The sequence below is a fragment of the Sphingomonas chlorellae genome (genome assembly GCF_056485145.1).
This window is the reverse complement of record NZ_JBQXXM010000001.1, coordinates 447,201-905,152: the sequence shown is the minus strand read 5'-3', so window position 1 is coordinate 905,152 and position 457,952 is coordinate 447,201. Positions and strand designations below refer to the sequence as shown.

Here is a 457,952-nt window from a genome sequence, read left to right as displayed (position 1 = left end):
GCGGATCGGCCGCGGCGCCGCGGGAGTCGACCAGGTCTGTTCAAGTTCGGCCGCCAGCGCGCGCAGATACTCGTCCATCGCCACCTGCTCGACATCGCCCGAGCTGTAGAGACGGCGATGGACCTGCGCGATCGCCTGGATCCGCTGCTGCGTTTCCATCAGCGCGCCCTTGGCAGCGGTGTCGGCAAGGATCGACGCCTGCATGTGGACAAAGGCCGAGACGAGTTGCAGGCTGTTCGAAACGCGATGGTTCACTTCGCGCAGCAGCGTCTCGAGCCGGGCGTTGATGGCGCGCAGTTCGCTCTCGACCGCCTCCTTCGCCGATCGCAGCCGAACCTTTTCGAGCGCCTGGTGAAAACTGCTGGCGAGCAGGTCGAAAAAGTCGTCCCCGACCGACTTTACCACATAATCGGCCGCGCCGGCCTTCAATGCCGCCACCGCCACGCGCGTCTCGTCCGAACCCGTGACATAGACGACGGGAGGACAATCCGGAATCATGCTCAGCTGATGGAGCGTTGCCAGCCCGTCCTGACCGGGCATGTAGTGGTCGATGGCGATCAGGTCGAAGCGCTCGGCGCGGACCAGCGCCACCCCTTCGGCGCCGCTCGCGGCAAGCCGCACGCGAAAGCCTCGCCGCCCCAGCGCGCGCTCGGCAAGCCGGCGCAGCGCCGCGTCATCGTCGATGTAGAGGATGTGGGCGCCGGTATCGCTCAAGCGCCCTCGCCCGGCTCGGGAACCTGGATCACCGACAGGAACAGGCCGAGTTGGCGGATCGCCTCGGCGAAGTTCTCGTAATTCACGGGCTTGGTAATGTAGACGTTGCAGCCAAGATCATAACAGCGCTGAATCTCGACCTTGTCGTCGGTCGTCGTGAGGACAACCACCGGCGTCCGCTTCAGCGGGCCGTCGCCCTTGATCCGGGCAAGAATGTCGGTCCCGCTCATGTCGGGCAGATTGAGGTCGAGCAGGATCAGTGCGGGACCGTTGCGGGCCGGACCTTCGGGCGAGTCGTACAGATATTCGAGTGCCGAGGTACCGTCGACGAAATGACGGATGACGTTGGAGATCCCCGCACGGCGAATGTTCTTCTCGATCAGGCGGGCGTGGCCCTCATCGTCCTCGATCATGACGATGTTGACCGGCTGGTGGTGATTCATGCGTCTTCTCCGCCTGGCTTCAGTGCCTTGGGCAGCGAAAGCCTGAAGGTCGAACCCTGGTCAAGCGCCGATTTGACTTCGATGAGACCACCCAGACGATAGGCGAGCGCGCGGACATGCGCGAGTCCGATGCCCTCGCCCGGCTGGTCCTGCGTCCCCGAACGGCGGAACAGGTCGAAAATGCGTTCATGATCGCGCGGATCGATGCCACGGCCATTGTCGCTCACCTCGAAAAGCACGCGGTCGCGCTCCTCGCGTCCCGTCACGCGAATGAATCCGGGCCGGCTGGGCGAAAGATATTTGACCGCATTCTCGACCAGGTTCGACAGAATCTGCTCGATCGCGACGCGGTCGTTGATGATGTCGGGCAGCGGCCCCGCCTCGATCGTCGCGCCCACTTCGGTAACGCGGTGACGGATGCTGTCGATGATGCCGCCGACGAGCGCGTTCATGTCGATGCGTTCGGGCGCCAGCGTGCGGCGGCCCTCGCGCGAAAGGCGCAGGATCGCGTTGATCAGCCGGTCCATCTTCTGCGTCGAGCTGCGGATGAAGCCGATTGCCTCGGGCAGGTCCTCGACCACCGCCGTGCGCACCGTCGGATCGACCTGCTCGGGCGCCTGCGCCTCCAGCCGGTCGAGAAACCCTGCCACCGTCTTGCGGGCGGCGTCGAGCTCGGCGGTAAAGCCCATCACATTGACCAGCGGCGACCGCAGGTCGTGCGACACGATATAGGCAAAGCGCTGAATCTCCTGATTGGCGCGCTCCAGCTCCGATGTGCGCACCGCCACCATGCCTTCCAGATCTTCGTTGAGGGCACGCAGCATCTGCTGCGATTCGGAAAGTGCCCGCGTGTAACGAAGCAGCACGGTGATGGTCGTCGCGGCGACCCCCAGAAACAGCGCGCCCGTCACGATCAGAATCGCGTAGAAGGTTCGAAGCGTCGCCTCCTGCTCGTCGTTGCGGCGCGCCAGCAACTCGCGTTCGTCGGTCAGCATCGCGTCGGCGATCGTGCGCATCCGTCGCATCTGCTGCACGGCGGGATCGGCTTCGAGGGCAGCTTCGGTCCAATCCGTGCCTGCCCTTGCCAGCGCCCGCCGCTGAATCGCCCGCTGGTCAACGATCAGCCGACGCAATTCGGCGAGCCGGCGCTGCTGCACCGGATTGTCGATGGTGAGCACCGCCAGTTGGTCGAGCGTCGCCGCCGCCTGATCCGCCGCCGATTCCATCCGCAGGCGAAATCCCTGGCCGCCGCCGAGCAAAACGCCGCGCCGCGCGGTTTCGGCGCGCTCGTTGGCGCTGGCGAACTCACCGATCCGCGTCTCGACATCGAGCGTATGCTCGACCCACCGGCCGCTCTGTTCATTGCGAAGCTGGAGCCAGACCGTCGTCACCCCGGCAACGAGCAGCGCGACAAAGCCCAACCCGACAAGCAGCGCCAGCCTGCGCGTGAACCGCGCCTGCGCCAGCTCGCCCGAAACCCCCGACGTCACCGAAATCGTTCCCCCCATGGCCGCGCGTGAACGCGCAACGGGGCTTAACGCACTCCCCCCCCGATCCGGTTCCGCTCCTGCGGCGAAATCAATCCTTCGAGCACGCCCCAGAAGCCGCCGACCGCCCCCTGCCCCGCATTCGAATAGGCTTCTGCCATCTTTTCACGCAGCGCGGCGAACAATTCGCCTTCCAGGGCAGCGCCGGCAGGGGTCAGCCGCAACAGCCGCTGGCGCCGGTCACGCTCGCCCGTGCGCGTTTCGACCAGTCCGCGCTCGGAAAGCTCGTTGAGTACGCGCCCGAGCGACTGTTTGGTGATCGACAGGATGCGCAGCAGCTCGCTGACGGTCAGGTCGGGCTTGCGCGCGATGAAGTAGAGCGCGCGGTGATGCGCCCTGCCCAGCCCCTCCGCCGCCAGCCCGGCGTCGATCGAACGCGTCAGGTTGGCATAGCCGAAATAGAGGAGTTCGATCCCGCGACGGATCTCCGGTTCGCGCAGGAAGAGCGGCGACGCAGGAATTGGGGCAACCATGTTGACCGTTCTAGCCCCGGGGCCTAGTCCGTCGCAAGCGGGTCCGGCCGGACTCGGCGGTCAGTTTCGAGAAGTGACATGGCAGACACGACGATCCTGGATTTTGAGTTCGAGGCGCACACCAACCCCACGGCGCAGGATGCGCGCGCGGCGGTACTCGCCAATCCCGGATTCGGCACCAACTTCACCGACCACATGGCGGTGATCCGCTACACCGAAGGGCGCGGCTGGCACGACGCGCGCATTCAGGCACGCGGCCCGCTGATGATCGACCCAGCCTGCGCGGTGCTCCATTATGCGCAGGAGATTTTCGAAGGGCTCAAGGCCTATCGGATGCCCGACGGCGGCGCCGCGCTGTTCCGCGCCGACGCGAACGCCCGCCGCTTTGCCGAATCGGCCCGCCGGCTTGCGATGCCGCCGCTTCCCGAGGCGCTGTTCCTCGAATCGATCCGTGCGCTGGTCCGTACCGACCGCGACTGGATTCCCGAGGGCGAAGGCGCCGCGCTCTATCTTCGTCCGTTCATGTTCGCGAGCGAGACCTTCCTCGGGGTTCGTCCGGCCAAGGAATATCTGTACGTCGTCATCGCCTCGCCGGCGGGCGCCTATTTCAAGGGCGGCGCACCGGCAGTGACGCTGTGGGTTTCCGATCATTTCACCCGCGCGGCGCCGGGCGGTACCGGGGCGGCCAAGTGCGGCGGCAACTATGCCGCCAGCCTCGTCGCGCAGGCCGAGGCGATCCGCGAATCGTGCGATCAGGTCGTTTTCCTCGATGCGGTCGAGAACCGCTATGTCGAGGAACTCGGCGGGATGAACGTGTTCTTCGTGTTCGAGGACGGCTCGATCCAGACGCCGCCGCTCTCCGGAACGATCCTGCCGGGGATCACGCGCGAGTCGCTGATCCGGCTGGCGCACGATTCGGGCGCGACGGTGCGCGAGGAGCGCTATTCGATCGACCAGTGGCAGGCCGACGTCCAGAGCGGCCGCCTGCGCGAAGCGTTTGCGTGCGGCACCGCCGCGGTGGTCACGCCCATCGGGCGCGTGCGCGGCAAGGGCTTCGACCTGACGATCGGCAACGGCGGGCCGGGCGTGGTGACCGGCCAGTTGCGCGAGCAGCTGGTCTCGATCCAGCGCGGCAATGCGGCCGATCCGCACGGCTGGGTTGAACGTCTGTTTTAAGGCCGTATAAGGCCCGCTCTCCGCTGGGGCGTAGCCAAGTGGTAAGGCAACGGTTTTTGGTACCGTCATGCGAAGGTTCGAATCCTTCCGCCCCAGCCAGCGAGCCTTCCAGATAAGTGACATGGTGGGTCATCGCCGATGATCCGCTTCGTCGCCGAGCATGGGCGGCGCGGCCTCCACGCGCGCACTGGCAGCGGGCGCCAGTCCGACCCGCAGACGGCTTCGGCCGCGAGCAGGGCGCATCCGCTTGCCACCCGCCACAGCCGCGTCTTGAAGGGCGTCCGCGCCGGAACCGGCCCGCCGCATCTCCGCCATTAGAACCGCAGCGAGAACCGCCCCGAAAATGCGTGTTGGTGGGCGCGATCGGCGAACTGGCCGCTATAGTTGAGCTGCAGCGTGGCGCGATCCGACACCGAATAGGCCAGCCCAGCCCCCACGGTCGCCATGTTCTTCACGATCGGCACGCCCGCCGCCTCGAATGGGGTGTCGCCCGAAAGGAACCGCATCGTAGCACTCGACGCCGTGTCGCCCATGGCGCGCTGCCAACCGAGCGTCAGGCTCGGCGTGAGCCGATGGTCGCCCAGATCGACCGAAGCCGCCGCCCGCATGCCGACCGTCGTGTAGAAGGTCTGCTGGCGCGGGGTCGTAACCGCAAGTCCGGCCGCACCACGCCCGCGCTCGACCGCTGTCCCGCTGGAAACGCGGACATAGGCTGCATTCGCGAATGGCTCGATCGCCGCCTTGCCAAGCGTCAGGCGATAGCTCGCTTCACCGAACAACTGCGTCGTATCAAGGCCATAGGCAGCGCGTTGCATATCGTTGAAGCCGGGGAAGGCAATCGTCCGCACCGCGCGGACATCGTGCCAGCTATAGGATACCCCGCCCCTCAGCCCCAGCGCGCCGAACTGACCGCCGACATACAGGCCCATGTCGTAATTGTCGGTCGTCGCCGACGAGACGTACCCGGCCTGATGCGACGTCGTCTGGCCAAATCCGCCGACGATCCCCGCGCGCACGCTGTCGGTAACGCCAAAGTCGAGCCCCGCCAGAAATCCGCCTGTCGATGACGAAAGCGTCGCCGCATTGCCGTCGCCGCGGTTCGCACCCCAGGCACCATAGCCTTGCGCCCAGAGCGTCGGCGTCAGCGCGCGGCCCAGCGCCGCGGTCGCCGGCCCGGCGGCATCGGCCGCGGCGGCAAGCACGCCGGGCTCCGTTCCGGTTTGCCGCAGACGCGTGCCCACGGCTTCGCGCAGATAGATGCTCTCCCGCTGGAGAGCGCTGCTCGTCGATGCATAGAATTCGCCCGAAAGCTGATCGAACGCAGAAGCGGTCGCCGTTTCAGACAGCTGAATCAGCGCCTCGAACACCGGGTTGCCGTCGGGCAGCGCCTGCGCCCCGGTTGCGGCGCCACGCTGGTTCGGCGTCCGGGCAAAGTCGGCAAACGCCTTTCCGTTGTACAAAAGGTTCAGATAGACATTCTGGAGATCATAGCTCAGCGACGGTCGCAGGAACGCGTAATCCGCCGTCACGCTGCCGAACGTTCCCGTCAGGGCGCCCGATGTGGTGAGGATGGCGACCTTGCTGTTCCGGCTGTAGCGCCCCGGCGTGGCATGAACGCGCACGCTCGCCTGCGGCGACAGCGTCACGTTGCCCGTCGCCACGATCAGGTCGTGCGCCCCCTGTGGCGTCACGTCGACGTCATAGATGGCCCCGGCGTTGAACGTCACCGTTCCGTTCACCGTCAGCGTTCCGGGCGAATAGCCGGGGGCGATGCTCGACCCGTCATTGGCGATCAGCCCCCCGATCGTCGCCGTGCCGCCGAGTACGCCGCCATTGTTCACCGTGAAGCTGGCGGTGCTGCCACTGCCCGCCTCCAGCCGCATCACCGATGCGTCGACGACGACGGGTGCCGAAACCGATGATTTGAAGCTGACGGTCCCGCCGCCCTTGAAGGTCAGCGTCCCCGATCCCGAGACCGAGCCCGCAAACCGATAGGAGTCCGAACGGTTGACGACCAGCGAGGCATTGTTGACGATGTCGCCGGGGATGACGCCGCTGGTGCCGCCGTCGCCGATCTGCAGCGTGCCGGCCGAAATCGTCGTGAGGCCGGTATAGCTGTTCGCCCCGGTCAGCACCAACGTACCCGTCCCGGTCTTTTCGAGGCTGCCTTCGCCGGAGATCACACCCGACACGGTCAGCGTCTTGTTCGCATCAACCTCGATTCCCGATGCCCCCGTGCCTTGCACCGCGTTCGAAAGCACCAGCGCCTTGCCGAACGCAAAGCTGTCGCCGGCACGAAGCGTCGCGCCCCGCGCGATCGTCAGCCCGCCCGTGCCGAGCGCCGCACCGGACAGCACCCGCAACGTTCCCGTCGCGACCGTCGTCCCGCCGGCATAGCTGTTTGCCGACGTCAGGGTCAGCGTCCCGGACCCCATCTGGGTCAGCGTACCGCTTCCGGAAATCGCGCCGTCGAACTGCGCCGCGCCCGAAAGGTTGAAGGCGAGCGCCGCATTGTTGACCACATCGCCCAGGATCGCCCCGGCCGTCCCCCCGTCGCCGATCTGGAGCACGCCGCCGGAAATGGTCGTCCCGCCCGTATAGCGGTTCGCCCCCGTCAGGATCAGTCGGCCGCGATCGGCCTTCTCCATGCCGGTCGCGCCCGTCAGCGCGCTGGCGATCGTCGCGACGGCATCGGCACCGGCATCGCTGCCGTCGCCAACACGGATCATCGCGGGGCCGCTGCCCTCCAACGCGATGGCGCCCCCTTCCACGCGGTAGCCGCCCTGCGCGAACTGCATCCCGGTCGCGCGCACCTGTCCCGCGCCATTGTCGACCGTGACCGTTCCCGCCGTGCCCTGGAAGACGGCGAGCCCGCCATTCCACGCCTGCGCAATGGTTCCGGAGGCATTGCTCCAGTTGGCCTGCTCCCCCGCGCTCCAGGTACCGGTGCCGCCCAGCACCGTCTGGCGCGGCGTCGACTGCGCGCCGTTCCAGAACTGCATCGTGCTGTCCCGGCTTTCGACAAGCAGGTTCACCTGCCCGGCAAGCGCGGTCTGGATGCCGCCCGCCACGCCGCCGGAGAGCGGGGCGACCTCCAGACCGCGGTCGGTCAGCCTGCCGCCATAGCCGATCACCCGATAGATGCCCGCGCCAAAGCCCGGGGCCTGCGTTACGTTCAGCGTGCCATCGAGTACGACGTCGCCGTCGACCGTAAAGACGCCGCCGCCCGTCGTCGCGCCCAGCGTGACGTTGAGGCGGGCGCCCGCCTCCAGATCGAGATTGCCCATCGTCAGGCCGTTCGCCTGCACGCCGCTCAACGTTCCGCCATCGCGCACGCGCACCGTCTGCGCCACTGCCCCCGCGCCCGAAAGCCGGGCACCGTCCTGCACCTCGACATCGCCCGTCAGGCTTCCGCCCAGCACCAGTTCGCCTGCCGCGACCGTCGTCGTCCCGGTGAAACGATTGGCACCGGTCAGCGTCAGCGTGCCGGTCCCGATCTTGCCCAGCCCGCCGCTGCCGCTCAACGTGCCGGCGAACGTCGTCGCACCCTGATCGCTCCCCACATTGAGCGTCGCCGCGTTGATCCGGACGTCGCCGCCGCCGCTGAGTGCGCCCAGCGTCTTGGTTCCGGTCATCTGCAGGTCGAGCATCGCCCCCGCCGCCACCGCGACCGCACTGCCGTCGCTCAAAGCGCCGTTACCCTCGGCGACGAGCGTGCCGCTGTCGACCGCCGTCGCCGCGGCATCGTTGGTCCCGGCAAGCGTCAGCGTGCCCGAGCCCAGCTTGACCAGCCGCCCGGCGCCCGCGACCACCCCATCGAAGCGCGTATCGGTGCCGTCGGCGCCCACGCGCAGCGCATGGCCGTTCAACGCCACGCCGCCGGTCCCCGCCAGCGAACCGATCGTCTCATCCGCATCGACCAGGCGCAGCACCGTCGCGGCCGCCAGCGTGACCCGCGCGCCGTCGGCCAGCGCAGCGCCGCCGCTCACGGCCAGCGTGCCCGCCGCAACCGTCGTCGCCCCGGTAAAGCTGTTGGCGCCCGACAGCGTCAACGTACCCGCCCCGGCCTTGGTCAGCGTGCCGCCGCCCGAAATCACACCCGCAAAGGCGCTGTCGTCGGCGCGGTCGAAGACAAGCACGCCATTGTTGCGCACCGGCCCGGCAAGCATCCCGTCGGTTCCGCCGTCACCGACCTGCAATACCCCTGCGGCGATCGTCGTGCCGCCGGTGAAGCTGTTGGCGCCTGTCAGCACCAGCGTTCCCGCCCCCGCCTGCGTCAGCGCACCGGCCCCGCCGATATTGCCCGCAAAGCGCACCGTATCGGCCCGATCAAAGGCAAGCGTCGCCCCCGACGCAACCGTGACATTGCCCAGGATCGCGCCCGTCGTCCCACCATTGCCGATCTGGAGCGCGCCCTGCGCCACGCTCGTATCGCCGGCATAGCTGTTGTCGCCGGTCAGGATCAGCGTTCCCAGGTCGGTCTTGCGCAGGCCGGCCGTCCCGGTGAGGGTCGAGCCGATCGTCGTCCGATATGCGGTTCCCGCTGCGGTTCCGTCGCCGACGCGCACCTGCGTCTGGCCCGAGGTTGCCGCCAGCGCGATCGCGCCACCCGACAGCACATAGCCGTCGGCCATGAACTGCAGCCCGGTCGCCGAAACCGGATCGACCACGGCGACGGTCCCTGCGGCTCCCGAAAAGACCGCGAATGTGCCGTTCCATGCCCGCGCCTGATCGAGCGCCGGAACCAGCCAGTTGGTCTGGGCCGGGCTGCTCGTCCAATTGCCGCTTCCGCCGCGCAGGCTGCCGTCGGCGGTCGTCGCGGTGCCGTTCCAGTAGAGCATTTCGCTGTTCAGCACGGCCAGGTTCACCTGCCCCGGCGCCTGCTGGATCGCATAGTTGAAATCGGTCGGCACGTTGCCGAGTGTCAGCCCGTTGTCCGCCGCGAGGCGCGTGTAGTCGAGGATGCGGTACACCCCCTGCGCCATCTCGCCCGTGCGGGTGACGTTCAGCACGCCGCCAAGCGTCAGCACCCCCGCCGAGAAGACCGCGCCGCCCGTCGGCGCACCCAGCATCACGTCCAGATTGGCACCGGCCGAAAGCGTCAGCCCTGCCATCGTCAGGCCATGCCCGTCGGGCGCGGTGGCGATGCCGGCCCTCAGCGTGCCGCCGTCCTCGATCGTGACCGTCCCGGCGATCGTACCGCCGGATTCGCCCCCGGCGCTGCCCTGCAACGCGGCACCCGACCGGACGACGACATCGCTTGCCAGGCTGACGCCGCCCAGGAGTTCCAGCGTGCCGGACGCCACGCTGGTCCCTGCCCCGGCACTGTTGGCGCCGACCAGCGTCAACTTGCCCGGCCCTCGCTGCACCAGCGCACCGCTTCCGGCGATCGCTCCCGCCGCGATCACGTCGTCAGCGCGGTTGAATCCGATCGTGCCCTCGTTGGTGACCGCGCCGGTCAGGTTGCCCCCCGTCCCGCCATCGCCGATCCACAATGCGCCGTCGGCGATGGTCGTGGGGCCGCGATAATCGCTCGCGCCGGTCAGGATCAGCGTGCCCGCCCCGGCCTTGGTGAGCGCACCCGCGCCCGAAAGCGCCCCGCCCAGTGTCAGGGTGACGCCGCTCGCCGGGGCAACGGTGCCATTGCCGATCAGCGTTACCGAACGGCTCGACGTGAACGAGGCGGTGGTCGCCAGCGTGCCGTCGGTCAGCGTCAGCCCGGTATTGGCATCGCCAAGATTGGTGTCGGCGGAAATCTGCAGCACGCCCGCGGCAACGCTGGTCCCGCCGCCATAGCGGTTCGCTCCGGCAAGGATCAGCGTCCCGCCGCCGGTCTTGACCAGCGCCCCACCCCCCGCGATCGGTCCGGCCAGCGTCAACGCCGTCGCGTCGGCAGGCGCGATGCGCGCGTTGCCGGTCAGCGTGACGTCACGGTTCGAGGCGAAGCTCGCCGTCGTCGTCAGCGTCCCGGCGTCGAGCGTGAGCACGCCCGCGGCATCGCCAAGATTGCCGTCCGCGGTGACCTGCAAGGTGCCGCCGACGATCGCCGTCCCGCCCTGATGGCGATTGGTTCCGGAAAGGATCAGCGTGCCCGCCCCCGCCTGTGTCAGCGATCCGGAGCCGGTAACGGTGCCCCCGAACTCGACCGTATCGGCGCGGTTGAAAACCAGTGCGGCATCGTTGCGCACCTCGCCGCTCAGGCTGCCTGCGGTACCGCCGTCGCCGATCTGCAACGTCCCCGCCGACAGCGTCGTGCCGCCTGCATGCTGGGCGGTGCCGGTCAATACCAGCGTGCCCGTGCCTGCCTTGACGAGCGCACCATTGCCTGAAACGAGTCCGCCGAGCGTCAGCCGCGTTCCCCCCGCCGGCGCCAGGGTGCCCGTTCCGGCCAACGTCAAGGTTCGGTCCGACGCAAACGACGCCGTCGTCGCGAGCGCCCCGCCTGCGAGCGTCAGCCCGCCCGATGCCGCGCCCAGATTGGCGTCCGACGCCACTTGCAACGTGCCGCCCGAAATGCTCGTCCCGCCAGCATAGCTGTTGGCACCGCCCAGGATCAGCGTCCCCGGACCCGCCTGCGTCAACGTCCCCGCGCCGCCGACGACGCCGTCGAGCGTCAGCGTCGTCCCGCTCCCCGGCGCAAAGATGCCGTTGCCCGTCAGCGTCACCCCGCGCGCCGATGCAAACGAGCCGGTGGTCGCAAGCGTCGCACCCGAAAGCGCCAGCCCGCCCGATGCCGCGCCCAGATTGGCGTCCGACGCCACTTGCAACGTGCCGCCCGAAATGCTCGTCCCGCCGGCATAGCTGTTGGCACCGCCCAGGATCAGCGTCCCCGGCCCGGCCTGCGTCAACGTCCCCGCGCCGCCGACAACGCCGTCGAGCGTCAGCGTCGTCCCGCTGCCCGGCGCAAAGATGCCGGTGCCCGTCAGCGTCACCCCGCGCGCGGACACAAGCGAGCCGGTGGTCGCAAGCGTCGCGCCCGAAAGCGCCAGCGCACCCGATGCCGCGCCCAGATTGGCGTCCGACGCCACCTGCAACGTGCCGCCCGAGATGCTCGTCCCGCCGGCATAGGCGTTGCTCCCGCCCAGGATCAGCGTCCCCGGCCCCGCCTGCGTCAACGTCCCCGTCCCGCCGACGACGCCGTCGAGCGTCAGCGTCGTCCCGCTGCCCGGCACAAAGATGCTGGTGCCCGTCAGCGTCACCCCGCGCGCCGATGCAAACGAGCCGGTGGTCGCAAGCGTCGCGCCCGAAAGCGCCAGCCCGCCCGATGCCGCGCCCAGATTGGCGTCCGACGCCACCTGCAACGTGCCGCCCGAGATGCTCGTCCCGCCGGCATAGCTGTTGGCACCGCTCAGGATCAGCGTCCCCGGCCCGGCCTGCGTCAACGTCCCCGCGCCGCCGACGACGCCGTCGAGCGTCAGCGTCGTCCCGCTGTCCGGCACAAAGATGCTGGCGCCCGTCAGCGTCACCCCGCGCGCCGATGCAAACGAGCCGGTGGTCGCAAGCGTCGCTCCCGAGAGCGCCAGCCCGCCCGAAGCGGCGCCCAGATTGGCGTCCGACGCCACCTGCAACGTCCCGCCCGAGATGCGCGTCCCGCCGGCATAGCTGTTGGCACCGCCCAGGATCAGCGTACCCGGCCCGGCCTGCGTCAACATCCCCGTCCCGCCGACAACGCCGTCGAGCGTCAGCGTCGTCCCGCTGCCCGGCACAAAGATACCGTTGCCCGTCAGCGTCACCCCGCGCGCCGACGCAAACGAGGCGGTGGTCGCAAGCGTCGCGCCCGAAAGCGCCAGCCCGCCCGATGCCGCGCCCAGATTGGCGTCCGACGCCACCTGCAACGTGCCGCCCGAGATGCTCGTCCCGCCGGCGTAGCTGTTGCTGCCCGACAGCACCAGGCTGCCCGCGCCCGTCTTGGTCAGCCCGGCAGCGCCCGCGACCACGACGTCGATCGTCGCGCTGCCGTCATCGACCCGCACATAGGGCGCGTCGCCGCCTGCCTGCGCCACCAGCGTCAGCGTATTGGCGCCGTGCAGCGCATAATCGGGCACCGCAAACTGCAGTCCGCTCGCCCGCACGTCGCTGCCGAGCGTGACCGCACCCGCCGTTCCGGTAAAAATCGCGAGGCCGCCGTCGATCCACGACGCGGCACTGGTGCCGTTGACGTTCGACCAGTTCACCGCGCTCGCGTCCCAACCGCCGGCACCGCCGGTGATCGTGCCGCTGCCCCCGATGCCGCCACCGTTCCACCATTGCGTCGAAACGCCGTCGGCGACCGCGATCAGGTTGATCTGTCCGGCAACCGCCGTCTGGATCAGGCTTGAGGAAAGCGAGGCCGGAAGGCCCGCAAGCGACAGACCGCCCCCCGTCACGCTGAGCGTGCCGCCATAATCGACCAGGCGATAGCTGCCGGGCTGGAACAGGCCGCCCTCGTTCACCGTGATGTTGCCGCCGGCCAGCGAAAGGTTGCCCGTTACCGTCACCCGGTCGTTGAGTGCGCTGGCCTGCGCATTCGGCTGGGCAAGGCTGAAGGCAAGCGTCGCCCCTGCACCGACCGACAGATCGCCGCCGATCGTCAGCGTCCCCGGCGCATCGACCGCGCCGGGCGCCAGCGTCGCGCCGCCAGCCAGCGTCACGTCGCCCCCGATCGTGCCGCCGCCGCCCAGCGTCGCGCCGCTCGCGACCCACGCCGGGCCGGCGATGCTGCCCGCGATCTGCAGCGTGCCTGCGGTCACCCGGGTGCCGCCGCTATAGCTGTTCGTACCGCCCAGGATCAGCGTGCCCGGCCCATCCTGAGTCAGCGCCCCCGTGCCGGAGATGCCCGAACGCAGAAGCAGCGCGGTCCCGCTCGCGGGCGTGAAGGTCGCATCCGCGGCGAGCGCCACCGTCCGATCCGAGGCGAAGCTGCCGGTCGTCGACAAGGTCCCGCCCGCAAAGGTCACGCCGCCGGCAGCATCGCCCAGATTGGCGTCCGCGGCGACCTGAAGCGTGCCGGCCGAGAGCCGTGTGCCGCCCGCGTAAGTGTTGGCGCCCGTGAGGATCAGCGTGCCCGCGCCGGACTGGACGAGCGTCCCGGCGCCCGTCAGGATGCCGCCGAGCGTCAGCGTCGTTCCCGTCGCGGGATTGAAGTTGCCGCCCGCCAGCGTCACGGCGCGATCGCTCACGAACGACCCCGTCGTCGCCAGCACGCCCCCGGCCATCGTCAACCCGGCCGCGGCATCGCCGAGCCTGGCGTCGGCGTCGATCTGCAGCGTGCCCGCCGCAAGCGTCGTTCCGCCGCCATAGCTGTTCGCTCCGGTGAGGATCAGCGTTCCTGCGCCCGACTTGACGAGCGCGCCGGTGCCGCTCACCACGCCGCCCAGCATCAAGATCGTGTCGGCGGCCGGCGCGAACCGGGCATTGCCGCCCAGATGCACCGCGCGCCCCGAAGCGAACGAGGCGATCGAGGCCAGCGTCGCATCGCTCAGCGTCAATCCGCCTGCCGCAACGCCCAGATTGCCGTCTGCGCCGATCTGCAGCGTCCCCGCCGCGACGACCGTTCCGCCGCGATAGTCATTGGCATGCGTCAGGACCAGCGTTCCCGCACCGTTCTTGATCAATGCCCCATTGCCGGCCACCTCGCCGTCCAGCGTCAGTACCGTGCCATCGGCCGGGGCGAAGCTGCCGCCGGAAAGCGTGTTGATGAGGCGGGACGAGGCAAATGAAGCCGTCGTGACGAGCGCCCCGCCCACGAGCAACGCGCTTGCGGGATCCCCCAGCGTTGCGTCCGCGGCCACCTGCAATGTCCCGCCGTCGATCCTTGTCAGGCCGGAATAACGGTTAGTGCCGGTCAGGATCAGCGTCCCCGGTCCGGCCTGTGTGACCCCACCGCCTCCGCTGATCGTCCCGCCGAAGCTGATGATGTCGGAACGCCTGAAGACCAGCGTGCTGTCAGACGCAACGGAGACATCGCCGACGATGCTCCCCGTCGTGCCGCCATCGCCGACCTGGAGGGTGCCGGCGGAAATGATCGTCCCCCCGGTGTAGCTGTTGGCGCCGGTCAGCGTGAGCGGCAAGTAGCCGCTGTGCGTCAGCGACCCCGAGCCGGAAATCGCGCCCGAAAAGGTAATGAGGTCGGCGTTGTTGAAGATCAGCGCACCGTTGTTGACGATATCGCCGCGAATCTCCCCGGTCAGGTTGCCGTCGCCGATCTGCAGCGTGCCGGCCGAAATCGTCGTTCCGCCCGAATAGCTGTTCGTGCCGGTCAGCGTGACGGTGCCCGTGCCCGACTTGGTGAGGGCGCCGCTGGCGGAGATCACGCCGGCATAGGTGCCGTCGAAATCCTGGACGAACGCAACCGTGCCGTCGTTGACGATGTCGCCGCTGATCCTGCTCGTGGTGACTTGCAGCGTCCCCGCCTGCACCTCGCTCGACCCGTCATAGGGATTGGCGCCGGCGAGCACCAACGTGCCCGCCCCCGCCTTGTAGAGCGTACCCGTGTGGTTCAGCGTTCCGTCGAGCGTCAGCGTGACGCCGGCGTCCGGCCTGAAGGTACCGCCGGGGCCGTCGATGTTGAACGTCCGCGAACTGGTGAACGAGTTGCTCGCGGCGAGCGTGCCCTGCGAAAGCACGAGCGGAACCGAGGCATCGCCCAGTGCGTCGTCGGACGCGACCTTGAGCGTCGCGGAACCCGTCACGGTGGTGCCGCCCGCATGGCTGTTCGTCCCGCCGAGCGTCAGCGTGCCGCCGCCCGTGACGGTGACCGAGCCCGCGCCGGTGATCGGCCCCGCGTAGCTGTATTCGTCCGAACGGTTGAAGATCAGCGCACCGTCGTTCGCGATGGCGCCGGCCAGGCTGCCGCTCGCGCCGCCGCTGCCGAGCTGCAGCGTGCCCGACGTGATCAACGTCGTGCCCGTGAAGCTGCTGTCGCCGGTCAGCGTCAGCGTATCGCTGCCGTCGTGGATCAGCCTGCCGCTGCCGGTGATGCGGCCGTCATAGGAAATTGCGTCGGAACGGCTGAAAACGAGCGTGCCGTCGTTCGCGATGTCCCCCTGCACGCTGCCGCTGGTGCGGCCGTCGCCGATCCGGAGCGTGCCTTGCTCGATGCTGGTGCCGCCGAGGTAGACGTTCTCGCCGAGCAGGGTCAGGGTGCCGGTGCCCCCCATGACCAGCGAACCGGCACCGCTGATCGCCCCGGTCAGCGTCAGCGTCGTCGATCCCGACGGTACGAAGGTGCCGGCACCGGTCAGCGTGACGGCCCGGCCCGAGGTGATGTCCGTCGTCGTGTAGAGCGCACCGCCCGCCATCGTCAGTCCGCCCGAGCTCGCGCCGAGCTTGGCGTCGGACGAAATCTGGATCCCGCCGTCCGCGATCGTGGTGCCGCCGCTGTAGCTGTTGTTGCCGGTGAGGATCAGCGTGCTCGACCCCGCCTGGGTCACCGAACCGGTGCCGGAGATCGCGCCGGCGAAGTTGAACACGTCTCCGATGTCGAAAACGAGCGCGCCTTCGTTGGCGACGTTCCCGCTGATCGAACCGGTCGCCCCCCCTGCACCGATCTTGAGCGTACCCGCCGAAATCGTCGTCCCGCCCGAATAGCTGTTGGCGGCGGCGAGCGTCAGCGTACCCGCGCCCGTCTTGGTGAGCCCGCCCGTGCCCGATATCCCGCCGCGCACGGTCAGCATCGTGCCGGCGGATTGCGAGAGCGTGCCGGCGCTGCTCAGCGTCATGCCGCGGCTCAAGCTGAACGTCCCGGTGGTCGCCAGCGTGCCGCCGGAAAGCGTGATCGTGCCCGAACTGGCGAGGTTGTCCGACGACGAAACCTCGAGCGTGCCGGCGGAGACGTTCGTTCCGCCGGTGTAGGTGTTGGTGCCGGAGAGCGACAGCGTGCCCGCCCCCACCTTGTTCAGCGCGCTCGAACCCGAAACGACGCCGCTCAGCGTCAGTGTCGTCCCGGTGGCAGGGGAGATCGAACCGCCGCCAAGGCTAACCGCCCGGCTCATGCCGAAGGTCGCCGTCGTCGCCAAGACGCCGCCATTGAGGGCCAGGTCGGCGGTGCCCATATTCGCGTCGGCGGCGATCTGCAGCGCGCCGGTGAGTATCGTCGTGGCGCCGCTGTACGTATTGGCACCGCTCAGCGTGAGCGTGCCCGTCCCCCGCTTGGTGAGCGTGCCGGTTCCCGAGATGTTGCCCGCGAAGGTGAGGTCGTCCGAACGGGCGAACCGCAGGGCGGCGTTGTTGGTAATATCCCCCGTGATGCTGCCGCTGGGGCCCAGATTGCCGATCTGGAGGGTGCCGGCAGAAATGGTGGTGCCGCCGCTGTAGGTGTTGGCGCCCGTGAGTTGCAACGTGCCGTCCCCGCTCACGGTGAGCGCGCCGGTGCCTGAGATGACCCCGCTCCAGGTCACCGCCTTCCCGGATGAGGTTATCAGAACACCCCCGGTACCGCTCAACGTTACCGGCCGGGAAATGGTGAGGGTCTGGGTCACGGCAAGTGCGCCGCCGGAAAGCGTCAACCGCGAGGCCGCGTTTCCCAGACTCGCATTGTTGGAGATCTGGATCGTCCCGGCGGAGATCGTCGTCCCGCCCGAATAGCTGCTCGACGTGCTGGAGAGCGTCAGCGTCCCCCAGCCGTCCTTGGTGAGCGAACCCGTGCCGGTGATCGCGCCGCTATAGGTGATGTCATCCGAGCGGTTGAAGATGACGGAACCGCCGCTGAGGGCAAGGCCGCCGGTCACGCTGCCGGTCGTTCCGCCATTGCCGATCTGCAGCAGGCCGCCCGAAACGGTCGTGCCGCCATTGTACAGGTTGGCACCGGTGAGAACCAGCGTGCCGGCGCCGCTCTTGGTGAGCGCCGCGCTGCCGGTGATTGCACCGCCAAGCGTGAGCGTGGTGTCGGATGCCGTCGCCAGCGTGGTGCTGCCGGTCAGCGCGATCGCCCGGCTGGAGCTGAACGTGCCGGTCGTGGAGAGCGTGGCGCCGCTGATCGAAAGGGCGCCCGCCGCCGCGCCCAGGTTCGCGTCCGCCGAAATCTGCAGCGTCCCCCCGGTGACGGTGGTGTCGCCGGTATAGCTGTTGGTGCCGGTGAGCGTCAGCGTGCCGGTGCCCGATTTGGTCACCCCGCCCGTGCCGGAAATCGCGCCGGCATGGGTGAATGCGTCCGATCGATTGAAGAACAGCGCGCCGTTGTTGACGATGTCGCCGGAAAGGCTCCCGGTCGTGCCGCCGCTCCCGATCTGAAGCGTACCGGCCGAAATCGTCGTGATGCCGCTATAGCTGCCGGCGCCGCCCAGGATCACGGTACCGCTGCCCGCCTTGGTCAGCGATCCGTCGCCCGAAACGGCGCCGTTCAATGTCAGCGTCGTGGCCGATGCTGGGGTGATCGTGCTGGCGCCGCTCAGCGTCACGTCGCGGGCAGAGGTGATCGACGCCGTCGTGGCCAGCGTCCCCCCGCCCAGCGTGAGGACGCCCTGGCCGGCGCCCAGATTCGCATCCGCCGCGATCTGCAGCGTGCCGTCCTCGATCGTGGTGCCGCCAAGATAGCTGTTGGTGCCGGAAAGGATCAGCGTGCCGGCCCCGCTCTTGGTGAGCGAACCGCTTCCCGAAATCGTGCCCGCCAGCGTCAGCGTCGTGGCCGATGCCGGCGCGATCGAGCTGGCGTCGCTCAGCGTCACGCTGCGGGCAGAGGTGAAATCGGCGGTGGTGGCGAGCGTGCCGCCGGCGAGCGTGAGGTCGCCCGAACTGTCGCCCAGCGGATCGTCGGACGCGATCTGCAGCGTGCCCGCGGCAACGGCGGTGCCGCCGGTGTAGCTGTTGGTTCCGGAAAGGATCAGCGTGCCCGCGCCCGTCTTGGTCAGCGATCCGCCGCCCGAGATCGCGCCGTCCAGCGTCAGCGTCGTGGCCGTCGCGGGCGCAATCGCGGCGGCTCCGTCCAGCGTCAGCGCCCGGGTGGAATTGATCGTCGCCGTCGTCGCCAGCGTGCCGCTGCCGATCGTCAACGTCGCGCTGGCCGCACCCAGCGCCCCGTCCGACGCGATCTGCAACGTGCCGGCCGTGATGAAGGTGCCGCCGGAATGGTCGTTGTCGTACAGGAGCCGCAGCGTGCCGGTGCCCGCCTGGGTCAGCGTGCCCGTCCCCGACATGTAGCCGAACGTCGTCGAGTCCGATCGATTGAACACGACGGCGCCGTTGTTGATGTTGTCGCCCAGCAAGACGCCCGACGTGCCGCCGTCGCCGATCTGCAGCGTGCCCGCCGAAATGACGGCGCCGGCGTCGTTCTCGCTCGCCCCGGTCAGGACGAGCGTTCCGGCCCCCAGCTTGTAGAGGACGCTCGCGCCGGTGATGTCGCCGGTGAGCTTCAGGATCGTGCCGACATCCGTGTTGAAAGTGGCGCTGCCGGTGAAGTTCAACGCGCGGGCCGATGTGAACGAGGCCGTGCTGCGCAGCGTCCCGCCGTTCAGGACCAGCGCACCGGCGCTCGCGCCCAGGTTCGCATCCGCGCTCACGCTCAGCGTGCCTGCCGACAAGGTCGTGCCGCCGCTATAGCTGTTGGTGCCGGACAGGATCAGCGTTCCCAGCCCCGCCTTCTGCAGCGCACCGCTTCCCGAGATGCTCCCGTCGAGCGACAGCGTCGTCGCCGAAGAAGGCGTGATCGCGTTCGTCCCCGAAAGCGTCAGCGCGCGACTCGACGCCAGCGACGCGGTCGACGCCAGCGAGCCCCCCGCAAGGGTGATCCCGCCCGCCGCCGCACCCAGATTGGCATCGGACGCGATCTCCAGCGTCCCGCCCGAGACGATGGTGCCGCCCGAATAGCTGTTGACGCCGGAAAGGATCAGCCTGCCCGCACCGGCCTTCGTCAGCGCGCCCGCCCCGTCGATCACGCCGGCGAGCGTCAGCGAGATCCCCGTCCCGGCCTGAAGGGTTCCGCCGCCGCCACCCAGCGTCGTCGCCCGCGACGTGCTCAGTGACGCACTCGCCGCCAGCGTCCCGCCCGCGAGCGTCAGCGCGCCCGAAGCATCGCCCAGATTCGCGTCGGTGCCGATCGACAACGTGCCGGCCGAAACCGTGGTGCCGCCCGAATAGCTGTTCGTTCCCGAAAGCGTCAGCGTGCCCGCCCCCGCCTTGCGCAGCGCACCCGTGCCCGAAAGCACGCCCGACAGCGTCGCCGTGTTGCCGCCGGTATCGATCGTCCCTGTCTTTCCCGTACCGAGCACCATCGCATTCGAGGTGGTGAGCGCAGAACCCGCGGCGAGCGTGCCGTTGCCGAAATTGAACGTGCCCGTGCCCCGGATGGCGTTGGTCCCGCCCAGGGTCAGCGTGCCGCCGTCGAGGTTGACCACGCCGGTGCCCGATCCGAACTGGAGAAAGCTCGACCCCGAAAGCGTCAGCGCGCCGCCGGTCATCGTCAGCGTGCCGGTCGCACCGGATACGCTGGCCAGCACCAGCGCGGTCGCGACGTTGGCGGACCCGCCCGAAATGCTGAACGTCCCGGTGCCGCCGGCCGAAGCCCCGAAGACGATTTGCGCGGAGCCGCCGACATTCTGGACCGAAAGCGTGCCGGCGCTCAGATTATAGCTGCCCTGCCCCCCCGTCCCGTAATTGCTGACGTCGCTGCCGAAACGGATCGGATTGGCGAGCGCCAGCGTGACGACCGATCCCGGCCCGTCCTGGGTGATGCTCCCGGTTGCCTTGGAATCGCCGACATAGAGCTGCCCGCCCGTAAAGCTGCCCGTGGTGATCGAGAACTGGGCATTGTCCGAAATCGTCAGCGTGCCCGACGCGGGGGTGCCCGACCCGGCCGCGCCTGAGGTGCGCGAACCGATATAGGCCGTCATGCCGCCCGCGCTCGCGTCGAAGACGGCGTTGCCCGACAGCGTATAGCTGCCCGTCCCGCCCGCGGTGCCCAGGTCCAGCGCGCTTGCGCTGCTGAAGCGGACGACGCCGCCCGACTGGTTGAAATTGCCGACCACCCCGCTGCCGCGACCGATCGCCAGCCCGCCATAGTTGAGGCTGCCCGGGTTCGCGACCCACAGCAACTCACCTGCCGACATGTTGATCGTGCCGTTGCCGCCGGTCGTGTTGGTCGCGCCGCCCCCCACCCAGATCCGGCCGATCGAGATTCCGGGCGCCGTGCTGGTATCGGCCAGGTTCACCTGAACCGTGCCGCCGGCGATGTTGAGCGTGCCGTTCCCGCCATTGCCGATCTCGATACGCCCGTTGCTCGACCCGCTGGTGGTGTTCACGATCAGCGTCGAACCCGAAACGAGCGTCAGGTCGGCATCGCCGCCGGCAGTGCCGATATCGAAGGGCGACGTGTTGAACGTGACCTGCAGGGCCGTGCCCCCATCCGGCCAGGTCCAGCCCGGCTGCGCGACGAAGGTTCCCCCGCCCTGAACGGTGATCGTGTCCGGCTGGCCGGAGGCGAGCGCGGCGTTGATCGCGGCGGCGAACGCGTTCTGATCGGTGACGACGATGCTGTCCGCGCGGGCGCGCTCGGACGCGGCGGCCTGGACCAGCACCGTCAGCACGGCCGCACTCGCGTAAAGCCGGACCCGGCGCGCCTTTAAACTGGTACGCATCACCCCTCCCCCCAACCGGAACGCCCCGTCGCGTGGAGAAAAACTCAGCACCCACTCATCAACAGAGCGAATGATTATTTACCTTGTTACGCAGGCGGATCGCAAGACGGATATTGGATTTTCACCGTTTGACTCGCCGTTACTTTCTTTCGTTATTCCGCCATCATGCGAAAAGGCGGCGGCACCGCCGCCCGCCACGCGGTTTCGGCCCGTCGATTTTTGTTTGCACGCCTCGCCCCCCGCGCAGCCTTTTCGGTTTTCGCGCGTTCGCACGAAGCTGAAAAAAGGGCATTTTTTTGAAATCACAGGATTCGTTCGAGGTCGACCTCACCAATTGCGATCGCGAACCGATCCATCAGTTGGGCGCAATTCAGGGTTTCGGCTTCCTCATCGCGGTGTCGACCGACTGGCTGGTCCGGCGCGCGTCGGCCAATGTCGATCGCTTTTTCGGGATCGACGCGGCGGCGATGCTGGGCACGCCCGCGGTCGCGCTGTTCGGCGAACAGATCACGCACAGCCTGCGCAACGGACTGGCGATGCTGCGCGGCGCCGATGCGGTCGAGCGCATTTTCGGGCTGAAATTCGCCGATGGCAGGCGCTTCGATGTCGCGCTCCACATGAACGACGACCTGATCGTCATCGAAGGCGAGCCGAGCGCGGCCGAGACGCTGGCCGACGCGGCCTCGACGATGCGCGCGATGATGGCGCGGCTCGACGCCACGCCCGACCTCACCGCCTTTTTCCGCGAAGGCGCGCGACAGGTGCGGGCGCTCACGGGGTTCGACCGGGTGATGGTCTATCGTTTCGAACCCGACGGGTCGGGCGTCGTCGTGGCCGAAGCCGCGCGGGGCGGGATCGGCAGCTTTCTCGACCTGCGCTACCCCGCCTCGGACATTCCGGCACAGGCGCGCACGCTCTATCTGCGCACCCCGTTCCGCGTGATCGCCGATGTCGCGGCCGAGCCGGTGCCGATCCTGCCGCAGCTCGACGAGCGCGGGGCGCCGATCGACCTGTCGCTGTCGATCCTGCGCTCGGTATCGCCGATCCACATCGAATATCTGAAGAATATGGGCGTCGGCGCATCGCTGTCGGTCTCGATCATCGTCGAGGGCAAGCTGTGGGGGCTGTTCGCGTGCCACCATTACGGCCCACGCTGCCCCAGCTTCGAACGGCGTTCGCTCGCCGAACTGTTCGGCCAGATGTTCGCGCTCAAGCTCGAAAGCCACGAGCGCAAGTCGCTGTCGGCCTATGAAAGCAAGGCGCGCAGCAACAGCGACCGCCTGCTCGCCGCCATTGCCGGCGACGCGACCCTGCTCGACAATCCCGAATGGCTGGGGTCGATGCTGCGCGAGACGGTCCCGTGCGACGGCATCGCGATCTGGATGGACGGCCAGCTCGCCTATAGCGGGCTCGTCCCCCCGCCCGAGGAACTGCCGCTGATCGTCCGCCGGCTCAACGCGATGGCTGCGGGGCGGATCTTCGCCACCGACCAGCTTTCGGCGACGCTTCCCTCGGCGCGCGCCTATGACGATGTCGCCGCGGGGATGCTCGCGATCCCCATGTCGCGGGTGCCGCGCGACTATGTGATGCTGTTCCGCCAGGAACGCATCCGCACCGTCAAATGGGCAGGCGATCCGCACAAGCCCGCCGAACTCGGCCCCAACGGCCCCCGGCTGACCCCGCGCAAGAGCTTCGAGCTGTGGAGCCAGGAAGTGCGCGGCCGTTCCGAACCGTTCGATCCGGTCGAACAGCGCGTGGCGGAAATGCTGCGCGCCTCGATGATCGAAGTCGTGTTGCGCCTGTCCGACGGCGCGCAGGAGGAACGGCGGCGGCTGATCGAACGACAGGAACTGCTGATCGCCGAGCTCAACCACCGCGTCCGCAACATCCTCAGCCTGATCCGCGGGCTGGTGCGCCAGTCGCTAGACCCCGATGCCGATACGCGCCATACGATCACGCTGCTCGAGGGGCGGATCGAAAGCCTGGCGCGCGCGCACGACCAGATCACGCACGACAACTGGAACGCCGCGCCGCTCAACCGGCTGATCGAGACCGAGGCCGCGGCCTATCTGGGCGGCAAGTCGCAACGGCTGACCTGCCACGGCCCGCATGTGCTGCTCGATCCCAGCGCCTTTTCGACGCTCGCGCTGGTGTTCCACGAACTGATGACCAACTCGGCCAAATATGGCGCGCTGTCGGACAATGGCAGCGTCGCGGTAAGCTGGCATCTCGATGCGGAAGGCGACCTGCGGATCGCGTGGCGCGAACGCGGCGGCCCTGCCGTCCAGCCGCCGCGACGCCAGGGCTTCGGCACCACGATCATCCAGCGGTCGATCCCCTACGACCTGGGCGGCCGGGCCGAGGTGCGCTATCCGATGACCGGGTTCGAGGCCGATTTCTGCGTCCCCGCGCGCCACGTCGCGGCGGACGATCCGGGCCGGCCGACCGCCCCCGCGACGCCCGCCGCCGCGCCCGCCGGCGAGGGCGATGCCGCCGCGCCGATGCTCGAAGGACCGGTGCTGCTTGTCGAGGACAGCCTGATCATCGCAATGGATGCCGAGGATATCCTGACGCGGCTGGGTGCTGCCCGCGTCACCACCGCCGGGACCATCGCGCAGGCGCTGCTCGAGGTCGAGCGCGAACGCTTCGTTCTCGCGGTGCTCGACGTCAATCTGGGGCACGAGACCAGCCTTCCCGTCGCCGACGCGCTGACGCTTGCCGGCATCCCCTATGTGTTCGCGACCGGCTATGGCGAGCAGTTGCGGCTGCCCGACGGCTTTGCCGGGGTGCCGGTGATCCAGAAACCCTATACGCTGGCCAGCGTCCGCCACGGCATCGCCCAGGCGCTGGCCCGCTGAGGCGCCCGCCCCCTCTTTCCATGTAGGAATCGCGCGCCTAAGCCATTCGCCGGGGACAGCTTCCGAAGGGGGAAATCGGACGATGGGCATCGGCGCGTCGGTGGGCAAGGGCGGCACCAACGATCTGGCGGACGTGCTGGTGGTCCAGCATCTGCTGAACGACTGGCTGGCATCGGCGGGCAAGCCGGCGATCGCGACGAGCGGCGCGGGCGATGCCCCCACGCTCGCGGCGATCGTCGCATTTCAGGCCCAGGTGATGAAGGCCCCCAGGCCCGACGGGCTGATCGGTCCCGGCGGGGCCACCTGGCGCGCGCTGTCTGCCGCCAACTGGCCCAAGCCCCCGCTGAGCGGCGCCGACTGGTGGCGCGCCAACCAGGCCAACTACCCCAACAGCGCCGCCGTTGCCGACCTCGTCCCCGCCTTTCGCGACAAGGTGACGGCGTTCCTGAAGGCGCTGAAGGATGCGGGCGCTTCGGTCACCGTGTCGGCCACGCGCCGCAATGCCGTGCGCGCCCAGCTGATGCACTATAGCTGGCGCGTCGCCAACGGCTCGCTTGCCCCGGGCGCGGTGCCCGCCATCCCCGGCTGCACGATCCGCTGGGACCATGGCGACCCCGCGCGCTCGCGCCAGGGGGCGCAGGAAATGGTCGACCTGTTCCAGATCGCGTTCCAGCCCTCGCTCACCTCGCTGCATATCGAGGGGCGCGCGATCGACATGACGATCGCGTGGAAGGGCACGATCCAGGTCCGCGACGCCGGCGGACGCCCGCGCGCGATCGGCGCGCCGCAATCGGGCGAGACCAACACCGACCTGCATGCGCTCGGCGCCACCTATGGCGTCATCAAGCTCGTCTCGGACCCGCCGCACTGGAGCGACAACGGCCACTGAACCGCCCGCCGCCCGGCAGCCGGGCGGGTCCGGCCGCCGTCAGCGCGGCCCCATCGCGGGATAAAGCGCGTCGGGCACCAGCACCGCCGCCCCGTCGAAAGCGCCCGCGCGCAGCGCTGCCAGCGCCTCGTTCGCCTGGCGCAGCGGATAGGCGCGCGTATGCGTCCGCACCGGCACGCGCGCCGCGATGTCCAGAAAGGCGGCACCGTCGGCGCGCGTGAGGTTCGCGACCGACATCAGCGTCCGCTCGCCCCACAGGTCGGCATAGGGAAAGCTGGGGATGTCGCTCATGTGGATGCCCGCGCAGATCACGCGTCCGCCCTTGCGCACCGCGCGCAGCGCCCGCGGCACCAGCGCGCCATCGGGCGCGAACAGGATCGCGGCATCGAGCGGCTCGGGCGCCGCCTCGTCCGACCCGCCCGCCCAGTGGCAGCCGAGCGACCGCGCAAAGCGCTGGCTCGCATCGTCGCCGGGACGGGTAAAGGCATGGACGCGCCGCCCCTGCCACAGCGCCACCTGCGCGACGATGTGCGCCGCCGCGCCGAAGCCGTAAAGGCCCAGCCGCCGCCCGCCGCCCGCCAGCACCAGCGCCCGGTGGCCGATCAGCCCGGCACAGAGCAGCGGCGCCGCCTCGACATCGCCGAACTGCGCCGGGATCGGAAAGCAATAGCGTGCGTCGGCAACGACGTGCGTGGCATAGCCCCCGTCGCGGGTCGCGCCCGTGAACACCGGCGCGTCGCACAGATTCTCCTCGCCCGCGCGGCAATAGTCGCAATGGCCGCAACTGCCGCCCAGCCACGGCACCCCCACCCGGTCGCCCAGCGCGAAGCCGTCGACGCCCGCGCCGCGTTCGAGCACGGTGCCGATGATCTCGTGCCCCGGCACGACCGGGCGCACCGCTGCGACTTCGCCGTCGACGACGTGCAGGTCGGTGCGACAGACGCCGCACGCGCGCACCGCCAGCAGCACCTCGCCCGGTCCCGGCCGCGGCACCGCCCGCGTGACGGCTCGCAGCGCCATGCCCGGCGCGTCGAGCTGCATCGCGGTGCAGACGGCGTCGGCGCCGGCCGGGCTTTCTCCTGCCAGTATCGGTGCTTCGGTCATGCGCTTGGCTCCCTTCCCGGCGCGGCGGCCGGCCCCTTCGGGCGACCGGCGCTGCGGAACACGAATCGTTTGGCCAGTTCGGTACTCGCGACATAGCCGAGCACGATTGCGGCGGCGCAAAGATACAGGACCGGCGGCAACGGCACGAGCCCCAGCGCACGCGCGACCGGGCCGGAAAAGGGCAGCAGCATCGCGATCAGCCCGGTGACGATCGCCGCGCCCGCCAGCACGCCCGACGGGCGGCTGCGCCAGGCGGGGCGATGCGTGCGCAGCACGAACAGCACCGCCAGTTCGGTCAGCACCGAAATGACGAACCAGCTCGTCTGGAACGGCGCCGCCTGCGCGCCCACCAGCGTCAGCAGCACGGCAAAGGTGATGCCGTCGAAAACCGAACTCAACAGCCCGAAGATCAGCATGAACCGCCCCACCGCACGCACGTCCCAGCGCTGCGGTTCGGCCTGTTGCTCGGGGTCGATGCGGTCCCCCGCAATCGCGATCGACGGCAGGTCGGACAGGAAATTGTTGAGCAGGATCTGCTTGGGAAGCAGCGGCAGGAAGGGCAGCAGCGGCGTCACCAGCGCCATGCTGACCATGTTGCCGAAATTGGCGCTGGTCGCGATCGCGATATATTTCAGCGTGTTGGCAAAGGTGCGCCGGCCGTCCTCGACCCCCTGGCGCAGCACGTCGAGGTCGCGGCGCAGCAGCACGACGTCGGCGCTCTCGCGCGCGACATCGACGGCCTGGTCGACCGAGATGCCGACATCCGCCGCGCGCAGCGCCGGCGCGTCGTTGATGCCGTCGCCCAGGAATCCCACCGACGCCCCCCGCGCCTGGAGCGCGCGGACGATGCGGTGCTTCTGCTCGGGGTCGATCTCGGCAAAGATGCGCGTCTCGGCCGCATGGTGCTGCAACGCCGCGTCGCTCATCGCGGCGACCTCGGGGCCGGTCAGCATCGCGTCGGGATCGAGCCCGACCGCCGCGGCGACGTGCGCGGTGACGTGGCGGTTGTCGCCGCTGATGACCTTGACCGCGATGCCCAGCGCCGCCAGATCGGCGAGCGCGCCCGCCGCCCCCGCCTTGGGCGGATCGAGGAACAGCAGCAGCCCCAGGAAGCACATCGCCGCCTCGTCCGCGCGCGTCCAGCGCGGCTGGTCGGGCACGACCCGCTCGGCAACGGCGAGCGCGCGATAGCCCGCCTCGCCCTGCGCTTCGAACAGCGCGTCGAGCGCGGCGCGGCGTTCGGGGGTCAGCGGCACGCGCGCGGGCACGCCGTCGGCACCGGTTCCCGCGCCGGGATCGACCATGTGCGTGCACACCGCCAGCACATCGGCATAGGCGCCCTTGGTGACGATCCGCGCCTGGCCGGGCGCATCGGCCGCGACGACGATGCTCAGCCGGCGGCGACGAAAGTCATAGGGCACCTCGCCCAGCTTGGTGCCGCCGTCGCGCCATCCCGCCGCTTCCGCCGCCGCGACGAGTGCGGCATCGAGCGGATTGGCGATCCCCGTTTCGAAATGCGCGTTGATGAACCCCGCCTCGCGCACCCGGTCGCACGGGGCGCCGCCCGCGTCGATCGCGCCTGCGAGCGAGACGCATCCTTCGGTCAGCGTCCCCGTCTTGTCGGTGCACAGCACCGTCATGCTGCCCAGATTCTCCAGCGCCTCGAGCCGCCGGACGATCACCCCGCCGCGCGCCAGGTGCCGCGCGCCCGCCGACAGCGTCACCGTCACGATCGCGGGCAGCAGTTCGGGCGACAGCCCCACCGCAAGCGCCACCGCGAACAGCAGCGATTCGGCGATCGGCCGCCCCAGCAACTGGTTGACCGTCAGCACGCCCAGCACGATCAGCACCATCACGCGCAACAGCATCCCGCCGAAGCGGCGCACGCCGCGCGCGAAGTCGGTGTCGCCCTCGGCTTCGGCCAGATGCCCGGCGATCGCGCCATAGCGCGTGTCGCGCCCCAGCGCCGCCAGCACCACGGTCGCGGTGCCGCTGCGCACCGACCCGCCCAGAAAGACGCAGTTGGTCCGCTGGGCGAGCGCCGCGTCGGCCGCGACCATGCCCGGCGCCTTCTCGACCGGCAGCGATTCGCCCGTCAGGCTCGCTTCGGTGACGAGGAAGTCGTTCGCCTCGATGACGCGCCCGTCGCCGGGGACCAGATTGCCCGCGGCAAGCAGCACGACGTCGCCGGGCACCAGTTCGCTCACCGGCACATCGGCCTCCGCCCCGTCGCGGCGGACGCGCGCGGTGAGCGCCAGCCGCTCGCGCAGCGCCGCGACCGCGCGCGAGGCGCGGAACTCCTGCAGGAAGCTCAGCGTCGCACTGCCGCCGACGATCAGCGCGATCACGATCGCGTCGCTCCAGTCGCCCAGCCCGGCCGAGATCACCGCCCCGAACAGCAGGATCAGCACCAGCGGGCTGCCGAACTGGCGCGCGAGCAGCCGCCACGGCTGCACCGCCGCACCGTCGCCCAGCGCGCTGCCGCCGCGGCGCCCGGCGCGCGCGCGCACCGCATCGGTGCCAAGCCCCGCGGGCGCGGTGCCCAGCCGGGTCATCAGCGCCTCGGCCGGCTCGCTCCAGAAATCCCCCACCCCGGCCTGATCGGGTGCGCTCATCGCCCTTCCCCTCGCTTTCGTCCCGGATACGCCCCCGCGGCGCGAAACAGCAACAGCCCGGGCAACAGCGGCAACCACAGCGCCAGCCCGCGAAACAGCAACGTCGCCGCCACCGCCGGTTCGAACCCCACGCCCAGCATCGTCAGCATCGCCGTCGCGGTCGCCTCGAAACTGCCCAGCCCCATCGGGATCGGCCCCAGCGTCACGACGATCGACGCCGCCATCAGCGCGACAAAGGCGGTCGCCGGCGCCAGCGGCTGCCCCAGCGCGTGCAGGCACACCGCCAGCGTCGCGGCATCGGCAAGGAACACGGCGGCGTTGCACGCCATCACCGTCGCGATCAGCCGCCGGTCCGCCACCAGCGCACGCGGCGCCTCGCCCACGATCCGCAGCAACGTGCGCAGCAGCGGCAGCGCCTCCAGCCGCGGCGGCAGCGGCCGGCTCCCGCGTGCGCGCAGCCACAGCGCCAGCGCGGGGATCGCGATCGCGACCAGCAGAAAGCTCGTCACCAGCCCGACGAGCAACGGCGTCGCGCGGTCGTGCAGCCACAGCACGACGAGCATCACCAGCGCGAGCAGCGCATAGGCCGCGTAATAGCCGATCATCGACACGAGCAGCGCCGCAACCGCGGTGCCGCGCGACACCCCCAGCGCGACCAGCCGGTCGACCAGCACGACGTTGCCGCCCATCCCCGCGCTCGGGATCATCTGGTCGGCAAACAGCTTGGCAACGGCGACGCGCACCAGCCGGCCGAGCGGCACCGGCGTTCCCGCGACGGTCAGCACCGCCTGCCAGCCGCGCGCGAGCGCAAGATAGGTCAGCAACTGCAGCGCCAGCGCGAGCACCAGCCATGCCGGGCGCGCGCGCCGCGCCATTTCGGTCACGCGCTCAAGATCGCTGAAATGGAGCGCGGCGACGATCAGCGCGACGAGCGCCGCCGCACCGAACAGCCAGCCGCGCCGCGCCGCCGCCCCCGGCGCCGTCGTCTCGCCCGGATCGCCCGGCGGGTCGTCGCGCCGATCGGTCATGCCGCCATCGCGGAACGGCTTCGCCTGGGGTCGATCATCGCCGCTCCCGCTTCCGGCCCGGTGCCGCGTTCAGGCCATCAGATGCTGGCCGCCATCCACCGGGATGACCGTGCCCGTGATCCGCCGCGCCGCGTCGCTCGCCAGAAACGCGGCAAGCGCGCCGACATCGCCGATCTCGACGCGTTGCCCCTCGGGCGCCTGCGCCGCCGCGCGATCGAGCAGCGCGTCGAACCGGTCGATCCCGCTCGCCGCGCGCGTCGCGATCGGCCCGGGGGAAATGGCGTGCGCGCGGATGCCCTTGCCGCCCAGTTCAGCCGCGACATAGCGCGTCGCGCTTTCGAGCGCGGCCTTCACCGGGCCCATCAGGTTGTAATGCTCGACCACGCGTTCGGAGCCATAGAAGGTGACGCACAACAGGCATCCGCCCTGCGGCATCCGCGGTTCCGCCAGCCGCGCCATGCGCAGGAAGCTGTGGCACGAAACGTCCATCGCCAGCGCAAAGCCCTCGGCCGAACAGTCGACGACGCGCCCGTGCAGGTCGTCGCGCGGGGCAAAGGCGATCGAATGGAGCAGGAAATCGAGCCCGCCCCATTCGGCGTCGACGCGTGCGAACAGCGCCTCGAGCTGGCCGGGAACGCGCACGTCGCACGGCGCCAGCCATTCGATGCCCAGCCGCTCGGCGACGGGCGCGACGAACGGCAGCGCCTTTTCGTTGAGATAGCTCGCGCCCAGCCGCGCCCCCGCATCGGCAAAGGCCTGCGCGCACCCCGCGGCGATGCTGTGTTCGTTGGCGATGCCGATCACCAGCCCGCGCTTGCCGCGAAGATCCACGATCATTGCGCCGCCCCCCGTTCCAGCGCCGCCAGCACGCCGACGGTGCCGATGGCGATCATCCGTTCCTCGTCGGTCGGCACGACCAGCGCCGCCACCTTCGATCCCTCTGCCGAGATGCGCAGCGCGTTGGCGTCGTTGGCCTGCGCGTCGACGGCGATGCCCAGCCAGGCGAGCCCCTCGCACACGGCGGCGCGCACCAGCGGGTCGTTCTCGCCGATCCCCGCGCTGAACACGATCGCGTCGATGCCGCCCATCAGCGCGATCAGCGCGCCCGCCTCGCGCACCACGCGCCACACGAACAGCGCCACCGCCTCGGCCGCGCGCGGATCGTCGCTGGCGTGCAGCGCGCGCATGTCGCTCGACACCGCCGAAACGCCCAGCAGGCCCGACTGGTTATAGAGGAGCTGCGACACCGTGTCGGCGTCCATTCCCATCTGCTGGATCAGGTGGAGCACGACGCCGGGGTCGATCGCGCCGGCGCGCGTCCCCATCATCAGCCCGTCGAGCGCGGTGAACCCCATGCTGGTGTCGACGCTGATGCCGTCGCGCATCGCGCACAGGCTGGCGCCGTTGCCCAGATGCGCGACGAGCACCCGGCCCCGCGCCAGCACCGGGTCGATCTCGCGCAGCCGCCGCGCGAGATAGGCATAGGACAGGCCGTGAAAGCCATAGCGGCGGATGCCGGCATCGTGGAACCGCCGCGGCAGCGCGAGCCAGCTCGCCAGCGGCGGCCGCGCCTGGTGAAAGCCCGTGTCGAAACACGCGACCTGCGGCACGCCGGGCACGATCGTCGCAAGCGCGTGGATCGCGGCAAGATTGTGCGGCTGGTGCAGCGGCGCGAGCGGGCACAGCGCGTCGAGCGCTTGCAGCAGCGCGGGCGTCACCAGCGCGGGCTCGGCCTGGTCGGCGCCGCCATGGACGACGCGGTGGCCCACCGCGACGATCTCGCGCCCGTCGAGATGCGTCCGCGCCCAGTCGACCAGTTCGGCGAGCAGCGCCTCGTGGCTCAGCGCCGCGCCGTCGGGCCAGCGCCGCTCGACGAGCAGCGTTCCCGCCTCGTTGCGCGCGACCAGGTGCGGCGCGGTGCCGATCCCCTCGATCTTGCCGCCCGCGGCATGTTGCGGGCCGTCGGCGCCCAGCGTGAACAGCCCGAACTTGATGCTCGACGACCCCGCGTTGATCGCGACGATCGCGCGCGTCATGCCGGCACCGGCAGGCCGGGGGCGGCCTTGGTCGCCGCGCGCGCGAGCAGCACCGCCACCGCGCACGAGGCAAGCCGCGTGCGCAGCGAATCGGCGCGGCTGGTGAGGATGATCGGCACGCGCGCGCCCAGCACGATCCCCGCCGCATCGGCGCCGCTGAGGAAGGTGAGCTGCTTGGCCAGCATGTTGCCCGCCTCCAGATTGGGCACCACCAGGATATCGGCCTGCCCCGCCACCGGCGAGACGATGCCCTTTTCGCGCGCCGCGTCGATGCTCACCGCGTTGTCGAACGCCAGCGGCCCGTCGAGCACGGCGCCGCTGATCTGGCCGCGATCGGCCATCTTGCACAGCGCCGCCGCCTCCAGCGTCGACCGCATGTCGGGCGAGACCGTCTCCACCGCCGCCAGGATCGCGACGCGCGGCGTCTCGATGCCGATGACGTGCGCCAGGTCGATCGCATTGCGGATGATGTCGGCCTTTTCCTCCAGCCCCGGCTCGATGTTGATCGCGGCGTCGGTGATGAGCAGCGGCGACGGATGCCCCGGCACGTCCATCAGATAGACATGGCTGATCCGCCGTTCGGTGCGCAGCCCGGTGCCCGACGCCACCACCGCGTGCATCAGCTCGTCGGTGTGGAGCGATCCCTTCATCAGCAGCGCGGCCTCGCCCGCGCGGACCAGCTCGACCGCGCGCGCCGCCGCGGCATGGCTGTGCGGCGCGGGTTCGATCCGCCATCCGTCCAGGTCGCGCCCGGCTTCCGCCGCCGCCGCGCGGATGCGCGCTTCCGGCCCGACGAGCAGCGGGACGATCAGCCCCGCCTCGGCCGCCTCGGCCGCCGCCGCGATCGCCGCTGCGCTGCATGGATGGACCACGGCGGTCGGCACCGGCGCGCCGCCGCGCGTCGCCGCGATCAGCGCCTGATATTTGCCGTGGTCGGCCATCCGCACGTCGGGAAGCTGGACGCGCGGCCGCCGCACCTTCTCGGTCGGCGCGATCACCAGCGCCTCGCCCGCGATCACCTCGTCGCCATGCTGGTTGCGGCACGAACAGGCGAGCGTGACGAAATGCTTTTCGGGCTTCATCGCGGTCACGACGACCTCGGCCGTCACCGTGTCGCCCGGCGCGACCGGGTGGAGGAAGCGCAGGCTCTGGCTGAGATAGATCGTCCCCGGCCCCGGCAATTCGGTGCCCAGCACCGCCGAGATCAGGCCGCCGCCCCACATGCCGTGCGCGATCACGCGGTGGAACATGTCGGTCGCGGCATATTCGCGATCGAGATGCGCCGGATTGACGTCGCCCGACGCGAGCGCGAACAGCTTGATGTCGTTGTCGTCGAGCGTCCGCGTCAGGCTGGCGCGATCGCCCAGCGCGATCTCGTCATAGGTGCGGTTCTCGATCATGCCCGCGCCGTCCGCGCCCAGATCGGTCGCACGGTCCTCGGTCGCGCGGTCCTCGGTTGCGTCGGCCATCGTTCACGCCTCCATCACATAATGGCCCGGCGCATCGCCGCGCACGGGATAGCCATGCTCGGGCGCGCCCATCGGCGGCGGCGCGACCGGCGTGCCCGAATGGGCGTCGAGCCACGCGCCCCACGCGGTCCACCACGATCCCTGCTGCTGCGTCGCGGTCTCGGCCCATTCGTCGGCCCCCAGCGCCGGTCCGCCCAGCGGCCGCGTCGCGATGCGATAGCTGCGGTGCGGATGGCCCGGCTCGGAAACGATGCCGGCATTGTGCCCGCCGCTCGTCAGGACGAAGCAGATCTCGGCCTCGCTCAGCCAGTGGATCTTGTAGACCGAACGCCACGGCGCGACATGGTCGCGCTCGGTGCCGACGACGAACATCGGCTGGCGCAGCGCCGACAGCGAGATCGCCCGGCCGCCCACCGTATAGCGCCCCTCGGCCAGGTCGTCGTCGAGGAACAGCCGCCGCAGATACTGGCTGTGCATCGCATAGGGCATGCGCGTGCCGTCGGCGTTCCACGCCATCAGGTCGCTCGCGGGCTCGCGCTCGCCCATCAGATAGGTGCCGAGCAGGTGCGACCACACCAGGTCGTTCGAACGCAGCAACTGGAACGCGCCGCCCATCTGGCTGCTGTCGAGGAACCCGCGCGACCACATCATCGCGTCGAGCAGGCTCAGCTGCCCCTCGTCGATGAACAGCCCCAGTTCGCCCGGCTCGCTGAACTCGGTCTGCGCCGCGAACAGCGTCACGCTGCCCAGCCGCGTGTCGCCGTCGCGCGCCATCGTCGCCGCCGCGATGGAGAGCAGCGTGCCGCCCAGGCAATAGCCGACGCCATGGACGTGCGCCGCGCCGGTGATCGCGCTGATCGCGTCGAGCGCCGCCATCGGCCCCAGCCGGCGATACGCTTCCATGTCGAGGTTGCGGTCGTCGCGTCCCGGGTTGTGCCACGAGATGCAGAATACGGTGTACCCCTGCGACACCAGCCAGCGGACCATCGAATTGTGCGGCGACAGGTCCAGGATATAGTATTTCATGATCCAGGCGGGAACGATCAGGATCGGCTCGGGCCGCACCTGCTCGGTCGTCGGGCTGTACTGGATCAGCTCGATCAGCTCGTTGCGATACACGACCTTGCCCGGCGTGACCGCCACCTCGCGGCCGGGCACGAACGCCTCGCTCCCCACCGGCGGCTCGCCGCGCATCAGCCGCTGGACATCCTCGACCCAGTGCGTCGCGCCGTCGATCAGGCACTGGCCGTGCGTCTCGGCGATGCGCTGTTGCAGCACGGGGTTGGTGAACGGGTTGTTCGACGGCGCGACCATGTCGAGCATCTGGCGCGCGACGAACTCGACCACCTGCTCATGGTGCCGCGTGACGCCCTGCACGCCCGTCGTCGCGGCATGCCACCATTGCTGGTTGAGCAGGAACGCCTGCGAGATGACGTTGTACGGCGGCTCGCGCCACGCGGGGCTGTCGAACCGGTGGTCCTGCGGCAGCGGGTCGATCGCGGGCTGCGCCGCGGCATCGCCCGCGGCACGGACGGCATAGTCGGCGATCCGCATCGACTTGCGCACCGCCTTGCCCGCAAGCTGGAGCTGCTTGCCCGGCGACGCCGCCAGATGCATCGCCCAGTCGGCAAAGGCCAGCCCGATCGTCGCGGGCGACAGGCCGCTGGTCATCTGGGCGATCATCGCCGTGGCCGCGCGGTCCAGCGTCTCGGCGACGCCGTCCAGCGCATCGGTTCCCACTGGGTCGTTTCCGACCGGACGCTCGCTCATCCGCCATTCTCCCGTTGGTGCCCGAAGGTTACGCTGCAATGCGGCATCAGGCTCTACGTGAGCCTACGGAGGGCCGTGGGCAAGCGATTAGCGGCGGCGCGTAACCGGACGATGACGGCCGGTGCCGCCGGTCGGCGCGCGCGCGAAATCGGACAGTGGGGGAATGGCTTGGGGGTGGGGTGGCACGGCGGCGCACGCGCGAACGCGGCATCCTCTCCTGCCTTCCGGCCACCCCCGCAGGCCCCGATACGCGGGCCTGGCCAAGGTCACGCGATATCGGGTGCGAAGGGGTCGTCTTCTCCGCACCCGATACCATTGGCCCCAACGCACCGGCGCCGCGGCGGTTCCGCGGCAAGGCCGGATCGGCGCCGAAATGGTTCCCGGCGCGGCAAGCCCTGTGCCGATGCGGTTCGCCGGTCCGCGCGATGTGCGCTGCACAATCACGCTTGCATGTTTGCGAATTGGGTTTAGGAAACGTCGGCGCTAGGGCGACTCCGGTGCCCGCCCCGCCATGCCGGCGGACGGGATCGGTAGCCAGAGCGACATAGACATCCAGAGTCGGGCTTTGGTCCGACACCAACCTGTCCCGATCAAGGTGGTGCCCCCGGCAACGGGGGGATGTGGCCGAAATGGCAACAACGGGGAAGCGGCCCACGCCGCCCTGCCATCGTTTCCGGGACTTGAGACGGCGAAAGGGAAGACGTGTTCAAGGGCCTGCAGCAATTCGCGAGCGACAACTATGCCGGCGTTTGCCCGGAGGCCTGGGCGGCGATGGAAGCGGCGAACCGCGGCTATGCCCAGCCTTATGGCGAGGATTCGGTGACGGCGGATGCCGCCGACGCGATCCGCACGCTGTTCGAAAGCGACTGCGAGGTGTTCTTCGCCTTCAACGGCACCGCGGCCAATTCGCTGGCGCTCGCCGCGTTGTGCCAGTCCTATCACAGCGTGATCTGCTCGTCCTCGGCGCATGTCGAGACCGACGAGTGCGGCGCGCCGGAGTTCTTCTCGAACGGGTCGAAGCTGCTGGCGGTCCCCTCCCCCGGCGGCAAGCTGACGCCCGACGCGATCCGCGCGATCGCCACCAGCCGGTCGGACATCCATTTCCCCAAGCCGCGCGCGGTGACGATCACCCAGCCGACCGAAACCGGCCAGATCTATTCGCTCGACGAAATCCGCGGCATCGCGGCGGTATGCCGTGAACTCGGGCTGCGGCTGCACATGGACGGCGCGCGCTTTGCCAATGCCTGCGCCACGCTCGGCTGCTCGCCTGCGGAAATGACGTGGCGCTCGGGCGTCGACGTGCTGTGCTTCGGCGGCACCAAGAACGGCATGGCGATCGGCGAGGCGATCCTGTTCTTCGATCACGCCTGTGCCGAGGATTTCGGCTATCGCTGCAAACAGGCGGGGCAGCTCGCGTCCAAGATGCGCTACCTCACCGCGCCGTGGATCGGCATGCTCGAAAGCGGCGCCTGGCTGAAGAACGCCGTCCACGCCAATCGCTGCGCGCGCCAGCTCGAGGCGATGGTCGCGGGGCTGCCGGGGGTCGAGGTGATGTTCCCGGTCGAATCGAACGCGGTGTTCCTGCGCGCCGACGAGGCGGTGCTCGCCGCGCTGCGTGCGCGCGGCTGGCATTTCTACACCTTCATCGGCGGCGGGGCGCGCTTCATGTTCGCATGGGACGCCGATCCCGCGCGCGTCGAGGCGCTGGGCCGCGACATCGGCGAGGTCGCGCGCGAGGCACAGCGCCGCGCCGCCTGAGCGCGGCGCGCCGTCGCCCGCGACGACCGCGACCACCGCATGGGGGGGGGCGCCCGTCCGGCGCCTCCCCCGCGTGCCGGTCAGGCGACCTTGAAGCCTTCCTTGTTCATCGCCAGCGTCAGCGCCTTGTTCTTTTCCTCGGAAAGCTGGCTGCGCAGCATCGGGAACAGCTTCAGCTCCTCCTCCTGCATATGCTCCTCAAGGTCGGCACGGAAACTGCGCACCTTGGCGATCCATTCGGGCGAATGGGTCGGCATCGTCTCGAGTTCATAGAGGAACTGCTTGACGTAGCCATGCTCCTTGTTGAGCTGGTCCGCCGCCTCCTGCTGGCCGATCTGGCGCAGCGCGGGATAGATCACATTCTCTTCCTCGATCGCATGCTTGGTCAGGGCATGCTTGAGGTGGGTGAGCAGCATGTTGCGGCGCATCGTCGCGCGCTCGTCGGTCGCCTCCAGCGTGTCGAACACCTTCAGCACCGCCTGGTGCTCGGCGACCAGCGCCTCGTCCCAGTTGCCGGCCAGCGCGGTCGGCGCCTGCACCGCCGCCTTGCGGCCCAGCATCGCGAGCAGCCCCAGCGCCGCGCCGCCTGCGACCGCCCCGGCAACCATGCCCAGGCTGCCGCCCTTGCCGGCGTTGCCGCCGTTGCCGCCGTTGCCGTTGCGGCCGCCATTGCCGTTGCCGGACTTGAAACGTCCCTTGGTGTCGCGCGTGGCCGTTTTCGTCGCCATTTGAACCTCCCAGAGCAATCCGAACGATATTTCGGAAGGGAGAACCCCCGGCGCGGGCGGGCGTTCCCGGGGGTCAGCCGCGCGCTTCGGCGGCCATGGCGCGGTTGCGCGCGTCCGACGCGGCGAGCGTGGCCGTCAGCAGCCGTTTGAGCGCATCGTCACGGTCGAGCACGTTCAGCCCCTCGCGCGTCGAACCGCCCGGGCTGGCGACCCGATCGGCAAGCACCGCGGGCGACACATCGGCTTGGGCGGCGAGCAGTCCCGATCCCTCGACGGTCGCGATCGCCAGCCGCTGCGCCTGGTCGGCGGGCAGGCCCAGCGCGGCGCCCGCCTCGGCCAGCGCGTCGATGAAGCGGAACAGGAAGCCCGGGCCGCATCCCGAAAGCGCGGTGACGGCGTCGAACAGCCGCTCCTCGGCGATCCATTCGACGAGCCCCAGCGGCCCGACGAGCTGTTCGGCGATGCGGCGGATGCGCGGATCGTTCGATTCCGAATGGAGCGCGACCACGCCCTTGCCGATCGAAACGGGCAGGTTGGGCATCGCACGCACGACCACCTGCGCGCCGAAGCTTTCGTACAGCACCGCTTCCTCGACGCCCGCGAGGATCGACAGCATCAGCGGCGTGCCCGCCACCTGGGCGCCGATCGCGGCGGAAACGGCGCGGAGCTGCTGCGGCTTGACCGCCAGCACCACCGTCGCGGGCACCTCGTCGGGCGGCGGCGCCGCCATCAGCCGCACGCCGCGCGGCACCGCGGGGGCGCCGGGATCGATGACGATGATCCGCGACGGGTTGATGTCGCTTTCGACCCAGCGGCGCAGCATCGCGCCGCCCATGTTGCCGCAACCGACCAGCCAGATATTGCCTGCCAACACGTCGCTCATGCCTCGCCCTGCGTCTCGATCAGCGCCGCGGCGATCGCGTCCGCGGGGCTCTTGCCGCCCCACAGCACGAACTGGAAGACGGGGTAGAAACGTTCGCACTCGTCGATCGCGCTCTCGACCAGCAGCTCGGCCTGGTGGAGCGACAGCGTCGGGCCTTCGGCATTGTCGATCATCGCCGCGTGGCGATACAGCAGGATGCCGCTCGCCGACCACAGCTCGAAATGGCCGATCCAGAGCTGTTCGTTGACCAGCCCGACCGTCTCGTACAGCGCGGCGCGGCGTTCGTCGGGCACGCGGATGTCCGGAAAGCCCAGGAACTGGAGAACGCCGTCCTCCTCGCGCCAGATCGCGCGCAGCTCATATTCGGTCCAGCTGCCCTTGACGCGCGCGACGATCTCGTCGTCCTCGCGTTCGTGCGACCAGCCATGCGCCGCGAAATAGCTTTCCAGCATGTCGATCGGCGCAGCGTCGTCGCGGTCGAACTCGGCCTCGTCGAGCATCATTACCTCCACACGCCGGGATTGGCGGGACCGATTCCTGCCAATCCGATTCGCGCGGCACAAGCCGCACGAATCGGGCAACGGCGAAAAGCTGTGGACAAGCCCGGGGCGCGCGACTCAGGCGTCGCCGGCCGCCGGGGGCGTCTTGCCCGCCACCAGCGCCTCCAGCGCTTCGAGCCGCGCCTTGAGCACGTCCACCTCGTCGCGCGCCGCGACCGCGATCGCCTTCATCGCGTCGAATTCGTCGCGGCTGACGAAATCCAGCCCGCCGATCCATTCGCGCGCACGCTCGCGCGCCGCGGACTCGGTCTCGCGTGCCATGCCGGCTACGGTGCCAGCCGCTCCGTTCACGAACTTCACGAAATCGTCGAACAGGCGGTTGTCGGTCTGCATGATCCAAAATCCCAAAAACGCTTCAGCGAATCCGGATTTGGTCCTCCGCGGGCGCCGACACAAGGCTTTCCGCATCCGGATTGAGCTTCAGGATCTGATAATTCAGCGTCGAGGCGAAGCAGAGCCAGCCCAGATACGGGATCAGCATCACCGCCGCGACGCGCCGCACGCGCCAGAACAGCACGATCGTCGCCGCCACCACGACGATCAGCGCGCCGATGATCGCCAGCGCGAGCGAGACGCGATGCGCGGCAAAGAACACCGGCGACCATGCCAGGTTGAGCGCCAGCTGCGTCCAGAACAGCCCCAGCGCCAGCCCGCGCCCCGGCGCGCCGCGCGCGTTGATGACCATCGCGACCGCCAGCCCCATCAGCACGTACAGCAGCGTCCACGCGATCGGGAACGCGATCGCCGGCGGCTGGAAGTCCGGCTTGCGCAGCGCCATGTACCACGCATTCTCGGCGCCCGCGGGCGCCAGCCGGGACGATGCAAGTCCCAGCAACAGGATGAACGGCACCGTCACCACCGCCCAACGCAAATAGGCCCAGCGCAGCTGGTCCTTCGACGCGATCTCTCTCAATCCCCCGACTCCATCCCTGGTGCCCGCCCGCCAGCGGCTAAGGCACCGATATCGCCGGGCGCTTTCCTAGTGGCTTTTGGGGGCGCGAGGAAGCGGCCAAACCCGCCCCGTTCAGGGACGGGTCGCGCCGATCAGGAACTCGACATTGCCCTCCGGCCCGGTGATCGGGCTGGTCGTGATTCCCGCGACGTCCCAGCCGCTTGCGGTCAGCCATGCCGCCACCGCGTCGCACACGCGGGCATGGACCGCGGGGTCGCGCACCACGCCGCCCTTGCCCACCTCGGCGCGTCCCGCCTCGAACTGCGGCTTGATGAGCGCCGCCAGCCGCGCGCCGGGCCGGGTAAAGCCCAGCGGCACCTCCAGCACCTTGGCCAGCCCGATGAAACTCGCGTCACATACCACCAGGTCGATCGGCTCGGGGATGTGCGCGGGGGTCAGGATGCGCGCGCTCGTCTGTTCGTGGACGACGACGCGCGGGTCCTGCCGCAGCTTCCACGCCAGCTGGTTGGTGCCGCTGTCGACGGCATAGACGCGCGCCGCCCCCCTGGTCAGCAGCACGTCGGTGAAGCCGCCGGTCGACGATCCCACGTCGATCGCCACCGCGCCGGTGACGTCCCAGCCGAAATGGTCGAGCGCATGCGCCAGCTTGATCCCCCCGCGCGACACCCATGGATGGTCGCGCCCGCGCACCTCGATCGCGGCGTCGGGGGCAAGCGGCTGGCCCGGCTTTTCCACCTTGCGGTCGCCGGCAAAGACCAGCCCCGCCATGATGAGCGCCTGGGCGCGCGTGCGGCTTTCCGCCAGCCCGCGGTCGACAAGGATCTGGTCCGCTCTCTGCTTGGCCATGCCGCCCTTTAGGCCCGGCGCTCGGCCCGGCGCAACCGCCCCTCGCCCCGGCGCAGCCGCGATTGCACAGCAAGTTGATGGATATTACACCATAGGTCCGGCCAAGCCCCTCTGCATGGAGAGGAACGCATGACCAGTCTGTCACGCCCCGACGAAGCGGGGCCGATCGTCCTTACCGTGCCCGGCCTGGGCAGTTCGGGGCCGGCGCACTGGCAGACGCTGTGGGAACAGTCGCGGCCCGACACGCACCGCGTCGAACTCGGCATGTGGGACAAGCCGCATCGCAATGCCTGGGTCACGCGGCTCGATCAGGCGATCCGCACCGCCCGCGCGCCCGTCGTCCTCGTCGCGCACAGCCTCGGCTGTCTCGCGGTCGCCTGGTGGGCCGAACTCGCCCGCCAGCCCTTCGGCTGGCCCGTCGCCGGCGCGCTGCTCGTCGCGCCCGCCGATGTCGATCGCGCCGACGCCGCATCCGAACTGCGCGCGTTCAGCCCCACGCCCGGCGCGCCGCTGCCCTTCCCCTCGATCGTCGTCGCAAGCACCGACGACCCCTGGGTCACGATCGAAAAGGCGCGCAGCCTCGCCGCCGGCTGGGGCAGCCTGTTCGTCGATGCGGGGGCACAGGGCCATCTCAACGCGGCAAGCGGGATCGGCTGGTGGGCCGAGGGCCAGGCGCTGCTCGACCGCGTGCTCGATGCCGCCAGCGGCCCCGGCGCCCGGCTCCGATCGACCGCGGAGGCGCGCGCACTGCTCGCGGTGAGCGCAACCGACGCGGCGCAGGCGCATTATCTGGGGGCGGGCCGATGACGATGGTTCGCCCCCGCATCCCCGGCTTGGGGGTGGGCAGCGCTGCCCTCTTCATGCCATGGTGTGCGGGAAAGATGCTTCACACGCTGCGGGCCTGACGGCTCGGCGGTGGGCGTGGCCGGGTGGCGTACCCTAGAGCGCCACCCGGTTCATGCGCCCTCCCCCGTCCCCGCGCGCGACCCCGCCGCCGCGCTGCGCCCGCCCGCGATCGGATCCGACAACGCCGCCCCGCGACCGCACCCCGCGCGCCGCCCGCGCGAGCCCAGCGATGTTATGTTGTACCGTTCGCCGAACGCGCCTATATGCGGGCGCCATGGCGACGACTCTGCCACTTCCCCGGCTGGCCCTGCGGCCCAATCTCGATCGCCTCGCGATCGGGCTCAGCGGGTTGTGCCTGGTCCATTGCGTCGCCACCACGGTGCTGCTCACTTTGGTCTCGTCGGCGGGTGCGCTCGTCCACCCCGCGATTCACGAGATCGGGCTGGCGCTCGCGATCGTCTTCGCGGTGATCGCGCTCGGCAAGGGCGCGATGGAGCACGGCGCGATGGCCCCCGCTGCGGTCGGCGCCTTCGGCATCGGCATCATGGCGGGCGCGCTGTCGATCCCGCACGGCCTGTTCGAAACGATGTGGACGCTGGTCGGCGTCAGCCTCGTCGCGCTCGGCCACGCGCTCAACCGCCGCGCCCACGGCTGATCGCCCCGCCGTGCCGCGGCTTGCCGCGCGACGGCCGCACGCCTAAATGCACGCCATGCACGCGCACCAGCATCACGAGCATGAAGGCGCCGCCCTGACGCGCGCCGCCCAGGCCACGCTGCTCAAGACCGGCGAGCAGTGGACGGCGATGCGCGAGCGCGTGTTCGAGGCGCTGGCGGGCTTCGATCGCCCCGCCTCGGCCTATGACATCGCCGAAGCGGTGTCGAAGGCAGAGGGGCGCCGCGTCGCCGCCAACAGCATCTATCGCATCCTCGACCTGTTCGTCGGCGCCAACCTCGCGCGGCGCGTCGAAAGCGCCAACGCCTATGTCGCCAACGCGCACCCCGACTGCATGCACGACTGCATCTTCCTCGTGTGCGATTCGTGCGGACAGACGACGCATATCGACGACGACAGCATCACCGGCCGCGTCCGCGAGGCGGCCGAGCGCGTCGGCTTCACCCCGATCCGCCCGGTGATCGAGGTGCGCGGCCGCTGCCGCAACTGCGCCTGAACCCTGTCCATTCGGGAAATCCCGGATCGAACCATTCGACTTGGCTTTCCGGTTAAGCTAACGGTGATGCATGGCTGACCTTCCCAAGACGCCGCTGCTCGACACGGTCGACACGCCCGCAGACCTTCGCAAGCTGAAGCCCGCGGATCTGAGACAACTCGCCGACGAACTGCGCGCCGAAGTGATCTCGGCGGTGGGCGTCACCGGCGGCCATCTCGGGTCGGGGCTGGGCGTCGTCGAACTGACGACTGCGATCCACTATGTGTTCAACACGCCCGACGACAAGCTGATCTGGGACGTGGGGCATCAATGCTACCCGCACAAGATCCTCACCGGGCGGCGCGGCCGCATCCGCACGCTGCGTCAGGGCGGCGGCCTGTCGGGTTTCACCAAGCGCACCGAAAGCGAATATGACCCGTTCGGCGCGGCGCACAGCTCGACGTCGATCTCGGCCGCGCTCGGTTTCGCCGTCGCCAACAAGCTCGCCGACCGGCCGGGCAAGGCGATCGCGGTGATCGGCGACGGCGCGATGAGCGCGGGCATGGCCTATGAGGCGATGAACAACGCCGAACAGGCGGGCAACCGGCTGATCGTGATCCTCAACGACAACGACATGTCGATCGCGCCGCCGGTCGGCGGTCTCTCCGCCTATCTCGCGCGGATGGTGTCGTCGTCCGAATATCTCGGGCTGCGCAACTTCGCGAAGCGCGCGATCCGCCGCCTGTCGCGCCGCGCGCACAACGCCGCCGAACGGGCCGAGGAATTCGCGCGCGGCATGGCGACCGGCGGGACGCTGTTCGAGGAACTGGGCTTCTATTATGTCGGCCCGATCGACGGCCACAATCTCGATCACCTGATTCCGGTGCTCGAAAATGTCCGCGATTCCGAACACGGTCCCATCCTCGTCCATGTCGTCACCAAAAAGGGCAAGGGCTATGCCCCGGCCGAGGCGGCGGCGGACAAGTATCACGGCGTCCAGAAATTCGACGTCATCACCGGCGCCCAGGCCAAGGCACCGCCGGGACCGCCCAGCTACACCAACGTGTTCGCCCAGGCGCTCGTGGCCGAGGCGGATCGCGATCCCACCGTGTGCGCGATCACCGCGGCGATGCCGTCGGGCACCGGGCTCGACAAGTTCCAGGCGCTGTTCCCCGATCGCACCTTCGACGTCGGCATCGCCGAACAGCACGCCGTCACCTTCGCCGCCGGGCTGGCGGCGCAGGGGATGCGTCCGTTCTGCGCGATCTATTCGACCTTCCTTCAGCGCGCCTATGACCAGGTGGTCCACGACGTCGCGATCCAGAACCTGCCGGTGCGCTTCGCGATCGACCGTGCCGGGCTCGTCGGCGCCGACGGGGCGACCCATGCCGGCAGCTTCGACGTGACCTATCTTGCCAGCCTGCCCAATTTCGTCGTGATGGCCGCGGCGGACGAGGCCGAGCTGGTCCACATGACGCACACCGCCGCGCTGCACGACAGCGGCCCGATCGCGCTGCGCTATCCGCGCGGCAACGGCGTCGGCGTCGCGATGCCCGAAAAGCCCGAGCGGCTCGAAATCGGCAAGGGCCGCATCGTGCGCGAGGGCAAGACGGTCGCGATCCTGTCGCTCGGCACGCGCCTCGCCGAAGCGCTCAAGGCCGCCGACGCGCTCGAGGCGCGCGGGCTGTCGACCACCGTCGCCGACATGCGCTTCGCCAAGCCGCTCGACGAGGCGCTGATCCGCCGCCTGCTCGGCACGCACGAAGTCGCGGTGACGATCGAGGAAGGCGCGATCGGCGGCTTCGGCGCGCATGTGCTGACGCTGGCCAGCGACGAAGGGCTGATCGACGCGGGCCTCAAGCTGCGCACGATGCGCCTGCCCGACCTGTTCCAGGACCAGGACAAGCCCGAAAAACAATATGACGAGGCGCGCCTCAACGCGGCGCACATCGTCGAAACCGTGCTCAAGGCCCTGCGCTACAACGAAACCGAACTCGCCGACGGCGCGCGGGCGTGATCCGGCGCGGGGGAGGCGCCGGCCCGCGCGCCGGCGCTTCCCCGCCCCGCCGTACCGGCAAGGCTTCCAAAATAGGATTTCGCATCGCATAGACTGGGCGATGCGTATCGCGACCCGCCTGCCCCGTTGCGCGCGGCCGTTCCGGCCGGTCGTCGCGGCGCCCCGCGCAAAGTGTACGAATGAAGCGCGCCACCCTTCACTTTGCGCGCGCGGGTGGCTCGCCTCGCATGTCGTCGCGGCTTCCCGAAAGTCCATCGACAAGCGGCTGGCGTGCGCATTCGCCGCGGCTTACATCACGGAACGTGCTGCAGATGTCCTTGCTCCCCCTCACCGCGCGCCCGCGCGCCGTCGCCAACTGGCTGTTCGTCGTGGCGGCCCTGATCGTGCTGATGGTCGCGGTCGGCGGCATCACGCGGCTCACCGAATCGGGGCTGTCGATCACGCAGTGGAAACCGATCAGCGGGATCGTGCCGCCGCTCAACGATGCGCAGTGGCAGGCCGAGTTCGAGAATTACCAGCGCATCCCGCAATATTATGAACAGAATGCCGGGATGACGCTCGCCGGGTTCAAGGCGATCTTCTTCTGGGAATATGTCCACCGGCTGCTCGGGCGCGTGATCGGCTTCGCCTTCCTGCTCCCGCTGATCTGGTTCGCGGTGCGTCGCCAGATCCCGCGCGGCTACCTGCCCCGCATCGTCGCGCTGCTCGCGCTCGGCGGGCTTCAGGGCGCGTTCGGCTGGCTGATGGTCCGCTCGGGGCTCAGCGACCGCACCACCGTCAGCCATTACTGGCTGTCGGTGCATCTGCTCACCGCGCTGTTCACGCTCGCCGGCGTGGTGTGGACCGCGCTCGATCTGCGCCAGCTCGTCTGGAACCCGGTCGCGCGGCCCGCGCGCCTGCCGGGGCTGGGCATCGTCGTCGGCGCGGTGCTGTTCGTCCAGCTCTTCTACGGCGCGCTCGTCGCCGGGCTGCGCGCGGGGCACGTCACCAACCAGTGGCCGCTGATGAACGGCCATTTCTATCCCGGGCCGACGCTCACCGGGCTCGATCCGCTCGGCTTCCTCACCGCCGATCCGGCGATCACCCATTTCATCCACCGCTGGTGGGCGTGGGTCGTCGTCGCGGCGCTGGTGGTGCTCGCACGCGCGGTGCGCGGGATCGACCGGCGCGCCTCGATCGCGATCCACAGCGCGTTCGGCACGCAGATCCTGCTCGGCATCGCGACGGTGATGACCGACGTCAACGTGCCGCTCGCCGCGCTCCACCAGTTGACCGGCGCGCTCGTCGTGATCGCGACGACCTGGGGCATCCACAGCCTCGGCGTGCGGCGCTGACGGCGGCGGGAATGACGGTCGAGATCGCGCTGCTCTACTGCACCTTCGCCGATGCCGAATCGGCGGCGCGCGTCGCGCGTGCGGTGGTCGACGAACGCCTCGCCGCCTGCGCCAATCTGGGCGGCGGCATCCGTTCGATCTATCGCTGGGCGGGCGCGGTCGAGACCGCCGACGAGGTGCCCGTGCTGTTCAAGACCGCGCCCGCATGTGCCGCGGCGCTCGCCGCGCGCATCGCCGCGCTCCACGATTACGACCTCGCCGTCGTCGAAAGCTGGACCGCGCGCGTCGCGCCGGCAGTGGCGGCGTGGATCGCCGCCGAAACGTGAGGCGACGCCGCTTAGGGTATTTAGATACCCGTCAGCAAACCCGCCGATTTGCTTGACTTTCACGGCATCATCGGCCAAATGGCCCGCGATCGCGCTGCCGGCAACGGTGGCGCGCTTGCATTTCACACGAAAGGTCCCGGCCCCATGAAGGAGCTGATGAAGACCACCAAGTCGGTAAAGCCGCACGAGGTGGAAAAGAAGTGGCATCTGATCGATGCCGAAGGTCTGGTGGTCGGCCGCGCGGCGGTGATCATCGCCAACCTCCTGCGCGGCAAGCACAAGACGAGCTTCACCCCGCACGTCGATTGCGGTGACAATGTCATCGTCATCAACGCGGACAAGGTGCGCTTCACCGGCCGCAAGCTGACGCAGAAGCTCTATTACAAGCACACCGGCTATCCGGGTGGCCTCAAGGAAGTCCGCGCCGACAAGGTTCTCGGCGGCCGCTTCCCCGAGCGCGTGCTCGAAAAGGCGATCGAGCGCATGATCCCGCGCGGCCCGCTGGGCCGTCAGCAGATGCGCAACCTGCGCATCTACAAGGGCGCTGAGCACCCCCACGCGGCGCAGAACCCCGAAGTCCTGGATATCGCGGGCCTGAACCGCAAGAACAAGGTGGGCGCATAATGTCCGACAACCGCCAGTCCCTTTCCGATCTGGGCAACCTGACCCAGGGTGTGGCGCCTGCCGCCACCACCACCGACGCCGCCGTTGCGGCGCCCGTCGCGCCGGAAGCTCCGGCGGCGCCGCTGCGCCAGCAGGAACTCGACAAGTTCGGCCGCGCCTATGCGACCGGCCGTCGTAAGGACGCCGTGGCGCGCGTTTGGCTCAAGCCCGGCACCGGCAAGATCACGATCAACGGTCGTGACCAGGAAGTCTATTTCGCGCGTCCGACGCTGCGCCTCGTCATCAACCAGCCGTTCGGCGTTGCCGATCGCGCGGGCCAGTATGACGTCGTCTGCACCGTCAAGGGCGGCGGCCTTTCGGGCCAGGCCGGCGCGGTCAAGCACGGCATTGCCCAGGCGCTCAGCCGCTTCGAACCGGCGCTGCGCAGCGCGGTCAAGAAGGCCGGCTTCCTGACCCGCGACAGCCGCGTCGTCGAACGTAAGAAGTACGGCAAGGCCAAGGCCCGCCGCAGCTTCCAGTTCTCGAAGCGCTGATCGGCGTTCGCCTTTTTGCAAGGGCAGGCAAGGGGTGGTCCGGCAACGGGCCGCCCCTTTCCATTTGGTTCCGCTCGGTTCGTCGCATTTTCGGCCGACGCGATTGCCGTTGCGGCCGCGCAACGGGCCAGCCCCGCCGCCGCTTCCACGCGTCCGCGACGGTTTGGTTACAATTTCCTTAGGTATTTCTACAAGTTGGCGGCACGCACCGCCCCGCCTATGCAGAATGATGCAGGTTGCGAAGTAGGCAACGGGCGGGGGATTTTCAGTGTTCCGGCAAGCTTTGGCGACCGCGCTCGGCAGCGCGCTTCTGGTTGGTCTTGCGGCATGTGACGGCGGCGGCGGCGGCGGCATGTCCGGCGGCACCGGCGTGGTCACGCCCGCTCCAACGCCGACGCCCACCGCGGCGGTCTTCACCGACGGCGATGCCGCCCGGCTTGCCCGCCAGGCCAGCTTCGGCCCCACCCCCACGCTCGTCGCCCATATCCGCGACGTGGGCGTCGACGCCTGGCTCGACGAGCAGTTCGCCGCGACCGGCAGCAACTATGCCGATCTCGCCAGGCCGGTGCGCCGCGACTTCTGCGCCGGCAACGACAGCCTGTGCCAGCGCCAGAACTTTTCCCGCATCCCGGTGGCGATGCGCTTCTATGCCGATGCGATTGCCGGGCAGGACCAGCTCCGCCAGCGCGTCGCCTTCGCCCTGTCGCAGATCGTCGTCGCGTCCGAGGTCGAGGTCAACGCCACCGCGGGCATCGCCGCGTTCAACCAGATCTTCCTTGACAACGCCTTCGGCAATTATCGCGACATCCTCGCCGCCGCGACGATGAGCGGCTATATGGGCGACTATCTCGACATGGCCGACAGCAACAAGTCGGCCCCGTCGGAGAACTATGCCCGCGAATTGCTCCAGCTCTTCTCGATGGGGCCGGACCAGCTCAACATGGACGGGACGCCCCGGCTCGACGCCAACGGCGCCCGCATTCCCAACTATGGTCCCGACGACATCCGCGGCGTCGCCCGTGCGCTCACCGGCTGGACCTATGCCCGGATCGGCGGCGCGGCGATCACCGACGGCAATGCCCGCGATTATTCGCAGCCGATGATTGCCGTCCCCGCGCGTTACGACACCGGCGCCAAGACCTTTCTGGGCGCCAGCGTTCCCGCCGGCGCGTCACAGGAAGCCAGCGTCGCCGCGGTCGTCGATGCGGCATTCAACCACCCCTCGACCCCGCCCTATATTGCCCGCGCGCTGATCCTGCAGCTCGTCACCGCCAACCCCAGCCCCGCCTATGTCGGGCGCGTCGCCGCGGTGTTCGTCGACAACGGCAAGGGTGTACGCGGCGATCTGAAGGCGGTCGTCCGCGCGATCCTCACCGATGCCGAAGCGCGCGCCCGGCCGGGGGCGGACGCCGGCAAGCTCAAGGAACCGGTGCTGCTGATGACGGCACTCGCCCGGGCCGTCGGCTTCACCACCGACGGTTATGTGTTCACCACCCGCGACGCCGCGCTGGGCGAGGCGGTGATGCGCTCGCCCTCGGTGTTCAACTTCTATCCGCCCGACTTCCCGCTGCCCGGAAGCGCAACGCTGCACAGCCCCACCTCGAAGCTGCTCAACACGCCCAACGTGCTGCGCTGGCACAATTTCGTCTATGACTGGACGATCGGCGGCGACGCTACCCGCGCCGAATTCGCGCTCGACTCCGGCCTGCCCAATTCGGCGCTCACCCAGCCGATGTGGAGCGGCTGGGAGTCGCTGGGTACCGACGTCGACGCCATGGTCGCGCGAATCGACCTGCTCCTGTTCGCCAATACGCTGACCCAGGCGCAGAAGAATGCGCTCAAGGCAGCCGCGGTGGCGATCACCAACACCGACCCGGCCGTGCAGGCGCGGCGGCGTGCGCAGACGCTGCTCTACGTCGCCGCATCGAGCCCCCTGTTTCTGGTCGATCGTTAAGCGAGGCCCTCCATGACGCTTTCCCGACGCGATTTCGTCCGCCTCGCCGCCGGCACCGGCGCCATGGCCGCCATCGGCCAACTGGGCCGCACCACCGCAATTGCAGCGCCGAACGGCAGCTATCGCGCGATGGTCGGCGTGTTCCTGTTCGGCGGCAATGACGGCTGGAACATGGTGATTCCCACCGATTCGCGCCACGCCGCCTATCTCTCGGCGCGCGGCTCGGTCGGGATCAAGGCCGGTTCGCTCACCGCGCTCACCGGCGCGCCCTATGCGCTTCATCCCGCGATGTCGGCGCTGCGACCGGTGTGGGACGAGGGCGCGCTCGCGCTCGTCCTCAACGCCGGCACGCTGTTCGCCCCGCTGTCCAAGGCGACCTATCGCGCCCGCGCCGATCTGCGCCCCACCAACCTGATGAGCCATTCGGACGAGCAGGCGCATTGGCAGGGGCTGCGCGCGCGCGATTTCGGCAATGACGGTTTCATGGGACGGATCACCGACCGGATGAGCGTGTCGGGGATGCCGCCGATGATCTCGCTGGCGGGATCGAACCTGATCACCATCGGCCGCACCAGTTCGGCGATGGTCCTGCCCTCGACCGGAACGCTGACACGCAGCGGCTATGCCGCCGGGGGGAGCGCCGCCAACCAGGCCAAGAACAGCGCGATCGACGCCCTCGCCAACGGCAGCGGCTATGGTGCGATTACCGAAGCGACGGCGCGCGACATCAACGCCGCCTATGGCCAGGCGATCACCGCCAATGCCATCCTGACGGCGACGAGCACCGTCGACGGCTATTTCGTCAACCCGAGCAGCGGGGCGGCGCTGACCAGCGACGTCGCCCGCCAGTTGATGCGCGTCGCCCGGATGATCGAGGCGCGCGCGACGCTGGGCCATGGCCGCCAGACCTTCTTTGTCAGCCAGGGCGGCTTCGACAACCATTCGGGACAGGTCGCCGGCACCGACAATCTCGGCGGCGCGCATGGCGGGCTGCTGTCCGACCTGGCGATGGCGCTCGCCGCCTTCTATCGAGCGATGAAGGCGCTGGGATTGTCCGAGAACGTCACTGCGTTCACGATGAGCGACTTCGGGCGCACCTACAAGGGCAACGCCCAGGCGGGGACCGACCATGCGTGGGGCAGCAATCATCTGGTCGTCGGCGGCAATGTCGCGCCCGGCGGCATTTTCGGGCGCTATCCCGACCCGGTGCTCGGCGGCAACGACGACATCAGCAGCGAAGGGCGGTTCATCCCGGCGGTCGCGCAGGAGGAATATCTGGGAGCGATCGCCCGCTGGCACGGCGTTGCCGATGCAGACCTCCCCTATGTCTTTCCCAACTGGTCGACCTGGTCGACGGGGGATCGCGGACCGCTGCCGCTGTTTCGGAGCTGATCGAAGGGCCGGATCGCCTTCGAGCCGGAATGCCTCTGGCCGGAGCCATTTTCATTATCCTGTAAAAAATAGCAGCAACTGGGGTTGTTTGCTTTTTTCCAGCGACTTAGGCTCCCTCGTTCCCGCGGTAGGTCGGGTAACAAGAGGGGGATCTCTTGATGCGTTCTTCGGTAAAGTTTGCGTTTTCGCGTGCGGCACTGCTCGGTACGGCCGCTACGGCCGCGTTGTTGTTTCCGGGCAGCGCCTTTGCGCAGGTCGGGGTTGACCGTCCCAAAATCCATGAATCGGAACTGACGCCGCAGATCGTCATTTCCAATCCCGGCACGCCCACGACCGCGCGCGACCCGGTCAACGTCAACGGCGTCGGCCAGATGATCATCGATCAGCAGAACGGCTTTCTGGGGCTGTGCACCGCAACGCTGATCAACCCGCGCACGGTGATCTTCGCCGCGCATTGCGTGAACGAGAACGCACCCACCGACTATGGCAATGCCGCCGGCGGCCTGCCGATCGGCTTCGGCTTTTCGAACAACAACCTGCCGGGGATCCGCAACTGGTATCTGGAGGGGCCGAACCAGGGCAAGACCGACGCGGCGAACTATTTCTACAATGCGAACCAGGTGACCTACCATCCGGGTTCGCTCGAGCCCGCCGCCAACTCCTTCCTGTACAGCGACGTCGCGCTCGCCTCGCTCGACACGCCGACCAAGAACATTCCCACCTGGGCGCTGCTCTTCTCGTCGCTGCCCGCGACGCCGGTCACCGCCGACGGCACCGGCTATCACGTCACGATCACCGGCTATGGCAACAACGGCACCGCGACCACCGGCTCGACCGGCGGGATCGATTATCGCCGCCGCATCGCCGAAAACACGCTGGGCGCGCTCGCCTCGATCGACGATTTCGAAGGGTTCATCTTCGGCGCGGCGCCTGGGCTGCCCCAGAATCTCTATTGGATCGACTTCGACGATCCCAAGCGCGGCACCGCCGGCGCCAGCCCCTATGACTTCAACGCGTGGCGCGACAACGCGCTGCCCAACGAAGGCATCACGGCAAGCGGCGATTCGGGCGGCCCGCTGATCCTCGACCGCGCCTATGCCAAGCAACTGGTGATCGGCGTGCTGTCAGGCGGCTATACGCGCTTCTTCAACAATCAGCCGGCGAACGGCTACGGCACCGCATCCTTTTATCAGCCGCTCTACCTCTATTGGGACTGGATCGCCGCCAACAACCCGTACCGCTATGTCACGGCGGTCGCCGGCGACGGCAAGTGGAGCGATCCCAAGCACTGGGTGACGACGCTCGATCCCAGCTATCAGATCATCGGACCCGACGGAAAACTGCTGAACGGCGTTCCCACCACCCCGGGTGAGGGCGTCAACGGCAGTTCGGGCAAGTTCGGCGAGACGTGCTTCCAGTCCGACGGCGTCAGCCAGTGCTACAATGTCGGCACTGACACGGTATCGATCGAGAACAAGCCGATCGGGACGGCGGGGAACGGTGCCGCCACCGTCTCGGCAGGCTCGCTGAGCAGCGGCGGCACGGCCAATGCGGCGGGCACGCCCGATCAGGCGGCGGGCCAGGCGGTTCCCCAGGGTGCGGCCCCGTCGCTCGCGAACGGCCTGCCGGGCGCAACCGGTTTCGTCCCGAACAATGTCGACGGCGACCATGTCACCGGCACGATGGGCAAGTATTTCGACGTCACGCTGGCCGCGGCGGGCACCACCACGCTCGACACGCAGGCGAAGATCGACCGGCTGGGCATCGCGGGCACGCAGGCGCGGCTCGACATCGCCCGCGCCGGCGCACTGAACGTACTCGGCGACGTCAACCTGGTGACCGGCACGCTCAACGTCGACGGCACGCTGACCACGCCGGGCGACTTCTTCATGCTGGGCGGCGGGCTTACCGGCACCGGCACGATCACCGCCCCCTATTTCACCAGCGTCATGGGCACGATCGCGCCGGGCACCGTCGGCACCGTCGGCACGCTCAACTTCCGCGGCAATGTCGTGCTCGCCTCGGGCACGCTCTACGTCGTCGACGTCACCGGGGCGGGATCGGACCGGATCGCTGTCGCCGCAACCAGCTTCGCGGCCGGCAAGCCGGTCGACGGCATCGCCAACCTCGGCGGCCAGCTCGGGATCAACTATTCGCCCACCACGCTGCGCGCCGGCAACAGCTACACGATCGTGACCGCTGAAGGCGGCGTGACCGGCAGCTTCGCCGCCCCCGCGGCGCTCAGCGCGATCCTCAAGCCGACGCTCAGCTACTCGGCCAATGCCGTTCAGCTCCGCATCGACGCCGGCCGCTATGCCGATGTCGTCGATCCGGCCTCGTCGGTGCAGCGCGCCTATGCCGCCCTGCTCGATCAGAACCGGACGCGGCAGGGGCAGTATGACGGGCTCTACGGCCCGCTCGACCTGCTCAACGCGTCGTCGATCCGCACGACGCTCACCGGCCTCGCGCCCGCGGCGGAAACGACCGTCCGCTCGATCGGCACCGTCGCGATCGACACGATGGCCAATTTCCACCGTGAGCGGCTGATCGGCTATGACCTCACCACGGCGGGGGGCAGCTTCGCACGCATCGGCCAGCCGCTGATGGTCGCGTCGAACACGATCGGTGCGGCCCGGCTGGGTGGCGAGATCCGCACCGACAGCCCCGCGATGACCGTCGAGACCGGCAAGCTTCCCGACACGATGAGCGCGTTCGTCGCGGGCGGTTACCTCAACGGCGATGCCCGGCCGATGGCAGGCACCGGCGCCGGCCGCGACAATTTCGACGGCTGGTACATCGCCGCCGGCCTCGAGACCGTGCAGGACGCGGGGATGATCGGCTTCTCGCTCGGCTATACCCGGCTCGACGGCGACGCCGCCTTCCCCGGTCAGCGGGCGACGGGCGACCTGTTCGAAGGAACGCTCTACACCAAGGGAACGCTCGGCGCGTTCAACTTCGATACCCAGCTCAGCGCCGGCGTGTTCCAGGCGCGGACGCAGCGCGCGGTCTCGGTCGCGGGCACGGCGTATCGGCTCAAGTCGCGCGACAATGCGCTGGCGCTCAACGGCGAGGTCGGCATCAGCCGTCCCTTCGATCTGGGCAAGCTGCGCGCCGAACCGCGCGCATCGCTGCGCGCCAGCCATCTCGACTTCTCGCCCACGCCGGAAACCGGCGGCCCGGCGGCGCTGCGCTATGACCGGACCGACCTCAACAGCGTGCAGAGCCGGCTCGGGGCGTCGCTCAGCGCCAAGCTGCCGCGCATCCGGCCGTTCGTCTCTGCCAACTGGGTGCACGACTTCACCGATCGGCCGACGCTGATCGGCGCCAACCTGGTCGGCGGCGTCGGTCCCGATGCGCTGTTCTCGCTCAACAGCCAGGATCATGACTGGGGCGAGGTGAACGGCGGCATCACCGTTCGCACCGGCGCGGTCGACCTCAGCCTGTCGGTCCAGACCGATGTGTGGCGCAAGGATCTGAACAGCCAGAGCTATCGCGGTTCGCTCGCGTTCCGTTTCTGATCGCGAAACAGGGAGCGGGGCGTCGGGTCCGGGTGCTTTCACCCGGAGCCGGCGCCCCGTTTCCGTATCGCCCGCCCGCCGTCGCTACAGCGGTCGAGGCCGCTCGCCCAGAAAGCGCGCCACCGTCGTAAAGCTACCGTCGGCGATCTGGATCTCGTTGAACGACGGCGGCTGGCTGCGCACGCGCTGCGACAGCGTGCCCGCACCGATCAGCCGGATCGCCTGGTCGCCCAGCCGATGCGCATGATCGAACGGGTCGTGGACGTGCCCGCTCAGCACCGCGTCGGCGCCTGCCGTCGCCAGGGCGGCCAGCGCCGCCGGCCCGCCCCGCGTGCGGGCGCTCGCCTGCGTTCCCGGCTCGATCAGCGGGTGGTGCGCCGCAACGAACACCAGATCGTCCGGCGCCGCGGCCTCGACCAGCGCAAGCGTGCGCTGCAGTGCGCGCGGGCTCACATGCCCCTTGGACCAGTTGAGCCGGGCCTGCAGCCTTGCCGTCGTCTTGAGCGGCACCACCGCAATCCCCTTGAGGTCAAGCGGCCGCTCGATCATCCGCTCGAGCGCGCGATAGCGGCGATAGGGCGCGAACAGGCGCGCCCACAGGTTGAAATAGGGCAGGTCGTGATTGCCGACCTCAACCGTTACCGGCGGCGCCAGTCCCTCCAGCCAGCGAGCCGCCGCGGCGAATTCGGAAGCGCGCGCGCGCATCGTCAGGTCGCCGGTCATGATGATCGCATCGGGTCGCTCGTCGCGGACGCAGGCATCGAACCAGGCGATCGCGGCAACGTCCTCGCGCCCGAAATGCACGTCGCTGACATGGAACAGCCGGATCACGCCGCCGCCTTCCCCTGCCCCGCCGCCGTTCCGCTCACCTCGGCGGTCGCGAGGAAATGGCGCCGGCTGTGCCCCAGGCGGATCGTCGTCCCGGCGGTCAGCGTCACCGGCTCGCCGTCGATCAGCGCGAGCACGCGCCGCGGCGCCTGGAGCGACAATGCCGCCGCCCGCGCGCGATCGACGGCGCGCGCCGCCACCCAGTCGCCGGTCAGCCACTCCCAGCCGAGTTCGGCGATCGTCCGCCAGTCCCGCGCATCGACCGCCGCGACGTCGAGCCCGTCGGTATCGGGGGTGACGAACACCGCCTGATAACGCGCCGCCAGTCCGGCCCCCGCGACGCGCACGCCGGGATCGCCAAAGGTCCGGCGCCAGCCCGCCCGCACCGCGGCGACCAGCCGCCCCGGCCGCCGCCCGCGCACCGCCTCGCGCGCACGGAACCACGACGCCGCCGGCCCCAGGATCATGCCCACAAAGGCGCGGTGCCCGCCCGCCTCGACCATCGGCAACGCCACCCTCCGGTCGCATCGGTGCGCGGCATGAACGATCGCATGCGGCTCCGCCGTACCATGCAGCGCACGCGCGAGCAGGTTCATCGTGCCGCCCGGCAGGATCAGGAAGGCACCGTCCCATTCGGCGAGCGCGCAAAGCGCCGCGTTGATCGTCCCGTCGCCCGCGAACAACACCACCGTGTCGACCGCGGCCGCGGCCAGTTCGTCGGGCGGCGGCATCGCCGCCTCGGGGAAGCGCGTGCGTCCCGCCAGCGTCAGCCCGCGTTCGGCGAACACCGCCTCCAGCGCGTCGCACTTGGCCTGCGTCGCGGTGCCCGAGGCGGGATTGGTGATGAACCACAGCCGTTCCATGCCGCGCCGAACGCACGAACGGCCAATTCGTCGCGCCATGTGCATCGCGGCGGGGCGCGGCGGACGTAACCACAGCCCTATCTTTCTGGACTGGAACGGGAAAACTGCATTCATCCGCAGTTAACCGGAGAAGTGTTTACGCCAATCCTCGTCTAGAAGGCCCGGGCACCGTTCATTAAAGGCGTCGGCGGTGTTATTTCCGCCGCGCCCGGGTGCGGACGGGCTCGAGGGGCACGCATGTCAAAACCTGTTTTCTTTGATGCCAGCGGCAAGCGCAGGGCGTGGACGCGACGCGCGGTTTTCGCGTTGATCGCGGTGATCGTTCTGGCGGCGGGCATTTTTGCCTTCACGCTGCTCAACGTGCCTCGTGGCGACGATCTGCCGTTGCGGCTCAGCAACGCCCGCGCCTCCGAAGTTCATTCGGGCGGGCGCCGCTTCACCAATCTGCGCGACTGGCTGCCAGGCGGCCCGGCGCGCAAGACGAAGCCGCCGCTGACCATGGGCTTCTATGTGCCCTGGGACGAAGGCAGCGCGGCGTCGCTGCGCGCCCATGCGGGCGAACTCGACTGGGTGATTCCGGCGCTGGTCACCGTTGCGGGCCCCGATCACAAGGTGACGGTGCAGGACGACAGCCGGCTGGCGCGGATCCTCGCCAGCGTGCCGCGCGCGCCCAAGGTTCTGCCGATGGTGCAGAATCTCAGCGAATCCGAATGGGACGGCAAGAACGCGGCCACGCTGCTTCAGAACGCCGCCGCGCGTCATGCGCTGGCGACGCGGCTGGCGACGATGGTCCGCAACGGCCGCCATCACGGGCTCGTCTTCGACTTCGAAAACCTGCCGCCGGCGTCGCTTCCCGGCTATCTGGCGCTGCTGCGCGAGGTGAACGCGGCGATGCCCGCCGACGCGCGCCTCGCCGTCACCGTGCCCGCGGGCGACACCAACTGGGACATCGCGGCATTCGCGCGCGCCGCCGATCGCGTCATCCTGATGGACTATGACTTCCACTGGCAGGGCGGCGAGCCCGGCCCGATCGCGCCGCAGCCCTGGTTCGTCGAACAGCTTCGCCAGGCGGTCGCCAAGGTCGGCACCGAAAAGCTCGTCGTGGCCATCGGCAGCTATGCCTATGACTGGCACGACAAGCGCGCCGACGCGCTCAGCGTCGAGGAAGCGTGGCTCGTCGCGCACGACAGCGATGCCAAGATCACCTTCGATCGCCAGAGCGGCAACGCCGCCTTCGCCTATGACGAGAACGGCGTCCACCACGACATCTGGATGCTCGACGCCGCCTCGGCGTGGAACCAGCTCCAGGCAACGCGTGCGCTGGGCGTCGGCAGCGTCGCGCTGTGGCGCCTCGGCACCGAGGATGCGGGCGTCTGGCCCGCGCTCGCCGGCTTCCGGACGGGCAAGCGTCCCGATCTCGGCGCGATCACCCCGCGCAACGACGTCGATGTCGAGGGCAACGGCGAAATCCTGCGGATCACCGCCACCCCCACCGTCGGCCGCCGGGCGCTGAGCTTCGACGCCCAGGGGATCATTCGCGACGAACAATATCTCCAGCTGCCGACGCCCTATGTCGTCCAGCGTACCGGCGCGCGCGAAAAGCAGATCGCGCTGACGTTCGACGACGGCCCCGACGCCAGCTGGACGCCGCGCATCCTCGACATCCTGAAGCGCGAGCGCGTGCCCGCGACCTTCTTCATCGTCGGCGAGGATGCGCTCGAACAGCCCTTTCTGCTCAACCGTATCGTCCGCGAAGGGCATACGCTGGGCAACCACACCTACACCCACCCCAATCTCGCGCTGTCCTCGCCCGCGGCGACCAATCTGGAGCTCAACAGCACCCAGCGGCTGATCCAGGCCTATACCGGGCGCGGCATCCGGCTCTTCCGCGCGCCCTATTTCGGCGACGCCGAACCGACGACCGCCGACGAAATCGACCCCGCGCTCGCCGCGCAGCGCCAAGGCTATACCGTCGTCGGACTCCATGTCGATCCGGACGACTGGAAGCGCCCCGGCACCGACGTGATCGTCAACCAGACGATCACGCAGGTCGAGGCGGGCGATGCCGAGCGTTCGGCCAACATCGTGCTGCTCCACGACGGCGGCGGCGATCGCTCGCAGACCGTGGAGGCGCTGCCGCGCATCATCGAGGGGCTGCGCGCGCGCGGCTATCAGTTCGTCTCGGTCGCGCAGCTTGCCGGGCTCAACCAGCAACAGGTGATGCCGCCGATCAGCGGCAGCGATCTGCTCGCGGTGCGCGCCGACGTCACGATCTTCGTCATTCTGGCCGCCCTCGCCGCCGCGCTGCGCTGGCTGTTCTTCGTCGCGATCGTGCTCGGAATCGCGCGCGCCGTGCTGCTCGCCGGACTGGCGGTCCGCCAGCGGCTGCGCGAGCGCCACGAAACGCCGCCCGAGGCGACGCCCAGCGTCACCGTCATCATCCCCGCCTATAACGAGGCCAAGGTGATCGAGGCGTCGGTGCGCCGCGTCCTCGCCAGCGACTATCCGGCGATCGAGCTGATCGTCGCCGACGACGGGTCGAAGGACGAAACCAGCGCGATCGTTCAGCGCGCCTTTGGCGACGATCCGCGCGTCACGCTGCTCACGCTCGAAAACGGCGGCAAGGCGCGCGCCCTCAACACCGCGCTCGCGCAGGCGCATGGCGAAATCGTGATCGCGCTCGACGCCGACACCCAGTTCGAGCCCGAAACGATCGCCCGCCTCGCCCGCTGGTTCGTCGACCCCCAACTCGGCGCGGTCGCCGGCAACGCCCAGGTCGGCAACCGCGTCAATCTGGTCACGCGCTGGCAGGCGGTCGAATATGTGACGGCGCAGAATCTCGAGCGCCGGGCGCTCGCCGGCTTCAACGCGATCACCGTCGTCCCCGGCGCGGTCGGCGCTTGGCGCCGCGCGGCGCTCGACGCCGTGGGGGGCTATCCGGAAGACACGCTGGCCGAGGATCAGGACCTCACCATCGCGATCCAGCGCGCGGGCTGGCGCGTCGCCTATGATCCCCAGGCGGTCGCCTGGACCGAGGCGCCCGAAAGCTTCCGGGCGCTCGCCAAGCAGCGCTATCGCTGGGCGTTCGGGACGCTCCAGTGCCTGTGGAAGCATCGCGGCATCGGCCGCGACGGCAAGGCGCCCGGCCTCGCCTGGATCGGCCTGCCCCAGGCATGGGTGTTCCAGATCGTGTTTGCGGCCATCTCGCCGGTGATCGATCTCGCGCTGGTGGTCTCGATCATCTCCACCGCGTTCAAGGTCTGGGGCCATGGCTGGGCGCAGACGCAGACCGACGTCTGGATGATGGCGACCTATTGGGTGGCCTTCACCTCGATCGACGTGCTGTGCGGCTGGGTGGCCTATCGGCTTCAGGAACGCCGCGTCGCCTATCCGGCGCACCTGCTCGTCGCGCAGCGCTTCGTCTATCGCCAGCTCATGTACTGGGTCGTGCTCCGCGCGCTCGGCTCGGCGATCGCGGGGATGTGGGTCGGCTGGGGCAAGCTGGAACGCACCGGCAGCGTCGACGCCGCCAGCCCGGCGGCGCCGACCGGCATCGCCCCCCGCTGATTCGCGTTTCGGCCGGTGCGGCACGGCACGTCGCCGCACCGGCCATGCGATTTTGTGATACGCTTATCGACTTTTGTGAACCGCACGCTTATGGCGCCGCCGGGGTCAGGTGTCGTGGGGGCGGCGCCGGCAGGGCATCCGCGCCGTCGCCCGCATCGGGCTGCGCTCGTGCCCGCCGGGCGACGACGAACCGCCGGCATCCGGCCCCCGTCTGATCGACGTGTTGCAAAGACCTGATTTTGCTGGGGGTTCCATGATCTATCCGTTGTTCCCGCGTCCGTCGGCCCGTCATGGCCGCCACGCGCTGCTGCTCGGCTCGGCCGCGGCGCTCGCGATGCTCGCGGGCGGCGCGAACGCGGCACCGCGCGACGAATCGCGCGCCGAGGCGACGCTGCGCGCGCCCGATCCGGATCCGCAGGCCACCGCCCCCGCCAGCGACGAGATCGTCGTCACTGCCGATCGCAGCGCCGCGCAGTCGATCCAGACGGTGCCGATGGCGGTGTCGGTCATCAACATCGACCAGGCGACCCGCGCCGGCCAGGGCAACCTGTCCGACCTCACCCGCTTCACCCCCTCGCTCTCGATCACCGAAGGCGCGCCGGGCTTCAACAAGTTCAACATGCGCGGCATGTCGACCGGCGGCTACAACACATCGGACACGTCGGACCGTTCGCTCGTCGCGGTCTATCTCGACGACACCCCCATTTCGGTCCAGGGCCAGACGCCCGACCTCAAGGTCTATGACCTCGAACGCGTCGAGGTGCTGCGCGGGCCGCAGGGCACGCTCTACGGCGCCGGCTCGATGGCGGGCACCGTCCGCTTCGTCACCGCCAAGCCCGACCTCACCCGCCAGTTCGGCTATGTCGAAGGCGGCGCGGCGATTACCGAACACGGCGCGGCCAGCTATAATTTCCGCGGCATGATCAACGTGCCGCTGGTGGCCGACACGCTCGCGCTGCGCGCCAATGGCTATATCGCGCGCGACGGCGGCTTCATCGACAATATCGGCCAGCGCAACAAGGAAAACGCCAACAGCAACCGCACCGCCCAGGCGCGCGTCGCGCTGCGCTGGACGCCGTCGAGCGACTTCACGCTCGACCTCGGCTTCACCTATGAAAACAGCCGCGCGCACGGCCTCAACGTCGCACTGAACGGTCTCAAGCCCTACACGCATTCGACCAACGGGCCGGAGGGAACGGACGACCTGTTCCGCCTCTACACGCTCAATGCCGACTATGATCTGGGCTTTGCCAACCTCGTCGTGTCGGGCGCCTATACCGACCGCGAGATCGGCTTCGATCAGAGCACCGAGGCGACGATCGGCTATTTCTTCGAGGATTATAACTCGGGCCTGCCGGTCGGCCAGGGCCGCTATCCGCTGTTCAAGAAGCCGACGAGCTACAGCCAGGCGATCGCCAACATGATCCCGGCCGAGCTCTATCAGATCGACCAGCGGCTCAAGGACTATATGGGCGAGGTTCGCCTCGTGTCGAAGGACAACGGGCCGATCAAGTGGACCGTCGGCGCCTTCTATGAAAAGCAGAAGCGCCACCTCGTTCAGGACATCCCCGTCCCCGGCTTCGACACGCTGTCGTACATGAACTATTTCTACGGCCCGTTCGGCACGCCGAACGGCCTCTACGACTCCAAGCTGGTCGACAAGGCGTTCCAGTCGAACGACATCTTCTCGGGGCTCCAGGACATCGACGAGCATCAGGTCGCCGTCTATGCCGACGCTACCTGGCACGCGACCGACAAGCTCGATATCACGGGCGGCCTGCGCTACTTCAACTTCAAGGAGGATTATTACCTCTTTGAATCCGGCGTCTACGGCGTCGTCAACCATGTGCCGCTGACCACCAATGCCCGGCTCAAGTCGGACGGAGTCAATCCGCGCGTCAACGTGTCGTACCGCGTCAATCCCGACCTGATGGTCTATGGCGAAGTCGCCAAGGGTTTCCGCTATGGCGGCGGCAACCAGCCGGTGCCGGTCGGCAACACGGGCGTGGCGGGCCAGTGCACCCAGAACCTTGCCGGCTATGGCTACAGCGCGGCGCCGCTCACCTTCGGCCCCGACAAGCTGTGGAACTACACCGTGGGCGAAAAGGCGCGGTTTGCCGACGGCCGCGTCACGCTCAACGCCAGCGCCTATTATATCGACTGGCGCGACGTGCAGACCCGGCTGCGGCTCGACTGCTCCTATTTCTTCACCGACAACAAGGGTCGCGTGACGAGCAAGGGCGTCGAACTCGAAACCACCGTCAAGGCGACGCCGGCGATCACGCTGTCGGCCAGCGCGTCGTACAACGACTCGCATGCCAAGGGCGACATCCCCACCGTCGGCGCGTTCGACGGCGACGCGACGCCCTATTATCCGCAATGGACCGCGACCGCCGCGCTCTTCTACGATCGCAAGCTCGGCGCGGGCGACCTGCACTTCCAGGCGACCTATCAGTATCAGTCGCAGCAGCAGACGACCTTCAACTCGCAGGCGACGAAGCTCGTCAACGGCGTGCTCACCCCCAACGGGCCGAACGCCAACTATGCCGTGCTTCCCGAAACGCACAATGTCAGCGCCTCGCTGGCCTATGACATCGGGCGGTTCGAACTCGGCATCTTCGGCAACAATCTCGTCAACGGCGTCGGCATCACCAACATCGCCCGTGCGACCTATTATCAGGTCTATCAGGCGGGCGACCGCGTCGCCTATGCGCGGCCGCGGACCGTCGGCGTGCGGGCGCGGATGCGCTTCTGACGCGGCCGGCGCCTGCCCCGCGCAGGCGCCCGGCGGGGCGGCGTTGCGAACGGCGATGCCGCCCGCCGGCTTTCGGGCGCAGCCTGGGCACGGCACGGCCGACCGGGCGCGCTTTGCCATTGAGCAGCCCCAGTATTCGTGTTAGAAGTTCGTTACATTAGCGCATCGAAGTGACTTAGTTATCTTTAGTCATTAAATGCGAGCGACGATGATGCACGATAACCATGACGTAAACGGAAAGCATCTTCGTCGTTTTTGTTTTGACTGACTTGGAACGCTGCATACGCACGACTTCAACGGAAAGCGATCGCCGGGGACGAACGCCTTTCTCATAGTCAGACAATAAACCCCTGTGGTCGCCGGAATTTCGACACGCACGGACGGGGCGATCGCTCGCCGCCGATCATTGCTTCCCCGTTCCGGAACCCCGTGTCACCCGCTGGACGCGCCCCGCCTGCCGGGGCCGTGGTTTGGCCGCCTGGTTTTCGCAGCGGCGCAAGGGCGCGTATCGGCCCGCCGCTGCCTGTTGATGCCGTCGGGGCACCCGCACCTGCCCCGACGGCACACCCGCCGGGCCCAGCCCCCCTCTTCCCGGCGGGGGCACCGGGGTGGCGGCGTCACGCCTCGCGCGCAGCCGCCCCCCGGAGCCGCGCCTCGTCGGCGGCAAAGCTGCGCACGCTGCGCGCGTAATGGAACGCCGCCCAGAATCCGGTCAGCGACAGCGCGAGCAGCGCATAGCGCAGCGATTCGGCATTGCTGCCCAGCGGCCCGGCCAGCGCATCGCTGATCCACCCGACCACCAGCGGCGCGATGATAAGATTGGCGACGTTGGCGGTCAGCAGGCTGATCGCCATCCCCTGCGCCCGCATCGGGGCGGGCAGGAAATGGAGCAGCAGCGCCATCGTCGGCCCGACATAGAGGTAGATCGCCGGCACGACGATCCACAGCATCGCCGTGGCGATCGTCAGCGAATGCGTCCAGTAGATCAGGAACGACGGCACCGTCGAACCCAGCACCACCAGCGCCAGAAACCACGCGATCCGCCGCGGCGACTGCATCTGCGGCAGCGCCAGCAGCACGCTCGTCGCCACCGTCGCCAGGATGCCCGCCCACAGATAGATGGTGCCCAGCCGCGCGCCGGCCTCGGCGGTGCTCAGCCCGAAACTGCGTTCAAGATAGGTCTGGGTCCAGTACATCAGCCCCCAGCCCCACAGGCAGATCACCGTTCCCGCCGCGTTGATGTGCCACGCCGAACGCTGCGTCCACAGGAACCGGATCGTTTCGCGCAGCGATGCCTCGTGCTCCGCCTCGGGCGCCGTCGTCTCAAACCGGCCGCGCTCTGGCTCACGCACGGTGAACAGGATCACCAGCCCGAACAGCACCCCCGGCACGCCCAGCGCGACGAACGCCGCGCGCCAGTTGCCGAACGCCTCGACGATCGCCCCCGCGACGGTCGAGCCCAGCCATGCGCCCAGCGGCAGCCCCAGCGCATAGAGCGTCAGCGCGAACGGCCGCTGCTCCAGCGGGAAATAGTCGGCGATGATCGATGTCGACGGCGGCGTACCCCCCGCCTCGCCCACGCCCACGCCGATGCGCGCCAGCAGGAACTGGACGAAATTCTGGGTGACGCCCAGCACCGCGGTCATCACCGACCACAGCATGATCGCGATTGCGACGATGTTGCGGCGGTTGGCGCGGTCGGCGACCTGCGAGATCGGGATGCCGATCGTGATGTAGAACAGCGCCAGCGACGCGCCCGTCAGCCAGCCGACGCCGGCGTCGGACAGGTTGAACTCCACGCGGATCGGCTCGAGCACCGTCGAGACGACATAACGGTCGGCGATGTTGAGCGCATAGACGAAGGCCAGCACCGCCACGACATACCAGCGCCGGCGGTCGAACGGCGACGCGCCGGCAACGGACGGGTTCACCAGGGCATCCTTGGCAGGGGCAGACGGCACGACGCGGACATTCCTTCCTTCTTGTCGCCCTCTCCATAGCGCGCCTGCGCCGTGCGTATAGTTCCCTTGCGCACCGCAGCGCCGATCGGGAGCCGGCGGGGATGCAATTCGCGGGCGCCGGACTTGATCCCGCCCGGCGCGGCTGACAAGGATGCGACGTGCCGAAGCCTCCGATCGACCGCCGCCTGCTCCCCCTCAACGCGCTTCGCGCCTTCGACGCCGTGGGCCAGCGCCTCAGCTTCACCGCGGGGGCACAGGCGCTCGAAGTGTCGCAGAGCGCCGTCAGCCGCCACATCATCAGCCTCGAGGAACTGCTGGGGCACAAGCTGTTCGATCGTTCGGGCGCGCGGCTCGAACTGACATCGGCCGGACGCATCCTGCTGCCCGAAGTCCGCAAGGCGTTCGACCGGCTCGAAGAGACGATCGCGTCGATCTGCACCCGCCCCGATCTCGGCCGTCCGATCCGGCTGCACATTCCGCCCTCGCTGCTCCAGCAGGTCGTGCTGCCGATGCTTCAGGCATTCCACGCCGCGCATCCCGAAATCCGCATCGACGTGTCGAGCACGCACGTCACCGGGCTGCCCGCCGCCGAAACCGACATGGCGATCGTGTTCGATCGGCCGCATGTCGACGATCAGGTGACCGACCTGTTGTGGATGGTCCGCGTGGCGCCCGTCTGCTCGCCCGCCACCGCTGCCCGCCATGCCGGCAAGCCGCTCGAACAGTTCCTGCGCGACAACGACCTGTTGCACGTCAAGCTGGAAGGCGAGCCGCGCGGGCTGTTGTGGGATGCCTTTGGCCGCCAGTGCCGGATCGCGCTCGACAGCGAACGCGGCATCGCCTTCGACACGGCCTCGGCGGCGGTCGGCTATGCGATGCACGGCGACGGCGTCGCGCTGGCCGATATCGACATGTTCGCCGACGAACTCGCCGCGGGCCGCCTCTGCGCGCCCTATGACGCGGTCATCAGCGACGGCTTCGGCTATTATCTGAAGCTGCGCGCCGAGGATCTGTCCGACCCGTCGATCAGCCTGGTGCGCAGCTGGCTGATCGCGCATTTCGCACGGCGGCAGGGTGCAGTTGCGCTGCCCGTGCTCCCGCAGCCCCGGCCCGGGGGTGCCCCCGCGCGCTGAACGCCGGCTATTCCTCGTCGGTCGAATGCATCTCGTGCCACAGTCCGTTGAGGATCGCGAAGGCGACCGCAAGCCCCAGTCCCAGCACCCAGGTGAAATACCACATGGCATCCTCTCCTCGTCGCCGCGACGCCGGCGATGATCTCGACGCCGATCGTCGGGGCCGGTCGCGCGGGCGGCGTCGAGCTTAGCGGCGCGCCCGGCTTCGGCAAGCCCGACCTGTCCCGCCGCCGGCCGCATCATGGACATCGCGGGCGTCGATAGCCTCTTCTTCTTTGCCGCGATTTGTGGAAACGAGCCGCCGCATGGACGCCCCGCCTCTTCCGCGCCGATCGGCCGATCACCGCGCGACCGGATGGTGGCTGCTCGACAGCCTGGTCGCCGCGCTGTTCGCGGGGGCGCTCGCGCTTGCGCTCGACCGGCTGCTCGCCGCCGATGCGCGCGGCGCGACCGGGGCGGCGCTGGGCATGGCACTGGCGGCGGTGCTGCGCGCCTGGATTCAGGCGCGTGCCGAATCGGCGGGCATCGCCGCGGGCAATCGCGCCAAACGGGCGTTGCGCGCCACGCTGTTCCCGCTGCTGCTGCGCGCGCGCGGCCGTTCGACCCGGCTGCTGGGGGAAGATCTCGCCACCGCGGTCGATCAGGTCGAGGCGCTCACCGGCTATGACGGCCGGTTCATGCCGCTCCGTCGCGCGGCGTCGATCGCACCGCTGCTGATCGCGGCGCTCGTCGCCTTCGCCAGCCCGATCGCCGCGGGAATCCTGGTGCTGACGCTGCTGCCGTTCATCGTGGGCATGGCGTTTGCCGGCGGCGCCGCACGGCGAGCAGCCGATGCGCAGGTCGAGGCGCTGTCCCGACTGTCCGGGCTGTTCGTCGACCGCATCCGGGCGCTCCCGATCCTGCTCGCGTTCGGCGCCGAGGCCCGCGTGACGCGCCAGGTCGAAACCGCCGTGGCCGGGGTGGCCGATCGCACCTATGCCGTGCTGCGCATCGCCTTTCTCTCCACCGCGACGCTCGAATTCTTCTCGGCGATCTCGGTCGCGCTCGTCGCGGTCTATTGCGGCTTCAACCTGCTCCGGCTGCTCCCCTTCCCCGTGCCCGAACAGCTGACGCTGGGGCGCGCCTTCTTCGCGCTTGCGCTCGCGCCCGAATTCTATCTGCCGCTGCGCCGCCTCGCCGCCGCCTATCATGAAAAGCAACTCGGCGAATCCGCCTTGGCCGCGATCGCCGCGCGCACCGCCGATGCCGACACGCCGCCCACGCCCATCGCCGCCGACGCGCCCGCTGCGGCGCTGATGCTCGACGGCGCCGCCGTCGCCTATGCCGATGGCCGTTGCATCGGCCCCTTCTCGCTCGCGGTGGCCAGGGGCGAGATGGTTGCGCTCACCGGCCCGACCGGGAGCGGCAAGTCGTCGCTGCTCCACCTCGTCGTCGGCCTCGCGCCGATAGCGGCGGGGTGCATCCGGCTCGACGGGACGGTGGTCGAACCCGGCGCCGCCAATGCACGGATCGGCTGGGCCGGCCAGCATGTCATGCTCCTTCCCGGCACGCTCGCCGACAATCTCGCGCTCGCCCGCCCCGATGCCGGCCGCGACGCGATCCGCGCCGCCGCCGAACGGGCCGGGCTCGGACCGCTGATCGCCGCCCGCCCCGAAGGGCTCGACACGCCGATCGACCCGCGCGGCGCCGGGCTGTCGGGCGGGGAACGGCGCCGGATCGGCATCGCCCGCGCGCTGCTCGCCGACCGGCCGCTGCTGCTGTTCGACGAACCCACCGCCGATCTCGACGCACAGACCGCCGGTGCGATCATCGCGCTGCTCGCCGATCTCGCGCGCGATCACGCGGTGCTCGCCGCGACGCACGATCCCGCGCTGATCGCCGCCGCCTCGCGGGAGGTCGCCATCGCATGAGCCGTTCGCTGCTGCCTGCCCCGCTCGCCGATTGCGCGCGCCCCTGGGCCGCCACGCGCCGCATCGCCGTCCTCGCCGGGATCGGCGTCGCCATCGGCACCGTCGGGCTGCTCGCGCTGTCGGGCTGGTTCATCACCGCCGCCGCCATCGCCGGAGCCGCGGGGCCGATCGTCGCCCAGGGGTTCAACTACCTCATCCCCAGCGCCGCGATCCGCCTGCTCGCGATCGTCCGCACCGTCGCGCGCTATGCCGAACGGCTGCTCAGCCACCGCGCCGCGCTGTCGACGCTGGCGGCGGTGCGCACACGCCTTTTCGCGCGCGCCGCCGTGGCCGAGGCGACCGGCGCCGAACGGCTTTCGGGGGGTGAGGCCGCCGCGCTGCTCGGTCGCGACGTCGATCAGCTCGAGGATCGGCTGATCCGCGGCCCCGCCATCGCCGCCGCGCTGGCGGGCGGACTGCTCGCCGTGGCGATCGCGGCACGCGCCGGGCTCGTCGCGGCGCTCGGCGTCGCGCTGGTCCTGGCGGCGTCGCTCATCGCCACGCGGGCCCTCTCGGCGCGGCTGCTGCCCCCGCGCGCTGCCCGCACCTCCGAAACGCTCGCCGCGCTCAAGATCGCGCTCACCGAATATGCCGCCTCGGCGGGCGAGATTGCGGTCTATGGCCTCACCGATCGCGTCGCCGCCGAGCTTCAGGCGGTCGCTGCGGCGCATGACGATGCCGCGCGCCGCCTCGCCACCGCCGAGGCGGCGATCGGCGCGCTCGTCGGTGCCGCTGCGGGCATCGCCAGCGGGCTGACGATCGTCGGGACCAGCGGCGCCCCGCCGCTCGCCGCAATGGCCGCGCTCGCCAGCGCCGCCGCGGCCGAAGCGCTCGGCGGCTTCACCCGCGCACAGGTCCGCGCGCCCGCCGTCGCCGACGCGGTGCAGCGCATCGACCGCCTGCTCACGGTTCCCGCCGAACCGCCGCTTCCCCCCGCGCCTGCCGATGTCACGCTGGCGATGACGCTGGCTGGCGGCGGCACCCACCATGTCTTTGCGCCCGGTGCACGCGTCGCGCTCGTCGGCCGCTCGGGCGCGGGCAAGACGCGGCTGCTCGAAACGCTCGCCGGGCTGCGCCGCGACGCCCCGCAACTGCTCACCCTCGGCGGACAGGACGTGCGTGCGCTCGGCATCTACGGGCTGCGCACGGCGATCGCGCTCGTGCCCCAGGAACCGATGCTGATCGCGGGGACGCTGCGCGACAATCTGCGGATCGCGCGGCCGGGGATCGACGATGCGGCCATCGATGAGGCGCTCGACATCGCCTGCCTCGCCGATACCGTGCGCGCCTTCCCCGACGGGCTCGACCAGTGGATCGGCGATCAGGGCCGTGCGCTGTCGGGCGGTCAGCGCAAACGCCTCGCGCTTGCCCGCGGCATCCTCGCCGCACGTCCCTGGCTGCTGCTCGACGAACCGACCGAGGGTCTCGACGCCGCGACCGAGCGCGAACTCGTCGCGCGACTGGGCGAATGGCTCGCCCGCACGGGGACGGGTCTCGTCCTCGTCAGCCACCGCCCCGCCCCGCTCGCGCTGTGCGACACCCGCCTCGCGCTCGATCGGCCGGCGTCGCAAACAGACGGTTGACGCACCCGCCCGGCTTGTGGCAACCGGCGGTCCTCGGGCGCAAACGGCCCGAAACGCGGACCCGGGGCCTCCCCGTCCGGTACGCGGGTGTAGCTCAATGGTAGAGCAGAAGCTTCCCAAGCTTACGACGAGGGTTCGATTCCCTTCACCCGCTCCAATTCTCGATCTCACGGCATCTGACGTGACCCCCGCTTTTTCCTCCAGTTGGAGCTAGGGTCTGACCCGACGAAGGGACGGACGGATGAAGCGGAAGCAGTTTTCGGAAGAGCAGATCATCGGCATCCTGAAGGAGGCTGAGGCAGGCGCGGTGGTGACGGATCTGTGCCGCCGGCACGGGATGTCGAGCGCGACCTTTTATGCGTGGAAGGCCAAGTTCGGCGGCATGGAGGTGAGGTGGTCCCGGAAAACTGGACAGGATGCTAAGCTAATCCCGACGTGAGGAACGAACGGGAATGAAGGCGACGAGGAAGCGCTACGGCGCGGATTTCAAGGCGAAGGTGGCGCTGGAGGCAATCCGTGGGGATCTGACGCTGGCGGAGCTGGCGGCGAAGCATGGGGTGCATCACACGATGATCGCGGCGTGGAAGCGTCAGGCGATCGAGGGGATGTCGGCGACGTTCTCCGGCGCGGGTGATGCGGCGCGAGCTGCCAGCGACGCCGAGGTGGACAAGCTGCACGCGAAGATCGGGCAGCTCTTGGTGGAGCGGGATTTTTTAGCGAAGGCCTCCGGTCGATGAGCGTGGCACGGAGGCGGGAGTGGATCGATCCTGCTCACCACTGCCTGTCGATCGCGGCGCAATGCCGGCTGCTGTCGATCAGCCGGTCGAGCTACTATTACGTGCCGGTGCCGGAGACGGAAGAGACGCTGGTGCTGATGCGGGTGATCGACGCGGCGTTCCTCGACATGCCGTGGTACGGCAGCCGCCAGATGGTCCGGCATCTGCGCCGCAATGGCCATGATGTTGGACGACGACGGGTGCGGCGGCTGATGGGCAGGATGGGGCTGTCGCCGATCTACCAGCGGCCGCGCACGAGTGATCCGCACCCGCAGCACAGGGTCTATCCCTATTTGCTGCGCAAGCTGGCGATCGAGCGGCCGAACCATGTCTGGTGCGCTGATGTGACCTACATCCCGATGCGCCGGGGCTTCCTGTATCTGGTCGCGATCATGGACTGGGCGACGCGCAAGGTGCTGGCATGGCGGCTGTCGAACACCATGGACGCGGGCTTCTGCGTCGCGGCGCTGGAGGAAGCGCTTGCGCGCTTCGGAAGGCCTGAGATCTTCAACACCGACCAGGGCAGCCAGTTCACCAGCTTCGCCTTCACGAGCGTGTTGCGCGACGCCGAGGTGCGGATCAGCATTGACGGCCGGGGCCGCTGGATGGACAATGTCTTCATCGAGCGGCTCTGGCGATCGCTCAAGTACGAATGCGTCTATCTGCACGCCTTCGAGACCGGCTCGGAGTTGCGCGCTGGTCTTGGCCGGTGGATCACCTATTACAATCACCAGCGACCCCACTCGGGCCTGGTCGGGCGAACCCCGGCGGAAGCCTATGGGTGGATCGGCGCTTCAGATCATGGGGGGCATGCCCCCCATGATCTGATGACCAGAATGGCGGCATGAACGACAACCCGGATTAGCTTAGCTCAGCCGCAAAACTGTCCAAATAGCCGGGACCACCTCAGAACGCTTCCTCGGAGAGCCGGTATCGGTAGAGCCAGTCGCCGTTAGGCGCGGCCAATCCGTACGCTGTCGCAAATGCGCTGCACTCCGCCGTCGCAGGCGCAGTCACCTGACTCAGCCGACGCCGGGCCATGGCAATCTCGATCTGCAGCAGCCGTTTGTCCGCCAAGTCGGCGGCTAGAACCGCCTGCTCCACCGCAAGCAGTTCCTCGCGAGAGCGCGATTCCTTGATCCGCAGCGACCAGGTCGCGCGGCTTCCCCCATCCCCCGTTTGCACCTTCGTCCTTCCCCTGAACGGCGGTCTATTCGATCGCTTCTTGCCGAAAGGTTACCTCTCCCCTCGACTGGCCGCAACCGACCTCCACCATTCAAAACAACAAGTTGGGCGCATTAGCAAGTGCTGCGGGTTTTTCCCGGAGATGCTTCAGGCCGTACGGGCCAGAAGTTCCTCCAGGCAGATCGGGGCCCAGCCCGTGCGATCGACCGAGACCGAGCGATGGCCGGGCGCCGGATCGGCCGCATGGGTGTGGCCGTGCACGATGGCACCACCGGGATCGGCGGGCGCGTGACGGGGATCATGGACGAGGAAAAGTGCCGTACCCTCGATCGGCAGCAGCAGACGCCTGTGCACCGCCTCGAATACCTGCGACTCCCGCACTGCCTTTTGCGAGCGATCGCCATTGCCGAGGATGCAGATCTTGCGCCCGGGCAGATCGCGCACCTGGCCGATCGGTGTGCCGACATCGCCGAGATGATAGACCCGATCGTCCGGCGCGACCCGCTCGCGCCAGCACGCGGCGATCCGCGCATCGAGCGCCTCGGCGGAGAGGCCGCTTGCCTTCACCCGCCCGCGCGGCTGCTCACCGAAATGGGTGTCGGCGACAAACCAGATCGTCACGCCGCAGCCGGCTTCCTGCCCCGCTTTGCCTTGGGCGCCGCCGCGCGGGCGGCGCGGATGCGGTCGAGCAGGACGCTGGCCGGCTCGTCGGCCGGGTCCTGCGGCACCAGCTCGCCCCGGAACGCCCGGGCGAGGATCGCTGCCTCCAGCCGATCGAGCAGCGCACGCGCGCGGGCTGCTTCGGCCTCGAGGCGATCGGCGCGGGCGAAGGCAGCCTCCAGCGCCTGGATGCGAGCTTCGCGAATGCTGGCTGTAGGATACGGAATAGCGATCGCGCGAAGTGCGCCTTGGCTGATGTTGCGCATCGAGAGTTGGTTGCCCGTGGCCTTGCCTTCGATTTCTCGACGTCCAGCCGGCGAACGGAGAAACCACTGTACCCACCGCTTGTCGCCGCTGGGCAACACCAGCCGCAAAATCTTGTCGCTGAGATACAGATCGCGCGGCTCCTCCTCGACCAACGCAACTGCGCCAACCAGCTCCAACGTATTTGCACGCGAGATCAGCAGATCGCCTTCGCGAATCCTCGCGGCTTCCGGCGGCCGGTAATCTGAAGGCAGGGTCTTCGACTGGCGGGGATCGAAGCGGCCCCAGGTCACCGCGCTCACCTTCACGACCCCTTGCTCGCCTTCGCGCGGCGGACGCTCCTCGCAGCGGAGGTTCTTGCCGGCCTCAATGCCGGTCAGCAGATCACCTAGCAGCAGGGTATGCCCGTTATCAGCGAAGCAATCACGCAGAGCTGTGGAGCGCAGCCGCTTGGCCAGTACCGGCACCCGATCCAGTTCCGCCCGCGCGCGGGCGAGGCGGGCGGCCAGCGCGTCCAGCTTCGCGACGATGCGGCGCTGTTCGGCTTTCGGGGGCACAGAAATCGCAGCCCCGAGAACATCCTTGTCGCCGATCGCTGGATACATCGTGCCGTCTGACGCCAGCGTCATCGCGTCGATGAAGTCTTGAGACAACACTCGTCGGAACAGAAAACCGGGTTCTATCGCCCCCCCGCTCCGCAGAACGCAGATACCGGTGGAAGTAAATTCACAGTCCAGTTCCGCTGGCACGCGAGCGATATTTTTCAAGTAAGGCCGGACGGTCGAAAAAAGAATATCGTCCGTCCTGATACGCCTCCTTGCTCGGGATGGAGCATCCCTCCCGAGTATTACCTTGGGCGCGGTTATACGGAACAACCGGTTGTCGATCGAGCCGATGTCGACGTACCGAAAGGTTGCGTCTGGATCGCGCGTTGGGTCGCCAACCTCAACGGGCGCAACGAAATCCCCGACCGTCGCCTCAACCCACCCCTCCGGCAGCGTCACGCCACTTCCTCCGCCACCGACGCATCCGCCTCGCCGCCCAGTTCCGCCACCAGCGCGCCAACTTCCTCCAGCGCGGCCAGCAGATGGCCCTCGATCGCCGCCGCCAGCTCCTCGGGCGTGTCCAGCCCGTCCTCGGCGTCGGCGCTCGTGTCCTTCAGCCAGCTGATGTCGAGATTGTCGCCGCGCGCGGCGATCTCGGCACGGGTGAAGCGGCGGAAGCGGCCGGTCTCGCCGCCATCGGTGCGCGGCGCGCGGCCGAACGGATCGTCGCCGAACGCCGCGACGAAATCGGCAAAGTCCGATTCCTTCAGCGGGTTGGTCTTGCCATAGGCGGGCGCGCCGGCGCGCATGTCATAGATCCACACCTCGCGCGTGGCATCCTCCAGCGGCGCTTCCTCGTCGGCGCGGGTGAAGAACAGCACGTTGGTCTTCACACCCTGCGCGTAGAAGATGCCGGTGGGCAGGCGCAGGATAGTGTGGAGGTCGCACCAGCTCATCAACCGCTGGCGCAGCGCCTTGCCGCGGCCATCGTCGAACAGCACGTTATCCGGCACGATCACCGCCGCGCGCCCGCCCAGCCGCAGCGCGCGGACGATGTGCTCGACGAAGGGCAGCTGGTAGGACGAGACGCGATCGGTGATCGACAGGTCGTCGCGCGTCGGCGGCCCGCCCGCCGGGCCGAACGGCGGGTTGGAGAGGATCAGATCGGCCTGCTTGAAGCGCGGATCGCTGCCCTTGGGCGACAGCGTGTCGCCAAGGTCGATCTGGCTGGCCCCCATACCGTGGAGATGCAGGTTCATCAGCAGGAGGCGATAGGTATCCGGTACGTTTTCGATACCCCGGAAGGCCTCGGCAAGCTGGAATACCTTCAGCCGATCGGATAGCTCGAAATAGTCATCGGTTGCCTGCTTCATCACCCGATCGGCGGCGATCAGGAAGCCGCCGGTGCCGGCGGCGGGGTCCTGGATCACCTCGCCCGGGCGAGGCTGCATCAGCGCCACCATCGTGTCGATCAGCACGCGCGGGGTGAAATACTGGCCGGCGCCGCGCTTGGTCTCCTCCGCCATCTTCTGGAGCAGGCCTTCATAGGCATCGCCGAATGCATCGCGCTCCTCGGTGAACCAGTGCAGGCCATCGATCGCGTCGATCAGCTTGCGCAGCGTCGCCGGCTCACGAACGACGGTAGTGGCGTTCTGAAAGATCGCGACGACCGATCGTTCGGAAACCTTGTCCGGGTTACCCAGATCGACCAGCGCCTGGCGATAACGCTGCAGCACCTCCGCCTCGTTGGCCGCGGTGATCGCGCGCCAGCGATAGGGCTCGGGGATCTTGCCCTCGTCCTTCTGCTCGGACGCCATCTTGAGGAACAGCAGATAGGTCAGTTCGGTGACGTACTGCTGGTAGGTGATGCCGTCCTTGCGCAGCAGCGCGCACAGGCGCCACAGCTTGTTCACGAGATCGCTGGCGGGATTCAAGTCTTCACTCCTAGTGCGGCCGGTCAGGCGGCGGCGCCGCTATCCCAGATGGCGGCGTTCAGGTCCATCAGCACGTCGGCCAGCTTGTGGTCGAACTGCTGGTCGATCACCGGGAAGCCGCCATTCTGGGCGAACAGCGGATCGGCGAGCATGGCGGGGTCGCCCACCGGCTGCTCCTTCAGCGCGCGGCCGATGCGCTGCAGCCAGCGGCGCTGCACCGGCGTCCAGTCGCGGCCGGCGAGGATCTTCTGCACGCCGTTCTCCACCCGCACCGCATAGGGCACCAGCGGATCGCCAAGGGCTGCCTGGCGGACGAAGCCGATGATGTGCGCGGCGATGTCGGCATTGCGGACGCGACCATAGGCCTGGCGCAGCGCCGCCTCCGAATAGCCTTGGCCGTCGAGCAGCACGGCAATTTCCTTGAGCTCGGCGCGGGTCAGGTCGCGCGGGCGCTGGGTCGCGGCGATCAGCGCGGGCACGGCGTTCATGTTGGCACGGACGAAGGCCTCGAAGCCGGAGATGTAATCGGCGGGCGAGGCCTTGTCGCCATAGTCGTCCTCGACCGAGACGAGTTCGTCGTCATGTTCCGAGACGTAGATGCCGCCGTCGTTCCGCCGCGTCGGCGTGTCGAGCGCCGCCGCTAGTTTGGGATGCTGGCGGAACAGCGCGAGCGTCTCCGCCGGGGGCGCATCCTTCAGCCGGTTCGGCAGCGCCGGCAGGCTGCCCAGCACCTGCTCCATCGCGGTGCGGCGCTCCTCGTCGAGCCGCTTCAGCGCGCCGCGCAGCTTCACGACGATCTGGTCGCGGACGATGGCCTGGTCCACCTCAGTGGGCGCGCGTTCGAGGTCGCGGACCAGTTCGGCGAAGCTCAGCGCCGGATCGGTAACGACCGGGCGCATGTCGGTGAAATCCTGGAGATTGGCGTAGATGTCGACCGCGTCAAAGATGCGGAAATAGTCCTTGCCGATCTCGTCGCAGCGGCGCGTGGCTCGGCCGATCATCTGATCGTAGAGGATGCGGCTGTTCACCCGGCGGACGAACACCAGGTTGGTGATCGCCGGCACGTCCACGCCGGTGGTGAGCAGATCCACCGTCACGACATATTTCGGGCGAGGATCGTTCTTGAACTTCTTGATGTCGTCGAGCGGGCGATCGTTGCGACCGGTGATCTTCATCACCAGATCGTCGGGCTGTGACCCATATTCCTCGATCAGCGCCTGCTTGAGCGCGTCGACCAGCAGATTGGCATGGTCCTCGCGCGTGGCGAAGAGCAGCGTCTTGCCCGGCTGGTCCGGCGGGCATTCGAGCGCAATCGCCTGGGCGACGGCGCGGTTGAACGCCTCGGTATAGACCTTCTTGTTGAACTCTGAGACTTCGAAATCGACCTGGTCGGGCAAGTCGATCAGGTTCAGCTCGCCGGTTTTGGGATCATAGACGGAGACCTCGTCGCCCTTGTCGAACACGATACCGGTCTGGCTGAGCGCGGTGGTGATGCGGCGCGGCGGGCGATGATCGATCAGATAGCCGTCGATCACCGCCTGGCGATAGCCATAGTGGAACACCGCCGGGCCGAAGATCTCGCGCGTGTGCAGCGCCGGGGTGGCGGTGAGCGCGACGGTGGTGGCGTCGAAATAGTCGAGCACGCGGCGATAGGCAGAGAGATAGTCGTCGAGCGTGCGGAAGCCGAGGTCTTCCTCGCGCAGCTCAGCGTCGAGCGTGTAGCCGCGATGCGCCTCGTCGACGATGATCAGGTCATAGGTGCCGGGGGTCGGGCGTTCGCCGTCCTTGCTCTCGTCGAACAGGCGGCGGACCATCGCCTGGACGGTCGCGACTTGGACGCGCGTGGTCGCCTCGGGAAACTTGGCCTCGAGATCGGCGACGGGGAACACCTGGTCGAACTTCAGGAAGCCGGCGGTGTCGGTGGTCGCCATGGCGTCGAGCGTCTGGCGGCCGAGCGCGCTGCGATCGACGAGGAACAGGATGCGGCGGAAGCGCTTGGCGCGCAGCAGCTCGTACATCAGCGCGATGGCGAGCCGGGTCTTGCCGGTGCCCGTCGCCATCGACAGCAGGATCGCGCGCTGGCCGGCGGCGATCGCGTCGTTGACCGCAGTAATCGCCTGTTCCTGGTAAGGGCGCAGGCCGGAGACGCCGAGCTCCCGCTCGGCGACCTTGTCGAGCGGGTCGCCGATTTCCTGCTCAAGGCGCTCGACCAAATCCTGCGGCGAGAACCATTCGGCGATCGCGCGCGGCGCCTCGCGAGTTCGGGCATTCCAGAACCAGATGCCGGACTTGGTCGCCAACTGCTTCACATAGGGACGGCCGTTGGTGGCGAAGACGAAGGGGACGCGGTAGCGGGTATCGCCGTCGATCCAGGGACCGCCCTGGGGCAGCGCGTCGGGGTCGATGGTGATGTCGCGGGCATAGCGCTGGGCCTGGGGAAGATGACCGGGCACATCCTTCAGCCGACGCTTGGCCTCGATGACGCCGACGCAGCGGCCGTCAACGAACAGGGCGTAATCGGCCTCCCCGCTTTTGGTAGGCCACTCGGCGATCGCCATGGCCCGGCCATATTCCGGGCGCGCGCCCTTGCGGTAGTCGAGGCGCACGCTGTCCGCTTCCCACCCCGCCCCGCGCAACTGCTCGTCGACCAGGACGCGTGTGTCGGCCTCGTCAAGCTCGATCGGTACCTTCGCGGCGGCAGCGGCCAGCACATCGCGCTCCGCAGCGGGTTCGGCTTCGGCCGCGCGCTGGGTGGCGAGGACAGCCGCCTCCGCCGCCTTTGCCTTGGCCTCAGTTTCCCGCGCGAAGCGTTCCCAGAAGGCAGCCTCTTCTTCGCGCTTGCCGGCGAGCAGCAACGCCGCCCGCCGCGCCGCCTCCGCATCGGCAGCAGCGAGGCGTGCGGCCGCTTCCGCATGCTTGCTCTGGTCCGCGAGCTTGCGGAGCTCGGCAAGCTCCTTCAGCAACTCCGCGCTCGGGTCCGCAGGCGGCGACGGCGGAATGAACGGCCCAGGATCGAAACCGGCCTGCTTGTTGTAGACCTTGTGGTACCAGATCGCGAGTTCGCGGGCGATCTTCAGCGCCGCCAGCGCCTCGCGGTTCGAGCCGGCATTCTCGTGCACCGCCGCATTGCCGGTACGGCGAAGGAAATGGAAGATGTTGAGCGCTTCCTGCGGCACCACCGAACGCCGGCGCAGCGCGGACAGCACGTCATCGAAGCTGGGCTTGCCCGGCGGCAGCAACGCATGTGCGGCCGCGATTTCCTTCGCCATCAATTCCGCGAACAGGCGAAGCTTGGCGAGGGCGGTGGGCGCGTCGTCGAGAAAATAGCGCTCGGCAAGTGTTCCGAGCCGGCAGAGCCGATCATCGGTCGCCGCCAGAAAACCGAAATTTGCCGATCCCGCCGTCACGCGCCAAACATAGCTGGGTGCCGGGTCCATTCAAGGTGTAGATGCCAATGCGCTCGGAAACAGGCGAAATCGGGTGAAAATTCGTCCTTGGACTTCGGCGCGGTAAGCCCGCTATCACCGCAAACCAAAAAAATCAGTGCTGACGTAGTTCGAGCTTCAGCCGAGCAGCATATTCAAGCGGCCACTTCAGCGTGTTAGCGTTTCACCTATTGATCCAAGCGCGCAACGTGGACCGTTCCATCTGGTTGCCGGGGCGGGCGGCACTCGATTGATGCGCGTTGATCTGGCCCCCATTTCGCCGGACAGGTCTAAGCGCTTGTTGAAGCCGGTGCGCGATGCTCGCGCGGTGAGCGCATTTTCAATCCGGAGTGCGGGTGGTTGTCGTTATAGTCCTCGATCCAGTTGGCGAGAGATGTCAACGCGGCAGGAGCGTCTGGGAGCGGCGAGACGTGGACATAGTCTCGCTTGAGGGTGTGGACGAAGGCTTCCGAAATGCCGTTCGACTGCGGGCTGCGGACGGGCGTGAAGCAGGGCTTCAGGCCCAGCTGGCGTGCAAAGATGCGGGTGTCGCGCGCGGTGTATGCCGAACCATTGTCGGACAGCATCTCGACGGAGGTGCCTGCGCGGAGTGCTCCAAAGCGGGTCTCCACGGCTTCGAGCATGATGTCGCGCACGTCCGATCCGCTGATGCCGGCGTCGGCGACGGCGCGCCAGGCGATGATCTCGCGGTCGTGCGCATCGATGATGAAAGCGCCGCGGACCACCTCGCCGTTCCAGCAGGCGAACTCGAAGCCGTCCGAGCACCAGCGCAGGTTGGAGCGGATCGCCACGACGACGCCGTCATGCCCATAATCCGGCCGCTCGCCATAGCGCCGTGCCAGCAGCAGGCGGTGCACCGCCATGACGCGATAGATGCGCTTGTGATTGACCGGCGCCAGCCCTTCCTGGCGCAGCTGTCGATTGAGGACCGCCGCGATGCGGCGGTAGCCATAGCTGGGCCGCTGCGCGGCGGTCTGCTCGATGCGGGACAGCAGTTGCGTATCCTCGGCCTTGGTGTAGCGCCCGCGCGGCTTGGTGCTGCTGGCCAGGCGGGCGTACACGGTGGAGCGCGCCACGCCGAGCGTGTTGGCGACCAGGCTCACCGGAAATCCTCCGGCAGCGGCGAGCGCATGAGCAAGGTCGCTTTTTTTGGGCGCGACCGGTGCAGCGCTTCCTTGAGGATCTCGACCTCGAGCGTCTTACGGTCGAGTTGGCGCTCCAGCTCGCGGATGCGGTTTTCCATCTCGCGGACCTGGCGGTTGCTGGTCACGTCATCGTCGCTGGTCACCGCGACGCTACCGCCCTCCAGCATCAGCCGGCGCCAGCGGTACAGCAGATTGGGCGCAACGCCGTTGCGCCGGGCGACGACTGAAATGCTGTTGCGGCCGTCGAGCGTCTCCTCGACGATCCTCAGCTTCTCGGTGGCGGCCCAGTGACGACGGCGTCCGCCGTCGGTGATGATGATCTCGGACACGGACATAAGCCTATGCTCAGGAGATAGCCCCAAGCCTCCTTCTTAGGCTCAGATCCGTCCGATCGAAATGGGGGCCAGTTCACTGGCCTACACCGAGGATGGCCGGCTGGAGATCGACAACAATCTGGCGGAGAATGCCTTGCGCGGCATCGCCGTGGGTCGGAAGAACTGGCTCTTTGCCGGTGCCGACTGCGGTGGCGAGCGGGCAGCAGCGATCTACAGCCTGCTCAAGACGGCGAAGCTGAATGGGATCAACCCACAGGCGGGGCTCGCCGATGTCCTCGATCGGATTGGACGAGGTCACCCCATCAACCGGATGGACGAGCTGTTGCCCTGGAATTGGGTCGACCCAGAAGCCTCTTCGTCTGAAAGTGCCTGAAAAGCGGACCGGCGGCTCGGCTCCACTTGCGGTCATTCCCGAGAACGAGAGCTTGGCCTATAAGCTGCCATAGCGATGGAGGCGGCATGAGGCGGAGCGGGGCCGAAAGGTTGGCGGTTGGTAGCTTCAATTTGAGCACGATCGGCGTGATGGTCGTCGTTTCCCTTATGTGGCTGGCGACCGGTGTGGATCGACTGTTTCATCTCGACTGGGGCTGGGATCGGCAGATACTCTGGACAGCGCCAGTTATCGTCGGTAGCACTCTCCTAACGCGCCTAATCGGAAACCGCATATTCCGTTGGGTCGGGGCTAGCCGCTGACGAGCTTTGCACGCTAGAGCCCCATTTGCGGGCGTTGCAAGATGCCTTAATGGTGGCCTCGCATGTTTGACTTCGTATGGCACTTACGTGGTTCGGTGCATCTGAATGGCACGGACGCAAATGCGGCCCTTGATCGCGTGGAGCAGTTGCTACAGCGCCAAAGGAAACGCGTAAGCAAGCGCGGCTCTGATTATCTCGCTTTCGAAGACCCGCTTTGGGCGTAACCCGTTTGGGCCGAATTGGCTAGCACTGGTGATTTACGACCGTGGACGGTTTTGGGTTGAAATGGGAGCCAGCGGACGAAAGTTTCGCTACGACCTGCGCAGTCTTCACGGCATGGCTTTCTGCTTATTCGCAGCGTGTACCGCGTTCTTCTTCGGATCGGCCGTTGGCGGCTTTTCTGGAGGTTTGAAGTTCGCCGGTGGAGCGTTCGCTTGGCTCTATGGCATGAACGTCCTTTTGGCTCTCGTCCGAGTGCCTTCCTCCATCCGCAAGGCTGTTAAGAGCGACTAGGCCGACATCCGCTTCCGCCCCAATAGCGGCCGTTCGACAGTGGATATAATCGGAGTTATCCTAAACCGCTGTCGAGGCGGAACCGGGTGACAATCATGGTCGAGATCAAGGACGAAGGGAGCGAGTTCCACTGGTCTCGCCCTCGGATTGTCGGGCTCATATTTGCCGTCGCTGCATCGCCAATTTTTTTAGTCTTCGCTGCGCTTGGTCATCAAGCAGTGGGCGGCTTCGCGTGGTTCGCTGCCTGCGTCGGTTTGACGATCGGCTACGTCAGGGCGACTCGGTTACGCAGATTCATGCAGGGATTGATACCTACCTATGCCGAGAAGGCTGAACGGGCTCAAAAACACTAGGCAGACCGACGGCTGCCGAACAATCGCGGGACATCTCCGACGGTCGTAGTTGCTTAACCCGATCGCATCTGTGCTTCGAACCAGATTTACGAAAAGGGGAGTGGGACCTGATCCCTGGGGCTCGATTTTTGCTGCAGCGCGGCAAGTAACTATTTTAATACGTGTATTTTAATCGGTTGGTTTCCCTTCACCCACTCCAATTTCCCCGCACGAAATCCTTTCGTACGCACGATACGGTGCTGTTCAGAAGGCTTCCAATACAGAAATGCGCCTGAATCCGGCATATCGTTCCGTTAACGACTGATGTCCGCATCCGTCAGAATGAATATTCTGCACGATTTATTATTGATAAGCATCTCCAAAAACACATCAAACCTCCGCACCTGTACTAGATTTGCGATCTATTTTATTGATATCAAATCGGTTAATCGGAGTATTGATCCGTTCGTCATTTGCTAAAAACAGATTTCACAACACGCCGCTAGAATAACAAAAATCACAAATACAAATAATTTCCGCCGATTCGGCGATGTTTACAGTTACGCAATCAATGATGAATCGATACCATGACTCCGCCCGTATCGGGTGATCCGCAGGGAGGAGAAGGGCAATGGATCCGTTCATTGGTCAGATCATGCAGGTGGGATTTCGATATGCGCCGGTTAACTGGTTGAATTGTAACGGCGCCGTTCTTCAGATCGGTCAAAATCAGGCACTCTACGCCCTGCTGGGCACGACGTTCGGGGGCGGCGGCGTCACCGATTTCGCGCTTCCCGACGCGCGCGGCCGCACGATGATCGGGGCGGGGTCCGGCCCGGGGCTGACCCCGCGTCAGGCGGGCGCAAAGGGCGGCGCCGAGCAGACCTCGCTCAACCAGAGCCAGTTGCCGTCGCACACGCATAACGCCCTTTTCCAGCAGACGGGCGCCGCCACCTTCCAGGGCTGGAACACCGCGATCGCGGGCCTCAATTATACCAACGAGAGCGCCACTCCCGAAAACGGCAGCTATCTGGGCGCATTGTCGGACCCGGACACCAGCCCGACCATCTATGTCCCCGCCGCCAACGCAACGATGTCCGGCGCGCAGCAGGTGCGGCTGGCCGGTGTCGGGGGCACGGTCTCCGGGCTCAGCGGTGCGGTGTCGATCGGCAATACCGGCCAGAATGCGCCGGTCGCGCTCATGCCGCCCTTCCTCGCGGTCACGACGATCATCGCCTCGATCGGCATCTGGCCCGACAAGCCCGATTGAGCGCACGACGGGATGCCGCGCCCAGGTCCGGCGCGCGGCATCCCGCCTTGCCGCGCACGCGCGTCAGGTGAAGATCGCCTGGTAACGCCGCGTCTGCTCGCGCGGTTTGATCTGCGTGATGTGGATGCGATACGGCCCGCCGCGCCCGCAATCGCAATCATAGCTGTCGTCAAGCAACAGCACGTTCCACGGCGCCTCGAAAATCAGTTCGAACGGCTCGCGAAAGTCGGCGCCGATGATCGGCCGCATCCTGCGCACGGCCGCCAACGCTATTTCGACAGGTCTGGGGTGTGTATTCAGCCTGACTTTACGGCCGACCCAAGGCAGAAAATCATCCGGAGTCACCAGCCTCGTCATCACCACTCTCCGTTCTGGCGCACCGATACTGGCGCAGCACGAACGGATGCGAAAGCCCTATTCGATCCGGTTCCGACCGTCCGCCCGCGGCGTCTTTCCGAGACCTGGGCTGCGCGCGCGATTCGCCCGGCGCGCGGGGCTTGCCCGACGGGGGCTCAGCCCGCCGCGACGTGCACGCGCGTCCCCGCCGAGCGTGCCGCCTCGGCCACCGCAGCGGGCGGTGCGGCGTCGGTCACCAGGTCGTCGACCTCACCATATCCCGCCACCTGAAACGGCGCGCTGCGCTCGAACTTGCTGCCGTCGGCGAGCACCATCACGCGCCGCGCCGGGTCGAGCAGCGATCGCTTGAACGTCGCCTCGTCGATGTCGAAGTCCAGGAACCCGCGCGCGCCCTCGATCGCGCCCATCGACAGCACCGTCACGTCGGGCGCGAACCGCCGGCAATAGGCGATCGGCTCCGGCCCGAACGCGGCGTGATAGTCGGGGTTGACGCTCCCCCCGGCCAGGTACAGCCGCTGCCCCGGCCGCCCCAGCGTCTCGTGCGCGATCTCGACGCTGTTGGTCACGATCGTCAGGTCTTTCATTCCCGCCAGCGCGCGCGCCAGCCAGAAGGTCGTGCTGCCCGAATCGAGCAGGATCGTCATTCCCGGCTCGATCAGCGCCATCGCCGCGCGGGCGATCCGCTGCTTGGCCGCCGCGCCGTCGCGCACGCGCACGCGGTACGGCGCTTCGATCAGGCTCGTCGGCAGGCTCACGCCGCCATGCGTCTTCTGGACGTGCCCCGCCTGTTCGAGCTGGCGCACGTCGCGCCGGATCGTCTCCTCCGAAACGTCGAAGCGCGCCGCCAGCTCGGCGACCGACCAATAGGGCCGCTCGTCGAGCAGCCCCAGCATCGTCGTCAATCGCGCGCTCTGGTTCACGCGCGCCGCCGGGCGGCTATCCGCCAGATCATGACCTTCCATCATCCGGACAGGCTAACAAAAAGCCTTGCGCGACGGAACACACACAATTCCACATCAAACAAAAGAAAACCCACACAACGTCACACATCTGTCATCGCCCCCGCCTAGAGGCCCGGCTGCATCCGCGGTGGCCATGGGGGGTCGACCGCTCAACGGAGGGCTCGATGAAGACCAACAGGACCGCGCTGCTCGCGCTGCTCGCCGCCGGCGCCAGCTTTTACGCCACCGCCGCGACGGCGCAGACCGCACCGGCCGCCGCGCAGGACGAGAACGAAATCATCGTCAACGGCTATGTGAAGTCGCTCGCCGCCGCACGCGATCTCAAGCGCGGTTCGAACATCGTCAAGGACGTGATCGTCGCCGAGGACATGGCGAAGTTCCCCGAACTCAACCTCGCCGAATCGATCCAGCGCCTGCCCGGCGTCGCGATCAACCGCGAGGCGGGCGAGGGTCGCCGCATCACGCTGCGCGGCCTCGGCCCCGATTTCACCCGCGTCCAGCTCAACGGCATGGAAGTGCTGGGCAATGTCGACTCGGCGATGGACAGCCGCGGCCAGCGCTCGCGCGACCGCGCCTTCGACTTCAACATCTTCGCCTCCGAACTGTTCTCGCGCGTCGAAGTCGAGAAGAGCTATCAGGCGTCGCAGGCCGAAGGCGGCATGGCCGGCACGGTCGGCCTGTTCACCGCCAAGCCGCTCGAACAGAAGCAGGGCCTGTCGGGCGCCGTCTCGGCCAAGCTCGGCACCAACAGCTTCACCAAGGACGCCCAGCCGCGCGTCGCCGCGATGATCGGCCAGAACTGGGGCGATCGCTTCGGCGTCCTCGTCTCGGTCGCCTATTCGAAGCGCAAGACTGAGGAACAGGGCTACAACACCTATTCGCCGACGCAGCTCAGCGCGAGCAAGATGGCCGGCTACCTCACCAAGGGTCTCGACATCTCGGCGCTGTCGGCCGACCAGCAGGCCAAGTTCAAGTCGGGCGACCTGGTATTCGCCTCGGGCAACCGCCTGTCGGTGTGGGATGCGCGCCAGGAACGCCTCGGCCTCACCCTCGCGACCCAGTGGCGCCCGGCCGACAACCTGCTGTTCACGCTCGACGGGCTGCACGGCGAGTTCACCACGCACCGCGACGAATATCACCTCGCGACGCGGCCCAACAACACCTCGGGCTCGGTGATCTTCGACACGACCTCGAAGATCAATTCGATCCACTGGGACAGCTCGAACTTCGTCGATGCGATCAGCGTCGACAACGTCACCTATGCCAGCGAGCATCGCCGGTCGCTCAACAAGAACAAGTTCAACCAGATCGCACTCACCGGCAAATGGGACGCCGGCGACAACCTCACCTTCGACGGCCATGTCGGCTATGAGGATTCGAAGTACACCACCCCCTACGACGACAAGCTCTACCTGCGCGCCTATGGCGGCATGACGACCACCTATGCGCCCGACGGCACCAGCGCGACCAACGTCTATCGCTGGAATACCACCGATCCGTCGCGCTACGAGTTCAAGGAATTCTATTTCCGCGAATTCTGGAACAAGACCAGCCTGAAGGAAGGCGTCGGCAACGCCGCGCTGAAGCTGGGCGACGTGTTCACGCTGCGCGCCGGCGCCAGCTATCGCCGCTACGAGACTTCGGGCTCGGAAATCTACAATGACGGCCAGTTCCACAACTTCACCGGCACGCCGGTGACGCCCTATGCGGTGGTGTTCAGCCAGAACAAGTCGGCGAGCTGGATCACCGGCGACTATGCCAAGGCGTTCGCGACCTACAACGCCGCGCACACCACGGTCGGCGCGACCGATATCGAGAACACCTACAAGGTGATCGAATCCACCACCGCCGGCTATGGCCAGCTCGAATGGAACGCGCCGCTGGGCGGCATGCGCCTGCGCGGCAATCTCGGCCTGCGGGCCTATTTCACCGATCTCGACAGCACCGGCTTCGTCACCAACAGCAACGACACGCCGATCGGCACCAACGTCACCAGCTCGCACTATTCGGGCGTGCTGCCGGCGCTCAACGCCACGCTCGAGGTGACGCCCAGCTTCCTGATCCGCTTTGCCGCCGCCAAGAACATCAACCGCCCGGGCCTCAGCTCGGTCGCGGCGTCGGGCAGCGCCAATGCCGACAACGGCAAGATCACCGCGAGCATCGGCAACCCGAACCTCAAGCCCTACAAGGACAATTCGGTCGAAGCCTCGGCCGAATGGTATTTCGGCAAGATCGGCCTCGTCTCGCTGGGCGTGTTCCACAAGGACATCAGCAACCTGGTGGCCAGCCAGACGCTGCTCAACGTGCCCTACAGCACCACGGGCCTGCCGACCTCGATGGTGGCGGGCGCGACCCCGAGCACGATCGTCGCCGAGTTTACCCGGCCGGTGAACCTCGCCAAGGCCTATGTCACCGGCGTCGAGATGGCCGCGCAGACCGACTTCGCGTTCCTTCCCGCCCCGTTCGACAAGCTGGGCATGGCGGCGAACCTGACGCTGCTCGACTCGAACGCGCCCAGCAACGGCATCGACAGCCCGATCCCGGGCCTGTCGAACACCAACGCCAACGCGACGCTCTATTACGAGACGCCGCGCTGGGGCATCCGCGGGTCGCTCAACTATCGCTCGTCGTACCTGCGCACCGCCTATGACGGCACGCATCCGGAGAGCAAGGACGGCTTCGACGGCACCGTCTATGTCGACGCCGCGGCGTTCGTGAACCTCACCGACCGCATCCGGCTGACGATCGACGGCATCAACCTCACCAACGAGACCGAGGTCCAGTTCAACAGCATCTACCACCGCCTGCACAACGAGACGCAGAGCGGCCGGACGGTGTTTGTCGGCTTCGGCTTCAAGTTCTAAGAGGCCGTTCGGGGCGGGGCAGCGGCGCGGCGCCGCGCTCCGCCCCGCGCGGGGAAGGGGCTGCGGCCGGGCGGCCCCTTCCCCGTCACGATCGTGACGTGTCCGGCGCCTATTCCCTTCCCGCCGCTGCGTATCGCGGCGGGATCACCAGCGGACGGACGACATGGCACATTCGGTTCAGGATCGGCGGGCCTTCATCAAGGCGATGATGGCGGCGGGCGGCGCGGCGTCGGGGCTGTTGCCGTCGATCGCGCGCGCGCTCGAAATCCCGGCGCGGCGGCGCACCGGCACGATCCGCGATGTCGAGCATGTCGTCATCCTCACCCAGGAAAACCGCGCCTTCGATCATTATTTCGGCGCGATGCACGGCGTGCGCGGCTTCGGCGACCGCTTCGCCATCCCCGCCCCGCCGCTGCCCCAGGCGCCCGCGCGCAGCGTGTTCGTCCAGCCCAACGAGCATGACGGCGCCAGCCCCGCGCTGATCGCGCCGTTCCGGCTCGATACCGAACGCGATTTCCGCCTGATCCGCCCGCTCGGCACGCCGCACGGCTTCCCCGACAGCCAGGCGGCGTGGGACAATGGCCGCATGGGCGAATGGCCGCGCCACAAGCACAATCATGCGATGGCGCACTTCACCCGCGCCGACATCCCCTTCCAATATGCGCTGGCCGAGGCGTTCACGCTCGCCGACCATTATCACTGCGCGCTGCACCTCAGCACCAATCCCAACCGCCTCTATATCTGGACGGCGACGCACGACCCGCTCGGTCGCGGCAACGGGCCGGCGATCGACAACGGCTATGACGAGCTGCCCAACGATCCGCGCGGCCATGGCGGCTATCGCTGGACGACCTATCCCGAACGGCTGCTCGAAGCCGGGATCAGCTTCCAGATCTATCAGGATATGGCCGACAATTTCAGCGACAACCCGCTCGCGGGCTTCCGTCGCTATCGCGCCGCCGCGACCGCCAGGGACGGGGCCGAGGCCGAACTGTTCCGCCGCACGCTCACCACGCGCGGGCTCGACAAGCTCAAGGAGGACGTGCTCGCCGATCGCCTGCCCCAGGTGTCGTGGATCGTCGCCCCCGCGACCTTCTCCGAACATCCCAGCGTGTCGACGCCGCTTCAGGGCGCCGAATATACCGCGCAGGTGCTCGACGCGCTCACGGCCAATCCCGATGTCTGGTCGCGCACCGCGCTGCTCATCAACTTCGACGAAAATGACGGGCTGTTCGATCACGTCCCGCCCCCTGCCCCGCCCGCGCGGGACCCCTCGGACTTTCGCAAGACGATCGGCGCGACACAGATTCCCGCCGACGACGAATATCATCAGCTCTCGCAGCGCGAGGCCGACGCGCCCTATCTCAACCGCCCCTACGGCCTCGGCCCGCGCGTCCCGCTCTATGTCGTCTCGCCGTGGAGCACCGGCGGCTATGTCGCCTCGGAGGTGTTCGACCATACCAGCGTGATCCGCTTTCTCGAGGCGCGCTTCGGCGTCCATGAACCCAATATCAGCGCATGGCGCCGCGCGGTCTGCGGCGACCTGACGAGCTGCTTCGACTTCGCGCGTCCCGACGATCGCAGCTTCCTCAAGCAACTGCCCGCGACGCGCGCGCTGTCGGATCGCGCCGCGACGCTCAAGGAGTTTCGCCCCGATCCCCCCGCCGCGCTCGCCGCGCCGGTGCAGGAGGCGGGCGTGCGCCGCCGCCGGCCCACCCCCTATCGCCTCGACGCCTGGCTCGATCGCGTCGACGGCGCGCCGGTGCTGCGCCTCGTCAATGCCGGTGCAGAGCGCGCCGCGGTGTTCCATCTCTATCGCATCGGCAAGCTCGACGCGGCGCCCGCGCGCTACACCGTCGCGGCGGGGCAGACGCTCACCGCGCCGCTCGATTTCGCCGCGACGGGCGAACACGACCTGTTCCTGCTCGGGCCGGACCGCTTCCACCGCCGCTTCGGCGGCGCGGTCGCCGGGCTGTCGGGCCGGATCGAGGCCGAGGGGCTGCGCGCGACGCTGCTGCTCGCGCATCCGGGTACCGAACGGCTGCCCGTCAACGTCCGCGACATGGCCTATGGCCAGCGCCCGCACGCGCTCACGCTCGTCCCCGGCGAAACGCTCCGCGTCCCGCTCGATCTGCGCTCCAGCCATGGCTGGTACGACCTGCGCGTCGAAGCCGGCGGCCAGTCGCTCCGCCTCGCCGGCCATGTCGAGGACGGGCGCCCCTCGCTCTCCGACCCCGCTGGACACGGACCCGCGGTGCTGACCGTGTAGAACGCCCGGCCGCCGGGGCAATTCGCCGACGCCGCTTGCACCGGGCATCGGCGCGGTTGTACGGGCGCGGTGCCGCCGGCGCCGCCGACGGATCGGGGATCCGATGCCCGGCATCCGGCCGGCATCGCCCCGGGGCCGCGTGTCGCGTCGATCCGCCGCACGCCAGACAGTGTTGGGTAGCAAGGATGATCTGGGTTCCGATCCTGTTGGGTACGTTCAAGCTCGCCGTGTTCGGGACGGGCATGTTCTTCGCGATCAAATGGCACCACGACCAGGCGCGAAAGAAGAAGGAAGAGGAAGAAGCCGCCGCGCAGTCGCTCGCCGAACCCGCCGCCGACGCCGCGGACCGCTAAACCGGCACCGCCGCCCGGCGGCGGCATCGGAATGCGGGCAACGCGTCCCTCGCGCGAAGCATTATCGGGAACTCGCAGCCGGCTGGCTTGTAAACGAACGGGTTTCGCGTGAAAACGCATGACACCCGATCGACTTTGCAACCCGCTCAGACTGTAAAGGGCCGACATGATTGGACCCGCTATCCTTCTGGCAGCGTCCTGTACCTCACCCGATGCAAAGGTTGCGGACATCCTTGCTCGATGGTGCAATATCCTCACAGAAGCGGAGCGGCGCGCGCCCGCACCGACGGCGACGCTCCGTGAAAAGATGCTTCACCTCATCCGGCTCGACGAGGTGACCCGTCAGCACCTCTGGATGATGGACGACCCATCGCTTGATGCTGAACAGCGACGTGCCGCCCGCGATGCGATCGGACATGATCTCATTCGGATTGATCAGCGCAACACGACGGAATTGAAGGCGCTGCTTCCGGCTTCGGGCTGGTTTTCAAACCGTGTGCACGGCAGGCAAATCACGCACGGGGCGTGGTTGATCGCCCAACACTCCCCGGAACATCAGTTCATGGAATATGCGCTCGGCAAGATGTCGGTACTTCTGAAGTCCGGGGAAGTCGACGCCAGGGACTATGCGCTGACATTTGACCGCGTTCAGGTGTCCAAAGGCCTTCCGCAGCGATATGGCAGCCAGGCCCGGTGCAACAATGGGCACATGACGTTGTTGCCGTTGGAGAGCGAGGAAGCGGCAAACCGGCGACGTGATCTTATCGGCTGGTCGCAGACGCTGGAAGAGACGAAAGGCGACCTCGAAATCGGAAAACCGTGCGAGTGGTAAATGCGTTGACCCGCAGGGACGACCACTTGCATCGGCCGTACTAAAGCAGGTCGTCGCTTCATCCCGTCTGGCGCAAATGGCAGATGGCGGACGGCGGCAATCCCCGCCCCGCTCCCCACGCGCTGCGTCCCCGCTTCCCGAACCGGAGCTGACGGCCCCGTAGCATGGGGTTCATGCAACTCCGGTTACATTGCGATCGTTGGGTCCGGGACGGGATCGACGCCGTTCGCGGCGCCTCCCCCATCGTTCGGGCCGCAAGCACCAGGGAGTTTCAACATGCGTACCCTCATTCTCGCACTCGGCGCCGCCTCGCTCGCGCTGCCCACCGCGGTCGCCTTCGCGCCGGCCAAGGCAGAGGCCAAGGCCGCGACCAGCATCGCCGCGCAGGGCCGCTACAACCGCGATCGCCGCTATGCCTATCGCGAATGGCGCGGGCGCGACGGCCGCCGCTATTGCCGCAAGCCCGATGGAACGACCGGCCTTGTCGTCGGCGGCGTCGCCGGCGCGCTGCTCGGCCGCACGATCGACACCGACGGCGATCGCACGATGGGCACCGTGATCGGCGGCGTCGCCGGCGCGCTCGCCGGGCGTGAGATCGACCGCGGCAGCCAGCGTCGCCGCTGCCGCTAGGCCGAGCGTTCGATCCGGGCCGGGGCCTCGCCCCCGGCCCGCGCCGCCGCCCCCCGCCACCGGCGTCGGGCGGCGCGTCCGCAAGGGCGCCATTAACTTCCCCCCGTTATCCCGGCGCCGATGCTGCGCGCGCTGATCCTCTCCACGCTCTTCCCCGATGCCACGCGCCCCAATTTCGGCGTGTTCGTCGAACGCCAGACGCGCGCGCTCGCCGCGCGGGACGACATGGCGGTGCACGTCGTCGCGCCGCTCGGCATTGCGCCGTGGCCGCTCTCGCTGCTGTCGGCACAGCATCGCGCGCTCGCGCATCTTCCCGCGCACGAGCAATGGCGCGGCCTTCCCGTCGATCGTCCGCATTTCGTCAACCTGCCCGGCACCGGCGGCCGCTTCCATCCGCGTGCGCTCGTCGCCGCGCTGGCGCCGCACCTGGCGCGGTTGCGCCGCCGCTTTCCGTTCGAAGTCATCAACGCCGAGTTCTTCTTTCCCGACGGCGTCGCCGCGGTCGCGCTCGGCCGCCGGTTCGGCGTACCCGTCGCGATCAAGGCGCGCGGCGCCGACATCCATTACTGGGCGCATCGCCCCGCCACCGCCCCCGCGATCCTCGACGCCGCCCGCCGCGCCGATGCGCTGCTCGCGATCTCGGACGCGATGCGCGGCGACATGATCGCGCTCGGCATGCCCGCCGACCGGATCGAGACGGTCCGCACCGGCGTCGATCTCGACCGTTTCGTCGCGGGCCGTCGCGCCGCCGCGCGCGCCGCGCTGGGCGTCGCCGGCCCGCTCGTCGTCGCCACCGGCGCGCTCGTCGCGCGCAAGGGGCACGACATCGTCATCGACGCCGTCGCTCGGCTCGCCGGCGTCCAGCTCTGGATCGCGGGCGAAGGGCCGGAGCGCGCCGCGCTCGAACGCCGCATCGCCGCGGCGGGCGTCGGCGACCGCATCCGCCTGCTCGGCAGCGTCGATCATGCCGCGATCCCCGATCTCGTCGCCGCCGCCGACGTGATGGCGCTCGCCTCGTCCAGCGAAGGGCTCGCCAATGCCTGGGTCGAGGCGCTGGCCAGCGGCACGCCGATCGTCATCCCCGATATCGGCGGCGCGCGCGAGGTGGTGCGCGACCCCGCCTGCGGGCGCATCGTCGCGCGCGATCCCGCCGCCTTCGCCGCCGCGATCGCCGCGCTGCTCGCCGATCCGCCCGCGCCCGACGCCGCCCGCGCCGCCGTCACCGGCTTCACCTGGGCGGCCAACAGCGAACGGCTGGCCGGGCTGCTCCACCGCATCGCCGCGCCGCGCTGACCGCGCGCGGGAACGCGCCTCCCGCCTGTCGGTTGATCGTGCCCACCGGGGGGCCTTGATGGAGACCGGCAATGGCGAACAGCATCGACGATCCGCATCGCAACGGCGCGCCTCCGCGCGACGACGTGCCCGGCTATGGCGATCGCGGCCCGGGCGGCACCGCGGGCGACACCCCCGCCAATGACGACGATTCGGCCGCGGACGAGCTCGACATCGAGTTCGAGCCCGAGGACGACGACTAGCGCCGCGACGGTCCGCCGATTCCCGCGTTGACTTTGCCGCCGCGCATCCCCGACACTGCAGCATCGCCACGCGGGAGACTGCCGATGGGCAAGAAAAAGGACGAAAAGCGCGCCAGACGTCAGGCCGATGCCGACCGGCTGCCGCGCACGATCGCGGGGGTCAAGCTCCCCAAGGACGTTCACCACAAGCTGCTGGCGCTCGCCGAGCATCCCGTCGTCGCCGAGCTGATCGCCGCCGGCCTCGCCGCGCTCGCCGCACGCGTCACCGCGCCTGCCGAAAAGCCCGGCGAAAAGCCCCAAGATACGCCCGCGCCCGAGACTCCGGCCTCGCCGCTCGCCGCGATCGGCGCCGCGGCGGCCGATCTCGCCGCGGGCATCGCGAGCAACGTCGTCGCCCCGCTCGTCGCGCGCACGCGCAAGCCTGCAGCACCGCGTCAACCGGCGGCGCAAACGGCGGCGACCGATACCGCGCCCAAGCCGCGCCGCCCGCGCGTTGCCAAGCCCGCCGGCGCACCGGCCGAGGCGGCGCCCGCCCCCGCCGCGACCAAGCCTGCGACCGCCAAGCCCGCGACCGCCAAATCGGCGACCGCCAAGCCTGCCGCCCGCCGCCGCACGCCCGCCAAGCCGCCCGCCGCGGCCAAGCCTGCCGCCCAGCCCATCGCCGAGGCGACCGCCCCCGCCGCGACGACGGCGACGCCCAAGCCGCCCGCGACGCGCCGCCGCAAGCCCGCCGACGCCGCCGCCAAGACGCGTCCGGCGCGCCGTCGCGCGACGCCCGCCGCCGCCAAGCGCCGTCCCAAGGCGACGCCCGAGGTGCCGCCCGAACCGGGCCAGGACTGATCGGGCGGCCCCGCGCCGCCCGTCGAAAAAGGGGAAAAACGCCCGGGCTTCAGCCGAGCGGCCGGGCTTCAGCCGAGCGGATAGAGCGCGCCGGCGATCCAGCGCAGTTCGGCGCGGAGCACGCCCCAGGCGCGCGCCGCGGCGCGGCTGTCCATCACCTCCAGCCCGATGCCGCGTTCGCCCAGCGCGCGGACAAAGCCGGGGCCGGGCCGCACCAGCGCGTCGCCGGTGCCGAGCAGCAGGAATTCGGGCTGCGGGTCGATGCCCAGCACCGCGGCGACATCGTCGGCGCCCAGCGCGGCGACCGGCGGCGGCGTCCATCCGTCGGCGCGCCGCGGCGTGATCAGCAGCCCCTCATAGACATTCTCGTCGACGCGAAAGCCGCGGCCGACAAAGCCGGAGATCAGCGGCCCTTCGGCGCTGCGACGTTCCATCTTCATCGGCCGGCCTTCCGGTTCAGGGCAGTTCCTTGGCGCGCGCCGCCGCGGCCGCCTTTTCCTCGCGCGGACCCGGCTTCAGCCCCAGCGTGATGAGCAGCGACGACGACACATAGATCGACGAATAGGTGCCGACCACGACGCCCAGCATCATCGCCGCGCAGAAGCCGCGCAGCACGTGCCCGCCCCAGATCAGCAGCGCGCCCAGCGCCAGCAGGATGGTCAGCGACGTCATCACCGTCCGCGGCAGCGTCTCGTTGACCGACAGGTCGATCAGCTCGCTCATCCCCATCTTGCGATACTTGCGCATGTTCTCGCGGATGCGGTCGTCGATCACCATCTTGTCGTTGATCGAATAGCCGATGATCGTCAGCACCGCCGCGACGATGTTGAGGTCAAAGGTCAGGAACTCACGGAACGCGGCAAAGAAACCCAGCGTCATCAGCACGTCGTGCATGATCGCGACCGCGGTCGAGATGCCGAACTGCCATTCATAGCGCAGCCACGAAAAGATCGCGATGCCGATGATCGCCAGGAACACCGCCAGCACGCCGTTGCGGATCAGCTCGCCCGAAACCTTGCCCGAAACGGTCGAATAGTTCGAAAAGGTCGCGCCGGGGAATTTCTGCGCCAGCGTGGTCTTCACCTTCTCGACCATCTGGTCGACCGCCGCGGGGTCTTCCGACGGCGGCAGCGGCAGGCGGATCGTCACCGTGTTCTTGCCGCCGAGCTGCTGGAGCGCGGCCTCGCCCAGCCCCAGTCCGTTGACGGTCGAACGCACCTCGTCGAGCGGCGGGGCCGAGGTGAACTTCTCCTCGATCGAAACGCCGCCGACAAAGTCGACGCCCATGTTGAGCCCGCGCACCAGCACGAGCGCGATCGCGGCGATCGTCAGCAGCGTCGTCACCGCGAACGCGGCGTGGCGCAACCGGACGAAGCCGATATTGGTGTTGTCGGGGATGAGCTTCAGCAGCCGCATGGCGTCGTGCTTCCGATTCTACTTTAAATGTGGATCTCGCTGGGCCGATGCTTGCGGACCCATTGCGAGACGAGCATGCGGGTAAAGACCACCGCCGTGAACACCGAGCTGGCGATACCGATCAGCAGCACGACGGCAAAGCCGCGCACCGGACCCGAACCGAGCACCAGCATGATCCCGCCCGCGATCGCGTGCGTCACATTGGCCTCGAAGATCGTGCGGCTCGCTTCCTTGTACCCCAGTTCGAGCGCCTGGAACACGCTGCGTCCGCGGCGCCGTTCCTCGCGGATGCGCTCGTTGATCAGCACGTTGGCGTCGACGGCGGTGCCGATCGTCAGCACGAAGCCGGCGATGCCCGGCAGCGTCAGCGTGGCGTTCAGCACGCCCATCACGCCCAGGATCATCAGCACGTTGATGATGACCGCCAGCGTCGCATAGATGCCGAACCGGCCATAGGTCAGGATCATGAACGCGATCACCGCGACGATCGCGATGATCGACGCCGTCACGCCGGCCTTGATCGAATCGACGCCCAGTTCGGGGCTCACCGTCGATTCCTGCACCACCTTCAGCGCGATCGGCAGCTTGCCCGAACGCAGCGCGATGGCGAGCTGGTTGGCGCTCTGCACGGTGAAGCCGCCGTTGATGACGGCGTTGCCGCCCAGGATCGGCTCGTTGATCCGCGGCGCCGAAATCACCTGGTTGTCGACGATGATGGCGAACGGCTTGCCGCTGTTCTCCTGCGTCACGCGCGCGAACCGCTTCGAACCCGCGCCGTCGAGCTGCAACGACACGCCCGGCGCGCCCGTCTGCGGGTCATAGACCTGCTTGGCGTCGACCAGCATGTCGCCGGTGATCATCGCGGTGCGCTGCACGGCGATCGGCTGGCCGGTCTCCGACGAATGCAGGATCATCGACCCTGCGGGCGCGATGCCGCGCGCCAGGTCGGCGGGGTTGGCGTTGGTGTCGACCAGCCGGAACTCCAGCTTGGCGGTCTTGCCCAGCAGGTTCTTGAGCGCGGTCGGGTCCTGCAGGCCGGGGACCTGCACGACGATGCGGTTGCCGCCTTCGCGGACGACCGTGGGTTCCAGCGTGCCCAGCGCGTTGATGCGCTTGTCGACGACGGTGCGGGCGTCGTCCATCGCCTGGTCGATCTTCTGCTCCAGCCCGGCCTGGCTGGGGGTCAGCACGAACCGGCTGGTGTCGACGACCTGGATGTCCCAGTCGCGCTGGCCGGTGGTGCCGACGCCGTTGGTCAACGGCAACAGCTTCTCGCGCGCGGCGTCGACCTTGCTCGGGTCGCGCACCATGAAGCTCAGCTTGCCGCCCTGGATCGAAATGTCGCCGATGTCGATGCGCGGGTCGTTGCGCATCGCGGCGCGGACCTCGTCACGCTTCTGCTCCAGCCGCGCCTCGGCGACGTCGCGCGTGTCGGCTTCCAGCAGCAGGTACGAACCGCCCGCCAGGTCGAGGCCCAGGTTGACCGCCGGCTTGGGCAGCCAGTGCGGCCAGGTCTCGCGCACGCTCTTGGGCACGAAACTGGGGACCGACAACAGGATCATGGCGGCGATGCCCAGCAGGATCGCCGCGCGCTTCCAGCGTGGAAAATCCAGCATCAGTCGTTCGCGGGCTTGCCGGCGCCGGCCGGGATGACGTTGGTCAGCGTCGCGGCGATCGCGCGCACCTTCACGTTCGGGCCAAGCTCGATCTCGACTTCATCGTCCTCGACCTTGACGACCTTGCCGATCAGCCCGCCGCCGGTCACGACGCGGTCGCCCTTCTTCAGGTTCTTGATCGAATCCTGCAACGTCCGCATCCGCTTCTGCTGCGGGCGAATCATCAGGAAGTAAAAGGCGACGAACACCAGGACGAGCGGCAGGATATTGACGATGGCGGACATCGTGCCGGCGCTCTGGGCTGCAGCGCCCGCGGTCTGTGCATATGCTGGGGTGGCGAACATGGGTTCCCGTGTGCCTGAAAAGGGGGGGCTTCGATCGGCCCGTTCAAGCCGTGCGAGCTATCATGCAGCCGCTAAGGGCGCAACTCTTGTCGGCGACACGGCAATCGTCATGGTCGTCGCGGCACCGCTTCCATCGACGCGCGCCGCCCCCGCGCCCGCCCGCCGCCGCCCGCCCCGCTGCCCGTCCCCGCCGCCGGCACGCCCCGCCCCGGCCCCGTCCGGCCCCGTCCGGCCGCAACCGGACCATGTTTTTGCCCGCCCCGCATCATCGGCGCTTGCATTGCCGCGCAGACCGGACTATCCGCGCCAACCTCGGTCGGGGCGTAGCGCAGCCTGGTAGCGCATCACACTGGGGGTGTGGGGGTCGCAGGTTCGAATCCTGTCGCCCCGACCAATCTTGCCACACCTCTGGAAGCGCGATGCGAGTGCCCATCCGGGCGCTGCGCGTTTTGCCGCATTCTTTTAGAGCAGCCCTAACTTACAGCGACAAAAACGAAAGGGCGGCCCCGAAGAGCCGCCCAAGGTATGTTATCGCGGGCCTTGGCTGGTATCTTGGTCCGGTGGATATGAACCGTCCCGGCGTCTGGTATCTTACGTTTCCGCCTGCCGTTCTGCGTTAGGATCTCGCCCGGTCCCGTCCGCCGCCGCTCACGCTTTCAGTTTACTTGTGCTTGGTCGGGTCTACCAGACGATAACCCATCCCCGACTTTGGAGTCGGCGGAAGCGGCTCGCCACCGGTCACTGTTCGTTCTGCGCCAGTATTGCCGCCGCGCGGGCCGAAAATGCCATACTGGCCCGAGCGGGGCGCAGTCTGACCGGGCTTCATAAGCTTGCTCATTACATCACCTCCTTTCTGCCGCTTACCACAATTTGTTGTGGTAACGTTTTCCGGCATACACATGATCTGCGATTTCCAACATGATACAAATAGAAAACTGAAGGTGAGAACAAATTCAGCACGAAGTGTGGCAGCAGTGCCACACGTCACGATGGCGGCGGTGCCCGTAGTCGCGAGGGCGGCACTGTCAGTACAGAGGGAGTGTCGCCCCCGCTGCTGCGCATGTTCCATTAACAAGCGGCTGCACTCCGCGCGGCGCACGTCCACACACGCGCAACGGCCGTGCTCTCCAAGCCGGGCAGCATCCGGCGCGAACGCCCTACCCCTCGCGGTCGGTCGGATTGCCGCTCGGCGTCGCCTTGCCCACATCGCCCGCGGGGTCGAAATCCTTGGGCCAGTGCGCGGCGGCGTTGGGGCTGTCGAGCGTGTCGCGGGGGCGCTTGGCGTCGCCGGGGCGCTGGTGGTCGGTCGACAGGTTGCGCGGATCGTGCGGGCGGGTGTCCTCGCGCGGGGCGGGATCGGCGTGGCGCGGATCGGCGTGGCGCGGATCGGCGTGGTTCGGGTCGGCTTGGCGGGGATCGGCCATCGTCCTGCTCCTCAGGGGGGGAACCGCGTCAACGAACCCCGCCCGCGCCGGGTTGCGCCGCCCTCTACAGCGCCGCCCAGTCGATCGGCGCGTGCCGGTCGAGCAGCCGCGAATGGTCCGCCAGCGGATATTTGAGCCCCGTCGCACAGTTGAACAGCACCACGCGCTCGCCCGGCGCCACCATCCCGCGCCGGCGCGCGTCGCGATAGGCGGCCAGCGTCGCGCCGCCCTCGGGGCACATCAGCACGCCGTCCTCGCGCGCGGCGTCGTCGACCGCCTTCGCGATCGCCGCGTCGCTCACCGCCAGCGCCGCGCCCCCGCTCGCGCGCACCGCGTCGAGGATCAGGAAATCGCCCACCGCCTGCGGCACGCGGATGCCCGCGGCGATCGTGTGCGCGTCCTCCCACCGCGTCGCGTGGCGCGCGCCGCTCTCGAACGCGCGGACGATCGGCGCGCAGCCCTCGGCCTGCACCGCATACATGCGCGGACGCTTCGGGCCGATCCAGCCCAGCGCCTCCAGCTCGTCGAACGCCTTCCACATGCCGATCAGCCCGGTGCCGCCGCCGGTAGGATAGAAGATCGCGTCGGGCAGTTCCCAGCCGAGCTGCTCGGCCAGTTCCAGCCCCATCGTCTTCTTGCCCTCGATCCGGTACGGTTCCTTCAGCGTGGACAGGTCGAACCAGCCGCGCTCGGCCTTGCCCGCCGCGACCAGCTTGCCGCAATCGTCGATCAGCCCGTTGACGCGGTACACGCGCGCGCCCTGTGCCGCGATCTCGCGCACGTTGATCTCGGGCGTGTCGGCGGGACAGAAGATCACCGCCGCCATCCCGGCGCGCGCGGCATAGGCGGCGGCGGCGGCGCCCGCATTGCCGTTGGTCGGCATCGCGATCGTGGTGACGCCCAGTTCCTTGGCCATGCTGATCGCCATCACCAGCCCGCGCGCCTTGAACGATCCGGTCGGCAGCCGCCCCTCGTCCTTGACCCACAGATCGTCGCCCTGGCGCGCCAGCGGCAGGATCGGCGTCATCGTCTCGCCCAGGCTGACGATGTCGCGCGCCGCGCGCACGGGCAGCAGCTCGCGATAGCGCCACAGGTCGGCGGGCCGCCCCGCCAGCGCCGCGCGCGACAGCGCCGCCTTCACGCCCGCTAGGTCGTACCGCACCAGCAACGGCCGCCCCGCATCGGACAGGCCGTGCAGCCGGTCGGCGGGGTAATGCTGCCCCGTCATCGAACATTCCAGATGGGTTACGAAACTCGGGCGGTCGGCGGTCAGGTTGTCGTCGTGGCGCATCATCGTCTCCGCAAGCGATCGCACCGGCGTAACCCGTCGCGCCCGCCCCGGCCAGCCGGCGTTTGCGCCCCCCCTTTGCAGCCGCGCCGCGCGCACCCCATATGCGCCGCCATATGAGCAACAACAGCAATGCGTGGCACGGCACGACGATCCTCTCCGTGCGCAAGTCCGGCAAGGTGGTGATCGCGGGCGACGGCCAGGTCTCGGCCGGCAACACCGTGATGAAGCCCAATGCGCGCAAGGTCCGCCCGCTCGGCGACGGATCGGTGATCGCCGGGTTCGCGGGCGCCACCGCCGACGCCTTCACCCTGTTCGAGCGGCTCGAATCGAAGCTCGAGCGCCACCACGGCCATCTGATGCGCGCCGCGGTCGAGCTCGCCAAGGACTGGCGCACCGACAAGTATCTGCGCAACCTCGAAGCGATGCTGCTCGTCGCCGATCGCGAGGTGACGCTGGTCATCACCGGCAACGGCGACGTGCTCGAGCCCGAGGCGCACGAGCACGGCATCGTCGCCGCGATCGGCTCGGGCGGCAATTTCGCGCTGTCGGCGGCGCGCGCGCTGGTCGAATACGAACCCGATGCCGAAGTCGTCGCGCGCAAGGCGATGGCGATCGCGGGCGAGCTGTGCGTCTACACCAACGACCGCCTCACCGTCGAAACGCTCGACAGCGCCCGCTAATCAACCCGGCCCCGCCCCTTCGCGGCGGCGGCGCCCGAGAGACGAAATGAACCAGAACCTTACCCCCAAGACGATCGTCGCCGCGCTCGACGCGCACATCATCGGCCAGACCGACGCCAAGAAGGCGGTCGCGGTCGCGCTGCGCAACCGCTGGCGCCGCCAGCAGCTCGGCGCCGAGCTGCGCGACGAGGTGACGCCCAAGAACATCCTGATGATCGGGCCGACCGGCTGCGGCAAGACCGAGATCAGCCGCCGCCTCGCCAAGCTCGCCGACGCGCCCTTCGTCAAGGTCGAGGCGACCAAGTTCACCGAGGTCGGCTATGTCGGCCGCGACGTCGAACAGATCGCGCGCGACCTGGTCGAAGAGGCGATCCGGCTCGAAAAGGATCGCCGCCGCGCTTCGGTGAAGGACAAGGCCGAGGAGGCGGCGATGAACCGCCTGCTCGACGCGCTGACCGGCAAGGACGCCAGCCAGGCGACGCGCGAGGCGTTCCGCCAGCGCTTCCACGAGGGCGTGCTCGACGACAAGGAGGTCGAGATCGAGCTCGAACAGGCGCCGCAGATGCCGTTCGAGCTGCCCGGCGGCGCCCAGATGGGCATGATCAACCTCGGCGAGATGATGGGCAAGGCGTTCGGCGGCCCGCCGCTCAAGCGCCGCAAGCTCAACGTCCGCTCGGCCTGGGAAAAGCTCGTCGAGGAAGAGGCCGACCGCCGGCTCGACCAGGACGAGGTCCACCGCGCCGCGCTCGCCGATGCCGAGGCGAACGGAATCGTGTTCCTCGACGAGATCGACAAGATCGCCGTGTCCGACGTGCGCGGCGGCTCGGTCAGCCGCGAGGGCGTCCAGCGCGACCTGCTGCCGCTGATCGAGGGCACCACCGTCTCGACCAAATACGGCCCGATGAAGACCGACCATGTCCTCTTCATCGCCTCGGGCGCGTTCCACGTCGCCAAGCCCAGCGACCTGCTGCCCGAGCTTCAGGGCCGGCTGCCGATCCGCGTCGAGCTCAAGGCACTGACCGAGGCCGATTTCATCGCGATCCTGTCGGACACCAAGGCGAGCCTCGTCCAGCAATATGCCGCGCTGCTCGGTACCGAGGGCGTGACGATCGACTTCACCGACGACGGCATCCGCGCGGTCGCCCGCATCGCCGCCGAGGTCAATCTCGAGGTCGAGAATATCGGCGCCCGCCGCCTCCAGACGGTGATGGAAAAGCTGCTCGAGGAGATCAGCTTCGAGGCCGAGGACCGCGCCGGCACCACGCTGGTGATCGACGGCGCCTATGTCGACGCTCAGCTCGCCAGCGTCGCGCGCAACACCGATCTCAGCCGCTACGTGCTCTGACGGTTGCCGGGGTCGCCGCGTCCCCGTCCGGGCCGTCCGCCCGGGCGGGGCGCCGCCTCGACCCCGCGCTTCAGGGCCGCCGATACGGCGTGAACGCCCCCAGCCGGCAATAGGGGCCGGGGATGCGCGATCCCGTCTGCAACGCCTGGAACCGGTCGTTGCGGCACAACTGGCTGCCGTGCACCTCGACGATCACCGTCGCCATCGGCGCCAGTCCGGGGCAGCCGCCCGCAATGTCGTTGCGATAGATGCGCCCGCCGCTGCGATAGATCAGCGTCCGGTTGCCGACGATCTGCGGCCCGTCGAGCCCCATCGTACTGACACAGTCGCGCGGCGCCTCGGCCACGCGGTCGCCGATCGCCGATTGCAGTTCGCGCGCGGTGTCGCTCGCCCGCGTCGCGGCGGGCGTGCATCCGTTCAGCGCGATCAGCGCGATCAGCGCCGCGCCCGCCGATGCCCGCGCCGATGCCCCCACCGATGCCCGCACCGGCCCGCGCGCCGTTCTTCCGATCGCCATCGCGCCTGCTCCCGTCGTCAGCGTGAATAGGGGACGAAATCGCCCAGCGAGCAGCTTCCGGTCAGGAAACCGCCGGGCACCGCATGCGTCTCGATGATGTCGCCGCGGCAATAGCTGCTGCCGAAACTGCGTGAGACCATCACGTCGCCGCGCGCCAGCCCGGGACAGCTTCCGACCAGCGTCGTCCGGTACACGCGCTTGCGCCCCTGGACGAACAGGATCGTGTCGGCCGATCGCACCGTCTCGTTGACCATGTCGCGCGGGACACAGCTTTGCGGCGCGCCCGCCGTCATCCCGGCCAGCCGCCGCGCGATCCGGTCGGCGTCGCTCCCGGCCGCGCTGCGCGATGCGGCGGTGTCGCCCGCGCATCCGGCCAGCATCGCGGCCGCGCCCAGCATCGCCAGCATCCCCCGTCCCGGCATCACCTTCCGCATCCCTGCCTCCATCGCACCCGATCGACTCACGCCCCGATTCCGGGGCCTTGGCTGCAACGCGTCAGCCCCGAAAAGCATCCTTCGCCGCGCGCCGTTCGGCCAGTTCGGCCGCGCTCGCCGCGCGCAGAAAGGGGTTGGTCGCGCGCTCCAGCGCGATCGTCGTCGGCACCGTCGCCTCGCCCGCCGCGCGCATCCGCTCCACCTCGGCCAGCCGTTCCGCCACCGCGCCGTTGTCGGGCTCGGCGACGCGGGCAAAGCGCGCGTTCGCCAGCGTATATTCGTGCGCGCAATAGATCGCCGTCGCCGCGGGCAGCGCCGCCAGCCGCTGCATGTTCGCGAACATCTGCTCGGCCGTCCCCTCGAACAGCCGCCCGCATCCCATCGCGAACAGCGTGTCGCCGACGAACGCGACGCCGTCCGCCGCGAAGTGATAGGCGACGTGCCCCGCCGTGTGCGCGGGCACCGCCAGCACCTCGGCGACATGCGCGCCCAGCGTCACCCGGTCGCCCTCGCCCACCGCCAGGTCGCCCGCCGCGACGTCCAGCGTCGGGATGCGCGCCGCCTCGGCCGCGGGGGCGACCACGCGCGCGCCCGTCGCCGCCTTGATCGCGGCATTGCCGCCGGTATGGTCGGGGTGCCAGTGGGTGTTCCAGATCTGCCCGATCCGCCACCCGCGCGCCGCTGCGGCGTCGAGCACCGGCTGCGCCTCGGCGGGGTCGACCACCATCGTCTCGCCCGCGCCGCCGTCTCCCGGCGCATGGACCAGCCAGACATAATTGTCGCTCAACGCCGGGATGCGGACGATTTCCAGTGCGCCCATGCGCCTTTCTCCACGGTTCGCGGCGGGGACATCCCCGCCGCGCGGATTGTCACCTCACCATTCGCCGACATTGGGCATCGACGCCCATGGTTCGGCCGGCGGCAACGCCTCGCCCGCCTGCAGCAGCTCGATCGAGATCGCGTCGGGGGTGCGGATGAACGCCATGTGCCCGTCGCGCGGCGGCCGGTTGATCGTCACGCCGCCGTCCATCAGCCGCTGGCACGTCTCATAGATATTGTCGACGCGATAGGCGATGTGCCCGAAATTGCGCCCGCCGGTATAGGTTTCGGGGTCCCAGTTGTGCGTCAGCTCGACCTCGGCATCCTCGTCGCCCGGCGCGGCGAGATAGATCAGCGTGAACCGCCCCTTCTCGCTCGAAAAGCGCCGCGTCTCCTTCAGACCCAGCAGCTCGAAGAACCGGATCGTCGCGTCGGGATCGGTGACGCGGATCATGGTGTGCAGATATTTCACGCAGAGCAACTCCCTCAAATGCCTTCCCGGCCCAGATAGGCCGCACGCGCGCCAGATGCGAGGGGGCACGAAACGCGCGGGGCGAGCAGGCCGCCACCCGCCGCCCGCCCCCGGCGCCCGGCGGCGCCCTTCCGCACGCGCGGCACAGCGGCTATCGTCGCGCCTGCGTGATCCACCTCCCCACCGCTCCCTGGGCTCATTATGCCGGCGATCTTCTCGCCTGGCTCGCCGCGTTCGCCGGGGGGCGCTGGTTCTACCGCCACCGCCCCGCCGGGGTCGCCGCGCTCGCCCGCCAGACCGCGCCGGGCTATTTCGTCACGCTCGCGCTCGGCGGGGCGCTCGGCGCCTGGCTGCTCGGGTCGCTCAACACGCTGCGCGACACCCGCCCCGTGCTGTCGCACTCGGTTGCCGGCGCGCTTGCCGGCGCGATCGTCGCGGTCGAGCTGTGGAAATGGCGGCGTGGCGTTCGCGGCTCGACCGGCGGGCCGTTCGTCATCCCGCTGTCGCTGGGCATCATCGTCGGTCGCTGGGGCTGCCTGTTCGCCGGGCTGGCCGACCAGACCTATGGCGTCCCCACCGCGCTGCCCTGGGGCGTCGATCTCGGCGACGGCGTGCCGCGCCACCCGGTCCAGCTCTATGAATCGGCTGCCATGGCAGCGTTTCTTGCGATCTACTGGCACGCGCTGGTCCGCCGCCGCGAATGGGTTCAGCGCCACGGCTTCCACATTTTCGTTCTCGTTTACGCCGTTCAGCGATTTACTTGGGAGTTTCTGAAGCCCTATCCCGTGCTCGTCGGCCGTCTTAACATCTTCCACTTCGCGATGATCGGACTCTGCCTCTATGCACTCTTCTGGATCGCTTCCGCACGCCGCGCTGTCCCGGGCGGAACCGCGTAAGGCCGCGCCCTATCTTTTCCACGGCCAGACCAGCAGTCTGTGCGAGACCTGCCTTCAGGTCGTTCCCGCCAAGGTCATCGTCGAGGACGACTGCGTCTATTATCTCAAGCGCTGCCTGACGCACGGCGTCCAGAAAACGCTGGTCAGCGACGATCTCGCCTATTGGAAATCGCAGAAGGAATGGCTCAAGCCCGGCGACCGCCCGCTCGCGGTCCAGACCCGGACCGAGGCGGGTTGCCCGTTCGACTGCGGCCTCTGTCCCGATCACGAACAGCATAGCTGCCTGGCGATCATCGAGGTCAATTCGGCGTGCAACCTCGCCTGCCCCGTCTGCTTCGCCGATGCCGAGGATCTGCACGGCGCCCATCTGCCGCTGGCGACGATCGAGGCGATGCTCGACGCGCTGGTGGCAAGCGAGGGCGAGCCCGATCTGCTCCAGCTCTCTGGCGGCGAACCGACGCTCCACCCGCAATTCTTCGAGATTCTCGATGCGGTGAAGCGCCGCCCGATCCGCCATGTGATGATCAACACCAACGGCGTGCGGATCGCGCAGGACCCGGCCTTTGTCGAACGGCTCGCGGGCTACAAGCCGGCGCTGGAGGTGTATCTTCAGTTCGACAGCCTCGACGACGACGCGCTGATGGACCTGCGCGGCGCCCGGCTCGCCCGCGTGCGGCAGGCGGCACTGGCGGCGCTCGAACGGGCGGCGCTTTCGACCACGCTCGTCGCGGTGGTGAAGCGCGGCGTCAACGACGGCGAGATCGCGGCGATCGTCGGGCACGCGCTCGAATGGGCGTGCGTGCGCGGCGTGACCTTCCAGCCGGTGCAGGATGCCGGGCGCAACCAGGGGTTCGATGCCAAGGCGAACCGGATGCTGCTCACCCAGATCCGGCGCGAGGTGGTGAAGGCCGGCATTTTCGCCGAAGAAGACATGATCCCGCTGCCGTGCAACCCCGATCAGATCTGCATCGGCTATGGCCTGCGCAGCGGCCGCTCGGTCACTCCGATCACGTCGCTGCTGCCACGCGACCTGATCCTGCAGGGGCCGAACACGGTCAGCTACGAAGCCTATCCGAAGCTCCGTGACGCGGTGCTCGACCTGCTCAGCCTCGCGACCACCCAGTGCAATACCGAAACCCGGCTCTCCGACCTGCTCTGCTGCCTGCCGCAGGCGCTGGTGCCCAGCCAGATCACCTATGCGAACAGCTTCCGCGTGGTGATCCAGCAATTCCTCGACCGCTACAATTTCGATCTCGGCACCGTGAAGCGCAGTTGCGTCCACTTCGTCACGCCCGACGGGCAGATCATTCCCTTCGACACCTATAACAGCTTCTACCGCCCGGGCGCCGAGGGCGCGCCCGTGCTGGCGCGCGCACGAAAGGGGCAGTGATGGACCATCCGTTCAAGACCCTGTTCGGCGGGCTGCTGGGCGGAATCGGCATCCTCGTCATGACGTGCAGCGGGCTCTGCTCGCTCGCCGTCGCCGCGTTCAGCCTCGCCGGCAACGATCTCGACACGGTGGCCCGGATGATCCTGGTCATCGCGGTGTGCGGCGGAGTGCCGTTCGCGATCGGCTTCGGGTTGCTCGCCTTGGGTCGCGCGCTGGTCCGGGGCGGCAGGGCCGCGGACGACGCGGCGGACTAACGTCCGGCCGCGCCTATCGCTCGCTCGGCCCGAACTGCGCCATCGCCTTGCGCGCCGCCTCGGCCTGCGGACTGCCGGGGGACAGCGCGATCGTCTGGCTCCATGCCGCGCGCGCGCCGGGCTCGTCGCCGCTCGCCGCGGCGATGTTGCCCGCCTCGAGCTGCACCGACGCGTCGTCGGGCGATCGTTTGAGCGCCTCGGCGATGTCGGTGCGTGCGCGGACCAGATCCTGCTGGCGCCGCGCCAGCGTCGCCGACAACAGCCAGGCGAGCGGATCGGCGGGCACCAGCGTCAGCGCGCGGTCCAGGTCGGTACGCGCGCCTTCGGTATCGGCCGCGGCGACGCGCGCGCGGGCACGGTCGAGATAGGCCTCGCCCTGTTCCACCTGCGCCAGCCCGCCGCTCGCCAGCGCGGCGTCGAGCGCGGTCAGCGCCGCGGGCGGGCGTCCCGCCGCCAGCCAGGCATTGCCCGCCTGCGCCCAATAGCCGCCGGCGCGCGGATCGTGCGCGCCCGCCGCCTCGCGCGCGGCGTCCTCGAACGCCTGCGCCGCCGCGTCCCAGCGCTGCTGGTTCGAATAGGCGACGCCCAGGCACTGGCGCGCAAAGATGCCGCCGCCCTCGATCCGCCACAGGTTGGCGCTGCGCTCGCCCGCGGCGGGATCGCGCGTCGCCAGCGATACGCACTCGTTCAGCCGCGGCGGCGTCGGCACCAGCCCGGCGGGGGCGGCGGACGGGGGCGGCGCGGCGGGCGCCGACGCGGCGGGGCGTGCGGGCCGGGCGGGCGCGTGCTGCGCCGGGGCGACGGGTGCGGCGGCGTTGAGCAACAGGGCAAGGGCGATCATGGGTTCAGCACATCCTCGACGGCGCGGCACAGCAGCGCGATATCGGCATCGCGCGACAGCCGGTGGTCGCCATCCTTGACGAGCCAGGTCTGCACCGCGTCTGAACGGATCGCCGCGGCCAGCCGGGGGGCGAGGCTCCACGGCACCTCGGCGTCGCGCTGGCCCTGCAACAGCCGCACCGGCCCGTCAAAGGCGATCGGCGCGTCGAGCACGCGGTTGGCCTCGCCCGATTCCCAGAAAGCGCGCGTCGTCACCATCGGTGCGTCCGAATAGGGGCTGGGCACTTCCAGCCGCCCGGCCTCGCGCAGCACCGCCTTCTCGTCGGCGCTGAATCCCCAGTCGGTGAAATCGGGCGCGGCGGCGATGCCCACCATGCCGACGACGCGCTCGGGCCGCGCGCGCTGGACGAGCAGCATCAGCCACCCGCCCATCGACGATCCGACGAGCACCACCGGCCCCTTTGCCACGCGGTCGATCATGCGCAGCGCGTCGTCGCGCCAGCTCGCCAGCGTGCCGTCCTCGAAATCGCCGTCGCTCTGCCCGCATCCGGCATAGTCGAAGCGCAGAAAGGCGCGGCCGTGCGCGCGCGCCCATGCCTCCAGCGCCTGCGCCTTGCTGCCGTCCATGTCCGAGGCATAGCCGCACAGGAACATCACCGTCGGCCCCGCGCCGGGGGTGTGGCGATAGGCGAGGCTCGGCTGGCCCGGGGTTTCCAGGCGGCTGGGCGGCGGGGGAACGGTGTCGGTCATGGCGGGGGGATTAGAGCATTTCGCCGCCGGGCGGAATCACCCTGCCCGTCGTCGCGCCCGGTTCAGCGCCGGCCGCCGGGGACGGCGGCGTCGGCAAAGGTGTCGCACTTGGCCGGGTCGCCCGTCTCCAGCCCGCGGCGCAGCCACTGGACGCGCTGGGCCGAGGTGCCGTGGGTAAAGCTGTCGGGCACGACCGTCCCCTGCCCTTCGCGCTGGAGCGTGTCGTCGCCGATCGCGTTGGCGGCGCGCATCCCTTCCTCGACGTCGCCGGGCTCCAGCCGACCGCTGCGCTTGGCCCAGACGCCGGCATAGCAATCGGCCTGGAGTTCCAGCCGCACCGACAGCCGGTTGCCCTCGACCTCGCCCGCCGCCGCCTGCGCGCGCGACACGCGTTCGGAAATGCCCTCCAGCGCCTGGATATGGTGCCCCACCTCGTGCCCGACGACATAGGCGCGGGCAAAGTCGCCCGACGCGCCGAAACGCTTGTCGAGCTCCTCGAAAAAGCTGGTGTCGAGATAGACCGACTGGTCGCCGGGACAGTAGAACGGGCCGACCGCCGACGACGCGCCGCCGCACGCCGACTGGACCGAGTTGCGGAAGAAGCGGATCGTCGCGGGGCGGTAACGCTGGCCCTCGGCGGCAAAGATCTGGCCCCATACCTGTTCGGTGCTGCGCATCACGCGGCACGCGAACAGCTCGTCGGCGGTGTCGCACGCGCGGCCGGTCTCGCCCGCGGGGCGCTGCACCTGACCGCCGCCGCCCGCCGATCCGGCGATGCCGCCGTCGCCGCTCCCGCCGACGCCGCTGAACGCGACATAGGCGAGCGCGACCAGCCCCAGCAGCACGATGCCGCCGCATCCCATGCCGCGGCCGAGCAACAGCGGCAGCAGCCCCAGCAGCGGGAACCCGCCGCCGCCGCCAAAGCCGCCGCCCGATCCCATGTCGCGCGCATTCTCGGTGGGGTCGAGGTCGTCGAGCCGCATCGTCACATCCCCGCTGGCGGCCGGGAACGGGAATCGTCCGGCCGGTTCGTTGGTCGTTCGTCGTGCGCAACAAATGCCCCAGATCGGGTTGCGTTGCACGCCATCTCGTCGTCCGGGGCCGTTGCGGGGTCGGGAAAAGGTGCCGCGCCACCGCGTGCCGCCGAACGGCGTCGAATCGGCGCCGCATTGCCGCAAATGCGCACGCCGCGGCGCGCGAACGGCGGCTTTTGCACCCGAACGACAGGGTTTTGCCCGCCATTGGGGCGGCTCGCCTGCATGTGCGGATGCAAAATGGCCGATTGCCCTTCGCCGCCAGTTGCGCCACATCAGCGCCATGGCCGACGCCGATCACCGCCGTCTTCGCCGCCCGCAGGGCCTGCCGCTGCCCGACCGCGTGGCGCTCGTTCTCCAGGGTGGCGGCGCCCTTGGCAGCTATCAGGCCGGCGTGATCGAGGCGCTGGGCAATACCCAGATCGACATCGACTGGGTCGCCGGCATCTCGATCGGCGCGATCAACGCGGCGATTTTTGCCGGAAATCCGCCGGAAAGGCGGCTCGAAAGGCTGCGGGCCTTCTGGGATCAGGCCAGTTCCAGCCTGCCCGATTTCGCGGTTCCGCTCCACGATCCGATCCGCGAATTCGTCCATGAATGGTCGGCGGGCGCGGTGATGCTCACCGGCGTGCCGGGCTTTTTCCGGCCGCGGCTGGTGCCCCCCGCCTTCGCCGCGCCGGGGACGCCCGCGGCGCTCAGCTTCTACGACACCGCCCCGCTCGCCGAAACGCTCGACCGGCTGGTCGACTGGGACCTGCTCAACCACGGTCCGGTGCGGCTTTCGGTCGGTGCGGTCGATATCGCCAGCGGCAATTTCCGCTATTTCGACACCGCCGACGAGCCGCTCGACGCGCGCCACATCATGGCCTCGGGCGCGCTGCCGCCGGGGCTGCCGCCGGTCGAAATTGACGGGCGATTCTATTGGGATGGCGGGCTTGTCTCGAACACGCCGCTCACGCACGTCCTCGATCGCCAGGACGCGCCGATGCTCGTTTTCCAGGTCGACCTGTTCCCCGCCGCGGCCGAAATGCCGCGCAACCTCACCGACGTGATCGCCCGCGAAAAGGAGATCCGCTTCTCCAGCCGCACGCGCCAGATCTCGGACGAACGGCTGCGCCGCCGCCAGGATCGGCTGGCGATCCGCCGCGTGCTTGCCAAGCTGCCGCCGGAACTTGCCGACGATGCCGACGTTGCGGCGCTGCGCGCGATCGCGGCGGACTATCCGGTCAGCCTCGTCCAGCTCATCTATCGCGCCAATGCGTGGGAGGGCGGCGCACGCGATTTCGAATTCTCGGCCCGTTCGATGCGCGAGCATTGGCACGCGGGCCGTCAGGCGGTGGCGGAAACCATGGCGGGGGCGCAGTTGCTGGCGCAGAGCATCCTCGACGGGCGCACCGCTGCCTTCGACCTGACCCAGAAATAGGCCACAACCGCGTGGCGACGGCGCGCCGTCGGCCCACCCGGCACAACAGCATGGAAGGAGTTTGGCGATGTTCCTCAAAGGCAAGTCGGCGGTAATCTCGGGTTCCACCTCGGGCATCGGCCTCGCTTATGCCAAGGCGCTCGCCGCCGAAGGCGCGTCGGTGATGATCAACGGCTTCGGCGACGCCGACGCGATCGAAAAGGAACGCGCCGCACTCGAAGCCGCCAGCGGCGCCCGCGCGCTCTACGACGCGGCGGACATGACCAAGCCCGATCAGATCGCGGCGATGGTCGCACGCGCCGAGGCCGAATTCGGCGCGGTCGACATCGTCATTGCCAATGCCGGCATCCAGCACGTCGCGCCGATCGAGGAATTCCCGGTCGACAAGTGGGACGCGATCCTCGCGATCAACCTGTCGTCGACCTTCCACCTGATGCGCGCGGCGATCCCGGGCATGAAGGCGCGCAAATGGGGCCGCATCATCAGCACCGCGTCGGCGCACAGCCTCGTCGCCAGCCCTAACAAGTCGGCCTATGTCGCCGCCAAGCACGGCATTGCGGGCCTCACCAAGACCGCGGCGCTCGAAACCGCGACCTTCGGCATCACCGTCAACTGCGTCTCGCCGGGCTATGTCTGGACGCCGCTCGTCGAAAACCAGATCCCCGACACGATGAAGGCGCGCGGCCTCACGCGCGAGCAGGTGATGAACGACGTTCTGCTCGCCGCCCAGCCGACCAAGCAGTTCGTCACGCAGGAACAGGTCGCGGCGCTCGTCCTCTTCCTGTGCCGTGACGAGGCGGCGTCGATCACCGGCGCCAACTATTCGATGGACGGGGGCTGGACCGCCGCATGACGACCAGGTTCGCCGGTGCCGCGCTCGCGGCGATGCTCGTCGCCGGACTCGGCGGCTGCGCGGTGGTGCGCGATGCCACCGCCACCCGGCTCGATCCGGCGCTGCCCTGGCGCACCGTCGCGACCGAGCCCGATCGCGAGCGGCTGCGCAACTGGCGCCGCGTGTGGGACGAGGCGCTGCCCGCCGCACGCCAAGCCGATGGCGGCGCGATCGCCGCCGACGCGGCGCTGTTCGATCCCGATCGCGCGCTCGCGACCGCGCTGCCCCCCGCCGGACGCTATCGCTGCACGACCGCCAAGCTCGGCATCCACGGCACCGCGACGCGCGCTTTTCGCGTCGAGGCACCGTCGACCTGCACCGTCACCCCCGATGGTCCCGCGTTCCGACTGGTACGGGACGATGGGGCGCAGCGTTTCGCCGGCTCGCTCTATGGCGACACCGACACGCGGGCGATCTTCCTCGGCACGCTCGTGCTGGCCGACGAGACCAACGCGCTTCGCTATGGCACCGACGCGCATCGCGACATGATCGGCTATCTCGAACGCATCGGCGAGCATCGCTGGCGGCTCGTGCTGCCGCACCCCCAGTTCGAATCGATCCTCGACATCGTCGAACTGGTCCCCGCGGCCTGACCGGGCGCACCGGCCGGATCGCTCCGGCCGGATCGCTCCGGCCGGCCCCTGCGCGACCACCGGTCGCCGCAGGAAACACTGCGTTTCGATGACATCGATGGCACCAACGCGCCCGATCCTCGTTTGAGCAATCTGGAACACGCGGAGAAGATTCGTTGGCGCAGGAGCCTATCGTCGCAGTCGGCTTGCTTACCCATCGCGATCTGGACCGGCTCGGCGACGGGTTCAGGCGCTGCTTTCCCGTGTCCGACGACGGCCAGTTCGAGGATTTGCTGCGCGCGATCGACGCGGCCGACGCCGCCGTGCGGCGCCGTGGCGGCCATGCGGTGCCGGCGGACGCGCGGGAAGACACCGCCGGCGCGCTTGCGGCTTCGCGCCACGCGACGACCGGCGATCAGGGCGCGATGAAATAGGCCGGGTTCATGTGGTGCGGCAGCTTGGTCATCCGCGTCCGCAGCCTGTCGCACGCTTCCTCGGCCGCCCGCGTCGCCCCTTCGACCAGACCATAATCGTCGAACACCACGACGCCGCCGCACACCATGTGCGGCAGCAACTGGTCGAGCGCAAAGGCGGTGGGCTCATAGACGTCGAGATCGAGATGAAGGAGCGCGATGCGCAGCGCCGGATGCGCGGCGAGGAACGCCGGCAGCGTCTCGAACACATTGCCCTCGACCAGTTCGATATTCGTGAAGCCCTTGTCGGCGATCAGCCCCCCCAGGTCGGCGCGGGCGATCCCGGGACCGCCCGCCGCCTCGAACTCGGCGATGAAGCGCTGATCGGCCTCGCCGCTCACCGCCTCGCGCGGAAAGGCGCCGAACGCATCGAAACCGATGATCGGCCGCGCATCGGCGTTCTCCAGAATGCCGCGATACGATGCGAACCGCATCAGCGAGGTGCCCTTATAGACCCCCAGCTCGACGATCGCGCCCGGAAGATCGAGGATCTGCCGATATAGCTCGTAATGCGCCAGCAGCTTGGCGATGCGCGAACTGTGCCCGCGCAGGTAAAAGCTGTTCTCGACTTCGCACAGGTCGCCGGGCGGCGGCGGCACATAATGACGCATCGGTTACGGTACTCCCCCACAAGACCGGGCGGCGACGATCCCATCGCCCCCGACCCTCTCCATAGCAGGATTTTCCCGCGCGCCCCTACGTCCGGCAAAAGATTGCTACGGCCGCGTATACAGAAACCGCCGCCGCCTTGCCTCAGCCGAACGCGATCGCCGGCAGTGCGTCGCGCGCCTTTTCGGGGCGGATATAGATCGACGACAGCGTCGGCAGCGCCGCGTGGAGCGTCTTTTCGATCGTCTCGATCAGCGTCTCGGCGTCCCCCATCGCCAGCGCATCGTCGAAATCGGCGCTGATCGCGACGAAGATCCGGTCGGGGGCGGTGTGGATCGTGCGGACATGGTTGACTGCGACGATGCCCGGCTGCGCCGCCACGATCCGCCGGACGGCCTCGACCACCTCGGGATCGGCGCGCTCACCGATCAGCAGCCCCTTGGCCTCGCGCGCCAGCAGCGTCGCGACCGCGCCCAGCAGTAACCCGATCACGATCGACGCCAGCCCGTCGATGCGCGGGTCTTGCCAGGCATGGCTGGCCCATACCCCCAGCCCGGCGACGATCAGCCCGGCCAGCGCGGCGCTGTCCTCGAACAGCACGATGAACGCCGCCGGATCCTTCGAGCCGCGGATCGCTGCCCACCAGCCCGTTTCGCCCTTCGCTGCGGCGAAGGCGCGCATCGCGAGCATCCACGAACCGCCTTCCAGCAGCATGGCCACCGCCAGCACGATATAGTTGGCGAGCGGATCGCGCAGCGGTTCGGGCGCGGCGATGTGGCGATAGCCTTCATAGACCGAAACGCCGGCGCCGAGCCCGAAGATCAGGATGGCGACGACAAACGCCCAAAAATAGAGTTCGCGGCCATAACCGAACGGGTGCTCGGCGTCGGGCGCGCGCCGCGCGCGGCGCTGGCCGTGGAGCAGCAGCAGCTGGTTTCCGCTGTCGACCAGGCTGTGCACGCCTTCGGTCAGCATCGACGACGATCCGGTGATCGCCGCCGCCACGAACTTGGCGACGGCGATCCCCAGATTCGCGAGCAGCGCGGCATAGAGGACCAGGTTCGCGCGCCATCCCGACGCGGGCGCGGCAGCCATCGGCGCCTAGCGTCCGCCCGCGGTCACGTCTGCGCCGGCGCGGCGCCGCCGATCAGCCGCCAAGGCCGACCTTCGACAGCACGCGATCGACGATCCCCTTGTGCGCCGGATCGTCCGCATCCCCCTGCGCACGCCGCGCTTCCTCCGCGGCGTCATAGCCCGAACTCTCGGGCGCCTCATGGTTGTGGATGGGCTGGGTCGAGGCGGGCGGGTCCGACGCATCCATCGATTCGTCGAGCGCGCGATCGAGCCGCGCTTCCTTGTTCTCGGGGTCGCGCGCCAACCGCTCGGCAATCGAGCCGTCGGTGCCGGCATCGTGCTTGGCGGCCGCCGGACGCACGCCCTCCTGCTCGCTCTCGGGGCCGGGGGCGACCGACATCTTGTCGAGCGCCGGCTGCAACGGGTTGTTCTCCATCATCCGTCTCCTGAACAGTCTCGCTCGGTCAACGAATGGCGGCCGCACCGGTTGCGGCGGGGAGCCCGACGCAAAAGGGGCCCGGCAGTCGGTGCTGCCGGGCCCCTGTCTGTCATCTGTTCGCTCGGACGAAAGCCGCGTCGATCAGTCGCGCGAGCTGCCGAACAGGCGCAGCAGGAACAGGAACATGTTGATGAAGTCGAGATAGAGCTCCAGCGCGCCCATCACGACGGCCTTCTCCTGCTGGGCAGTGCCGCCGACATAGGCATAGACGCTCTTGATCTTCTGCGTGTCATAGGCGGTGAGCCCCGCGAACACGAGCACCCCCAGCACGCTGATGATCATGCTCATCGTGCCCGACTGGAGGAACAGGTTGACCAGCATCGCGATCAGGATGCCGACCAGGCCCATGATCAGGAAGGTGCCGAGCCCCGACAGGTCCTTCTTGGTCGTGTAGCCCCACAGGCTCAGCGCCGCGAAGCCTGCCGCGGTGCCAAAGAACACCTGCGCGATCGAGCTATCAGTATAGGCGACGAAGATCGTCGACAGCGACGCGCCGAGCAGCGCGGCATAGGCATAAAACATGCCCTTCAGCGCGGCGGCCGAGAAACGCGCCATGCCGAAGTTCATCGCCAGCACGATCCCCAGCGGCGCCAGCATCACCAGCCAGCCGACCGGGGTGGGCGCCAGCGTATAGCCGCGCGCGGTTTCGCGCAGCGCGAACAGCACGCTCATCAGGCTCTGCGACTTGCCGAACAGCATCGCGACGATGCCCGTCAGCAACACGCCCGAGAGCATGTGGTTATAGACCGAAAGCATGTACGACCGCAGACCGGCGTCGAACGATGCCGCGCGGACATCCGACTGCCCATAGGGGGCAGCGCCCGTCCGTGGATCCGACCAGTTCGCCATTATCAACTCCTTCGCCGGCCCTCCGCCGGCTTCACCGCAAATATCGGCCCGGCGGCCGTTCTTTTCAAGCAAAACCGCTTGGGGGCGGGCAACGATCCGTGGTTCAAACGGTCATGCACCGACTCTTCGTCGCGCTTCGTCCGCCCGGTCCGGTCCGCGCGCAGTTGCTGGCGCTGATGGGCGGCGTTCCGGGCGCCCGCTGGCAGGACGAGGACCAGTTGCACATCACGCTGCGTTTCATCGGCGCGGTGGAGACGCGGGTGGCCGAGGACATCGCGCTCGCGCTCTCCAACGTCCATGCCGCGCCGCTGACGCTCGCGCTCGACGGCGTCGGCAGCTTCGGCGCGCGCGGGCGTCCGAACGCGCTCTGGGCCGGCCTGCGCCCGCACGATGCGGCGGCCGAGCTGCACAAGAAGGTCGATCACGCGCTCGTCCGCGCTGGCCTCGAACCCGAACGCCGCGCCTATCTGCCGCACGTCACGCTCGCGCGGTTCAGCAGCGGCGCCGCGGCGGACGTCGACCCGTTCCTGCGCATGCATGCGGCGCTGGCAAGCGCGCCCTTCACGCTCGACCATCTGTTGCTGTTCGAAAGTCATCTCGGCCGCGAGCGCGCGCGCTACAGCGCCGTCGGGCGCTTCGCGTTGCGCGGCTGACCGATGCCCGCTTACGGCGAAACGCGCCGGGGCGGCGGCAGGACGATGGCGACCGGCCGCCCCGGAGCGCGGCCCCGACCTCGCAGGCGCGCTGCTCGCCTCCTATCTCGCCGGCCATGATCAAGTCGCTGATGGTGGCCGCGCGCGATCGCGACCGGCTTGCCGAGATTCTCCGCATCACGACCCGCTTCGGGCTCGACATGCTCGTCGCGCGCATCGGGCTCGCGGGCGAAGCACCGCCTGCGGACGCGCCGGGCGAGCAGCCCGCGGCCGGCGTCGCCGACCCGCAGCCGCGCCGCGCCCGGCTGGCGCTCGAGGCGCTCGGGCCCACCTTCGTCAAGCTCGGTCAGATCCTTGCCACGCGCGCCGATCTGCTCGGCCCCGAATGGATCGCCGAACTCGAACAGTTGCACAGCAATGCGCCGACGCTTCCCTTCGCCGCGCTGCGCGACGCGGTCGAGGCAGCGCTCGGCCAGCCGCCCGAGTCCGCCTTTGCCGGCTTCGATCCCGAACCGCTCGCGGCGGCATCGATCGCCCAGGTTCACCGCGCGACGCTCCCCGACGGGCGCGCCGTCGTGGTCAAGATCCGCCGCCCGGGCATCCGCCCGCGCATGGAGGCCGATCTGCGCCTGATCGCGCATCTCGCGCGGCTGGCGGAAGCGAGCAGTGCCGAGGCCCGCCGCTTCGCCCCCGCCGCGATGGTACGCCAGCTCGCCGAGGCGGTGCTCGCCGAACTCGATTTCCGCGCGGAAGGGCGCAATGCCGACCGGCTCCGCGCCGACTTTGCCGACGATCCGCGCGTCGTCGTGCCCGAGATCCATTGGGACTGGACGTCCGAGACGCTGCTCGTGATGGACTATATCGACGGCGTCGCGCCGCGCGATGCCGCGACGCTGCGCGCGGCGGGGATCGATCCGGCCGCCATCGCGGCGCTCGGCGCCGACATCGTCCTCGACATGGTGCTCGTCAACGGCCGCTTCCACGCCGATCCCCACCCCGGCAACCTGCTCTGCCTGCCCGGCAACCGGATCGCGCTGATCGATCTGGGCATGATCGGCCATGTCAGCCCGCGTCGCCGCGCCGAGTTCCTCCGCTTCGTCCAGGCGATCGTCACCGGCGATCCGGCGGCGCTTGCCGAAACGCTGGCGGGCTGGGCGCAGCAGCCGAGCCCCCCGCCCGAGCCCGTCCAGCGCGCCGCCGAACGACTGGTCGCCCGCCATGGCGGCACGCGGCTCGAGCTGGCGGCGCTCGTCGGCGATTTCATGCCGCTGCTGCGCGAGGAAGGGCTGACGATGCCCCCCGACCTGCTGCTCATCTTCAAGGCGATGGTGACGATCGACGGCGTGCTCGCCGGGATCGAGCCCGGCTTCGACCTGTCGGGCGCGGTGCGGCGTGCCTTTGTCCGCATCCTCGGCGCGCGGCTGTCGCCGGGCAGCTGGGGGCCGGCGGCGGGCGCGCTCGCCTGGGAAGTCGCGCGGCTCGGCGAGGACGCGCCGCGCCTGCTGCGCGCGCTCGTCCGGCGGATCGAGGCGCCCGAGCCCGCGCCGGCCCCCGCCGCCGATCCGGCGCTGCCGCGCGCGGTGACGCGGGCGGGTCAATGGATCGCGGTCGCCATCGTCGCGGCGGCGGCCATCCTTGCGGTCTTCGGCTGAGGGGTCGGCCCGGCGCGGCGGCTAGCGCGGGGCCGCCTCGCCCCCCGGGCCGCCGGCGCGCGCGCCATTGTCGGGCACCGGCCCCTCACGCTCCATCTGCAGCGCGTGGTTGGTGTTGAACCCGACAAAGATCGTGACGATGATGATCGCCACCACGATCGCCGCCAGCGCGGCGACCTTGCCCAGTCGCCGTGTCGGCGGGCGTCGCTCCGGGTCGAGATGTTCTTCGCCTGCCATGTCGTCGATCTCCGTCGTCCCGGTTGCCGGACCGGCACCAGGCTGTCCGGAAGGCGAACGCACGGCAGACGCCGGGGTGCCCGCCGCCTGCCCGGTTCAGCCGAAACGGCGCACCAGCGCGTCGGCCGCCGCCGCCACGTCGGCCCAGGCGATGTCGAAATCGGCCGCATCGCCATAATAGGGATCGCGCACCCCGCTCCCTTCGCGCCCGGCGACATGGTCCATCAGCAACGACAGCGTCGCCGTCGCATCTGCGGGCGCCAATGCCCGCAGATCGGCAAGGTTCTGCGGATCGAGCGCAAGGATCTGGTCGAACCTGCCGAAGTCGGCCGCCGTCACCTGTCGGGCGCGATAGCCGCCGATCTCGATGCCGTGCCGTCGCGCCACCGCCTGTGCGCGCCGATCGGGCGGGTTGCCCACATGCCATGCGCCGGTGCCCGCCGAATCGACCTCGACCTCCATCCCCGCCGCGGTTGCCGCCGCCCGGAAGGCCGCCTCGGCCAGCGGCGAGCGGCAGATATTGCCCAGGCATACGAACAGGAACCGCCGCGGAGATTCGATTGCTGCCATCCAAACACCCTTTCGTAAATTCGGTACGGTTGATAGCCTGATCGTCAGAACGATAAGACGGAGAGGAAAATGGCAGTTTCAGGCGATTCGCCGCCGGTCGCGAAGACATCCCCCTATTCCTGGTACGTTCTGTTCCTGCTGTTTCTGGTCTATGCGCTCAACTTCATCGACCGACAGGTGCTGACGATCCTCGCGCCGCACATACGGCGCGACCTGGGGCTTAGCCATGCCGATATCGGCTTCCTCTACGGCACCGCCTTTGGCGTGTTCTACGCGCTGTTCGGCATCCCGCTCGGGCGGCTGGCCGACAGTTGGCATCGCGTGCGGCTGCTCACGCTGGGGCTGGCGCTCTGGTCGGCGATGACTGCGGTCTCGGGCTTCGCGCGCACCGGACTTCAACTGGGCGCCGCACGCATCGGCGTTGGCATCGGCGAGGCGAGCGCCGGGCCCGCCGCCTATTCGCTGCTCTCCGACTGGTTCCCCCGCCGCCGCCGCGCCACCGCGCTCGCGCTCTATTCCAGCGGCATCTATATCGGCGGCGGCTTCTCGCTGTTCCTCGGCGGGCTGATCGTCGATCGGTGGAATGCCGCGTGGCCCGTCGCCGCAACCGCGCCGCTCGGCCTCGCCGGCTGGCAGGCCGCATTCCTCGCCGTCGGGCTGCCGGGGCTGCTGCTCGCGCTCTGGGTGGCGACGCTCCGCGAGCCGCAGCGCGGCCAGGCCGACGGGCTGATCGCCCCGCCCAGCCCTGCGCCGTTCCGCGGCTTTTTCGAGGAACTGCTGACGATCGTGCCGCCCTTCACGCTGATCGGCGCCGCGCGCAACCGCACGCTCGCGAGCAATCTGGCCGCGCTCGCGCTGATTGCCGCCGCGGTCTGGGCGCTGCTGCGGATCGGCGAACCGCCGCATCAGTGGCTGGCCGTGGGGATCGGCGCCTATGCCGTATGGTCGTGGGGATCGGCGTTGCGCCGGCGCGACGCACCCGCCTTTGCGCTCACCATCGGCACCCCGGCCTTTCTGCTCGTGATCCTCGCTTACGGCCTCAATTCGTTCATGGCCTATGCGGTCGCCTATCTCGCGCCGAGCCATGCCGCACACGCCTTCGCCGCGACCAGCCGCGAGGCGGGTCTGCTGATCGGCGCCCCGGCGATGGTGGCGGGCTTCCTCGGCGTCTCGCTCGGCGGGATCGTCGCCGACCGGTTGCGCCAGCGCCACGCCGCGGGCCGCCTGTTCGTCGTGCTGTTCGGCTCGGTCGCTCCGGTGCCGCCGCTCGTGCTCGCCTTCACCACCGATCAGGCGACGCTCTTCTATGCGATGCTGCCCGTGTGCCAGTTCGTGTCGAGCGCGGCGCTGGGCGCGGCCGCCGCGGCGACGCAGGAACTGGTGCTGCCGCGGATGCGCGGCGCGGCGACCGGTGCCTTCTTCATCGGCACCACGCTGATCGGCCTGTCGCTCGGGCCGTATCTTGCCGGACGCATCGCCGACCAGACGGACAGCATCGCCACCGGCATCCTGTGGCTGACGCCCAGCGTTCCGGTCGCGCTGATCGCGGCGATCGCGGCCTGCCGGCTGGTGCCGCGCGCCGAAGCCACTCGCGAAGCCCGCGCGCGGGCGGCGGGCGAGCCGCTCTGACCGCGACGCCGGGCGGACGCTTTGCGGCGCGAAAACCAATCGTTCACGGCCTTCGCCCTACAATGGGTTCAGGAGGCTTCGATCGCATGTTTTCGGCCCAGGACCGTCCGCCCAGCCCGCCCAGTGCGTTCGACCGCCGCGACGGCGCGCGCGCCGAAGTCGCCTTTCTTGGCCGCGCGTCGGGCGACGTCGCGCGCTCGATCGCGCGGATCCACGACCTTTCGGCCAATGGCTGCCGCATCCAGGCCTTTGCCCGGTTCCAGCGCGGCGAGCCGCTCGTGCTCGTCCTGCCCGGGCTGATCGTCCGCGCCGCCGTGGTCGTGTGGACCGAGGACGATCACGCCGGCTGCCGCTTCGCCGCACCGCTCGAGCCGGCGGAACTGGCCCAGCTCGGCGCGTGGAGCGATCTTGCCCGCCCCGACGGCAATATCGAGCACATCTGAAGCCCGCCGGGCCGCGCCGTCCCGACGCGCGCCGATTCAGGCCGGCACGAACACGCCGCAGGCGATGCGCTTGCCCGAATTGCCCGACGGATCGGTCTTGTAGTCGTCGGGATCGGCATGGACGACCAGCGCCGATCCGTCGCCGTCCATCAACTGCGCAAAGCTGCCCGCCGGCAGGGTGAAGGTAATGTGATCGCTGCCGTCGGGCTTGACCTTCAGGTTGGGCAGATCGCCGGCGTGCGAGCCCGCGGGATTGTCCTTGCCATGCTGGCGCTGGCCGGGGTTCCAGTGCCCGCCGGCACTCGCGAAATCGGGGGGCGTGCACTGGCCGATCGCGTGGATGTGCGTGCCGTGCACGCCGACGGGCATCCCCTTCACATCCACGATCACGCGGACGATGCCGTCGATCTCCTCGGCCACCGCCTTGCCGACGTCGCGGCCCTCGGCATCCTTGATGTCGGCCTGCGCACGTGCATGGCTGGCCATGTAGCGCGCGGTCTTCTGCGGCGAGGCGCAACCGCCCAGCGCCACCAGTGCCACCCCCGCCGCCAGGGCTGCGACTTTGATCCCCATCATGGCATTTTCTCCCGTCACGCAAATTCGCCCCTGTAATGGCCCCGCGCCGCCCGCGTTCCAAGGGGGAACACGCCCCGTCGCGCCGCTTCCGTCGTGCGACGGGCTCGGACCGGCGGCGCCCGCTGGCCGGTGCGGAGGCGCTGACAACGCCGGACGGCGGCCGTCGCGGGGCAAATCGCCTGCGCAAAGCGGGATACGCATCTTCCCGGGCACTTCCCCTATGGGTCCGGGCACGCTAAGGCCCTTCGCGAATCTCGCATTCGCAGCACTGGCGCGCCCGCGCGGGGAGCTGCGGCAACGGGCCTTTCCCCGGAAGGGCACGCGGCTGGCAGGACCCGCCTCCCCGAGCCGCCCGTGCTGGGCACAACAAGGGAAGGAACCCCAGCCCCATGACTGCCATCGGCAACGATACCCTCGGCACGCGCGACGAACTTTCCGTCGGCGGCAAGCGCTACAGCTTCTACTCGCTCCCCAAGGCCGCGGCGAAGCTGGGCGACATCAGCCGCCTGCCCTTCTCGATGAAGGTGCTGCTGGAAAACATGCTCCGCTTCGAGGACGGCACCACCGTCACCACCGAGGACGCGCAGGCGATCGTCGACTGGCAGAAGAACCCCAAGGCGCCGAGCCGCGAGATCCAGTATCGCCCGGCGCGCGTGCTGATGCAGGACTTCACCGGCGTGCCCTGCGTGGTCGACCTGGCGGCGATGCGCGACGCGATCACCAAGCTCGGCGGCGACGCGGCCAAGATCAACCCGCAGGTGCCCGTGCACCTCGTCATCGACCACTCGGTGATGGTCGACGAATTCGGCACGCCCAAGGCGTTCGAGGACAATGTCGCGCTCGAATATCAGCGCAACGCCGAACGCTATGAGTTCCTCAAGTGGGGCTCGAAGGCGCTCAACAACTTCCAGGTCGTGCCCCCGGGCACCGGCATCTGCCACCAGGTGAACCTCGAATATATCGGTCGCGGCATCTGGTCGTCGACCGCGGCGGACGGTTCGGAAGTCGCCTATCCCGACACGCTCGTCGGCACCGACAGCCACACCACGATGATCAACGGCCTGGGCGTGCTCGGCTGGGGCGTCGGCGGCATCGAGGCCGAGGCCGCGATGCTCGGCCAGCCCGTGTCGATGCTGATCCCCGAAGTCGTCGGTTTCAAGCTCACCGGCAAGCTGCAGGAAGGCATCACCGCGACCGACCTCGTGCTCACCGTCACCCAGATGCTGCGCGCCAAGGGTGTGGTGGGTCGCTTCGTCGAATTCTACGGCCCGGGCCTGCATTCGATGACGCTCGCCGACCGCGCGACGATCGCCAACATGGCGCCCGAATATGGCGCGACCTGCGGCTTCTTCCCGATCGACGACAAGACGCTCGACTATATGCGCCTCACCGGCCGCCCCGACGAAACCGTCGCGCTGGTCGAAGCCTATGCCAAGGCGCAGGGCATGTGGCACGCGGTCGACGCCCCCGAGCCGATCTTCACCGACACGCTCGAACTCGACATGTCCACCGTCCGTCCGTCGCTCGCCGGCCCGAAGCGTCCGCAGGACCGCGTCAGCCTCGACAGCGTCGACGAGGTGTTCAACGGCGACCTCACCAAGGTCTACAAGAAGGAAAAGCCCGTCCGCGTCGCGGTCGAGGGCAAGGACCACGATATCGGTGACGGCGACGTCGTGATCGCCGCGATCACCAGCTGCACCAACACCTCGAACCCGTCGGTGCTGATCGCCGCCGGCCTCGTCGCCCGCAAGGCGCGCGCGCTGGGCCTCACCCGCAAGCCGTGGGTCAAGACCTCGCTCGCCCCGGGGAGCCAGGTGGTCACCGACTATCTGAACAAGGCCGGCCTGACCGAGGATCTCGACGCGATCGGCTTCAACCTCGTCGGTTATGGCTGCACCACCTGCATCGGCAACTCGGGCCCGCTCGCGGAGCCGATCAGCCAGGCGATCAACGGCAACGACATCGTCGCCGCGTCGGTGCTGTCGGGCAACCGCAACTTCGAAGGCCGCGTCTCGCCCGACGTCCGCGCCAACTTCCTCGCCTCGCCGCCGCTCGTCGTCGCCTATGCGCTCAAGGGCACGGTGACCGAGGACATGTACGAGACGCCGATCGGCGAAGGCACCAACGGCCCGGTCTTCCTCAAGGACATCTGGCCCTCGAACGAGGAAGTGCAGCAGTTCATCAGCGCGAACATCGACGACGAGATGTTCCGTTCGCGCTACGGCAACGTCTATCTGGGCGACAGCCACTGGCAGGGCATCACCGTGACCGGCTCGGACACGTACAGCTGGCCGACCAGCTCGACCTACATCCACAACCCGCCCTATTTCGACGGCATGTCGATGACCCCGGCGCCGGTGCAGGACATCGTCGACGCCAAGCCGCTGGCGATCCTCGGCGATTCGATCACCACCGATCACATCTCGCCCGCCGGCAGCATCAAGGCGGACTCGCCCGCCGGCGTGTTCCTCCAGGAACGCCAGGTGTCGAAGAAGGACTTCAACAGCTACGGCGCGCGCCGCGGCAACGATGAAGTCATGGTCCGCGGCACCTTCGCCAACATCCGCATCAAGAACGAGATGGTGCCGGGCGTCGAAGGCGGCATGACCAAGTACGCCGGCGAAGTGATGCCGATCTACGACGCGGCGATGCGCCACAAGGCCGACGGCACCGCGCTCGTCATCGTCGCGGGCAAGGAATATGGCACCGGCTCGTCGCGCGACTGGGCGGCGAAGGGCACCAACCTGCTCGGCGTCCGCGCGGTCATCACCGAGAGCTTCGAGCGTATCCACCGCTCGAACCTGGTCGGCATGGGCGTGCTGCCGCTGCAGTTCGCCGAGGGCGTGACCCGCGAGACGCTGAAGCTCGACGGCTCGGAAACCTTCACCATCACCGGCGTCGCGGGTCTCCGCCCGCGTCAGGACGTCGAGGTGAAGCTCACCCGCGCCGACGGCTCGTCGGAAACCTTCATGACGCGTTGCCGGATCGATACCGTCAACGAGCTCGAATATTTCCTCAACGGCGGCATCCTGCACTATGTGCTGCGCAAGCTGGCCGCCTGATCGGGACTGACCCGTCAGCGTGAACTGCGAAAGGGAGGGCCGTCCGGTCCTCCCTTTTTCGTTGCCCGGTCGTGAAGATTTGACTGGCGCCGTCCCGCGCGACCCGTCATGGGCCTCGCGCATGGACGAAGAGTATATCTATGACGAAGCGAGCGGCGAATGGGTGCCCGCCTCGCAGGCGAAGCCCCAGGCCGATGCGCCTGCCGCCGACGGCGTCGAAGTACGCGACGCGGTGGGCAACCTGCTCGCCGACGGCGACAGCGTGACGCTCATCAAGGACCTGAAGGTCAAGGGCACCAGCCAGACGCTCAAGCGCGGCACCGCGATCAAGTCGATCCGCCTCACCGGCGACCCGCAGGAGATCGATTGCCGTTTCGACGGCATCAAGGGCCTGGTGCTGCGCGCCGAGTTCGTGCGCAAGCGCTGATCCGCCGCCGCCGGGACGGGGCCGCGCCCCGCCCGGCCGCGGTTCAGCCGATCACGCGCCCCGCAACGGCGTCGAGCTTGTCGAGCAGGTCGGGATCGCGCACGCCGGGGGCGGTAATCAGCGCGGCGTCGAGGCAGGTGTCGATCGGGCTCGCCGGGCGCTCCGCCGGCAGGTTGCGCAACAGGTGCATCACCAGCCGCCGCGCCTTGCCGGCATTGTCCGAAAGCTGGGCGATCACCTGCGCGACGTCGACCGCCTCGCCCTCCTCCCGCCAGCAGTCATAATCGGTGATCATGCCGACCAGCGCATAGGGCAGCTCGGCCTCGCGCGCGAGCTTGGCCTCGGGCATCGCGGTCATCCCGATCACATGGCAGCCCCAGCTCCGATAGAGGTGGCTCTCGGCACGCGTCGAAAATTGCGGCCCCTCCATCGCCAGATAGGTGCCGCCGACATGCGTCTCCGCCCCCGCCGCCCGCGCCGCCTCGGCCGCCAGCGCGGAAAGGCGCGGACACACCGGGTCCGCCATCGAGACATGCGCGACCATCCCCGATCCGAAAAAGCTCGACGGCCGCCCCTTGGTGCGGTCGATGAACTGGTCGACGATCGTGAACGTCCCCGGTGCCCGCGCCTCATCGAGGCTGCCGACCGACGAGATCGCGAGCACGTCGGTAACGCCCAGCCGCTTGAGCACGTCGATATTGGCGCGCACGTTGAGGTCGGACGGGCTCACCCGGTGGCCGCGGCCGTGGCGCGGCAGGAACACGACGCGCGCATGGCCGACGCGCCCGACATAGCATTGGTCCGACGGCATCCCCCAGGGGCTCGTCACCTCCACCCATTTGCCGTCCTCGACGCCCTCGACGTCGTAAAGGCCCGAACCGCCGATGATCCCGATCGTCCAGCCTGCCATCGTTCCCCCCTGCTTCCGTCCCGATCGCCGCCGGCAGGCGCCCGTCGCCGCCGCTGGCACGGGCGCCTGCCGCCGCTGGCGCGCGCCCTTGCGCCGCGCTAGGCAGGCTGCGACGCCGCCGCAAGCCCGTTTCGCCGCAAGGATGAAGCTCCCGATGCCGATGATCGCCGCCGCCCTGTTGCTCGCCCTGCCGACGCCGCCCCTCCCGGCCCAGGCGGGCACCGCCCGCCCGGCGGCGGCCGCCGCGTCCGCCGCCGATACCGTCGACACCGCCGGCAACCGGCTCGAACCGCTCGCCGCCGCCGCATCGGATGCCGCACGCGGCGCCTGCACCGCCGACGGCGCCTGGTGCGTCCGGCTGGCCGAGGGCGACGACGCGCCCGCGCTGCTCGTCCGCACCGCGGCGGGAACGCACCGCTATCCGCTCCCCGATCTGCCCGCGGGCGGCGACGGCGAAGAGAGCGCGCCCGGCCTCTGGCCGCAACGCATCGTGCTGTCCGGCACCGGCGGCCTGATCCTGGGCGTGCTCACCGAACAGCGCGCCATGTATTCGGGCGGCGGCGCCAGCGCGTCGCAGCTTCACCTGCTCCGCATCCCCACGGCGCCCGCGCCCGGCGGCGACCGGGACGACGCGGCGGCCCAGTTGCTCGTCACGCTGCCCTGGAGCGGCGGTTCGATGATCCGCGCCTGTTTCAGCGAGGCCGACATGCGCCAGCGTGCAGGCGCCTGCCACGACGAATATGATTTCGCCGCCAGCCTCGCGCTCGCACCGGGCGGCAGCGCGGGCCTGCCCGTCCTCCAATATCGCTCGGTCTCGACCAGCTTTCCCGGCCCCGTCTCGCGCAGCCGCGATTCGCTCGCCGGCCGTCGGCTGCACAAGCACGATCTGGTGCGCGTCACCGATCCGCAATGCAGCGTCACGCGGCGGCTCGTCGCCGATCCGGCCACGCACGGCTATCGCCTCGACGCGCCGCTGCCCGACTGCGCCGACTATACCCAGCCCTGACGCCGCACGCTTCAATCGCCGCGCGCGATGGCCTAGAACGGCCGATGTTTCCAGCGTTCGGAAAGGCCCGCCATGGCAGAGATCATCAACCTGCGTGCCGCCCGCAAGGCGCGCGACCGCGCCGCTCGCGCCGCGGCGGCCGATGCCAACCGCATCGCGCATGGCCGGACCAGGGCCGAGAAACAGGCGGCGCGTGACGAGGCCGCACGCCAGGCGCGACAGCTCGACGGCGCCCGGATCGAACCCGCCGACCGGGATTAAAGGGGGAACGGTCGTGCCGCTCCCCCTCCCCCTTTATTGCTTACAGCGCGCGGAAACGGATCGCCTGCCCGCCGCCCGGTGCCAGCCTTAGCGTCAGCGTGTCGCTCGCCCGCACGGCGCGCTTCTCGATCACGATCGAATGGCGTTTCTCGGTCCGGTAATCGGCGTCGTCGCCGTCGCGATAGATCTGCGCCTCGTATCGCCGCGCGGGGTCGAGGAAGTCGAGCTTGACCGTCAGCGTCCGCGCCTGCTCGTCGCTCACCGCGCCGAGGAACCAGTCGTTGCCGCCGCGGACCTTGCGCGCCACGGTGACGTAATCGCCGACCTCGCCGTTGAGCACGCGCGTCTCGTCCCAGTCGACGCCGACGTCGCGGATGAACTGGAAGGCGGCAAGGTGCTGCTCGTAATTCTCGGGCAGGTCGGCCGCCATCTGCACCGGCGAATAGAGTACGACATAGAGGGCGAGCTGCTTCGCCTCGGTCGACAGGATCGGCGTGCCGCCCTTGCCGGTCAGGCTCAGCACGCCGGGGGTGAAGTCCATCGGCCCCGCCAGCATCCGCGCGAAGAACAGGTTGGCCTCATGCTCGGGCGGATTCTTCGGATCGCCCCACGCATTATATTCCATCCCGCGCGCGCCTTCGCGGCTCACCCAGTTGGGATAGGTGCGGCGCAGCCCGGTGTCCTTGATCGGCTCGTGCGCGTTGATCGCGACCTGATAGCGATGCGCCGTCTCGAGCACGCGCAGGTGATGGTTGGACGAGAATTGGCCGTCATGCCATTCGCGCAGCGGCTCGCCGTTGGGGCCGACGCGCTCGATCTGGCCGGCATCGGCGACATAGCCGGTCTTGACGACATGCTCGCCATGGTCGCGCGCGAACCGCATCGCGCGTTCGAGCTGGTCCTCATAATGGCTCATCGAACCGCCGGTCTCGTTATGACCGATCAGCGAGACGCCCTTCTTCCTTGCATAATCGGCGAGGAAGCGGGCGTCGAAATCGGGGGTCGGCCTGTCGAAATCAAATCCCTTGCCGTCGCCGAACCACGCCGTGTCCCAGCCGATGTTCCAGCCTTCGACCAGCACGCCGGGAAAGCCGTACTTCGCCGCGAAGTCGATATAGCGCTTGACGTTGGCGGTGTTCGCGCCGTGCACGGGCTTCGATCCCCAGGCCGATTTGTCGACGTGCATCTCCCACCACACGCCGACATATTTGCCCGGCTTGAAATAGCTGACATCGCCCAGCTTGTTCGGCTCGTTGAGGTTCAGCTCGATGTGCGACATGTACAGGCCGGGCGCGTCCTTCGCGACGATCATCGTCCGCCACGGCGTCACGAACGGCGCGTCGCGCGTCACCTTGGCGGCGCCCGCGCCGGGGACCAGCGAGACGCGGAAGCGCGTGCCCTCGACCCGGCGCGCCCACATGCCCGAATAATCGACCAGCGACGCCTCGTGCAGCGCGATGTGCGTGCCGTCGGCAAGCTTCATCGTCATCGGTGTCTGCGCCAGCGACACCGACGAAATCGGCGTGCGGTCGTACAGATATTCGGCGCGGTTCCATTCATAGGCGGGCAGCCACCAGGCGGTGCCGTCCTGCGCGATCGAGAATTCGGTCAACTCGTCGAGGATGTGCGCGGTCTTCAGGTTGGGCTGGCCGGGCAGTTCGTAACGAAAGCCGAAACCGTCGTCGAACACGCGGAACACCACGTCCATCACCCGGCCCAGCGCGGTCGTCTCCTTCAACCGCACGCGCAGCTCGTTGTGGCGGTCGCGGATCGACTTCCACTCGCCCCAGGGCTGTTCCCAGCGCGTGTCGGCGCTCGCCCGCGCGGCGCTCTCGATCCGGAAACCGCGCTGCAGCTTGGGCGCGTCGGTGAACAGGAATCCCAGCGCCGACGGGTTGACCAGCGGTTTGCCGTCGCGCGTCACCGAATAAAGGGGGCGACCGTCATTGTCGGTGGTGATGGCGACGCGCAGATGCCCGTCGGGCGAATCGACCGTCTCCGCCCGGTTGGCGTTGCCCTGCGCCAGCGCGGGCGCCGCCGCCAGCATCAGCGCGCCCAGCGCGGCCCGGCGCGCCAGCGTTGCGACCTTGAACTTCATCGATCCCTCTCCTGCCCTGTCCTCGAACGGCACCCGAAGGTGCAGCGTCAGGCGACGATCAGCGCGGCATAGGGCGGCAGCCCCGCCATGTCCGCGCCGTTCACCGCCTCGACCACGCGTCCGCCCGCCAGCGCGGCGGGCGTTGGCAGCGGTGTCATACCCAGGTTGAACGCGCAACGCAGCGTCTCGCCCTCGCCCGAACGCGCAAAGACGAGCAGGTCGCCCTCGGCGACGAGTACCCGCATCGATCCCGCCGTCAGCGCCGGGTGCGCATGGCGCAGCGCGATCAGCCGCCGCGTCCAGGCGAGCAGCGAGTCGGGATCGGCCGTCTGGCGATCGACCGCCAGCGCGGCATGGTCGGCGCCCAGCGGCAGCCAGGGCTCGCCGCGGCTGAAACCCGCTGCTGGCGCATCGCCCTGCCACGGCATCGGCGTGCGCGCGCCGTCGCGGCTCAGCGTCAGCGGCCAGTTGGCGATCGCCTCCGGGTCCTGCAGCCGCTCGAACGGAATCTCGACCTGGGTGAGCCCCAGTTCCTCGCCATAATAAAGGATCGCGTTGCCGCGCAGCGTCAGCAGCAACAGCATCTTCATCCGCGCAAAGGCGGCGCGGTCGGCCGGCGCGACCCAGCGCGACAGCGCGCGCGGCGCATCGTGGTTCTCGAATGCCCAGCTCGGCCAGCCGATGCCGGCATCCTCGGGCCAGCCCTGCACCGCGTCGCGGACCAGCGCGGGCGTCAGCCGGTCGGCATAGAGGAAGTTGAAGCCATAGGCGCTGTTCAGCCGCGTCTCGCCGCGCGTGAAGGCGTGCATCTCGGGCTCGGGCGTCGGGCCGCCGACCTCGGCGACCAGGAAACGACCGCCGCATGCATCGGCGAGCGCGCGCAGCCGCTCCAGGAACTGCGGGATCGCCGCGTGGCTCTGGTTGTAGACGTGCTGCTGGAAATCGAACGGGCGCGTGCGCGGCTGGCCGTTGTCGGGCGCGGGCGGATTGTCGCGCAGTTCGGGGTCGTGCATCGTGAAGTTGATCGCGTCGAGCCGGAACCCGTCGACGCCGCGCTCGAACCAGAAGCGCGCGGTGGCCAGCGTCGCTTCCTGCACTTCCGGATTGTGGAAGTTGAGGTCGGGCTGCTCGCGCAGGAAATTGTGCAGATAATATTGGCCGCGCCGCGCGTCCCAGGTCCATGCCGGTCCGCCGAACACCGACTGCCAGTTGTTCGGCGGGCTGCCGTCGGGCCTGGCATCGGCCCAGACATACCAGTCGGCGCGCGCGTTGGTGCGGCTGGTGCGGCTCTCCTGGAACCAGGGGTGCTGGTCCGAACTGTGCGAATAGACCTGGTCGATCAGCACCTTCAGCCCCAGCGCATGCGCGCGCGCGACCAGCGCATCGAAATCGGCGAGCGTGCCGAACACCGGGTCGACGTCGCAGAAGTCGCTGATGTCGTAACCGAAATCGCGCATCGGCGACCGGAAGAAGGGCGATATCCACACTGCATCGACGCCCAGCCCGGCGATATGGTCGAGATGCGCGGTAATGCCGGCCAGGTCGCCCACCCCGTCGCCGTTCGCATCGGCAAAGCTGCGCGGATAGATCTGATAGATCACCGCCCCCTTCCACCACGGGCGGGACCGGGTCGTGATCGGGGCGGGACTGGGGGTCATCTGGTTCATCGTGCGGTTCCGGCCCGGCACACGGCATAGCCGAAGGCGGGGATGGTGAGCGTCAGGCTGCCCGGCGCTGCCGCCGCGGCGGGGCAGGCACCCGCCAGCGCGGCAAAGCCGGTCGATCGGGTCTCGACCTGGATATGGGCGGTGATCGGCGCGGACGCGCTGTTGAACGCGATCAGATATTCGTCGCCGCTTGCCGGATCGAAGCGCGACACGGCGAACAGCCCCGGCTTGTCGCCGGCCGCGCGGACGATCTGTGCCCCGCGCGTCAGCGCCGCGTGCGACCGGCGCAGCCGCGCCAGCGTCGCGATCTCGCGGAACAGCGGATGGCCGGGATCGAAGCTGCCGTCGGCGGTGGTGCGGCGCGTGCCCAGCAGGATATTGTCGTTGTAAACCGCGACCTTGCTCGGGAACATGTCCTCGCGCGCGTCCTGGTCGCCGCCGTCGCCGACAAAGCCCTGCTCGTCGCCCGAATAGAGCGTCGGCACACCCCGCAGCAGCAGCAGCATCGCCTGCCCCAGCGCGACGCGGCGCAACTGCTCGTCGTTGCTCGCCAGCGGGTTGGCCTGGCGCACCATCATCGCCGCGCGGCCTGCGTCATGGTTGCTGATAAAGGTCGGCAACCGGCGCGCCGTCGCCGCCCCGCCCTCGTACAGCGCGTCGGCCGCGAACAGCTTGGCGAGCCGGTCGGTCCCCGCCTTGCCCGCGATGACATCGTTGATGGCAGCCGCAAACCCGAAATCGAGCACAGCCGGAAAGCCGTCGACGCGGGTGTGCTGCGCCAGCGCCGCCGGATCGGGATCGGCCACCTCGCCAAAGATGTGGAAATTGGGGATGCCCTTTGCCGCCGCGCGGGCGCGCATCGCGGGGATGAACGCCTGCCAGAATTCGGGATTGACGTGCCGCGCCGTGTCGATGCGGAACCCGTCGATCCCGAACCGGTCGATCCAGCCGCCGAAAATGTCGATCATCCCCGCCACGACGCGCGGGTTTTCGGTCATCAGGTCGTCGAGCCCGACGAAATCGCCCATCGTCGAGCTTTCGCCGGCAAAGGTCGAGTTGCCGCGATTGTGGTAGTAGACCGGGTCGTTCAGCCAGGCGGGCCGCTTCACGTCGCGCTCGGCCGCGGGCACGAACGGGGTATAGGCATAGCCGGGGTCGGTCAGCCGCGCGAAATTGTCGGCGCTTTGCACCGCGTCGCCGGCAAAGCCCGGATTGATCGGGGCGCCGTTCACCCCGCCCTTGCGCGAATAGGGATAATCGGCGCGGCTGCGATACGGACATTCGCTCGCCCCGCCGCATTCGCGATACTGGATCACGTCGGCGGTGTGGTTGACGATGATGTCCATATACACCTTGATGCCGCGCGCATGCGCCGCATCGACCAGCGCCTTGAAATCGGCGTTGGTCCCGAAATGCGGGTCGACATTCTCGAAATCGGTGATCCAATAGCCGTGATAGCCCGCCGACTCCTGTCCCGGCGCGCCCTGCACGGGCTTGTTGCGAAAGATCGGCCCGACCCAGATCGCGGTGGCGCCCAGCGCCTCGATATAATCGAGCCGGCGGATCACGCCCTTCAGGTCGCCGCCATGGTAAAACCCCTTCGCGGTCGGGTCGAACCCGGTCCGCAGCCGGTCGCCGGTCATGCCGCCGCGGTCGTTCGCGGGGTCGGCATTGTCGAACCGGTCGGGGAGAAGGAAATACAGCACCTCGTCCTCGGGCAGCCGCGCCCGAAAGTCGCCGGCGCCCGGCTGCGCGCCCGCAGGGGCCGTCAGCGACAACGACATGCCCGCCGCCGCAGCGAGCAGGGCCAGGGTGGATCGACGAATCATGCGATGTGAACTCCCCTTCGCACAGCGTTCATTCCCGCCGGAAGCTCGCGTGCGAAGCCACGCAACGACACTCCCCGCACGGCGATGCGCGCCCGGGCCGCGCCCGGGATCGGCGGGGCGGATGCGGCGACCGGTCTGCACCCGGTCCGCACCCGCCCGCGCGCATCGTCAGAACTTGAACGTCGCGCCCGCCAGGAACCGGCGTCCGTAACGCTGGTAATCGATGACGTGGTTCGGCTGGTTCGGCTCGATCGTGACGAACGGCTCGTCGGTCAGGTTCTGCCCCTGCAGGAACAGCGACAGCCCGCGCAGCCCGCCCTGGAAGTCATAGCCGATCTGCGCATCGACGATCGTTTCCGGCAGCGCCCGCCGCCGCGCCGGCACCGCGCCGAACGCCGACACGTCGCCGATGAAGGTCGAGCGATAGCGAATGCTGCCGCGCGCCGAGAAACCCCATTTCTCGAAATAGGCGGTGCCGTTCGCCACCCACTTCGAATAGCCGGGCAGCGCGTCGGTCGGGTCGGTCGGCGTCGGCTTGATCTTGGTCTTGGTATAGGAAACGCCGCCGGTCACGCCAAAGCCGTCCAGCGCCTTGGTCAGCACCTCGAACGGCAGCGTGCCCGCCAGCTCGACGCCGTACAGCTCGCCGCCCTTGCCGTTGATCGGGTGCGTCAGCAGGCCGTTATAGTTGACGATCTGCCCGCCCGACACCGGCGGCACCGGAAACGCGCTGAAATCATACGGATCGGTGGCGTTGTAGACGTAGCTCTTGAGGTCCTTGTAATAGAACTGCGCCGCCAGATAGCCGCGCCGCCCGAAATAGCGTTCGAACGTCAGGTCGACCGCATTGGCGCGCCACGGCCGCAGATACGGGTTGCCCGACGATCCGTCGACGCGGGCATAGCTCGTGCCGTTCTGGACGATATAGGTATAGCCATAGCTGGTCGACGCCTTCATGTCGTCGAGCTTGGGCCGGATCGTCTCGCGCGCCGCCGCGAACCGGACGACAAGGTTGCTCGGGAAACGCAGCGACAGGTTCAGGCTGGGCAGCACGTCGATATAGTTGACGCTCTCGCGCCGCGGGATGCCGCCGATATTGGGCGATCCGTTGGCGTTCTGGCCCAGATAGACCGCGCTCGCGCCGTTCGAATTCTGGTCGGTGTTGACGAACTGCACGCCGAAATTGCCGGTCAGCTCCGACGCGCCGATCTGCGACTTGATGTTGCCCTGGACATAGGCGGTCATCAGCTTCTCGCGCACGTCATACGCCTTGACGACGACGTCGCCATAGGGGTTCGGCACGCGCTGGTAGACGCCGGCGTTGAGCAGCGCGACCGGGTCATAGCTGATCACCGGGCCCAGCCCGCTATAGCCGATATTGGTCGTCCCCAGCCGGAACTGCGCCGGCACCGGCAGGCTCGTCGTGCCGTTGGTGTTCGCCACCAGCCCCAGGAACGCCTCGTCGGGGGTCAGCGACTTGCCGCGATTGGTATAGTTGAGCCCGAACTGCACGCTCTGCAGCCAGGCGCTGTCGATCTCCTTGGCGATCTCGGTGCGGAACTGCCACAGCTCGTCGCGAACCTTGCGGTTATTGTAATAGCCGTCCTGCCCGCCGACGATCCGCGTGCCGTTGACCGCGGTCTGGTCGCCGCCCCAGCCCTGGGGCGAGGTCAGCACGATCGTGGCGAAGTCGCCATAGTTGAGCGACGGCTTGAACGCCGTGCCGCTGCCGGTGCTGCTGAAACCGATCGTGTCGGTGGCGCCCGCCGGGCCGCGGCCCGTGCCCGAATAGCTTTCGAGCGTCAGCTCGTTGCGGTCGGTCCGCGAATAGCTGACGTCCAGGAACGCGCTCCAGCCGTCATCGCCCTGGTACTTGCCGTTCCAGCCGAACGAATAGAGCTTGGCGTGGCGCTGGAAGGCGTCGTTGCGCAGCACGCCCTTCACGCCGCTGAACGTCCCGGCATTGACGAACCCGTCGGTGACGGTCGCGTTGCTCAGCGTCGCGCCGCCCCAGGCCAGCGGCAGCTCGAGCCCGCGCTTGATCTGGTCGTCCTTGAAGTCCGAATAAAAGGCGTCGAACGTCGTCGTGAACTCGGGCGCCGGCCGCCATTCCAGCGTGCCCTGCAACCCCAGCCGCTTGAGCGTGGTCGAGGTGTTGAACGACTTGGCGCCGCCGATCACCGCGCCCTGCGGCACGCCGGCATAGCCCCAGGCGTTGAATTCCTGGATCTGGTACGGCTCGTCGACATAGCTGGCGGCCAGCGCAACGCCCAGCGTGTCGTTCATGAACTGGTCGACATAGGTGCCGTTGACGCGATAGCCGAATTCCTTCGACCCGGCGTTGAGCTTGCCCAGATCGGCATAGGTGCCGCGCGCGCCCACCGAAAAGACGCGCTTGCCATATTCCAGCGGGCGGATCGTGTTGAGGTTGACCGTGCCCGACAGCCCCTGCCCGACCAGGCTCGCCATCGGCGTCTTGTACACCAGCACCTGGTTGACGACTTCCGACGGATACTGGTCATATTCGACCGCGCGGTTGTCGCCGGTCGAGGTCTGCTCGCGGCCGTTGAGCAGCGTGGTCGAGAAATCGGGGGCAAAGCCGCGGATCGAGATCACGTTCGAACGGCCCGACAGCCGCTGCGAGGTCAGGCCGGGCAGCCGCGCGATCGATTCCGCGATCGACGCGTCGGGCAGCTTGCCGATGTCCTCGGACGAGATCGATTCGACGACCTGGTCGCGCTTGAGCTTCTCGGCCACCGCATTTTCCAGGCTGGCGCGGAAACCCGTGACGACGATGGCGTCGCCCTGGGCGTCATCCTGCGCGGGCGCGGGGCTGGCGGTCTGGGTCTGAGTCTGGGCGTGGGCCGGAACGGCGGCGGCGCAGAGCGCGGCAATCGCGGCGCTGGTGCCGAAGGCGATGCGGGCGGCACGACGGCCGCGGAAGGTGCTCAGCAACTGGTCTCTCCCTTGTGCTTTCTGTTCGTCCCGGCTCGTCGTCGGCCGGTTGCAATCGCCCCCGGCTGCGGGTCGGGCAGCCCGGGATGCGCGGTGGCACCCTCAATCTTGCAAAACGGGGTATGTTCGCCAGCGCGCCACATACGTATTCAGGGCCGATCCGCGGCCGATGCGGCATTTCTGCACCACCCCGTGATTGACCGCGCTGTCGCTCTGCCCGCATGCATAATATGCGATCCGGTTGGACAGCGACCGTACGCGGGGAGGAGGTGCCATGGGCGTTCAGCGCAAGCCGACGTCGTTCGACATCGCGCAACTGGCGGGCGTTTCGCAGCCCACCGTCTCGCGCGCGCTGCGCGGCGAGGCGGGCGTCAACCCGGCGACGCGGATGCGGATCGAGGCGATCGCGCGCCAGTTGAACTATCGCGTCGACAAGGCCGCATCGAACCTGCGCGCACGCCATTCGCAGACGCTGGCGCTGCTCATCTTCGAAGATCCGACCCCCGACGATTCGCTCATCAACCCCTTCTTTCAGTCGATGCTCGGCTCGATCATCCGCGCCTGCGCCGAACATGACCACGACCTGCTCATCAGTTTCCAGCAACTGTCGAGCGACTGGCACACCGATTACGAGGATGCGCGCAAGGCCGATGGCCTGATCCTGCTCGGCTATGGCGATTACGAGCTCTATCGGGCACGGCTGAAGGCGCTTCAGGACGCCGGCACGCATTTCGTCCGCTGGGGCTCGGTCCAGTGCGAGGGCGCCGGGCTGACGATCGGCTGCGACAATCGCGGCGGCGGCGGCGAGGCGACGCGGCACCTGCTCATGCTCGGGCGCCGCGAAATTGCATTTCTGGGTACGGCGTCCAGCCATTATCCCGAGTTCCACGATCGCTATCGCGGCCATCTCGCCGCGCTCGCCGCGGCGGGGCTGCCGACGCGCGCCGCGCTTCAGTTCGACGCGATCACCACCGAGGAATCGGGCGCCGCCGCCGCGCGCGCGCTGCTCGCCTCGGGCGAACGCTTCGATGCCATTCTGGCGGCCAGCGACCTGATCGCGATCGGCGCGATGCGCGCGCTCCAGGCCGCGGGCAAACGCATACCGGAGGATGTTGCCGTGATCGGTTTCGACGATATTCCCGCCGCCGGGCTCGCCAGCCCTCCGCTCACCACCGTCATGCAGGACGCGCGGCTCGCCGGGCGCACGCTCGTCGAAACGCTGATCGCGCGGATCCGCGAGCGGCCGGTGGGGCCGTCGCTGCTCCCCACGCGCCTCGTCGTGCGCGGGTCGTGCGGCGCATGACGGCAGGAGCGGAAAAGCCGCGCCAGTCGCTCGCCGGGCTGTGGAACATCTCGTTCGGGTTTTTCGGCATCCAGATCGGCTTCGCGCTCCAGAACGCGAACATGAGCCGGATCTTCCAGTCGCTCGGCACCGAACTCGACAACCTGCCCGCGCTGTGGATCGCCGCGCCGCTCACCGGGCTGCTCGTCCAGCCGGTGATCGGCCATCTCAGCGACCGGACCTGGCTGGGGCGGCTCGGCCGGCGGCGGCCCTATTTCCTCGCGGGTGCGATCCTCGCGGCGCTCGCGCTGTTCGCGATGCCGCTCGCGCCCGGGCTGATCGTCGCGGCCGGGATGCTGTGGCTGCTCGATGCGTCGCTCAACGTTTCGATGGAGCCGTTCCGCGCCTTTGTCGGCGACATGCTGCGCAAGGATCAGCACAGCGCCGGCTATGCGGTGCAGACCGCGTTCATCGGCGCGGGTGCGGTGATCGGTTCGATCTTCCCCTGGCTGCTCGAACATCTGGGCGTTGCCAACACCGCGCCCGCCGGCGGGATTCCCGACACGGTGCGCATCGCCTTCTGGTTCGGCGGCGCGGCGCTGTTCCTGTCGGTGCTGTGGACGGTGGTGTCGACGCGCGAATATGCGCCCGACGAAATGGCGCGCTTCGCCGACGGCGCCGATGCCGACGGCGCGGACCCGGCCGCCGCAGCGGTCGTCGCGCCCGACGCCGCCGCCGCACTCGCCGCGCGCAGCCAGGCGCCCGGCCTTGGCTGGCTTGCGGGCGGCGTCGCGGTGCTCGTCGCGGTCGCGCCGCTCCGTCTCGAAAAGGAGGTCTATCTGCTCGGCGGCCTGCTCGCCGGCTACGGCCTGCTCCGGCTCTGGGCCGTCGCGCGCGCGCGCCGGGGGCATGCGCCGGGGATGCTCGCCAGCATCGTCGGCGACTTCGCCGGCATGCCGCCGCTGATGAAGCGCCTCGCGCTCGTCCAGTTCTTCAGCTGGTCGGCGCTGTTCATCATGTGGATCAACACCACGCCGATCGTCGCGCATCATTTCTACGGCGCGCCCGACACGCACGGCCCGCTGTTCCAGCAGGGCGCGAACAAGGTCGACCTGCTCTTCGCGGTCTATAACGGCGTCGCGGCGGTCGCGGCGCTCACGCTCATCCCGCTGCTCTCGGCGCGGATCGGCGCGGCACGCACGCATGTGCTCGGGCTGCTCGCCGGCGCGGCGGGGTTTGCCGGCTTCTTCGTGATCCGCGACCCCGACTGGCTGGTGCTCAGCGAGGTGGGGATCGGCATCGCCTGGGCGTCGATCCTCGCGCTTCCCTATGCGATCCTCGCCTCCAGCCTGCCCCAGGCCAAGCTCGGCATCTATATGGGGCTGTTCAACGCCTTCGTCGTCATCCCGCAATTGCTCGTCGCGACGGTGATGGGATCGATCATGAAGCGCTGGTTCCCCGACGAACCGATCTGGACGATGGCCTTCGCCGCCGCGACGCTGCTCGTCGCCGCCCTCGCCATGCTCCGCGTCGCCACGCCTCGCCCCGCCGCCGCCCGCTGACGGCGGGGGGGCGGGACGGCGGCCGCGCCCCGGGTCACAGCCCAAGCTGGGCGCGGTCGACCGTCGCCGCCACCAGCTCGGCGCGCGCCGCCGACCGGCGGTGTTCGGCGTCGAGCAGCCGCAGCCCGGCATCGGCCGCGGCCTCCTCGCGCAGGTTGACGACCATGAAGTCGCTCGCGCCCAGCTCGAACCGCCGCCGCTCGGCCTCGGCCATGCGCTCGGCGAGCCCGCGCTCCTCGCGCGCCAGCGTCGCCAGCCGGTCGGTCGCCTCGACCTGGATCGCCAGCGCGTCGAGCTCGACGCGGATCTGCTCCTCGATCGCCCGCTGGCGCAGCCGCAGCGCGTCGGCCTCGGCACGCGCCTCGGCGATCCGGCCGCGCGCCTGGCGCCGCTCGAACGGCAGCGACAGCTTCAGCCCGACATAGGCTTCGGCCGGCGTGCGCTTCGCCCCGCCCAGCCCCGCCTCGCCCAGGTCCTTCGCCGCCTCGATGCGCAGGTCGAGCCGCGGCAGCAGCTCGTTCTCGGCCTGTGCGCGCCGTACCGCCGCCTGGTCGAGCCGCACCAGCACGCTCGTCAGTTCGGGGCGGCCGATCGCGCGCGCCTCGGCCGGCACCGCGGGCGGGCGCAGCGCCGGAAAGCCCGCGGGCAGCCGCTCGGCGGCGGGCACCACCGGGGCGCCCGCGGCGTCGCGCAGGTAAAGCGACAGCCCGTTCGCCGCCGCCGCCAGTTCCTGTTCGGCGCGCACCAGCATCGCCTGGCGCCGGACCATGTTCTGCCGGTTCTCGGTCGCCAGGATCGACGGGCGCGCGCCCAGCCTCACCTGCCGCTCGATCGACGCCTGCCGCGCGCTCGCCAGCCGGTAGAGGTCGCGATAGACCGCGACGCGCATCCCCGCCGCGACCCATGCCTGATAGGCGTCGATCGCGCGCCGCTGCACGCCGATCGCCACCATCTCGCGCTCCAGCCGCGCCAGCGCCACGTCGCCCTCGGCCAGCCCGATCCGCGTGCGCCGCTCGTCGACCAGCCGGTCGCGCATCAGCGCCAGCACCGCGCCCGCGCGCAGCTCGCCGAGCCGGTTGGTATAGGCCTTGTCCTCATAGACCGGGAACGCCCCGCGCGAGACGCGATAGCCCAGATGCGCCGACCCGCCATTGCCCGCCAGCGGCCGGACGGCGCGCGCCTCGGCATAGCTGCCGCCATAGCTGCCGAGCAGGCGCGACTGCGCCTCGCCCTCGAACACCAGGTCGAACGCGCCGTCGGCCGAAAGCCGCCGCCCCGCCGCCTGGCCCTCGCGCGCCATCGCCTCCAGGATCGCGGGCGCCTGCGCCGCCGATGCGCGCAGCACCTCGTCGAGCGTCAGCGGCTGGGCCGCCGCGGGGCTCGCGACCGCCGCCATCACCGCCCCCATCACCACCATCGCCGCGCGCACGGCCTCGCGCAGCCGCCGGATGATCCGCCGCATCACTTGCCTCCCTTCGCCTTGATCGTGACGATCGGCTTGTCCTTGGCGCCCTCGTCGGCGGGGCGGCGGAACTCGAGCGGGAAGTCGTTGAGCTGGCGCCACAGCTCATAGCCGAGCGTCACCGTCTCCATCTGGATCCAGCCGCGCACCTTGGCGCCCAGCCGCACCGACTGCGCGCCCGGCCAGCCCGCGCGGCCCGGCATCGGCTCGACGAGCACGCGGAACAGCCCGTTCGCCTGCGCCGACGGGTCGATCGAGCGCACCCGCGCGTCGAACATGCCCTGCGCCACCGACGGCCATCCGCTGAACTGCACCGCGGGCCAGCCCTCGAACGCCAGCCGCACCGGCTGGCCGGGGCGCACCAGCGCCACGTCGCGCCCGTCGATCATCAGCTCGACGACGCGCACCGGCGCCTCGGGGGCCAGCGTCGCCAGCACGTCGCCCGCGCTCACCAGCGTCGCGCCCGCCGCGCCGTTGATCGACTGGATGCGCCCGTCGCGCGGCGCGCGCACCAGCTGCGCCGACTGGCGGTTGAGCGTCACGTCGACGCGGCTCAGCTTCGCGCGCGCCTCGGCCAGCTTGGCGCGATGGTCGGCGACCTTGATCTGCGCCGCCTCGTAATCGCGCCGCGCGACCAGCCCGTCGGCCAAGAGCTGGCGCGACCGGCCGACATCGATCTGCGCCACCGCCATCGCCTGCTGTGCCGCGGCGATCTCGGCCGCCACCTGCGCGCGCTCGGCGGCCAGCCGGGCGAGCAGGTTGGGGTCGTTGTCGACGATCCGTGCGATCGGGTCGCCGCGCTTCACGCGGTCGCCGTCGCGGACATACCAGTGCTCGACGCGGCCGGGGACGAGCGCGGTGACGCCCTGCACCCGGTCCTCGGGATCGAGCGCGACGACCTGCCCCGTGCCGGGCGAGGTCTGCACCCACGGCACGACGTACAGCAGCGTCGCGACCAGCGCGATGCCGATGCCGATCATCCATGCGACCACGCGCGTGGTGCGCGGCGGGCGCAGCGCGGCCAGCGTGCGGAAATGCGCGGCATGTTCGGGGCGCAGCGTCTCGCGCGCGCCGGCTTCAGGCGGCAAGGACATGCGCACCTCCCGCGTCATGCGCCCGCGCGCTCAGCTCGGCCTCGTCGGCACAGCGCCGCTGCCCGTCGCCCGCCAGCCACAGATAGCCGTCGCGCACCATCCCGCCCGGCCGCCGCGTGAACTGGAGCACCGTCGTCCCGCTCGCGCGCAGCGCGGCCAGCGCGGCGTCGATCCGCGCCGGCGGCAACAGGTCGAACAGCGGCGACAAAACCAGCACGCGCGGCCGCGCGAGCAACGCCGCCGCCAGCTTCAGCGCCATCAGCTCGCCCACCGAAAACGGCCAGCCGGGGCTCGCCACCACCGTGTCGAGCCCGCCCGGCAGCGCGGCGATCCGCGGCGCCAACCCCACCGTCTCCAGCACCGCGATCATCCGCCCGGTCTCGCCCGACGCGGCAAGCGTCAGATAGTCGCGCACCGACATCTCGACAAAGCCCGGACGGTTGAGCACCATCACGTCGGCGCGCAGCCGGTACATGTCCAGGCTGGCGATGTCGCGCCCGCCCACCAGCACCAGCCCGCGCTCGGGCGCGGCGTGGCGCTTGAGCAGCAGCGTCAGCGCATGTTCGGCATCGGGCGCGCCCGCCACCGCCAGTTGCTCGCCGCTCGCGACCTCCAGCTCGAACCGGTGGCCGCCCAGCACGACGTTCTGCAACCGGATCGCGCCGTCGCCCGGCCCCTCGCCGGTGCGGCGCGCGTCCTGCTGCGGGATGTCCCAGAACAGCGACAGCTCCTCCAGCCCCGCCGCCAGGTCGTACAGCGCCTCCAGATAGGGGCCGAGCTGCGCGATGCCGTAAAAGACGCCCGACAGGATCAGTTCGGCCGCGACGAGCTGCCCCATCGAAAGCTGCCCCTGCAGGATCAGCCATCCGCCCATCGCGAGCAGCGCCGCGCTCGCCAGCGCATAGGTCAGCAACAGGCACAGCGTCTGGGCAAAGGTATAGCGGAAATGGCGCCGATGCGCGCCGACATAGGCCGCGGTCATCGCCTCGGACCGGTCCATCGCGTAATCCAGATGGCGGTGCGACTGGTAAAAGCCGTTCGATCCGCCCACGCTCTCCAGCCAGTGCGCGGCGGCGTGCTTGGCGTGGCTCTTGGCGACGGCGGTGCGGATCGCCCCCGGCGCCCACAATTGCCAGATCGCGAACAGCACCAGCACCAGCACCGCGTTGAACGCCAGGAAGAACGGGTGATAGAAACTCGTCACCACCAGCCCCACCGCGCCCTGCAGCACGATCGTGAACCCGCCGATCAACAGGCTCGACAGCGCCTTCTGCACCGTCGCCAGGTCGAAATAGCGGTTGAACAGGTCGCCGCGCCGCGCGTCGCCGAAAAAGGGGTTCTGCGCATGGACCGCGCGCACCGTGATCTCGGCGACGATCCGCGCGAACAGCCGCCGCTCGAACAGCGCGAGCAGGTGGATGCGGAATGCCGCGAGCACCCCCGCGACCAGCAACAGCACGAACAGCACCGCCGACAGCGTGAACAGCGGCGCGGGCAACGCGGTGTTCGCCACCGAATTGATGAGCAACTGCACCGAAATCGGCGTCGCCAGCGACAGCAGCGAAATCGCCACGCCATAGACGACCGCCAGCCGCACGAACCGCGCATCGGGCGCCAGTACCCGTGCGATCCACCCCCGCAATGCCCGGATTCCCGGGCCGCCCTCCGCCATTCTGCACCTCCTTGGCCGTTCAGGCGCGCAAGGTGCGGACGTATCGCCATCGGAACAACCGAGGCCGGACTATAAGATCAATAGGATTTTCCTATAACGCGCCGCGTCACGCCGCCCCCGCGGCCGCCGCCGCCTCGCGCAGCAGCGCCGCCAGCGCCAGGAATGCGGGCGCCCGCCCCGCCCCGGCGCGCCACGCCAGCCCGATCTCGCGATAATGCCGCCCGCCGGCAAAGGGGCGGACGATCACGTCGTCGACACCGTCGCCGCGGATTTCCTGGCGGACGTAAAGCTGGGGGAGCAGCGCCAGCCCCATGCCCATCCCCGCCATCTGCCGGATCGCGTCCAGGCTCGTGCCCTCATAATCGCGCAGCACATGCGCCCCCGCCTGCGCGGCGAGCGCGGCGACCTGGTCGCTCATCCGGTATTGCGGCTGCAACGTCAGCAGCCCGCGCCCGGCCAGGTCGTCGGTGCTGATCGTGTCGCGCGTGCGCAGCGGGTCGTCGGCGGCCATCGCCACCAGCAAGGGGTCGCGGAACAGCCGCTCGACATGCACCGGCGTGCCCGCGCCCCCGGCGGGCATCTGCACCAGGATCACGTCGTGCGTCCCCTCGCCCAACCGCTCGACCAGCGCGTCGGGCAAGCCCTCGCGGACATGGACGCGCAACGACGGGCTCGCCGAATGGAGCCGCGCCACCACCTGCGGCAACAGATAGGGGCCGAGCGTCGGCGAAGCGCCCAGCCGGATCGTCCCCACCAGCGCATCGTCGCGCCGGTCGGCCAGTGCGCAAAAGGCGTCGGCCTCGGCCAGCACGCGCCGCGCCGCGGCGACGGCGTCGCGTCCCAGCGGGGTCAGGATCGCCTTGCCCCCGCGTTCGACCAGCCGTCCGCCCAGCAGCGCCTCGACCTGCTGGATCTGCTGCGAAAAGCTCGGCTGCGACACGCCCGCGGCGGCGGCGCCGCGCGTGAAGCTGCCCTGTTCGGCCAGGGCGACCAGATAGCGGAGCTGGCGAAGCGTCGGCTGCATGACGCGACGGCTTTAGCCCGGCGGCGCAACGATCGGAACCCGGTCGTCACCGGCGCGCCGCCGCCGACTCGCGCATTTCCGGCGGATTTCCCGCGACGCGGCGCGACAGCCGCGCTTCGCCCCGCGCGTTCCGTCTCGACGCCATTCGATTTCGTCGCGTTAACCTCTTTCTAAACCGGCCGACCTAGGTATAGACCAATTCCGTTTCGAAGGCGGAACGGCGCCGCGTTTCTGGCGCTTCGTGTCGTTGGCGGCATCGAATCTAGAGGGGAATCTCAATAATGGTCGGAACTGGGCAGGCTCCCGTGGCGGGGGCGACGCGTCGTCGTGCACGCCTGCATCGCGCGCTGCTGTGCGCAACGATGCTCGGCGGGCTGACAATGCCTGCGCGCGCGCTGGCGCAATCGGCGCCTGCGCTCCCCTCGGGCGGCAACGTCGTCGCCGGCAGCGCCTCGATCGGCACCAGCGGCACCACCACGACGATTCAGCAGACCTCGGATCGCGCGATCATCAACTGGAACGACTTCTCGGTCGGCCAGGGCGGCAATGTCCGCTTCGAAAACGGCTCGGGCGCGACGCTCAACCGCGTCACCGGCACCCAGGTCTCGCGCATCGACGGCAATGTCAGCGGGTCGGGCTCGGTCTACCTCATCAACGCCAACGGCATCGTCGTCGGCAAGACGGGCGTCATCAACACCGGCGGCACCTTCGTCGCCTCGACGCTCGACGTCGCCGATGCCGATTTCATGAAGGGCGGCGACCTCCACTTTGCGGGCAATTCGCGCGCGAGCATCGTCAATCTGGGCCGCGTCGGCGCGCTCGGCGGCAATGTGATGATGTACGGCGTGACGGTCGTGAACGAAGGCACCGTCAATGCCGCCAACGGCACCGCCGGCTTCGCCGCGGGCAGCCATGTGCTGCTGCGCGACACCGCGAACGGCGCGGGCGAACTGGTCAGCGTGCTCTATGGCGACGCGACCGCCAGCGTCACCAACAAGGGCCTGATCGCCGCGGCGAGCGCCGAGCTGCGCGCGCAGGCGGGCAACATCTACGCGCTCGCCGGCAACAATGGCGGCGCGATCAACGCCAGCGGCGTGCGCGTCGGCCAGGGCAAGGTCTGGCTCGTCAGCGAGGCGGGCACCACCAGGGTGGCGGGCACGATCACCGCGCGCGACCTTACGGGCGCCGGCGGCTTCATCGAAACCTCGGGCCGCGTGCTCGACCTCGCGGGCGCGCGCGTCCAGGCCGCGGGCGGCCACTGGCTGCTCGATCCGGCCGACCTCATCGTCGACACCGACGCCGCGACGGCGATCAGCGACGCGCTCAACGGCAATACCGACGTCACGCTGCAGACGCTCGACACCGGCGCGGCCGGCCCCGGCACGGTCAACCCGAACGGCGTGGGCGACATCCTCGTCAACGGCGCGATCGACTGGTCGACGGGCGCACGGCTCACGCTCAACGCGTGGCACAGCATCGCGATCAACGCCGACATCTCGACCAGCGCGGGCAAGCTCGCGCTGGCCTATGGCCAGTCGGGTCCGGTAGGCAGCAATGACGGCACCTATACGATCGGCCGCGGCGCCAAGGTCACGCTGCCCGAGGGGCAGAACTTCTCGACGCGCTACGGCCGCGACGGCGACCTCGTCTCCTGGACCGTCGTCACCCGGCTGGGTGCCGCCGGCTCGGACAACGGCACCGACCTTCAGGGCATCCAGGGGTACGGGACCGGCCATTTCGTGCTCGGCGCCGACATCGACGCCAGCGACACCGTCAACTGGGCCGGGGGCGGCTTCGCGCCGATCATCCTGTGGGGCCAGTTCGACGGCCTCGGCCACACGATCAGCAACCTCAGCGTCGTGCACCCCGGGGACAGCGAGGTCGGCCTGTTCGGGAGCCTTCTCAACGCCTCGGTCCGCAATCTCGGCATCGTCAACGGCCGCGTCGAAGGCGGGAACAGCGTCGGCGGCATCGCGGGCAAGGTCGAATCTTCGGAAATCACCAACGTCTGGTTCGACGGCGTCGTGCGCGGCACCGGCGACACGAGCGGCGGGCTGGTCGGCTCCCTCATCAGCGGCCGGATCAGCGACTCGCACGCCAGCGGCCTGGTCGATTCGCAGAGCGACAGCGCGGGCGGCCTTGTCGGCCAGATGAACGCCGGCAGCATCGAGCGCAGCTATTCGACCAACGACGTCAAGACCACGGGCAACTACGGCACGGGCGGCATCGTCGGTATCCTCGGCAACGGCAACGACCAGCCGCTGCTCGACGCGGTCTATTCGACCGGCCGGATCGCCGCACCGTTCGCGGTCGGCGGTATCGCGGGCATGAACAGCGGCGTCATCCAGCGCGCGTTCAGCAGCGGGACGGTGCTGGGCGACACCCTGGTCGGCGGCCTGTCCGGCCAGATGCTCGCCAACGGCCGGATCTACACCAGCTATTCGACCGCGACGATCGGCACGCTCAACCCGGTCCGCGGCGAAGCGATCGGCGGCCTCGTCGGCCAGGCCGACCTGGGTGCGGTCCTCGACCAGAATTATTTCTCGGGCACGGTCCTCGCGGTGAACGCCGCCAGCGTCGGCGCGGTGATCGGCCGCCATGACGGCTCGGTGCTCGGCCTCAACTATTGGAACGCTGATCGGTCGGGCATCAATGCCGGCGTCGGCTTCGGCCCCGACGAGGCGCTGGCGCTGTCGAACAACGATCTGGTGTACGCCCTTCCGCCCGCCTTCGATCCGCAGGTCTGGGACAATGCGGGCAACCGCACGACGCCCTATCTCCGCGTCAACGCCACCTATGGCACGCTCGGCGGCGTCGTGACGGCGATCAACAATGCCGCCGACCCGATCCGGGTGATCCTCAACGCCGATCAGCTCCAGGCGATCGAGGGCGCGCTCGGCGCCCATTACGCCCTCGGCGCGGATATCGACGCCCGCGCGACGGCGGCGTGGAACAACGGCGGCGGCTTCGTCTCGATCGGTTCGTCCGACGTCGGAGGCTTCGGCGGCACGCTCGACGGCTTCGGCTACCGGATCGACGGCCTCACCGCCAACCACAGCGATCTGAGCCCCACCGGCCTGTTCTCGCTGATCGGCAGCAACGGGATCGTCCGCGATCTTCAGCTCACCAACGTCTCGATCACCGGCCGCGACAATGTCGCAGCGCTCGCGGTGATGAACATGGGCTATGTCAGCAACGTCCGCGTCGTCGGCGGCCTGGTGACCGGCTATGGCCTCACCGCAGGCGTGGTCGCCAACAACGGCGGCGTCATCAACAGCACCTATTCCGCCCTCGACGTCATGTCGAACGGCGGCGGCGCCGGCGGCGTGGTGGGCGTGAACACCGCCTCGATGACCGACACGCACGCCAGCGGCAACGTCAACGGCCTCAGCTTCGTCGGCGGGCTGGTCAGCAGCAATGCCGGCCTCATCCAGAACAGCGACGCCAGCGGCAACGTCACCGGCATGGGCGAAAATGTCGGCGGCCTCGTCGGCATGTCGAACTCGGGCCTGCTGTCGAACGTCTGGGCCAGCGGCACGATCAGCGGCGACAGCGCGGTCGGCGGCCTCGTCGGCACGTCGCTGGGCAATATCGAAAATGCGGCGGCGTTCGGCTGGGTGCTCGGCGGCAACGGCAACAGCGGCGGCCTGGTCGGCGTCAACGGCGGCATGATCAGCAAGGCCTTTGCGACCGGCGACGTCGAAGGCGCCCGCAGGGTCGGCGGCCTCGTCGGCATCAACCAGCTCGGCGGCCTCACCGACGTCTACGCGACCGGCGCGGTCCGGGGCTCCGGCATCGTCGGCGGGCTGGTCGGGCTCAACAGCGGCGGGATCGTCCGCGCGATCGCCAACGGCTCGGCCGCCGGTTCCGATACGGTCGGGGCGGTGATCGGCGCGAACACGGGCGACGCGCTCAACATCACCGGGGTCTACTGGAACACCAGCACCGCGGGCGCGACCAACGCGATCGGCACGGGCGAGGTCCGCGACGGCATCGTCGGCAGGTCGACTGCCGATCTCGCCCACATGCCGCTCGACGGCTTCGACATGCAGCGCTGGAGCACCGCCAACGGCCAGGCGACGCCCTATCTGCTCGCGAACGCCACGCTCGGTCACGGCGGGGGCAGCGTCTATCTGGCCGACGCCACCGGCCCCGCGCCGACGCGCTACACCGTCATCCTGACGCGCGATCAGCTCCAGGGCATTTCGAACGACCTGACCGGCCGTTATGTCCTCGGCGCCAATATCGACGCGACCGGCAGCGACATCCTCGACGAAGGCCGCGGCTTCACGCCGATCGGGACGTTCGCCCAGGCGTTCACCGGCGTGCTCGACGGGCTCGGCTTCACCGTCTCGAACCTCATCATCAACCGCGGCGGCACGGACGGCGTCGGCATGATCGGCGTGCTCGACGGCAACGGCGTCGTGCGCAACATCAACCTGGCCCGCGCCGGCATCACCGGGCGCGGCAATGTCGGCGGCATCGTCGGCAACATCGGCACCGGCCGGGTGCTCGACAGCAGCTTCTCGGGCTATATCAACGGCGATGTGAATGTCGGCGGCATCGCCGGCTATCTGCGCGACGGCGCGATCACCGGCGCCTCGGTCATCGGCACCATCCACGGCCAAACCGGCATCGGCGGCGTGGTCGGCGACAACGCCGCCGCCGGCACCGTCGCCGCGTCGCACAGCAATGCCACCGTCCTGGCGGACGGGAACACCGCCGGCGGCATCGTCGGCCTCAACAACGGCGTGGTGAGCACCAGCTATGCGACCGGCCTCACTCAGGGATGGGACATCGTCGGCGGCCTCGTCGGCGACAACCAGGGCCGCGTCACCACCAGCTATGCGACCGGCAGCGTCAACGGCAACAACGCGGTCGGCGGGCTCATCGGCCGCAACATCGTGTCGGTGGACCAGAGCTATGCCAATGCCACGGTCTCGGGCGGCGCGGGCGTCGGCGGACTCGTCGGCGAAAACCGCGGCACCGTCAACTACACCTATGCGCTCGGCAACGTCTGGACCCAGACCGACGGCGGCGGGCTGATCGGCGCGAATTTCGCAAGCGCGCTCGACCAGAATTTCGCGATGGGGCGCGTCAACGGCAACGGCGGGGTGGGCGGCCTGATCGGTCGCAACGACGCACCGATCTGGGGCACCAACTACTGGAACATCACCACCGCCGGCGTCGGCCGGGCCATCGGCATCGGCGCGCCGAACATCATCGGCGGGCTGACCACCGCCCAGCTCGCGCGCGCGCTCCCGATGGGCTTCTCGGCCAGCATCTGGGGCAATGCCGGCAACAACACGACGCCCTATCTGCTCAGCCATAGCGGCTTCGACACCGCCGGCACGGTCTATCTCGGCACCGACCTCCAGCCGACGCCGCGCGCCTATGGCGTGCTGCTGACGCTCGAACAGCTTCAGGCGGTGCGCAACGCCGTCCTCGCAGCGCCGCCGGCGCCCCCGCCGTTCGCACCGGGCGGCGGCTCCGGCGGCCTCAACTATGTGCTCGGCGCCGATATCGACGCCAGCGGCGCGGGCGCCATGAACGACGGCGCGGGCTTCCTCCCGCTGACGCCCGACGAGGTCGTCTATACGGGCTATTTCAACGGCCTCGGCCATGTGATCCGCAACCTCGCCATCACCAGCAACGGGTTTGCCCCGGCGGCGCTGTTCTCGAACACGTTCGATGCCCACATCAGCAATCTCGGGCTGGTCGACGTCAACTTTCACGGCGTCGCGGCGGCGGCCGGGATCGTCGGCTTCCTCGATCCGAGCTCGACGATCGAACGCAGCTTCGTCACCGGCCGCATCGTGGCAAGCGGCACGCCCGCCGGTCCGAATCTGGGGATCAATGACGGCATCGCCGGCGGCCTCGCCGCGATCAGCGCCGGCCTGATCTCCGAATCCTGGTCGTCGGCCGACATCACCGGCGGCTTCTCGGTCGGCGGGCTGGTCGGCGCCGCCCAGTCGGGGCAGATTCAGGACTCCTACGCCACCGGCTCGGTCACGGGCATCGACGGCGTCGGCGGGCTGATCGGCAGCGCGAACGTCTCGGCCACGCGGGTCTATGCGACCGGCGCGGTCCACGCCGCGGCCAACAGCCGGTCGGTCGGCGGGCTGGTCGGTGCCTATGGCGGCACGATCGACGGCTTCTGGGCCACCGACACCACCGGCATGGCGGCCGGCTTCGGCATGACCAACGGCGGCAGCTTCAACGCCGTCGGAGTCACCTCGGCCCAGCTCCACAACGCCGACACCTTCGCCGGCTGGTCGATCGACCGCGTCGGCGGCAACCAGGCCACCTGGCGCATCTATGACGGCCAGACCGCACCGCTGCTCAAGGCGTTCCTGACCACCGCCAGCGTCGGCGCGACCGACAACCGCGTCACCTATGACGCGCTGTCGCATCTCGAAGGCGGCTATGCGGTGCGCGTCAACGGCGTCGAGGTCGACGGCAGCACGCATGTGTTCGGCACCGCGGCGCTGACGTGCGACGGCGGCAACTGCACCGATGCGGGCACCTATGGCATCGCCTATGCCGGCGGGCTCTATTCGGACCAGTTCGGCTATGACCTGGTCGCGTCCGACACGGCGGCCCGGCTCGTGATCGACCCGCGCGTCGTCACCGTGACCTACACGGCCGATGCGGTCCGCGGCGCCTATGGCGACGCCGTGCCGCTGCTCACCGGCAGCGTCAGCGTCGACGGGCTGGCGGGCAACGACCGGCTTTCGGGCACCGCCGTCTGGGCGAGCGACGTGCGCGCCACCACCGGGGTCGGCAGCTATGCGATCACCGGCAGCGGGCTCACCGCCTCGGCCAACTATGTCCTCCAGTCCGAACAGGCTGCGGGCAACGCCCAGGCGTTCACGGTCACGCCGCGTTCGATCACCGTCACCGCCGATGCCGCCCGCGCAGTCTATGGCGACCGGATCGATCCGTTCACCTACCGCGTGGGCGGGATGGGCCTCGTCAACGGCGACACCTTCTCGGGCGGCCTGTCGGCGGCGGTCGGCGCGCGGCCGGACGTCGGCAGCTATGCGATCGGCCAGGGCACGCTCGAACTGTCGCCCAACTATGCGATCACCTATGTCGGCGCGAACCTGACGATCACGCCGCGCGACCTCATCGTCACCTACACCGCCAATGCGCTCAGCCGTATCTACGGCGACGCCAACCCGGCGCTGACGGGCGGCGTGTCGGTCGCCGGGCTGGTCTATGGCGACAGCGTCGGCGGCACCGCAAGCTGGTCGACCGCGGCCGGTGCGACCAGCGGCGTCGGCAGCTATGCCGTCACCGGCGACGGCATCACCGCCTCGGCCAACTACACCGTTCGCGCGGTGCAGGCGGCGGGCAATGCCACCGCGCTTGCCGTCACCCCGCGCGCGATCACCGTCACCGCCGATGCGCTCAGCCGCGTCTATGGCGACGCCAATCCGGCGCTCACCTACACGCTGGGCGGCATGGGCCTCGTCAACGGCGACACGCTCACCGGCGCGCTCGCCACGGCGGCGACCGCGACGTCGAACGTCGGCACCTATGCGATCGGTCTGGGCAGCCTTGCCGCCTCGGCCAATTACGTCGTCCAGTTCACCGGGGCGAACCTCGCGGTCACGCCGCGCGCGATCACCGTCACCGCCGATGCCCTCAGCCGCGTCTATGGCGACGCCAATCCGGCGCTCACCTACACGCTGGGCGGCATGGGCCTCGTCAACGGCGACACGCTCACCGGCGCGCTCGCCACGGCGGCGACCGCGACGTCGAACGTCGGCACCTATGCGATCGGTCTGGGCAGCCTTGCCGCCTCGGCCAATTACGTCGTCCAGTTCACCGGGTCGAACCTCGCGGTCACGCCGCGCGCGCTCACCGTCACCTACACGGCGGGTGCGGCAAGCCGCATCTATGGCGACGCCAATCCGTCGCTCGGCGGCACGGTCGGCGTGGTCGGGCTGGTCAACGGCGACCAGCTCACCGGCACCGCCGCATGGACGAGCGCGGCGACCGCCGCGTCGAACGTCGGCAACTATGCCGTCACCGGCGCGGGGCTCGGTGCCTCGGCCAACTACACGCTCACCAGCGTGCAGGCGGCGGGCAATGCGACGGCGCTGGCCGTCACGCCGCGCGGCGTGACCGTCACCTACACCGCCAACGCGGCGACGCGGCTGTTCGGCGCGCCCGATCCGGTGTTCGGCGGCTCGGTCGCGGTTGCGGGGCTGATCGGCGGCGACACGCTGTCGGGCACCGCGCGCTGGTTCACCAGTGCCAACGGCAATTCGGGTCCGGGCACCTATGCGGTGAACGGCACCGGGCTCACCGCCTCGGCCAATTACCGGCTCACCGAGGTTCAGGCGCCCGGCAACGCCTCGGCGCTGACGATCGTGGTGAACTACATCCCGCTGCCGCCGGTCGTCACCTTCGACGCCCGGACGCGCGTGGGAGGACTCGTGCCGACGAGCGCCAGCCCGCGCCTGCCCTCCACCGCCGGCTGCAGCATCGGTTATGGCTGCATCATCCGCATGCCCGCAGGCTTCTGAACCATGGAGAAAATGATGATCCCGTCCCGCCCCCGGCGGACCCCTGCCCTGCGCAGCCTCGGCGGCGCGATGCTCACCGGCGGCCTGCTCGCGCTGGTGCCGCAGACCGCCTTCGGCCAGGCGATCGAACGCAACCCGGCGCCCGCGCCGCAGCCGCCGGCGCCGCTCGCGCGGCCCGAAATCGCGGCCGATGCGTCCAGCGACGCGACGCCGCTCGGCATGGCGCTGGGCAGCATCGCGATCGGCGACGGCGCGACGGTGGCGCCCGCGGCGCCGGGCGCGGTGGTGCTCGCCACCGCGCGGCCGATGCCCCGGCTCGAGGCGCGGCTGCGCCCCTATCTCGGCCGGCCGCTGTCGCTGCGGCTGATCGCCGACATCAAGGCCGAGGTCGCGCGCGCCTGGCGTGATGCGGGCTATCCCTTCATCCATGTCAGCGCGCCCGAACAGGATCTCAGCGAGGGGCGGCTGGTGCTGCGCGTCGCCGAATACCGGCTCGGCACCGCGCGCGTCGAAGGCGTCGGCGAGGCCGGGGCGCGGCGCATCGCCGGGGCGATCCGTCAGGCGCCGGGCGAACCGATCGGGTTCGACGCGCTCGCGGAGGATCTCGACTGGGTGAACCGCTATCCCTTCCGCCGGGTCGAGGCGGTGTTCGCGCCCGCCGACACGGCGGGGGCCACCGACGTGGTCTACAAGGCGCGCGAAGTCACGCCGATCAGCGTGGGCGGCGGCTATGCCAATTCGGGGTCGCCGCGCACCGGGCGCGACCGCTATTTCTTCAATCTGCTCGCGGGCGTGCCGGGCACCGACATCTGGGGCAGCTATCAGCTCACGACCTCGGGCCAGCGGCTTGCCGATCTCGGCCATGTGCCGGTCGGGTCGAAGCGTTATGTCAGCCATTCCGCGCGCGTGACGGCGCCGGTATCGCCGCGCGCCTATCTCGAACTCGACTTCGCCGACATCGTGTCGTCGCAGCCGGTGCAGGCGTTCGATTCGCGCCAGCACACGCGCGAATGGTCGCTCACCGGCCACCTCGCGCTGTCGGCGCTCGCGGCGTCGCTCCAGGGCGAGCTCTATGCCGGGATCGACTGGAAGACCCAGCGCGGCAAGCTGCGCTTCGGTGCGACGACGATCAGCCGCACCGAATATGACGTCGGCCAGTTCAACCTCGGCTATGCGTGGCACGGCTATGATTCGACCGGCGAGACCGGGCTCGACGTGTCGGTGCATTTCAGCCCCGGCGGGATCACCGACCGCAACACCGGTCGCGCCTTCGCGCTCGCGTCGCGCGGCGGGTTCGACCAGTCGCAATATCTCTACACCACGGGTTCGGTCTATCGGCGGACGCGCTTCGGCAAGTTCGACCTGGTCCAGTCGATCGACTGGCAGATCGCCGGCACCGCGCTGCCGCAGACCGAACAGCGCGGCCTCGGCGGCCCGGGCCAGGTGCGCGCCTATACGCTCGACGACGGCGCGTTCGACCGGATCGTGCTCGCGCGCAACCAGCTCCGCTGGAATGCGGGCGTGCTCGGCACCGGCCGCACCGCGGTTCAGTGGACGCCGTCGCTGTTCGTCGAAAGCGGCTATGCCGGTCGTGCCGGCGGCGAGGATTCGCGCGTGGTCGGCAGCGCCGGGCTCGGGCTCGATCTCGGCTTCGCCAACCATCTCGCGGTCAGCGCCGACGCCGCGGTGGCGCTCGCCGACCAGGGCGAAACGCGCGCGGGCGATGTCCGCGGCAATGTGCGCGTGTCGCTGCGCTTCTGACCGGTCGATCCGGTCCGGAAACGACGAAGGGCGGCCTTGCGGGGCCGCCCTTTTTCGTCACGTCATCGCGCGCCGCGCAACGGCACGAAATCGCCCCCGATTGCGCCGAAACGCCACCCGAACGCCCCCCAACGACAAAAAACCGCCCCGCCCTGCGCGGTCCGTCGGGCCATTGGGCGGCGATTCCCGGGGGACGGCGCGCGCCGGCACTACCCACGACGGGGGCATCAGGCGTCCGCCGCCCGCACGAAGCGACCCGGCGATCGCCCCATGACGCGTCGGAACGCCGCACCAAAGGCGCTTTCAGATCGATAGCCGACCAGGGCCGCGACCGCGGCGATCGTTCCGCCATGCGCCAGACGGTCCGCCGCCAGCAGCATGCGCCAACGCGTCAGATACTCGCCCGGCGTCTCACCGACTTTCTCCTTGAATCGCAACGCGAAAGTGGACCGAGACATACCCGCGATACGCGCAAGGTCGTGCAGCGCCCATGCGCGCGCGGGCTCCCCGTGCATGGCCGCCAGGGCGGCGGCGATCCGCGGATCGGCCAGCGCGAACAACCACCCGGTCCGACCTTCGCTACTGCGGAGGAGGTGCAACCGCAGCGCCTCGATCAACAGCATCTGGGCGAGATGCTCTCCCATCAGCACGCTGCCGGGCCGCGGATCGCGCAACTCCAGCAGCAGCCGATCGACCGCCGAGCGCAGCGCCGCCTTGCTCGCCGCATCATCGATATGGACGACCGGCGGAAGCACGGCCAGCAACCTCTCGGCCTGCAACCCGTTGAAATGAAAATAGCCGCCCACCCCCGCGCAGCCTCCACCGCCGTTCAGCACCGCACGATGCCCGGCCGGTACCGCTGGAAAGAAGTCGAAGGCGTTGGTCGTGACGGTCGGCGCGCCGTCATAGAGCCGATAGCGATTTCCACCGGAAAGCAGCACGACGTCGCCTGCCGTCAGGCGATACGGCATCGCTTCGCCGTCGATGGCGAGCCAGCATGCCCCCTTGTCCAACGCATAGCACCGCATGCTTTCGCTGGCAGGAAAGTCGAGCGCCCAGTCGCCGCCGGCGTCCAGTTCACGCAGGCCATAGCCCTGCGGCTTCAACATCGACAGCACGTCTGACAGCGGATCCATCGAGTTTCCAGACGATCGCGACGAAAAACCGGACCCTAGCGCATGGGCCGTCCGACGGTAAGCCTGTATCGAGGCGCTCGCCCTGACGAGGAATGACGATGGCCGAAAACCTTGCCCTTTGGCTGCCCCGCAAGCGCGGACGCTTCACGATCGGTCCAGCGCCACAGCACGTCCCGGCGGAAGGGGAAATCGCCGTGCGCGTTCGGGCGCTGGCGGTGAACCCGTTTGATCGGCTGATGCAGACGATGGGCGATCTCATCACCCCGTATCTGGCTTACCCGTTCATTCCCGGTTCGGACGTTGCGGGAGAGGTGATCGCGCTGGGCCGCGGAGTCACGCGGTTCCGGGTCGGCGACCGCGTGCTCGGCCACGCCGTCGGATCGGACAGGGCGCGAAACCGGGCGGCAGAGGGAGGATTCCAGCACGAGGTGATCCTGCTCGCCCATATGGCCTCGCCATTGCCGGACGATCTCGCCTTCGAGGCGGCCACCGTGTTGCCGCTTGCCCTTTCGACCGCCGCATGCGGGCTGTTCCAGCCGGACTTCCTGGCACTCACTCCCCCCGCGCCTGTCCCGAAGCCGAGCGGGAAAACCGTTCTCGTCTGGGGCGGCTCGACGAGCGTCGGCATGAACGCCATCCAGCTTGCGGTCGCCGCGGGATGCCGCGTGGTGGCGACGGCATCGCGCGCCAATTTCGGACTTCTCGAGCGGCTCGGCGCAACCGAGATGTTCGATTACCGCGACGCCGCCGCGGTAGGGAACATCGGCCGCGCATTGCATGGGTGCGATATCGCCGGGGCCATTGCGATCGGGGTCGGCGCAACGGAACGGTGCATCGATATCGTCGCGGCCTGCGAAGGCAATCGCTTCGTCGCCGTGGCGTCGCCGCCGGTTTCGTTCGATGACGTTCCCGCAGCGGGAGGCCGGTTGCGGCGCATGGCGCCGATCGTCGCAAGCATGCTCTTCCGCAACGCGCGCCTCGCCCTGAAAGCGCACCGCAACGGCGTGAACACCAAGATGATCTGGGGCAGTTCGCTGCTGGGCAACGCAGTCGGCCCCATGATCTATGAGGATTTCTTGCCGGAGGCTCTCGCGAGCGGGCGCTATCTCGCCGCACCGGAGGCGATCGTCGTCGGCCACGGCCTGGCATCCATCGCCGAGGCCCTGGAACGACAGCGGCGGGGCGTCTCCGCCCGCAAGCTGGTGGTGACGTTGTGACCGACGTCCCGGACACCGCGGCCCGAACGGTCGTCAGCGTCACGCGGTTTCGCGTTCGATCGCTATGGGTGCTCGCGCCTTTCCTGCTTCACGCGCGACGCACCATTCGGCAGCTCGAAACGGCGGACGGAATGGTGGGCTGGGCGTTGCGCCCGGAAGCAGCGCTGACCTACTGGACGATGACCCTGTGGCGCGATCCGGAAGCGATGCTCGCCTATGTTCACGAGGGCGCGCACGCGGCAGCCATGCCGCGCCTGGCACGGTGGGCCGCCGAAGCGCGCGTGGTGCGCTGGGCGCAGCCGACCGACACATTGCCGGCATGGCCAGAGGCGATGCAACGCCTGGACATCGAGGGCAGAAGCCTGGCGATTCGCCCCGCCCCATAGGGCAACGGGGAAACGACGCTTAGCGTTTCCAGCCGACTGCTAAAGCGGAAGGGTGCGGAACCGCGTCAGGTCCGCTTTACCGCAGTTCCCTGCGACTTTTACCGATGTTTGGTGGAGTGAGTGGTGCCGCTTGCAGGACTCGAACCTGCGACCCCCGCATTACGAATGCGATGCTCTACCAGCTGAGCTAAAGCGGCCTTCCCGAAAGCGTTTCTGCCTTGGGAGCGGCGCGCTTACCAGCATGATTCGGGGCTGACAAGCACTCGCGACGCGCCACGCGCAAAAAACTTTGCAACCCCCGCTTTACGACCCGTTTACCACGCAGCGTGCAAAAGCCCCGTTCATCATGTGGGCACCCTCAACTCGCCCTCCATGGAGCAGCAGATGAACATGGCTCGCGGCATCCGGCACCCGCTCGATTCGACTCCCGCTCCGGTCGATGACGAGACGATCGCCGAACGCCCCGTCGAAATCGGCAACGATGAACGGCGGATGCACGTGCGCGCCTATAACCACTGGGTGTCGCTCCTGCGCGGCCGCGCCTATCCGTCGATCGAGGATCTCGATCCGGCGAGCATCGCCGATTTCGGCCCGCACAGCGTCCTGATCGACTTCACCGGCGGGATCGAGGATCCGGCAATCCGCTATCTCGGCGTCGCGCTCCGCGCCGAATGCGGCGTCGATGCCCAGATCACCCGAATCGCCGACGTGCCCAGCCGTTCGCTGCTGTCGCGGCTGACCGACCATTACATGCAGATCATCGCCAACCGCGCGCCGATCGGCTTCGAGGCCGAATTCGTCAGCCAGCGCGGGCACAATACGCTGTATCGCGGCATTCTGATGCCGTTCTCGTCCGACGGCGCCACGATCGATTTCATCTACGGCGTCATCAACTGGAAGGAACTCGTCGATGCCGAGGCACAGGCGCGCCTCGCTGCCGAAGTCGAGCAGTCGCGACGCGCCCAGCCGCAGACGCCGGTCGCCACCGTCTGGGCCGACGGTCCCAGTGCCGGGCTGGACGCACCCGCACCGGTGCTGCGCGACGATGCGACGCTCGCGGACCGGCTGATGCTCGCACGCGAATCGGCCGCGGCCGCCCGCGCCGCCGATACGCGGAGCCGCGCCGCACTCTATCGTGCGCTTGGTCGCGCCTATGATTTCACCCTGGCAACCGAGGCGGATCCCGAGGGCTATGCCGCCCTTCTGGCCGACGCCGGACTGACCGCACAGGCGCGCGCACCGATGACGCCGGCGGTCAAGCTCATCTTCGGCGCCGATTATGACAAGACGCGGATCACCGAGTTCGCCGCAGTGCTCAGCCACGCGCGGCGCCACGGCGTACCGCAGGGCGGGCTCGACGCCTATCTCGAGCTGGCCGAAGGCGGCATCAAGGGTGTTGTCCGCGCCGAACGCGCCGAACGCCGTCCTTCCGCCCGCGTCGATGCCGTCGCGGCAGCGACGGCAGAACTGCGCCGGCGCCCGCCCCTCGCCCACGTCGCCGCCCGGATTCCGGTTGCGGCAGCGGAGGGCGCGTTCGTCGTGCTGCTGGCGCGTGCCGGCAAGGACGGGCTCGACATCGTCGCCAGCATCGAGGACGACGCCGCCCTTACGGAACGCGCCATCCGTCGCGCCACGGCCTGATCGCCGCGCGTTCGGCACCGGCAGTGGTGCGATCGGCCCTTCTGACAACGCTTACTGGCGGCACGCGGTTGGTTTCGCGCGTTACTTTCTGCCCCGACATGCCTTGAGGTCGGCACCGCTCGGGCGCATAGCGCGCTATTATGAAAACCATGATGACGTCGCTAACGCACGCGTTCGAAGCGCGGCTGCTCGAAGGGGCGCTGCCGGGAGAGCTGGAGGGTTTTGAGGAGGCGGAGCGCGCGGAAGCCGCCCGCTTCGTCGCGGAGGCGGCGGCCACGCGTCCGCCGGGAGTCCCGCACGTCCGGCTTGAAAGCTATTCCGACGAGGAGAGCCGCGGAATGCGGCTGGCGGTCGTCAACGACGACATGCCGTTCCTGGTCGATTCGATCTCGGGTGCCATCGCGGCGCACGATCTGGGCGTTCATCGCATCATTCACCCCGTCATTCCGGTCGAGCGCGACGCGACGGGCAAGCTGGTCGCCATCGGTACCGACGCGGAGAAAGGCGCGCGCGAATCGATGGTCTACATCGAAATGGAACGCGCCGACGCCAAAACGCGCCGGGCGCTGGTGGCCGAAATCGAACGCACGCTCGAACATGTCCGCGACGTTGTCGAGGACTGGCGCCCGCTCCAGATGGCGATGGGCGCCGATGCCGCCCAGATCCCGTCGCGTGAGGGCGAGGCGCTGCTGCGCTGGTTCATCGACGACGCGATGACGCTGCTGGGCCATGAAAAATGGGCCACCGACGGCAGCGTCGCCGATCAGCTGGGGCTGGCCCGCTACACGCTCGACGTGCCGCTGCTTGCGGAGAGCTCACGCGAGGCCGCGGTCGAATATTTCCGCAAGGGCGGCGAGGTGCCGCTGTTGCTCAAGTCGAATGCCGTCTCGACGGTGCATCGCCGGACGCCGCTCGACATCGTCGTGCTCCCGATCCGCACGGGCAGCGAGATTACCGGCCTGTCGATCCATGTCGGGCTGTGGACCAGCCAGGCACTCAATACGCCGCCGGCGCTGGTGCCGGTGCTGCGCGCGCGGCTCGAGACGCTGGAGAACAAGTTCGGCTTCGACCCCAATGGTCATACCGGCAAGGCGATGACGCACGCGCTCACCTCGCTGCCGCATGACCTGACGACCGCGTTCGACAACGAATCGCTCGAAAATCTGGTGCTCACCGCCATGTCGGTGGCGGATCGCCCGCGGTCGAAGCTGGTGCTGGTGCGCAGCCCGCTCGGCCGCCATCTCTTCGCCTTTGTCTGGCTGCCGCGCGACCAGATCGAGAGCGGCCATCGCGAAGCCATCGGCGAAATGCTGGTCGAGGCGGCGCACGCCAAGCTGATCAGCTGGACGATCGCGCTCGAGGACGGCGTGATCGCGCAGATCCGCTACACGCTCGACCTGCGCGGCGGCGGCGTGCTTCCCGAAGCCGGCCCGCTCGACGCGCGCGTCGCGCGGATGGTGCGCGGCTGGGTGCCCGCGGTCGAGGGCGCGCTTGCCGACCAGGCGGGTAGCGGCGCGACGCGGCTGGCGCTGCGTTTCGCCCAGGCGTTCCCGCAGGTCTATCGCGCGGGCCACACGCCGGAGGAGGCGGCGAGCGACATTCTGCGCATCGCCGCGCTCGACAGTTCCGACAGCCGTTCGGTGCGGATTTTCCGGCATGCCAAGAAGCCCGGCAGCTATCGCATCAAGCTCTATCGCCTCGGCGGGGCGCTGGCGCTGTCGGATGCCGTGCCGGTGTTCGAGAATTTCGGCTTCCGCGTCGTCGACGAGATGCCGACCGAGCTCGCCAACGGCGCGTTCATCCACGATTTCGAGGTGGTGCCGGCGGGCGCGGCGCCGGTGCTGGAACGCGACCCGACCGTGGTCGAGGCAGCGATTGCCGCGGTGCTCGAGGGCAAGGCCGAGAACGACCTGCTCAACCGGCTGATCGTCGAGGCGGACATGGCCCCGTCGGCCGTCGTCCTCTTCCGCGCATGGTTCCGTTATCTCCGCCAGACCGGCATGAGCTATGGCATGGGCACCGTGGTCGACGCGCTGCGGCGCGCGCCCGGCGTCGGCAAGGCGCTGATCGAGCGCTTCTCGGCGGCGCACGACCCGGCCCGCGCGGGCGACAGCCAGCAGGCGATCGAGGCCGCGACACAGGCGATCAACACCGGGCTCGATCAGGTTTCCGCGATCGACGACGATCGCATCCTGCGCGCGCTCAAGGGCGTGGTCACCGCCACGCTGCGGACCAACGCCTTTGCGCCCGCCAGCGCCGAGGCCCTGGCGTTCAAGCTCGATTCGGCCAAGGTGCCGGGCCTGCCCCAGCCGCTGCCGTGGCGCGAGATCTGGGTCTATAGCCCGCGGGTGGAGGGCATCCACCTCCGCGCCGGCCCGGTCGCCCGCGGCGGTCTGCGCTGGTCCGACCGGCGCGACGACTTCCGCACCGAAATCCTGGGCCTGATGAAGGCGCAGCGCGTGAAGAACGCGGTGATCGTCCCCACCGGCGCCAAGGGCGGCTTCTATCCCAAGCAGCTCCCCTCGCCTGCGGTCGATCGTGACGCATGGCTGGCGGAGGGCACCGAAAGCTATCGCATCTTCATCCGCTCGCTGCTGTCGATCACCGACAACATCGTCGCGGGCAAGGTCGTGCATCCCGAGGGCGTCAACATCCTCGACGGCGAGGATCCCTATTTCGTCGTCGCCGCCGACAAGGGAACGGCGACCTTCTCGGACGTCGCGAACAAGATCGCGACCGAGCGCAACTTCTGGCTGGGCGACGCCTTCGCATCGGGCGGCAGCCACGGCTATGACCACAAGGCGATGGGCATCACCGCCAAGGGCGCGTGGGTGTCGGTGCGCCGCCACTTCCTCGAAATGGGAATCGACGTTCAGTCGGAGCCGGTGCGCGTCGCCGGTTGCGGCGACATGTCGGGCGACGTGTTCGGCAACGGCATGCTGCTGTCCAAGGCGGTCAAGCTGGTGGCGGCGTTCGATCATCGCCACATCTTCCTCGACCCCGATCCCGATCCGGCGACGAGCTGGGACGAGCGCGCCCGCCTGTTCGCACTGCCGCGGTCGAGCTGGGCCGACTATGATCCCAAGCTGATCTCGGCGGGCGGCGGCGTCTTCGCACGCACCGAAAAGTCGATCCCGCTCTCGGCCGAGATTCGCGCGATGCTGGGGATCGAGGCGGAAGAGCTCGACCCGACCAGCCTGATTTCCGCGATCCTGCGCGCGCCGATCGACCTTTTGTGGTTCGGCGGCATCGGCACCTATGTGAAGGCGGCGCATGAGGCGCATATCGAGGTGGGAGACCCCGCCAACGACCGCCTGCGCGTCAACGCCGAAGAGGTGCGCGCCCGCGTGATCGGCGAAGGCGCCAATCTGGGTGTCACCCAGGCCGCGCGCATCGCCTTTGCCGGCAATGGCGGACGCATCAACACCGACTTCATCGACAACTCGGCGGGCGTCGACTGCTCGGACAACGAGGTCAACATCAAGATCGCGCTCAACCGTGAGGTGATCGAAGGACGGCTGGGTTTCGAGGATCGCAACAAGCTGCTCGCCGAAATGACCGACGAGGTCGCGCATCTGGTCCTCGAGGACAATCGCCTGCAGACGCTGGCGCTGTCGTTCATGGAGGCCGGCGGCGCGGTCTCGCTGCCCAGCTATCTTCGCGTGATCGAAATGCTCGAATCCGCCGGGCGGCTCGACCGCGCGGTCGAAGGCATCGCGACCAACGAGGATCTGCTCCGGCGCGCGCAGGACGGCAAGGGCCTGACGCGTCCGGAACTGGCGGTGCTGCTCGCATCGGCCAAGCTGGCGCTTCAGGACGCGATCGAACAGCGCCAGCTGGGACTGCTGCCCGAGCTGGAGAACGATCTGCGCGCCGCTTTCCCGGCACCGATGCAGACGCGGTTCGAAAAGGCGATCGACGAGCACCGCCTGCGCGGCGAGATCGTCGCGACCAAGCTCGCGAACCGCATCGTCAATCGCATGGGCGTACTCCACCCATTCGAACTCGCCGAGGAAACCGGCGCAGCGTTGGGCGAAATCGCGGCGATGTTCGTCGTTGCCGAACGCATGTTCGGGCTCGCCGATCTGTGGCAGGCGATCGAGACCGCCGAGGTTTCGGAAGAAGGCCGGCTCAAGCTGATCGACGAGGTTGCCGCCACCGTGCGCAGCCACGTCGCCGACCTGCTGCGCGTCTGCAAGCCGGGCAGCTACCCGGCCGAGGTGATCGACCGGCTGCTGCCCGCGATCGCCACGCTTGACCATCAGGCACAGACGCTGATGCTCGAGGAGGTGCGCACGCAGAGCGGCCGCCTCTCCGACCGGCTGCGCGCCGCGGGTGCGTCGCCGGATCTCGTCGGCAAGATCGTGCGCCTCTATGAACTCGACGGCGTGATCGGTATCGCCGATCTCAGCGTGCGGCGCGGGATGGACGAGACGCTGCTCACGCGCGCGTTCACGCAGCTCGGCAAGGCACTGGGGCTCGACTGGGCACAGTCCGCCGCGATGCGCATCCAGACGAGCGATCCGTGGGAACGCCTGCTGCTGTCCGGGCTCGCCCGCGATTTCCAGCAGATCCGGCTCGATTTCATCGGCCGGCTGCCCGACGGTGATCCCGTCGCGTCGCTCGACCAGTGGCTCGAGGCGCAGGCGCCGCGGGTCCGTCAGTTCAGTCAGCTGGTTCGCCGGGCCCGCCAATCGGCAACGCCGAACGCGGCGATGCTGGCCCAGATCGCCGGCCACGCGCGAACGCTGCTCGCGCGCTGACACGTCGCTGCCGCATCGGCAGATGACCTGAACCAACGGCCGGAAGCTCCAGCGCTTCCGGCCGTTTTCATATCCGGTCCTTTGACAGCCCCCTGACCCTTGGGGAATGTTCGGCCGTCGCCGTGCTTTGGCGTTGCGGCGCGGCATGGCAGGCATTAACTCGCAACGATACACCGCCTCCTTGTGCGGACTTCCAGGAACGGATGATGATCGACATTCCCAACACCCAGCCCGACAGTCGGGACACGACGATCCTTGATGCCCCTGACCGGATGCTGAAGGTTCGCGAGGTGTTCGGGATCGACAGCGACATGGAAGTCCCGGCCTTCAGCGAGGCCGACGAGCGCGTTCCCGATCTCGACCCGGCCTATGTCTTCGACCCCGACACCACGATGGCGGTCCTCGCGGGTTTTGCGCACAATCGCCGCGTGATGATCCAGGGTTATCACGGCACCGGCAAGTCCTCGCACATCGAACAGGTGGCGGCGCGGCTGAACTGGCCGTGCATCCGCATCAATCTCGACGCGCACATCAGCCGTATCGACCTGATCGGCCGCGACGCCATCGTGCTCAAGGACGGCCAGCAGGTCACCGAGTTCCGCGAGGGTCTGCTGCCCTGGGCGCTCCAGACGCCGACCGCGCTGGTGTTCGACGAATATGACGCCGGGCGCCCGGACGTCATGTTCGTGATCCAGCGCGTGCTGGAAACCGAAGGCAAGCTGACGCTGCTCGACCAGAACCGCGTCATCCGCCCGAATCCATGGTTCCGCATCTTCGCCACCGCGAACACGGTCGGTCTCGGCGACACCAGCGGCCTGTATCACGGCACTCAGCAGATCAACCAGGGTCAGATGGACCGCTGGAACATCGTGGTCACGCTCAACTATCTGCCTGCCGCGACCGAGGCGCAGATCGTGCTCGCCAAGTCGGGTGAATATGACAAGCCGGGCGGCCGGGAGATCGTCGAGAACATGGTCCGCGTCGCCGATCTGACACGCAAGGGCTTCATCAACGGCGATATTTCTACCGTAATGAGCCCGCGTACCGTCCTCACCTGGGCGCAGAACACGCAGATCTTCGGCGATGTCGGCTTCGCCTTCCGCCTGTCGTTCCTCAACAAGTGCGACGAGGCCGAACGCGCGCAGGTCGCGGAATATTATCAGCGCGTGTTCGGCAAGGATCTTCCCGAAAGCGTGGCGCACCGGGCCTGACGCGCGTGACGGCGGACACCCCCCTCGAACGGCTGCGCAGCGTGCTGGGCGGCACCGTGCGTGCCCTGTCGGGTGACGCCGAGGCGGAACTCGCCTTCACCGCCGACGCGCCGCACCAGTCGGGGCACAGCGTCAAGGTACCGACGCCGGCACGCGCGCTGCCGCCGGAGCAGGTGGCCGAGGCGCGCGGTTTCGCCGACGGCTTCGCGCTCAAGATGCGGCTGCACAACTCGCAACTGCATGCGCGGGGGGCCCCGAAGGAGGCCGTCGCGCGCGCCGTGTTCGACGCCGTCGAAACCGCGCGCGTCGAAGCGCTGGGGTCGCGCGGCTATGCCGGCATCGCCGACAATCTCGAACAGGCGCTGACGATGCGGCTACGCGCCGATCCCATCACGCGCGCACGCACGCGCGACGAGGTGCCGCTGTCGACCGCCATCGGGCTGATGGTGCGCGAGCGGCTGACCGGTCGCCCCGCTCCCGCCACTGCCGCGATGGGCATGGCGCTGGTGCGCGACTGGATCGAGGAAAAGGCGGCAGTCGAGCTCGACGCACTCGCGCACGTCGTCGACGATCAGCAGGCGTTCGCCACGCTGGCAACGCGCATGCTTCAGGATCTCGCGCTGACCGAAGGCGATCAGGTCCCCGAGGAAAGCGACGAGAGCGGCGGCGAAGACGAGGGCGAGGAAGCCCAGCAGGACGAAAGCGGCGACGAACAGGATCAGGGTCAGGCGGGTCAGGCCGACGCCCAGACCGAGGCGCGCGGCGAGGAACGCCAGTCCGACACCAGCGAGGACGGCGAGGATCGTGCCTCCGATTCGACCGAAGATGGCGAGGGCGAGGAAGGCGACGAGGGCGAGGAAGGGATGATGCCCGTCCGCCCCAACCGCCCGTGGAGCGACCTGCCGCCGCAGTTCGAATATCGCCCCTACACCACCGAGTTCGACGAGGTGGTGCGCGCCGCCGACCTTTGCGATGCCGACGAGCTCGAACGGCTGCGCGCCTATCTCGACCAGCAGCTCGTGCACCTGCAGGGCGCGGTGACCAAACTGGCCAACCGGCTTCAGCGCCGGTTGATGGCACAGCAGAATCGCAGCTGGGATTTCGACCAGGACGAGGGGTTGCTCGACGCCGCCCGGCTCGCGCGCGTCGTCATCAACCCGATGCAGTCGCTGAGCTACAAGATCGAACGCGATACCGAGTTCAAGGACACGGTGGTCACGCTGCTCATCGACAATTCGGGATCGATGCGCGGACGCCCCATCTCGATCGCCGCGATCAGCGCCGACATCCTGGCCCGCACGCTCGAGCGTGTGGGCGTCAAGACCGAGATTCTGGGGTTCACGACCCGCGCCTGGAAGGGCGGCCAGTCGCGCGAGAAATGGCTGGCCCAGGGCCGCCCGCCGCAGCCCGGCCGCCTCAACGATGTCCGCCACATCGTCTACAAGCAGGCCGACGAGCCGTGGCGCCGCGCCAAGACCTCGCTCGGCCTGATGATGCGCGAGGGGCTGCTCAAGGAAAATATCGACGGTGAGGCGCTGTTATGGGCGCACGGCCGTTTGATCGGCCGGCCCGAAGACCGCAAGATCCTGATGGTCATCTCCGACGGCGCGCCGGTGGACGATTCGACGCTTTCGGTCAATTCGGGCGCCTATCTCGAACGCCACCTGCGCCAGGTCATCGGCTGGATCGAGGCACGGTCGCCGATCGAACTGGTCGCGATCGGCATCGGTCACGATGTGACGCGCTATTACAGTCGCGCGGTCACGATCATGGATGCCGAGCAGCTTGCCGGCACGATGGTCGAGCAACTCGCGGCACTGTTCGACAAGCAATGAGGCTTGCCCCGCCCCCGGGCGGCTTCGCCGGTCCCGTAAAGCGCTCGATCACGATCGCTGGGCACCAGACGTCGATCAGCCTCGAACCGCTTTTCTGGGAGGCGGCCGAGGCGGCGGCCGCCGATCTGCACATTCCGCTCAACGCGCTGGTTGCCGCCATCGATCATCTGCGCGTGCAGCAGGCCGCGCCCCCCAACCTCGCAAGCGCAATCCGCACCTGGATCCTGGGGCAGTTCGTGATCGACCCCGACGGCAAGGATGCGAACGTATCGCATTAGCGTTGACTCTGCGAATGTTTCGCAATAGCTGAGCGCAAAACGAGTCAACAAGGGGACTTTCGTGAAGCGTTCCGCTCCTGCCGCCACCCCGGCATTCCTTGCGCTTGCCTGTGTCGGTTTCATCGCCAGCGCCCCCGCGCAGGCCGACACTACCGCCAACGAGAACGGACCCGACAACAAGACCGCACCGGGCAAGCCCGCCGACCGCCTGACGCCCGAGGAGGATCAGCGCGCGCCGATCGTTGTCACCGGCGCGCGCGCCGAACTCGAAGGGCCCAAGGCGACCGCCAAGATCGTCAACACGCCGCGCTCGATAGTGGTGCTGCCGGAGCGCGTGATCGAGGAAACGGCTTCGGCGTCGCTGGCAGAGGCGCTGCGGACGGTGCCCGGCATCACCTTCGGTGCGGCCGAAGGCGGAAACCCGCTGGGCGACCGGCCGTTCATCCGCGGCTTCGACAGCCAGGGCAGCACCTTTGTCGACGGCGTCCGCGACATCGCCGCGCAGTCGCGCGAAGTGTTCGCGACCGAACAGGTTCAGGTGGTGCGTGGATCCGATTCGACGCTCGGCGGCCGCGGCAGCGCCGGCGGCTCGATCAACATCATCACCAAGCTGCCGGTCGATCACACCTTCATCAAGGCGGCGGCGAGCGTCGGCACCGCCGACTATCGCCGCTTCACGCTCGACGCGAATACCAAGCTGACCGATACGATCGGCGTTCGGATCGCAGGCCTGTGGCACGATCAGGACTTTGCCGGACGCGATGCGATCTGGGCGCGTCGCTGGGGCGTCGCCCCGTCGATCACGCTGGGCATGGGCACCCCCAACCGCCTGACGCTCGGTTATTACTATCTGGAAAGCCACGAACTTCCCGACGCAGGCATTCCCTATCTCTACACGCTCGCCAATGCGCCGGGCACCGGCATGATCTACAGCGAGCCGGCGATGGGCGACGTGACGACGATCGGCGGCGCAAAGGGCACCGTGCGCCGCAGCGCCTTCTATGGTCTGGCAAACCGCGATTTCCGCGACGCGGAGACGCATCAGGTCACGCTGCGCGCCGAGCATGATTTCGGCGGCGTGTCGCTGCGCAATACCGCGCGCTACAGCTACAATCAGCAGAGCTATGTGCTGTCGCAGCCCGACGACAGCCAGGGCAATGTCTTCGGCATGCCCGCCCCCGTCGGCGGCGTGCCGGTGCCCGGCGGACAGGTATGGCGCCGCACCAACACGCGCTATGGCTATACCGAAACGCTGACCAACCAGACCGATCTTTACGGCAAGCTGCGCACCGGCGGGATCGAACACAGCTTCTCGGTCGGTGCCGAAATCAGCTGGGAAAAGGCGCGCCGCGGCTCGTTCGTCCTCGCCAACGGCAGCACCAGCACGCCGCGCTGTACCAACCTGGCGCTCGCCCGCTTCAACTGCACCAGCCTGTTCAACCCCGATCCCAATGATCCCTGGGTCAACTACACCAGCGACACGTCGACCACCCCGACGCCGATCGTCCGCGGCGCGCGCACGGCCGAAACGCAGAACGACGCCCACACGGTCGCCGCCTATGCCTTCGACTCGATCACGCTCCTGCCGTCGCTGATCCTCAACCTCGGCCTGCGCTACGATCATTTCGAATCGAAGGTCACGCTCCCGCTCGCCAGCGGCGCGATCAGCTCCACGGTGCTCAAGCGGTCGGACGACCTGCTCAACGGCCAGGTCGGGCTGATCTTCAAGCCGACGCACAATACCAGCCTCTATGCCAGCTATGCGACCGCCGCCACGCCTCCCAACAGCCTGATCGGCGAAGGGCAGGAACAGAATAGCCTGGGCAGCAACGCCAGCGCCGCCGCGCTGCTCGACAGCCTGAAGGTCGAAAAGAGCAAGTCCTACGAGGTGGGCGCCAAGGCGAACCTGTTCGGCGAACAGCTGGCGCTCAACATCGCCCTGTTCCAGACCGACACCGACAACGCACGCGTGACCGGCCCGGACAACACGATCCAGTTCATCGGCAAGCGGCGGATCCGCGGCGTCGAGGTCGGTTTCAACGGCAAGGTCACCGAATGGCTGAGCGTGTTCGGCGGGTACACCCATCTCGACCCGAAGATCGTCAATGGCGGCTTTACCGCTCTCACCGCACCCGCGATCACGCAGACCGTCAACGGTACCGTGACGACGATCCGTGCCGCGCAGTCCGTCCTCGTCCCGTCGGTGAATACCGGCCGTGTTGCGCCGCAGACGGCGCGGGACAGCTTCACGCTTTGGGCAGACCTGCGCCCGGCCAGCCGGCTCAGCGTCGGCGGCGGCGCCTTCTACACGGGCCGCGTGTTCGGGGGATACCAGGACAACCGCAGTGCGGTTCAGGACGTGAACGGCGTCGTCACGGTCAACCCGGCGACCAAGGTGCTGGTGCGGACGATCCCGAGCTATTGGCGCTTCGACGCCCGCATCGGCTATCGCCTCACCGATCGGATCGACATCGCGGTCAACGTCCAGAACCTCACTGACGAGACCTATTACACCCAGGCCTATACGTCGCATTATGCGGCGATCGCACCGGGACGCTCGGCGCTCGCGACGCTCAACGTCCGGTTCTGATCCGATGGCGGACAGCCTCGATCCGCTGTCGCCCGACGAGGTCGCAGCCCGCCTTGCCGGCTCACCGGCAGAGCGGGCGGCGCTCATTGAACGCGGTGCGGAAGCGGGTGTGGCCGAGGCCCAGGCAGTGTGGGCGCAGATGCTGCTCGACCGCGGCGACGCGACCGCGGCGTTCGAGTGGTTCACGCGCGCCGCGCGCCAGGGGCATCTGATGGCGCTCAACATGCTCGGACGCTGCTACGATCTCGGCTGGGGCATCTCCATCGACAAGGCCCGCGCGGCCGAATGTTTCCGCGTCGCCGCCGAACGCGGGCTCGACTGGGGCATGTACAACTATGCCACGTCACTCGCGCTCGGCACCGGGGTACCGGAGGACAAGGCCGCGGCGCTCGCGTGGTTCGAAAGGGCTGCCGGGCTGGGCAATGTCAAGGCGCTCAACTATGTCGGTAGCTTCCACGAGGACGGCTGGGTCGTGCCGCGCGACCGCGCGCAGGCGGCCCGCTGTTACGCCCAGGCTGCAGCGGGCGGGGATTTCCGCGGCGCGTTCAATCATGCGCGGATGCTGGCCGAGGACGGCGACGACGATGCTGCGCTCGAATGGCTGTCACGCTGCGCCGTCACCGCGACGCCCGCCTTTCTGGACAAGGTTCGCCAATGGCTCGCCGGCTGCCCCTTTCCGCGCCTTCGCGCCGAAGGGCCGACGTCGCTGGAAAAAGGAATGACCACATGCTGATTGCGATCCCCGACCTGCTGACCGTTGAAGAGCTCGCGCGCATCCGCGCGATCATTGATGCGGCCGAATGGGTCGATGGCAACGTCACGTCGGGCAGCCAGTCGGCGCTCGCCAAGAACAACGAGCAGTTGCCCGAAGGCAGCCCGGCTCACGGCCAGGCCGGCGCCATCATTCTCGACGCGCTGGCGCGATCGGCGCTGTTCGTCGCCGCCGCGCTGCCGCTCAAGGTCTTTCCGCCGCTGTTCAACCGTTATGGCGAGGGGCAGACCTTCGGCACGCATGTCGACAACGCAATCCGGATCAAGCGGGGGAGCGACTTCCGCATCCGCTCGGACCTGTCGATGACGGTGTTTCTCGAAGACCCTCAAGCCTATGACGGCGGCGAACTGCGGATCGAGGAACAGTTCGGCGAACAGAGCGTCAAGCTGCCTGCGGGACACGCGGTCCTCTACCCCTCGTCCAGCCTCCACCGCGTCGAGCCGGTGACGCGCGGGCGGCGCGTCGCGAGCTTCTTCTGGATGCAGTCGATGATCCGCGACGACGGCGAGCGGCGCCTGTTGTTCGAACTCGACCAGACGATCCAGCGGCTTGCCGGCCAGTTGGGCCAGGGCGATCCCTCGGTGGTCGCACTCACCCACAACTACCACAATCTGCTGCGCCGCTGGGCCGACGCCTGACAGCAAGGGGGAGCGCCCCCGCCCGGATCAGGCGAAGGCGGGCGCCCCCTTGAGCTGCTGATACGCCTCGATCACCGCGCGCAGCCGGGCCTCGTGCGTCCGGTCGCCGCCGTTGCGGTCGGGGTGATAGCGGCGGACGAGCTCCGAATAGCGGCGGCGCAGCGCCGTGCGATCGGCGTCGACCTCGAGTTCCAGCGTCCGGAGCGCTTCCCGGTCACGGCCCGACAGGGGCTTGCCGTCCTTGCGCTCGGCCGCGGGCCGGGCGCGCCGGAACCGCGCGCCGATCGCGTCGAGCGGATCGGCAAAGTCGGCCCAGCGCGGCGGCGCATCGGCGCCGCCCGTCGCGGTGAAGGCGCGACTCTCGCGCTCCCACCCTGCATAGGGCCGCTGCGCCTCGTGAATCTCATCGGGGGTCATGCCGGCGAAATAGTTGTAACCCGAATTGAACGCGCGGACATGGTCGAGGCACAGCCAGCGATAGGCGCCCGGCCCGTCCCCGGCGCGCGCCGCATTGCCCGGCATCGGCGCGCGAAACTCGCCCGGCGCACCGCATCCGGCTTCCGCACACAAACGACCATCCGCTTCCACCCGGCCGTGGAACCGCGTGTGCGGCCGGTCTTTCTTCGGTTGGCTACTCGCCACGGGACTCCCTTTTCCAAAACGCCTATATAGTCGCGATGACCGACCTCGCCACCAGCCCAATGGCCGACCAGATCGCGGCCCGCCTGACCGAAGCCCTTGCCCCTTCGCGCCTCGAAGTCATCAACGACAGCGCGCGGCATCGCGGCCATGCCGGGCACGACGGCAGCGGCGAAAGCCATTTCACGGTGCTGATCGAAAGCGCCGTCTTCGACGGGCTGTCCCGCGTCGAACGCCAGCGGCGCGTCAATCGTGCGCTCGCCGATCTGCTCGCCGATCGCATCCACGCGCTCGCCATCCGCGCCGTCGCGCCGGGCGAGGCATGATCCGCCGCGCCCGGCCGGCGGCGCGCATCCTGCTGGTCGACGATGCGGGACGGGTACTGCTCTTCCGTTTCGTGGTTGCGGACCGCCCGCCCTTCTGGTGCACGCCGGGCGGCGCACTGGAACCGGGCGAGAGCTATGCCGAAGCCGCACGCCGCGAACTGATCGAGGAAACCGGCATCGACGCCGATCCAGGGCCCGAGGTGGCGCGTCGCGTCGTCCAGTTCGTGACGATCGAGGGCGATCCGGTCGATGCCGACGAACGCTATTTCCGCGTGCGCGCCGTCGCCCCCGATATCGCATGCGACGGCCATACCGCGCTCGAGCGGCGCGTGATGCAGCAATGGCGCTGGTTCACCGCGGCCGACATCGCCGCACATGACGAAGCCATCTTTCCCGAAGACCTGATCGACCTTCTTGCCCTGCCGGAGCCCCTGCCATGACGTCCGAAAGTCCGATTCTCCAGACGCTGACGCCGGTGACGCACAATCTGGGCGGCTTTCGCGTCAACCGCACCTTGCCCGCGCGCGACCGCACCATGGTCGGTCCCTTCATCTTCTTTGACCAGATGGGGCCGGCGCATCTCGATCCGGGGCACGGCATCGATGTCCGCCCACATCCGCACATCAACCTCGCGACCGTCACCTATCTGTTCGAAGGCGCGATCGACCATCGCGATTCGCTCGGCACCTTTGCGACGATCACGCCCGGGGCGGTCAACCTGATGACCGCAGGCCATGGCATCGTCCATTCGGAACGCAGCCCGGCCGCGCTTCGCGGCCCCGGCGTGGTGCTTTCGGGCATCCAGACCTGGCTCGCGCTGCCCGAAGCCGACGAGGAATGCCCGCCGGCGTTCGAACATGTCGGCGCCGACGACCTGCCGGTGATCCGCGATCATGGGGTGGAGGCACGCGTCGTGATGGGTGCCTTGTGGGGCGCGGCTGCGCCGACCACCACCCACGCCCACACCATCTATGCCGATATCGCGCTCGCACCCGCCGGCGCGATTCCGGTGGACGCCGAGGCCGATGAGCGCGGGCTTTACCTCGCAATCGGGGACGCCACGCTCGACGGCATGCCACTCGAACCGATGCGTCTCTATGTCCTGCGTCCCGGCACCTCCGCGACGCTGCGTTCGGAGCAGGGCGGCCGCGTGATGCTCTGCGGCGGCGAGGCGTTCTCCACGGTGCGCCACGTCTGGTGGAACTTCGTCTCGTCGCGGCCCGAGCGCATCGAACAGGCCCGCGCCGACTGGAAGGCCCGCCGCTTTCCCGTCGTGCCCGACGATGCGGAGGAGCGGATCGAGATTCCGGAGATCCCAAAGACGGTCAGCTATCCCTGATCGCATCGCCCCCTTGGCGCGCGCGCATCGCGTGCTAGGCTGCCGGAAAAGGCAAAATGGGGGAGGAACCGATGACGACAGGCTGGACCGAGCGCGCGATTGATCTTCCCACGGGCGTCACGCTCAACACCGCAATCGCGGGGGATCCGAACAATCCGCCGATCGTGCTGCTCCATGGCTTTCCCGAATCGCACCGCACCTGGCGTCATCAGATTCCGGAATTGGCACGCGATCATTATGTGATAGCCCCCGATCAGCGTGGTTTTGCCGCCTCCTCGCGCCCGGAAGGCGTCGACGCCTATCGCCCGGAGATGATCGCCGCCGACCTGTTCGCGCTCGCCGATGCCCTGAGCGTCGATCGTTTCACGCTGGTAGGCCACGATTGGGGCGGCGCGATCGCGTGGATGGCGGCGCTACAAAACCCCGCGCGGGTTTCGCGGCTGGTGATCCTCAATGCGCCGCATCCCCAGGTTTTCCAGCGCAAGCTGATCGACGATGCCGGCCAGCGCGAGGCAAGCCAGTATATCCGCCTGTTCCGCGATCCCTCGATCGACTCGGCGCTGCACGGTTCCGGCCTCGAGACCTTCTTTCAGGGGCTGTTCGTCCGCCACCTCGCCAGCGAGCCCGATCCGGCCGAAAAGGCGATCTATCTCGCGCAATGGTCGCAGCCCGGCGGAATGACGCCCATGCTCAACTGGTATCGCGCGACCGGGCTGATCGTGCCCGCGATGGACGAGGCGGTCGAGCGACCGGAGTGGATCGACGGCCCATTTCCCTTCACCCCGCAACCCACGCTGGTGATCTGGGGCATGCGCGACCGCGGGTTGCTGCCCTGCCTGCTCGACGGGCTCGAACAGCTCGTTCCGGACTATACGCTCGTCAAGATCGAGGAAGCCGGGCATTTCGTGCCCTGGGAAGCGCCCGAGGCCGTCAATGCCGCGCTGCTCGCCTGGCTGTCGCGGACCGCAAGCTGACGCGTCCCGCGCCGCCGCTCAATAGGCGCGCATCACATAGGGCCGTGTCGGATAGGGCGGCGTCAGTCCCTCTACCCAGGCGCCATGGGCGTGCGTGGTAGCGACGAGCTGCATCGGCGTTTCGCCGGGCCAGCCGCGAACCCGCACCTCGTGCCGATGCTGATCGCGATTGGGCTCCATCATCACCCAGCCGAGCGGCCGCGCGCGCGTGGCACGTGCACCGGCCCGCTGCATCGCAGCGGCGATCCGCTGCTGCGTCGCTTCGGGGAGATACTGCCAGACGACCGAATGCATCAGCACCCGCGTCACGCCCTCGTCCTGGGGGCGATCGAGCTGCGCCTCGAGCCAATCGGCGGCATCGCCGCGATCGAGCTGGACGCCGCGCGCGCGAACCATGGCGATGGTGTGCGCCAGCCGCTCGACCCGTTCGCGATGGTCGACCCAGCAATAGGCCTGAAGCCGCTCGGCATCGCGCGCACCGCCAAGGTCCAGCGGATTGCGATCGACACCGCGCGCATCGACCACCGTCACCGGGACATCGGGCGGCGGCGCGCCCCGCCATTCGGGAACGATCCGCACCGGCGCTTCGGCCGGACCGACGGCGACGCCGCCCAGATCGAAACCATAGTCGCCGATCAACAGGTTCAACCCGCCGCTCGACCCGATCTCCATTATCTCGACGCGCGGGCCGTAGCGAGCCGCCAGATGCAGGATGCCTGTCATCAACCCGGCCGATCGCCCGGCCTCGTTCGTCTGCGGCGGCCCATAGAGCCAGGGGACCAGTTCGGCATCATAACGTGCGATCGCATGCACCAGTGCTGTCGCGACATGCTCGGGATCGTCGATTCGACCGGTGAACACATATCGCAGTTCGGGCACGTCGCGCCGATGCAGGGCGTGCAGCCCGCCCACGAGGCGCAGCACCAGTGCGTCCGCCACCGGCTCGCCGGGCCAATCGAGCACGCGCCGGCCCGTCTCGGTTGCGCGGTCGAGACAATTTCCCAGCACGCGACAGACCCGCGCCGTGATCGGCGCATCCATCGCCGCGCAATAATCTGCCTGGATTCGAAAGGCTTCGCGATTGACGGCTTCTTCGGCCATCGGCAACACTCCGGTTCGGCGCCACGACCGGTCACCGCTTCGTCATGCCTTGTCGCACCCGGCTTTCGCGGTTGCCAGCGGCAATCGACTCCGACGCCGCTCCGCGCCGGATGCGCGGGAATGTCCTCCCGGTCGGTTGCGCGGCACTCCCCCCGCCGGTAAAGCCCCCGACTCGCATGCAAGAACCGCTTATCCTCGCCGTCCCCAAGGGGCGCATCCTCGACGAGGCGCTGCCGCTGCTCGCCCAGGTCGGGATCGTGCCTGAAGCCGCGTTTTCGGACCCGGGCAGCCGCGCGCTGCGTTTCCACACCAACCATCCCGCGATCGACCTGATCCGGGTACGCGCCTTCGACGTCGCGACCTTCGTCGCGCATGGCGCCGCACAGCTCGGCATCGTCGGCTCCGACGTGCTTGCCGAATTCGACTATTCCGAGCTCTATGCGCCGGTCGATCTGGGCATCGGCCATTGTCGCATTTCGGTCGCCGAGCCGGTCGACATGGCCGCCAAGGACGATCCGCGCGGCTGGAGCCATGTCCGCGTCGCCACCAAATATCCCCACATTACCCGCGCCCATTTCGAAGCGCGCGGCGTCCAGGCCGAATGCGTCAAGCTCAACGGCGCGATGGAACTGGCGCCGGTACTCGGTCTTGCGCCACGGATCGTCGACCTCGTCTCGTCGGGCCGCACGCTAAAGGAAAACGGTCTCGTCGAAGTGGAAGTGATCGCCCAGGTCACCAGCCGGCTGATCGTCAACCGTGCTGCCTTCAAGACGCGCGCGACTGAGGTCGCGCCACTGGTCGATGCGTTCCGCAAGGCCGTTGAGGGGCGCCCCGCATGATCCGGCTCGACGCTTCCGACGCCGGCTTTGCGGCCGCCTTCACGGCGCTGGTCAATGCGCGGCGCGAAGCCGACGCCGACGTGGCGCGCGATGTCGCGGCGATCATCGCCCGCGTCCGCGACGACGGCGATGCGGCGCTGCACGACTATACGCGCCGGTTCGACGGGCATGACCTGGACCGGAGCGGCTGGCGGATCGAACGGGCCGAATGCGCCGCGGCGCATGCCGCGCTCGACCCGGCGCTCCGTGACGCGCTCGAACTCGCGGCCGAACGCATCGCGACCTATCACGCCAAGCAACGCCCTGCGGACCGGGACGAGATCGATGCGCAGGGCATTCGCCTCGGTGCGCGCTGGCGCCCGGTGGACGCCGCCGGCATCTATGTACCCGGCGGGCGCGCCGCCTATCCCAGTTCGGTGCTGATGAACGCCATTCCGGCCAAGGCCGCGGGCGTCGAACGGCTGGTGATGGTGACGCCGACTCCGCGCGGCGAGGTCAATCCGCTGGTGCTCGCCGCCGCGCATGTCGCCGGGGTCGACGAGATCTGGCGCGTCGGCGGTGCCCAGGCGATCGCCGCGCTAGCCTATGGCACCGACCGGATCGCGCCGGTCGACGTCGTCACCGGCCCCGGCAATGCGTGGGTGGCAGAGGCCAAACGCCAGCTTTACGGCGTCGTCGGCATCGACATGGTCGCCGGCCCCTCGGAGATCGTCGTTGTCGCCGATGGCCGCAACGATCCCGAATGGACCGCCGCCGATCTGTTGAGCCAGGCCGAGCACGATCCGACCAGCCAGTCGATCCTGTTCACCGATGACGCGCGCTTCGCCGACGCAGTCGCGGCTGCCGTCGACCGTCAGATTGCGACGCTGGCCACCGGCACGACCGCACGCGCAAGCTGGGACGCCAATGGTGCGATCATCGTGGTGCCGACACTCGATGCGGCGCTGCCGCTCGTCGACCGGCTGGCGGCGGAGCATCTCGAACTCGCCTGCGAGCCCGATGTCGCGCAGGCGCTGTTCGATCGGGTTCGCCATGCCGGATCGGTGTTCATCGGCCGCTACACGCCCGAGGCAGTCGGCGACTATGTCGCGGGGCCGAACCATGTGCTGCCCACCGGACGTCGGGCGCGCTTCGCGTCCGGATTGTCGGTGCTCGATTTCATGAAGCGCACCAGCTTCCTCGCGCTCGATGCCGCGGGACTTGCCGCCATCGGCCCGGCCGCCGTCGCGCTGGCCGAGGCAGAAGGGCTGCCTGCGCACGCGCGCTCGGTGGCGATTCGCCTGCAACGCTGATTTCGCACGTCCGGCGGCGCCCGCCCGCTCCCTGTCGTGGGAGAGGGGCCTTATCAGCGCTCGCCGGACGCGCTAAGCCCATCCCGTCAAGGAAAGTTCGATCCAATGCCCAGTCCGCACGCCCGCAGCCGTTCCAAGGCCCGCGCCGCCGCCCGCCTCGCCGCCGTTCAGGCGCTGTATCAGCAGGAAATGGAAGCGACGCCGCTCGCCGTCCTGCTCAACGAATTTCACCAGCACCGACTGGGCGCGACGATCGAGGATGTCGAATATATCGACGCCGATCCCAACTTCTTCGACGATCTGGTCCGCGGCGTCGACGCCCGCCGCGCCGAGATCGACGCGATGATCGGGGGCAAGCTCGCCGCCGACTGGTCGATCGAACGGCTCGACAAACCGATGCGCCAGATCCTGCGTGCGGGCACCTATGAGCTCATCGCGCGTGTCGACATTCCGGTCGGCGCGGTAATCAACGAATATCTCGACGTCACCGACGCCTTTTACGACCGTCGCGAAAAGGGCTTCGTCAACGGCATCCTCGACGCGATCGCCAAGGAAGCACGGGGCTGACCGGACGCGCTGCCGCGGCGCATCGGGCAAAGGGGGCGCCATGAACGAGGCCGAGTTCATCGCTGCGCTGCGTGGCCTCCCGTTGCATCCGGGCGCGCACGGCCTGGCCGACGACACCGCGGTGTTCACTGCCGGGGATGAGCTTCTCGCCGTCACGCACGATGCGATTGCCGAGGGCGTCCATTACTTCCCCGGCACCGATCCGTTCGACATCGCCTGGAAGCTCGTCGCGGTGAACCTGTCGGACCTCGCGGCCAAAGGGGCGGCGCCCATCGGGGTGCTGATCGGCGCCGTGCTCGTTCCCGATGCCGAGCGCTTCGTCGAGGGCCTGCGCGCGATCCTCGAACGATACCATGTGCCGCTGCTGGGCGGCGACACCATCGCGCTGCCGGGCGGCACGCCTGCTACCTTCGGCTGTACCGCGATCGGGCGGGCGACGCATCGACCGGTACCCGCGCGCACGGGCGCACAACCCGGCGACGCGTTGTGGATCGTCGGCACGATCGGCGCCGCGATGCTCGGTTATCGTGACCGCACGGGCGAAGCCTTTCTGCGTCCGCAGCCGTTGCTTGCGGCGGGGCAGGCCCTTGCGCCGCATGTCCATGCGATGATGGACGTGTCCGACGGCGTGCTGCTCGATGCGCGCCGAATGGCACAGGCGAGCGGATGCACCGCCGCGATCACGCTCGCCGACCTCCCCTTTGCGCCGGGTATCGACGCCGACGACCGCCTGGCGGCGGCAAGCTGGGGCGACGATTACGCGCTGCTCTTTTCGTGCCCGCCCGAACGGGTGCCGCCCGTCCCCGCGACGCGCATCGGCGCGATGCGGCCCGCCGGCCCGCTCCCGCTGCTGGTCGACGGCGCCCCGCCGCCCGCGCGTCTCGGTTACGAACACGCCTGATTTGCGCCGCTTGCGCTGCCCTGCCCCCACCGATACGCTCCCGTGATCCCGCAGACCGGCGACAGACCGGCACGGGCGAGAGGATCCAAAGGAAAGGGAACGGACGAGATGACGATCGTGTATCTCGCCATCGCCTGCGGCTTGATCGCCGTGGCCTATGGCTTTTGGACCAGCCAGCAGGTTCTGCGCGCACCCGCGGGGAACGAGCGGATGCAGGACATCGCCGCCGCGATCCAGGAGGGCGCCCGCGCCTATCTGGGCCGCCAATATGCAACGATCGCCGTGGTCGGCGTCATCGTGGCGGTGGTTCTGGCCTTCACGCTGGGTTGGCGTTCGACGCTCGGTTTCACCATCGGCGCGGTGCTTTCAGGCGTCGCCGGTTTCGTGGGCATGAACATTTCGGTGCGCGCGAACGTCCGCACTGCCGAGGCGGCCCGCGGCTCACTTCAGGGAGGGCTCACGCTCGCCTTCCGGTCGGGCGCCATCACCGGAATGCTCGTCGCGGGGCTCGGACTGCTCGCGATCGCTGCACTGTTCTGGTATCTTGTCGGCCCCGGCGGCTTCGCCCCCAATGCCCGGCCGGTGATCGACACGCTGACCGCGCTGGCCTTCGGCGCCTCGCTCATCTCGATCTTCGCGCGGCTCGGCGGCGGCATCTTCACCAAGGCGGCCGATGTCGGCGCCGATCTCGTCGGCAAGGTCGAGGCCGGGATTCCCGAGGACGACCCGCGCAACCCCGCCGTGATCGCAGACAATGTCGGCGACAATGTCGGTGACTGCGCCGGCATGGCCGCCGACCTGTTCGAAACCTATGTCGTCACGCTCGGCCTCACCATGGTGTCGATCGCGCTGCTGATGAAGGGTGTCGAGACCGCGCTGCTGACCAAATTGATGGCGCTCCCGCTGATCGTCGGCGGCGTTTGCATCCTGACCTCGATCCTCGGCACCTACATGGTCCGGCTCGGCCGCAGCCAGTCGATCATGGGTGCGCTCTACAAGGGTTTCTGGACGACAGCGCTGCTGTCGGTCCCGGCCATATGGGGCGTCACGCGCTATACGCTGGGCGACATGGACGCCCCCATCGGCGGCGGCGACACCGGCTTTCTCGAAGGAACCGGCACCACGGCGGCGGATGCGGCGCTCGCCGCAGTCGACCCGGCGCTTCAGTTCACCGGCTGGGATCTGTTCTTCTGCATGATGATCGGACTGGCGGTCACGGGGCTGCTCGTCTGGATCACCGAATATTACACCGGCACCAACTACCGCCCGGTCAAGTCCATCGCACGCGCGTCGGTGACCGGGCACGGCACCAATGTGATCCAGGGCCTTGCCGTCAGCCTCGAATCGACCGCGCTTCCGACGCTTGTAATCGTCGTGGCGGTCGTGGCGGCCTTCCAGATCGCCGGGATCATCGGCGTCGCCTTTGCGGCAACCGCGTTGCTCGCGCTGGCCGGCATGGTCGTCGCGCTCGACGCCTATGGTCCCGTGACCGACAATGCCGGCGGCATTGCCGAGATGGCGGGCCTTGAGGATGCGGTTCGGCACAAGACCGACGCGCTCGACGCCGTCGGCAACACCACCAAGGCCGTCACCAAAGGTTATGCGATCGGGTCGGCGGCGCTGGCGGCGCTGGTGCTGTTCGGGGCCTATACTACCGATCTCAAGGCGTTCTTTCCCGGCGTGCACGTCGATTTCACGCTCAGCAATCCCTATGTCATCGTCGGCCTGCTGCTGGGGGCGCTGCTTCCCTATCTGTTCGGTGCGTTCGGCATGACGGCGGTCGGCCGCGCGGCGGGATCGGTGGTGGAGGATGTCCGCGCGCAGTTCCGCGACAATCCGGGCATCATGGCGGGCACCAGCCGGCCCGATTATGCCAGAACGGTCGACATCGTCACGCGCGCCGCCATTCGCGAGATGATCGTGCCCTCGCTGCTTCCCGTCCTCAGCCCGGTCGCGGTCTATTTCCTCGTCACCGCGGTCGGCGGCCAGGCCCAGGGCTTCGCGGCGCTCGGCGCGATGCTGCTCGGCGTGATCGTGTCGGGCCTGTTCGTCGCGATTTCGATGACCAGCGGCGGCGGCGCTTGGGACAATGCCAAAAAATATATCGAGGACGGCAATTACGGCGGCAAGGGCTCGGACGCGCACAAGGCCGCCGTCACCGGCGACACGGTGGGCGACCCTTACAAGGACACGGCCGGCCCCGCGGTCAATCCGATGATCAAGATCACCAACATCGTCGCGCTGCTGCTGCTGGCGGCACTCGCGGCAGGCCACGTCGCGGGCTGAACCGCGCCGGCCGGCGCCGGGGTGCCCCTTGGGAGACTCCGGCGCCGGCCGGCCATTTTGGGGCAATCGGCGCCGATTTCGGCACAATCCCGGGTGGACTCGCCCGGCCTGCGTCTCCATTTAGGCGCCAAAGGGCGTCATTCCCGCCCTTCGACTTCCCTTTTCGGCATCGAGCGCGTAAAGGCTGCGCCGTTTCACGCGCGCGTCAGTATAGAGAGGCATATTTTTGGCCAAAGAAGAACTGCTTGAAATGCGGGGCCAGGTCGTTGAGCTGCTGCCCAACGCCATGTTCCGCGTCCGGCTCGAAAACGATCACGAGATCCTGGGCCATACTGCGGGCAAGATGCGCAAGAATCGCATCCGCGTGCTCGTGGGCGACGAGGTGCTCGTCGAACTGACGCCCTACGACCTCACCAAGGGCCGCATCACCTACCGCTTCAAGTAAGCGGTCCTGGCCCATGCGGCTCGTCCTGGCCTCCAGTTCTCCCCGGCGACGCGATCTGCTTCAGCGGATCGGAGCGACGCCGGATCGCATCGCTGCGCCCGAGATCGATGAGGATCCGCGCCCCGGCGAACTCCCCCGCCCTTATGTCCTCCGGCTCGCCGTCGAAAAGGCCCAGGCCGTTCCGCGCGCGTCCGACGAAATCGTGCTGGCCGGCGACACCACCGTCGCAGTCGGTCGCCGTATTTTGGGCAAGCCTGCCGACGAACGCGATCTGCGGGCGATGCTCGCGCTGCTGTCCGGACGGCGGCACCATTGCTTCTCGGCGGTCTGCGCCATCGGCGCCGACGGCCGCCCGCGCACGCGCCTGTCCGATACCGTCGTCACGTTCAAGCGGCTGACCGACGCCGAAATCGACGCCTATGTCGCCAGTGGCGAGGGTATGGGCAAGGCGGGCGGCTATGCCATCCAAGGGCGGGCCGAGGCTTTCGTCCGCTGGCTGGCGGGCAGCCATTCGGGCGTTGTCGGGTTGCCGCTGTTCGAAACGCGCGCGCTGCTGGTCGCGGCGGGCCTCCCCCTTGGCTGAATGGCTGTACGAAGCCGGAATCGGTGAGGCGCGCGCCGCGCTCGTCTCGCGCGGATCGATCTGGAAGGCCCGGATCGAGCTTGACGGCCCCGCGCTCCGCGTCGGCACGATCGCGCCCGCACGGCTGATCGACAAGGCGACCGGCAAAGTCGCACTGCTCGATGGCAGCGGCGAGGCGCTGTGCGATCCGCTCCCGCGCGGCGTGACCCAGGGCGGCACCTGCCTGGTGCGGATCGTGCGCGAGGCGATTCCCGAGCCCGGCCGGGCGAAGCTGCCCAAGGCGGTACCGGCCCCGCCCGACGCGGTGCCGATGCAAGGCCCCGACCTGCTCGCGCGGATCCGCGCCAGCGGCCATCCCGTCCGCATTCTCCATGCCCATGAACCCGACGCGCTGGAGGAAGCGGGCTGGTCCGAACTGCTCGAAGAGGCGATGTCGGGCGAAATCGCCTTTCCCGGCGGCGCGCTGCGCCTGTGCCCCACGCCCGCAATGACGTTGTTCGACGTCGACGGCAGCGGGCCGATCGAGCCGCTCGCCGTCGCTGCCGCCCATGCGGTCGCGCGTGCGATGGAACGCCATGGCATCACCGGCTCGGTCGGCATCGATTTCCCCACGCTGGCCAGCAAGGCGGCGCGGCAGGCGGTGGCGGAGGCGATCGACGCCGCACTGCCCCAGCCGTTCGAACGCACCGCGGTCAACGGGTTCGGCTTTCTTCAGATCGTCCGCCGCCGCGAACGCGCCTCGCTTCCCGAACGGCTGCGCGACGATCCGGTCGGGGCGGCGACCCGGGCCGAGTTGCGCCGGATCGAGCGCCTGCCCCCGCCGCCCCCCGCCACCTATCGCGTGTCGCAGCCGATCGCGCGACGACTGGCGCAACGCCCCGACTGGACCGACGCGCTCGCCCGGCGCATCGGCGGTATCACGCAATTCCTTTCGGCAAAGGACTGACATGGCAAAGCGCGACTGCTGCCCGATCTGCGGCGCGGCGACCGTTCCCGAATTCAAGCCCTTCTGCAGCCGCGGCTGCAAGGATCGCGATCTGCTGCAATGGCTTGGCGAGGGCTATCGGATCGCTGGACCGCCGATCGAAGAAGAATCGATTTCGGGGCTGGACAAGCCCGAATCGCACGACTAAGAGCGCGTCTCCCGGCGGGAACGCCGGTGTGCCCAGGTAGCTCAGTTGGTAGAGCATGCGACTGAAAATCGCAGTGTCGGTGGTTCGATCCCGCCCCTGGGCACCATCCCTTCCCCTAAATCGCTAACCTGCGGCCAGCCTCACTCGCGCGTCGCTTTCGCCGCAGTCACCTTTGTCAGTCGCCGTCGCGCCGGACAAAGCGGGTGGGCAGTGCCGTCGTGCTCTTGATATTCTCCAGCACGATGCTCGATCGCGCGGTCGCAACCTCGGGCGCAGACAGGATTTCGCGCACCAGCAGCGTGTTGAAACTCGCCAGATCGCGCGTCGCCACCTTCAGGATGATGTCCGCCGACCCAGTGAGCGCCTGACATTCCAGCACCTCGTCGAGCTCGAGGATGCGGCGGTGGAAATTGTCCAGCCAATCGGCCTCGTGCGTGCGGAGCGATACGAGCACATAGGCGCTCACCCCGATCCCCAGCCGTTCGGGATCGAGTACCGCGGCGACGTGCGAGACATATCCGGCGGCGCGCAGCTGTTGCATTCGCCGCGAGCATTGCGAGGGCGAGAGATGGACGTGGCTGCTCATCTCCACCGGCCCGATATCGCCCTGTGCTTGCCAGCATTCGAGGATGTGCAGGTCGAACTGGTCGAGGTCGCGCGCCATGACGACGATCATGCACATTCTGCGCACATTTCGTCAATATCACGCACATTTATCGCGCACCGGCCGCCATTTCGCTGAAGTTCGCACGCACTTTGGGCAGGATCGGGTGTAGATCGGCGCCGACAATCCCCCTTTGGGTTCAGGACAAGCCATGGCATTCGAATCGCTTCAGCCGCAGCCGGCGGATCCGCTGCTGCAGATCATCGGCGCTTTCCGCGCCGACCCCCGGGCCGACAAGATCGACCTGGGCGTCGGGGTGTTCCGCGATCCGCAGGGCGCCACCCCGGTGATGCGCGCGATCAAGGCCGCCGAACGCAGGCTGGTCGAGACCCAGCCGAGCAAATCCTATCTCGGGAGCGAAGGCGATACCGGGTTCGTCGCCGCGCTTGCCGCCCGGGTGATCGGCGATGCGATTGCGCGCGATCGCGTCCAGGGGCTTCAGACCCCGGGTGGAACGGGCGCATTGCGGCTCGGTGCCGAACTGCTCGCCCGCGCCGGTGTGCCGCGCATCTGGATCGCTGCGCCCAGCTGGGCCAACCATGCCCCGATCTTCGCCCAGACCGGCGTCGCGCCGCAGTTGGTGCCCGCGTTCGATATCGCCGCACAGCGCTTCGACGCCGATGCGTTCGTCGCGGCGCTCGCCGGGGCCTCGGCCGGCGATGCGGTCCTGCTTCATGGTTGCTGCCACAATCCGACCGGCATCGACCCCACTGCCGAGGAATGGACGGCAATCGCCGCGGCGGTTGCCCAACGGGGGCTGATCCCGTTCATCGACCTGGCTTATCAGGGATTGGGCGACGGTTTCGACGCCGATGCGGCCGGTGCCCGCGCGGTGCTGGCGGCGGTGCCCTGGGCCTTGCTCGCCTATTCGTGCGATAAGAATTTCGCGCTCTATCGCGAACGGACCGGCGCGCTCTACGCCGTCGGCCCCGATGCGACGCAGAGCATGACGCTCCAGTCGAACCTGCTCGCGCTGGCGCGGACCAACTGGTCGATGCCGCCCGATCACGGCGCCGCGGCGGTACGGCTGGTGCTCGAAGATCCCGCCCTCGCCGCGGACTGGGCCGCCGAACTCGAATCGATGCGCCGACGGCTGGTGGCGGTGCGCACCGGCCTCGCCGCGCTGGGCCGGATCGGGGCTCTCGATCTGGCGCCGCTCGCCGTAGGCAAGGGCCTGTTCGCGACCCTGCCGGTCAGCCCGACGCAGGTCGGCTGGCTCCGCGAGACGCACGCGATCTATATGGCAGGCTCGGGACGGATCAACGTCGCGGGCTTTACCAGCGATGCCGCGATCCGTCGCTTTGGCGCCGCACTCGCCGCCATGACCGCGGGGGGCGTCGCGTGAACGCACGGCACGGCCTCCCCGCCGCCGCGCATGGCGGCGGGGTGCGTTCCCATTTCTCGCTGTGGGACAGCCCCTATCTGCTGCTCACGCTCGCGGCCTCGCTGTGGGCGAGCAACTTCGTGCTGGGCCGCGCGGTCCCGCACACGCTCAATCCCGCCAGCCTTTCCTTCTGGCGCTGGGCGATCGCCGCCCCCATCGCGCTGCCCTTCGCATTGCCGCACCTGCGCGACGACTGGCCGGCGATCCGCCGCGGCCTGCCGATGCTCGTGCTGCTGGCTGCGCTGGGTCTGGCGGGCAGCAACACGCTCGCCTATTGCGCGCTGCGGCTGACCAGCGCCACCTCCGCGCTGCTCGTCCAGTCGGCAATCCCTGTGACGATCCTCGGCTTCGGCTACCTGCTGTTCGGCGACCGCACGACCGCGCGCCAGCTGATCGCGATCGGCTTTGCCCTTGCGGGCGTGCTGTGCGTGATCCTCGGCAAGCCCGGCGCGCAGGGCGCGCTCAACCTCGGCACGTTACTGGCTGCGGGGACGATGTTCGCGCAGGCGCTCTACGCGACGCTATTGCGGCGCCAGCCGCCGATCCATCCCACCAGCTTCCTGTTCGTCACCTTCGTCGCGGCGGCGCTGCTTATGCTGCCGTTCCAGCTTGCGCTGGGCACGCCCTTGCCGATCGGCGATCGGAGCGGGCTCGCGGCGCTGTGCTACCTCGCGCTGGGGCCGTCGGTCCTTGCCTTTTTCGTGTTCAACCGCGGCGTGGCGCTCATCGGCTCGGCGCGGGCCGGTCTCTTTTTCTATCTGATGCCCGTGTTCGGCACGATCTTCGCAGCACTTCTGCTCCATGAGCGGATCGCTCTGGCGGAACTGCTCGGCTTCGGGCTCGTGGGACTCGGCTTCGCGCTCGCGCGGCGACGCTAGCCGGCCGCCGGGCTGGCCCCGCGCACCCGCGCGGGCCGGCCCCATCGGGCAAATCCCGCCTCGCGCTCGCGCCGGGCGCAATAGAGGTCGAGCGCGATCTGGAGGCCCATCCACATATAGGCGAACGACGCAAAGGCGAGCGCCAGGAACATCGACCCGACCAGGTAAAGGATGTGCGCCATCTGCAGCGCCGAGGCGAGCGGCGCGATCCAGTCGGCATCGCCGCCCGCGCGCAGATAGCGCCGCCGCAGCACTTCGGTCCGCACCAGCCCGATCAGGTTGAGCGTCAGCCATAGCGCCAGCCCGCCATAGCCCTGTTCGCCGAGCATCTCGAAATAGCTGCTGTGCCAGGCGCGCCCGCCGTCGACCACGGTCGCCGCGGCATCGCCCTCGCGCGTACGGGTGTGATAGACGAAACGGTTCTGGCGATACGCACCAAAGCCGCCGCCCATCGGGTGATCGCGGACATAATCGAGCGTCCAGCCCCACACGGCGATGCGGGTCGAGGCGGATTCATCCCCCTGATAGCCCTCGATCGTCTCCATACGCTTGCTGTAGCTGTCGGGCAGCAACGGCACCGCCACCGCCACCGCCGCGGCAAGGATGCCCAGGTAGAGCAACCGCCGCTTCACCATGCGCAACAGCATCACCGCCAGCAGGCCGATACAGATCAGCCCGGTGCGCGCCTGCGTGCCGATCGGGATCAACAGGCACGCGAAGATCAGCGCATAACCGAACAGCCGCACCCGCCAGTCGGGGCGAAAGATCGTGCCGTGCTGCATTGCAAAGAGGATCAGCGGGATCATCCCCACCGCGACCATCGAGATCGTGCTCCCCTCGTACAGCCCGCTGTTGTTCGAAACGCCCAGGTTGAGCATCCCGTATCCGCCGCCGCTCGCCAGCGTCTTGATCCCGCCGGTGATGACGATCGACGCGACCGACAGGATCATGAACACCACCATCGCCTCGATCCGCAACCGCGTGCGCAACGTCATCGGCAGGAACACGGCAAAGACCAGCGTCTTCCACACCCAGTCCCATTTCTCCGCGGCATCGATCGGGAAATCGGCATGGGCGGTCGTCCATCCCGCCCAGCCGAGCAGCGCCAGGATCAGCAACTGGCGAACCGTGATGCGAAAGCCGTGGCGCGCATCGGTGACCACCCAGCCGACAAAGGCCGCGGCAAAGAAGATCAGCGAGACCGGAACCGACGACAGCAGGTAATAGGAAAGCCGCTGCGGCGAGACGAGGTCGATATAGACATAGCCGAGCACGAACAGGAACGGCCGCCGCATCCCGAGCAACAGCAGCAGCGCCAGATAGGCGACGAAGGCATAGTCGCGCATCGCTCAGCCCCGGCAGGGCATGCGCAGGATGAAAGGCGGGGCGCACGGCATCACGCCGCCCGCCATGCCATCGCCGCGGTTGCGATCGCGTTAAGCAGCACGATCGGCTGCCGCGCGGGCGCTGCCGGGCTGAAAACTTTAAGCCTTTGGCTTTAGGGCGCTCTGCATGGGCGGTTTCCATCTGCAATATACCGGCGCCGACGCCGATCCGGCCGGGTTGGCATCGGCCGAGGCGCAGTTCGCACGTCACGGCTTTGCCGCACCGCGCCGTCTCGCGGTGTCCGGCTGGGCCATCCGCCACTGGGATGCGATCGCGGGCGGCCCTGCCGGCTTCGTGCAACAGGGGGCCGACTGGGCCGCCGCGGCGGGCACGATCAGCGTCGACGGCCGCTTCGGCGCGCCCGCGCTCGCCGCGCTGCTCGCCATGATCGATCCCGCGCGCCCGACGCCGTTGCTCGACTGGGACCGGCTGGCCGGCGAGTTTGCGCTTGTCCTTCACCGCGGCGGCCGCACCTTCCTGATCGGCGATTTCTTCGGCACCTGGCCGGTTTATCGCGACCTCCCGAATACGCTGTTCTCCACCTCGTTTCTCGCCGCGGCACAGGCGCAGCCGCGGCTGCGCTTCGACACGCAGGCGGTGTACGAATTCGCCTTCAACGTCGTCCCGGTCGGCGACGACACGGTGCTTGCCGAAATCCGCACGCTTGCGGCGGGATCGATGGTCGAGCTGCTGCCCGGCGGCGCATCGACCACGCACGGCGGCCCCCGGCCGCTCCCCGAAGCGCCGGTGCACATGCCGCTCGGCGAGCGCATCGCACAGCTCCGGGCGCCGCTCGAGGCACAGGCGAACGCGATCGCGGCGCAGTTCGGCAATGCGGTCCACGCCCCCTTATCGGGGGGACTCGATTCACGACTGGTCCTCGCGCTGCTCCGCGCGGCGGGCGTGCGGCCGCAGGTCTATGTCTATGGCCCCGAAACCAGCGCCGATGTCCGCGTCGCGCGGGCGATCGGCGCCGAACTGGGTTTCGACGTCGCCTGGACCGACAAGAACCGCGCGCCGATCACGCCCGATGCCTTTCCAGGGCAGGTGGCGGCCAATTTCGATCGGTTCGACGGGCTGCCCAACTTCGGCAACCTGTTCGATAACGGCGGCAATGCCGCGGCGCTCGACGCACGCCACACCGCGGGCGCGCTCGCGATCTCGGGCGGATGCGGCGAGGTGTTTCGCGATTTCTTCTTCCTCGCCGACCGCCGGATGCGCGCCGGCGCGGTGACACAGAGCTTTTTCGCGCGTTTCCTGGCCGACGACCTGACAGGCGCGTTCGATCGCGACGCATTCCTTGGCGCCATCACGGCCAAGCTCCGCGCCGCGCTCGGCGCCGGCGGGCGCGATCAGCCGCTGTCGCGCACCCGGATCGAACAGCTCTATCCGCGCGTCCGCTGCCGCTCGCTGTTCGGGCGCGAGATCGCCATCGAGGGGCGCCACGGCCCCTATGCCATGCCGTTTCTGGACCACCGCGTCGTCGCGGCGGCGCTGCAATTGCCGATGCGGCTCAAACAGGCAGGCGCGTTCGAGGCCGCGCTGATTGCCGCAATCGATCCCATGCTTGCCGCCCAGCCCTCCGCCTATGGCCATGCCTTCGACGTGCCGCCGGGTTTCCGCCACCGCCTCGCCGAATGGTCGACGCGCCTCCGTCCGCCCTGGCTGCGCGCGCAAAGCTATGCGCTTCAGCGCCGGCTCCGCCCCATGACCGACGAGCATGGCGGGCTGTTGTCGCCCGATTATCTGGGCCGGGTGATCGACCTCGACCTGCCCGTCATGCGCCGCTGGTTCCGCGTCGAACGGATCGCCGACAGCGCGTTGCTCCGGCGGATCGCGTGCCTCGAATATCTGGCTGCCCGGCTCGGCGGCCGCCTCGATCCGCAAGGCTGAGCGCCCAGGGCTGCGCGATCAGACGCCCAGCCGCGCGCGCACGCGTTCGATCAGCCCGGCACCGCGGCTCATGTCGGCAAAGGGTGCGATCCCCGTCCCCAGCCGGTTGCCGCGCACCACGATCGGCTCGCGCGTCCAGCTCCGCACCAGCGCCATCGACCAGTGCGCCGCGGGTGCCAGCCGTGCGTCGTTGGCCTCGACCACCAGCCCCGCCGACGGATGAACGACGCCTTCGGGCGCGACGCTGATCAGCGTCATATGGTTTTCCTTGTTCGGGCCGACGACGAAGCTGTTGCCCGCGATCCGTCCGGTCGCGCCGTTGGACAGGTCGATCATGTAATTGGTGTCCTGCCCCCGACTGTCGTCGAAGCTCGACCCGCTGATCTCCACCCGCGGCGCCCGGCTCTTCACATAATGGCCCCCGGTGCCCCGCTCGAAGCGGGAGGCGGTGATGCGCAACGCGCCATAATCGCCGATATAGACCGCATGCGCGCCGGTGCCCGTCGGGTCCTTGCCCAGCCCGGCAAAGGTCGAATGGTCGATCGTGATGGTCGCGGCGGGATCGCGCGCCGACAGGATCCCCGACTGGGCATCGAGGAACATCGCATTGCGGACCGTCAGGTCGCCGGTCTCGATCCGAATGCCCGCACCGTTGCCGTCGGGCACGCGCGTATGCATGAACACCAGTCCGTCGACCTCGGCCGCGCGCCCGCGCAGCACCAGCGTCGCCTTGCCCTCGCAAATCCCGCCGTCGAACACCGCGCGCCCGGGCTCCTCGGCGATGAAGCGAACGCGTCCGCCGGTCACGACCGCGCAATCAGCATAGCGGCCCGGCGCGACCCGGATGGTGCCGTCGCGCCCGTTCAGCGCGGCGACGGCCGCCGCCAGCGTGCCGAAGCGCTGGCCGGTCTCCGCGATCACGAAACCGCCGGCGGCAGCCTGCGCCGCAGGCTCGCGTGCGCCCAGGCCGCCCGCCCCCGCCCCGAGCGCAAGCGCAACGGCACCGATCGCCGCCGCCGCGCGGATGCGTGCCGCAGGGCGGTGTGCTGTTGTCCGTCGCATGACCGATCTTCCTCCGCGCAACCCGTGGTCCGTCGCGGTCAGGATAGGCGCGGCCGCGCCGGGAGCGAAGTCCCGTTTTGGGCCGCGCCCGCGGGGCTCAGTCGTCGAGCGGCTCGACCGCGATCACCTCGATCGCTTCGGGGCGTCCGTTGAAATCGACGCGCTCGCCGACCTCGGCACCGATCATCGCCTGGGCAAGCGGGGCGGAAAAGGCGATGCGCTCGGCGTGCGGCTCGGCCTCGTCGTGACCGACGATCGCGATCGTCCGCTCGCGCCCCGCCAACCGGAAACGCACCTGCGTGCCGATCGCGACGGTATCGGGCTCGGGCGCGGGGGCAAGCTGCGCGGTCCCCGCGCGCGTGTTCCAGTATCGCAGCTCGCGCCGCGCCGCCTCGCGCGCCTCGTCGTCCTCGGCCGCCGCCACGGCCGCCTCGGCTGCGGCGAGCCGCTCGCGGATCAACGCCAGCCCGCGCACCGTGACCATGTTGGGTCCGGGCGGCAACGGGATCTCGAACCGAGGTTCCTTGTGTTCCTCGTCATTATCGCGGCGAAACGCGACGCTCATTTCAACACATCCTCTTGACGGTGATCGGGCGCATACCGGCCATGCCGGTCACGCCGTTCTGGTTATAGGGTCTGGGGGTACCGGGGGGCGGGACCGCCGGCCCGCACGTCCCGGCGGGGTCAGATCAAACGGTGAAGCTCTCGCCGCAACCGCATGTTCCCTTGGCATTGGGGTTGTGAAAGACGAAACCCGACGTGAAATCGTCCTCGACCCAATCCATCGTCGATCCGATCAGGTACAGCACCGACGCACCATCGACGAAGAACGTGCCGCCGGGCGTATCGATCCGCTCGTCGAACGGCTTTGCCTCGGTGACATAGTCGACCGAATAGGCCAGCCCCGAACAGCCGCGCCGCGGCGTCGACAGCTTCACGCCCACCACGCCTTCGGGCGCGTTCGCCATCAGCGCGGCGATCCGCGCCTCGGCGGCGGGGGTCAGGTTCAGCGCCGCGGGGCGCTGGCGAAGCTTGGTCTCGGTCGTCATCTCGGTCTCTCGCCTGCCTTCCCGCCACGCGGGCGGAAGGAACGGGGAATGGCGCCCATCATGCGCGGGCGCTCCCTATATTGGAAGCCGCATCGCCGCGCCCAACCCCTTCGTCGACCGAAGGGGCGCCGGCGATCACAGCATTCCCAGTTCCAGCTTGGCCTCGTCGGACATCTTCTGTGGATCCCAGGGCGGATCCCAGACCAGATTGACCTCGGCATGGCCGATCCCGGGCACCGATCCGACGCGAAGCTCGACTTCGCCCGGCATCGATTCGGCAACGGGGCAATGCGGCGTGGTGAGCGTCATCGTCACCGTCGCATGGCCGTCGGCGGTGATTTCCAGGCCATAGATCAGGCCGAGATCATAGATGTTCACCGGGATTTCGGGGTCATAGATCTCGCGCAGCGCGTCGATCACCGATTCGTACAGCGCGCCGCCGGGCTCGCCTTCGGGATGCGCCTGGGGCGGCTGCGCCAGGAAGCCGGCCAGGTAATCGCGCTTGCGGCTCCCCGCCTCGGCATCGGCGGGCTGGGCGGCATCGGCCTGGTCGACCCGCGCCTTGGGCGGCGGTGCAACCGCGTCGACCTCTTCCACCACGATCCTGCGTTCTTCGTTCATCCGAAGATCCTCGTCACCCGTTCGATACCCTTGACGAGCGCGGCGACGTCCGCCGGCCCGTTATACACGCCGAAGCTCGCCCGCGCGGTGGCGGGAACCTCCAGCAGATCCATCAGCGGCTGGGCGCAGTGATGCCCGGCGCGGATCGCGACATTGCCCTCGTCCAGGATCGTCGCGACGTCGTGCGGGTGCACGCCCTCGACCGCGAAGCTGACGATGCCGGCGCTGTCCTCCGGCCCGAACAGCCGCACGCTGTTGAGCGCCGCAAGCGCCGCGCGCGTCTCGGTCACCAGCGCGGTTTCGTGCGCATGGATGCGCTCGAGCCCGATCCCGTCCACGTAATCGATCGCCGCATGCAGCCCGACCACGCCGACGATGTGCGGCGTGCCCGCCTCGAAACGGCCCGGCGGCGGGGCATAGGTCGTTTTGGCGAAAGTGACGCGATCGATCATCGATCCGCCGCCCTGATAGGGGGGCATCGCGTCGAGCAACTCGTACCGCCCCCACAGCACGCCGATCCCGGTCGGGCCGTAGAGCTTGTGTCCCGAAAAGACGTAGAAGTCGCAGCCGAGCTCGGCGACGTTGACCGGCAGGCGAGCAACCGCCTGACACCCGTCGATCAGGATCTTCGCCCCCACGGCATGGGCCAGTTCGGTCGCGCGCTTGGCGTCAAGAACCGAACCGAGCACGTTGGAGACATGCGCGAGCGCGACCAGCTTGTGCCGGTCGGTCAGCATCGCCGCCATCGCGTCGAGGTCGATGCGGTGGTCGGCGGTAAGCGGCACCACGTCGATCTGCGCGCCGATCTTCTCGGCGGCCATCTGCCACGGCACGATGTTGGAGTGATGCTCGAGCGCGGAGAGCAGGATGCGGTCGCCCGCCTTCAGCCGGGTCGCAGCATAGCATTGCGCGACAAGGTTGATCCCCTCGGTCGCGCCGCGGACGAACACCACTTCCTCCGTCCGGCCGCCGATAAACTTCGCCACCCGCGCCCGCGCCGCCTCGAAGGCGAGCGTCATGTCGGCCGAGCGCTGGTACACGCCGCGATGGACGGTGGCATAGGTCTCGCCATAGGCCCGCGTGATCGCATCGATCACCGGCTGCGGCTTCTGCGAGGTAGCAGCAGTATCGAGATACGCCCAGCCCGCCGGGATCGCCGGGAAATCCGCCAGCACGTCGAGCGGAGCCGCGGTCGCGAGCACACTCACAGCGCCGCCTCCAGCCATCCGATCGCATCGGCCGCAAAGGCCTCGCGCACCGCGTCCTCGCCGATCCGCGCGAGCGCATCGCCAACGAACGCGTGCGTCAGCAGCGCCTTCGCCCGTGCCGCCTCGATCCCGCGGCTCTGCAGATAGAACAGCGCGCGCTTGTCGAGCTCGCCCACCGTCGCGCCGTGCGCGCACTTCACGTCGTCGGCAAAGATCTCGAGCTCGGGCTTCAGGTTCACCGTCGCGGTGCGCTGGAGCAACAGGCCGCGCAGCGACTGTTCGCCGTCGGTCTGCTGTGCCCCGCGCGCCACCTCGACGCGGGCGGCAAGGCTCGCCGTCGACTGGTCGGCCGCCACCGCGCGCCACAACTGGCGCGACGTGCCTTCGACCGCGTCGTGGCGCACCGCCACGGCCGCTTCCTGCTTCTGCGCTGCGCGGCTGAGCAACGCGCCGCCCATTTCGGCAAAGGCGCCCTTGCCGGTCAGCGTCAGCGCGCCGTCGATCCGGCTGCCCATGCCGCCCGCGCCCAGAAAGATCGATACCAGGCTCGCCGCCTCGCCCACTTCGGCCTCGTCGCGGATCGAGACAAAGCCCTCGCGCTGCACCAGCCGTACCGAACGCATCAGCCGCGCGCCCTTGCCGAGCGTGATCGCGGTGAGCCGGTTGGCCCAGCCGGCGCCGGCAAACGTCTCCACGACGCTCGCCACCGCGTCGTCGGCGAGCTGGATGCGTGCCGGGACATGGTTGGCCCCGCCGGTGCCGAGATGGACGATCTGGATACGGATCGCCGCATGCTCGGGGCCGAGGTGCAGCGTCCACCCCTCGCCGATCGCAAGGCTGCCGAGCGCATGGTCGGTCGTCGGGACATGGCGCGTGACCTCCACCGGGCCGGGGCGGCTGTGCGCGGGCTCGAACACGCCGTCGACGAAGCACAGGCGCGGACCGTCGATGTCGAGGAACAGGTCGGCCGGGTTCACGCCCGCCGGCGCCTGCGGGCTCTCCGCGGCGGCGCGCAGCGCGTCCATGTCGGCCCAACGCCACGCCTCCGACCGGGACGAGGGCAGCGTCAGCGTGCTCACGCCGCCACTCCGGCATAGCCTTCGCGCTCCAGTTCGAGCGCGAGTTCGGGGCCGCCCGAACGCACGATGCGGCCGTCGGCAAGCACATGGACGAAGTCCGGCTTCACGTAATCGAGCAGCCGCTGATAATGGGTGATCAGCAGCACCGCCTTGTCGGGCGCGCGCATGATCCGGTTGATCCCCTCGCCCACCGCGCGCAGTGCGTCGATGTCGAGGCCGCTGTCGGTCTCGTCGAGAATGGCGAGCTTGGGGTTCAGGATGCCCATCTGCACCATCTCGTTGCGCTTCTTCTCGCCGCCCGAAAAGCCGACATTGACCGGCCGCTTGAGCAGTTCGGCGTCCATCCCCAGCGCCGTCGCCTGCGCGCGCGCCAGCTTCAGGAACTCGCCGCCCGACGCCGGCGTCTCGCCCCGCGCGCGCCGCTGCGCATTCAGCGCCTCGCGCAGGAAGTGCAGGTTGGAAATGCCGGGGATCTCGACCGGATATTGAAAGCCCAGGAACAGCCCCGCCGCGGCGCGCTCGTGCGCGTCCATCGCCAGCAGGTCGGCGCCGTCGAACGTCACCGTCCCCGACGTCACCGAATAGCCGTCGCGCCCGCCGAGCACATAGCCGAGCGTCGACTTGCCCGCGCCATTCGGCCCCATGATGGCGTGCACCTCGCCCGCGCCGATCGCAAGGCTCAACCCTTTCAGGATTTCCTTGCCGTCGACCTCGGCGTGGAGGTTGTCGATCTTCAGCATGTCACTTCATTCCTGTTCGTGTCTGTTCTGCCCCGGGCCCGACCGGGGTGCGACCAAGGGTCAGAGCGGCACCGTCACCAGCGTCACCGCTTTCAGGTCCTGCGCGTCATAGGCGTCGACCAGCTTTCCATCGTCGAGCTTCCATCGCACCGTATATTGGGCCGGCGTGCGGATCGCGGCGGCGACGTCGGCCTGCACCGCATCGAGGCTCTGCTGCATCCGGCTCCACCAGCCGCGCGACACCGGACGCCCGGCCAGCGTGATCCGGCCCGCCTCGAAATCGGCCTCGGTAAAGGCGCGGCACGCCTTCACCGCGGCTTCGACCGCGCGCGTGCGCGCCGCGGCGTCGGCGGGGGCGACGCCGACCTGGCGCACAATGCAGCGCGCCAGCCGCGTCGCCACGCCGATCTGCGGCACCTTTTCCACCGTGACGCCTGCCTGGGGCGCGGCAACCAGCGCCAGTGCCAACGCGATACTCATCCCACACTTCCTTCCAGGCTGATGCCGAGCAGCTTCTGCGCCTCGACCGCGAACTCCATCGGCAGTTGCTGGAGCACTTCCTTGGCAAAGCCGTTGACGATCAGCGCGACCGCCGCTTCCTGGTCCAGCCCGCGCTGCATGGCATAGAAGAGCTGGTCCTCGCTGATCTTGCTCGTCGTTGCCTCATGCTCGATCTGTGCGCTCGGGTTCTTCACCTCGATGTACGGCACGGTGTGCGCGCCGCACTGGTCGCCGAGCAGCAGCGAGTCGCACTGGGTGAAGTTGCGGACATTCTCCGCACTCGCCGCCACGCGAACGAGGCCCCGATAGGTGTTGTCGCTGCGCCCGGCCGAGATACCCTTCGACACGATCGTCGAGCGGCTGCCCTTGCCCAGATGGATCATCTTGGTGCCGGTATCGGCCTGCTGGCGATTGTTGGTCACCGCCACCGAATAGAATTCGCCGACCGAGTTCTCGCCCGCGAGCACGCAGCTCGGATACTTCCAGGTGATCGCCGATCCGGTCTCGACCTGGGTCCAGCTCACCTTCGAATTGCGGCCCTGGCACAGCGCGCGCTTGGTGACGAAATTGTAGATGCCGCCCTTGCCGTTCTCGTCGCCGGGATACCAGTTCTGGACGGTCGAATATTTGATCTCGGCATCGTCGAGCGCGACCAGCTCCACCACCGCGGCGTGCAACTGGTTCTCGTCGCGCATCGGCGCGGTGCAGCCTTCGAGATAGGAGACGTACGCGCCCTTGTCGGCGACGATCAGCGTGCGCTCGAACTGGCCGGTATTCTCCGCATTGATTCGGAAATAGGTGGAAAGCTCCATCGGGCAGCGCACGCCCTCGGGCACATAGACGAAGGTGCCGTCGGAAAAGACCGCGCTGTTGAGCGCCGCGAAATAATTGTCGCGCTGCGGCACCACACGCCCAAGCCACTTCTGCACCAGCTCGGGATATTCGCGGATCGCCTCGCTGATCGACAAGAAGATGACGCCCGCCGCCTTCAGTTCCTCGCGGAACGTCGTCGCGACCGACACGCTGTCGAACACCGCGTCGACCGCGATCTTGCGCGCGCCCTCGACGCCGGCAAGCACCTTCTGCTCCTCGATCGGGATGCCCAGCTTTTCATAGGTGCGCCGGATCTCGGGATCGAGGTCGTCCAGGCTCTTCAGCTCGGGCTTCTTCTTCGGCTCGGCGTAATAATAGGCGTCCTGATAATCGATCGGCGGCACGTCGAGCTTGGCCCAGTCGGGCGCGGTCATCGTCTGCCACAGCCGGAACGCCTTCAGCCGCCATTCGAGCATCCATTCGGGCTCGCGCTTCTTCGCCGAGATGTAACGGACGATGTCCTCGTTCAGCCCCTTGGGCGCGAACTCCTGCTCGACGTCGCTCGCGAAGCCCCATTCATATTTCTTGTTGGCGGCGGCGAGCGCCTCTGCATTCTTGGTGGCCATCAGACAGTAACTCCGGCGCCCCGGCCAAGGCCGGAGCCCAGTTGCGAGGAAGTTTGGGAAGGTGCGTCGGCACTCGCCGGCGCCGCGGCGCGCCCGGTCAGGCTGGCAAGGCTGATGCCCGCGAGCGCGCCCTTAACCGCGCCGTTGACGGCATTCCAGTGCGGGCGAACCCGGCATGCCCCCTCGACCGAGCAATCGTGGCGGCCCTCCTCGACGCACGAGGTCAGCGCAATCGGCCCCTCGATCGCCTCGACGATGTCGGCCAGGCTGATCGCCGCCGGCGGACGCGCCAGCCGAAACCCGCCGCCCGATCCGCGCGCGCTCTCGATCAGCCCGGCGGCGGAAAGGCGGCTGACCAGCTTCTGCACCGTCGGCAACGGCAATCCCGTCTCGTCCGCCAGCGCGGTCGCGTTCAGCCGCGACGCCCCGCCACAACGGCGGGCCGCGGCGGCCATCATCACGACGGCATAATCGGCAAGGCTGGAGAGTCGCATGATTCCAATCGGACAAAGTCAGTCCGATTGCATCTGGGCTCCCTTGCGACGGAAATCAACCTCCTCCGGAATGACGTCGGGCAGGAAGTGGAAGGTTTCGCTCGAAAGCGTCGCCGCCAGCACCGGGTCGCGCCGCGCGCGCAGCGACGTCGGGGTATGGCCGGTGAAGTGCTTGACCTCGTTGATCATGTGCGACTGGTCGGAAAAGGGCTCGACCACCTCGTCGATCGACGCGCCCTGGTACAGCTTCATCGCGGCGCGGATCGCGCGGAACTTGCGGCGCAACTGGTTGGGGGAGCCGCCGAAATATTCCAGGCACAGTCGCTGGACCTGCCGTTCGCCCAGCCCGCTCGACGTGCGGATCGCGGCATAGAGCTGGTCGATCGTGCAATTGTCGGTCGCCGCCCATTCGCGCACCGCGCGCAGGAACGGGAAATGCGCCTCGGGAACCGGCTTGACCTCTTCCTGGCGCATGATGAGCAGCGGCGCGATCGCGCTGACCATCTCTTCCAGCGTTGTCATGGTGCGCAACCGTTCGAGCAGCAGCGGCGCCTGTTCGCAGAACAGCTTGCGACCGTCGATGATGTGGTCGGTCACCTTGTTCGCCGGGATACCGATCAGCGCCTTCCACCCGATCGCGCGCAGGTTGACGCCGAAGCACGTCACGGGGCCGCGCAGCGTATAGGTCGCGGCGGCGGTGCCCGGTCCGGCGACCATGATCGGCTTGGCCTGTTCGACATGGCCGTCGGGAAAGACGAACTGCCCCTCGCCCGAAATCAGGAAGCGGATCTGCCCCAGATCGACTCGCTCGGAACGCTCGACCATGTCGGCATCGCAGCGGAACAGATAATAGGTGTCGACGTGCGGCAGCAGCCGGCCCTTGGCCCGCTTGACCTCGATCGACGGGAGCGAATCAACGCACGAGTCGACAAATGCCGGCTTTCGTTTTGCAGCGACCTGCATTGTTGCTGCGCTCCTGCACGCTCCCTGAACTCTCGTCCGATATACATGGAGTTGCGCACAAGGAAAAGTGGCCCGACCGGCAAGCCGGTCGGGCCTAAGTAGAAAGGGTTCCCCCTGTTGAAGCGGAAACCCCTCGGGTCGCATCGCCTCTCTAGCGCGCCCACGAACGGCTGTATTGGACAAATCCGACATGCAACGGGTTGGATCGGCGCAATTCCCGGTGCATAGGCCGGCGGCGATGGCTTATTTCCTTCGCCCTGCCCTGTTCCGCCTCGATGCCGAGGCCGCGCACCATGCCGCGATTCGGACGCTCCGCACCTGGGGGGCGCTGGGGGCGCCGTTCGGAAATCCTCCCGCCGCCGATTCGCGCCATGCGGTCGAACTGGCCGGGCTGCGGTTTCCCAACCCCGTCGGGCTGGCCGCGGGGCTCGACAAGGATGGCGAGGCGATCGCCGGGCTGTTCGCGCTGGGTTTCGGATCGGTCGAAATCGGCACGCTCACGCCGCGTCCCCAGCCGGGCAATCCGCGCCCGCGCCTGTTCCGGCTGGTCGAGGACGCCGCGATCATCAACCGCATGGGATTCAACAACCGGGGCATCGATTCGGCCCTGGCGCGGGTCGCCGCGCTGCCGCGCCGGCCGGGCATCCTCGGCATCAATGTCGGCGCCAACAAGGATTCGGCCGATCGCGTCGCCGATTACGCGATCGGCGTGGCGCGCGTTGCGCCGCTCGCCGATTATGTCACGATCAATGTCAGTTCGCCGAACACGCCCGGCCTGCGCGACCTTCAGTCCAGGCCGGCGCTCGACGAGCTGCTCGCCGCCGCCGACGGCGCGCGCATGCTGGCCGACGGAACCCGCCGTCCGCTCTTCCTCAAGATCGCGCCCGATCTCGATCGCGCAGGGGTCGACGATGCGGTGCGCGCGGCGGTCGATCATCATCTCGACGCGCTGATCGTCGCCAACACGACGATCGCCCGCCCGCCGTTGCGCTCGCCGCATGCGGGCGAGACCGGCGGCCTGTCGGGCCGCCCGCTCGTCGAGCGCGCCCGCGCCAAGCTGGCCGAGGCGCTTGAATCGGCCGCCGGGGCGCTGCCGATCATCTCGGTGGGCGGGATCGACAGCGCCGACGAGGCACAGCGCCGGCTCGACATGGGCGCGCGGCTGGTCCAGCTCTACTCGGCGCTCATCTTCGAAGGGCCCGGGCTCCCGCGCCGGATCGTCGCCGGGCTGCGCTGATCCGCCCCGCACGCGCGACGACTTTGCGTCGCCGCGCAAATCTGGCTAGCGTTGCGCGATGAAACGGATCGCACCCCTTGCCGTCGCGCTGTTCGCGGTGGCGTTCGCGCCGCCCGCGCTGGCCCGTCCTTCGCACCGGGCGCCGGCATCGCAAAAGCAGCTCGGCATGGTGAGCGCCGCCGATCCGCGCGCCGCCGCGGCCGGGGCAGAGATCCTGCGCGCCGGCGGCTCGGCCACCGATGCGGCGATCGCGACGATGCTCGCGCTCAACGTCGTCGAACCGCAAAGCTCGGGGATCGGCGGCGGCGGCTTCATGATGCTGCACGACGGCCGCACCGGCACGATCCAGTCGATCGACGGCCGCGAGACCGCGCCGATGGCCGCCAACGACCGCTGGTTCTTCGGCCCCGACGGCAAGCCGCTCAGCCATGCCGCCGCGGTTCCGGGCGGGCGCAGCGTCGGCGTCCCCGGCGCGCTGCGCATGATGCAGCTTGCGCACCGGCGCTCGGGCCGGCTGCCCTGGGCGCGCCTGTTCGAACCGGCGATCCGCCTCGCCGAACAGGGTTTCGCGATCACGCCGCGCCTCCAGGGCGGGCTCGCCCGCTATGCCGGGCACATGGATGCTTGGGGGCGCGCGCATTTCTTCGGACCGGACGGCAAGCCGCTGCCCGTCGGCACCGTGCTGCGCAATCCCGAACAGGCCGCGTTCCTGCGCCAGATCGCACGCCGCGGCGCCGATTCCTTCTATGTCGGCCCGGTCGCGCAACAAATCGTCGCCACCGTCAACAACGCGTCGCGCAACCCGTCGATGATGACGCTCGGCGATCTCGCCAGCTATTCGGCCAAGGACCGCGCGCCGCTGTGCGGCACCTATCGCGCCTATCGCGTGTGCAGCATGGCGCCGCCCTCGTCGGGCGGCATCACCGTGCTGATGATCCTGAAGCAGCTCGAACGCTTCGACATGGCGTCGCTCGGCAAGGATTCGCCGACCGCGTGGCACCTGTTCGCCGAAAGCTCGCGCCTCGCCTATGCCGATCGTGACCGCTATCTGGGCGATCCCGATCACGTCCAGGTGCCCGTCGCCGGGCTGCTCGCGCCCGACTATATCGCCGCGCGCTCGGCGCTGATCGCCCCCGACCGCACGATGGCGAGCGTCGAGGCGGGAACCCCCGCCGGCGCGCCGCCGCGCCAGCGCGTTCCGGCGAGCGAGGTCGCCGGAACGACCGATCTCGTCACGGTCGACCGGCGCGGCAACGTCGTCGAGGTGACGACGACGGTCGAGGGCTATTTCGGCTCGGGCCTCACCGTCAACGGCACCTTCCTCAACAACCAGCTCACCGATTTCGATCTTGCGCCGGTCAAGGACGGCTATCTCGTCGCCAACCGTGTCGAGGGCGGCAAGCGTCCGCGCAGCTCGATGGCGCCGACGATCATCTACGGCCCCGACGGCAAGGTGCGGCTGGCGCTCGGCGCCGCGGGCGGATCGACGATCATCGCCCAGGTCGCCAAGGCGATCGTCGGCGTGATCGACTGGAAACTCTCGGCACAGGATGCGATCGGGCTCGGGCTGCTCTATGCCCCCGGCCCCGTCGCGACCGCCGAACAGGGGACGCAGCTCGACGCGATGCTCCCCGCGCTTCAGGCGATGGGCGAACGCGTCCAGTCGGCGCCGCTGGGGCTCAAGGCGAACGCGATCGAGCGCGTCGGCGACCGCTGGGTCGGCGCCGCCGATCCGCGCAGCGAGGGCGTTGCGGTGCGCGAGGACGGGGTCGTGACCGAAATCCGGCGCGTCGCGCCGCCCGCCCGCCCGGAATAATCATGAAACGCGGCCGCTGAGAGGCGCCGCGGCAAGGAGAGATATGCGCAGGCTCGAACGCTTCGACAATCTGGTGCGGATGTTCTTCACCCGCGCCGACGAAAAGGGCGACAGCCCCTTTCTGTGGGAAAAGTCAGCGGGCAAATGGCACGCGATCAGCTGGGCCGAGGCCGCCCGCCGCGTCGCCGCGCTCGCGCGCGGGCTCCAGTCGCTGGGGCTCAAGCGCGGCGACCGCGTGATGCTGGTGTGCGAAAACCGCCCCGAATTCTGCCTGACCGACCTTGCGATCATGGCGGCGGGCTGCGTCACGGTGCCCACCTACACCACCAACACCGAACGCGATCACCAGCACATCATCGAGAATTCGGGCGCCTGCGCGATCGTCGTCTCGACCGCCAAGCTCGCGCGCACGCTGCTTCCCGCCGCGCTGCGTTCGTCGAGCGCGCGAATGGTGATCGGGATCGAGGATCTGCGCGCCGGCCAGTCGGGGGCGATGGAGTTCCACAGCTGGCACGAACTGATCGCACGCAATCCCACCGACCCGGCCACGATCGCTGCCGAGGCGAGCTTCGCGCGTTCGGACCTCGCCTGCCTCATCTACACCAGCGGCACCGGCGGCAGCCCGCGCGGCGTGATGCAGCATCACGGCGCGATCCTGCACAATGTCGAGGGCTGTACCGCGCTCATCGCCGACGACTTCGGCTGGGACGACGAGATTTTCCTGTCGTTCCTCCCGCTCAGCCATGCCTATGAGCACACGGCGGGCCAGTATTTCCCGATCGCGCTCGGCGGGCAGATCTATTATTCCGAAGGGCTCGAAAAGCTCGCCTCGAACATCGAGGAAGTACGCCCGACGATCATGGTCGTCGTCCCCCGGCTGTTCGAGGTGCTGCGCACGCGCATCAGCAAGACCGTCGAAAAACAGGGGCGCTTCGCCAACTTCCTGCTCGATCGCGCGGTGCGGATCGGCGGCCGCCGCGCCGCGGGCCGCACGGGCGCGCTCGACGCGCCGATGGACCTGTTCCTCAACGCCACGCTGCGACCCAAGCTCGCCAAGCGCTTCGGCGGGCGGATCAAGGCGATGGTGTCGGGCGGCGCACCGCTCAACCCCGAAGTCGGCATCTTCTTCCAGTCGCTCGGCCTCACCTTCCTCCAGGGCTATGGCCAGACCGAGGCCGCGCCGATCATCTCGTGCAACCGGCCCCGCGCCGGGCTCAAGATGGACACGGTCGGCCCGCCGCTCGAAGGGGTCGAGGTCCGCATCGCCGACGACGGCGAGATCCTGGTGCGCGGCGAGCTGGTGATGCACGGCTATTGGCGCAACGAGGCGGAGACCGAACGCGTGCTGCGCGATGGCTGGCTCCACACCGGCGACATCGGCCTCATCGACGACAAGGGCCGGATCAAGATCACCGACCGCAAGAAGGACATCATCGTCAACGACAAGGGCGACAATGTCGCGCCGCAGAAGGTCGAGGGGATGCTGACGCTCCAGCCTGAGATCATGCAGGCGATGATCTATGGCGACAAGCGGCCCTACATGACCGCGGTGATCGTCCCCGACGCCGAATGGATTCAGGAATACTGCGCCCGCACCGGCGCCCGCTGCGACACGCACAGCCTCGCGCTCGATCCCGATTTCAAGGCCGCGCTCGGTGCGGCGGTCGAACGCGTCAACAAGGATCTCTCGGTGATCGAGCGCGTGCGCAAGTTCATCGTCGCCGACGCGCCCTTCTCGATCGAGAACGAGCAGCTGACGCCCAGCCTCAAGATCCGCCGGCACGTCCTGCGTGCCGCCTATGGCGAACGGCTCGACGCGCTCTACTGAGCGCGCGGCCTGCGCCGGGGCCGCGAAACCGGCCCGCCCGGCCGCGAAATTGGGCCGCAGGAACCACGAAAAAGGGCCGCCTTCCCGGATCGGGAGGGCGGCCCTTCTCGTTTGGGCGGCGGGGGGCGGTCGCCCGCCCCTCGCGTGCCTCAGAAGGTCATGCGCGCGCCGAGCGACAGCACGAATGCATGGGCGTCGCGCAGCGTGCCCGAAACGCCGATCGGCGTCTGCACCGGCGTGCCGACATAGGCCGCGGTCGGGCGGTCGATCGATTCATCCTCGAAGTCGATATAGTTGACCGCGGTGTCGATCGTCAGGTTGCGCGTCGCCTTGTACGAGCCGCCCAGGCCGAAGTTCCAGCGGTTGGCGTCGGGCACGCGCGCATCGCGCTCGCCGTCGCGGGTCGGAGTCTGCGCGCTCTGCACGCCCGCGCGCAGCGTCAGCTTGGGGCTTGCGGCATAGTCGAGGCCGGCGGCGACGCTCCACGTCTCGCGATAGTTTTCGGGGATCGCGGTGTTGAGCGGCGCCTCGAGCCGGATCGCGTCGAACTTGTCCCAGCTGAAGCGCGTCAGCTGCGTGTTGAGCGCCAGCTTGGGGGTCACGTTGAACCGCGCACCGACGATCAGCTGGCCGGGGGTGTGGAAATTGGCGTGGATGTCGTCCAGCTTGCGGTTCTGCGCCGCCAGCGGCCCCTGCAGCCCGCTGATCTCCAGCGAACCCTTCAGCCGGTGCTTGATCGCCGACTTGTAGGCAAAGCCCACCGTCACGAAGTCGTTGTGGAGCTGGAAGCCTGCGGTCCAGCCCAGATCCCAGCCATTGCCCTTCAGCTCCTGCTTGCCATCGGGCAGCGCAGCCGCAAGGTTGGGCAGCGCGTTGCTCAGCGCCGCGTCGGTATATTCGATGTTGGCGCCAGCGCCGACGCGCAGCCAGTCGGTCACCGCGACCGCGATCGACGGCTGGATGTCCATCGTCAGCAGCTTGGTGCGGTCGGCCGAATAGCGCGCCCAGCTGTTCGCGTCATAATCGGTGGTGAAGCTGAACGGCGACGTGATCGCCAGGCCCAGCGCGACGCGATTGCTCAGCGGATAGGCGAACGATCCCGACGGCAGCACGCCGTTGTTGATCGGGTTGCGCGCCACGCCGTCGCCGCCGACGGGGGCGAACGCGCCGCCCGGGCGGCGGATCACGGTGCCGCGGTCCTCGACCTTGCCGTGCGGCAGGATGCCGGCGACGTTGACGATCGCCTCGCCCTCGGCCGTGCCGGCGATCGAGGCGGGGTTCCACCACAGCGAGCCGGCGCCGGTGTCGGCGACTTCACCCGAAAAGGCGCGGCCCGCGCCGCGCGCCGACTGTTCCTGAAGGTAAAAGCCCTGGGCGTGGGCGGCGCCGGCGAACCCGAGGCACGAAACGAGCGCCGAAGCGGCGACGAGCGAGGTCTTGAAGGGCGACATGCTTGGTCTTTCGAAAATCGGTTTATCGGAAATTGGTCGTCAAAGCGCTGAAAAGGCTTCGATCAGCGCAGCCGGGTCCAGGTCTGGGTACGGCACAGCGGGCGGAACACGCAGCCGCGGACCTTGAGCTGGTCGGCGCCCTCGGGCGTCACGTCGGCGCTATAGGTGCGGCCGTCCTCGGCATTGTAGATCTGGCCGCCGGTCCAGCCGTTGCCCGAAGCCTTGAAGCCGCTCAGGATCTGGAGCCCGCGCAACGGACGGTTGCGCAGCGCGGCGTTGGAATTCTTGGTGTCGCGCGTGTCGGGATTGGTGCGCAGCGCGTCCGACGTCAGGATGCGGCCGCAGATCGACGTGCCGCAGCGCTCGATCTCGACGATGGCGTTGCGCGTCTGCGTCTTCCAGCGGCCGATGGCGGCATCGGGCCCCTGGGGCGCGGCGGCGGCAAGGGCGACCCCTAACAGAGTAACCAGCATTCAAACCTCTCCTCATGCCCGCGCCGCTGTTGCGGTCTCGGAAGGGCTGCCCCTGTCGGAGCGTGGCGTTCCGCGCGGGCCGGGGTACGCTGCCCCGATCCTCTGCCGCGGATCGCCATGGTGCGGGCACCGGGCGGCACCCTCTCCCACAGGACATGCGACAGGCCGGCCGGCCGGTCGCTGCGGCGGCACAGCGCAGGCTACGACCCTGCCGCCACATCCCTTGATTCGCGGAAGCTCTAACCGCGAATCTATTCACCAATCAAGAGAGCGATCCGCAAATTCCCTTAGGGGTTCCCGTACCCTGCACCCGAAACTGGCCAAAGTTCCACGCGGACGTAACGTCAGGGGCATAACGAAAAAATTATACCCCCCGCTGCCGCCCTTCATGCGCCAGACCGCGATTTCGATCCAGCCCGGTCCGCCCTGGGTCCGCCGTCCGCCCGCCCCCAGCACGCGCGGGCACGCGGGCACGCGGACCGGCCCACGCCGGCGTCTACGCACAACGGGGCCGCCGGTTGCGTGACCGGCGGCCCCGTCGGGTCGGGTCAATCGGGCTCAGCGTCCGGCGACGGGGGCCGTCGGTGCCGCTGCCGCAGCCGCTGCGGCGGGAGGCGCCGCGTTCTGCGGCACGACCTGGAGCGTCCAGTCGCGTTCGGGGCGCAGATATTTGGCCGCGAGCGCCTGCAGCTCGGCGGGCGTCGTGCGCACGATGTCGGGCGCCAGCGTGTTGACCGCGCTGATCCGCGCCGGATCGAAGCTGCCGCCCTCGACCAGCCGCAGCCAGAACATGTTGCCGCTCGAAAGCCGGATGATCTGCTGCCACAACGGCGTGCGGGCGCGCTTCAGCTCGTCCTCGTCGATCGGCTTGGCGACCAGGTCGGCGGCGATCCCGCGCGCGAGCTCGAAGAAGAAGCCGGTCTTTTCGGGCGGCACCAGCCCCAGCGCGATCAGCTTGCCGCCATTGTCCATCCCCACCGGCCAGTCGCTCGCGACATTGGGCGAATAGCTGACGCCCGCCTTGCTGCGCAGCTGGTCGATCAGCCGGTCGCGGAACACCGCGGCGAGCAGGTCGAGCTTGCGGCTCTCGGTCAGGCCCGCGCTGCCGCCGCCCGTCGGCCAGGCGATCACCGCCGCGGCCTGGTCGGGCTTGCCCTCGTGCGTCAGCCGCACCGGGGTCGCCACATGCGCGGGAAAGCGCGCCGCGTCGCCCGCCGGCGCCGCGGCCGGGCGCGGCTTCAGCGCGCCCAGGCTCGCCGCCACCGCCTTCACCGCCGCGTCCGAATCCATGTCGCCGAAAATCTCGACCTCGATCGGACCGCTGGCGAGCAACGGTGCCCAGAACTGGCGGAATGTCTGCGGCGTCGTCGCCTGGATCGTCTCGCGGCTCGGCACGCCCCAGCGCGGATCGCCCGAATGGAGCAGTCGCTCCAGGTCGCGTCCCAGCACCGCGTCGGGCGACGCCGACAGCCCGGCATAGCTCGCCAGCACGCCGGCCTTGGCGCGGTTGACCGGCCCCGCGTCCCACCCCGGCGCCGCCAGCTTGGCCGCGAACAGCCGCAACTGGTCGGCCAGGTCGTCCTTGTTGGTCTGCGCGCTGAACCGGAACGCATCGTCCTGGATGTCGAAGTCGAAGCCCATCTGGCGCTTGCCGATCAGCGCATCCAGCTCTTCCTGCCCCAGCGTGCCGATGCCGCTCGCCACCAGCGCCATCTCGCCGGCCCAGGCGGGCGTCGGCCGGTCGCCGGGGATCGCGCGGCGGCCATGGCCGAACCGCACGTTGACATAGACCTTGCCCGTCTCGCTCGGGTCCTTGCGCAGGATCAGGTTGACGCCGTTGGCAAAGCGCAGCTTCTCGATCTGCAAATCGGGCAACAGCTCGGTCCGCTCGACCACCTTGCCCGGCGCGCCCAGCTTGGGCAGGCTGGCAAAGCTGATCTTGTCGAGCGACTTGCGCTTGCCCGACGCCGCCTTCACATCGGCCTGCAGCGCGCTCGCCACCTTGGTCACGATCGCCGGGTCGGGCTTGTGCGCGTTGACCAGCGCACGCACCGCGACGCCCGAAAAGACGCGCCGCGCCGCCGCCTGGACCGTCGCCGGGGTGAACATCTTCGCCGCGACGGCGGTGCGGAAAATGTCATACGACGCCTCGGGCGTCGTCACCGTCTCGTTGATGTCGACCGCCTGCACCAAGTCGTCGGCGATCTTCATCCCGGCCTCGACCGGGGCGGTCGCGATCCGCTGCTTCATGCCCGATTCGATCTCGGCGAGCTCGCGGTCGATCTCGGCCTGGGTCGGCGGCGCCGCCTGAACGGCCGCGATCGCCGCCCGCACGTCGCGCAGCGCGGTTTCCCAGTCGTCGCCCACCGGCAGCACCTGCACGGTCGTCACATTGGCCGAACGCGCGATGTCGTCCAGGTCGGCGCCCGCCGCGATGAAGCTGGCACCGGCACGTGCGCGCGATTCGAGCCGCCGGTTGAGAATGCGGATCGCGACCATGTCGACCATCCGCTTCTGGTTGAAGATCACCGTGTCGGCATAGACGGTCCACGGCCGCACGATCGCCATCAGCGCCAGCGGCTGCAACGCCGGCTCGACGACGCTCGCGGCGACCGGATGATCGGCCTCGGGCTTGCCGAAATCGGGGTTCTTGGGGGCCGGACCCTTGCCCTGCCAGTCGGCGAAATATTTCTGGACCAGCGCCTCGAGTTGGGCGGGATCGACGTCGCCGATCGCGATCACCACCGTGCGTTCGGGCCGATACCAGCGGTCGTGGAACGCCTGCACGCTCTCGGGCGTCGCGGCGAGCAGCGTCTCGGTCGTCCCGATCGGCTCGCGCTGCGACACCGGCTGTCCGGCAAAGATCAGGTCGAGCATCGCGTCCTGCAACCGCACCTGCGGCCCGGGCTGTTCGCGCTGTTCGGCCATCACCACCGGTCGCTCGGCGGTCAGCGCGGCGGCGGTGATCGCCGGGCCCTTCATCATCCCCGACAGGATCTTGAAGCTCTCGTCGAGGCCCGCGGGCGTCGCAGTCGGCAGGTCGAGCTTGTAGACCGTCTGGGTAAAGGTCGTGCTGGCGTTGCTGTCCGATCCGAAGGTCACGCCCAGCCGCTGCCAGATCCGCTTCGATTCCCCGTCGGGGACGAATACCGATCCGCGAAAGGTCAGGTGCTCGAGCAGATGCGCATAGCCGCGCTCGCTGTCCTGCTCCATCAACGACCCGGCATCGATGCGGACGCGCACCGAAACCTGCCCCGGCGGGACGCCGTTCTTGCGCACCGCATAGCGCAACCCGTTCGAAAGCCGCCCGAACTTCCATTTGTCGTCATGGACGAGGTCGCTGCCCTTGTAGAGCCAGGGATCGTCCGCGGTCTGCACCGGCCGCGCGGCCGGCGTGGCGGGGGCCTGCGTCGTCTGGGCGACGACGGGCGGGACGATCACCGGGGTCAGGCCGGCAACGAAGATCGTGGCGAGCAGCGGCAGCCGCAGGAAAAGACGCATGGCACCTCGTGTAGACGCGATGCGCCGGCCATGCCAGCCGCCACCTTGCCCGCCGATGTACGAACCGATCCGTACAGACCGATCGACGAACTGCCGCAACGAGCCGCCGGAGCGAAACGCCGGAACCAACCGTGCGCGCGACGCCGCCGCCCTGCCCCGGTTGCACATGACGCAATCGCGGCAGGCCCCGCATCCCGCCCGCCCGGCGCGCGGGACGACGGCGCGGCGTCAGTCGTCCGGCCGCACGGCGATGGTCAGGCGGTTGATCCGGGCAGTCCCTCCGCCGCGATCCGCACGACCATCCTTGTTCCCGACCACAATTCGCGATCGGTCAGACTGGTCTGCGCGCGCACCGTTTCGATCGCCGCTTCATCATCGGCTGCCGCCAGATCTTCGCCATGCACGATCCGGCCGGCATCGAACGCGTAAACGCGATACCACTGCATCATCCCCTCCGGCGCGCGCCGATGGCACGCGTCGCGCAACCCCGCTCATCCGGAGTTTCCCTTAGCCCGGCACAGTTGCAACGATTGCAATCCGTCGCCGGCCCGCCCCGCGTCTCGCGCGCGGCTCAAGCACGGCTCGAGCGCGGCGCGCCCGGGGTTCGTCCGCGGTTCGTCAACGCTGCGTTTCGTAACGCCGCCTTGATCGCGCCGCACGCGCACGCCACATGGCGACCATGCTGATCGAAACCGAAACCACGCCGAACCCGGCCACGCTGAAGTTCCTGCCCGGCCGCACGGTGATGCCCGCCGGCACGCGCGACTTTGCGTCGCCCGAAGAGGCCGAGGCGTCGCCGCTCGCCGCCGCGCTGTTCGCGCTCGGCGACGTTACCGGCGTGTTCTTCGGCCGCGACTTCGTTTCGGTCACCGCCGCGCCCGGCGTCGACTGGGCGACGCTCAAGCCCGACGTGCTCGCGATGCTGCTCGATCACTTCGTCGGCAACATGCCGCTGTTCCGCCAGGGCTCGGCCGCTGCGATCGGCGTGCCCGACGCCGATGCGGGGTTCGAGGACGATCCCGCCGATGCCGACATCGTCGCGCAGATCCGCGAACTGATCGAAACGCGCGTCCGCCCCGCGGTCGCCAATGACGGCGGCGACATCGTCTATCGCGGCTTCGACAAGGGCAAGGTCTACCTTCAGATGCAGGGCGCCTGCTCGGGCTGCCCCTCGTCGACCGCGACGCTCAAGAACGGGATCGAGCAGTTGCTCAAGCACTATGTTCCCGAAGTGACCGAGGTGCGCGCGGTCTGACGCGCGCGCCACGCCCTCCCCTTTCCCGATCCACGCTTTCCCGGAGAACCGCACCATGGGTGCCCCGCTCGACGACGCCGGCCTCGACACGATCTTCCGCACCGCGCGCAGCTTCAACCATTATGCCGACACGCCCGTGACCGAGGCCGATGTCCGCCGCATCTACGATCTGCTCAAGATGGGGCCGACCTCGGTCAACCAGCATTCGGGCCGTTTCGTGTGGCTGCTCACGCCCGAATCGCGCGAGCGGCTCGCGGCGCTCGCTACGGGCTCGAACCCCGACAAGATCCGCAAGGCGCCCGCGGCGGTCATCATCGCCGCCGACAGCAGCTTTCCCGACGATCTCCACTGGCTGTTCCCGCACGCGCCCGATGCGCGCAACTGGTTCGGCGACGAGGTCGGCCGGCGCGAACAGGCGTTCCGCAATTCGTCGCTCCAGGGCGCCTATCTGATCGTCGCGGCCCGCGCGCTCGGCTTCGACGTCGGCCCGATGTCGGGTTTCGACAACGCAAAGGTTGACGAAGCCTTTTTTGCGGACCAGCCGACGGTGAAGTCCAACTTCATCGCGACGCTGGGACATGGCGATCCAACCACCCTCCACGAACGACTCCCCCGCCCCGAATTCGAACGCTTCAACCGCATTGGCTGACGCACCGACGACGCTCGTCATCGAAACCGCGACCGCGGCCTGCTCGGTCGCGCTGCTGCGCGGAGGCCAGGTCGTCGCCGCCGCGCACGAGGTTGTCGGGCGCGGCCATGCCGAACGGCTGCTGCCGATGATCGCGGCGCTTCCCGGCGGCGGGCGCGCCGATGCGATCCGCGTCGATGTCGGCCCGGGCAGCTTCACCGGCGTCCGCGTCGGCCTCGCCGCGGCACGCGGGCTCGCGATCGGCTGGGGCGTGCCGGTTCATGGCTATTCGTCGCTCGCGCTCGTCGCCGCCGCCGCCTTTGCGGCCGATGCCGCCCGCGACGCGCTCGTCGTCGTCCTCGAAGGCGGGCATGGCGAGGTGTTCGTCCAGCCCTTCGCCCGCCCGCTCGTCGCGCTTGCGCCGCTGGCCTCGCTCGCCCCGGCGGCGGCGCTCGCGATGCTCGACGGTCGCCCGGCGGTCGGCAGCGGCGTTCGCCACCTCGTCGCGCTCGACCCGGCGCTGGCGGCGGCCGAGGCGCTTCCGCGCGCCGCCGACGCGATCCTGCTCTCGGGTGACGCGACGCAGCTCGCGCCCGATCCCGTCTATGGTCGCGCGCCCGATGCGCGCACGCTCGCCGAACGCGGGCTCGCCTGAATGGCTGCGCCGGTGATCGAGCTGCGCGAAGGCGGCGTACAGGACGTTCCCGCGGTCGACGGCATCATGCGCGCCGCGTTCGACCCCGAATATGGCGAGGCGTGGACGCCCGCCCAGTGCCTCGGGATGATGGCGCTGCCCGGCGTGTGGCTGGTGGTGGCGGCGATCGACGGCGTCGACCTCGGCTTTGCCCTGTCGCGCGTCGTCGCCGACGAGGCCGAGCTGCTGCTGATCGCGACGCATCCCGATGCCCGCCGCCGCGGCGTCGCGCGGGCGCTGATCGGCGCGGTCGCCGACGAGGCCGCGGCGCGCGGCGTCGTCACGCTCCATCTCGAAGTCCGCTCGGGCAACCCCGCCGCTCAGCTTTACCTCGCCGAAGGTTTCGCGAAAGTCGGCGAACGCAAAAACTATTACAAGGGCAAGACCGGGCATGTCTTCGACGCGCACAGCTATGCGCGGAATCTGGGCTGAACTGCACAAAAAAACGCGGCATCGTGGCTTGCCTTCGTGACGCGAACGTCCGATAGGGCGGCGCAGACGACACGTAAAAGTCGTCGTGAATGGGTCGAAAGGATAACCATGGACGTTTCAACGGACCTTCAGGAAACGCTGGTCTCGCTCACCGCCGATATTGTCGCCGCACACGTCAGCAACAACAGCGTCGCCGTCTCCGACCTTCCGCTGCTGATCCAGAACGTTCATGGCGCGCTCAGCGGCCTGGGCACCGCCGAGAGCGAGCCCGAAATCAAGCAGGAACCCGCGGTTTCGATCCGCGCGTCGGTCAAGCCGGACTATATCGTCTGCCTCGAGGACGGTAAGAAGCTGAAGATGCTGAAGCGTCACCTGATGACGCATTACCAGATGACGCCGGAGCAGTACCGCGCCAAGTGGAACCTGCCCGCCGACTATCCGATGGTCGCCCCGAACTATGCCGAACAGCGCCGCTCGCTGGCGAAGAAGATCGGCCTGGGCACCAAGCGCCGCAAGGGCTGATCGCCCGGCATCGCCGTTCACACGCCGGCCGCGCCCACCCGCGCGAGCCGGCGTCGTCGTGTCGCGCGAAAGCCCTCTTTTGCGGCGACGGCAAACTGGGTAGAGAGAGCCGAATGCCTCGCAAGATTGATCTCGAAGCCCTGTGCCAGGAAAAGGGCCTGCGCATCACCGAGCAGCGCAAGGTGATTGCGCGCGTCCTCTCCGATGCCGAAGACCATCCCGATGTCGAAAAGGTGTATGAACGCGCCGTCGCCATCGACCCCGGCATCTCGATCGCCACGGTGTACCGCACCGTCCGGCTGTTCGAGGAGGCGGGGATCCTCGACCGGCACGACTTCGGCGACGGCCGCGCCCGCTACGAACCCGCGCCCGAGGCGCATCACGACCATCTGATCGACGTCGAAACCGGCAATGTGATCGAATTCGTCGATCCCGAGCTCGAGCTGCTGCAAAAGCAGATCGCCGAACGGCTCGGCTATCGCCTTGTCGATCACCGCATGGAACTCTACGGCGTCTCGCTCGACCGCAAGGGCTGACCTTCCTTGGCATACGCCGCCACCCAGAGGCGCCTCGATGCCGCCGCCGGCATCACCACGCGCCTGAACCCGATCGAACACGCCCGCATGTGGTCGCGCATCGCGATGCTTGCGCTCGCGGTGCTCGTGTTCGTCCCGCTCCATTATCTGCTGCGGCTCGTGCGGGCGCCCTCGCCCTGCCCGCGGCTGTTCCTGCGCACCGCCGGCCGCATCTGCGGCGCGCGCGTGCGCTGCATCGGCACCCCGCTCCGGCGCGACGTGTTCTACGTCTCGAACCATCTGAGCTGGGTCGACATCCTCGCGCTCGGCGGCACCAGCGGCACCGCCTTCGTCGCCAAGACCGAGATCGGTGAATCGCCCGTGGTCGGCTGGCTCGCGCGGCTCAACCGCACCGTCTATGTGAAGCGCGAGAACCGGCTGGGCGTCGCCGATCAGATCAACCAGCTCCGCGACGCGCTCGAGGACAACTGGTCGATCACCGTCTTTCCCGAAGGCACCACCACCGACGGCAAGTCGCTGCTGCCGTTCAAGACGCCGATGCTGCGCGTGCTCGAACCGCCGCCCCCCGGCGTGCTCGTCCAGCCGGTGATGCTCGATTACGGCGATGTCGGCGAAGAGATCGGCTGGATCGGCCAGGAACGCGGCGTCAACAATGCCCGCCGCGTGCTCGCCCGCCGCGGCACGTTCGAAGTGCGCGTCAACTTCCTCGAACCCTTCCGGCCCGAGGATTTCCCCGGCCGCAAGGCGATCGCCGCCGAAAGCCGCCGGCGAATCGAGAACGCGCTCGTCGCCGCGATCGGCCAGCCGCTGCGCCCCTTCGCCTATGCGGACAATCCCATCGGCTACAAGACGCCGGCAGCGTAAGCTCCCGCGGCGTAAATCTCGGCGGCATAAGCCCCCGCAGCGTAAGCAATTGTCAGGTCGGCCGCCTGCGGTCGCCGCCTCGAACAGGGCGGCGGTCGAACGGCCCGCCGCGCCGGGCGCGCGCCCTCTAGTGACGCCCGCGCGCGCCCGGGTTATAGGGCCGCGGATGAACGCCACCCCCAAGACCTTCCACGTCAAGTCGTTCGGCTGCCAGATGAACGTCTATGACGGCGAACGCATGGCCGAGCTGCTCGGCGGCCAGGGCCTCACCGCCAGCGACGATGCCGGCGCGGCCGATCTGGTCGTGCTCAACACCTGCCACATCCGCGAAAAGGCGACCGAAAAGGTCTATTCGGAAATCGGCCGCCTGCGCCGCGACGACGGCAGCCGCCCGATGATCGCGGTCGCGGGCTGCGTCGCCCAGGCCGAGGGGGAAGAGATTGCGCGCCGCGCCAAGGTCGATGTCGTCGTCGGCCCCCAGGCCTATCACAACCTGCCCGATCTGGTCTCCCGGGCGGCGGCGGGCACGCTCGCGCTCGATACCGACATGCCCGCGGTCAGCAAGTTCAACGCGCTGCCCCGCCGCCGCAAGGTTTCGCCCAGCGCCTTCCTGACGGTGCAGGAAGGGTGCGACAAGTTCTGCACCTATTGCGTCGTGCCCTATACGCGCGGGGCGGAGGTCAGCCGCCCGTTCGACGCGATCCTCGACGAGGCGCGCGCGCTCGTCGACGCGGGCGCGCGCGAGATCACGCTGCTCGGCCAGAACGTCAACGCCTGGGACGATGCCGAGGGGCGCGGGCTGCACGGGCTGATCGCCGCACTCGATCGCATCCCCGGCCTCGCACGCATCCGCTACACCACCAGCCATCCCAACGACATGCGCGACGGACTGATCCGCGCGCATGCCGAGGTCGAAAAGCTGATGCCCTATCTCCACCTGCCCGTTCAGGCGGGCAGCGACCGCATCCTCAAGGCGATGAACCGCAGCCACACGCGCGATTCCTATCTTCGCCTGCTCGATCGCATCCGCGCCGCGCGGCCCGACATCGCGCTGTCGGGCGACTTCATCGTCGGCTTCCCCGGCGAGACCGACGCCGATTTCGAAGAGACGATGCAGCTCGTCGACGCGGTCGGCTATGCCCAGGCGTTCAGCTTCAAATACAGCCCTCGCCCCGGCACCCCCGCCGCCGACATGGCGGGCGAGATCCCGGCCGAGGTGATGGACGAACGGCTGCAACGGCTCCAGGCCGCGCTCAACCGCGACCAGGCGGCGTTCAATCAGGCGAGCGTCGGCAAGACCTGCGACGTGCTGCTCGAACGGCCGGGCCGCAAGCCGGGCCAGCGCATCGGCAAGTCGCCCTGGCTCCAGTCGGTCCACCTCACCACCGACGCGCCGATCGGGTCGATGGTCACGGTCGATCTGGTCGAAGCCGGGCCGAACTCGCTCGCCGGGGTTGCGCGCGTCGCCGCCGCGGCCTGACGCGCGCGGCGAAACGCACGGGGCCGCCGCCATTTTTCTGCGCCGGCCCTGCTGACAAGCGCCGGATCGTTCCTATCTGGGCTGCGGGTGCCGCCTCCTTGCCGGCGCCCGCCCCTTTCCCACCCAAGTTCAGGGACGATCCATGCCCACTCAAGCCAAAGGCTATGCTGCGTCCGCGGCAGGCACCCCCCTTGCCCCCTTTGATTTCCAGCGGCGCGATCCCGGCCCGCGCGATGTCGCGATCGACATCCTCTATTGCGGCGTCTGCCATTCGGACGTCCACACCGCGCGCGGCGAATGGGGCGGCACGCTCTATCCGTGCGTCCCGGGCCACGAAATCGTCGGCCGCGTCACCGCGGTCGGCAGCGAGGTGACCGCGTTCCGGCCGGGCGACCTCGCGGGCGTCGGCTGCATGGTCGACAGTTGCCGCCACTGCGCCGCCTGCGCCGACGGCGAGGAGCAATATTGCGAAGGCAGCGGCTTCGTCGGCACCTACAACGGTCCCGACAAGCATCTGGGCGGCCACACCTTCGGCGGCTATTCGGACCATATCGTCGTCGATGCCGACTTCGTCCTCCATATCGGCCATGACGAAAAGGATCTGGCCGCCGTCGCGCCGCTGCTCTGCGCGGGCATCACCACCTATTCGCCGCTCCGCCACTGGAAGGTCGGGCCGGGGCAGAAGGTCGGCATCGTCGGCCTGGGCGGCCTTGGTCATATGGGGGTGAAGATCGCCGCCGCGATGGGCGCCGAGGTCTATGTGTTTTCGACCTCGCCGGGCAAGCGCGACGATGCGAAGCGGCTGGGTGCGCGCGACCTGATCGTGTCGCGCGATGCCGATGCGATGGCGGCACATGCCAACAGCTTCGACTTCATCCTCAACACGGTCGCCGCCAGCCACGCGCTCGATCCGTTCCTCGCGCTGCTCAAGCGCGACGGCACGATGACGCTGGTCGGCGTGCCCGAGGATCCGCACCCCTCGCCCAACGTCGGCGCGCTGATCTTCCGGCGCCGTTCGCTCGCGGGGTCGCTGATCGGCGGCATCCGCGAGACGCAGGAGATGCTCGATTTCTGCCGCGACCACGGCATCGTCTCGGATATCGAGATGATCGACATCGACGCGATCAACACCGCCTATGACCGGATGGTGCGCAGCGACGTGAAGTATCGCTTCGTGATCGACATGGCCTCGCTCAAGCGCGACGCATGATCCCGCTGCCCCCGCCCCGGCACGGGCGGGGGCATGACGGCCGCCGGGCGACGGGCCGTTCGCCCGGCTCGCCCGGCGGTTGGCGATCGTCGCCAGATTCCCCCTGTTCGACGGCGCGGCCATCTGCCATCTTCGGCGGCATCGGCATGCGCATCTCAACCCTGCCCCGCACCATCGGATCGAACGCCGCGGACCCCGCACCGGCGGCGGGTTGCCGTGGTGCCGCGCGCCGGGGCCTTTGGCGCCTGCCGCCGTTTCCGCCGCGCGAAAGGATCGCATGAGCCGCAAGCCCGTCCCCGCCCAGTCCGGTGAGCGTTCCCGGGTCGAGGTGACGTTCGACAAGCCCCAGCTCCTGCCGCAGCTCTTCGGCGAGTATGATTCGAACATTCTCGCGCTCGAGGAGCGGCTGGGCGTCTATATCCATGCCCGCGGCCATCGCGTCGTGATCGAGGGCTCGGCAGAGGCCGTCGCGCATGCGCGCGAGGTGCTTCAGGAGCTTCAGGCGCGCGTCATCCGCGGCGAGGAGATCGACACCGGCCTCATCGACGCGGTGATCGCGATGGCCAGCGAACCGACGCTCGCGGGCATCATCCGCGCCGATTCGGGCGGCGGCAACGGCGGCGGCAATCCGCCGATCATGATCCGCACGCGGCGCAAGACGATCGTGCCGCGCTCGGTCGCGCAGACGCATTACATGCGCGACCTCGTCTCGAACGACCTCATCTTCGCGCTGGGGCCGGCGGGCACCGGCAAGACCTATCTCGCGGTCGCCCAGGCGGTCGCGCAGTTGATGACCGGCAGCGTCCAGCGGCTGATCCTCTCGCGCCCCGCGGTCGAGGCGGGCGAACGGCTGGGCTTCCTTCCCGGCGACATGAAGGAAAAGGTCGATCCCTATCTGCGCCCGATCTACGACGCGCTCTACGACTGCATGCCGCCCGAACAGGTCGAACGTCGCATCGCCAGCGGCGAGATCGAGATCGCGCCGATCGCGTTCATGCGCGGCCGCACGCTCGCCGACGCCTTCGTCATTCTCGACGAGGCCCAGAACACCACGCCCGCCCAGATGAAGATGTTCCTCACCCGCTTCGGCCAGAACAGCCGGATGGTGATCTGCGGCGATCCGCGTCAGGTCGACCTGCCCGGCGGCCCGCCCGCCTCGGGGCTCAACGACGCCGTCGCGCGGCTCGAAGGGATCGAGGGGATCGCGATCTCGCGCTTCTCGGCGGGCGACGTGGTGCGCCACCCGATCGTCGGCCGCATCGTCGCCGCCTATGAAGGCGACGAGGATTGACGCCCGGCGCTCCCCTTCTGAACGAACTGCACGAACGGACCTGACTGATGCTCGACATTGCCGCCATTCCGGAGGCCCCCTGGCCCGACGGGGACTGGGAGGCGCTGGCCATCCGCGCGGGCGAGGCCGCGATCCGCGAGACGCCCTTCGCCGGCTGGCTGGCGACGCCGACCGTGATCGAGGTCGCGGTGCGCTTCACCTCGGACGACGAGGTCCACGCGCTCAACCGCCAGTATCGCGACAAGGACAAGCCGACCAACGTGCTGTCCTTTCCGATGATCCAGCCCGACCTTCTCGAAACCGTCACGCAGAACAGCGATGATGGCGAAGTCCTGCTGGGCGACATCGTCCTCGCTTACGACGTGTGCGTTCGCGAGGCGGCGGAGCGCGGCATCGCGGTGGCCGATCACGCCACCCATCTGATTGTTCATGGCGTGCTCCATCTGCTAGGCTATGACCATCTGGAGGACGCCGAGGCCGAGGCGATGGAGGCGATGGAACGTTCCGCGCTTGCCAAGCTCGGCCTGCACGACCCCTATATCGTTCGCGAGGATTGACCACGAACATGCCTGAGGGCCCCAGTAGTACCGGACATAGTACCGGCACCTCTGATCATTCCCACGAGACCGGCGGCATCTGGCGGGGCATCCGCAGCCTGCTGTTCGGCGAAGACCAGGAAGAGACGCTCCGCGACCGGCTCGAAGAGGCGATCGACGAGGATGACGGCACCGCCGCACCCGCCGGCGACCTCGCGCCGATCGAGCGGCTGATGCTCAAGAACCTGCTCCATTTCGGCGAGCGCGATGCCGGCGACATGGGCGTGCCCCGTGCCGACATCGTCGCGGTCGAGGAGGGAACGGGTTTCGCCGATCTCGTCGCGCTGTTCGCCGAGGCGGGGCACAGCCGCCTGCCCGTCTATCGCGAGGCGCTCGATACCGTCGTCGGCATGGTCCATCTCAAGGACGTGTTCGCGATCCTCGCCTCGGGGGCGCCGCATCCCGAAACGATCGCCGACCTGATCCGCCAGCCGCTCTACGTGCCCCAGTCGATGGGCGCGCTCGACCTGCTCGCGCAGATGCGCTCCAGCCGCACGCACCTCGCCATCGTCCTCGACGAATATTCGGGGACCGAGGGGCTGATCACGATCGAGGATCTGATCGAGGAGATCGTCGGCGACATCGAGGACGAGCATGACGAGGCGCCGCCCGCGATGCTCGTCCCGATCGACGACGGCGGCTGGGAGGCCGATGCCCGCGCCGAGCTCGAGGACGTCGCCGAAACGGTCGATCCGCGGCTGGGCGAGGTCGAGGAGGATATCGACACGATCGGCGGGCTCGCCTTCGTGCTGGCGGGGCATGTCCCCAAGCCGGGCGAATGGCTCACCCATTCGAGCGGCTGGAAGCTCGAAGTCATCGCCGGCGACGCGCGCAAGGTCACGCGCCTCCGGCTCCATCCGCCCGCGCCCGACGCGGCCGTCGAGGAATAGATGCTCAAACGGATCCTCATCGTCATCGCGCTCGTCGTGGCGCTGTGCGTCGCGCTCTGGTTCTGGTTCGGCCGGCCCGACGCGGCACGGCTGGCCGAGGCCGCCGTCACCGGCCGGATCCCGCAGCTCAGCGAGCCGCGGCCGCAGGAGGTGCCGACCGTCGGCATCGCGCGTCCCGCCGGGTGGCAGGGCGGCGCCCGGCCTCAGCCGGCGGCGGGGCTCCGCGTCGCGGCGTTCGCGCAGGGGCTCGATCATCCGCGCTGGCTCTACCGGCTGCCCAACGGCGACGTGCTCGTCGCCGAAACCAATTCGCCGCCGCGCGACGGGGGCGGCATCACCGGCTGGGTGATGCGCTATTTCCTCCACCGCGCGGGCGCCGACGCGCCGTCGGCGAACCGCATCACGCTGCTGCGCGACAGCAACGGCGACGGCGTCGCCGATCAGCGTTTCGCTTTCCTCACCGGGCTCAACTCGCCCTTCGGCATGGCGCTGGTCGGCGACTGGCTCTACGTCGCCAACACCGACGCGCTGGTCCGCTTCCCCTATCGCGCGGGAGAGACGCGCATCACCGCGGCGCCCGAACGCATCGTCGCGCTGCCCGGCGGCGGCAACCACTGGGCGCGCAACGTCGTCGCCGCGCCCGACGGCAAGTCGCTCTATGTCAGCGTCGGCTCGTCGTCGAACATCGCCGAAAACGGGCTCGCCGCCGAAGGGCAGGTCTATGCCCGCCCGACGCCGTTCGGCACCAGCGCCCGCGACGCGCGCGCCGCGATCCTTCAGGTCTATCCCGAAAACCGCTCGCTGCGGCTGTTCGCCTGGGGGCTGCGCAACCCCAACGGCATGGCGTTCGAACCGCATTCGGGGTCGCTGTGGACCGTGGTCAACGAACGCGACATGCTCGGTTCGGACATGCCGCCCGACTATCTGACCCAGGTCGATATCGGCACCTTCTACGGCTGGCCGTGGAACTATTGGGGCGGCTATGTCGACAAGCGCGTCCAGCCCGAACGGCCCGATCTGGTCCAGTATTCGCGCCGCCCCGACTATGCGCTCGGCGCGCATGTCGCGCCGTTGGGGCTCGCCTTCGCCGCCGACGCGCGGCTGGGGCCGCAATTCGCCAACGGCGCCTTTGTCGGGCTGCACGGCTCGTGGAACCGCCAGCCGCTGTCGGGGTACAAGGTGGTGTTCGTCCCCTTCGGCACCAACGGCTTCCCGCTGCCGCGCGCCAAGCCGGTCGACGTGCTCGCCGGCTTCCTCTCGCCCGACCAGAAGGCCGCCTATGGCCGCCCGGTCGGCGTCATCACCGATGCGCAGGGGGCGCTGCTCGTCGCCGACGATGTCGGCAACACCGTCTGGCGGGTCAGCGCCGCGCGCTGATCCCCGTTCCCGGGGGGAGCGCCCCGCGCTCCCCGCCGTACCGGCCGTTGCGGCGCGCGGCTATTGCAGCAGCCGCGGCGCGTCGCGCTCCAGCTTCTCGCGGATCGGCCCCGCGAACATCGCGAACATCAGCGGCAGGTCCATTTCCAGCCGCACCTGCGTGTCGGCCACCGCCAGCCGGCACGGCACCGACTGGCCCATGCCGCTCGCGCTGAAACCGAACACGTCGCCGTCCCAGCGATAGTCGCCCGTCGTAAAGCCGGGGATCAGCGTGTTGAGCTTGTCCAGCCCGCCGTCGATGCGCGCACGCGCGCCCTCGCGGCCCAGCTGGTGCGGAATGTCGATCTTCAGGGTCTTTGCCACGGGCTTCCTCTTCCCCTCGTTGCGCCCGCCGCGCCGCCGGCGGCCGGGCCGATGCCGTCGTCCCCGGACCTATCAGAGCCGCGCCGCCGCCGCCAACCCCCGCCCGCGCGCTCGATTTCGCTCGCGCCCGAAATGCTTTAGGAACCGCGGCCATGCTGCGCTTCCCGCTCGTCCTCGCCTTTGCCGCCGGGCTCGTCTCGGCCACCGGCTTCGCCCCGCTCGATCTCTGGCCGATCGCGATCGCCTGCCTCGCGCTGCTGCTCGCGCTCGTCCATGCCGCGCCGGGGTGGCGCAGCGCCGCGCTGCGCGGCTGGCTGTTCGGGCTCGGCCATTTCGCGGTCGGCAACAACTGGATCCAGCACGCCTTCGACTATCAGGACAAGATGCCGCCCGCGCTCGGCTATCTCGCGGTGCTGCTGCTCGCGGTCTATCTCGCGGTCTATCCCGCGCTCGCGATGGCCGCCGCCTGGGCCTTCGCCCATGCCGGGGCCCGGCGCGAGAATGCGCGCGGCGCGCGGCCGTTCGACACCGGCTTCGTCCTCGCCGCCGGCGCCGCCTGGATCGCCGCCGAATATCTGCGCGCGACGCTGTTCACCGGCTATCCGTGGAACCCGCTCGGCGTGCTGTGGGTGCCGACGCCCGCCGCCGGGCTCGCCGCCTGGCTCGGCACCTATGCGCTGTCGGGGCTGACGATCGTTGTCGCGGGGATGGTCGCGCTCGCCGCGCACCGCCGCTGGCGCGCCCCCGCCGCCGCCGCCGCGATGCTCGGCGTCGCCGCGATCGCCGCCGCGCCGCCCGCGCCGGCGCCCGAAACGGCGCCCACGCGCCGCGTCCGCATCGTCCAGCCCGATATCGGCCAGGACGGGGTGAACGACCCCGGCTATGCCGAGCGCGTCCTCGCCCGGCTGATCGCGCTCAGCGGCGCGCCCGGCCCCGCCCCGCGCCTGCTCGTCTGGCCCGAGGGGATGGTCAACCAGCTTCTCGAGGACGGCTATCCCGGCGCCTATTATTTCCGCGGCGATCCCCGCGTCACGCGCGCGCGCATCGCCGCGCTGCTCGGCCCGCGCGATCAGGCGCTGGTCAGCGGCAACGCGCTGCTGTTCGACGCGCGCGGCCAGCTCGTCGGCGCGGGCAATTCGGTCTGGCCGATCGATTCGTCGGGAATGCTCGGCCCGCGCTATGACAAGGCGCACCTCGTCCCCTATGGCGAATATCTGCCGATGCGCACGCTGCTCGCGCCGCTCGGGCTCGCGCGGCTGGTGATGGGCGACGTCGATTTCCTGCCCGGCCCCGGCCCGCGCAGCCTCGACGTGCCCGGCTTCGGCCGCGCCGGGATTCAGGTCTGCTACGAGATCATCTTCTCCGGTCACACCGTCGATCGCACCCATCGCCCCGATTTCATCTATAATCCTTCCAACGACGCCTGGTTCGGAAGCTGGGGCCCGCCCCAGCATCTGGCGCAGGCGCGGCTGCGCGCGATCGAGGAGGGGTTGCCCGTCCTGCGCGCGACGCCGACCGGGATCTCGGCGCTGGTCGATGCGCATGGCCGCCTGCTCGGCACCGTGCCGCACCTTGCCGAAGGGGCGATCGACCTGCCGCTCCCGCCGCCGGCGCCACCCACGCCGTTCGCGCGGTTCGGCAATGCGATCGCGCTCGGGGTCGCGCTCGCGCTGCTTGCCTTGGCGATTGCTTTCCGACGCCGGGCTCGCTAGGGCAGCATATAAGGAAAGCTTTATATGGGCATGGCAACGGCCCGGCGATCCTCCCACATTTGAGGAAAATCATGCGTTCCAACTATCTCTTCACGTCCGAATCGGTCTCTGAAGGCCATCCGGACAAGGTCGCGGACCAGATCAGCGACGCCATCGTCGACCTGTTCCTTTCCAAGGATCCGGAAGCGCGCATCGCGTGCGAAACGCTCACCACGACCCAGCTCGTCGTGCTGGCGGGCGAAATCCGCTGCAAGGGCGTGTACGAGAACGGCGCCTGGGCGGCGGGCGCCGAGGAAGAGATCGAGCGCACCGTGCGCGAGACGGTCAAGCGCATCGGCTATGCGCAGGCGGGCTTCCACTGGGAAACCTTCCGCTTCGAAAACAACCTGCACGGCCAGTCGGCGCACATCGCGCAGGGCGTCGATGCCTCGGGCAACAAGGACGAGGGCGCGGGCGACCAGGGCATCATGTTCGGTTTCGCCTGCGACGAAACGCCCGACCTGATGCCGGCGACGCTCTATTACAGCCACCGCATCCTCGCGCGCATGGCGGCCGATCGCCACGCGGGCACCGCGCCGTTCCTCGAACCCGATGCCAAGAGCCAGGTCACGCTGCGCTTCGAAAACGACCGGCCGGTCGCGTGCACCGCGATCGTCGTGTCGACGCAGCACGCGCCGGGCTATGACCAGGGCGAGAAGGAAGCGCAGCTCCACGCCTATGTGAAGTCGGTCGTCGCCGACGTGATCCCGGCCGAGCTGCTGTCGGACGCCACCGTCTATCACATCAACCCGACGGGCAGCTTCGAAATCGGCGGCCCCGACGGCGATGCCGGCCTGACCGGCCGCAAGATCATCGTCGACACCTATGGCGGTGCCGCGCCGCACGGCGGCGGCGCCTTCTCGGGCAAGGATCCGACCAAGGTCGACCGCTCGGCGGCGTACATCACGCGCTATCTGGCGAAGAACATCGTCGCAGCCGGCCTTGCCAAGCGCTGCACGATCCAGCTCGCCTATGCGATCGGCGTGTCGAAGCCGCTGTCGCTCTATGTCAACACGCACGGCACCGGCACCGTCGCCGACGACAAGATCGAGGAAGCGATCGGCAAGATCGAAAAGCTCGGCGGACTCACGCCGCGCGGCATCCGCCTGCACCTCGGCCTCAACAAGCCGATCTATCAGAAGACGGCGGCCTATGGCCATTTCGGCCGCACGCCCGAGGGGGATTACTTCCCCTGGGAACGCACCGATCTGGTCGAAGACCTCAAGGCCGCGCTCGCCTGATCGCGACGGGCAAGAAAAAAGGGCCGGAGCGCAGCCGCGTTCCGGCCCTTTTTCTTTGCGCCTTCTTCGGATGTGACCTAGCCTTCCCGAAAATCCGGGGGGAGAATCCGAAATGATCGCACGCCGTCTTGCCGTTGCCGCCCTGCTGTTCGCGCCGGTGGTGGGTACTGCCCCGGCCTCGGCCCAGCAAACGCCGATCACCGCGCCTGCCGGCCAGACGTGGCGTCACGACTCGACCGGCCTGGCGGTGCCCGCGACGCTCGCCGGGCTGCCGCGTGGCGACATGGTCGATCTCAGCGGCGGCAAGCAGCTCGACGTGATGGCGCAATATGGCACGCCCGAAACGACCGAGGTCACGCTCTACCTGTTCCGCCCGGGGCTGATGGACGTGTCGATCTGGTTCGACCGGATCGAGACTCAGGTGCGCAATCGTCCGGTCTATGGCACGCCGACCCCCGCCGGTCCGGTCGTCGCCTTCACCGCCCCCGGCGCGGCGGACGAAGGCGCGCTGCGGCGCAGCTATGTGCCCGGCAAGCCGCCCTATGCGGGGACCGCTGCGGCGCTGATGCCCTTCGGCCGCTGGCTCGTCGGGCTGCGGATCAGCTCGAAGACGCTCGCGCCTGCCGCGCTCGACGAGCAGTTGACCGCCGCGATCGCCGGGCTCGGCTGGCCCGCCACGGCAGCGGCACCCGCTCCGCGCGCCGCCGCGATCGCCGAATGCGCCAGGCCGATCGCCCCCGACGCGAAGGCCAAGTTGATCGCCCCCAACCTGCAGGATGCGCTGCTCGGCGCCGGGGCGGTAAAGGCGGCCGAAAACCAGGCGGCCTCGGCGACCGCGAAGCCCGCGTCGCCACGCTGGTGCCGTTCGGGACCGGCAACTGCCCCGTTCGCGATCTATCGCAACGAAGACGCGCCGGGCTATGTCATCGCTTTCGGCGACGCCGGCACCGCGATCGAAGTCGGCCCGTCGGTCGCCGGGAAGTTGCAAAACGGCACCGACCGCTATTCGGTCAGCCTGCACGCCACGACCGCGACGCTGATCTTCCCCGACTTCGACCGCCTCCCGGCCCCCGCCGCCGTGATCGCGATGGTTCAAAAAACGCGTCCCGTGGCCATGGTCGACGTCACCGGCAAGTCGATCCAGCTCGACGCCAAGACCTTGTCCAAATAACGCGGGGCAGCCGCCCACCGCCGTCCTGACGCCAGGTCTTTGGGATGCTCACCACGCCGCCATTCCCAACCTGATCCGCGCGCGACCGGCAGCCGGTGGCGCTGGGCCGTGAACTCATAAACAGCCGCTGTTGGCGATCCGCCTGACTGTCCGGAATTGGGTGGATTGCAGCCGAGGTGCTTTTAAGCACGTTGGTGACCAATTTAGCGAGCGGCTTATGCCGGCTACCAGATAGCCGCTACCTCCATATCAAGACCTTCTGGAGCAGCGGGGAGGAAAACTATAACGGGATTTTTCAAAAACCCGCCACAACCGAACAGCCCTGCCCGGATAAGCAGTCTAGATCCAACCCTCACGAGGCTGACCGGACCTGCAAGGCTCGCCGTAAAGTCCGGGATGACGTTGCGTATCAGATACGGATTTCCGTATTTCCGCGATTTTGACGTACTACCCGGCGAAATATCATCAGCCACTTGATAGGTAAGAGGTACAATTTCCGCTCTATCAAGTAATTCTTTGGCTAGCGCCATTTTCTCCTTGCGAACATCATGAACTGCCTCAGCGGGGACAGGGTTGATTTCGCCTCGAAACGGCGGGGACGCCTTCATCCACTTAGCATATCCATCAACGTCACGCGGACACGTTGGCGGAAACGGTGCCACGATCGCGGGAGCGGATTTACTCTTCTGCGCAAATGCCGGTTGAGCCCAAGCCAGTGCGCTCAAAAACACGCCAGCAAAAAGAGAATTCATTAACATCATCTGAGTGTTATGCCGCACTGGAAAACAACCGCCAATAGCCGCTTCTGGGCGCTTTCGGTCATTCCGCATTTATCAGGCCCCCGCCGCCGTGATCGCGATGGTTCAAAAGACGCGTCCCATGGCCATGGTCGACGTCACCGGCAAGTCGATCCAACTCGACGCCAAGACCTTGTCCAAATAACGCCGGGCACCGCCCGCTCCCGCAATCATCCGGAGCCGGGGCTTCATCCTCTGTTGGCGTGCCTGCGCGCAGCCTGATCCTGTGCCGCTCCCGAAAAAGAAGGCGGCCGAGGACGAGAGGATGGACATGGAGCGTTTGCCATCGACGGTGGCGGCGCCGGACGCGGGGCAGCCGCCCACCGCCGTCCTGACGTCAGGTCTTTTGGATGCTCGCCCCGCCGCCCATTCCCAACCTGATCCGCGCGCGACCGGCAGCCCGGTGCCGCTGGGCCGTGAACTCATAAACAGCCGCTGTTGACGATCCGTCTGACTGTCCGGAATTGGGTGGAAAGTCGACAGGCAGCTTTCTGCGCTCTGCCCGTCAAAGCTGCCGTTCTCAGGTCGACCTAAGTGCCGTTAGGACTGTATCGCCTAGCTATGCGCTCGGGACGCTGAGGTATGGCCTTGGCTGGGTCGAGTTGGACCATCTTTGCGCCGGAGCGCCGCATCGTTGCCACGACTTCAGGCCAGTTCTGGTCCGACACCGCGATGAAAACCGTTACCTTCGATAGGGATCGATCCGGCAGATTCGATATTACCTTTTTGAGAACAGCCACAAGGTTGGGTTCCGAAAGCGATGCGAGCGCTACCTTATCCGCATAGCTTGCGGTCAGCGCGTCGTGGACCCACGTCTCCGACACGGCATAATCATCCGCACCGGGAAGACGCAAAACGGTAGTGGAGGGCGTTTCATCGTCACCAATCAGCCGACCGACGGCCTCGCGCAGATACTCGTGCCATTCGCGTTCCGCATTAGCTTTCGGACCGAGAAGCGGAGCAAGAAACGCCGCCTTTGCGGATGCCTCGAGAGCGACCTGCGCGGCGAGAACCTTGCGGCCCCTTGCCTGCGCAGCATCCCAAGCGTTCGCGTTGATTGGCGATACCTTTCCGTGGAGGAGATCGACCGCAATGTCGATCGTGGCAGGATCGGACACAAAATCCTCGGCGGGGATCACGACAGGAATAATTACCTTCTGACCGTCGGACGAGAAGCGTGGATCGCCCCGCCACCGGATAGAACTAACCGAATGGGGCAGCGCCTTGATGTAGTCGGCTGGCACGACGTCGGACAGGGCGAGTGCACGAACCAACTTGCCCCCAGCACCGTAGATTACGACAGCGTTCGGCCCGTTGCCCGTACCATGCCAATCATCGAACGTGACCGCATATTCGCCATCGTCTCGAACGAGCGCCAACACCGGAGCCACGTCGTTCGCAATTCGATGTTCCCAGACTAATTGCCAGCGCCCGTCCACCAGTCGTTCCAGTCGCGCGCTCGCGACCAGCGATCCGCCTTTCTTCTGTCCAGGGGGGGCAACATTTTTCACCTTATCGTCGAAATAACCAAGCTGGCTATTGAGATCGCGCGGGCTGACCGTGATGCGGGCGTGGCCGGCGCAGGACGTGTAGGTGGTGGTCGTCGGTAACGACCAGCTGTCGGCACAGGAGGGCGACGGCGCGACAGAGACCGAAATCGCACCCAAGGCCAGCAACCCCAGCGCTCGAAACATCCTCATTGCCCGCACCTTTCAAGATACAATGTATCTTAACTGGGCGGCATTATGCAATCTCTGCCTGAGCCGAAGACAGTGGACTGCGGTGTCGCTATGGCTGCTTTGGCGCGTGTGTGTAGTGGCTTGAACGGCAACAAGTGGGTGCCTTCGGTCATTCCGCATTGATCAGGCTGTCGCCCAGGGGCCTTTGTAAACGTCACCGACCGCTATTCGGTCAGCCTGCACGCCACGACCGCGACGCTGATCTTCCCCGACTTCGACCGCCTCCCGGCCCCCGCCGCCGTGATCGCGATGGTTCAAAAGACGCGTCCCGTGGCCATGGTCGACATCACCGGCAAGTCGATCCAGCTCGACGCCAAGACCTTGTCCAAGTAACGCCAGGCACCGCCCGCTCCCGCAATCATCCGGAGCCGGGGCTTCATCCTCTGTTGGCGTGCCTGCGCGCAGGCTGATCCTGTGCCGCTCCCGAAAAAGAAGGCGGCCGAGGACGAGAGGATGGACATGGAGCGTTTGCCATCGACGGTGGCGGCGCCGGACGCGGGCAGCCTGATCCCGCTGCGCGACGTCGAGGTCGCCTTCACCCCCGTGGTCGACACGCAGGACGGCTGCGTCGTCGCCTATGAGGCCCAGTTGCAGCGCGGCGCCGCCCGGACGACGCGGGCGCTGCTCGCGGGCGTGCCGCTCGCCGAACGCGCGGGCCAGGATCACAATTGCCGCACGCTCGCCATGGCGGCGGCGGTCAAGGCCGGGATCGGGACGCGCAAGGTCCAGCTCGGCGTCAGCATCCTCGCCGCGCTGGTGCACGATCCGGCGGCCGAGGCCGAAGAGACGATCTTCGCCGCGATCGCCGCGCGCTTCCCGCATCGCCGGCTGGTGCTTCAGTTCAGCGAGGGCGACGGGCTCGACGGCGCGCACATGGCCGCGCTGATCGCGCAATATCATCGCCGCGGCTTCATGGTGGCGTTCGACGATTTCGGCTCGGCCGACAACGGGCTCGACCTGCTCGCGCGCTTCACCCCCGATGCGGTCAAGATCGACGCCGCGATCGTCCACCGGCTGTGCAGCAGCTGGTCGCGGCGGCTGGTGGTCGAAAGCATCGTGCAGATCGCCGAACGCAGCGGCATCCGCGTCGTCGCCAAGGGCGTCGCGACGCGCGGCGAGTATGACAAGCTGGTCCGGCTGGGCGTCCGCTACATGCAGGGGCCGCTGTTCGGCGCGGCCGAAACCGGACGGCTGCCGCTGCCCGACTGGGAACCCTTCGAACCCGGCCTCGCCGGATGACGACGGCCCCGGCGGCACTGACGGCGTGGGCGGCACGGACGGCATGGGCGGCCCCGACCGCCCCGGCGGTGTGGACGGCTTGGGCGACATGGGCGGCACGGGGGAATCCCTATGCGGGCTTTTCCAATGCGGCGTCGCCCGGAATGGGTCGGCGGGCGTTAACCATTTAACCTCAGGACAGAAAGGGGAATGCCATGCCTTCGCCCATCGCCGTCCCGAGCACCGTCGACTTCCTCCCGCTGATCGCCGCCGACGGCGCCACGCCGATCGCGTGGATGGCCAGACCGCAAGCGCGCGGCGATTCGGCGGTCGAGCCGGACCGCATGGATTCGATGTTCCTCGCAACCCTCGCTTTCGTCATCCGAACGGCAGCCGAATCGGGGCTGATTTCCCCCCAATCGCCGCTTTTGGTCACGATTCCGGGCGATTCGTCACCCCATCGGGCGCTGTCCCAGCTGTTCCGGGTGGCGCTCGCCAACCGGCTTTCGCCCGCGCTGATCCGTGTCGCGATCGACGTCGGCGACGGTGCGGCGGCCGATCGGGCGACGGCGCTTGCCGCCGCCTGCGCTGCCCGCGGCATCGGAATCGTGCTCGACCGCTTCGCTGCCGGCCCGCTCGCGCTGCGGCTGCTGGCGCGCTTCACGCCGTGTTTTATCCTTCTGGATCAGGGTCTTGTGCGGGCGATCGACGCCAGCGAATCGCGCCGCCGGATGCTCGACGGCGTCATCCGGCTGGCGCGGGCGATCGACGTTCCGCTCGTCGCGACGGGCATCGAGCATCGCGCCGAACAGGCCGCGCTCGCCGCGCTCGGCATCCGCCGCTTCCGCCTCGACCGCACCGCCCCGCTCCCCCGCCCGCCGCGCCGCCATCCTCCCCTCCCGTTCCCCCCTCTTCCCCGCCAGCCCGCCGCCGCGCTCCACTGACCGAGCCCGCTTGCGCCCGCCGCCAGCCGCGCTAACAGGGCGACCGTGTCCGATCCCACCACCATCCGCCGCCTCTACGGCCGTCGCCAGGGCCACAAGCTCCGCCTCGGCCAGTCCGCCCTGGTCGAGGAGCTGCTGCCCCGGGTCAGCGTCCCAGAAACCGGCGCGCTCGATTCGCCGACGCTGTTCGGCGACGCGCGCCCGCTCGAATTCGAGATCGGCTTCGGCGGCGGCGAGCATCTCGCCGGCCAGGCGGCGATGCGCCCGGACCACGGCTTTATCGGCTGCGAGCCCTTCCTCAACGGCGTCGTCGGCGCGCTCAACCATATCCGCGACGGCGAACTGGCCAATGTGCGGCTGTACATGGGCGATGCGCTGTCGGTGCTCGAACGCCTGCCCGACGCCTGCCTCGAGCGCGTCTATCTCCTCCATCCCGACCCCTGGCCCAAGGCACGCCACGCCAAACGGCGAATGGTCAACAACGGCCCGCTCGACCTGATCGCCGCCAAGCTCAAGTCCGGCGGCGAATTCCGGCTCGGCACCGATGACCCCACCTATTGCCGCTGGGCGATGATGGTGATGAACGCCCGCACCGACTTCGTCTGGCTGGCCGAAACCCCCGCCGACTTCCTCACCCGCCCCGCCGACTGGCCCGAGACGCGCTACGAGCGCAAGGCGCGGCGCCAGGGGCACGAGGTGTGGTATTTCCGCTATCGCCGCGTCTGATCCGCGGCCGATGGTTGCGCCTCCGCCACGAATCGGCTAGGCGCCGCCGCGTCATCTGGGGAGTAGCCACCCGCCACGCACGGGGGCTGCCGCGTCAACATGCTCGGTCGAGAGGCCGTGGCGCGGCAGGGGACGGCAATGCCGTCCGGGCGAGACCAATGGCATCGCGCTTCCGTCCGGCCGGGCGGGAGGCGGGATGTCGTTGGATTCGCGTTCGCCCGGCCCGGAGACCTTCGTGTTCGAAGCCATCATCACCTCGACCTTCGCGGTCGCGCTCGCCGAAATCGGCGACAAGACCCAGCTGCTCGCGATCGTGCTTGCCGCGCGGTTCAAGCGGCCGGTGCCGATCATCCTCGGCATCCTGGTGGCGACGCTCGCCAACCATTTCCTCGCCGCACTGGTCGGCGTCGAGGTCGCCGGGCTCGCGAACGGGCGCTGGTTCTCCTATCTCGTCGCGGGTGCGTTCGTCGCCATGGCGTTCTGGACGCTGATCCCCGACAATCTAGACGATCCGCACGACCAGCCGGCCCGGTTCGGCGCCTTTCTCAGCACGCTGATCGCCTTCTTCCTCGTCGAAATGGGCGACAAGACGCAGGTCGCGACGATCTCGCTCGGCGCACGCTTTCACAATGTCTGGGCGGTCACGGCGGGGACGACGCTGGGCATGATGATCGCCAACGTTCCCGCCGTGCTGTTCGGCAACGTGCTGATCCGCCGCGTGCCGCTGGCGCTCGTCCGCCGATTGGCGGCGGGACTGTTCCTCGTCATCGGGCTGGTCCTGTTCGCCCAGACGGCAGGCCTGCTCGGCTAGTCCGCACCGGCCGGGGCGTTGCCGCTGCGCGCCCAGCGGCGACGCAGCAGCCGCCCGGCCATTGCGCCCGCGCCGGGGCGAAGGAACAGCCAGTCGCGGATCGCGGCGCCCTGCTCGGCACCGATCTCGCGCTTGTAGCCGCTGTCGCCCGCCCCCCAGTCGACGCGCTCGATCCCGGCGGCAACGGCGCGCGTCAGGTTGCGATAGTGCAGCAGCTTTCCCGGCGAATAGCGAGCAAAGGCGGGATCATAACTGTTGGCGATCGCGTAACGCAGCGCACCGGCGTCGAGGTCGAACGAAAAGGCGACCGGCGCGCCGTCGACCCACAGCAACGCGGCGGACATCGTTGCCGCCAGCACCGGATCGGCCGCCGCGGCGCGCCAGAAGGCGCCATGCCCCTGCGCGGTGAACTTGGCGTCACGCCCATCGGTTCGGGCGGCGATCCAACTGCGCTGCTCGATCGTCGCAAGCGACTCGAACAGCGCCGGTCCCCAGTCCGCACCGCTGCAAAACTGCCAGTCGAGCGAGCCCTCGGCCGCCAGATGCTTCTCGTGCGACCGGTTCTTGCGCAGCGTCGAGTTGCGCGGCCAGCGTCCGGCGGCCTGCATCGCAGCCATGTCGAGCAGGTAGGAATCGGCGACAAAGCGGTCGATCGCGACCCAGCCGCGCGCCGCGGCCGCCGTACGGAGCAGCATCAACGCCGGATCGCCGTCCATCACCGGTCCCAGTCGCAACGCACGGACGCTCCGCCCCAGCGCGTCGAGCAACGCCTCGCCCACCGCCGCGTCGTCCACCGCATCGCGCCGGACCGGAAAGCTGCGGAACGGCCAGTAGCAGCCGGGCACCGTCGCCAGACCGATCGCGGCGGGACCGACCGGCACCAACGGCAGGGCAATCACCGCTTCGCCCGCGCGACGAACGATCAGCGTCCGCGCCGCCCCGCCATAGGCACGCAGCGCCGCCGCGTACCAGCCATAACGGAGGAAGCGGTGGCTCGGCGCCGCGCCGTCGGCGACCCGATCGATCGCCGCCGCCAGCCCGTCGAGCCGTTCGGCCGCGATCGGGCGCGCATCGGCGACGAAGCGGGCGGGAGGGATCGGCATGGTCATCGCCGCCGGGTCTAGCGCCGGCTCGTTACCATTCGGTTTGACGCAGGCGCTGGCGCTCGCCCATATCCCTCGGCATGAGCCCCTATCTGTCGACCGTTTCCGAAACGATTCAGGCCGCGATCGCGCCGGTGTTCCTGCTGGCGGGGCTCGGCTCGATGCTCAACGTGATGGTGGGGCGGCTGGCGCGCATCGTCGATCGTTCGCGCAAACTCCAGCAGCTCCACCCGGTGTCTTCCGGGCCCGAACATGAACGGCACGTCTGGGAATTGCGGCTGATCGACCGGCGAATCTCGGTCATCAACACCGCGATCTTCCTGTGCGTGTCGAGCGCGCTGGCGATCTGTATCGTCGTTGCGGTGATGTTCGTTTCGCGGCTGATGGCGCTGCACGTCGGCGCGATCGTCGCGGTGGCGTTCGTGATCTCGATGTTGCTGCTGATGGGCGGGCTGATGTTCTTCCTCTACGAAGTCCGGCTGTCGCTCGGCGCAATCCACGTCCGCAAGGACTTGCTCGACGCCAAATCCGAATAGCCCGCGTCAGCCTCCCCGGCGCGGGCCGAGATCGGCGGGCACGGTGGTCAGGAAGCGCGGGGCGACACGGGCGCGACTGATCTGCTCATAGGCATAGCCGAGGTTGAGGAGCAGGCCGTCCGAATAGGCCGTGCCGATGAACGACAGCCCCACGGGCAGCCCGTCGACCAGCCCCATCGGCACGGTCAGGTGCGGATAGCCCGCCACCGCGGGCAATTCGCTGGCCGACGGGCCGGTGAACTGGTCGCCGTGCACCGGATCGCTGAGCCAGGGCGTGCCATAGGTCGGCGTGACCAGCGCCTGCGCGTCGGCCGCCCTCAGCATCGCGTCGATACCGTCCGGCCCCGCCATCCGCTGCGCCCGGACACGCGCGACGCGATAGTCGGGATCGTCCAGCCCCCTGGTCCGCGCAGCCTTCAGGAAGACGTCCTGTCCGAAAAACGGCATCTCGGCCGTCGGGTGCCCGGCATTGAAGGCAATCACGTCGTCGAGCGAACGCACTTTGACCGTCAGGGGCGTGGTTGCCAGATAACGCGCCAGATCGGCCTTGAGCTCGGTATGGAGGACCAGCGATTCAGCCTCGCCCAATCCCTTCGCTTCGGGCGGGCGGACCTGGACCAGTATCGCGCCGGCGCGGCGCATCTGGTCGAGCGCCGCATCGAACCGCGCCGCCAGCTTCGCCTCCATTTCAGGCCGCCAATAGCCGATGCGCATTCCCTTGAGCGCATCGGGCCGCAGTTGCGCGGCATAGTCGCGCCGATAGCGATCGGCATTGCGCGTCACCGGGTCGGCCGGATCGCTCGCCACCATCGCCCCGAAAAGCTGCGCCACCTCGCGCACGCTGCGCGCCATCGGCCCCGGCGTGTCCTGGCTGTGGCTGATCGGCACGACATGCGTGCGGCTGACGAGGCCGAGCGTCGGCTTGAGCCCGACCAGCCCGTTCATCGCGGCGGGGCAGACGACCGATCCGTCGGTCTCGGTCCCGAGCGCCAGCGGCGCAAGCCCGGCCGCCACCGCGGCCCCCGATCCGCTCGACGAACCGCAGGCCGTGCGATCGAGCGCATAAGGATTGCGCACCAGCCCGCCGACGGCGCTCCACCCGCTGATCGACGCGCTCGACCGGATATTGGCCCATTCGGACAAATTGGTCTTGCCGAGGATCACCGCCCCCTGTGCCCGCAGCGCAGCCACGACGGGCGCGTCGCGGCGCGTATCGTTCGCCGCCAGCGCCAGGCTGCCCGCCGTGGTCGGCTGGTCGCGCGTTTCGATATTGTCCTTGATGAGCACCGGAATACCGTCGAGCACGCCCAGCCGCCGACCGTCGCGACGACGCGTATCGGCGGCCTGTGCCTCGGCGAGCGCGTTGGGGTTGAGCGCGATCACCGAACGCAGTGTCGGGCCGTTGCGGTCGATCAGCGTCACGCGCGTGAGCAATGCGGCGACGAGGCGCTCGCTGGTCAGTCGCCCCGAATCGAGCCGGGCGCGCAACTGGTCGACCGACAGCCCGGCAAGCGCCTCCTGGACCGAAGGTGCCTCGGCAGGGGCGGGCGAGGACGGCATCGTCTGCGCCGTCGTTGCGGCGCTCGCCATCAGCATCGCGCCCGCCGCCAACACACCCATCACCCTGCCCCTCGCCATCTTGCCCCCCACGCTTCCAGGCGATCAGGCTAGAACGGGCCGCAGGCCGGGCTCAAGCGGGCAATCGCAACCGCGGCAACACCCCCGGCCCGCGCATGGTTCATGACGGGGCAGGTTTCAGCGCGACGGCGGGTTCCAGCCGCCGCCGAGCGCACGATAGAGGTCGACAATCGCGGTCATCCGGTCGAGCCGGGCCTGGATCAGCGTCAGATCGGCAGCGAGCAGGCCGCGCTGGGCATCGATCTGCTCGAGATAGGCCGCATAGCCGGCGCGATAGCGGTTGGTGGCATGGTGAAGCGCCTCCGCCAGCGCCGCGCGCTGCGCACGCACCTCGGCCTCCTGCGCCGCAATGCGATCGGCCGCGACCAGCCCGTCCTCGACCTCGCGGAAAGCGGTGAGCACGGTCGCTCGATACTGGATCGCCGCCTGATCGCGCTGTGCGCTTGCGCTTTCCACGCCGGCGCGCAGCCGCCCGCTGTCGAAGATCGGCGCCAGGATGCTGCCGCCGACCGAAAACAGCGTGATCGGGTCTGCGAGCGCGGTCGAGAAGGCGGCGCCGGTCGACGCGCTGAGCGTGATCCGCGGCAGGAACTGCGCGCGTGCCGCCGAAAGGCGCAGGTCGCTCGCCGCCAGCCGCGCCTCGGCGGCGGCGATGTCGGGCCGCTGGCGCAACAGCGCCGAGGGCAGCCCGCCCGGCACGGCGGGAATATCGAAATCGGCAAAGGCCCGGCCGCGCGCGATGCTCGCCGGCGCCGTTCCAGTAAGCAGGCTCAGCGCGTTCTCGGCGCGCGCGATCGCAAGTTCGGTCTGCGGCACGACCTGCGCCGTCGCGCGATATTCGGCCTCGGCCTGATCGAGTTCGAAACGCGACGTATAGCCGGCCTCGGCGCGCCGCCGCGCGACGCGCAGCGCCTCCGCCCGCGCCGCCAGCGTATCGCGTACCACCGCCGCACGGGCATCGAGCGCCCGCAGCGTCAGGTAACTCGTGGTCACGGTTCCCGCGACCGCGAGCCGCACCGCGTCGGCGGCGGCATAGGCCGCGACGGTTCCCTGCCGCGCGGCCGCCCGCGCCGCCTCGTCACGCCCGAACAGATCGAGCTCGTAGGACAGCGTCACCCCGGGCTGGGCGGCGGTCTGGTTGAGCGGCGTCCCGAGCGCGCTGACGCTGCGCGACCGCGCCGCGCCGGCGCTCGCGGAAATGTCGGGTGTGAGCGACGCGCGCGCGGCCCGCTCCTGCGCCCGGGCCTCGGCGATCCGCGAGACGGCAAGCGCGACGTCGGTGTTGCCGGCCAGCGCCCGCTCGACCAGCGCATCGAGCACCGGATCGCCGAAACCGCGCCACCAGCCCGCCTCGACCTGCGGCCCGGCGGCAGGACCGCCACGCCAGCTTTCGGGCGCGACGGGCGGTGCCGGCGGCGGCGTGCGGGGACCGGGGCCGACACAACCCGCGGCCAGCATCACCAATCCGGCGGGCACAACCAGGCGGGAAATGCCCCGAACGCGGCCCGGGCGCGTCATCGTGCACCCTCCACGCGCGCCTCGACCGACATGCCCGGCCGCAACCGCGATGCCAGCGGCTGGCCCGGATCGATGGCGATCCGCACCGCGATCCGCTGGGGAATCTTGACGAAGTTGCCCGTGGCATTGTCGTTGCGGATCACCGCAAACTCGGATCCGGCGGCCGGCGCCATCCGCTCGACCCGGCCGGTCAGTCGCGCGCCGCCCAGCGCATCGACGCGGAAGCTCGCGCGCTGCCCCGGCTGCATGTGCGCGATCTGGGCCTCCTTGAAGTTGGCGATGACCCACAGCCGGTCGGGCACCAGCGACATCAATTGCGTTCCTGCCGTGACATATTGGCCGGTACGAACGCCGATCTCACCCAGCTGACCGTCGGTCGGCGCCCGGATGATCGTGTTGTCGAGATCGATCTGCGCCAGCCGCAGCGCCGCCTGGGCGTTCTCCACCGCCGCCGACAGGCCGCCGCGCCCGACCTGAACCGTGCGAATGTCCTGTCGGGCGATCGACCGCGCCGCCTCGGCCTGGCGGACCCCCGCCTCGGCCTGACGGAGCGCGGCGAGCGTCTGGTCCCGTTCGCGCAGCGATACCGATCCGTCGCGCACCAGATCGTTGATCCGCGCCATGTCGGCCCGCGCGCGCAGCAGTTGCGCCTGGGCGTTGGCGACCGCAGCCTCCTGCGATTCGAACCCCGCGGTGCGCGATGCCTCGCTCTGCTGCGAATTGGCCAGATTGGCCCGTTGCGTGGCGACATTGGCGAGCGCCTGTTCGACGCGCTGGCGATAGATGCGGTCGTCGATCCGCGCGAGCACGTCGCCGGCATGGACCCGCGCGAAGTCCTGGACGGGAACTTCGGTCACATAGCCGCTGACCTGCGGGCTGATCACCGTCACCTGGCCGCGGACATAGGCATTTTCGGTCGCCTCGGTCGTGCCGCCGAAGGGCCAGATCGAAAAGGCGGCCAGCGACGCCACAAGCCCGCCCAGGCCGAGGATCAGGATCAGCGCCATCGCCATCGCGCTGGGCCGCGGCGGCGACCAGCGACTCGCCGCCGGAGTCGGACTGGGGTCCGCCCCCGCCTGCGGATCACGCTTGTCGCGCGGATCGGCCTCGATTTCGGGCGAAGGCCGGTCAGCCATTGGCATTGCTCCCATTCTGCTGTTCGCGGGCACGCGCAAGATTTTCACGCCGGATGCGCATGATGTGCATCGACGCCCAGATCATCGTGCCGAAGGCGATCACGGCGACCGCCAGAAATACGTCGTTATAGGCCAGGATATTCGCCTCGCGCGTTGCCGTCTGCGCCAGCAGCGCCGCCCCTTCGGCGCGCAGCAGCGCCGGATCGGCGACGACATGGCCATAGGCGGCGGCGTTGGCCTGGACCCGGCCGGCAACGAGCGGATCGGCCAGGCTGAGCGCCTGGGTGATCGAGGCGCTGTGTGCCCGCTCGCGGATCACCTGGAACGTGCCGAAAGCCGCCGAACCCGCGGCGCCGCCCAGATTCTGCGTGATGCTGAACAGGGCAGAAAAGCTGACGAAATGCGTCGGCCCATAACGCATGGCTCGCGTCAGCCCCACCAGCATCGCCGGCCCGATGAACAGTGCGGTGCAGAAGCCCATCAGCGCCTGGCTGAAGTACATGTCGTGCGGCCGGGTAAGGTTGGTCGACTGCGCATCAAGCAGCGCGCCGATGCCGATCAGTCCCAGCGAGATGAGGATCGGGCGCCCAAGGAACTGCGGGTCGATCGTCAGCACGCTGACGACGGTGCCGAGGATCGTCGCGGCGAGAACGACGGCATAGAGCGTGCGGAACTGCTCGGGGCCCATGCCGACGGTGGTGAGCAGCCCGGTGGCACCGATCGTCTGTTCGGAAAGCGTGACGCGGACGAGGATCGAGACGAGCGAAAAGCGCAGGATGTCGCCGCTGCCCAGCCAGCGCGTATTGAGCAGGGGGTTGGCGCGATAGTGCTCGATCACCAGCGCGGCCGGGATCAGCACCCCGGCGCCGAGCAGCGCCCAGGGAATCCAGTGCGCCTCGAACCACCACAGCACGCGCCCCATGCCGAGCACCGCGACGAACAGCGCCATTCCCATCGCGAAGAGCGGGAAGGTGATGAAATCGAGCCGTTCGAAACTGCGCACGCGCTCGACCGGCGGCAAGGGCAGCGCCCGCACCCCCATCAGGCAGAACAGGGCCAGCGCGAGCTCGAACAGGTACATCGCCTGCCAGTGATCGGCGTCAAACGCGCCGGTAGGAAACAGCCGTGCCAGCGGCACCGCGAGCTGCGGCAGCGTGATCGCCAGAACGAGCGACTTGAGGCGCAGCGCAGGCGTCGAAGCCTGGACGATGTAGAGCAGCCCGACCGTCGAGAGCGCCGACCCCGCAATGCCGCTGAGCGCACGGACGGCGATCGCCGACGCGAAGCTGTGCACGAGCAGGTGGCCGCCGGTCATCAGCGCAAAGGCGATCAGGAACAGCTGGGTGAAGGGCCGGATGCCGAACTGCTGCCGTACCTTGAACAACAGCATGCTCGCGCAGACGTTGGTCATCACATAGACGGTGGGCAGCCACTGGATCTCGGCCTGGTAGAGCCCCAGCGATCCCTGGAGGTTGACGAGGTTGGCCGTGACCAGCGCATTGCCGAGCGCCCCCGCCATCACCACCAGCGTTCCGACGAGCAGATAGGCGATGCGGCGTCCCGGAGGGTGCCACGGCGTCGGCGGTGAACCGGGAATCGGCGAACGCTCGTGCGGGGCGGGCTGCCACGCCGATTCGTCCTGCACATGCGTTGCCCGGTTGCGTGCCATTGCGCGCCGATAATCCAGGAGCCGCCGGAACGATCCGGTGACGGTTGAAACAACAGCCGTAAGACTTCCTCCGATATAGAGAGCGACAGCGCCGACCGGGGCACCGGGTATCCCGAAGGGGGCATGGGGCGACCGCCGCCGAATCCCGATTGCGGCATTTCGGACGCGTCGTCCAGCCCCCCCGACCGTCGGCGGCGCGGCGCGCAATTGTGGATTTGCCGAGGCTTGTTCGTTACTTGCGAACGAATGCCGGCCGGGGCAGCGATCGATGCGTCCGCGTCGGCCCACGCGCAGCCTCTTGCGACGGCGCGCCGTGCGCTTCTTCCCCCGGAATTTTTTTTCGTATCCCCTTTGTTCACTTGCCTTTCGCGAAGGCAAGGAAGGTCCGTGCGTCGCACCCTCTCCTCATACCCCGGCAAAGGTTGACCCGTCGCAAATCAGACGATCGGGCGTTGCACTCGCGGCCGAATTGGTCTTTTGTGTCGATCCGCGGCGCGACCACAAACTGTAGTGGCCAAGCCGAGGGGCAGGCTCAAGCACTGGTATACACTCGCTCGCATCGCTATATGCGGGACGGCTGTTTTCGTGCCTGGGCCCTGTGTTTTGATCTCTTTTTGTTCTCGCGCTTTCCGGCGTGCGGACGTAAGATCGAACCCCGCCCCGATTCGGATTTTCGAGCGTGCCTCCGGGCACGAGAGCATGGGCCCCGGACCGGCCGGCTTTGCCGCCGCGGGGCCAGGATCACGGGAGAAACGGGCCGGGCAACCGGGCCGGATTTCAGGGGCGTAGAGTGATGGAATTCAGGGATACCGGAAGCGTGAACGACACCGCCATCGAAGCCGCCGTGAGCACCGTCGCCGGCGGCGAACCCCGCCGCAAGCCGATCGACAGCCGCGAGATCGCACCCCGCGCCTATCCGGTGGAGGTCGACCATAGCCGCGACGCACTGCTCACCGACTTCGGCAAGGAGACGCTGAAGGACCGCTATCTGCTGCCCGGCGAGAGTTTCCAGGACCTGTTCGTCCGCGTCGCCTCGGCCTATGCCGACGATGCCGCGCACGCGCAGCGCCTGTACGACTATATCTCGAAGCTGTGGTTCATGCCCGCGACGCCGGTGCTTTCGAACGGCGGCACCGGGCGCGGCCTGCCGATCAGCTGCTACCTCAATTCGGTGCCCGACAGCCTGGAAGGGATCGTCGCCACCTGGAACGAGAATGTGTGGCTGGCGAGCCGCGGCGGCGGCATCGGCACCTATTGGGGCGCGGTGCGCGGCATCGGCGAACCGGTGGGCCTCAACGGCAAGACCAGCGGCATCATCCCGTTCGTTCGCGTGATGGACTCGCTGACGCTGGCGATCTCGCAGGGCTCGCTGCGCCGCGGGTCGGCGGCCTGCTATCTCGACATCTCGCACCCCGAGATCGAGGAGTTCCTGGAGATCCGCAAGCCGTCGGGCGACTTCAACCGCAAGGCGCTGAACCTCCACCACGGCGTGCTGATCCCCGACGCGTTCATGGAAGCCGTGCGCGACGGCCGCGAATGGGCGCTGAAGAGCCCCAAGGACGGGTCGGTGCGCGGCAGCGTCAACGCACGCGCGCTGTTCCAGAAGCTGGTCGAGACGCGGCTGGCGACGGGCGAGCCGTACATCGTGTTTTCCGATCATGTGAACAACACGATGCCCAAGCATCACCGCGACCTGGGGCTGAAGGTTTCGACCTCGAACCTCTGCTCGGAAATCACGCTGCCGACCGGCCGTGACCATCTGGGCAACGATCGTACCGCGGTGTGCTGCCTCTCGTCGCTCAACCTCGAGACCTGGGACGACTGGAAGGACGACAAGCGCTTCATCGAGGACGTGATGCGTTTCCTCGACAACGTGCTGACCGACTATATCGAGCGCGCACCCGACGAGATGGCGCGCGCGCGCTATTCGGCCGCGCGCGAGCGTTCGGTCGGGCTGGGCGTGATGGGCTTCCACAGCTTTCTCCAGGCGCGCGGACTGCCGTTCGAAAGCGCGATGGCGAAGAGCTGGAACCTGCGCATCTTCAAGCACATCAGCGCGCAGGTGAACGAAGCCTCGATGGCGCTGGCGGTCGAGCGCGGGCCGTGCCCGGATGCGGCCGACATGGGCGTGATGGAGCGTTTCAGCTGCAAGATGGCGATCGCGCCGACGGCGTCGATCTCGATCATCTGCGGCGGCACCAGCGCCTGCATCGAGCCGATCCCGGCCAATATCTATACCCACAAGACGCTGTCGGGCAGCTTCGCGGTGAAGAACCCGTTCCTCGAAAAGCTCCTCGCCGAGAAGTCGAAGGACTCGGACGCGGTGTGGAACTCGATCCTCGAACAGGGCGGATCGGTGCAGCACCTCGACTTCCTGACCGCCGAAGAAAAGGACGTGTTCAAGACGAGCTTCGAGATCGACCAGCGCTGGATCCTGGAACTGGCGGGCGATCGCGCGCCCTATATCGACCAGGCGCAGTCGCTGAACCTGTTCATCCCGGCCGATGTCGAGAAGTGGGATCTGCTGATGCTCCACTTCCGCGCATGGGAACTGGGGATCAAGTCGCTCTATTATCTGCGGTCGAAGTCGGTGCAGCGCGCAGGCTTTGCCGGCGGGGTCGAGGCCGACAACACGATCGAGAAGCCGCGTTTCGAACTCGGCGAGACCACCGATTATGACGAGTGCCTCGCCTGCCAGTGAGGCACCAGGCGGGCAGCGCCGGGCGGGCATAGGGGACGGCAACGCCCCCGCCCCGCCCGAAGCGCCGGAGACCATCCGATGACGTGGGAGGGAGCGCGCGTGCCAGCCGTGCATCGTTCCGATCGGGAAAGCCGGAGCGCGGCACCGTGCGCCGGAGATCCCGGTGCGCCGCGGCGGCGGACGCGCACGAAAAAGGGCCATGCCCGCCGGGCACGGCCCCTGTTCGGCCCCGTTCGCGGGCAGATGCCGGGGCGATCAGCCCTCGGATTCTTCCTCGGTGAACTGAAGCGCGTTCGCGGCGGTCGCGGTCAGGCGAACCTTGTTGTGATCCTCGACCTCGGCGACGAGGCCGAGCGGGATATAGTGGTGGTGCCCCTCATGGCTGCCCATGCCGCTGTCGCGCCTGGTCAGGCGGAGGCGGTGGTGATCGACGCGGTCGACGGTGCCGATATGGACGCCGTCGGCGCCGATGACTTCCATGTTCTCGCGAATTTCGTGGTGACCCATCGGGCAGTTCCTCCGTTTGATGACTGTGGACAACGCATAGTGCGTGCAAAGGACGCAGGAGATACGGCATGATCCGGATGCGAAACATCGCGTGGGTGGCGGCGGCGGGCGCCATGCTGGCGCTGGCCGCCTGTGCGCGGCAGACGAGCGGGAGCGTCGCGCCCGATGCCCCGGGCTTTCTGCTGGGGCTGTGGCACGGCTTCATCTTTCCGGTGGCGTGGGTGATCTCGCTGTTCCGCGCCGACGTCGCGATCTATGCCGTGCCCAACAACGGCGGATGGTATGATTTCGGTTATTTCCTGGGCATTTGCGTGTTCGGCGTCGGCGCCAATCGCGGCCGCAAGGTCATCTATCGCGAGCGGGTGATCGTGCGCGATCGCGGGCGGGTGATCGACGGATGACGCGCGCGCTTGCCCTCCAGGCGGGAATCGGCGCGGCGGTCGGCGCGGCGGGGCTGGCGATGCTGACCCGCCCCGGGACGGCGCGGCGGCTGTTGCGGCTGCCCGCAGGCGAGGCGACGACCTATGTCCTGCGCATCGGCGGCATGATGACGACCGCCTTGGGGCTGTTCCTTTTCGGTTTCGCGCTGGCGTTTGCCAGTGCGGGAGGGACGGGATGAAGAACCGTTCCACCCATAACCCTTCACCGTTCAATCCAGTTTCGTTCTTCCCGGAGTAATCACGATGTCGCTTCTCGAGGCCCGCAAGACATACAAGCCGTTCGAATATCCCTGGGCTTACGAATATTGGAAGCGCCAGCAGCAGGTGCATTGGCTTCCGGAAGAAGTTCCGCTGGGCGAGGATTGCCGCGACTGGGCACAGAAGCTGTCGGACCATGAACGCAATCTGTTGACGCAGATCTTCCGCTTTTTCACGCAGGCCGACGTGGAAGTGCAGGATTGCTATCACGAGAAATATGGTCGCGTCTTCAAGCCGACCGAGATCAAGATGATGCTGACCGCCTTTTCCAACATGGAAACGGTGCATATCGCGGCCTATAGCCACCTGCTCGACACGATCGGCATGCCCGAGACCGAATATGCCGCCTTCCTCCAGTACAAGGAGATGAAGGACAAGCATGATTATCTGGCAACCTTTGGTGTCGATGATGATGAATCGATCGCCAAAACGCTGGCAATGTTCGGCGGCTTTACCGAAGGACTTCAGCTTTTCGCATCGTTTGCCATGCTGATGAACTTCCCGCGCTTCAACAAGATGAAGGGCATGGGGCAGATCGTGAGCTGGTCTGTCCGCGACGAGAGCCTTCATTGCGAAGGCATCATCAAGCTGTTCCACACCTTCTGCAAGGAGCGGAACTGCCTGACGCCGACCGTTCGCGACGATATTCTGGACATGTGCCAGAAGACCGTGCGTATCGAGGACGCCTTCATCGACCTGGTGTTCGAAATGGGGCCGGTCCACGGAATGACGCCGAAGGACATCAAGAAGTATGTCCGCTTCATCGCCGACTGGCGGCTGGGACAACTTGGGCTGAAGCCGATCTATATGATCGAGGAACATCCCCTTCCCTGGCTGACGCCGCTGCTCAACGGTGTCGAGCACGCCAATTTCTTTGAAACGCGGGCGACCGAATATTCGAAGGCGGCGACGCGCGGCAACTGGAACGAGGTCTGGGAGAGCTTCGACAAGCGCCAGAAGGCCAAGGCCGGGCTGCCCGCGAACGAGGATGCACGCGGAACCGACATGTTCGGCGGCGGCGTCGCGGCCGAATAATCGACCTGCCTGCCCCGCGGCCGACCCGGTTGCGGGGCAGGAAACCGCCCCAATGGCGGAACAGATGCCGCAAAATCGCGCCTGTTTCGCGCGTTCAGGGGCAAAAGGGCGGCGTGACGCCGCAAAATCATGCCGGAAACGCGCCGTTGCGCGGCACGCGTTGACGCGGCGCGATTTCCCACCCGATTCTAGCTGCGACGCCCCCAGCGCCAGCGCCATCCGCCCGCCGTCCGCGCCCGGATGAACATGAGCGCCCACCCCACGCCGACGAAGCAGAGCAGCCCGGGCAGCGCGAGCCCCGCGCGGTACGCCGCGACGCCGCCGACGATGAGCAGCGTGAGCCCGAGCGTCACCAGCCAGCCCTGCCACGTCACCGGCGTCGCGCCATAGCCATAGCGTTTGGGGCGGAACCAGAAGCGGCGCGGGGCGGGATCAGGCATCATGAAATCCTTGGCGTTCGGAAGCACGGGAGGCGGATCAGGCAGCGGGCGGGGCCGCTTCGTCGGTGCCCGCGGCGGCGTCAGTGCCGGGAGCACCGCCAGTGTCGGGGATGTCGGGGGTGTCGGGGGTGCCGTCGGTGTCGGCGGCACCGTCGGCGGCGCGGGCGGGGGGGCGGCCGCGGCGGGCGGGGACCGGCTGGGCGAGCTTGACGCCGCGCCGCGCCAGCGCCTCGCGCAGCAGACATTCGAGCTGGGCGTTGACGCTGCGCAGATCGGCCGCCGCGCTGCGCTCGACCGCGGCATAGAGCGCCGGGTCGAGCCGCAGGGGAAACGCCTTTTTGGGTGAAGCCGCCACGTCGCCGCCCTAGCCCCGCATCATTGGTACAGCGAGCCCGTGTTGACCACCGGCTGGGTATCGCGTTCGCCGCACAGCACGACCATCAGGTTCGACACCATCGCCGCGCGGCGTTCGTCGTCGAGATGGACGACGTCCTTTTCCGAAAGCTGCGCCAGCGCCATTTCGACCATGCCCACGGCGCCCTCGACCAGCGTCTGGCGCGCGGCGACCACCGCCTGCGCCTGCTGGCGCCGCAGCATCGCCCCGGCGATCTCCTGGGCATAGGCCAGATGCGTGAAGCCGCATTCGTCGACGGTGATCCCCGCGACGCGCAGCCGCGCGATGAGTTCGTCGCGCAGCTCGGCACCGACCTGATCGTGGTTGCCGCGCAGCGTCACCTCCTGATGCTCGAAATCGTCATAGGGGTAGCGCGAGCCGATCGTGCGCACCGCCGCCTCGATCTGGACGTTGACGAACGCCTTGTAGTCGTCGACGTCGAACAGCGCCTGCGCGGTGTCGGTGACGCGCCACACCACCTGCGCCGCCATTTCGATCGGATTGCCGCGCAGGTCGTTGACCTTGATCCGTTCCGAGATGACGTTGTTGGCGCGCACCGAGATCGACTTGCGCAGCATCCAGGGCAGCACCCAGCGCAGCCCCTCGGCCCGGTCGGTGCCGCGATAGGCGCCGAACAGCAGGATCACCGCCGCCTGGTTCGGCTGAAGCAGGTAGAAGCCGCTGACGACGAAGAGAAAGACCAGCAGCAGCACCGCTTCGGCCCCGATCAGCAGCGGCGGCGACAGCACGTCGATCTGGGTGAGCAGCAGCCCGCCCGCCGCCAGCGTGAGCAGCAGCACGACGAGCATCGCATAGCCGCTGGCGCTTGCCGCCGGCCGTTCATGGCTCTGTCGCAGCGTCGGTCCGGTTGCGTCGGTCATTCCAGTCCCTCCCATTAATGTGATATCACATTTATATCAGATCGAGATCAGGCGCAAGCGAATCCGGCAGGGCCGTGCGGCACCGCGCTGGACACCGCACCGGGCGCAGCATCGACGCCGTGCCCGCGCAGCACCGGCGCAGCAAAAAGGGCGCCGCCGGTGGTCCGGCGACGCCCCCTTGCAGATCCGGACGGGGTGCGAATCAGCTGATGACGATCGTCACCGCGCGGCGATTCTGCGCCCAGCTCGCCTCGTCCGAGCCGAGCGCGATCGGGCGTTCCTTGCCGTAGCTGATCGTGGTGATCCGCGTCGCCGCGATGCCGCGCGCCGCGAGATAGTTCTTGGCCGCATTGGCGCGGCGATCGCCGAGCGCGAGATTATATTCGCGCGTGCCGCGTTCGTCGCAATGCCCCTCGATCGTGATGCGCGCCTCGGGATGCTGCGAAAGCCACGCGACCTGGCTGTCGAGGATGCCGCGCGCCTCGGCGTCGATCTCGTACTGGTCGAGCGCGAAGTGGATCGTGTCGCTGGCGACGGCGCGCTTGAACTGCTCGTTGAGCGGACCGGCGGGCGTATCGCTGTCGTCGGTCGTCGCCGGCGGCGTCACCGGCTGTTCGGCCGGCGGGGGCGGCAGATCCTTGGGCGCCTTCTTGGCACAGCCCGCCACCGCGACCAGGGTGAGCGCCAGCACGAGGCTGGTCTTGATCTTCGCCATCGTCATATCTCCTTCGTCGATGAACTGCCCGCGAATGCCCGCGGGAGATTACGCCCTCGTTTCGATTTGGTTCAACCTGCCCCCTGCGCCGGCGCCGTCAGGGCCGGATCGGCCCCCAATTGGGGTCCGACCCGTCGAGCGGCGTCGGAATCTTGCGTGCGTTGACGCCGGTGAGATCGACCGACCAGAGGTCCGGCCGGCCCGAGCCCTGCGCCGAGCGGAAGAACATCAGCACACGGCCGTTGGGCGACCAGGTCGGCGCCTCGTCGCCCCAACTGTTGGTAAGCAGCTTCTCGCCGCCGCCCGACGGGTTCATCACGCCGATGCGGAAGGTGCCGCCGCCCATTTTGGTGAACGCGATGAGGTCGCCGCGCGGGCTCCACACCGGCGTGGCATAGCGGCCGCCGCCGAAGCTGATCCGCCGCTGATTGCTGCCGTCGGCGTTCATCACGTAAAGCTGCTGCGTGCCGCCGCGATCGCTTTCGAACACGATCTTCGACCCGTCGGGCGAATAGCTGCCGCCGGTGTCGATCCCCGGCGCGTTGGTGAGCCGCTGGGGCTCGCCGCCCGCGACGCTGACGCGATAGAGATCGGTATTCGACGCGACCGCCATCGAGAACAGCACCCATTTGCCGTCGGGCGAGAAATGCGGCGCGAAGTTGAGATTGGCGTTCGACACCAGCCGGCGCGTGCGGCGTTCGGCCAGATCGTAGATGAAGATCGACGGCCGCCGGTTTTCATAGCTCATGAACACGATCGCGTCCTGGCGCGGCGACAGGCGCGGGGTGAGCACGATCGACTGGCCGTTGGTGAGGAAGCGGTGGTTGGCGCCGTCCTGATCCATGATCGCGATCTGCTTGCGCCGCCGGTTCTTCGGCCCCTGTTCGGCGACATAAACGACCTGGCTGTCGAAATACGGCCCCTCGCCCGTCAGCCGGGTATAGATCGCGTCGGCGCATTTGTGCGCGGCGCGGCGCCATTCGCCGGGGGTGACGACATAGCCCTGGCGCACCAGCTCGCTTTGCAGCGCGACGTCGTACAGATAGCAGCCCACGGTGAGCGAGCCGTTGCTGTTGGCGCGGACATAGCCCTGGACGAGCGCCTGCGCCGACTGGCCGTTCCACAGCGTGTAATCGGGCTTGTTGACCAGCCCGAACGCCACCGCCGGAAGCTGGCCCGGCCCGCGCGTCTTGAACAGGCCGGTGTTGCGCAGATCGTCCTCGATCACCTGCGCCATGCGGCGGCCGAGATCGTCGGTCGCGCCCGCCGCGGTCTGGACGACCTGTGCCGTCGGCATCGCGGGGACGGCGAGCACCAGATCCTGCGCCGCCTGGGCGGTGACGTCGACGCGCAGCGCCGATTCGCCCTGGCCGCCGGACTGGCCCGGCGCCGTCTGGCCCGGCTGATCCTGCGGCGCGGGTGCGGCGGGCGTGGTCTGCGCATGGAGCGCGGCCGGGCTGGCGGCGATCAGCAGCGCGATCGCGATACGGGTGGCCTTCATCTCACAACCCCTCATACAAAGTCGGTTCGATCGTTTTCCAGGCGTCATAGAACTGCGCAGGCAGGTGGAAGGGTGCAGCGAGCCGCACCGCGCGCACCGCCAGTTCGCGATGGCGCTGCGCCTGCGCCGAATTGCTGGCCGTCACCCCGGTCTGGCGCACGCGCGGTTCGCCGACGATCGTGCCGTCGCGCGCGAGCTGGACGATCACCGTCGTGCGCAACTGATCCGAATCGGCGCCGCTGGGCGGGCGCCAGTGCGGCTTGATCTGGCGGATCACCTCGGCGCCGAGCGCCGCCTTGACCTGTGGGCCGACATGCGCGGCGGGCGGCGTGGTCGACTGGCTGTTGTTCGGGCGATCGCCGATGCCGAGATCGAGCCCCGCGAGCCGCCCGGTCGGCTTGACCGGGCCGCGGCGCGGCGCGGGCTTGCCCGCATCGGCCCCCGCGGTGCGCGCCGGCGCCGCAGGCGCGGGCTTGGCGGGCTTTGCCGGCGCGGGCGCCGCCGCAGGGGCGGGTTTGGCCGGCGCGGGCCGCGCGGCGGGTGCGGGCGCGGGCCTGGGCGGCGCAGGCCTGGGCGGCGCGGGTTGCGCCTTGGGCTGCGGCTGCGGCTGGGGCTGGGGCTTCGGCTGGGGCTGGGGTGGCGGCGGCGTGGCCGGGCGCGCGGCGTCGACCGCCGGATCGGGCGCGGCCTCGGGCTCGATCGGCGCCTCTTCGGTCGACTTCTTGGCGGCGGGCGCCTCGTGGCTGGGCACCGGCGCCTGGCTTTGCAGGTCGACCGAATCGGCGAGCGTCACCTCGATCGGCTCGGGCTTGACCACGAGCGGCGGCGCGTTCTCGCGCGTGCCCATCGAGAGCAGCAGCGCGAGCCCGGCATGCGCCACGACCGCAACCGCCAACCCCGCCGCTTCGGACCGCGAAATCGCCATGGCTTACTGCGCGGTCGCGTTGGTGAGCAGCGACACGCGGTTGAGCCCGGCATGGTTGAGCTCACCCATCACGCGCATCACCTTGCCATAGCCGAGCCCCTGATCGGCGCGCAGATAGATCTGCGGCGGCTGGCCGTCGGGCTGCTTGCGGTCGGCCAGCGCGGCGAGCGCGCCGGGAAGCGCATCGTCGGCGATCGGCGCGTCGTCGAGGAACACCTGGCCGCGCGGATCGATCGAGATCTGCACCGGCTTCTGTTCCTGTTCGAGCGGCTTGGCGCGGCTGTCGGGCAGGTTGATCGGCACGCCCGCGGTGAGCAGCGGCGCGGTGACCATGAAGATGATGAGCAGCACCAGCATCACGTCGACGAGCGGCGTGACGTTGATTTCGGCCATCGGCGCCCGCCGGCCGCGGCCGCGCTGCGAAGGCAGGTTCATCGCCATCGGCTCAGCCCTCCATCTCCAGCCGGCGGCTGAGCGTGGCGTGGAAGCCGTCGGCGAAGCGGTTGAGCCGCTGTTCGACGCGGTTGATGCCGTGGCTGAAGCGGTTGTACGCGATCACCGCCGGGATGGCGGCGAACAGGCCGATCGCGGTGGCGAACAGCGCCTCCGCAATCCCCGGCGCGACGACCGCAAGCGACGAATTCTGTTGCTGCGCGATGCCGGTGAAGGCGCGCATGATCCCCCACACGGTGCCGAACAGCCCGACAAAGGGCGCGACCGAGCCGACCGTGGCGAGGAAGTTGAGCCGATCGGCGAGGCGATCGATTTCCTGCGCGACGGTGGCGCCCATCGCGGTGGCGAGGCGTTCGCGCGTGCCCTCGCGGTCGATCACCTTGCCCGCGGTCGAACGGCGCCATTCGGTGACGCCCGCCGAAAAGACGCGCGCGATCGGCAGGTCGCGCGTGGCGGCGCGGCGATGGAAGGCGTCGATATCCTCGGCCTCGCGATATTCGGTCTCGAACGCGTCGATCCCCTTGCGCACGCGCACCAGGCGAACGCTGAAGCTGAGGATGATCGCCCAGGTCCACAGGCTGGCGAGCAGCAGCCCGATCATCACCCCGCGGCCCAGCCAGTCGGCGTGGAGAAACAGCGCAATGGGCGACAGCGTCGCGGGATCGGTGGTCATCACATCCATGTCGAGTTCAGTTTCCCTTCCACACCAGCGGTTCGAACGCGGCGATCCACGCCGCAGGCTGCCGCCGCGGCCGGCCCGAGGGCGCGACGAACACCACCTCGATCCCGGCTTCGGCCACTATGGTTTCGCCCCGCATGACTCGTTGCTGAATATCCACCGCCGCGGGACGCAGCCGGGTAACGCGGCTGACGATGACGAGTTCGTCGCCCAGCCGCGCCGGCGCGCGATACTGAAGCGACAGCCCGCGCACGGCATAGGCGCCCTCGCCCGCTTCGTGCGCGGCGCGCTGGTCGATCCCGGCGGCGAGCACCATGTCCGACCGCGCGCGTTCGAGGAAGCGCAGGTAATTGGCGTGATAGACCACACCGGTAAGATCGGTGTCCTCGAAATAGACACGCACCGCGAAGTGATGCTCGGGGCCTTCGAAACGGCCCAGCGGCGCAAGGGCGGCAGGGGAATGCATCCCCCGGCTCCTAGCCCAGCATCGCGGCGGAAGGAACCCGATTAAGCCTTTGGCAACCACGGCGCGCGGGCGGGGCGCGGGGTGCCCGCCCGGCGGCCTGCCCAGCGGCCTGCCTAGTCGAACAGCCCGTCCTGCCCGCCCGCAGGCGGATTGAGGCCGAGATGCTTCCACCCCGCCGCGTTGAGGCAGCGGCCGCGCGCGGTGCGGGCGATCATGCCGATCTGGATCAGATAGGGCTCGATCACCTCCTCGATCGTGTCGCGCGCTTCGGACAGGCCGGCGGCGAGCGTTTCCACCCCCACCGGACCGCCGCGATAGATGTCGGCGATCATCGTCAGATAGCGCCGGTCCATCGTGTCGAGCCCGAGCGCGTCGACCTCGAGCCGGTTGAGCGCGGCGTCGGCGGCGCGCGCATCGACCGTCGCCGCCCCCGCGACATCGGCAAAGTCGCGCACGCGGCGCAGCAGCCGCCCGGCGATACGCGGGGTGCCGCGCGACCGGCGCGCGATCTCCTGAGCCCCGTCGGGCGCGATCGCGAGGCCGAGCAGCCCGGCGGCGCGCGTGACGACGCGCACCAGCTCGTCCACGGTATAGAATTGCAGCCGCACCGGGATGCCGAACCGGTCGCGCAGCGGCGTGGTGAGCAGCCCCTGGCGCGTCGTCGCGCCGACGAGCGTGAAGCGCGGCAGGTCGATCCGCACGCTGCGCGCCGACGGCCCCTCGCCGATCATCAGGTCGAGCGCGCGATCCTCCATCGCGGGATAAAGCACCTCCTCGACCGCAGGGTTGAGGCGGTGGATCTCGTCGATGAACAGGACGTCGCCGTCCTCGAGATTGGTGAGCAGCGCGGCGAGATCGCCCGACTTGGCGATCACCGGCCCCGAGGTGGCGCGGAAGCCGACGCCCATCTCGCGCGCGACGATCTGCGCCAGCGTCGTCTTGCCGAGCCCGGGCGGGCCGAAGAACAGCACATGGTCGAGCGCGTCGCCGCGTGCGCGCGCCGCGTCGATGAACACGCGCAGATTCTCGCGCGCCGCGCGCTGGCCGACGAAATCGTCGAGCGCCTTGGGGCGAAGCGCGGCGTCGACATCCTCGGGACGGCGGCCGGCGGAGATCAGACGGTCAGAATCGGGCATGGCGGGTCTTCAGTCGAGGGCGGGCGGCGCTCATTTCGCGGCCTTGCGCAGCGCGAGGCGGACGAGCGCGTCGAGCGTGGCGGCGGCGCCCAGCTCGTCGGCGGCGGCACCGACCGCGGCGCTCGCCTCGGCCGGCTTGAAGCCGAGGTTGAGCAGCGCCGAGACCGCATCGGCGGCGGCCCCGCCCGCCGGCGCGGCGCCCGCGCCCGCCGCCGCCGGGCCGAGCGCGATACCGCCCGCCTTGTCCTTGAGCTCGTTGACGATGCGCTGCGCCAGTTTCGGCCCGACGCCGTTCGCGCGCGCGATCGTCGCGGCATCGGCGCGCGCGACCGCGGCACGCAGGTCGGCGGGGGCGAGGATCGACAGGATCGCCAGCGCGACCTTGGCCCCCACGCCCTGCACGCTCGTCAGCAGCTTGAACCAGTCGCGCTCGTCGGCAGTGGCGAAGCCCATCAGCCGGATCGAATCCTCGCTGACCAGCATCTCGGTATGGATCGTGACCTGCTCGCCCACCGCGCCGAGCTTGTCGAGCGTCTTGGCCGAGGCGCCGACGAGATAGCCGACGCCGTTGACGTCGATCACCGCATGATCGGCGCCGCTGGCGGCGAGGCGGCCGCGCAGATGGGCGATCATCGGCGGCGCCCCCGCGACGGAAGCACGGCGCGCGGCGGCGCGGTTCGACGCAGGGCGACGGGCGACAGGCGGGCAGATCGGGTCACGCCCGGTACATAAACGGAACATGCGCGCATGGGAAAGGCGAAATCGCGCACGCCGCTGGCAATCGCCGCGCGAGCCCCCCAGCTTTTGCCCGAACGCGAGGGGGGACTTGATGCTGGAAACGGGTTTGCTGCTGATGTGGCTGGCGCTGTTCGCCGCGGGCGACACGCCGGTCGGACGCGCGATGCGGGCGATGGGCGTGGATGCGCCGGCGCGCCGGCTGTCGCGCTGGTCGCGCGGACAGGTGCTGCTGGTGGTGCTGACGCTGGCGGTGGCGGCGACGATCGTCTGGGTGATGGAGGACGAGGGACGGCTGCTGCTCGGCATGTTCGGGCCGGAGGTGGTCGGCGCGCTGACGGCGTTCGAGGTGAGCGCGTGGCTCGACGGGCTGATCGTGGTGGCGGCGACGGGATCGGCGCTGCGCGTGCGCGGGATGCGGCACTGGCTGGCGGCACGGATGCGCCGCGGCGGACGCGCGCGGACGGTGCGCGCGCGCCGGGTGCGGCGGCCGGGCGCGGCCAATGACGATGCCGACGGGCCGGCCGCGCAGGCGGCGTAGCGCGGCGGAAGGGCTGGCTGGGGCGGCGGGGTTTCCGCCGCTGGCGCGGCGGCCCCTCCACCATGCGCTGCGCGCATGGTCCCCCTCCCCGTGACCGGGGAGGATTTGGGGGCTAGGCGGCGGGACTTCCGCCGCTGGCGCGGCGGCCCCTCCACCATGCGCTGTGCGCATGGTCCCCCTCCCCGTGGCCGGGGAGGATTTTTGGGAGCTGGGGCGGCGGGACTTCCGCCGCTGGCGCGGCGCGTCCCTCCTGTGGCCGGGGAGGATTTGGGGGGTCAGCGCAGGCCGTTGCGGGCGCTGGCGAGGTGGTGGGCGTGGCAGATCGCCACCGCGAGCGCGTCGGCCGCGTCGGCGCCGGCGATCTTTACGCCGGGAAGCAGGCGCGAGACCATCGCGTGCACCTGTTCCTTGGCGGCGTTGCCGACGCCGACCACCGATTTCTTGATCGTGCTGGGCTTGTATTCGCCGACGTCGATGCCGCTGCGCGCCGCAGCGCACAGCACGACGCCGCGCGCCTGGCCGAGCTTGAGCGTCGACTGGGCGTTCGAATTGACGAACACCTCCTCGACCGCAGCGGCAGCGGGCGCGTGATCGGCGATCAGCGCGGCGAGCATCGCGTCGAGATGCGCGAGCCGGCGCGGCAGCGGCGCCCCGGTATCGGTGCGCAACTGGCCGTTGCCGACATGCGCGAGCCGGTTACCCTCGGCCCGGATCAGCCCCCAGCCGGTGGTGCCGAGCCCCGGATCGAGCCCGAGGATCAGCATCGCCCGGCCACGGGCCGATGCCGGCGGCCTGCGCCCCGCGACGCCCGCGGGGAAGCACCCGTCCACCCCCTCCCCGGTGCGGGGAGGAGCCGGTGCATCAACCCAGCTTCTCCATCACGTCGTCGGGCACTTCGTAATTGCCCCACACGGTCTGGACGTCGTCGTCGTCGTCGAGCGCGTCGATCAGCTTGAACAGCGTCGCCGCATCGTCGGCGCCGAGCGTCACCACCGTCTGCGGACGCCAGGCGAGCTTTGCGCCTTCGGATTCGCCGAGCACCGGCACGAGCGCCTTGGCGACTTCGTGCAGATCGCCCTGCGCGGTCCAGATCTCGTGGCCGTCCTCGCTGCTCGACACGTCCTCGGCCCCCGCCTCGAGCGCGGCCTCGAACACCTTTTCGGCGTCGCCGACGCTTTCGGGATAGGTGATGAGGCCCATCCGGTCGAAGCCGTGGCTGACCGAGCCCGCCGTGCCGAGGTTGCCGCCGTTCTTCGACACCGCGGTGCGGACGTTGGTGGCGGTGCGGTTGCGATTGTCGGTCAGCGCCTCGATGATGAGGCTGACGCCGCCGGGGCCGAAGCCCTCGTACCGGATTTCCTCGTAATTATCGCCCTCGCCCTTCGACGCCTTGTCGATCGCGCGCTGGATATTGTCCTTGGGCATCGACTGGGCCTTGGCCGCGTTGATCGCGGCGCGCAGTCGCGGGTTCATGTCGGGGTCCGCCAGCCCCGACTTGGCCGCGACGGTGATTTCGCGGCTGAGCTTGGAGAACATCGCCGAGCGCTTCTTATCCTGCGCGCCCTTGCGGTGCATGATGTTCTTGAATTTGGAATGGCCTGCCATGCGTCGTCCGTGCGTTGCGCGGGCGCGAAGGCAACTCGCGCGCCCAGCATTTCCATTGATGCGGCGTCGGTAAAGGAAAAGCCGCCCCTTCGACAAGCCTGCGCCGATACGCACGCGACGGGCGACACCGCCCGCACCCCGCCGTACCGGCGTGCGCGAGGCCGCAGCCCCGCGCCGCGCGATCAGATTCCCAGCGCCTGCTTGTAGGTTTCGAGCAGCATCTCCGCCTCGTCGCGGTGGTGCTTCTCCATCTTGCGCAGCCGGACGATGCTGCGCATCGTCTTGACGTCGAAGCCGGTCGACTTGGCCTCGGCATAGACATCCTTGATGTCGTCGGCGATGCCCTTCTTCTCCTCTTCGAGACGCTCGATGCGTTCGATGAAGAGGCGCAGCTGTTCGGCGGAAATCGAATCGGACATGTCCGGGCTCCTGTGACTGGTGACGCCATCCCACGCGCACCGGACGGTCACGGCCGGGGGGATCGACGGAAAAAGACGAAGCCGGCCGCTTACTGGACGGCGCGCCGCCGCTCAAGCCCCGCCGCGGCGCCCGCGCGGCCTCGCCTCGGCGCGCTCGAAATTGTAACCTTCATCGCCAAAAGCGTCGATCGCAGTTGAACGGAACGCAATCGGCGGTTGAAGATGCCGCAAGAGCGACTAGACGGGAGCCGGACAAGGATGACAACGATGACACAGGCATTGAGCCCCCGTACGCGCAAGGTGCGGATTCTCGCCACGCTGGGTCCGGCCAGCAGCACTCCCGAGATGATCGAGCGGCTGTTCGAGGCCGGCGCCGACGCGTTCCGAATCAACATGAGCCATGGCGACCAGGCGTCGAAGGCGCCGGTGGTCGAGGCGATCCGCGCGCTGGAGGCGCGTTACGGCCGCCCGACGACGATCCTCGCCGACCTGCAAGGCCCCAAGCTGCGCGTCGGCAAGTTCGCCGAGGGCCGCGTAATGCTGACCACCGGCCAGCGCTTCACGCTCGACCGCGACCCGACGCCGGGCGACGCCACGCGCGTCGAGCTGCCGCATCGCGAGATCTTCGAGGCGGCGCACGAGAATGCGCGGCTGCTGCTCGACGACGGCAAGCTGGTGCTGCGCGTCACCGCGGTGACGCCCGACCGGCTGGAAACCACGGTCGAGGTCGGCGGCGCGCTGTCGAACGCCAAGGGGCTCAACGTCCCCGACATGGTGCTGCCGCTCGCCGCGCTGACCGAAAAGGACCGCAGCGACCTGGCGTTCGCGGTCGAACAGGGCGTCGACTGGATCGCGCTGAGCTTCGTCCAGCGGCCCGAGGACCTGATGGAAGCGCGCCGGCTGATCGGCGGCAAGACGGCGCTGCTCGCCAAGATCGAGAAGCCGAGCGCGATTTCGCGGCTCGACGAGATCATGGAGCAGTGCGACGGCGTGATGGTGGCGCGCGGCGACCTGGGCGTCGAGCTGCCGCCGCAGTCGGTGCCGCCGCTCCAGAAGCGCATCGTCGAGACCGCGCGCCGCATGGGCCGCCCGGTGATCGTCGCGACGCAGATGCTCGAATCGATGATCGAGAGCCCCTCGCCGACGCGCGCCGAGGTCTCCGACGTCGCGACCGCGGTGTATGACGGCGCCGACGCGATCATGCTTTCGGCCGAAAGCGCCGCGGGCAAGTGGCCGACCGAATCGGTGGCGATGATGAACTCGATCGCCGACGCGGTCGAGCGCGACCCCGGCCATGGCGACCGCGTCCATTTCACCGTCACCCGCCCCGACCCCACCACCGCCGACGCGCTGGCCGAGGCGGCGAAGAACATCGCCGTCACCGTTTCGGCATCGGCGATCGTGTGCTTCACCAGCTCGGGCTCGACCGCACGCCGCATCGCGCGCGAGCGGCCGCGCGTGCCGATCCTGGTGCTGACGCCCAAGCTCGACACCGCGCGCCGCACCGGGCTGTTGTGGGGCACGCACGCGGTCCACACGCGCGACGTCGAATCGTTCGAGGAAATGGTCGCCAAGGCCAAGCGCATGGCGATGCGGCACGGGCTGGCGGCGCAGGGCGACCGCATCATCGTGTGCGCGGGCGTCCCCTTCGGCACGCCGGGTTCGACCAACGTGCTCCACGTCGTGACGATCGTCGGCGACGAGCTGACCAACTATCGCGGCCCCGAGGGCGCGTGACGCCGATACCGGGGGCGCGGAACGCCGTGCCCCCGGACGGCGGACAAGTCGATTCGTTCAGAAAAAGCGTTCGGGCAGGCGGCGCTCAGCCGAGCAGGCCGTGGCCCACCAGTTGCGCGCGGAAGCGATCGGCGCCGTCGAACAGCACCGCATGGATGCCCAGCGCCGCCGCGGCATCGACATTGGCGCGATTGTCGTCGACGAACACCGCATCGTGCGGCGCGAGGCCGAAACGATCGAGCGCGAGCCGGTAGATCGCGGGATCGGGCTTGACCAGCCGCACCTCGCCCGAGACGAGGATGTCGCGGAAACGATCGAACACCCCCGCCCATTGCGCGCGGAAGGGCGGCCAGAATTCGGCCGAGAAATTGGTGATCGCGAACAGCGGAACGCCCGCCGCGTCGAGTTCCTCGACGAGCGCGACCATGCCGGGCAGCGGCCCGGGCACCTGATCGTTGAAGCGCGGCCCCCACAGCGCAATCCATTCGGCATATTCAGGATGCAGTGCCGCCAGCTCTGCCGAGGTTTCGGCAAAGGGACGACCGGCATCATGCTGAAAATGCCATTCGCGGGTGGCGACCTGCGACAGAAATGCGTCGAGCGTCTGACCGTCGCCGATCAGACGCTCGTACAGGAAGCGCGGGTTCCAGTCGAACAGCACGTTGCCGACATCGAAGATGACGGCCGACGGCTGAACCACCGAATCAGCCCTGGCGGGCCTTGAAGCGCTTCTGGGTCTTGTTGATCACGTAGATCCGGCCACGGCGGCGGATCACGCGGTTGTCGCGGTGCCGCCCCTTGAGCGACTTCAAAGAATTCACGATCTTCATGACCGATTCGCTTCTCAAACTATCTGGAATGCCGGAAAGAGGCGCCCGCCTATCGGCCCGGCGCGCCCGAGTCAAGGCAAACCCGCCCCGATCGCGTGCTTTACCCGCGACGGCCGCGCCGCGGCTCGCCTTTGGAACCCGGGCGGGCTAGACCGGGTTGAGCGGCGGCGGGGCGTTCTTCCCGCGCGCCGGAAGGTTGCGATTACGGAGGGTCGTTCCATGTCGAGCTTGATGCCCAAACCCGCGATGCTGGCCGCACTGGCCGCCGCGACGCTGGCGGGCGGGTGCACCGCCACCACCGCGCAGGCGCCGGTCGACGTCACGCGTTTCCACCTGGGCCAGCCGATGGAGCGCACGAGCATCAAGATCGAGCCGATGGCGCAATCGAGCGAGATCAGCCCCGAATTCCAGCTTTACGCCGACGCGGTCGCCGCCGAGCTGGAGCGGCTGGGCTATGCGCGGTCGCTGGGCACGACGCCGTCGGGCTATATCGCCGCCGTCTCGTTCAGCCGCGTCGCGCGCGGCGAGGTGAAGGAACGCCCGCCGGTGTCGATCGGACTGGGCGGCGGCAGCTATGGCAGCGGCGTCGGCCTGGGCGGCGGCGTGAGCTTCGGCCTCGGCGGCAAGACGCGCCAGCTCTATACGTCCGAACTGTGGGTCCAGCTGCGCCGACGCAGCGACAACACGACGGTGTGGGAAGGCCGCGCGGTGACGCAGGCGACGAGCGGCACCGCCGGCGCCAGCCCCGCCGACGCCGCGCCGCGACTGGCACGCGCGCTGTTCAAGGACTTTCCCGGCGAGTCCGGCATCACTATCACGGTGAAATGACCATCAAGATCAACGCCGGCTTCGATTCCGGCAACATCCGCCTGGTGGCGATCGACGGCGACCGGATCGATCTGGAGATCGTGAAGGACCATCAGTCCGATTTCTACCAATGGTTCCATTTCCGCGTCGCCGGCGCGAAGGGGCGTACGCTGACCTTCCGCATCCTCAACGCGGCCAATTCGGCCTATGCGTTCGGCTGGCCGGGCTATCGCGCGCGGTGGAGCACCGACCGGGCGACGTGGCGCACGACCGACACCGACTATACCGACGGCGTGCTGCACTTCACGCGCACGATCGACACCGACCTGATCTGGTTCGCCTATTTCGCGCCCTATTCGATGGAGCGCCACCACGACCTGATCGCGCGCATCGCCGCGCAGCCGGGCGTCGCGCACCGCGAGCTGGGCGTCACGCTCGACGGCCAGCCGATCGATTACCTGACGATGGGCGACGGGCCGAAGCAGGTGTGGCTCTATGCCCGCCAGCATCCGGGCGAGACGATGGCCGAATGGTGGATGGAAGGCGCGCTGGAAAAGCTGACCGACGCCGACGACGCGACCGCCCAGGCGCTGCGCCGCAAGGCGACGCTGCACATCGTCCCCAACATGAACCCCGACGGATCGCGGCGCGGGCACCTGCGCACCAATGCCGCGGGCGTCAACCTCAACCGCGAATGGGACACCCCCACCCCCGAGCGCAGCCCCGAAGTGCTGGTGGTGCGCAACCGCATGGACGAAACCGGCGTCGACTTCGCGATGGACATCCATGGCGACGAGGCGATCCCGGCCAACTTCCTGGCCGGATATGAAGGCATTCCGAGCTGGACCGACGCGCATGGCGAGAAATTCTATGCCTATGCCCGCCGGCTGGCCGAGGCGACGCCCGATTTCCAGCTCGAGCTCGGTTATGAGAAGTCGGCGCCGGGCCAGGCCAATCTGTCGATGTCGACCAACCAGCTCGCCGAGCGTTTCGGCGCGGTGTCGATGACGCTGGAAATGCCGTTCAAGGACCATGACGCCAACGCCGACGCCGCGTTCGCGTGGAGCCCCGAGCGCTGCAAGCGGCTGGCGCATTCGTGCCTCGACACGCTGGCCGGGATGATCGACGAACTGTGATCGCGATCCGCGAAGGCGGGCTCGACACCCCCGCGGTGCAGGCGCTGCTGGCGCTGCACGCGCGGGGGATGCTGGCGAGCTCGCCCGCGGAAAGCTGCCATTTCCTCGACCTGTCGGGGCTGAAGGCGCCCGAAATCCGCTTCTGGAGCGCGTGGGACGCCGACGCGCCCGATGCCGCGCTCGCCGGGGACCCCGGCTTTGCCGCCGCGCACGCGCTCTATCGCCGTTTCGGCTTCGAACCCTGCCCCGCCTTTGGCGACTATCCTGCCGACGATCGCTTTTCGCGCTTCTTCACGCGGCGGATCGGGCCGGACGCCGCCCCCCTTTCCCCCGCCGCCGCGCTCGTCTAACCGGCGCTGGCGCATTCCCGATCTTGCAAAAACACCGGAGGTTTCGATGCCCACGCTCGTCCTGATCCGCCACGGCCAGTCGGCCTGGAACCTGGAGAACCGCTTCACCGGATGGTGGGACGTCGACGTGACCGAGAAGGGCGCCGAGGAAGCGCGCGCCGCCGGGCGGCTGATGCGCGACAAGGGGTTCGATTTCGACCAGTGCTTCACCAGCGTCCAGACGCGCGCGATCAAGACGCTGAACCTTGCGCTGGAGGAGATGGGCCGGCTGTGGCTGCCGGTCGAGAAGGACTGGCACCTCAACGAGCGCCATTATGGCGGGCTGACCGGGCTCAACAAGGCCGAGACCGCCGCCAAGCACGGCGAGGAACAGGTGCATGTGTGGCGCCGCAGCTTTGACGTGCCGCCGCCGCCGATGGAGGCGGGGTCGCCGTTCGACCTGGCGCAGGACCGCCGCTATGCCGGGATCAAGGTTCCCGCGACCGAAAGCCTGAAGGACACGATCGCGCGCGTGCTGCCCTATTGGGAAGCGCGGATCGCCCCCGAGCTGAAGGCGGGCAAGCGCGTGCTGATTTCGGCGCACGGCAACTCGCTGCGCGCGCTGGTGAAGCACCTGTCGGGGATTTCGGACGCCGAGATCACCGGGCTGGAGATCCCGACGGGCCAGCCGATCGTCTATCAGCTCGACGACGCGCTCAACGCGACCGACCGTTATTACCTGAACGAGCGCTGATCGCGCGACCCGACGAGGGGGACGCAACGAAAAGGGGGCGAGGCACCGGGCCTCGCCCCCTTCGATGTTACGCAAATCGCTCCGGCGGGACCGCGCCGATCAGAACGAGGTCCAATCGTCGCCGCCGGCGGCGACGGCCGAGCCGTTGACCGGCAACGGCTTGACCGGCGACTGATAGGCGGGCGCCGCCGCCTTGGCCGGACGCGCGGGCTTGGCCGCGGGACGCGGAGCCGGCGCGGCGGGCGCCGACAGGCGCGCCGCGGGCTCGTTGCCGGTGCGGAACTGGCCCGAACGGCTGGCGAGGATCGCGACTTCCTCCGACAGATGCCGCGCGGCAGCCGAGGTCTGTTCGACCATCGCGGCGTTCTGCTGCGTCGACTGGTCCATCGTGTTCACCGCGCTGGCGATCTCGCTGATCGTGCTCGACTGGGCGCGGTTGTCCTCGGCCATCGTGCTGACGAGGCCCGAGACTTCCTCGACGCTCGAGGTGATCTCGGCGAGCGCGTTGTCGACATTGTGCACGGCGTCGACCGCGACGACGATGTCGGCCTGGGTCAGCGTGAGCTGTTCGCGGGCGCGCTTCGCCTCTTCCTCGGCGCGCATCGCGAGTGCCGAGACGAGGTCGGCGACGACGGCGAAGCCGCGGCCCGCCTCACCCGCACGACCGGCCTCGACCGCGGCGTTCATCGCGAGAACGCGCGTCTGGAACGCGATCTTGTCGACGCCCTCGATCACCGTGTCGATGCCCTTGGCGCTTTCCGACACGCGCGTCATCGCGCCGCTTGCCTGGTTGGCGCGTTCGCGGCCGGTGCCGACGATCGAAAGCGCCTCGCGGGCACGATCGGCGGTACGGCCCGCCGAATGGGCGCTCGAGCGCAGGCGGTTGTCGATCTGCGACAGCGCGGCCGAGGTCTGTTCGAGGCTCGCGGCGTTGCTTTCGGTGCGACGCGCAAGGTCGTCCGACGCGGCGGCGATTTCGGTCGAGCCCGTGCGGATATTCTCCGACGCGTTCGAGATGACGCCGATCAGGTCGCGCAGCTTTTCGATCGCGCCGTTATAGTTGTGCTTCAGATCGTCGTAGGACGGCGGCACCTGTTCGTCGATGCGCGCGGTGAGATCGCCTTCGGCGAGGTTCGACAGCTTGTGCGAGACGAGGCTGACGATGAACGCCTGGTCGGCATCGGCCTGGGCCTTGGCGGCTTCGGCGGCGATACGCGCCACGGCGCCTTCGCGGAACACCTCGACCGCAGCCGCCATGCCGGCGACCTCGTCGCGGCCGTCGAGCCCGGGGATCGGCGTGCCCGTGTCGCCGTCGGCGAGCGAGCGCATCCGGCCTTCGAGCGCCTGGACCGGCTGCGTGATCGAACGGCTGATGACCCAGATCACGGCGGCGACGATCACCACGAACACGATCGCGATCGAGCCGAGGTTGAACGCGTCCTGCATTACCGCGGCGCGGATCTGGTCGAACAGCACGCCGGTGCCGAGCGTCATGCCCCAGGGGGCGAAATGGCGGACGAACGACAGCTTCATGTCGGCGCCCGAGCCGCTCGCCCGCTGCCAGTTATATTCGATGAAACCCTGGCCGTCGCGCTTCGACAGATCGACGATGCGGCTGAACAGCGGCTTGCCGTCGGCATCGTTGACGCCGGCGACGTTCTTGCCGACCAGATCCGTGCGCACCGGGTGCATACGGATGACGACGTCGTCGCCGATGATGAAGAAATAATCGTCCTTGCCGAACCGCAGCGTGCGGATCGATTCAAGCGCCGCCTGCTGCGCCTGTTCGCGCGTCATGCGGCCCGACTTCTCCTCGTTATAATAACGGTCGAGAATGCTGTAGGCGATGTCGACGCTCTGCTGCGTCGCGCTCTTGAAACTGTCGGTCCGCGTCACGTTGAGACGCATGACGGCCAGTCCCATCAACAGGCCCAGACCGACCAGCGCGGTCAGGGCGATGATATTTAATCGCCTGGATATCTTAATTTTGTTAAGGAATGACACGGAACTGACTCCGGATGATTGCAGCACACGCAATCTTCTTAGGAGGGAGTCAGGGGTGTGCGGGTGCCTCTGCATCATTTTGAAAATTACGCGAGGCTTTCCCGTGGCATAGACCAGAGCGCCGACAAGGCTGTCAAAGCCTCCCGCGCCGGCCGTCGGCGATCCGCCGCCCGCAGCGGCGCCCGGCGACGACGGGAGACGAGACGATTGCCTGTCCCGGCGCCAGCGCCTAGGGAGGCAGGCCAACGCGGGTTGCAGGGGCAAGCATGACGGACGCACCTCTTGTCGGCATCATCATGGGCAGCACGTCCGACTGGGAGACGATGCGCCACGCCGCCGAGATCCTCGACGCACTGGCGGTGCCGCACGAGACCCGGGTGGTGTCGGCGCACCGGACGCCGCAGCGGCTGTACGACTATGCGCAGGGCGCGGCAGGCCGCGGGCTGAAGGTCATCATCGCGGGCGCGGGCGGCGCGGCGCACCTGCCCGGCATGGCGGCCGCGATGACGCACCTGCCGGTGCTGGGCGTTCCCGTCGAATCGAAGGCGCTGAAGGGCATGGACAGCCTGTTGTCGATCGTCCAGATGCCCGGCGGCATCCCGGTCGGCACGCTGGCGATCGGCAAGGCCGGCGCGATCAACGCCGGGCTGTTCGCGGCGGCGATCCTGGCGACGGCGGACCCGGCGCTTTCGGCGCGGTTGCAGGACTGGCGCGCGCGCCAGACCGACAGCGTCGCGGTGGACCCGGCATGAGCGTGTTGCCCCCCGGTTCGACGATCGGCATCCTGGGCGGCGGCCAGCTTGGGCGGATGCTGGCGGTCGCGGCGGCGCAGCTCGGCTATCGCACGCACATCCTGGCCCCCGACGCCGAAAGCGTCGCGGCGCAGACCGCGTCGAGCTATACCCGCGCCGACTATCACAGCCGCATCGTGCTCGACGAACTCGCGGCGGCGGCCGACGTCGTCACCTATGAGTTCGAGAATATCGCGATCGACCCGGTCGAATATCTCGCCGCGCGCGTGCCCGTGCGCCCCGGCCCGCAAAGCCTGGCGGTGGCGCAGGACCGCGCCGAGGAAAAGGCGTTCGTCGCCGGGCTGGGCGGCCGCACTGCGCCCTGGGCGCCGGTGGCGACGCTCGACGAACTGAAGGCCGCGCTGGCGACGATCGGCACCCCGGCGATCCTGAAGACGCTGCGGCTGGGCTATGACGGCAAGGGCCAGGTGCGGCTGCACGATCCCGCCGAAGCCGAGGCGGCATGGGCGGCGATCGGCGGACGCCCCGCGATCCTGGAAGGGTTCGTCGCCTTCAGCCACGAATTCTCGATCATCACCGTGCGCGGGGTCGACGGCGCGCTGACCAGCTATCCGCCGCCCTGGAACGAGCACAGGGACGGCATCCTCGCGCGCTCGACACTCCCCGCCCCCGCCGAGATCGCGCGTCACTGGACCGAGGCCGCGGCGCTCGCCGGGCGCGTCGCCGAGGCGCTCGACCATGTCGGCGTGCTGACGCTCGAGTTCTTCGCGACCGAGGACGGGCCGGTGTTCAACGAGATGGCGCCGCGCGTCCACAACAGCGGCCACTGGACGATCGAGGGCGCCGAGACGTCGCAGTTCGAGAACCATATCCGCGCGATCTGCGGGCTGCCGCTGGGCAGCACCGCGCTGACCGGCAGCCATGTCGAGATGGAGAACCTGATCGGCGCGGAGGCCGAACGCTGGCCCGAACTGCTCGCCGAACCGGGCGCGCACCTGCACCTTTACGGCAAGCGCAACGCGCGGCCGGGGCGCAAGATGGGGCACGTCACCCGCGTCCGCCGCTGACGCACGCCGCCGCCCGGAACGCGGGCCGCGGCGCGCCGACAATGCGCAGCATTCGCAACATGGGGAACGCCGCTCGCGACGTGCCCGCGCCCGGCCATGCGCCGCGCGGGGGCGCGGCATCGGCGCGGCCCGGCCACAGCGCCGGCCCGCCCCCTTCCCCCACGACACACCCCCCAACGCAAAAGGCCCGCCACCCCGGGGGGTGACGGGCCCTTGCGGCGTTCCGCGAGCCTGGGAATCAGGCGCGCGTACCCTCCATCGGGAAGCTGCCGAACGCGCCCGCGGTCACGGTGCCGGTGATCTTGTCACCCTCGACCGTCGCCTCGCAGGTGAGCGTCATCGGCATCGGCACGGTGATGTCGAGCGCCCAGCTGAGCTTGTCGCCGTCGACCTTGCCGTTCTTGACCTCGGCATTGCCCATCGCACCCGCATAGGTGCCGGTGAAGGTGTCACCCGTGCTCGCCACGGTCAGCACCGCCTGCTGGTCGCCCATCGGCGACTTGGTCACCGTGTTCCAGCTTCCGTCCACGTTCGCCATTTCGGTCTCTCTCTTCCTGTCAGGATCACTTGGCCGCGGCGGGTGCGGGAGCGCGCGAAGCGCCCACCACGGATGCCGCGGGCACCACCTCGACAGGCAGGCCGAGGCTGTCAAGCTGCGGCCGGACGGTCTTGGCGTCGCCCACGACCACCCAGACGAAGCGGCTGGGGTCGAGAGCCTTGCGTGCCGCAGCGTCGAGCTGTGCCGCGGTCATCGCACGATATTTTTGCGCGACGGTGCTGTAGAAATTGTCGGGACGGCCGCGCAGGTCGTTTTCCTGCATCGCCGACAGCACCGCGCTCGAGGTTTCGAATCGACCCGACAGCTCGCGAGTCGCGCCGTTGATCGTGCGCGTCAGTTCGGCGTCGGTGACCCCCTGGGTCGTCAGAAAGGCGCGGATGTCGCCCATCAGCGCCTGGATCGATTCACCCGTCTTGTCGGCCTGGACCGGCGCGCTGATCTGATAGGGCACCGCCTTGTCGAGCCACACGAAGCGGCCGTTGACGCCATAGGACCAGTGCTTGCTCTCGCGCAGGTCCATGTTGATGCGCGACAGGAAGTCACCGCCGAGCACGACGTTCGCGGTGATCTGCGGCAGCAGCTCGGCCTTGGGATCGAGCTTGGTGAGCTGTGCGCCGATGATGACCGACTGCGGCGACGTGCCGCGATCGACCAGCACGATGCGCGGGCTCGCCTGCTGCGGCGCCGTGTCGAACGCCTTGACCCCCGCGGTGCCTTCGCCCCGCCACTTGCCGAAGCGCGCCTCGAGCGCGGCGCGGACCTCGGCCAGCGGACGGTCGCTGGCGATGAAGATCTTCGCCTTTTCGGGGCGGATCCAGGCGCGGTAGAAGTCGATCAGCTCGGCGCGGGTGAGCGACTTGATCACCTCCGGATCGCCCGAGCCGGCGCCCAGCTTCGCATAGGGGCTGGCGGGGCCATAGAGCAGGCCCGGCACGACGCGGCCGGCCAGACCCTGCGGATCCTTCAGCTCGGCGGCGATGCCGGTCAGCGTCGTCTGGCGGATGCGTTCGAGCTCGCCCTGCGGGAAGGCCGGGTTGCGCACGATGTCGGCGAACAGGTCGAGCGCGCCGTCGAGGTTCGGCGTCGGCGCGCCGAGCGACAGATAGGTGCGATCGGCCGAGCTGCCCGAACCGATGCTGGCACCGAGCCGCTCGCGCGCCTCGGCGAGCGCCACCGCGTCGCGCGTCGTCGTGCCTTCGTCGAGGAGCGCGAGCATCATGCCCTGCGTCCCCAGCTTGCCGGCCGGATCGGCGGCGGCACCGGCGTCGAAGCTGAGCACGATGCGCGTGAACGGCACCGCCTTGCGGTTGGCGTAGACCAGCTCGACGCCGTTCGACAGGCGCGTGCGCTCGACCGCCGGGAAGTCGAGATCGCCGACCGCGGCGACCTCCGGCATCGCGCCGCGCGTGCCCTTGACCGGCTCGGCCTGGGCCGCGGGAGCGGCGGCGGCAGCGGCAGCGGGCTTGGCGGCCGGCGCCTTGGCTTCCTCATAGGCTTCGCGCTGGCCCGGCGTGACGAGCAGCGTGAGCGCCGGACGCGTCAGCCACTTCTGCGCCGCGGCACGCACGCGATCGGGGGTGACCGACGCGGTTTCGAGCAGCTCCTTCTTGTAGAAGGCCGGATTGCCCGAATAGAGCTCGCCCGAGGCAAGCGCGACCGCCTTGCCGCCGAAGCCGCCGACCGATTCGAGCCCCGCGATGCGGCCCGAAACCTTGGTCGTCGCGACGCGGCGCACCTCGTCGGCGGTCGGGCCGGTGCGGATCAGGTCGGCCATCAGCTCGTCGATGCGCTTCGACACCACCGCCGGATCGACGCCCGGACGGACCACCGCCTGAATCTGGAACATGCCGAGCTGGGCCATCGCCTCGTTATCGGCCGAGATGTTGACGGCGAGCTTTTCCTTGCGGACCAGTTCGTTGTCGAGCCGCGAGCTGGCGAGGCCGCCGAGCACGCCCGCGAACACTTCGAGCGGGACCGAATCGGGATCGTTGAGCCCCGGCACCGCCCAGGTGCGCAGCAGCAGCGTGGCCGCGACATTGTCGTGCAGCTCGACCGTCTTGGGCGCGGCGAGCGTCGGCACGGTGACGGCGGGCAGCTCGCTCTTCGGACCGGCCTTGATCTCGCCGAAATATTTCTCGACGAGCGGGCGCGCTTCCTTGGCGTCGACATCGCCCGCGAGCACCAGCACCGCGTTGTTCGGGCCATAGTGCGAGCGGAACCAGTTCTTCACGTCCTCAAGGCTCGCCGCGTCGAGATCGGCCATCGAGCCGATGACGTTGTGGCCATAGGGCGTGTTGCCGAGCAGTTCCTCGAGCAGCTTGTAGTAGAGCAGGCCGTAGGGCCGGTTATCGCCCTGACGCTTTTCGTTCTGGACGACGCCGCGCTGCTCATCGAGCACCTCCTGCGTGATCGCGCCGAGCAGATGGCCCATGCGGTCGCTTTCGAGGAAGAGCGCGCGTTCGAGCGCCGGCCTGGGCACCGTTTCGAAATAGTTGGTGCGGTCGAACGAGGTGGTGCCGTTGAAATCGGTGGCGCCGACCTGCTTGAGCGGTTCGAAGAAGTCGCCCGGCGCGTTTTCCGAGCCGTTGAACATCAGGTGCTCGAACAGATGGGCAAAGCCGGTCTTGCCCTTGGGCTCGTGCTTCGAGCCGACATCGTACCAGGTCGACACCGCGACGATCGGCGCCTTGCGATCGGTATGGACGATCACGCGCAGGCCGTTGGCGAGCGTGAAGGTCTCGTACGGAATGTCGACGCGCTTGACGAGTTCGGCGACGGGCACCGCCTTGACGTCGGCAGCGGCAGGCTTGGCCGCGGCGGGCGCCGGGGCCTGCTGCGCCAGCGCGGGCGTGGCAAGGCCGGCAACCGCAAGCGCGACGGTGCTGCAATAGGTGACGAACGGCTTCATAACGCTGGGATCCTCCCCCGGGGAAAAAATTTGGCGCGGCGAACATAGCGCCCCGCCATGGCCCCGCAACCGTATTATTGCCGCAAGGCAGCCGTACACCGGAACTTCCCGCAAAAACCCCGCCCAAACGCTTGCCGAAACGCACAAAATGCGCCGTGACGGCAGCAACCGGCGGCAACCGGCGGCGATGCCGACGCACCCGGCCCCCGCGGCTTGCGCCCGCGCGCCGAAAGCGGCAGCCTGCCGCCGATGTCCGGCCGCGGGCGCGGGCCGCCCCCTCGCCGCGCGCGGCGACGGGCCGCCTCGGTGCCGCGGCGCGACAATATTGGGAGGATTACGAGTTTCCCCTTGTGTTGCGAAATTGCAACACCATCTCCGCCTCGAACGTCAACAGGGATCACCCATGAACATCGAGAAGTTCACCGACCGCGCCAAGGGCTTCCTCCAGTCGGCGCAAACCGTCGCGATCCGCATGAACCACCAGCGGATGAGCCCCGAACACCTGCTGAAGGCGCTGCTCGAGGACGAGCAGGGCATGGCGAGCGGGCTGATCCAGGCCGCCGGCGGCGACGCCAAGCGCGCGCTTGCCGAGACCGACGCCGCGCTGTCGCGTATCCCCGCCGTTTCGGGGAGCGGCGCGCAGGCGACCCCCGGGCTCGACAACGACATGGTCCGCGTGCTCGACCAGGCCGAGCAGGTCGCGACCAAGGCGGGCGACAGCTTCGTCACCGTCGAGCGGATGCTGCTGGCGCTGACGCTGGCCACCACCACCGCGGCGGGCAAGGCGCTGGCCGCGGCGGGGCTGACCGCGCAGAACCTCAACGCCGCGATCGACCGGCTGCGCGGCGGCCGCACCGCCGACACCGCCACCGCCGAGGACCGTTACGACGCGCTGAAGAAGTTCGCGCGCGACCTGACCGCGGCGGCGCATGAGGGCAAGCTCGACCCCGTGATCGGCCGCGACGAGGAAATCCGCCGCACGATCCAGATCCTGGCGCGCCGCACCAAGAACAACCCCGTGCTGATCGGCGAACCCGGCGTCGGCAAGACCGCGATCGCGGAAGGGTTGGCGCTGCGCATCGCCAATGGCGACGTGCCCGACACGCTGAAGGACCGCACGCTGATGGCGCTCGACATGGGCAGCCTGATCGCGGGCGCGAAATATCGCGGCGAGTTCGAGGAACGGCTGAAGGGCGTGCTCGACGAGGTCAAGGGCGCCGAGGGCCAGATCATCCTGTTCATCGACGAGATGCACACGCTGATCGGCGCGGGCAAGACCGACGGCGCGATGGACGCGTCGAACCTGCTCAAGCCCGCGCTCGCCCGCGGCGAGCTGCACTGCATCGGCGCGACCACGCTCGACGAATATCGCAAATATGTCGAGAAGGACCCCGCGCTCCAGCGGCGGTTCCAGCCGGTGTTCGTCGGCGAACCGACCGTCGAGGACACGATCTCGATCCTGCGCGGCATCAAGGAGAAGTACGAGCTGCACCACGGCGTGCGGATCACCGACGCGGCGATCGTGAGCGCGGCGACGCTGTCGAACCGCTATATCACCGACCGCTTCCTGCCCGACAAGGCGATCGACCTGATGGACGAGGCCGCCAGCCGCATCCGCATGGAGGTGGAGAGCAAGCCCGAGGAGATCGAATCGCTCGACCGGCGGATCATCCAGCTCAAGATCGAGCGTGAGGCGCTGAAGAAGGAAACCGACGCGGCGTCGAAGGACCGGCTGGCCAATCTGGAGGGCGAGCTCGCCAATCTGGAGCAGCAGTCGGCCGAGCTGACGACGCGCTGGCAGGCGGAAAAGGACAAGATCCAGTCCGAGGCCAAGATCAAGGAACAGCTCGACGCCGCGCGCATCGAGCTCGACCAGGCGCAGCGCACGGGCAATCTGGGGCGCGCGGGCGAGCTTTCCTATGGCGTCATCCCGCAACTGACGCGGCAGCTCGAGGAGGCGCAGAGCGCCACCCGCGGCGCGATGCTGCGCGAGGAAGTGACCAGCGACGACATCGCCGCGGTGGTGAGCCGCTGGACCGGCATCCCGGTCGACAAGATGCTCGAGGGCGAGCGCGAGAAGCTGCTCCAGATGGAGGCCGAGCTGGGCCGTCGCGTGATCGGCCAGGAGGCCGCGGTGCGCGCCGTTTCGACCGCGATCCGCCGCGCCCGCGCCGGGTTGCAGGACCCGAACCGGCCGATGGGCAGCTTCCTGTTCCTCGGCCCGACCGGCGTCGGCAAGACCGAGCTGACCAAGGCACTCGCCGACTTCCTGTTCGACGATCCCAACGCGATGGTGCGCATCGACATGAGCGAGTTCATGGAGAAGCACGCGGTCGCGCGGCTGATCGGCGCCCCTCCCGGCTATGTCGGCTATGAGGAAGGCGGCGTGCTGACCGAGGCGGTGCGGCGGCGGCCCTATCAGGTCGTGCTGTTCGACGAGGTCGAGAAGGCGCACAACGACGTGTTCAACGTGCTCCTCCAGGTGCTCGACGACGGCCGCCTGACCGACGGCCAGGGGCGCACGGTGGACTTCTCGAACACGATCGTCATCCTGACGTCGAACCTGGGCAGCCAGTATCTGACCAATCTGGCCGACGGGCAGAAGGTGGAGGAAGTCGAACCGCAGGTGATGGAAGTCGTCCGGGCGCATTTCCGCCCCGAATTCCTCAACCGGCTCGACGAGATCATCCTGTTCCACCGGCTGGGCGCCGAGCATATGGCGCCGATCGTCGACATCCAGGTCGCGCGCGTCGACAAGCTGCTCAAGGATCGCAAGATCCACATCGAGCTGACCGACGCGGCCCGCGCCTGGCTGGGCCGGGTGGGCTATGACCCCGTCTATGGCGCCCGCCCGCTGAAGCGCGCGGTGCAGCGCTATCTGCAGGATCCGCTCGCCGAGATGATCCTGCGCGGCGAGGTCAAGGACGGTGCGACCGTCAAGGTCGGCGAAGGCGACGGCGCGCTGGTGCTGACCGTCGCATAGGCAGGGCAGCCCGGCCGGACCGGGCCGGATATCATCGGACAAAAATTGGGGCGGCTCCGCGAGGAGCCGCCCCAGTTGCAAGGGCTGGAGAGAAAGGCGTCAGAAGCCGACCTTCACACCGGCCTTGAAGTAACGACCATAGATGCCGTTGCCGCCCTGCACCGGGTTGTACAGGTGCGCGCCATAGGTGATCGGATCGACCGGCGGCATGCGGTCGAACAGGTTCATGACGTTGGCGTAGAAGGTGAAGCGGTCATTCACCCGGACCTGCGCGTTGAGGTCGAAGGTGATGTACGAGCTGACGTCGCACGCGACGCTGCCGTCGCTGAGACCGCAATCCTTGTACCCCGTCCCCTGGTCGGTCGCCGACAGGTTGTAGCCGCCGAAATAGTTGACGGTGCCGGTGAGCAGGAAACGGTCGAAGTCGAGCGTGGTCATCCAGGTGCCGTGCCACTTCGGCGTCCCCGAACCCGCGGTCAGGTTGAAGTTGCCGAGCGTGCCGTCATAGCGTTCGACGGTGCCGTCCGGATACTGCGTCTCGAGCCGCAGGATATAGCTCGCCTCGGCCTGGCTGTGGATGGTGAGGCCCGACGACACCGGAATGTCGACCGAAGCAGCGAAGTCGAGGCCTTCCGACTTGATCGTGTTGGCGTTGATGAAGGCCGCCTGGACGAACGCGATGCGCGGCAGCGCGCCCGGCGTGCCGGTATCCGCCGCGTCGGGGATCACGGTGTAGCCGGTCGGGATCGGCTGACCCGCATAATAGGCGGCAATCGCCGGCGCGAAGTTCGGCGACGCGATCGCGCCGGTCTTCTTGATGTTGTAATAGTCGACCGACAGCTTGATGCCGCGCACCGGCGTCACGTCGATGCCCGCGGTGAAGCTGCGCGACTTTTCCGGCTTGAGCTGCGGGTTCGACAGCGTCGTCTGGCCATAGGACGCGTTGCGGATATAGGCCGGGCAGGTGTTGTAGTTGTTCGGCGCGTTCGTGTCGGTCGAGCTGGTGCAGCCATATTGCGCCAGATACGAGTCCGGATAGATGCTGCGCGACGCGGTGACATAGCCGGTCGTCGGGAAGGTCGCGTTGGCCTCACCGAAGCTCGGCACGCGGAAGCCGCGCGAATAGGTGCCGCGCAGCGTGACCTGGCGGACCGGGGTGAAGGTGAAGCCGGCCTTGGGCGAGAAGTTGTCGAGGCCGCCGGTATAGCGGTCGTAACGCCCCGCGAGGTTGATCGTCAGCGCATCGACGATCGGCGCGTTGAGTTCGGCAAAGGCCGAATAGACCGTGCGATCACCCTTGGTCGCAAAGCCGTTGAGGCGGTAATAACGCTCGGTCGCGCCGTTGAAGTCCGAGTTGATGCTCGGCGAATCGACCGCTTCGTAGCGAACCGAGGTGCCCAGCGCGAGCTGGAGCGGGCCGCCGGGCAGTTCGACGAGCTTGCCGGTCACACGGCCTTCGACCTGGAACAGGTCCGAGGTCGAGGTCGACAGCGCGGTCGGCGCCAGATAGTCGAGCGTCGCCTGGCTGTTCTGCGCCGGATTGATGAAGTTGAAGCTGCCGTCGGCGATCACGTCGAGCAGGTGCTGGATATAGACATAGCCCGTCGAGCGCCGGCGCAGGTCGATGTGCATCGCCGTGCCGTTGACGTCGTAGGTCCACGCATCCGACAGGTTGCCCTTGACGCCCAGCGCGCCGCGATAGGCGCGGGTGCGCGTCTGGTCGCGTTCGATCATGTTGGGCAGACGGCCGATCAGCGCCGCGGTCTGCCCCGCCGCCGCGAACGGGTTGTTGGGGTTGAGCGTGCCGTTGGCGGCGGTGCAGGCACCGATCGTGTTCCGCGGGCAGACATAGACCGGCAGCTGGAGCACGGTATTGTTGCCGTAATAGGCGACGTTCGCCGAGGTGCTGTAGCGCGGATAATAGAAGGGCGCCGGCGCGTTGCCGCGGATCGTGGTCGGCAGGCCGGTGGTCGACACCTCGGTCTGGAGGAAGTTGAACTCGCCGTAGGCCTCGCCCGAATCGCCGAAGCGGGCGGTGACGCGACCCGAAACGCCGAAGCGCTCGATCTGCGGCGCGATCATGCCGTAATTCTGGGTGAGGTCTTCCTGGCACACGGTCGTCGGTGCGGCGGCGTTCGCGGCGGCGGCCAGTTCGGCTGCCGTCAGATTGTAGGTCGTGCCGCGCGGACAGCCGAGCGTCGGGTTGAGCAGCTGATAGCGGCCCGTCTGCCCGCCCGTCAGCGCGTTGGCCGGACGGACATAGAGCGTGCTGCCGGTGTTGGTGACGTTGGCGCTGAAGCCCGGATAGGCGCCGCTGCCGTCGAGGCCGTCGACCACGTTGTTCGGGCCGCAATTGCCGTCGTGGCAGACGCGGCGCAGGTCGTCCGAATTATAGGGATAGCCGCGGTCGCGGTTATAGAGCGCGTTGCTCTTGTAATAGAAGCCGCTGAGATAGGCGTTATAGCCCTTCGCATCGAGATCCCCGACGCCGGCGGTCAGGCTGAGGCGGTACTGGGCGGCGTCGCCGCGTTCGGAGATGCCGGCCTCGGCGCGGCCGCTGATCCCCTGAATCTCCTTGCGCGTGATGATGTTGACGACGCCCGCGATCGCGTCGGCGCCATAGGCCGAGGAGGCGCCGTCGCGCAGCACTTCGATCCGCTCGACGATGTCGTCGGGGATCGTGTTGAGGTCGACGAAGTTGCGCGTGCCGTCGTCGGCGAGCGGATAATAGGCCGCGCGCATGCCGTTGAAGAGCGTCAGCGTCGAGTTGGTCGACAGACCGCGCAGCGACACGGCCGACGCGCCCGAGGCGAAGGCGCCGTTGGCCGAGAAGCTGTTGGTCAGCGCCGGGCCGTTATTGGCCGCAAGCTGCTGAATCGCGTCCTGCGTGGTCGAGATGCCGCGCCGGTCGAGGCTTTCGGCGTTGACGATCGTGACCGGCGAGGGCGAGGCGCGCGTCGCGAGCAGCGAGCCCGTGACGACGATTTCGTTGCCGCTGTCCGCCTGCGTGTCTGCCGGGGCGGTCGGCGCCTGCTGCGCGGCGGGCGCGTCCTGCGCAAATGCCGGCGCCGTAACGGCAGCGCCCGCGGCCAGCGCGGTGAGCGCGGTGCCGGCACGGAGCAACCGGGCGATCTTCGCTGTGTGCATCAATGGATCCCTCTTTTCTGCCGGCGCAAGACGCCGATCGTTGCGTCGGTCGACCAGCCAGTCGACGGACGTGATGGCGATGGATGCGACGCAAGACGGGAGGGAGTAAAGACCGGCGGCGGCAGTCAGCGGCGGGTTTTGAAATAGTGTATCAAACCGGCAACTATTCTTTTCGCATTCTTTTCGAAAATAGCCTTGATGCGCAATTCACTGCCGGAACGGGACATTTACGGAAATCATGAAGAAATGTGCGGACACCATGTGGAAATATTCACGCCGCCCGGTGGAAAGGAACGTGCGCCGTTCGTGACGGATGCGTAACGCACTTCCAGTTTTTGCTGCACCTGCACGCCTTTCGTTTCGCGGCGCGGGGCGCAAAAAAGGGGCGCGAAGCCGAAGCCTCGCGCCCCCTGAGCCGAACCTTTCGGGGTCCGGCGTTCGATCAGAACTTGAACGACGCTCCGGTGAAGAAGCGACGGCCGAGGCTGTCGTACATCGAGTTGTCGGTGTTCGAGTTGGTGACGCCGTTCAGGACCATCGGCGGCATCTTGTCGAACAGGTTGATGACGCCGGCATAGAGCGTGAGCTTGCCGAGGCCGTACTTGACGTTGAGGTCGAAGTAGTTCTGCGACTTCACCCAGCCGTTGCTGCCGTCGAAGTCGACCACTTCGCCGATGCGCTGCCAGTTCACCGCCGCGGTCAGGTCGCCGCGGGTGTACGACAGGCGGACGTTCGAACGCCACTTGGGCAGCGTGCCGCGGTCGGCGGTGCTGAGGCCCTCGTAACGCGTGCCGTCGAGGTCATAGGCAAGCAGGCGCGTCATGTTCGCGTTGACCGCGAACTTGTTGTCCGGCCCGAACAGCGTGAAGCTGTAGCTGCCCGCAAAGTCGATGCCGCGCGTCTTGAGGCTACCGGCATTCGCAAGCGGCACCGTGAGGAACAGCTCACCCGACGCATTGCGCGTGACATAGCGGCAATAGGCGTTCGCATTGTATGCCGCCGCCGTGGTCACGCCGCTGGCGAAGCACGCGTTGACGAGCGCCGCCGAACCGCCGGCCAGACGGTCGATATAGTTCTCGAGCTTGATCGAGTAATAGTCGACCGACAGGTTGAGCCCCGGGACCATCTTCGGCGTCAGCACCGCACCGACGGTGAAGGTTTCAGACTTTTCCGGCCCGAGGTTCGTGTTGCCGACGTTGCGCGATTCGACCTGGCTGTTCGACTGCGTGATCGGGTTGGCGATCACGTCCAGCCCGTTGAACTGGATGCGGCAGATGGCGGCAGTCGATGCGGAGATCGTCTGGGAATCGCCGTTGGCCAGCGTGCTCGCGCAGGGATCGTTGACCGTCGGGAAGTTCTGGTCACCGGCCTGATAGAGTTCGAACACGCTCGGCGCACGCGTCGCGCGCTGGTACATGCTGCGGAAGCGCAGCCCCGAGATCGGCGCATATTCGCCGCCGATCTTGTAGGTCCACTGGCCGCCGACGGTGCTGTAGTCCGAATAGCGGGCGCCCGCTTCGAAGCCCAGATAATGCGCGAACGGCGCATCCTTGAGCACCGGCACGTTCAGCTCGCCAAAGACTTCCTTGACGTTGAAGTTGCCCGAGATCGCCGACTGCGCGTTGAAGCCGCCCAGATCACCCAGACGCGACGATTCCGACGGCTTGAAGCTCGACGAATCGCGGCGATATTCGCCGCCGATCGACACGCCCAGCGGACCCGCGGGGAGGTCGACGATCTTGCCCGAGATCGCGCCGACGACGTTGGTGCGGTCGAAGCTGAAGTTATCGACCGACGAGCCGATGCGGATATAGTCCGCCTGCGCCGAGGTCAGCGTGCCGCCAAAGGCGTTGCCGAGCGAGATGCAGCCCGTCGGGCTGCCCACCGGACAGCCGTTGAGGCCGGCGATGAAGCGCGTCTTCGAAATGTCGTTGGTCAGCGACGAGGTCTGATCGGTACGACCGTAGCTGTAGTAGACGTCGTAGTTCCAGCCCGGAGCGATGTCACCGCGCGCGCCCAGCGTGATCTGATAGGTGTTGAACTCCAGATCCTGGATACGCGGGCCGACATCGGCCATGCGGCGACGGAGGATCACCGGCGCGGTCGGGTTCGGGCGCGTCGCGAGCAGCGCGCGCGCCTCGGGCGTCAGCGCCGGGCTGAGCGGATCGACCGCGATGTTGGTCGCGGGCGTCGGCGCCAGCTGCAACGTCACGCGGTTGTTGATGTAGAGGCCCTCGGTATAGATCTCGTTGTTGCCGCCGAGATCGTAATGACCGAGCAGGTTGAGCTCGAACTTCTTCTGCGGCGTCTGCAGATAGTTGATCGGCGCGAAGTTGTAGCGGTCACCCACGCCGTTGTTGAGCTCGGGCAGCTTGTTGATGAACGGGCGCGGCACGCCGTTCGTGCCGAACGAATAGTTCGACCCGCTCGGGAAAGCGTTGAGCGGATTGTTGTCGAAACGCCCCGCGACGCCGGTGGAGCTGCCGTTGCCCTGGAGGTCGATCTTCGACCAGCCGCGCTCCGACTGGAACGAGCCCTGGCGCTGGAAATAGTCGGCATGGACGGTCACGTTGCCGCGGCCGTCGGCGGTGTTGGCGCCGAAGATGCCGTAGATGTCATAGGCGTCGCTGTCGCCGCGTTCGGTCACGCCATACTGGCCGCCGAGTTCGACACCCTCGAAATTGCGCTTGAGGATGAAGTTGACGACGCCCGCGAGCGCGTCCGAACCGTAAACGGCCGAGGCGCCGCCGGTCACCACGTCGACACGTTCGATCAGGTGCGACGGGATGTTGTTGAGGTCGGTACGGCCCGTGTTGGTCGACGGCACCAGACGGCGGCCGTTGATCAGCACCAGCGTGCGCGACGGCCCGAGGCCGCGCAGGTCGACCGTCGCGGTGCCGTCACCGCCGTTGTTGACGTTCGAGTTGAGGCCCGGCGCCACCTGCGGCAGCTGGTTGAGCACGTCCTCGATGTTCTTGCGGCCCGACTGCGCGATCAGTTCCGACGAAACGATCGTCGTCGGGCTGTTCGAGGTCAGGTCCGGACGCGCGATGCGCGAGCCGGTGACGACGATGTCGGCGTTGGCCGAAGCGGCTGCCTGGTCCTGCGCCATCGCCGGCGCAGCGGCGAAGGCGCCGGCACCGATGATCGCGAGCGCGGACAGAGCCGAGCCCCCCCGGAGCATGTTCTGTATGGACTTCATATTTCCCCACCCAGTGGTTGTGCGCGCCAGAAACGCGGCGCGCATACGGAACCGCCCCACAGACACCTGTGGAAACGATGGCGAAATATTCGCGCCGCGAGGGGGGGGTGTAAAGCCGCCGTGCCGATGTGACACAATTCTTACGAAACACTGTGTCCCGCGGGCCACAGTCGTTTGTGCGAAACTTAGCCGAACGGCGGCGGCAGAATTATGATGGAACCCGTCGCGTCACTCCGCCGCCGGCATCGGGCCGGCGACGAGCAGCGGATCGATCCGTGCGCCGTGCCACATCAGCCCCCAATGAAGGTGCGGACCGGTCGCACGGCCGCTCATCCCCACGGCGCCGATCGGCTGGCCGCGGCGCACGCGCGCGCCGGTCGCGACGTCGATCCGCGACAGGTGCATGAACGCACTGTTGAGCCCCATGCCGTGATCGATGATGAGCAGCCGCCCCTCGAGCGTGAAGGGCACCGGCGTCGCCAGCACGACGACGCCGTCGGCAGGCGCGAGCACCGGTGTCCCCACCGGCCGGGCGATGTCGATCCCCGAATGATAGGCGCCGGGTTCGCCCGCATAGATTCGCTGCGATCCGAACAGCGTCGAGATCCGGCCCGTCACCGGCCACAGAAAGGGCTGGCGCCATCCCTCCGCACCGCCGTCCATCGCGCGCGCGGCGACGATCTGCGCCAGTTCGCCCGGCCGCGCCTTTTCGAACTCGGGACGCGGGACGGGATATTTGGGCAGCCGGTCGAGCCGCGAGATGTCCCATGCGCGCGGCGCGATCGTCAGCGACTGGCGCAGCTCGCGCCCGTCGCCCAGCCGCGCCACGAGCAGCGCGTCGGGCCGCGCATCACGGTCGAATGCGATCAGGAAGCGGCGATCGGGGGCGATCCGCACCGGCGTGCCGTCGAGCGTGAGCAGCGTCGTTCCCGCCGGCGCCGTGCCGATCACCAGCCCGCCCTGGATCAGTTGCCCGGCGAGCTGGAAACGATCGACGCCGGCGGCGGCGCGCACCGGCGTGCCGCCCGCCTGCCCCGCCCGGACGGCCTCCGGTACCGCGGCGAAAACCGTCGCCGCGATCGCGAGCCCCGCACCCAGGCCCGGCCTCATCGCCCGGCGAGCACCTTTGCCGCGACCTGGGGAGAGGCATAGGGCTCCTGCCGCGCAACGCTCCAGTAACGGAGCTGGTCGAGCGGGATCGATTCGCCCGTCGCCGCGCAGACGACATGGTCGCCGGGCGACAGCACGCGAAAACCGTTGGCCAGATAGTGCAGGCGCGCCGCGCGCCCGGCATTCGACATCAGCATTCGACAGAATTTCCCTGGATCGTCGCGGTCACAACAGGCTCGGCTGCTCGGGACCGGGGGCAGGATAGGTCTTGCCGCCCGCCCGCTCAACCCGCACGTCGACGGTGTCGTCGATGAACCGCAGCCGCAAGGCCTGGGCCGCCCGCGCCTCGGCCGCCGTCGCGACCAGCTGGCCGTTCGGGCGCCCCTCGACCCAGGCATAGCCCTTGCGCAGCGGCAGTTCGGGGTGGAGCAGCGCCAGCTGGCGCGCGGCGGCGTCGAGCCGTTGCACCGCGCTCGCGTAACGCTGGTCGAGCATCGCGGGGCGCAACGCCGCGCCGCGCCGGTCGAGCGTCGCGCGCAGGTCGGCAAGCCGCCGCTGCGCCGCGCGATCGACGCCGAGCGCGTCGAGCCGCTGACGCGCGCTCGCCAGCCGCTGCACCACCACCGCCGGGCGCAGCGCGGCCGCGCTCCGGTCGAGCTGCGCCCGCGCCTGCCCCGCGCGCCGTTCGAGCGCCCGGCCGAGCCGCGCGCCCGCATCGTCGAGCCGCTGGCGCTGCGGGCCGAGCAGCGCGTCGCGCCGCGGCAACACGCGCACCAGCGCCGCCAGCCGTTCGGCCGCGCGCTCGTGATAGCGCCGGGCGCAACGCCCCGCCCGGTGCGCCAGCGTCGCGACGCTGTGGCGGATGTCCGCCAGCACCGGCACCGCCATCTCCGCCGCCGCGGTGGGCGTCGGCGCGCGCAGATCGGCGGCATAGTCCGACAGGCTGGTATCGGTCTCGTGCCCCACCGCCGAGATCAGCGGGATCGAGCAATCGGCGATGGCGCGGACCACCACCTCCTCGTTGAACGCCCACAGATCCTCGATCGAGCCGCCGCCGCGGGCGACGATGACCAGTTCCGGCCGCGGGATCGGCCCATCCACGGGCATCGCGTCGAAACCGCGGATCGCCGCCGCGACCTGCGCCGCCGCGCCCTCGCCCTGCACCTGCACCGGCCACAACAGCACATGGCTGGGGCAACGATCCTCGAGCCGGTGGAGAATATCGCGGATCACCGCGCCGGTGGGCGAGGTGACGACCCCGATCACGCGCGGCATGAACGGCAGCGGCTGCTTGCGCGCCGGATCGAACAGCCCCTCGCCCGCCAGCTTGGCCTTGAGCCGTTCGAACAGCGCCATCAGCGCGCCCTCGCCCGCCAGTTCCATGCGCTCGATGACGATCTGGTACTTGGAACGCCCGGGATAGGTGGTGAGCTTGCCCGTCGCGATCACCTCCAGCCCGTCCTGCGGCTGGAACGGCAACGCCGAGGCCGCGCCGCGCCAGATCACCCCGTCGATCACCGCATCGGCATCCTTGAGGCACAGATAGCCGTGCCCCGACGCCGCGCGCTTCCACCCCGAAATCTCGCCGCGCAGGCGGACATGCCCGAATTCGCCCTCGACCACGCGCTTGAGCCGCGACGAAAGCTCGCTCACGCTCATCGCGGGTGCGTTGTCCCCCGGCGTCTGCTCGGCTACCAGCCGCGCCTTAGGCGCATCGAATAGGGGGTCTGCCATGAATGTCCTGCTGCTGGGTTCGGGGGGCCGCGAACATGCGCTCGCCTGGAAGCTCGCGCAATCGCCGCTGCTGACGCGGCTCTATGCCGCGCCGGGCAATCCCGGCATAGCCCAACATGCCACGCTTGTGGAGCTAGCCGCCACCGATCACCGCGCGGTCGTCGCCTTCTGTCGCGACCATGCGATCACGCTCGTCGTGGTCGGCCCCGAGGCTCCGCTGGTCGACGGGCTTGCCGATACGCTGCGCGCCGCCGGTGTCGCAGTGTTCGGCCCGAACCGCATCCCTGCCCAGCTCGAGGGATCGAAGGGCTTCACCAAGGATCTGTGCGCGCGCGAATCGATTCCCACGGCGGGCTATGTCCGCGTTCACGACCTCGCCACGGCGCGCGGCGCGCTCGCCGATTTCGCGCTGCCGGTGGTGATCAAGGCCGACGGCCTGGCTGCCGGCAAGGGCGTGACGATCGCGATGACCGGCGACGAGGCCGTCGCGGCGCTCGAGGCGATCTTCGCCCAGCCCGGCGGCAGCGCGGTCATCGAGGAGTTTCTGGAGGGCGAGGAGGCCAGCCTGTTCCTCCTCACCGACGGCACCACCATCCTCCCCTTCGGCTCGGCGCAGGACCACAAGCGCGTCGGCGACGGCGATACCGGCCCGAACACCGGCGGCATGGGCGCCTATAGCCCCGCCCCCGTGCTCACCCCCGCGCTCGAAAGGCTGGCGATCGACACGATCGTCCGCCCCACGGTCGACGCGCTCGCCCGCGAGGGCACGCCTTATTCGGGCATTCTCTATGCCGGGCTGATGCTGACGCGCACGGGGCCGAAGCTGATCGAATATAATTGCCGCTTCGGCGACCCCGAATGCCAGGTGCTGATGATGCGGCTGGAGGACGACCTGCTGCCGCTGCTCCACGCCGCGGCCGAGGAGCGGCTGGCCGGGCTGCCCGATCCGGTGTTCGCGCCCGAAACCGCGCTGACCGTGGTGATGGCGGCCCGCGGCTATCCGGGCACGCCCGAAACCGGCGGCGCGATCGCCGGGATCGACGCCGCCGAGGCGACCGGCGCGCGCGTGTTCCAGGCGGGCACCCGACGTGCCGACGGCATCCTGATCGCCAGCGGCGGGCGCGTGCTGAACGTCACCGCGCGCGGCGCCAGCGTCCGCGCGGCGCAGGCTGCCGCCTATCGCGCGGTTGACGCGATCGACTTCCCGTCGGGCTTCTGCCGCCGCGACATCGGCTGGCGCGAGGTCGCGCGCGAGACGAACTGACGCGCGCACCGCTGGACGCACGCCCAAGGCGCGCTATGCAGGGCGCGTCTTTGGGCTTTGCGCAAGGGAGACTGGCGGATGAACGAGCAGGCATGGGGCCATTCCGCCCCGATCGTCGATGGCGGGCCGGGATGGCTGACATTGTCGTTCGTGCTGATCGCGCTGGGCGCCGTCGCCGCGCTGGCCATCCTGTGGTGGGGAACGCGGCTGGCGATCGGTCGCCACCGCACGCAGCACGAGCTTGAGGCGCGCGGCGAGATCCGCCGGACGTCGAGCGCGCACGCCCCCGTCACCGACGTGCCCGCGCCCCGGGCGGTTCACGACGCGCCGACCGGGGCCGAAACGGCTGCGGCAAGCGGACCGGCCCCGTCACCCGTGACCTATGCGCGCGGCGGCGATGCCGATCCGGCGCCGTCCGATCCGATCGCCGACGAACCGATCGCAGCGGCCGCGCCGCTCGACGCCGGCCCCGCCGCGCTTGCCGCCTCGACGCCGCCGGCACCCGCGGCACCCCCTGCCCCGGCGCCGACGCCCACGGCGCCGCTGTCGACCGCCGACGGCACCGACGACCTGACCCGGCTCAAGGGCGTCGGCCCGCGGCTGGCGCAGCGGCTCAACACGCTGGGCTTCACCCGCTTCGAACAGCTTGCCGCGCTCGATGCTGCCGGGGCCGAGGCGCTCGATGCCCAGCTCGACAATTTCCGCGGGCGGCTGCACCGCGATCGCTGGATCGAACAGGCCCGGCTGCTCGCCGCGGGCGATCTGGCGGGATACGAGGCGGCGTTCGGCAAGCTGTGACGCGGCGCCTTCGCGCGCGGCGTCGGCATGCCGCGCGCGCGAAACGCGTTACGCGTCGGCGGGGCTGACCAGCAGCTTGTCGATCTTGCGGCCGTCCAGATCGACGATCTCGAACCGCCATCCCTGCTCGACAAAGGTCTCGCCCTCGTCGGGCAGGTGCTTGAGCACCGCCAGCGCCAGCCCCGCCACGGTCGCGTAATCGCGATCTTCGGGCAGGTCGATGCCGATGCGGTCCGCCAGCGCGTCGGCCGGCATCTGCCCCGAAACGAGCAGCGACCCGTCGTCGCGGACGACCAGATTGGGGTCGTGCCCCGGCTCAGCGTCCGATGCGAACTCGCCCGCGATCGCCGCCAGCAGGTTGGCCGGCGTGACGATGCCTTCGAAATGGCCATATTCGTCATGGACGAGGCCCATCGGCACCTCGGCGCGGCGCAGCGCGCCCAGCGCATCCATCGCATCGACCTGGTCGGGCAGGATCGGCGCGGGGCGCATCAGGCGGCGCAGGTCGAGCGATTCGCCGCGGAACAGCGCCGCCGCGATGTCGCGCGCCTGGACGACGCCGACGACGCCGTCGACCGACCCTTCCGCGACGGGAAGCCGCGTGTGCGGCGTCTGGAGCAGCGCCTCGCGGATGCCGGCGGCGTCGAGGTCGATATCGAGCCAGTCGACCGCGGTGCGCGGCGTCATCACCTCGCGCACCGGCCGGTCGGCAAGCCGCACGACGCCCGAAATGATCGAACGCTCCTGCTCCTCGATCACGCCCGACTTGGACGCCTCGGCGACGATCAGGTGCAGTTCCTCGGCCGTCACGCGGTTTTCCGATTCGCGGTTGAGCCGCAACAGGCGGAACACGAAGCTGCTCGTCGAATCGAGCAGCCAGACGAGCGGCGCGGTCAGCCGCGACAGCCACAGCATCGGGATCGCGACGGCGGCGGCGATCGGCTCGGGCGAGCGCAGCGCGAACTGCTTGGGCACCAGCTCACCCACGACCAGCGAGGCAAAGGTGGTCACGCCGATCACCAGCGTCAGGCCCAGGCTGTGCGCCAGCTCGCGCGTCAGCCCCAGCAGCTCGAGCCGCTGCGCCACCGGCTCGCCCAGGCTGGCGCCCGAATAGGCACCCGCGACGATGCCGATCAGCGTGATGCCGATCTGCACGGTGGACAGGAACTTGCCGGGGTCGGCGGCGAGCTGCACCGCGGTGGCGGCGCCCGGGTTGCTGCGCGCCATCGTCTCCAGCCGCGCGACGCGGGCGGAAACGATCGCCAGCTCCGACATCGAAAAGAGTCCGTTCACGGCGATCAGCACGAGGATGATCGCGACATCGATCCAGGGAAAGGGCGCGGGCATGGTGAACCCCATTCATATCCGCAACGCACCGCGTTTCACAACCGCCGCGTGTGCAAAGGTCGCGCCTGCGCCGGCACGGAGCCGGAACGATCCGCTATCGACGCGGTTTTCGCCTGCGACAGACCGTTCGATCAGGGAGAAGCCAGGATGAACCACCCCCTCCACCCGCGCCGCGCGCTGGTTGCCGCGACGCTTGCCGCCGCGCTGCTCACCGCGGGCTGCGTCACCGATCCCGAAACCGGGCAGCGCCGGCTTTCGAACACCGCGATCGGGGGCGTCGGCGGCGCGCTCGGCGGCTATCTGCTGGGCGATATCGTCGGCGGCCGCCACGATCGCACCGAAAAGCTGCTCGGGGCCGGGATCGGTGGCATCGCGGGCGCGGGCATCGGCGCCTATATGGACCGGCAGGAGCGCGAACTGCGCCGGCGCACCGCGGGCACCGACGTGCAGGTGATCCGCCGGGGCGACGAACTGTTGCTCAACATGCCGTCGGGAATCACCTTCGCCACCGACCAGGCGACGATCCAGCCCCAGTTCCGCCCGACGCTCGACCAGGTCGCCGACGTGCTGCGCGATTATCGCCAGACCTATGTCGACATTTATGGCCACACCGATTCGACCGGGAGCGATTCGTACAATCTGGCGCTGTCCGAACGCCGCGCCACTGCGGTTGCCGACTATCTGGCGAGCCGCGGCGTCGAGCCCGTGCGGATCGGCACGCGCGGCTATGGCGAGACGCAGCCGGTGGCGAGCAACGACAGCGAGGCCGGGCGGGCCGCGAATCGCCGCGTCGAGATCAAGCTTGTCCCCGTGACGCAGGCCGATGTGCGCGATTCAGCCCGCCGCTGATCCGTCGCGGCGCGCGCGGAAGAAATCGCGCAGCAGCGCCGCCGCCTCGCGCTCGCCGATGCCGGGATAGATTTCGGGATGGTGGTGGCAGGTCGGCTGGCCGAACAGCCGCGGGCCGTGCTCCACCGCCCCGCCTTTGGGGTCGGGGGCGCCATAGTAAAGCCGCGCGATGCGAGCATGGGCGATCGCGCCCGCGCACATCGCGCACGGCTCCAGCGTGACCCACAGGTCGCACCCTTCCAGCCGGTCGCTGCCGATCGCCTGCGCGGCGGCGCGGATCGCCAGGATTTCGGCATGGGCGGTGGGATCGTGCCGCGCGCGCGGCGCGTTCGCGGCCACCGCCAGCACCACGCCGTCGCGCACGACGACCGCGCCGACGGGCACCTCCCCCGCCGCCGCCGCGCGCGCGGCGGCATCGAGCGCGGTGCGCATCGGGGGAGCGAGCGGAAACATGGGCGGGGCTTAACGATTCGCGCGGCGCAGGTCACGCCCCGCGCGCGGCCGTCCCGGTTTCCGCGGTCGCCGATTCGGCCGCCCGCGATTCGCTGCCCAGCCGCCACAGCGCATGGACGATGCCGGGCGCCACCCCCAGCACCGTCAGCGCGCAGTTGAGCATGAAATCGCGCCCCGCCCCGCAGCGGCGAAACACGGCAAAGGGCGGCAGCAGGATCGCCGCGACGATCAGCCCCGCGCCCGCGCGCGCCGGGGCAGCGCGGGGGTTGGCGGCAGAGGGTTGCAACGGGCGAGGCATCGCGCGAACAACGCACGCGCCGCAGCCCCGGTTGCCCCGTCACCATGCCCCCTGGACGGGAATCGGTTGACGGCCCGCGCCATTCCGGGTATCGGCGCGGCCTTTCCGGCCTTCTGGCGAAAATCAGGATTTGAAGCGATGTCGCGCATTTGCGAGCTGACCGGCAAGGGCCGGCAGGTGGGACACAATGTCTCCCACGCCAACAACAAGACCAAGCGCACGTTCCTGCCGAACCTGCAGAACGTCACGCTGATCTCGGACGCGCTCGGCAAGAGCGTGCGTCTGCGCGTGTCGACGCATGGTCTGCGCTCGGTCGAGCATGTCGGCGGTCTGGACAACTGGCTGCTCAAGACGCGCGACGAGGATCTCTCGCTGCGTGCGCGTCGCCTGAAGCGCGAAGTGCGCAAGGCGACTGCCGGCACCACCGCCGTCGCGGCCTGATTGCCGCACGCCTTCGGGCGTGTTGCTGACGCCGGCTGGCACCCGTTTCCCTGCCCCATGGGCGGAGTAATGCGGTGCCGGCCGGCGTTCGCGCGTGCGCGGCGCGTCGGCCGCCACGGCCCCCGATGGTCCTGCCCGCCGCATCGGCGCGCAGGGGGTCAGCGCCGGGGCATCAGCGCCGCTCGGGACCGGCCGTCACCCGCTGCGGCAGGTCGAGCCTGAACTTGAGCAGCAGCGACCATTCCCACCCCTCCTGATTGTCGTCCGACGCGATCCACAGCATCGTCCCGCCCGCTTCCTGCGTGACGGCGATCGCCTCGTAATTGTCGTGGAGCAGCGGCGGTACCAGCGCCGCGATCTCCTGCCCGCGCACGACCTTGCCGGGGCGCAGCCCGTTCAGGTCGATCAGCGTCACGCGCGCGGTGAACAGGTCGGGAAAGCCGAACCGGCGATTGAGCACCACCAGCCGGCCGTCGGGCAGCTCGGCCGCATCGGTCGGCTCGTAATCGCGCGGCGGCACATAGACGAAGGGCATCGGCGCCCGCCCCGGCAGCGTGGGATCGCCGGCGAACAGCAGCGCCACGCGCGCATCGGGCAGGTGCGGCGGCTCCTTCGATTCGCTGAACACCACGAACCGTCCGTCGCGCAGCCGCACCATCGCCTCGGCACCGCCCGCGACCGGCCAGCGCCGCATCGCCGTGGGCCGCCCGATCCGCTGCGCGTGCGTCAGCGCCGCGTCGAACCGCCAGATCTCGTTCGCATCCTCGAACCCCACCCATCGCCACGGCGTACCCGCGCCGGTCATCGATTCCGAATCGCGCTCCTTCTTGTACGCCCCGGTGCGCGGCCCGCCCGGCAGGTCGGCGAAACGCACATCGCGCGGCACGAAATCGGCCCCCATCCGGAACCGCACGATCGTCCCGCCGTCGCTCAGCAGCGTGAAGCGGTCGCCCTCGACCGTCATCGACGAAAAGCCGCCGAACGCCGCCTGGTTGCCGCGCAACCGCACGCCGCCCACAAAGGTGAGCGCACCGACACGGACATGGGCGGGGTCGCGCGGGTCGATCGTCACGCGCGTCGCGGTCATCGTCGCGCCGCGACCGAACATCGCGCGCGGCTCGTCCCCCGAACTCGCGAGCACCAACAGGGGAACAAGGCCGAGCCAGGGCAGCAGACGCATCGCCGCCTCATAGCGCGTTGGCGGGCAAGGGCCAGCCCGGCAAAGCTGAACGGGAGATAACGGCCGCGTTCAGGAAGCGGCCAAGCAGGCGGGGGTAAAAGGCCCCTACCAACTTTCTTGGTCCCTCCTGTTGCGTATCGAGGGCGAGGGCCGGCTCCCGGAAACGGGACGCCGGCCCTTTCGCATTCCGGACGGCGCCCGCCCGCGATGCCGCGACGGCAGGGGCAACGGCACGATGCCGCCGCCCTTGCCCGCCAGATCAGTACATGTGCTGGCCGCCGTTGATCGACAGCGTCGATCCGGTGACGAAACCGCCCTCGTCGGCGCACAGGAACGCAACGCCGCGCGCGATCTCGCTCGCCTGGCCCAGCCGGCCGACGGGGATCTTGGCGACGATCTTTTCCAGCACATCGGCGGGAACCGCGGCGACCATGTCGGTATCGATATAGCCCGGCGCGATCGCGTTCACCGTGACGCCGAACCGCGCGCCTTCCTGTGCCAGCGCCTTGGTGAAGCCGTGAATGCCCGACTTGGCGGCGGCATAGTTGACCTGGCCATACTGGCCCGCCTGGCCATTGATCGAACCGATGTTGACGATGCGCCCCCATTTGCGGCTGCGCATGCCCGGAAACACCGCATGCGCCATGTTGAAGCACCCGCCCAGGTTGACGCGGATCACGTCCTCCCACATTTCGGGCGACATCTTCAGGATCGTGGCGTCGCGCGTGATGCCGGCATTGTTCACCAGCACGTCGACCGGGCCGAGCGACGATTCGACCTGGCGCACGCCCTCGGCGCACGCGTGGAAATCGCCCACGTCCCATTTGAACGTTTGGATCCCGGTGCGTTCGGTAAAGGCACGCGCCTTGTCGTCGTTGCCCGCGTAATTGGCCGCCACCAGCATGCCCGCTTCCTTGAGCGCGACGCTGATCGCCTCCCCGATCCCGCGCGTTCCCCCCGTCACGATCGCTACGCGTGCCATGTTCCGCCTCTCCTTTGCAGATACCGAATTGCTAGGCGGGCTCGATCCAGCCCGCAAGTTCTCGAGCAACTATTTCTTTCAACATTTTGACACCGGGCGCATCATCGTTGAGACAGGGCAAATAGGCAAAGTTTTCGCCCCCCGCCGCCAGGAAGGTCTCGCGCCCGCGAAGGGCAATTTCCTCCAGTGTCTCCAGGCAATCCGCCGAAAATCCCGGCGCGATTACCGCAATGCGGCGAACGCTACGGCCGGGCAGGCTTGCCAGCACTGTGTCGGTTGCGGGCTCCAGCCATTTCGCGCGACCGAATCGTGACTGGAACGTCACGATCAACTCGCGCCCCAGCGCCTCGCCCAGCAGCCGGGCGGTCTTGCGGCAATGGCAGTGATAGGGGTCGCCCAGGTGCAGCGTCCGCTCGGGCATGCCGTGAAAGGTCGCGACGATCGCGTCGGGCACGAAATCGAGCCCCGCCAGCCCCGCCTCGACCGATTCGCGCAGCGCGCCGATATAGGCGGGATCGTCGTGATAGGGCGGCAGCGTGCGCAGCGCCGGCTGCCAGCGCATCGCCATCAGCGCGGCAAAGGCCGCGTCGTTCGCGGTCGCCGTCGTCGCGGCCGAATATTGCGGATAAAGCGGGGCGACCAGGATGCGCTCGCACCCCTGCGCCTTCAGCGCCGCCAGCCGCTCGCCGATCGCGGGGCGGCCATAGCGCATTCCCCAGTCGACGATCACGTCCGGCCCGAAGGCGCCGGCAAGCGCCGCCGCCTGTGCCCGCGTGATCGCGGCGAGCGGCGATCCGTCCTCGCGCCACACCTGCGAATAGGCATGGGCCGACTTGCGCGGTCGCGTGCGCAGGATGATCCCGCGCAGGATCGGCTGCCACAGCAACGGCGGCAGTTCGACCACGCGGCGGTCGGACAGGAACTCGGCCAGATAGCGCCGCACCGCACCCGGTTCGGGCGCATCGGGCGTGCCCAGGTTGACGAGCAGCACGCCCACCTTGGCGGCGGGAATGACAGGATGATCGGCAGGAGGTTTCATTCGACGTCCCATAGCAGCGGCAACCGGCGAAAGCGCACCCCCGTCGCGGCCTGAAGCGCATTGGCGATCGCGGGGGCGACCGGCGGCACCGCCAGCTCGCTCACCCCGCCCGGCTCGGCATCGCTCGCGACGATCTCGACCGTCACGTCGGGGCTGTCGGCAAGCACGGGGAGCGACAGGTCGGCCAGCCGGCGGGCATCGGCGACATTCTCGGTCATCCCCGTCGCCGCGCCCGTGGCGGCGGCCATGCCGAAGATCAGCCCGCCCTCGATCTGCTGCGTGACCAGGTCGGGATTGATCGCGCGCCCGCAATCGACCGCGGCGACCAGCCGGTCGACCTTGACGCGGCGATCGGCGGTCAGCTGCGCCTCGGCGAGCACGGCGATGTGCGACCCGGCCATGCTGTGGCACGCGATGCCCTGGCCGCTGCCGGGCGCACCGCCCTGCCACCCGCCGAGCTGCGCGGCGGTCTGGAGGCAGCGTGCCAGCCGCGGCTCGGCCCCCAGCATCGCCATCCGCATCGCGATCGCGTCCTGCCCGGCCACATGCGCCAGTTCGTCGATGAAGCTTTCGGTGAAGAAGCACGCATAGCCATGCGCGCCGCCGCGCAGATAGCCGCTCGCGATCCCCAGTTCGGCGGGATGATGGTCGATCGCCAGGTTGGGGATGGCATAGGGCGGGATCACCCCCGCCACCGCGACGGGATCGGCCCCCGGCACCGCCAGCGCCGCCCGCACCATCGCGTCGTCGGCAAGCAGCCGTCCGGCCAGCTCGCGCCCCCAGGCGGGTGCGGCGATCTTGGCGAGCCACCCCGCGACATGCCCCTGCGCGTCGAGCCGCGCGGTCATCCGCCCCGCCGCGGCCGGGCGGAAACGGTCGCGGCGAATGTCCTCGCCGCGCGCCCAGCTGAGCTGCACCGGCCGCTTCATCCGCATCGCGAGCAGCGCCGCCTGCGCCGCCACCTCACTTTCCAGCCGCGCGCCGAACGCCCCGCCGGCAAGCATCGGATGGACGATCACCTGCGCGGGCGACAGCCCCGCCGCGCGCGCCGCCGCGTCGCGCGCCAGCGCGGGCGCCTCGGTCGCCAGCCACAGCGCCAGCCGGCCGTCGGCGAAATGCGCGGTACAGCTCGTCGGCTCCAGCGCGGCGTGCACCGCCAGCCCGACGCGATATTCGGCCGAGACCACGCGCGCGCCGCGGAAGGTGGCGGCCAGGTCGCCGCGCTTCGCGATCCGCTGTCCGCCCGCGTCGAACGCGGAGCTCAGCGCGTTCTCGATGCTGTCGTCGTTGACCAGCGGGTCGGCGGTGCGGAAGCGCGGGCGCATCGCGTCGAGCGCGCGGTCCGCCGCCCACCAATTGTCCGCCACCGCGGCGACCCAGCGATCGGTGGTGACGACCGCCCGCATGCCGGGCACGCGATCGGCCGCCGCACGATCGAGCCGCACCAGCGGCGTGTCGCCGCCCGGCCCCTGCCGGATCGAGGCGAACAGCATGTCGGGCAGCCGGATATCGCCCGCGAAATTGGCGCTGCCGTCGAGCTTGGCAGGCGTGTCGATCCGCGGCAGCTTGCGGCCGACAAGCCGCGGCGGCGCGGGCAGCGGCGGCAGCCGTTCGGGCAGCGTTTCGCCTGCCGCATCGGCGGCGAGCGCGCCGAAACCCAGCCGCTGCGCACCATGGCTCACCTGCCCGCCCGCGACGCCGCACTGGCGCCAGTCGACGCCCCAGCGCCGCGCCGCCGCCTTCATCAACAGCACGCGCGCCGCCTGCCCGGCGGCGGCCAGCGTCGGGGCAAAGGCGCGGATCGAACTCGATCCCCCGGTCAGCATCAGCGTCGACCGCACGATATGCGACTGGCGCACCGCGTCGGGCAGCCGCCCCAGCGCCGCGCCGAACAGCGCCTCGGCGGCGAGCGGATTGGCATAGAGCGGGTTGAGCGGCGCGGGCTCGACACCCATCAGGTTGAAATCACCGCCGATCGCGTCGGCGACGATCTGGGCAAAGCCGGTATAGACCCCCTGCCCCGCCTCGCATTGCGGCACCGCCACGCTGACATGCCCGTCGGTGCCGATCTTGATCCACGCGCCGAACACGCGTTCGTCCGCGCCTGCCGCCAGATTGGGCAGATAGGTGCGCGGCCACACGCCCCAGGCGACGACCAGCCCCAGCCCGACGCCGCCGCCGATCAGCAGCGTGCGCCGATCGAGCTTCACCCGGTCGAGCTTCACCCGGTCGAACGCCCCCGGTCGCCTGCGCCCGACGCGCCAGCCGCGGTCGCCGCCCGCATCGCCGCCCGCGCCGACGCCGGCGCCAGCCTCGTCGCCGCTGTCGCTCGCCGCGCCGGGCACGTCCGCCGGACGCGGCCGGGGTCCGTCATCGTCGTTGCCTGCACCGCCCTGGTTCGCCATCGCTCCCGCTTACCGCGCACCGCCGCGCCATGCCAGCCGTCGCATCCGCGTCCGGGGCGCAGCGGTGCCGGCGGAACGCTTCTGGCTTGGGTTTGCGGCACGGCTGTTCTATCGCGAGGGTCATTCCACCCCGGGGAAACGAACGACCGTGCTCATCGAAACGCTTGCCGCTGCTGGCGGCCATGTCCGCTTTGAAGACCTGGGCCTCGACCCGGTCGCCATCTCGCTCGGCTTCTTCAACATCAAATGGTACTCGCTCGCCTATATCGCGGGGATCATCATCGGCTGGTGGTATCTGCTGCGGATGCTGCGCGAACCGGGCGCGCCGATGGGGCGGCGCCACGCCGACGATCTGGTCTTCTATGCGACGCTCGGCGTCATCCTGGGCGGGCGGATCGGCTATGTGCTCTTCTACATGCCCGAAATGATCTGGCGCGCGCCGTCGCACATCGTCCGGCTGTGGGACGGCGGCATGTCGTTCCACGGCGGCGCGATCGGCACCGTGCTCGCGATCATGCTGTTCGCGCGCAACCATCGCCTGTCGTGGCTGCGCATCCTCGATTACGTCGCCTGCGTCGCGCCGTTCGGGCTGTTCTTCGGGCGGCTCGCCAATTTCGTGAACGGCGAATTGTGGGGCAAGGCGGCCGACGTGCCCTGGGCGATCGTGTTCCGCAACACCGTCCCCGCCGGCATGATCGAGCCCGCGCGCCATCCCAGCCAGCTCTACGAGGCGGGGCTCGAGGGGATCGTGCTGCTGATCGTGCTGTCGCTCTGCTTCTGGCGGACGCGCGCGCGCTACCAGCCGGGGCGGCTCACCGGCGTGTTCATGCTCGGCTACGGCATCGCGCGCTTCTTCGTCGAGTTCTTCCGTGAACCCGATCAGCAGTTCAGCGGCACCTTCCTCGCCACCACCATCCATATGGGGCAGTTGCTGTGCCTGCCGATGATCGCGATCGGCCTCTATCTCATCGTGACGGCACCCGGCCGGCGCGAGCGCGTCGAGCCCGTGGCGGGCGACGAAAGCGTCGCATGAGCGCCGACACGCCCGTCCCGTCGCGCGATCACGCCATGCCCGGCACGACCGAAAACGCCGCCGCGCCCGCGCTGCCCGAACGGCTGGCACGCGCGATCACGCTCGCCGGGCCGATCCCGCTGTCGCAGTTCATGGGGGCCGCCAACGCGCATTATTACGCCACGCGCGATCCGCTCGGCGCGCGCGGCGACTTCACCACCGCGCCCGAGGTCAGCCAGATGTTCGGCGAACTCGTCGGGCTGTGCCTGGCCGACCTGTGGGCGCGCGCGGGGCAGCCGGCGGCGCGCTATGTCGAACTCGGGCCGGGGCGCGGGACGCTCGCCGTCGATGCGCTGCGCGCGATGGCCAAGGCGGGGCTCCGCCCGCCCGTCGATTTCGTCGAGACGAGCCCCGTGCTCCGCGCCGCCCAGGCCGAACGCGTGCCCGATGCCGAATGGTATCTAGACCTGGTCGGGCTGCCCGACGATGCGCCGCTGCTCGTCGTCGCGAACGAGTTTTTCGACGCGCTGCCGATCCGCCAGCTGATCGCCACGCCCGAGGGGTGGCGCGAACGCCTCGTCGCGTGCCAGGACACGCTGTTCCTGCCGGTCGTCGGCGACCGCGGCTTCGACCCGATCATCCCGCCCGCGCTGCGCGACGCCGCCCCCGGCGCGATCCTCGAAACCTCGCCCGCCGCCGTCGCGCTGCTGCGCGCGCTCGCCGCGCGGCTGCTCGCCCAGGGCGGCGCCGCGCTCGTCATCGACTATGGCTATTCGGGGCCCGCGATCGGCGACACGCTCCAGGCGGTGCGCGACCATCGCTATGCCAATCCGTTCGACGCCCCGGGCGAGGCCGATCTCACCGCGCATGTCGATTTCGGCACGCTGCGCGAGGCGGCGGAGGCCGAGGGGCTCGTCGTCCACGGCCCCGTTCCGCAGGGCGAGTTCCTGAAGATGCTGGGCATCGACGCGCGGACGATGGCGCTCGCGCACCGCGCGCCCGATCAGGCCGAACGGCTCGCGGCCGAACGCAACCGGCTCGTCGCCCCCGACCAGATGGGCGACCTGTTCAAGGTGATGGCGATCACCGCCCCCGGCTGGCCGGTGCCCGCAGGCTTTGACTGAGCCGTCCGTCCTCCTGCGCGACGCGGTGCCCGCCGACGGTCCCGCGCTCGCGGCGATGGCGCGGCGCTGCTTCGCCGAAACCTTCGGCACGCTCTACCGCGCGTCCGATCTCGCCGCCTTTCTCGACGAGGCGTTCGGCGCCGCGGGGCTCCCCGCCCAGCTCGACGATCCCGCCTATGCCGTGCGGCTGGCGGAGGCGGACGCGGCGATCATCGGCTATGCCAAGATCGGTCCCGTCGGCTTTCCGGGCGACTGGGGCGACGACGCCTTCGAACTTCACCAGCTCTATGTCCTCGGCCCGTGGCAGGGCAGCGGCGTCGCCGCCCGGCTGATGGACTGGGCGATCGCGGGTGCCCGCGCGCACGGGGCGCGACGGCTGGTGCTCAGCGTCTATATCGACAATCATCGCGCCCAGCGTTTCTATGCGCGCTACGGCTTTCGCGAAGTCGGCCGGTACGGCTTTCGCGTCGGCGAGCAACTGGACGACGATCGCATCTGGAGCCTCGATCTGTGAACGAAGTGGCGGCACCCGCACCCGATATCGAAGTGTTTCGCGCACATGCGCTCGACGGCGTCGCGCACGGCTTTCTCGGGCGGCGCGGCGGCGTGTCGACGGGGGCGGTCGCGGGGCTCAACGTCGGCACCGGCACGGCCGACGATCCCGATCATGTCGCCGAAAACCGCCGCCGCGCGCGCGAGGCGGTGCGGTCGGGCGCGCGGCTGGTGACGCTGTATCAGGTCCATTCGGCCGATGCCGTCGCGGTCGTCGCGCCGTTCGAGGAGGCGCTGCGCCCGCGCGCCGATGCGCTCGTCACCGATCGGCCGGGGCTCGCGCTCGGCATCCTCACCGCCGATTGCGCGCCCGTGCTGCTCGCCGATCGCGAGGCCGGTGTCGTCGGTGCCGCACATGCGGGGTGGAAGGGCGCGATCGGCGGCGTCACCGATTCGGCGATCGTCGCGATGGAGGCGCTGGGCGCACAGCGCGAGCGGATCGCCGCCGCGGTCGGCCCGTGCATCGCGCGCGCCAGCTACGAGGTCGATTCGGAGTTCTTCCGCCGCTTCTGCATCGCCGACCCCGAAAACGAGCGATTCTTTACCGAGGGCCGGCCCGAGCATTTCCAGTTCGATCTCGAGGCCTATGTCGCGCACCGCCTCGCCGCGGCCGGGCTGCGGACGATCGAGATGCTCGGCCAGGACACCTATAGCCAGCCCGATCACTTCTTCAGCTTCCGTCGCGCCACGCATCGCGGCGAGGCCGATTATGGGCGCCAGATCAGTATCATCGCGCTCTAGGCGCCGCGCCTCCCCCTCACCGTTTCCGCCGTTTCCCCGCCGCCCGGCCGCTCCGGGCGGCGTTCGTGCGCCTGTGCGCTTTCGTGTGTCGTTTTGGTGACTTGACAGCGCGCCCTTTTGAATATGGTATTTGGTATACCAAAAAAGAGGGGCGCATCGATGAAGAACCGGACCAGCCGCATTCGCGCGTTACTGCTCGTGACCTGCCTTGGCTTCCCTGTGGCCGCCATGGCGCAACAGGCACCCGCCACCACCCCGACGCCGGACGCGGCCGCAACGCTTGGGGCGAACGCAGGCCCCGAGGCGACGGCGGCGCAGGACGATGCCGGCGGCATCGTCGTCACCGGCTCGCGCATCCGCCGCAGCGCCGCCGACAGCCCGGCGCCGCTCGCGATCATCGATGCCGAACAGATCCGCACGGTGGGCAGCCAGCAGATCGCCGACGTGGTCAACCAGCTTCCGGCGCTCGCGGTCACGCTCACCAACCAGACGAGCAACCTCGCCGGCAACGCGGGCATCAACGCGCTGGACCTGCGCGGCATGGGCACGCAGCGCACGCTCGTCCTCGTCGATTCGCGGCGTCAGGTGCCCGCGATCCCCGGCACCTCGGCGGTCGACGTATCCAACGTGCCGTCGAGCCTGGTCGAGCGCGTCGAGGTCGTCACCGGCGGCGCCTCGGCGCTCTATGGTGCCGATGCGGTTGCGGGCGTCGCCAACTTCATCCTCAAGCGCGACTATCAGGGCACCGACGCCAATGTGCGCTACAGCCAGTCGACGCGCGGCGACCTCACCACCTACAGCTTCGATCTGCTTCAGGGCGTCAATTTCGGCGACGGGCGCGGCAACGTCACCGCCTATGCCTTTTTCGAAAGCCAGCCCGACATGGTCTCGGGCGCCGATCGGCCGTGGACCGCGCGCGGCTATCCCTTCTACACCCGTCCGGCGGGCAGCACCGCGAAATATTACATCTCGGACGGCAACTACAACATCAACACGGCGGACGCGCCCCAGGTGATCCTCGGCGGCAAGCTCTATGCGCTCAACGCCGACGGCTCGCTGCGCAATCCGGTGCTCGGGCCGAGCGGCTTCACCAACGCCTCGCCGGTCAAGCTGGCCAACGACGGCCAGGCGCTCGGCACGCTGGTCACCGACGGCGGCGAGTATAACGGCCGCTACGACGGCTGGCTGCTCAGCGTGCCGTCCGAACGCTTCAACAGCCGCGTCAGCGCGCATTACGACTTCAGCCCGGCGTTCAAGCTCTTCGCCAACGGCACCTTCGCCTACAACACGGCGAAGTCGGCCTATCTCCAGATGACCTCGTTCGGCAGCGAACAGGTGCCCGCCGACAGCCCCTTCATCACCCCTGCGATCCTTGCGGCGAACGGCGGGCCGCTCACCAATGGCGGCCTCTATTTCGCGCGCCGCTTCACCGAACTGCCCCGCCCCGTCACCGAATATCGCCGCCGGCTGTTCCAGGCGACGGCGGGCGCCGAAGGCGACTTCAGGCTGTTCGGCAAGGCGTGGAACTATTCGGCCTATTACACCTATGGCGAGACGCAGCAGAAGATCCGCGACGTCAACGCCACCGCCTATGGCCGCTGGCGGCTCGGGCTCGATTCGACCACCGGCCCCGGCGGCGCCGCGGTGTGCCGCAGCACGCTGACCGACCCGAACGACGGCTGCGTCGCGCTCAACCCGCTGATGCCGCTCACCCAGAAGATGATCGACTACATCACCTATACGTCGAGCTGGTCGACCTCGAAAATGACGCAGCAGGTGGCGTCGGGCTATGTCTCGGGCGGGCTGTTCGACCTTCCCGGCGGCACCGTCCAGGCGGTGCTCGGCGGCGAATATCGCCACGAAAAGAACGATATCGGCGCGGTTCCCGAATATGATCCCGCCAGCCCGCGCTACGATCCGACGATCGGCACGGTGCAGACCGCGCTGGTCGGCAAATATCACGTCAAGGAAGTGTTCGGCGAGCTGCACGTCCCGCTGCTGCGCAACACGCCCTTCTTCGACACGCTGTCGGTCGACGGCGCGCTGCGTTTCTCCGACTACAGCACCGCCGGCACCACCACGACGTACAAGTTCGGCGGCGAATGGGCGCCCGTCCACGACGTCCGCTTCCGCGCCACCTATGGCCAGGCGGTGCGCGCGCCCAATATCGGCGAGCTCTATACCGCCAGCAGCATCTCGGGGCTGTGGGTCACCGATCCGTGCAACACCTACAACCTCGCCAACCGGATCGACCGCACGCAATACACCGCGGCGAACTGCGCGATCCTCAACCCGTCGGACAAGACGACCTACTGGAACTATCGCGACATCATCTCGCGCGGCAATCTGGGGCTGAAGCCCGAAACGGCGAAGACGCTGACGCTCGGCGTCGTGGTCCAGCCACGCTTCGTCCGGCGGCTGTCGGTGTCGGTCGACTATTACAATATCGACCTGCGCAACGCGATCGACGCCTTCGGCGCCCAGACGATCATCAACAAGTGCGTCGATCAGCCGACGCTCGCGAACCAGTTCTGCCCGCTCGTCGGCCGCGACGCCAAGGGCAATATCCAGAACGTCATCACGCAAAAGCTCAACCTGTCGAAATATCTGACGCGCGGCATCGACTTCGCGGTCAACTACAGCCTGCCGCTCGCCGATCTGGGCCTCGGGCCCAAGTCGGGCACGCTCGCCATCGACGCCAACTACACGCGCCTGCTCAAGCGTGAATACACGCTCGATCCCACCGATCCCTCGACCATCTCCGAATATGCCGGGGTGTTCGGGTCGCCCAAGTGGAAGGGCGTCGTGCGGACCTCGTACAACCGCGACAATTTCGGCGTGACCTGGACGCTGCGGCACTTCTCGCCGATGCGGCCCACCACCACCACCACCGCGGACCGCTACGAAAAGATCTACACGCCCAACGTGTTCTACAACGACTTCTTCGCCTGGGTCCGCCTCACCGATCAGCTCGAGCTGTCGGGCGGCCTCAACAACGCGTTCGACCGCGCGCCGCCGCGCATCCCGGGCGCCGAGGCGGGCGGCGCCAACTTCGAATCGACCTACACTGCGGGCATGTACGACACGATCGGCCGTACCGTGTTCGTCGGCCTGCGCCTGCGCAAGTGACCGCCGACCGGGAGCGCCCCGTCGCGGGCGCTCCCGCCGCTCTCCCGGCCGCCGCTCTCCCGGCCGCTGCCGCGCGGGCGGTCGCCAGGCCGTTGGATTGCAACGATCCCGTGCCGCCCGGCGTTGCCGCTCGCCGATTGCGCCCGGGGCCGGATCGCCCCTATGGTTGCAGGTGAAACCATCTGCGGGCGCATGCCCATTGGAGAGCGATTGCATGACCGACGAAACCGAAGCCGAGCTGAGCGGCACCACCCCGCGTCGCCGCCCCCGCCCCGACATCGATACGGTCGGCGACCGCAAGCTCCGGCCCGCCACGCTGATGATGGGCCACGGCTATGACCCGATGCTGTCGGAAGGCTCGCTCAAGCCCCCGATCTTCCTCACCTCCACCTTCGTCTTCCCCAACGCGGCGGCGGGCAAGCGCCATTTCGAGGGCGTGACCGGCAAGCGCCCGGGCGGCGCCGAGGGCCTCGTCTATTCGCGCTTCAACGGCCCGAACCAGGAGATTCTCGAGGATCGTCTGGCGATCTGGGAAGAGGCCGAGGACGCGCTCGCCTTCTCCTCGGGCATGTCGGCGATCGCCACGCTGTTCCTGTCGATGGTCAAGCCCGGCGACACGATCGTCCATTCGGGTCCGCTCTATGCCGCGACCGAGACGCTGATCGCGCGCATCCTCGGCCGCTTCGGCATCCACTGGCTCGACTTCCCGGCGGGCGCCACGCGCGAGGAGATCGACGCGGTGCTCAGCAAGGCCGCGACCGGCAACGTCGCGCTGATCTACCTCGAAAGCCCCGCCAACCCGACCAACGCGCTCGTCGACGTCGAAGCCGTCGCCGCCAGCCGCGACGCGATCTTCAAGGGCGACAACAAGCCGCCGATCGCGATCGACAACACCTTCCTCGGCCCGCTCTGGGCCAAGCCGCTCAAGCACGGCGCCGACATCGTCGTCTATTCGCTCACCAAATATGCCGGCGGCCATTCGGACCTTGTCGCGGGCGGTGTGCTGGGATCGAAGGCGCACATCAACACCATCCGGCTGATGCGCAACACGATCGGCACGATCTGCGACCCCAACACGGCCTGGATGCTGCTGCGCAGCCTCGAAACGCTCGAGCTTCGCATGAGCCGCGCGGGCGAGAATGCCGCCAAGGTGTGCGAGTTTCTGGCCGCGCACCCGAAGGTGGAAAAGGTCGGCTATCTCGGCTTCCTCGACCGCGGCGACGATCATCGTCAGGCCGACATCTATCGCCGCCACTGCACCGGCGCGGGCTCGACCTTCTCGCTCTACCTCAAGGGCGGCGAGAAGGAGGCGTTCGCCTTCCTCGATTCGCTCCGGATCGCCAAGCTCGCGGTCAGCCTCGGCGGCACCGAGACGCTGGCGAGCCACCCTGCCGGGATGACGCACCTGTCGGTCCCCGAAGCCCGCAAGGCCGCGCTCGGCATCACCGACAATCTCGTGCGCATCTCGATCGGCGTCGAGGACGCCGACGACCTCATCGCCGACTTCGAGGAAGCGCTGAAGGCGGTGTAAGCCCCGGCTCGCCGCCCGCGCCCCGTCGGGGCCGGGCGGCGGCGCTGCCTCACCCCCACAACCGCGCGCGATACGCCGCGAAGCAGCGTTCGCCGCAGGTCAGGCGGATCAGCGCGCCCTCGGCCATCGCGGTCGCCCGGCGCGGGTCCTCGGCCACCGCCGGGCGGATCGCCTCGCGGTTCCAGTCCTCGCTGTGCTTGACGTCGAGCACCGCGTGCAACGTGAAATAGCGCGCCTCCCTCGCGCTCAGCCCCACGCGCTTCAGCCCCTCGGCGACCATCGCCGAGCGGCCCGGCGCCGTCAGTTCGATCGCGCCCAGCGCGCCCACCGAATGCCAGGCATAGCGGCGGTTGGTCGCCATCGCGGTCATCGCATTGGCGAGCGCCAGACTCTCCCACACCGTGTTCTCGATCACCGGCTCGACCGCCAGCGTATCGACGAGCGCGTCGAGCATCGGCCCGTGCATCCCCTTTTCGGCGCCGTGCCCCATCTCGTCCCAGTAATTGCGCGCGAGTTCCAGCTTCGGCCGCGTCGGCAGCTTCACCTGCGTCATCGCGACCAGGTCGTCGAACCCGGCCTCGCCCGCCGCCTCCTGCTCGAAGAACCAGCGCAACTGGTCGCGATCGGCGGTCGTCGCCAGCCAGGGGAACAGCGGGTCGCCCTGCCCCGGCCCGTCGGCCTTCAGCGCCTCGAACCAGGCGACGAAACCGTCTGGGTCGGTCGGCGCCTCGGCGGCGCGCGGCGCGATCTCGGCGCGCAGCTCCTCGATGAAGCCGCCTTCCAGCCGCACCATCCGCATGTCGCGCTCCAGCCGGCGCTGCCAGTCGTCGGTCGGGAATTGCGGGGCCAGCCGCTCGCGGTTCCAATGGGCGAGCCCGCGCTGGAAACTGTCCGTGCGGAACTGCGACGCCGCGGCCCGCGCGGTGTCCTCATATCGGGTTGCCATGTTCTGTGTTTCTCCTGCTGTCCCGAAAAACCAGCAGGCACAGGGGGTTGTTCCGCCGCCCCGCCCCGGCGGCACCGGGGCGGGGCATGGCGCGACGCGCGATCAGTCGCCGCCGATGCGCTCGATATCGGCGCCGACGCCCTGCAACTTCTCCTCCAGCCGCTCATAGCCGCGGTCGAGGTGATAGATGCGGTTGACCTGCGTCTCACCCTCGGCGGCCAGCCCGGCGAGGATCAGGCTCATCGACGCGCGCAGGTCGGTCGCCATCACCTGCGCGCCCACCAGCCGCTCGACGCCGCGCACCACCGCGGTGCGGCCGCGCACCTGGATGTCGGCGCCCATGCGCGTCAGCTCGGGAACATGCATGTAACGGTTCTCGAAGATCGTCTCGGTCAGCACGCTCGCGCCGTCGGCCTTGCACAGCATCGCCATGAACTGCGCCTGCATGTCGGTGGCAAAGCCCGGATAGGGCGCGGTCGAAAGCGTCAGCGGCCCCAGCCGGTCATCGGCGGTGATACGCACCGAATCGGGGCCTTCGGCGATCGTCACGCCCGCCTCGGCGAGCGCTTCCAGCGTCGCGCGCATGTCCGACGCGCACGCGCCGATCAGTTCCAGGTCGCCGCCGGTGATCGCCGCGGCGCAGGCATAGCTGCCCGCCTCGATCCGGTCGGGCATCACCGCGTAATTGGCGCCGTGCAGCCGGTCGCGCCCCTGGATCTCCAGCCGTTCGGTGCCGATCCCCGCGATCGCGGCGCCCATCGCGACCAGCATGTTGCACAGGTCGACGATCTCGGGCTCGCGCGCCGCGTTTTCCAGCACCGTGGTGCCCTTGGCGGTCACCGCGGCCATCACCGCATTCTCGGTCGCGCCGACCGACACCACCGGGAAATGGAACCGGCCGCCCGCCAGCCGCCCGCCGGGGGCGCTCGCCTTCACATAGCCGGCGGCAAGCTCGATCTCGGCGCCCATCGCCTCCAGCGCCTTCAGGTGCAGGTCGATCGGGCGGTTGCCGATCGCGCAGCCGCCGGGCAGCGACACCGTCGCCTCGCCCATCCGGCCGAGCAGCGGCCCGAGCACCAGGATCGACGCGCGCATCTTGCGCACGATGTCATAGGGCGCGACGGTCGAGGTCATCCGCGCGGCGTTGATCGTCATCACGCGACCGAAATCGGACGGGCGCGTCCCCTCGATCGTCGTCGATGCCCCCAGCACGTTGAGCAGGTGGCCAAAGCTGTCGACATCGGCCAGCCGCGGCAGGTTGCGCAGCGTGACGGGCTCGTCGGTGAGCAGCGCGCAGGGCAGCAGCGTCAGCGCGGCGTTCTTCGCGCCCGAAATGGCGATCTTGCCCGAAAGGCGGTTACCGCCGCGAATGAGAATCCGGTCCATCCGGCCGGCTTTACCCACTCGCGCCGCCCACGCAAGCACCCCCCGCAAAACTCCTTCGCGTCGGCGAAGGCGTGCGGCGCGATGCCGCGCCCGTGTCAGCCGCGATCAGGCCTTTTCAAGCGTGCACTGCAGCGGGTGCTGGTTCTGGCGGGCGAAGTCGATCACCTGCGAAACCTTGGTCTCGGCGACTTCATAGCTGAACACCCCGCACACGCCGACACCGCGCTGGTGGACGTGCAGCATCACGCGCGTTGCTTCCTCCAGGTCCATCCGGAAAAAGCGCTGGAGCACCAGCACGACGAACTCCATCGGGGTATAGTCGTCGTTGAGCATCAGCACGCGATAGGGCGTGGGTTTCTTGGTGCGCGCGCGCGTGCGCGTGGCCACCCCGACCGAGGGGCCGAGCCCGTTCCCCTCGCCGTCGCCGTCTTCGGCCATTCGGATCTGCCGCGTCACCAACTCAACCATAGGGGGCTGAAAATATGGCTTCCGCCTGCACGAGGCAAGGCGCCGCGCGCATGCCCCGCGATAACTTGCGCCGCTTTCCGCCCCGCCGACCCGGCCCCGGGGCGGCCCCGGGCGGCAAGATGGACGGACGGGCGGGTGGGCGATGCCCTCGCGATCCGGCCCGCGCACGAAAAAGGGCGGCCGTCGCTTCCGGACGGCCGCCCCTTTCCGATTGGCGCAAGCCGGGCGCGTTACGCGACCTGCTTGGCCTTTTCCATCGCAACCGCGACGCGGCTCGAAATCGGCTGCGCGGCGTCGCCGGCCAGCTTGAGCATCGCTTCGGTCTGCTTCGAGGCTTCGGCGACATAGGCGTCGAACGCGCCGCGCACGAAATCGCTCTGAAGCTTGAAGAACTCGGTCGGCGACTTGGCGGTGGCGAGCGTCTTCAGCGCGGCGGTCGCGTTCTCGAACGACTTGCGGCTGTATTCGGCCGCTTCCTGGCCCAGCGTCTCGAGGCCCTTGGCCGCGATGCGACCCGACTCGACGACGGCTTCCAGGTTGCCCTTGGCGAACTCGTTCGCGTCCTCGACCAGCTTGCCCGACTTCTCAAACATCGACTTCGCCTTCTCGTTCCAGTCCGCGAACATGGCCTGCGCCTTCGCGGTGTTGTTTTCGATCGTGGTTTCCATGGTGCTCACTTCCTTCGGGGTGGCGCCGGCAACCGTCTCCTCCACGGCGGCGGCTTCGTTGACGGTCTCGTCTGCGGGGTGCGCAGCGACGATCGGAACCGGCGCGGCGCTGTCGGGAGCGGACTCCACTGTTTCCGGGACTGTTGCTTCCTGCTTCGCGATCACCGGCGAAACGACGGGCGGGACGGGCGCGGTCGGCGCCGGTTCCGCCGCCGGGGCGGGCGCGGGCGCTGCCAGGACGGGCGGAATATTGCCGTCGAGCAGGTCCGGCGCGCGCTTTTCATCGGCGGGCGCGGCAACAAGCTTGGCCTTGGGCACGGGCGTTTTCCTGACGCGCACGTTGGGCTTCGGTTCGGACGCGGGCTTCGCCGCGCCGGGCTTGGGTCCCTTGCTTGCCATCTGACTCGGTCCCTGGCTTAGTTGTTGCACCGCAGCATGTACGCGATCGGGAAGTCGAATTCAAGATGTCACATTGTGCGCCGCACAAAATTTGATCTGCGACAACGTTACGTTAGCGTTACCGCAGCCGTACATAGCTGCCCGGCGCGTCCTCGATCGCGGCGAGTTTTCCGTTACCCGGAATTCGTGACCCTTTTGCGTCGATTTTCTTGTCGTCGACTTGGGTGATCCAGTCGATCCAGTCGGGCCACCAGCTCCCGCGCGTCTCCTTGGCGCCCGCCAGAAAGTCGTCGAGCGTGTCGACCTTGGCGTCGTTGGTCCAATATTGGTATTTGCCCGCCGAGGGCGGGTTGACCACGCCCGCGATGTGGCCCGATCCCGCCAGCACGAAGCGCAGCGGCCCCTGGAAATGCTGCGTGATCTTCCACACCGATCGCGCCGGCGCGATATGGTCCTCGCGCCCCGCCTGGATATAGGTGGGCACGGTGATCCGCCGCAGGTCGATTGGCGTGCCTGCGATCGCGATCGCGCCGGGCACCACCAGCTTGTTGTCGCGATAAAGGTCGGTGAGATAGCTCAGGTGCCACGCCGCGGGCAGGTTGGTATAGTCCGAGTTCCAATAGAGCAGGTCGAACGGGGCATAGTCCTTCCCCATCAGATAGTTGCTCGTCACATAGTTCCAGATCAGGTCGCGGCCGCGCAGCAGGTTGAACGTCGCCGCCATGTATCGCCCGTCGAGGAACCCGTCGGTCCCCAGGCTGCGGATCAGCGCAAGCTGGTCGTCGTCGACGAACATGCGCAGGTCGCCCGCCTCCGAAAAATCGACCTGTGCGGTAAAGAAGGTCGCGCTGCGCACCTTGTCGGCCTCGCCGCGCGCCGCCAGCAGCGCCAGCGTCGCCGCCAGCGTCGTGCCCGCGACGCAATAGCCGATCGCGTGGACGCCATCGACGTCGAGCAGGTCGCGCACCGTGTCGATCGCGTCGATCTGCCCCTGTTCGACATAATCGTCCCACGTCACCCCGGCCATGCTCGCATCGGCCGACTTCCACGACACGACGAACACGGTGAAGCCCTGCTCGACCGCCCAGCGGATGAAGCTCTTCTCGGGGTTGAGGTCGAGGATGTAGTAGCGGTTGATCCACGGCGGGAAGATGACGACCGGCGTCGCGTACACCTGCTCGGTCGTCGGCGCGTACTGGATCAGTTCGTACAGCGGGGTGCGCTTCACCACCTTGCCCGGCGTCACCGCGATGTTGCGCCCCAGCGCAAAGGCGCTCGCGTCGGTCTGCGTCAGCTGTCCCTTGTTGAGGTCGGCGAGCATGTTCTGCAGCCCCTTCAACAGGCTCTCGCCGCGCGTCGCGACCGCCTTCTCGATCACCTCGGGATTGGTCGCGGGAAAGTTGGTCGGGCTGATCGCGTCGATCAGCCCGCGCGTCGCAAAGCGGATCTGCTCGTGCTGGCGCGCGTCGAGCCCCTGCAGCGATTCGACGCTGCGCTCCAGATGCTCGGCGATGACGAAATAGCTCTGGCGCAGAAAGTCATAGATCGGCTCGTCACGCCATTGCGGCGCCTTGAACCGCCGGTCGGCCGCCTGTTCGGGCGTCTCGACAAAGGGCCCGGCGCGCTCGGGGTCGAGGAAGCGCTGCCACAGGTCCATCGTGTCCGCCCAGAATCCCGCCGTCGCGCGCAGCGCCGGGGTCGGGTCCATCAACGGGCCGAACGGCGGCGCGGCGGGCGCCGACTGGGCGATGTCGAGCCCGGCTTCCAGCATCATCTGCTGCGCGCGGCCCAGGATCCAGGTCCAGTGCTGCAGGTCTTCGAGGCTCGGCAGCTTGGTCGTCATCGTTTCGGCCATGCGAACATCCCCCTGATATGAGGCCCTTACTCCATAACGGCCATTGCGTCATTCCCGTAGCGACAAACTTGGCCTAGAACGTCGACACGACGCAAAGCCGCGTCGCAACCCAGTTGAGCGAGATCGAAATGTCCGAGGAGTTCTACCGCATCAAGCGTCTGCCCCCCTATGTCATCGCGGAAGTGAACGCGATGCGGGCGGCCGCGCGAGCGGCGGGCGAGGACATCATCGACCTCGGCATGGGCAATCCCGACCTGCCGCCGCCGCCGCACGTCATCGAAAAGCTGTGCGAGGTCGCGCAGAAGCCCGATGCGCACGGCTATTCGGCGTCAAAGGGGATTCCCGGCCTGCGCCGCGCCCAGGCCAATTATTACGGCCGCCGCTTCGGGGTCGATGTCGATCCCGATACCGAAGTCGTCGTGACGATGGGGTCGAAGGAGGGGCTGGCCAGCCTCGCCACCGCGATCACCGCGCCGGGCGACGTCATCCTCGCGCCCAACCCCAGCTACCCGATCCACACCTTCGGCTTCATCATCGCGGGCGCGACGATCCGCGCGGTGCCGACCACGCCCGACGAGCGCTATTTCGCCAGCCTCGAACGCGCGATGAACTTCACCGTGCCGCGCCCCAGCGTGCTCGTCGTCAACTATCCGTCGAACCCGACGGCGGAGACGGTCGACCTCGCCTTCTACGAACGCCTCGTCGCCTGGGCGCGCGAGAACCAGGTGTGGATCCTCTCGGACCTCGCCTATTCCGAGCTTTACTATGACGGCAAGCCGACGCCCTCGATCCTCCAGGTGCCCGGCGCCAAGGACGTCGCGATCGAGTTCACCTCGCTGTCCAAGACCTATTCGATGGCGGGCTGGCGCATCGGCTTCGCGGTCGGCAACAAGCGGCTGATCGCGGCGATGACGCGCGTGAAGTCCTATCTCGACTATGGCGCCTTCACCCCGATCCAGGCCGCCGCGTGCGCCGCGCTCAACGGGCCGCAGGACATGGTCGAACAGAACCGCCAGCTCTACCACAAGCGCCGCGACGTGCTGGTCGAAAGCTTCGCCCGCTCGGGGTGGGACATTCCCAGCCCGCCCGCCTCGATGTTCGCCTGGGCGCCGCTGCCGCCCGCGCTCGCGCACATGGGCAGCCTCGAATTTTCCAAGCAGTTGCTCACCCATGCCAAGGTCGCGGTCGCGCCCGGCGTCGGCTATGGCGAGAATGGCGAGGGTTACGTCCGCATCGCGCTGGTCGAGAACGAGCAGCGGCTGCGCCAGGCGGCGCGCAACGTGAAGAAATATCTGCAGTCGATGGGCGTCAACACGCCGTCGAGCCGCGCCGGCTGATCGCGGCGTCCGCGGTCGGCGCCCCGCCGGCCGCGGTCCCGCCCCATGGCCGTTCAGGCCGCCCGTATCACCCGCTCAGGACGCCCGGCGCACCCGCTCAGCCCGCCCGGCGCACGCCGCGGGCTTCAGGCATATTCGTCGTCGAGCAGCATCCGCGCATCGAGCCCCAGCAGCGCGATATGCTCGCGCACGCGCGGCCACATGCCGTTCAGGAACCGGTCGCGCTCGGCCTCGCGCAGCCGCTCGACCGCGCCGGGCAGCACGAACATGCCCACCCCGCGCCGCACCTCGACATAGCCGTCGTCCTGAAAGCTCTGATACGCCTTGGCGACCGTCAGCGGGTTGGCCCCGTGTTCGGCGGCAAGCGCCCGGACCGAGGGGAGCTGGTCGCCCGCCTTGAACTGGCCGCGCAGGATCGCTGCGGCGATCGTCGCGCGGAGCTTCAGATAGACGGGGCTGTCTTCATGTTCGAGCGCTGTCATGCTGCCTTAATACAGCAATCAGCGATTCGATCCATCCCCGTTGTTCCACAGATGCGTGATTGTCCGGGGGTCGGCGCGCGGACGCTCCTCCAGCGGCTGCTGCGGCGTGCCGATGAACACGAACCCGGCGATCCGTTCGGGCGCCGCGCCGAACAGGTCGCGCACCGCGTCCGAATAGGCGGCCCAGCCGGTGATCCAGCTTCCGGCGAATCCCATGGCGTGCGCCGCGTGGAGCAGGTTCATGCACGCCGCGCCCGCCGACAGCTCCTGTTCCCACATCGGGATCTTGTGTCCGGGCACGGGGGCGGACAGCACGACGACCAGCGCGGGCGCCTGGCGCGCGAACTGCGTCGCCGCCTCGATGTCACGCGGCGTCGCGCCGGGGTGGTCCGCGGCGACGATGGCGCCCAGCCGCGCCGCCAGCGCGTCGCGCTGGTCGTCCGGGACGATCACGAACCGCCACGGGTTCAGCTTGCCGTGGTCGGGGGTGCGCGCCGCGATCGCGATCATGTCGTGCAGCGCCGCCAGGTCGGGGCCGGGGGCGCCCAGGTCGCGCGGCTTGCCCGAACGGCGCGTGCGCAGCAGCGTCAGCGGGGTGGATCGGTCGTTGAAGGTCATGCCGCCCGTCTATCGCGCCGCGGCGCGATGCGCCATGGGGCGCGTCCCGATCGGGGGCCTGTGCCGCAATGCAGCATCGCCAGCCGCTTTACACGCGACCGTCAGGCTCTAGTCTGGCCCCCCATGCACCGGGCGTTCGCGCCCGGAAAACCGAAAGGCACCGGGCAAGCCCCGGAAAAAATGCGATAAAAAAGGGCAAGAAAACGCATGGTCGAAACCCCAACTGCCGACAGCCCGGCAGAACCGGACATCACGCACGTCAATCCCGCCGCCGAAAAGACCTGGTTCGGCCATCCCCGTCAGCTCGCGCGGCTGTTCTCGACCGAAATGTGGGAGCGCTTCGGCTTCTACGGGATGCGCGCGCTGCTGACGCTCTATCTGACGCAGCATTTCCTGTTCAGCGACCGCGAAGCGACCGGCCTCTATGGCGGCTATACCGCGCTCGTCTATCTCACCCCGCTCATCGGCGGCTATCTCGCCGACCAGTTCCTCGGGTCGAAGCGCGCGGTGAAGTTCGGCGCGATCCTGATGTCGCTCGGCTATCTGATCCTGTGCTTCGGCGGCCAGACGGCGACGCCCTATGCCAAGATCGACGGCCAGCGCTACGAGGTGTCGATCGAAAAGACCGCCGCGGGCGAGCAGCGCTACGTGATCGACAACGGCCACAAACAGCTCATCAAGGGCAATGAGGACGGGTCGATCACGCTCAGCGAGAACGGCCGCACGGTCCGCACGATCGCGAAGGGCGGCTTCGAATCGGGCGGCGACCGCAGCCCGTACTACGTCATGGTGATGCTGTTCGCGCTGTCGATGGTCTCGGTCGGCAACGGCTTCTTCAAACCCAATATCTCGACGATGGTGGGCCAGCTCTACGGCCCCGGCGACGGCCGCCGCGACGCGGGCTTCACCATCTTCTACATGGGCATCAACCTCGGCTCGATGCTGTCGCAGGCGCTGTGCCCGTGGCTCGCGGTCTCGGTCGGCTGGTGGGCGGGCTTCGGCCTCGCCGCGATCGGCATGATGTTCTCGTGGGCGCTCATCCAGCTCGACGGCGGCAAGCTCGACGGCATCGGCGAACCGCCCGCGCGGCCCGGCGTCGGGCGCCAGCAATGGTGGATCTATCTCGGCGCGATCTGCGTCGTGCCGCTCTTCTACTTCCTCTACACCAACCTGATGTCGGCCGAACCGGCCGCGGCGGGCTCGGGGCTGCTCGGCTATGTCGCGTCGCTGCCGCTGATGGGCAAGCTGCTGTTCGGCACCTTCCTGATCGGCGTGCCGGCGATCCTCGTCTGGTCGTTCTTCGCGGGCGACCGCCGCGAGTTCCAGATGATGATGGCCGCGATGGTGCTCATCGTGTTCAACGTCGTGTTCTGGACGCTGTTCGAACAGGCGGGCTCGTCGCTCACGCTGTTCGCCGATCGCAACACCGACCTGTCGATCTTCGGCTGGTTCACGATCAGCGCGGGCCAGACGCAGAGCTTCAACGCGCTCTTCATCGTGCTGCTCGCGCCGCTGATGTCGATGCTGTGGGCGGGGCTCGCGCGGCGCGGGATGGAACCCAGCATCCCGGTCAAGTTCGGCATCGCGCTCGTCGCGGTCGGCGGCGGCTTCCTGTTCCTCGTCTGGGGCGCGCAATGGGCCGATACCAGCTTCAAGGTGTCGGTGTGGTGGCTCGCGGGCCTCTACTTCATCCACAGCTTCGCCGAACTGTGCATCTCGCCGGTGGGGCTCAGCATGATCACCAAGCTGTCGATCGCGCGCATCGTCGGCATGATGATGGGCGTGTGGTTCCTGTCGATCTCGGTCGCGCAATATGTCGCGGGCGTGATCGCCCAGTTCGCCAGCGTCGAAACCGTCGGCGGCCAGGTCACCAACCTCAAGGTCAGCCTCGACACCTATCTGGGCGTGTTCACGCTCATTTCGGAATGGGCGATCGGGCTCGGCGTGCTGCTGCTGCTGCTCAGCTGGCCGCTCAAGCGCTGGATGCACGGCGTCAAATAGGCGGCTGTCGGGCTCCCGGGCGACCGGGGGCCGGCCCGCCGGACGGAAAGCGCCGGACAGAAAGGCCGGACAGGGGCCAAACAGAAAAGGGGCGCCATACCCGCGGGTGTGGCGCCCCTTTTCGTGTCCGGCCTGTGGGGGGGAGGCGGCCGGACAGGGATGGCCCGCAGCCGATGGGGAACTGGCGGTGGGAAACGATCGGCTTCCCGGCCCGGCTGGCGACCGGACAACGCGCGCCCCGCTGCGGAGGGCGGCCGCCTAGGCCCGGACGCCACTGTCACGCAACTGCAATAATCGCGCGCAGACGTGCAGCCCGCGCAAGGCGCCGCGCCGCCGGACGGTGCGCGGGCGGGTGGACGAGCGGACGGACCCGCGGGCGGACGGACCCCAGAGCGGGCGGGCGGTGCGGAATCGCGCCGCACCGCCCGCCCGGCGCGCGTTCAGCCGATGCGGTTGGCGAGCAGGTCGTCGACCACCGCCGGGTCGGCGAGCGTGCTCGTGTCGCCCAGGCTGCCGACCTCGCCCTCGGCGATCTTGCGCAGGATGCGGCGCATGATCTTGCCGCTGCGCGTCTTGGGCAGCCCCACCGCGAACTGGATCGCGTCGGGGGTGGCGATCGGGCCGATCTCGGTGCGGACCCAGTTGCGCAGCTCGGTGCGCAGTTCCTCGCTCGGCGTCTCGCCCGCGTTCAGCGTGACATAGGCATAGATGCCCTGCCCCTTGATCTCGTGCGGCATGCCGACGACCGCCGCCTCGGCGACCTTGGCGTGGAGCACCAGCGCGCTCTCGACCTCGGCGGTGCCCATCCGGTGCCCCGACACGTTGATGACGTCGTCGACGCGGCCGGTGATCCAGTAATAGCCGTCGGCGTCGCGGCGGCAGCCGTCGCCGGTGAAATATTTGCCGCGATAGGTGGTGAAATAGGTCTGGAAGAACCGCTCGTCGTCGCCCCACACGGTGCGCATCTGCCCCGGCCAGCTCCGCGCGATCACCAGATTGCCCTCGGCCGCGCCGGTCAGCACCTGGCCTTCGGTGTCGACGAGCTGCGGGTCGATGCCCAGGAACGGCAGCGTCGCCGATCCGGGCTTCAGCGCGACCGCGCCGGGCAGCGGGGTGATCATGTGGCCGCCGGTCTCGGTCTGCCACCAGGTGTCGACGATCGGGCAGCGGCCCTCGCCCACCACCTCGTGATACCAGCGCCACGCTTCGGGGTTGATCGGCTCGCCGACCGTGCCGAGCAGGCGCAGCGACCGGCGCGAGCTGCGCGTGACATAATCGTCGCCCTCGCGCATCAGCGCGCGCAGCGCGGTCGGGGCGGTATAGAGGATCTCGACCTGGTGGCGGTCGACGACGTCCCAGATCCGGCCCGCATCGGGCCAGTTGGGGACGCCCTCGAACATCAGCGTCGTCGCGCCGTTGGCAAGCGGGCCATAGACGATATAGCTGTGGCCCGTGACCCAGCCGATATCGGCCGCGCACCAATAGATCTGGCCCGGCCGGTAATCGAACACCAACTCGTGCGTCAGGCTCGCCCACAACAGATAGCCGCCGCTCGTGTGGAGCACGCCCTTGGGCTTGCCCGTCGATCCGGAGGTATAAAGGATGAACAGCGGGTCTTCGGCGCCCATCGGCTCGGGCGGGCAGTCGGCCGGGACCGTGGCGGCGGCCTCGTCGTACCAGCGGTCGCGGCCCGGCGTCATCGGCACCGCGCCGCCGGTCGCGCGGACGACGATCACGCGTTCCAGCCCGGGGGCATGTTCGGCCGCGGCGTCGACATTGGCCTTCAGCGGCACGCGCTTGCCGCCGCGCCGGCCCTCGTCGGCGGTGATGACGATGCGCGAATCGCAATCGACGATGCGCCCCGCCAGCGCCTCGGGCGAAAAGCCCGCGAACACCACCGAATGGACCGCGCCGATCCGCGCGCAGGCGAGCAGCGCGAACGCCGCCTCGGGGATCATCGGCAGATAGATCGTCACCCGGTCGCCGCGGCGCACGCCCTCGGCCTTCAGCACATTGGCGAAGCGGCAGACTTCTTCATAAAGCTGCAAATAGGTGTATCGGCGCGGCGCTTCCTTGGGGTCGTCGGGTTCCCACAGGATCGCGACGTCGTCGCCGCGGCTCGCCAGGTGGCGGTCGATGCAGTTGGCGGCGACGTTGAGCTTGCCGTCGGCGAACCAGCGGATGTGGAAATCGGCCTCGTCGAACGACCAGTCGCCCGCCAGTTCGGGGCGCTTGATCCAGTCGAGCCGCCGCGCCTGCTCCAGCCAGAAATCGCCCGGGTCGGCCAGGCTGCGGCCATAGAGGCGGGCATAGTCCTCGGCATTGACGCGCGCGTCGCGCGCCCAGGCGTCCGGCACGGGGTAAAGGCTGTCGTTCATGGCGTCCGCTCCAGCAGTTCGTTCGTGCGCCTTTTCGGCTTTGCGGGGCATTAGGACGCAAGCATCCGGCGTGCGCAACCCGTAGATTCCCTTCGGCGCCGTCGCGGGATTTCCTTCAACGTCATCGCGTGCCCGCGAACGGCGCGCGCTGCCGCCGAACGGCATGGTTTGCGCACCGAACTGCTACAAGATGCCACAAAATTACGGTGGAACAGCGGGTCCGGAACGGGCATCGTAACGACTATGGCCCACCGCCCCCTGATGCTGGCGCTCGCGCTCCCCCTCGCCGCCTGCGCCGCCGGCCCCCATGATCGGCCGCAATCCGCCGCCGCGCTCGGCGTCCCCGACGCCTGGTCGGTCCCCGCGGATCAGCGCGCGCGCGAGGATCTGACGCGCTGGTGGAACCGCTTCGACGACCCGATGCTGGGTCAGCTCATCGCCCAGGCGCAGACCGCAAATCTCGATCTTGCTCAGGCGGTTACGCGGCTCCGCCAGGCGCGGGAATCGCTCATCCAGTCGCGCGCGGCGCTGTTGCCGACGGTCAGCGGATCGGCCGGCTATTCGCGCAACGAACCGCTGCGCGGCGGCACCACCACCACGCGGCTTCCCGACGGCACCGTCGCCTCCTTCTCGCAGGGAGGCAGCGACAATTTCTCGCTCGGGCTCGACGCCAGCTATCAGGTCGACCTGTTCGGCGGCGTGCGCAGCAGCGTCCGCGGCGCGCGGGCAAGCTATGAGGCCGCAGGCTTCAACCGCGCGGCGGTGCTGCTCTCGGTCGAATCCGAGACGGCGCGCAACTATGTCCTCGCCCGCCAGGCCCAGGCCCAGCTCGCCAATGCCCGCGAAAGCCTTGCGATTCAGGACGAAAATCTCAGCATCGCCCAGTGGCGCGTCCAGGCGGGCCTGGTCTCCTCGCTCGACGCCGAACAGGCACGCGCGCAGCGGGCGCAGACCGCGGCCACGATCCCGCAGCTCGAAACCAACTATGCCGGCTTCGTCGCCCGGCTCGGCGTGCTGACGGGCCAGGCCCCGGGCGCGCTGCGCGGGCAGCTCGAGGCGCCGCGGCCGATCCCGCGCGGTCCCGCCAGCGTCGCGGCGGGCATCCCCGCCGATGCGCTGCGCCAGCGCCCCGACGTCCGCGCCGCCGAACGCAGCCTTGCCGCCGCCACCGCGCAGATCGGCGTGTCGCAGGCACAGCTCTATCCCAGCCTCGCGCTCGGCGGCAGCATCAATGCGGGCAGCGCCACGATCGGCTCGCTGTTCGACATCATCACGGGCCGCGCCTTCGCCAATGTCGCGCAGACGATCTTCGATTCGGGCCGGCTGCGCAGCCAGGTCCGCGCCGCCCGCGCCGGCGCCGACACCGCCTTCTTTGCCTATAAATCCAGCGTGTTGAAGGCGCTGGAGGAGATCGAGAACGCGATCGTCGCGCTCCAGGCGGCGCGCGTCCGCGAGACCGAGTTCCGCACCGCACTCGAGGCGGCGAACAACCAGGCGCTGCTCGCGCGGATGCGCTATCGCTCGGGCCTCACCGATTTCACCACGCTCAACCAGTCCGAAAGCGCCCTGCTTTCGGCCAAGAACGGCCTCGCCCAGGCCGAATCCGAACAGGCGACCGCGCTGATCCAGCTCTATGTCGCATTGGGCGGCGGCTGGGACGAAGCCGCGCCGATCCCGCCCCTCCCTCCAAAGACAGGCAGCGCCGCCGATGGCCAGTGAACCTCAGGATCTGAACACCTTTCTGGGCACGAAGCCGCGTCCCTGGTGGCGGCGGAACCTGCGCTGGATCGTCATCGTGCTGGTCGTCGTGGGGCTGGGGCTGCTTGTGTCGCGCTGTTTCGCGCCCAAGCCGCCGCCCAACTACATCACCGTTCCCGCCGAAAAGGGCGCGCTGGCGGTCACCGTCTCCGCCACCGGCCGGCTCGCGCCGACGCGGCAGGTGACGGTGGGCTCCGAAATCTCGGGCCTCGTCCTCAAGGTGCTGGTCGACGTCAACGATCGCGTGACCGAAGGTCAGCCGATCGCGATCATCGACCCCTCGCGCCTCGACGACGCGATCACGCAGAGCCGCGCGACGCTCGCCGCCAACCAGGCCGCGGTGGCACAGGCACAGGCAACGCTCGACGAAGCGACGGCGCAGTTGCGCCGCATGGAGGAAGTCAGCCGGCTGTCGGGGGGCAAGGTGCCCGCCAAGACCGAACTCGACACCGCCCGCGCTGCGGTGGCGCGCGCCCGCGCCAACCTTCGTTCGGCGCAGGCCAACGTCGTCTCCGCCCAGGCCTCGCTCTCGTCGAACCAGACGCAGCGGTTCAAGTCGATCATCCGGTCGCCGGTGAACGGCGTCGTCCTCGCCCGCCAGGTCGATGCCGGCCAGACCGTCGCCGCCTCGTTCAGCACGCCGACCATGTTCGTGATCGCGCAGGACCTGACGCACATGAAGCTCGAGGTCGCGATCGACGAGGCCGATGTCGGATCGGTCAAGGTCGGCCAGCCGGCGAGCTTCACGGTCGACGCCTTCCCGGGGCGCACCTTCCCGGCCCAGATCACCCGCGTCGACCTGGGGTCGAACCTCACCGCCTCGACGGCGTCGAGCAGCAGCACGGCGACGAGCAGCACCACCACCGCCAACCAGGTCGTTTCCTATGCGGCGGTCCTCTCGGTCGCCAATCCCGACGTCACGCTGCGCCCGGGCATGACCGCCACCGCCACGATCGGTGTCGAGAAGCTGGAAAATGCGCTGCTGATCCCCAACGGCGCGCTGCGCTTCACGCCGGACGACGCGGGCGCCAAGTCCGGCGGCGGCGGCATCCAGTTCGGCCCGCGTCGGCAGGACCAGCAAAAGGCGATCGGCCGCGGCAGCAAGCAGACGATCTATGTCGTCGGCAAGGACGGCAAGCCGGAAAAGGTGGAGGTCGTCACCGGCCCCAGCGACGGCACCCGCACCGCGGTGACCAGCCCCAAGCTGACGCCCGGCATGAAGGTGATCGTCGGCGTCCAGGCCAACGGCACGGCCAAGCCCGCCAAGGACGACAAGAACTGACATGGCCGAGCCGCTGATCCAGCTCCAGGGCATCACCAAGACGTTCGGCGAGGGGCCGACCGCGTTCCAGGCGCTGAAGGGCGTCGATCTGACGATCGAACCCGGCGCGTTCCTGGCGGTGATGGGGGCATCGGGCTCGGGCAAGTCGACGACGATGAACATCCTCGGCTGCCTCGATGTGCCGACGGGGGGCAGCTATCTGTTCCGCGGCGTGCATGTCGAAAGGCTCGATCGCGATCAGCGCGCCTATCTGCGCCGCCGCTATCTCGGTTTCGTCTTTCAGGGCTTCAACCTGCTCGCGCGCACCACCGCGCTGGAGAATGTCGAGCTTCCGCTGCTCTATCGCGGCGAGCATCGCAAGGCGCGGCGCGAAGCGGCGATGGCCGCGCTCGAACAGGTCGGCCTCGATCGCTGGGCCGATCACACCCCCGCCGAACTGTCCGGCGGGCAGCAACAGCGCGTCGCCATCGCCCGCGCGATCGTGACGCAGCCCCAGGTGCTGCTCGCCGACGAACCGACGGGCAACCTCGACAGCGAACGCTCGGTGGAAATCATGCGGCTGCTCCGCCGGCTCAATGCCGATCTCGGCATCACGGTGCTGATGGTGACGCACGAGCCCGAAATGGCATCGTTCGCCAAGACGATCGTGCATTTCAAGGATGGGCTGGTCGAACGGACCGAGCTCCCCGCCCAGGCAGCGACGGGGGCCTGACACCATGTTGTTCACCACGCTCCTCCTGTCGCTCCGCGAGATCCGCCGGCATCTGCTGCGTTCGTTCCTGACGACGCTCGGCATCATCATCGGCGTCGCCGCCGTCATCACCATGGTGACGCTCGGCAACGGCGTCTCGGCCTCGGTGCAGCAGTCGATCAGCTCGCTCGGCAGCAACACGCTGACGGTATTCCCCAGCGGCGGCCGCCGCGGCGGCGCCAACGCCCCGCCCAGTTTCGAAAATGCCGACGTCGTCGCGATCCGCCAGCAGGTGAGCGGCATCAGCGCCGTGGCGCCCCAGGCGTCGGCCTCGGCGCTGGCGGTGCGCAACGCCCAGAACTGGCAGGCATCGGTCACCGGCACCAGCAACGACTATTTCGACGCACAGAATCTCGAATTCGCCGGCGGCCGCCGCTTTACCGACGCCGAACAGAGCGCGGGCAAGTCGGTGTGCGTGATCGGCGACACGATCCGCGCCAACCTGTTCGCCGACGAGGATCCGGTGGGCGAGCGTTTCCGGCTCGGCACCGTCAGCTGCGAAGTGATTGGCGTGCTCAAGAAGCGCGACAATGCGGGGTTCAGCGATCCCAACTCCACCGTCGTGCTGCCGCTCAAGACGGTGCAGCGCCGCTTCGTCGGCAACCAGAACGTGCTGGCGATCCAGATCGCGGTGGCACCGGGCTATGACACCGCCGTGGTGAAACAGTCGCTGACCGGCCTGCTGCGCGAACGTCGCCACCTCACGCCCGGCCAGCCCGACAATTTCGACGTTTTCGACAGCGCCGAATTCGCCTCGACCGTGCAGAACCAGATGCAGCAGCTGACGCTGTTCGTCGGTGCGATCGCAGCGGTGAGCCTGCTCGTCGGCGGCATCGGCATCATGAACATCATGCTGGTGTCGGTCACCGAACGCACGCGTGAGATCGGCATCCGCCTCGCGATCGGCGCGCTGGGCAAGGAAGTGCTGATGCAGTTCCTCGTCGAGGCGATCGCGCTTTCGTGCCTTGGCGGACTGGTGGGCGTCGGCCTCGCCTTCTTCGCCTCGTGGGGGCTGGCGCTGCTCGCCAAGCTGCCGTTCGAGTTCGACCTGTCGATCAACCTGCTGAGCTTCGCGATCTCGGCGCTGATCGGCATCGTGTTCGGCTATTTCCCCGCGCGCCGCGCCGCCGGGCTCAACCCGATCGACGCGCTTCGCCACGAATGAGCGGACGGCGTGGCGCTGACGCGGGACGGTAACATCGCGCGCCTATCGGCCCATGATCGAGGAGGATCGCGCGTGACGAAACGCATCTGGTTGGCCGCGGCGCTGATGGCGCAGGGAGTGTTCGGAATGGCAGCAAGTGCCGCGGCGGGGAGCCCCGCCATGCCGCAGCGGGCGTCGGAGGCGCCGATCGTGATCGCGCATCGCGGCGCCAGCGGCGAGCGGCCCGAACACACGCTGCTGTCCTATCAGCTCGCGATCGAACAGGGCGCCGACTTCATCGAACCCGATCTGGTGCCGACCAGGGACGGCGTGCTCGTCGCGCGGCACGAAAACTACATCACCGACACCACCGACGTCGCACAGCATCCCGAATTCGCGGCGCGGCGGACGACCAAGACGATCGACGGCCGCACGCTCACCGGCTGGTTCACCGAGGATTTCACGCTCGCCGAACTCAAGACGCTCCGCGCCAAGGAGCGGCTGCCCCAGCTTCGCCCAGGCAACACCGCGTTCGACGGCCAGGCGACGATCCCCACGCTCGACGAGATCATCGCGCTCGCCAAGCGCGCTTCGGCCGAAACCGGGCGGACGATCGGCATCTATCCCGAAACCAAGCACCCCAGCTATTTCGCCGCGATCGGGCTGCCGCTCGAGGAACGACTGGTCGCGACGCTCAAGGCCGCGGGCTGGGATCGCGCCGACGCCCCCGTCTTCATCCAGTCGTTCGAGGTCAACAACCTCAAGAAGCTCAGGACGATGACGAAGGTCCGGCTGATCCAGCTGATGGCCGGCAGCGAGGGGCCGGCGGACCATGCTTTCCCAAGCTATCGCGAGATGACGACGCCGGCCGGACTCAAGGCGGTGGCCGCCTATGCCTATGGCATCGGCCCCGAACTCACCCAGATCATCGCCAGCGACGGGACGCCCACCGGCCTTGTCGCCGATTCGCACGCCGCCGGGCTCCGCCTCCATCCCTGGACCTTCCGTGCGGAAAACGCGTTCCTGATGCCGGCCTATCGCAACGGCGCCAATCCGGCCGATCACGGGCGGCTGGTCGAGGAAATACGTCGTTTCCTCGATGCCGGGATCGATGGATTCTTCACCGATTTCCCGTATCTTGGCGTCGCCGCGCGCAATCAGGCCGCGGCCGCGCGCTGAGCTTGACCGCGCGCAGCACCAGGAAAATGCCCATGCTTCGCGCCCTCTCCCTTCTGCTCGTCGTGCCGCTGGCGGGCGGGTGCGTCGCCAAGACGGCGTGGAATGTCGCCACGGCGCCGGTCAAGGCCGGTGCCAAGGTGGTCGACTGGACCACGACCAGCCAGGACGAGGCCGACCGCAACCGCGGCCGCGAACTCCGCAAGCAGGAGGAACGCGACGCACGTGCGCGCCGGGAGCAGGAAAAGCGCTGTCGCCGCGACCCCGATCGCTGCACGGCCGAGCCGCGCTGAGGCGGCTCAGCCGCCCGGCGTCTCCACCGCCAGCGCCTCGGCCACTGCCGCGAGCACCGGCGCGCGCATCTGCACCCACAAATGGCTGCTGCGGACCTCGACCGCGCGTGCATCGGCGCTGCGACAGATCAGCCCGTTGACCAGACCGTCGCTGCGGCTCCAGATCGCCGTTGCCGGGACCGGCAGCGGCCCGGCGGCTTCGGCCAGCCATGCGCCGACCGACGGATCGTCGACCGGCGTGCCGCAAAACCATTCGAACGGGCGCCAGACATTGGTGGCCCGCGGATGGCCGGCATAGGGCGAGCTGATCGTCACCACCGCGCGAACGCAGTCGGGGCGCCGATGCGCGACGATCCGCGCCATGATCCCGCCCAGCGAGATCCCGACCAGCGCCACCGGCGCCCCGGCGCGCGCCGACATCGCCTCGATCCGGTCGATCAGCGCCTCGCCGTCGGCCCCGATGGTGCGCGGCCCCAGGTTGCGCCCCAGCCCCCAGCCCTCGGCTGCGTGGCCCAGCCGCCGCAGATGCGCGCAGAGCACCCGGTTCGATCCGTCGCCGTTGAACAGGCCGGGCAGCACCATCACCGGGCCACCCTTGCCGCGCGGCCCCTGCCCCAGCGCGCGCCAGTGTGCCGCCAGCTCGGCAAGGCCGAACGCGGCGCGCGGCGCCTCGGCGGCAAGGGCAAGCGGCGGGGGCGGTTGGTCGGGGGCGCTGGGAACAGCCCAGCTCATCGGCATATGCGGGTCCATTCCACCCCCACTGCACCCCATGCTATGTCTTGGCCATGAACAAAGAAACACATGTGCTGGAGAGCCCGCCCGAAGGTGCCGCGTCCGACTGGACGATTCCGCAGGCGTGGCAAGCCTATACCGCTGAAGAACATGCGACGTGGGACACGCTGTTCGCGCGTCAGGCGCGCCTGCTGCCCGGTCGCGCATCGCAGGCCTGGATGAACGGGCTGGAGGCGCTGCGCCTTTCCGAATCGGGCATCCCCAATTTCGAGGAGCTGTCCGAACGGCTGATGAAGCTGACCGGGTGGCAGGTCGTCGCCGTGCCCGGCCTCGTCCCCGACGACGTCTTTTTCGACCATATGGCCAATCGTCGCTTCGTCGCCGGCAATTTCATCCGCCGTCCCGACCAGCTCGACTATATCCAGGAACCCGACGTGTTCCACGACGTGTTCGGCCATGTCCCGATGCTCGCCGACCCGGTGTTCGCCGACTATCTCGAGGCCTATGGCCGCGGCGGGCGCCGCGCGCTCGAACTGGGTGCGCTCAGGCAGCTCGGCCGGCTCTACTGGTACACGGTCGAGTTCGGGCTGGTCGAGGAAGCCGACGGGCTGCGCATCTATGGCTCGGGAATCGTGTCGAGCTCGGCCGAAAGCGTCTTCGCGCTCGAAAGCGACAGCCCCAACCGGCTGCGCTTCGACATGAAGCGCGTGATGCGCACCGAGTACCGGATCGATGATTTTCAGCAGAATTATTTCGTCATCCCCAGTTTCGAGGCGTTGCTGCGCGAGACGCTCGAAACCGATTTCGCCCCGCTCTACGCCGAAATCCTGTCACAGCCCGATATCCCGATCGCCGCGATCGAGCCGGGCGACCAGGTCATCACCCGCGGCACGCAGCATTATGCCCGGAGCCGCGCCGGCGCGGTGACCGGATAGGCACCGGCCTCCGCCACCGGCCCAACGGGCCGGGGGCGGGACCGGGCTTCGGCGTTCAGATATCGAGCGCCCAGCCGTCGCGCCCCTTGGGGTCCGGCGGCGTCGTCGGCACATAGCGCGTGGCGCCGGCGGCCAGCCGCAGGATCGTCCAGTCGCCGCGACGGTCGACCAACTCCAGCGTACAGCCGCACGCCTCGAACGCCGCCACCACCTGCGCCCGCTGCGTCTCGAGCAGCCCGGCAAGCACGATCTTGGCGTTCGGCGCCGCAATGGCGGCAAGTTCGGGCGCCATCGACACCAGCGGCCCCGCCAGGATGTTGGCGATCACCAGGTCATAGGGCGCACCGGCGGTGATCGCGTCGGAAAGCGCGCCGTCGGCGACGATCAGCGCGACCCCGTCGATCGCATTGGCCGCGGCATTCTCGCGCGTGACGTCGATCGCGGCGGGATCGATGTCGGTCGCGGTGATCGTGGCATCGGGCCACAGCCACGCCGCGGCAAAGGCGAGCAGGCCGGTGCCGGTGCCGACGTCGATCACGTTTGCGAACGACCGCTCGGCCATGCCGTCGAGCATCGCCAGACAGCCGGAGGTGGTCGCATGGTGCCCGGTGCCGAACGCCCGCCCGGCGTCGATCCGGAAAGCCCGCCCGCCCGTCGGCGCTTCGGCGGGATGCGCGCTGGTGTGGACGACGAACCGCCCCTCGCGGATCGGCTCCAGCCCTTCCTGGCTCAGCGTCACCCAGTCCTGCGCGACAAGCGGCTCGACGACGGGCTCGACGCCCGCCGCGCTCGGCACCAGCGCCTTCAGCGCCGCCAGCATCGCGGCATCGGGCTCGTTTTCCAGATAGGCGTCGAGCCGCCAATGCTCGACATCGTCCTCCACCGTCTCGGTGGTCATCAGCACCGCGTCGATCTCGATCATGCCGGCATCGATCGCCTCGGCCTCGGCGCGGGTGCACGGAAGGGTCACCTTCCAGCTGTCGATCGCGGCCTCAGCGGACATAGCTGGCTCCATTCGCGTCGAGCACCGCCCCGGTCATCGACGCGGGGGCGTCGAGCGCGCAGAAGCGCACGATCGTCGCGATCTCCTCGGGCATCGCCACGCGGCCGAGCGGAATGTCGGCCAGCAGCTTGTCGCCGCCGCGGCTCTCCAGATAATCCTCGGCCATCCCCGTCATCGTGAAGCCGGGACAGACTGCAAACGCCAGGATGCCCTGCGCGGCATAGGCACGCGCGATCGACTTGGTCATGCCGACCATCCCCGCCTTCGATGCCGCATAGTGCCAGTGCGCCGGGCTGTCGCCGCGATAGGCGGCGCGGCTGGCGACGTTGATGATGCGGCCGCCCTGCCCGCGTTCCTGCCAGTGGCGCACCGCCAACCGGCACAGTTCGGCTGCGGCGGTGAGGTTGACGCGCATCGTGCGCTCCCATCCCTCGACCCACGCGTCATGATCGGCGTCGAGCGGATTGGCCTCGAAGATGCCCGCATTGTTGATGAGCACGTCGATCCGCCCGTCGAGCGCGTCGAGCGCCTGCCGCCAAAGCTGTTGCGGCGCCGCCGGATCGGTGAAATCGGCGGCGATGCCGCTGCGCGTGCCCTGCCCGACCAGAGCCACGCGTTCGTCGTCCGAAAACAGCCCGGCTGTCGCCGCGCCGATGCCCCGGCTGCTGCCGGTGAGAAGGATGTGCGTCGTCATGCGCCGGACCTAGCGCGCGACGGCGTCAGCGTCACCCCGCGATGCGTGCCCGGGCCTCAGGCCGCGACCGACGACGAGAAGCTGTCCGCCGCCGACCGCAGCTCGACCAGTCGCGCATTGGCGTCGGCGACATCGTGCTGAAGCGTCTCGATCTCGCGCGCGACATGCTTGGTGTCCTCGCGGATGGCGCCGATGGTGGCCGACATCGAATCGGCCGCCAATGCGGTTTCGTCGACGGCGGCGGTGATCGCGGTCACCGTCTGCGCCTGCACCTCCATCGCGGTGCGAATGCGGTTGGCGCTTTCCTGCACCTCGGCCACCGTCGCGCGGATCGACGCGTTGGTGTCGACCGTCGAGCGCGTCGCATGCTGGATCGCCGCGATCTTCGCCGCGATGTCGTCGGTCGCCCGCGCGGTCTGGTTCGCCAGGCTCTTCACCTCCTGCGCCACCACCGCAAAGCCGCGCCCCGCATCGCCTGCGCGCGCCGCCTCGATCGTCGCGTTCAGCGCCAGCAGGTTGGTCTGCCCCGCAATGTCGCGGATCAGCCCCAGGATCGATTCGATCGACTTGGCATGGTCGGACAGCGCCTCGCTCATCCCCACCGCCTCGCTCGCCTGGCTCGACGCGCGCGTCGCGATCTCCGCCGCCGCCTCGACTTCGGTGCGCGCGTCCTCGATCGCCCGGATCAGCCCCGCCGCGGTATGCGCCGCCTCGCGCATCGCCACCGCCGACTGCTCCGCCGCCGCCGCGACCTCGCTCGCCTTGCCCAGCATCCCGCGCGCCGATTGCGACGCGTCCTGCGCCTGCGCGCGCACGCGATCGGCAATCGCCGAGGCGCCGGTGATCGACTCGGCGATGTCCGACCGGAAGGTCTCGGCCTGTTGCTGGCGCTCGGCGCGCGCGATCTCGGCGTCGCGCTTGCCCAGTCCCGTCGCCATCAGTTCGGCCTCGAACATCGACATGCGCTGCATCACGTCGAACAGCCGCAGCTTGCGCGCCGCATCGTCGGCCAGCGCGGTGTCGATGATCCGCATCGTCGCGCTCTGCGCCGCCGAAAAGGCAGAGATCAGCGTCGACAACGGTACATGGGCGCGGTGCGCGGCGGCGGCATTGCGGAACGCCGTCTCCATCCAGTGCGGATCAAAGGGCCGCGAATATTTGGCCTCGGTATAGTCCGCGCTCTCGCGGATGCGCTTTTCCAGCCGTTCGGGGGTGAACAGCGGGCGCAGATGCGCCGACCCGGCCGAATCGAGATAATGGTCCCAGAAGCCGCGCGCGATCTTGTCGTAATGATCGGCCAGCATGGCATGGATTTCGGCGCAACCCTCGCGGATCGCGCCGTCCCAGTCATAGTCGCGCAGGCGCTGGGCGACGGGGCGACTATCCCCGCTCCAGCGCGCCGTCTCGCGCAGCTCCATGGTCGCTTCCTCTCCTCAAGCCGCGACTTTCGTGACGAAATCGCTGGCACTGCCCTTCAGCGAGCCGAGCTGGCCGTTGAGCGTCGAAAAACCCTGGCCCACCTGGTCGATCTGCGACGCCACCGCCTCGGTGTCCTCGCGGATGGCGCCGATGGTGGCCGACATCGAATCGGCCGCCAATGCGGTTTCGTCGACGGCGGCGGTGATCGCGGTCACCGTCTGCGCCTGCACCTCCATCGCGGTGCGGATGCGGTTGGCGCTTTCCTGCACCTCGGCCACCGTCGCGCGGATCGACGCGTTGGTGTCGACCGTCGAGCGCGTCGCATGCTGGATCGCCGCGATCTTCGCCGCGATGTCGTCGGTCGCCCGCGCGGTCTGGTTCGCCAGGCTCTTCACCTCCTGCGCCACCACCGCAAAGCCGCGCCCCGCATCGCCCGCCCGCGCCGCCTCGATCGTCGCGTTCAGCGCCAGCAGGTTGGTCTGCCCCGCAATGTCGCGGATCAGCCCCAGGATCGATTCGATCGACTTGGCATGGTCGGACAGCGCCTCGCTCATCCCCACCGCCTCGCTCGCCTGGCTCGACGCGCGCGTCGCGATCTCGGCCGCCGCCTCGACTTCGGTGCGCGCATCCTCGATCGCCCGGATCAGCCCCGCCGCCGTATGCGCCGCCTCGCGCATCGCCACCGCCGACTGCTCCGCCGCCGCCGCGACCTCGCTCGCCTTGCCCAGCATCCCGCGCGCCGATTGCGACGCGTCCTGCGCCTGCGAACGCAGGTCGGCGCCCTCGCGCGACGCGACCTCGACCGTCGAACCGATCGAATCGCGGAACTCGTTCGCCAGCCGGTCGCGCTCGATCTGCGCGCTGTGCTCGCGATACATGTTGTAGATTTCGACGGTGATGTCGCTTTCCAGCGCCGACAGCCGCATCAGCGTGTCGATCAGCTGCGGCAGGCGCGAATCATCGTTGCCGATCCGCCGCATCAGCACCGCCAGCGCGGCGCGGTCGCTTGCATTGATCATCGACAACAGCGCCATCGGCTGCACCTTGGCGACATAGGCGGCGGCGACCGATCGCTCGATCGATTCGATCCATCCCTTGCCCGCGGTGTCGAGGAAACGGTCGCGCAGAAAGCTGACGCCCAGCTCGATCATCCGGTCATGGTCGGCGGTCGCCCAGTCGCGCTCATGCGCGAAACAACGCTGCCACTGCTGCCAGAAAGCTTCTGAAATCGAACGGATTTCAGGTTCCAGCACCTCATAGGCGGCGCGGCTCGACGCCATCAGCGAACCGTCGAAATCAAAGATGCGCAGGCGCGCGCCGATGTCGATCTTGGCGCTCATCGTCCCGGCGGCGGGCAGGTCATTGGTCGAAGGCACGGTCGGCAGATCCCCTGCAACGGCCTGAAGCGGCCGCATTTTCCATCCCCAGCTATGCGCCGAACTGGTTAAGGGGGGGTTAGTCAGGGGCGCTGCCCCTTGATGCAGCTTGCATCCTCCGAACGGGGGTATAAGGAAGCCCCGTCGAAGCGAAAGGAACGTCCTTGGCCAACGTCCGCAATTCCGCGCGACCGCTGTCGCCCCACCTGTCGATCTGGAAATGGGGTCCGCACATGGCGGTCTCTATCATTCACCGCGCCACCGGCTCCGGCCTGGCGACCGTGGGCACGATCCTGTTCGTGTGGTGGCTCGCCGCGATGGCCTCGGGCCAGGCGGCTTATAATTTCTTCATCGATCTGTTCACGCTCCAGTCGGGCGCGCTCAACATTGTCGGGCTGGTGTTCGGCATCGGGCTGACGCTCGCCTTCTTCCAGCACATGGCGTCGGGCATCCGGCACCTCTTCCTGGACGCCGGCGTGAACTTCGAACTCAAGACGAACAAGCGGACGGCCCAGCTCACCTTCGTCTTTGCGGTCCTTGCCACCATCGCCTTCTGGGCCTTCATCTTCCTGGGGAAGCATCATGGGTGACGGCACCAAGCTCGGTCGCGTCCGCGGCCTCGGCTCTGCCAAGCATGGTGCCGCCGATTGGTGGCACCACAAGATCAGCGCCGGATCGAACCTGATCCTGGTGCCCTGGTTCCTGCTGTCGGTGGCGATGCTGCCGGCGTATGATTATGCGACGGTCACCGCCTGGATCGCCCAGCCGCTGGTCGCCGTTCCGCTGATCCTGCTCGTGGTCAGCGTCTTCTATCACTTCCACCACGGCCTGACCGTCGTGATCGAGGATTACCAGCACGACGAAACGCGCTTCGTGCTGCTGATCGCGCTGAAGTTCTTCGCCATCGCCGCGGGCACGCTGGCGGTGTTCTCGATCCTCAAGGTCGCCTTCACCGCGGGAGCAGTCGCATAATGACGACCGCCTACAAGATCATCGACCACACCTATGATGCCGTCGTCGTCGGCGCGGGCGGCGCGGGCCTCCGCGCGACCATGGGCATCGCGGAAAGCGGGCTCAAGACGGCCTGTATCACCAAGGTGTTTCCGACGCGCAGCCACACGGTCGCGGCGCAGGGCGGCATCGCCGCCAGCCTCGGCAACATGGGGCCGGACCACTGGACCTGGCACATGTACGACACCGTCAAGGGGTCGGACTGGCTCGGCGACCAGGACGCGATCGAGTATCTGACGCGCGAGGCACCCGCTGCGGTCTATGAACTCGAACATGCCGGCATGCCGTTCAGCCGCACCGACGAGGGCAAGATCTATCAGCGCCCGTTCGGCGGCATGATGCAGAACATGGGCGCCGGCCCGCCCGCGCAGCGCACCTGCGCCGCGGCCGACCGTACCGGCCATGCGATGCTGCACACGCTGTATCAGCAGAGCCTGAAGTACGACGCGGACTTCTTCATCGAATATTTCGCGCTCGACCTCATCATGGAGGCCGATGCCTCGGGCGTTCCCCAGTGCCGCGGCGTGATCGCGCTGTGCATGGAAGACGGCTCGATCCACCGCTTCCGCAGCCATGCGGTCGTGCTGGCGACCGGCGGTTACGGCCGCGTCTATCAGTCGGCCACCTCGGCGCACACCTGCACCGGCGACGGCGGCGGCATGGTGCTCCGCGCCGGACTGCCGCTCCAGGACATGGAGTTCGTCCAGTTCCACCCGACCGGCATCTACGGCGCGGGCGTGCTCATCACCGAGGGCGCGCGCGGCGAGGGCGGCTATCTCACCAACTCCGAGGGTGAGCGCTTCATGGAGCGCTATGCCCCCTCGGCGAAGGATCTCGCCAGCCGCGACGTCGTGTCGCGCTCGATGGCGATGGAGATCCGCGAAGGCCGCGGCGTGGGCAAGGAGAAGGATCATATCTACCTTCACCTGAACCATATCGACCCGAAGATCCTGGCAGAGCGCCTGCCCGGCATCACCGAGACCGGCAAGATCTTTGCCGGCGTCGACCTGACGCGCCAGCCGCTGCCGGTGGTCCCGACCGTCCACTACAATATGGGCGGCATCCCGACCAACTATCACGGCGAAGTCGTCACGCTCGCCAACGGCAACCCCGACACGGTCGTTCCCGGCCTGTTCGCGGTGGGCGAGGCAGCGTGCGTGTCGGTCCACGGCGCGAACCGCCTGGGCTCGAACTCGCTGATCGACCTCGTCGTGTTCGGGCGCGCCACCGGCAAGCGCATCGCCGAGATCATCAAGCCGAACACCCCGCATCATCCGCTGCCCAAGGGCTCGGAAGAGGCGGCGCTGAGCCGGCTCGATCATTTCCGCCATGCCAAGGGCGGCACCGCCACCGCGGCGATCCGTATCGACATGCAGAAGACGATGCAGCGCCACTGCGCCGTGTTCCGCACGCACGAGCTGATGGCCGAGGGTATCGAGCACATGGACCAGGTCTATGCCTCGATGCAGGACGTGAGCATCGCCGACCGTTCGCTGATCTGGAACACCGACCTGATCGAGACGCTCGAGCTCGACAACCTGCTCGTCCAGGCCCAGGTCACGATCCGCTCGGCGATCAACCGCAAGGAAAGCCGCGGCGCACACATGCACGAGGATCATCCGGATCGCGACGACGCGAACTGGATGAAGCACACCATCGCCTGGCACGAAGGCTGGGGCGGCAAGGGCGGCGCGGTCTCGATCGACTACCGCCCGGTGCACGACTACACGCTCACCGACGAGATCGAGTACATCAAGCCCAAGAAGCGCGTGTACTGATCGCCGTCCGGCAGCGCCGGTCGCAGGAAAATGGGGGGAGGGTGCCCGGCGGCGCCCTCCCCCTTTCCGTATCCGCCGCCCGCATGTCGCGATCGCGGCTTGACTCGCCCGCCCCCCGCTTCAGACTGGTCGCGACAAGGGATCGGCGGGGTCGTGCGCATGCGTCTTCGGGGATTGGCCGGTGCGTTGATGGGTTTCGCCCTGCTCGGGGTCGCGCCGGCGCACGCCCAGGCGGTCGCCCCGCCCGAACACCGCCGCGACTGGCCACCGCTCATCGGCAGCGACGAGGATCCCGCGACCGCAATCGACGCCGCGCCCCAGCTCGAACGCGGCCGGACCCCTGCGGCGCTGCTCGACCAGCATCGCCGCCTCGCCCGCACACTCGACGCGCTCGCACCGCAACGGCACGGCGTCGTCGACGCCTATGTCCTCACGGTCGCGCTCGACAGCGACGCCGTCTTCGCGCGCGAGGCGCGCGAGGCGGGCCGCGTCCTTGCCCGCCGCTATGATGCCGGCAGCCGCACGCTCACGCTTGCAGGCGCCACCGGGCGCGATCCCGACGACCTGCCGCACGGCAGCCTCGCCACGCTCGCGGTCGCGCTCGCCCGCGTCGCCGAGCGGATGGACCCGCGCGAGGATGTGCTCGTGCTCTACCTCACCGCGCACGGGGCGCGCGCGGGCATCGCCTATCACGACGGCGATCAGGGCTATGGCCTGCTCTCGCCCGCGCGCCTCGCCGCGATGCTCGACGGGCTCGGCATCCGCCGCCGGCTGGTGATGCTGTCGGCCTGCTATTCGGGGGTATTCGTGCCGCTGCTCGCCTCGCCCGACACGGTGCTGCTCACCGCCGCGTCGAGCGAGCGGACCTCGTTCGGCTGCCGCGCCGACAATGACTGGACCTTCTTCGGCGACGCGCTGGTCAACCATGCGCTGCGCCGCCCGCAGCCGTTCGAGGGCGCCGCGACCGAGGCACGCGACTCGATCAGCCGGTGGGAGATCGCCGCGCGCCTGCCCCCGTCGGATCCCCAGCTCTCGATCGGCGCCGACGCCGCCGGGTGGCTCGCCCGGCTCGAAGCGCGACTGCCCGCCACTGCGACGGCGCCGGTCGGCGCCCCCGCCACCGCCGCGCTCGATCGCTAGTTCGGGGCCGAACCGGCGCTTCGATCCCCACGATATGCACATGAACGCCGGTACGGGTTGCATCGGGTGTTGAGCCGGTCCAAGGGATTGGCTATCGGGCACCCCAGAAAAGGAACATCCGATGGCCGAATTTCTCCTGCCGAAGAACAGCAAGATCACCTCTGGCAAGGAGCACAAAGCCGATCCGGGCGCACAGCGGGTCAAGAAGTTCAAGATCTACCGCTACGATCCGGATGCGGGCGAGAATCCGCGTTACGACACGTTCGAGGTCGATCTCGACGAGTGCGGCCCCATGGTCCTCGACGCGCTGATCAAGATCAAGGGCGAGCAGGACAGCTCGCTCACGTTCCGCCGCTCGTGCCGTGAGGGTATCTGCGGCTCGTGCGCGATGAACATCGACGGTCGCAACGGCCTCGCCTGCACCACCGCCATCGAGGACATCAAGGGCGAGATTCGCATCACGCCGCTGCCGCACATGGACGTGATCAAGGACCTCGTGCCCGATTTCACGCACTTCTATGCGCAATATGCCTCGATCAAGCCGTGGCTCCAGACGGTGTCGACCACGCCGTCGGGCAAGGAACGGCTCCAGACGCCCGAACAGCGCGACAAGCTCGACGGGCTGTACGAGTGCATCCTGTGCGCCTGCTGCTCGACCTCGTGCCCCAGCTACTGGTGGAACTCGGACCGCTTCCTCGGTCCGGCGATCCTGCTCCAGGCCTATCGCTGGCTCGCCGACTCGCGCGACGAAATGACCGGCGAGCGCCTCGACCAGCTCGAGGATCCGTTCCGCCTCTATCGCTGCCACACCATCATGAACTGCGCGAATGTGTGCCCCAAGGGCCTCTCGCCCGCCAAGGCGATCGCGGAAATCAAGAAGATGGAAGCCGAGCGGTCGTTTTGAACGCCGAATCGCCGTTGAATCGATCGGAAAGTGGGATGGAGGCGGCTCCGTCCCACTTTCGCTATGCGCCCGATCCGCGGCATCCCGGCTGGATGCTGTGGGAGCTGGCCGACGACGGGCGGTTCAACCAGGTCTATGGCCCGCTGGGCGTCCGGGCTGAGGGCGCGGGCGTCCGCGTCCGCATGTGGCCCGAACGCCGCCATTCGAACCTCAGCGACATCGTCCATGGCGGCGCGCTGCTCGGCTTTGCCGACATGGCGCTGTTCGCCGGCGCGCACGGGCTCGGCATCGAATTCACCGGCCCGGCCGCGACGCTCGACCTGTCGATGCGCTTCGTCGCCGGCGCGCCGACCGATGGCGGCCCCGTCGACGCCGTGCTCGAATTGCTGCGCGAGACCGGGCGGCTGGTCTTCCTGCGCGGCGTGATGATGCAGGGCGACGCCGTCATCACCGACTTTACCGGCACGATCCGCAAGCCTTCGCGCCCGCGCGCCGCGCCCTGATTCCGGCGCGACCGCCGGCCGCGCCCACAGACGAGTGTATCGATGAGCCGAGTTCCCGATCGTTATCGCGCGCTGGTGGCCGCGGGCGAGTTGCGCCCCGACGCCGAACAGGCTGCCGCCGCCGAACGCCTCGGTGCGCTTCAGGCCGAGCTTGAGGAAAGCCCGCGCAAGGGCAGCATCCTGTGGCGGATCACCGGGCGCAAGCCGGCGGCGCCGCGCGGCGTCTATATGTGGGGCGGCGTCGGCCGCGGCAAATCGATGCTGATGGACCTGCTGTTCGACTGCGTCGCCATCCCCAACAAGCGCCGCGTCCATTTCCACGAGTTCATGCTCGAGGTTCACGAGCGGCTCAACGTCGAGCGTCAGAAGGACACGCCCGATCCCGTGATCGCGGTCGCCGCCGCGATGGCGGCCGATCTGCGGCTGCTCGCCTTTGACGAGATGGTGGTCAACAACGCCGCCGACGCGATGATCCTGTCGCGGCTGTTCACCGAGATGATGGCGAACGGGCTCACCGTCGTCGCCACCTCGAACCGCCCGCCCCACGATCTCTACAAGGACGGGCTCAATCGCCAGCTCTTCCTTCCCTTCATCGCGCTGATCGAGGCGCGGATGGACGTGCTGACGCTCAACGGTCCGGTCGATTACCGGCTCGACCGGCTGGGAACGATGCAGACCTGGCTCGTCCCCAACGGGCCGGAGGCGACGGCGACGCTGTCCGCGGCCTTTTTCCGCCTCACCGACTATCCGGTCGAGGATCGCGCCCGCGTTCCCGCACTCGACCTGGCCGTTCCGGGCGGACGCACGATCCATGTGCCCAAGGCGGTCAAGGGCGTGGCGGTGTTCTCGTTCAAGCGGCTGTGCGGCGAGGCGCGCGGCGCCGCCGATTATCTGGCGATCGCGCATCGCTTCCACACGGTGATCGTGGTCGGCATCCCGCGGCTGGGGCCGGAGAACCGCAACGAGGCCGCGCGCTTCGTCACGCTGATCGACGCGCTCTACGAAAACCGCGTCAAGCTGCTCGCGGCCGCCGATGCCGATCCCGACACGCTCTATATGGAGGGCGACGGACGCTTCGAGTTCGAACGCACCGTTTCGCGGCTGCACGAAATGGGGTCCGATTCGTATCTTGCCGCGGGGCATGGCGAGGCCTGACCGGTCCGGCGGCGCCGCCGTCGGTCGGTTTCAGTTGCCCTCGCCTTCGGCCTCTGCCGCCCCCGCCGCGTCGCGCGTCTCCATCCGATAGTCGAAACGGATCCGGACCCAGCTGCCGACGAGCGCGCGCCCGCCGACACGCGGCGGCAGGACGCGGAACTGCCACGCCGCCTGGCGCAGCGCGCCGGCAAAGCCCGAACCCGGCGGGCTCTCGCCCAGTTCCTGGCAATCGACCACGCGATAGCCCGGCGCGGTCCGGCATGCGACGAGCCCCCAGCCCGAACGGCGCGCGCGGCTGGGGATATAGGGCGCCATCTGCGCCCGGCGGGGTCGCGTGTACCAGTCGGCGGCATAGAGCGTCTCGCCGCGCGGCCCCTTCCCCACCACCGCGCTGTCGGCCGACACCCCGCCGCCGCCGCCCGCCGCCTCGGCGCGCTCGCTCGTCGACGCCGCCGCGCCGGCGGGCTGTCGCGCCAGGTCCGATGCCGCGAAGTCGCGCCGCGTCAGCCGCACGAAATTGGCGGGCAGTGTGGCCGGCGTCGTCTCGACCAGCGGCGAGGGCGCCGGGCTCGGCGCCGCCCGCGGCCGTGGCGCCTCGGCAGGCCGCGCGCGCGTCTCGCCCGATTGGGGCGCCGTGCGCTGCGCGGGCTTGGCATCGGGCACCACCGTCGGCGCGTCGTTCGACCCGATCGCATGGTCGAGGCCGAAGGTCAGCGGGACGCGCGGCGGCTTGGGGCGCAGCGTCGGCATCAGCGCATAGGCCAGCATCAGCCCGATCAGCAGTTCGACCGCCAGCGCCAGCCCTGCCGCGGGACCGCGCCGGCGCAGGCGCGCGCGCCATCCGGCAAGGGGCCAGCGATCGGCCGCGGAGGCCTGCGGGAAGTGCATGTCCTGGATCGTCCGTCACGGCGCGGCAGAAGGCCGCGGCGGCGCCACGCTAGCCGCTGACGCGGTGCAGCGAAAGCCCCGGCGGATCGCATCGCCACGCCCGCCGGGCTTGGGCTGTACGGGCGGACATGCTAGGATAAGCGCCGTTGTTGACATGCGTTCGCAGGCGGCTCCGCACTGCGCGGGAACGGCTTTGCCCGAGCTTATTGCAGTTGCAAATCGTTATCAGAAATAAATCCGGGCCCGCGCGTTTCCCGGCTTGCCGCCACTCTATTATACGCCTAAGCCCGGCGCGCTTTCCAATGGGCGCCGTTACTGCGCCCGCGGCTGCTTGAACCAAAGCAAGGGAGATTCCATGGCCCGCAAGAAGATCGCGCTGATCGGCTCTGGCATGATCGGCGGTACGCTCGCGCACCTCGCCGCCATGCGCGAGCTGGGTGACATCGTCCTGTTCGACATCGCCGAGGGCACGCCGCAGGGCAAGGCGCTCGACATCGCCCAGTCCGGCCCCGTCGACGGTTTCGACGCCAGCCTCAAGGGCGCGAACAGCTACGAGGACATTGCCGGCGCCGACGTCTGCATCGTCACCGCGGGCGTTCCGCGCAAGCCCGGCATGAGCCGCGACGACCTGCTCGGCATCAACCTCAAGGTGATGAAGGCGGTCGGCGAGGGCATTGCCAAGCACGCCCCCGACGCGTTCGTCATCTGCATCACCAACCCGCTCGACGCGATGGTGTGGGCGCTGCGCGAATTCTCGGGCCTGCCGCACAACAAGGTGGTCGGCATGGCCGGCGTGCTCGACTCGGCGCGCTTCCGCACCTTCCTCGCCGAGGAGTTCCAGGTGTCGGTCGAGGACGTCACGGCGTTCGTGCTCGGCGGCCATGGCGACACCATGGTCCCGGTCGTCGAATATTCGACCGTCGCGGGCATCCCGATCCCCGACCTCATCAAGATGGGCTGGTCGACCCAGGAGCGCATCGACGCGATCGTTCAGCGCACCCGCTCGGGCGGCGGCGAGATCGTCGGCCTGCTCAAGACCGGCTCGGCCTATTACGCCCCCGCCACCAGCGCGATCGCGATGGCGGAGAGCTATCTGAAGGACAAGAAGCGCCTGCTGCCCTGCGCGGCGCACCTCACCGGCCAGTACGGCGTCGACGACCTTTACGTCGGCGTCCCGATCATCATCGGCGCGAACGGTGTCGAGCGCGTGGTCGAGATCGAGCTGCGCGGCGACGCCAAGGCGAACTTCGACGTCTCGGTCGAGGCGGTGAAGGAACTGCTCGTCGCGTGCAAGAACATCGACGAATCGCTGAAGTGATGTACTGCCCCCGGTGCAAGCCGGGGGCAAAACGGCTAGACGCCCCCTCGTAAGGAGAGATCCCGGCCGGTGCCGGGATGCGAGCAAGGACGAACCCACCGATGAGCATTCTCGTCGACAAGAATACCAAGGTCATCGTGCAGGGCATGACCGGCGCGACCGGCACCTTCCACACCGAACAGGCGCTTGCCTATGGCACGCAGATGGTCGGCGGCGTCACGCCCGGCAAGGGCGGCAGCACGCATATCGGCCTGCCCGTGTTCGACACCGTCGCCGACGCCGTGTCGAAGACCGGCGCCAGCGCCTCGGTCATCTATGTTCCGCCGCCCTTCGCGGCCGACTCGATCCTCGAGGCGATCGACGCCGAAGTGCCGCTGATCGTCTGCATCACCGAGGGCATTCCGGTGCTCGACATGGTGAAGGTCAAGCGCGCGCTGTCGGGCTCGAAGTCGCGCCTGATCGGTCCGAACTGCCCCGGCGTGCTGACGCCGGGCGAGTGCAAGATCGGCATCATGCCGGGCTCGATCTTCTCGAAGGGCTCGGTGGGCGTCGTGTCGCGCTCGGGCACGCTCACCTACGAGGCGGTGTTCCAGACGACCAACGCAGGCCTGGGCCAGACCACCGCGGTCGGCATCGGCGGCGACCCCGTCAACGGCACCAACTTCATCGACGTGCTCGAGCTGTTCCTCGCCGACGACAAGACCGAATCGATCATCATGATCGGTGAGATCGGCGGTTCGGCCGAGGAAGAGGCCGCGCAGTTCCTGAAGGACGAGGCCAAGCGGGGCCGCAAGAAGCCGATGGTCGGCTTCATCGCGGGCCGCACGGCGCCTCCGGGCCGTCGCATGGGCCATGCCGGCGCGATCGTGTCGGGCGGCCAGGGCGGCGCCGAGGACAAGATCGCGGCGATGGAAAGCGCGGGCATCCGCGTTGCCGCCAGCCCCTCGGAGCTCGGCTCGACGCTCGTCGAGGTGCTCAAGGGCTGAACCGCACCGGCCCCCTTCCCATATGGGCGGGGGCCGTTGCCGACGGACTGGGCGTTCGGACGGGGGAACCCGCGCCAGCGCCCAGCGTCGTCCCAGGTCCGGTCCGCCGGCCCTCGGTCGACGTTTTCTACGGGGCGCCGCGCGCGGGTCGGCGGCGTCTCGCCATCGCCGGGCACCGCCACCCGGCGCCGCGACCCGAGTAGCGAAGTTCCGCTCCACGAGCCGGGCGGAGCAGTAGGGATGAGCAGCAATGGGCTATGAAGGCCTCGATTTCGACGAGATTGCCGGCGGCGTCAGCCCGGCCTTCGTCGAGACTCTGTACCGTCGCTTCAAGAGCGACCCCAATTCGGTCGAACCCGGCTGGCGCAGCTGGTTCGACGGCCTCGAGTCCACCGCCAGCGGGCCGAGCTGGGCCAATCCGCGCTGGCCGCTGAGCGAGACCGACTCGCTCACCGCCGCGCTCGACCCGACCCAGATGGAGCCGGCGCCCAAGCCCGCCAAGGGCGGCAGCCAGCCCAAGCCCGCCGCGGCTCCCGCGTCGGAAGCAGACATTGCCAAGGCTGCGGGCGATTCGATCCGCGCGATGCTGCTGATCCGCACCTATCGCGTGCGCGGTCACCTCGCCGCCAATCTCGATCCGCTCGGCCTGTCGCGCCACGACCTGCCCGCCGACCTCACGCCCGAATATCACGGCTTCACCGCCGCCGATCTCGATCGTCCGGTCTATATGGGCGGCGTGCTCGGCCTCGAGAAGACGACCGTGCGCGAGCTGGTCGCGATCCTGCGGGCCAATTACTGCGGCAATGTCGGCCTCGAATACATGCACATCGCCGATGTCGAGGAGCGCCGCTTCCTCCAGGAGCGCATGGAGGGCAAGGACAAGGCGATCACCTTCACCGCCGACGGCAAGAAGGCGATCCTGTCCAAGGTGATCGAGGCCGAGCAGTGGGAAAAGTTCCTCGGCAAGAAATATGTCGGCACCAAGCGCTTCGGCCTTGATGGCGGCGAGGCGATGATCCCCGCGCTCGAGGCGGTGATCAAATATGGCGGCCAGATGGGCGTGCGCGAGATCGTGTACGGCATGGCGCACCGCGGCCGCCTCAACGTCCTCGCCAACGTGATGGCAAAGCCGTTCCGCGTCATCTTCCACGAATTCGCCGGCGGCTCGGCCAATCCCGAGGATGTCGGCGGTTCGGGCGACGTGAAGTACCACCTCGGCACCTCGACCGACCGCGAGTTCGACGGCATCAGCGTCCATATGTCGCTGGTCGCCAACCCCTCGCACCTCGAGGCGGTCGATCCGGTCGTGCTCGGCAAGGTGCGCGCGCTCCAGACGATCCGCGGCGACCTCGGCAAGCACGAACAGGCGCTGCCGGTGCTCATCCACGGCGACGCGGCCTTTGCGGGCCAGGGCATCGTCTGGGAAACGCTCGGCTTCTCGGGCATCCGCGGCTACAACACCGGCGGCTGCATCCACTTCGTCATCAACAACCAGATCGGCTTCACGACCAGCCCGCAGTTCGCGCGCTCGTCGCCCTATCCGTCGGATGTTGCCAAGGGCGTCCAGGCGCCGATCCTGCACGTCAACGGCGACGATCCCGAAGCCGTGACCTTCGCGTGCAAGATCGCGATCGAGTTCCGTCAGACCTTCCACCGCGACATCGTGATCGACATGTGGTGCTATCGCCGCTTCGGTCACAACGAGGGTGACGAGCCCAGCTTCACCCAGCCGCTGATGTACGCCAAGATCAAGCAGCACCCGCCGGTGAGCGCGGTCTATGGCGAGCGGCTGAAGGCCGAGGGCGTGGTCGATCAGGCCTTCATCGACGAAAAGACGCACCAGTTCACCACGCTGCTCGAAGGCGAGTTCGACGCGGGCAAGACCTATCTGCCCAACAAGGCGGACTGGTTCGCCGGCCGCTGGTCGGGCCTCGGTGCGCCGGCCGACGCCGAAACCGCGCGCCGCAACGTCGAGACCGGCATCGAAAAGAAGCTGTTCGACAGCCTGGGCCGCACGCTGACCACCGTTCCCGAAGGGCACGAGATCCACAAGACGCTCGCCCGCGTGCTCGATGCCAAGCGCGAGATGTTCAAGTCGGGCCAGAATTTCGACTGGGCGACCGGCGAGGCGCTCGCCTTCGGGTCGCTGCTGTCGGAAGGCTTCGGCGTCCGCCTCTCGGGCCAGGATTCGGGTCGCGGCACCTTCTCGCAGCGCCACGCGGTCTGGGTCGATCAGAAGACCGAGACCAAGTATATCCCGCTGTCGACCGTGCCGCACGGCCGGTTCGAGGTGCTCGACTCGCCGCTCAGCGAATATGGCGTGCTCGGCTTCGAATATGGCTATGCGCTTGCCGACCCCAAGTCGCTGGTGCTGTGGGAGGCGCAGTTCGGTGACTTCGTCAACGGCGCGCAGATCATGATCGACCAGTTCATCGCGTCGGGCGAGTCCAAGTGGCTCCGCGCCAACGGCCTGGTGATGCTGCTGCCGCACGGTTATGAGGGTCAGGGCCCCGAGCACAGCTCGGCGCGTCCGGAACGCTTCCTCCAGCTCTGCGCGCAGGACAATATGCAGGTGGTGAACATCACCACCCCGGCCAACTATTTCCACCTGCTGCGCCGGCAGATGCATCGCACCTTCCGCAAGCCGCTCATCCAGTTCACGCCCAAGTCGCTGCTCCGCCACAAGATGGCGGTGTCGAGCGCCGAGGACTTCCTGGGTGAAAGCCACTTCAAGCGCATCCTGTCGGACCCCAACGCGCCGGCGGACAAGGACGTGAAGCGGCTGGTGCTGTGCACCGGCAAGGTCGCCTACGACCTTATCGAGGCGCGCGACGCGGCAGGCGACAAGAACACCACGATCGTCCGGATCGAGCAGCTCTACCCGTTCCCGGGCGAGCCGCTCACCGAACGCCTGAAGCGCATGACCAATCTCGAGGATGTGGTCTGGGCGCAGGAAGAACCGAAGAACAATGGCTATTGGTTCTTCGTCGAGCCGCTGATCGAGCAGTGCCTGATCGACGCGGGCGTCAAGCCGCAGCGTCCGCGCTATGCGGGCCGCGCCGCGGCGGCCTCGCCCGCCACCGGCCTGATGAAGCGCCACACCGCCGAGCAGGGCGCGCTCGTTGCCGACGCGCTCGGCCATAATGTCCGCGAAGAAATCCGCCGTACCCGGAAGGCTTGAACATGACTGACGTGAAGGTGCCCGTTCTGGGCGAATCGATCACCGAGGCGACGCTCGGCGAATGGCTGAAGAACCCCGGCGACCCCGTGAAGCTCGACGAGCCGATCGCCAGCCTTGAAACCGACAAGGTGTCGGTCGAGGTGCCGTCGCCGGTGGCCGGCGTGATGGGCCAGCAGCTCGTCAAGGTCGGTGACACGGTCGAGGTCGGCGCGCTGCTCGCGACCATCGAGGATGGCGCCGCCGGTGCTGCCGCGGCACCTGCCGCCGCGGCTGCCCCCGCCGCCGCTCCCGCGCCTGCCGCAGCGCCGGCTGCCGATGCAGCCGCGCTGTCGCCGTCGGTGCGCCGTGCGGTGCTCGAAACCGGCGTCGATCCCTCGACGGTGCAGGGCACCGGCAAGGACGGCCGGCTGACCAAGGAAGACGTGCTCGCCGCCGCGACGGCCAAGCCCGCTGCGGCGCCGGCCCCGGCTGCGGCGCCCGCCGCCGCCCCGGCCGCGACCGGCGGTCGCAAGGAAGAGCGCGTGCGGATGACGCGTCTGCGCCAGACGGTCGCCAAGCGCCTCAAGGAAGCGCAGAACACCGCCGCCATGCTCACCACGTTCAACGACGTGGACATGGGCGCGGTGATCGAGGCGCGCACCAAGTACAAGGATCTGTTCGAAAAGAAGCACGGCGTCCGCCTCGGCTTCATGGGCTTCTTCGTGAAGGCCGCGTGCATGGCGCTCAAGGACATCCCCGGCGTCAACGGCTCGATCGAGGGCGATGAGATCGTCTATCACGACTATTGCGACATCTCGGTCGCGGTGTCGGCGCCGAACGGCCTCGTCGTCCCGGTGATCCGCGACGCGCAGGACCTGTCGGTCGCCGGGATCGAAAAGACGATCGGCGACTTCGGCCGCCGCGCCAAGGACGGCACGCTCAAGATGGAAGAGATGAAGGGCGGCACCTTCACCATCTCGAACGGCGGCGTGTTCGGCTCGCTGATGTCGACCCCGATCATCAACCCGCCGCAGTCGGCGGTGCTGGGCCTCCACCGCATCGAGGATCGCCCGGTCGTCCGCAACGGCCAGGTCGTCATCCGCCCGATGATGTACATGGCGCTCAGCTACGACCACCGCTTGATCGACGGTCGCGAGGCGGTGACCTTCCTCGTCGCGATCAAGAACGCGATGGAAGACCCCACGCGTCTGCTGATCGACCTGTAATCGCCCGCGCCCCTGCGAAAGCAGGGGCGCAGGGTAGGAAAATGCATCGCCTGCGACCCTGTGCTCCTGCCTTGGCAGGAGCACGAATTTTGAAGCCGGCCCGCGCCCCTGCGAAAGCAGGGATCGGCAATCCCGGGCGACAGGGCTGACGGTTTTGGGCGCCCGCAAGCGCACGCATGGAGCGAACAATGGCTGAATATGATTTCGACGTCCTGATCATCGGTGCCGGCCCCGGCGGCTATGTCGCCGCGATCCGCGCCGCGCAGCTGGGCCTCAAGACCGCCTGCGCCGAAAGCCGCGAGACGCTGGGCGGCACCTGCCTCAACGTCGGCTGCATCCCCTCCAAGGCGATGCTCCACGCGTCCGAATATTTCGACGCCGCCGCCAACGGCGCGATGGCGAAGCTGGGCATCAAGGTCACGCCCGAGCTCGACCTCGACACCATGCACGGCCAGCGCCGCGACGCGGTGAAGCAGCTCACCGGCGGCATCGAGTTCCTCTTCAAGAAGAACAAGGTCACCTGGCTCAAGGGCCGTGCCAGCTTCGAGGATGCGCACACCGTCACCGTCGGCGACCAGAAGGTGACGGCAAAGAACATCGTCATCGCCACCGGCTCGTCGGTCACCCCGCTGCCGGGCGTGACGATCGACCAGAAGGTCGTGGTCGATTCCACCGGCGCGCTCGAACTGCCCAAGGTTCCTGGGCACATGGTCGTCATCGGCGGCGGCGTGATCGGGCTCGAACTCGGCAGCGTGTGGCGCCGCCTCGGCGCCAAGGTCACCTGCGTCGAATATCTCGACCAGATCCTGCCGGGCATGGACGGCGACGTCCGCAAGGAAGCCAACAAGATCTTCCGCAAGCAGGGCATCGAATTCAAGCTGGGCACCAAGGTGACCGGCGTGGCGGTGAACGGCGACAAGGCCACCCTCACCCTCGAACCCGCCGCCGGCGGCGCGGCCGAGACGATCGAGGCCGATGTCGTGCTGGTGTCGATCGGCCGTCGTCCGAACACCGACGGACTGGGCCTCGACAAGATCGGCCTCGCCACCAACCAGCGTGGCCAGATCGAGACCGACCACAGCTTCCGCACCAAGGTCGACGGCGTGTGGGCGATCGGCGACGTGATCCCCGGTCCGATGCTCGCGCACAAGGCCGAGGACGAGGGCATTGCGGTGGCCGAGAACATCGCCGGCCAGACCGGCATCGTGAACCACGACGTCATCCCCAGCGTCGTCTACACCTGGCCCGAAATCGCCGGCGTCGGCCTGACCGAAGAGGCGGCCAAGGAGCGCGGCGAGGTAAAGGTCGGCAAGTTCCCGATGCTCGCGAACAGCCGCGCCAAGACCAACCACGAGCCCGACGGCTTCGTGAAGATCATCGCCGATGCCAAGACCGACCGCGTGCTCGGCGTGTGGGCGATCGCCAGCGTCGCCGGCACGATGATCGCCCAGGCCGCGCAGGCGATGGAGTTCGGCGCGACCAGCGAGGACATCGCCTATACCTGCCACGCGCACCCGACGCATTCCGAGGCGATCAAGGAAGCGGCGATGGGCGTGCAGGGCAAGCCGATCCACATCTGATGTTCGACTTTCTCGGCGCGGTCATGCTGCTCGGCATGGCCGCGCCGATGCCGTTTCCGGCGCAGGACGATCCGGTGATCGACGTCCCCGCCGACGATCCCGAGCTGCGCGCCGCCGTCGTGCGCGCCCGCGCCGGCCTCCCCGTCTTTTTCGGCCACGCCACCGCGCCCGGCCCCGGCGAGACCGGCTTCCTCGTCAAGTTCGACATCGTGCCCCAGGGGCACGGCGAATTCGTCTGGGGCGAGGTGATCGCGCATCAGGGTGACGAGACGCTCGTCCGCCTCGTCAACACGCCGCGCGCGCCCGGCTTCGCGCTCGGCCAGCAGCTCCGCGTCCGCGACGGCGAGGTCGTCGACTGGGCCTATTGGCGCGACGGCACGATGGTCGGCGGCGCGACGATCCGCGTCCTCATCGCCCGCATGCCCCCCGCCGCAGCGCGCGCGCTCCGCGACCGGCTGGGCTGGTAACGACGCGGCCCCTCATCTTCGCTCGATATACCAAGGCTTTACGGTTCCCTCGGCACGGTCGGCGCTCTGTTTTCCGGAGTGCCCGCATGCCTTCGATCGAATTTCTGAGCAGCATCGCCACCGTCGCCGCGCTGGCGATCGCCATCTGGCAACTTTATCTCCAGCGCCGCGAGATCGAACGCGGCAACCGCCTCAACGCACTGCTTCAGTTCGAGGCGCTGCTGCGCAGCCAGATCGAGGCGCGCGAACGCGTGATCGAGGGGCTGAAGGCCGCCAACCGCTCCTATGCCCCGCTCGCTGACAAGGTGAACCGGCGCTACCGCCCCGTTCACCGCCGGATCGAACAGCGCATCTTCGCGATGGCGCGCGAGAACGCGCCCGACATCGACCTTGCCGAGATCGAGGATCTGCTCGCGCCCGCGCCCGAAGTCCGCGCGGGCTGAGCCGTCACGCCGCCTGGTCCGGCCCGCCCCGCCCGGCCGTCGCGAAGCGCGCGACCACCAGCGTCAGCAATCCGGCGATCGCCGCCGCCAGCCACACCGCGTTCCATCCCCACAGCCGCTGGCTCGCCGCGCCCGACACCGCGCCGGCGAGAAAGCCCGACCACAGCGCCAGATACGGTACCCAGTCGAACCGCCCCGGCTCGCCGATCAGCGCCGCGGCCAGCTTCTGCCCCAGCTTGACCAGCGTGCCCGTCATATAGGTGACGCCGATCGAGACCTCGCCGTTACGCTGGAACATGCCGTTCTCGCACCCCATCGCGCTCGCCAGCAGCAGCAGCGCGATCGTGCTCTGCGGCACCAGCGTCCCCACCACCGCGGCGGCGAGCAGCAACAGCGTCACCACCGCCATCACCGCGGGCTGGCGCCGCGCCGGCCCGGCGGCGCGGTCGACCACGGTCGCCACGATCACGCCGCTCACAAAGCACAGGATCAGCGCGCCCGCGACGATCGCGTCGCCCGCCGACCCGCCGCCGATCCCGGCGCCCAGCCGCGTCGTATTGCCGCTCATGAACGAGGCGAAGAAGGCGCCGAAGCTCGTGAAGGCCAGCGCGTCGACAAATCCGGCCAGCGCTGCGAGGATGATGGCAAGCGCCGCCCAGCGAGACTCAGTACGATGCATGCGCGCCTTTTGCCGCAGTGCGGCGGCGCTCGCCAGCCCCGTCGTCGCATCGCGCCGGCCGATTGGCGCCGCTCGCCCGTTGACGTGCCCCCGCGCCGTGCCAAAGATGCGCGCGATGGACCCCGATATCGCCACCCAGATCGGCCCGCTGCTGCCCTGGCTCGACCTGTTCGGCATCGCCGTGTTCGCCGCCACCGGCGCGCTCTCGGCGGCCAAGCGCGCGCAGACCTTCGTCACCGCCGCCTTTTTCGCGCTCATCACCGGCGTCGGCGGCGGGACGGTGCGCGACCTGCTGATCGGCGCGCCGGTCTTCTGGGTGCACGATGCCAAGGTCGCCTCGCTCTGCCTCGCGATGGCGCTGCTCGTCTGGGTGACGCCCGAACGCTGGTGGAACGACAAGAGCTTTCAATGGCTCGATGCGCTCGGCCTCGCCGCCTATGCCGCGTTCGGCGCCGCCAAGTCGCTCGGCTACGGCATCCCGCCGGTGCCTGCGGCGGTGATGGGCGTCGTCACCGCCTGTGTCGGCGGCATCATCCGCGACATCCTTGTCGGTGAGCCGTCGATCCTGATGCGCCCCGAACTCTATGTCACCGCCGCCGCGCTCACCGCGTCGCTCTATGTCGGGCTCGCGCTGCTCGGCTTCTCGCCCTTTGCGGCGGGGTTCGTCGCGGCGGTGGCGGGCTTCGGGCTGCGCGCTGCGGCGATCGTGCTCCATCTCGGCCTGCCCGCCTATCGCGGTCACCGCTGAGCGGCGGTCGCGCGGCGGTTCAGCCGCGATCGACCGCGCGCTGCCACAGTCCGATGTCGCGCCATTCGCCGTGCTTGTACCCCACCCCGGTCAGCACGCCCGCCGCGCGAAATCCCATCGCCTCGTGCAGCCGCACCGATGCCGGGTTGGGCAGCGCGATCACCGCGATCGCCTGGGCAAAGCCGCGTTCGGCCAGCGCCTCCAGCAACGCGGCATACAGCGTCCGCGCCGCGCCGCTGCCGCGCGCCGCATCGGCGAGGTAGATCGTCGTCTCGACGCTGTGGTCATAGGCCGCGCGGGCGCGAAAGCGCGCGGCATAGGCATAGCCGATCACCGCGCCCGCGCGCTCGGCCACCAGCCATGGATAGCGCGCGCCGGCGGCGGCGATCCGCCCGGCCATCGTCGCGGCATCGGGCGGCGTCGCCTCGAACGACGCGCCGCCGCGCGCGGTGACGTGCGGCGCATAGATGGCGGCGACGGCGGCGGCATCCGCCGCCGTCGCCGGCCGGATCGCGATCACCGGAACAGGCGCGACACCAGCAGGTCGAACATCGCGCCGTCGGCCGCGCGCGGCTGGGGACCGCCCAGCCCGCCGCATTCGAGGCACCGCGCCTGCACCGCTCCGCTCAGCGCGATCCGGCGCGCATCGCCCAGCGCCTGCGCCACCAGCGCGCGGCGCTCGCTCGCGATCCGCGCCTGCGCGTCGCTCCCGCCGGGCTGGTCGGTCCAGCCGCCGTCATCGTCGCCGCCGCTGTTGGCGATCCCCGCCAGCATCGCCAGCCACGGGCTCGGCTGCTTTTCCAGATAGACCGGGTGCACCTTGGCCGGATCGAGCTTGGCGCGCCGCGCGGCCTCGTCGATCGCCGCCTTCAGCCCGCCGAAGCGGTCGACCAGCTTCAGTTGGTGCGCGGTGCCGCCGATCCACACGCGACCCTGGCCGATCTCGTCGACGCGCTGCGGCGTCAGCTTGCGCGACTGGGCGACCAGCCCGATGAAGCGCGCATAGCCCGCCTCGATCATCGACTGGAGCATCCGGTCGACCGTCGGGTTCAGCCCGCCGGTCAGGTCGGGCTGGCCCGACAGCGGCGTCGTCGCCACGCCGTCGGAGGTGACGCCGATCTTGGCAAGGCTGTTCTCGAACGAGGGCAGCATCCCGAAAATGCCGATCGACCCGGTGATCGTCGCCGGATCGGCAAAGATCACGTCGCCCGCGGTCGACACCCAATAGCCGCCGCTCGCGGCCAGGCTGCCCATCGACACCACCACCGGCAGGCCCTGCGCCTTGGCCTGCAGCACCGCCTGGCGGATCTGTTCGGACGCCATCGCCGAACCGCCCGGCGAATCGACGCGCACGACCAGCGCCTTCAGCTTCTTGTCGGTCAGCGCCTTCAGCATCAGCCCGCTCACCGTCTCGCCGCCGGCGCTGCCCGCATCGGCCTTGCCGTCGACGATCTCGCCCGCCACCGTCAGCACGCCGATCGCGTCGCCGCGGTCGGGAACCGGGTGCGCCGCCAGCCAGTCGTTCATGCGGATCATCGCGAAATTGCCTGCGGCCTTGTTCTTGGCCTCGCCCGCCAGCGCCGCGACGCGCTTGCCGAAGGCGAGCCGGTCGCCCAGCTTGTCGACCAGGCCATAGGCCAGGTTGGCCTTGGGCAGGTCGCCCTGCACCGCGGTCACCACCGCGTCGGGTTTGGTCAGGAAATCGGCGATCCGCGCCTTGGGCCGTGCGCGCGCCACCGCCTCGCGCCACTGGTCGAACAGCGCGCCGTACAGCGTCTGGTTCGCCTCGCGCGCCTCGGGCGACATGTCGGCGCGGATATAGGGTTCGACCGCCGACTTGAACTTGCCGACCTTATAGACGTGGACGGTGACGCCCAGCTTGTCGAGCAGGCCCTTGTAATACAGCCCGGTGCGTCCCGGCCCGGCGAACATCACGCCGCCCATCGGGTGCACCCACACCTCGCTCGCGTTCGCCGCGATGCGATAGCCGGCATCGGTATAGGCGGTGGCATAGGCGAGCACCGGCTTGCCGCTCGCGCGGACGCGGCCGACCGCATCGGCCACCTCGCCCACCGCGGCGGGATAGCCGCCCATGAAGCGGTCGAGGTCGAGCACCACCGCCTTGACGCGCGCATCGCCCTGCGCGGTCTCCAGCGCGCGCACCACGTCGCGCAGCCGCTGCTGGCGCACCGCGTCGCCGCCGCCCGCGGCCTGGAACGGGCTGCTCTCCTCGGGCTGCTCGACGATCGTGCCGTCGAGCGCGATCACCAGCGCGCCCTCGCGCGTCACCGTCGGGTTGGGCCGATGTGCCAGCGCGGCGAACAGCGCGCCGAAAAACAGCAGCATGAACGATAGGACCAGAAAGTCCTTGATGCCGACCAGCAGCTTCCAGGCGCCTCGAACGAGCTTCACTGCGTGCTCCCTTGCCCCGCCGCTCCGGGCGGCCCATCTCCACACCGCGCGGGGGCGGCGTCGTTGTTGCGGTTGCGCCCGGATGCCGGGCGGTTTCGCGCGATGCTAACGCATGGCCGGACGCGAGTAAACGGCGTCTTATTCGGGCAATACAGGTCGCGTGAAAGCGCGCGGGCGCGGCGGGTTTCCACGCCCCGCCCCCCGGCAAAAACTTTTCGCCGCGGACCCGTTGACGAAGGCCGGGGGCCTTCACATATCCCGTCGCGTTAGCACTCGGGGGGACTGAGTGCTAAAAGCGTTCAACCTTTAGAGGAACAGGGCAATGAACTTCCGTCCGTTGCACGACCGCGTGCTGGTCCGCCGCGTCGAGGCCGAGGAAAAGACCGCCGGCGGCATCATCATCCCCGACACCGCCAAGGAAAAGCCCCAGGAGGGCGAGGTTGTGGCCGTGGGCACCGGCTCGAAGGCCGAAGACGGCACCGTCACCCCGCTCGACGTCAAGGCGGGCGACCGCATCCTGTTCGGCAAGTGGTCGGGCACCGAGGTCAAGGTCGACGGTGAAGACCTGCTGATCATGAAGGAATCGGACATCCTCGGCATCGTCGGCTGATCCGCGATGGCCTGCCCGCGGCCCCGGGTCGGGGCGGGCGATTCCGAACGATACCCTAAACTTCCTAAACTTCCGAAATTGAAAGGGCAGTCACATGGCAGCCAAGGACGTCAAGTTTTCGCGTGACGCGCGCGAGCGCATCATGAAGGGCGTCGACATTCTCGCCGACGCGGTGAAGGTCACGCTGGGCCCGAAGGGTCGCAACGTCGTGATCGAAAAGAGCTTCGGCGCGCCCCGCATCACCAAGGACGGTGTGTCGGTCGCCAAGGAAATCGAGCTCAAGGACAAGTTCGAGAACATGGGCGCGCAGATGGTGCGCGAAGTGGCCTCGAAGACCAACGACGCCGCCGGTGACGGCACCACCACCGCGACCGTGCTCGCCCAGGCGATCGTCCGCGAGGGCATGAAGTCGGTGGCCGCCGGCATGAACCCGATGGACCTGAAGCGCGGCATCGATCTCGCCGTCGCCAAGGTGGTCGAGGACATCAAGGCCCGCTCGAAGCCGGTCGCCGGCTCGAACGAGGTAGCCCAGGTCGGCATCATCTCGGCCAACGGCGACCGTGAAGTCGGCGAGAAGATCGCCGAGGCGATGGAAAAGGTCGGCAAGGAAGGCGTGATCACCGTCGAAGAGGCGAAGGGTCTCGAGTTCGAGCTCGACGTCGTCGAAGGCATGCAGTTCGATCGCGGCTATCTCTCGCCCTACTTCATCACCAACCCGGAAAAGATGGCGGTCGAGCTTGCCGATCCGTACATCCTGATCCACGAGAAGAAGCTGTCGAACCTCCAGTCGATGCTGCCGATCCTCGAGGCGGTCGTGCAGTCGGGTCGTCCGCTGCTGATCATCGCCGAGGACATCGAAGGCGAAGCGCTGGCGACGCTGGTCGTCAACAAGCTGCGCGGCGGCCTGAAGGTCGCTGCGGTCAAGGCGCCGGGCTTCGGCGATCGCCGCAAGGCGATGCTCGAGGACATCGCCGTCCTGACCAAGGGCGAGGTCGTCTCGGAAGATCTCGGCATCAAGCTCGAGAACGTCACGCTCGGCATGCTCGGCACCGCCAAGCGCGTCACGATCGACAAGGACAACACCACCATCGTCGATGGCGCCGGTGATGCCGAATCGATCAAGGCTCGCACCGAGCAGATCCGTCAGCAGATCGAAATCACCACCAGCGATTACGACCGCGAGAAGCTCCAGGAGCGCCTGGCCAAGCTCGCCGGCGGCGTCGCGGTGATCAAGGTCGGCGGCGCGACCGAGGTCGAGGTCAAGGAGCGCAAGGACCGCGTCGACGACGCGCTGCACGCGACCCGCGCGGCCGTTGAGGAAGGCATCGTCCCCGGCGGCGGCACCGCGCTGCTCTATGCCACCAAGGCGCTCGAAGGCGTGACCGGCGCCAACGAGGACCAGACCCGCGGCATCGACATCGTCCGCCGTTCGCTCACCGCGCTGGTTCGCCAGATCGCGTCGAACGCCGGCCATGACGGCGCGGTCGTGTCGGGCAAGCTGCTCGACCAGACCGACACCTCGTTCGGCTTCAACGCCGCGACCGACACCTACGAGAACCTCGTGGCTGCCGGCGTGATCGACCCGACCAAGGTGGTCCGCACCGCGCTGCAGAATGCGGCTTCGGTCGCCGGCCTGCTCATCACCACCGAAGCGACGGTGGCCGAGCTGCCGGACGACAAGCCCGCGGCGCCGGCGATGCCGGGCGGCATGGGCGGTATGGACTTCTAAGTCCTGCGCTTTTTCCCGAACGGAAACGGCAAGGGCCGGGGCATGTCCCCGGCCCTTTCTGTTTTGCCCCCATCGCTTGACGGCTGCGTCAAAATGGACCACGCGAGCGACGTTCTGGGGAGACAATGACAGTGTTTGGTTGGATCGCGGGCCGAATCCGGTGCCTGGGGGGAGAACATGAGCGCTCGGAACAGCATGTCCGCCGCGCTGCTGGGACCGAGGCCTATGTCAGCAAGTGCCGTTATTGCGGAACGCCGATGCGGCGCCGCGCCAAGCGCGACTGGGTGGTGATCTCGCGCGCCGAATATCGCGCCGCGCTGACCACGGCCGAGGCCTGACGCCGACGCCTCAGCCGCCCCGTCGTCGCGTCGGGGCGTGGAAATCGGGCGGCTTGTTCGCGATCCAGCGCACGAAGCGCGCGATCTCGGGCACCGCCCGCAACGCCTCGGGCGTCGCATGGTCGCGGGCCAGCGTCGCATTGTCCGCGCTCGCATGGATCGTGCGGTGGCAGATCGGGTGAAGCGGCACCGTCGCGCGCCCGCCCTCGCTGCGCGGTACCAGATGGTGCCATTCGACGCGCGCGCCCAGCGGCCGCTCGCACAGCGCGCAGCGCTCCTGCACGGCGGGCACGGGGTCGGGCGGCCCCGCGACGATCCGGGCGCGCCGCCGCATCGCGCGCGTCAGCGCCCCAGCGCCTCGATCACCTTGCGCACGTCCTGGCTGCGGCCGCGCGGCAGGATGAGCACATCGTCGCCCGACGCGACGACGATCAGGTCGCTCACGCCCACCAGCGCGACGCGCTTGCCCGCATCGCTGCGCACCATGCAGTTGGTCGAATCGATCGCCACCACGTCGCCGCGACAGACATTGCCCAGGCTGTCGCAATCGCTGATCGCGTGGAGCGCGTCCCAGCTGCCGACATCGTTCCACCCCATCGAAACGGGCACCACCGCCACGCGGTCGGCCTTCTCCATCACCGCATAGTCGATGGAATCGGCGGGGCATTTGGCAAAGGCCTCGGCATCGGGCCACAGCCGGCTGCCCTCGCGCCGCGCGCGCGCCATCGCCTTTTCGACCGCGCGCAGGATTGCCGGCGCAAACGTCCCCAGCGCGTCCAGATAGGCATCGGCGCGGAACAGGAAGATGCCGCCGTTCCACACATGGTCGCCGGCGGCGAGCATCGCCTCGGCGCGGTCGCGCGGCGGCTTCTCGACGAAGCGGTCGACGCGATGGACCCGCGCCGCCACCGCCGCCCCCACCTTGATCCAGCCATAGCCGGTCTCGGGGGCGTCGGGGGTGATGCCGAAGGTGACGAGCCATCCCTGATCGACCAGCGGCCGTGCCGCCGCGACCGCGGCATGAAACGCCTCGACGTCGCCGATCACATGGTCCGAGGGCATCACCAGAATCGGCGTCGCCCCGCCGCCCGCCGCCAGCGCGGCCAGCGCGATCGCCGGCGCGGTGTTGCGCCCCGTCGGTTCGAGCACCAGCGCCTCGGCCGCCACGTCGATCGCCGCCAGCTGCGCCTCCACCTTGGCGGCGTGCGCGGCGTTGGCGACGACGATCGGCGCGGCAAAGCCGGCGCCCAGCGTGCGCCGTGCCGTCAACTGAAGCATCGTCTCCTCGGCGGTCAGCGCGAGCAGCTGCTTGGGCTGCTCGGGGCGCGACATCGGCCACAGGCGACTTCCCGATCCGCCCGACAGGATGACGGGCTGGATGGGCGACGATTCGGACATCGTGCGAGGCTCCCTCAACGCTGGATACAATTGCGGTTCTTGTGTCGGATACTGCCCCCGATCCGAAAAAACGGTTCACATCGGCAACCGTTGCACCGAGTATCGGGCAATTTCGTGACGCTGCACGCCGCGACGCGCGGCGGCGGCGCGCCTTGATCCGCATCACGCAATGTCGGTTTTGTTTACACTTGCGCGCTAGACGGGCGGGACGATGATCCGATTGTTCAAGCATTACGTGCCCAACGCGGTGCTGCTGCTCGGCCTGCTCGACGCCCTGATGCTCGTCGCGGCGGGGGAGATCGGGTGGATCCTGCGCGCGCATCAGATCGGCATGGCGCCGGGACCGATCACCGAACGCTGGCCCCAGCTCGCCAGCTTCCTCGTCTTCATCCAGCTTTCGATGATGATGGTCGGCGCCTATGGCAACGATGCGCTGCAATCGCTGCGCTACGCCGTGGCGCGGCTGCTCGTCGCCATCTCGATCGGCGCGATCGCGCTCAGCTTCCTCTACTTCCTCATTCCCCAGATCAGCTTCTGGCGCTCGAACCTGCTCTACGCGATGGGCGTGGCGCTCGTGCTGCTCGTGCTGCTGCGCATCCTGCTCGGCAAGACGCTGGGCAGCCAGGTGTTCAAGCGGCGGATCGTCGTGCTCGGCGCCGGCCCGCGCGCCGCGCGGCTCAAGGCGCTTGCCCAGGCACCGGGTTCGGGTTTCGCGGTCGTCGGCTATGTCGCGATGAGCGAGGCCAACCGCGTCATCCCCGAAGCGATCGCGCGCGACGCCATCTACAACCTCACCGACCATGTCGAGCTGCTCAACGCCAGCGAGGTCGTGCTCGCGCTCGAGGAACGCCGCAACGCGCTGCCGCTCAAGGATCTGCTGCGGATCAAGACCGCGGGCATCCATGTCAACGAGATCTCGACCTTCCTCGAACGCGAGACCGGCCGCGTCGATCTCGACAGCGTCAACCCCAGCTGGCTGATCTTCTCCGACGGCTTTTCGTCGGGCCGGATGCTGTCGAGCGTGTTCAAGCGCGTGTTCGACATCACCGCCAGCCTGATCCTGCTCGTGCTGACGACGCCGCTGATCCTGTTCACCGCGGCGATCATCAAGCTCGAAAGCCGCGGTCCCGCCTTCTATCGTCAGCGCCGCGTCGGCCTCTACGGCACGCCGTTCGACGTCATCAAGCTGCGCTCGATGCGCCAGGATGCCGAGGCGCCGGGCCAGGCGGTCTGGGCCGAAAAGGACGATCCGCGCATCACCCGCGTCGGCCGCATCATCCGCAAGCTGCGCATCGACGAGCTGCCCCAGTGCTGGACCGTCCTCAAGGGGGAGATGAGCTTTGTCGGCCCCCGCCCCGAACGCCCCCAGTTCGTCGAGGATCTCGAACAGCAACTGCCCTTCTATGCCGAACGCCACATGGTCAAGCCGGGCATCACCGGCTGGGCACAGATCAACTATCCCTATGGCGCGTCGATCGACGATTCGCGCCAGAAGCTCGAATATGACCTATTCTACGCCAAGAACTATTCGCCCTTCCTCGATCTGCTGATCCTGCTCCAGACCGTCCGCGTCATCCTGTTTCCGGAAGGCGCGCGGTAATGACCGCCGCGCTGGTCCTGTGGAGCCATGCGATCGTCGCATTGCTCTGCGGCGTGCTGGCCGCGTCGGCGTGGCGCACGCCCGAACGGCGCCTGCCGCGCGGGCTGCTCGCGGCTGCGTTCGGGCTGACCGCGCTCTGGGCGCTCGCGGTCGCCGGGATCGGCCAGGGCGATCCGGCCACCGCGCTTGCCGAATTGCTGCGCAACCTCGCCTGGCTGCTCGTCATGGCGGTGCTCCATCACCGCGCCGCGCCGCGCGCCGCCCGGCTGCCGGTGGCGATCGGCACCGTCTATGGCGTCGTCATCCTCGTCAACCTCGCCGCGCTGCTGCTCCATCTCGCCCAGGCCGCGGTCCCCGCCGCGGCGGGCGATGCCAGCACCGTCGCGTTGCTGCGCATGCTGTCGGCCGTCGCCGCGCTCGTGCTCGTCCAGGCGCTCGACACGGCGCTCGAACCCGATGCGCATAGCGGGCTGCGCTGGATCGAACTGGGCCTCGCCGCGCTCTGGGGGGTCGAGCTTTTCCGCGCCGTCACCGATTATCTTGCCGGCGGCGTCCCCGGCGCGCTCGACGTGCTGCGCGGGCTGGTGATCGGCGCGGGCGCGCTCGCGATCGGCGCGGGGCTCCAGCGCCGCGACATCTGGTCGGTGCGGGTGTCGCGCACCATCACCTACCAGTCGCTGTCGCTGGTCGCGCTCGGCGCCTATTTCGCGCTGCTCGCGCTCGCCTCCAGCGCGCTCGCCTCGCTCGCGGGGACGCATGCGCGGCTGCTCCAGACCGCGCTGATCCTGGGGTCGAGCGCCGCGCTGCTCGCGCTCGTCTCGAACAGCTGGCTGCGCGCCTGGATCAAGGTCAAGCTCGCCAAGCATCTGTTCCGCCACCGCTACGACTATCGCGCCGAATGGATGCGTTTCACCGAAACGCTCGGCGCGCCCGAAGGCGGCGCCGCGCTCGACGCGCGCATCGTCAAGGCGATGGCCGATCTCACCGATTCGCCCGCCGGGCTGCTGCTCGCGCACGATGTCGGCGGGCTCACGGTGGCCGCGCACTGGAACTGGGATCTCGACACCGTGCCGCTTCAGCCGGAGCCGACGCTGGCGGGCGTGCTCGCGGGCCATGGCCGCATCCTCGATCTCGATGCGATCCGCGCCGGCCGGGCCGATCCCGCCGACGCGACCGCGCTCCCGCGCTGGATGCTCGATCATCCCGATGCCTGGGTGCTCGTGCCGCTGCCGCACCGCCACGGCCTGGCGGGGGCGATCCTGCTCGCCCGACCGCCGGTCCGCCGCCCGCTCGACTGGGAGGATCTCGACCTGCTCCGCGTCGCCGCCAGCCAGGCGGCGCGTTATCTGGCAGAGGCGCGTGCGCAGGCGGCGCTTGCCGATGCCCAGCGGTTCGAGGAGTTCAACCGCCGCTTCGCCTTCATCCTGCACGACATCAAGAACCTGGTCAGCCAGCTTACGCTCACCGCGCGCAACGCCGAGCGGCACGCCGACAATCCCGCCTTCCGGGCGGACATGGTCGCGACGCTGCGCGAATCGGCCGACCGTATGTCGGCGCTGCTCGCCCGGCTGTCGCAGCGCGCGGCGGGCGGCCCCTGTGCGGCCCAGCCGGTCGCGATCGCGCCGATCGTCGCGCGCGCAGTCGCGGCGCGCAGCGGCACGCATCCGGTCGAGGTCCATGCCGCCGGCGAGCCCGTCGCGCATGCCGATCCCGTCGCGCTCGAACAGGTCGTCGGCCACCTCGTCCAGAATGCGGTCGAGGCGAGCGCGCCCGGTGCGGCGGTGACGGTGCTCGTCGCGGCCGATTCGCGCCACGTCACGATCGACGTCATCGACCGCGGCTGCGGCATGGCGCCGGGGTTCGTGCGCGACGGCCTGTTCAAACCCTTTGTCTCGACCAAGGCCGGCGGCTTCGGCATCGGCGCGTTCGAGGCGCGCCAGCTCGTCCTCGCGATGGGCGGCACGCTCGACGCGACCTCGCGCGAGGGGCAGGGCAGCCGCTTCCGCATCGCGCTCGAAGCCGCCGCCGCTGACGCCACCGATGCCGCCGGGCCGCATCGCCCCGCCGTGGAGCAAGCCGCATGACCGAGCCCCGCAAGCTCTTGATCGTCGAGGACGACGCCGGGCTCCAGCGCCAGTTGCGCTGGGCCTATGAAGGCTATGCGATCTTCACCGCCGCCGATCGCGAAGAGGCGCTGGCGGTGATGCGCGCCGAACAGCCCCAGGTGGTGACGCTCGACCTCGGCCTGCCGCCAGATCCCGACGGCACCAGCGAAGGCTTCGCGACGCTCGACGCGATGCTCGCGCTCGATCCGCATGCCAAGCTGATCGTCGCCTCGGGGCACGGCGCGCACGAATCGATGCTGCGCGCGATCGCCGCGGGGGCGTGGGACTTCTATCAGAAGCCGATCGACATCGACGCGCTGGGGCTGATCGTCGCGCGCGCCTTCCACGTCCACGCGCTCGAGGCCGAAAACCGCCGGCTCGCCGCGCGCATCGGCGATGCGCCGCTGCCCGGCGGAATCATCACCGCCGCGCCCGAAATGCTCAAGGTGACGCGCACGATCGAACGCGTCGCGCCTGCCGATGTCTCGGTGATGCTGCTCGGCGCCAGCGGCACCGGCAAGGAACTGCTCGCGCGCGGGCTCCACGACGCGTCGCCGCGCCGCGCCGGCCGCTTCGTCGCGATCAACTGCGCCGCGATCCCCGAAACGCTGCTCGAAAGCGAGCTGTTCGGCCACGAAAAGGGCGCCTTCACCGGCGCGGTCAAGACGGTCGAGGGAAAGATCGAGCTGGCGCACGGCGGCACGCTGTTCCTCGACGAAATCGGCGACGTCCCGCTCGCGCTTCAGGTCAAGCTGCTCCGCTTCCTCCAGGAACGCGTCATCGAACGCGTCGGCGGGCGCCGCCCGATCGCGGTCGACACGCGCGTCGTCTGCGCCACGCACCAGGATCTCGCCGCGATGGTGGCCGAGGGGCGCTTCCGCGAGGATCTCTATTACCGTCTCGCCGAAATCGTCGTGCGCATCCCCACGCTCGCCGAGCGGCCGGGCGACGCCGCGCTGCTCGCGCGCCATTTCCTCAACCGGCACGCCCCCGCGATGCACGGCGCCGCGCGCAGCTTCGCGCCCGATGCGCTCGCCGCGATCGACGCCTGGAGCTGGCCGGGCAATGTCCGCGAGCTCGAAAACCGCGTGAAGCGCGCGGTCATCATGGCCGAGGGCAAGCGGATCACCGCCGAGGATCTCGATCTCGCCGCGCCCGACGACGACACGCTGCCGATCAACCTCAAGGCCGCACGCGAAATGGCCGACCGCAAGGCGATTCGCCACGCGCTCGCGCGGACGCACGGCAACATCTCGGGCACCGCCCGGCTGCTCGGCATCAGCCGTCCGACGCTCTACGATCTGATGAAGGCCTATGACCTCCAGCCCTGAATCGCGCGCGCTCGCGCCACGCCGCCATCGCGCCGGCCGGCTGCGCCGCGCGATCGTGATCGGCATTGCCGTGGCGATGGCGGCGGTCGCGATCACCGGCTGGGCGGTGCTACGCCCCGCCTCGATCGACCCCGCCGCCGCCGGGCGCGAGACGGCGCGCAGCGTGGCCGCGCTCGCGGCGGGCGACGCCAGCACCGCGCGCGATGCCGCGACGGCGGCGGTCCATGCACAACCCGGCGCCGCCGATGCGCAACTCGCGCTCGCGCACGCGCTGCTGGCGCTCGGCGACGGTCCGGGGGCCGACGGCGTGCTCCAGCGTGCGGCCGAAACCGGCGCACCGCCGCGCACGCTCGCGCTCGCGCGGGCCGAGGCGCTGATCCTCGAACGCCAGCCCGACCGCGCGCTCGCCCAGCTCGATGCGGCGGGCGATGCCGATCGCGCCGCGGCGCTGCGGCTGCGCGGCCGGGCGCTCGCGCTGCGCGGCGATGCGGCGGGGGCGCTCGCCGCCTTCGATGCCGCCGCCGCGCTCGCCCCGCGCGATGCCGCGCTCTGGGTCGCGATCGGGCGGTTCAAGGCCGATCTCGGCGATGTGCTCGGCGCGATCCAGGCGTCCGAACGCGCCGTGTCGTTCGCGCCGCAGGGGACCGAGCCGCTGGCGCTGCGCGCCGAAATGGTCCGCACCCAGTTCGGGCCGGTCGCATCGCTGCCCTGGTGGGAGGCGGCGCTGGCCCGCGATCCGCGCCGCCACGACCTGCTGATCGAATATGCCGCGACGCTCGGCGACGTCGGGCGCAGCGTCGATGCGCTCGCCGTCACCCGCCGCGCGCTCGCGGTGCGGCCGGGCAGTGCACAGGCGCTCTACCTCCAGGCGGTGATCGCCGCGCGCGGCGGCAACCCGGCGCTCGCGCGCACGCTGCTCGGCCGCACCGGCGGCGGCGTCGACGGCGTTCCCGGCGCGATGCTGCTCGCCGCGACGCTCGATCTGCAACGCGGCGCCTATGAGCAGGCCGCCGACCGGCTCGGCGCGCTCGTCGATCGCCAGCCGATGAACATCGCCGCGCGCGAGCTGCTCGCCCAGGCGCTGTTGCGCAGCGACGCCGCGCGCAACGCGATCGACACGCTGCGCCCCGTCGTCGCGCGCGCCGATGCCAGCCCCTATGCGCTGCTGCTCGTCGCGCGCGGGCTCGAACGCATCGGCGAGCGCACCACCGCCGCGCGGCTGATCGACCGCGCCGCCCAGCCCGGTCCGGCCGTGGCCGCCGCGTTCCGCGCCGACGATACCGTCCCCACGCTCGCCGCCGCCGCCGCCGCCCGCCCGGCCGATCCCGAGGCCGCGGTGCCGCTGATCCGTGCCCAGCTCGACGCGGGCGACCGCGCCGGAGCACTTGCCCGCGCCCAGGCGATCGCCGCGCGCAACCCCGGGGCGCCGGGCGCGCACCAGCTGCTCGGCGACACGCTGATGCTGCTCGGCCGCGCGGGCGACGCCGTCCCCGCCTATCGCCGCGCCGCGGACCTGCGCTTCGACGAACCCGCGATGTTGCGGCTGGTCGAGGCGCTCGACGCCACCGGCCAGCGCCGGCCCGCCGCGCAGGTGCTCGCGCTGTTCCTGTCGCAGAACCCGGTCAACGTCACCGCGCTGCGCCTCGCGGGCCAGTGGCAGCTCGCCGCGGGCGACTTCGCCGCCGCGATCGACACGTTCGAACTGCTGCGCGCGCGCATCGGCGACGGCGACGCGCTGCTCGACGCCGCGCTCGCCACCGCCTATGCCGAAATCGGCGATGCCGACACCGCCGCCGAGTTCGGCGAGGCGGCCTATGCGCTCGCCCCCGCCAACCCCGCCGTCGACGACGCCTATGGCTGGGCGCTGTTCCGCGGCGGCGATGTCGCGGGCGCGACCGAACTGCTCGAAAAGGCGGTGTCGATCGACCCGCGCCATGCCGGGCTGCACTGGCACCTGGCGCAGATCCATGCCGCAGCCGGGCGCCGCGACGCCGCGCGTGCCGAAGCGTCGGCGGCGCTCGCGACGCCGGGCTTTGCCGATCGCGTCGCCGCCGCCGCGCTCGTCGCCGCCAACCGCTGAACCCGCCCCGCTTGCGGCCCTTTGCCCCCGCCGCGCGCCGCGCCTATAGCGGGGGGCGATGACCGACGCCCTGCTCGCCCGCATCGCCGCCGCGCTCGAACGGCTCGCGCCGCCCCCGCCGCCGCCTGCCGATCTCACCGCGCATCCCGCCTATGTCTGGCGCGGCCACGCGCTCGCCCCCGCGCGCGCCTTCGCCCCGCTCCCGCTCGCGATGCTGCGCGGCGTCGACCGCCAGCGCGACGCGCTCCGCGCCAATCTGGAACGGCTCGCGGCGGGCGCCGCGGCGCAGGACGTGCTGCTCTGGGGCGCGCGCGGCACCGGCAAGTCGGCGCTGGTCAAGGGCGCGGTCGCCGCGGTGCAGGCACAGGGCGGCCGCCTCGCGCTGGTCGAGGCGGCGACGACGCATCTCGAAACGCTCCCCGCGCTGTTCGAGCTGCTCGCGACGGTGGACCGGCCGTTCGCGGTGTTCATCGACGATCTCGGCTTCGACGCGGTCGGCGACGCGCGCGCGCTGCGCTCGCTGCTCGAAGGCGGGGCAGAGGCGCGGCCGGCCAATTGCCGCCTGCTCGTCACCTCGAACCGCCGCCACCTGCTGCCGCGCGACATCGAGGCCCAGTCGAGCGCGATCAACCCGCGCGATGCCGCCGACGACGAACTCGCGCTTGCCGACCGTTTCGGCCTGTCGCTCGGCTTCCACGTCGTCGATCAGGACACCTATGTCGACATCGTGCGCGGCTATGCCGAGGCGAACGGCCTCACCTTCGATCCCGAAGAGGCGATCCAGTGGGCAACCCGCCGCGGCAGCCGCTCGGGCCGCGTCGCATGGCAATATGTCGTCGAACTCGCCGGACGACAGGGCAAACCGCTGTAACGCGCCGCAGCAGCCCCACCGTTGCCTCGGCCTCGACCCGAGGCCCGGCATCTCACCGCCACCCCCGGACCAACCACCACGCAAACGCCGGCGCCCCGAGCCGCCACAAACCCAAACCCGTCGCCCCGGGCTCGACCCGGGGCCCAGCTTCTCACCGCCGCCCCCAGACCAAACCGCCACGCAAACGCCACGCACCCGGAGCCGCGACAATCCCAAACCCGTCGCCCCGGGCTCGACCCGGGGCCCAGCTTCTCACCGCCGCCCCAGAACCAACGCACCGCGCAAACGCCGCCCGCCCGGAGCCACCACAAGCGCCAACCCGTCGCCCCGGGCTCGACCCGGGGCCCAGCTTCTCACCGTCGCCCCGGGACCAGCCACCGCGCGGTTCAGCCCAGCCCTTCGACCATCTCCGCCAGTTCCAGCCAGCGCATCTCGGCGGCGTCCTTTTCCTCGCGCAGCCGCGCGATGCCTTCGCTCAGTGTCGCGAACTTCGCCGGGTCGCGCGTATAGAGCGCCGGGTCGGCCAGCGCCGCCTCGTCGCGCGCGATCGCCGCGTCGATTTCCTCGATCCGCTTGGGCAGCAGGTCGTAATCGCGCTGGTCCTTGTAGCTCAGCTTGGTGCGCGCCTTGGGCGCCTCCGCCACCGGGGCGGCGGCGGGCTTGGCCACCTTCTTTGCCTCGATCCGCGGCCGGCGCTTGGCCTCCCAGTCGGCATAGCCGCCCGCGACGATGTCGACCGTGCCCGAACCGTCGAGCCCCAGCGTCACCGTCACCGTGCGGTCGAGAAAGTCGCGGTCGTGGCTGACGATCAGCACCGTGCCGTCATAATCGGCGATCACTTCCTGCAACAGGTCGAGCGTTTCGAGGTCAAGGTCGTTGGTCGGCTCGTCGAGCACCAGCAGGTTCGAATGTCGCGCGAATTCGCGCGCCAGCAACAGCCGCGAGCGCTCGCCGCCCGAAAGCGATCCCACCTTGGCCTCGGCCAGGCTCGGGTCGAACAGGAATTCCTTCAGATAGCCGTGGACGTGCTTCTTGACGCCCAGCACCTCGATCCAGTCGCCGCCGTCGGCCAGCACGTCGCGCACGCGCTTGTCGGGCGCCATCAGGCTGCGCTGCTGGTCGATGATGACGCCGTCGAGCGTCTTCGACAGCCGCACGCTGCCCTCGTCGGGGGCCAGCTCGCCGGTCAGGATCTTGAGCAGCGTCGACTTGCCCGCACCGTTGGCGCCGACGATGCCGATCCGGTCGCCCTTGGTCACGCGAAAGGTGAAGTTGCGCAGGATCGTGCGGTCGCCGAAGCGCTTGGTGACGTTCTCGGCGTCGATCACCACGCGCGTCTGGTTGCCGTCGGATGCGGTGACGAGGTTTGCCGTCCCCTGCGGCCCCAGCATCGCCGCGCGCTGCACCCGCATTTCCTTCAGCTTGGCGAGCCGCCCCTGGTTGCGCCGCCGCCGGCCGGTGACGCCGCGCTGGAGCCAGTGCTCCTCGATCTTCAGCTTGGCGTCGAGCCGCTGGGCGTTGCGCTCCTCCTCGGCATAGACCTGCTCGGTCCACGCGTCGAACCCGCCGAAACCCACCTCGGCGCGCCGGATCGTCCCGCGGTCGAGCCACAGCGTCTGCCGCGTCAGCCGGGTCAGGAAGGTGCGGTCGTGGCTGATGACCACGAACGCGCCCGAAAAACGGTTGAGCCAGTCCTCCAGCCATTCGATCGCGCCCAGGTCGAGATGGTTGGTCGGCTCGTCGAGCAGCAGCACGTCGGGATTCTGCGCCAGCGCCCGCGCGATCGCGGCGCGGCGGCGCTCGCCCCCGCTCGCCGTCGCGGCGCTGCGGTTGAGGTCGATGCCCAGCTGGTCGGCGATCGCCTCGGCTTCGTATTGCGCGGGCGCATCGTCGCCGCGCAGCACGAAATCGAGCAGCGTCGCGCACCCGGTCAGGTCGGGTTCCTGTTCCAGCAGCACCACGCGCGTCCCCGGCACGATCGTCCGCCGCCCCTCGTCGGCGTCGATCACGCCGCCGATCAGCTTGAGCAGCGTGGTCTTGCCCGCGCCGTTGCGGCCGATCAGCGCCAGCCGGTCGCGCTCGCCGATATACAGGTCGAGCCCGCGGAACAGCCAGCCCGAGCCCTGGATGAGGCCCAGATTTTCATATGCAAGAACGGGTGCAGCCATCCCCGCCAACTAGGGGGCACGGCCGCCGCCCGCAAGCCGCCCGCGGGGCCGCCGCCGCACGCCCGCTGGCTGAGCGCGGGCTGACCGGTGTGTTCAGGGGCTATTCAATGCCTGCCCCCTATGCCATTCGAATGGCGATGGTGGCGAAACCTGTAGTCTGTGCGTGTCTGGCGGCGCTTGCGCTCGCCGGCGGCGTGGCCGTGGGGGAATCGTTCGGCATCGCGACCGTGCCGCACGCCCATGCCCAGGATACGGGACAGGGCATGGCGCGTCACCGCCGCCTCACCGGGCAGAACCTGCCGGTGCGCGAGATCGAGCGGCGCGTGATTCCGCAGATCCCGGGCGCCCAGTATCTGGGGTTCGACTATGACCCGGCGTCGGACATTTACACACTCAAGTTCCTGCGCAATGGATCGGTGATCTGGGTGGACGTGGACGGCCGCACCGGCCGCATCCTGCGCCGCGCCGGGGGCTGAACGGCGTTGCGGGCACACAGGGGATACAGGACCATATGCGACTTCTGATCGTCGAGGACGAACCCAATCTCGGCCAGCAGCTCAAGAGCGCGCTGGAAGGCGCCGGCTATGCCGTCGACCTCGCCACCGATGGCGAGGAGGGGCATTATCTGGGCTCGAACGAGCAATATGACGCGATCGTGCTCGATCTCGGCCTGCCCGAAATCGACGGGCTGACCGTGCTCGACCGCTGGCGCAAGGAGGGCAAGACCACGCCGGTCCTCGTCCTCACCGCGCGCGACAGCTGGTCCGACAAGGTCGCCGGGCTCGATGCGGGCGCCGACGACTATGTCGCCAAGCCGTTCCAGACCGAGGAGCTGATCGCCCGGCTGCGCGCGCTGATCCGCCGCGCCTCGGGCAACGCCTCGGCCGAACTCACCGCGGGCGACATCCGGCTCGACACGCGCTCGGGCAAGGTCACCAAGGCGGGCGCCCCGGTCAAGCTCACCGCCCAGGAATACAAGCTGCTCAGCTACCTGCTCCACCACAAGGGCAAGGTGGTCAGCCGCACCGAGCTGATCGAGCATATCTACGACCAGGATTTCGACCGTGATTCGAACACGATCGAGGTGTTCGTGACGCGCATCCGCAAGAAGCTGGGCCAGGACGTCATCACCACGATCCGCGGCCTGGGCTACAGCCTCGAGGAACCGGCGGACGCCTGAGATGACGGCCGAGCGTCCGGCGGACGCACCTCCCCTGCCCGACGCCGGCCCCGACGACGCGCCCGCGCCCGCGCCCGCGCATGCCGGCGCCGACGCTGCCGGGTCCGTCGACACCGGGTCCGCCGACGCCCAGTCTGCCGACCCCGAGTCCGCCGACGACGAATCGGCCGATTCCCCGCGCCGCCTGCGCGCGGGCGGTTCGGTCAGCCGCCGGATGATGCTCATCGCCAGCGCGTGGATCATGATCCTGCTGCTCGGCGGCGGGCTCGCGCTCGACCATGTCCTCACCCGCGCGATCACGCAGAATTTCGACGACCAGCTCGACTATCTGCTCAACTCGATGATCGTCACCGCCGAACTCGCGTCGAACGGCGAGGTGGCGCTCAACCGCGAACTCGCCGACCAGCGCTTCCTCGAACCCAATTCGGGCGCCTATTGGCAGATCAGCGCGCCGGGCTTCGAACCCTTTCCCTCGCGCTCGCTGTGGGACCGCCGGCTGCGCGTCGGCGCCGGCCACCGCGACCGCGAGCTCCACAAATATGACAGCGACGAGTTCGTCGATCCCAACCGCGATCCGCACGATCCGGGCAACCAGCGGCTGCGCATCGCCGAACGCGACGTCAAGCTGCCCGGCTCGCCCGTCTGGTGGCGCTTCCAGGTGGCACAGAGCCGCGAGGGGCTCGACGAATCGATCGCGACGCTGCGCCGCACGCTGGTGCGCAGCTTCGCGCTGCTCGCGCTCGGGCTGATCGTGATGGTGGGGCTTCAGACCTGGTACGGCCTGCGCCCGCTGCGCAAGGTCCGCTCCGAAATCGCCCGGCTGCGCGCCGGCAAGTCGACGCGGATCGACGAGCGCATGCCCGCCGAGATCGCGCCGCTGGTCGAGGAGCTCAACGCGCTCGTCGAACATAATGATCGCCAGGCGGAGGAGGCGCGCCGCCATGCCGGCAACCTCGCCCATGCGCTCAAGACGCCGCTCACCGTCATCATGAACGCCGCCGCCGCGGGGTCGGACGATCTCGCCGCCACCGTGATCCGCGAGGCGCGGACGATGCGCCGCCAGGTCGACCACCATCTCGCCCGCGCCCGCGCGGTCGGCCGCCGCGGCAGCGCACACAGCCGCGCGCGCGTCTGGCCGTCGATCGAGGCGGTCGAACGCGCGGTCTCGCGCCTCTATCCGAATGTCCGGCTCGACGTCACCGGCGCACAGGATCTCGTCGCGCATATCGAACGCCAGGATCTCGACGAGATCCTCGGCAACCTTGTCGAAAACGCCGCCAAATATGGCGGGGGCAGCGTGTTCATCACCGTCGCCGCCGCGGCGGGCTTCGTCGAGATCCAGATCGAGGACGACGGCGTCGGCATTCCCGAGGCCGACCGGCTGCGCATCTTCGATCGCGGCGTCCGGCTCGACACGGGCAAGCCCGGCACCGGGCTCGGCCTCGCGATCGTGCGCGACGTCGTCGAAATCTATGGCGGCACCGTCGGGCTCGAAGAGAGCGAGGATCTCGGCGGGCTGCTCGTGCGGCTCAGGCTTCCACTGGCGTCCTGAGCCCCGCCATCACCTCGGCGGCGATCGTCAGGCTGCGCTTGCGTGCCTGCTGGTCATAGATCGGGCTGGTCAGCATCAGTTCGTCGGCGCCCGTGCGCTTGACGAATGCCGCCACCTGCTCGGCCACCGTCGCCGGGCTGCCGATCGCCGATGCCGCGAGCACCTGGTCGAGCATGTCCTGCACGCCGCGGCTCAGCCCGCGGCGATACAGCGACACCGGCGGCGGCAGCTTGATCCCGCGGCCCGTCGTGCGCAGCGCGACGAACGCCTGCTGCTGCGAACTCGCCAGCATCTCGGCCTCGCCGTCGGTATCGGCGGCGAACAGGTTGAACCCCAGCATCACGTGCGGGCGCGCCAGCGCCGCCGACGGGCGGAACGTCTCGCGATAGATCGCGATCGCCTCGTCGAGCATCGCCGGCGCGAAATGCGACGCAAAGGCATAGGGGAGCCCCAGCATCGCCGCCAGCCGCGCGCCGAACAGGCTCGACCCCAGGATCCACAGCGGCACGTCGGCGCCCGCGCCCGGCGTCGCACGCACGCCGCCCGGATCGCGGCCGGCCAGGAACTGCTGCAGCTCGATCACGTCGCGCGGGAAACCGTCGGGGTCGTTCGCCAGCCCGCGCCGGATCGCCGCCGCGACGCGCTGGTCCGATCCGGGCGCACGCCCCAGCCCCAGGTCGATGCGGCCGGGGAACAGCGCGTCGAGCGTGCCGAACTGCTCGGCGATCTGCAGCGGCGAATGGTTGGGCAGCATGATGCCGCCCGCGCCGATGCGGATCGTGCGCGTCGCCTGGCCGACATGCGCGAGCACGACCGCGGTGGCCGCGCTGGCAATGCCTTCCATCCCGTGATGTTCGGCCACCCAGTAACGCGTAAAGCCCAGGCTTTCGGCATGGGCGGCGATCGCGGCGGCATTGGCAAAGGCCTCGGTCAGCGTGCCGCCTTCGCGCACGGGGACCAGATCGAGCAACGAATAGGCTGTCATTCGCGTCAGATGGGGATGCGCGCGGCGATTTCCATCCTTGTCGCGCGCCGGCCTGCGCTTGCCACGAACGGGTGCGGCGCTTAACGCCCGCCACGATGCGCGCCGAGCTTTCCCATGTCCGCCACTGGATCTTCGATCTGGACAACACGCTCTATCCTGCGAGCGCCAACCTGTTCGCGCACATCGACGCGCGGATCGGCGAATATGTCCGCAACCTGCTCGATTGCGACGCCGACGAGGCGCACCGCGTGCAAAAGGCCTATTTCCACGCGCACGGCACCACGCTGTCGGGGCTGATGGCCGAACACGGCGTCGATCCGCACCATTATCTCGACTTCGTCCACGACGTCGACATGAGCGCGCTCGCGCACAACGCGCCGCTGGTCGAGGCGCTGGCGCGGCTGCCGGGGCGCAAGCTCGTCTTCACCAACGGCGACGCCCCCTATGCGACGCGCGTGCTCGAACGGCTGGGGCTGCACGACAGCTTCGAGGCGATCCACGACATCCATGCGACCGACTATCGGCCGAAACCCGATCCCCAGGCCTATGCCGGGCTGTGCCAGGCCTATGCGATCGATCCCGCGACGGCGCTGTTCGTCGAGGACATGGCGCGCAACCTCAAACCGGCCAAGGCGATCGGCATGACGACCGTATGGATCGACAACGGGTCCGAACAGACGCCCGATGCCGACCGCAGCTTCATCGACTATACCATTCGCGATCTCGGCGACTGGCTCCACACCATTCTGGAGGACTGACGTGACCGACCTTGCATCCATCATCGATTCGGCTTGGGAAGACCGCGCCAGCCTGGGCTTCGACACCCGGGGCGCCGTGCGCGAGGCGGTGGCCGAGGCGCTCAACCTGCTCGATCGCGGCGAGGCGCGCGTCGCCGAACCGACCGCGCAGGGCGGCTGGCAGGTCAACCAGTGGCTCAAAAAAGCCGTGCTGCTCAGCTTCCGCCTCAACGACAATGCCGTCGTTCCCGGGCCCGAAGGCACCGCCTGGTTCGACAAGGTGCCGTCGAAGTTCACCGGCTGGGGCGAGGCCGCGTTCCGCGCCGCGGGCTTCCGCGCGGTGCCGGGCAGCATCGTCCGCCACGGCGCGCACATCGCCAGGGGCGCGGTGCTGATGCCCAGCTTCGTCAATATCGGCGCCTATGTCGGCGAGGGCACGATGGTCGATACCTGGGCGACCGTCGGCAGTTGTGCGCAGATCGGCCGCAACGTCCACCTCTCGGGCGGCGTCGGCATCGGCGGCGTGCTCGAACCGCTTCAGGCCGATCCGGTCATCATCGGCGACGGCGCGTTCATCGGCGCGCGTTCGGAAGTGGCCGAGGGCGTGCGCGTCGGCGAGGGCGCGGTCCTGTCGATGGGCGTCTATCTCGGTGCCTCGACCAAGATCGTCGATCGCGCGACCGGCCAGGTCTATCGCGGCGAAGTGCCGCCCTATGCGGTGGTGGTGCCCGGCACGCTCCCGTCGGAGGACGGCAAGCCCGGCCTCTATTGCGCGGTGATCGTCAAGACCGTCGACGCCCAGACGCGCAGCAAGACCGGCATCAACGAACTGCTGCGCGACTGACCGGCGCGGCCCCGCCCGGCCCGCGCCCACCCGGCGCGGGTCGTGGGGCGGGTCCGGGGGCGGGTCGGGGGGCGGTCCGGGGCGGCCGCACCGCCTGCCAACGCTGTCCGAAACGCGATTTTCCTACTCGTTCCAAATCGGTTAGGGCTCGGCCCATGCAGCCGCCGACTCGCCCCGTCATGCCCCCGCGCGCCGGTCTTCCGCGCCGCCGGCCGGGCGGGGCGTTACGCGACGTGACCCTAAACTTCCTAAACTTCGCCCTGTGAGGAGCGCCCGTGACCGACGCCCCGATGACCTATGGCCGCTACCTCGCGCTCGACGAACTGCTCGCCGCGCAGCATCCGCTTTCGGATCGCCATGACGAACTGCTGTTCATCATCATCCACCAGACCAAGGAGCTGTGGCTCAAGCAGATGATCGCCGAGATCCTGCTCGCCAAGCAGCTCGTGCGCGACCATCGGCTGATCGAGGCGTACAAGGGGCTGGCGCGCGTCAGCCGCATCCAGGCGGTGATGACGCTCAGCTGGGACGTGCTCGCGACGATGACGCCCAGCGACTATACCCGTTTCCGCAGCGTGCTCGGCACCAGCTCGGGGTTCCAGTCGGACCAGTTCCGCGCGGTCGAGACGCTGCTCGGGCTGCGCGGCGGCGGCGTGCCGGGGCCGCTCACGCGCGAACATGCCGCGCGGCCGAGCCTGTGGGACGACGCCAATGCCGCGCTCGCCGCCGCCGGTTTCGATCTCCCCGCCGCGGTCCTCGATCGCGACTGGACGCAGCCCTATGTCGCGCACGATGCCGTCCGCGCCGCCTGGGGGCAGGTCTATCGCGACACCAACCGTTACTGGGATCTCTATCAGCTCGCCGAAAAGCTGGTCGATATTGACGACGCGCTCGCCACCTGGCGGCACAAGCACGTCCTTACCGTCAGCCGCGTCATCGGCGGCAAGCCGGGCACCGGCGGCACCAACGGCGTCCCCTATCTCGAATCGACGCTCGCCAAGCGCGCCTTCCCCGAACTCTGGGCGCTGCGGACCGACCTGTGACCAGCTACAAGCACCTCTTCCAGCGCGCGATCGCCGCCGATCCCGAACGGCTGCACTTCGCGGCGCACAGCCATCACCTGTGGCCCGACGCGAGCTGGCTCGGCCATCTCGCCGCCTGGGAGGATGCCGCCCGCCTCGCCGACCACAAATGGGGCCGCGTGATGGGCGAGATCTGGCCGGCGGCCCAGCGCCACGTCGCCGACGAGCTGCACCTGCCCGATCCGGCGAGCGTCGTCTTTGCCGCGAACACGCACGATCTGCTGCTGCGCATCGTCTCGGCCTTTCCCGCGGCGCGGCCGCTGCGCATCCTGACGAGCGACGGCGAGTTCCACAGCTTCCGCCGCCAGGCCGCGCGCTGGGAAGAGGCGGGCACCGCTACCGTCACGCGCGTGCCGCTGGCCGATCTGCCCGCGCGCGCCGCCGCGGGCGGGTTCGACCTCGTCTTCGTCAGCCAGGTCCAGTTCGGCACCGGCGCGATCCTCGACGCGGCGGCGATGGCCGCGCTCGCCGGCTGCGCGCGCCCCGACGGTCCCTGGGTGGTGATCGACGGCTATCACGGCTTCATGGCGGTCGAAACCGACCTGTCGGCGCTCGCCGACCGCGTCTTCTATCTCGCCGGCGGCTACAAATATGCGATGGCGGGCGAAGGCGTCGCGTTCCTCCATGCGCCGCCGGGCTATGGCGCGCGCCCGGCGATCACCGGCTGGTATGCCGAGTTCGAGGATCTGGCGCTGCCCCCCGGCCGTGTCGGCTATGCCCCCGATGCGCGCCGTTTCCTCGGTTCGACCTTCGATCCCTCGGGGCTCTATCGCTTCGTCGCGGTGCGCGACATGCTCGCGCGCGAACGGCTCGACACGCGCGCCGTCGGCGCGCATTGCGCGGCGCTGCGCGACCGTTTCCTCGCTGCGGCGACGCTCCCCGCCGAACTGCTCAACCCGCCGTCGGGCGCGGGACCGCAGGCGCGCTTCCTCGCGCTGCGCAGCCCGCACGCCGCCGAATGGCAGCGCACGCTCGCGCGGCACGACGTCATCACCGACGTCCGCGGCGACGTGCTCCGCATCGGCTTCGGTCTCTATCAGGATGCCCGCGACGTCGACGCGCTGCTGGCGATGCTCGCCCGGCTCTGACCGCCGGGCGCCCGGCGCCGGGTCAGGCCCCGGCGTCGGCGATCGGCGCGATGCCCAGCCGGGGGATCTCGATCGCGGGGCAACGGTCCATCACGACCTTCAGCCCCGCCGCCTCGGCGCGCGCGGCCGCGGCCTCGTTGACGACGCCCAACTGCATCCACACCGCTTTCGCGCCCGCCGCGATCGCCGCGTCGACGACCTCGCCCGCCGCTTCCGACCGGCGGAAGATGTCGACCATGTCGATCGGCTCGCCGATCTGCGCGAGCTCGCGAAAGACATATTCGCCATGGATATGCTCGCCGGTGATCTGCGGGTTGACCGGAATCACGCGATAGCCGTGCCGCTGCAGCTCCTCCATCACATGATAGCTCGGCCGGTCGGGCCGGTCCGACGCGCCGACCATCGCGATCGTGCGAATGCCCGTCAGCAGTTCCCGGATATCCTCGTCGCGCGTCAGCACCATCGTCGTTCCTCCTCGTTCGCGCCGGTCCCCGCCCGGTCAGCCGCCATGCGCCGCCAGCCAGCGGTCGACCCCGTCCGCAATGCTCGCGAACGCCGTCGCCTGCGGCCCGTTCCCCGCGGCGGGCGGCTCGCCCGCGTCGGACGCGACGCGGATCGCCATTTCCAGCGGCACCCGGCCCAGGAACGGGATGCCCAGCCGCTCGGCCGCCGCCTCGGCACCGCCCTGCCCGAACGGATCGGACAGGTTGCCGCAATGCGGGCAGACATAGCCGCTCATATTCTCGACCAGCCCGATGATCGGCACGTCCACCTTGCGGAACAGGTCGATCGCGCGCGCCGCGTCGATCAGCGCCAGATCCTGCGGCGTCGACACGATCACCGCGCCTGCGGGCTTGTGCTTCTGGACCATGGTGAGCTGGACGTCGCCGGTCCCCGGCGGCAGGTCGAGCACCAGCACGTCGCGGTCGCCCCAGTCGGCATCGACAAGCTGGCCCAGCGCGCCGCCCGCCATCGGCCCGCGCCACGCGATCGCCTGCCCCTCGGTCACCAGTCCGCCCATCGACAGCACCGGCACGCCGAATCGCGTCTGCACCGGGATCAGCTTTTCGTCGCGCGCCTGCGGGCGGATGCCCTCGACGCCGAACAGCCGCGTCTGCGACGGGCCATAGATGTCGGCGTCGACCAGCCCGACGCGACGCCCGCCGCGCGCCAGCGCAACGGCCAGGTTGGCCGAAAGCGTCGACTTGCCGACGCCCCCCTTGCCGCTCGCCACCGCGATCAGCCGGCGCTGGCGCCGCTCGCTGGTCAGCAGCACGCGCACCTCGCGCACGCCGGGAAAGGCCGCGGCGGCGGCACGCACATCGGCCTCCATCTCGTCGCGCGCAGCGGGGCTCAGCCCGGTGACGTCGAGCACGATGTCGGCCCGGCCCGCCTCGAGCCGAACGGTGGCGCGCCCGGCCGCGATGGGGGCCAGCGCCGTCTGCAAAGGAACGGAATCAGTCATGGAAAGCGCAGATAGGCGCACAATCGGCTTGTGGCACTGTAAATCCGCGCAACGGCACTTATAAAGGCTGTCATGGCGATACGATTGGGCTGGCGCGCACCGGCCGGCAACTTGAACAGTGAGGCGCCCAAGGGCCCTTGGGGCGGCACCGGCGGCGGACCGGGCGGCAACGGCGAGGACGGCGGATCGGGCGATTCGGACCGGGGCGGGCGCGGCAACGGCCCCCGCAACCCCTGGGCCTTCCCGCCCGAGGGCCGGGGCGGCCGCGTCGGCGCGGGACCGCTCGACGAACTGCTCCGGCGCGCACGCGGCGGCGGGGGCGGCAATGGCGGCGGCTTCGGCGGGCTGCCGGGCATGCCCAACAGCAACCGCATGTGGCTGCTGATCGTCGCGGCGCTCGTCGTGATCTGGCTCGGCTTCACCAGCATCCATGCGATCGGCCCGCGCGAGCGCGGCGTCGTGACGCTGGTCGGCCGCTATGCCTACACGCTGGGGCCGGGCATCCAGTTCACCCTGCCCGAACCGTTTCAGAGCGTGCAGACGATCAACGTCGGCAACATCCGCACCGAAAACTTCCCCGCCTCGGGCGAGAACCTGATGCTGACGGGCGACCAGAACATCGTCGACCTCGCCTATTCGGTGCGCTGGGACATCCGCAGCGCCCCCGATTTTGCCTTCCAGCTCGACAACCCGCAGGAAACCGTCCGCGCGACCTCGGAAAGCGCGATGCGCGCGGTGATCGCCAACACCACGCTCAACGAGGCGATCGGCGACGGCCGCGCCAAGATCGAGGCACAGGTCCAGACCGCGATCCAGCAGGTGCTCGACGAATATCATTCGGGCATCCGCATCCAGGGCGTGTCGATCCAGAAGGCCGCCGCGCCGTCACAGGTCGACGAGGACTTCAAGCAGGTCACCGCCGCCCAGCAGGAGGCTCAGGCGAACAAGAACAACGCCAACGCCTATGCCCAGCAGATCCTCGCCGCGGCACAGGGCGAGGCGGCCGAGTTCGACAAGATCTACGAACAATATAAGGCGGCGCCCGAAGTTACGCGGCGGCGGCTTTATTACGAGACGATGGAGCAGATCCTGGCCCGCACCAACAAGGTGATCGTCGAGGCGCCCGGCGTCACGCCCTATCTGCCGCTCCAGGCGATGCGCCGCGCGGCCGAGCCCGACGCCGCCCAGGCCCAGCAGGCCCAACAGGCCCAGCAGGGGGGGCAGAAATGATGACGCGCTGGTATCGCAACCCGATCGGCATCGCCGTTGCCGCGCTGGTCCTGCTCGTGATCCTCGCCACCACGGTGTCGATCGTCCCCGAAACCAAGCAGGCGGTGATCCTGCGGCTCGAACAGCCGCTGCGCACCGTCAATGCCTATCGCCCGGGCGAGCAATATGGCCGTACCCAGGCGGGGCCGATCCTGCTCATCCCGTTCCTCGACCGGGTGGTGTGGGTCGACAAGCGCGTGCTGTCGGTCGATCTGCCCAACCAGGCGGTGCTCTCGACCGACCAGTTGCGGCTCCAGGTCGACGCCTATGCCCGCTTCCGCGTCGTCGATCCGCTGCGCATGGTCGTGACGATCGGCAATGAGGACCGCGTCCGCGAACAGCTTCAGCCGCTTTTCGGCTCGTCGCTCCGCAACGAGCTCGGCCGCCATCCCGCCGCGATCCTGCTCAGCCCCGAACGCGGCCGCGTGATGGAAAATATCCAGGTCGCGCTCCAGCGGCTCGCCGCCCAGTACGGGGTCGAGATCGTCGACGTGCGCATCAAGCAGACCGAGCTGCCCGACGGCGCGCCGCTCACCAGCGCGCTCCAACGCATGGCGACCGCGCGCCGCCAGGAAGCGGCGACGATCCGCGCCCAGGGGCTCAAGGAGGCGCAGATCATCCGCGCCAACGCCCAGGCGCAGGCGGCGCAGATCTATGCCGCGGCGTTCAACAAGGATCCCGCCTTCTACGATTTCTATCGCGCGATGCAGTCGTATCGGAACACCTTCCTCACCCAGGACAAGGACAAGGGCGATACGCAGGTGATCCTGTCGCCGCAGAACGGTTATCTGCGCGAGTTCATGAACGGCAACCGTTGATGCGTGGCCGCCGTTCATATTCAATGAGCGTTCAGCAACCCGGCGCAACACTCCGCGCCGGATGCGATCCCTTCCTTTGAGAGGATATTCTCACGTGCGTTACGCCTACGCCCTTTCGACTGCCCTGATGCTCAGCGGCGCCGCCGCGGTGATGACCCTGCACCAGCCGGCCGGCGCGCAGACGGCGCAGAACGAGCCCGGGACGATCCAGGCCAGCGCCCCGCGTGCCGGCGCGCCGATGAGCTTTGCCGACATGGTCGCCAAGCTTCAGCCGGCGGTGGTCAACATCTCGACGACGCAGCGCGTGCGGGTGAACAACAATCCGTTCGCGGGCACGCCGTTCGAAATGTTCGGCGGCAATGCGCGGCCGACGACGCAGCGGGCGGAATCGCTCGGCTCGGGCTTCATCATCTCGGCTGACGGCTATGTCGTCACCAACAACCATGTGATCTCGGCGGGCACTGCCGGCGCGGTGGTCGAATCGATCACGGTCAAGCTCGCCGACGGCCGCGAGTTCAAGGCGAAGCTGATCGGCCGCGACCAGCCGTCGGACCTCGCGGTGCTCAAGATCGAGGGCAAGGATCTGCCCTTCGTCAAGTTCGGCGATTCGCGCGGCGCGCGCGTCGGCGACTGGGTGGTCGCGATCGGCAACCCGTTCGGCCTGGGCGGCACCGTCACCGCGGGCATCATCTCGGCGACGCACCGCGTCACCGGCGGCGGCGCCTATGACCGCTTCATCCAGACCGACGCCTCGATCAACCGCGGCAATTCGGGCGGCCCGATGTTCGACATGTCGGGTGCGGTGATCGGCATCAACTCGCAGATCCTGTCGCCCACCGGCGGCAATATCGGCATCGGCTTCGCGATTCCCGCCGAACAGGCCAAGCCCGTCATCGACACGCTGATGAAGGGCGCGTCGATCAAGCGCGGCTATCTCGGCATCGCGATGCAGGACGTGAACAAGGACATCGCCGACGCGCTCGGCCTGCCCACCGATCGCGGCACGCTCGTCCAGCGCGTCGAGCCGGGCCAGCCTGCCGAAAAGGCGGGGATCAAGCCGGGCGACGTCATCGTCCGCGTCAACAATCAGAATGTGACGCCCGAACAGACGCTCAGCTACCTCGTCGCCAACCTCGCGCCGGGCACCACCGTCCCGCTCGAGCTGATCCGCGACGGCAAGCGCATGAGCCTCAGCGTGACGCTGGGCACGCGCCCGCCCGAGGATCAGCTCGCGCAGTTCGATCCCGACGACAACAGCGGCGGTGCGCCGGGCGCGGGCGAAACCGCCAGCGCCGCGTCGCTCGGCGTCGCGGTGACGCCGCTCACGCCGCAGATCGCGCAGAGCATCGGCGTCGGGGCGCAGGTTCGCGGCGTCGTGATCGTCCAGGTCGATCCGGAAAGCGACGCCGCCGCCAAGGGCCTGCGCCGCGGCGACGTGATCGTCTCGATCAACCGCACGCCGGTCGCCACCGGCGCCGAAATCGCGCGGCTGGTGTCGGCGGCCAAGGCGGCCGGACGCGGTTCGGTGCTCGTCTATGTCCAGCGCCGCAACAACGGGTCGTTCATCCCGCTCCAGATCGGCGACTGACCGCCCGCGGCGCTTGCCCGCCGGCCTTGCCGCCGCTTCGAAACGCCCGTCTCCGCCCGATTTCGGTGCGGCGGCGGGCGTTTCCGCATCCGGACGTCGCGCCGGGCTGTTCAGCGGCGGGTGAGCGGGGCATAAGCGGCGCGCAGTTGAGGAGGAAAGATTGCCCAAGCCTGCCGCGGCGCGAACGCCGCTTGAACTCACCGTCCGCGGCGTCCTGCTCGGCGGCGCGATCACGCTGCTGTTCACGGCGGCGAATGTCTATCTGGGGCTCAAGATCGGCCTCACCTTCGCCACCTCGATCCCGGCGGCCGTCATCTCGATGGCGGTGCTGCGGATGTTTCCCGATTCGACCATCCTCGAAAACAACATCGTCCAGACGGTGGCGAGCGCGGCCGGAACGCTGGCGGCGATCATCTTCGTCCTGCCCGGGCTGGTGATGATCGGCTGGTGGCAGGGCTTCCCCTATCTCACCACCGCGGCGATCACGATGACGGGCGGGCTGCTCGGCGTGATGTTCTCGGTGCCGCTGCGCCGCGCGCTGATCCTCGATTCGCCCGACCTTCCCTATCCCGAGGGTCGCGCCGCGGCCGAAGTGCTCAAGGTCGGCGCCGAAAGCCGCGACGGCGGCGCCGAAAGCGCGCGCGGGCTCAAGGTGATCGTCGTCAACGCGCTCGCCTCGGGGCTTTTCGCGGTGCTCACGCGCACGCGGCTGGCGGCAGAGGAAGGCGCGGCCTTCTTCAAGCTCGGCAGCGGCGCCAGCGGCATCATCGGCGGGCTGTCGTTCGCGCTGATCGGCGCGGGGCACCTGATCGGGCTCACTGTCGGCATCGCCATGCTCGTCGGCATCGCGATCGGCTGGTGGATCGCACTGCCGATCCTCTCCGCGGGCGTCCCCGGCACCGCCGAGGCGGTCGCGGGGCTGGTGTTCAAGCAGGATGTGCGTTTCCTCGGTGCCGGCGCGATCGGCGTCGCCGCGATCTGGACGCTGCTCAAGATCATCGGGCCGGTGATCGGCGGCATCCGCTCGTCGCTCGCCGCCTCGCGCGCGGCCCGCGGCGGCGAGGGCGTCGCGATCAGCGAGCGCGACCTGCCGATCGGGCTCATCGCGATCGGCACGCTCGCCATGCTCGTGCCGATCGCGTGGCTGTTGTGGGATGTCGTCGCGGGCGGCCCGCTGATGGCGTCGGCGGTCCCGCTGATCGCGGGGTCGCTGCTCTTCATCCTCGTCGCCGGGCTCGTGATCGCGTCGGTGTGCGGCTATATGGCCGGGCTCATCGGCGCGTCGAACAGCCCCGTGTCGGGGATTGGCATCCTTGCCATCCTCGCCTCGTCGCTGCTGCTCGTCGGCATGTTCGGCCGCAACCTCGCGCCGGGCACCACCCAGGCGCTGATCGCCTATGCGCTGATCGTCACCGGCATCGTGTTCGGTATCTCGACGATCTCGAACGACAATCTCCAGGATCTCAAGACCGGCCAGCTCGTCGGTGCGACGCCGTGGAAGCAACAGGTCGCGCTGATGCTCGGCGTCGTGTTCGGCTCGCTCGTGATCCCGCCGGTGCTGTCGGTGCTCAACGCCTCGTTCGGCTTTGCCGGCGTCGCGGGGGCCAGCGCCGATGCGCTTCCCGCGCCCCAGGCGGCGCTGATCTCGTCGCTCGCCAAGGGCGTGCTCGGCGGCGACCTCAACTGGAAGCTGATCTTCATCGGCGCGGGTGTCGGCGCGCTCGTCGTGCTGGTCGACGAACTGCTCGGGCGCACCAGCCGCTATCGCCTGCCGCCGCTCGCGGTCGGGCTGGGCATCTATCTGCCGATGTCGGTGACGCTCACGGTCGTGCTCGGCACGGTGATCGGCTGGTTCTACGACCGTGCCGCCGATCGCGCGCGCGATCCCGAGTTCGTCAAGCGCATGGGCGTGCTGATGGCGACGGGCATGATCGTCGGCGACAGCCTGTTCGGCGTGCTCTACGCCGGCATCGTCTACGAAAGCGGCAGCGAGGCACCGCTCGCGCTCGTCGGCAGCGGCTTTGCTCGCTACGCGCTCGTCGGCGGGACGCTCGCCTTCCTCGCGATCACCGCCGCGCTCTACCGCTACACGCGCACCGCCGCACGCTGATCGCACCGCCCCCTGCTGCACGCGGGCACCTGCCGCGCGCAGCAGGGGGCGTCGCCGCTCACTGCATCGCGTCGAGCAGCGCGCGGATCGGCACAAAGGCGAACGCGACCGAACTGTCGGCGACGCCATAGGGGATGAACAGCCGGTCGCCGTGGCGAAGCGCGCCGCAGCTATAGACGACGTTGGGCACATAGCCCTCGCGGTCCTGATTGGCCGCGGCGAGCAGCGGTTCGGGCGTGCGCGCCAGCACCTTGGACGGGTCGTCCTTGTCGAGCAGCGCGGCGCCGATCGAATATTTGCGCATCGCCCCGACGCCGTGCGTCAGCACCAGCCATCCCTGGTCGATCTCGATCGGCGGCCCGCAATTGCCCATCTGCACCAGCTCCCACGGATGCACCGGCTTCATCAGCATCGTGCCGCCTTCCCAGTGCGTCACGCTGTCGGATGCGTGGAGGAAGATGTTCTCGCCGTCCTGGCGCCCCAGCATCAGGTAACGCCCGCCCACCTTGCGCGGGAACAGCGCCATGCCCTTGTTGCGCGCCGCGCTGCCGGTCATCGGCACCAGGTCGAAACTGCGCCAGTCGCGCGTGCGCATCAGCTCGGACTGGATCCCCGAACCGTTATAGGCGGTATAGGTGCCGATCCATTCGTGGCTGCCGTCGTCGTGCCGGAAATGGCACAGGCGCAGATCCTCGAGTCCGTTCGACTGGGCGCGCGTGATCGGAAAGATCACCGTTCCCGACAGCGTCGAATCGCGGTGCCGATACACCGTCACCGGCCCTTCGGGGACGTGCCGTTCGTCGGCGCCGTGCGCATCGGCGGCGGTGGCAAAGGGCGGCTCCGGCGCCAGCATCAGCTCGTCGTCGGCGGTGATGATTCCCTCGCGGAACGCCACCGACGAGATATGCCCCTCGCCCACCGCGCGCAGCGAGATCAGGATGCGCAGCGCGCCGTCGGGCATTCCGGTCTGGTCGTAATGCGGCACCGCGCTGGGGTTCATCAGCGCGGCGGCGGCATAGCTGTATTCGTGGCAGAAATAGGCGCCGATCAACTGGCGCTTCTCGTCGCCGATCGCCGACGCGTCGAGCCCCAGCAGCGCCTCGATCTGGTCGAACCGCGTCATGAACACGCGCCGCGTCTGCCAATGGCGCGCCTCGAAATCGCGCAGCACCGCGTCGAGCTGCGCGCGCGCCTCGCCCGGCGACATCGCCAGCACCTCGTTGACCAGCCGTTCGGTCCGGCTCGGCGCCGATCCGTTCGACGTCCACCCGATGTGAAACGGCCGCACCACGACGCGCGACGGGTCCGCCCGCAGGCGGAGCGCGTGATTGAACAGTTCGACCATCAACGACCCCGCACCGATCCGCTTCGCGGCCGCGAACCAAGCCTCAAGCGGCCACGCTCCGTCGCGTTGTTGCCACGGTTCCGATGCGCTTTGAAAGAGCCGAAATCGCGCAATTCGCCAGTTGGAGCGCCAGGATCGATTCGGCGCCCTGGTTGCGGTTGAGCCCGGTCGGCATCAACCCGTCGAAACAGCCGCCGTCCTGCGCACTCGCCAGCGGCAGGTCGAGGTCGTTGGCGCCCAGATACCAGCGATAGGCGCGGATCGCCGCGTCCACCCAGCGCGCGTCGCCGGTCGCCTCATGCGCCGCGATGCACGCCTCGATCGTCGCCTGCGCCTCCAGCGGCTGCTGGTCGAACGGCAACGGGTCGGCATAGGGCCGCCCGAAGCTTTCGGTGCCCACCGCGCGGAACCGCCCCTCGGGCGACGTCTGGCGCGCGACGATCCATTCCAGCGTCTCCAGCCCCACCGCGGTGAAGTCGGCACGGCCCAGCACCTTGCCCGCACGCAACAGCGCCTCGGGCAGCCGGGCATTGTCATAGGCGAGCACGATCTCGAACCATTGCCATTCGGGCCGCCGCGCCGCGTCGAGCAGCGCGATCAGCTCGTCGCCGAACCGCGTCAGGATCGCGTTCGACAGGGCATGGCCCGGATGCGCCTCGATCATCGCCGCCGCGCCCAGCATCGCAAAGGCGTGCGCGCGCGGGCTGCCTAGGTCGAGCGCGATCGACGCGCTGTGGTCGAACAGCGCCGATGCCCAGTCGCGGTGCTTCTGCGCCCGCGCGTCGCGGGCGGTGACGCCCAGCGCCCAGATCGTGCGGCCGTTCGAATCCTCCGACCCCACATCCTCGCACCAGCTGCGGTCGAAGTTCATGAAGTTGCGGAACCGCCGCGCCTCGGGGTTCCAGCCATGCTGGACGAACGCGGCATACAGGCTCGTCAGCCGGTCGCGCGTCGCGTCGTCGACCGCCTCGATCCGCGACATCAGGATCAGCGCGCGCGCATTGTCGTCGATGCAATAGCCGTGGCGACGGTCGGGCACCGAATAGATCGCGTGCTGGAGGATACCCGTCGAATCGCTCATCCGCTCGACCGCGCTCAGGTCGGGGGCAAGCGGCGCGAGCCCGGCGCCGTTCATCGTCAGCCGGTGCGGCTGTTCGTCGCGTGCCGCCTCGATCTCCGCCATCGCCTTCTCCGCCAGCTTCGGCCAGGTCATCGTCCGCCCGCGCGCATAGGCGCGGTTCGCCAGCGCCGCCCGCGCGTCCGCATCGCCCAGCAGCCGCCCGATCGCCGCAGCGAACCCCGCGCTGTCGCCGAAATCGACGAGCACGCCGTGCCCGTCGGCCAGGATCTCGGTCGCATGGACATAGGGGGTCGAAATCACCGGCTTGCCCACCCCCACGGCATAGGACAACGTGCCCGAGGTGATCTGCGCCGGGTTGGTATAGGGCGTCACATACAGGTCGGCCGCCTGCAGATAGTCGATCAGCGCGTCATATTCGACAAAGGCGTCGATGAAATCGACATGCCCCGCCACGCCCAGCGTCGCGGCGAGCGCCTTCAGCCGGTCGCGATAGGCCTCGCCCTCGTGCGCGACCAGATTGGGGTGGGTGGCGCCCAGCACGACATAATGCGCGTGCGGATGCGCGGCGACGATCTGCGGCATCGCCGCGATGACGGTTTCGATCCCCTTGTTGGGGGCGAGCAGGCCGAAGGTCAGCACCACCTGGCGCCCCGCCCAGCCGAACCGCGGCTTCATCGTGTCGGGGTCGACCAGCGCGCGGTCGGGAACGCCGTGCGGGATCATCACGATCCGGCGCGGGTCGGCGCCATGGACGCGGCACAGGATCTCGCGCCCCTTCTCGGCCATCACGATCACCCGCGCCGCGCGCCGCAACAGCGCCTCGATCACGCGGCGTTCGTCGGCGCTCGGCTGTTCGAGCACGGTGTGCAGCGTGACGACGACGGGGATCGAGATCCGGTCGGTCAGCGCCAGCAGGAATTCGCCCGCCGCGCCGCCGTAAATGCCATATTCGTGCTGGATCCACAGCGCCTGCGCGCCGCTCGCCTCGATCGCGCGCGCCGCCTCGACATAGGCGCTGCGGTCGTGCTGCGGGATCGCGCGCGTCACCGCGGCGGGATAGTCGTAACGGCCCGGATGGTCGTCCATCGCATAGACATCGACCCGCAAATCGGCGTCGTGCTGAAGCAGGGCGTGGTAGGTGTCGGTCGTATAGGTGGCGATCCCGCACTTGCGCGGCAGAAAATTGCCGATCAGCGCAAGGTGCGTGACGCGCCCACGCTTCGAGAGCTGCGCCATCCCCTGTTCCTTCGCTTCGATATGTCGCGGGCCGGACTGGTCCGTTACACCGTCTCCCAACAACGTCGCCGGTCGATTATGGTTGCGTTACTGCTGCGGCGCAACACGATAGCCTGCGCCGCACCGCAGCAGGACTTCGTCCGGCCTCAGCCGCGGCCGCGATAGCCCGGCACGTCCTGCGCGGGGATCCACATTCCCGCCGGCGGCTCGCCCGACTGCCAGAACACGTCGATCGGAATGCCGCCGCGCGGATACCAGTAACCGCCGATGCGCAGCCATTCGGGCGCCATCTCGCGGAACAGCCGCTCGCCGATGCCGACGGTGCAGTCCTCGTGGAACGCGCCATGGTTGCGGAACGAGCCCAGGAACAGCTTGAGCGACTTCGATTCGACGATCGTCTCGCGCGGGACATAGTCGATCACCAGATGCGCGAAATCGGGCGCGCCGGTGATCGGGCACAGCGACGTGAACTCGGGCACGGCGAACCGCACCAGATAGCGCGTGCCGGGCCGCGGGTTCGGAACATAATCGAGCACCGCTTCCTCGGGCGTGGCGGGAAGCGCGCTGGTCTTGCCAAGATGTTTCGGGTCCATGCGCGCGCATGTAGGGAGCCTGGCCCCTCGACGCCAACCCCCGTCGCGCCTAGAAACGCCGTCATGCAATCGCTGGTCTCCCCGCAATGGCTGGCCGCGGCGCTGGGCGCGCCCGACCTGATCGTCCTCGACGCAAGCTATACCGCCACGCTGCCCGGCGCGCCGGCGCACGATCCGCGCGCCGCCTTCGCGCGCGGGCGCATTCCGGGCGCGCGCTTCCTCGATCTCGACACGCTCGTCGATGCCGCGAGCCCGCTGCCCTCGACGCGCCCCGACCCGGCGCTGGTGGCGGCGCGGCTGACCGCGCTCGGCGTCCCGGCGGGGGCGCGGCTGGTGCTGTATGACGAGGGGCCGCACCATGTCTCGTGCCGCGCCTGGTGGGTGCTGCGTCTCGCCGGGTTCGACGCCGCGCTGCTCGACGGTGGCCTTGCCGCGTGGCGCGCCGAGGGGCGCCCGCTCGACAGCGGTGACGCCGCGCCTGTCGCACCGACGGTCCCGCCGCTCGCCGCTGCCGCGCCGCTGGCGCAGGTCCGCACGCTCGCCCAGATGCAGGCCAATCTCGCCAGCCGTGCCGAACAGGTCGCCGACGCCCGCTCGGCCGCGCGCTTCACCGGCGCCGAAAGCGACCCGCGCCCCGGCTGCGCCGCGGGGCACATTCCCGGTGCGCGCAGCCTTCCCTATTCGCGCTTCTTCGAGGCTGACGGCCGCTGGAAACAGCCCGACGCGATCGCGCGCTGCTTCGCCGATGCGGGAATCGACCCCGCGCGTCCGCTCGTCGCCACCTGCGGATCGGGGATCACCGCCGCGGTGATCGTGTTCGCCGCGCACCTGCTCGGCCACGACGCCGCGCTCTATGACGGCAGCTGGACCGAATGGGGGAGCGATCCCGCCACACCCAAGGCGCTGGGAGACGCGGCATGAGCGCGCGCGACCCCCACGGCCCGGACGACGGCCTGCCCCCGATCGGCGACGCGACGCGGCTCGTCACCGGCGGCCGCCGCCCCGAATGGACCGCCGGCATCGTCAACCCGCCCGTCTGGCGCGCCTCGACGATCGTCTACGATTCGGTCGCCGAGATGCGCGCGCGCCACGCGGACACGCACCACCGCCTCTATTACGGGCGGCGCGGCACGCCGACGCAATGGGCGCTCGCCGATGCGCTGACCGCGCTCGAACCGGGTGCCGAGGCGACCCTGCTCTATCCCTCGGGCCTCGCTGCGGTCACCACCGCGCTGCTCGCGGTACTCGCGCCCGGCGACGAGCTGCTCGTCCCCGACACCGCCTATGAGCCCACGCGTGCCTTTGCCGCCGGGATGCTGCGGCGGCTGGGGATCACCACGCGCTTCTACGATCCGCTGATCGGCGGCGGCATCGCCGCGCTGTGCACCGAGCGCACGCGCGCGATCTTCCTCGAAAGCCCCGGCAGCCTGACCTTCGAGGTTCAGGATGTTCCCGCGATCGTCGCCGTCGCCCGCGCGCGCGGCATCACCACGCTGATCGACAACACCTGGGCGACGCCGCTCTTCCTGCCCGCGATCGCGATGGGGGTCGATTATTCGATCCTCGCCTGCACCAAATATGTCGTCGGCCATTCGGACGTGATGCTCGGCTCGGTCACCGCGGCCGAGGGGCGCTATGCCCGGCTGCGCGACACCAGCTACGAGCTCGGCCAGATGGCCAGCCCCGACGACGCCTGGCTCGGCAGCCGCGGGCTGCGCACCATGGGCGTCCGGCTCAAGGCCCAGGGCGCCGCCGCGCTGCGCATCGCCGAATGGCTCGCCACCCGGCCCGAGGTCGCGCGCGTGCTCCATCCCGCGCTTCCCGGCTGCCCCGGCCACGACATCTTCGTCCGCGATTTCCGCGGCAGTTCGGGGCTGTTCGCCTTCGTCCTCAACGGCGGCGACGACGCGGCGCGCACCGCGCTGCTCGACGGGCTGCGCCATTTCGGCCTCGGCTACAGCTGGGGCGGCTATGAAAGCCTCGCCATCCCTGCCGACCCCCAGCGCATCCGCAGCGCGGTGCCCTGGCAGGCGGAGGGGCCGCTCGTCCGCCTTCAGATCGGGCTCGAGGAACCCGACGACCTGATCGCCGATCTCGAGGCCGGGCTCGCCCGCTTCGCCGCCGCGCGGCGGTGAGGCGGCGGGGCCCCCTTGCCGCGGCGGGGGGTGCGTCCCTAATTTGCGGACCGTGACTGCTGCCAGCCAGACCGCCCGGATCGCCGACGGCGTGCGCGCCGTCCCCGCGGCCGATTGGGACGCCTGCGCCGGCACCGCCAATCCCTTCGTCGCGCACGCCTTCCTCGCCGCGCTCGAGGAATCGGGCTCGGTCGGCGGCAATTCGGGGTGGCAGGCGCTGCCGATCGTCATCGACGATGCCGACGGGCGGCCGATCGCCGTCGCCCCCGCCTATGCCAAGGCGCACAGCCATGGCGAATATGTGTTCGACCATGGCTGGGCCGAGGCGTGGGAGCGCGCGGGCGGCGCCTATTATCCCAAGCTCCAGGTCGCGGTTCCCTTCACCCCCGTGCCCGGCCCGCGCCTGTTGCTGCGCCCCGACGCGGCGCCCGTCCACGCCGCCGCGCTCGTCGCCGCGCTCGAGGCGGTGACCGACCGGAACCGCCTGTCCTCGGCGCACGCGACCTTCGTCGCGCCCGATCAGGTCGATGTCTTTTCGGCCGCGGGCTGGCTCGTCCGCACGGGCGTCCAGTTCCACTGGGCCAATGCCGGCTATGCCGATTTCGACGATTTCCTCGCCGCGCTCGCCAGCCGCAAGCGCAAGGCGATCCGCAAGGAACGCGCCGCCGCGGTCGCGGGGCTTACCATCCGCCACCTCACCGGCGCCGATCTGACCGAAGCCGCGTGGGACGCGTTCTGGACCTTCTATCAGGATACCGGCGCGCGCAAATGGGGCCGCCCCTATCTCACCCGGCGCTTCTTCTCGCTGCTCGGCCGGACGATGGCCGATCGCGTGCTGCTGATCCTTGCCGAGCGCGACGGCCGCCCGATCGCGGGCGCGCTCAACCTCATCGGCGCGGACACGCTCTACGGCCGCTACTGGGGCGCGACCGAGGAGGTGCCCTTCCTCCATTTCGAGCTGTGCTATTATCAGGCGATCGAGGCGGCGATCGCGCGCGGGCTCGCCCGGGTCGAGGCGGGGGCGCAGGGCGAGCACAAGCTCGCGCGCGGCTATGTCCCCGTCACCACCTATTCGGCGCACTATATCCCCGACCGCGGCTTCCGCGCGGCGGTCGCCGACTTCCTCGCGCGCGAACGCGCCGCGGTCGAACGCGAACAGGCGTTCCTGGGCGAGCTCGCCCCCTTCCGCCGCGACGGCTGACGCCGGCGATCAGCGCGCGGCGTGGCCCCGGTCGCCCCGCGCGGCGGGTGCGCCGCCCTTGGCCGCGGCCCCGCCCTTGTGCGCCGCCCCGCCCTTGGGCGTTGCGGAGGCCGTCGGCGTCGGCAGCGGCGAGGGCACCGGCGACGGCCGCACCATCTGGCGCCCGTCGGTCAGGATATAGTCGCGCTCCCAGCGCGGCACCGGCAGCTCGCCCGGCCGGATCACCGGCGGCGGCACGCGATGGTCGACGCGGAACAGCGCGCTCGATCCGTCGCGCCACACCGGCACCAGCCCCTGTTCGAACCGCGGGTCATATTTGGGCGGACGGATCATCCACACATAGTCGAAGGCGTCGCGCGGAAAGCGCGCCAGCGCCCAGGCCACCGGCCGCCACCATTCGCGCGGGCACTGGACGTCGGTGACGATCTGCGACGGGTCGTGCGAAAAGCGCTTGGCCGCGGCATAGCGCACCGTCAGCAACTGCCCGCCCGCCATCGACCATTGGTCGTTGGTATAGGCCAGCCGCCGTTCGAGCGCGAGCGCGGGAACGTGCTGCAGCCGCGTCATCTGCCATTCGTTGAAACAGGTCTCGCCGACGAACGTCACCAGCCGCGCGCCGACCGGCAGATGGTCGAGCGCCTTCAGCTCGCGGTCATAGGACTGGTCGTACAGCCAGAAGCTGTATGTCGTCGCCGCGATCCGCACGGTGAAAAAGGCCAGCCCCAGCGCCGCGATCATCCCCGCGCGGCGCATCGACACGCCCGGCTTGGGCCGGATCGCCAGGATCGCGATCGCCACCATGAACGGCACCAGCCGCATGTCGGCATAGGCCGATCCGAACACGATGCGCGGCAGCAGCAGATAGACCGCCAGCAGGAACAGCGCCGACAGCGACAGGTTGCGCGAATACTGGATGTTGGGGTCGCGCACCGCGCGCAGCAGCAGCAGCACGAGCACGCCGACCGAAGCGAGGTCGAAAAGCTGCCAGCGGTCGCGGAAGAGCTGGACGAACCACAGCGTCTTGGCGCGCCAGTTGAACCAGTCGCCCGTCTGCCCCGAAACATGGTCGCCCGATCGCCACATCAGCATCAGCAGCGCGGGCGGCGCCAGCGGCAGGCAGTGGATGCCCGCGATGAACCACGGCTGCACCCAGGCGGCGACAAAGCCCTGACCGCGCCGCCGGTCATGCTCGCGGATCAGCTCGGCCGAAAAGGCGAGCACGCCCAGCAGCCCCCAGCCAAAGGTGTGCGCGACCCAGATCGCCATCGACACCGGCAGGAAGATCGCGGCGCGCAGGCGGAAATGCCCCAGCCGCGCCAGCCGCAGCCACCATCCGAACGCGATCAGCGCCAGCGCCATCGACAGCGCGAAGTTCACGAAGCCGAAATGGAACGGGAAGCTGTAGGCGATCGGCAGCGCGAACAGCGCGGTCGCGGGAATGCGCCCATGCACCTCGCGCGCGATCATCAGCAGCCCGGCGACGGTCATCGCCGGAATCGAAATGACGATCAGCTTCACCGCGGGCTCGAGCCCCATCAGCTTCGACAGCGGGATGACGAGCAGGTCGACGCCCAGATTGCCCATCAGGCTCCAGTGGAAGTCATACCATTGCTGGAGAAAGGGATATTGGTCGTACACGAACTGGACGCGATACCGGCCCATATGGCCCGGCAGGTCGACCAGCGGCGGAATGTCCGGCCACAACAGCGGAATCATGGCCATGACCGTGGCTACCGCCACGAACCACCGCGTCTGCCACCAATGCAGTGCTTCTTCGCCCCTTTGCATCGGCCGCTTCTAGTGCGGCGCGTGCCCCGGGGACAAGCGGCTCCGTTCGATTCGATACAGGCGGCCGGCGCCCGCGCGCAGCCCCGGTCAGCGCGGCCGCGCGGCGGCGGCGTCGGCGTCGGGCCGGACGGCCCCGGCGCGCGCCGGGATCACGCGGTAAAGCGCCGAAACGCCGTTCTGCCATTCCAGCACGACGTCGGGGGCCAGCCGCGCATGCGGGGGAAAGCCCATCGTCCAGACGCGCGTATAGAGCCCGCGATCGAACGCTGCGGCGGCGCCGTTGAGGTCGAACTGATGGTCGGGGCAGTCGGCGGGATAGAGGATCTGCGACGGGTCGGCGGTCAGCACGCCCCTGTGCGGCGTGCGCAGCAATTGCTGGCCGGGCAGCGTCCACTGGCCGTTCTCGAAGATCTCGCGGCGGACGATGGCCATGCCCGCGACGTGCGACAGCCGGTCGCTGCGCCAGTCGGTGCAGCCCTCGCGCACCAGCACCAGCACCGCCGCGCCGCGCGGCAGCCGGTCGACCGCCGCCAGCGCCTGCGACTGGGTCTGGGCATAAAGGAGCAGCGCCGCCGCCGTCGTCAGCGTCCGCACGACGAAGAATCCGGCGGCGAACAGCGCCAGCATCGCGGCTGCGCTCCGGGCCGAGCCGGGCGCCTCACCGGGAGCCTCACCGGGCAGGGGCCTGCGGGCGCGCAGTCCGGCAAAGCCGATCGCCAGCGCGACGGGCAGCATCCGCATGTCGACATAGGCGCCGCCGAGCAGCAGGCGCGGCAGCATCAGGAACGCCGCCAGCCCGATCAGCATCGCCGCGCCGGCGGCGGCGTCGTAGCGCAGCCTGCCGCTGCGCCAGCCCGTCCATGCGGCGGCATAGATCAGGAACGCGGCGATCACGTCATAGCCCTGCCAGCGCTCGCGCAGCAGCGAGAGGAACCAGACGAGCTTCGCCGTCGCGGTCCATTCGGCGCCCAGCCCGCCGCCATGCGGCGCGGCGGCGAGCATCGCCACCACCGGCGAGCCGAGCAGCGCCGCCCACAGCGTCGCGGCCGCGAGCGCATGCCGCCAGTCGGCGCCGGTGCGGCGGCGCTCGGCCAGCTCGGCGGCAAAGGCGATCAGCCCGAACAGTCCCCAGCCGAAGCTGTGCGCGATCCACAGCACCCATGATACCGGCACGAACAGCAGCGCGCGCTGCCGCACGCGGCCGGCGCGGCCCATCGCGATCCAGCTTGCGAGCGCGTGGAGCGCCAGCGTCGCCGACAGCATGAAATTGACGAAACCGAACTGGAACGGCCAGCTATAGACCAGCGGAAAGCCCAGCGCCGCGCCGGGGGCGAGCCGCCCCGCATCGGCGCCCGTCCCGCTCGCGCGCGACAGCCGGATCAGCCCCCATACCCATAAAGGCGGGATCGCGACGATCGCCAGCTTGGCGGCCAGCGGCGCGGGGATCAGCGGCGCCAGCGCCTCGACGATCAGGTCGACGCCCAGATTGCCGATCAGCCCCCATTCGAACTGCCAGTGGCGCGCGAGCAGCGGCGAACCGGCCAGGTGCGCAGCGATGTGATAGCGGCCGATATGCCCCGGCACGTCGGTCAGCGGCGGCACCGCCGGGATCAGCAGCGGGACGGCGGCGAGTAGCATCGCGGCCAGCGCGAAGCCCCGGCTTTCCCACCATGGCGTTCGGGCGGGCACGGGCATCGCGTCAGCGGCTCCGCACGATGCGATAGAGGCGCGGGCCGCTGCGCGCGGCGTCGATCGGCGCGAGCCAGGCGGGCGGGCGGCCCGCGTCCAGCGCGGCGGCCAGCGTGTCGGGCGACGCCGCGCCGGGCGCGCGCGCCGGGGGCTCGTCCGGCACGCCGGGGCAGAAGGCGACATAGTCGATCCCCCAGGCGCGCGCGATCGTCTCCGAACGCGCGGCGGGGCCTTGGAAAAAGTCGAACATCGCGCGATTGCCCTCGCGGTTGCGGTGATAGGGTCCGGCGAGCAGCCGGTGCGGCGTCGCGGCGAGCGCGAAGCCGCTGAGGTCGATCGGCGCGACGAGCACGCCGGGCGGCAGCGCCGCGATCCGCGCGAGCGCCGCGGGATCGGTACAGTCGCGCGCGGCGGCGGCGGCGCCCGCCGGGTCGGCGGCGGCGCGGCGGCTCGCGGCGGGGATCAGCGCCGCCGCCGCGATCGGATAGAGGATTCCCGCCGAGGCGATCCAGGCGGGGACGAGCGGCCAGCCGCGGCGCCGTGCGGCGTCGATCATCGCCGCGAGCGCAGGGGCGGCAAGCAGCGCGGCGGCATAGGCGCCCCGCAGCGTCGCGAGCGCGAGCAGCACCGCCCCGGCAAGCAGCAGCGCCAGCGCGCGCCGGGCCGCGAGACCGTCCGCGTCCGGGGCTTCGCCGGCCGCATCACGCGGCAGCATCGCGCCCCAGGCCGCTGCGGCGAGCCCGGCGATCGCAAGGCCCAGATAGCCGATCGCGTTCGTCGCGGGTGCGGTGCGCACCGATTGCGCCTCGGCCACCTGCGCCAGCCATTGTCGCGCCAGCACCGGGTCGACCGCGCCATAGGGATCGCGGCACGCGGGCGCGACGGCGATCACCAGCGCCGGCACGGCGATCCCCGCGGCGGCGAGCGCCAGCGCGCGCGTCCGTGGCCCCGCCCCCGCCAGCGCGACGGCGGCGAGCGCCAGTCCGCCGGTCGCGCCCAGCATCGCCGCGCGCCACGCGGTCGCGGTAAAACCGTCACAGGCGGGATAGTCCCAGGCGAGCGGACGCAGCAGCGCGGCGGCGGCGGTCAGCCCCAGCACCAGCGCGACCGTCTGTCCGGCGAGCAGCGGCGCCGCCGCCCTCCCCTGCCGCAGCCAGCGCCACGCGACGATCGCTGCGGCCAGCGCGAGCAGCGGCGCGGTCTCGAGCCCGATCGCGATCGACAGCGCGCCCGCCAGCCCCGCCGCGATCCCCTCGCCCAGCGCGGCGCGGCGCCCGGGCGGCGGCGCGATCGCCGGCGTCGCCGCGACGAGCAGCAACAGCATCTGCAACCCGTGATGGTCGATCCGGCCGGGCAGGAAAATCGTCGTCGCGGGATAGGCGAGGCTCGCGACGAGCATCGTCGTTGTAGGCGACGAACCGGTGCGCCATCCGAGTCTCGCGATCAGCAGCAAAACGCACGCGAACAGCAGGATCGGCACCGCGATCACGGCGATTCGTTCGGCGATCGGGGTGCCGAATGCGGGTTTCAGCATGGCATTGAGCGCCGCGGGCGCCAGGTCGGCGACGCGGCTCCAGTGCATCGCCAGCCCCGGCGGCGCGCCCAGCCGGTGCTGGCTCAGGTCGGCGAATGCCTGCCCGCCCAGCCAGTCGCGCACCTGCTGCAGCCGCGCGGCATCGTCGGTGTCGGGCAGCCGCAACGCCATCAGCGCCGCCCGGTCCTGCCACGCCCAGACGCTCCCCAGCCCCGCCGCGAGCACCGCCGCAAGGCCGCCATAAGGCCGGAATCGAAAGGGCGCGCGCGCAGCCATCGCCCTGCGCTAGCCGAGCATGGTTAACGTCGCTTTACCGCGCTTTTCAGCGGGTTTGCGCATGGACGGGGTCGCGACGCCGCCGCCCCGCCCATGCGTGCGGATTCAGCGGTCGCGGCGACCGAGCAGGCGCAGGCGCAGCGCGTTGAGCTTGATGAAGCCCGCCGCGTCACGCTGATCATAGGCGCCCTGATCGTCCTCGAAGGTGACGACCTTCTCGCTGTACAGGCTGTCGGGCGACTGGCGGCCGATCACATGCACGCCGCCCTTGTACAGCTTCAGCCGGACCGTGCCGTTGACCTTGGCCTGGCTGTGATCGATCGCCGCCTGCAGCATCTCGCGCTCGGGGCTGTACCAGAAGCCGTTATAGATCAGCTCGGCATAGCGCGGCATCAGCTCCTCCTTCAGGTGCGCAGCGCCACGGTCGAGCGTCAGCTGCTCGATCGCGCGGTGCGCGGCGTGCAGGATCGTGCCGCCCGGCGTCTCGTACATGCCGCGGCTCTTCATGCCGACGAAGCGGTTCTCGACCAGGTCGAGCCGGCCGATGCCGTGCTCGCGGCCCAGCTCGTTGAGGTGCGCGAGCAGCGTCGCGGGCGACAGCGGATTGCCGTCGATCGCGACCGCGTCGCCCTTTTCGAAATGGATCGTGACGATGTGCGGCGTGTCGGGCGCATCCTCGGGATTGACGGTGCGCGAGAAGACGTAATCGGGCACTTCCTCCCACGGATCCTCGAGCACCTTGCCCTCGGACGAGGTGTGGAGAAGGTTCGCGTCGGTCGAGAACGGCGCCTCGCCGCGCTTGTCCTTGCTGACCGGAATCTGGTGCTTTTCGGCGAATTCGATCAGCTTGGTACGGCTGGTCAGATCCCATTCGCGCCACGGCGCGATCACCTTGATGTCGGGGTTGAGCGCGTAATAGCCCAGTTCGAAACGCACCTGGTCGTTGCCCTTGCCGGTCGCGCCATGGCTGACGGCGTCGGCGTTGACGAGCTTGGCGATCTCGATCTGGCGCTTGGCGATCAGCGGCCGCGCGATCGACGTGCCGAGCAGGTACAGCCCTTCATACTGCGCATTCGCGCGCATCATCGGGAACACGAAATCGCGGACGAATTCCTCGCGCAGGTCGTCGATGAAGATGTGCTCGGGCTTCACGCCCATCATCTCGGCCTTCTTGCGCGCAGGCTCGAGTTCCTCGCCCTGGCCGAGATCGGCGGTGAAAGTCACCACCTCGCATCGATATTCCTGCTGCAGCCACTTCAGGATCACGCTGGTGTCGAGCCCGCCCGAATAGGCGAGGACAACGCGATTGATCGAATCGGACATGGGTAGGCGACTCCAAAGATGGTGCAGCAGCAGGATGGAAACGCTGCGCCGTCTAGGACCGCGGGAACGCGCGCGCAACCATCGCGTTGTCCCGAAGCGCGGGACAGGCGCCTTGCGGTCCGGCCGCGGCGCCCGCCCCCTTCGCTATTCGGCCGCGCGGGCGAGCGTGCCCTCGCGAAGCTGCGCCTCGGCGGCCAGCATATAGTCGCGCGTAATCGGCAGCGCCGTGCGCGAACGCGACATCTGAAGCTGGTAGTTGACCAGTCCGCCGTTGAGGAAGCTGACGTAACAGCCCGCCAGATAGAAGGTCCACATCCGGAAGAAGCGTTCGTCGTACAACGCCGCGATCGCCTCATGCGCGGCGACGGTGCGATCGTACCACGCCTTGAGCGTATGCGCGTAATGGAGCCGCAGCACCTCGATATCGGTCGGGAACATGCGCAGCCCCTCGTAGCCGCGCGCGATCTCCGACAGCGCCGGGATATAGCCGCCGGGAAAGATATATTTGGCGGTGAAGGCGTCGGTGACGCCCGGCCCGCCCGCCCGCCCGATCGTGTGCAGCAACATCACGCCCTCGGGCGTCAGCAGCTCGCGCACCTTGCGGAAAAAGGTGCGGTAATGCGGCGTTCCGACATGCTCGAACATGCCCACCGACACGATGCGGTCGAAGCTGCCCTCGACATGGCGATAGTCGATCAGTTCGAACCGCACCCGATCGGCGACGCCCGCACGCGCCGCGCGTTCGCGCGCGATCTTGAGCTGTTCCTCGGACAGCGTGATGCCCAACACGTCGGCGCCGGTCCGCTCGTGGATGTACAGCGCCATCCCGCCCCAGCCGCAGCCGATGTCGAGCACCTTCATCCCCGGCTCGATCGCCAGCTTGGCGACGATATGCGCCTTCTTGTCGGCCTGCGCCTGCTCCAGGCTGTTCGCCGGATCGGTGTAATAGGCACAGCTATACTGGCGGTCGGCATCGAGGAAGAGGTCGTAGAGCCGCGCCGACAGGTCATAGTGGTGCGCGACGTTGCGGCGCGATCGACGCACCATGTTGTAGCGGCCGATGCGATGCGCGATGCCGAGCGCCAGTCGCGCAAGCGGCGACGGATCGAGGCCGCCGGTCGCGTCCTCCCAGCGGTTGTTGCCGGTGACGAGCATCAGCAGGTCGAGGATATCGCCCTGCTCGATCGTCAGCCGCCCGTCCATGAAACTCTCGGCCGCGCCCAGCGACGGGTCGCGCAGGATCGCGCGCGCCACGCCGCGGCCCAGTCGGATCGTCACCGGCTTGAGCGCCGGGTCGGGATTGCCGAACCGGCTGGTGGTGCCGTCCTTGTAGATTACGGTCAACTGCCCGCGACGGATCGCGCGCGCGAAAAAACGGTCGAGCAAAGCCATTCGGTTTCCGTAGCTTGTCTGTCCCGCCCCCGGGCCTGCATGATGCGGCGCCATGCTGCGCTGCGCAACCAAAATCGCCCCGGGGTTGCGAACCGGGCGGCGGCGCCCGACATCCGCGGCGGATATGCGCGACGAACATTTCTATGAACCCGCGCAGGGCCACGGCCTTGCGCATGACCCGCTCAACGCCATCGTGGCGCCGCGACCGATCGGCTGGATCAGCACGGTCAGCGCGGCGGGGGTGCGCAATCTCGCCCCCTACAGCTTTTTCAACCTGTTCAACTATCGTCCCCCGATCCTGGGCTTCGCCTCGATCGGCTGGAAGGACAGCATCGCCAACATCGCGGAGACGCGCGAGTTCGTGTGGAACCTGGCGACCCGACCGCTGGCAGAGGCGATGAATGCCTCCGCCGCCACCGTCGCCCCCGAGGTCGACGAGTTCAGGCTCGCCGGTATCGCAACCGCGCCCGCTCGCCTCGTCCGGCCCGACCGGGTTGCCGAAAGCCCGGCGCAGTTCGAATGCCGGCTGACCCAGCTCATCCGGCTGGAGGGACAATCGGGAGCGCCGCTCGACACCTGGCTCGTGCTGGGCGAGGTGGTGGGCGTCCACATCGACCGGTCGATGCTGGCCGACGGCGTCTATCAGACCGCGCGGGCACACCCGATCCTGCGCGGCGGCGGCCCCGCCGACTATTTCGAGATCGACGAAGTAGCCCGCTTCGCGATGGCGCGCCCCGGGTGAACCGGGACCGGGCGGTTCAGCCGAGCGCGGCCTGCTTTTCTGCCGCCAGCCGGTCGAGTTCGGCACGGCTCTTCTTTTCCGCCGCGGTCTTGAGCTGGCCGCACGCGGCGTCGATGTCGCGCCCGCGCGGGGTGCGCACCGGCGCCGAGATCCCCGCTTCGAACACGATGTTCGAAAACGCCTTGATGCGCTCGGGCGTCGAACACGCATAGGGCGCGCCCGGCCACGGGTTGAACGGGATCAGGTTGACCTTCGCGGGCAGCCGGTACTTGCGCAGCAGGCGGACCAGTTCGCGCGCATCCTCGTCGCGGTCGTTCTTGTCCTTGAGCATCACATATTCGAACGTGATGCGCCGCGCATTGTTCGCGCCGGGATAGTCGGCGCACGCCTGCAACAGCTGCTCGATCCCGTATTTCTTGTTGAGCGGCACGATCTCGTCACGCACGTCCTTGGTGACGGCGTGGAGCGAGACGGCCAGGTTGACGCCGATCTCCTCGCCGGCGCGCGCCATCATCGGCACCACGCCCGAGGTCGACAGGGTGATGCGCCGCTTCGAAAGGGCCAGCCCGTCGCCGTCCATCACGACCTTCAGCGCGTCGCGGACATTGTCGAAATTATAGAGCGGCTCGCCCATCCCCATCATCACGATGTTGGTGAGCAGTCGCCCTTCGGGCTGGCTGGGCCATTCGCCGAGCGCGTCGCGCGCCAGCATCACCTGCCCGACGATTTCGCCGGCGGTCAGGTTGCGCACCAGCCGCATCGTTCCGGTGTGGCAGAAGCGGCAGTTGAGCGTGCAGCCCACCTGGCTGGAGACGCACAGCGTTCCCCGATCGGCATCGGGGATGAACACCATCTCGTAATCCTGCCCGTCGGGCGAGCGCAGCAGCCACTTGCGCGTGCCGTCGTTCGAGACCTGCGCCTCGACGACATCGGGGCGGGCAATCACGAACCGTTCGGCAAGCCAGGGATGCTGCGCCTTGGCGATATCGGTCATCGCGCTGAATTCGGTGGCGCCGCGATTGTAGATCCAGTGCCACAGCTGCTTGGCGCGGAGCTTGGCCTGTTTGGGCTCCATCCCGGCGTCGGCGAGCGCGGCGCGAATCTCGTCGCGCGAAAGCCCGACCAGGTCGAGTCGGCCGTCCTCGCGCGCCGCGAGGACACGGGGGACGGGCACAGGGTCGATGTGCCCGGGAATGGGCATGGGCGCGGCCGAAGCTGTCTGCATCCGCCGCATATAGGGCAAGTCGCCGCCGATTGCCACTAGCGGTCGTCACCGGCATCGGATGCCGTCGTCGCCATGCCGTCCGCCCACTGATCCCGGACCCGGCACGTCGCACCGCACCCGACGGACCCGTATCGACCGCGCCGACGTTCCCGGCAATGTGTAACCGGAGTAGCGTATGACCATTGCACGTTCCTTTCTGATGATCGGCGCCGCGCTGGCGTTTGTGCCCGCGGCGACCGCCCAGACCGCACCCGCCCCCGGCGGTCAGACGACGCCGCCGTCCCAGTCGGCACCTGCCGGCTCGGCAGCGCAGGCGACGCCTTCGGCCGCGCCAAGCGCCGCCGCGACCGACGCACCCGTCAGTTCGGCGACCGTGACCGACGCCGAGGTGTCGCAGTTCGTCAACGCCGCGCTCGCGGTCGAGAAGATCAACACCGACACCACGATCCCGGCCGCCGACAAGAACAACCGGATGGTTCAGGCAATCGAGGCAAGCGGCCTTCCCGCCACGCGGTTCAACGCGATCGCGCAGGGAATGCAGGCCGACCCGATGCTCAACAAGCGCATCCAGGATGCCGGCGTCGCCAAGCGCCAGGCGCAGGCATCGACGACCCCCACCCGCTGATACGGCCCGCCTCGGGTCGCCTGCGCGGCGGGCCGGAACGCCGGCTCGCCGCGTTTTTTATGGGCGGCGCATTTTATGGGTGGCGCACTCAGCGCGGCAGGCAGCCGAGCACCGCCGCGTCGACCGCCGTTGCGGCGCCTTGCAGCCGATAGCTGTCGGCAAAGGGCGCGCCGTCGCGACCCAGCGTCTCGACGCTCATGCTGCGTGCGCCGCGCAGTGCGGCGACGATCGCCGCGTCGGTGCGCGCGTCGGGCGCCCAGGCATCGCTGGCACCCGCCATCAGCGCAAAGCGGCGATCCCCGATCGACAGCGTCACCGCGGCATTGGGCGCCCTGCTGCGGCTGAGCCGAAGATGCACCTGGTTGCGCGCGCCCGCCCCGGGCCAGGTGGCGATGCTGGCAAAGGCACCGGCATCGGCTGCCGGGCGCTCGACGGGACGCGCGATGGCGAAGCAGCGTAGCGGCTGCGTGTCGCGAAATGCGCCCCAGTCACCATAGACGCCGAGCGGCGTGTGCGGCGCGAGCAGCCCCAACGTCATCGCCGTTATTGCGTGCATCATGCCGCAGCGCCTCCCGTGCCGGTGCCGCGATGGACGACCGTTTCGATGCCGTCGGCGATGCAGGCGATCGACCCCTGCGGCAGTTCGGGCGCGACAGGCGCGTCGAACCCCGGGAGAATCTCGGCGCCGGTCATGATTCCACGCAGCACGCGGCTCGACATGCCATGCATCACGATCAGGCGGTCGCCCCCATCGCCGTCGGTATCGTCGAGCCATCCCGAAACGCGACGCGCGACGGCGTCATACCATTCGCCGCCCGGCGGCGCGAACCGATAGAGCCGATGCACCGGATCGACGAAGTCGCCCCGCTCGGCCGCGACCTCGGCATAGCGGCGCCCGCTCCATTCACCGAGGCCGATCTCGACGAGCCGGTCGTCGCGCCGCGCCGCGTGCCAGTCGAGTTCCAGATGCTCGGCGATGATCGCGAGCGTCTGCAGCGCCCGGCCTGCGCTCGATGCCCAGAGGGTCAGGCGCGGCGCAGGCCCCAGCAGCGCACGAAGCGCGCGGCCCATCGCGTCGGCCTGGGCAAATCCCGCGCGCGTCAGCGGCGTATGGAGCGCATCGCCCTGCATCCGGTGCGCCGCGTTGAACACCGTCTCGCCATGCCGCGCGATAAAGTCGCGTCCCCGGCGTTCGGTACGTCGCCCGATGGTCGTCATGCCGTTCCTCCCCGACGGTTCCTTCCAACTCGGGCGGCATGGCGCAACCGCAAATCGCCCGCGCCCCCGCGACATTTCGGGCCGATTTCGGGCAACGCCAAGATGTTGCCCCGTTTCGTTCAGGAAACGAACAGGCGCGACACGACAACAAGGCGCCGGCCCCGGAACCGGGCCGGATCGGGCGAGGAGAAGAAAGGAGCGGCGCTGCGATCCCGAGCTGACAGCACGATGCGGCAGGCAACCCGAAATGTTGCAAAAATACCACGCAAATCGCTGTTTATCGGGGGTTCATGCAGCGAACGGCTTCCCCGCCTACTTAAGCCCCAGCGGCCCCACGGGGTTCGCCTGTTACCAAGGAGTTGTTATGCGTAAGCTTGTTATCCTCACCGCCCTCGCCGCTTCGAGCGCGATCGCCGCGCCTGCCTTTGCGCAGGACTTCAGCGGGCCGCGCGCCGAGGTGGTCGCCGGTCTCGACTCGAGCCGGGTCCATGCCGACGGCGCCAGCGGTTCGAAGGACGGCTTCCTGTACGGCGGCGCGATCGGTTACGACTATCAGGCCGGTCGTGCCGTGTTCGGCATCGACGGCGAAGTGACCGGCGCGACCACGCGCACCACCGCCAACGACGTGCTCGTCGCCGGCGATTCGGTCCGTACCAAGGCGGGCCGCGATTTCTACATCGGCGGCCGCGTCGGTGCGGTCGTGGCACCGTCGACGCTGCTCTATGCCAAGGCGGGCTACACCAACGCCCGCGTCAACACGCGCTACACCGCCGGCACCACGACGGTCGAGGACGGCGAGAATCTCGACGGCTATCGCGTCGGTGCGGGCGTCGAGGTGAAGCTCAACCCGAAGGCCTATGTGAAGGCCGAATATCGCTATTCGGACTATGGCCATCTCGACGGCAACTACGGCAAGATCGACCGCCATCAGGTGCTGGCGGGCGTCGGCTATCGCTTCTGAAGCGGCCGCTGCACCATTTTTGGTGTGGAAGAAGGGGTCGGGGCGCTTGCCCCGGCCCTTTTTCGCGTTAAGGATGGAGAACGGCGAACTGCCACCGGCCGCACGTGCTTGGTGGAAAATGGGCGGCGGCCCGGGGGTTTGATACACATGAAGGCGACGATCGAACGCGCAACTCTGTTGAGGGGCTTGAGCCACGTTCAGTCCGTGGTCGAGCGGCGCAACACGATCCCGATCCTGTCCAACGTCCTCATCGAGGCGCAGGCTTCGGGCGCGTTGCGGCTGATGGCGACCGATCTGGACCTCCAGATCGACGAGACGATTCCGGCGGCGGTGGACCAGCCGGGCGCGATCACCGTGCCCGCGCACACCTTGTTCGACATCGTCCGCAAGCTGCCCGAGGGCGCGCAGGTCGCGCTTTCGGCTGCGGACGGGCGGATTATCGTCAATGCCGGCCGTGCAAAGTTCACGCTGGCGACGCTGCCGCGCGACGATTTCCCGATGATCGCCGAGGGCGAGCTGCCGACGGTGTTCGAACTGCCGGCGGAAACGCTCAAGCAGATCATCGACAAGACGCGCTTCGCGATCTCGACCGAGGAAACGCGCTATTATCTGAACGGCATCTTCCTGCACGTCACCGACGATGCCGTGCCGCTGCTGCGTGCTGCTGCGACCGACGGGCACCGGCTGGCGCGCGTTACCGTGCCGCGGCCCGACGGCGCCGATTCGATGCCGGGCGTGATCGTTCCGCGCAAATGCGTGGCGGAGCTGCGCAAGCTGCTCGACGAAGTCGACGGTTCGATCGGCGTGTCGCTGTCCAATTCGAAGATCCGCTTCGACCTGGGCCAGGCGATCCTGACGTCGAAGCTGATCGACGGCACCTTCCCCGACTATAGCCGCGTGATCCCGACCGCGAACGACAAGCTGCTCAAGCTCGACCCGCGCGCGTTCATGCAGGGGGTCGATCGCGTGTCGACGATCGCCACCGAAAAGACCCGCGCGGTCAAGATGGGGGTCGATCGCGACAAGGTGACGCTGTCGGTCACCAGCCCCGAGAACGGCACCGCCGCCGAGGAAGTTCCGGGCGATTACAATGCGATGCCGTTCGAGATCGGCTTCAACAGCCGCTATCTGATGGACATTCTGGGGCAGATCGAGGGCGATATGGTCGAGGTTCACCTCGCCGATGCCGCCGCGCCGACGCTGATCCGCGAGAACGACAAGTCGCCCGCGCTCTACGTGCTGATGCCGATGCGCGTGTGAGGCGCCGGACGGGGCGCGCGCCGCCCCGTCCCGCCCACGCGGAAACCGCGGATTTGCGCCGTTTCCATCCCCTAGGGACGGCCCCTTAGGCGCATCCCCCTAATTTCCAGACCGGGCGCGGCGAGGCACAAGAAGGCCTACCTCGTCGGGTCGCTCCTGCGAGGGCGGACCAGGCGGTCGCTCTCCCTCAACCGCCGCCTGGTCCGCCATTCCGGCCGAAAACCGGCCCCAATGGCGTGCCGAACGCCGCATTTTCCCGCAAAATCCCGTCGTTCACGCGCAAAAGACGCCGTTCGCCGCACCGATCCCGCCGTTCGCGCGAAAATTTCGACCCGCAGAATCCATGCGCCTTTTCCTGACGCGCCGACGCGGTCAGTCGCGCGCCGCGTTGCCCCGATCGGCCGGGACCGGCGACCGCGCCGGCCGTTCGAGCACCCGCGAATCGCGCCGCAGGGTCGACGAGCGCGCCCCCGCCGCGGGCGCCGCAGCGTCGCCGGAGACATTGCCCGCAACATTGCCCGCAGCACTGCCCGCATCGTTGCCCGCCCCCGCGTCCGCCGCAGCCGGCGCCGATGCCGGATCGGACCCGCCGCACCCGGCGAGCAGCAAGGCGAGCGCAAGCGCCGCGCCGCCCGCCGCCCGCCGCGCGCCGACCACGCCAAACCCGCCCCGCCCCGTTGCCATCGCCGACTCGCCTTTCCGCTGACACTCGTGTAAACACGTCGCCTGACCTCTTAATGAGGCAGTGGAGCAAGGGTGGCTGACATGGCTTCTCGCATCAACCCCGACGGCAGCATCGCCGCGGGCCGCATCCCCGGCGGCACCACCGTGCCGGCCGACGACGATCACATCCCCGGCGTCGAGCGCAGGCGCGACTGGCGCGGCGCGGCACGCGCGCTGCGGCGGTTGCTCGCCAATGGCGACGACACCGAACAGGTGTTCAAGATCATGCGCGCGCTCAACGCCGATGTCGGCGCGCGCAACTATCGCCGCCTGATCGAGACGCCCGGCGGCGGCGCGATCGCCTATCGCCGCGTCGAGCTGGTCGAGCGCTTTTCCGATCCCGAGTTCATCGGCCGCTTCGCCCCCGGCACGGTGGGCGCGGCCTATCGCGATTTCCTGGCGTCGACGGGCTATTCGGCGGCGGGGCTGGCCGAGGTGAGCCTGAACGCCAATGCCGACCGCAACCTCAACGAGCCCCATCCCTATGCCTGGATGGGCCGCCGCGAGCGCGACATCCACGATGTGTGGCACATCCTGACCGGCTATCGCGCCAACGAGCATCTGGGCGAGGCGTGCCTGGTCGCCTTTTCCTATGCGCAGACGCGCGGGCTCGGCTGGGCGGCGATCGGCCTCGCGGCGGCGCTGAAGAGCATCCGCATCACGCGCAGCCTCGCCTTCGCGCGCGCAGTCGCCGAGGGCTATCGGCTGGGACGGCGCGCGGCATGGCTGCACGGCGAGGATTACGAGGCGCTGTTCGCCGAGCCGATCGCGGCGGCGCGCGCGCGGCTGCGCATCGGCGAGCCGGTGCGATACCGGATCGCGCAGGCGCAACTGGCCGAACTGGGCATCCAGGGGATCTGACTGCCCCGCGCTGCGGCATCCGGCAGCGCGAACGATCCCCGGCGCGGCACGCGACCGGCAGGCGGCGTGCCCGGCGACATTCCGGCGCGGCGCTCCCGGGCGGCGCAGTGCCGCAAGCTGCGGCAAAGTCCCGAACGGCATCGCAACCTGCGGCAACGCCGGAGATGGCGGCGGAAAAGCGAGGTCGGCGGCGGCGGTCGGCAGCCGAGCCCAAGGGTGTGGAGGCACGCGGGGCAGCGCCGGGACGGCGTCGCAGGCTGCGGCAGCGCCGGAGATCGATGCGGACAAGCGCGTCGGCAGCGGCGGCCGGCAGCGGAGCCCAAGGGTGCGGCGGCGGCGGGGCAGCACCGGGACGGCCTCGCGGGCGGCGGCAGGGCCGGAAATCGAGGCGGGAAAGCGTAGCCGGCGGCAGGCGCCGCAAGCGAGGCCGCAGGATCGGCGGCGTGCGGGGCAGCGCCCGGACGGCCTCGCGGGCTGCGACAGGGCGGCGATCGAGGCGGACAGGCGTGGTCGGCAGCGGCGGTCGGCAGCGAGCCCAAGGGGGCGGCGGCGTGCGGGGCAGCGCCGGGACGGCCTCGCGGGCCGTGGCAGGGCAGGAAATCGAGGCGGACAAGCGCGTCGGCAGCGGGTGCCGGCAGCGGCGCCGCAGGGTGCGGCGGCGTGCGGGACAGCGCCAGGACGGCGTCGCGGGCCGTGGCAGGGCGGCGATCGAGGCGGACAGGCGTGGTCGGCAGCGGCGGTCGGCAGCCGAGCCCAAGGGGGCGGCGGCGTGCGGGGCAGCGCCGGAACGGCGTCGCGGACTGCGGCAGCGCCCGAGATCGAAACGGACAAGCGCGTCGGCAGCGGTGCCGGCAGCGGCGCCGCAGGGTGCGGCGGCGTGCGGGACAGCGCCGGGACGGCGTCGCGGGCCGTGGCAGGGCGGAGATCGAGGCGGACAGGCGTGGTCGGCAGCGGCCGTCGGCAGCCGAGCCCAAGGGGGCGGCGTGCGGGGCAGCGCCGGGACGGCGTCGCGGGCTGCGGCAGGACCGGAAATCGAGGCGGATAGGCGTGGTCGGCAGCGGCGGTCGGCAGCCGAGCCCAAGGGGCCGGCGGCGTACGGGGCAGCGCCCGGACGGCCTCGCGGGCTGCGACAGGGCGGCGATCGAGGCGGACAGGCGTGGTCGGCAGCGGCGCGGAAGGGCGCGGTGGGCTGCGGGGCAGCGCCGGAGCGGCGTGGCATGCTGCGGCAGGGCGGAGATCGACGCGGACAAGCGCGTCGGCAGCGGCGGACCGCAGCGGAGCCCAAGGGTGTGGCGGCACGCGGGGCAGCGCCGGGACGGCGGCGCAGGCTGCGGCAGGGCGGAGATCGAGGCGGACACGCGTGGTCGGCAGCGGCCGTCGGCAGCCGAGCCCAAGGGCGGCGCCGTGCGGGGCAGCGCCGGCACGGCCTCGCAGGCTGCGGCAGGGCCGAGATTGAGGCGGGAAAGCGTGGTCGGCAGCGGGGGCCGGCAGCGGGGCCGTAGGGCGCGGCGGCGTGCGGGGCAGCGCCGGGACGGCGTCGCGGGCTGTGGCAGGGCCGGAAATCGAAGCAGACAAGCCGGATCGGCAGCGGGGGCCGCAAACGGGGCCGCAGGGTGCGGCGGCGCGTGGGGTGGGCGTTGTCCTGCGCCGCGCCCGCCGGGTCGGCAGGCGCGGCGGCGGGGATCAGCGCGCGGGCGCGGGTGCCGCCGGTGCGGCAGGCGCGGGAGCGGCCGGAGCCGGGGCGCCGCCGGGCGCGGGCATGGCGCCGGGGGCGTCGGGGCCGGCCTTGCCGCCCTTGCCCTGCTGCTTGCGCATCTGTTCCATCATCTGCGCGGCCGCGGCCTGCTGACGCTGGCGTTCGGCGACGAGGCGCGCCTTGAGCGCGGCCCGATCGACCACGGCGGGAAGCGCGAAATCGCCCGCGTCGATCGGCGCCTGCGTCAGCGACTTGAGCTTGAGCTGGTCGCCGAAACGCAGCACGAGCCCCTTGCCGAGCACCTCGTCGATGCGCTTGGCGAGCGGGCTGGCGCCGCCGCGCTGCGCCTCGATCGCGAGCGACAGCTTCGATTGGAGCCGCATCACCGCGGCGAGGTTGGCATAGGCCGGGTCGGTCGAGACGACGACCTCGATCTCGTTGATCGCCGGACCGGGCTTGCCCGCCACCGGCTTGGCGCGGACCTTCCACAGCTCGCCCTTCTTTTCGGCGACGGTCTCGTCGCCCTGGCGGACGAGGTCGAATTCGGGCTGGCCGGCCGGCGCCACCTGCGGCACGCCCGCCTCGCGCATCATCTCGCCCATCGTGCCGACGAAATCGTCGACGGTCGCGGCGAAGCGGCCCTGGCTGTCGGTCAGCACGACATAGTCCTTGCCGCCCTTGCGGATCATCACCTGATCGCCCTGGTCGAGGCGGCCGTCGCCGTTGGCGGCGACCTTGGCGGTGAGCGTCGCATCCTGGCCGAGCGAATATTGGGCAGTCATGTCCTTGGGGCCGGTCGAGCAGGCCGCAAGGAGCAGGGCCGCCGCGGCGGCCAGAGAGGTGCGGAACATGGTATCTCCTTCCAGCCGCCTCCATCGGCGAAGCGCCGCGGGTCCGCAAGGGGCTGGCAGCCGCCGCACCGTCGCGTCGTCGCGCGATTTGCGCGGGCGAAGTGATTCCACCGCCCGCCAAACCCCTCTAAGGGGGAGCCGATGGCCGTTTCCCGCCTGGTCCTGACCGATTTCCGCAACCATGCCGACGCCGTGCTGGCGCCGGGGGGCGAATTCGTCGTGCTGACCGGCGAGAACGGCGCGGGCAAGACCAACATCCTGGAGGCGCTGTCGCTGCTCGCCCCCGGCCGCGGGCTGCGCGGCGCGCCGCTGGGCGAGATGGCGCGGCAGGGCGGCAGCGGCGGTTTCGGCATCGCCGCGACGATCGACCCCGCCGAGATCGGCACCGGCACGCGCCCCGATGCGCCCGAACGGCGGATCGTCCGCGTCAACGGCGCCACCGCCGCCGCGACCAGCCTGGCGCAATGGCTGGGCGTGCTGTGGCTGACACCGGCGATGGACCGGCTGTTCCTCGAGGCGCCGGGCGGGCGCCGCCGCTTCCTCGACCGGCTGACGCTGGCCCTGGCACCCGGCCATGCGCACGAGGCGACGCGGTACGAGGCGGCGATGCGCGAGCGCAACCGGCTGTTGACCGACACCGCGCGCGCGCCCGATCCGCGCTGGCTCGACGCGATCGAGGCGCGGATGGCCGAACATGGCGCCGCGATCGACGCCGCCCGGCGCGACGCGGTGCGCGCGCTCGACGCCCGGCTGGCCGAGCAGCCGCAAGGGCCGTTCGCGCGCGCCGCGCTGACGATCGCCGACGGCAGCGGGGACGGCGCAGGCACGGGCGACGCGGGCACGGGCGACGCCGCCGCGCTGGCCGCCGCGCTGCGCGCCGGGCGGCGGCGCGATGCCGCGGCGGGACGCACGCTGACCGGGCCGCATCGCGCCGACCTGAAGGTGATGCACCTCGACAAGCAGCAGCCCGCGCACCTGTGTTCGACGGGCGAGCAGAAGGCGCTGTTGCTGGGGATCGTGCTCGCCCATGCCGAGCTGGTGCGCAGCCGCGCCGGGCGCGCGCCGATCCTGTTGCTCGACGAGGTGGCCGCGCATCTCGACCCCGGCCGCCGCGCCGCGCTGTTCGAGCGGCTGGCGGGGCACGGCCAGGTGTGGATGACCGGGACCGAGCCCGCACTGTTCGACGCGGTGCCGGCGGGCGCGACGCGCTATCGCGTCGCCGAGGGCAGGGTCAGCCGCGACTGACCCCTGCCCCGGCCCCTGGCGCCGGCCCGGCTCCCGGCCCGGCCCCCGGCCCGGCCCGCCGCGTCATTCCTGATCGGCATAGGCCTTGACCAGATCGAACAGATAGTCGCGCCCGACATAGAGCGAGCGCTTTTCGATGCGTTCGTTGAGGCCGTGGACGCCGTTGCCGTCGGGATCGCCCCACGGCCCCGGCACGCCATAGGTGGGGATGCCGACCGCGCCGAGGAACACCGCGTCGGTCGCCCCCGTCGACATGGTGGGGACGAGCGGGACGCCGGGGAAATAGCGCGCGACGAGCTTTTCGGCGGGACCGATGATGCGCCGGTCGAGCGCGGGAGGGCGCGCGATCGGGCGCAGCGGCGGCACCGGCGTGATCGTCACGCGCGCATCGCCGATCGCCGCGGCGAGCGCGGCGCGCACCTCTTCGGTGCCGTGGCCGGGAAAGATGCGGCAGTTGATGTTGGCGGCGGCGCGTTGCGGCAGCGCGTTGTTGGCATGGCCGCCCTCGACCAGCGTCGCGACGCAGGTGGTGCGCAGCATCGAATGATAGGTGCGATCGGTGTTGAGCAGCGCCTCCGCCGCCTTGTCGCCGGGATCGACCGCGATCGCCACCATCGCCTTGCCCATCGCGTCCTTGCGCGCGGCGCCCGCCGTCAGGAAATAGGCGCGCGTCGTGTCGGACAGTTCGAGCGGGAAGTCATAGGCGCGGATCCGCACGAGCGCGTCGGCGAGCTGGTAGATCGCGTTTTCGGGCACCGGGATCGAGCTGTGCCCGCCCGGATTGGTGGTTTCGATGCGGAAATTCTGCACGCCCTTTTCGCCGACCTGCATGCTCTGGACGAGCAGCTTGCCATGGCCGTCGGACTTGCCGCCGCCGCCCTCGTTGAGCGCGAATTCGGCGTCGATCAGGTCGCGCCGGTTGGCGGCGAGCCATTCGGCGCCGTTGAACGCCCAGGTCGTTTCCTCGCCGCAGGTGAGCGCGAGCTTGACCGTGCGCCGCGGCTTGTACCCCGACTGGCGGAAGCGGATGAGCGCATCGGTCCAGACCGCGGCCATCGCCTTGTCGTCGACGGTGCCGCGGCCGTAATAATAGCCGTTCTCCTCGACGAGCCGGAACGGATCGCGCGTCCAGTCCTCACGCCTGGCGGCGACGACGTCGAGATGCGCGAGCAGCAGGATCGGCTTCGCCTTGCGCGCGGTGCCGGGATAGACCGCGACCAGCCCGCCGTCCTGCGGATGGTCGGGCGTGGCGAACAGCGTGAGCTGATCGTCGGTGAAGCCGGCGGCCTTCATCCGCGCGGCGAGTTGCTGCGCGGCGCGCGTGCAACTGCCGACATTGACGACCGTGTTGGTTTCGACAAGCTCGCGATACAGGTCGAAAAAGGCGGCCTGGTCGGGGCGGAGCGGCGCATCGGCGGCGGGCGGCGCGGCGGCGGGCGGGGCCGCAGACTGTGCGCCCGCGGGCAGCGCGAGACCGGGTGCGGCTGCCAGCGCGAGCGTGGCGATCAAGGTGCGAACGGGCGACATGATTTCCCCCCATGAGGCGATTTGGCCGGGGACGAGTTGAGCACAGCGCCGCGCCGAACGGAAGCGCCGCGACGCGCCCGCGACGATGCGGGCGGGCAAGGCCCATTTTGCTTCCGTTCGCGCGCGCGAATCCCTATATGCTCGGCATGGCAGACACTCCCCAGACGAACGATTATGGCGCCGAATCGATCAAGGTGCTGAAGGGCCTGGACGCGGTGCGCAAGCGCCCGGGCATGTATATCGGCGATACCGACGACGGGTCGGGCCTGCACCACATGGTGTTCGAGGTTTCGGACAACGCGATCGACGAGGCGCTGGCGGGGCATTGCGACCTGATCCAGATCACGCTCAACGCCGACGGTTCGGTGACGGTGGAGGACAATGGCCGCGGCATCCCGACCGGCATCCACCCCGAAGAGGGCGTGTCGGCCGCCGAGGTCATCATGACCCAGCTCCACGCGGGCGGGAAGTTCGACAACACGTCGGACAGCAACGCGTACAAGGTTTCGGGCGGGCTGCACGGCGTCGGCGTTTCGGTGGTGAACGCGCTGTCGGAATGGCTGGACCTGACGATCTGGCGCGACGGGCACGAGCATTACATGCGCTTTGCCCATGGCGACGCGGTCGCGCCGCTGAAGGTCGTCGGCCCCGCGAACGGCAAGAAGGGCACGCGCGTGACCTTTCTGGCGAGCCCCGCGACGTTCAAGATCACCGAATATGATTTCGAGAAGCTCGAGCGGCGCTATCGCGAGCTGGCCTTCCTCAATTCGGGCGTGCGGCTGTTGCTGCGCGACGCGCGGCGCGAGGAAGTGAAGGAGATCAACCTGCATTACGAGGGCGGCATCGCCGCGTTCGTCAAGTGGCTCGACCGCAGCAAGGAAGCGCTGATGGCCGACCCGATCGCGATCACCGGGCACCGCGACGATGTGGGGATCGACGTCGCGCTCGAGTGGAACGACAGCTATTACGAAAACGTCCTCTGCTTCACCAACAACATCCCGCAGCGCGACGGCGGCACGCACCTGGCCGCGTTCCGCGCCGCGCTGACGCGCACGCTCAACGCCTATGCCGACAAGTCGGGCGCGCTGAAGAAGGAGAAGGTGAGCCTGACCGGCGACGACATGCGCGAGGGGCTGACCGCGATCGTTTCGGTCAAGCTGCCCGACCCCAAGTTCAGCAGCCAGACCAAGGACAAGCTCGTTTCCTCCGAGGTGCGCCAGCCGCTCGAGAGCCTGATGGCCGACAAGCTGGCCGAATGGCTGGAGGAAAACCCCGCCCCGGCGCGCGCGATCATCCAGAAGGTGATCGACGCCGCCGCGGCGCGCGAGGCGGCGCGCAAGGCGCGCGAGCTGACGCGGCGCAAGAACGTGATGGACATCGCCAGCCTGCCCGGCAAGCTGGCCGACTGCCAGGAGCGCGATCCGGCCAAGTCCGAACTGTTCCTGGTCGAGGGTGACTCGGCAGGCGGTTCGGCCAAGCAGGGCCGCGACCGGCATTTCCAGGCGATCCTGCCGTTGCGCGGCAAGATCCTGAACGTCGAGCGCGCGCGGTTCGACCGGATGCTGAGCTCGAAGGAGATCGGCACGCTGATCCAGGCGATGGGCACCGGGATCGGGCGCGACGACTTCAACATCGCGAAGCTGCGCTATCACAAGATCGTCATCATGACCGACGCCGACGTCGACGGCGCGCACATCCGCACGCTGCTGCTGACCTTCTTCTATCGCCAGATGCCCGAGATCATCGCGGGCGGGCACCTCTATATCGCCCAGCCGCCGCTGTATAAGGCGACCAAGGGCCGGTCCGAGGTGTATCTGAAGGACGATGCCGCGCTCGACCAGTATCTGGTCGATGCGGGCGTGGCGGCGAACGTGCTCGAGACCGCGAGCGGCCCGCGCGGCGGCGAGGACCTGCGCCAGCTGGTCGACCATGCCCGGCGGATGCGCACGCTGATGCGCTATGTCCCGCGCCGTTACGATCCGCGCATCGTCGAGGCGCTGGCGCTGGGCGGCGCGTTCGACCCCGAGGCGAGCGCCGAGATGCGCGCCGAGCGGCTGACCCGGGTGACGACGCGGCTCGACCATGCCGATGCCGATGCGCGCTGGACCGCGAGCGTCGGCGGCGACGGCGGCTTCCATTTCGAGCGGCTGTGGCGCGGCGTGACCGACCACCACATCATCGAGCCCGCGTTCCTGGTTTCGGCCGAGGCGCGCAAGCTCCACGCGCTCGCCGCCGAACAGGCCGCAAGCTATCAGGCGCCGGCCAAGCTGGTGCCGCTGCGCGGCGCGGCGACCGAGGCCGACACCGCCGAGGGCGACGGCGACGGCGAGGCGGCGATGACGCTCGCCAAGGGCGAGGCGCGCGTCGCCCGGCCGTCGCAACTGCTCGACGCGGTGCTGACGGCAGGCCGCAAGGGGCTGGCGATCCAGCGCTACAAGGGTCTGGGCGAAATGAACGCCGAGCAGTTGTGGGAAACGACGCTCGACCCGCAGAACCGTTCGATGCTGCGCGTCGAGGTCGACCAGGCCGACGTCGCCGATTCGATCTTCACCCAGTTGATGGGCGACGTCGTCGAACCGCGCCGCGAGTTCATCCAGGAAAACGCGCTGAGCGTCGCCAACCTGGACGTCTGACGCCGCATCGCGCGCGCCGCACCGCGCGGCGCCGGCACACGAATCGGGCCGTCGCGGCAGCATGCCGCGGCGGCCCTTTTTGCTGTGGCTTTTGCTGTGGCGGCCGCGGCCGATGCCCGAAAACGCCCCGATGCCGCAGCGTCACCGCGCGCTAACCCCTTGAAGCGGCACCAGGCGCCGCACCGATGCGACGAGCGGATATTGAATATCGTATAATATATTTGACATCGGATGACGCCCATGTTGCACTTTGCGACGAGGGGCCGGGAGAGGCCCGCATCCATCCGGAAAACCGGAGCAAGAAGGGGTCTTCCACCATGTCGAGACTGCGTATCCTTTCCGGCACCAGCGCGATCGCGATCGCGATGATCGCATCGAGCGCCCATGCCCAGACGAGCGAACCCGCCGCCCCCGCCGCCCAGGAGGAAGGCGCGGCGATCATCGTCACCGGCACGCGCATCCAGCGCCCCGAACTCAACAGCAACAGCCCGCTGGCCACCGTCGGCGCGCCCGAGATCCGGTATCAGGGCGCGACCAACATCGAGAGCGTGCTCAACCGCCTGCCCCAGTTCACCGCCGACGCGAACGAGAATGTCAGCAACGGCGCCGACGGCACCGCCAACGTCAACCTGCGCAACCTGGGATCGAACCGCGTGCTGGTGCTGGTCAACGGCCAGCGGATGCTGCCGCAGCAGGCGGTCGACCTCAACTTCATCCCCACCGCGCTGGTCGAGCGCGTCGACGTCGTCACCGGCGGCGCCTCGGCCGTCTATGGCTCGGACGCGATCGCGGGCGTGGTCAACTTCATCCTGCGCGACAGCCTCGACGGGCTGCGCATCGACGCGCAGGGCAGCTTCCTTCAGCACAACAACCGCAACGACTATGTCCGCAGCGTCGTCGGCGCGGCCGGGTATCAGAAGTCGCCGTCGAGCGTGACCGACGGCGGCAAGGCCGACATCAACGCCGCGTTCGGCAAGAACTTTGCCGACGGGCGCGGCAACATCACCGTCTATGGCGGCTATCACCATGCCGACCCGGTGACGCAGGACAGCCGCGACGTCTCGTCCTGTGCGCTCGACCCCGGTGCGGGGGGCAAATCGCTGGTGTGCGGCGGTTCGAGCAACAACGAGTACGGGCTGTTCACCCCGCTGAGCGGACCGAATGCCGGGCTGACGTTCAACAACACCAAGGACGGCCAGCACAGCTGGGTCCCGTATGATTCGAGCTTCCGCTACAATTACGCGCCGACCAACTATTTCCAGCGTTCGGACGAACGCTACACCGCGGGCGGCTTTGCCAAGTTCAAGTTCAGCAGCGCGGCCGAAGCCTATGGCAGCGTGATGTACATGCGCGACCACACCTTCTCGCAGGCGGCGCCGTCGGCGCTGTTCCAGGGCACGACCTTCACGATCAACTGCAACAACCCGTTCATGGCGGCCGCGCAGGCGGCGACGCTGTGCGGGACCGCCGCCGGCACCGCAGCGACCGCCGACACGTTCATCGGATACCGGCTGACCGGCCCGGGCAGCGCGCCGCGGCGCGACGACCTGAACCACAACGACTATCGCTATACCGCCGGGCTGCGCGGCGCGATCGGCAAGGGCTTCAGCTATGACGTGAACTACCAGCGGTCGCTGGTGCGGTATCACGAGACCTATCTGAACAATGTCGACAATGTGAAGGCGCAGCGCGCGCTGAACGTCGTGATGGCGGGCGGCAAGCCGACCTGCCAGTCGGTGATCGACGGCACCGACCCCAATTGCCGGCCGATCGACGTCTTTGCGTATAACGGCATCGACCCCAACGCCTATTCGTACCTTTATTCGCCGAGCAACACGCAGGCGCGCAACACGCAGGACGTGGTATCGGCGTCGCTGAGCGGCGACCTGGGCAATTTCGGCATCCGCAGCCCCTGGGCGCAGGAAGGCGTGCGCATCGCGCTGGGCGCCGAGCATCGCCACGAGACGCTGGTGTTCCTGGCCGACGACGTCGCCAAGCAGGGCGGATCGACCGATTCGGACGGCACGATCACGGTGAGCGAAGGCTATGGCGAGATCGAGGTGCCGCTGCTCCAGAACCTGCCCTTTGCGCACGCGCTGACGCTCAACGGCGGGCTGCGCTATTCGTCGTACCGCAACAACCAGCGTTCGACGGGCCTGCGTTCGACCTTCACCACCTGGACGTACAAGGGCGAACTCAACTGGGCGCCGAGCCCCGACCTGCGCCTGCGCGCCAGCTATAACCACGCGATGCGCGCGCCCAATATCGGCGAGCTGTTCGCCGCGACGTCGATCGGCAACGTGGCGGCGCAGGACCCGTGTTCGGGTGCGTCGCCGACCGCCTCGCTCGCGGTGTGCCAGCTCACCGGCGTGACCGCGGCGCAATATGGCCATATCCCCGAATGTCCGGCGGACACCTGTGTCCAGCAGGGCGGCGGCAACCGGCTGCTCAAGCCCGAGACGGGCGACACCTATACGCTGGGCGTGATCCTGACCCCGCGGGCGCTGCGCCGTTTCATGCTGTCGGTCGATTATTTCCACATCAAGGTGAAGGACTATATCGGCAGCATCGACACCTCGCTGACGATCAGCCAGTGCGTCGCGACGAGCGATCCCTATTATTGCGGGCTGTTCCACCGCGATCCGCGCAACGGCGTGCTGTTCGGCACCAACGGCTATGTCATCGGCACGACGCTCAACACCGGCTATCTGAAGACGTCGGGCATCGACGTGAACGCCAGCTATTCGCTGCCGCTGGGCGGGGCCGGGACGCTGGACCTCAACTTCATGGGCACCTGGCTCAACGAGCTCGTCAACCAGCCGCTGCCGGGGCTGGGCACCTATGACTGCAAGGGGTTGTTCGGTTATAGCTGCGGCCAGCCCTCGCCCGAATGGCGCCACCAGCTTCGCACGACCTTCCGCACGCGCGACGATGCGGCGACGGTCTCGCTCGCATGGCGGCACAACGGCGCGACGACGCTGTCGAGCCTGTCGGACAATCCCGCGCTGAAGGGCACGCCGAGCGTCATCAATGCCCGGATCGGCGCCTATGACTATTTCGACCTGGCCGGCACCTTTGCCGTGCAGAAGTCGCTGACGCTGCGCTGGGGCATCAACAACCTGCTCGACAAGGATCCCCCCGCGATCGCGCAGGGCATCCTGACCAAGTTCGGCAACGGCAACACCTATCCCGGCACGTTCGACCCGCTGGGCCGCACGATCTTTGTGGGCGCGACCGTCCAGTTCTGATCGTCCGCCCCACGGCCGGACTGCCCGCGCGCCGCGTCGAATTGCCCCTCGACGCGGCGCGTTTTTCATCGCGCCGTGGGTGCGCCGTTCAGCGAAAGGCCCAGCGCAGCGTCTCGGCCACGCCGAAGGTGCCCGCGCGGATCACCGGCAGCGCGAGGCGCGGCGCGGCGAGGCCGTGGAGGCGGCGCGCCCAGCCGGGGAGGAGATCGACCGCAGCCTGAAAGGCAAACGCCTGGAGCGCGTGGGCGGCCATGCCGGGCGCGGCCGATTCGCGCAGGATGCGCACCACCTCGCGCGTGCGCGCATCGGCGCGGAGCTGCGGACGCATCGCCTGCATCAGCGTTTCGGCATGGACACGCGTTTCGGGCACCGGATCGGCCCCCAGCGCGCGGCCGATCCGCGCGACCTCGGCGAAATAGCGGTCCTGGGCCTGGCCGGTCATCGCCGGATCGCCATAGCGACGCCAGCCCGCGAGGAAGCTGTGCATTTCGGTGACATGGACCCAGGCGAGCAGCGACGGATCGTCGGCGGCATAGGGCGTGCCGTCGGGCAACGCGCCGCGCACGCCGTGGTGGATGCGCCGCACGCGCGCGATCGCCGCCTCGGCCTGGTCGCGCGGCCCATAGGTGGTGAGCGCGATGAAGCGCGCGGTCCGCCGCAACCGCCCGAGCATGTCGGCACGGAAATTGGAATGATCCCACACGCCCGCGAGCACGCGCGGGTGCAGCATCTGGAGCAGCAGCGCAGCGATGCCGCCGACCATCATCGCCGCCACGTCGCCATGCACGCGCCACACGACCGAATCGGGCGCGAACAGCGCGTCGTCGCTGCGTTCGACGGGCGCCTCGCCCGCGGCGCGATCGTTGAACAGCGCGCGGACCTGTTCGACGAGCGCGCCCTTCAGCGGGTGGACCGGCGGGACGGGTGGCGGCATCGCCCCGATCTGGGGGCCGGTCGCAAGGAATGCAATGTCCGGCGGGCGCCGCGTATGACAACGGTTGACCGAAGCCATGCCGCCATGCAGCAATCATGCGCATGGCCAGTCCCACGATCGCGAACAACCCCGACATCCGCTTCCTCGGCCGCCTGCTGGGCGACGTGATCCGCGCCTATGGCGGCGAGGAGCTGTTCCGGCGGATCGAATATATCCGCGCGACATCGGTGGACCGCCATCGCGGCGTCGCAGGGGCGAGCGCGATCGACCCGGGGCTCGAGCGGTTGACGCTCGACGAGATGATCGCGTTCGTGCGCGGGTTCATGCTGTTTTCGATGCTGGCCAACCTGGCCGAGGACCGGCAGGGAATCGCCGCCGATCGCGAGGCCGACCTGGCATCGGCGCTCGACCGGCTGGCGCGCGCGGGGATCGACCGGGCGGCGGTGACGGCGTTGCTCGACCGCGCGCTGGTGAGCCCGGTGCTGACCGCGCACCCGACCGAGGTGCGGCGCAAGTCGATGATCGACCACAAGAACCGCATCGCCGAACTGATGGCGCTGCGCGACCAGGGGCGCGACGAGACCGAGGACGGCGACCCGATCGAGGAGGCATTGCGGCGCCAGATCGCGTTGTTGTGGCAGACGCGCGTGCTGCGGCGCGAGAAGCTGGGCGTGCCCGACGAGGTCGAGACGGCGCTTTCCTATTTCCGCGACGTGTTCCTGCCGGTGCTGCCCGCGCTCTATGCCCGGTGGGACCGCGCGCTGGGGCAGCGCGCGCCGAGCTTCCTGCGGCCGGGAAGCTGGATCGGCGGCGACCGCGACGGCAACCCGTTCGTCACCGCCGAATCGCTGGAGCTGGCGCTGGCGCGCGCGGCCGAGACGGTGCTGGAGCATTATATGGAGAGCGTCCACGCGCTGGGCGCCGAGCTGTCGATCTCCACCGAACATGCGCAGGTGAGCGAGGCGGTGCTGAGGCTGGCCGAGGCGAGCCACGACATGGGCCGCAGCCGCGCCGACGAACCCTATCGCCGCGCGCTGTCGGGGATCTATGCGCGGCTGTCGGCGACGCACGAGGCGCTGACCGGCAAGCGGCCCGCGCGGCCGGCGCCGATCGCCGCCGAACCCTATGCCCATCCGCAGGCACTGCGCGACGAGCTGGCGGCGCTGGCGCACGGGCTGGCGGCGCAGGGCGGCGGCACGCTGGCCGGGGGCGGCGCGCTGGGACGGCTGATCCGCGCGGTCGACACCTTCGGCTTTCACCTGGCGACGCTCGACATGCGCCAGAACAGCGCGGTGCACGCGCGCGTCGTCGGCGAGCTGCTGAAGGCGGCGGGCGTGGCGGACGACTATGCCGCGCTCGACGAGGCAGAACGCGTCGCGCTGCTCCGCCGCGAGCTGGCGAGCCCGCGGCTGCTGACCAGCCCCTATGCGCGCTATTCGGAGGAGACCGAGAGCGAGCTGGCGATCGTGCGCGCCGCGGCGCGGGCGCATGCGCGTTACGGCCGCGAATGCATCCGCCACTATATCGTTTCGATGGCGCAATCGGTGTCGGACCTGCTGGAAGTGCAGGTGCTGCTGAAGGAAGCCGGGCTGTACGTGCCGGGCGAACCGCCCGCGGCGCACATCATGGCGATCCCGCTGTTCGAGACGATCGCCGACCTGGAGGGCGCGCCCGCGATCATGGAAGCATGGCTGGCGCTGCCCGAGGTCGCGGCGATCGCGGGCGCGCGCGGGCACCAGGAAGTGATGATCGGCTATTCCGATTCGAACAAGGACGGCGGCTACCTCACCTCGACCTGGCAGCTTTCGCGCGGGTCGACCGCGCTGGCGCCGGTGTTCGAGAAGGCGGGCGTGGCGATGCAGCTGTTCCACGGGCGCGGCGGCGCGGTGGGACGCGGCGGCGGATCGAGCTTTGCCGCGATCCTCGCCCAGCCGCCGGGCACGGTGCAGGGCCGCATCCGCATCACCGAACAGGGCGAGGTGATCGCCGCCAAATACGGCACGCGCGAGAGCGCGATGACCAACCTGGAGGCGATGGCGTCGGCGACGCTGCTCGCCAGCCTGGAACCCGACCGGCTGGCGCCCGCCGACGCGCAGCGCTTTGCCGCGGCGATGGACCAGCTTTCGGAGGCGGCGTTCCGCGCCTATCGCGGGCTCGTCTATGAGACCGAGGGGTTCCGCACCTATTTCCACCAGGCGACGCCGATCGCCGAGATCGCGGGCCTGAAGATCGGGTCGCGCCCCGCCAGCCGCAAGAAGTCGGACGCGATCGAGGATCTGCGCGCGATCCCGTGGGTGTTCAGCTGGGCGCAGGCGCGCGTGATGCTGCCGGGATGGTATGGCGTGGGCGCCGCGATCGAGGCGTTTCCCGACAAGGGGCTGTTGCGCGAGATGGCGGCGGGCTGGCCCTTCTTTGCCTCGACGCTCGCCAATATGGAGATGGTGCTCGCCAAGTCGGACATGGCGATCGCCGAACGCTATGCCGCGCTGGTCGAGGATGCGGCGCTGCGCGACGCGATCTTCGGCGCGATCCGCGGCGGGTGGCAGGCGTCGCACGACGGGCTGCTGACCGTGACGCGGCAGACGCGGCTGCTGGAGAAGAACCCGGCGCTGGAAAACTCGATCCGGCTGCGGCTGCCCTATATCGAGCCGCTCAACCTGTTGCAGATCGAGCTGCTGCGCCGCCACCGCGCGGGCGAGGACGACCCGCGCATCCGCGAGGGCATCCTGTTGTCGATCAACGCGATCGCGACCGCGCTGCGCAACAGCGGCTGACGGCGGCGGCGCTCAGGCGTCGGCGGCGGGCGCCTCGAGGAAGCGCGCGGCGAGATCGGCGGGGACGCGCAGCAGCCGCCCGGTCGCGGCGTCGAGCAGCGCCCAGCTCGTCCGCGCCTCGACCCGGACGCGGCCGTCGTCGCCGGTGAAGCGCACGCGCCGGTCGAAACGCGCGCCGCGCGGCGGATCGGCGATCCAGGTTTCGGCAGTCACGGTCTCGCCCGCGCGGACATTGCCGCGATAGTCGATCTCGTGCCGCGTCACGACCCAGACATAGGCCGCCTGTTCGGCCGGGGTGGCGAGCGCCTCCCAATGCGCGACGGCGATGTCCTGAATCCAGCGCACCCAGACGGCGTTGTTGACATGCCCGAGCACGTCGATGTCGTCCGGCGTGGCGGTGATGCGGAGCGTGAAGCGGGCCATGCCGCGGTCTTAGGCGCTTTCGCCGCGCCGGGGAAACCCCGGCGGGCGACGATGATCAGGGTTCGAGCGCGGCGCGATCGGTATCGTCGAGCGCGTCGTCGGCGTCGGGATCGTCGAGCGCATCGTCGTCGAAATCGGCCTGGAGCTCGTCCTCGTCGCGGTCGCGCAGATCGGGCTGGCGCGCGGGGTCGACATCGGCAACGACGTCGTCGGTCAGGTCGATGTCGTCGATCGGCTCGCCGTCGGGCTCGCCGCCCAGATCGACCGGGATGTCGGTGAGGAGCGTACCGTCCGACGGCGCGTCCTGCGTCGCCTCGATGATCTCGGCGCGCTGGCTCTCGTCATAGCCGTCCTCGTCCCAGCCGTCGTCGCCCGGCCCTTTTGGCGAAATGCGATTGCCGCCCATGCTTGCTCTCCTCGACTGAAACCGCCTGCGGCACCGATGCCCCATGGCTTATCCGCGGCGAACGGCGGGAGCCGCGATTCCGTTCCGCGTCGGCCGGCGGGCCCCGCGGTCAACTGGGCCGGAACAGCACCCCGCGTTCGGCAAAGGCGACGCAGCCGAAGGCAAGCAGCCCCATGCCGAGGAACCCGGCATAGAGCGGCACCGTCGAGCCGTTGAACCCCTGCCCGATCGCGGCGCCGATCAGCGCGCCCGACAGCGTGGTGACGAAGCCCTGAAGGCTGGACGCGGTGCCGGCGATCGCCCCCATCTTTTCCATCGCCATCGCCGAGAAATTGGCGTTGGCGAGCGAGAAACAGGTCATCATCACCGCCTGGAGCAGCGCGAAACGCCACAGCGTTTCCCAGCCCGCAAGCGTGACCGCGAGGTGCACGCCCGCGACGACCACCAGCCCGGCCAGCGCGCTGTGCGAGATGCGCCGCGTGCCGAGCCGCATCACGAGCCGCGCGTTGAGGAACGACCCCACCGCCATCATGCTGGCGACCACGGCAAAGACGATGGTGAGCAGTTCGGGACGATGGAACACGTCGGCCATCACCTGCTGTACCGAGCCGATGAAGCCGAACAGCGCGCCCTGGAGCAGCGCGCTGGCGAGCGTGTAGCCGAGCGCGGTGCGGTCGCGCAGCATGAAGCGATAATCGGCCAGCACGCGCGCGACCCGCAGCGGTTGCCGCGCGCCGGGCGACAGCGTTTCGGGCATCCGCGACCAGAACCAGACGGTGACCGCGATGCCGATCGCCGCCGCGCCCCAGAAGATCATCCGCCACGATGCGCCCGTCGCGACGATCGCCTGGCCGAACATCGGCGCCAGGATCGGCGTTGCCATGAACACGATGAAGGCGAGGCTCATCGTGCGCGCCATCGCGCGGCCGGCATAGCAGTCGCGCACCAGCGCGACCGTGACGACGCGCCCGCCTGCCGCAGCGGCACCCATCGCCGCGCGCGCCGCGAGCAACAGCACGAAGCTGCCCGCAAGCGCCGCGACCGCGCTGGTCACGACATAGCCGACCAGCGCCCCCAACAGCACCGGCCGCCGCCCGAACCGGTCGGCGAGCGGGCCATAGCCGAGCTGCGCGACCGCGAAGCCGAGCAGATAGGCGGTGATGACGAACTGGCGGTGATTGGCCTCGCCGACGTGCAGGCTGTCGCCGATCGCCGGCAGGGCGGGCAGCATCGAATCGACCCCCAGCGCGGTGAGCGCCATCACGCACGCGATCAGCGCGACGAACTCGCCGAAGGGAAGCGGCGACTGGTCGGGCGGCACGCGCGCGGCGGGCGCGCCGGCGGCGCGGGCGGAGGCGGCGGATTCGGGCATGGTCCCCGGCATGGCGCAACCGGCCGGCGCCGTCACCCCCGAAACGGCCGGAGCGGCCATTTTGCCGCCGGGGCTCCCCCCGCGCGCCGCAACCCGTTAGGTTGCGTAGAGCGCGGCGGCTTGTTCGGGAACCCCGCCCCCGGCTAACGCACGGGTTTTGATTTCCCCCTGGAGACTCGCATGTCCGACACCCTTGCCGAAGTGCCGCTGATTTCGATGGCGGAGCAGGCGTCCGATCCCGACGGCTTTGCCCAGGCCTTTGGCCAGTCGTTCCAGCGGTTCGGCTTTGCCATGGTGCGCGACCACGGCATCGACCCCGCGCTGATCGCGCGCGCATGGGCGATGACCGAGGCGCTGTTCGCGCAGGACGAGGACGAAAAGCGCCGCCATGTCCTGCCCGGCAAGGGCGGCGCGCGCGGCTATACCCCGTTCAAGACCGAGATCGCCAAGGGCGCGACGCATGTCGACCTGAAGGAATTCTGGCACATCGGCCGCGAACTGCCCGAGGGGCATCGCTTTGCCCCGCAGATGCCCGCCAATGTGTGGCCCGAGCGCCCCGAGGGTTTCCGCGAGACCTTCCTGGCGCTGTACCAGGCGTTCGACGACACCGGCGACCGGCTGTTGTCGGCGATCGCGCGCTATCTGGGGCTGGCCCCCGACTGGTTCGCGCCCGCGGTGAAGGACGGCAATTCGGTGCTGCGCCTGCTCCATTACCCGCCGGTCGACGCCGACGCCCCCGAGGTGCGCGCGGGCGCGCATGAGGACATCAACCTCATCACGCTGCTGCTCGGCGCCGAGGAAGCGGGGCTGCAACTGCTCGACCGCGACGGCCGCTGGCTGCCGGTCAAGCCGCCCGAGGGCGCAATGGTGGTCAATGTCGGCGACATGCTCCAGCGGCTGACCAACCATGTGCTGCCGTCGACGACGCACCGCGTCGTCAACCCGGCGCCCGAGCGCCGCGGCTTCTCGCGCTATTCGATGCCGTTCTTCCTGCACCCCGCGCCCGATTTCATGATCGAGACGCTGCCCGGCTGCATCAGCGCGGAGAACCCGAACCGCTATCCCGAGCCGATCTCGTCGAACGATTACCTGTACGAGCGGCTGGTCGAGATCGGCCTGATCAAACCCGTGGCCTGAACAACATTGTTGCGCAATGCCGCCACGATACTCTAGCGGCATTGCGCAAAAGGAGACCCGAATGACCGAAGCGTTGCGCGTCGCCCTGGCCGGGCTGGGGACCGTGGGAACGGGCGTGATCCGCCTGCTCGACACCAATGCCGAGCTGATCGCGCGGCGGGCCGGCCGGCCGATCGAGGTGGTCGCGGTTTCGGCGCGCGACCGCAGCCGCGACCGCGGCGTCGATATCAGCCGCTTTGCCTGGCACGACGACCCCGTCGCGCTGGCGCAGCATCCCGATGCCGACGTCGTCGTCGAACTGATCGGCGGCGCCGACGGGCCGGCGCTGGCGCTGACGCGCGCGAGCCTGGCGGCACGGCGCAGCGTCGTCACCGCGAACAAGGCGATGATCGCGCATCACGGGCTGGAACTCGCCGGTGCGGCCGAGACCGCGGGAATCGCGCTGAAGTTCGAGGCGGCGGTGGCGGGCGGCGTGCCCGTGGTGAAGGGGCTGCGCGAGGGCGCCGCCGCGAACGCGATCGGCCGCGTCTATGGCATCCTGAACGGCACCTGCAATTTCATCCTGTCGAAGATGGAGGCCGAGGGCCGCGACTTTGCCGAGATCCTCGCCGAGGCGCAGGCGCTGGGCTATGCCGAGGCCGATCCGAGCTTCGACATCGACGGCATCGACGCCGCGCACAAGCTGTCGATCCTCGCCAGCCTGGCGTTCGGGACGCGCCCGGCCTTTGGCGCGGTGGCGGTGGGCGGCATCCGCCATATCCTGGCGGCGGACATCGCACAGGCGGCGTCGCTGGGCTTTCGGGTGCGGTTGCTGGGCATCGCCGAATCGACCCCGGCAGGGCTGTTCCAGCGCGTCCACCCGCACCTGGTCCCGGTCAATCACCCGCTGGCGCACGTCACCGGATCGACCAACGCGGTGGTGGCCGAGGGCAATTTCGTCGGCCGGCTGCTGTTCCAGGGCGCGGGCGCGGGCGACGGGCCGACCGCGAGCGCGGTGGTCGCCGACCTGATCGACATCGCGCGCGGCGAGTTCGGCCCGCCCTATGCGATGCCTGCGGCCGCACTGGCGGCGCAGCCCGCCGCCGACAGCGGCGAGCGTCGCGGCCGCGCCTATGTCCGCTTCACCGTCGTCGACCGGCCGGGCGTGCTGGCCGAGATCGCGGCGGCGATGCGCGATGCGGGCGTTTCGATCGAGAGCCTGATGCAGCGCGGCGCCAACCCGGACGGCAGCGTGCTGGTGGCGATCGTCACGCACGAAGGCCCCGAGCGCAACATCACCGACGCGCTCGAGCGGCTGCGCGGATCGCAGAGCCTGGCGGGCGAGCCGTTGCTGATGCACATCCTCGCCGGGTGAAACGCGCCGCGACGGAGCGGCGGCGCGGGTGCGACTCGCCGCCGCCGCCCCGCGGCGATCAGGGCGCCGGGTCGCGCAGCACGACGCGCGTGCCCGCCGCGGTGGTGGTGACGCCGACCGCGATCTTGCCGCAATCGCGGAAGAACAGTTCGCTGCCGCATTTGGGCGGCGCGGTGTCCTGCAGCCGGCGCAACCGCTCGCCATAGGCCTCGCGCCCCGCGTCGCGGGTGACGAAGGGCACGCGGTAACGATCGGCGTCGCGCAATCCGCAAACCGTGATCTCGTTTTCATCCTGAGGCTTGCGGCACGGAATCGAGGCCGCGGTGGCGGCACGATAGCGCACCATCTCCGCCTCGATCAGCACGCTTTGCGGGGCGGCGGGCGGCGGTGACGCGGGTTGCGCCGCGGGCTGTTGCCCGACGAGCAAGACGATCGAAAGCAGCATCCCCGACCCCTTCGCGATGGAGCCAAGACGATGCCGCGCAGTTGTGGCAGAATTGCGAAGGCCGTGACAACGCTAGCAGCCTCGACACTGCAACAGAGCACTCCTATCGCGCCCATACGTTCTTTGAGGGAGCCCCCATCCAATGACCAGCCCCACGCATAATCTCGACCGTGTTCTTGTGCTCGAAATGGTGCGCGTCACCGAAGCCGCGGCGATCGCGGCGTCGAGCCTCGTCGGCCGCGGCGACGAGAAGGCGGCCGACCAGGCGGCGGTCGAAGCCATGCGCGACGCGCTCAACAAGCTGTACCTCGACGGCACCGTCGTGATCGGCGAGGGCGAGCGCGACGAGGCGCCGATGCTGTACATCGGCGAAAAGGTCGGTGCGGCGCAGGGCAAGGGCCCGGCGATCGACATCGCGCTCGACCCGCTGGAAGGCACGACGATCACCGCCAAGGCCGGCCCGAACGCGCTGGCGGTGCTGGCGATCGGCGAAAAGGGCTGCCTGCTCAACGCGCCCGACGTCTATATGGAAAAGCTGGCGGTCGGCCCGGGCTATCCCGAGGGCATCATCGACCTCAACAAGACCCCGACCGAGAATATCCACGCGATCGCCGAAGCCAAGGGCGTGGCGCCGCAGGAAATCATCGCGTGCGTGCTCGACCGGCCGCGCCACGAGAAGCTGATCGCCGAGCTGCGCCAGATCGGCTGCGGCATCATGCTGATCCCCGACGGCGACGTCGCGGGCGTGATCGCGACCACCGACCCGAACACGACGATCGACGTCTATATGGGTACGGGCGGCGCCCCCGAGGGCGTGCTTGCCTGTGCGGCGCTGCGCTGCGTCGGCGGCCAGTTCAAGGGCCGGCTGGTGTTCCGCAACGACGACGAGCGCGCGCGTGCGGCCAAATGGGGCATCGGGGATCTCGACAAGATCTATGACCTGACCGAACTGGCGCAGGGCGACTGCATCTTTGCCGCGACCGGCGTGACCGACGGATCGCTGCTGGAAGGCGTGAAGCGTTACGGCGACACGATGACGACCGAGAGCGTGGTGATGCGCGCCAGCTCGGGCACCGTCCGCTGGGTCAAGGGCGAGCACCGGATCGAACGCCACCGGTGATCGAACGCGCCGGGCCGCGCCCGTCCCGTCCGCGGCGGCGGGCGGCGCGGCCCGATGCAGAGGCGGACGCGCGGCGGCATCGGCACCGCATCGCGCCGGGGGACGCGATTGACAGGCGGACGCCCCCGTCCTCTATTCCCCCGCGGCAATCGAACAGGGGGACGCCGACCATGCGCAACTGGAAAGTGATTTTCGCCGCCGGACTGGCGCTGTCGGCGCTCGCCGCGCCCGCGACCGGGCGCCAGACGGCCCCCGCGCCGCAACCCGCCGCGGCCGACGCGCCCTTCACCTTCGAAGAGGCGATGATCCCGATGCGCGACGGGGTGAAGCTCCACACCGTCATCCTGCGGCCCAAGGGCGCCACGGGGCCGCTGCCCATCCTGTTCCAGCGCAGCCCCTATGGCTCGCCCGATGCCGCGCCGCCGCGCGTGCCGAACAGCTGGGCGCCGCTGGTGCGCGACGGCTATATCTTCGTGTTCCAGGACATGCGCGGCCGCTTCAAGTCCGAAGGCGGGCCGTTCACGCTGTCGACCGAAGTGAAGACCGGCAAGGGCGCGACCGACGAGGCGACCGACGCCTATGATTCGATCGACTGGCTGGTGAAGAATGTGAAGCCGAACAACGGCAAGGTGGGCATGTGGGGCGTGTCCTACCCCGGCTTCACCGCGGCGATCGCGCTCGCCAGGCCGCACCCGGCGCTCAAGGCGACCAGCCCGCAGGCGGCGTGGATCGATTACTGGAAGAACGACGACCTGCATCGCTGGGGCGCGATGCGGCTGACCTATGCCAGCGACTGGGTGAACAGCCTGCAGGCCGACAAGACCAATGCCGGCATCGAGCTGTACGACCGCTACGACACCTATGACTGGTTCCTCCACGCCGGCTCGCCCGACGACATCGAGAAGAAGTATTTCAAGGGCCGGGTGCCGCGCTATCGCGAGATGATCGAGCATCCCGACTATGACGATCACTGGAAGAAGCAGGTCTGGTCGGACACGCTGGGCAAGACCACCGTGCCGACGCTCAACGTCGCCGGATACTGGGACCAGGAAGATCCCTGGGGTAGCTGGAAGATCTGGGAAAAGCAGCGCGCCAACGATCCGAACAAGCTGGCGCTGATGGTCGCCGGGCCGTGGGCGCACGGCACCTGGCACTCGCCCGCCAACAGCCTGGGGCGGATTCCGTTCGGCGTCGACAGCGGCACGCAGTTCGTCGAGCAGATCGAGGCGCCGTTCTTTGCCTATTGGCTGCACGGCACCGGGACCAAGCCGGACTTCGCGCTGAAGAGCTTCCAGTCGGGTTCGTGGCAGTGGAAGACGTACCAGAGCTACCCGCTCGCCAATGCGCAGGCGACCAGCCTCTACCTGCACGGCGACGGCTCGCTCAGCTTCACCGCGCCAGCGGCGGGCGAGGGGTGCCGCGACTATGTGAGCGATCCGGCGCGCCCGGTGCCGTTCCGCCCGCGGCCGATGTCGGCCACCTATGCCACGCCCGACTGGCGCTGGTGGGAGGCGGAGGACCAGCGCTTCGTCGACGATCGCCCCGATGTGCTGAGCTATGTCTCCGCGCCGCTGGAGAACGACCTGACCATCACGGGCGAAATCACCGCCAAGCTGATGGCTTCGACGAGCGGCACCGACAGCGACTTCGTCGTCAAGCTGATCGACGTGTTCCCGGAGGATTACGAGAAGGCGCCGACCGCGCTGGGCGCCTATGCCAAGGGCCTCAACGGCTATGAGCTGCCGATCGCGATGGAGATCCGCCGCGGGCGGTACCTCAAGAGCTTCGAGCGGGCGACGCCGCTGGTGCCGGACCAGGTGACCGCCTGGGACTTCCCGCTGCGCGACCATGACCATGTGTTCAAGAAGGGCCACCGCATCATGGTGCAGGTCCAGTCGAGCTGGTTCCCGGTGATCGACCGCAACCCGCAGACCTTTGTGCCGAACATCTACAAGGCCAAGCCCGAGGATTATCGCAGGGCGACGCAGCGGGTGTGCACGGGATCGGTGGTGACGCTGCCGGTGGTGAAGTGATCTGACGTCGCGAGCCCCTCCTCCAGCGAGGAGGGGCTTGAGGCGGGCCTCAGTTCTTCAGCCGATAGCCGGTGCGGAAGATCCACACGATCAGCGCGAGGCACAGCAGCAAGAAGATGCCGGTGAAGCCCAAGCTCCACGCGATGCCAACATCGCCGTGGCCGAAGAAGCTCCAGCGGAAGCCGCTCACCAGATACACCACAGGGTTGAACAGGCTGACCGTGTGCCAGGGCTCGGGCAGCATGTCGATCGAGTAGAAGGCCCCGCCGAGGAAGGTGAGCGGCGTCACCAGCAGCGAGGGCACGATGTTGAGCTGTTCGAAGCTCTTCGCCCAGATGCCGATGATGAAGCCGAACATGCTGAACGTCACCGCGGTCAGCACGAGGAAGGCGAGCATCGCGGCGGGATGGTCCACCCGCAGCGGTACGAACAGCGCCGAGGTCGCCAGGATGATCAGCCCGATCACCACCGATTTGGTCGCCGCCGCGCCGACGAATCCCACCACCAGCTCGATCGCCGAGATCGGAGCGGAGAGCAGCTCGAACACGGTGCCGGTGAATTTGGGGAAGTAGATGCCGATCGAGGCATTGGCGATGCTCTGCATCAGCAGCGACAGCATGATCAGGCCCGGCACGAGGAAGCTGCCGTAATTCACCCCGTGGATCGCGTCGATCCGGCTGCCGATCGCGCCGCCGAACACGACGAAATAGAGCGAGGTGGTGATCACCGGGGTCGCGATCGATTGCCACAGCGTGCGGATCGTGCGCGCCATCTCGAACTTGTAGATCGCCCAGATGCCGGGAAAGTTGATGCCGTTCATCCGCGTGCCCCCACCAGATCGACGAAGATGTCCTCGAGGCTCGACTTGGACGTGTCGAGATCCTTGAAGGCGATGCCAAGGTCGTTGAGTTTCCTGAGCAGCGACGGAATGCCGGTGCGTTCGGCCTGCGCATCGAAGGTGTAGCGCAGCTTGTGGCCCTCATCGGCGAGGCTGAGTTGCCATTCGCCGAGTTCGGCCGGGATCGCGGCGAGCGGCTCGACCAGGCTGAGATCGAGCTCGCGCTTGCCGAGCTTCTTCATCAGCGCAGTCTTTTCCTCGACCAGCAGCAGCTTGCCCTTGTTGATCACGCCCACCCGGTCGGCCATTTCCTCGGCCTCCTCGATATAGTGGGTGGTGAGGATGATCGTGGTGCCGCGGTCGCGCAGGCGGCCGATCAGCTTCCACATGTCGCGGCGCAGCTCGACGTCGACACCCGCGGTCGGCTCGTCGAGGAACAGGATGTCGGGCTCGTGGGCAAGCGCCTTGGCGATCATCACCCGGCGCTTCATGCCGCCCGAAAGCTCCATGATCTTGGCGTTGCGCTTGTCCCACAAGGACAGGTCCTTGAGGATCTGGTCGCAATAGGCGTGGTCGGGCGCCTTGCCGAACAGCCCGCGCGAGAAGCGGGCGGCCGAGCCGACGCGCGAGAACATGTCGACCGCAATCTCCTGCGGCACCAGCCCGATCTTCGAGCGCGCGGCGCGCGGCTGGCGAATGGCGTCGTGCCCGTCGACCAGGATCGTGCCCGTGCTGGGCGTGACGATGCCGCAGATGATCGAGATCAGCGTGGTCTTGCCCGCGCCGTTCGGCCCGAGCAGCGCGAAAATCTCGCCGCGGTTGATGTCGAGATCGACATGATCGAGCGCCCGATGCCCCGAGGCATAGGTCTTGCTGACGCCCGCGAGGCTGAGGATGGGTTGCATGCGATCCCCCTGAAATGCCGAGCATAGCTAGGAAGCCGCCCGGGTGCCGACAAGGCTGCCATGCGGCGCGGCGCGCGTGGGCGCCGCCGCGTGGGTCAACGCTGCGCGCGCGCCTGGGCGACGGCAGCGGCGAGCGCGGCATAGTCGCGCGCTCCGTAGTAAAGGTGCCCGCCGATCACCCAGCTGGGCGTGCCCGTCATCGCCAGCTTCTCGCCGAGGCCGTGATTCTGGTTGATCTCGGCCGCGACCGCCTGCGACCGGACCGACGCCTCGGCGCGACGCAGGTCGAGCCCAGCCTTTTGCGCCGCCGCGGCGATCGTCGCGGTGCTGGGCGCCCCCGCCGCATAGAGCGCATCGTGGAAGGCGCGGTAGCGATCCTGTTCGGCGGCGGCGAGCGCCCAGCGCGCGGCCATCACGCTGTCCGGGCCGAGCACCGGATATTCGCGATAGACGACGCGGACGTTGGGATCGCTGGCGATCAGCTTGTCGAGGCCGGGCAGGCTGGCGCGGCAATAGCCGCAGGCATAGTCCATGAACGCGACGACGGTGACATCGCCCTTGGGATTGCCCGCCCAGGCGCCGGCATAGGGCCGACCCAGCGCCTCGACATGCTGCGGCACCGATTGCTGCGCCTGCGCCTGGGCGCGTTCGGCCTTTTCGGCCTCGCGCGCCTGGAGCCGCTCCATCGCCTCGGGCAACACTTCGGGATGGCTGAGCAGATAGGCGCGGATCGCCTCGCCCGCCGCGGCCGGCGGGCGCGCCGAATCGAGCCCCGCGACCACGCCGCCGCCGATCATCGCCGACACCAAGGCGACGCCCGCCAGCACCAGCGGCCGCTGCAACCTGTTCTCGCTCACGCTAGTTCCTTTGCCCCTTTTTCTGGTTCGCAAAGGCATTCTGCGAGACCATGAACAGATCCTGCGCGCGCAGCCAGTCGGACGAGCCCTGTGGCAGGCCGGCCATTGCCGCGCGCGCGCTGACCATCGCGGTGCGCGGATCGCCCATCATGCTGGCGCGTTCGGCGGTGGCGAGCGCCGTGCGCGGCTCGTCGCCCTTGCGTTCGTAGACGACGCCCAGATTGAACCAGGCGAACGGATTCTCGCGGTCGCGCGCGACCGCCTGGCGCAGGATCCGCTCGGCCTCGGCCAGGTTCGCCTTGTCCTCGGTCGCGACGAGCGCGTGGCCGAAGGTGGTCGCGATCAGCGGCTGGTTGTTCGACCGCTCGGTCGCCTCGCGCAGCGGCGCCAGCGCCTCGACCGGCTTGCCCGATTCGAGCAGGATCTGCCCCTCGAGCTCAAGATAATAGGGGTCGTGCGGCGCCATCCGAACGAGGGCCGCGGTTTCGGCCGCCGCCTGCTCGGGATAGCCCGACTTGTGATAGGCATAGGCGCGCGCATAATGCGCCGGCGCCGACTGATCGGTGAGCGGATAGGTGCGCAGCGTCGCCTGCGGATCGTTGACATAGCCGCGCAGCTTGGCCTGGACGCGCTTGAAGCGCGCCTCGAGCGCGGGATCGAGCGGGCGCGACCAGGACGGCGCCTGCTGCAGATCGGCCTTGAGCGTTTCGATGCGATCCTGCGACATCGGGTGCGTCTGGGCGAACGGATCGACCTCCGGATCGGTCGAATAATAGCCGTAGCGGTGCTGAAGGTTGGTGAGCTTGCCGAAGAAGGACAGCATCCCCCGGCCGGTGATTCCCGCCGAGTTGAGCAACCGCGACCCCGCGGCATCGGCCGACGATTCCTGAACGCGGCTGAACGCCAGATATTTGCCGATCGCGGCACGCTGGCCCATCATCATCAGCCCCATGCCGGCATCGGCATTGCCGCTGGCCGCGGCGGCGACGCCGAGCAGCAGGCTGAGCATTGAGATCTTGCCCGCGCCGCCATCATTCTGGAAAACGGCGTGCCCGCCGATGATGTGGCCGATTTCGTGCGCGATCACGCCCTGGACTTCATTGGCGTTGTCGGCGGCGTCGATCAGTCCCGAATGGACATAGACGATCTGACCGCCCGCGACGAAGGCGTTGATCGAGCTGTCCTGGATGAGCACGACGCGGAAATTGGCGGGCGAAAGGCCGGCCGCCTGCGCGAGCGGACGCGCCATGTCGTTGAGCAGCGCCTCGGTCTCGGCATCGCGCAGCACCGACTGGGCGCTGGCAGGGGACGAGGCGAACATACCGAGACAGAGCAGGGCCAGCAGGGCCGCCAGGCGCTTCATGGAGGGCATCATCGTCCCGAACTCCTTGTCGCGCAATGCCTTTGCCCCGTCACGATGAACCGCGCGTGAAGCAGTTTCGCGCCGCCCGGCGGCGGCGTGCCGGCCGCGCGCGTCGCCCGGGAGCAACGCGCGCGGCCCGGACATCAGGCGCCGAAGGTACGCTGCCACCAGCCGCGGCGCGGCGAGGCGCCGGCGGTTTCGGCAGCGGGTTCGGCCGCATCACCGTCGGCGACGGGCGCCTCGGGCTCGGCCGCTGCCGCCGGGGTGGTTTCGACCACAGGCGCGGGAGTCGCCGGCGCAGCCTTGGCCTTGGCGCGCGCCTTCGGCTTGGCGGGCGCCGCCTCGGCCGGGGTTTCGGCATCAGCCTTCTTGCGGCGCGTGGTGCGCTTGGCCTTGGGCTTTTCGGCTGCCGGCTCCGCCGCGGTTTCGGAGGCAGCTTCGGCCGCGACAGGCGCCGCCTCGGCATCGGCCTTCTTGCGACGCGTCCGCTTGGGCTTGGCGGGCGCCTCGACCTCGGCCGCAGCCTCGGCAGGCGCTGCCACCGCCGCCGGCTCGACGACCGCGGTCTCGGCGGCGACATCGGCCTTCTTGCGACGGGTGCGCTTGGGCTTGGCCGGCGCCGCCTCGGCAACCGCCTCGACCGGAGCAGCCTCTTCCGCCGCCGGTGCCGATGCCGCGACCTCGGGCGCAACGGCCGCATCGGCCTCACCCTCGGGCGCCACGTCGACGAGAGCTTCGGCGGGGGCTTCGGCGTCGGCCGAGGCCGTGCTCACCGACTCCTCGCCGCGTTCGCCGCGACGACCGCCGCGGCGGCCACGACGGCGGCGCTTGCGTCCGCCCTCGCCCGGCTCGGCGGCGTCCGCCGCAGGTGCCGCGACTTCGCCGGCCTCGACAACGGCATCGGCCTCCACCTCGGTTTCGGCCTCGGCGGCAACCGCCTCGTCGTCCTCGCCGAAGTCGGCGTCTTCGCCCGCTTCGCCATTCTCGCCGCCCTCGACGGCGCCGGTCTCGTTGCGACCGCGGCGGCCGCGGCCACGACGACGGCGACGACGGCGACGGCCGCCCTCACCCTCTTCGCCTTCAGCCTCGCGCGGCGCGGGCGTTTCGGCGGTCGATTCGGCCTCGGCCTCCTCGATCTCCTCCTCGTCCTCGATCTCCTCGACATAATCCTCTTCGGGTTCGTCGAGCAGCGGCGCGATCTTGGGCGCATAGGCCGGCGGCGGCCCCGACGCCTCGACCGACATGCGCGCGCCCTCGAGCTCGCCGTCGGCGGCGACCTCGATCATCACGCCGTAGCGTTCCTCGATCTCGGCAAGTTCGCCGCGCTTCTTGTTGAGCACGTAGAAGGCCGCTTCCTGGCTGGCGCGCAGCAGGATCTCCGAACCGCGGCCGCGCGCGGCCTCGTCCTCGATCATGCGCAGCGCCGACAGGCCCGCCGACGAGGCGGTGCGGACGAGGCCGGTGCCCTCGCAATGCGGGCAGGTGCGGGTCGACGCCTCGAGCACGCCGGTGCGCAGGCGCTGGCGGCTCATCTCCATCAGGCCGAAGGGCGAGATGCGGCCGACCTGGATGCGGGCGCGATCGTTCTTCAGCGCCTCCTTCATCGCCTTCTCGACCTTACGGACGTTCGACGAATGATCCATGTCGATGAAGTCGATCACGACCAGGCCCGCCATGTCGCGCAGGCGGAGCTGGCGGGCGATTTCCTGCGCGGCTTCGAGGTTGGTCGCGGTCGCGGTCTGCTCGATATTGTGCTCGCGCGTCGAACGGCCCGAGTTGATGTCGATCGACACCAGCGCCTCGGTCGGGTTGATGACCAGATAGCCGCCGGACTTCAGCTGAACGACGGGGTGGTACATCGCGGCGAGCTGGTCCTCGACGCCGGCGCGCTGGAACAGCGGCACGGCATCGGCATATTGCTTCACGCGGCGCGCATGGCTGGGCATCAGGAGCTTCATGAAGTCCTTCGCCTGGCGATACCCGTCCTCGCCCTCGACGATCACCTCGTCGATGTCGCGGTTGTAGATGTCGCGGATCGCGCGCTTGATCAGGTCGCTGTCGCCATAGATCAGCGCGGGCGCCGACGACGAGAGCGTGCGATCGCGGATCTCGTCCCACAGCCGGGCGAGATAGTCGAAATCGCGCTTGATCTCGGTCTTGGTGCGCTGAAGCCCCGCGGTGCGGACGATGCAGCCCATCGTCGGCGGGAGCTTGAGGTCGGCCATGATGCCCTTGAGCCGCTTGCGGTCGGCCGACGAGCTGATCTTGCGGCTGATGCCGCCGCCATGCGCGGTGTTCGGCATGAGCACGCAATAACGGCCGGCGAGGCTGAGATAGGTCGTCAGTGCCGCGCCCTTGTTGCCGCGCTCTTCCTTGACGACCTGGACCAGCAGCACCTGGCGCCGACGGATCACGTCCTGGATCTTGTAGCGGCGACGCAGGTTCATGCGGCGCTGGCGCAGCGCCTCGGCCTCGTCGCTGTTGCCGCCGCGCTTGCGACGGCGACGGTTGCCGCCCTCGGCCGCCTCGCTCTCGCCTTCGCCGTCCTCGTCCTCGGCCGAACGCTCGACGACCTCGACATCGTCGTCGTCGCCATCGGTGTCGTCCTCATCGTCGCCCTCAGCCTCGCGCAGCGCGGCTTCCTGCGCCGCATGCTCGGCCTCTTCGCGCAGCAGCGCGTCGCGATCCTCCTTGGGGATCTGGTAGTAATCGGGATGGATTTCCGAGAAGGCGAGGAAGCCGTGGCGGTTGCCGCCGTAATCGACGAACGCCGCCTGCAGCGACGGTTCGACGCGGGTCACCTTGGCCAGATAGATATTGCCCTTGAGCTGCTTGCGCTCGGCAGATTCGAAATCAAATTCCTCGATTCGATTTCCCTTGACGACGGCCACACGGGTTTCCTCCCGGTGGCGTGCGTCGATCAGCATACGCGTGGTCATTGAATAGTCTCCGGGCGCGCACGGCAGGGCCGATCACGGCCCGGTGCGCATGCGCGCGAGTTGCGATGCGGCGGGGATCGGCCTGGCCGCCCCTGGTCCCGCAGGTTTCAAGAAATGCTGCTGCCGCACGCGCACGTCCGGACCGGCGGTCCGGAAGCTCCACCACGGCCGCGACGCCGGCCGCAGCGGCCTGGCGTTCGAAGCGGTGGGGAAATTGCCTCATGCGAGCTTCAACCTGATCTGTTCGCGGCGGAACGACCGCCGTTATCCCCAGGGTACAAGACCCAGGTGATTGCTTGCGTAGCATCCCGTTAGCCATGCGGCAACTCCATGCCCCGCAAGTCGTGGCGTTTTCCGCAAAGTCGAACCGCGCACGCGCCCGTAGCAGCCGCGGAACCCGAATCATGCCTGACCGGATGTTAACCGCGCTGCTTCACCGCCACTTGAGAAAGCGAGACCTAGCCTCGGATGCGTCAGGGCAGACGCGTTCGAGTATTATAGCATGGTTTTGGGCTGGACCCCCCGTGGCCCGGCGCGGCATAGCGCTCGGGTGCTCTTCTTCATCGCCCTTCTTTCTGGCTGGATCGCAGGCGCACCCAGTTGGGCAGGAGTGGTGCAGGACGTGCATGTTCGCGGCAACCGCATCGAAGTCACCTTCGATGCGCCGGTGGCGCAGGCGAGCGCGTTCATGCTGGCGGCGCCGCACCGCATCGCGCTCGACATCCGCGGCGCGACGCCCGGCGGACGCACGCGCGCCGACGGGCCGGTGGCGGCGATCCGCCAAGGCGCGCAGGCCGACGGTGCGCGCATCGTGCTCGACCTGGCCCGGCCGGCAATCGTCACCAGCGGACGCTTCGGCGCGAGCGGACGCACGCTGACGCTCGAGTTGCGCAGCGTCGACGACGGACGCTTCAACCGGGCGGCGTCGGGCCAGCGGATCACGATCGCCGCACCCGGCCAGCCGCACAGCGGCACGCGCGGCCATGATTACAGCGTTTCGATGCCGCTGCCCGCCAATCCGGGCCGCGGGCCGCTGCCGCGAATCCTGGGCGATCCGAGCCGGCCGCTGGTCGTGATCGACGCCGGCCATGGCGGGCACGATCCCGGCGCGCTCGCCCCCGACGGACGGTTGCGCGAAAAGGACGTGACGCTGCAACTGGCGCGCACGATCCGCGACCGGCTGCTCGAATCGGGGCGCGTCCGCGTCGCACTGACGCGCGACGACGACCGCTTCCTGGTCCTTCAGGAACGCTATGGCATTGCGCGCCGGCTGAAGGCCGACCTGTTCATTTCGATCCATTGCGACAGCGCCAGCAGCGAAGAGGCATCGGGCGCGACGATCTACACGCTGTCCGAAGTGGCATCGGACAAGGAGGCCGCACGGCTCGCGACGCGCGAGAACAAGGCCGATATCCTGGCGGGCGTCGACCTGGGCCAGCAGAGCGCCGACATCTCGTCGATCCTGATCGACCTGACCCAGCGCGAGACGATGAACATGTCGGCCAACTTCGCCCGGCTGCTCGGGCGCGAGGCGCAGCCGCTGATCCCGATCAAGTCCAACTATCACCGGATGGCGTCGCTGATGGTGCTGAAGGCGCCCGACCTGCCGTCGGTGCTGTTCGAGACGGGCTATATCTCGAACCCCGCCGATGCGACGCTGCTCGCCTCGCGCGAGGGACAGCGGCGCGTGGCCGAAGCGGTGCGGCGCGCGGTCGAGGTGCATTTCGCGACGCGCATGGCGGCGCGCTGAACCGCCCGCGCGACGGCGCCGCCGACCCGCACGGCGGCCCGTCGCATCGGCGGCCGGGCACTGCACAGAGCCGCTGGCATCGCGCCCGAAACTTGCTACACCCCGCCCCCAATGGCGGACGGCAACGACAAGAGCGACGGGGCACCCAAGCGCGGCAGGATCCGCGCGCTGGCGGCGGGATTTGGTCGCATCCAGCGGCGCTGGTGGTTCCGTGTGCCCGCGGTTCTTGCGCTGCTCGCCGGAGTTTCGGTGGCGGGCGTCGTGCTCGTCGTTTCGCGCAACCTCCCCTCGGTCGACACGCTGCGCGCCTATGCCCCGCCGCTGCCGTCGAACGTGCGCGGCATCGACGGCTCGCCGATCCATGCCTATGCCCGCGAACGCCGCATCCTGCTGCGCTTTTCGGAATATCCGCGACCGCTGATCAACGCGTTCCTTTCGGCCGAGGACAAGACGTTCTTCAGCCATCACGGCCTCGACCTGGGCGGCACCGCAGCGGCGGTTTTCGACTATGTGACCAAGATGGGCACCGGCCAGCGCGCGCGCGGCGGATCGACGATCACGCAGCAGGTCGCCAAGAACCTGCTGATCGGAAACGAATATTCGGCGACGCGCAAGCTGAAGGAAGCGATCCTCGCCTGGCGCATCGAGGGGACGCTGACCAAGGCGCAGATCCTGGAGCTGTACCTCAACTCGATCGAACTCGGCCGCAACGCCGGCGGCGTCGAGGCGGCGGCGCAGGCCTATTTCGGCAAGACCGTGTCGGCGCTGACGCTGCCCGAAGTCGCGTATCTGGCGATCCTGCCCAAGGGGCCGGCCAATTACGACCCCGACCGCTATGCCGACCGTGCCGTCGCCCGGCGCAACTGGGTGCTGGGCGAGATGTTCGACAACGGCTTCATCACCGCCGCCGAACGCGACGCGGCGCGCGCCGCGCCGCTGGGGACGATACCGCGCCAGACGCCGCGCGCCGAACGCGCCGGCGGCTATTTCATCGAGGAAGTGCGTCGCCAGCTGATCGGCCGCTTCGGCGAACAGGCCGATGACGGCCCGAACAGCGTCTATGGCGGCGGGCTGTGGGTGCGGACCTCGCTGGACCCGCAGATCCAGCAATATGCGCAGAAGGCGCTGCGCGACGGACTGGTGCGGTTCGACCATGGCCGCGGGTGGAGCGGCCCGGTCGGCCACCAGGATGTCGACGGCGGCTGGCAGCAGGCGCTGCTCAACACCAACATCGTTCTCGACTATGAGGATTGGCGCGCCGCGATCGTGATCGAGCGGCTGGGCGATGCGTGGCGCATCGGCTTTGACGATGGCAGCACCGCGATGCTGCCGCGCTTGGGCGCGACGATGCCCGTGCGCGGGCGCGGCGGCGAGGCGTTCGGCGCGATCCGTCCCGGCGACATCCTGGCGGTGGCCCCCGAAGGCGGCAGCTTCGCGCTGCGTTCGGTGCCGCGCATTTCGGGCGGCATGGTCGTCGAGGATCCGCGCACCGGCCGCGTGCTGGCGATGCAGGGCGGGTTCGATTCGAGCGTGCAGGCGCTCAACCGCGCGACGCAGGCGTGGCGCCAGCCGGGCTCGACGATCAAGCCGCTCGTCTATGCCGCCGCGATGGAACAGGGGCTCTCGCCCGCGTCGATCGTGGTCGACGGCCCCTTCTGTGTCGACCAGGGCGGCAATCTGGGCCAGAAATGCTTCCGCAATTTCGGCAACATGCGCAGCGCCGGCCCCAAGACGCTGCGCTGGGGCGTCGAACAGTCGCGCAACCTGATGACGGTGCAGGTCGCCAACCAGATCGGGATGGACCATGTCGTCGACCTGATCGAGCGGGTCGGCGTGTCGCGCGGGCGGTACCAGCCCTATCTTTCCTATGCGCTGGGGGCCGGAACGACGACCGTGCAGCGGATGGTCAACGCCTATTCGATCCTCGTCAACCGCGGCCGCGCGCTCGACCCGACGCTGATCGATTTCGTGCAGGACCGGCAGGGCCGCGTGATCTGGCCGGCAGGCTGGCGTCCATGCGATCGCTGCAACGCGCGCGACTGGGACGGCGGCGCGATGCCCCGCCCGTTCGGGCACGGCAAGCAGCTCGTCGATCCCGTCGCGGCCTATCAGATCGTCCATATCACCGAAGGCGTGATCCAGCGCGGCACCGCGACGGTGCTGCGCGACCTCAACCGGCCGATGATGGGCAAGACCGGCACCACCTCGGGCCCGACCGACGTGTGGTTCGTGGGCGGCGTGCCCCAGATGATCGCCGGGCTCTACATGGGCTATGATTCGCCGACCAATCTGGGCGGCTATGCCCAGGGCGGCACGATCGCGGCGCCGATCTTCAAGAGCTTTGCAGCGCCCGCCTTCGCGACGCTCGACAAGCTGCCCTTCACGGCGCCCGCCGGCGTCCGCATGGTGCGGATCGATCGCGCGAGCGGCCGCCCCGTTACCGGCGCATGGCCGTCGTCGGACCCGCTATCGCCGGTCATCTGGGAGGCGTTCCGGCCCGAATCGGAGCCGCGCCGCCAACGCCGAACCAGCGCCGAGGAAGCCGGGCAACGCCCCGCCGACCGTCGCACGGCCCCGCGCGCCGATCGCCAGAACGACAGCGACTTCTTGCAACGCGAGGGCGGAATCTACTAGCGCGCGCGGTTCGATATTATCTTGATGCCTTACCCCGGCCCCCGACCCGCCGGAGACCAGTTGGAGAATCCCGATGCGCGCCGAAGCGCAGGCACATGCCGACAAGATCAAGAGCGCGCTGGCGCTGGTGCGCCGCTTCCTCGACTGGGACCGGGCGCTGCGGCGGCTCGACGAACTGAACGCACGCGTCGAGGACCCGGCGCTGTGGAACGACGCCAAGGCCGCGCAGGACGTGATGCGCGAACGCCGCCGGCTCGACGAGGCGATCAGCGTCACCCGCGCGATCGAGCAGGAACTCGCCGACACGGTCGAGCTGATCGAGATGGCCGAGGCCGAAGGCGACGAGGAGATGGCGAGCGAGGGCACCACCAGCCTCGCCGCGCTCGCCGAACGCGCCGAACAGGACAAGGTGAAGGCGCTGCTTTCGGGCGAAGCCGACGCCAACGACACCTATCTCGAGATCAATGCGGGCGCGGGCGGCACCGAAAGCAACGACTGGGCCGAAATGCTGCAGCGCATGTACACGCGCTGGGCCGAACGCCACGGCTACAAGGTCGAGCTGATCGACTATCATGCCGGCGAACAGGCGGGCATCAAGTCGGCGACGCTGCTCATCAAGGGCGAGAACGCCTATGGCTATGCCAAGACCGAGAGCGGCGTGCACCGGCTGGTGCGCATTTCGCCCTATGACAGCTCGGCACGGCGCCACACCAGCTTTTCGAGCGTATGGGTCTATCCGGTGATCGACGACAATATCGAGATCGAGATCAACGAGAGCGAGCTGCGCATCGACACCTATCGCGCATCGGGCGCAGGCGGGCAGCACATCAACACGACCGATTCGGCCGTGCGGATCACCCACTTGCCGACCGGCATCGTGGTGCAGTGCCAGAACCAGCGTTCGCAGCACAAGAACAAGGCCGAGGCCTATAACCAGCTGCGCGCGCGCCTCTACGAACGCGAGCTGGCCGAGCGGGAGGCGGCGGCGAACGCGCAGAACGCGTCCAAGACCGACATCGGCTGGGGCCACCAGATCCGTTCCTATGTCCTCCAGCCCTATCAGCTGGTGAAGGACCTGCGCACCGGACTGACCTCGACCAGCCCGAGCGACGTGCTCGACGGCGATCTCGACGCCTTCATGGCGGCGGCGCTGTCGCAGCGCGTGACCGGCGAGAAGGTCGAAGTGGAGGACGTCGATTGAGGTTCGCGCCCGCCGCCATCGCGATGCTGATGCTGGCGCCGCTGGCAGCATGCGACGGCCGCGCGGTCGGCGGGCACGATCACCGCGCCGCGAACAGCGGCTTTCCGGCCGCGGACCGTCCGGTGGCGTCGATCGTTTCGGCGCGCTGGTCGACCGAGGAGGCACGCGACCGGCTGAACGAGGCGGGCCAGGTGATGACGCTGGCCGGCATCCGCCCCGGCATGACCGTTGCCGATATCGGCGCGGGCGAAGGCTATTACACGATCCGCCTCGCCGCGCGCGTGGGCGCCGAGGGGCGGGTCGTTGCCGAAGACATCGTGCCCGAGGTACGCGACGCGCTGGCGACGCGCGTGGTGCGCGAGCGGCTCGACAATGTCAGCGTTCGGCTGGGCCTGCCCGCCGACCCACGGCTGCCCGAGAACAGCTTCGACCGCGTGCTGATGGTGCACATGTATCACGAGATCGAATCGCCCTATGAGTTCCTGTGGCGGCTGCGGCCGTCGCTCCGCACCGGCGGGCAGGTGGTGGTGGTCGACGCCGATCGCCCGACCGACAGCCACGGAACGCCCCCGGCGCTGCTCGCGTGCGAATTTGCCGCGGTCGGCTATCGCCGCGTGTCGATGCGCCCGATGCCGTCGGCCGGCGGCTATATGGCGATCTTTGCCCCCGAGGGCGAACGGCCCGAGCCGGCCAGTATCCGCGCCTGCCGCACCGGTGCGCGCGCCCAGCCGGCGCGGCTGCCCGCCAATCCCGGATCAGAGTAGGCCGAGCGCGCGGAAGCTCGCCCAGGCGTCGCCCGCCACGATCAGATGGTCGATCAGCCGCACGTCGATGAGCTTGAGCGCCCGGGCGATCTGCTGCGTCGCGTCGCGATCGGCGGTGCTGGGTCGCGCGATGCCGCTCGGGTGGTTGTGCACCAGCACCAGCGCCGCCGCGCCGAAACCCAGCGCATCGGCCAGCATGTCGCGCAGCGGAAAGATCAGCGCCCTGTCCGAAGGCGAGCGGACATAGCGCAGCGCGAGCAGGCGGCGCTCGCCGTCGAGATAGGCGATCCCCGCCACCTCGCAGCGCTCGCGCGCCAACGGCGCGAACAGCGTTCGCGCGGCAGCGACATCGTGGAGGGTGCGGGGCGAAGCAATCGGCTGATACGCGGACATGCGCCCCGGATTGCCATGCCGCCCTTTAACAGCCGATCGCGAACCGGTCCGGAACGGCGCCAAGGCGGGATTTGCCTCCGTTTCGGATCAAATCGCACGCCCCGTTCCCGCGCGCCTCGAAATCCGATAGGCAGGCGTCATGCGGCAATATCTTGACCTGATGGCGCGCGCGCTCAACGAGGGCGTCGACGTGATGGACCGGACCGGAGTGGGAACGCGATCGGTGTTCGGCCACCAGATGCGGTTCGACCTTGCCCAGGGCTTTCCGCTGCTCACGACCAAGAAACTGCACGTCCGCTCGATCTTCATCGAGCTGCTGTGGTTCCTGCGCGGCGACACCAATGTCCGCTGGCTGCAGGAAAACGGCGTGACCATCTGGGACGAATGGGCCGACGCCGACGGCAATCTTGGCCCCGTCTATGGCAAGCAATGGCGCGACTGGGCGACCGCCGACGGCCGCGCCATCGACCAGATCGCCGAGCTGATCGACACGATCCGCACCAATCCGGGATCGCGCCGGCAGGTGGTGACGGCGTGGAACCCCGGGGAGCTGGCCGCGATGGCGCTCAGCCCGTGCCACTGCCTGTTCCAGACCTATGTCGCCAACGGTCGACTGAGCCTGCAACTCTATCAACGGTCGGCGGACATTTTCCTGGGCGTGCCGTTCAACATCGCGAGCTATGCGCTGCTGACGCACCTGCTGGCGCAGCAATGCGACCTGCTGCCGGGCGAGTTCATCTGGACCGGCGGCGACTGCCACCTCTATTCGAACCATTTCGAGCAGGCGCGCACGCAGCTGAGCCGAACGCCGGGGCCGCTGCCACGGCTGGAGATCGTGCGGCGCGCGCCGTCGATCGACGCCTATGACTATGCCGATTTCGTGCTCCACGATTATGTGGCGCAGCCGCATATCAAGGCGCCGGTGGCGGTCTGAAACGCGGATGATCAGCTTTCACCTTGCCCGCGCCGACAATGGCGTGATCGGCCGCGACGGCAAGCTGCCGTGGCACCTGCCCGCCGACCTCAAGCGTTTCAAGGCGCAGACGATGGGGCGTGCCATGGTGATGGGCCGCAAGACCTTCGAGAGCTTTCCCGCGCCGCTGCCCGGCCGGCGGCATATCGTCCTGACGCGCGACACCGCCTGGCGGGCCGAGGGCGCGGAGGTGGCGCATACGCCCGCGGCGGCGCTGGCGCTGGCCGGGGGCGACGCGGCAATCATCGGCGGTGCCGAGGTCTTTGCGCTGTTCCTGCCGCTGGCCGAGCGGATCGAACTGACCGAAATCCATGCCGCGCCCGAAGGCGACGCGCTCGTTCCCGCCTTTGATCCGCTTGCATGGCGCGAAACCGCGCGCGAGGATCATGCCGCCGAAGCGGGGCGGCCCGCCTACAGCTTCGTGACGATGGAGCGGGTGCGATGCGGAGACGGACAAGAATAGCCTGGACGGTGATTGCCGTCCTGGCGGCGGCGGCAATCGGCTTTTTCGCGCTGGCGCCCGGGATCGTCGAGCGCGGGATGAACCGGGTGATCCCGGCGCCGCTGCCCCGGGTGAGCCCGGCGACGCGCGCGCTGCACGCGCGGCTGCAGATCGCCGACATGCACGCCGATTCGCTGTTGTGGCAACGCGACCTGCTGACCCGCGGCACGCGCGGGCAGGTCGACCTGCCCCGGCTGATCGAAGGCAATGTCGCGCTGCAGGTCTTTTCGTCGGTCACCAAGACGCCGCGCGGACAGAATTACGACGCCAACGGCGCCGACAGCGACAACATCACCTCGCTGGTGATCGCACAGTTGCAGCCGGTGCGGACCTGGCGGTCGCTGCTCGAACGCTCGCTGTGGCATGCCGAGAAGCTCGAACGCGCCGCGGCCGATTCGAACGGCCAGTTGCGCGTGATCCGCACCCCCGCCGATCTCGACCGGCTGCTCGCCGACCGCGCGCGCGGCCAGCGCGTCGTCGGCGGCATGCTGTCGATCGAGGGATTGCAGGATCTGGAGGGACGCCCCGACAACCTCGCCCGGCTTTACGCCGCGGGGTTCCGCATGGCGGGGTTCGCGCATTTCTTCGACACCGACGTCGCCGGATCGATGCACGGCATCGCCAAGCGCGGCCTGACGCCGATGGGACGCGAGGTGCTGCGCCGGATGGAGCGGATGGGCATGATCGTCGATGTGGCACATGCGAGCCATGCCGCGGTCGCCGACATCCTGGCGACCGCGCGCCGCCCGGTGGTGTCGAGCCATGGCGGCGTGCAGGCGACGTGCCGCGTCAACCGCAACCTGACCGACGACGAGGTTCGCGGAATCGCGCGCACCGGCGGCGTCATCGGCATCGGTTACTGGGACGCGGCGATCTGCTCGACCAGCCCGCGTGCGGTGGCAGCGGCGGTGGCGCATGTGCGCGACCTGGTGGGAATCGACCATGTCGGGCTCGGGTCGGATTTCGACGGCGCGGTGACCACCGGCTTCGACACCGCCCAGCTTGTCGAGGTGACGCAGGCGCTGGTCGATCGCGGCTTTTCGGAAGCCGACATCGCCAAGGTGATGGGCGGCAACGTGCTGCGGGTGATTCGCGCCGGGATCGTTCCGGCGCCGTGACCCGCATGGGGGCGGCCGGTCAGGGCGCGGTCGGCAGATCGGCCAGCCAGCCGCGCTCGCGCAGCGTCGCGACGCTCGACCGCGCAACGGGCACCTCGCGCCCGTCGACCAGCCGCAGGCGCAGGTTGCGATCCTGACGCACCGCCGCGACGACGGCGTCGCGGGCGACCCACCAGCTGCGATGGACGCGCTCGCCGGGGACGCCCTCGAGCTCGGCGACGGCGTCGCGCATCCGGATGAGGATCAGCGCGCTGCCCGCTGGGGTATGGGCGCGGACATAATGATCCTCGTTTTCGAGACAGAGCAGCGTGTCGCCAAGATGCGCCGGCAGCCGATCGAGGAAAGGCGCGCGCCCGACGGTGGCCGGCACCGCAACGACCGGCGGCGCTTCATCGGACGCGGCGGGCGGCGGCGGGGCGGCGGCTTCGGCGTCGATTGATGAGGGGTGTGCGAACGATGAGACATCTGGCGCCGTCGACGGCACCGGCGCCGCACGGCGGACGAGCAGTTGCACCACGGTCAGCGTCGCACCGACGATCAACACCTGCGGGTAAAGCCCCGCCAGGTCGGCGATCGTTACCCCGCGCCAACGAAACCCGGTCCAGGCGAGCGCGACGATCACGCTCGTCGGAATCGAGGCAAAGCCGCAGGCGAGCGCGATCGCGACGCCCACGGGCATCCCCGACTGCGCGGCAAAGGCGCGGCCGGCTGCAATCACCGGCCGGAAAAAGACATAGCCGCCCGCGATCGCGATCCCCCATTGCAGCAGCCGCGTTTCGACCGGCCGCGCAAACGAACCGAAGGGGCCGAGGAGCGCGAGCACGAGCATCGCACCGCCCAGCACCGCCAGTTCGACGCCCCAGCGACGCACGCCCGTCACGCGCGCGGCCCGTTCATGCTTCGCGAACGGTACAGGCTCCTCCCGGCGGCACCCGCGACGAAACCGGACGCGCCGGACGCGAAATCGCGCTGGCCCGCCAAGCGGCGCCCGGCAGGATCGGCGGCAACCCAGGAGGCATTCATGACCCGTTCCACGATTTCCGCCATTGCCGTCCCCGCTCCCGCCCGGCTCGACCGGCTGGTCCTGATCGCCGGCAGCGTCGCCGGCGGTGCCATCCTGCTCGCCATTGCGCATGGTCTTGTGAGCGGCGCCATCGCAAGGTCAAGCGGTTACAGTCTGTGGCTGACGCTGCATCTGGTATCGGTGATCCCGGCGCTGCCGCTTGGCGCCTATGTCCTGCTGCGCCGCAAGGGTGATGCGCTCCACCGCGCGCTCGGCCGGATCTGGGCCGTGCTGATGCTGGTCGCCGCGCTGTCGAGCCTGGCGCTGCACGGGATCACCGGCGGGTTCAGCCCGATCCACCTGCTGTCGCTGATCGTGCTGGTGATGGTGCCGCGCGGGATCGTCCAGGCGATCCGTCACGACATCGCCGGGCACCGCCGCACGATGACGCTGACCTATCTGGGGCTGTCGGTCGCCGGGCTGTTCACGCTGCTGCCGGGACGGCTGCTCGGCACCTGGCTCTTCGGCTGAGCGCGCCGCCGCGCTCGCCCCGGCCATTGGCATCGGCGCCGGCAATCCCTATAGCCACGCGCATGCAGCGGCTGGACGGCGGCTCGGCGGTTCCGCCTCCCTTCCGGGGCGCGATCGTTGCGCTGGGCAATTTCGACGGATTCCATCTCGGGCACCAGGCGGTGGTCGGCCGCGCCGTGGAGCGCGCGCGCGCCGAAGGGCGCCCGGCGGTCGTCGCCACCTTCGACCCGCACCCGCGCCGTTTCTTTCAGCCCGACGCCGCCCCTTTTCGCCTGACCACGCTCGACCAGCGCCAGCGGCTGTTCGGCGCGGGCGGCGCTGACGCGATGCTCGTCTTTCATTTCGACGCAACGCTCGCGCGACTGTCGGCGCGCCAGTTCGCCGAGCAGCTGGTCGAGACGATCGGCGCGGGCGGCGTGGTGACCGGCGAGGATTTCACGTTCGGCAAGGGGCGCGAGGGCAATGTCGCGATGCTCGCCGCGCTGGGCGCCGAACTCGGTTTCACCGCCGAGACCGTCGCCGCAGTGAAACTTGACGGGCACGTCGTCTCGTCGAGCGGGATCCGCGACCATCTGTGGGCCGGGCGTCCGCGCGAGGCGGCAGCGCTGCTGACGCGGCCGTTCGCGATCGAGGCGGTGGTCGAAGGCGGCGCCAAGCTGGGCCGCCAGCTCGGCTACCCAACCGCCAACATGCGGCTGGGCAGCTATCTGCGCCCGGCCTATGGCATCTATGCCGTGCGCGGGCAGCTTGCCGACGGGCGGCTGCTCGACGGCGTCGCCAATCTGGGCATCCGGCCCAGCTTCGACCCGCCGATCGAGTTGCTCGAAAGCCATTTCTTCGATTTCGCGGGCGACCTTTACGGGCAAGCCGTCGAGGTGTCGCTGATCGACTATCTGCGTCCCGAGGCGAAGTTCGACAGTCTCGACGCGCTGACGGCCCAGATGCACCGCGACGCGGCCGAGGCACGCGCGCGGCTTGCCCAGCGTTGACGCCGACGCCCCCGATCGTCGCGGGACGGGCACAAAAATCGCCTCCCCGGCCCCGACAGCGGCGGCAGAGGGATGACTTCGCCCCCCACACAAGCTAATCCCGCGCGACCCATGACTGACGCAACCGACACCCAGCGCGACTGGCGCGACACCGTCTTCCTGCCGAAGACCGATTTCCCGATGAAGGCCGGCCTTGCAAACAAGGAGCCCGCCATCCTCGAGCGCTGGGCGCGAATTAAGCTCTACCAGAAGCTGCGCGAGGCCCGCGCCGGCCGCGAGCGCTTCCTGCTGCACGACGGCCCGCCCTACGCCAATGGCGACATCCATATGGGCCATGCGCTCAACAAGATCCTGAAGGACATCGTCGTCCGCTCGCAGAGCCTGATGGGCAAGGACGCGCCCTATGTCCCCGGCTGGGACTGCCACGGCCTGCCGATCGAGTGGAAGGTCGAGGAAGCCTATCGCGCCAAGAAGCTCAACAAGGACGAAGTCGCCCCCGTCGCCTTCCGCGCCGAATGCCGCGCCTATGCCGAAAAATGGGTGGCGGTGCAGCGCGGCCAGTTCGAGCGGCTCGGTATCCTGGGCGACTGGGACGATCCCTATCTGACCATGAAGTTCGACGCCGAGGCGCGGATCGCGGGCGAGCTGCTCAAGTTCGCCGAGAGCGGCCAGCTCTATCGGGGCGCCAAGCCGGTGATGTGGTCCCCGGTCGAAAAGACCGCGCTGGCCGAGGCCGAGGTCGAGTATGAGGACATCACGTCGACGCAGATCGACGTGGCGTTTGAGATCGTGGAGACCAAATCACCGGTCATCCAAGCTTTGATGGACCGGGGCTGGCGAGTAAGTGCCGTCATCTGGACCACCACGCCGTGGACCATCCCTGTCAATCAGGCACTCGCGTACGGGGAGGACATTGACTACGTCCTGTTTTACGAAGGCGGCAGCACCGACCATTATGTCGTCGCCGCGGATCTCGCGGAGGCTTTCGCGAAGCGTACTGGCTTGGTACCAGGCCCTGATACGTTCGCCGCACCTAGCGTTGGTGACCATGGCGCTACTGCGTACGCCGATCGCCTGAAAGGCACCGAGCTGGCCGGCACGGTAGCCCGTCACCCGATGCATGCGCTCGGCGGGTTCTTCGCCAAGCCGCGGCCGTTCCTGCCCGGCGACTTCGTCACCACCGATGCGGGTACCGGCCTCGTCCACATGGCGCCGGATCATGGCGAGGACGACTTCCTGCTGTGCAAGGCGCACGGCATCGATCCGGTGTTCGCGGTGGATGCGGGCGGCATGTATCGCGCCGACTGGGCGTGGCTCGGCGGCCAGGGGAGCGTCATCAACAAGAAGTTTGTGAGCGCGGACGGCCCGATCTGTTCGGACCTGCGCGCCGCAGGGGCCCTGCTCGCCGCCTCGGACGACTTTCAGCACAGCTATCCGCACAGCTGGCGGAGCAAGGCGAAGATCATCTTCCGCTGCACGCCGCAATGGTTCATTCCCATGGACAAGCCCACGCCCGCACCGGGCGCGGGTGCTTCGGACAGCAACGCTCCCACGCTCCGCGAAGTCGCGCTCGACGCGATCGAGCATACCCGCTGGGTGCCGGAACGCGCGATCAACCGCATCCGCGCGATGGTGGAGGGCCGCCCGGACTGGGTGATCAGCCGTCAGCGCGCCTGGGGCGTGCCGATCGCGCTCTACGTCAACCGCGCCACCGGCGACTATCTGCGCGACCCGGCGGTCAACGCGCGTATCCTCGATGCCTTCCGCGCCGGCGGGGCCGATGCCTGGTTCCAGGCCGATCACCAGCAACTGCTCGGCCCCGACTATGCGCTCGCCGACTATGAGGTCGTCACCGACATTCTCGACGTGTGGTTCGACAGCGGCTCGACCCACAGCTTCGTGATCGAGGCGCGCTATGGCGAGGGTGTCCGCGCCAACCTCTATCTCGAAGGTTCGGACCAGCATCGCGGCTGGTTCCAGTCGTCGCTGCTCGAATCGTCGGGCACCCGCGGCCGGGCGCCCTATGACGCGGTGCTCACCCATGGCTTCGCGCTCGACGGCCAGGGCAAGAAAATGTCCAAGTCGCTCGGCAACGTCGTCGATCCGCTGAAGATCATCGGCGAGAGCGGCGCGGACATCCTGCGCCTCTGGGTCGCGCAGACCGACTATTTCGACGACGTCCGCATCGGCAAGGAAGTGCTGGCCGGCACCGGCGACGCGTACCGCAAGATCCGCAACACCTTCCGCTATCTGCTCGGCGCGCTCGACGGGTTCGGCGAGGCCGAGAAGGTGGCGGTGGCCGACATGCCCGAGCTGGAGCGCTATGTGCTCCACAAGCTGGCGGCGCTCGATGCGGAGCTGCGGTCGGCGGCGGAGGCGTTCGAGTTCAATCGCTATGCGCGTGCGCTCGGCGACTTCATGAACGAGGACCTCTCGGCCTTCTTCTTCGATATCCGCAAGGACTGCCTCTACTGCGATGCGGAGACCGATCCCAAGCGCCGTGCCTATCGCACCGTGCTGGACGTGCTGTTCCACGCGCTGGTCCGCTACGCTGCGCCGATCCTCGCCTTCACCGCCGAGGAAGTTTGGCAGGCCCGCTTCCCCAGCGAAGACGGATCGGTCCACGAGCTGGAATGGCCGGTGCTGCCGGAAGGCGCCACGGTCGAGCATGACTGGACCGCGATCCGCGCGCTGCGCCAGACCGTCACCGAGGCGATCGAGCCCTATCGCCGCGAGAAGAAGGTCCGCTCCAGCCTCGAGGCCGAAGTGACCGTGCCGACGCTGCCGATGCCGGCCGAGGAGCTCGCCGAGCTGTTCATCGTGTCGAAGGTGGATCAGGGAGCCGATGTCACGGTGACGCCCACCGAGCGCCACAAATGCGGCCGGTGCTGGCGGCATCTGCCCGAGGTGACGCAGGACGGCGCGCTGTGCGACCGGTGCGAAAAGGTGGTCGGCTGATGGGACGGATTCGCACGATCGGGCTCGCCGTGGCGCTGCTCGTCTTCCTGATCGATCAGGCGACCAAATGGTATGTCACCGGCCCGCTGGGGCTGAACATCCAGGACGCGGCGCTGACGCTGCTGCCGATTTTCGACCTGCGCTTCGTCAAGAATGTCGGCGTTTCGCTGGGGCTGTTGTCGGCCAGCAGCGAGGCGATGCGCTGGGCGCTCGTCGCGATGACCGGCGCGATCGCGGCCGGCGTCGCCACCTGGATGTTCCGCGAGCGACGGCTGGCCGACGTGTCGGCGCTGGGGCTGGTGCTGGGCGGTGCGCTCGGCAACATCCTCGACCGGACGCGGCTGGGCTATGTCGTCGATTTCGCCGATCTTCATTTCGGGAACTGGCGTCCCTTTTTGGTCTTCAACGTCGCCGACGCCGCGATTACGATCGGCGTGCTCATCCTGTTGATCCGGGCGCTGTTGGTGCGTGACAAGCAAGCCGCAAAGCCGGCACCTGTGGAGAATCAAGTCAATGCGTAAGGTTATTCTGATCGCGGCCGGCGTGGCGCTTATTGGCTCGCTCTCCGCGTGCAGCAAGCGCGGGTTCGATCGCGCCCGTCCCAACGAATTCGCGGTGGCGCGCCAGGCGCCGCTGGTGATCCCGCCCGATTTCGCGCTGGTCCCGCCCCAGCCCGGCGCCGCGCGTCCGCAGGATACGGCACCGTCGCAGCAGGCACTCGACGCGCTGTTCGGCGGGTCGCAGGCCCGCAGCGCCAGCGAGAATGCGACGCTGGACGCCGCCGGACGCACGCTGGCCGATCCCGCCGCGCGCACCACGGCGGGCAGCCCGACGACCAATTCGGTCGACAAGGGCACCGTCACGCGCGACATCATCGCCGCGCCGCAGGGTGACGGCCAGGCGGCGAGCGTCCGCACGCCGCAATAAGCCGCCGCCCCGTCGCGGGCAGCGCTGCATGAAAAAGGGGCCGGGCGCCGATCATGGCACCCGGCCCCTTTTCGTTGCGGTCGGGCAGGCCCGGCGGCGACCCGCCCGACGGCAGGCCGTCCGCGCTCAGCCGCCGCGCGTCAGAAGGCGACGCCCAGCGACGCGACCACGCCCGACTTGCTGGCATTCTTGCCGCTGGGGGTGATGAAGTCGCCGTCGGTATCGACATAGGAGATGCCGAGCGTCAGCACCTTGTGCGTCACTGCGACGCCCAGGTTCCAGTCGGTATATTCCTTGCCGATCGACAGCCAGCTCGGTCCCCAGGTGTGGCCGAGATGGCCGGTGAGCGAGATCGGCGTCTTGGGAATTGCGAGCGACAGGTCGCCCGCCAGATAGACATTGTCCTTGGCCGGGCCGATCTGATCGAGCGCCAGCGGCTTCTGCTTGGGCGCATAGGCCAGGCTCAGCTTGCCCGTCGCCGGTCCCAGCGTGTGCGCGACCGAGACATAGGGCTCGATGAAATCCGAGCTCGAACGATCGCCGCTCAGCTTCGACTTGGGATAGACGTAATAGAGTACGCCCACGTCGAAAGTCGTGCCGTTGACCGTCTTCTTGTAGCCCGCAATGAGGTCGAGCTCCTGATGGCCGCGGCCCGAGGCCGTGACATAATCGTCGGTCGACGACCCCCAGGCCGAGACGTACAGGCCCGATTCGTGGCTGACGGTGATGCTGCCCTGCACCGCGACATTCTTGTCGGTCTGCGAAATGCCGCGGAAGCGATAGTCGCTGACGATCGTGGCGGTGCCGTTGATCGTGATCGCGGGCGGGGGCGCCGTGTCTTGCGCAAAGGCCGGACCGGCTGCGCAGACCATGGCGGCGCCAAGGGCGAGCAGAGAAACGCGCATGGAAATCCCTTTCAGTTCAAAGTCGCAAGGGTTCCAGCCTGCTTGTCGAGCGCCCGTGTCTTTTTGGCCTGAGCCTGCGCGGCGTCGCTTCGACTTGGACCAAGCTGCCGCACGTCGTCGCGCTGCACAACGGTTTTCGCGCCGCCGCGCAACAATCCAGCAATAGTGTGGCCCCGCCGCCACGGGTGGGCGACGGGGCCGACGCTATTCGAACAGGAAAATGAAAGGCGAGATCAGCCGCGCACGGCGACGATGGCATCGACCTCGACCGCGGCGCCCAGCGGCAGCGCCGCGACGCCGACCGCGCTGCGCGCATGCTTGCCCGCATCGCCGAACACCGCCTGCATCAGCTCCGATGCGCCGTTGGCGACCTTGGGCTGATCGGTGAAACCCGGGGTCGAGTTGACGAAGACGCCGAGCTTGACGATGCGCGCCACGCGCGAAAGGTCGCCGTCGAGCGCGCGGCGAATCTGCGCGATGAGCATCAGTGCGCAACGCTGCGCCGCCTTTTCGCCGAACGCCAGGTCGCGATCCTCGCCCAGCCGCCCGGTCATCACCGCGCCGTCCTCGAACGGGAGCTGCCCGGAGATGTGGAGCAGCCCGCCCGCCTCGACCACGGGAACATAGGCCGCGACCGGCGCCGCTGCCTCGGGGAGCGAAAGGCCGAGCGCGGCCAGCTTTGCTTCGATCATGTCGGTCATGTCCCGGGGTCAACCACCCGCCGCGCGCGCGGTCAACCCCCCGGCCGCCGCGTCGGCAAAGCGGGCGAGGATCCAGTCGCGCGCCGCGGCCCAATCGTCGATCCGGGCATGGGCGTGCGCCGCCGCGGGGACGTGCGGGGCAAGCTGCGGCTCGGCGATCATGTGCAGCCGCAGCACGTCGGGCGCATGTGCGGCCACCGATTCGTGGTGCGCGGGCAGGTCGTCGACGAACACCGCGACGCTCGCGCCATGTCGGCGACGATCTCGGCGACGCGCGGTCCCTTTGGCCCCTGGTTGCACTCGACGCGGTGCGCGATGCCGTGCCGTGCGAGCTGGGCGATACGATGGTCGCGGCAATCGTCGCCCAGATTGGTCAGCACGACGATGTCGGCGACCGCCGCGATCGACGCCAGCGCCTCGCGCGCATGCGGAACCAGCGTCTGCCGGTCCATCTCCTGCGGAAAGAAACCCTCGACGAGCGCCCACATCCGGCGCCGGTCGATCGGCGGTGCGGCAGGATCGCGCGGACGCATCGCCCGTTCGAACTCGGTGCCGTCCAGGACCAGATCGATGTCGTGCGCCTCGTCGAGCCAAGCCCCGAAATGCCGCACCATGTGCAGCAGCACCTCGTCGCAATCGGTAATCAATAGCGGCTTCATGCACACTCCAGCTGTATTCGCGCCGCAACCAGCCGCGCGGGATCGACGTTCAGCGCGTCGGCACAGGCAACCAGATCGGGCTCATGCGATTCGAGAAAGGTGAGCACGGCGCCAAGCAACAAGGGGTCGCCTGCGCGGGCGCGCAGGCCGGCGGGGTCAAGTCCCGTCAGATCAAGCAGCCGTTGCGCCCGCCCCGCCTCGCCGAGCGCCCAGGCAAGCGCCGAAAGCGCGATCGCGGCAGCTTCGTCTTGTCCCGGATTTGTGTCGCGCGCTGCCATGGCCTAATCCACTCTGCAAATCATGGGGTCTGGCGTGACAAAAAGGGTGCTCGTTGTCGAGGACAACGAACTCAATCTCAAACTGTTCTGCGACCTGTTGCGCGCGCACGGCTTCTCGGCCGAGCCGGTGAGCGACGGGCGCGAGGCGGTTGCGAAGGCGCGCGAGATCGCTCCCGATCTTGTGGTGATGGACATTCAGATGCCGCACGTCACCGGGCTCGAGCTGATTCGCGAGATGAAGGTCGATTCGCGATTGCGCGCGATCCCGATCATGGCGGTCACCGCCTATGCCGGGCGCGAGGACGAGGAGCGTATCCGGGCCGCCGGCGCCAATGCCTATGTCTCCAAACCCATCTCGCTCGCGCGCTTCATGGCGGAAGTCCGGGCGCTCGTCCCCGACGCGGCGGAAGCTGCGGAAGAGCCGTCGAACGGCTGAACGGCCAGGCGACCGCCCGCCCCGCCTTGTCGCACCGGCGGGCGCGCACCATCTCCCTCGTCAGCGGAGGCGAACGCGATGGTCAGCACGTCGAACGAGGGCATCATGAGCGAATTGCTGGTTCGCTATGCCGCCATCCACCGCCGGCCGGCGGCGCGCGGCGCGGAACTGCTCGAAACGCTCTATCTCACTGACTGTTATCGTGCCGGAGCGGATATGGCCGCGGCCCGACGCACCTATGACCCCGCGATGTGGGCAGGCGTCGACGCCGATTCGATCGCGGTGCGACTGGACGGGCTCGCGCACTTCATGGCGCGGTTCGCCCGTGAGCGCATGGCGCTGTGGGGCGTCGCGCGCTGAAGCGCCGGCAGCCGGGCGCAAGACGACCCACCGCCCGCGCCGCGTGAAGCGCAGGCGCGCCGGCGTTGGCCGAGCCCCTTCTCAAAGCGAATACGCGCGACGGTGCGACGGGAATCCTGTTCCCGTGCCCCGCGGCGAAAGCCGGTAGGCGCCGAAGCGCCGAAGCTTACTTGATCTTGGCTTCCTTGAACTCGACGTGCTTGCGCGCGACGGGATCATATTTGCGGAAGCTCAGCTTCTCGGTCTTGGTGCGCGGATTCTTCTTGGTGACGTAGAAGAAGCCCGTATCCGCCGAGCTGACGAGCTTGATCTTGACAGTGGTCGGCTTGGCCATGACCCGAAAACCCTTGAATCGTGCGAAAAGAAAAGAGCGGCGCGCGCCGGGCGCACCGCTGTCAGACGCGGGCGGATGCGCGAGTCTTGGGCAAAAGTCAAGGCTGATGGGTGCTTCACGCGCCCTTAACGGGCATAGGGCCATCGGTTGCGTTGCGGGGAAAAGTCCATGGAAGCGTTTGTTCCGGCCGTCTTGCTGGCCATCCTGACCCAGATCGGTGATCGGCCGGCCGCCGCCGCAGCAGGACTCGCGACGCGATTCGGCCGGCCGTTGCTCGTGGGCACGATTGCGCTGATCGTCCATCTGGTCGCCAATGGCGTCGCCGCCGCGATCGCGGTCTTCGCGCCGCTGCAGCTCGGCAGCGATGCCTGCACGCTGTTCCTCGGCGCGGCCATGGTGATGACGGGCGTGTCCGGCCTGCTGACCGAGCCGGCCGCGCCCGCACCCGGCTGGCTGCCCCGGCACCCCTTTCCGAACATCGTCGCAAGCCTGTCGCTGTCGGTGCTGGGCGACCGGACGACCTTGCTGACGCTCGCCTTGGCCGTCGCGCCGGGCATGGCGCCCTATGCGGGCGCGGGCGCGGGGCTGGGCGCGGGCGCGATCGGCATGATCGCCGCGCTGGGCGGACGTCCGCTGTGGGATCGCCTGCCCGCCCGGCCGGTCCGGAGCGTCACCGGGCTGATCCTGCTGGTGATCGGCCTCTATCTGGCGGCGTCGGCGCTGCATCTGATCGGTTGAACGCGACCGCACCTGATCGGACGAATCGATCAATGTGATTGCAGATTCCCGCGGGCGTCGCGTGCAACCAAGGCCTATACCGGTCGTTGAGCAGGCGAACCGATCCAGGAGGGAAACGACAATGGCAGATACCAAGGCCGCGCTTCAGACCCCGACCGACCTCAACCGCAACGAGACCCGCAGCGTCGCCGACGCGCTGAACAGCGCGCTGGCCGACTGTTTCGCACTCTATTTCAAGACCAAGAACTTCCACTGGCACGTCTCGGGCCCGCATTTCCGCGACTATCACCTGTTGCTCGACGATCAGGCGACGCAGATTCTGGGCATTACCGACGCGATCGCCGAGCGCGTCCGCAAGGTGGGCAACACCACGCTGCGTTCGGTGGGCGACATCGCCCGTCACCAGACGATCGCCGACAACGACGCCGACTTCGTGTCGGCGGCCGACATGCTCGCCGAGCTGCGCGACGACAATCTGAAGCTGGTCGAGAGCTTCCGGACGGTGAAGCAGGCCGCCGAGGATGCCGGCGACAACGCGACGAGCGGAATCGTCGACGACTGGACCGACCAGGCCGAGGAACGCGCCTGGTTCCTGTTCGAGGCCAGCCGCAAGGGCTGAAGCCTACACCCTGAAACGAAAAGGGGGGAGGACGGCCCGGCGGCCGCCCTCCCCCTTTTTGCGTCCGCGATGCCGACGGTTACTTGATCGCGGTGAGGTCGTCGCTGACCTTCTTGAGCACTTCGTCGCTGAGCGCACCGTTCGACATCGGCTGGAGCTGGCGCAGGCTCATCGCCTTGAACTGGTCGAACGCCGGGTGCGTGCTCAGCCCCGGCAGATCGGCTTCGATCACGGCCTTGGCCTTGGGATCGGCGACCAGCGCCTCGATCGGCGTGTCGAGCGAAAACTTCGGGGCCGCAGGTGCGGCGGTGGCCGCGGCCGGCTTGGCGGTCTGGGCATGGGCAACCGGGACCAGCGCCAGCGACAGCAGCGCAGCAGAAACGACGAGCTTCATGAAGTATTTGCTCCCGCAAGGTCCGCGCGCCATGCGCGGATCGCGGGCACAGTCTAACGCAGCCGCCGGCACCCGACCAGCCCCGCGCATCGGGGGTAGCGCCGACCCGCGACTGCCCCCATCTTGGCGACATGCGCGCCTTTGCGGACCTGCTTGATCGCCTGATCTACACGCGCGCGCGGAACGCCAAGCTGCGGCTGATCGGCGAGTATCTGCGCGCGACGCCCGATCCCGACCGCGGCTGGGCGCTGGCGGCGCTCACCGGCGCGCTCGATCTTCCGGCGATCAAGCCGGCGCTGATCCGCACGCTCGTCGAATCGCGCGTCGACCCTGTGCTGTTCGCGCTCAGCCGCGACTTTGTCGGCGATTCGGCCGAGACGGCAGCGCTGCTGTGGCCCGCCCCGGCCGACGGCGAGGGGACGCCGCGCCGACTGTCGGAGGTCGTCGAGACGCTGGCGGCGCTGAGCCGCGCCGACGCCCCGGCGGTGCTCGCGGACCTGCTCGATCACATGGACGCCGACGAACGCTTCGCGCTGCTCAAGCTGGCGACGGGCGGGTTGCGCGTCGGCGTCTCCGCCCGCCTTGCCAAGACCGCGCTCGCACAGGCGTTCGACCTCGACGTCGCAGCGGTCGAGGAGGTGTGGCACGGCCTCGCCCCACCCTATGCCGCATTGTTCGACTGGGCCGAGGGGCGCGCCGATCGCCCCGATCCGGCCGACAGCCCCGTTTTCCGCCCGTTCATGCTGGCCCATCCGCTCGAGGCCGATGCGGTCGACCTCACCGACTATGCGGCGGAATGGAAATGGGACGGCATCCGCGTCCAGCTCGTCCATGTTGCAGGGGAGACCCGGCTGTTCAGCCGCGCGGGCGACGACATTACCCACAGCTTTCCCGAAGTCGCGGCGGCCTTCCGGTTTCCCGGCGTGCTCGACGGCGAACTGCTGGTGAAGGGCAACGGCCAGGGGACCGGGCTCGGCGACGGCGGCGGCGCGGGGAGTTTCAACGCGCTCCAGCAGCGGCTGGGGCGCAAACGCGTGCCCGCCCGCATGCTCGCCGACTATCCCGCCTTTGTCCGGCTGTATGACGTCCTGTTCGACGGGCGCGAAGATGTGCGCGAGGCGCCCTGGACCGAACGGCGCGCGCGGCTCGAACGCTTCGCCGCCGCGCTGCCGGCATCGCATTTCGATCTTTCCGCCTTGATCGACGCGCCCGACTTTGCCGCGCTCAGCGAATTGCGCGCCGCAGCCCGCGACGCCCAGATCGAAGGCGTGATGCTCAAGCGGCGCGATTCGCCCTATGTCGCGGGCCGCCGCGCCGGATTGTGGTACAAGTGGAAGCGCGATCCGCTGACCGCCGACTGCGTACTCATGTATGCCCAGCGCGGCAACGGCAAGCGCAGCTCGTTCTACTCCGATTTTACTTTCGGATGCTGGGCGGATGATGGCACGTTACTTCCGGTCGGCAAGGCCTATTTCGGCTTCACCGATGACGAACTGCGCTGGCTCGACCGCTTTGTGCGAAATCACACCGCCGCGCGTTTCGGTCCGGTGCGGGAGGTCGAGAAGACGCTGGTGCTCGAAGTCGCCTTCGATTCGATCCACGAATCGCGTCGCCACAAGTCCGGACTGGCGATGCGCTTCCCGCGGATCAGCCGCATCCGCACCGACAAGCCCGCGCACGAGGCGGACCGAATCGCCGCGCTGGCGAAACTCGCCACCTGAACTGCCGGACCGGCCGACGACGTCGCCCGCCGTGATGTGCGTCCAGGTGCCCGCCCGACCGACAAAAACCGACCGACAAAAAAGGCCGGACGTCTGCACGTCCGGCCTCTTTTCGTTACGGCGCTCTGCCCGGCCTCAGCTGGCCGGGTTGAGGTTCACCGCGGCGTACTTGCCGCGACGGTCCACCTCGAGCTCGAACTCGAGCCGATCGCCCTCGTTGAGCGTCGGGAGCCCAGCGCGCTCGACCGCCGAAATGTGCACGAACGCATCCGGCTGGCCGTCGTCGCGCTGAATGAAGCCGAAGCCCTTCATCGCGTTGAAGAACTTGACGGTGCCGCTCGCGCGCTCACCGGTCAGCTGACGCTGCGGGCCACCCCGCGCGCCGCCCGGACCACCTGCGGCACCCGCCGCCGGCGCACGGTCGGTCACCGGCATCGGCTCGCCGTCGATCTTCAGCTCGGTCGCCGAGATGCGGCCACCGCGATCGACCAGCGTGAAGCCCAGCGGCTGACCTTCAGCCAGGCCGGTCAGGCCCGCCTGCTCGACCGCGGAGATGTGGACGAAAACGTCCTCACCGCCGTCATCGCGCACGATGAAGCCAAAGCCCTTCTGGCCGTTGAAGAACTTGACCACGCCGGTGGCTTCGCCAACGACCTGCGGGGGCATGCCGCGGCCACCGCCGCCGCCGCGCGGGCCGCCGAAGCCGCCGCCGCCAAACCCGCCGCCGCCACCGCCGCCGCCGAAGCCGCCGCGATCACCGAAGCCGCCGCCAAAGCCGCCACGGCCGCCGCCACCGAAACCGCGGTCTTCGTAGCCAAAGCCGCCGAAGCCCTCGTCACCGAAGCCGTCGCGCTTGTCCCTGCCGCGCCCGCCGCGATCGCCGCGGCGCCCTCTATCGAAACTCATGCCCTAATCGTCTTCCCGGTTCGCCCTAAATCAATCAAAACCCAAGCGCCGGACGAAAAACGCATGTGTTCAGGGCACAATTAGTACCCTGGGAATCAGCCATAAACCAAAACCGGACAGCGCGCGAACGAAAAACGTCTTGATTGTGGCGTTTTCGAACGGACTGCGGCGCTTGCGCCACGGCCCCGCGCCCGGCAGAGACGAGTCGTTGCCGGTTGGAGACGAAACCATGGACGCCATCAACGCCCTCATCGCCGATCCCGCCGCCTGGCTGGCGCTCGCCACGCTGATCGTGATGGAGGTGGTGCTCGGCGTCGACAACCTGATCTTCATCTCGATTCTCTCGAACAAGCTCCCCGAGGCGCAGCGGCAAAAGGCGCGCCGGCTGGGAATCAGCCTCGCGCTCGTGATGCGGCTGGCGCTGCTGTCGATGATCGCGTGGATCGCGCAGCTGACGCAGCCGGTATTCGACCTGGGGCTGACGGGCGCGGCGGGCGCGCATGGCGAGCCCAGCTTCGAAACCGCCTTTTCGTGGCGCGACCTGATCCTCATCGCGGGCGGCGTGTTCCTCGTGTGGAAGGCAACGACCGAAATCCACCACAATGTCGATCCCGATCGCGCCGATTCGGGGGCGAGCACCGGCGGTGCCGCAGTGCTCGGTTTCGGCGCGGCGATTGCGCAGATCCTGTTGCTCGACATGGTGTTCTCGATCGATTCGATCCTCACCGCGATCGGCATGACCGATCATCTGCCCGTGATGATCGCCGCGGTGCTGGTGGCGGTGGGCGTGATGCTGTTCGCGGCCGATCCGCTCGCCAATTTCATCCACCACAATCCCAGCGTGGTGATGCTGGCGCTCGGCTTCCTGCTGATGATCGGCGTGGTGCTGATCGCCGACGGATTCGGGGTGCATGTGCCCAAGGGTTATATCTATTCCGCCATGGCCTTTTCGGCCGCGGTCGAGGCGCTCAACCTGATCGCCCGCCGCAAGCGCACGCGGCGCGACGGCGATGGCGCCGGCGATGGTGCCGGGCACTGACCGCACGGCACGGACTCGGTCGGCCGCAGCGTCGACCGTTCGGGCGCGCGAACCATTGAGCCCGCGCCCGAACGCGTCTAGGCGGAGTGCATGACCGTCTACCTCCACGAAGAAGACCTGCCCGAAGACGTTTTCGCCCCGGGTGCCGCCATCGCCGTCGATACCGAGACCATGGGTCTGGTGACGCTGCGCGATCGACTTTGCGTCGTCCAGCTTTCGGACGGCGGCGGCGACGAGCATCTCGTCCGCTTCGGCCCGCAGTCGAGCTATGACGCGCCCAATCTGCGCCGCGTCCTGGCGGATCCCGAACGGATCAAGCTCTATCATTTCGCGCGTTTCGACCTCGCGGCGATCCGCTTCTATCTCGGCGTCACCGCCGGCCCGGTCTATTGCACCAAGATCGCGTCGCGGCTGGTGCGCACCTATACCGACCGTCACGGGCTGAAGGAGCTGGTGCGCGAGTTGCTGGGCGAGGAAATTTCGAAGCAGCAGCAGTCGTCGGACTGGGGCGCCCGCGAGCTTTCGGACGCGCAGAAGGAATATGCCGCGTCCGACGTGCGCTATCTCCACGCGCTCAAGGCGGAACTCGATCGTCGTCTCGAGCGTGAAGGGCGCATGGAAATCGCACAGGCATGTTTCGACTTCCTTCCCTGGCGGGCGGAACTCGATCTGGCGGGCTGGCCGGAGGTCGATATCTTCGCGCATGTCTGAGGTTGCGGCACGTCTTCGATCGCAGAAGCGGACCTGGGCCCATCCGGGCAGCGGGCATGACCGCATCGTGCGCATCGCGCTGCTGCTGCTGCCGCTCGGGATCGGCGTGCTCGCGACCTTCCTCGTCGTGGCGCCGCTGACGCTCGCGGGCGACGTCAGCTTCGTGCTCGACAAGAACCGCGTCGCGGTATCGCCCGAACGGCTGCGGATCGATTCGGCGCAGTATCGCGGCGAGGATTCGCGCGGCCGCGCCTTCCGGCTCAACGCCCAGTCGGCGGTGCAGCGCAGCTCGGCCGAGCCGGTCGTGCAGCTCAAGGGCCTGTCGGCCTCGATCGCGCTCCGCGACGGCCCGGCCTCGTTTCAGGCCGATCGCGGCCATTACGACCTCAACCGTGAGCAGGTGTCGGTGGACGGCCCGATCCGCTTTCAGGCGGCGAACGGCTATGCGCTGAACACGCGCGATGCGACGGTGGATCTCAAGACCCGGCAGATGCGCAGCGGAGGTGCCGTCGACGGCACGACGCCGATGGGCAGCTTCAGCGGCAACCGCATGACCGCCGATCTCGAGAACCGCACCGTCGCGATCGAGGGCAATGCCCGCTTGCGGATCATCCCCAAGCGAGCAAATAGGCGCTGAATGAGTCGTTTTTCCGCCCCCGCCGCCGGTCTGGCCCTGCTCGTCCTCGCGCATGACGCGCCGGCGATCGCCCAGCAGCGCCACGACACCTCGGCGCCGATCGACGTCGCCTCGGACCGGATCGAGCTTCAGGACAAGGCGAATCGCGCCTTGCTCAGCGGCAATGTGCGCATCCGCCAGGCGGAAATGACGCTCACCGCGGCACGCGTGACGGTTACCTATTCGGGCCAGATCACCGACGGCTCGCCCCAGGTCAACCGGCTCGACGCCGCCGGCGGGGTGACGATCACGCGGCCGGACCAGAATGCCCGCGCGCAATATGCGGTCTATGACCTCAACCGCCGCGTCATCACGATGATCGGCGGCGTGACGCTGCGCCAGGGCAACAACAATCTTTCGGGCGGCCGGCTTTCGATCGACCTCGACAGCGGCCGCGCGACGATCGACGGTTCGGGCGTGCGCGGCGCCGCAACGCCCGATGCCGGCGAGGCGCCCGGCGGCCTGCGCAGTTCAGGCGGGCGCGTGACCGGGCGCTTCTCGGTGCCCAAGCGCAAGACCGACGGCAACGAAGCGCCCGCCGCGACGACGCCGAAACCATAACCCGGTTTATTCCAGGCGCCTGGCCGATTATCCTTTTCCCCGGCCGGAACTTGCGCCACGTTTCCGGGCGGTGATCGTTGGTATCGCCCCGCCCGTGTCGAGTCAGGGATCCGTGATGACCGAAGCCGCAACGATCGAACACCCGCTGGCCGATCCGGCGCCGCTGCCCGAAAAGGGGCTGGCGGTGGTGTCGATCGCCAAGTCGTATGACAAGCGCGTGGTCCTCACCGACGTGTCGCTCTCGGTCGGTCGCGGCGAGGTGATCGGCCTGCTCGGCCCCAACGGCGCGGGCAAGACGACCTGCTTCTATTCGGTGATGGGCCTCGTGAAGCCCGATTCGGGCCGCATCATGCTCGATGGCGAGGATATCACTCGCCTGCCCATGTATCGGCGCGCGATCCTGGGGCTCGGCTATCTGCCGCAGGAAACCTCGATCTTCCGCGGACTGACGGTCGAAAAGAACATCATGGCGGTGCTCGAGCTGTCCGAGCCCGACCGCGATGCGCGTCAGGCGCGTCTCGACCAGCTGCTCGACGAATTCGGGCTTACCCGGCTGCGCGCCTCGCCGGCGATGGCGCTGTCGGGCGGCGAGCGGCGCCGGGCGGAGATCGCGCGCGCGCTGGCGGCCGACCCGACGATCATGCTGCTCGACGAGCCGTTCGCGGGCATCGACCCGATCTCGATCGCCGACATTCGCGAACTGATCCGCGAGCTCAAGAATCGCGGCATCGGCGTGCTCATCACCGATCACAACGTCCGCGAGACGCTGGACATCGTCGATCGCGGCTACATCATCTATGACGGCCGCGTGCTCTTCGCGGGCTCGCCCGGCGACCTCGTCAAGGACGAGAATGTCCGCCGCCTCTATCTGGGCGAGAGCTTCGAGCTGTAACCGTCCATGAGCCTCGCGCCTCGCCTCGACCTGCGGCAGACGCAATCGCTCGTGATGACGCCGCAGCTTCAGCAGGCGATCAAGCTGCTGGCGCTGTCCAATCTCGAAATCGAGGCGTTCATCGCCGAGGAACTCGAACGTAACCCGCTGCTCGATGCGCAGCCGGGCGAGGGCGGCGACGAGACCGGCGATCCGCGCGGTCCGGGGACCGAGGCGAGCGGCGGCGACGACGGCTTTGGCGACGGCGACGGGAGCAGCGACGGGGGCGATGATGGCGCGCCCTTCGACTCGCCCCAGGATGCGAGCGAGCTGATCGCGGGCCTTGCCGATGCACGCGAGGCGGCGCTCGACGTCGATCTCGTCGCCGAAACCTTCCATCATGATTGCGCGAGCGACGCCATCGGCGGGCTCGACGGCGCGCTCGGCCTCGGCACCGCCGGCGGCGGCAGCGGCGGGGAGGATGCGCCCGACATCGATTCGCTCGGTCAGGGCGAAATCAGCCTTGCCGACCACCTGATGGCCCAGGCGGGTGCGGCGCTTGCGGGCACCGACCTGTTCATTGCGGCGCATCTGATCGACCAGATCGACGCCTGCGGCTATCTCACCGTGCCGCTCGCCGAGGTGGCGACGCGCCTCGGCGTCCCGCTCGCCGCGGTCGAGGCGGTGCTCACGGTGATCCAGACCTTCGACCCCACCGGCGTCGGCGCGCGGAACCTTGCCGAATGCCTGGCGCTCCAGGCGCGCGAGGCCGATCGCTACGATCCGTGCATGGCGCGGCTGATCGACAATCTCGATCTCGTCGCGCGCGGCGACCGGGCGCGGCTGCGGCGGCTGTGCGAGGTCGACGACGACGACCTGACCGACATGATCCGCGAACTGCGCGGCTATGATCCCAAGCCCGGCTGTCGCTATGGCGGCGAACCCACGCCCGCGGTCACGCCCGACCTGTTCGTCGCGCGGCGCGGCGACAATTGGGCGGTCGAGATCAATTCGGCCACGCTGCCCCGGCTGCTCGTCAACCGCGCCTATTATGCCGAGGTCGCGGGCGGGCGGCAGGACAAGGCGGGCCGCGCCTGGCTGTCGGATTGCCTCGCCAGTGCCAACTGGCTGGTCAAGGCGCTCGACCAGCGCCAGCGGACGATCCTGCGCGTCGCGGGCGAGATCGTGAAGCAGCAGGAGGCTTTTTTCCTGCGCGGCGTCGCCCATCTGCGCCCGCTCACGCTGCGCCAGGTGGCGGACGCGATCGGCATGCACGAATCGACCGTCAGCCGCGTCACCAGCAACAAATATCTCAGCTGCGCGCGCGGGCTGTTCGAGCTCAAATATTTCTTCACCAGCGCGATCCAGTCGGCCGATGGCGGCGACGCCGTGTCGGCCGAGGCGGTGAAGAGCGCGATCCGCACGCTGATCGCGGCCGAGGATCCGCGCAAGATCCTGTCCGACGACACGCTCGTCGAGCTGCTGCGCGACAAGGGCTTCGACATCGCGCGGCGGACCGTCGCCAAATATCGCGAGGCGATGGGCATCGGCAGTTCGGTGCAGCGCCGCCGGCAAAAGGCGCTCGAAGGCGCCGGCTGACGCCCTGCCCGGTCGCGCGCCGGCTCAGTGCGCGCCGTTCGCCAGCCCGCCTTCCAGCATCAGCGCGGTCACCGCCCCCATATCGACATATTGCAGGATGCCGGCAAAGGTCGAGACCACCGCCGGGTCCTTCATCATGTCGAGCATCGCGCGCTGGCCGATCGCGCCGAAGCTGCGCTGCAGGTTCGACGGGTCGCGCCGCATCGCGACCACCGCCTCGCTGCGGCAATCGCGCGTCACCAGCCGCTCGACCACCTTGGCCGCGCCGCGCATCGCATCGGCGCGCTGCGCGTCCGAAACGCGCGCCAGATCCTGCACCGCGCTGCTCCGCGCGACGCCGGCAAAGACCCAGCGGATCAGCGCGACGCGGTCGGCGTCGCTCGTGTGGCTCGCCATGCACTGGCCAAAGGGATCGGCCGGCGCCGCCCGGGCGGGAATCGCCCCGCCCAGCCCCGCCGCCATCAGCGCCGCTGCCATCCACCCGTATCGCATCTTCATTCCCCGCGTGACTCGAATCGCCTGCGTCATAGCCGATCGCGCTGAACCGGGCCTTAGCGAGCGCGCGGTTCAGTCGTCCTCGTCGTCATAGCCTGCAAGATCCAGCGCGCGGGCGCGAATCTGGTGCAGCGCGCACCAGTGCACCAGCGCATCCTCGCGCCCATGCGTCACCCACACCTCGCGCGGGGCGATCTCCGCGATCGTCTGCGTCAGCTCGTTCCAGTCGGCATGGTCCGAAAGGATCAGCGGCAGCTCGACGTTGCGCTGCCGCGCCCGCTGGCGGATCCGCATCCACCCGCTCGCCATCGCGGTGATCGGATCGGGCAGCCGTCGCGCCCAGCGATCGTTGAGCGCCCCCGGCGGCGCCATCACGATCCGCCCCTGCAATTCCGCGCGCGGCGCCCCCGTCGCGGGGCGCAATTCGCCCAGGTCGATGCCGTGCGCGACATACAGGTCGCACAGCCGCTGCAACGCGCCGTGCAGATAGATCGGATCGTCGAACCCCATGCGGCGCAGCTCGCGGATGATCCGCTGCGCCTTGCCGAGCGCATAGGCGCCGACCAGCACGCACCGCTCGGGCTCGGCGCGCAACGCGCCCAGCAGCCGGTCGAGCGCATCCTGCGTCGGCGGATGAACAAAGACGGGCAAGCCGAACGTCGCTTCGGTGATGAAGATGTCGCACGGCACCGGCTCGAATGCGGCACAGGTCGGGTCAGGGCGCCGCTTGTAGTCGCCCGACACCACGATCCGCTCGCCGCGATAGTCGAGCACGATCTGCGCCGAACCCAGCACATGCCCCGCGGGGGCCAGCCGCACCGCCACCGGCCCCAGCGCGAACGGCTCGCCATAGCCGGTGGCGATGCCCGGCTGCGGGCCATAGCGCGCCGCCATGATCGCCAGCGTCTCGGGCGTCGCCCAGACGCTGCCGTGCCCCCCGCGCGCATGGTCGCCATGGCCGTGCGTCACCAGCGCGCGCGGCACGGCGACGCTCGGGTCCACCCAGGCGTCGGCCGGGGGGATATAGATGCCCTGGGGGCGCGGCTCGATCCAGTCGCCGGTCGGCATCGGCGCGATATGGGGGGCGCCGGTCCCCGCCGCAATCGCACCGTTGCCGCGGCCCCCCGCACGGTCGCACGCGGATCGAAGCGCGCGCGCCTTCGTTCAACAACGGCGGGGCGGGCTGCGCGGAGGTGCGAGATGGACCTGTCGACGATGCAGGGGCTGATGGTGGTCGTCGGCCCGATCGTGCTGGCGCTGGTGCTGGCCTATGCCGTGCTGCGCAACCGCAGCGCACGCACCGGGATCGACGAGACCGAACGCGCCACGCGCGAGCGTTACGACCGGCAGGATCGCGAGGACCGCGCCCGCGATTCGGGCACGCCGACGCCCCCGCCCGATCGGACAAGGGGCTGAACTGCTGGCTGGATCAGGCGGTTCGGCTGGCGGTGTGTGTAGTCGTCGGCGAACGACGCTTGCTTTCCCTGTTATCAGGGAAAATAGCGCGGTGAGCATCACGAAACCGCCCTTTCACAACTTCGCATCGACGGAAGCATCTGATTTTGCGTCCTAAACCCGCGCCTGTTGGACGATCGGTAGCAGGGAAGACATAGACGTCGTTCAGCGAACAATACCGGTTGATCAGGGAACAAGGTGACGTGGCGAAACTGACTCGCGAAGAGCTCTATGCGCTTGTCTGGGATCGCCCCATGACGAGGCTGGCCAAGGAATTCGGGCTATCGGATGTAGCCTTGCACAAGATCTGCCGAAAGCATGAAATCCCGACGCCGCCGTTGGGATACTGGGCAAAGAAGGCGCATGGGAAGCCAGTAACCAACACGCCGTTGCCGAAAGCGCGAGGCGCAAACAGTCAGTATCATATCCTCATTCGTGAGGGTGCCGGGTCGGCAGAAAGCGAAGCGGCCGCCATGGCCCGGGCGCGAGTCAATCAAGCCATTGTGGGTCGGCTGGAACAGGAGTCAGATGAAGTCGACGATCCGATACTTCGTCGCACGATCGAACGCCTGTCCGAGGCCAAGGCTGATCGCTCGGGCATTGCGAAGATCGAAGGCAAGAACGTGATCAAGGTGGCCTCCGCCCAGACTCGGCGGCGCGCGCTCAACAGATTCTGGAAGAGTTGGTTCGAAGCGCCCGAGCAGCCGGGATTACGCTGGCTGCGGGAGAGCGCGGTGCGGTGTGGCGTGCCGAAGGTGAAGAAGTCTCTTTCGATTTCGCCGAGGTGGCCGACCGTGTCGAGCACGTCCCCACCGAGGCCGAGTTGAAAGCCGTGGCCAGGTGGGAGGCCGAACGTGAAGCCTATCGGAAACGAACTGGCTATGATCGGGACTGGGGCCGTCCCCACATTCCGAAATGGGAAGAGCGATATCAGGGCCGCCTGGCCATCAGGCTCGAGGAAGTCCGGATCCGCACGGAAAACGAATATTGGGGGCCCACCATCCGGGGAAAGTTCGCGGACGCCAAGAACCGAGATGTCACCAAGGCGCTCCCCAAGGTCGTTTCCGCCATCGCCGCGATCGCTGTTGCCAAACGGGAGAACCGCGAGGCCGATGAACGTCGCAGGCTGGCGCGCGAGGACGCCGAACGCCGCCGTGCGGAGGCCGAACGGCGCGCCGAACTCAAGCGCAAACGAAATACCATGCTGGAAAAACTGGTGACCGAGCATGAGGAAACGGTCCGGTTGGAAGGCTATCTGTTGTCGCTGGAACAAATGGTTGATGGTCGGTACGTCCCGGAGCAGATCGCGAGGTTCATGAACTGGCTGAGGGAAAGACTGGAACGGCTACGGGCCGCTTCGACACCCGAGTCAATTGATGCGCGGCTTGCCCGCGAAAAGCTTTTTGACGCTGAATGAAGACGGTCAGGAGCTCTGGCCACAACCGTCAAGCAAGGCATGTCAGTTCGCGAAGGCCTCTTATGTGTCGGTACTGCGCAAATATGCTTGAAGCCTCGCGGTCACAATCTCGCGATCGCGGCTGTTTCGTACCAAGCGA

Annotated in this window: 386 protein-coding genes, 5 tRNA genes and 4 pseudogenes (2 of these 395 cut by a window edge); 216 read left to right on the top strand and 179 right to left on the bottom strand. The window is 69.0% G+C overall.

Annotation, left to right across the window (positions count from 1 at the left end; genetic code table 11):
• The 4 genes in view from ACT3CF_RS04125 to ACT3CF_RS04110 are tightly spaced (at most 26 nt apart) and all read right to left on the bottom strand, a layout consistent with a single transcriptional unit that may run on beyond the window.
• A protein-coding gene (locus ACT3CF_RS04125) for a sensor histidine kinase (protein WP_478420559.1) crosses the window boundary here: on the bottom strand, window positions 1–714 show its 5' portion. 321 nt of this gene lie to the left of the window's left edge; the window shows 714 of its 1,035 coding nt (coding positions 1–714); its start codon is at window positions 712–714; its stop codon lies off the left edge, out of view.
• Window positions 711–1,157, bottom strand: coding sequence for a response regulator (locus tag ACT3CF_RS04120; protein ID WP_478420557.1), 447 nt, complete (start codon window positions 1,155–1,157; stop codon window positions 711–713). The genes ACT3CF_RS04125 and ACT3CF_RS04120 overlap by 4 nt, the downstream gene beginning before the upstream one ends.
• Complete coding sequence (locus ACT3CF_RS04115; RefSeq protein ID WP_478420556.1) at window positions 1,154–2,665, bottom strand: sensor histidine kinase; 1,512 nt, start codon at window positions 2,663–2,665, stop codon at window positions 1,154–1,156. Before ACT3CF_RS04115 ends, ACT3CF_RS04120 begins: the two co-directional genes overlap by 4 nt.
• Window positions 2,666–2,691: 26 nt before the next feature.
• A complete protein-coding gene (locus tag ACT3CF_RS04110) occupies window positions 2,692–3,177 on the bottom strand; it encodes a MarR family winged helix-turn-helix transcriptional regulator (protein ID WP_478420555.1) in 486 nt (161 codons plus the stop codon).
• Window positions 3,178–3,255: 78 nt separating this feature from the next.
• Between ACT3CF_RS04110 and ACT3CF_RS04105 the strand changes: the two genes are divergently transcribed.
• Both ACT3CF_RS04105 and ACT3CF_RS04100 read left to right on the top strand, forming a co-directional pair.
• Window positions 3,256–4,353, top strand: a complete 1,098-nt coding sequence (locus ACT3CF_RS04105) for a branched-chain amino acid aminotransferase (protein ID WP_478420553.1) — start codon at window positions 3,256–3,258, stop codon at window positions 4,351–4,353.
• A 24-nt stretch (window positions 4,354–4,377) separates the two neighbouring features.
• Window positions 4,378–4,452 (top strand) — tRNA-Gln (locus ACT3CF_RS04100).
• Window positions 4,453–4,667: 215 nt separating this feature from the next.
• Here the strand turns inward: ACT3CF_RS04100 and ACT3CF_RS04095 are convergent.
• Entirely contained in the window at window positions 4,668–20,900 is a 16,233-nt protein-coding gene (locus tag ACT3CF_RS04095) for an autotransporter-associated beta strand repeat-containing protein (protein ID WP_478420551.1), read from the bottom strand.
• A 296-nt stretch (window positions 20,901–21,196) separates the two neighbouring features.
• Here ACT3CF_RS04095 and ACT3CF_RS04090 point away from each other — a divergent pair, with 296 nt between their 5' ends.
• Window positions 21,197–23,758: an HWE histidine kinase domain-containing protein gene (locus ACT3CF_RS04090; RefSeq protein WP_478420549.1), complete on the top strand. Its 2,562-nt coding sequence runs from the start codon at window positions 21,197–21,199 to the stop codon at window positions 23,756–23,758.
• A gap of 82 nt (window positions 23,759–23,840) precedes the next feature.
• Entirely contained in the window at window positions 23,841–24,647 is an 807-nt protein-coding gene (locus ACT3CF_RS04085) for a hypothetical protein (protein WP_478420547.1), read from the top strand.
• A 39-nt stretch (window positions 24,648–24,686) separates the two neighbouring features.
• On the opposite strand, the gene ACT3CF_RS04080 is transcribed toward ACT3CF_RS04085, so the two are convergent.
• The 7 genes from ACT3CF_RS04080 to ACT3CF_RS04050 all read right to left on the bottom strand — a co-directional run bounded on the left by ACT3CF_RS04080 (window position 24,687) and on the right by ACT3CF_RS04050 (window position 34,669).
• Window positions 24,687–25,751: a zinc-dependent alcohol dehydrogenase family protein gene (locus ACT3CF_RS04080; RefSeq protein WP_478420546.1), complete on the bottom strand. Its 1,065-nt coding sequence runs from the start codon at window positions 25,749–25,751 to the stop codon at window positions 24,687–24,689.
• Window positions 25,748–28,366: a magnesium-translocating P-type ATPase gene (mgtA, locus tag ACT3CF_RS04075; RefSeq protein WP_478420545.1), complete on the bottom strand. Its 2,619-nt coding sequence runs from the start codon at window positions 28,364–28,366 to the stop codon at window positions 25,748–25,750. The genes ACT3CF_RS04080 and mgtA overlap by 4 nt, the downstream gene beginning before the upstream one ends.
• Window positions 28,363–29,394, bottom strand: coding sequence for a lysylphosphatidylglycerol synthase transmembrane domain-containing protein (locus tag ACT3CF_RS04070; RefSeq protein WP_478420544.1), 1,032 nt, complete (start codon window positions 29,392–29,394; stop codon window positions 28,363–28,365). The genes mgtA and ACT3CF_RS04070 overlap by 4 nt, the downstream gene beginning before the upstream one ends.
• 69 nt (window positions 29,395–29,463) lie before the next feature.
• Entirely contained in the window at window positions 29,464–30,231 is a 768-nt protein-coding gene (fabI, locus tag ACT3CF_RS04065) for an enoyl-ACP reductase FabI (RefSeq protein ID WP_478420542.1), read from the bottom strand.
• Entirely contained in the window at window positions 30,228–31,430 is a 1,203-nt protein-coding gene (locus ACT3CF_RS04060; protein ID WP_478420541.1) for an acetate/propionate family kinase, read from the bottom strand. The genes fabI and ACT3CF_RS04060 overlap by 4 nt, the downstream gene beginning before the upstream one ends.
• Complete coding sequence (locus tag ACT3CF_RS04055; protein WP_478421343.1) at window positions 31,427–32,830, bottom strand: bifunctional enoyl-CoA hydratase/phosphate acetyltransferase; 1,404 nt, start codon at window positions 32,828–32,830, stop codon at window positions 31,427–31,429. Before ACT3CF_RS04055 ends, ACT3CF_RS04060 begins: the two co-directional genes overlap by 4 nt.
• A 72-nt stretch (window positions 32,831–32,902) precedes the next feature.
• A complete protein-coding gene (locus ACT3CF_RS04050) occupies window positions 32,903–34,669 on the bottom strand; it encodes a PHA/PHB synthase family protein (protein ID WP_478420539.1) in 1,767 nt (588 codons plus the stop codon).
• 702 nt (window positions 34,670–35,371) lie between these two features.
• Between ACT3CF_RS04050 and ACT3CF_RS04045 the strand changes: the two genes are divergently transcribed.
• Window positions 35,372–36,427, top strand: coding sequence for a threonine aldolase family protein (locus tag ACT3CF_RS04045; protein ID WP_478420537.1), 1,056 nt, complete (start codon window positions 35,372–35,374; stop codon window positions 36,425–36,427).
• Between the two features lie 80 nt (window positions 36,428–36,507).
• On the opposite strand, the gene ACT3CF_RS04040 is transcribed toward ACT3CF_RS04045, so the two are convergent.
• The 6 genes from ACT3CF_RS04040 to ACT3CF_RS04015 form a co-directional block, all read right to left on the bottom strand.
• The gene (locus ACT3CF_RS04040) at window positions 36,508–37,155 is read right to left on the bottom strand and encodes a hemerythrin domain-containing protein (protein ID WP_478420536.1); all 648 of its coding nucleotides are present in this window, start codon (window positions 37,153–37,155) and stop codon (window positions 36,508–36,510) included.
• Window positions 37,156–37,228: 73 nt separating this feature from the next.
• The gene (proC, locus tag ACT3CF_RS04035; RefSeq protein ID WP_478420534.1) at window positions 37,229–38,038 is read right to left on the bottom strand and encodes a pyrroline-5-carboxylate reductase; all 810 of its coding nucleotides are present in this window, start codon (window positions 38,036–38,038) and stop codon (window positions 37,229–37,231) included.
• Window positions 38,035–38,541 carry a type III secretion system chaperone family protein gene (locus tag ACT3CF_RS04030; RefSeq protein ID WP_478420532.1) on the bottom strand — a complete coding sequence of 169 codons (507 nt, stop codon included), beginning with the start codon at window positions 38,539–38,541 and terminating at the stop codon, window positions 38,035–38,037. Before ACT3CF_RS04030 ends, proC begins: the two co-directional genes overlap by 4 nt.
• A gap of 114 nt (window positions 38,542–38,655) precedes the next feature.
• Window positions 38,656–38,931, bottom strand: coding sequence for an accessory factor UbiK family protein (locus tag ACT3CF_RS04025; RefSeq protein WP_478420531.1), 276 nt, complete (start codon window positions 38,929–38,931; stop codon window positions 38,656–38,658).
• Window positions 38,932–38,953: 22 nt separating this feature from the next.
• The gene (locus tag ACT3CF_RS04020) at window positions 38,954–39,511 is read right to left on the bottom strand and encodes a TspO/MBR family protein (protein ID WP_478420529.1); all 558 of its coding nucleotides are present in this window, start codon (window positions 39,509–39,511) and stop codon (window positions 38,954–38,956) included.
• A 111-nt stretch (window positions 39,512–39,622) separates the two neighbouring features.
• Window positions 39,623–40,357: a TlyA family RNA methyltransferase gene (locus tag ACT3CF_RS04015; RefSeq protein WP_478420527.1), complete on the bottom strand. Its 735-nt coding sequence runs from the start codon at window positions 40,355–40,357 to the stop codon at window positions 39,623–39,625.
• Between the two features lie 129 nt (window positions 40,358–40,486).
• On the opposite strand from ACT3CF_RS04015, the gene ACT3CF_RS04010 reads away from it, so the two are divergent.
• The 11 genes from ACT3CF_RS04010 to ACT3CF_RS03960 all read left to right on the top strand — a co-directional run bounded on the left by ACT3CF_RS04010 (window position 40,487) and on the right by ACT3CF_RS03960 (window position 54,049).
• A complete protein-coding gene (locus tag ACT3CF_RS04010; protein ID WP_478420525.1) occupies window positions 40,487–41,164 on the top strand; it encodes an RBBP9/YdeN family alpha/beta hydrolase in 678 nt (225 codons plus the stop codon).
• Between the two features lie 313 nt (window positions 41,165–41,477).
• Window positions 41,478–41,858, top strand: a complete 381-nt coding sequence (locus ACT3CF_RS04005; protein WP_478420523.1) for a MerC domain-containing protein — start codon at window positions 41,478–41,480, stop codon at window positions 41,856–41,858.
• A gap of 55 nt (window positions 41,859–41,913) precedes the next feature.
• Window positions 41,914–42,372, top strand: a complete 459-nt coding sequence (locus tag ACT3CF_RS04000) for a Fur family transcriptional regulator (RefSeq protein ID WP_478421342.1) — start codon at window positions 41,914–41,916, stop codon at window positions 42,370–42,372.
• 70 nt (window positions 42,373–42,442) lie between these two features.
• Window positions 42,443–44,368, top strand: a complete 1,926-nt coding sequence (dxs, locus tag ACT3CF_RS03995; RefSeq protein WP_478420522.1) for a 1-deoxy-D-xylulose-5-phosphate synthase — start codon at window positions 42,443–42,445, stop codon at window positions 44,366–44,368.
• A gap of 311 nt (window positions 44,369–44,679) precedes the next feature.
• On the top strand, window positions 44,680–45,702 hold the full coding sequence (locus ACT3CF_RS03990; RefSeq protein ID WP_478420520.1) for a COX15/CtaA family protein: 1,023 nt from the start codon (window positions 44,680–44,682) through the stop codon (window positions 45,700–45,702).
• Window positions 45,703–45,713: 11 nt separating this feature from the next.
• Entirely contained in the window at window positions 45,714–46,028 is a 315-nt protein-coding gene (cutA, locus tag ACT3CF_RS03985) for a divalent-cation tolerance protein CutA (protein ID WP_478420518.1), read from the top strand.
• Between the two features lie 144 nt (window positions 46,029–46,172).
• Window positions 46,173–46,652 carry a 50S ribosomal protein L13 gene (gene rplM, locus ACT3CF_RS03980; protein ID WP_478420516.1) on the top strand — a complete coding sequence of 160 codons (480 nt, stop codon included), beginning with the start codon at window positions 46,173–46,175 and terminating at the stop codon, window positions 46,650–46,652.
• On the top strand, window positions 46,652–47,185 hold the full coding sequence (gene rpsI / locus ACT3CF_RS03975) for a 30S ribosomal protein S9 (RefSeq protein WP_478420514.1): 534 nt from the start codon (window positions 46,652–46,654) through the stop codon (window positions 47,183–47,185). Before rplM ends, rpsI begins: the two co-directional genes overlap by 1 nt.
• A 268-nt stretch (window positions 47,186–47,453) precedes the next feature.
• Complete coding sequence (locus ACT3CF_RS03970) at window positions 47,454–49,139, top strand: DUF1800 domain-containing protein (protein WP_478420512.1); 1,686 nt, start codon at window positions 47,454–47,456, stop codon at window positions 49,137–49,139.
• A 12-nt stretch (window positions 49,140–49,151) separates the two neighbouring features.
• Entirely contained in the window at window positions 49,152–50,531 is a 1,380-nt protein-coding gene (locus ACT3CF_RS03965; RefSeq protein ID WP_478420510.1) for a DUF1501 domain-containing protein, read from the top strand.
• 158 nt (window positions 50,532–50,689) lie between these two features.
• Window positions 50,690–54,049 carry an autotransporter domain-containing protein gene (locus ACT3CF_RS03960; RefSeq protein ID WP_478420508.1) on the top strand — a complete coding sequence of 1,120 codons (3,360 nt, stop codon included), beginning with the start codon at window positions 50,690–50,692 and terminating at the stop codon, window positions 54,047–54,049.
• Between the two features lie 84 nt (window positions 54,050–54,133).
• On the opposite strand, the gene ACT3CF_RS03955 is transcribed toward ACT3CF_RS03960, so the two are convergent.
• Both ACT3CF_RS03955 and ACT3CF_RS03950 read right to left on the bottom strand, forming a co-directional pair.
• Entirely contained in the window at window positions 54,134–54,880 is a 747-nt protein-coding gene (locus ACT3CF_RS03955; protein WP_478420506.1) for a metallophosphoesterase family protein, read from the bottom strand.
• The gene (locus tag ACT3CF_RS03950) at window positions 54,877–55,740 is read right to left on the bottom strand and encodes a diacylglycerol/lipid kinase family protein (protein ID WP_478420504.1); all 864 of its coding nucleotides are present in this window, start codon (window positions 55,738–55,740) and stop codon (window positions 54,877–54,879) included. The genes ACT3CF_RS03955 and ACT3CF_RS03950 overlap by 4 nt, the downstream gene beginning before the upstream one ends.
• Window positions 55,741–55,977: 237 nt before the next feature.
• Between ACT3CF_RS03950 and ACT3CF_RS03945 the strand changes: the two genes are divergently transcribed.
• Entirely contained in the window at window positions 55,978–59,307 is a 3,330-nt protein-coding gene (locus ACT3CF_RS03945) for a trifunctional glycoside hydrolase family 18/polysaccharide deacetylase/glycosyltransferase family 2 protein (protein WP_478420502.1), read from the top strand.
• Window positions 59,308–59,560: 253 nt separating this feature from the next.
• Window positions 59,561–62,062 (top strand): TonB-dependent receptor, encoded by a 2,502-nt coding sequence (locus ACT3CF_RS03940; protein ID WP_478420500.1) that lies wholly within the window; start codon window positions 59,561–59,563, stop codon window positions 62,060–62,062.
• Between the two features lie 617 nt (window positions 62,063–62,679).
• Here the strand turns inward: ACT3CF_RS03940 and ACT3CF_RS03935 are convergent.
• On the bottom strand, window positions 62,680–63,993 hold the full coding sequence (locus ACT3CF_RS03935; protein ID WP_478420499.1) for a spinster family MFS transporter: 1,314 nt from the start codon (window positions 63,991–63,993) through the stop codon (window positions 62,680–62,682).
• Window positions 63,994–64,181: 188 nt separating this feature from the next.
• Here ACT3CF_RS03935 and ACT3CF_RS03930 point away from each other — a divergent pair, with 188 nt between their 5' ends.
• Entirely contained in the window at window positions 64,182–65,156 is a 975-nt protein-coding gene (locus tag ACT3CF_RS03930; RefSeq protein WP_478420497.1) for a LysR substrate-binding domain-containing protein, read from the top strand.
• Between the two features lie 7 nt (window positions 65,157–65,163).
• Here the strand turns inward: ACT3CF_RS03930 and cydX are convergent, their stop codons facing one another.
• Window positions 65,164–65,262, bottom strand: a complete 99-nt coding sequence (cydX, locus tag ACT3CF_RS03925) for a cytochrome bd-I oxidase subunit CydX (RefSeq protein ID WP_478420496.1) — start codon at window positions 65,260–65,262, stop codon at window positions 65,164–65,166.
• A 199-nt stretch (window positions 65,263–65,461) separates the two neighbouring features.
• Here cydX and ACT3CF_RS03920 point away from each other — a divergent pair, with 199 nt between their 5' ends.
• The 5 genes and pseudogenes from ACT3CF_RS03920 (at window position 65,462) to ACT3CF_RS03900 (ending at window position 70,312) form a co-directional block, all read left to right on the top strand.
• Window positions 65,462–67,066, top strand: coding sequence for an ABC transporter ATP-binding protein/permease (locus ACT3CF_RS03920; protein WP_478420495.1), 1,605 nt, complete (start codon window positions 65,462–65,464; stop codon window positions 67,064–67,066).
• Window positions 67,063–68,688 carry an amino acid ABC transporter ATP-binding/permease protein gene (locus ACT3CF_RS03915; protein ID WP_478420494.1) on the top strand — a complete coding sequence of 542 codons (1,626 nt, stop codon included), beginning with the start codon at window positions 67,063–67,065 and terminating at the stop codon, window positions 68,686–68,688. Before ACT3CF_RS03920 ends, ACT3CF_RS03915 begins: the two co-directional genes overlap by 4 nt.
• Before the next feature lie 83 nt (window positions 68,689–68,771).
• Window positions 68,772–68,845 (top strand) — tRNA-Gly (locus ACT3CF_RS03910).
• A gap of 84 nt (window positions 68,846–68,929) precedes the next feature.
• Window positions 68,930–69,094: pseudogene (locus ACT3CF_RS03905) on the top strand (transposase); the annotation flags it as partial.
• 46 nt (window positions 69,095–69,140) lie between these two features.
• Window positions 69,141–70,312, top strand: a protein-coding gene (locus tag ACT3CF_RS03900) for an IS3 family transposase (RefSeq protein ID WP_478420493.1) whose coding sequence is annotated in 2 segments (ribosomal slippage) — window positions 69,141–69,405 and window positions 69,405–70,312 — 1,173 coding nt in all. Because the reading frame shifts where the segments join, the coding sequence is not laid out codon by codon here.
• Window positions 70,313–70,370: 58 nt separating this feature from the next.
• Here ACT3CF_RS03900 and ACT3CF_RS03895 read toward each other — a convergent pair.
• The 6 genes from ACT3CF_RS03895 to ACT3CF_RS03870 form a co-directional block, all read right to left on the bottom strand.
• Window positions 70,371–70,649 (bottom strand): hypothetical protein, encoded by a 279-nt coding sequence (locus ACT3CF_RS03895; protein WP_478420492.1) that lies wholly within the window; start codon window positions 70,647–70,649, stop codon window positions 70,371–70,373.
• Window positions 70,650–70,796: 147 nt separating this feature from the next.
• The gene (locus ACT3CF_RS03890; protein WP_478420491.1) at window positions 70,797–71,270 is read right to left on the bottom strand and encodes a metallophosphoesterase family protein; all 474 of its coding nucleotides are present in this window, start codon (window positions 71,268–71,270) and stop codon (window positions 70,797–70,799) included.
• A complete protein-coding gene (locus ACT3CF_RS03885; protein ID WP_478420490.1) occupies window positions 71,267–72,577 on the bottom strand; it encodes a restriction endonuclease subunit S in 1,311 nt (436 codons plus the stop codon). The genes ACT3CF_RS03890 and ACT3CF_RS03885 overlap by 4 nt, the downstream gene beginning before the upstream one ends.
• Window positions 72,574–74,052: a class I SAM-dependent DNA methyltransferase gene (locus ACT3CF_RS03880; RefSeq protein WP_478420489.1), complete on the bottom strand. Its 1,479-nt coding sequence runs from the start codon at window positions 74,050–74,052 to the stop codon at window positions 72,574–72,576. Before ACT3CF_RS03880 ends, ACT3CF_RS03885 begins: the two co-directional genes overlap by 4 nt.
• Window positions 74,053–74,075: 23 nt before the next feature.
• Entirely contained in the window at window positions 74,076–77,489 is a 3,414-nt protein-coding gene (hsdR, locus tag ACT3CF_RS03875) for a type I restriction-modification system endonuclease (RefSeq protein ID WP_478420488.1), read from the bottom strand.
• 278 nt (window positions 77,490–77,767) lie between these two features.
• A protein-coding gene (locus ACT3CF_RS03870; protein WP_478420487.1) for an IS3 family transposase occupies window positions 77,768–78,978 on the bottom strand; the annotation gives its coding sequence in 2 pieces (ribosomal slippage) (window positions 77,768–78,651 and window positions 78,651–78,978; 1,212 coding nt in all).
• Between the two features lie 82 nt (window positions 78,979–79,060).
• On the opposite strand from ACT3CF_RS03870, the pseudogene ACT3CF_RS03865 reads away from it, so the two are divergent.
• The 3 genes and pseudogenes from ACT3CF_RS03865 to ACT3CF_RS03855 form a co-directional block, all read left to right on the top strand.
• A pseudogene (locus tag ACT3CF_RS03865) lies at window positions 79,061–79,351 on the top strand (transposase domain-containing protein); the annotation flags it as partial.
• Between the two features lie 928 nt (window positions 79,352–80,279).
• Window positions 80,280–80,537 (top strand): hypothetical protein, encoded by a 258-nt coding sequence (locus tag ACT3CF_RS03860; RefSeq protein WP_478420485.1) that lies wholly within the window; start codon window positions 80,280–80,282, stop codon window positions 80,535–80,537.
• Window positions 80,538–81,147: 610 nt separating this feature from the next.
• Window positions 81,148–81,786, top strand: a complete 639-nt coding sequence (locus ACT3CF_RS03855) for a phage tail protein (RefSeq protein WP_478420484.1) — start codon at window positions 81,148–81,150, stop codon at window positions 81,784–81,786.
• 63 nt (window positions 81,787–81,849) lie between these two features.
• Here ACT3CF_RS03855 and ACT3CF_RS03850 read toward each other — a convergent pair whose 3' ends face one another.
• Both ACT3CF_RS03850 and ACT3CF_RS03845 read right to left on the bottom strand, forming a co-directional pair.
• Window positions 81,850–82,143 (bottom strand): DUF6916 family protein, encoded by a 294-nt coding sequence (locus ACT3CF_RS03850; protein WP_478420483.1) that lies wholly within the window; start codon window positions 82,141–82,143, stop codon window positions 81,850–81,852.
• Between the two features lie 155 nt (window positions 82,144–82,298).
• Window positions 82,299–83,108, bottom strand: a complete 810-nt coding sequence (locus ACT3CF_RS03845) for a DeoR/GlpR family DNA-binding transcription regulator (protein ID WP_478420482.1) — start codon at window positions 83,106–83,108, stop codon at window positions 82,299–82,301.
• A gap of 161 nt (window positions 83,109–83,269) precedes the next feature.
• Between ACT3CF_RS03845 and ACT3CF_RS03840 the strand changes: the two genes are divergently transcribed.
• The 8 genes from ACT3CF_RS03840 (at window position 83,270) to ACT3CF_RS03805 (ending at window position 92,428) form a co-directional block, all read left to right on the top strand.
• The gene (locus ACT3CF_RS03840; protein ID WP_478420481.1) at window positions 83,270–85,969 is read left to right on the top strand and encodes a TonB-dependent receptor; all 2,700 of its coding nucleotides are present in this window, start codon (window positions 83,270–83,272) and stop codon (window positions 85,967–85,969) included.
• A gap of 163 nt (window positions 85,970–86,132) precedes the next feature.
• Complete coding sequence (locus ACT3CF_RS03835) at window positions 86,133–88,238, top strand: phosphocholine-specific phospholipase C (RefSeq protein WP_478420480.1); 2,106 nt, start codon at window positions 86,133–86,135, stop codon at window positions 88,236–88,238.
• A 185-nt stretch (window positions 88,239–88,423) separates the two neighbouring features.
• Window positions 88,424–88,591: a hypothetical protein gene (locus tag ACT3CF_RS03830; RefSeq protein ID WP_478420479.1), complete on the top strand. Its 168-nt coding sequence runs from the start codon at window positions 88,424–88,426 to the stop codon at window positions 88,589–88,591.
• 166 nt (window positions 88,592–88,757) lie between these two features.
• A complete protein-coding gene (locus tag ACT3CF_RS03825; RefSeq protein WP_478420478.1) occupies window positions 88,758–89,423 on the top strand; it encodes a DUF6624 domain-containing protein in 666 nt (221 codons plus the stop codon).
• 276 nt (window positions 89,424–89,699) lie between these two features.
• A complete protein-coding gene (locus tag ACT3CF_RS03820; protein WP_478420476.1) occupies window positions 89,700–90,053 on the top strand; it encodes a glycine zipper 2TM domain-containing protein in 354 nt (117 codons plus the stop codon).
• 120 nt (window positions 90,054–90,173) lie between these two features.
• A complete protein-coding gene (locus ACT3CF_RS03815; RefSeq protein WP_478420474.1) occupies window positions 90,174–91,346 on the top strand; it encodes a glycosyltransferase in 1,173 nt (390 codons plus the stop codon).
• Window positions 91,347–91,417: 71 nt separating this feature from the next.
• Window positions 91,418–91,588, top strand: coding sequence for a hypothetical protein (locus ACT3CF_RS03810; RefSeq protein WP_478420473.1), 171 nt, complete (start codon window positions 91,418–91,420; stop codon window positions 91,586–91,588).
• 84 nt (window positions 91,589–91,672) lie between these two features.
• Window positions 91,673–92,428 (top strand): hypothetical protein, encoded by a 756-nt coding sequence (locus ACT3CF_RS03805; protein ID WP_478420472.1) that lies wholly within the window; start codon window positions 91,673–91,675, stop codon window positions 92,426–92,428.
• Between the two features lie 68 nt (window positions 92,429–92,496).
• Here the strand turns inward: ACT3CF_RS03805 and ACT3CF_RS03800 are convergent, their stop codons facing one another.
• Genes ACT3CF_RS03800 through yajC form a run of 4 tightly spaced genes read right to left on the bottom strand, consistent with a single transcriptional unit; the run spans window position 92,497 to window position 95,804 of the window.
• Window positions 92,497–92,868, bottom strand: coding sequence for an MTH938/NDUFAF3 family protein (locus tag ACT3CF_RS03800; protein ID WP_478420471.1), 372 nt, complete (start codon window positions 92,866–92,868; stop codon window positions 92,497–92,499).
• A 16-nt stretch (window positions 92,869–92,884) separates the two neighbouring features.
• A complete protein-coding gene (secF, locus tag ACT3CF_RS03795; RefSeq protein ID WP_478420470.1) occupies window positions 92,885–93,844 on the bottom strand; it encodes a protein translocase subunit SecF in 960 nt (319 codons plus the stop codon).
• A 23-nt stretch (window positions 93,845–93,867) separates the two neighbouring features.
• Window positions 93,868–95,460: a protein translocase subunit SecD gene (gene secD / locus ACT3CF_RS03790; RefSeq protein ID WP_478420468.1), complete on the bottom strand. Its 1,593-nt coding sequence runs from the start codon at window positions 95,458–95,460 to the stop codon at window positions 93,868–93,870.
• Window positions 95,460–95,804, bottom strand: a complete 345-nt coding sequence (gene yajC, locus ACT3CF_RS03785; RefSeq protein ID WP_478420466.1) for a preprotein translocase subunit YajC — start codon at window positions 95,802–95,804, stop codon at window positions 95,460–95,462. Before yajC ends, secD begins: the two co-directional genes overlap by 1 nt.
• A 317-nt stretch (window positions 95,805–96,121) precedes the next feature.
• Between yajC and ACT3CF_RS03780 the strand changes: the two genes are divergently transcribed.
• Window positions 96,122–96,198, top strand: a tRNA-Pro gene (locus ACT3CF_RS03780).
• 763 nt (window positions 96,199–96,961) lie between these two features.
• On the opposite strand, the gene ACT3CF_RS03775 is transcribed toward ACT3CF_RS03780, so the two are convergent.
• Complete coding sequence (locus tag ACT3CF_RS03775) at window positions 96,962–97,228, bottom strand: hypothetical protein (protein WP_478420465.1); 267 nt, start codon at window positions 97,226–97,228, stop codon at window positions 96,962–96,964.
• A 64-nt stretch (window positions 97,229–97,292) separates the two neighbouring features.
• Window positions 97,293–98,519, bottom strand: a complete 1,227-nt coding sequence (locus ACT3CF_RS03770; protein ID WP_478421340.1) for a threonine synthase — start codon at window positions 98,517–98,519, stop codon at window positions 97,293–97,295.
• Window positions 98,520–98,632: 113 nt separating this feature from the next.
• Here ACT3CF_RS03770 and hslV point away from each other — a divergent pair, with 113 nt between their 5' ends.
• Window positions 98,633–99,199 carry an ATP-dependent protease subunit HslV gene (gene hslV / locus ACT3CF_RS03765; protein ID WP_478420463.1) on the top strand — a complete coding sequence of 189 codons (567 nt, stop codon included), beginning with the start codon at window positions 98,633–98,635 and terminating at the stop codon, window positions 99,197–99,199.
• A gap of 46 nt (window positions 99,200–99,245) precedes the next feature.
• Window positions 99,246–100,544 carry an ATP-dependent protease ATPase subunit HslU gene (gene hslU / locus ACT3CF_RS03760; protein ID WP_478420462.1) on the top strand — a complete coding sequence of 433 codons (1,299 nt, stop codon included), beginning with the start codon at window positions 99,246–99,248 and terminating at the stop codon, window positions 100,542–100,544.
• A 70-nt stretch (window positions 100,545–100,614) separates the two neighbouring features.
• On the opposite strand, the gene ACT3CF_RS03755 is transcribed toward hslU, so the two are convergent.
• From ACT3CF_RS03755 to ACT3CF_RS03740, 4 genes are all read right to left on the bottom strand, one after another.
• Window positions 100,615–101,061 carry a hypothetical protein gene (locus ACT3CF_RS03755; protein ID WP_478420461.1) on the bottom strand — a complete coding sequence of 149 codons (447 nt, stop codon included), beginning with the start codon at window positions 101,059–101,061 and terminating at the stop codon, window positions 100,615–100,617.
• A gap of 17 nt (window positions 101,062–101,078) precedes the next feature.
• The gene (locus ACT3CF_RS03750; RefSeq protein WP_478420460.1) at window positions 101,079–101,495 is read right to left on the bottom strand and encodes a hypothetical protein; all 417 of its coding nucleotides are present in this window, start codon (window positions 101,493–101,495) and stop codon (window positions 101,079–101,081) included.
• Window positions 101,496–101,556: 61 nt separating this feature from the next.
• Window positions 101,557–102,315: a hydroxyacylglutathione hydrolase gene (gloB, locus tag ACT3CF_RS03745; protein ID WP_478420458.1), complete on the bottom strand. Its 759-nt coding sequence runs from the start codon at window positions 102,313–102,315 to the stop codon at window positions 101,557–101,559.
• A 54-nt stretch (window positions 102,316–102,369) separates the two neighbouring features.
• Entirely contained in the window at window positions 102,370–102,786 is a 417-nt protein-coding gene (locus ACT3CF_RS03740) for a VOC family protein (protein WP_478420456.1), read from the bottom strand.
• A 167-nt stretch (window positions 102,787–102,953) separates the two neighbouring features.
• On the opposite strand from ACT3CF_RS03740, the gene ACT3CF_RS03735 reads away from it, so the two are divergent.
• The 3 genes from ACT3CF_RS03735 to ACT3CF_RS03725 are packed head-to-tail and all read left to right on the top strand — an operon-like array spanning window position 102,954 to window position 105,326.
• Window positions 102,954–103,682: a prolipoprotein diacylglyceryl transferase gene (locus ACT3CF_RS03735; protein ID WP_478420454.1), complete on the top strand. Its 729-nt coding sequence runs from the start codon at window positions 102,954–102,956 to the stop codon at window positions 103,680–103,682.
• Entirely contained in the window at window positions 103,627–105,072 is a 1,446-nt protein-coding gene (locus ACT3CF_RS03730; protein WP_478420452.1) for a radical SAM protein, read from the top strand. Before ACT3CF_RS03735 ends, ACT3CF_RS03730 begins: the two co-directional genes overlap by 56 nt.
• Window positions 105,072–105,326 (top strand): hypothetical protein, encoded by a 255-nt coding sequence (locus ACT3CF_RS03725; protein WP_478420450.1) that lies wholly within the window; start codon window positions 105,072–105,074, stop codon window positions 105,324–105,326. The genes ACT3CF_RS03730 and ACT3CF_RS03725 overlap by 1 nt, the downstream gene beginning before the upstream one ends.
• Window positions 105,327–105,339: 13 nt before the next feature.
• Here ACT3CF_RS03725 and ACT3CF_RS03720 read toward each other — a convergent pair whose 3' ends face one another.
• The 3 genes from ACT3CF_RS03720 to ypfJ form a co-directional block, all read right to left on the bottom strand.
• Window positions 105,340–106,167 (bottom strand): tetratricopeptide repeat protein, encoded by an 828-nt coding sequence (locus ACT3CF_RS03720; RefSeq protein WP_478420449.1) that lies wholly within the window; start codon window positions 106,165–106,167, stop codon window positions 105,340–105,342.
• Window positions 106,164–106,916, bottom strand: a complete 753-nt coding sequence (locus ACT3CF_RS03715; RefSeq protein WP_478420448.1) for an alpha/beta fold hydrolase — start codon at window positions 106,914–106,916, stop codon at window positions 106,164–106,166. The genes ACT3CF_RS03720 and ACT3CF_RS03715 overlap by 4 nt, the downstream gene beginning before the upstream one ends.
• Before the next feature lie 62 nt (window positions 106,917–106,978).
• Window positions 106,979–107,899: a KPN_02809 family neutral zinc metallopeptidase gene (ypfJ, locus tag ACT3CF_RS03710; protein ID WP_478420447.1), complete on the bottom strand. Its 921-nt coding sequence runs from the start codon at window positions 107,897–107,899 to the stop codon at window positions 106,979–106,981.
• A gap of 334 nt (window positions 107,900–108,233) precedes the next feature.
• Between ypfJ and ACT3CF_RS03705 the strand changes: the two genes are divergently transcribed.
• The 4 genes from ACT3CF_RS03705 (at window position 108,234) to ACT3CF_RS03690 (ending at window position 111,271) form a co-directional block, all read left to right on the top strand.
• Window positions 108,234–109,373 carry a patatin-like phospholipase family protein gene (locus tag ACT3CF_RS03705; protein WP_478420445.1) on the top strand — a complete coding sequence of 380 codons (1,140 nt, stop codon included), beginning with the start codon at window positions 108,234–108,236 and terminating at the stop codon, window positions 109,371–109,373.
• A gap of 67 nt (window positions 109,374–109,440) precedes the next feature.
• A complete protein-coding gene (locus ACT3CF_RS03700) occupies window positions 109,441–110,226 on the top strand; it encodes a 3-hydroxybutyrate dehydrogenase (protein ID WP_478420443.1) in 786 nt (261 codons plus the stop codon).
• Entirely contained in the window at window positions 110,223–110,858 is a 636-nt protein-coding gene (locus tag ACT3CF_RS03695) for a DUF4893 domain-containing protein (protein WP_478420442.1), read from the top strand. The genes ACT3CF_RS03700 and ACT3CF_RS03695 overlap by 4 nt, the downstream gene beginning before the upstream one ends.
• 242 nt (window positions 110,859–111,100) lie before the next feature.
• Complete coding sequence (locus ACT3CF_RS03690) at window positions 111,101–111,271, top strand: hypothetical protein (RefSeq protein ID WP_478420440.1); 171 nt, start codon at window positions 111,101–111,103, stop codon at window positions 111,269–111,271.
• Here the strand turns inward: ACT3CF_RS03690 and ACT3CF_RS03685 are convergent.
• The 4 genes from ACT3CF_RS03685 to ACT3CF_RS03670 all read right to left on the bottom strand — a co-directional run bounded on the left by ACT3CF_RS03685 (window position 111,253) and on the right by ACT3CF_RS03670 (window position 114,341).
• Window positions 111,253–111,921, bottom strand: coding sequence for a TylF/MycF/NovP-related O-methyltransferase (locus ACT3CF_RS03685; protein WP_478420439.1), 669 nt, complete (start codon window positions 111,919–111,921; stop codon window positions 111,253–111,255). The genes ACT3CF_RS03690 and ACT3CF_RS03685 overlap by 19 nt on opposite strands.
• Window positions 111,922–112,063: 142 nt before the next feature.
• Window positions 112,064–113,014 carry a cation diffusion facilitator family transporter gene (locus tag ACT3CF_RS03680; protein ID WP_478420438.1) on the bottom strand — a complete coding sequence of 317 codons (951 nt, stop codon included), beginning with the start codon at window positions 113,012–113,014 and terminating at the stop codon, window positions 112,064–112,066.
• Between the two features lie 52 nt (window positions 113,015–113,066).
• Entirely contained in the window at window positions 113,067–113,432 is a 366-nt protein-coding gene (locus tag ACT3CF_RS03675) for a hypothetical protein (protein WP_478420436.1), read from the bottom strand.
• 141 nt (window positions 113,433–113,573) lie between these two features.
• Window positions 113,574–114,341, bottom strand: coding sequence for a Bax inhibitor-1/YccA family protein (locus ACT3CF_RS03670; RefSeq protein ID WP_478420434.1), 768 nt, complete (start codon window positions 114,339–114,341; stop codon window positions 113,574–113,576).
• 113 nt (window positions 114,342–114,454) lie between these two features.
• On the opposite strand from ACT3CF_RS03670, the gene thpR reads away from it, so the two are divergent.
• Both thpR and ACT3CF_RS03660 read left to right on the top strand, forming a co-directional pair.
• A complete protein-coding gene (gene thpR, locus ACT3CF_RS03665) occupies window positions 114,455–114,994 on the top strand; it encodes an RNA 2',3'-cyclic phosphodiesterase (RefSeq protein ID WP_478420433.1) in 540 nt (179 codons plus the stop codon).
• Between the two features lie 116 nt (window positions 114,995–115,110).
• A complete protein-coding gene (locus ACT3CF_RS03660) occupies window positions 115,111–116,646 on the top strand; it encodes an ABC1 kinase family protein (RefSeq protein ID WP_478420432.1) in 1,536 nt (511 codons plus the stop codon).
• Window positions 116,647–116,667: 21 nt separating this feature from the next.
• Here ACT3CF_RS03660 and ACT3CF_RS03655 read toward each other — a convergent pair whose 3' ends face one another.
• Together ACT3CF_RS03655 and ACT3CF_RS03650 are read right to left on the bottom strand one after the other, a co-directional pair.
• Window positions 116,668–116,883, bottom strand: a complete 216-nt coding sequence (locus ACT3CF_RS03655) for a hypothetical protein (protein WP_478420430.1) — start codon at window positions 116,881–116,883, stop codon at window positions 116,668–116,670.
• A gap of 96 nt (window positions 116,884–116,979) precedes the next feature.
• Entirely contained in the window at window positions 116,980–117,453 is a 474-nt protein-coding gene (locus tag ACT3CF_RS03650; RefSeq protein ID WP_478420428.1) for a low molecular weight protein-tyrosine-phosphatase, read from the bottom strand.
• A 69-nt stretch (window positions 117,454–117,522) separates the two neighbouring features.
• Here ACT3CF_RS03650 and ACT3CF_RS03645 point away from each other — a divergent pair, with 69 nt between their 5' ends.
• Together ACT3CF_RS03645 and ACT3CF_RS03640 are read left to right on the top strand one after the other, a co-directional pair.
• Window positions 117,523–119,082 carry an MFS transporter gene (locus ACT3CF_RS03645; protein ID WP_478420426.1) on the top strand — a complete coding sequence of 520 codons (1,560 nt, stop codon included), beginning with the start codon at window positions 117,523–117,525 and terminating at the stop codon, window positions 119,080–119,082.
• Window positions 119,083–119,168: 86 nt separating this feature from the next.
• Window positions 119,169–119,525, top strand: a complete 357-nt coding sequence (locus ACT3CF_RS03640; protein WP_478420425.1) for a PilZ domain-containing protein — start codon at window positions 119,169–119,171, stop codon at window positions 119,523–119,525.
• Between the two features lie 36 nt (window positions 119,526–119,561).
• On the opposite strand, the gene ACT3CF_RS03635 is transcribed toward ACT3CF_RS03640, so the two are convergent.
• Window positions 119,562–120,101 (bottom strand): superoxide dismutase family protein, encoded by a 540-nt coding sequence (locus ACT3CF_RS03635; protein WP_478420424.1) that lies wholly within the window; start codon window positions 120,099–120,101, stop codon window positions 119,562–119,564.
• A 389-nt stretch (window positions 120,102–120,490) separates the two neighbouring features.
• Between ACT3CF_RS03635 and acnA the strand changes: the two genes are divergently transcribed.
• Together acnA and ACT3CF_RS03625 are read left to right on the top strand one after the other, a co-directional pair.
• Window positions 120,491–123,163: an aconitate hydratase AcnA gene (gene acnA / locus ACT3CF_RS03630; RefSeq protein ID WP_478420422.1), complete on the top strand. Its 2,673-nt coding sequence runs from the start codon at window positions 120,491–120,493 to the stop codon at window positions 123,161–123,163.
• A 121-nt stretch (window positions 123,164–123,284) separates the two neighbouring features.
• Window positions 123,285–123,590, top strand: a complete 306-nt coding sequence (locus ACT3CF_RS03625) for a zinc ribbon domain-containing protein YjdM (RefSeq protein WP_478420421.1) — start codon at window positions 123,285–123,287, stop codon at window positions 123,588–123,590.
• Window positions 123,591–123,633: 43 nt separating this feature from the next.
• Here the strand turns inward: ACT3CF_RS03625 and ACT3CF_RS03620 are convergent, their stop codons facing one another.
• The gene (locus tag ACT3CF_RS03620; RefSeq protein WP_478420420.1) at window positions 123,634–124,500 is read right to left on the bottom strand and encodes an S-methyl-5'-thioadenosine phosphorylase; all 867 of its coding nucleotides are present in this window, start codon (window positions 124,498–124,500) and stop codon (window positions 123,634–123,636) included.
• A gap of 154 nt (window positions 124,501–124,654) precedes the next feature.
• On the opposite strand from ACT3CF_RS03620, the gene ACT3CF_RS03615 reads away from it, so the two are divergent.
• Window positions 124,655–125,506, top strand: a complete 852-nt coding sequence (locus ACT3CF_RS03615; RefSeq protein ID WP_478420419.1) for a hypothetical protein — start codon at window positions 124,655–124,657, stop codon at window positions 125,504–125,506.
• 72 nt (window positions 125,507–125,578) lie between these two features.
• Window positions 125,579–125,767 carry a DUF4169 family protein gene (locus ACT3CF_RS03610; RefSeq protein ID WP_478420418.1) on the top strand — a complete coding sequence of 63 codons (189 nt, stop codon included), beginning with the start codon at window positions 125,579–125,581 and terminating at the stop codon, window positions 125,765–125,767.
• 40 nt (window positions 125,768–125,807) lie between these two features.
• On the opposite strand, the gene ACT3CF_RS03605 is transcribed toward ACT3CF_RS03610, so the two are convergent.
• The 4 genes from ACT3CF_RS03605 to ACT3CF_RS03590 all read right to left on the bottom strand — a co-directional run bounded on the left by ACT3CF_RS03605 (window position 125,808) and on the right by ACT3CF_RS03590 (window position 134,313).
• Window positions 125,808–127,865, bottom strand: a complete 2,058-nt coding sequence (locus tag ACT3CF_RS03605; protein ID WP_478420417.1) for a glycoside hydrolase family 97 protein — start codon at window positions 127,863–127,865, stop codon at window positions 125,808–125,810.
• Window positions 127,866–127,912: 47 nt separating this feature from the next.
• Complete coding sequence (locus ACT3CF_RS03600) at window positions 127,913–129,532, bottom strand: alpha-amylase family glycosyl hydrolase (RefSeq protein ID WP_478420416.1); 1,620 nt, start codon at window positions 129,530–129,532, stop codon at window positions 127,913–127,915.
• Window positions 129,529–131,361, bottom strand: coding sequence for an alpha-amylase family glycosyl hydrolase (locus tag ACT3CF_RS03595; protein WP_478420414.1), 1,833 nt, complete (start codon window positions 131,359–131,361; stop codon window positions 129,529–129,531). Before ACT3CF_RS03595 ends, ACT3CF_RS03600 begins: the two co-directional genes overlap by 4 nt.
• Before the next feature lie 168 nt (window positions 131,362–131,529).
• Entirely contained in the window at window positions 131,530–134,313 is a 2,784-nt protein-coding gene (locus ACT3CF_RS03590; RefSeq protein ID WP_478421338.1) for a TonB-dependent receptor, read from the bottom strand.
• Window positions 134,314–134,590: 277 nt separating this feature from the next.
• Between ACT3CF_RS03590 and ACT3CF_RS03585 the strand changes: the two genes are divergently transcribed.
• Both ACT3CF_RS03585 and ACT3CF_RS03580 read left to right on the top strand, forming a co-directional pair.
• Entirely contained in the window at window positions 134,591–135,619 is a 1,029-nt protein-coding gene (locus tag ACT3CF_RS03585) for a LacI family DNA-binding transcriptional regulator (protein ID WP_478420412.1), read from the top strand.
• Window positions 135,616–137,160: an MFS transporter gene (locus ACT3CF_RS03580; RefSeq protein WP_478420410.1), complete on the top strand. Its 1,545-nt coding sequence runs from the start codon at window positions 135,616–135,618 to the stop codon at window positions 137,158–137,160. The genes ACT3CF_RS03585 and ACT3CF_RS03580 overlap by 4 nt, the downstream gene beginning before the upstream one ends.
• A gap of 34 nt (window positions 137,161–137,194) precedes the next feature.
• Here ACT3CF_RS03580 and ACT3CF_RS03575 read toward each other — a convergent pair whose 3' ends face one another.
• The 4 genes from ACT3CF_RS03575 to ACT3CF_RS03560 all read right to left on the bottom strand — a co-directional run bounded on the left by ACT3CF_RS03575 (window position 137,195) and on the right by ACT3CF_RS03560 (window position 142,412).
• The gene (locus ACT3CF_RS03575; RefSeq protein WP_478420408.1) at window positions 137,195–138,622 is read right to left on the bottom strand and encodes a TolC family protein; all 1,428 of its coding nucleotides are present in this window, start codon (window positions 138,620–138,622) and stop codon (window positions 137,195–137,197) included.
• Entirely contained in the window at window positions 138,622–139,716 is a 1,095-nt protein-coding gene (locus ACT3CF_RS03570; protein ID WP_478420406.1) for an efflux RND transporter periplasmic adaptor subunit, read from the bottom strand. The genes ACT3CF_RS03575 and ACT3CF_RS03570 overlap by 1 nt, the downstream gene beginning before the upstream one ends.
• The gene (locus ACT3CF_RS03565; RefSeq protein WP_478420404.1) at window positions 139,700–141,388 is read right to left on the bottom strand and encodes an ABC transporter transmembrane domain-containing protein; all 1,689 of its coding nucleotides are present in this window, start codon (window positions 141,386–141,388) and stop codon (window positions 139,700–139,702) included. Before ACT3CF_RS03565 ends, ACT3CF_RS03570 begins: the two co-directional genes overlap by 17 nt.
• Window positions 141,389–141,494: 106 nt before the next feature.
• Entirely contained in the window at window positions 141,495–142,412 is a 918-nt protein-coding gene (locus tag ACT3CF_RS03560) for a hydrogen peroxide-inducible genes activator (RefSeq protein WP_478420403.1), read from the bottom strand.
• Window positions 142,413–142,693: 281 nt separating this feature from the next.
• Between ACT3CF_RS03560 and ACT3CF_RS03555 the strand changes: the two genes are divergently transcribed.
• Entirely contained in the window at window positions 142,694–150,949 is an 8,256-nt protein-coding gene (locus tag ACT3CF_RS03555; protein WP_478420402.1) for an MBG domain-containing protein, read from the top strand.
• Between the two features lie 15 nt (window positions 150,950–150,964).
• Entirely contained in the window at window positions 150,965–152,710 is a 1,746-nt protein-coding gene (locus tag ACT3CF_RS03550) for a POTRA domain-containing protein (protein ID WP_478420401.1), read from the top strand.
• A gap of 227 nt (window positions 152,711–152,937) precedes the next feature.
• Here the strand turns inward: ACT3CF_RS03550 and ACT3CF_RS03545 are convergent, their stop codons facing one another.
• Entirely contained in the window at window positions 152,938–153,846 is a 909-nt protein-coding gene (locus ACT3CF_RS03545) for an AraC family transcriptional regulator (protein ID WP_478420399.1), read from the bottom strand.
• A gap of 98 nt (window positions 153,847–153,944) precedes the next feature.
• On the opposite strand from ACT3CF_RS03545, the gene ACT3CF_RS03540 reads away from it, so the two are divergent.
• Together ACT3CF_RS03540 and ACT3CF_RS03535 are read left to right on the top strand one after the other, a co-directional pair.
• Window positions 153,945–155,063 carry a zinc-binding alcohol dehydrogenase family protein gene (locus ACT3CF_RS03540; RefSeq protein ID WP_478420397.1) on the top strand — a complete coding sequence of 373 codons (1,119 nt, stop codon included), beginning with the start codon at window positions 153,945–153,947 and terminating at the stop codon, window positions 155,061–155,063.
• Complete coding sequence (locus tag ACT3CF_RS03535) at window positions 155,060–155,449, top strand: DUF3291 domain-containing protein (RefSeq protein WP_478420396.1); 390 nt, start codon at window positions 155,060–155,062, stop codon at window positions 155,447–155,449. Before ACT3CF_RS03540 ends, ACT3CF_RS03535 begins: the two co-directional genes overlap by 4 nt.
• 121 nt (window positions 155,450–155,570) lie before the next feature.
• On the opposite strand, the gene ACT3CF_RS03530 is transcribed toward ACT3CF_RS03535, so the two are convergent.
• Window positions 155,571–155,646 (bottom strand) — tRNA-Thr (locus tag ACT3CF_RS03530).
• Window positions 155,647–155,833: 187 nt separating this feature from the next.
• On the opposite strand from ACT3CF_RS03530, the gene ACT3CF_RS03525 reads away from it, so the two are divergent.
• The 8 genes from ACT3CF_RS03525 (at window position 155,834) to ACT3CF_RS03490 (ending at window position 169,177) form a co-directional block, all read left to right on the top strand.
• Window positions 155,834–157,090, top strand: a complete 1,257-nt coding sequence (locus ACT3CF_RS03525) for a PAS domain-containing protein (RefSeq protein WP_478420394.1) — start codon at window positions 155,834–155,836, stop codon at window positions 157,088–157,090.
• 140 nt (window positions 157,091–157,230) lie between these two features.
• Entirely contained in the window at window positions 157,231–161,853 is a 4,623-nt protein-coding gene (locus ACT3CF_RS03520; RefSeq protein WP_478420392.1) for an NAD-glutamate dehydrogenase, read from the top strand.
• A gap of 206 nt (window positions 161,854–162,059) precedes the next feature.
• Window positions 162,060–163,064, top strand: coding sequence for a cobaltochelatase subunit CobS (cobS, locus tag ACT3CF_RS03515; protein WP_478420391.1), 1,005 nt, complete (start codon window positions 162,060–162,062; stop codon window positions 163,062–163,064).
• A gap of 5 nt (window positions 163,065–163,069) precedes the next feature.
• Window positions 163,070–164,899, top strand: a complete 1,830-nt coding sequence (gene cobT, locus ACT3CF_RS03510) for a cobaltochelatase subunit CobT (RefSeq protein ID WP_478420389.1) — start codon at window positions 163,070–163,072, stop codon at window positions 164,897–164,899.
• The gene (locus ACT3CF_RS03505; protein WP_478420387.1) at window positions 164,896–165,177 is read left to right on the top strand and encodes a ribbon-helix-helix domain-containing protein; all 282 of its coding nucleotides are present in this window, start codon (window positions 164,896–164,898) and stop codon (window positions 165,175–165,177) included. Before cobT ends, ACT3CF_RS03505 begins: the two co-directional genes overlap by 4 nt.
• Before the next feature lie 61 nt (window positions 165,178–165,238).
• On the top strand, window positions 165,239–167,767 hold the full coding sequence (locus ACT3CF_RS03500) for a TonB-dependent receptor (RefSeq protein WP_478420386.1): 2,529 nt from the start codon (window positions 165,239–165,241) through the stop codon (window positions 167,765–167,767).
• A 4-nt stretch (window positions 167,768–167,771) separates the two neighbouring features.
• Window positions 167,772–168,500: a tetratricopeptide repeat protein gene (locus ACT3CF_RS03495; RefSeq protein WP_478420384.1), complete on the top strand. Its 729-nt coding sequence runs from the start codon at window positions 167,772–167,774 to the stop codon at window positions 168,498–168,500.
• The gene (locus ACT3CF_RS03490; protein WP_478420382.1) at window positions 168,494–169,177 is read left to right on the top strand and encodes a Fe2+-dependent dioxygenase; all 684 of its coding nucleotides are present in this window, start codon (window positions 168,494–168,496) and stop codon (window positions 169,175–169,177) included. The genes ACT3CF_RS03495 and ACT3CF_RS03490 overlap by 7 nt, the downstream gene beginning before the upstream one ends.
• 27 nt (window positions 169,178–169,204) lie before the next feature.
• Here the strand turns inward: ACT3CF_RS03490 and ACT3CF_RS03485 are convergent, their stop codons facing one another.
• On the bottom strand, window positions 169,205–169,819 hold the full coding sequence (locus tag ACT3CF_RS03485) for a J domain-containing protein (RefSeq protein ID WP_478420380.1): 615 nt from the start codon (window positions 169,817–169,819) through the stop codon (window positions 169,205–169,207).
• Window positions 169,820–169,854: 35 nt separating this feature from the next.
• On the opposite strand from ACT3CF_RS03485, the gene ACT3CF_RS03480 reads away from it, so the two are divergent.
• The 4 genes from ACT3CF_RS03480 to ACT3CF_RS03465 all read left to right on the top strand — a co-directional run bounded on the left by ACT3CF_RS03480 (window position 169,855) and on the right by ACT3CF_RS03465 (window position 172,455).
• Window positions 169,855–170,142 (top strand): BolA family protein, encoded by a 288-nt coding sequence (locus tag ACT3CF_RS03480; RefSeq protein ID WP_478420378.1) that lies wholly within the window; start codon window positions 169,855–169,857, stop codon window positions 170,140–170,142.
• On the top strand, window positions 170,139–170,582 hold the full coding sequence (locus tag ACT3CF_RS03475) for an NUDIX hydrolase (RefSeq protein WP_478420377.1): 444 nt from the start codon (window positions 170,139–170,141) through the stop codon (window positions 170,580–170,582). Before ACT3CF_RS03480 ends, ACT3CF_RS03475 begins: the two co-directional genes overlap by 4 nt.
• On the top strand, window positions 170,579–171,481 hold the full coding sequence (locus tag ACT3CF_RS03470; RefSeq protein WP_478420376.1) for a pirin family protein: 903 nt from the start codon (window positions 170,579–170,581) through the stop codon (window positions 171,479–171,481). Before ACT3CF_RS03475 ends, ACT3CF_RS03470 begins: the two co-directional genes overlap by 4 nt.
• Window positions 171,482–171,552: 71 nt before the next feature.
• On the top strand, window positions 171,553–172,455 hold the full coding sequence (locus ACT3CF_RS03465) for an alpha/beta fold hydrolase (RefSeq protein ID WP_478420375.1): 903 nt from the start codon (window positions 171,553–171,555) through the stop codon (window positions 172,453–172,455).
• A gap of 18 nt (window positions 172,456–172,473) precedes the next feature.
• Here ACT3CF_RS03465 and ACT3CF_RS03460 read toward each other — a convergent pair whose 3' ends face one another.
• Window positions 172,474–173,556 (bottom strand): DUF2332 domain-containing protein, encoded by a 1,083-nt coding sequence (locus tag ACT3CF_RS03460; protein WP_478420373.1) that lies wholly within the window; start codon window positions 173,554–173,556, stop codon window positions 172,474–172,476.
• A 176-nt stretch (window positions 173,557–173,732) separates the two neighbouring features.
• Here ACT3CF_RS03460 and hisG point away from each other — a divergent pair, with 176 nt between their 5' ends.
• From hisG to ACT3CF_RS03410, 10 genes are all read left to right on the top strand, one after another.
• Window positions 173,733–174,395, top strand: coding sequence for an ATP phosphoribosyltransferase (gene hisG / locus ACT3CF_RS03455; protein ID WP_478420371.1), 663 nt, complete (start codon window positions 173,733–173,735; stop codon window positions 174,393–174,395).
• Complete coding sequence (hisD, locus tag ACT3CF_RS03450; RefSeq protein ID WP_478420370.1) at window positions 174,392–175,687, top strand: histidinol dehydrogenase; 1,296 nt, start codon at window positions 174,392–174,394, stop codon at window positions 175,685–175,687. The genes hisG and hisD overlap by 4 nt, the downstream gene beginning before the upstream one ends.
• A gap of 105 nt (window positions 175,688–175,792) precedes the next feature.
• Entirely contained in the window at window positions 175,793–176,254 is a 462-nt protein-coding gene (gene nusB / locus ACT3CF_RS03445; RefSeq protein WP_478420368.1) for a transcription antitermination factor NusB, read from the top strand.
• 40 nt (window positions 176,255–176,294) lie between these two features.
• On the top strand, window positions 176,295–177,155 hold the full coding sequence (gene thiL / locus ACT3CF_RS03440; protein ID WP_478420367.1) for a thiamine-phosphate kinase: 861 nt from the start codon (window positions 176,295–176,297) through the stop codon (window positions 177,153–177,155).
• 108 nt (window positions 177,156–177,263) lie between these two features.
• Entirely contained in the window at window positions 177,264–179,441 is a 2,178-nt protein-coding gene (locus ACT3CF_RS03435; RefSeq protein WP_478420365.1) for a sodium-translocating pyrophosphatase, read from the top strand.
• Window positions 179,442–179,667: 226 nt separating this feature from the next.
• On the top strand, window positions 179,668–179,886 hold the full coding sequence (infA, locus tag ACT3CF_RS03430; RefSeq protein ID WP_003049127.1) for a translation initiation factor IF-1: 219 nt from the start codon (window positions 179,668–179,670) through the stop codon (window positions 179,884–179,886).
• 13 nt (window positions 179,887–179,899) lie between these two features.
• The gene (locus ACT3CF_RS03425; protein ID WP_478420362.1) at window positions 179,900–180,469 is read left to right on the top strand and encodes a Maf family protein; all 570 of its coding nucleotides are present in this window, start codon (window positions 179,900–179,902) and stop codon (window positions 180,467–180,469) included.
• Window positions 180,462–181,415 (top strand): ribonuclease, encoded by a 954-nt coding sequence (locus ACT3CF_RS03420; protein WP_478420361.1) that lies wholly within the window; start codon window positions 180,462–180,464, stop codon window positions 181,413–181,415. The genes ACT3CF_RS03425 and ACT3CF_RS03420 overlap by 8 nt, the downstream gene beginning before the upstream one ends.
• 1 nt (window position 181,416) lies before the next feature.
• Window positions 181,417–181,602 (top strand): DNA gyrase inhibitor YacG, encoded by a 186-nt coding sequence (locus tag ACT3CF_RS03415; RefSeq protein ID WP_478420360.1) that lies wholly within the window; start codon window positions 181,417–181,419, stop codon window positions 181,600–181,602.
• Window positions 181,603–181,632: 30 nt separating this feature from the next.
• Window positions 181,633–181,708: transfer RNA gene (locus tag ACT3CF_RS03410), tRNA-Phe, on the top strand.
• Window positions 181,709–181,777: 69 nt separating this feature from the next.
• Here the strand turns inward: ACT3CF_RS03410 and ACT3CF_RS03405 are convergent.
• A complete protein-coding gene (locus tag ACT3CF_RS03405; protein WP_478420359.1) occupies window positions 181,778–182,278 on the bottom strand; it encodes an Lrp/AsnC family transcriptional regulator in 501 nt (166 codons plus the stop codon).
• A 139-nt stretch (window positions 182,279–182,417) separates the two neighbouring features.
• Here ACT3CF_RS03405 and ACT3CF_RS03400 point away from each other — a divergent pair, with 139 nt between their 5' ends.
• Complete coding sequence (locus ACT3CF_RS03400; protein ID WP_478420358.1) at window positions 182,418–183,611, top strand: amino acid aminotransferase; 1,194 nt, start codon at window positions 182,418–182,420, stop codon at window positions 183,609–183,611.
• Window positions 183,608–184,528, top strand: a complete 921-nt coding sequence (locus tag ACT3CF_RS03395) for a DMT family transporter (protein ID WP_478420357.1) — start codon at window positions 183,608–183,610, stop codon at window positions 184,526–184,528. Before ACT3CF_RS03400 ends, ACT3CF_RS03395 begins: the two co-directional genes overlap by 4 nt.
• Here the strand turns inward: ACT3CF_RS03395 and ACT3CF_RS03390 are convergent.
• Window positions 184,525–185,874, bottom strand: a complete 1,350-nt coding sequence (locus tag ACT3CF_RS03390) for a DUF5935 domain-containing protein (RefSeq protein ID WP_478420356.1) — start codon at window positions 185,872–185,874, stop codon at window positions 184,525–184,527. The genes ACT3CF_RS03395 and ACT3CF_RS03390 overlap by 4 nt on opposite strands.
• Window positions 185,875–186,040: 166 nt before the next feature.
• Here ACT3CF_RS03390 and ACT3CF_RS03385 point away from each other — a divergent pair, with 166 nt between their 5' ends.
• Window positions 186,041–187,807 (top strand): asparagine synthetase B family protein, encoded by a 1,767-nt coding sequence (locus tag ACT3CF_RS03385; RefSeq protein WP_478420354.1) that lies wholly within the window; start codon window positions 186,041–186,043, stop codon window positions 187,805–187,807.
• An 18-nt stretch (window positions 187,808–187,825) separates the two neighbouring features.
• Here ACT3CF_RS03385 and ACT3CF_RS03380 read toward each other — a convergent pair whose 3' ends face one another.
• The 11 genes from ACT3CF_RS03380 to ACT3CF_RS03330 all read right to left on the bottom strand — a co-directional run bounded on the left by ACT3CF_RS03380 (window position 187,826) and on the right by ACT3CF_RS03330 (window position 196,963).
• Complete coding sequence (locus ACT3CF_RS03380; RefSeq protein WP_478420353.1) at window positions 187,826–188,869, bottom strand: right-handed parallel beta-helix repeat-containing protein; 1,044 nt, start codon at window positions 188,867–188,869, stop codon at window positions 187,826–187,828.
• A 97-nt stretch (window positions 188,870–188,966) separates the two neighbouring features.
• Entirely contained in the window at window positions 188,967–189,434 is a 468-nt protein-coding gene (locus ACT3CF_RS03375; RefSeq protein ID WP_478420351.1) for a GreA/GreB family elongation factor, read from the bottom strand.
• Between the two features lie 124 nt (window positions 189,435–189,558).
• A complete protein-coding gene (locus ACT3CF_RS03370) occupies window positions 189,559–189,918 on the bottom strand; it encodes a HesB/IscA family protein (protein WP_478420350.1) in 360 nt (119 codons plus the stop codon).
• Between the two features lie 135 nt (window positions 189,919–190,053).
• Window positions 190,054–190,539 (bottom strand): SUF system Fe-S cluster assembly protein, encoded by a 486-nt coding sequence (locus ACT3CF_RS03365; protein ID WP_478420349.1) that lies wholly within the window; start codon window positions 190,537–190,539, stop codon window positions 190,054–190,056.
• Window positions 190,536–191,765, bottom strand: a complete 1,230-nt coding sequence (locus ACT3CF_RS03360) for a cysteine desulfurase (protein WP_478420348.1) — start codon at window positions 191,763–191,765, stop codon at window positions 190,536–190,538. Before ACT3CF_RS03360 ends, ACT3CF_RS03365 begins: the two co-directional genes overlap by 4 nt.
• Complete coding sequence (locus ACT3CF_RS03355) at window positions 191,744–192,826, bottom strand: SufD family Fe-S cluster assembly protein (protein ID WP_478420347.1); 1,083 nt, start codon at window positions 192,824–192,826, stop codon at window positions 191,744–191,746. Before ACT3CF_RS03355 ends, ACT3CF_RS03360 begins: the two co-directional genes overlap by 22 nt.
• Window positions 192,823–193,566, bottom strand: a complete 744-nt coding sequence (gene sufC / locus ACT3CF_RS03350) for a Fe-S cluster assembly ATPase SufC (protein WP_478420346.1) — start codon at window positions 193,564–193,566, stop codon at window positions 192,823–192,825. The genes ACT3CF_RS03355 and sufC overlap by 4 nt, the downstream gene beginning before the upstream one ends.
• Before the next feature lie 60 nt (window positions 193,567–193,626).
• A complete protein-coding gene (locus tag ACT3CF_RS03345; RefSeq protein ID WP_478420344.1) occupies window positions 193,627–194,046 on the bottom strand; it encodes a hypothetical protein in 420 nt (139 codons plus the stop codon).
• Window positions 194,043–195,506 carry a Fe-S cluster assembly protein SufB gene (sufB, locus tag ACT3CF_RS03340; protein WP_478420343.1) on the bottom strand — a complete coding sequence of 488 codons (1,464 nt, stop codon included), beginning with the start codon at window positions 195,504–195,506 and terminating at the stop codon, window positions 194,043–194,045. Before sufB ends, ACT3CF_RS03345 begins: the two co-directional genes overlap by 4 nt.
• Entirely contained in the window at window positions 195,506–196,000 is a 495-nt protein-coding gene (locus ACT3CF_RS03335; protein WP_478420342.1) for an SUF system Fe-S cluster assembly regulator, read from the bottom strand. The genes sufB and ACT3CF_RS03335 overlap by 1 nt, the downstream gene beginning before the upstream one ends.
• Window positions 196,001–196,018: 18 nt before the next feature.
• On the bottom strand, window positions 196,019–196,963 hold the full coding sequence (locus tag ACT3CF_RS03330) for a helix-turn-helix domain-containing protein (RefSeq protein WP_478420340.1): 945 nt from the start codon (window positions 196,961–196,963) through the stop codon (window positions 196,019–196,021).
• Between the two features lie 238 nt (window positions 196,964–197,201).
• On the opposite strand from ACT3CF_RS03330, the gene ACT3CF_RS03325 reads away from it, so the two are divergent.
• From ACT3CF_RS03325 to ACT3CF_RS03315, 3 genes are read left to right on the top strand one after another with little or no spacing between them, the layout of a single operon-like run.
• On the top strand, window positions 197,202–198,200 hold the full coding sequence (locus ACT3CF_RS03325) for a quinone-dependent dihydroorotate dehydrogenase (protein ID WP_478420339.1): 999 nt from the start codon (window positions 197,202–197,204) through the stop codon (window positions 198,198–198,200).
• 58 nt (window positions 198,201–198,258) lie between these two features.
• Window positions 198,259–200,016, top strand: a complete 1,758-nt coding sequence (gene ggt, locus ACT3CF_RS03320; protein ID WP_478420337.1) for a gamma-glutamyltransferase — start codon at window positions 198,259–198,261, stop codon at window positions 200,014–200,016.
• 43 nt (window positions 200,017–200,059) lie between these two features.
• Window positions 200,060–201,844 carry an AMP-dependent synthetase/ligase gene (locus tag ACT3CF_RS03315; RefSeq protein ID WP_478420335.1) on the top strand — a complete coding sequence of 595 codons (1,785 nt, stop codon included), beginning with the start codon at window positions 200,060–200,062 and terminating at the stop codon, window positions 201,842–201,844.
• Between the two features lie 149 nt (window positions 201,845–201,993).
• On the opposite strand, the gene ACT3CF_RS03310 is transcribed toward ACT3CF_RS03315, so the two are convergent.
• The 4 genes from ACT3CF_RS03310 to ACT3CF_RS03295 all read right to left on the bottom strand — a co-directional run bounded on the left by ACT3CF_RS03310 (window position 201,994) and on the right by ACT3CF_RS03295 (window position 207,715).
• Window positions 201,994–203,295, bottom strand: a complete 1,302-nt coding sequence (locus tag ACT3CF_RS03310) for an OmpP1/FadL family transporter (protein WP_478420333.1) — start codon at window positions 203,293–203,295, stop codon at window positions 201,994–201,996.
• A gap of 62 nt (window positions 203,296–203,357) precedes the next feature.
• Window positions 203,358–203,768, bottom strand: a complete 411-nt coding sequence (locus tag ACT3CF_RS03305; protein ID WP_478420331.1) for a DUF2147 domain-containing protein — start codon at window positions 203,766–203,768, stop codon at window positions 203,358–203,360.
• 558 nt (window positions 203,769–204,326) lie between these two features.
• A complete protein-coding gene (locus tag ACT3CF_RS03300; protein ID WP_478420329.1) occupies window positions 204,327–207,269 on the bottom strand; it encodes a M16 family metallopeptidase in 2,943 nt (980 codons plus the stop codon).
• Between the two features lie 254 nt (window positions 207,270–207,523).
• On the bottom strand, window positions 207,524–207,715 hold the full coding sequence (locus tag ACT3CF_RS03295) for a hypothetical protein (protein WP_478420328.1): 192 nt from the start codon (window positions 207,713–207,715) through the stop codon (window positions 207,524–207,526).
• Between the two features lie 233 nt (window positions 207,716–207,948).
• Here ACT3CF_RS03295 and ACT3CF_RS03290 point away from each other — a divergent pair, with 233 nt between their 5' ends.
• The 13 genes from ACT3CF_RS03290 to ACT3CF_RS03230 all read left to right on the top strand — a co-directional run bounded on the left by ACT3CF_RS03290 (window position 207,949) and on the right by ACT3CF_RS03230 (window position 219,044).
• Window positions 207,949–208,524 carry a NifU family protein gene (locus ACT3CF_RS03290; RefSeq protein WP_478421337.1) on the top strand — a complete coding sequence of 192 codons (576 nt, stop codon included), beginning with the start codon at window positions 207,949–207,951 and terminating at the stop codon, window positions 208,522–208,524.
• 55 nt (window positions 208,525–208,579) lie between these two features.
• Complete coding sequence (locus tag ACT3CF_RS03285) at window positions 208,580–209,173, top strand: malonic semialdehyde reductase (protein WP_478420326.1); 594 nt, start codon at window positions 208,580–208,582, stop codon at window positions 209,171–209,173.
• Window positions 209,166–209,807 carry a tRNA (adenosine(37)-N6)-threonylcarbamoyltransferase complex dimerization subunit type 1 TsaB gene (tsaB, locus tag ACT3CF_RS03280; protein WP_478420324.1) on the top strand — a complete coding sequence of 214 codons (642 nt, stop codon included), beginning with the start codon at window positions 209,166–209,168 and terminating at the stop codon, window positions 209,805–209,807. Before ACT3CF_RS03285 ends, tsaB begins: the two co-directional genes overlap by 8 nt.
• Window positions 209,808–210,278, top strand: a complete 471-nt coding sequence (locus ACT3CF_RS03275) for a GNAT family N-acetyltransferase (RefSeq protein ID WP_478420322.1) — start codon at window positions 209,808–209,810, stop codon at window positions 210,276–210,278.
• Window positions 210,279–210,386: 108 nt separating this feature from the next.
• Complete coding sequence (locus ACT3CF_RS03270; RefSeq protein WP_478420320.1) at window positions 210,387–210,800, top strand: Ros/MucR family transcriptional regulator; 414 nt, start codon at window positions 210,387–210,389, stop codon at window positions 210,798–210,800.
• A 113-nt stretch (window positions 210,801–210,913) separates the two neighbouring features.
• A complete protein-coding gene (locus tag ACT3CF_RS03265; RefSeq protein ID WP_478420319.1) occupies window positions 210,914–211,336 on the top strand; it encodes a Fur family transcriptional regulator in 423 nt (140 codons plus the stop codon).
• 87 nt (window positions 211,337–211,423) lie between these two features.
• Window positions 211,424–212,200: a lysophospholipid acyltransferase family protein gene (locus tag ACT3CF_RS03260; RefSeq protein WP_478421336.1), complete on the top strand. Its 777-nt coding sequence runs from the start codon at window positions 211,424–211,426 to the stop codon at window positions 212,198–212,200.
• A 166-nt stretch (window positions 212,201–212,366) separates the two neighbouring features.
• On the top strand, window positions 212,367–213,680 hold the full coding sequence (miaB, locus tag ACT3CF_RS03255; RefSeq protein WP_478420317.1) for a tRNA (N6-isopentenyl adenosine(37)-C2)-methylthiotransferase MiaB: 1,314 nt from the start codon (window positions 212,367–212,369) through the stop codon (window positions 213,678–213,680).
• A 142-nt stretch (window positions 213,681–213,822) separates the two neighbouring features.
• Window positions 213,823–214,890, top strand: a complete 1,068-nt coding sequence (locus tag ACT3CF_RS03250; protein WP_478420315.1) for an NAD(P)-dependent alcohol dehydrogenase — start codon at window positions 213,823–213,825, stop codon at window positions 214,888–214,890.
• Window positions 214,891–215,167: 277 nt separating this feature from the next.
• Window positions 215,168–216,181, top strand: coding sequence for a PhoH family protein (locus tag ACT3CF_RS03245; protein ID WP_478420313.1), 1,014 nt, complete (start codon window positions 215,168–215,170; stop codon window positions 216,179–216,181).
• Between the two features lie 47 nt (window positions 216,182–216,228).
• A complete protein-coding gene (gene ybeY / locus ACT3CF_RS03240) occupies window positions 216,229–216,738 on the top strand; it encodes an rRNA maturation RNase YbeY (protein WP_478420312.1) in 510 nt (169 codons plus the stop codon).
• Window positions 216,739–216,746: 8 nt separating this feature from the next.
• Complete coding sequence (locus ACT3CF_RS03235; RefSeq protein WP_478420310.1) at window positions 216,747–217,667, top strand: hemolysin family protein; 921 nt, start codon at window positions 216,747–216,749, stop codon at window positions 217,665–217,667.
• Window positions 217,668–219,044 carry a PQQ-dependent sugar dehydrogenase gene (locus ACT3CF_RS03230; RefSeq protein ID WP_478420308.1) on the top strand — a complete coding sequence of 459 codons (1,377 nt, stop codon included), beginning with the start codon at window positions 217,668–217,670 and terminating at the stop codon, window positions 219,042–219,044.
• Between the two features lie 60 nt (window positions 219,045–219,104).
• Here ACT3CF_RS03230 and ACT3CF_RS03225 read toward each other — a convergent pair whose 3' ends face one another.
• Window positions 219,105–219,407, bottom strand: coding sequence for a polyhydroxyalkanoic acid system family protein (locus ACT3CF_RS03225; protein WP_478420306.1), 303 nt, complete (start codon window positions 219,405–219,407; stop codon window positions 219,105–219,107).
• A gap of 152 nt (window positions 219,408–219,559) precedes the next feature.
• On the opposite strand from ACT3CF_RS03225, the gene lnt reads away from it, so the two are divergent.
• From lnt to ACT3CF_RS03210, 3 genes are all read left to right on the top strand, one after another.
• A complete protein-coding gene (gene lnt / locus ACT3CF_RS03220) occupies window positions 219,560–221,119 on the top strand; it encodes an apolipoprotein N-acyltransferase (RefSeq protein WP_478420304.1) in 1,560 nt (519 codons plus the stop codon).
• 71 nt (window positions 221,120–221,190) lie between these two features.
• On the top strand, window positions 221,191–222,399 hold the full coding sequence (gene metK / locus ACT3CF_RS03215) for a methionine adenosyltransferase (protein WP_478420302.1): 1,209 nt from the start codon (window positions 221,191–221,193) through the stop codon (window positions 222,397–222,399).
• Window positions 222,400–222,511: 112 nt separating this feature from the next.
• The gene (locus ACT3CF_RS03210; RefSeq protein WP_478420300.1) at window positions 222,512–223,570 is read left to right on the top strand and encodes a hypothetical protein; all 1,059 of its coding nucleotides are present in this window, start codon (window positions 222,512–222,514) and stop codon (window positions 223,568–223,570) included.
• Between the two features lie 224 nt (window positions 223,571–223,794).
• On the opposite strand, the gene ACT3CF_RS03205 is transcribed toward ACT3CF_RS03210, so the two are convergent.
• Window positions 223,795–224,322, bottom strand: coding sequence for a hypothetical protein (locus ACT3CF_RS03205; protein ID WP_478420298.1), 528 nt, complete (start codon window positions 224,320–224,322; stop codon window positions 223,795–223,797).
• 575 nt (window positions 224,323–224,897) lie between these two features.
• Entirely contained in the window at window positions 224,898–226,061 is a 1,164-nt protein-coding gene (locus ACT3CF_RS03200; RefSeq protein ID WP_478420296.1) for a hypothetical protein, read from the bottom strand.
• Window positions 226,062–226,565: 504 nt separating this feature from the next.
• On the opposite strand from ACT3CF_RS03200, the gene ACT3CF_RS03195 reads away from it, so the two are divergent.
• From ACT3CF_RS03195 to ACT3CF_RS03180, 4 genes are all read left to right on the top strand, one after another.
• A complete protein-coding gene (locus ACT3CF_RS03195; RefSeq protein ID WP_478420294.1) occupies window positions 226,566–227,345 on the top strand; it encodes an EAL domain-containing protein in 780 nt (259 codons plus the stop codon).
• A gap of 194 nt (window positions 227,346–227,539) precedes the next feature.
• Complete coding sequence (locus ACT3CF_RS03190; RefSeq protein WP_478420292.1) at window positions 227,540–228,268, top strand: EAL domain-containing protein; 729 nt, start codon at window positions 227,540–227,542, stop codon at window positions 228,266–228,268.
• A gap of 45 nt (window positions 228,269–228,313) precedes the next feature.
• Entirely contained in the window at window positions 228,314–228,994 is a 681-nt protein-coding gene (trmB, locus tag ACT3CF_RS03185; RefSeq protein WP_478420290.1) for a tRNA (guanosine(46)-N7)-methyltransferase TrmB, read from the top strand.
• Between the two features lie 196 nt (window positions 228,995–229,190).
• Complete coding sequence (locus ACT3CF_RS03180; protein WP_478420288.1) at window positions 229,191–229,805, top strand: TMEM165/GDT1 family protein; 615 nt, start codon at window positions 229,191–229,193, stop codon at window positions 229,803–229,805.
• Here ACT3CF_RS03180 and ACT3CF_RS03175 read toward each other — a convergent pair.
• Window positions 229,802–230,908 carry a GNAT family N-acetyltransferase gene (locus tag ACT3CF_RS03175; RefSeq protein ID WP_478420286.1) on the bottom strand — a complete coding sequence of 369 codons (1,107 nt, stop codon included), beginning with the start codon at window positions 230,906–230,908 and terminating at the stop codon, window positions 229,802–229,804. The two genes, ACT3CF_RS03180 and ACT3CF_RS03175, sit on opposite strands and share 4 nt — an antisense overlap.
• Window positions 230,909–230,988: 80 nt before the next feature.
• Between ACT3CF_RS03175 and ACT3CF_RS03170 the strand changes: the two genes are divergently transcribed.
• Window positions 230,989–231,444: a DUF2721 domain-containing protein gene (locus tag ACT3CF_RS03170; protein ID WP_478420284.1), complete on the top strand. Its 456-nt coding sequence runs from the start codon at window positions 230,989–230,991 to the stop codon at window positions 231,442–231,444.
• A 6-nt stretch (window positions 231,445–231,450) separates the two neighbouring features.
• On the opposite strand, the gene ACT3CF_RS03165 is transcribed toward ACT3CF_RS03170, so the two are convergent.
• The 4 genes from ACT3CF_RS03165 to ACT3CF_RS03150 form a co-directional block, all read right to left on the bottom strand.
• Complete coding sequence (locus ACT3CF_RS03165; protein ID WP_478421334.1) at window positions 231,451–233,064, bottom strand: amidase; 1,614 nt, start codon at window positions 233,062–233,064, stop codon at window positions 231,451–231,453.
• 135 nt (window positions 233,065–233,199) lie between these two features.
• Window positions 233,200–234,540: an efflux transporter outer membrane subunit gene (locus tag ACT3CF_RS03160; protein WP_478420282.1), complete on the bottom strand. Its 1,341-nt coding sequence runs from the start codon at window positions 234,538–234,540 to the stop codon at window positions 233,200–233,202.
• 56 nt (window positions 234,541–234,596) lie between these two features.
• Complete coding sequence (locus ACT3CF_RS03155) at window positions 234,597–235,736, bottom strand: HlyD family secretion protein (protein WP_478420280.1); 1,140 nt, start codon at window positions 235,734–235,736, stop codon at window positions 234,597–234,599.
• Entirely contained in the window at window positions 235,729–237,405 is a 1,677-nt protein-coding gene (locus ACT3CF_RS03150; RefSeq protein ID WP_478420278.1) for an MFS transporter, read from the bottom strand. Before ACT3CF_RS03150 ends, ACT3CF_RS03155 begins: the two co-directional genes overlap by 8 nt.
• 793 nt (window positions 237,406–238,198) lie before the next feature.
• Between ACT3CF_RS03150 and ACT3CF_RS03145 the strand changes: the two genes are divergently transcribed.
• Window positions 238,199–240,106: a ribonucleoside-diphosphate reductase subunit alpha gene (locus ACT3CF_RS03145; RefSeq protein WP_478421333.1), complete on the top strand. Its 1,908-nt coding sequence runs from the start codon at window positions 238,199–238,201 to the stop codon at window positions 240,104–240,106.
• A gap of 255 nt (window positions 240,107–240,361) precedes the next feature.
• Here ACT3CF_RS03145 and ACT3CF_RS03140 read toward each other — a convergent pair whose 3' ends face one another.
• Complete coding sequence (locus ACT3CF_RS03140; protein WP_478420276.1) at window positions 240,362–240,613, bottom strand: DUF2171 domain-containing protein; 252 nt, start codon at window positions 240,611–240,613, stop codon at window positions 240,362–240,364.
• 68 nt (window positions 240,614–240,681) lie between these two features.
• Here ACT3CF_RS03140 and ACT3CF_RS03135 point away from each other — a divergent pair, with 68 nt between their 5' ends.
• The 3 genes from ACT3CF_RS03135 to ACT3CF_RS03125 all read left to right on the top strand — a co-directional run bounded on the left by ACT3CF_RS03135 (window position 240,682) and on the right by ACT3CF_RS03125 (window position 242,346).
• Complete coding sequence (locus ACT3CF_RS03135) at window positions 240,682–241,014, top strand: hypothetical protein (protein ID WP_478420274.1); 333 nt, start codon at window positions 240,682–240,684, stop codon at window positions 241,012–241,014.
• The gene (locus ACT3CF_RS03130) at window positions 241,011–241,232 is read left to right on the top strand and encodes a hypothetical protein (RefSeq protein WP_478420272.1); all 222 of its coding nucleotides are present in this window, start codon (window positions 241,011–241,013) and stop codon (window positions 241,230–241,232) included. Before ACT3CF_RS03135 ends, ACT3CF_RS03130 begins: the two co-directional genes overlap by 4 nt.
• Window positions 241,233–241,296: 64 nt before the next feature.
• Window positions 241,297–242,346: a ribonucleotide-diphosphate reductase subunit beta gene (locus tag ACT3CF_RS03125; RefSeq protein WP_478420270.1), complete on the top strand. Its 1,050-nt coding sequence runs from the start codon at window positions 241,297–241,299 to the stop codon at window positions 242,344–242,346.
• 188 nt (window positions 242,347–242,534) lie between these two features.
• On the opposite strand, the gene ACT3CF_RS03120 is transcribed toward ACT3CF_RS03125, so the two are convergent.
• From ACT3CF_RS03120 to ruvA, 11 genes and pseudogenes are all read right to left on the bottom strand, one after another.
• On the bottom strand, window positions 242,535–242,786 hold the full coding sequence (locus ACT3CF_RS03120) for a hypothetical protein (protein WP_478420268.1): 252 nt from the start codon (window positions 242,784–242,786) through the stop codon (window positions 242,535–242,537).
• Window positions 242,787–242,934: 148 nt separating this feature from the next.
• Window positions 242,935–243,141 (bottom strand): annotated as a pseudogene (locus tag ACT3CF_RS03115) (type II toxin-antitoxin system antitoxin); the annotation flags it as partial.
• A 20-nt stretch (window positions 243,142–243,161) separates the two neighbouring features.
• The gene (locus ACT3CF_RS03110) at window positions 243,162–244,061 is read right to left on the bottom strand and encodes an SPFH domain-containing protein (protein WP_478420266.1); all 900 of its coding nucleotides are present in this window, start codon (window positions 244,059–244,061) and stop codon (window positions 243,162–243,164) included.
• Between the two features lie 202 nt (window positions 244,062–244,263).
• Entirely contained in the window at window positions 244,264–244,776 is a 513-nt protein-coding gene (gene pal, locus ACT3CF_RS03105; protein ID WP_478420264.1) for a peptidoglycan-associated lipoprotein Pal, read from the bottom strand.
• Window positions 244,777–244,873: 97 nt separating this feature from the next.
• Window positions 244,874–246,277 carry a Tol-Pal system beta propeller repeat protein TolB gene (tolB, locus tag ACT3CF_RS03100; protein WP_478420262.1) on the bottom strand — a complete coding sequence of 468 codons (1,404 nt, stop codon included), beginning with the start codon at window positions 246,275–246,277 and terminating at the stop codon, window positions 244,874–244,876.
• Between the two features lies 1 nt (window position 246,278).
• Window positions 246,279–247,202, bottom strand: coding sequence for a TonB C-terminal domain-containing protein (locus tag ACT3CF_RS03095; protein ID WP_478420260.1), 924 nt, complete (start codon window positions 247,200–247,202; stop codon window positions 246,279–246,281).
• Between the two features lie 3 nt (window positions 247,203–247,205).
• Complete coding sequence (gene tolR / locus ACT3CF_RS03090) at window positions 247,206–247,643, bottom strand: protein TolR (protein ID WP_478420258.1); 438 nt, start codon at window positions 247,641–247,643, stop codon at window positions 247,206–247,208.
• Window positions 247,644–247,647: 4 nt separating this feature from the next.
• Window positions 247,648–248,337: a protein TolQ gene (gene tolQ, locus ACT3CF_RS03085; protein WP_478420256.1), complete on the bottom strand. Its 690-nt coding sequence runs from the start codon at window positions 248,335–248,337 to the stop codon at window positions 247,648–247,650.
• A gap of 7 nt (window positions 248,338–248,344) precedes the next feature.
• A complete protein-coding gene (locus tag ACT3CF_RS03080; RefSeq protein WP_478420255.1) occupies window positions 248,345–248,800 on the bottom strand; it encodes a YbgC/FadM family acyl-CoA thioesterase in 456 nt (151 codons plus the stop codon).
• A 113-nt stretch (window positions 248,801–248,913) separates the two neighbouring features.
• The gene (gene ruvB / locus ACT3CF_RS03075; protein WP_478420254.1) at window positions 248,914–249,936 is read right to left on the bottom strand and encodes a Holliday junction branch migration DNA helicase RuvB; all 1,023 of its coding nucleotides are present in this window, start codon (window positions 249,934–249,936) and stop codon (window positions 248,914–248,916) included.
• Between the two features lie 30 nt (window positions 249,937–249,966).
• Window positions 249,967–250,569 (bottom strand): Holliday junction branch migration protein RuvA, encoded by a 603-nt coding sequence (gene ruvA, locus ACT3CF_RS03070; protein WP_478420253.1) that lies wholly within the window; start codon window positions 250,567–250,569, stop codon window positions 249,967–249,969.
• 196 nt (window positions 250,570–250,765) lie between these two features.
• Here ruvA and ACT3CF_RS03065 point away from each other — a divergent pair, with 196 nt between their 5' ends.
• Window positions 250,766–251,212 (top strand): hypothetical protein, encoded by a 447-nt coding sequence (locus ACT3CF_RS03065; RefSeq protein ID WP_478420252.1) that lies wholly within the window; start codon window positions 250,766–250,768, stop codon window positions 251,210–251,212.
• Window positions 251,213–251,487: 275 nt separating this feature from the next.
• Here ACT3CF_RS03065 and ruvC read toward each other — a convergent pair whose 3' ends face one another.
• From ruvC to ACT3CF_RS03050, 3 genes are all read right to left on the bottom strand, one after another.
• The gene (ruvC, locus tag ACT3CF_RS03060) at window positions 251,488–251,976 is read right to left on the bottom strand and encodes a crossover junction endodeoxyribonuclease RuvC (protein ID WP_478420251.1); all 489 of its coding nucleotides are present in this window, start codon (window positions 251,974–251,976) and stop codon (window positions 251,488–251,490) included.
• Window positions 251,977–252,073: 97 nt separating this feature from the next.
• Complete coding sequence (locus ACT3CF_RS03055; RefSeq protein ID WP_478420250.1) at window positions 252,074–252,817, bottom strand: YebC/PmpR family DNA-binding transcriptional regulator; 744 nt, start codon at window positions 252,815–252,817, stop codon at window positions 252,074–252,076.
• 182 nt (window positions 252,818–252,999) lie between these two features.
• Window positions 253,000–253,236 (bottom strand): DUF2312 domain-containing protein, encoded by a 237-nt coding sequence (locus tag ACT3CF_RS03050; RefSeq protein ID WP_436826988.1) that lies wholly within the window; start codon window positions 253,234–253,236, stop codon window positions 253,000–253,002.
• Between the two features lie 267 nt (window positions 253,237–253,503).
• Between ACT3CF_RS03050 and pyk the strand changes: the two genes are divergently transcribed.
• The gene (gene pyk, locus ACT3CF_RS03045; protein ID WP_478420249.1) at window positions 253,504–254,973 is read left to right on the top strand and encodes a pyruvate kinase; all 1,470 of its coding nucleotides are present in this window, start codon (window positions 253,504–253,506) and stop codon (window positions 254,971–254,973) included.
• 85 nt (window positions 254,974–255,058) lie between these two features.
• On the opposite strand, the gene ACT3CF_RS03040 is transcribed toward pyk, so the two are convergent.
• Window positions 255,059–255,673 (bottom strand): HAD family hydrolase, encoded by a 615-nt coding sequence (locus ACT3CF_RS03040; protein WP_478420248.1) that lies wholly within the window; start codon window positions 255,671–255,673, stop codon window positions 255,059–255,061.
• Window positions 255,674–255,677: 4 nt separating this feature from the next.
• Window positions 255,678–255,803 (bottom strand): type B 50S ribosomal protein L36, encoded by a 126-nt coding sequence (gene ykgO / locus ACT3CF_RS03035; protein ID WP_010543750.1) that lies wholly within the window; start codon window positions 255,801–255,803, stop codon window positions 255,678–255,680.
• Window positions 255,804–256,022: 219 nt separating this feature from the next.
• Between ykgO and ACT3CF_RS03030 the strand changes: the two genes are divergently transcribed.
• Genes ACT3CF_RS03030 through gpmA form a run of 4 tightly spaced genes read left to right on the top strand, consistent with a single transcriptional unit; the run spans window position 256,023 to window position 258,829 of the window.
• Complete coding sequence (locus tag ACT3CF_RS03030) at window positions 256,023–256,631, top strand: DUF4136 domain-containing protein (protein ID WP_478420247.1); 609 nt, start codon at window positions 256,023–256,025, stop codon at window positions 256,629–256,631.
• Entirely contained in the window at window positions 256,628–257,746 is a 1,119-nt protein-coding gene (locus tag ACT3CF_RS03025; RefSeq protein WP_478420246.1) for a M14 family metallopeptidase, read from the top strand. The genes ACT3CF_RS03030 and ACT3CF_RS03025 overlap by 4 nt, the downstream gene beginning before the upstream one ends.
• Window positions 257,743–258,096, top strand: a complete 354-nt coding sequence (locus ACT3CF_RS03020; protein ID WP_478420245.1) for a hypothetical protein — start codon at window positions 257,743–257,745, stop codon at window positions 258,094–258,096. The genes ACT3CF_RS03025 and ACT3CF_RS03020 overlap by 4 nt, the downstream gene beginning before the upstream one ends.
• A 46-nt stretch (window positions 258,097–258,142) precedes the next feature.
• Entirely contained in the window at window positions 258,143–258,829 is a 687-nt protein-coding gene (gpmA, locus tag ACT3CF_RS03015) for a 2,3-diphosphoglycerate-dependent phosphoglycerate mutase (RefSeq protein WP_478420244.1), read from the top strand.
• A gap of 99 nt (window positions 258,830–258,928) precedes the next feature.
• Here gpmA and ACT3CF_RS03010 read toward each other — a convergent pair whose 3' ends face one another.
• Entirely contained in the window at window positions 258,929–260,737 is a 1,809-nt protein-coding gene (locus ACT3CF_RS03010) for a cache domain-containing protein (protein ID WP_478420243.1), read from the bottom strand.
• Between the two features lie 362 nt (window positions 260,738–261,099).
• Between ACT3CF_RS03010 and purE the strand changes: the two genes are divergently transcribed.
• Window positions 261,100–261,585: a 5-(carboxyamino)imidazole ribonucleotide mutase gene (purE, locus tag ACT3CF_RS03005; RefSeq protein ID WP_478420242.1), complete on the top strand. Its 486-nt coding sequence runs from the start codon at window positions 261,100–261,102 to the stop codon at window positions 261,583–261,585.
• Window positions 261,582–262,652 carry a 5-(carboxyamino)imidazole ribonucleotide synthase gene (locus ACT3CF_RS03000; protein WP_478420241.1) on the top strand — a complete coding sequence of 357 codons (1,071 nt, stop codon included), beginning with the start codon at window positions 261,582–261,584 and terminating at the stop codon, window positions 262,650–262,652. Before purE ends, ACT3CF_RS03000 begins: the two co-directional genes overlap by 4 nt.
• A gap of 238 nt (window positions 262,653–262,890) precedes the next feature.
• On the opposite strand, the gene ACT3CF_RS02995 is transcribed toward ACT3CF_RS03000, so the two are convergent.
• Window positions 262,891–263,190 carry a hypothetical protein gene (locus ACT3CF_RS02995; protein WP_478420240.1) on the bottom strand — a complete coding sequence of 100 codons (300 nt, stop codon included), beginning with the start codon at window positions 263,188–263,190 and terminating at the stop codon, window positions 262,891–262,893.
• A 25-nt stretch (window positions 263,191–263,215) separates the two neighbouring features.
• The gene (locus tag ACT3CF_RS02990; protein ID WP_478420239.1) at window positions 263,216–266,119 is read right to left on the bottom strand and encodes a M16 family metallopeptidase; all 2,904 of its coding nucleotides are present in this window, start codon (window positions 266,117–266,119) and stop codon (window positions 263,216–263,218) included.
• A gap of 403 nt (window positions 266,120–266,522) precedes the next feature.
• Here ACT3CF_RS02990 and clpB point away from each other — a divergent pair, with 403 nt between their 5' ends.
• The gene (gene clpB, locus ACT3CF_RS02985; protein ID WP_478420238.1) at window positions 266,523–269,102 is read left to right on the top strand and encodes an ATP-dependent chaperone ClpB; all 2,580 of its coding nucleotides are present in this window, start codon (window positions 266,523–266,525) and stop codon (window positions 269,100–269,102) included.
• A gap of 99 nt (window positions 269,103–269,201) precedes the next feature.
• On the opposite strand, the gene ACT3CF_RS02980 is transcribed toward clpB, so the two are convergent.
• The 5 genes from ACT3CF_RS02980 to xseA form a co-directional block, all read right to left on the bottom strand.
• Entirely contained in the window at window positions 269,202–272,249 is a 3,048-nt protein-coding gene (locus ACT3CF_RS02980; protein WP_478420237.1) for a TonB-dependent receptor domain-containing protein, read from the bottom strand.
• A gap of 442 nt (window positions 272,250–272,691) precedes the next feature.
• Window positions 272,692–275,451 (bottom strand): TonB-dependent receptor plug domain-containing protein, encoded by a 2,760-nt coding sequence (locus ACT3CF_RS02975; RefSeq protein ID WP_478420236.1) that lies wholly within the window; start codon window positions 275,449–275,451, stop codon window positions 272,692–272,694.
• A gap of 228 nt (window positions 275,452–275,679) precedes the next feature.
• A complete protein-coding gene (locus ACT3CF_RS02970; protein ID WP_478420235.1) occupies window positions 275,680–276,561 on the bottom strand; it encodes a M23 family metallopeptidase in 882 nt (293 codons plus the stop codon).
• Complete coding sequence (locus tag ACT3CF_RS02965) at window positions 276,558–276,758, bottom strand: DUF2093 domain-containing protein (protein WP_478420234.1); 201 nt, start codon at window positions 276,756–276,758, stop codon at window positions 276,558–276,560. The genes ACT3CF_RS02970 and ACT3CF_RS02965 overlap by 4 nt, the downstream gene beginning before the upstream one ends.
• 28 nt (window positions 276,759–276,786) lie before the next feature.
• On the bottom strand, window positions 276,787–278,295 hold the full coding sequence (gene xseA, locus ACT3CF_RS02960; RefSeq protein ID WP_478420233.1) for an exodeoxyribonuclease VII large subunit: 1,509 nt from the start codon (window positions 278,293–278,295) through the stop codon (window positions 276,787–276,789).
• Here xseA and purD point away from each other — a divergent pair.
• A complete protein-coding gene (gene purD / locus ACT3CF_RS02955; RefSeq protein WP_478420232.1) occupies window positions 278,294–279,559 on the top strand; it encodes a phosphoribosylamine--glycine ligase in 1,266 nt (421 codons plus the stop codon). The two genes, xseA and purD, sit on opposite strands and share 2 nt — an antisense overlap.
• A 78-nt stretch (window positions 279,560–279,637) precedes the next feature.
• Window positions 279,638–280,357, top strand: a complete 720-nt coding sequence (locus tag ACT3CF_RS02950) for a hypothetical protein (protein WP_478420231.1) — start codon at window positions 279,638–279,640, stop codon at window positions 280,355–280,357.
• Between the two features lie 48 nt (window positions 280,358–280,405).
• On the opposite strand, the gene ACT3CF_RS02945 is transcribed toward ACT3CF_RS02950, so the two are convergent.
• The gene (locus ACT3CF_RS02945) at window positions 280,406–281,704 is read right to left on the bottom strand and encodes a hemolysin family protein (protein ID WP_478420230.1); all 1,299 of its coding nucleotides are present in this window, start codon (window positions 281,702–281,704) and stop codon (window positions 280,406–280,408) included.
• A gap of 147 nt (window positions 281,705–281,851) precedes the next feature.
• On the opposite strand from ACT3CF_RS02945, the gene ACT3CF_RS02940 reads away from it, so the two are divergent.
• Window positions 281,852–282,553 (top strand): YiaD family glycine zipper/OmpA-like lipoprotein, encoded by a 702-nt coding sequence (locus tag ACT3CF_RS02940; RefSeq protein WP_478420229.1) that lies wholly within the window; start codon window positions 281,852–281,854, stop codon window positions 282,551–282,553.
• Here ACT3CF_RS02940 and ACT3CF_RS02935 read toward each other — a convergent pair.
• Window positions 282,539–282,985, bottom strand: a complete 447-nt coding sequence (locus ACT3CF_RS02935) for a nucleoside deaminase (protein ID WP_478421332.1) — start codon at window positions 282,983–282,985, stop codon at window positions 282,539–282,541. The two genes, ACT3CF_RS02940 and ACT3CF_RS02935, sit on opposite strands and share 15 nt — an antisense overlap.
• A 52-nt stretch (window positions 282,986–283,037) precedes the next feature.
• Window positions 283,038–283,292 carry a YqaE/Pmp3 family membrane protein gene (locus ACT3CF_RS02930; RefSeq protein WP_478420228.1) on the bottom strand — a complete coding sequence of 85 codons (255 nt, stop codon included), beginning with the start codon at window positions 283,290–283,292 and terminating at the stop codon, window positions 283,038–283,040.
• Between the two features lie 150 nt (window positions 283,293–283,442).
• On the opposite strand from ACT3CF_RS02930, the gene rpmB reads away from it, so the two are divergent.
• Window positions 283,443–283,745 (top strand): 50S ribosomal protein L28, encoded by a 303-nt coding sequence (rpmB, locus tag ACT3CF_RS02925; protein ID WP_478420227.1) that lies wholly within the window; start codon window positions 283,443–283,445, stop codon window positions 283,743–283,745.
• Window positions 283,746–283,917: 172 nt separating this feature from the next.
• Here rpmB and ACT3CF_RS02920 read toward each other — a convergent pair whose 3' ends face one another.
• From ACT3CF_RS02920 to ACT3CF_RS02905, 4 genes are all read right to left on the bottom strand, one after another.
• Entirely contained in the window at window positions 283,918–284,925 is a 1,008-nt protein-coding gene (locus ACT3CF_RS02920) for an esterase-like activity of phytase family protein (protein ID WP_478420226.1), read from the bottom strand.
• 259 nt (window positions 284,926–285,184) lie between these two features.
• Window positions 285,185–285,907 carry an acetoacetyl-CoA reductase gene (phbB, locus tag ACT3CF_RS02915; RefSeq protein WP_478420225.1) on the bottom strand — a complete coding sequence of 241 codons (723 nt, stop codon included), beginning with the start codon at window positions 285,905–285,907 and terminating at the stop codon, window positions 285,185–285,187.
• 31 nt (window positions 285,908–285,938) lie between these two features.
• Complete coding sequence (gene hemH, locus ACT3CF_RS02910) at window positions 285,939–286,946, bottom strand: ferrochelatase (protein ID WP_478420224.1); 1,008 nt, start codon at window positions 286,944–286,946, stop codon at window positions 285,939–285,941.
• On the bottom strand, window positions 286,943–289,351 hold the full coding sequence (locus ACT3CF_RS02905; RefSeq protein WP_478420223.1) for a xanthine dehydrogenase family protein molybdopterin-binding subunit: 2,409 nt from the start codon (window positions 289,349–289,351) through the stop codon (window positions 286,943–286,945). Before ACT3CF_RS02905 ends, hemH begins: the two co-directional genes overlap by 4 nt.
• Before the next feature lie 148 nt (window positions 289,352–289,499).
• On the opposite strand from ACT3CF_RS02905, the gene lgt reads away from it, so the two are divergent.
• The 6 genes from lgt (at window position 289,500) to ACT3CF_RS02875 (ending at window position 297,440) form a co-directional block, all read left to right on the top strand.
• Window positions 289,500–290,384 (top strand): prolipoprotein diacylglyceryl transferase, encoded by an 885-nt coding sequence (gene lgt / locus ACT3CF_RS02900; protein ID WP_478420222.1) that lies wholly within the window; start codon window positions 289,500–289,502, stop codon window positions 290,382–290,384.
• Between the two features lie 35 nt (window positions 290,385–290,419).
• Window positions 290,420–291,487 (top strand): class I SAM-dependent methyltransferase, encoded by a 1,068-nt coding sequence (locus ACT3CF_RS02895; RefSeq protein WP_478421331.1) that lies wholly within the window; start codon window positions 290,420–290,422, stop codon window positions 291,485–291,487.
• A complete protein-coding gene (locus tag ACT3CF_RS02890) occupies window positions 291,480–292,001 on the top strand; it encodes an N-acetyltransferase family protein (RefSeq protein ID WP_478420221.1) in 522 nt (173 codons plus the stop codon). The genes ACT3CF_RS02895 and ACT3CF_RS02890 overlap by 8 nt, the downstream gene beginning before the upstream one ends.
• 5 nt (window positions 292,002–292,006) lie before the next feature.
• Entirely contained in the window at window positions 292,007–292,780 is a 774-nt protein-coding gene (gene pgeF, locus ACT3CF_RS02885; protein ID WP_478421329.1) for a peptidoglycan editing factor PgeF, read from the top strand.
• A gap of 159 nt (window positions 292,781–292,939) precedes the next feature.
• The gene (locus tag ACT3CF_RS02880; protein WP_478420220.1) at window positions 292,940–295,909 is read left to right on the top strand and encodes a TonB-dependent receptor plug domain-containing protein; all 2,970 of its coding nucleotides are present in this window, start codon (window positions 292,940–292,942) and stop codon (window positions 295,907–295,909) included.
• A gap of 214 nt (window positions 295,910–296,123) precedes the next feature.
• Window positions 296,124–297,440, top strand: coding sequence for a cystathionine gamma-synthase family protein (locus tag ACT3CF_RS02875; RefSeq protein ID WP_478420219.1), 1,317 nt, complete (start codon window positions 296,124–296,126; stop codon window positions 297,438–297,440).
• Window positions 297,441–297,489: 49 nt separating this feature from the next.
• Here ACT3CF_RS02875 and ACT3CF_RS02870 read toward each other — a convergent pair whose 3' ends face one another.
• From ACT3CF_RS02870 to ACT3CF_RS02850, 5 genes are all read right to left on the bottom strand, one after another.
• Window positions 297,490–298,386, bottom strand: a complete 897-nt coding sequence (locus ACT3CF_RS02870) for an iron-containing redox enzyme family protein (protein ID WP_478420218.1) — start codon at window positions 298,384–298,386, stop codon at window positions 297,490–297,492.
• Between the two features lie 102 nt (window positions 298,387–298,488).
• A complete protein-coding gene (gene murA / locus ACT3CF_RS02865; protein WP_478420217.1) occupies window positions 298,489–299,772 on the bottom strand; it encodes a UDP-N-acetylglucosamine 1-carboxyvinyltransferase in 1,284 nt (427 codons plus the stop codon).
• A 105-nt stretch (window positions 299,773–299,877) separates the two neighbouring features.
• Window positions 299,878–300,210, bottom strand: coding sequence for an ATP-dependent Clp protease adapter ClpS (gene clpS / locus ACT3CF_RS02860; protein WP_478420216.1), 333 nt, complete (start codon window positions 300,208–300,210; stop codon window positions 299,878–299,880).
• Window positions 300,211–300,470: 260 nt separating this feature from the next.
• Window positions 300,471–301,307, bottom strand: coding sequence for a phasin family protein (locus ACT3CF_RS02855; protein WP_478420215.1), 837 nt, complete (start codon window positions 301,305–301,307; stop codon window positions 300,471–300,473).
• A 118-nt stretch (window positions 301,308–301,425) separates the two neighbouring features.
• A complete protein-coding gene (locus ACT3CF_RS02850; protein ID WP_478420214.1) occupies window positions 301,426–303,162 on the bottom strand; it encodes a PHA/PHB synthase family protein in 1,737 nt (578 codons plus the stop codon).
• Between the two features lie 128 nt (window positions 303,163–303,290).
• Between ACT3CF_RS02850 and ACT3CF_RS02845 the strand changes: the two genes are divergently transcribed.
• Complete coding sequence (locus tag ACT3CF_RS02845) at window positions 303,291–304,499, top strand: LL-diaminopimelate aminotransferase (RefSeq protein ID WP_478421328.1); 1,209 nt, start codon at window positions 303,291–303,293, stop codon at window positions 304,497–304,499.
• A 125-nt stretch (window positions 304,500–304,624) separates the two neighbouring features.
• Here the strand turns inward: ACT3CF_RS02845 and ACT3CF_RS02840 are convergent, their stop codons facing one another.
• Both ACT3CF_RS02840 and ACT3CF_RS02835 read right to left on the bottom strand, forming a co-directional pair.
• Window positions 304,625–304,981 carry a GntR family transcriptional regulator gene (locus ACT3CF_RS02840; protein ID WP_478420213.1) on the bottom strand — a complete coding sequence of 119 codons (357 nt, stop codon included), beginning with the start codon at window positions 304,979–304,981 and terminating at the stop codon, window positions 304,625–304,627.
• Window positions 304,982–304,999: 18 nt separating this feature from the next.
• Complete coding sequence (locus tag ACT3CF_RS02835) at window positions 305,000–305,599, bottom strand: nitroreductase family protein (protein ID WP_478420212.1); 600 nt, start codon at window positions 305,597–305,599, stop codon at window positions 305,000–305,002.
• A 207-nt stretch (window positions 305,600–305,806) separates the two neighbouring features.
• Between ACT3CF_RS02835 and ACT3CF_RS02830 the strand changes: the two genes are divergently transcribed.
• On the top strand, window positions 305,807–307,600 hold the full coding sequence (locus tag ACT3CF_RS02830; protein WP_478420211.1) for a peptide MFS transporter: 1,794 nt from the start codon (window positions 305,807–305,809) through the stop codon (window positions 307,598–307,600).
• Window positions 307,601–308,040: 440 nt separating this feature from the next.
• Here ACT3CF_RS02830 and acs read toward each other — a convergent pair whose 3' ends face one another.
• Window positions 308,041–309,978: an acetate--CoA ligase gene (gene acs, locus ACT3CF_RS02825; protein WP_478420210.1), complete on the bottom strand. Its 1,938-nt coding sequence runs from the start codon at window positions 309,976–309,978 to the stop codon at window positions 308,041–308,043.
• A 243-nt stretch (window positions 309,979–310,221) separates the two neighbouring features.
• On the opposite strand from acs, the gene ACT3CF_RS02820 reads away from it, so the two are divergent.
• The 6 genes from ACT3CF_RS02820 to ACT3CF_RS02795 all read left to right on the top strand — a co-directional run bounded on the left by ACT3CF_RS02820 (window position 310,222) and on the right by ACT3CF_RS02795 (window position 316,382).
• On the top strand, window positions 310,222–311,697 hold the full coding sequence (locus ACT3CF_RS02820) for an efflux transporter outer membrane subunit (protein WP_478420209.1): 1,476 nt from the start codon (window positions 310,222–310,224) through the stop codon (window positions 311,695–311,697).
• Window positions 311,687–313,018 (top strand): efflux RND transporter periplasmic adaptor subunit, encoded by a 1,332-nt coding sequence (locus tag ACT3CF_RS02815; protein ID WP_478420208.1) that lies wholly within the window; start codon window positions 311,687–311,689, stop codon window positions 313,016–313,018. Before ACT3CF_RS02820 ends, ACT3CF_RS02815 begins: the two co-directional genes overlap by 11 nt.
• 1 nt (window position 313,019) lies before the next feature.
• Complete coding sequence (locus ACT3CF_RS02810; RefSeq protein WP_478420207.1) at window positions 313,020–313,730, top strand: ABC transporter ATP-binding protein; 711 nt, start codon at window positions 313,020–313,022, stop codon at window positions 313,728–313,730.
• A gap of 4 nt (window positions 313,731–313,734) precedes the next feature.
• A complete protein-coding gene (locus tag ACT3CF_RS02805) occupies window positions 313,735–314,934 on the top strand; it encodes an ABC transporter permease (RefSeq protein WP_478420206.1) in 1,200 nt (399 codons plus the stop codon).
• Between the two features lie 126 nt (window positions 314,935–315,060).
• A complete protein-coding gene (locus tag ACT3CF_RS02800; protein WP_478421326.1) occupies window positions 315,061–316,092 on the top strand; it encodes a glycerophosphodiester phosphodiesterase in 1,032 nt (343 codons plus the stop codon).
• 32 nt (window positions 316,093–316,124) lie between these two features.
• Window positions 316,125–316,382: a hypothetical protein gene (locus ACT3CF_RS02795; protein ID WP_478420205.1), complete on the top strand. Its 258-nt coding sequence runs from the start codon at window positions 316,125–316,127 to the stop codon at window positions 316,380–316,382.
• 6 nt (window positions 316,383–316,388) lie between these two features.
• Here ACT3CF_RS02795 and ACT3CF_RS02790 read toward each other — a convergent pair whose 3' ends face one another.
• A complete protein-coding gene (locus tag ACT3CF_RS02790; protein WP_478420204.1) occupies window positions 316,389–317,132 on the bottom strand; it encodes an esterase/lipase family protein in 744 nt (247 codons plus the stop codon).
• Window positions 317,133–317,167: 35 nt separating this feature from the next.
• On the opposite strand from ACT3CF_RS02790, the gene phhA reads away from it, so the two are divergent.
• Window positions 317,168–318,049, top strand: a complete 882-nt coding sequence (gene phhA, locus ACT3CF_RS02785; protein WP_478420203.1) for a phenylalanine 4-monooxygenase — start codon at window positions 317,168–317,170, stop codon at window positions 318,047–318,049.
• Between the two features lie 55 nt (window positions 318,050–318,104).
• Here the strand turns inward: phhA and ACT3CF_RS02780 are convergent, their stop codons facing one another.
• From ACT3CF_RS02780 to ACT3CF_RS02765, 4 genes are read right to left on the bottom strand one after another with little or no spacing between them, the layout of a single operon-like run.
• Entirely contained in the window at window positions 318,105–319,052 is a 948-nt protein-coding gene (locus ACT3CF_RS02780) for a 50S ribosomal protein L11 methyltransferase (RefSeq protein ID WP_478420202.1), read from the bottom strand.
• Window positions 319,042–319,746, bottom strand: a complete 705-nt coding sequence (locus ACT3CF_RS02775; RefSeq protein WP_478420201.1) for an SDR family NAD(P)-dependent oxidoreductase — start codon at window positions 319,744–319,746, stop codon at window positions 319,042–319,044. The genes ACT3CF_RS02780 and ACT3CF_RS02775 overlap by 11 nt, the downstream gene beginning before the upstream one ends.
• Before the next feature lie 56 nt (window positions 319,747–319,802).
• Window positions 319,803–321,164, bottom strand: coding sequence for a methyl-accepting chemotaxis protein (locus ACT3CF_RS02770; RefSeq protein WP_478420200.1), 1,362 nt, complete (start codon window positions 321,162–321,164; stop codon window positions 319,803–319,805).
• Between the two features lie 15 nt (window positions 321,165–321,179).
• Complete coding sequence (locus tag ACT3CF_RS02765; RefSeq protein ID WP_478421324.1) at window positions 321,180–322,505, bottom strand: methyl-accepting chemotaxis protein; 1,326 nt, start codon at window positions 322,503–322,505, stop codon at window positions 321,180–321,182.
• Between the two features lie 269 nt (window positions 322,506–322,774).
• Here ACT3CF_RS02765 and sdhC point away from each other — a divergent pair, with 269 nt between their 5' ends.
• The 7 genes from sdhC to zapE all read left to right on the top strand — a co-directional run bounded on the left by sdhC (window position 322,775) and on the right by zapE (window position 329,032).
• Window positions 322,775–323,131 carry a succinate dehydrogenase, cytochrome b556 subunit gene (sdhC, locus tag ACT3CF_RS02760; RefSeq protein ID WP_478420199.1) on the top strand — a complete coding sequence of 119 codons (357 nt, stop codon included), beginning with the start codon at window positions 322,775–322,777 and terminating at the stop codon, window positions 323,129–323,131.
• Entirely contained in the window at window positions 323,124–323,513 is a 390-nt protein-coding gene (sdhD, locus tag ACT3CF_RS02755) for a succinate dehydrogenase, hydrophobic membrane anchor protein (RefSeq protein ID WP_478420198.1), read from the top strand. The genes sdhC and sdhD overlap by 8 nt, the downstream gene beginning before the upstream one ends.
• Entirely contained in the window at window positions 323,513–325,330 is a 1,818-nt protein-coding gene (sdhA, locus tag ACT3CF_RS02750; RefSeq protein WP_478420197.1) for a succinate dehydrogenase flavoprotein subunit, read from the top strand. The genes sdhD and sdhA overlap by 1 nt, the downstream gene beginning before the upstream one ends.
• 189 nt (window positions 325,331–325,519) lie before the next feature.
• Window positions 325,520–326,470 (top strand): C13 family peptidase, encoded by a 951-nt coding sequence (locus tag ACT3CF_RS02745; protein WP_478421323.1) that lies wholly within the window; start codon window positions 325,520–325,522, stop codon window positions 326,468–326,470.
• 121 nt (window positions 326,471–326,591) lie between these two features.
• Window positions 326,592–327,374, top strand: a complete 783-nt coding sequence (locus ACT3CF_RS02740) for a succinate dehydrogenase iron-sulfur subunit (protein WP_478420196.1) — start codon at window positions 326,592–326,594, stop codon at window positions 327,372–327,374.
• A 35-nt stretch (window positions 327,375–327,409) separates the two neighbouring features.
• Window positions 327,410–327,877 (top strand): PaaI family thioesterase, encoded by a 468-nt coding sequence (locus ACT3CF_RS02735; RefSeq protein ID WP_478420195.1) that lies wholly within the window; start codon window positions 327,410–327,412, stop codon window positions 327,875–327,877.
• A 42-nt stretch (window positions 327,878–327,919) separates the two neighbouring features.
• Window positions 327,920–329,032: a cell division protein ZapE gene (zapE, locus tag ACT3CF_RS02730; protein WP_478420194.1), complete on the top strand. Its 1,113-nt coding sequence runs from the start codon at window positions 327,920–327,922 to the stop codon at window positions 329,030–329,032.
• Window positions 329,033–329,062: 30 nt separating this feature from the next.
• Here zapE and ACT3CF_RS02725 read toward each other — a convergent pair whose 3' ends face one another.
• A complete protein-coding gene (locus ACT3CF_RS02725) occupies window positions 329,063–329,920 on the bottom strand; it encodes a hypothetical protein (RefSeq protein WP_478420193.1) in 858 nt (285 codons plus the stop codon).
• Window positions 329,921–330,275: 355 nt separating this feature from the next.
• Here ACT3CF_RS02725 and mdh point away from each other — a divergent pair, with 355 nt between their 5' ends.
• From mdh to ACT3CF_RS02690, 7 genes are all read left to right on the top strand, one after another.
• Window positions 330,276–331,238 carry a malate dehydrogenase gene (gene mdh / locus ACT3CF_RS02720; RefSeq protein WP_478420192.1) on the top strand — a complete coding sequence of 321 codons (963 nt, stop codon included), beginning with the start codon at window positions 330,276–330,278 and terminating at the stop codon, window positions 331,236–331,238.
• Between the two features lie 101 nt (window positions 331,239–331,339).
• Window positions 331,340–332,224 carry a succinate--CoA ligase subunit alpha gene (gene sucD / locus ACT3CF_RS02715; RefSeq protein WP_478420191.1) on the top strand — a complete coding sequence of 295 codons (885 nt, stop codon included), beginning with the start codon at window positions 331,340–331,342 and terminating at the stop codon, window positions 332,222–332,224.
• Between the two features lie 250 nt (window positions 332,225–332,474).
• Complete coding sequence (locus ACT3CF_RS02710; protein ID WP_478420190.1) at window positions 332,475–335,405, top strand: 2-oxoglutarate dehydrogenase E1 component; 2,931 nt, start codon at window positions 332,475–332,477, stop codon at window positions 335,403–335,405.
• A 2-nt stretch (window positions 335,406–335,407) separates the two neighbouring features.
• Entirely contained in the window at window positions 335,408–336,610 is a 1,203-nt protein-coding gene (gene odhB / locus ACT3CF_RS02705) for a 2-oxoglutarate dehydrogenase complex dihydrolipoyllysine-residue succinyltransferase (protein WP_478420189.1), read from the top strand.
• Between the two features lie 188 nt (window positions 336,611–336,798).
• Window positions 336,799–338,190 (top strand): dihydrolipoyl dehydrogenase, encoded by a 1,392-nt coding sequence (lpdA, locus tag ACT3CF_RS02700; protein WP_478420188.1) that lies wholly within the window; start codon window positions 336,799–336,801, stop codon window positions 338,188–338,190.
• The gene (locus ACT3CF_RS02695; protein ID WP_478420187.1) at window positions 338,190–338,657 is read left to right on the top strand and encodes a DUF2314 domain-containing protein; all 468 of its coding nucleotides are present in this window, start codon (window positions 338,190–338,192) and stop codon (window positions 338,655–338,657) included. Before lpdA ends, ACT3CF_RS02695 begins: the two co-directional genes overlap by 1 nt.
• An 86-nt stretch (window positions 338,658–338,743) precedes the next feature.
• Window positions 338,744–339,100: a hypothetical protein gene (locus ACT3CF_RS02690; protein WP_478420186.1), complete on the top strand. Its 357-nt coding sequence runs from the start codon at window positions 338,744–338,746 to the stop codon at window positions 339,098–339,100.
• 4 nt (window positions 339,101–339,104) lie between these two features.
• On the opposite strand, the gene ACT3CF_RS02685 is transcribed toward ACT3CF_RS02690, so the two are convergent.
• Window positions 339,105–339,779, bottom strand: coding sequence for a YoaK family protein (locus ACT3CF_RS02685; protein ID WP_478420185.1), 675 nt, complete (start codon window positions 339,777–339,779; stop codon window positions 339,105–339,107).
• Between the two features lie 115 nt (window positions 339,780–339,894).
• On the opposite strand from ACT3CF_RS02685, the gene ACT3CF_RS02680 reads away from it, so the two are divergent.
• Window positions 339,895–340,527 carry a trimeric intracellular cation channel family protein gene (locus tag ACT3CF_RS02680; protein WP_478420184.1) on the top strand — a complete coding sequence of 211 codons (633 nt, stop codon included), beginning with the start codon at window positions 339,895–339,897 and terminating at the stop codon, window positions 340,525–340,527.
• 19 nt (window positions 340,528–340,546) lie between these two features.
• On the opposite strand, the gene ACT3CF_RS02675 is transcribed toward ACT3CF_RS02680, so the two are convergent.
• Both ACT3CF_RS02675 and sppA read right to left on the bottom strand, forming a co-directional pair.
• Complete coding sequence (locus ACT3CF_RS02675) at window positions 340,547–341,047, bottom strand: N-acetyltransferase family protein (RefSeq protein WP_478420183.1); 501 nt, start codon at window positions 341,045–341,047, stop codon at window positions 340,547–340,549.
• Complete coding sequence (gene sppA / locus ACT3CF_RS02670; RefSeq protein ID WP_478420182.1) at window positions 341,044–342,939, bottom strand: signal peptide peptidase SppA; 1,896 nt, start codon at window positions 342,937–342,939, stop codon at window positions 341,044–341,046. Before sppA ends, ACT3CF_RS02675 begins: the two co-directional genes overlap by 4 nt.
• A 322-nt stretch (window positions 342,940–343,261) precedes the next feature.
• On the opposite strand from sppA, the gene groES reads away from it, so the two are divergent.
• The 3 genes from groES to ACT3CF_RS02655 all read left to right on the top strand — a co-directional run bounded on the left by groES (window position 343,262) and on the right by ACT3CF_RS02655 (window position 345,616).
• Entirely contained in the window at window positions 343,262–343,549 is a 288-nt protein-coding gene (groES, locus tag ACT3CF_RS02665) for a co-chaperone GroES (RefSeq protein ID WP_478420181.1), read from the top strand.
• 94 nt (window positions 343,550–343,643) lie between these two features.
• Window positions 343,644–345,278 carry a chaperonin GroEL gene (gene groL, locus ACT3CF_RS02660; protein WP_478420180.1) on the top strand — a complete coding sequence of 545 codons (1,635 nt, stop codon included), beginning with the start codon at window positions 343,644–343,646 and terminating at the stop codon, window positions 345,276–345,278.
• Window positions 345,279–345,403: 125 nt separating this feature from the next.
• Entirely contained in the window at window positions 345,404–345,616 is a 213-nt protein-coding gene (locus tag ACT3CF_RS02655) for a hypothetical protein (RefSeq protein ID WP_478420179.1), read from the top strand.
• A gap of 10 nt (window positions 345,617–345,626) precedes the next feature.
• Here the strand turns inward: ACT3CF_RS02655 and ACT3CF_RS02650 are convergent, their stop codons facing one another.
• Both ACT3CF_RS02650 and ACT3CF_RS02645 read right to left on the bottom strand, forming a co-directional pair.
• Window positions 345,627–345,950 (bottom strand): HNH endonuclease, encoded by a 324-nt coding sequence (locus ACT3CF_RS02650; RefSeq protein WP_478420178.1) that lies wholly within the window; start codon window positions 345,948–345,950, stop codon window positions 345,627–345,629.
• A gap of 8 nt (window positions 345,951–345,958) precedes the next feature.
• Window positions 345,959–347,014, bottom strand: coding sequence for a mannose-1-phosphate guanylyltransferase/mannose-6-phosphate isomerase (locus ACT3CF_RS02645; RefSeq protein ID WP_478420177.1), 1,056 nt, complete (start codon window positions 347,012–347,014; stop codon window positions 345,959–345,961).
• 211 nt (window positions 347,015–347,225) lie between these two features.
• Between ACT3CF_RS02645 and ACT3CF_RS02640 the strand changes: the two genes are divergently transcribed.
• Genes ACT3CF_RS02640 through ACT3CF_RS02620 form a run of 5 tightly spaced genes read left to right on the top strand, consistent with a single transcriptional unit; the run spans window position 347,226 to window position 355,001 of the window.
• Window positions 347,226–348,614 carry a TIGR03013 family XrtA/PEP-CTERM system glycosyltransferase gene (locus tag ACT3CF_RS02640; RefSeq protein WP_478420176.1) on the top strand — a complete coding sequence of 463 codons (1,389 nt, stop codon included), beginning with the start codon at window positions 347,226–347,228 and terminating at the stop codon, window positions 348,612–348,614.
• Entirely contained in the window at window positions 348,614–350,698 is a 2,085-nt protein-coding gene (gene prsK / locus ACT3CF_RS02635; RefSeq protein WP_478420175.1) for an XrtA/PEP-CTERM system histidine kinase PrsK, read from the top strand. Before ACT3CF_RS02640 ends, prsK begins: the two co-directional genes overlap by 1 nt.
• Window positions 350,695–352,050: a PEP-CTERM-box response regulator transcription factor gene (prsR, locus tag ACT3CF_RS02630; RefSeq protein WP_478420174.1), complete on the top strand. Its 1,356-nt coding sequence runs from the start codon at window positions 350,695–350,697 to the stop codon at window positions 352,048–352,050. The genes prsK and prsR overlap by 4 nt, the downstream gene beginning before the upstream one ends.
• Window positions 352,034–354,130, top strand: coding sequence for a tetratricopeptide repeat protein (locus ACT3CF_RS02625; RefSeq protein WP_478420173.1), 2,097 nt, complete (start codon window positions 352,034–352,036; stop codon window positions 354,128–354,130). The genes prsR and ACT3CF_RS02625 overlap by 17 nt, the downstream gene beginning before the upstream one ends.
• Window positions 354,131–354,188: 58 nt before the next feature.
• On the top strand, window positions 354,189–355,001 hold the full coding sequence (locus ACT3CF_RS02620) for an ATP-binding protein (RefSeq protein WP_478420172.1): 813 nt from the start codon (window positions 354,189–354,191) through the stop codon (window positions 354,999–355,001).
• A 386-nt stretch (window positions 355,002–355,387) separates the two neighbouring features.
• Here ACT3CF_RS02620 and ACT3CF_RS02615 read toward each other — a convergent pair whose 3' ends face one another.
• Window positions 355,388–357,169, bottom strand: coding sequence for an ABC-F family ATP-binding cassette domain-containing protein (locus ACT3CF_RS02615; protein ID WP_478420171.1), 1,782 nt, complete (start codon window positions 357,167–357,169; stop codon window positions 355,388–355,390).
• A 107-nt stretch (window positions 357,170–357,276) separates the two neighbouring features.
• On the opposite strand from ACT3CF_RS02615, the gene ACT3CF_RS02610 reads away from it, so the two are divergent.
• The 3 genes from ACT3CF_RS02610 to ACT3CF_RS02600 all read left to right on the top strand — a co-directional run bounded on the left by ACT3CF_RS02610 (window position 357,277) and on the right by ACT3CF_RS02600 (window position 359,901).
• Complete coding sequence (locus ACT3CF_RS02610) at window positions 357,277–357,645, top strand: hypothetical protein (RefSeq protein ID WP_478420170.1); 369 nt, start codon at window positions 357,277–357,279, stop codon at window positions 357,643–357,645.
• A 35-nt stretch (window positions 357,646–357,680) separates the two neighbouring features.
• Window positions 357,681–358,349: a response regulator transcription factor gene (locus tag ACT3CF_RS02605; RefSeq protein WP_478420169.1), complete on the top strand. Its 669-nt coding sequence runs from the start codon at window positions 357,681–357,683 to the stop codon at window positions 358,347–358,349.
• A gap of 214 nt (window positions 358,350–358,563) precedes the next feature.
• Window positions 358,564–359,901 (top strand): sensor histidine kinase, encoded by a 1,338-nt coding sequence (locus ACT3CF_RS02600; protein WP_478421321.1) that lies wholly within the window; start codon window positions 358,564–358,566, stop codon window positions 359,899–359,901.
• Here ACT3CF_RS02600 and ACT3CF_RS02595 read toward each other — a convergent pair.
• The gene (locus tag ACT3CF_RS02595) at window positions 359,879–360,886 is read right to left on the bottom strand and encodes an LLM class flavin-dependent oxidoreductase (protein WP_478420168.1); all 1,008 of its coding nucleotides are present in this window, start codon (window positions 360,884–360,886) and stop codon (window positions 359,879–359,881) included. The genes ACT3CF_RS02600 and ACT3CF_RS02595 overlap by 23 nt on opposite strands.
• Before the next feature lie 95 nt (window positions 360,887–360,981).
• On the opposite strand from ACT3CF_RS02595, the gene ACT3CF_RS02590 reads away from it, so the two are divergent.
• From ACT3CF_RS02590 to ACT3CF_RS02575, 4 genes are all read left to right on the top strand, one after another.
• Window positions 360,982–361,644: a pyrimidine 5'-nucleotidase gene (locus ACT3CF_RS02590; protein WP_478420167.1), complete on the top strand. Its 663-nt coding sequence runs from the start codon at window positions 360,982–360,984 to the stop codon at window positions 361,642–361,644.
• A gap of 1 nt (window position 361,645) precedes the next feature.
• Complete coding sequence (dapD, locus tag ACT3CF_RS02585) at window positions 361,646–362,467, top strand: 2,3,4,5-tetrahydropyridine-2,6-dicarboxylate N-succinyltransferase (protein WP_478420166.1); 822 nt, start codon at window positions 361,646–361,648, stop codon at window positions 362,465–362,467.
• Window positions 362,468–362,742: 275 nt separating this feature from the next.
• The gene (locus ACT3CF_RS02580) at window positions 362,743–363,510 is read left to right on the top strand and encodes a tryptophan 2,3-dioxygenase (protein ID WP_478420165.1); all 768 of its coding nucleotides are present in this window, start codon (window positions 362,743–362,745) and stop codon (window positions 363,508–363,510) included.
• The gene (locus tag ACT3CF_RS02575) at window positions 363,507–364,637 is read left to right on the top strand and encodes an aminotransferase class V-fold PLP-dependent enzyme (RefSeq protein WP_478420164.1); all 1,131 of its coding nucleotides are present in this window, start codon (window positions 363,507–363,509) and stop codon (window positions 364,635–364,637) included. The genes ACT3CF_RS02580 and ACT3CF_RS02575 overlap by 4 nt, the downstream gene beginning before the upstream one ends.
• 22 nt (window positions 364,638–364,659) lie before the next feature.
• Here the strand turns inward: ACT3CF_RS02575 and ACT3CF_RS02570 are convergent, their stop codons facing one another.
• Together ACT3CF_RS02570 and ACT3CF_RS02565 are read right to left on the bottom strand one after the other, a co-directional pair.
• Window positions 364,660–365,100 carry a CoA-binding protein gene (locus ACT3CF_RS02570; protein ID WP_478420163.1) on the bottom strand — a complete coding sequence of 147 codons (441 nt, stop codon included), beginning with the start codon at window positions 365,098–365,100 and terminating at the stop codon, window positions 364,660–364,662.
• Window positions 365,101–365,136: 36 nt separating this feature from the next.
• Window positions 365,137–366,102 carry an Mrp/NBP35 family ATP-binding protein gene (locus tag ACT3CF_RS02565; protein ID WP_478420162.1) on the bottom strand — a complete coding sequence of 322 codons (966 nt, stop codon included), beginning with the start codon at window positions 366,100–366,102 and terminating at the stop codon, window positions 365,137–365,139.
• Window positions 366,103–366,174: 72 nt separating this feature from the next.
• Between ACT3CF_RS02565 and hflK the strand changes: the two genes are divergently transcribed.
• From hflK to ACT3CF_RS02545, 4 genes are all read left to right on the top strand, one after another.
• Complete coding sequence (gene hflK / locus ACT3CF_RS02560; protein WP_478420161.1) at window positions 366,175–367,332, top strand: protease modulator HflK; 1,158 nt, start codon at window positions 366,175–366,177, stop codon at window positions 367,330–367,332.
• Complete coding sequence (hflC, locus tag ACT3CF_RS02555) at window positions 367,329–368,189, top strand: protease modulator HflC (protein ID WP_478420160.1); 861 nt, start codon at window positions 367,329–367,331, stop codon at window positions 368,187–368,189. The genes hflK and hflC overlap by 4 nt, the downstream gene beginning before the upstream one ends.
• 94 nt (window positions 368,190–368,283) lie before the next feature.
• Entirely contained in the window at window positions 368,284–369,777 is a 1,494-nt protein-coding gene (locus tag ACT3CF_RS02550; protein ID WP_478420159.1) for a DegQ family serine endoprotease, read from the top strand.
• A gap of 160 nt (window positions 369,778–369,937) precedes the next feature.
• Entirely contained in the window at window positions 369,938–371,887 is a 1,950-nt protein-coding gene (locus ACT3CF_RS02545) for an OPT family oligopeptide transporter (protein WP_478420158.1), read from the top strand.
• A 58-nt stretch (window positions 371,888–371,945) separates the two neighbouring features.
• Here the strand turns inward: ACT3CF_RS02545 and ACT3CF_RS02540 are convergent, their stop codons facing one another.
• From ACT3CF_RS02540 to queF, 3 genes are all read right to left on the bottom strand, one after another.
• Window positions 371,946–373,232, bottom strand: coding sequence for a glycoside hydrolase family 130 protein (locus tag ACT3CF_RS02540; protein WP_478420157.1), 1,287 nt, complete (start codon window positions 373,230–373,232; stop codon window positions 371,946–371,948).
• A gap of 43 nt (window positions 373,233–373,275) precedes the next feature.
• Window positions 373,276–375,549 carry a glycosyltransferase family 4 protein gene (locus tag ACT3CF_RS02535; protein ID WP_478420156.1) on the bottom strand — a complete coding sequence of 758 codons (2,274 nt, stop codon included), beginning with the start codon at window positions 375,547–375,549 and terminating at the stop codon, window positions 373,276–373,278.
• 146 nt (window positions 375,550–375,695) lie between these two features.
• A complete protein-coding gene (gene queF, locus ACT3CF_RS02530) occupies window positions 375,696–376,142 on the bottom strand; it encodes a preQ(1) synthase (RefSeq protein ID WP_478420155.1) in 447 nt (148 codons plus the stop codon).
• Window positions 376,143–376,205: 63 nt separating this feature from the next.
• Between queF and ACT3CF_RS02525 the strand changes: the two genes are divergently transcribed.
• Genes ACT3CF_RS02525 through ACT3CF_RS02515 form a run of 3 tightly spaced genes read left to right on the top strand, consistent with a single transcriptional unit; the run spans window position 376,206 to window position 379,478 of the window.
• Window positions 376,206–377,063 carry a sulfurtransferase gene (locus ACT3CF_RS02525; RefSeq protein ID WP_478420154.1) on the top strand — a complete coding sequence of 286 codons (858 nt, stop codon included), beginning with the start codon at window positions 376,206–376,208 and terminating at the stop codon, window positions 377,061–377,063.
• Window positions 377,060–378,277 carry a cystathionine beta-lyase gene (gene metC / locus ACT3CF_RS02520; protein WP_478420153.1) on the top strand — a complete coding sequence of 406 codons (1,218 nt, stop codon included), beginning with the start codon at window positions 377,060–377,062 and terminating at the stop codon, window positions 378,275–378,277. The genes ACT3CF_RS02525 and metC overlap by 4 nt, the downstream gene beginning before the upstream one ends.
• A gap of 52 nt (window positions 378,278–378,329) precedes the next feature.
• Window positions 378,330–379,478: a GNAT family N-acetyltransferase gene (locus tag ACT3CF_RS02515; protein WP_478420152.1), complete on the top strand. Its 1,149-nt coding sequence runs from the start codon at window positions 378,330–378,332 to the stop codon at window positions 379,476–379,478.
• Between the two features lie 9 nt (window positions 379,479–379,487).
• On the opposite strand, the gene ACT3CF_RS02510 is transcribed toward ACT3CF_RS02515, so the two are convergent.
• The 5 genes from ACT3CF_RS02510 to ACT3CF_RS02490 all read right to left on the bottom strand — a co-directional run bounded on the left by ACT3CF_RS02510 (window position 379,488) and on the right by ACT3CF_RS02490 (window position 387,480).
• Window positions 379,488–381,266, bottom strand: a complete 1,779-nt coding sequence (locus tag ACT3CF_RS02510; protein WP_478420151.1) for a hypothetical protein — start codon at window positions 381,264–381,266, stop codon at window positions 379,488–379,490.
• Between the two features lie 87 nt (window positions 381,267–381,353).
• Window positions 381,354–382,961, bottom strand: coding sequence for a hypothetical protein (locus ACT3CF_RS02505; protein ID WP_478420150.1), 1,608 nt, complete (start codon window positions 382,959–382,961; stop codon window positions 381,354–381,356).
• 4 nt (window positions 382,962–382,965) lie between these two features.
• Window positions 382,966–384,765 (bottom strand): hypothetical protein, encoded by a 1,800-nt coding sequence (locus ACT3CF_RS02500; protein ID WP_478420149.1) that lies wholly within the window; start codon window positions 384,763–384,765, stop codon window positions 382,966–382,968.
• 105 nt (window positions 384,766–384,870) lie between these two features.
• Window positions 384,871–386,088, bottom strand: coding sequence for an argininosuccinate synthase (locus ACT3CF_RS02495; protein ID WP_478420148.1), 1,218 nt, complete (start codon window positions 386,086–386,088; stop codon window positions 384,871–384,873).
• A 144-nt stretch (window positions 386,089–386,232) separates the two neighbouring features.
• The gene (locus tag ACT3CF_RS02490; RefSeq protein WP_478420147.1) at window positions 386,233–387,480 is read right to left on the bottom strand and encodes a class I SAM-dependent methyltransferase; all 1,248 of its coding nucleotides are present in this window, start codon (window positions 387,478–387,480) and stop codon (window positions 386,233–386,235) included.
• Between the two features lie 124 nt (window positions 387,481–387,604).
• On the opposite strand from ACT3CF_RS02490, the gene ACT3CF_RS02485 reads away from it, so the two are divergent.
• On the top strand, window positions 387,605–388,222 hold the full coding sequence (locus ACT3CF_RS02485) for a flavin reductase family protein (protein WP_478420146.1): 618 nt from the start codon (window positions 387,605–387,607) through the stop codon (window positions 388,220–388,222).
• Window positions 388,223–388,238: 16 nt separating this feature from the next.
• On the opposite strand, the gene rlmN is transcribed toward ACT3CF_RS02485, so the two are convergent.
• Complete coding sequence (gene rlmN, locus ACT3CF_RS02480; RefSeq protein ID WP_478420145.1) at window positions 388,239–389,423, bottom strand: dual-specificity RNA methyltransferase RlmN; 1,185 nt, start codon at window positions 389,421–389,423, stop codon at window positions 388,239–388,241.
• 199 nt (window positions 389,424–389,622) lie between these two features.
• Between rlmN and ACT3CF_RS02475 the strand changes: the two genes are divergently transcribed.
• Window positions 389,623–390,072 (top strand): DUF4168 domain-containing protein, encoded by a 450-nt coding sequence (locus tag ACT3CF_RS02475; protein ID WP_478420144.1) that lies wholly within the window; start codon window positions 389,623–389,625, stop codon window positions 390,070–390,072.
• An 88-nt stretch (window positions 390,073–390,160) separates the two neighbouring features.
• On the opposite strand, the gene ACT3CF_RS02470 is transcribed toward ACT3CF_RS02475, so the two are convergent.
• Both ACT3CF_RS02470 and ACT3CF_RS02465 read right to left on the bottom strand, forming a co-directional pair.
• On the bottom strand, window positions 390,161–390,628 hold the full coding sequence (locus ACT3CF_RS02470; protein WP_478421320.1) for a hypothetical protein: 468 nt from the start codon (window positions 390,626–390,628) through the stop codon (window positions 390,161–390,163).
• On the bottom strand, window positions 390,628–391,290 hold the full coding sequence (locus tag ACT3CF_RS02465; RefSeq protein WP_478420143.1) for a histidine phosphatase family protein: 663 nt from the start codon (window positions 391,288–391,290) through the stop codon (window positions 390,628–390,630). The genes ACT3CF_RS02470 and ACT3CF_RS02465 overlap by 1 nt, the downstream gene beginning before the upstream one ends.
• 364 nt (window positions 391,291–391,654) lie before the next feature.
• Here ACT3CF_RS02465 and ACT3CF_RS02460 point away from each other — a divergent pair, with 364 nt between their 5' ends.
• Together ACT3CF_RS02460 and dnaN are read left to right on the top strand one after the other, a co-directional pair.
• Window positions 391,655–392,251 carry an outer membrane protein gene (locus tag ACT3CF_RS02460; RefSeq protein WP_478420142.1) on the top strand — a complete coding sequence of 199 codons (597 nt, stop codon included), beginning with the start codon at window positions 391,655–391,657 and terminating at the stop codon, window positions 392,249–392,251.
• A 147-nt stretch (window positions 392,252–392,398) separates the two neighbouring features.
• The gene (gene dnaN, locus ACT3CF_RS02455) at window positions 392,399–393,511 is read left to right on the top strand and encodes a DNA polymerase III subunit beta (RefSeq protein WP_478420141.1); all 1,113 of its coding nucleotides are present in this window, start codon (window positions 392,399–392,401) and stop codon (window positions 393,509–393,511) included.
• A gap of 372 nt (window positions 393,512–393,883) precedes the next feature.
• Here dnaN and ACT3CF_RS02450 read toward each other — a convergent pair whose 3' ends face one another.
• Entirely contained in the window at window positions 393,884–394,195 is a 312-nt protein-coding gene (locus tag ACT3CF_RS02450) for a hypothetical protein (RefSeq protein ID WP_478420140.1), read from the bottom strand.
• A gap of 81 nt (window positions 394,196–394,276) precedes the next feature.
• On the opposite strand from ACT3CF_RS02450, the gene ACT3CF_RS02445 reads away from it, so the two are divergent.
• Window positions 394,277–395,095 (top strand): Coq4 family protein, encoded by an 819-nt coding sequence (locus ACT3CF_RS02445; protein WP_478420139.1) that lies wholly within the window; start codon window positions 394,277–394,279, stop codon window positions 395,093–395,095.
• Between the two features lie 1,683 nt (window positions 395,096–396,778).
• Here the strand turns inward: ACT3CF_RS02445 and ACT3CF_RS02440 are convergent.
• Window positions 396,779–397,642, bottom strand: a complete 864-nt coding sequence (locus tag ACT3CF_RS02440) for a hypothetical protein (protein WP_478420138.1) — start codon at window positions 397,640–397,642, stop codon at window positions 396,779–396,781.
• A gap of 141 nt (window positions 397,643–397,783) precedes the next feature.
• Between ACT3CF_RS02440 and recF the strand changes: the two genes are divergently transcribed.
• Window positions 397,784–398,887, top strand: coding sequence for a DNA replication/repair protein RecF (gene recF, locus ACT3CF_RS02435; protein ID WP_478420137.1), 1,104 nt, complete (start codon window positions 397,784–397,786; stop codon window positions 398,885–398,887).
• 63 nt (window positions 398,888–398,950) lie between these two features.
• On the opposite strand, the gene ACT3CF_RS02430 is transcribed toward recF, so the two are convergent.
• On the bottom strand, window positions 398,951–400,414 hold the full coding sequence (locus ACT3CF_RS02430) for a M20/M25/M40 family metallo-hydrolase (protein WP_478420136.1): 1,464 nt from the start codon (window positions 400,412–400,414) through the stop codon (window positions 398,951–398,953).
• A gap of 146 nt (window positions 400,415–400,560) precedes the next feature.
• On the opposite strand from ACT3CF_RS02430, the gene gyrB reads away from it, so the two are divergent.
• Both gyrB and ACT3CF_RS02420 read left to right on the top strand, forming a co-directional pair.
• Complete coding sequence (gyrB, locus tag ACT3CF_RS02425) at window positions 400,561–403,047, top strand: DNA topoisomerase (ATP-hydrolyzing) subunit B (RefSeq protein WP_478420135.1); 2,487 nt, start codon at window positions 400,561–400,563, stop codon at window positions 403,045–403,047.
• Between the two features lie 317 nt (window positions 403,048–403,364).
• The gene (locus ACT3CF_RS02420) at window positions 403,365–406,295 is read left to right on the top strand and encodes a TonB-dependent receptor (protein ID WP_478420134.1); all 2,931 of its coding nucleotides are present in this window, start codon (window positions 403,365–403,367) and stop codon (window positions 406,293–406,295) included.
• 88 nt (window positions 406,296–406,383) lie between these two features.
• Here ACT3CF_RS02420 and ACT3CF_RS02415 read toward each other — a convergent pair whose 3' ends face one another.
• The gene (locus ACT3CF_RS02415) at window positions 406,384–407,229 is read right to left on the bottom strand and encodes an oxygenase MpaB family protein (RefSeq protein WP_478420133.1); all 846 of its coding nucleotides are present in this window, start codon (window positions 407,227–407,229) and stop codon (window positions 406,384–406,386) included.
• Window positions 407,230–407,330: 101 nt separating this feature from the next.
• On the opposite strand from ACT3CF_RS02415, the gene ppc reads away from it, so the two are divergent.
• Window positions 407,331–410,003: a phosphoenolpyruvate carboxylase gene (gene ppc, locus ACT3CF_RS02410; RefSeq protein WP_478420132.1), complete on the top strand. Its 2,673-nt coding sequence runs from the start codon at window positions 407,331–407,333 to the stop codon at window positions 410,001–410,003.
• 12 nt (window positions 410,004–410,015) lie between these two features.
• Here the strand turns inward: ppc and ACT3CF_RS02405 are convergent, their stop codons facing one another.
• From ACT3CF_RS02405 to ACT3CF_RS02395, 3 genes are all read right to left on the bottom strand, one after another.
• Entirely contained in the window at window positions 410,016–410,426 is a 411-nt protein-coding gene (locus ACT3CF_RS02405) for an acyl-CoA thioesterase (protein ID WP_478420131.1), read from the bottom strand.
• Between the two features lie 55 nt (window positions 410,427–410,481).
• The gene (locus ACT3CF_RS02400; RefSeq protein ID WP_478420130.1) at window positions 410,482–410,832 is read right to left on the bottom strand and encodes a DNA primase; all 351 of its coding nucleotides are present in this window, start codon (window positions 410,830–410,832) and stop codon (window positions 410,482–410,484) included.
• Window positions 410,833–410,941: 109 nt separating this feature from the next.
• Window positions 410,942–412,204 (bottom strand): multidrug effflux MFS transporter, encoded by a 1,263-nt coding sequence (locus tag ACT3CF_RS02395; RefSeq protein ID WP_478420129.1) that lies wholly within the window; start codon window positions 412,202–412,204, stop codon window positions 410,942–410,944.
• Between the two features lie 180 nt (window positions 412,205–412,384).
• On the opposite strand from ACT3CF_RS02395, the gene ACT3CF_RS02390 reads away from it, so the two are divergent.
• Window positions 412,385–413,341: an isopenicillin N synthase family dioxygenase gene (locus ACT3CF_RS02390; RefSeq protein ID WP_478420128.1), complete on the top strand. Its 957-nt coding sequence runs from the start codon at window positions 412,385–412,387 to the stop codon at window positions 413,339–413,341.
• Window positions 413,342–413,402: 61 nt separating this feature from the next.
• Window positions 413,403–414,695, top strand: a complete 1,293-nt coding sequence (locus ACT3CF_RS02385; RefSeq protein ID WP_478420127.1) for a homoserine dehydrogenase — start codon at window positions 413,403–413,405, stop codon at window positions 414,693–414,695.
• A 58-nt stretch (window positions 414,696–414,753) separates the two neighbouring features.
• Here ACT3CF_RS02385 and ACT3CF_RS02380 read toward each other — a convergent pair whose 3' ends face one another.
• A complete protein-coding gene (locus ACT3CF_RS02380) occupies window positions 414,754–415,140 on the bottom strand; it encodes a hypothetical protein (RefSeq protein WP_478420126.1) in 387 nt (128 codons plus the stop codon).
• Window positions 415,141–415,282: 142 nt separating this feature from the next.
• On the opposite strand from ACT3CF_RS02380, the gene glpX reads away from it, so the two are divergent.
• Both glpX and ACT3CF_RS02370 read left to right on the top strand, forming a co-directional pair.
• On the top strand, window positions 415,283–416,260 hold the full coding sequence (glpX, locus tag ACT3CF_RS02375) for a class II fructose-bisphosphatase (RefSeq protein WP_478420125.1): 978 nt from the start codon (window positions 415,283–415,285) through the stop codon (window positions 416,258–416,260).
• A 170-nt stretch (window positions 416,261–416,430) separates the two neighbouring features.
• Window positions 416,431–418,293, top strand: a complete 1,863-nt coding sequence (locus tag ACT3CF_RS02370) for a CocE/NonD family hydrolase (RefSeq protein ID WP_478420124.1) — start codon at window positions 416,431–416,433, stop codon at window positions 418,291–418,293.
• 49 nt (window positions 418,294–418,342) lie between these two features.
• On the opposite strand, the gene ACT3CF_RS02365 is transcribed toward ACT3CF_RS02370, so the two are convergent.
• From ACT3CF_RS02365 to ACT3CF_RS02345, 5 genes are all read right to left on the bottom strand, one after another.
• Window positions 418,343–419,113 carry an ABC transporter permease gene (locus ACT3CF_RS02365; protein ID WP_478420123.1) on the bottom strand — a complete coding sequence of 257 codons (771 nt, stop codon included), beginning with the start codon at window positions 419,111–419,113 and terminating at the stop codon, window positions 418,343–418,345.
• Window positions 419,110–420,036, bottom strand: coding sequence for an ABC transporter ATP-binding protein (locus tag ACT3CF_RS02360; RefSeq protein WP_478420122.1), 927 nt, complete (start codon window positions 420,034–420,036; stop codon window positions 419,110–419,112). Before ACT3CF_RS02360 ends, ACT3CF_RS02365 begins: the two co-directional genes overlap by 4 nt.
• 95 nt (window positions 420,037–420,131) lie before the next feature.
• Entirely contained in the window at window positions 420,132–420,893 is a 762-nt protein-coding gene (locus tag ACT3CF_RS02355) for a DsbA family protein (protein ID WP_478420121.1), read from the bottom strand.
• Between the two features lies 1 nt (window position 420,894).
• Entirely contained in the window at window positions 420,895–422,265 is a 1,371-nt protein-coding gene (locus ACT3CF_RS02350; protein WP_478421319.1) for a M48 family metalloprotease, read from the bottom strand.
• 134 nt (window positions 422,266–422,399) lie between these two features.
• Window positions 422,400–425,195, bottom strand: coding sequence for an Rne/Rng family ribonuclease (locus ACT3CF_RS02345; protein WP_478420120.1), 2,796 nt, complete (start codon window positions 425,193–425,195; stop codon window positions 422,400–422,402).
• Window positions 425,196–425,697: 502 nt separating this feature from the next.
• Here ACT3CF_RS02345 and ACT3CF_RS02340 point away from each other — a divergent pair.
• The 4 genes from ACT3CF_RS02340 (at window position 425,698) to ACT3CF_RS02325 (ending at window position 431,544) form a co-directional block, all read left to right on the top strand.
• The gene (locus ACT3CF_RS02340) at window positions 425,698–426,945 is read left to right on the top strand and encodes an N-acetylmuramoyl-L-alanine amidase (RefSeq protein ID WP_478420119.1); all 1,248 of its coding nucleotides are present in this window, start codon (window positions 425,698–425,700) and stop codon (window positions 426,943–426,945) included.
• Window positions 426,946–427,056: 111 nt separating this feature from the next.
• Window positions 427,057–429,579, top strand: a complete 2,523-nt coding sequence (locus ACT3CF_RS02335; protein ID WP_478420118.1) for a penicillin-binding protein 1A — start codon at window positions 427,057–427,059, stop codon at window positions 429,577–429,579.
• Window positions 429,580–429,652: 73 nt separating this feature from the next.
• Window positions 429,653–430,780, top strand: a complete 1,128-nt coding sequence (prfB, locus tag ACT3CF_RS02330; RefSeq protein WP_478420117.1) for a peptide chain release factor 2 — start codon at window positions 429,653–429,655, stop codon at window positions 430,778–430,780.
• Window positions 430,781–430,803: 23 nt separating this feature from the next.
• Entirely contained in the window at window positions 430,804–431,544 is a 741-nt protein-coding gene (locus tag ACT3CF_RS02325) for a class I SAM-dependent methyltransferase (protein ID WP_478421317.1), read from the top strand.
• On the opposite strand, the gene ACT3CF_RS02320 is transcribed toward ACT3CF_RS02325, so the two are convergent.
• Window positions 431,536–431,937, bottom strand: a complete 402-nt coding sequence (locus ACT3CF_RS02320; protein WP_478420116.1) for a JAB domain-containing protein — start codon at window positions 431,935–431,937, stop codon at window positions 431,536–431,538. The two genes, ACT3CF_RS02325 and ACT3CF_RS02320, sit on opposite strands and share 9 nt — an antisense overlap.
• Before the next feature lie 139 nt (window positions 431,938–432,076).
• Between ACT3CF_RS02320 and ACT3CF_RS02315 the strand changes: the two genes are divergently transcribed.
• Genes ACT3CF_RS02315 through ACT3CF_RS02305 form a run of 3 tightly spaced genes read left to right on the top strand, consistent with a single transcriptional unit; the run spans window position 432,077 to window position 434,530 of the window.
• Window positions 432,077–432,871 (top strand): thymidylate synthase, encoded by a 795-nt coding sequence (locus ACT3CF_RS02315; RefSeq protein ID WP_478420115.1) that lies wholly within the window; start codon window positions 432,077–432,079, stop codon window positions 432,869–432,871.
• Between the two features lie 7 nt (window positions 432,872–432,878).
• Entirely contained in the window at window positions 432,879–433,373 is a 495-nt protein-coding gene (locus ACT3CF_RS02310; protein ID WP_478420114.1) for a dihydrofolate reductase, read from the top strand.
• The gene (locus ACT3CF_RS02305; protein ID WP_478420113.1) at window positions 433,352–434,530 is read left to right on the top strand and encodes a dipeptidase; all 1,179 of its coding nucleotides are present in this window, start codon (window positions 433,352–433,354) and stop codon (window positions 434,528–434,530) included. The genes ACT3CF_RS02310 and ACT3CF_RS02305 overlap by 22 nt, the downstream gene beginning before the upstream one ends.
• A 19-nt stretch (window positions 434,531–434,549) precedes the next feature.
• On the opposite strand, the gene ACT3CF_RS02300 is transcribed toward ACT3CF_RS02305, so the two are convergent.
• Window positions 434,550–435,410 (bottom strand): LytTR family DNA-binding domain-containing protein, encoded by an 861-nt coding sequence (locus ACT3CF_RS02300; RefSeq protein WP_478420112.1) that lies wholly within the window; start codon window positions 435,408–435,410, stop codon window positions 434,550–434,552.
• A gap of 141 nt (window positions 435,411–435,551) precedes the next feature.
• Between ACT3CF_RS02300 and ACT3CF_RS02295 the strand changes: the two genes are divergently transcribed.
• From ACT3CF_RS02295 to ACT3CF_RS02275, 5 genes are all read left to right on the top strand, one after another.
• A complete protein-coding gene (locus ACT3CF_RS02295) occupies window positions 435,552–436,064 on the top strand; it encodes a DUF2306 domain-containing protein (protein ID WP_478420111.1) in 513 nt (170 codons plus the stop codon).
• A gap of 62 nt (window positions 436,065–436,126) precedes the next feature.
• The gene (locus ACT3CF_RS02290) at window positions 436,127–437,053 is read left to right on the top strand and encodes a bifunctional riboflavin kinase/FAD synthetase (protein WP_478420110.1); all 927 of its coding nucleotides are present in this window, start codon (window positions 436,127–436,129) and stop codon (window positions 437,051–437,053) included.
• A gap of 111 nt (window positions 437,054–437,164) precedes the next feature.
• Entirely contained in the window at window positions 437,165–440,011 is a 2,847-nt protein-coding gene (gene ileS, locus ACT3CF_RS02285) for an isoleucine--tRNA ligase (RefSeq protein ID WP_478420109.1), read from the top strand.
• Window positions 440,011–440,532, top strand: a complete 522-nt coding sequence (lspA, locus tag ACT3CF_RS02280) for a signal peptidase II (RefSeq protein WP_478420108.1) — start codon at window positions 440,011–440,013, stop codon at window positions 440,530–440,532. Before ileS ends, lspA begins: the two co-directional genes overlap by 1 nt.
• On the top strand, window positions 440,525–440,938 hold the full coding sequence (locus ACT3CF_RS02275; RefSeq protein ID WP_478420107.1) for a DUF3035 domain-containing protein: 414 nt from the start codon (window positions 440,525–440,527) through the stop codon (window positions 440,936–440,938). The genes lspA and ACT3CF_RS02275 overlap by 8 nt, the downstream gene beginning before the upstream one ends.
• Window positions 440,939–441,078: 140 nt before the next feature.
• On the opposite strand, the gene ACT3CF_RS02270 is transcribed toward ACT3CF_RS02275, so the two are convergent.
• From ACT3CF_RS02270 to ACT3CF_RS02255, 4 genes and pseudogenes are all read right to left on the bottom strand, one after another.
• Window positions 441,079–441,843, bottom strand: coding sequence for a TorF family putative porin (locus ACT3CF_RS02270; RefSeq protein ID WP_478420106.1), 765 nt, complete (start codon window positions 441,841–441,843; stop codon window positions 441,079–441,081).
• 233 nt (window positions 441,844–442,076) lie between these two features.
• The gene (locus ACT3CF_RS02265; RefSeq protein WP_478420105.1) at window positions 442,077–442,544 is read right to left on the bottom strand and encodes a RidA family protein; all 468 of its coding nucleotides are present in this window, start codon (window positions 442,542–442,544) and stop codon (window positions 442,077–442,079) included.
• Window positions 442,545–442,553: 9 nt separating this feature from the next.
• Window positions 442,554–443,203, bottom strand: a pseudogene (locus tag ACT3CF_RS02260) (HAD family hydrolase).
• Window positions 443,200–443,481, bottom strand: a complete 282-nt coding sequence (locus tag ACT3CF_RS02255) for a DUF3572 family protein (RefSeq protein ID WP_478420104.1) — start codon at window positions 443,479–443,481, stop codon at window positions 443,200–443,202. The pseudogene ACT3CF_RS02260 and the gene ACT3CF_RS02255 overlap by 4 nt, the downstream one beginning before the upstream one ends.
• A gap of 34 nt (window positions 443,482–443,515) precedes the next feature.
• Between ACT3CF_RS02255 and ACT3CF_RS02250 the strand changes: the two genes are divergently transcribed.
• Complete coding sequence (locus tag ACT3CF_RS02250; protein ID WP_478420103.1) at window positions 443,516–443,917, top strand: response regulator; 402 nt, start codon at window positions 443,516–443,518, stop codon at window positions 443,915–443,917.
• Between the two features lie 105 nt (window positions 443,918–444,022).
• Window positions 444,023–444,277, top strand: a complete 255-nt coding sequence (locus tag ACT3CF_RS02245; protein WP_478420102.1) for a hypothetical protein — start codon at window positions 444,023–444,025, stop codon at window positions 444,275–444,277.
• Window positions 444,278–444,443: 166 nt separating this feature from the next.
• Here the strand turns inward: ACT3CF_RS02245 and rpmG are convergent, their stop codons facing one another.
• Window positions 444,444–444,611 (bottom strand): 50S ribosomal protein L33, encoded by a 168-nt coding sequence (rpmG, locus tag ACT3CF_RS02240; protein ID WP_095997823.1) that lies wholly within the window; start codon window positions 444,609–444,611, stop codon window positions 444,444–444,446.
• A gap of 168 nt (window positions 444,612–444,779) precedes the next feature.
• Here rpmG and ACT3CF_RS02235 point away from each other — a divergent pair, with 168 nt between their 5' ends.
• A complete protein-coding gene (locus ACT3CF_RS02235) occupies window positions 444,780–445,349 on the top strand; it encodes a TMEM165/GDT1 family protein (protein ID WP_478420101.1) in 570 nt (189 codons plus the stop codon).
• A 121-nt stretch (window positions 445,350–445,470) separates the two neighbouring features.
• Window positions 445,471–445,968, top strand: a complete 498-nt coding sequence (locus ACT3CF_RS02230) for a Dps family protein (RefSeq protein WP_478420100.1) — start codon at window positions 445,471–445,473, stop codon at window positions 445,966–445,968.
• A gap of 79 nt (window positions 445,969–446,047) precedes the next feature.
• Here the strand turns inward: ACT3CF_RS02230 and ACT3CF_RS02225 are convergent, their stop codons facing one another.
• Window positions 446,048–446,362, bottom strand: a complete 315-nt coding sequence (locus ACT3CF_RS02225) for a hypothetical protein (protein ID WP_478420099.1) — start codon at window positions 446,360–446,362, stop codon at window positions 446,048–446,050.
• Window positions 446,363–446,493: 131 nt separating this feature from the next.
• On the opposite strand from ACT3CF_RS02225, the gene ACT3CF_RS02220 reads away from it, so the two are divergent.
• Complete coding sequence (locus ACT3CF_RS02220; protein ID WP_478420098.1) at window positions 446,494–448,083, top strand: cisplatin damage response ATP-dependent DNA ligase; 1,590 nt, start codon at window positions 446,494–446,496, stop codon at window positions 448,081–448,083.
• A gap of 135 nt (window positions 448,084–448,218) precedes the next feature.
• Here ACT3CF_RS02220 and ACT3CF_RS02215 read toward each other — a convergent pair whose 3' ends face one another.
• Window positions 448,219–448,989, bottom strand: a complete 771-nt coding sequence (locus tag ACT3CF_RS02215; protein WP_478420097.1) for a cold-shock protein — start codon at window positions 448,987–448,989, stop codon at window positions 448,219–448,221.
• A 229-nt stretch (window positions 448,990–449,218) separates the two neighbouring features.
• On the opposite strand from ACT3CF_RS02215, the gene ACT3CF_RS02210 reads away from it, so the two are divergent.
• The 6 genes from ACT3CF_RS02210 (at window position 449,219) to rpoN (ending at window position 454,446) form a co-directional block, all read left to right on the top strand.
• Window positions 449,219–450,028 (top strand): TerC family protein, encoded by an 810-nt coding sequence (locus ACT3CF_RS02210; RefSeq protein ID WP_478420096.1) that lies wholly within the window; start codon window positions 449,219–449,221, stop codon window positions 450,026–450,028.
• Window positions 450,029–450,118: 90 nt separating this feature from the next.
• Window positions 450,119–450,739: a ribonuclease D gene (locus tag ACT3CF_RS02205; RefSeq protein WP_478420095.1), complete on the top strand. Its 621-nt coding sequence runs from the start codon at window positions 450,119–450,121 to the stop codon at window positions 450,737–450,739.
• Window positions 450,732–451,376, top strand: a complete 645-nt coding sequence (gene lptC, locus ACT3CF_RS02200; protein WP_478420094.1) for an LPS export ABC transporter periplasmic protein LptC — start codon at window positions 450,732–450,734, stop codon at window positions 451,374–451,376. Before ACT3CF_RS02205 ends, lptC begins: the two co-directional genes overlap by 8 nt.
• On the top strand, window positions 451,377–451,976 hold the full coding sequence (locus ACT3CF_RS02195; RefSeq protein WP_478420093.1) for an LptA/OstA family protein: 600 nt from the start codon (window positions 451,377–451,379) through the stop codon (window positions 451,974–451,976).
• A 115-nt stretch (window positions 451,977–452,091) separates the two neighbouring features.
• A complete protein-coding gene (gene lptB / locus ACT3CF_RS02190) occupies window positions 452,092–452,868 on the top strand; it encodes an LPS export ABC transporter ATP-binding protein (RefSeq protein WP_478420092.1) in 777 nt (258 codons plus the stop codon).
• Window positions 452,869–452,874: 6 nt separating this feature from the next.
• On the top strand, window positions 452,875–454,446 hold the full coding sequence (gene rpoN, locus ACT3CF_RS02185) for an RNA polymerase factor sigma-54 (protein WP_478420091.1): 1,572 nt from the start codon (window positions 452,875–452,877) through the stop codon (window positions 454,444–454,446).
• Window positions 454,447–454,470: 24 nt separating this feature from the next.
• Here rpoN and ACT3CF_RS02180 read toward each other — a convergent pair whose 3' ends face one another.
• Both ACT3CF_RS02180 and ACT3CF_RS02175 read right to left on the bottom strand, forming a co-directional pair.
• Complete coding sequence (locus ACT3CF_RS02180; protein ID WP_478420090.1) at window positions 454,471–454,944, bottom strand: hypothetical protein; 474 nt, start codon at window positions 454,942–454,944, stop codon at window positions 454,471–454,473.
• Between the two features lie 69 nt (window positions 454,945–455,013).
• The gene (locus tag ACT3CF_RS02175) at window positions 455,014–456,009 is read right to left on the bottom strand and encodes a ligase-associated DNA damage response exonuclease (protein WP_478420089.1); all 996 of its coding nucleotides are present in this window, start codon (window positions 456,007–456,009) and stop codon (window positions 455,014–455,016) included.
• Window positions 456,010–456,141: 132 nt separating this feature from the next.
• Between ACT3CF_RS02175 and ACT3CF_RS02170 the strand changes: the two genes are divergently transcribed.
• The 3 genes from ACT3CF_RS02170 to ACT3CF_RS02160 all read left to right on the top strand — a co-directional run bounded on the left by ACT3CF_RS02170 (window position 456,142) and on the right by ACT3CF_RS02160 (window position 457,813).
• Window positions 456,142–456,357, top strand: a complete 216-nt coding sequence (locus tag ACT3CF_RS02170) for a hypothetical protein (protein WP_478420088.1) — start codon at window positions 456,142–456,144, stop codon at window positions 456,355–456,357.
• A 242-nt stretch (window positions 456,358–456,599) separates the two neighbouring features.
• Window positions 456,600–457,223 (top strand): RWP-RK domain-containing protein, encoded by a 624-nt coding sequence (locus tag ACT3CF_RS02165; RefSeq protein WP_478420087.1) that lies wholly within the window; start codon window positions 456,600–456,602, stop codon window positions 457,221–457,223.
• The gene (locus tag ACT3CF_RS02160) at window positions 457,136–457,813 is read left to right on the top strand and encodes a hypothetical protein (protein WP_478420086.1); all 678 of its coding nucleotides are present in this window, start codon (window positions 457,136–457,138) and stop codon (window positions 457,811–457,813) included. The genes ACT3CF_RS02165 and ACT3CF_RS02160 overlap by 88 nt, the downstream gene beginning before the upstream one ends.
• Window positions 457,814–457,873: 60 nt before the next feature.
• Here the strand turns inward: ACT3CF_RS02160 and ACT3CF_RS02155 are convergent, their stop codons facing one another.
• Window positions 457,874–457,952: the end of a hypothetical protein gene (locus ACT3CF_RS02155; RefSeq protein ID WP_478420085.1), read on the bottom strand. Its footprint extends 680 nt past the window's final position; only the last 79 of its 759 coding nucleotides appear in the window; its start codon lies beyond the right edge, outside the window; the stop codon is at window positions 457,874–457,876.

Excerpts from the sequence above, each read along its gene's own strand:
- ACT3CF_RS04120 (WP_478420557.1), bottom strand. The coding sequence starts at position 1,157 with ATGAATCACCACCAGCCGGTCAACATCGTCATGATCGAGGACGATGAG.
- ACT3CF_RS04115 (WP_478420556.1), bottom strand. The coding sequence starts at position 2,665 with ATGGGGGGAACGATTTCGGTGACGTCGGGGGTTTCGGGCGAGCTGGCG.
- ACT3CF_RS04110 (WP_478420555.1), bottom strand. The coding sequence starts at position 3,177 with ATGGTTGCCCCAATTCCTGCGTCGCCGCTCTTCCTGCGCGAACCGGAG.
- ACT3CF_RS04105 (WP_478420553.1), top strand. The coding sequence starts at position 3,256 with ATGGCAGACACGACGATCCTGGATTTTGAGTTCGAGGCGCACACCAAC.
- ACT3CF_RS04095 (WP_478420551.1), bottom strand. The coding sequence starts at position 20,900 with ATGCGTACCAGTTTAAAGGCGCGCCGGGTCCGGCTTTACGCGAGTGCG.
- ACT3CF_RS04085 (WP_478420547.1), top strand. The coding sequence starts at position 23,841 with ATGGGCATCGGCGCGTCGGTGGGCAAGGGCGGCACCAACGATCTGGCG.
- ACT3CF_RS04080 (WP_478420546.1), bottom strand. The coding sequence starts at position 25,751 with ATGACCGAAGCACCGATACTGGCAGGAGAAAGCCCGGCCGGCGCCGAC.
- mgtA (WP_478420545.1), bottom strand. The coding sequence starts at position 28,366 with ATGAGCGCACCCGATCAGGCCGGGGTGGGGGATTTCTGGAGCGAGCCG.
- ACT3CF_RS04070 (WP_478420544.1), bottom strand. The coding sequence starts at position 29,394 with ATGACCGATCGGCGCGACGACCCGCCGGGCGATCCGGGCGAGACGACG.
- fabI (WP_478420542.1), bottom strand. The coding sequence starts at position 30,231 with ATGATCGTGGATCTTCGCGGCAAGCGCGGGCTGGTGATCGGCATCGCC.
- ACT3CF_RS04060 (WP_478420541.1), bottom strand. The coding sequence starts at position 31,430 with ATGACGCGCGCGATCGTCGCGATCAACGCGGGGTCGTCGAGCATCAAG.
- ACT3CF_RS04055 (WP_478421343.1), bottom strand. The coding sequence starts at position 32,830 with ATGATCGAGAACCGCACCTATGACGAGATCGCGCTGGGCGATCGCGCC.
- ACT3CF_RS04050 (WP_478420539.1), bottom strand. The coding sequence starts at position 34,669 with ATGAGCGAGCGTCCGGTCGGAAACGACCCAGTGGGAACCGATGCGCTG.
- ACT3CF_RS04040 (WP_478420536.1), bottom strand. The coding sequence starts at position 37,155 with ATGGCGACGAAAACGGCCACGCGCGACACCAAGGGACGTTTCAAGTCC.
- proC (WP_478420534.1), bottom strand. The coding sequence starts at position 38,038 with ATGAGCGACGTGTTGGCAGGCAATATCTGGCTGGTCGGTTGCGGCAAC.
- ACT3CF_RS04030 (WP_478420532.1), bottom strand. The coding sequence starts at position 38,541 with ATGATGCTCGACGAGGCCGAGTTCGACCGCGACGACGCTGCGCCGATC.
- ACT3CF_RS04025 (WP_478420531.1), bottom strand. The coding sequence starts at position 38,931 with ATGCAGACCGACAACCGCCTGTTCGACGATTTCGTGAAGTTCGTGAAC.
- ACT3CF_RS04015 (WP_478420527.1), bottom strand. The coding sequence starts at position 40,357 with ATGGCCAAGCAGAGAGCGGACCAGATCCTTGTCGACCGCGGGCTGGCG.
- ACT3CF_RS04010 (WP_478420525.1), top strand. The coding sequence starts at position 40,487 with ATGACCAGTCTGTCACGCCCCGACGAAGCGGGGCCGATCGTCCTTACC.
- ACT3CF_RS04005 (WP_478420523.1), top strand. The coding sequence starts at position 41,478 with ATGGCGACGACTCTGCCACTTCCCCGGCTGGCCCTGCGGCCCAATCTC.
- ACT3CF_RS04000 (WP_478421342.1), top strand. The coding sequence starts at position 41,914 with ATGCACGCGCACCAGCATCACGAGCATGAAGGCGCCGCCCTGACGCGC.
- dxs (WP_478420522.1), top strand. The coding sequence starts at position 42,443 with ATGGCTGACCTTCCCAAGACGCCGCTGCTCGACACGGTCGACACGCCC.
- ACT3CF_RS03990 (WP_478420520.1), top strand. The coding sequence starts at position 44,680 with ATGTCCTTGCTCCCCCTCACCGCGCGCCCGCGCGCCGTCGCCAACTGG.
- cutA (WP_478420518.1), top strand. The coding sequence starts at position 45,714 with ATGACGGTCGAGATCGCGCTGCTCTACTGCACCTTCGCCGATGCCGAA.
- rplM (WP_478420516.1), top strand. The coding sequence starts at position 46,173 with ATGAAGGAGCTGATGAAGACCACCAAGTCGGTAAAGCCGCACGAGGTG.
- rpsI (WP_478420514.1), top strand. The coding sequence starts at position 46,652 with ATGTCCGACAACCGCCAGTCCCTTTCCGATCTGGGCAACCTGACCCAG.
- ACT3CF_RS03965 (WP_478420510.1), top strand. The coding sequence starts at position 49,152 with ATGACGCTTTCCCGACGCGATTTCGTCCGCCTCGCCGCCGGCACCGGC.
- ACT3CF_RS03960 (WP_478420508.1), top strand. The coding sequence starts at position 50,690 with ATGCGTTCTTCGGTAAAGTTTGCGTTTTCGCGTGCGGCACTGCTCGGT.
- ACT3CF_RS03950 (WP_478420504.1), bottom strand. The coding sequence starts at position 55,740 with ATGGAACGGCTGTGGTTCATCACCAATCCCGCCTCGGGCACCGCGACG.
- ACT3CF_RS03945 (WP_478420502.1), top strand. The coding sequence starts at position 55,978 with ATGTCAAAACCTGTTTTCTTTGATGCCAGCGGCAAGCGCAGGGCGTGG.
- ACT3CF_RS03940 (WP_478420500.1), top strand. The coding sequence starts at position 59,561 with ATGATCTATCCGTTGTTCCCGCGTCCGTCGGCCCGTCATGGCCGCCAC.
- cydX (WP_478420496.1), bottom strand. The coding sequence starts at position 65,262 with ATGTGGTATTTCACCTGGGTGCTGGGACTGGGGCTTGCGGTCGCCTTC.
- ACT3CF_RS03920 (WP_478420495.1), top strand. The coding sequence starts at position 65,462 with ATGGACGCCCCGCCTCTTCCGCGCCGATCGGCCGATCACCGCGCGACC.
- ACT3CF_RS03915 (WP_478420494.1), top strand. The coding sequence starts at position 67,063 with ATGAGCCGTTCGCTGCTGCCTGCCCCGCTCGCCGATTGCGCGCGCCCC.
- hsdR (WP_478420488.1), bottom strand. The coding sequence starts at position 77,489 with ATGGACCCGGCACCCAGCTATGTTTGGCGCGTGACGGCGGGATCGGCA.
- ACT3CF_RS03860 (WP_478420485.1), top strand. The coding sequence starts at position 80,280 with ATGGTCGAGATCAAGGACGAAGGGAGCGAGTTCCACTGGTCTCGCCCT.
- ACT3CF_RS03855 (WP_478420484.1), top strand. The coding sequence starts at position 81,148 with ATGGATCCGTTCATTGGTCAGATCATGCAGGTGGGATTTCGATATGCG.
- ACT3CF_RS03850 (WP_478420483.1), bottom strand. The coding sequence starts at position 82,143 with ATGACGAGGCTGGTGACTCCGGATGATTTTCTGCCTTGGGTCGGCCGT.
- ACT3CF_RS03845 (WP_478420482.1), bottom strand. The coding sequence starts at position 83,108 with ATGATGGAAGGTCATGATCTGGCGGATAGCCGCCCGGCGGCGCGCGTG.
- ACT3CF_RS03840 (WP_478420481.1), top strand. The coding sequence starts at position 83,270 with ATGAAGACCAACAGGACCGCGCTGCTCGCGCTGCTCGCCGCCGGCGCC.
- ACT3CF_RS03835 (WP_478420480.1), top strand. The coding sequence starts at position 86,133 with ATGGCACATTCGGTTCAGGATCGGCGGGCCTTCATCAAGGCGATGATG.
- ACT3CF_RS03830 (WP_478420479.1), top strand. The coding sequence starts at position 88,424 with ATGATCTGGGTTCCGATCCTGTTGGGTACGTTCAAGCTCGCCGTGTTC.
- ACT3CF_RS03825 (WP_478420478.1), top strand. The coding sequence starts at position 88,758 with ATGATTGGACCCGCTATCCTTCTGGCAGCGTCCTGTACCTCACCCGAT.
- ACT3CF_RS03820 (WP_478420476.1), top strand. The coding sequence starts at position 89,700 with ATGCGTACCCTCATTCTCGCACTCGGCGCCGCCTCGCTCGCGCTGCCC.
- ACT3CF_RS03815 (WP_478420474.1), top strand. The coding sequence starts at position 90,174 with ATGCTGCGCGCGCTGATCCTCTCCACGCTCTTCCCCGATGCCACGCGC.
- ACT3CF_RS03810 (WP_478420473.1), top strand. The coding sequence starts at position 91,418 with ATGGCGAACAGCATCGACGATCCGCATCGCAACGGCGCGCCTCCGCGC.
- ACT3CF_RS03805 (WP_478420472.1), top strand. The coding sequence starts at position 91,673 with ATGGGCAAGAAAAAGGACGAAAAGCGCGCCAGACGTCAGGCCGATGCC.
- ACT3CF_RS03800 (WP_478420471.1), bottom strand. The coding sequence starts at position 92,868 with ATGAAGATGGAACGTCGCAGCGCCGAAGGGCCGCTGATCTCCGGCTTT.
- secF (WP_478420470.1), bottom strand. The coding sequence starts at position 93,844 with ATGCGGCTGCTGAAGCTCATCCCCGACAACACCAATATCGGCTTCGTC.
- secD (WP_478420468.1), bottom strand. The coding sequence starts at position 95,460 with ATGCTGGATTTTCCACGCTGGAAGCGCGCGGCGATCCTGCTGGGCATC.
- yajC (WP_478420466.1), bottom strand. The coding sequence starts at position 95,804 with ATGTTCGCCACCCCAGCATATGCACAGACCGCGGGCGCTGCAGCCCAG.
- ACT3CF_RS03775 (WP_478420465.1), bottom strand. The coding sequence starts at position 97,228 with ATGGCCGATCCCCGCCAAGCCGACCCGAACCACGCCGATCCGCGCCAC.
- ACT3CF_RS03770 (WP_478421340.1), bottom strand. The coding sequence starts at position 98,519 with ATGCGCCACGACGACAACCTGACCGCCGACCGCCCGAGTTTCGTAACC.
- hslV (WP_478420463.1), top strand. The coding sequence starts at position 98,633 with ATGAGCAACAACAGCAATGCGTGGCACGGCACGACGATCCTCTCCGTG.
- hslU (WP_478420462.1), top strand. The coding sequence starts at position 99,246 with ATGAACCAGAACCTTACCCCCAAGACGATCGTCGCCGCGCTCGACGCG.
- ACT3CF_RS03755 (WP_478420461.1), bottom strand. The coding sequence starts at position 101,061 with ATGGCGATCGGAAGAACGGCGCGCGGGCCGGTGCGGGCATCGGTGGGG.
- ACT3CF_RS03750 (WP_478420460.1), bottom strand. The coding sequence starts at position 101,495 with ATGCGGAAGGTGATGCCGGGACGGGGGATGCTGGCGATGCTGGGCGCG.
- gloB (WP_478420458.1), bottom strand. The coding sequence starts at position 102,315 with ATGGGCGCACTGGAAATCGTCCGCATCCCGGCGTTGAGCGACAATTAT.
- ACT3CF_RS03730 (WP_478420452.1), top strand. The coding sequence starts at position 103,627 with ATGCACTCTTCTGGATCGCTTCCGCACGCCGCGCTGTCCCGGGCGGAA.
- ACT3CF_RS03725 (WP_478420450.1), top strand. The coding sequence starts at position 105,072 with ATGGACCATCCGTTCAAGACCCTGTTCGGCGGGCTGCTGGGCGGAATC.
- ACT3CF_RS03720 (WP_478420449.1), bottom strand. The coding sequence starts at position 106,167 with ATGATCGCCCTTGCCCTGTTGCTCAACGCCGCCGCACCCGTCGCCCCG.
- ACT3CF_RS03715 (WP_478420448.1), bottom strand. The coding sequence starts at position 106,916 with ATGACCGACACCGTTCCCCCGCCGCCCAGCCGCCTGGAAACCCCGGGC.
- ypfJ (WP_478420447.1), bottom strand. The coding sequence starts at position 107,899 with ATGCGGCTCGACGACCTCGACCCCACCGAGAATGCGCGCGACATGGGA.
- ACT3CF_RS03705 (WP_478420445.1), top strand. The coding sequence starts at position 108,234 with ATGGCCGACGCCGATCACCGCCGTCTTCGCCGCCCGCAGGGCCTGCCG.
- ACT3CF_RS03700 (WP_478420443.1), top strand. The coding sequence starts at position 109,441 with ATGTTCCTCAAAGGCAAGTCGGCGGTAATCTCGGGTTCCACCTCGGGC.
- ACT3CF_RS03695 (WP_478420442.1), top strand. The coding sequence starts at position 110,223 with ATGACGACCAGGTTCGCCGGTGCCGCGCTCGCGGCGATGCTCGTCGCC.
- ACT3CF_RS03685 (WP_478420439.1), bottom strand. The coding sequence starts at position 111,921 with ATGCGTCATTATGTGCCGCCGCCGCCCGGCGACCTGTGCGAAGTCGAG.
- ACT3CF_RS03680 (WP_478420438.1), bottom strand. The coding sequence starts at position 113,014 with ATGGCTGCCGCGCCCGCGTCGGGATGGCGCGCGAACCTGGTCCTCTAT.
- ACT3CF_RS03675 (WP_478420436.1), bottom strand. The coding sequence starts at position 113,432 with ATGATGGAGAACAACCCGTTGCAGCCGGCGCTCGACAAGATGTCGGTC.
- ACT3CF_RS03670 (WP_478420434.1), bottom strand. The coding sequence starts at position 114,341 with ATGGCGAACTGGTCGGATCCACGGACGGGCGCTGCCCCCTATGGGCAG.
- thpR (WP_478420433.1), top strand. The coding sequence starts at position 114,455 with ATGCACCGACTCTTCGTCGCGCTTCGTCCGCCCGGTCCGGTCCGCGCG.
- ACT3CF_RS03660 (WP_478420432.1), top strand. The coding sequence starts at position 115,111 with ATGATCAAGTCGCTGATGGTGGCCGCGCGCGATCGCGACCGGCTTGCC.
- ACT3CF_RS03655 (WP_478420430.1), bottom strand. The coding sequence starts at position 116,883 with ATGGCAGGCGAAGAACATCTCGACCCGGAGCGACGCCCGCCGACACGG.
- ACT3CF_RS03650 (WP_478420428.1), bottom strand. The coding sequence starts at position 117,453 with ATGGCAGCAATCGAATCTCCGCGGCGGTTCCTGTTCGTATGCCTGGGC.
- ACT3CF_RS03645 (WP_478420426.1), top strand. The coding sequence starts at position 117,523 with ATGGCAGTTTCAGGCGATTCGCCGCCGGTCGCGAAGACATCCCCCTAT.
- ACT3CF_RS03640 (WP_478420425.1), top strand. The coding sequence starts at position 119,169 with ATGTTTTCGGCCCAGGACCGTCCGCCCAGCCCGCCCAGTGCGTTCGAC.
- ACT3CF_RS03635 (WP_478420424.1), bottom strand. The coding sequence starts at position 120,101 with ATGATGGGGATCAAAGTCGCAGCCCTGGCGGCGGGGGTGGCACTGGTG.
- acnA (WP_478420422.1), top strand. The coding sequence starts at position 120,491 with ATGACTGCCATCGGCAACGATACCCTCGGCACGCGCGACGAACTTTCC.
- ACT3CF_RS03625 (WP_478420421.1), top strand. The coding sequence starts at position 123,285 with ATGGACGAAGAGTATATCTATGACGAAGCGAGCGGCGAATGGGTGCCC.
- ACT3CF_RS03620 (WP_478420420.1), bottom strand. The coding sequence starts at position 124,500 with ATGGCAGGCTGGACGATCGGGATCATCGGCGGTTCGGGCCTTTACGAC.
- ACT3CF_RS03615 (WP_478420419.1), top strand. The coding sequence starts at position 124,655 with ATGCCGATGATCGCCGCCGCCCTGTTGCTCGCCCTGCCGACGCCGCCC.
- ACT3CF_RS03610 (WP_478420418.1), top strand. The coding sequence starts at position 125,579 with ATGGCAGAGATCATCAACCTGCGTGCCGCCCGCAAGGCGCGCGACCGC.
- ACT3CF_RS03605 (WP_478420417.1), bottom strand. The coding sequence starts at position 127,865 with ATGAAGTTCAAGGTCGCAACGCTGGCGCGCCGGGCCGCGCTGGGCGCG.
- ACT3CF_RS03600 (WP_478420416.1), bottom strand. The coding sequence starts at position 129,532 with ATGAACCAGATGACCCCCAGTCCCGCCCCGATCACGACCCGGTCCCGC.
- ACT3CF_RS03595 (WP_478420414.1), bottom strand. The coding sequence starts at position 131,361 with ATGATTCGTCGATCCACCCTGGCCCTGCTCGCTGCGGCGGCGGGCATG.
- ACT3CF_RS03585 (WP_478420412.1), top strand. The coding sequence starts at position 134,591 with ATGGGCGTTCAGCGCAAGCCGACGTCGTTCGACATCGCGCAACTGGCG.
- ACT3CF_RS03580 (WP_478420410.1), top strand. The coding sequence starts at position 135,616 with ATGACGGCAGGAGCGGAAAAGCCGCGCCAGTCGCTCGCCGGGCTGTGG.
- ACT3CF_RS03575 (WP_478420408.1), bottom strand. The coding sequence starts at position 138,622 with ATGCGGCGGATCATCCGGCGGCTGCGCGAGGCCGTGCGCGCGGCGATG.
- ACT3CF_RS03570 (WP_478420406.1), bottom strand. The coding sequence starts at position 139,716 with ATGTCCTTGCCGCCTGAAGCCGGCGCGCGCGAGACGCTGCGCCCCGAA.
- ACT3CF_RS03565 (WP_478420404.1), bottom strand. The coding sequence starts at position 141,388 with ATGGCGGAGGGCGGCCCGGGAATCCGGGCATTGCGGGGGTGGATCGCA.
- ACT3CF_RS03560 (WP_478420403.1), bottom strand. The coding sequence starts at position 142,412 with ATGCAGCCGACGCTTCGCCAGCTCCGCTATCTGGTCGCCCTGGCCGAA.
- ACT3CF_RS03555 (WP_478420402.1), top strand. The coding sequence starts at position 142,694 with ATGGTCGGAACTGGGCAGGCTCCCGTGGCGGGGGCGACGCGTCGTCGT.
- ACT3CF_RS03550 (WP_478420401.1), top strand. The coding sequence starts at position 150,965 with ATGATCCCGTCCCGCCCCCGGCGGACCCCTGCCCTGCGCAGCCTCGGC.
- ACT3CF_RS03545 (WP_478420399.1), bottom strand. The coding sequence starts at position 153,846 with ATGGATCCGCTGTCAGACGTGCTGTCGATGTTGAAGCCGCAGGGCTAT.
- ACT3CF_RS03540 (WP_478420397.1), top strand. The coding sequence starts at position 153,945 with ATGGCCGAAAACCTTGCCCTTTGGCTGCCCCGCAAGCGCGGACGCTTC.
- ACT3CF_RS03525 (WP_478420394.1), top strand. The coding sequence starts at position 155,834 with ATGAACATGGCTCGCGGCATCCGGCACCCGCTCGATTCGACTCCCGCT.
- ACT3CF_RS03520 (WP_478420392.1), top strand. The coding sequence starts at position 157,231 with ATGAAAACCATGATGACGTCGCTAACGCACGCGTTCGAAGCGCGGCTG.
- cobS (WP_478420391.1), top strand. The coding sequence starts at position 162,060 with ATGATCGACATTCCCAACACCCAGCCCGACAGTCGGGACACGACGATC.
- ACT3CF_RS03505 (WP_478420387.1), top strand. The coding sequence starts at position 164,896 with ATGAGGCTTGCCCCGCCCCCGGGCGGCTTCGCCGGTCCCGTAAAGCGC.
- ACT3CF_RS03495 (WP_478420384.1), top strand. The coding sequence starts at position 167,772 with ATGGCGGACAGCCTCGATCCGCTGTCGCCCGACGAGGTCGCAGCCCGC.
- ACT3CF_RS03490 (WP_478420382.1), top strand. The coding sequence starts at position 168,494 with ATGCTGATTGCGATCCCCGACCTGCTGACCGTTGAAGAGCTCGCGCGC.
- ACT3CF_RS03480 (WP_478420378.1), top strand. The coding sequence starts at position 169,855 with ATGACCGACCTCGCCACCAGCCCAATGGCCGACCAGATCGCGGCCCGC.
- ACT3CF_RS03475 (WP_478420377.1), top strand. The coding sequence starts at position 170,139 with ATGATCCGCCGCGCCCGGCCGGCGGCGCGCATCCTGCTGGTCGACGAT.
- ACT3CF_RS03470 (WP_478420376.1), top strand. The coding sequence starts at position 170,579 with ATGACGTCCGAAAGTCCGATTCTCCAGACGCTGACGCCGGTGACGCAC.
- ACT3CF_RS03465 (WP_478420375.1), top strand. The coding sequence starts at position 171,553 with ATGACGACAGGCTGGACCGAGCGCGCGATTGATCTTCCCACGGGCGTC.
- ACT3CF_RS03460 (WP_478420373.1), bottom strand. The coding sequence starts at position 173,556 with ATGGCCGAAGAAGCCGTCAATCGCGAAGCCTTTCGAATCCAGGCAGAT.
- hisG (WP_478420371.1), top strand. The coding sequence starts at position 173,733 with ATGCAAGAACCGCTTATCCTCGCCGTCCCCAAGGGGCGCATCCTCGAC.
- hisD (WP_478420370.1), top strand. The coding sequence starts at position 174,392 with ATGATCCGGCTCGACGCTTCCGACGCCGGCTTTGCGGCCGCCTTCACG.
- nusB (WP_478420368.1), top strand. The coding sequence starts at position 175,793 with ATGCCCAGTCCGCACGCCCGCAGCCGTTCCAAGGCCCGCGCCGCCGCC.
- thiL (WP_478420367.1), top strand. The coding sequence starts at position 176,295 with ATGAACGAGGCCGAGTTCATCGCTGCGCTGCGTGGCCTCCCGTTGCAT.
- ACT3CF_RS03435 (WP_478420365.1), top strand. The coding sequence starts at position 177,264 with ATGACGATCGTGTATCTCGCCATCGCCTGCGGCTTGATCGCCGTGGCC.
- ACT3CF_RS03425 (WP_478420362.1), top strand. The coding sequence starts at position 179,900 with ATGCGGCTCGTCCTGGCCTCCAGTTCTCCCCGGCGACGCGATCTGCTT.
- ACT3CF_RS03415 (WP_478420360.1), top strand. The coding sequence starts at position 181,417 with ATGGCAAAGCGCGACTGCTGCCCGATCTGCGGCGCGGCGACCGTTCCC.
- ACT3CF_RS03405 (WP_478420359.1), bottom strand. The coding sequence starts at position 182,278 with ATGATCGTCGTCATGGCGCGCGACCTCGACCAGTTCGACCTGCACATC.
- ACT3CF_RS03400 (WP_478420358.1), top strand. The coding sequence starts at position 182,418 with ATGGCATTCGAATCGCTTCAGCCGCAGCCGGCGGATCCGCTGCTGCAG.
- ACT3CF_RS03390 (WP_478420356.1), bottom strand. The coding sequence starts at position 185,874 with ATGCGCGACTATGCCTTCGTCGCCTATCTGGCGCTGCTGCTGTTGCTC.
- ACT3CF_RS03385 (WP_478420354.1), top strand. The coding sequence starts at position 186,041 with ATGGGCGGTTTCCATCTGCAATATACCGGCGCCGACGCCGATCCGGCC.
- ACT3CF_RS03380 (WP_478420353.1), bottom strand. The coding sequence starts at position 188,869 with ATGCGACGGACAACAGCACACCGCCCTGCGGCACGCATCCGCGCGGCG.
- ACT3CF_RS03375 (WP_478420351.1), bottom strand. The coding sequence starts at position 189,434 with ATGAGCGTCGCGTTTCGCCGCGATAATGACGAGGAACACAAGGAACCT.
- ACT3CF_RS03370 (WP_478420350.1), bottom strand. The coding sequence starts at position 189,918 with ATGACGACCGAGACCAAGCTTCGCCAGCGCCCCGCGGCGCTGAACCTG.
- ACT3CF_RS03365 (WP_478420349.1), bottom strand. The coding sequence starts at position 190,539 with ATGAACGAAGAACGCAGGATCGTGGTGGAAGAGGTCGACGCGGTTGCA.
- ACT3CF_RS03360 (WP_478420348.1), bottom strand. The coding sequence starts at position 191,765 with ATGGCTGGAGGCGGCGCTGTGAGTGTGCTCGCGACCGCGGCTCCGCTC.
- sufC (WP_478420346.1), bottom strand. The coding sequence starts at position 193,566 with ATGCTGAAGATCGACAACCTCCACGCCGAGGTCGACGGCAAGGAAATC.
- ACT3CF_RS03345 (WP_478420344.1), bottom strand. The coding sequence starts at position 194,046 with ATGAGTATCGCGTTGGCACTGGCGCTGGTTGCCGCGCCCCAGGCAGGC.
- sufB (WP_478420343.1), bottom strand. The coding sequence starts at position 195,506 with ATGGCCACCAAGAATGCAGAGGCGCTCGCCGCCGCCAACAAGAAATAT.
- ACT3CF_RS03335 (WP_478420342.1), bottom strand. The coding sequence starts at position 196,000 with ATGCGACTCTCCAGCCTTGCCGATTATGCCGTCGTGATGATGGCCGCC.
- ACT3CF_RS03330 (WP_478420340.1), bottom strand. The coding sequence starts at position 196,963 with ATGCAGGTCGCTGCAAAACGAAAGCCGGCATTTGTCGACTCGTGCGTT.
- ACT3CF_RS03325 (WP_478420339.1), top strand. The coding sequence starts at position 197,202 with ATGGCTTATTTCCTTCGCCCTGCCCTGTTCCGCCTCGATGCCGAGGCC.
- ggt (WP_478420337.1), top strand. The coding sequence starts at position 198,259 with ATGAAACGGATCGCACCCCTTGCCGTCGCGCTGTTCGCGGTGGCGTTC.
- ACT3CF_RS03315 (WP_478420335.1), top strand. The coding sequence starts at position 200,060 with ATGCGCAGGCTCGAACGCTTCGACAATCTGGTGCGGATGTTCTTCACC.
- ACT3CF_RS03310 (WP_478420333.1), bottom strand. The coding sequence starts at position 203,295 with ATGTCGCCCTTCAAGACCTCGCTCGTCGCCGCTTCGGCGCTCGTTTCG.
- ACT3CF_RS03305 (WP_478420331.1), bottom strand. The coding sequence starts at position 203,768 with ATGCTGGTTACTCTGTTAGGGGTCGCCCTTGCCGCCGCCGCGCCCCAG.
- ACT3CF_RS03300 (WP_478420329.1), bottom strand. The coding sequence starts at position 207,269 with ATGCGTCTTTTCCTGCGGCTGCCGCTGCTCGCCACGATCTTCGTTGCC.
- ACT3CF_RS03295 (WP_478420328.1), bottom strand. The coding sequence starts at position 207,715 with ATGCAGTGGTATCGCGTTTACGCGTTCGATGCCGGCCGGATCGTGCAT.
- ACT3CF_RS03290 (WP_478421337.1), top strand. The coding sequence starts at position 207,949 with ATGCTGATCGAAACCGAAACCACGCCGAACCCGGCCACGCTGAAGTTC.
- ACT3CF_RS03285 (WP_478420326.1), top strand. The coding sequence starts at position 208,580 with ATGGGTGCCCCGCTCGACGACGCCGGCCTCGACACGATCTTCCGCACC.
- ACT3CF_RS03275 (WP_478420322.1), top strand. The coding sequence starts at position 209,808 with ATGGCTGCGCCGGTGATCGAGCTGCGCGAAGGCGGCGTACAGGACGTT.
- ACT3CF_RS03270 (WP_478420320.1), top strand. The coding sequence starts at position 210,387 with ATGGACGTTTCAACGGACCTTCAGGAAACGCTGGTCTCGCTCACCGCC.
- ACT3CF_RS03265 (WP_478420319.1), top strand. The coding sequence starts at position 210,914 with ATGCCTCGCAAGATTGATCTCGAAGCCCTGTGCCAGGAAAAGGGCCTG.
- ACT3CF_RS03260 (WP_478421336.1), top strand. The coding sequence starts at position 211,424 with ATGTGGTCGCGCATCGCGATGCTTGCGCTCGCGGTGCTCGTGTTCGTC.
- miaB (WP_478420317.1), top strand. The coding sequence starts at position 212,367 with ATGAACGCCACCCCCAAGACCTTCCACGTCAAGTCGTTCGGCTGCCAG.
- ACT3CF_RS03250 (WP_478420315.1), top strand. The coding sequence starts at position 213,823 with ATGCCCACTCAAGCCAAAGGCTATGCTGCGTCCGCGGCAGGCACCCCC.
- ACT3CF_RS03245 (WP_478420313.1), top strand. The coding sequence starts at position 215,168 with ATGAGCCGCAAGCCCGTCCCCGCCCAGTCCGGTGAGCGTTCCCGGGTC.
- ybeY (WP_478420312.1), top strand. The coding sequence starts at position 216,229 with ATGCTCGACATTGCCGCCATTCCGGAGGCCCCCTGGCCCGACGGGGAC.
- ACT3CF_RS03235 (WP_478420310.1), top strand. The coding sequence starts at position 216,747 with ATGCCTGAGGGCCCCAGTAGTACCGGACATAGTACCGGCACCTCTGAT.
- ACT3CF_RS03230 (WP_478420308.1), top strand. The coding sequence starts at position 217,668 with ATGCTCAAACGGATCCTCATCGTCATCGCGCTCGTCGTGGCGCTGTGC.
- lnt (WP_478420304.1), top strand. The coding sequence starts at position 219,560 with ATGCTGCGCTTCCCGCTCGTCCTCGCCTTTGCCGCCGGGCTCGTCTCG.
- metK (WP_478420302.1), top strand. The coding sequence starts at position 221,191 with ATGCGTTCCAACTATCTCTTCACGTCCGAATCGGTCTCTGAAGGCCAT.
- ACT3CF_RS03210 (WP_478420300.1), top strand. The coding sequence starts at position 222,512 with ATGATCGCACGCCGTCTTGCCGTTGCCGCCCTGCTGTTCGCGCCGGTG.
- ACT3CF_RS03205 (WP_478420298.1), bottom strand. The coding sequence starts at position 224,322 with ATGAATTCTCTTTTTGCTGGCGTGTTTTTGAGCGCACTGGCTTGGGCT.
- ACT3CF_RS03200 (WP_478420296.1), bottom strand. The coding sequence starts at position 226,061 with ATGTTTCGAGCGCTGGGGTTGCTGGCCTTGGGTGCGATTTCGGTCTCT.
- ACT3CF_RS03195 (WP_478420294.1), top strand. The coding sequence starts at position 226,566 with ATGGAGCGTTTGCCATCGACGGTGGCGGCGCCGGACGCGGGCAGCCTG.
- ACT3CF_RS03190 (WP_478420292.1), top strand. The coding sequence starts at position 227,540 with ATGCCTTCGCCCATCGCCGTCCCGAGCACCGTCGACTTCCTCCCGCTG.
- ACT3CF_RS03180 (WP_478420288.1), top strand. The coding sequence starts at position 229,191 with ATGTCGTTGGATTCGCGTTCGCCCGGCCCGGAGACCTTCGTGTTCGAA.
- ACT3CF_RS03175 (WP_478420286.1), bottom strand. The coding sequence starts at position 230,908 with ATGCCGATCCCTCCCGCCCGCTTCGTCGCCGATGCGCGCCCGATCGCG.
- ACT3CF_RS03170 (WP_478420284.1), top strand. The coding sequence starts at position 230,989 with ATGAGCCCCTATCTGTCGACCGTTTCCGAAACGATTCAGGCCGCGATC.
- ACT3CF_RS03165 (WP_478421334.1), bottom strand. The coding sequence starts at position 233,064 with ATGGGTGTGTTGGCGGCGGGCGCGATGCTGATGGCGAGCGCCGCAACG.
- ACT3CF_RS03160 (WP_478420282.1), bottom strand. The coding sequence starts at position 234,540 with ATGCTGGCCGCGGGTTGTGTCGGCCCCGGTCCCCGCACGCCGCCGCCG.
- ACT3CF_RS03155 (WP_478420280.1), bottom strand. The coding sequence starts at position 235,736 with ATGGCTGACCGGCCTTCGCCCGAAATCGAGGCCGATCCGCGCGACAAG.
- ACT3CF_RS03150 (WP_478420278.1), bottom strand. The coding sequence starts at position 237,405 with ATGGCACGCAACCGGGCAACGCATGTGCAGGACGAATCGGCGTGGCAG.
- ACT3CF_RS03145 (WP_478421333.1), top strand. The coding sequence starts at position 238,199 with ATGGAATTCAGGGATACCGGAAGCGTGAACGACACCGCCATCGAAGCC.
- ACT3CF_RS03140 (WP_478420276.1), bottom strand. The coding sequence starts at position 240,613 with ATGGGTCACCACGAAATTCGCGAGAACATGGAAGTCATCGGCGCCGAC.
- ACT3CF_RS03135 (WP_478420274.1), top strand. The coding sequence starts at position 240,682 with ATGATCCGGATGCGAAACATCGCGTGGGTGGCGGCGGCGGGCGCCATG.
- ACT3CF_RS03130 (WP_478420272.1), top strand. The coding sequence starts at position 241,011 with ATGACGCGCGCGCTTGCCCTCCAGGCGGGAATCGGCGCGGCGGTCGGC.
- ACT3CF_RS03125 (WP_478420270.1), top strand. The coding sequence starts at position 241,297 with ATGTCGCTTCTCGAGGCCCGCAAGACATACAAGCCGTTCGAATATCCC.
- ACT3CF_RS03120 (WP_478420268.1), bottom strand. The coding sequence starts at position 242,786 with ATGCCTGATCCCGCCCCGCGCCGCTTCTGGTTCCGCCCCAAACGCTAT.
- ACT3CF_RS03110 (WP_478420266.1), bottom strand. The coding sequence starts at position 244,061 with ATGACCGACGCAACCGGACCGACGCTGCGACAGAGCCATGAACGGCCG.
- pal (WP_478420264.1), bottom strand. The coding sequence starts at position 244,776 with ATGGCGAAGATCAAGACCAGCCTCGTGCTGGCGCTCACCCTGGTCGCG.
- tolB (WP_478420262.1), bottom strand. The coding sequence starts at position 246,277 with ATGAAGGCCACCCGTATCGCGATCGCGCTGCTGATCGCCGCCAGCCCG.
- ACT3CF_RS03095 (WP_478420260.1), bottom strand. The coding sequence starts at position 247,202 with ATGGCGATTTCGCGGTCCGAAGCGGCGGGGTTGGCGGTTGCGGTCGTG.
- tolR (WP_478420258.1), bottom strand. The coding sequence starts at position 247,643 with ATGGCGATGAACCTGCCTTCGCAGCGCGGCCGCGGCCGGCGGGCGCCG.
- tolQ (WP_478420256.1), bottom strand. The coding sequence starts at position 248,337 with ATGGATGTGATGACCACCGATCCCGCGACGCTGTCGCCCATTGCGCTG.
- ACT3CF_RS03080 (WP_478420255.1), bottom strand. The coding sequence starts at position 248,800 with ATGCATTCCCCTGCCGCCCTTGCGCCGCTGGGCCGTTTCGAAGGCCCC.
- ruvB (WP_478420254.1), bottom strand. The coding sequence starts at position 249,936 with ATGCCCGATTCTGACCGTCTGATCTCCGCCGGCCGCCGTCCCGAGGAT.
- ruvA (WP_478420253.1), bottom strand. The coding sequence starts at position 250,569 with ATGATCGCCCATCTGCGCGGCCGCCTCGCCGCCAGCGGCGCCGATCAT.
- ACT3CF_RS03065 (WP_478420252.1), top strand. The coding sequence starts at position 250,766 with ATGCTGGAAACGGGTTTGCTGCTGATGTGGCTGGCGCTGTTCGCCGCG.
- ruvC (WP_478420251.1), bottom strand. The coding sequence starts at position 251,976 with ATGCTGATCCTCGGGCTCGATCCGGGGCTCGGCACCACCGGCTGGGGG.
- ACT3CF_RS03055 (WP_478420250.1), bottom strand. The coding sequence starts at position 252,817 with ATGGCAGGCCATTCCAAATTCAAGAACATCATGCACCGCAAGGGCGCG.
- ACT3CF_RS03050 (WP_436826988.1), bottom strand. The coding sequence starts at position 253,236 with ATGTCCGATTCGATTTCCGCCGAACAGCTGCGCCTCTTCATCGAACGC.
- pyk (WP_478420249.1), top strand. The coding sequence starts at position 253,504 with ATGACACAGGCATTGAGCCCCCGTACGCGCAAGGTGCGGATTCTCGCC.
- ykgO (WP_010543750.1), bottom strand. The coding sequence starts at position 255,803 with ATGAAGATCGTGAATTCTTTGAAGTCGCTCAAGGGGCGGCACCGCGAC.
- ACT3CF_RS03030 (WP_478420247.1), top strand. The coding sequence starts at position 256,023 with ATGTCGAGCTTGATGCCCAAACCCGCGATGCTGGCCGCACTGGCCGCC.
- ACT3CF_RS03025 (WP_478420246.1), top strand. The coding sequence starts at position 256,628 with ATGACCATCAAGATCAACGCCGGCTTCGATTCCGGCAACATCCGCCTG.
- gpmA (WP_478420244.1), top strand. The coding sequence starts at position 258,143 with ATGCCCACGCTCGTCCTGATCCGCCACGGCCAGTCGGCCTGGAACCTG.
- ACT3CF_RS03010 (WP_478420243.1), bottom strand. The coding sequence starts at position 260,737 with ATGCGTCTCAACGTGACGCGGACCGACAGTTTCAAGAGCGCGACGCAG.
- purE (WP_478420242.1), top strand. The coding sequence starts at position 261,100 with ATGACGGACGCACCTCTTGTCGGCATCATCATGGGCAGCACGTCCGAC.
- ACT3CF_RS03000 (WP_478420241.1), top strand. The coding sequence starts at position 261,582 with ATGAGCGTGTTGCCCCCCGGTTCGACGATCGGCATCCTGGGCGGCGGC.
- ACT3CF_RS02995 (WP_478420240.1), bottom strand. The coding sequence starts at position 263,190 with ATGGCGAACGTGGACGGAAGCTGGAACACGGTGACCAAGTCGCCGATG.
- ACT3CF_RS02990 (WP_478420239.1), bottom strand. The coding sequence starts at position 266,119 with ATGAAGCCGTTCGTCACCTATTGCAGCACCGTCGCGCTTGCGGTTGCC.
- clpB (WP_478420238.1), top strand. The coding sequence starts at position 266,523 with ATGAACATCGAGAAGTTCACCGACCGCGCCAAGGGCTTCCTCCAGTCG.
- ACT3CF_RS02980 (WP_478420237.1), bottom strand. The coding sequence starts at position 272,249 with ATGCACACAGCGAAGATCGCCCGGTTGCTCCGTGCCGGCACCGCGCTC.
- ACT3CF_RS02975 (WP_478420236.1), bottom strand. The coding sequence starts at position 275,451 with ATGAAGTCCATACAGAACATGCTCCGGGGGGGCTCGGCTCTGTCCGCG.
- ACT3CF_RS02970 (WP_478420235.1), bottom strand. The coding sequence starts at position 276,561 with ATGAGGCCGGGCCTGGGTGCGGGGCTCGCGATCGCGGCGACGGTTTTC.
- ACT3CF_RS02965 (WP_478420234.1), bottom strand. The coding sequence starts at position 276,758 with ATGCTGATGTCGAATGCCGGGCGCGCGGCGCGCCTGCACTATCTGGCC.
- purD (WP_478420232.1), top strand. The coding sequence starts at position 278,294 with ATGAATGTCCTGCTGCTGGGTTCGGGGGGCCGCGAACATGCGCTCGCC.
- xseA (WP_478420233.1), bottom strand. The coding sequence starts at position 278,295 with ATGGCAGACCCCCTATTCGATGCGCCTAAGGCGCGGCTGGTAGCCGAG.
- ACT3CF_RS02950 (WP_478420231.1), top strand. The coding sequence starts at position 279,638 with ATGAACGAGCAGGCATGGGGCCATTCCGCCCCGATCGTCGATGGCGGG.
- ACT3CF_RS02945 (WP_478420230.1), bottom strand. The coding sequence starts at position 281,704 with ATGCCCGCGCCCTTTCCCTGGATCGATGTCGCGATCATCCTCGTGCTG.
- ACT3CF_RS02940 (WP_478420229.1), top strand. The coding sequence starts at position 281,852 with ATGAACCACCCCCTCCACCCGCGCCGCGCGCTGGTTGCCGCGACGCTT.
- ACT3CF_RS02935 (WP_478421332.1), bottom strand. The coding sequence starts at position 282,985 with ATGCGCACCGCGCTCGATGCCGCCGCGCGCGCGGCGGCGGCGGGGGAG.
- rpmB (WP_478420227.1), top strand. The coding sequence starts at position 283,443 with ATGTCGCGCATTTGCGAGCTGACCGGCAAGGGCCGGCAGGTGGGACAC.
- ACT3CF_RS02920 (WP_478420226.1), bottom strand. The coding sequence starts at position 284,925 with ATGCGTCTGCTGCCCTGGCTCGGCCTTGTTCCCCTGTTGGTGCTCGCG.
- phbB (WP_478420225.1), bottom strand. The coding sequence starts at position 285,907 with ATGGCACGCGTAGCGATCGTGACGGGGGGAACGCGCGGGATCGGGGAG.
- hemH (WP_478420224.1), bottom strand. The coding sequence starts at position 286,946 with ATGAAACCTCCTGCCGATCATCCTGTCATTCCCGCCGCCAAGGTGGGC.
- ACT3CF_RS02905 (WP_478420223.1), bottom strand. The coding sequence starts at position 289,351 with ATGGCGAACCAGGGCGGTGCAGGCAACGACGATGACGGACCCCGGCCG.
- ACT3CF_RS02895 (WP_478421331.1), top strand. The coding sequence starts at position 290,420 with ATGCCCGGCACGACCGAAAACGCCGCCGCGCCCGCGCTGCCCGAACGG.
- ACT3CF_RS02880 (WP_478420220.1), top strand. The coding sequence starts at position 292,940 with ATGAAGAACCGGACCAGCCGCATTCGCGCGTTACTGCTCGTGACCTGC.
- ACT3CF_RS02875 (WP_478420219.1), top strand. The coding sequence starts at position 296,124 with ATGACCGACGAAACCGAAGCCGAGCTGAGCGGCACCACCCCGCGTCGC.
- ACT3CF_RS02870 (WP_478420218.1), bottom strand. The coding sequence starts at position 298,386 with ATGGCAACCCGATATGAGGACACCGCGCGGGCCGCGGCGTCGCAGTTC.
- murA (WP_478420217.1), bottom strand. The coding sequence starts at position 299,772 with ATGGACCGGATTCTCATTCGCGGCGGTAACCGCCTTTCGGGCAAGATC.
- clpS (WP_478420216.1), bottom strand. The coding sequence starts at position 300,210 with ATGGCCGAAGACGGCGACGGCGAGGGGAACGGGCTCGGCCCCTCGGTC.
- ACT3CF_RS02855 (WP_478420215.1), bottom strand. The coding sequence starts at position 301,307 with ATGGCAAGCAAGGGACCCAAGCCCGGCGCGGCGAAGCCCGCGTCCGAA.
- ACT3CF_RS02850 (WP_478420214.1), bottom strand. The coding sequence starts at position 303,162 with ATGGCCGAAACGATGACGACCAAGCTGCCGAGCCTCGAAGACCTGCAG.
- ACT3CF_RS02845 (WP_478421328.1), top strand. The coding sequence starts at position 303,291 with ATGTCCGAGGAGTTCTACCGCATCAAGCGTCTGCCCCCCTATGTCATC.
- ACT3CF_RS02840 (WP_478420213.1), bottom strand. The coding sequence starts at position 304,981 with ATGACAGCGCTCGAACATGAAGACAGCCCCGTCTATCTGAAGCTCCGC.
- ACT3CF_RS02835 (WP_478420212.1), bottom strand. The coding sequence starts at position 305,599 with ATGACCTTCAACGACCGATCCACCCCGCTGACGCTGCTGCGCACGCGC.
- ACT3CF_RS02830 (WP_478420211.1), top strand. The coding sequence starts at position 305,807 with ATGGTCGAAACCCCAACTGCCGACAGCCCGGCAGAACCGGACATCACG.
- acs (WP_478420210.1), bottom strand. The coding sequence starts at position 309,978 with ATGAACGACAGCCTTTACCCCGTGCCGGACGCCTGGGCGCGCGACGCG.
- ACT3CF_RS02820 (WP_478420209.1), top strand. The coding sequence starts at position 310,222 with ATGGCCCACCGCCCCCTGATGCTGGCGCTCGCGCTCCCCCTCGCCGCC.
- ACT3CF_RS02815 (WP_478420208.1), top strand. The coding sequence starts at position 311,687 with ATGGCCAGTGAACCTCAGGATCTGAACACCTTTCTGGGCACGAAGCCG.
- ACT3CF_RS02810 (WP_478420207.1), top strand. The coding sequence starts at position 313,020 with ATGGCCGAGCCGCTGATCCAGCTCCAGGGCATCACCAAGACGTTCGGC.
- ACT3CF_RS02805 (WP_478420206.1), top strand. The coding sequence starts at position 313,735 with ATGTTGTTCACCACGCTCCTCCTGTCGCTCCGCGAGATCCGCCGGCAT.
- ACT3CF_RS02800 (WP_478421326.1), top strand. The coding sequence starts at position 315,061 with ATGGCAGCAAGTGCCGCGGCGGGGAGCCCCGCCATGCCGCAGCGGGCG.
- ACT3CF_RS02795 (WP_478420205.1), top strand. The coding sequence starts at position 316,125 with ATGCTTCGCGCCCTCTCCCTTCTGCTCGTCGTGCCGCTGGCGGGCGGG.
- ACT3CF_RS02790 (WP_478420204.1), bottom strand. The coding sequence starts at position 317,132 with ATGGACCCGCATATGCCGATGAGCTGGGCTGTTCCCAGCGCCCCCGAC.
- phhA (WP_478420203.1), top strand. The coding sequence starts at position 317,168 with ATGAACAAAGAAACACATGTGCTGGAGAGCCCGCCCGAAGGTGCCGCG.
- ACT3CF_RS02780 (WP_478420202.1), bottom strand. The coding sequence starts at position 319,052 with ATGTCCGCTGAGGCCGCGATCGACAGCTGGAAGGTGACCCTTCCGTGC.
- ACT3CF_RS02775 (WP_478420201.1), bottom strand. The coding sequence starts at position 319,746 with ATGACGACGCACATCCTTCTCACCGGCAGCAGCCGGGGCATCGGCGCG.
- ACT3CF_RS02770 (WP_478420200.1), bottom strand. The coding sequence starts at position 321,164 with ATGGAGCTGCGCGAGACGGCGCGCTGGAGCGGGGATAGTCGCCCCGTC.
- ACT3CF_RS02765 (WP_478421324.1), bottom strand. The coding sequence starts at position 322,505 with ATGAGCGCCAAGATCGACATCGGCGCGCGCCTGCGCATCTTTGATTTC.
- sdhC (WP_478420199.1), top strand. The coding sequence starts at position 322,775 with ATGGCGGTCTCTATCATTCACCGCGCCACCGGCTCCGGCCTGGCGACC.
- sdhD (WP_478420198.1), top strand. The coding sequence starts at position 323,124 with ATGGGTGACGGCACCAAGCTCGGTCGCGTCCGCGGCCTCGGCTCTGCC.
- sdhA (WP_478420197.1), top strand. The coding sequence starts at position 323,513 with ATGACGACCGCCTACAAGATCATCGACCACACCTATGATGCCGTCGTC.
- ACT3CF_RS02745 (WP_478421323.1), top strand. The coding sequence starts at position 325,520 with ATGGGTTTCGCCCTGCTCGGGGTCGCGCCGGCGCACGCCCAGGCGGTC.
- ACT3CF_RS02740 (WP_478420196.1), top strand. The coding sequence starts at position 326,592 with ATGGCCGAATTTCTCCTGCCGAAGAACAGCAAGATCACCTCTGGCAAG.
- ACT3CF_RS02735 (WP_478420195.1), top strand. The coding sequence starts at position 327,410 with ATGGAGGCGGCTCCGTCCCACTTTCGCTATGCGCCCGATCCGCGGCAT.
- zapE (WP_478420194.1), top strand. The coding sequence starts at position 327,920 with ATGAGCCGAGTTCCCGATCGTTATCGCGCGCTGGTGGCCGCGGGCGAG.
- ACT3CF_RS02725 (WP_478420193.1), bottom strand. The coding sequence starts at position 329,920 with ATGCACTTCCCGCAGGCCTCCGCGGCCGATCGCTGGCCCCTTGCCGGA.
- mdh (WP_478420192.1), top strand. The coding sequence starts at position 330,276 with ATGGCCCGCAAGAAGATCGCGCTGATCGGCTCTGGCATGATCGGCGGT.
- sucD (WP_478420191.1), top strand. The coding sequence starts at position 331,340 with ATGAGCATTCTCGTCGACAAGAATACCAAGGTCATCGTGCAGGGCATG.
- ACT3CF_RS02710 (WP_478420190.1), top strand. The coding sequence starts at position 332,475 with ATGGGCTATGAAGGCCTCGATTTCGACGAGATTGCCGGCGGCGTCAGC.
- odhB (WP_478420189.1), top strand. The coding sequence starts at position 335,408 with ATGACTGACGTGAAGGTGCCCGTTCTGGGCGAATCGATCACCGAGGCG.
- lpdA (WP_478420188.1), top strand. The coding sequence starts at position 336,799 with ATGGCTGAATATGATTTCGACGTCCTGATCATCGGTGCCGGCCCCGGC.
- ACT3CF_RS02695 (WP_478420187.1), top strand. The coding sequence starts at position 338,190 with ATGTTCGACTTTCTCGGCGCGGTCATGCTGCTCGGCATGGCCGCGCCG.
- ACT3CF_RS02690 (WP_478420186.1), top strand. The coding sequence starts at position 338,744 with ATGCCTTCGATCGAATTTCTGAGCAGCATCGCCACCGTCGCCGCGCTG.
- ACT3CF_RS02685 (WP_478420185.1), bottom strand. The coding sequence starts at position 339,779 with ATGCATCGTACTGAGTCTCGCTGGGCGGCGCTTGCCATCATCCTCGCA.
- ACT3CF_RS02680 (WP_478420184.1), top strand. The coding sequence starts at position 339,895 with ATGGACCCCGATATCGCCACCCAGATCGGCCCGCTGCTGCCCTGGCTC.
- groES (WP_478420181.1), top strand. The coding sequence starts at position 343,262 with ATGAACTTCCGTCCGTTGCACGACCGCGTGCTGGTCCGCCGCGTCGAG.
- groL (WP_478420180.1), top strand. The coding sequence starts at position 343,644 with ATGGCAGCCAAGGACGTCAAGTTTTCGCGTGACGCGCGCGAGCGCATC.
- ACT3CF_RS02655 (WP_478420179.1), top strand. The coding sequence starts at position 345,404 with ATGACAGTGTTTGGTTGGATCGCGGGCCGAATCCGGTGCCTGGGGGGA.
- ACT3CF_RS02650 (WP_478420178.1), bottom strand. The coding sequence starts at position 345,950 with ATGCGGCGGCGCGCCCGGATCGTCGCGGGGCCGCCCGACCCCGTGCCC.
- ACT3CF_RS02645 (WP_478420177.1), bottom strand. The coding sequence starts at position 347,014 with ATGTCCGAATCGTCGCCCATCCAGCCCGTCATCCTGTCGGGCGGATCG.
- ACT3CF_RS02640 (WP_478420176.1), top strand. The coding sequence starts at position 347,226 with ATGATCCGATTGTTCAAGCATTACGTGCCCAACGCGGTGCTGCTGCTC.
- prsK (WP_478420175.1), top strand. The coding sequence starts at position 348,614 with ATGACCGCCGCGCTGGTCCTGTGGAGCCATGCGATCGTCGCATTGCTC.
- prsR (WP_478420174.1), top strand. The coding sequence starts at position 350,695 with ATGACCGAGCCCCGCAAGCTCTTGATCGTCGAGGACGACGCCGGGCTC.
- ACT3CF_RS02625 (WP_478420173.1), top strand. The coding sequence starts at position 352,034 with ATGACCTCCAGCCCTGAATCGCGCGCGCTCGCGCCACGCCGCCATCGC.
- ACT3CF_RS02620 (WP_478420172.1), top strand. The coding sequence starts at position 354,189 with ATGACCGACGCCCTGCTCGCCCGCATCGCCGCCGCGCTCGAACGGCTC.
- ACT3CF_RS02615 (WP_478420171.1), bottom strand. The coding sequence starts at position 357,169 with ATGGCTGCACCCGTTCTTGCATATGAAAATCTGGGCCTCATCCAGGGC.
- ACT3CF_RS02610 (WP_478420170.1), top strand. The coding sequence starts at position 357,277 with ATGCCTGCCCCCTATGCCATTCGAATGGCGATGGTGGCGAAACCTGTA.
- ACT3CF_RS02605 (WP_478420169.1), top strand. The coding sequence starts at position 357,681 with ATGCGACTTCTGATCGTCGAGGACGAACCCAATCTCGGCCAGCAGCTC.
- ACT3CF_RS02600 (WP_478421321.1), top strand. The coding sequence starts at position 358,564 with ATGATGCTCATCGCCAGCGCGTGGATCATGATCCTGCTGCTCGGCGGC.
- ACT3CF_RS02595 (WP_478420168.1), bottom strand. The coding sequence starts at position 360,886 with ATGACAGCCTATTCGTTGCTCGATCTGGTCCCCGTGCGCGAAGGCGGC.
- ACT3CF_RS02590 (WP_478420167.1), top strand. The coding sequence starts at position 360,982 with ATGCGCGCCGAGCTTTCCCATGTCCGCCACTGGATCTTCGATCTGGAC.
- ACT3CF_RS02570 (WP_478420163.1), bottom strand. The coding sequence starts at position 365,100 with ATGGTGCTGACGCGCGACGAGGATATCCGGGAACTGCTGACGGGCATT.
- ACT3CF_RS02565 (WP_478420162.1), bottom strand. The coding sequence starts at position 366,102 with ATGACTGATTCCGTTCCTTTGCAGACGGCGCTGGCCCCCATCGCGGCC.
- hflK (WP_478420161.1), top strand. The coding sequence starts at position 366,175 with ATGGCGATACGATTGGGCTGGCGCGCACCGGCCGGCAACTTGAACAGT.
- hflC (WP_478420160.1), top strand. The coding sequence starts at position 367,329 with ATGATGACGCGCTGGTATCGCAACCCGATCGGCATCGCCGTTGCCGCG.
- ACT3CF_RS02540 (WP_478420157.1), bottom strand. The coding sequence starts at position 373,232 with ATGGTCGAACTGTTCAATCACGCGCTCCGCCTGCGGGCGGACCCGTCG.
- ACT3CF_RS02535 (WP_478420156.1), bottom strand. The coding sequence starts at position 375,549 with ATGGCGCAGCTCTCGAAGCGTGGGCGCGTCACGCACCTTGCGCTGATC.
- queF (WP_478420155.1), bottom strand. The coding sequence starts at position 376,142 with ATGGACCCGAAACATCTTGGCAAGACCAGCGCGCTTCCCGCCACGCCC.
- ACT3CF_RS02525 (WP_478420154.1), top strand. The coding sequence starts at position 376,206 with ATGCAATCGCTGGTCTCCCCGCAATGGCTGGCCGCGGCGCTGGGCGCG.
- metC (WP_478420153.1), top strand. The coding sequence starts at position 377,060 with ATGAGCGCGCGCGACCCCCACGGCCCGGACGACGGCCTGCCCCCGATC.
- ACT3CF_RS02510 (WP_478420151.1), bottom strand. The coding sequence starts at position 381,266 with ATGCAAAGGGGCGAAGAAGCACTGCATTGGTGGCAGACGCGGTGGTTC.
- ACT3CF_RS02505 (WP_478420150.1), bottom strand. The coding sequence starts at position 382,961 with ATGCCCGTGCCCGCCCGAACGCCATGGTGGGAAAGCCGGGGCTTCGCG.
- ACT3CF_RS02500 (WP_478420149.1), bottom strand. The coding sequence starts at position 384,765 with ATGGCTGCGCGCGCGCCCTTTCGATTCCGGCCTTATGGCGGCCTTGCG.
- ACT3CF_RS02495 (WP_478420148.1), bottom strand. The coding sequence starts at position 386,088 with ATGTCCGATTCGATCAATCGCGTTGTCCTCGCCTATTCGGGCGGGCTC.
- ACT3CF_RS02490 (WP_478420147.1), bottom strand. The coding sequence starts at position 387,480 with ATGGCTTTGCTCGACCGTTTTTTCGCGCGCGCGATCCGTCGCGGGCAG.
- ACT3CF_RS02485 (WP_478420146.1), top strand. The coding sequence starts at position 387,605 with ATGCGCGACGAACATTTCTATGAACCCGCGCAGGGCCACGGCCTTGCG.
- rlmN (WP_478420145.1), bottom strand. The coding sequence starts at position 389,423 with ATGCCCATTCCCGGGCACATCGACCCTGTGCCCGTCCCCCGTGTCCTC.
- ACT3CF_RS02475 (WP_478420144.1), top strand. The coding sequence starts at position 389,623 with ATGACCATTGCACGTTCCTTTCTGATGATCGGCGCCGCGCTGGCGTTT.
- ACT3CF_RS02470 (WP_478421320.1), bottom strand. The coding sequence starts at position 390,628 with ATGCACGCAATAACGGCGATGACGTTGGGGCTGCTCGCGCCGCACACG.
- ACT3CF_RS02465 (WP_478420143.1), bottom strand. The coding sequence starts at position 391,290 with ATGACGACCATCGGGCGACGTACCGAACGCCGGGGACGCGACTTTATC.
- ACT3CF_RS02460 (WP_478420142.1), top strand. The coding sequence starts at position 391,655 with ATGCGTAAGCTTGTTATCCTCACCGCCCTCGCCGCTTCGAGCGCGATC.
- dnaN (WP_478420141.1), top strand. The coding sequence starts at position 392,399 with ATGAAGGCGACGATCGAACGCGCAACTCTGTTGAGGGGCTTGAGCCAC.
- ACT3CF_RS02450 (WP_478420140.1), bottom strand. The coding sequence starts at position 394,195 with ATGGCAACGGGGCGGGGCGGGTTTGGCGTGGTCGGCGCGCGGCGGGCG.
- ACT3CF_RS02445 (WP_478420139.1), top strand. The coding sequence starts at position 394,277 with ATGGCTTCTCGCATCAACCCCGACGGCAGCATCGCCGCGGGCCGCATC.
- ACT3CF_RS02440 (WP_478420138.1), bottom strand. The coding sequence starts at position 397,642 with ATGTTCCGCACCTCTCTGGCCGCCGCGGCGGCCCTGCTCCTTGCGGCC.
- recF (WP_478420137.1), top strand. The coding sequence starts at position 397,784 with ATGGCCGTTTCCCGCCTGGTCCTGACCGATTTCCGCAACCATGCCGAC.
- ACT3CF_RS02430 (WP_478420136.1), bottom strand. The coding sequence starts at position 400,414 with ATGTCGCCCGTTCGCACCTTGATCGCCACGCTCGCGCTGGCAGCCGCA.
- gyrB (WP_478420135.1), top strand. The coding sequence starts at position 400,561 with ATGGCAGACACTCCCCAGACGAACGATTATGGCGCCGAATCGATCAAG.
- ACT3CF_RS02420 (WP_478420134.1), top strand. The coding sequence starts at position 403,365 with ATGTCGAGACTGCGTATCCTTTCCGGCACCAGCGCGATCGCGATCGCG.
- ACT3CF_RS02415 (WP_478420133.1), bottom strand. The coding sequence starts at position 407,229 with ATGCCGCCACCCGTCCCGCCGGTCCACCCGCTGAAGGGCGCGCTCGTC.
- ppc (WP_478420132.1), top strand. The coding sequence starts at position 407,331 with ATGGCCAGTCCCACGATCGCGAACAACCCCGACATCCGCTTCCTCGGC.
- ACT3CF_RS02405 (WP_478420131.1), bottom strand. The coding sequence starts at position 410,426 with ATGGCCCGCTTCACGCTCCGCATCACCGCCACGCCGGACGACATCGAC.
- ACT3CF_RS02400 (WP_478420130.1), bottom strand. The coding sequence starts at position 410,832 with ATGGGCGGCAATCGCATTTCGCCAAAAGGGCCGGGCGACGACGGCTGG.
- ACT3CF_RS02395 (WP_478420129.1), bottom strand. The coding sequence starts at position 412,204 with ATGCCCGAATCCGCCGCCTCCGCCCGCGCCGCCGGCGCGCCCGCCGCG.
- ACT3CF_RS02390 (WP_478420128.1), top strand. The coding sequence starts at position 412,385 with ATGTCCGACACCCTTGCCGAAGTGCCGCTGATTTCGATGGCGGAGCAG.
- ACT3CF_RS02385 (WP_478420127.1), top strand. The coding sequence starts at position 413,403 with ATGACCGAAGCGTTGCGCGTCGCCCTGGCCGGGCTGGGGACCGTGGGA.
- ACT3CF_RS02380 (WP_478420126.1), bottom strand. The coding sequence starts at position 415,140 with ATGCTGCTTTCGATCGTCTTGCTCGTCGGGCAACAGCCCGCGGCGCAA.
- glpX (WP_478420125.1), top strand. The coding sequence starts at position 415,283 with ATGACCAGCCCCACGCATAATCTCGACCGTGTTCTTGTGCTCGAAATG.
- ACT3CF_RS02370 (WP_478420124.1), top strand. The coding sequence starts at position 416,431 with ATGCGCAACTGGAAAGTGATTTTCGCCGCCGGACTGGCGCTGTCGGCG.
- ACT3CF_RS02365 (WP_478420123.1), bottom strand. The coding sequence starts at position 419,113 with ATGAACGGCATCAACTTTCCCGGCATCTGGGCGATCTACAAGTTCGAG.
- ACT3CF_RS02360 (WP_478420122.1), bottom strand. The coding sequence starts at position 420,036 with ATGCAACCCATCCTCAGCCTCGCGGGCGTCAGCAAGACCTATGCCTCG.
- ACT3CF_RS02350 (WP_478421319.1), bottom strand. The coding sequence starts at position 422,265 with ATGCCCTCCATGAAGCGCCTGGCGGCCCTGCTGGCCCTGCTCTGTCTC.
- ACT3CF_RS02345 (WP_478420120.1), bottom strand. The coding sequence starts at position 425,195 with ATGACCACGCGTATGCTGATCGACGCACGCCACCGGGAGGAAACCCGT.
- ACT3CF_RS02340 (WP_478420119.1), top strand. The coding sequence starts at position 425,698 with ATGGTTTTGGGCTGGACCCCCCGTGGCCCGGCGCGGCATAGCGCTCGG.
- ACT3CF_RS02335 (WP_478420118.1), top strand. The coding sequence starts at position 427,057 with ATGGCGGACGGCAACGACAAGAGCGACGGGGCACCCAAGCGCGGCAGG.
- prfB (WP_478420117.1), top strand. The coding sequence starts at position 429,653 with ATGCGCGCCGAAGCGCAGGCACATGCCGACAAGATCAAGAGCGCGCTG.
- ACT3CF_RS02325 (WP_478421317.1), top strand. The coding sequence starts at position 430,804 with ATGCTGATGCTGGCGCCGCTGGCAGCATGCGACGGCCGCGCGGTCGGC.
- ACT3CF_RS02320 (WP_478420116.1), bottom strand. The coding sequence starts at position 431,937 with ATGTCCGCGTATCAGCCGATTGCTTCGCCCCGCACCCTCCACGATGTC.
- ACT3CF_RS02315 (WP_478420115.1), top strand. The coding sequence starts at position 432,077 with ATGCGGCAATATCTTGACCTGATGGCGCGCGCGCTCAACGAGGGCGTC.
- ACT3CF_RS02310 (WP_478420114.1), top strand. The coding sequence starts at position 432,879 with ATGATCAGCTTTCACCTTGCCCGCGCCGACAATGGCGTGATCGGCCGC.
- ACT3CF_RS02305 (WP_478420113.1), top strand. The coding sequence starts at position 433,352 with ATGCGGAGACGGACAAGAATAGCCTGGACGGTGATTGCCGTCCTGGCG.
- ACT3CF_RS02295 (WP_478420111.1), top strand. The coding sequence starts at position 435,552 with ATGACCCGTTCCACGATTTCCGCCATTGCCGTCCCCGCTCCCGCCCGG.
- ACT3CF_RS02290 (WP_478420110.1), top strand. The coding sequence starts at position 436,127 with ATGCAGCGGCTGGACGGCGGCTCGGCGGTTCCGCCTCCCTTCCGGGGC.
- ileS (WP_478420109.1), top strand. The coding sequence starts at position 437,165 with ATGACTGACGCAACCGACACCCAGCGCGACTGGCGCGACACCGTCTTC.
- lspA (WP_478420108.1), top strand. The coding sequence starts at position 440,011 with ATGGGACGGATTCGCACGATCGGGCTCGCCGTGGCGCTGCTCGTCTTC.
- ACT3CF_RS02275 (WP_478420107.1), top strand. The coding sequence starts at position 440,525 with ATGCGTAAGGTTATTCTGATCGCGGCCGGCGTGGCGCTTATTGGCTCG.
- ACT3CF_RS02270 (WP_478420106.1), bottom strand. The coding sequence starts at position 441,843 with ATGCGCGTTTCTCTGCTCGCCCTTGGCGCCGCCATGGTCTGCGCAGCC.
- ACT3CF_RS02265 (WP_478420105.1), bottom strand. The coding sequence starts at position 442,544 with ATGACCGACATGATCGAAGCAAAGCTGGCCGCGCTCGGCCTTTCGCTC.
- ACT3CF_RS02255 (WP_478420104.1), bottom strand. The coding sequence starts at position 443,481 with ATGGCAGCGCGCGACACAAATCCGGGACAAGACGAAGCTGCCGCGATC.
- ACT3CF_RS02245 (WP_478420102.1), top strand. The coding sequence starts at position 444,023 with ATGAGCGAATTGCTGGTTCGCTATGCCGCCATCCACCGCCGGCCGGCG.
- rpmG (WP_095997823.1), bottom strand. The coding sequence starts at position 444,611 with ATGGCCAAGCCGACCACTGTCAAGATCAAGCTCGTCAGCTCGGCGGAT.
- ACT3CF_RS02235 (WP_478420101.1), top strand. The coding sequence starts at position 444,780 with ATGGAAGCGTTTGTTCCGGCCGTCTTGCTGGCCATCCTGACCCAGATC.
- ACT3CF_RS02230 (WP_478420100.1), top strand. The coding sequence starts at position 445,471 with ATGGCAGATACCAAGGCCGCGCTTCAGACCCCGACCGACCTCAACCGC.
- ACT3CF_RS02225 (WP_478420099.1), bottom strand. The coding sequence starts at position 446,362 with ATGAAGCTCGTCGTTTCTGCTGCGCTGCTGTCGCTGGCGCTGGTCCCG.
- ACT3CF_RS02220 (WP_478420098.1), top strand. The coding sequence starts at position 446,494 with ATGCGCGCCTTTGCGGACCTGCTTGATCGCCTGATCTACACGCGCGCG.
- ACT3CF_RS02215 (WP_478420097.1), bottom strand. The coding sequence starts at position 448,989 with ATGAGTTTCGATAGAGGGCGCCGCGGCGATCGCGGCGGGCGCGGCAGG.
- ACT3CF_RS02210 (WP_478420096.1), top strand. The coding sequence starts at position 449,219 with ATGGACGCCATCAACGCCCTCATCGCCGATCCCGCCGCCTGGCTGGCG.
- ACT3CF_RS02205 (WP_478420095.1), top strand. The coding sequence starts at position 450,119 with ATGACCGTCTACCTCCACGAAGAAGACCTGCCCGAAGACGTTTTCGCC.
- lptC (WP_478420094.1), top strand. The coding sequence starts at position 450,732 with ATGTCTGAGGTTGCGGCACGTCTTCGATCGCAGAAGCGGACCTGGGCC.
- ACT3CF_RS02195 (WP_478420093.1), top strand. The coding sequence starts at position 451,377 with ATGAGTCGTTTTTCCGCCCCCGCCGCCGGTCTGGCCCTGCTCGTCCTC.
- lptB (WP_478420092.1), top strand. The coding sequence starts at position 452,092 with ATGACCGAAGCCGCAACGATCGAACACCCGCTGGCCGATCCGGCGCCG.
- rpoN (WP_478420091.1), top strand. The coding sequence starts at position 452,875 with ATGAGCCTCGCGCCTCGCCTCGACCTGCGGCAGACGCAATCGCTCGTG.
- ACT3CF_RS02180 (WP_478420090.1), bottom strand. The coding sequence starts at position 454,944 with ATGAAGATGCGATACGGGTGGATGGCAGCGGCGCTGATGGCGGCGGGG.
- ACT3CF_RS02175 (WP_478420089.1), bottom strand. The coding sequence starts at position 456,009 with ATGCCGACCGGCGACTGGATCGAGCCGCGCCCCCAGGGCATCTATATC.
- ACT3CF_RS02170 (WP_478420088.1), top strand. The coding sequence starts at position 456,142 with ATGGACCTGTCGACGATGCAGGGGCTGATGGTGGTCGTCGGCCCGATC.